The following is a 461,373-nucleotide window of genomic DNA, read 5'->3' as shown; positions in this document are numbered from 1 at the left end:
GCCAGCAGCCTGTGATTGCCGCTCAAGGCCGACCTGCTGCCAACCGCGCCGTCATTGTGTTTAAAATGCCGCCCGCTCAATGACCGACGCTCAACGATGACCCCAGACGCACTCGCTACCCTGCACACCCATCTGCTCGCCGCCCTGGCCAGCGCCCCCGCGGAAACCCGGCGCTTGTTCCATGGCCGTGGCCGTTGCTGGCCAGGCCTGGAGCAATTGACGGTGGACTGGCTGCAAGGCGTGGTGCTGGTCGCGCTGTTCAAGGCGCCCGAGACGGCGCAGCTGGAAGCGCTGAAACAACTGCTGGCCCACATCGAATGGGCGTCGTTCGGCGCGCACACGGTCGCGTTGCAGCACCGCTACCTGCCGCAAAGCACCACCGAATGGCTGGTAGGCGAAGCGATCAACGAGCTGACCATCACCGAAGGCGGCCTGCGCTACCTGATCGATCTGGGCAAAAAACAGAACAGCGGGCTGTTCCTCGACATGCGCTACGGGCGCAACTGGGTGCGCGAACAGGCCCGCGGCCAGCGGGTACTCAACCTGTTTGCCTACACCTGCGGATTCTCCGTCGCGGCCATCGAAGGCGGCGCCGATCATGTGGTGAACCTGGACATGGCCCGTGGCGCCCTGAGCCGTGGCCGCGACAACCATCGCCTCAATGGCCACGACCTGAGCAAAGTCACCTTTCTGGGCCACGACCTGTTCAAGTCCTGGGCCAAGGTGACCCACAGCGGCCCCTATGACCTGGTGATCATCGACCCCCCGTCGTTCCAGAAAGGCAGCTTCCTGCTGACCAAGGACTACCAGCGCGTATTGCGCCGCCTGCCGGATTTGCTCACGCCACAGGGCACCGTACTGGCCTGCATGAACGACCCGGCGCTTGGCGAAGACTTCCTGATCGACGGCGTGACCCGCGAAGCGCCGGGCCTGCGCTTTGTCCAGCGGCTGGAAAATCCGCCGGAATTTGCGGATATTGACGCGCAAAGTGGCTTGAAGGCCCTGGTATTCCGCCAGGGCTGATGCCGAAACGTCCTACCCTTGCTACGCTATGCGATACACCGGGTGGTGAACCTTATTACCCCGTTCCCGGTCGATACCTGCATTCCCCGGCCAGACTCGACGGCCTCACGTTGTCGGCTGCCCCGTTTCATCTTTTGGAGAACCGCCCGTGATATCGACCCTGCATGTAGCCAGAATCAAAGCCTGGGGCGCCCACGGCTTTACCGCCACCGGCGTGGTATTGGCCTTTCTGGCCACCTTGGCGTTGCTGGAGAACTCACCCAAGGCGTGCCTGCTGTGGCTGGGCCTGGCGTTGGTGGTCGATGGCGTCGACGGCTCCCTGGCGCGCCGGGTCAATGTCAGCACGGTATTGCCCAGCTTTGACGGCTCGGTACTGGACCTGGTGATCGATTACCTCACCTACGTGTTCATTCCCGCGCTGTTTATCTACCGCTATATCGACCTGCCGGACTTCACTCACCTGTTCACGGTGTCGGTGATCCTGGTGTCGTCGTTGTTCTGCTTTTGCAACGTGAACATGAAGAGCAAGGACAACTACTTCGTCGGCTTCCCCGCCGCTTGGAACGTGGTTGCCTTGTGCGTGTACATCATCCAGCCAGACGCCTGGGTGACGTTGCTCACCGTCATCGGCCTGGCGCTGCTGACCGTCACGCCGATGAAGTTCCTGCACCCGTTCCGGGTCAAGCGCTTCATGCCGATCAATATCGCGGTCACCACGATCTGGTTGCTGTGCAGCTTTCTGATGGTGGTGGATTACCCCAACACCAACCCATGGACGTTTGCGTTGTGGTCGCTGATGTCGGCGTACTTCCTCGGGATCTGCGTGTGGCGCACAGCGCTGGAATGGATTGAAACACACCGCTGAATCAAGCCGGTACGGTTCAACGGTGGGAGCTGGTTTGCCTGCGATTGCGGTGCACCGGCGACCAGGATGCTGGCTGACCTGACGCTTTCGCAGGCATGCCAGCTCCCACATTTGGATACGCGTCCCGCAGGCGGGTAAGATGGCGGCCTTCCCAGCAGCCCCGCCAACAATAAGCCCATCCCATGCCCTTCGAACTCAGCGTAGACCTCACTACCCTCGCCATCCTCGCCGCCGTGGCGTTTATCGCCGGTTTCATCGACGCCATCGCCGGCGGTGGCGGGTTGCTCACCACCCCCGCGCTGCTCACCGCCGGCATGCCACCGCACCTGGTACTGGGCACCAACAAACTCAGTTCCACCTTCGGCTCGGCCACCGCCAGTTTTACCTTCTATCGCCGCAAGCTGTTCCACCCGCGCCAGTGGGTGCACGCCATCGTCGGGACCTTGGTCGGCGCGCTGGCCGGTGCGGTGGTCGCGCACTACCTGCCCGCCGAAACCCTGAACAAGATGCTGCCGGTGATCGTCTTCGCCTGCGGCCTGTACCTGCTGTTCGGCGGCACGCCCAAGGCACCGCTGGACGCCGATGCGCCGATCAAGAAGAAATGGCAATCCACCCAGGGCTTTGGCCTGGGTTTCTACGACGGCGTGGCCGGCCCCGGCACGGGCGCGTTCTGGACAGTCAGCACCTTGCTGCTGCACCCCATCGACCTGGTCAAGGCCAGCGGCGTGGCGCGCAGCATGAACTTCGTCAGCAATGCGGCGGCGCTGTCGGTGTTTATCTTCAACGGTTCGGTGGATTGGATCGTCGGCCTGGCCATGGGGATTTCGGTGATGTGCGGCGCATTCTTTGGCGCCCGCAGCGCGATCAGCGGCGGCGCCAAATTCATTCGCCCGGTGTTTATCACCGTGGTGCTCGGCTTGACGGTGCGCCTAGCCTGGCAGCACTGGTTCAGCGTGGCCTAAGCGGCGGGCCACATAGAGGTCGATCAGGTATCGCGCAATCGAGCGAGATGCCGGCAGCGGCGGCAGGTCGTGGATGTTGAACCACTGGGCGTCCTCGATCTCGTCGGCCTGGGGCACGATATCGCCACCGGCGTACTCGGCATGGAAGCCGAGCATCATCGAATGAGGAAACGGCCAGCACTGGCTGCCCATGTACTGGATGTTCCGGACCTCTACCTGCACTTCTTCGCGCACTTCACGGATCAGGCAATCTTCGGCCGACTCACCCGGCTCGGCAAACCCCGCCAGCGTGCTGTACACACCCGTGACAAAGCGTGGCGAGCGCGCCAGCAGGATCTCGTCGCCACGGGTCACCAGCACGATCATGCTTGGCGAGATGCGTGGGTAGCTGCGCAGGTCGCAGGCCTGGCAATACATCGCCCGCTCCCGTGGCACCTGAACCATGGCCTGGCCGCAACTGCCGCAAAACCGATGCTCCCGTGCCCAGGTGCCGATCTGCGCCGCATAACCGAGTACTTTGTAGAGGGTGTGATCGCCCTGCAGCATGAAGCCACGCAGGCCCTGCCAGCTGCAACCGGGCACGTCACCGGCCGAGTCGAGTTCCAGCAGGTACACCGGCTCACCGTCGAGGTGGCCGATGCCGTGTTCGGCGAACACCGAAAGGTCCTGGCGCTTGAGCCATTCACGCGGGAACAGCGGGCCGTTGGTGTCATGCAAAAAGCCGTCGCGGCTGCGGGCGACGGCCCAGCCGCCGGGGGTGTCGTTGTCCAGCAGCGTTGTGGTAATCCAGCCTGGGGTCATGTCAGTCAATCCACGAATTCGGGTTTCTGCTTGCTCATATGGGCCGCGATGGCCACACGCAGGTCGTTGGATTGCAACATAGCCGAGTTCCAGGTGGCAACGTATTCCAGACCATCATTGATCGTATGGTCACGCATGTAGCTGATCATGGCCTTGGTGCCGGTCACGGCAATCGGCGACTTGGCGGCGATGTCGTGGGCGATGTCCAGCACACCGGCCAGCAGGCTTGGGTGATCGGGGTACACGCGATTGACCAAACCGATGCTGCGCGCCTCGTCAGCCCCGAACTGGCGTCCGGTGTAGGCCAGTTCGCGCAGCATGCCATCGCCGATAATGCGCGGCAGGCGTTGCAGGGTGCCGACATCCGCGGCCATGCCGATGTCGATTTCCTTGATGGAAAACCGCGCGTCTTCGGCGGCATAACGCATGTCACAGGCGCTGATCAGGTCGATGGCGCCGCCAATGCAATAACCCTGGATCGCCGCCAGTACCGGCTTGCGGCAGTTGTCGACGGCGTTAAAGGAGGCTTGCAGTTCAAGGATCTTGCGGCGCAGCAGGCGTGCATTGCGGCCGACATCCTTGCCCAATTCGTTGGCCACCGACGCCAGCATCATCAGGTCGATACCGGAGGAGAAATGCTGGCCGGCGCCACTGAGCACCACGGCGCGCACGGCGTCGGTGTCTTCGACCCAGTGGAAAATGTCGATGATCTCAGTCCAGAACACTGCGTTCATGGCGTTGATCTTTTCCGGACGATTGATCTGCACATGGGCAACATTGCCGCTGAGTTCGACGACGAAAGCTTGGTATTCGGACATGGCAGTGATCCCTGACTGGCGAGTGATAAGGCCCGAACTATAACAAGGGTGTACGACGACGCATCAGCCAAAAACGGGACTGGCCGCCGAGATGGAGAAGACGCTGGATAAAACGCTCCACACACGCCATCCTTCGCGCTTTAAGCCGCCTGAATCGCGGCGTTCGACGTTTAAAGGACAGGCCATGCATACCCACCCCCTCGCCCCCGCCGATTTCGACTTCATCGAAGAAACCCTGCTCAAGTACGGCGATGACCAGTCGGTGCTGAACCTCGCCGAACTCGACGGTTACTTCACTGCACTGGTGTCCAGCCCGGCACAGGTGGATATCGCCGAGTGGTTCCCGGCGATCTGGGGCGGGCAGAACCCGGACTGGGAAAGCGCTGCGGAGGCCACGCAGTTCCTGGATGCGTGCGTGCGCCACCTGAACACGCTTGCCGCGCAACTGGCCAGTGACGCCCAGGGTTTCAAGGCGCTGTTCGACGAAAAAGAGCACCAGGGCCAAGCAGTGACCCTCGCCGAAGAATGGTGTTTTGGCTATATCCGTGGCGCCGCGATTGGCAATTGGCCGCAACTGCCTGCCGAACTGGCCGCTCAGTTCGAGAAAATCTCCTGGTGCGCCGAGCAGGACAACTTCGAGTTGCCGGCAGACCTGGATGTGCCGGCCCATCAGCAGCGTGTCAACGAAATCGAGCCGGCGGCGCGGGCATTGCATGATTACTGGTTGAGCCAGCGCTAAACCTCGACAAGCACCGCACCTTTGGCCGATTATTCGGGTCCGCCCCGTCGGCCACTCCGTACCACCTTGCCTTGAATCAGGAGCCTTGTACCTTGAGTTCGCAGAAAACCGTGACCGTTACACCGCCCAATTTCCCCCTCAATGGCAAGGTCGCGCCTCCCGGCTCCAAATCCATTACCAACCGCGCCCTGCTGCTGGCCGCCCTGGCCACGGGCACCAGTCGCCTGAGCGGCGCGCTGAAAAGCGACGATACGCGGCATATGTCGGTGGCCCTGCGCCAGATGGGCGTGACCATCGATGAGCCGGATGACACGACCTTTGTGGTCACCGGCCAAGGCAAGCTGCAATTGCCCGCGCAGCCCCTGTTCCTCGGCAATGCCGGTACCGCGATGCGCTTTCTCACCGCCGCCGTCGCCACAGTGCAAGGCACCGTGGTGCTGGATGGCGACGACTACATGCAAAAGCGCCCGATCGGCCCACTGCTGGCGACCCTCAGCCACAACGGCATCCAGGTCGACAGCCCCACCGGTTGCCCACCGGTGACCGTGCATGGCATGGGCAAGGTCCAGGCCAAGCGGTTCGAGATCGACGGTGGTTTGTCCAGCCAATACGTCTCGGCGTTGCTGATGCTGGCGGCCTGCGGTGAAGCACCGATTGAAGTGGCCTTGACCGGCAAGGACATCGGCGCCCGTGGCTATGTGGACCTGACCCTGGATTGCATGCGCGCCTTCGGGGCCCAGGTTGACGAGGTCAACGACACCACCTGGCGCGTGGCCCCCAGCGGCTACACCGCCCACGACTACCTGATCGAACCGGACGCCTCCGCCGCCACTTACCTGTGGGCCGCCGAAGTGTTGACCGGCGGGCGTATCGACATCGGCGTCGCCGCGCAGGACTTCACCCAGCCGGACGCCAAGGCCCAGGCCGTGATCGCGCAGTTCCCCAACATGCAGGCCACGGTGGTCGGCTCGCAGATGCAGGACGCCATCCCGACCCTGGCGGTATTGGCCGCGTTCAATAACACCCCGGTGCGCTTCACCGAGCTGGCCAACCTGCGGGTCAAGGAGTGTGATCGCGTACAGGCCCTGCATGATGGCCTCAATGAGATCCGCCCGGGCCTGGCCACCATCGAAGGCGACGACCTGCTGGTGGCCGCTGACCCGGCGCTGGCCGGTACCTCGTGCAACGCGCTGATCGACACCCACGCCGACCATCGCATCGCCATGTGCTTTGCCCTGGCGGGCCTGAAAGTCTCGGGTATCCGCATCCAGGACCCGGACTGCGTGGCCAAGACCTATCCTGAATACTGGAAGGCCCTGGGCAGTCTCGGTGTCGCGCTGAGCTACTGAGCCCAAGGCGCCGCAGTGGGGAGGGACTGAACATGCCTATTCGCCAACCCTGCCCGCCCGGCGCCTGCGTCTGCGACCGCGAGCAATTGCTGCAGGCCCCCGGCGCCGACCTGCGCATCCTCACCCTGACGCGCCAGGAAGAAAAACGCCTGCTCGAACGCCTGGAAGACCTCAAGAGCCTGCAAGACCTGGAACGCCTGCAGCAACTGATGTACCAGCAATTGGGCATCCGTGTGCACATCGCGCCGGGCCACACCGAAGTCAAGAGCATGCGCGGGATTCAGATCGTCATCGACGAGCTACCGGGCATGTGTCGCAAGACCCGGCAATCGATTCCGGCGGCGATTCGCCGTGGCCTGGAGAAACGCCCGGAAATCGCCTACCGCCTGCTGGATGCCCACGACCTGTTTCGCGACGTTTGAAGCGAGGCTGCAAAAGCAGCGGCTCAGCCTTGAGACCGCACAAACAATCGGGCTTTACGTGTCAACTGATCCAAGTGCCGATCACGCTGTTTCTCCGCGTCCACCATCGCCCGTTTGCCGTGCTTTTGCAGCAGGTAGGTGTGGATCTGCCGCACTTCCACGCTGCGATAGATCGCCGCCACATCCAACACACCCATCAAGCCATCGGTACCGTAGTCCCGGGTGTTCATCAGTACCTGGGTGCCGCGTGCGCTGCGTACCTGGAAGCCCATGGCCTCGAAGGCCGGGACCTTTTCCACGGCGCAGGCCAATTCGGCATGGGGATAGCGCGCCAGGACCTCCCGCATCATCCCCCGCGCCACCCCCTGGCGCCTGCAACCGGCGTGCACCGCCATGAACGCGATACCGCATGCCTCGGGATCATCCTTCACCGGCAGGCACAGCAAAAAGCCGACGACTTTCTCGGCATCCTGCGCATCGGTGGCGACGATCAGTTCGACGGCAATCCCCTTCTGGCCATTCAACGCCTCAAGATACAAGTGCACCTCGAAGCCGATGGCGTACTGGTAGAGGTTGTAGAGCAGGTTGCTCGGCGGCAGGGCGACGCTGCTGATGTCGGTGAGGTTGTCCACCACCATCTGCAGGATCTGGGCGTTGATGGGCTCGGGGCACGGTGTGGTGTAGCGCGTAAGGCTGAACATGCGGATTCCTGGGGTTTCGCGTCAAGGCAGCGGGGATTGTACCTGTTGCGTCCGATTCATGGCCCGCACACCTCGCGCAAACAGCCGCGCAGCCAGCGATGGGCCAAGTCCGCGTCGAGCCGGGGGTGCCAGAGCATCGCCACGGTGAATGGCGGTAACGTCACCGGCAGGGCAAAGCAAAACAGCTCCGGGCGATTGGCGACATAGCGTTCGGGCACGCTGGCGATCAGGTCGGTATCGCGGGCCAGGGCGATAGCCGTGGCGAAGCCGGCGACGATACTGGTGATCTGCCGCGTCAGGCCCAAGGCCTGGAGGGCATCGTCGATCTGCCCACGCTCCTGCCCGCGCCGCGACACATAGACATGCTGGCCCTCGGCAAAGCGCCGGGCGCTGATCTCGCCGCGGCTCAGCGGGTGGCCGTTGCGCACCACGCCTACCAGGCGATCACGGAACAGCGCCTGAGTCAGCACCTCAGGGCTGGCGGTGGGGTCGACCACGCCGGTTTCCAGATCAACGCGGCCATCGCGCAGCAACGCGCTGTCCTTGTCGGTTTTATTCACGAAGCGCAGGCGCACGCCAGGTGCCTCCCGAGCGATACGCGCGAGCAATGCCGGGCCCACGTGTTCGACGAATTCTTCACTGGTGCGCAGGGTGAAGGTGCGCTCCACCCGCGCCATGTCCAGAGAGTGCGCCGGACGCAGCACCGCGTGGGCGTCCTGCACCAAACGGCTGACCTGTTCGCGTAGCGCCACTGCCCGCGGCGTGGGCACCAGGCCACGGCCGGCGCGGACCAGCAGTGGGTCGCCGGTGGTTTCACGCAGGCGCGCCAGGGCACGGCTCATGGCCGAAGGGCTCAAGCGCAAGCGCTGGGCCGCGCGGGCGACGCTGCCTTCGGCGAGCAGCACGTCCAGGGTGATGAGCAAATTGAGATCGGGCATCGGCATTCCTCATAAGGCGTTTAGCGCATCTATTAACTGCAACCCATGCGTCTTCCGCCATGTTAGGTGACGCCGTAGATTTGTGACAGTTGCGTTCATCCAAGGAGTTTTCCATGCCCCCATCCTTACGCGGCGGCCCAGCCAGCCTGTGCCTGTCCATGTTGCTGGCGTCCCTGGGCACCAGCATCGCCAATGTCGGCCTGCCCAGCCTGGCGCACGCCTTCGATGCGTCCTTCCAAGCGGTGCAGTGGGTGGTGCTGGCCTACCTGCTGGCGATCACGGCGGTGATCGTCAGCGCGGGGAGCCTGGGTGATCGCCTGGGCCGGCGTCGGCTGTTGCTCGGCGGCTTGCTGCTGTTCGCCCTGGCCTGTGGGCTGTGCGCCAGCGCGCCGACGCTGAACGCGCTGATTGCCGCACGCCTGCTGCAAGGGCTGGGCGCGGCCAGCATGATGGCCATGGCCCTGGGCATGGTCGGCGATACGGTTCCCCCGGAACGCACCGGCCGCGTCATGGGTTTGCTCGGCAGCCTGTCGGCGGTGGGCACCGCCATGGGCCCGAGTGTCGGCGGCCTGCTGCTCAGCGTGTGGGGCTGGCGGGCGTTGTTTCTGGTGGGAGTCCCCCTGGGGTTGCTGGCGGCCACCCTCGCCTGGCGTTATTTGCCGCTGGATCGGCGGTACGCTCCCATGGCCGCGCGTTCAGGCGTGTGGTCGTCGCTCAAGGACGCATCGTTGCGCGCCGGCCTGGCCATGAGCGCGCTGGTCGCGGCGGTGATCATGGCGACCTTTGTGGTCGGGCCGTTCTATCTGTCCCGTGGCCTGGGGCTCGACCCGGCCTGGATGGGCCTGGTCATGGCGGTAGGGCCCTGTGTCGCGGCAGTTGGCGGCGTACCGGCGGGTCATCTCACCGACCGCCTGGGCAGCCAACGCATGACCCTCGCCGGGCTGGGCCTGTTGCTCTGCGGCGCGCTGTGGCTGGCGTGGGCGGCGGGGTTGTGCGCCTATCTGGGGGCGCTGGTGATGCTCACGGCGGGCTACAGCCTGTTCCAGGCCGCCAACAACACGGCGGTGATGGGCGATGTGCCTGGCAACCGGCGCGGCACGATCTCGGGCCTGCTGAACCTGTCGCGCAACCTTGGGCTGATCGGCGGGGCCGGGGCGTTGGGCGCGGTGTTCGCATGGGCCACGCCCGATGTCACCCATGCCAGTGCGCAATCAGTGGCCGATGGCCTGCACGCTACCTTCGCCGTGGCGGCAGGCTTGATCCTGCTCGCCACGCCAATGGTATGGCGCCGAACCACGGCCCTGAGCCGGCCACAGAACACCCGTTGAGGCAAAAAAACAAAAAAGGCATTGCACCAGACCGGGTTACATCGCGCATCATGGGCACTTTCAAGCTCAAGGGTAACGTCCATGCGCGTTCTGTCATTGATGATGGGCCTCACGACGCTGGCCGCCAGTACGGTGTTCTGCGCCAGCGCGATGGCGAATGAAGAAAGTCAGTTGGTGCAACAAATCAACGCTTACCGCAGCCAGGTGCAACGCTGCGGTGACCAGGGTTCCCAGGAACTGCCACCGCTGACCAGCAACACGCGGCTGGTGCTGCCGGCCAGTAACGTCGGCGACTTGCAAGAAGCGCTGGCCCGGGCGGCGTACCCAATGGCGAACGTGCAGGCCATCAGCCTGACCGGCCCCAAGGACGCCCAAGCGGCCATGAAGGCGGTGCGCGAGAGCTTCTGCCGGGTGGTGCTGGACCCGCAATTCGTCGACATCGGCGTCAGCAACAGTGGCCAGGACTGGCGCATCGTCCTGGCCCGTCCATTGCTGTCCAGCGGCCTGGGCGATTGGCAGACCGAAGGCAAGCAACTGCTGGGCCTGATCAACGCCGCTCGCGCGCAACCGCGCCAATGCGGTACCCAAGCGTTAAGCGCTACCACACCATTGTCGTGGAACGACGATCTGGCCGGCGCCGCCAACAGTCATACGCGCAACATGGCCAATGGCAATTTTTTCGACCACCTGGACCACGACGGTCGCACCCCCGGTGACCGCGCCGAGCTGGCGGGGTACATCGCGAGGAATATCGGCGAGAACATCGCCGCCGGCCTCGACACCCCACGCAAAGTGGTGGACGGCTGGCTCGCCAGCCCCGGTCATTGCGCCAACCTGATGAACCCGCAATTTCGTGAGTTGGGCGCGGCCTATGCCATGGACCCGAAAAGTGATGCGGGCATCTACTGGACCGCTTTATTCGGCACGCAATAAGGTTTGGGCAATCGCCCAAACCTGCCCTCCCCAGCCCTTGCAAACTAAAATGGCATCAAATAGCCATCTGACAGATAATCGCACTGAACTGGCAGCGGCCGGATAGGTCTGTAGCTTTGCGCCAGCTAGTTGAGGGCGCCGTGAAGACTCTGGAAAACAAGGTGCTCTCTCCATGATGAATTGGCTGCAAAGCAGCAGCGAAATGGCTGAGCGAGTACGTCAGCATGATTGGGCCAGTACGCCCCTCGGGCCCGTTGGGCAGTGGCCCGACGTGTTGAAGACCACCGTGGCGCTGTGCTTCGCTTCAAGCTTTCCCCAGGCGATTGTCTGGGGCCCGCAGTTGATCACGCTCTACAACGACGCGTTTATTCCGATCCTGGGCAGCAAGCCCGATGCGTTGGGGCGGCCGTTCAGCGACGTGTGGGCCGAGGTGTGGGATGAAGTCAGCCCCATCGCCGAAGCCGCCTTCCAGGGTAATGCGACCTATATCGAAAACTTCCCCCTGGTGATTGAGCGCGGCCCGACACCGGAACAAGCCTACTTCACCTTCTGCTACAGCCCGATCCGCGACCCCAAGGGCAAGGTGGTCGGCCTGCTCGATACCGTGACCGAAACCACCGCCACCGTCTTCCTCGCGCGCCGCCTGGCGGTGCTGGACACCATCGGCAGCGCCGTGGTCAACGCCGTCGATGCGCAAGCCGTCATGAGCTGCACCACCCGGCTGCTGGCCGAGCACCTGCAAGTGAGTAACTGCGCCTACGCCGACATGGACGCCGATGAAGACGGTTTCACCATTCGCGACAATTGGACGGCGCCCGGTTCGCCCAGCATCGTCGGCCACTACAGCCTGGCGGCCTTCGGCGAAAAAGCGCTGACATGCCTGCGTGCCGGCGAGCCATTGGTGATCCACGATAACCTGCATGAGCTGCCGCCCGACGAATCCGCCACCTTCCAGGCCCTGGGCGTAACGGCGACAATTTGCATGCCCCTGATCAAGAACGGTCGCCTGACCGCGCTGATGGCCGTGCACGACAAGGAGGCGCGGCCTTGGTCGTCCTACGACCTGGCCTTGGTGCGGGAAGTCACCGAGCGCTCGTGGGCGCATATCGAGCGCGTGCGCGCCGATGCCGAAGTGCGCAGAGGCCTGGCGGCCTATGCCGAACTGAACACCACCCTGGAACAGCGCGTCGAGGAGCGCACCCTGGCCCTGGCACAGGCCGAAGCCGCCCTGCGCCAGTCGCAAAAGCTCGAAGCCATCGGCCAATTGACCGGCGGTGTGGCCCATGATTTCAACAACCTGCTGACCATCATTCGTTCCTCGGTAGACTTTTTGCGCCAGCCGGGGCTGTCGCAAGAGCGGCGCCAGCGCTACATGAGCGCGGTGTCCGACACGGTGGAACGCGCCAGTAAACTGACCAGCCAGCTCCTCGCGTTTGCCCGCCGCCAACCGTTGAACCCGGAAGTCTTCGACGTCGGCCAACGCGTGCAGAATATTGGCGAGATGCTCGAAAGCGTCACCGGCGCGCGCATTCGCGTGCAGGTTGAGTTGCCGCCGCACGCCTGCTTTGCGCGCATCGACGCCAGCCAGTTCGAAACCGCCCTGATCAACATCACCCTCAATGCACGGGATGCGATGGACGGCCAGGGCACCCTGACACTGCGGGTGAGCAGCCAGCAGCCGCTGCCATGCATCCGTGGCGACGCCGGCTCATGCCAGCCGCATATCGCGGTTGCCGTCGCCGATACCGGCCCGGGCATTGCCGCCGATACCGTCGACCGGATCTTCGAGCCGTTCTTTACCACCAAGGCCGTCGGCAAAGGCACCGGTCTGGGCCTGTCCCAGGTCTTCGGGTTCGCCAAACAGTCGGGGGGCAATATCGATGTAGCCAGCACCCTCGGCCAAGGCAGCGTCTTCACCCTGTACCTGCCGCAAGTCGAGGCCCAGACATCGCTGCAACAAAGCCCCCACGAAACGCTGGCACCGGCCCATGACACCACGCAATGCCGCGTGCTGATTGTGGAGGACAACCTGGAGGTGGGGCGCTTCGCCACCCAGATCCTTCAAGACCTGGGCTACCAGACCACCTGGGCGACGAATGCCGAGCAGGCCCTCACCCTGGCCGGCCACGATGCGACGGCGTTCGATGTGATTTTCTCGGATGTGGTCATGCCCGGCATTACCGGAGTGGCCATGGCCAAGCTGCTGCGCCAGCGCCGGGCGGACATGCCGGTGGTGCTGACCTCCGGCTACAGCGAGGAACTGGCCGACAGCGGTTATGAGGGGTTCGAGTTCCTGGCCAAGCCGTATTCCGCCGAGCAGGTCTCGCAGGTACTGGCCAAGGCCATGCTCAGGGACTGAGCTGTGCCCTACTCCGCCACCGCTACTTGGTTGCGCCCCAGCGCCTTGGCACGGTACAGCGCCTTGTCTGCCGTGTTCATCAAGCCATGCAGGTCCTGATCCACCGCATGGGTGGAGGCGACGCCAAGGCTGGCGCTCAAGCCATGCACGGGGTCGGCGGCCAGACCGGAAATGGCCTTGACCAACTGTTCGGCGATCGCCAGCGCGGTTTCCAGTGAAGTGTTGGGCAGCAACACCGCAAATTCTTCGCCCCCCAGGCGGCCATACACATCAGCCTTGCGGAACGAGGCGCTGATCACCCCGCCAATCTGGCGCAGCACCTGGTCGCCGGCCTGGTGGCCGTAGGTGTCGTTGATCTGCTTGAAGTGGTCCATGTCCATCATCAGCGCACACAACGGCTGCTGGTTGTGGCGGCATTGGGTGTACAACTGCTGCGCATGCTCGAAAAACGCGCGGCGGTTCATCAAACCGGTCAGTTCGTCGGTCTGCGCGGCGCGGGTCGAGATGTTATGTGCGCGCTCCATTTGCCGGGTCAGGCGAAAGGCCTTTTCCAGGGCATCGGACAATTTGCGCGTGGCACTGACGACAAAGGTGGAAAACACCAGCACCGCCAGGGCCACGCCCAACTGCATCGACGACGGCTGGAACAGCAACCATACCGTGCACGGCAGCAGCACCAGCCCCATCGATGCCAGCGTCATGTAGCGATACGCCGAATAGCACGAAACCGCACTCACCGACATCCCCACGACAAACAGGATGATCAACGCCTGGGACAGGCGATCATCAGGGGGCATCAGCGCAAGCGCACCAAAACCCCAGATACCGGCGGAGAGCGTCAGGGTGATCCAGTAGCGACGCTCCCAACGATCCGGCGTGCGCTCGCCGCCGGGGCAGCGAAACCAGTCCATGAACATCTTGACCCGCAGCAGCGATGAGAGCGCCAGCAATACCAGCCAGACCTGCATGATACGGTGGTCAAAGCGGTCCCAGCACAGCCAGCACAGCATGGCGGCGGCCAGATAGCTGCCGAAAATGGCCGCAAATGATTGCCTGAACAGTTGGTGCAAACGGTCGGTTCGCACCTGCTCTTCGATAACACCATCCTCGTCCTGCCCACGCCCAAGGCCATTCATGAGTTCGCCTGATCCGATTGCCACGACAAAGGCGCCATTGTGGCACCCTGCCAGTACCGTGGACAACTGAATCCCGCACTGTAGAGCCCTTAACTCGCTTCCGGCCGCAGAATCAGTACCCCAAGGGGCGGCAAATTCAGCGACAACGACACCGGCTGGCCATGGCGCGGCTCATCCACGCTGAAAACGGCCCCGCCGTTACCGAAATTGGAACCGGCATAGGTATCGGCATCACTGTTGATGACCTCGCTCCACCGCCCGCCAAACGGCACGCCCACGGCATAGGCCTCACGGGGCACCGGCGTGAAGTTGGCCACCACCAGCACCGGTTTGCCATCCTTGCTCCAGCGCAGCCAGGCATAGACGCTGTTGATCGCATCATCGCCGATCAGCCACTGGAAACCCTGGGGGGCGTCGTCCTGTTCGTGCAACGCAGGTTCTTCTCGGTACAACCGGTTCAAGTCGCCCACCAGTTTTTGCACACCCTGGTGTTCCTGGTATTGCAGCAGGTACCAGTCCAGTTGCTGGTCGTGGTTCCACTCGCGCCACTGGCCAAACTCGCAGCCCATGAACAACAGTTTCTTGCCAGGGTGCATCCACATGAACGTCAGGTAGGCGCGCAGGTTGGCAAATTTCTGCCAGCGATCGCCGGGCATCTTGTCGATCAGCGAGTGCTTGCCGTGCACCACTTCATCGTGGGAGATCGGCAGGATAAAACGCTCTGACCAGGCGTACATCAGGCCAAAGCTCAGCTCGTTATGGTGATGGGCGCGGTAGACCGGGTCTTGCTGGATGTAATGCAGGGAGTCGTGCATCCAGCCCATGTTCCATTTGTAGTTGAAGCCCAGGCCGCCCTGCTGGGTGGGCTGGCTCACGCCCGGCCAGGCGGTGGATTCTTCGGCGATCACCAGCGCGCCAGGGGCCTCGAGGGCAACCACATCGTTCAGGTGACGCAGGAAGTCGATGGCCTCCAGGTTCTCGCGGCCGCCGTGGCGGTTGGGCACCCATTCTCCGGCTTTGCGCGAATAGTCGCGGTACAGCATCGACGCCACCGCATCCACGCGCAGGCCGTCGACGTGGAAGTGTTTAAGCCAGTGCAACGCCGAGGCCAGCATGAAGCCGTGCACTTCGGTGCGGCCCAGGTTGTAGATCAGCGTGTCCCAATCCTGGTGGAAGCCTTCCAAGGGGTTGGCGTATTCGTACAGCGCAGTGCCGTCGAATTGCGCCAGGCCGTGGGTATCGGTGGGAAAATGCGCCGGTACCCAGTCGAGGATCACACCAATATCGGCCTGGTGCAGGGCATTGACGAAGTAGGCGAAATCTTCGGGCGAGCCAAACCGCGCGCTGGGCGCGAACTGCGACAGCGCCTGATAGCCCCAGGAGCCACCGAATGGATGCTCCATGATCGGCATCAGTTCGATATGGGTGAAACCCAGTTGCTGCACGTAGGGGATCAACCGCTGCGCCAGTTCGCGCCAGCCGTACTGGCGCGCGACTTCGCCCGCCTCGTCCAGCTCGCATTGCCACGAGCCCACATGCAGCTCATAGATCGACAGCGGCGCGCTGGGTTTGTGTTTGTCCGTACGCGACTGCATCCACTCATGGTCCTGCCAGTCCACCTGCAATGGCGCGGCGACCTTCGAGGCGGTATCCGGCGGCAGTTGGGTGGCCAGCGCCATGGGGTCGGCCTTGAGCGGCAGGATGCCATGGGCGCCGAGAATCTCGTATTTGTACGCCGCGCCGGGCTGCAGGCGCGGAATAAAGATCTCCCACACCCCCGACGGGTGGCGCAGGCGCATCGGGTGACGGCGGCCGTCCCAGATATTGAAGTCGCCCACCACCGACACGCGCCTCGCATTCGGTGCCCATACGGCAAAGCGCACACCCTGCACGCCGTCGACGCTGGTCACCTGGGCGCCCAGGCAACTGCTGAGGTCGCGGTGGTTGCCTTCGGCAAACAGGTACAGGTCCATTTCCCCGAGCAACAACTGGCTGAAACTGTAGGGGTCTTCGGTGATCTGCTCACCGCCGGCCCACTGGATCTTCAACAGGTAATCCTGGCGCGTGGCAAAGTGCCCGACAAACAACCCCGGCACCTGATTGGCCTCCAGGCTGCCAAGTGTCTCGCTGCCATCGCGGCTGAGCACCTGGACGCTCAGCGCTTCGGGCAGGAACGCGCGGATAAATTGCCCGCCCTGCTCGTCGTCGTGCGGCCCGAGGATCGAAAACGGGTCATGGTGCTCGGCGCGCACCAGCGCTTCGACGTCCTTGGACGCCGGCATTGCAGTCAACTTAGGCTGCAGCGGTTCTCTATGTGTAAAACTCATGACGTCTCCCCACCGCGTGCATGTTTCGATTCAAGTACAAGCTCGCTCAACAGGCCGTGCAGGCCCTGCAGAGGCACCGGCAACCAGGTCGGGCGATTTTCCGCCTCGTAGGCCACTTCGTACGCGGCCTTCTCCAGGCTGAACAGCGTCAGCGCGGCGTCCTGGCCGTTGGCATCCTGCCAGTCATGCGCCAGTGTAGACGCAGCCGTCTGATAAGCCTGGATAAATGCCTGGCGCGCTTCTTTCAGGTAGCGATCGGTCACGCGCCTGCGTGCCCGGTCAGCTTCCGGCGAGTGATCCACGCCTTGCACATTCAGGGCCATGGCCGCCGCGTAATCAAACGAGCGCAGAACTCCGCTCACATCTTTATACGGGCTGTGCTTGCCGCGCCGCTCGTGCAGCGGCCGCGCCGGCTCGCCTTCAAAGTCAATCAAGTAGGCATCGCCCTTCACCACCAGCACCTGGCCCAGGTGCAAGTCGCCATGCACACGAATGCGCAACCCGCCCAATGTGGCCTTGGCCAATGCCTGGACATGCGCGCCGATGGCTTTTTTCTGCGCCAGCAATTCACTGACCAACGCCTGATCCGCGGGGTTCAATTGGTTTTGATGCAGCTTGAGCAACTGCAGCGCGCGATCGATCTGCGCGCCCACATCCTTGGCCCAGGCCTGGGTGTCCTTGGCCGTGGTGAGCTCGGGCTTGAAGTCCTTGTTGGTGGTCTTGGCGCCCAGCACACCATGCATTTCGCCCAGGCGCTGGCCGAGCAGGCCGGCGAAATCCGCCAGCTCGCCCAAGGCGTTGTAGTGCTGTTCCTGCTCGGAGATGGCTTCGGCCAGTTCGTCGCGGATCGCCCGTTCCAGGTTGTTCTGGGTCCAGCTCCAGGCGTCGCCCTGGTTGCTCAGGTAGCCCTGGGCAATCATCAGCAGGTTGTCCTGGCCATCGGCGTCGCGGCGAATCACCGCGCCCATCAACGGCGAGATATTCGGGTAGTCGGCCTCGGTCAGGTAGGCACTCATCTCCAGCTCCGGGTGTACCCCGGCGCTGATTTTGCGGATCAGCTTGAGCACCAGGTTTTCGCCCACCACCACCGAACTGTTGGACTGCTCGGCCGACAGGTAGCGCACCGGCGTTTCGTCGCTCAGTTGCAGCCTGGCCAAGTGTGGCGTGGCTTCAAAGCGCAACTGGCCGTCGCTGCAATTGAGCAGCGTACCGGCCTGCAGGCCCTGGATCACCGCGCGGACAAAGTGCTCAAGGCTGAAGGCGTCGGTGACCAACCCCACCTGGCGTGTACGTCGCACACGGGCCAAGGCCAGTTGCTGGGGCAGCGCACTGGTGAATTGGTCTTCGCCAAGAAAGCCGAACGGCAATTGGTAGCGGTTGACTTGGCCACCGGCGCTCACCTCCAGTTCGCTGAGCAGCACCGGGTGCTGCGGGTCGCCAAAACGCACGCCGTACGCGATGCGCACGCTGTCGATGGCGGTGTCCTTGCCGGCGAACCAACGCCGCTTGGGCAGCCAGGCTGGCAACGAGGTCTGCTCCAGGGTGCTGCGACAGGGCTCTTCGAGCAGCTCTTCCATGCGTTTTTTCAGCACCAGGGTGGTGAAGTCCGGGATGCTCTGTGCCGGTTCCACGTGCCAGCTGGGCATCTGGTTCTCCGCGGCCAATACGAACCAATAGAAGCCGTACGGCGCCAGGGTCAGCAGGAAGTTCAACTGGCCGATGGGCGGGAAGGCGTTCCCGCCGAGCATTTCCACCGGCACCATGCCAGCAAAGGCCGACAGGTCCAGCTCGGCCGCCTGGGCACTGCGCGACACGTTGGCCACGCACAGGATAATTTCCGCGCGGCCATCGTCGCCGGTGTACTCGCGGGTATACGCAAGGATGCGGCGGTTGGCCGGTGAGAGCATTTTCAGACTGCCGCGGCCAAACGCCTTGGATTGCTTGCGCACCGCAAGCATGCGCCGGTTCCAGTTCAGCAGGGAGTGTGGGTCCTGGGTCTGGGTTTCGACGTTGACCGACTGGTAGCCATACAGCGGGTCCATGATCGGTGGCAGTACCAGGCTGGCCGGGTCGGCGCGGGAGAAGCCGCCGTTGCGGTCGATGGACCATTGCATCGGTGTGCGCACACCGTCGCGGTCACCCAGGTAGATATTGTCGCCCATGCCGATTTCGTCGCCGTAATACAGGGTCGGCGTGCCGGGCATCGACAGCAGCAGACTGTTGAGCAATTCCACGCGGCGGCGATCACGCTCCATCAGCGGCGCCAGGCGTCGGCGAATCCCCAGGTTGATACGCGCGCGGCGGTCGGCTGCGTAGTAATTCCACAGGTAGTCGCGCTCTTTGTCGGTGACCATTTCCAGGGTCAGCTCATCGTGGTTGCGCAGGAAAATCGCCCATTGGCAGTTGGCGGGGATCTCCGGGGTCTGGCGCAGGATGTCGGTAATCGGGAAGCGATCTTCCTGAGCCAGCGCCATGTACATGCGTGGCATCAGCGGGAAGTGGAAGGCCATGTGGCATTCGTCGCCGTCGTCACCCTTGCGGTCACCGAAGTACAGCTGCGTGTCTTCCGGCCATTGGTTGGCTTCGGCCAGCAGCATGCGGTCCGGGTAGTTGGCATCGATCTCGGCGCGGATCTGCTTGAGAACGTCATGGGTTTCGGCAAGGTTTTCGTTATTCGTGCCGTCACGCTCGATCAGGTAGGGGATGGCGTCCAGGCGCAGGCCGTCGATGCCCATGTCCAGCCAGTAGCGCATCACCGACAGCACGGCCTTCATGACTTGCGGGTTGTCGAAGTTGAGGTCGGGCTGGTGTGAATAGAAGCGGTGCCAGAAATACTGGCCGGCGACCGGGTCCCAGGTCCAGTTGGACTTCTCGGTGTCGAGGAAAATGATGCGGGTGCCGTCGTATTTCTGGTCGTTGTCCGACCACACATAGAAGTCCCGCGCCGCCGAGCCGGGCTTGGCCTTGCGCGCACGCTGGAACCAGGGGTGTTGGTCGGAAGTATGGTTGATGACCAGTTCGGTGATCACTCGTAACCCACGCTTGTGGGCCTCGGCGATAAAACGCTTGGCGTCAGCCAAGGTGCCGTAGTCGCTGTGTACGCCACGGTATTCGGCGATGTCGTAGCCGTCATCGCGGCGTGGCGAGGGGTAGAACGGCAACAGCCAGATGGTGTTCACGCCGAGGTCGGCGATGTAGTCAAGCTTGGCGATCAGCCCGGGGAAGTCACCGATGCCGTCGTTGTTGGAGTCGAAATAGGATTTGACGTGAACCTGATAGATCACCGCGTCCTTGTACCAGAGCGGGTCCTTGATAAAGGTGGCAGCCTTGGGTTTCTTCGCCATTGGAAACTCCTGAAATACTGAAAAAACCACCTGGAAAAACACAGGTGTTGATCTGCGCTCACCTCAAGAATGAGTGATTCGCCAGATCCCGAACGGCATCTGCGGCTCCAGCCGCGTCCACTGGGTCTTGCCGTACCAGGTCCAGCGATGGCCGTTCATCAGGTCTTCGCCCTGGGTCTGGGCATCGTCCGGCAGGCCCAGTTCCCACAGCGGCAGTTCGAAATGCGCTTCCTGGGCGTTGAACGGGTCGAGGTTGACCGCTACCAGGATGAAATTACTGCCGTCCTCACTGCGCTTGCCGAAGTACAGGATGTTGTCGTTCCAGGCGTTGTAGAGCTTCAACCCCAAGTGCGTCTGCAGGGCCGGGTTCTGTCGGCGGATGCGGTTGAGCTGGGCGATCTCGGCAATGATGTTGCCGGGCGCGGTGAAATCCCGCGGGCGGATCTCGTATTTCTCCGAGTCCAGATATTCCTCTTTGCCCGGCACCGGTGCGGCTTCGCACAGTTCGAACCCCGAATACATGCCCCACAGGCCCGAGCCCATGGTGGCCAACGCGGCGCGGATCAAAAAGCCGGGCCGGCCGGATTCGTGCAGGAAGCCTGGATTGATGTCCGGGGTGTTGACGAAGAAGTTAGGCCGGTAGCACTCGCGCCAGGGTGACTGGTTCAACTGCTCGAAGTATTCGCTCAGCTCGGCCTTGGTGTTGCGCCAGGTGAAATAGGTATAGCTCTGGGAATACCCGACCTTGCCCAGGCGCGCCATCATCGCCGGTGTGGTGAAGGCTTCGGCGAGGAAGATCACCTCGGGGTACTTGGCGCGCACATCGGCGATCAGCCACTGCCAGAAAGGCAATGGTTTGGTGTGGGGGTTGTCGACGCGAAAGGTCTTCACCCCTTCTTGCACCCAGCCCACCACGATGTCACGCAGTTCGGTCCACAGACTGGGGACGGAATCGGCGGCATAGAAGTCGACGTTGACAATGTCCTGGTACTTTTTCGGCGGGTTTTCCGCGTACTTGATCGTGCCGTCCGGGCGCCAGTTGAACCAGCCCGGATGCTGCTTGAGCCACGGGTGGTCCTGGGAGCACTGGATAGCGAAGTCCAGGGCGATTTCCAAGCCGTGATCGGCGGCGGCTTTTACCAGTCGACGGAAGTCATCGCGGCTGCCCAGTTGCGGGTGGATCGCTTCATGACCGCCCTCCTCGCTGCCGATGGCATAAGGGCTGCCGGGATCATCGGGGCCAGCGTTCAGGGCATTGTTCCTGCCCTTGCGGTGGCTGCGGCCGATGGGGTGGATCGGCGGGAAGTACAGCACGTCGAAGCCCATGTCGTGGATCATCGACAGACGAGCGTGTACATCATTGAACGTACCGTGGCGGGCCGGATCGTCGGTAATCGAACGGGGAAACAGCTCGTACCAACTGGCGAATTGCGCCGCCTGGCGCTCCACATCAATCGGATACACCGCGCTGATGCTCAAATAGGCACGATGATCGGCCTGGGTCATCAGGTGTGCACTGTCTTCGTGCAGGAACAGCGCCACCTGTTCGGTTTCCAACAGGCCGGAAAGCTCATGGTGCAACAGCATCAAGCGATCGCGCAGTTCATTGTCGCTGCGCTCGGCGGCCTGCAGCACCAGGCTGCGACCTTCCTGCAACTCCAGGCTCACCGGCACCCCGGCCTCGTGCTTCTTGCGCAGTTCGTAGCAAAAGCTGGCGAACGTGTCGATCCAGGCTTCGATGCAGTATTCGTGGGGGCCTTGGGACGTGACGGTAAAAGCCCCCTCCCAGCCGTTGTTGCCCACATCGGTCATCACCACGCTGTGCCAGCTTTCTTCCTGCAGCGCGCGCCAGCGAACCAACACGGCCAGCTTGTCATGGCCGTCGGCGAATACCTTGCTGGTGACATTGACCCGCTGGCCGACCACGGCCTTGACGGCGAATTCGCCGCCGTCGATCACGGGCGCGGTGCTTTCGATGGCAATCCTGGGCAGCAACAGCGCCTGGGACAGCGGCAATAAGGCATTTCCTGGAGCCAGTGTTTCAGCAGTCATCGAGCATCTTCCCCTTACGCCCTGTGGACGCTCTTTGCTTGATCCGAATTCTGATACGGCGACGCTCTCCCTGAGCAGGGCCGTCATAGGTCCGAGCCTGCGCCGGGGCTAAAAGTTCAGGTGGATGTGCCGCCATCGGACGGGGAATCAAATCCCCCCGGCGATTGTCCACCGCTGGAGCAAAGCACAAAGGAGGCCACACCGATGAATATTCCAATCCCGGCTGAAACCCCAGATCCCAACATCGACAACCCGACCCTGCCGCCCACCGAACCGGAACCGATTCCGGAGAAGGAGCCGCCGGAAAACGAGCCGCCGCCGGTGGAAGAACCGCCGACGACCATGCCACCCGTGATCGTCTGAAAGCCAGGGTGGGCGTGGACGGTGCGCTCGGGGCTGGTTCGTATCATCAGCCCTCGAGCGACCTACTAAATAAAGTGTGATTTCCTACAGCCCTAAGGAAAGAGTGCTAAATCCGCCCTTACATTGGTTTTTTATACTCTCCTCGCGCAAGCGCTTAGTCGAGAACCTGGAACGTGGCGTTTTGCCCAACCCCATCAGGAGAAAATACCAATGTCTACCGTTCACGCTCAACGAGCTCCCAGCGCCTCGAAAAATCACACAGCGCCCTCCACCCCCTCGCCCTCCCAATCGACACTCACCCCCGAGCGTCTGAATGCACTACTCACATCAGGCCCGGACTGGTCCAGGCAACCCAAGACCGCAAATCCTTCATCCCAGCCTTCCACGACAGGCACCCCCGCTGCCAATGACGCCTTTGCAGAACAGGCAATGGCGAAGAAAAACCTTGACCACCTGCGTGCACGACTGACCAAAGACGCTGTCGAGCAGTTGTTGAGCGATCCCCACTCCAAAGAGTCTGGCGCACTCGTGGACGAACTGCGCCCGCTCTTGACCGAAGATACGATCACCTCAATGCTGCGCGGCCCGAATGCGGATGACAACGCCAAGGCCCTCCAGGCGTTCGGCGAACAACTTAGCCAGGAGAAACTCGCCTCCAGCTACGGTTCAGCCAGGGGGAAAGTCGGGAAAAAATTCATAGAGCAACTTCAGGCCAAAAATCTCGACATGCTCTTCAAAGCGTTTGATGGGGGCGGCTACGACGACATCATCGGCCATATCAATCAGGCTCAAGAGAATATTTCCAAACTCAAGCGTAATTTTTCCGATATGAACAAGGCCGAACAACCCCTGAGCAATATCAGTGCCTTATTGAAGAAAGAAAAACTCGATACGCTGCGCCGCGGCGCCGGTACCGACAGCCCGGCAAATGCCGGCAATCCCCCCGTACATGGCAGAACCTACAGCTTCAGCGGTTCTGACCCGTCCACTGCCGACGCACCCAGCGAAATCAGACAATTCGGCGCAGGAGACAAGCTGGACCTGTCCGGTATCCGCAGCCACCTGAACAAGCCATTGCATTTCGTTGAATCGTTCTCTGGCGCCAGCGCGCAAATGCAGCTCCATTATCAAGCCAGTACCAACACCAGCGTGATCGCCATTGGCCGAGGCGAGGGGCAATCACCCTATGTGATCAAAGTGTTTGGCGAGGTACGACGCAACAACCTCCTCACTTGATACTGCGCGGGTGGTCACGGATTCCTGTCCACCCATTTGACGATTCTCGGCATCACACTGAACACCGCCAGCGCCAGCAGCGTACTCAACACCGCTGTCGATTCCCGGCCCAGCCCGGCCGCCACACCGATCGCCGCGGTCATCCACAAACCGGCGGCGGTGGTCAGCCCTTTGACGTGCTGGCCCTCCTCGTCTTCCTTGCCCTTGAGGATGGTACCGGCGCCAAGAAAGCCGATCCCGGCGATAACCCCCTGAACCACCCGGCTCATGGCATCTGCCTGGTTGCCGGACATCTGCGGCACCAGCACGAACAGCGCGGCACCCAACGCCACCAGCATGTGCGTGCGCACGCCGGCTGCCTTGCCCTTGTGCTCACGCTCAAAGCCCAGGATGCCACCCAGGATCGCGGCAATCAGCAGGCGCACGGTAATCTGGGTGAGTTGCCGTGCATCGGTAATATCCGCGAACTCGGCTTGCAGGGCTTGCAGCGCTTCATGCCACCAAGCGTCCATCGGAACGGTCCTTTTTCAGTGTGGGTAAAGCATGGACAGCGGCGACCGCCAGTCAGTTGCCTGGAACACTTCGCCCTGGCTGGCAACCTAACGTTCACCAGCTTATGAAAAGGAGATCACCATGCCCGTACGTATCGAAAACCAGACCTGTTACTTCAAGATCAACGACGAGGGCCAGGAACAGAGCCTGCCGGCAAGCGCGGTAACCGTCAGTACAGATATCCCAAAAGCCATGTCCTACGTCGATCTGGACGGCAATCGCGTCTACATCACTGAACAGGAAGCCGATGCACTCACCGTGGCCGGCGCTACCGATGGGCGCCGGCACAAGAAGGCCACCGAACCTGGTTCGGCGATTTAATTGATCTGTATCAGCAGGCGATGGAATCCGCTGCACCTCAGGCGGTACGGGGTGCAGCACAATGTCGCAGGCGCCGTCCGCCACTGCATCTGATCTGCCTTTTATCGCAATAGCTGAGTCTGTTATGCAAACAGCTCGGCGCTCATAGTTCATCGGCCTGATGGAGGCTGATGAGCGAACGACCATGAGCGAACGAATCCCTACCGTGGAAACCTTTGAGCCACTGCACCCACAGAAGGTGAAGGCCAAATCCAGCGACACTCTGATCCATACCCGCAGTTTCACTGGACTGTTTCGCACCTTGCGCGTGGCCGGTGCAGGCTTTCTGTTCCTGGCGTTTTTCGGCACCGTGTGGCTGAACTGGGGCGGCCGCCAGGCAGTGCTATGGGACTTGGCCGACAGCAAGTTCCACATTTTTGGCGCCACCTTCTGGCCCCAGGACTTCATCCTGCTCTCGGCGCTGCTGATCATCTGCGCCTTCGGCCTGTTTGCAATCACCGTGTTTGCCGGCCGCGTGTGGTGCGGCTACACCTGCCCCCAAAGCTCGTTCACCTGGCTGTTCATGTGGTGCGAAAAAGTCACCGAAGGCGAGCGCAACCAACGCATCAAACTGCAAGCCGCGCCCTGGAGCCTGAACAAGCTGGCCCGGCGCTCGGCCAAACACACGTTGTGGCTGGGCATCAGTGTGCTCACGGGCCTGACCTTTGTCGGCTACTTCACCCCCATCCGCCCACTGGCCACGGAACTGCTGACCTGGCAGATGGGCGGCGTCAGTCTGTTCTGGGTGCTGTTCTTCACAGCGGCCACCTATATCAACGCCGGCTGGTTGCGCGAAGCGGTGTGCATGCACATGTGCCCTTATGCACGCTTCCAGAGCGTGATGTTCGATAAAGACACCCTGACCGTCTCCTACGACAGCGCCCGTGGCGAGCGCCGTGGCCCGCGCAAACGCGAAGTCGCGCCGGCCGACGTCGGCCTGGGTGATTGCATTGACTGCCAACTGTGCGTACAGGTGTGCCCCACCGGGATCGACATCCGCGACGGCCTGCAAATGGAATGCATCGGCTGCGCGGCCTGTATCGACGCCTGCGATTCGATCATGGACAAAATGGGCTACGCCCGTGGCCTGGTGAGCTATACCAGCGAACATCAACTGCAAGGTGGCAAGCCCCATCTGCTACGGCCGCGCCTGATCGGCTACAGTGCGGTGCTGCTGGTGATGATTGCCGCGCTGGTGGTGGCCCTGGTGGAGCGGCCGATGGTGTCGCTGGACGTGACCAAGGACCGTGGCATGTTCCGCGAAAACGCCCGGGGCCAGATCGAAAACATCTACAGCCTCAAGGTCATCAACAAGACCCAGCAACGCCAGGACTACCGGGTGGCACTGGTGGATGCTGATGGCTTCCAGCTGCATGGCAAGACCGAGATCAGCCTGGCGCCGGGCGAAATCGTTGATCTGCCAGTGTCGGTAGCGTTATTGGCCGACACCCCGGCAAGCAGTTCCCAGCCCCTGCGGTTCAAGGTGACGGATGTTGACGAACCGTGGGTCTACATGGCCGCCGATAGCCGCTTTGTGGCGCCGTTGAACCGTTGAGGTCTACCTGGATAGAGCCCGCACAGTTTGCGCTGTGTGCATACTGAAAAACTGTTTAAGGCCCCCATGAAACGCTACGAAAAATTCGCCGACGACATTGCCGAACTGATCCGCTCCGGCGTCCTGGGGCCCGGCCAGCGCGTGCCATCGGTGCGCTACGCCAGCCAGACCTATGGCGTCAGCCCGTCCACGGTGTTCCAGGCTTATTACCTGCTGGAGCGCCGTGGCCTGATCCGCGCGCGGCCGCGTTCCGGCTACTTTGTCAACGCCCATGCGCCGAGCCCGTTTTCCGAGCCGGTGGCGAGCGAACAAGTGCATGAGTCCACCGAAGTGGACGTGAGCGAGTTGGTGTTCTCGGTGCTCGACTCGATCAAGGACCCCAACACCGTGCCCTTCGGCTCGGCGTTCCCCAGCCCCATGTTGTTCCCGCTGCCACGCCTGGCCCGCTCCCTGGCCAGCGCCAGCCGTGAGATGGACCCGCGCCTGGTGGTCACCGACATGTCGCCGGGCAACCCGCAACTGCGCCGGCAAATCGCCCTGCGGTATATGGTTGGCGGCCTGATGCTGCCCATGGAAGAACTGCTGATCACCAATGGCGCCCTGGAAGCGTTGAACCTGTGCCTGCAAGCCGTCACCGAACCGGGCGACCTGGTGGCCATCGAGGCCCCGGCATTCTATGCCTGCCTGCAAGTGCTGGAACGCTTGAAGCTCAAGGCGGTGGAGATCCCCGTGCACCCGCGTGACGGCATCGACCTCGGCGCGCTCGCGCAAAGCCTGGAGCGCTACCCGATCAAAGCCTGCTGGACCATGACCAGCTTCCAGAACCCGATGGGCGCCACTTTGCCGGAAGCGAAGAAACAGGCGCTGGTGGAACTGCTGCGCAGCCATCAGGTGCCGCTGATCGAGGACGATGTGTACGCCGAGTTGTATTACGGGCAACACGCGCCCAAACCGGCCAAGGCCTTCGACACCGAAGGCCTGGTGATGCACTGCGGCTCGTTTGCCAAGAGCCTGGCGCCCGGCTATCGCGTCGGTTGGGTGGCCGCCGGGCGCTATGCGCAAAAAGTCGAACGTTTGAAGCTGATGACGTCGCTCTGCCCCTCGATGCCGGCCCAGGCCGCGATTGCCGACTACCTGCAACATGGCGGCTATGATCGACACCTGCGCAAATTGCGCTATGCCTTGGAAGAACAACAAAGCGCCATGCTCGCCGCCATTGGTCGCTACTTCCCGGCGCAGACCCGCGTCAGCCAGCCGGCCGGGGGCTATTTCCTGTGGTTGGAATTACCCGAACAGACCGACTCCTTGAAGTTGTTCCAGATGGCCTTGGCCCAAGGCATCAGCATCGCGCCCGGCCCGATCTTCTCGGCGACCCAGCGCTTTCGCAACTGCATTCGCCTGAACTACGGCAGCCCGTGGACCGAAGCGTCGGAGAAGGCGATGGAAACGTTGGGGCGGATCGTGCGCTCGTTTTAAAGCATGCACCGCCAGGCCTGGCGCCAGTCATTCATCGGCCGCCCCCCAGATCGAGAAAAGTGCCAGTGGCATACGACGCCTTATCCGATAACAACCAGATAATCGCTTCAGCCACTTCATCCGGCCGGCCGCCACGGGCCATGGGGATGCCGGACTCCAGCTTGCTGACCCGGTCCGGGTCGCCGCTCAGGGCATGGAAGTCGGTAAAGATATAGCCGGGGCGTACCGCGTTGACGCGAATGCCCTCGCCCGCCACTTCTTTCGAGAGGCCGATGGTGAAGGTGTCGAGCGCGCCCTTGGACGCGGCGTAGTCGACGTATTCGCCCGGCGAACCGAGCCGCGCCGCCACCGACGACACGTTGACGATGCTGCCGCCCTGCCCGCCATGTTTGGGCGACATGCGCAACACCGCGTGCTTGGCGCACAGCATCGGCCCCAGCACATTGGTCCTGAGGATTTTCAGGATGCGAAATTCGGACATCTCATCGACCCGCGACTTGTGCGCCACGGTGCCAGCATTATTGACCAGCGCAGTGACGCGCCCCAACTCGCTATCGACGCGACGGAACAAGGCAACCACTTCATCTTCGATACTCACGTCCGCGCGTACGGTAATCGCCTGGGCCCCCAGGGCTTGTACCTGTGCGAGTACGCGGTGGGCCGACTCCTCGTCGGACTGGTAGTTGATGCAGATGCGATAGCCCTGCCGAGCGGCCAGCAATGCCGTCTCGGCGCCAATCCCCCCGGCTGCCCCCGGTGATGATGACGACTTTGTCCATGTGTGCGGTCTCCTGCTCCAACCTGATGTTCAGCGTTGGGTCCAAGAATACTCGTCACCTGCGGTTTTTGTCAGGCGCCTGCGCCTCTTTGGCGCACTGGGTGCGCGTACGCCTAGTCCTTGGCGCTGATTCGGGTTTGCCCATCCCAGCCGCCGCCTAATGCTGCGATCAGTTGCACACTGGCCACCAGGCGCGTCTGCAGCAGGGTCAGTACGCTGCGCTCATTGCTCAAGGCCGTCGCCTGTACCGTCACCACGTCCAGGTAGGCAATCAACCCGGCCTTGTATTGGTTCTGGGTCAAGCGCAGCGACTCACGCGCCGCCTCCAGCGCTTCATTGCTGACCGCCGCCTCGTCTTCCAGCACTTTGAGCTGGACCATGTAGTTTTCCACTTCACGGAAACCGTCCAGCACGGTCTGGCGGTACTTGGCCACGGTTTCGTCATAACTGGCCACGGTGCGGTCGACTTCCGCCGAACGCTGACCACCGTCGAACAGGGTCATGGCCAGTTTCGGCCCCACCGACCAGAAGCGGTTCGGCAGACTGATCCAGTCGGCATAGGTGCTGCTGGAATAGCCACCGGCCAGGCTCAGGCTCAGGTCCGGATAGTAGGCGGCCTTGGCCACGCCGATATTGGCGTTGGCGGCGATCACCGAGCGTTCGGCCGAGGCGATGTCCGGGCGACGCTCCAGCAGTTGCGACGGCAGGCTCACGGGAATCTGCGGCAAGGTCGGGATGCTGTCGCTCACGGCCAGGTTGAAGTTGGCCGGGGCCTCGCCGATCAACACGGCGATGGCGTTTTCCAGTTGGGCGCGCTGCCAGATCAGGTCGATCAGGCTGGCCTGGGTGGTCTTGAGCTGGGTTTGCGCCTGGGCCACCGCATCCTTGCCGGAAACGCCGGCACGGTACTGGTTTTCGGTCATTTGCAGGGAGCGCTGGTAGGTGTCCAGCGTGGCTTGCAGCAGGCGGGTCTGCTCGTCCATGACGCGCAGTTGCAGGTAGCTCTGCACCAGTTCCGACTGCTGGCTCAGGCGCATCGCCGCCAAGTCCGCCGAGCTGGCTTCGGCGCTGGCTTCATTGGCTTCCAGCCCCCGGCGCAATTTGCCCCAGATGTCGGCTTCCCAGCTCACGCCCAATTGCGCGTTGAGGGTGTTGCGGATACCGCTGCTGGTACTGCTGAGGCTCGCGTTGCTGCTGCCGGTGCCCTGGCTGGCGCGGGTTTTACCGGCGCTCAGGTCGACAGTGGGGTAAAACGCACCGCGCGAGCTGCGCACCAGGGCCTGGGCCTGGCGAAAACGCGCCTCGGCCTGCGCCACGGTCTGGTTGGCGTTATTCAGGCGCAGTACCAGGTCGTTGAGCTGGCGGTCGCCATACAGTTCCCACCAGGCACCACGGGCCAGCGAATCACTGGGTGCAGCCTGGCGCCAACCCTGGGCTTCCTTGAATTGCGCAGGTTCGACGACCTCGGGGCGTTTGTAATCCGGGCCCACGGCACAGGCGCTGAGCAGCACTGCCAAGCCCACTGTAGGAGCGAGCTTGCTCGCGAACGTCGTCCACGATAACGCGCCGAACCAGGCGATACGCGGGGCCTGTGCGTTTTTCGCCGGCAAGCCGGCGCCTACAGGGAACCGGTGTGCGTCGGCGTTCAGTGAATCGGTCATAGCGCAGTGTCCAGGGCAGCGTCGGTACGCACACCGCGCCAGGCATTGAAGCGATGGCGCGCGCGGTCGAGATAAAGGTAAACCACCGGAGTGGTGTAAAGGGTCAGGACCTGGCTGAACGCCAGGCCGCCAATGATGGTCAGGCCCAGCGGGCGACGCATTTCCGCGCCATCGCCGGAGCCGAGCAGCAAGGGCAAGGCGCCGAGGATGGCCGCCAGCGTGGTCATCAGGATCGGCCGCAACCGCAGCAGGCAGGCGCTGCGAATCGACTCCAAGGGCCCCATGCCGTCGTTGCGCTCCAGTTGCAGCGCCAGGTCGATCATCAGGATCGCGTTCTTTTTCACCACGCCGATCAGCAGGAACAGGCCCAGCAAGGAGATCAGGCTGAATTCGCCGCCCGTCAGGTAGATGGCAAGCATCGCGCCGACACCGGCCGACGGCAGGGTCGAGAGGATGGTCAGCGGGTGGATATAGCTCTCATACAAAATACCCAGCACCAGGTACACCGCCACCAGTGCACCGAGGATCATGAACGGCTGGCCTTTCTGTGTGGCGGCAAAGGCATCGGCGGTACCGGCCATCTTGGCGATCACGTCTTCCGGCAGCCCCACCTTGGCAATCGCCCGCTCGATCGCGGCAGTGCCCTGCTCCACCGTCACCCCAGGCGCCATGTCGAAGGCAATGTTTTCCGAGGCGAACTGGCCCTCATGGCTGACGCGGTCATCCGCCAGGCTGTTCTCATAGTGGGCGATGGTCGACAACGGCACTCGCGCACCGGTGGAGGTGATGACCTGCATCTGGTTGAGGGTGATCGGGTCCTGGGCGTATTTGGGGTTGACCTCCATCACCACCTGGTACTGGTTGAGGCTGTCGTAGATGGTGGAGATCTGCCGCTGGCTGTAGGCGTTGTTCAGCACCGCCGTGACCATGTTCATGTCGATGCCCAGGCGCTTGGCCTGGTCGCGGTCGACAATCAGCGTGACCTGCGCCGCCCCACGCCCCTCGCGGGCATCGATGGCGGTCAGCTCCGGCAGCTCGCGCAAGGCGGCCACCACTTTCGGGTACCACAGGCGCAGCGCGGCCAGATCGCCGCTTTGCAGGATGTAGGAATATTGCGCGCTGGTCTGGTCGCGGCTGCCGCCAAACTGCAGGTCCTGGTCGGCCATCAGGAACAGGCGCCCGCCCGGCACCAGCGGCACGTCCTTGCGCAGGCGCTCGATCACCGCTTGCGCCGAAATCTTGCGTTCGCTGATCGGTTTGAGGCGTACCAGCATCACCGCATTGTTGGTGCCGTTGTTGCCGCCGATAAAGCCGGCCACGCTGAGCACCGCCGGGTCGTTGAGCACGGCCTTGCGGAAGGTCTCCATCTTCGGCTGCATCACGCTGAACGACAGGCCGTCGTCACCGCGCACGAAACCGATCAATTGGCCGGTGTCCTGCTGGGGCATGAAGGTCTTGGGCACCACCACGTATAACGCTACGTTCATGCCGATGGTCAGCAACAGGCTGAGCAAGGTCAGGCGCTTATGACGCAGCACCCAGTCCAGGCTGGTGGCGTAGCCGGCGACCATTCGGTCGTTGATCTTCTGGCTCCAGCGTTGCAGGCCGGTCAGTTGGCCTTTGACATGGGGCTTGAGCCAACGGGCACAGAGCATCGGGGTCAAGGTCAGCGAAACGATCAGCGACACGATGATCGCCACCGACAAGGTGATGGAAAACTCGCGGAACAGGCTGGTGACGATGCCGCCCATAAACAGGATGGACAGGAACACCGCCACCAGCGACACGTTCATCGACAGCAAGGTAAAGCCGACTTCCTCGGCGCCCAGGTACGCCGCCTTCATCGGCGGCACGCCCTCGTCGATATGCCGGGAAATGTTCTCCAGCACCACGATGGCGTCGTCCACCACCAGGCCGGTGGCCAGGATCAACGCCATCAGCGAAAAGTTGTTCAACGAAAAGCCGTACAGGTACATCACCGCGAAAGTGCCCACCAGCGACACCGGCACCGCCAGGGTGGGAATCAGCGAGGCACGGAAGTTACCGAGGAACAGGTAGACCACCAGAATCACCAGGCCCACGGCGATCAGCAAGGTCATCTCGGCTTCGTGCAGGGTCGCGGTAATCACCGGCGAGCGGTCCATGGCCAGGCTCAGCTTGACGCTGGACGGCAGCACCGCCTGCAACGCCGGCAATTGCGCCTTGATCTGGCGGACGGTCTCGATGATGTTGGCGCCGGATTGGCGGTTGATCACCAGCAGCACCGCCGAATCATTGTTGAAAAAGCCACTGTTGTAGCGGTCTTCGACGCCATCGCTGATCTTCGCCACATCCGACAGGCGCAGCGCGGCACCGTTCTGGTAGCGAATCAGCAGTGGCTCGTAGTCCTTGGCTTTTTCCAGTTGGTCGTTGGCCTGGATCTGCCAGTTGCGCTCGCTGTCTTCCAGTGACCCTTTGGGCCGGCGCTGGTTGGCATTGGCGATGGTGTTGCGCACATCGTCGAGGGCCACGCCGTACTGGTCGAGCGCCTTGGGTTCCAGTTCGATGCGCACCGCCGGCAGGGAGCTGCCACCGATCTGCACTTCCCCCACGCCCGGCACCTGGGACAGGCTTTGCGAGAGAATGGTCGAGGCCAGGTCGTAGAGCTGGCCCTTCTGCAACACGTCCGAGGTCAGCGACAGCACCATGACCGGCGCCTGGGACGGGTTGATCTTCTTATAGGTGGGCATGCTGCGCATGCCGCTGGGCAGCAGGTTGCGCGAGGCGTTGATCGCCGCTTGCACCTCCCGCGCCGCGCCGTTGATATCGCGGTCGGAATCGAAAGCCAGGATCACCCGGGTGGAGCCCTGGCTCGACGAACTGCTCATGGTGGTGATGCCGGCAATCGAACCGAAGGAGCGTTCCAGCGGCGTGGCCACCGTCGATGCCATCACCTCGGGGCTCGCACCAGGCAGGCTGGCCGAGACCACGATCACCGGGAAGTCGATCTGCGGCAGCGGCGACACCGGCAGCAGGTTGAAGCTCACACCACCGAGCAACATTATTGCCAGGCTCAAGAGCATGGTTGCTACGGGTCGACGGATAAACGGTCCAGACAGATTCATGGGGGAGAGCTCCAAGCGGCAAGCTTCAAGCGACAAGCTAAAGCCATGCGTCGCACCCGCTTTTCTCTTGCCGCTTGAAACTTGCCGCTTGCAACTGCGTTCACCGCGCCCATTACACCACTTCCTTGACGTCAGACTTGCGCAAGCGGCGTCCCAACCTATCGAAAGCCAGGTAAATAACGGGCGTGGTGAACAGCGTCAACACCTGGCTGACCAGCAAGCCGCCGACCATCACCAGGCCCAGGGGCTGGCGCAATTCCGCGCCGGAGCCGCTGGCCAGCATCAACGGCACCGCGCCGAACAAGGCCGCCAGGGTAGTCATCAGGATCGGCCGGAAGCGCAGCAGCGCGGCCTGGTAGATCGCGGTCTGCGGGTCGAGGCCCTGGTTGCGTTCAGCGTCGAGGGCGAAGTCGATCATCATGATCGCGTTCTTTTTGACGATACCGATCAGCAGGATGATGCCGATGATCGCGATCATGCCCAGGTCATTGCCGCTGAGCAGCAGCGCCAGCAACGCGCCCACCGCCGCCGACGGCAAGGTCGAGAGGATGGTGATCGGGTGGATATAACTCTCGTACAGCACGCCCAGCACGATGTACATGGTGACCACCGCCGCCAGGATCAGCAGCAAGGTACTCGACAGCGACGCTTCGAACGCCTGCGCCGCGCCCTGGAACTGGGTCTGCACGCCAATCGGCATGCCGATGGCTTTCTGGGTCTGGTTGATCAGTTCTACGCCCTTGCCCAGCGCGACGCCTGGGGCCAGGTTGAACGACATCATCACTGCCGGGAACTGGCCGATATGGGCGATGGCCAACTGCGCCTGACGCTGCTCCACATGGGCCAGGCTGGACAAACGCACCTGGCCGCCGTCGGTGGTTTTCACATAAATCTGGTTCAGCGCCTCCGGGCCCAGGGTTTCGCCGGACTGGGCCTGCAATACCACACGGTACTGGCTGGCCTGGGTGTAGATCGTCGAGATCTGCCGCTGGCCGAAGGCATCGTACAGCGCGTCGGTGATGGTCGACACGCTGACGCCCAGGCGCGAAGCCGCATCGCGGTCGATCACCAGGTACACCTGCAGGCCCTTGTCCTGCAGGTCGCTGGCGACGTCGGTGAGTTCCGGCGACTGGCTGAGGGCGTGGACCAGCTTGTCGCTCCACAGCGCCAGCAGCTCGGCGTCCGGCGAAGACATGCTGAACTGGTATTGGGTGCGGCTTACACGATCCTCAATGGTGAGGTCCTGCACCGGCTGCATGAACAGGCGGATGCCCACCAGCTTGTCGATCTGCGGCTGCAGGCGGGTGATCACCTCGGCCGCGCTCAAATCGCGCTGGCCGTGAGCCTTGAGGTTGATCAACAGGCGGCCGCTGTTGAGGGTGGCGTTGTCACCATCCACGCCGATATAGGAGGACAGGCTTTCCACCGCCGGGTCGGCGAGGATGATCTTCGCCAGTGCCTGCTGGCGCTGGCTCATGGCGGCAAACGAAATCGACTGCGGTGCCTCGGAAATGCCCTGGATCACGCCGGTGTCCTGCACCGGGAAAAACCCCTTGGGCACCACCAGGTACAGCACCACGGTAAGGCCCAGGGTGGCAATCGCCACCAGCAGGGTCAGCGGCTGGTGCTTGAGCACCCACTGCAACTTGCGCCCGTAGGCTGCGATCAGCCAGTCGATCCAGGCGCCGCTGGCCTTGTAGAAGCGGCTTTGTTCTTCTTCCTTGGGTTCGCGCTTGAGCAGCCGCGCGCACATCATCGGCGTCAGGGTCAGGGACACCACCAGGGAAATCAGGATCGCCACCGCCAGGGTGATGGCGAATTCGCGGAACAAACGCCCGACCACATCGGCCATGAACAGCAGCGGAATCAGTACGGCAATCAGCGACAGGGTCAGGGAAATCAGGGTGAAGCCGATCTGCTTGGCGCCCTTGAGCGCGGCGGCCAGCGGGGTTTCGCCCTCTTCGATATAACGGGAGATGTTCTCCAGCATCACGATGGCATCGTCCACCACGAACCCGGTGGCGATGGTCAGGGCCATCAGCGTCAGGTTGTTGATGGAGAACCCGGCCAGGTACATCACGCCAAAGGTGCCCACCAGCGACAGCGGCACGGCAATCGACGGAATGATCGTGGCGCTGACCCGGCGCAGGAACAGGAAGGTCACCATCACCACCAGGGCAATGGCGATCAGCAATTCGTGTTGCACATCCTTTACCGAGGCGCGAATGGTCTGGGTGCGGTCGGTGAGCACGGTGACGTCGAGGCCCGCCGGCAGGTTGTCGGTGATGCTCGGCAGCAGCGCCTTGATGCGGTCCACTACCTCGATCACGTTGGCCCCTGGCTGGCGCTGGATATTCAGCAGCACCGCCTGGTTTTGGTTGGCCCAGGCGGCAAGGCGTTCGTTTTCAGCACCGTCGACGATCTGCGCCACATCCTTAAGGCGCAGAGGCGCGCCGTTGTTGTAGGCCAGGATCAGCTCGGCGTATTGCTGGGGCGACACCAACTGGTCGTTGGCGTCGAGCATCGACACCCGCGTGGGGCCGTCGAAGTTGCCCTTGGGCTGGTTGACGTTCGACGCGGCGATCAAGGTGCGCACGTCCGACAGGTTCAAGCCGTTGGCCGCCAGGGCCTCGGGGTTGACCTTGATGCGCACGGCCTGGCGCTGGCCACCGGCGATGCTGACCATGCCGACACCGCTGATCTGCGCGATTTTCTGCGCCATGCGCGTGTCGACCAGGTCATTGAGCTTGGGCAACAGCATGGTCTTGGAGGTGATGGCCAGGGTCAGCACCGGGGTATCCGCCGGGTTGACCTTGTTGTACACCGGCGGTGCCGGCAAATCCTTGGGCAGCAGGTTGGTGGCGGCGTTGATCGCGGCCTGCACCTGCTGCTCGGCCACGTCCATATTGATGTCGAGGTTGAAACGCAGAGTCAGCACCGAGGCGCCGCCGGAACTGGTGGACGCCATCTGGGTCAGGCCGGGCATCTGTCCGAACTGGCGCTCCAGGGGCGCAGTGACCGCGCTGGTCATCACATCGGGGCTGGCGCCGGGGTACAGGGTCATCACCCGGATGGTCGGGTAGTCCACCTGGGGCAAGGCCGACACCGGCAGCAAGCGGTAAGCGATGATGCCGGCCAATACAATGGCCAGCATGCTCAGGGTGGTGGCGACCGGGCGAAGGATAAACAGCCGCGACAGGTTCATGAACCGACCTTTTGCGCCTTGCCGGCGGTGGTGCCGGTCTCCCCTTTCGCCGCAGGTTTGCCTTGCAGGTGTTCGGTCGGGGTGGTCGGTACTTCGCTGCTGTCGTTGACCACTTCGATTTCGCTGCCGTCCTTGAGGCGGTCGGTCCCTTCCAGCACCACCCGATCACCCGCGACCAGGCCCTCCTTGATCACGGTGTTATCGCCATCGGTGTCACCCACTACCAGAGGCTGGACCTTGACCTTCTTGTCGCCGTCGAGCTTGTAGACAAAGGTGCCGGCGTTGCCGAACTGGATGGCGGCGGACGGCGCCAGTACCACGTTGTGCAGGGTATCGGCGAGCAGGTGCACGTTGACGAACTGGTTGGGGAACAGCGCCTGGTCCTTGTTATCGAAACGCGCCTTGAATTTCAGGGTACCGGTGGTGACGTCGATCTGGTTGTCCAGACTCTGCAGCACGCCAACCGCCTGTTTTTTCACGTCGCCACGGTCCCAGGCCTCCACCGGCAGCTTGTTGCCGGCGTGGTAACGGGCCAGCACGGTGTCCAGGGTGTTTTCCGGCAGGGTGAAGGCCACGCTGATCGGCTGGGTCTGGGTGATCACCGCCAGGGCCGTGGTGTCGTTGGCAGCCACCAGGTTGCCGACGTCGAGTTGGCGCAAGCCGACACGACCGGCAATCGGGGCGCGGATCTTGGTGAACTCGAGGTTGAGCTTGGCGTCGTCCACCGCGCCCTGGTTGGTCTTGACCGTGCCCTGGTATTGCAGAACCAGCGCTTCGGCGGTGTCCAGGGTTTGCTTGGCGATACTGTCCTGGGCGTAAAGGCCGCGATACCGCTCCACATCGACCTGGGCATTCTTCAATTGAGCCTGGTTCTGCATCAGCGTGCCTTGGGCCTGGAGCAAGGCATTCTGGTAGCTGCGCGGGTCGATTTCGGCCAGCAGGTCACCGGCCTTGACCATCTGCCCCTCTTCAAAGGCAATCTTCACCAGCTCACCGCCCACCCGGCTGCGCACATTGATGGTGTTGAGCGCGGTGACCGTGCCCAACGCCTTGTAGTACACCGGGAACTCCCCCAACACCGCCGGCGCCACACGCACCGGCACCGGGCCGGTGGACCCGCCGAACCCTGGGCGCGCCATGCCGGTTTTACCGGTATGCCCGGCCGGTGCGTCTTTATGGGCTGCACCGCTTGGCCAGAATTTCCAGCACAGGCCGGCGATGACCAGCAGCACAAGCAGGCCGAACAGCCAGCGACGGGAGGTACGGGGGGAGGATTGCATGGAGTGATCAACCATTGGGCGCGAGCGCTTCTTCTTTGGGAGGCTGAAAGATAAGCACTGGGGCGCGTTAAGAAAAGCGCCTTTACCGGCTATTTACCTTGGGCTTACAACTTTTAACTTCCGCAGCTTAAGCCATGGGCTGTTTCGCTAAACCCCTGAGCTGCAAATGAAAACGGCCTGGTCTAGGCCAGGCCGCAATCATGTACCACGCGTGTTACTGCAAAACGACAGTAATGCGCCGAAACAGTTACTTCAAAACAGCCAGGGCCGCTTCGTAGTTTGGCTCTTGGCCGATTTCAGGGACCAGTTCGCTATGCAACACGATGTTGTTTTCATCCAGCACCACAACGGCACGGGCGGTCAGACCCTGCAGTGGGCCGTCGGCGATAGACACGCCGTAGTCAACAGCGAAGTCGGCGTTGCGGAAGTCCGACAGGCTCAGCACATTGTCCAGGCCTTCAGTGCCGCAGAAACGCTTCTGGGCAAACGGCAGGTCAGAGGAGATGCACAGTACGACCGTGTTACTCACGTCGTTGGCCTGGGCATTGAACTTGCGTACCGAAGTCGCGCAGGTCGGGGTATCGACGCTTGGGAAGATATTCAGCACTTTGCGCTTACCGGCAAAGGTCGCCAGGGTTGCATCTGACAGATCGCCGGCGGTCAGGGTGAAGTCCGCTGCTTCAGAGCCGACTTTCGGCAATTCGCCTTCAACCTGGACGGGGTTGCCTTTAAGGGTGACTTGAGCCATGAACAGAATCCTTATGCTGGTTTTGGTTAAACGAATTCGAGAGGCGGAAGTTAACCACAAAGTAACCTGGCTACCTACCGCCATACATAAATTGTCATGTCAGCCGGTTGTGGTTTAATTGCGCGCTTTTTGCCTACCTTAAAGGAAGTCGTTTCTGATGAAACCGCCCGCCACCAAAGTCCTGGTCATCGGTTATGTCTGGCCGGAACCCCGCTCCTCAGCTGCGGGCGGGCATATGATGCAGATCCTCGAGACCTTTCTTGCACAAGGCTGGGACATTACCTTCAGCAGCCCCGCCGCCCTCGGCGAACACAAGGCCGACCTGCGCGAGCTGGGCATCAGCGAATGCGCCATTGAGCTCAATAACAGCAGCTTCGACGACTTTATCCGCGAATTGGCCCCGGATATCGTGCTGTTCGACCGCTTCATGATGGAGGAGCAATTCGGCTGGCGCGTGGAAAAATGCTGCCCCGACGCCCTGCGCGTGCTGGAAACCTCCGACCTGCAAAGCCTGCGCGACGCCCGCCACCAGCGCCTCAAGGAGCACCTCAAGGCAAACCCGGACAGCGATGACTTCAGCGCGCTGTTTGCGCCCGCCCTGGAAGAAGAATTCCAGCGCATGGCCGACACCGACCTGGCCAAGCGCGAGATCGCGGCGATCTACCGTTGTGATATCAGCCTGATGATCTCCGACGTGGAAATCCGCCTGCTCACCGAGCAATTCAAGGTGCCGGCCGCCCTGCTCCACTGGTGCCCACTGATGATGGCGCCGCCGACCGATACCTTCGCGCCGTTCGAAGACCGTGCGCACTTCCTCAGCATCGGCAACTTCCGTCACGCGCCCAACTGGGATGCGGTGCTGTGGATGAAGAACAGTGTGTGGCCGCTGATTCGCCAGCAATTGCCAGCGGCCCAGTTGCACATTTATGGCGCCTACACCCCGCCCAAAGCCACCGCCCTGCACAACCCGGCCCAGGGTTTCCATGTGATGAACTGGGCCGAAGATGCGCAGCAGGTGATGAGCGCGGCGCGCATTTGCCTGGCGCCGCTACGCTTTGGCGCGGGTATCAAGGGCAAGCTGGCGGATGCGATGCTCTGCGGAACGCCGAATATCACCACACCGATTGGCGCCGAAGCCATGGGCGATGAACAGCCGTGGCCCGGTGCAATCGAACAGAACGCCAAGGCCCTGGCCGCTGCCGCCGTGAGCCTGTACCAAGACAAGGAACGCTGGACCCAGGCCCAGGAACAGGGTCGACACCTGCTCGCACGCCGCTATGACCAGAATGCTCATGGCGCCGCCCTGGTGGATTGCCTTGAACAGTGTCGCCACCACCTCGCCGCCCACCGCCGCAACAACTTCACCGGCAGCATGCTGCGCCATCACGCGCATAAAAGTACGCAATATATGTCGCAGTGGATCGAGGCGAAAAACCGCGCCGTATAAACACCGACGCTGGCGAGGTCGCACGCAAGGGGGCATTATCCTACGCAGCAACCACAATAAAGCGACGGCAGCATGACCCGAGCAACGCGTATCACCGACCCTTCCTACGAGCTGATGGACGACCACAACGGTCTGTCCATCATCTATCGTCAGCACGGTTTCCCCTGCCCGCTGGTGCGCTGGCACTTCCACAAGGAATACGAGCTGCACTTGATCATCGCCAGCTCCGGTAAGGTGTTCATCGGCGACTACATCGGCAACTTCTACCCGGAAAGCCTGTTCCTCACCGGCCCCAACCTGCCCCACAACTGGATCAGCCAGGTGGAGGAGGACGAGGTGGTGCCCAAGCGCGACATGCTGGTGAACTTTACCGATGACTTGCTGGAGAACGGCAGCCAGATCTTCACCGAGCTCAAGACCCTGGCGCCCTTGCTGGAGCGGGCGCAGTACGGCATCGAGTTTCGCTGCAAAAAAACCATCGCCCAGGCCATGACCCTGATGCAACGCATCGAGGACGCCCAAGGCATGGCGCGCCTGGGGCACTTCTTCATTCTGCTGGAAGTGCTCAGTGCCTGTGAGGATTACCAACTGCTGTCCGGCGTGACTACGCCGCAACTGGCCGATGAACACAGCATCGACCGTACCAACCGCGCCGTCGATTACATTTTTGCTCACTACGCACGCGAGCTTTCGCTGGAAGAAGTGGCCGAGTACCTGGGGATGAAACCGACGTATTTTTCCCGAGTATTCAAGCAAGCCACCGGCCGCACCTTTATCGAGTTCGTCAACCGGCTGCGTATCAGCAAGTCCTGCGAATTGCTCGCCGATGGCGACAAAGCCGTGACGGATGTGTGTTTTGAATCGGGCTTTAACAACATCTCCAACTTCAATCGGCGCTTTCAGCAGCTCAAGGGCATGACCCCGTCCCATTACAGGCGGCTGGCGGTGCAGCGATTGACTGAGCAGAACGTGGGCTGACCCTGAACATTCACCGCCCCGCCTATCCACCTTGAGTGTGGGAGCGCCTCAACGCTACCAACCCTTTGTTTCATATCGGTCAGGAACCGCCAAATACCCTAAGCACACGAATTCGTGGCAGGTATCTCCGCATTGTCCGAAGGAACACGCTCATGAGAATTTCAGAATCCATCTCCACGCGCCAATCAATACTCACACCCCAGCCAGACAGCACAGAGATAGAGCGTTCCGATCAGGCCATGCAGGGCAATCACGCGTCAACGGCACCGGATACCCGCCTGCGTTCTCGACGCAGCGCGCCCCGTGTCATCTCGATGCAAACGCCGCGCCTTACAGCGCACGCGCATAACAAAGCAGAGTCGCTGGTCAAGCAAGGTGACCAGGATATAGCCGCACAATTGGCCGCCACGCTGATGAACCGGGTAGCTTCACTTGAGCCAGGCGCAGCCAATACACAGTCCAGCCGCATCGTTTCCGACATCCCCCTTCACTCCACCTTTGGCCTGGCATGGTCGCGCTTGACCCAGGCACTCAATGCCGAGCCTTTTGCAACCTATGCCAAGACCCACCACATCGATACCTCCGAATGCACCTTGGACCTTCGCGCCGGAACGCTTCAGTGCAAAGTTGACGGCAAACTCGTGACGTTCGGCAATAATTTACCGGGCTGGGCACAGGCGTGCGCAGAGGTCATGGCGGTGGCCCGCGAACTGGCCCCCACCCTGGACTTTGTTGTCTACGCCGGCGAGCAGGCTACCCGATACGAATTGGTCCAAGCCTTTTATAGCGCCAGCTACACAAACACCAAGACCGGCACCCTCGACTTCATCCGTTTTATTCAACGTAACTTCTCATTTCCCTCCCTGCACAACGGTTACCCTGATCAGGTTGAAATCAAGCCTGAGTACGCGGATGTAAAACAACGACAAGTGGAAGCGATCCAAACCCTTGCCGACAGGCTCGTCGACGATCCTGAAGCGTTTTCGCCGCAAAAACCCGACGCCAGGGCAAGCCAATTGGATGAAGCTGACCGGCAGCTGGCGCAAACAGCTGGCAGGTTCCTATGGGAAAAAAATCAGCCTGCACTGGGCCGGGTCAATTTCAACCGCAATGGCGTGATACCTCCTGAAGCATCCACTCTGGGTCACGTACTCAATGCCCTGGATGACGCCCTTGCAGCGCCTGCCTTCCTGAACTTTGCAGCGCAGAAGAACATTATTCTGGAAAGCATCCACATTGCGCCTCAAACCGGCGACTTGTTATGCAAGGTAGAGGACGCCGACGGTGGCGTGACCCAGAGCGCATTCAAGATTGACGATGAATCGGGCTGGTCTGCCGTCGCTGGCGAGATCGTGAGCTTGGCCAAGCGTCTCGCAGCCGGATCGACCACGGCAGTGCGTAACCCCTTAAAACGCCGCGTCATCTATCCAGTCGACTTTATCTTGAATTTTTATGCACAAAACCAGGATGTCGGCGAGCTGAAACAGAAGCTGGAAATATGCTCTGGGTTAATAAAGGAAGGCTTCGCTGCCGCCAGAAAAATCCAACCCCCCACCGATGAACGCGCGCGCGCTTTTCAGGCGCTGCGCCGCGCTGTCACCGAGGGTCTAGAACTATCAAACGTCCAGGTGCAAGCAACGCAGGCCGAGCCGGACGTATCACTGGCGCGCACTGAAACACCCGCTGATACCGTGGCGCGTGCCGACGGCGAACTCGCTGTAGCGCTGCACAAGGCCATGCTCGAACTGAAAACCGATGCGAGCAATGCCGCGTCAACAACCATCGAAGCGATCCCGCCCAACAGTCTGTTCGGCCGATGGCAGACATTCCTGAGCGAAGCCCTCAAAAGCCGTGGTTTCACCCAGTGGGCCGAACAGCAGAATATCGACCCGGCTTCCCTGCGCTTTGACCCCACGGACAAAGCGCTGGTCGGCAAGGTCAATGGCGTTGACCAACGTTTTACCAATGCCGAAGTTGAAAAAAACCATCCCGAATACTTCGACGCGCTTAAGCCGGTGCTGACCGCCGCCGAAATAGTTGCCGCACACGGGCAGCCGATCACGCTGTCGGATGCCGACAACGGCAGCGCGCCTTTTGAGTGGATCGCCCGCTTCTATGGGATAAGCACCGACTGCAGCAGCGCGCAGTTCGGCGCTGATACTGAATTGATAGGCCGCACAAAGCGCTTCCCGACAGAACCTGAAAAAACCGCGAAAATCCTGAACTGGCTGAACCGGCAAATAACAGCGCTGGGGAACAGTAATGACCGCTATGCGTTAATCGACCAGTTGAAAAACGGCAATATCGATAACGACGAGGACACCCGCTTCAGGGTCGATCCGCACTCATCCCACCAACCCAAAGGCGTCACGACCGTCCAACAGTTCCTGGCGGATCAAGGTTGGTACCCAGCAACAACGAGTGCTCAGACAGATAACTTATTGCTGGCCTTGCAGACCGCCGTTCCACAGTCCCCTGCCCTGGGCAATCGCTGGGGGTTTCTGTCCACGGCTATACCGCTGAGCACCGAACAACGCAGCACCGTCACCGAGAGTGTGAAAAAATCCATTGGCGCCCATGACAACCTCCTCAGCTACCTCAGCGCCGGCCTCAACAACCTGAGTGCCGATCCCGAGCAAGCCTTGGATCAACTGCTGTCCAGCGACAACGCTCTGGCGCTCGCCACACACCTGCAAACCGAGCTCAAAGGTGCCGCCACCGAGACGAGCCTCAAGCAGTGGCTATTGACCGCGCTGGTGCTGGAAGTCGATCCAATGGCCGGCACCCAGCGCAACGTCGTGGCCCGTTTCGATGTCATGCAACCGGATAACTGGGGGCATGGCAGCGAACACATTATTCAGCGTTTCAACCACCACCTGACCGATAGCCAAAAGGTGCCGGCCAACCTCGCTCCAGTCGTCTCGCACCTGATGCTGTCGGGCCTGGCGCCGCACCTGATCGTGAAGGAGCAGCCGCAAACGCTGACCTTAGGTTGCCCCGAGTGGGTCAGCTTTACCACCGCAGTGAACCGCATCGAACAGATCGCCCCTGGCGCCAGCGCGAACATGACCTACCAGCAGGTCATGGGTTTTCACAGGATCGCTCCCCTTTCAGCCGCCGAAGCCCGGTCGCAGGCCATCGCACAGATGAACCCGGTGATTGATTGGGCAATCATCAATAACTGTCTCGTCAAAAGCGACAAGGACGAATACACCCTTGAACAGCTGAACAGCAGCCAGGAAAAACTCCAGAAACACGTCAAGGACATGGCTGAAGCCAGGCGTTATCTCAGCCAATTCCCTCCACCGAACAGGCGGGCCATGGCCCTTGAGGCGCTCAAGGAAAAATTCGGCGACGCCATCGATTATCAGAGCAGGGATGTATTGGAAATGATCGGTGGGGTCTTTTCCAATATTCGCGCAAGTATTGTCGAGATTTATGAGGCGGGTCGCCTGGGTGGCAACTGGCATTCGGAACGGGCGACGTCGGATGTCGACCACCTGCGCGCCCAGGCCGCGCAGTTACCGGATATCAACCAGACATTCGACGCGGCGATTGAAGAAGACTTTACGCTGCGCAGGAAACACACCCTCACGCTCTTCAAAGACATGTTGAGCAAGCTGCCTTTGGAGGAGCGCAATAGCCTCAACTATGGTGCCGTGGAGTTTCTGCGCGTCGAGGGCGCCGGCAGCGGCATGGTGATGACGTCCCGTTACAAGGGCGTACGCAGGGACTTCGCGGTCTACCCGGCGACCGGGCAGGTGGTGAGGATCCCCGACATTGCCCCCTCGACGTCGCTGGGCCAAAAAGTCACGCTTGCGATCGATGCTCAAGCCTTCACCCATGGCAGCCCGCCGAAACAGGGCGTCACGTCCGAAGTGGTGTTAAGGACAAGTGAACAGTTCAGCCTGGTAGATGCCCACGACGGCGACAAACGCCCGCTGCTGGTACAAGAGGAATTCCGCGAGCGCAGCGGCTCCGAGGTGTCTCCCACCTACGACAGCGAAAGACTGGACCGCCTGGCAAAGGTGCTGGTAGACACCGTCTACCTGCGCAAGCGTGAGTTTGTCGGCCTCCATCGTGGGTCAGGCAACGCGGTCGAAAACGGACTGGAACCCGGCGACTACTTCCAAAAGGTGCTGCGCGTACTGCCAGGCGGCTCCAGCCTGCTGGACGTTTACCACGGTGAATACCTGCAAGCGGCACAAGACCTTGCGGTTGATATTGCCATCTATGCCACCACCGAGGGCCTTGGCAAAGTCTGGAACCTGGCGAAATCAGGCGCGGCCTGGGCGGCCGCCAAGGTGTCGAGCAGGTTCATCGAGAAACGGGGGGCCGAAGCCGCCGAAAACATTGCGCTCAGGGAAATCACCGCCAGCAGCACTGCCAACACGCTCAGATCGCTCAGCCGCCTGCAGGGCAGCGAATGGGCTGAACACACAGCCGAGCACTTTATCCCAACGGCCGACATGGCCGATGGCACGCTGGTTCGATCCGGCGCGACCGAAAAGACCACGCTTACGGCTATACGCCAGGATGGCGAGTGGTACGCCTATAACGCCAGGACTATGGCGGCGCAAGGGCCGGCTTTGAAGGGGTTCGTGCCCGAAAGCAACAAACGCAACGTTAACGGCCTGTTTGACCTCTTCTCCCCGGCCAAGGACGACACGGAGCTGGATGCCAGGTACCAAGTCAATCTGATCAAGTCCAAACACGGCGAGCAGGCCGCCTACCAGGCCGGTTACGACACAGTAAACCCGAACACGGTACCGGGTTATCGCCCCGACATGGGCGCGCAAAGAATCAAGCAGCTGATTGCCGACTCCCACTTCAGCGCAGAACAAGTGGGCAGCCTGGTTCGGCAAAGAGAAAGACTGATCATCGGCCAGGCACGTATCAACACCGAAGTGTTCAAGCGGGAGGTAGAAGCAGCCGGTGGCAGCGTCCGAGGAATGCCGCAAAGCTTCTACCTGAGCCTCACGCAAGTGGACGCCGAAGGTGAGTGCGCCGCGCTCTCCAATGCCATGGCCCTGGCCCTGTCGGAGGGCACCGAAAATACGTTGATCGATAATCTGGCGCTGGCCATGGCGAACCCTGAGTCCGTCGCGGGCTCCAGGTTCATGAACGAGCTCTCGTCGCTGCAAGCCCGGGTGGGTGAACAGAGCACTTTTCACGGTGCCGGATTTGACGCGCCCACGCCCTACAAAAACATCATTACGCAGTTGAGTAACCCTACCGCCTCCAAAACGCTGATGATCAGTTCTGAAAACCATGGAATGGTGGCAGGCGTCAGGGTCGACCCCGTGGATGCCAGCAAAAAGACCTGGTTCCATTACGATCCAAACTACGGGCTGGCAACCTTCACCTCGGAAGACGCGATGAAAGCCGGGCTGGAAAAAGTCTTGAACAGCGGCTCCGTGGGCAAAGCCCTCGACCATTACGGCAATGCACTGACCGGACGCAAATACAGGGTCAGTGTGTTTAACCCGGAGAATATCGCCCAACGCAAGTTTGACATCGACCGCATGCGAGCGTTGTCCCAGCCGTTGCTCATCGAACCGACAACCCTGTACACGCGCCCTTCATACGGCCGAATCACACTGGGAGGCCCGATGGAGACCGTGCGGCCACTTGACGGCGAGATCCAGACGTTTGTCGACACCTACGACGGCAAACCCCGGCTCAATATCATCGGGCACGCCCCTGAGCCGCAAAATCCGGGCGACCCGGTAAAAATCGTCGGTGACAACAACGCAAGCTACTCGGCCGCCGAGGTCAACCAAAAACTGCTTGAGCGGGGCGTGGACATTCGCGATTACCCCAATGTCCGGACCTTGACCTGCTTTTCTGCCAGTGGCGGCGACCGCTCATTCTCAGCCGAACTGCATCGGCTGACAGGCGTACCAGTGAAAGGCTTCGAAGGCCCGGTAACCACGGAATGGCTGGCAGGCACAGACCTCAATGAGCAATATCAACGGCTGTTAAAACGCGCCCGAACAAAACACCCGAAGTTTAAAGAGGACGATATTCAGTGGTTGGCGGAAAATGACCTGAATAAAATCTTTCACAACCAGTTCAGGGTGTTTTCCGTGAGAAAAGACGTGGGCACGGTGATTCAGGCCAATATCGGCACGACTGCACAACCGGTCTACATCACGCTTCCGATTGATTATCGCCCGGTTCGCTTTGGCCCCCATAAGGTCGGCACCTGAGGTTTAACCCCTCGGCACTCGGCCGGGAGTGAGGACGCCAAGCGAGCGGCGTCCTCGCTGTCCTTATGCTGAGTGCAAAAAAGTATCAGTCCCAGTGTTCCCAAGGATTTGTCACGCCCCCATTTCAAGGCTGTAATCAACGCACACTCTTCCTGACTCCCTGTAGGAAGACACAACAACAATAACTGTCCTTCTGTAGCCCCTGGGCGCGGAAATGGAGTGCGCGATGAAGTTCACAGCAAAAACTCTGCTTGCCTGTTCTTGCATGACTGCATGCATGACCCTCAGCGCCGTCAGCCTTGGCGCGCAAACCCTGACCATTGCCACCGTCAACAACAGCGACATGATCCGCATGCAGAAGCTCTCGAAAACCTTCGAGGCCGAGCACCCGGAGATCAAGCTGAACTGGGTAGTGCTCGAAGAAAACGTGCTGCGCCAGCGCCTGACCACCGACATCGCCACCCAGGGCGGACAGTTCGATGTATTGACCATCGGCATGTACGAAGCCGCACTCTGGGGCGCCAAGGGCTGGCTGGAACCGATGAAGGACCTGCCGGCGTCCTACGACCTCGACGATGTATTCCCTTCGGTGCGTGACGGTTTGTCGGTCAAGGGCTCGCTGTACGCCCTGCCGTTCTATGCCGAGAGCTCGATCACCTATTATCGCACTGACCTGTTCAAGGACGCCGGGCTGAGCATGCCCGAGCACCCGACCTGGACCCAGATCGGCGAATTCGCCACCAAACTCACCGACAAATCCAAAGAGCAATACGGCCTGTGCCTGCGCGGCAAAGCCGGTTGGGGTGAGAACATGGCGCTGATCACCACTCTGGCCAACGGCTACGGTGCACGCTGGTTCGATGAGAAATGGCAGCCGCAATTCAACACGCCTGAGTGGAAAGACGCGTTGAACTTCTACGTCGACAACATGAAGAAATCCGGCCCACCGGGTGCCTCCAGCAACGGTTTCAACGAGAACCTGGCGCTGTTCAACAGTGGCAAGTGCGCCATCTGGGTGGACGCCAGCGTGGCCGGCTCGTTCGTCACCGACAAGACCCAAAGCAAAGTGGCGGACCACGTCGGCTTCACCTTTGCCCCCCACGAGAAAACCGACAAAGGCACGTCGTGGCTGTACTCCTGGAGCCTGGCGATCCCGACCAGCTCCAAGGCCAAGGACGCCGCCAAGGTGTTCACCACGTGGGCGACCTCCAAGGAATACAGCCAGTTGGTGGCCAAGACTGACGGCATCGCCAACGTACCGCCGGGCACGCGCAAGTCGACCTACAGCGATGAATACATGAAGGCCGCGCCATTCGCCAAGGTGACCCTGGAATCGCTGAAAGTCGCGGACCCGACCAAGCCTACGCTCAAACCGGTGCCATATATCGGTATCCAGTTGGTGACCATTCCTGAGTTCCAGGCCATTGGTACCCAGGTCGGCAAGTTCTTCTCCGGTGCGCTGACCGGCCAGCAAACGGTCGATCAAGCCTTGACTGCTGCGCAGACCACCACCGAGCGTGAAATGAAGCGGGCCGGTTACCCCAAGTAACCCCCGATCCTGTAGGAGCGAGCTTGCTCGCGAAGGTATTTCGGGCGCATGTCGGCGTCGGATGTACCTTTTTCGCGAGCAAGCTCGCTCCTACAGGGGTTTTGCGCACCTGCCTCTAATCGGTCTTGATCACCATGAATACAACACCCCGAAAAAGCCGCCTGGCCAACCCCGGCTGGTTCCTCGTCACGCCCTCGGTCGCCATGCTGCTGCTCTGGATGATCGTGCCGCTGGGCATGACCCTGTACTTTTCGCTGATCCGCTACAACCTGCTCTACCCTGGCGAAAACCAGTTCGTGGGGCTGGAGAACTTCACCTACTTCATCACCGACTCGGGGTTCCTGCCCGGCGCCACCAACACCCTGTTATTGGTCGGCAGCGTGCTGCTGATCAGCGTGGTGTTCGGCGTATTGATCAGTGCCCTGCTGGAGGCCAGTGAGTTCTTCGGGCGTGGCGTGGTGCGGGTGCTGTTGATTTCGCCGTTCTTCATCATGCCCACCGTCGGTGCGCTGATCTGGAAGAACCTGATTTTCCACCCGGTGTCGGGGATCCTCGCGGCGATCTGGAAGCTGTTCGGCGCCGAGCCGGTGGACTGGCTGGCGCACTACCCGTTGCTGTCGATCATCATCATTGTCTCGTGGCAATGGTTGCCCTTCGCCATCCTGCTGCTGATGACCGCCATGCAGTCCCTCGACCAGGAACAAAAGGAAGCCGCGCGCCTGGACGGTGCCGGCGCCATCGCAATTTTCTGGCACCTGACCCTGCCCCACCTGGCCCGCCCGATTGCCGTGGTGGTGATGATCGAAACGATCTTTCTGCTGTCGGTGTTCGCCGAGATCTTCACCACCACCAACGGTGGGCCGGGCTACGCCTCGACCAACCTCGCCTACCTGATCTACAACCAGGCACTGGTGCAGTTCGACGTGGGCATGGCCTCGGCCGGGGGCTTGATCGCCGTGGTCATCGCCAATATCGCGGCGATCATCCTGGTGCGGATGATCGGCAAAAACCTGACTGACAAGCCTTGAGGGCCGCGCCATGACGCTTCAACAATCCCGTCGCTTGCAGAGCCTGTTGCTCGGCACCCTGGCCTGGGCCATCGCGATCCTGATCTTCTTTCCGATCTTCTGGATGGTGCTGACCAGCTTCAAGACTGAAATCGATGCGTTCGCCACGCCACCGCAGTTCATCTTCACGCCGACGCTGGAGAACTACCTGCACATCAACGAGCGCAGCAACTACTTCAGCTATGCGTGGAACTCGGTGCTCATTTCCTTCAGCGCCACCGCGCTGTGCCTGCTGATCTCGGTGCCGGCCGCCTACTCCATGGCGTTCTACGAAACCCAGCGCACCAAGGGCACGCTGCTGTGGATGCTGTCGACCAAGATGCTGCCGCCGGTGGGCGTGCTGATGCCGATCTACCTGCTGGCCAAGAGCTTTGGCCTGCTGGACACGCGCATTGCGCTGATCATCATCTACACCCTGATCAACCTGCCTATCGTGGTGTGGATGGTGTACACCTACTTCAAGGACATCCCCAAGGACATCCTCGAAGCCGCGCGCCTGGACGGCGCCACCCTCTGGCAGGAGATGGTCCGGGTGCTGCTGCCGATCGCCAAGGGCGGCCTGGCCTCCACCGTGCTGCTGTCGCTGATCCTGTGCTGGAACGAGGCCTTCTGGTCGTTGAACCTGACCTCGTCGCATGCAGCACCGTTGACCGCGCTGATCGCCTCTTACTCCAGCCCCGAAGGCTTGTTCTGGGCCAAATTGTCCGCCGTCTCGACCCTGGCCTGCGCGCCGATCCTGATCTTTGGCTGGATCAGCCAGAAACAGCTGGTGCGCGGTTTGTCCTTCGGTGCCGTGAAGTAACGGTCTCTTATAAAAATTCAGAAGCGGAGGCCCGTCATGGCCAACCTGAAAATCAAGAATCTGCAAAAAGGCTTCGAAGGTTTCTCGATCATCAAAGGTATCGACCTGGAAGTGAACGACAAGGAATTCGTGGTCTTCGTCGGCCCGTCGGGCTGTGGTAAATCCACGCTGCTGCGCCTGATCGCGGGCCTGGAAGAAGTCAGCGAAGGCACCATCGAACTCGATGGCCGCGACATCACCGAAGTGACCCCGGCCAAGCGCGACCTGGCCATGGTGTTCCAGACCTACGCGCTGTACCCGCACATGAGTGTGCGCAAGAACATGTCGTTTGCCCTGGACCTGGCGGGTGTCGACAAGAAGCTGGTGGAAAGCAAAGTCAGCGAAGCGGCGCGCATCCTCGAGCTGGGCCCGCTGCTGGAGCGCAAGCCCAAGCAACTCTCCGGCGGCCAGCGCCAGCGCGTGGCCATCGGCCGGGCGATTGTGCGCAACCCGAAGATCTTCCTGTTCGACGAACCGCTGTCCAACCTCGACGCCGCCCTGCGCGTGCAGATGCGCCTGGAACTGGCGCGCCTGCATAAGGAACTGCAGGCGACCATGATCTACGTGACACACGACCAGGTCGAAGCCATGACCCTGGCCGACAAGGTGGTGGTGCTCAACAGTGGCCGCATCGAACAGGTCGGCTCGCCGCTGGAGTTGTATCACCAGCCGGCCAACCTGTTTGTGGCGGGCTTTCTCGGTACGCCGAAGATGGGCTTCCTCAAGGGCATCGTCACCCGTGTCGAAGGCCAGGGCTGCGACGTGCAATTGGACGCCGGCACACTGATCAGCCTGCCGTTGAGCGGCCCGACCTTGAGCGTGGGCAGCGCCGTGACCCTGGGCATCCGCCCCGAACACCTGGAAATCGCCACGCCCGGCCAGACCGCCCTGACCGTCACCGCCGATGTGGGCGAGCGCCTGGGCAGCGACACGTTCTGCCATGTCATCACCGCCAATGGCGAGCCGTTGACGATGCGTATCCGTGGTGACATGGCCAGCCAGTACGGGGAAACGCTGCACCTGCACCTGGACCCGGCGCACTGCCATCTGTTCGACACCGACGGCGTGGCCGTGACCCGACTACTGCGCGCCGCCGCCTGATTTCGAGAGTATTACCAGATGAAATTGAATAAACAGAACCTCACCCAACTGGCACCCGAAGTGAAACTGCCGGCGTACGCCATCGCAAGCACTTCCCAGGGCATCGCCCATATCGGCGTCGGCGGTTTTCACCGCGCGCACCAGGCGTATTACACCGATGCGCTGATGAACTCAGGTGAGGGCCTGGACTGGAGCATCTGTGGTGTCGGCCTGCGCGCCGAGGACCGCAAGGCCCGTGACGACCTGGCCGGCCAGGACTACCTGTTCACCCTGTACGAACTGGGCGACACCGCCGATACCGAAGTGCGCGTGATCGGCTCGATCAGCGACATGCTGCTGGCCGAGGATGGCGCCCAGGCACTGATCGACAAACTCGCCAGCCCGCAGATTCGTATCGTCTCGCTGACCATCACCGAAGGCGGTTACTGCATCGACGACAGCAACGGCGAGTTCATGGCCCACCTGCCGCAGATCCAGCATGACCTGGCGCACCCAACGGCACCGAAGACCGTGTTCGGTTTTATCTGCGCCGCCCTCACCCAGCGCCGCGCGGCGGGGGTGCCGGCGTTTACCGTGATGTCCTGCGATAACCTGCCGCACAACGGCGCCGTCACCCGCAAGGCCTTGCTGGCGTTTGCCGCCTTGCACAATGCCGAGCTGCATGACTGGATCAAGGCCAACGTCAGCTTCCCGAACGCCATGGTCGACCGCATCACCCCCATGACCAGCACTGCCCACCGCCTGCAGCTGCACGATGAACACGGCATCGACGATGCCTGGCCAGTGGTGTGCGAGCCCTTTGTGCAGTGGGTGCTGGAAGACAACTTCGTCAACGGTCGCCCGGCCTGGGAGAAAGTCGGCGTGCAGTTCACCGACGACGTGACGCCCTATGAAGAAATGAAGATCGGCCTGCTCAACGGCAGTCACCTGGCCCTGACCTACCTGGGGTTTCTCAAGGGCTATCGGTTTGTTCACGAGACCATGAACGACCCGCTGTTCGTGGCCTATATGCGTGCATATATGGACCTGGACGTCACGCCGCACCTGGCGCCGGTGCCAGGGATCGACCTGACTGAGTACAAGCAGACCCTGGTGGAGCGTTTTTCCAACCAGGCGATTGCCGACCAGTTGGAGCGGGTGTGTTCGGACGGGTCGTCGAAGTTTCCCAAGTTCACGGTGCCGACGATCAATCGCCTGATTGCCGACGCACGTGAGACACAACGCGCCGCACTGGTTGTCGCCGCATGGGCGTTGTACCTCAAGGGTGTGGATGAGAACGGCGTGAGTTACAAGATCCCCGATCCGCGTGCCGAGTTCTGCCAGGGCCTGGTAAATGATGACGCCTTGATCAGCAAGCGCCTGTTGGGCGTAGAAGAGATTTTCGGCACGGCTATTCCCAACTCGCCTGAGTTTGTGGCAGCGTTCGAGCGGTGTTTTATAAGCTTGCGCGACAACGGTGTCACCGCAACACTGCAACACCTCCTGAAGAAACCGGCCTGAACATGTAGGAGCGGAGCTTGCCCGCGAACATCATTAACGATAACGCGGGCACTCTGGAAAACGCGGCGTCAGTGAAATTTTCGCGAGCAAGCTCGCTCCTGCGGAGCACACCATCATGACCCAGCAAAACCTGTTTCTCGGCATCGACTGCGGCACCCAAGGCACCAAGGCCATTGTCCTCGACGCGTCGAGCGGCAAGGTCCTGGGCCAGGGCGCCGCCGCGCATACACTGCTCAGCGGCGCTAACGGCCGGCGCGAGCAACACACCCAGGAATGGCTGGACGCCTTTACCGAAGCCACCCACCGCGCCCTGCAACAGGCCGGCGTGGATGGCCAGGATATTCTCGGCATCGGCGTGTCCGGCCAGCAACATGGCCTGGTCCTGCTGGACGAGCAAGGCCGGGTGCTGCGCCCGGCCAAGCTGTGGTGCGACACCGAAACCACGCCGGAAAACGAGCGCCTGTTGCAGCATCTGGGCGGCGAAAGCGGCTCCCTGGAGCGCCTGGGCGTGGCCATTGCGCCGGGCTATACGGTGTCCAAACTGCTCTGGACCCTTGAGCAACACCCCGACATCTTTGCGCAAATCGCCCATATCCTGCTGCCCCACGACTACCTCAACTACTGGCTCACCGGCCGCACCGTCGCCGAATACGGCGACGCTTCGGGCACCGGCTACTTCAATGTGCGCAACCGCCAATGGGATGTGGCGCTGCTGCGGCATATCGATCCGAGCGGTCGCCTGGAAAAAGCGCTGCCGCAACTGATTGAGGCCGATCAGGCGGTCGGCCCCCTGTTGCCCGCCATCGCCGAACGCCTGGGCATCAACCCCAATGCCATCGTCGCCAGCGGCGGCGGCGACAACATGATGGGCGCCATCGGCACCGGTAATATCGCGCCGGGCGTGATCACCATGAGCCTGGGGTCGTCGGGCACCGTGTATGCCTATGCCGACCAACCCAACGTCAGCCCACAGGCGTCGGTGGCGACGTTCTGCTCCTCCAGCGGCGGCTGGCTGCCATTGATCTGCACCATGAACCTGACCAACGCCACCGGCGTGATTCGTGAGCTGTTCGAACTGGACCTTGCAGCGTTCAACACCCTGGTCGAGCAAGCGCCGATTGGCGCGGACGGCGTGAGCATGCTGCCGTTCCTCAACGGCGAACGGGTACCCGCCCTGCCCCATGCCACCGGCAGCCTGCACGGCTTGACCATGACCAACCTGACCCGCGCCAACCTGTGCCGCGCCGTGGTCGAGGGCACCACGTTCGGCCTGCGCTACGGCCTGGACCTGCTGCGCCAGACCGGCCTGCAAAGCCTGCGCATCCGCCTGATCGGTGGCGGCTCGAAAAGCCCGGTGTGGCGGCAGATGGTCGCCGATATCATGAACACCGAAGTGATCTGCACCGAACAAAGCGAAGCCGCCGCCCTGGGCGCGGCGATCCAGGCGGCATGGAGCCAGTCCGGGGAATCCCTGGCCAGCCTGTGCGACAAATGCGTGAGCGTCGACCCGGCCAGCCGTACCCTGCCGGTGGCGGCGAGTGTCAGTGCCTATCAGCAGGCCTATGAGCGCTATCAACAGCTCGTGGCAACCCTTTAAGAGCGAACGACTATGTATCTGGTGTGTGGTGAAGCGCTGTTTGATTTTTTCAGCGAGGAGGATGCCAGCGGGTCTGCGTCCAGGGTCAACTACAAGGCGATTGCCGGCGGCTCGCCGTTCAATGTGGCGGTGGGCTTGCGCCGCCTGGGGATCGACGCCGGGCTGTTCGGCGGTGTGTCCACCGACTTCCTCGGCCGCCGCTTGTTGCAGGTGCTCAAGGATGAAGGCGTCAGCCAGCAATTCCTGGTGGAGTTCGCCGCGCCAACCACCCTGGCCATGGTCGCAGTGGGCGCCAACGGCTCACCGCAATACAGCTTTCGCGGCGAAGGCTGCGCCGACCGGCAACTGCAACTGGCGCACCTGCCCGACCTTGGTGATGAAGTGCGCGGGCTGCATATCGGTTCGTTCTCGCTGGTGGTGCAACCGATCGGCGACACCCTGCTGGCGCTGGTCGAGCGTGAAAGCGGCAAACGCCTGATCAGCCTCGACCCCAACGTGCGCCTCAACCCGCAACCGGATATCGAGCTGTGGCGCAACCGTGTCGCCGAGCTGGTCAAACATGCCGACCTGATCAAGGTCAGCGATGAAGACCTGCACCTGCTCTACCCCGGCCAGTCGCCGCAAAGCGTGCTGCAAGGCTGGCTGCAACACCGCTGCCAACTGGTGTTCCTCACCCGTGGTGGCGACGGTGCCACGGCGTTCAGCCGCCAGCACGGCACGTGGTCCGCACCGGCGGTCAAGGTGGCCATGGCTGACACGGTAGGTGCCGGCGATACCTTCCAGGCGGCGTTGATTGCCTGGCTGACCGAGCACCACCTGGATTCGGTGGAGGGCCTGCAACGGCTCAGCCGCGAACAGATCGATGCCATGCTCGGCTTCGCCATTCGTGCCGCCGCCCTGACCTGCACCAAGACCGGCCCGGACTTGCCGTATCGGCAACAACTATGACGCACAGGTGATCAAAAGCTGCAGCGTGCACACGAATTGACGGGAATAAGGCGAGAATAGACAGCACTGGGCCTGGTATGTACCAGGCCCACAGAGGGGGTCCCACTCGCGGTCACTCTAATAGTAAGCGCGCCCTGCGACTTTTTGCAGCGCAGGTCCATGGGATTGCTTGAGGTCCTCACGTAAACCGGTGATCAGGTTGCAAAGGGCTCGACTGCTGTCGAGTTTGTCAGCGTTTATCCCTTTGACTTCCAGATCCACCCGGTCACGGTCGCGGTCGTCATAGACTTTGATCGTCAGCGAAGCATCTTCAGCTTTGGTGCATTCGCACCGTTTAGGCAGGAAACTACTTTCAATAATGCTGCGTAGCTCTAATTCCGAAAGCATGGTCAACTTCTCCTTTTTGGACTGCCAACAGATTGTTATGGTCATGCAAGCGCTTGCCAGCCTTGGAAGGCGCCTTCAAACACCAAGCCTACTCGGCAAAATCCGCTCGCGTTGTAACCTTTCTTCATAAGCACTGCTGTGTCTTATAAAGATGAAAGTTGAACTTACGGGCCCGTTTAAATAATCGCCGAACATCTTCGATTAAACGTTTAACCCGGCAGTTTGCATTAAACAGCGAGGTGGGCCGCCACTCTTTCAGCAACATATCGCAAACTATCAAAATTGATATTCGCACCGGAGTTGACCGCCACCAGCGTCCGGCCTTGCACACCGGTGTCCGCCACATATTTGCGAATGCCCGCCACGGCCAAGGCGCCGGAAGGTTCGGTGATGGAGCGCGTGTCGTCGTAGATCAACTTGATGGCCCTGCACAGTTCGTCGTTGCTCACGGTGATGACCTCATCCACCCAGTCCCGGCAGACCTCAAAGCCGTAGGCGCCGATCTGCGCGACCGCCGTGCCATCGGCGAAGCCGTCGACGCTGGGCAGCACCACTCGTTCGCCGGCGCGCAGGGCGGCCAGCAGGCAACTGGAGCCTGCGGGTTCGACGCCGATGATGCGCACCTCGGGGCGCAGGTATTTGACGTAGGCCGCGATCCCGGCGATCAGCCCGCCGCCACCCACCGGCACGAAGATCGCGTCCAGCGCACCCTGCTGTTGGCGCAGGATTTCCATGGCCACGGTGCCCTGGCCGGCGATCACATCGGGGTCATCGAAGGGTGACACGAAGGTGCAGCCAGCAGTGTCGGCCAGTTGCAGCGCATGGGCCAGGGCCGACGGAAAACTCTCACCGTGCAGCACCGCTTGCGCCCCTCGCGTGCGCACACCCAGCACCTTCAACTCCGGTGTCGTGCGGGGCATGACGATCTGCGCCTCGATCCCCAGTTCCCGCGCCGCCAACGCCACGCCTTGGGCGTGATTGCCCGCCGAAGCGGTCACCACGCCTCGCGCCCTTTGCGCCTCAGTGAGCTGCACCAGTTTGTTGTACGCGCCACGGATCTTGAAGGAGAACGTCGGTTGCAGGTCTTCCCGCTTGAGCAGCACGGTATTGCCGAGCACGGCCGACAGCGCCGGTGCCACCTGCAGCGGCGTGCGCACGGCCAGGTCGTACACCGGCGCGGCGAGGATCTTCTTCACGTAATGCTCAAGCAGTGCCGTATCGCGGGCTGGGGGCGCTGTGCAGGTGCTCATCGATGTCTCCTGGCGTTTTGTAAAGGGCCCTGGAGACGGAAAAACAAAACCCGCCTCTAGGGCGGGTTTGGGTACAGCCAAGCGCTATCCCGCCAAATGAGGAATGGCGGTAATAATGCTTTGCTGGCTGTGGAAGGCTTGAAATGTCATGTCACGAAATTAACCGGCGCCCGCCGGGCAAGTCAATGGCCACGGGCCATTTAGCCGCTGGGGGTTTACGCCGAGCATACGAAACATATACGCTTTGTATATAAACCTCACATAGTGAACACCATGGGCATCGTCAAGATCACCGACCCACTGCACGAACAACTGCGCCTGGCCAGCGCCGCGATGGACCGTTCCATCAACGCCCAGGCCGAGTTCTGGATCAAGATCGGCCTGCTCGCCGAACTCAACCCCAGCCTGCCGTACAACGAACTGATCAACAAACTGTTGCTGGACAAACCCGACCTGGTCCGGGGGCGCAGCCAATGATCAAGTCCACCGCCCAACTGGCCGTGATGCGTGAAGCCGGGCGCCTGCTGGCACAGGTGTTCAGCATGCTCGACGGTTTTGTCGCCGCCGGCCGCTCCACCCTGGAGCTGGACGCCGCTGTCGAAGCCTTCATTCGTCATGACTTGAAGGCCCGTCCGGCCAGCCTGGGGCAATACGACTACCCCTTCTCCATCAACACCTCGATCAACGAGGTGGTGTGCCATGGCATGCCCAGCGCCAACGACATCCTCAAGGACGGCGACATCATCAACATTGACATCACCCTGGAAAAAGGCGGCTACATCGCCGACGCCAGCAAGATGTACATGATCGGCACCGTCGCGCCCAAGGCCAGGCGCCTGGTGGAAATGACGTTTGAAGCGATGTGGGCCGGTATCCGCCAGATCCGGCCCGGCGCCCGCCTGGGTGACATCGGCCATGCGATCCAGAGCCATGCGCAAGCCAATGGCTACAGCGTGGTGCGTGAATACTGTGGCCATGGCATCGGCGAACAGATGCATGAAGAGCCGCAGATCCTGCACTTCGGCCGCCCGGGCACCGGGCTCGAATTGCGCGAAGGCATGGTGTTTACCGTGGAGCCCATGCTCAACCAGGGTGGCGCCAAGGTGCGCAGCCTGAAGGATGGCTGGACGGTAGTGACCAAGGACAACAGCCTGTCGGCGCAGTGGGAACATACCGTGGCGGTGACGGCGGACGGGTTCGAGGTGCTGACCCTGCAAACCACCTCCTGAACGACGCAGAACAGATGTGTATGGGCTTGCTCGAGAATGCGGTGGATCAGTCCATAAATACTTGACTGAAAGACCGCATTCGCGAGCACGCCCGCTCCCACATTTTGATCGGCGTCAGGCCACTTGCTGGATGCCGGCCTTGGCCTCCAGCTCACGCACCAGCGGCAATACGCGTTTGCCGAAGTACTCGACTTCTTCCTGAAAGTGCAGGAACCCGGCCAGCACCAAATCCACCCCCACCGCCTTGAGCGCCACGATGCGCTCGGCAATCTGCTGCGGGGTGCCGATCAGGTTGGTCTTGAAGCCATCGTTGTATTGCACCAGGTCTTCAAAACTGGACTTGGCCCAGTTGCCCTCGCCTTCCGGTGATGCCTTGCCCGCCTGTTTGGCTGCGTCGCCAAAGGCGTTGACCGCCTCAGGGTCGGCCTTGTCGATGATCTCGGCCAGCACTGCGCGGGCTTCTTCTTCGGTGTCGCGGGCGATCACAAAGGCGTTCACACCGATCTTGACTGAATGGTTATTCGCTGCGGCCTTGGCGCGAATATCGTCGACCTGAGCCTTGATGCCCTGCGCAGTGTTGCCGTTGGTGAAGTACCAGTCCGAGACACGCGCCGCCATGTCGCGCGCGGCCCGTGAACTGCCACCCTGGAACACTTCCGGCTGGCGCAGTGGTTTGGGCTTGAGGGTATAGCTGTTGAAGCGGTAGAAGTCACCCTTGAAGGTGAAGTCGTCCTGGGTCCAGATGCCTTTGAGGGCACGAATGAACTCTTCGGAGCGACGATAGCGCTCGTCGTGCTCCAGCCAGTGTTCGCCGATGGCCTGGAATTCGCCCTTGAACCAGCCGCTGACAATGTTCACGGCGATGCGGCCATTGGTGAGCTGGTCGATGGTCGCCAGTTGCTTGGCCGCCAGCGCGGGTTGCCACGGGCCTGGCAGGATCGCGGCGATGACCTTGAGCCTGGTAGTCGCCGCCAGCAGCGCATGGCTGAACGCCACCGATTCATGCTGGTTGTCGGCGCCGTAGCCTGCGGTAAACCGGATCTGGGTCAGGCCGTATTCAAAGCCCGCCGCTTCGGCCAATTGCGCCAATTTGCGGTTGTAGTCGATGCCCCAGTGGGTGCGTTGCTCGATCTTGCTGACTACCAACCCACCGCTGACGTTGGGCACCCAATAGGCAAATTTCACGGCTTGCTGACTCATCTGGCACGACCTCATACATAGGGATGTATCGGTGGCTTGAGCAGCAAGCGTGCCAGGCATGGGCAAACGCCCGCGCCATGAGGTCTGCGGCGAAAAAACCGGGCCTGACGGGCAGGCAGGCAAGTGTCAGGGATTGTGCCGTTTTGTCGAATCGCTGTTGCTGGGGCAACAGTAAAGAGCCTTAACCTCCCGTAAACACGGGGCCTAAGACCCGGCACGGACTGTGCAATCACCTCAAGCATTGACCACTGCCCCGGAGCCTTGCCCATGACCGAACACTCTGTCATCAACCCCCTGTCCATCGGCGTCGATTACCCCACCCTGGCTGCGCGTTTCCGGCCGATCTTCCAGCGCATCGCCGACGGCGCGGTACAGCGCGAACTCAGCCGCACCCTGCCCCATGAGCCGATCCGATGGCTCAAGGAGGCCGGTTTCGGCGCCGTGCGCGTACCGGTGGAATACGGCGGCGGCGGCGCGTCCCTGCCGCAGCTGTTTGAGTTGCTGATTGAACTGGCCGAAGCCGACTCCAACGTGCCCCAGGCCCTGCGCGGGCACTTCGCGTTTGCCGAAGACCGCCTGAATGCGCCGCCGAGTGCCGGCCGCGACCTGTGGTTCAAACGCTTTGTCGAGGGCGATATCGTCGGCTGTGCCTGGACCGAAATCGGCAACGTGGCCATCGGCGATGTGGCCACCCAGGTCAGCCCCAACGGCGACCACTGGACGCTCAACGGTGAAAAGTTCTACAGCACCGGCAGCATTTTCGCCGACTGGATCGATGTCTACGCCCAGCGCAGCGACACCGGCGGCGCAGTGATCGCCGCCACCCGTGCGCGCCAGCCCGGCGTGGTGCACAGCGACGACTGGGATGGCTTCGGCCAACGCACCACCGGCAGCGGCACCTCGCGCTTTACCGATGCGCGGGTGGAGGCGGACAACGTCATCGACTTTGCCACCCGTTTCCGCTACCAGACCGCGTTCTACCAACTGGTGCTGCTGACCAGCCTGGCCGGTATCGGCCGCGCGGCATTGCGCGATGTGGCCCATCAGGTGCGCAGCCGCCAGCGTATCTACAGCCACGGCAATGCGCCCCATGTGAGCCAGGATGCACAGGTGCAGCAGGTGGTGGGCGAAGTGGCGGCGCTGGTGTATGCCGCCGAGGCCAGCGCCTTGAGGGCCACGCTGCCGGCACAACAGGCCTACGTGGCGCGGTTTGGAGGGGATGAGGTGGCCGAGCGCGAGGCCAATGTGGCCGCCGAGATTGAATCGGCGAGCGCGCAGGTGGTGGTCTCGGAGTTGATCCAGCGCGCCACCAGCCAGTTGTTCAACGCGCTGGGCGCCTCGGATGTGCGCCAGGGCAAAGCCCTGGATCGGCATTGGCGCAATGCGCGAACCGTGTCGTCGCACAACCCGCTGATCTACAAGGCGCGCATCGTCGGCGATTGGCTGATCAATGCCACCGAGCCACCGTTTGTGTGGCAGATCGGCAACGGCCCGGCGAAGGCTTAGAACGCCAGCTTGTAACCGACCGCCATCAACATGATCGCCAGGCACGGGCGCAACACACTGTCCGGAATCTTGCCGGTCATGTGGCTGCCGACATAGATGCCCGGCAACGAGCCCATCAACAAAAAGCCCAACAGCTGCCAGTCCATGTTGCCCATGCCGGCATGCCCCAGGCCCGCCACCAGGGTCAGGGGCACGGCGTGGGCGATTTCGGTGCCCACCAGGCGGCGCGTGGCCAGGAACGGATACAGGATAAACAGCGCGACGGTGCCGAGGGCGCCGGCGCCGATGGAGGTCAGCGCGACCATGGTGCCCAATACCGCTCCCGTCACGACCGTGAGCCCGTTCAGGTTGCGCGGGTTCATATGGTAGTGATCGCCGGCATGACGCTGGGCGAAGGCCAGCAGGCGTTGCTTGAACAGGATCGCCAGGGCAGTCAGCAGCAGCACCACGCCAAGGGCCTGCTTGATCACCGCGTTCATTGCGCTGGGGTCGGTGTGCAGGCTGGCGAGGAACCACAGGGTCAACAACACCGCCGGTACGCTGCCCAAGGTCAGCCAGCCAGTGATGGTCCAGTCGATGTTCTTGTTCTTGCCGTGCACCAGCACGCCACCGGACTTGGTGATGGCCGCATACAACAAGTCGGTGCCCACTGCCGTGGCCGGGTTGATGCCGAACCACAGCAGGATCGGGGTCATCAACGAGCCACCGCCGACACCGGTCATGCCCACGATGAAACCAACGATCAGGCCAGCAATGACAAAACCAAAGTTACCCACGTCCATTACAGCTACCTGCGGCCTGATAAAATTTCTGGCGGCAGGATAGCGATTTTTCTTATAACGACTTATACCAATATGATCTGACTTTATGCCTTTTTTGTCAGCCGACGACAGAGGTAAGCCTGGGTCTGGTAGGGGAAGGCCACCGTGTCACGCCCCTTCAAGGCCGGGTGAGTGGCGATCAGGCTGCGCAGCTGCTCGGTTACCCGAGTTTTTTCGGCATCGGGCAAAGCGGCAATAAAACTCACCGAGAGAAAGCGGTCCATGATCACTTCCTGAGGGCTGCCGACATGGCTGTAAGCAAAACAGCTCAGCTCGGGGTCGGAAAAGTACTCGCCCGTGAACGCTTCGCGCCAGCGCCCGCTGTGAAAGCGCGGGGTGTCGCCCTCGTACGGCGTGATGATGTCGGTGATGGCCGCAACCCAGTCGACCGACTCATCGCGCACATTCCACACCAGCCCCAGGCGCCCGTCGGGCTTGAGCACGCGGTGGATTTCCGCCAGCGCGGCCTGGGTCGAGAACCAATGGAATGCTTGGGCACAGATCACCGCATCGGCACTGGCGGCGGGCAACGGGATGGATTGCGCGGTACCGTTCAGCAAGCGCACATCGGGTAACAGTTTGCTTAACTGCGCCCCCATCGCCGCCACCGGTTCCACGGCGATCAGCGTCGGCGCCAGGGTGCTGAGCAGGCGGGTGAACTTGCCGGTGCCAGCGCCCAGGTCAATCACGGTGGACTGCGCCTGGATCTGCAGCGTGTCGCTGAGCCAGCCGGTGAGTTGGCGCGGGTAACCGGGGCGGCCTTGGGCGTAGGTGACGGCCTGGGTGGAGAAACCTCGTTGCGCAGACGCGTGAACATCAGTCATTGGCCATCTCTCCTCAGGTTAAGCGGGCGCACAGTGTGCGCCTTCCCTCAGGTTTTTTCTAATCAGCCGCGCTGGGCAACCACAGGCGAAACCGCGCCCCGCCCAACGGCGACGCCTCGGCCGTCAAGGTGCCGCCCTGGGCCTCCAGGGCGCGTCGACTGATGGCCAGGCCCAGGCCAAAACCGCCGGTGGCGCGGTCGCGGCTACGGTCGAGGCGGTAGAACGGCTCGAAGATACGTTCGCGCTGGTCCAGCGGAATGCCGATACCGTCGTCGTCCACCCAGATCTCACAGCCGTTGGCGCTCACCTTGACGCCCACTTGAATACGCCTGTCGCAATAACGCGTGGCGTTGCGCAGCAGGTTCTGCAAGGCGCGGGCGGTCAGGCGCGGGTCGAGGCTGAAGCGCTCCACGGCGCAGTCGAGCACCACATCCATGACGATCTCGGGGTTTTCCAGCTCATCGTCGACACTGCCCAGCACGCTGTCGATAAATTCATCGAGTACCACCTCGACCCGTTCCGGCAGTTGCGCCGGGTTTTGCAGGCGGCTGTAGGACAGCAGTTCCAGCACCAGCTCATCCAGCTCGCGGATGTGCGCCACCAGGCTTTGCAGGCGTTCGCGGCTGGCCTGGGGCAAGTCTTCCGAAAGGGCCAGGGCCAGGCCGAAGTCCAGGCGCGTGAGCGGTGTGCGCAGCTCGTGGGAGACGGCATTGAGCAGGTCGCGCTGCTGGTTGAGCAAGTGCTCGATATCGCCAGCCATGGTGTCGAACACCGCCGCCAGGCTACCGATGTTGGAGCTCGACGGGATATGCGTGCGTTCGGCCAGGTTGCCCTTGCCCAATTGCGCGGCGGTGCTTTTGAGGCGTTCCAGGTCACGCCAATGGGGGCGCAACCACACCAGCAGGCAAGCCAGCAGGGCGCCGCCGATCAGCACGTTCATCGACCAGTACAGCAGGTTCATGTCCAGCGGGTCGGGCGGGATGGTCAGCTTGACCACGAATTGCTCATTGATCGGTGAGCTCACCTCCTCCATCCAGCCCCAATCTCCCAGGCGAACCACCGACTTGCCCTGCTCCAGCCGCGCGGCCTCCTCCAGGGGTGTAACTGGCGTCCTGGCGCAACAGCAATTGCACTTTGAGCGGTGCGAAGTCGCGGCCCAGTTGCTCGGTCACCTGCGACCAGCGCTCCACCGGCGCCCGCAGGTATTGCTTGACGATGAGGATCTGCTGGCCGCGGGACTGCTCGACGTTGTAATCCAGGTAGCGATGTTCGAACAGCTGGATCACCAGCTTGGGAATCAGGAAGATCGCCGCGCTGTAGGTGACGACGGTGATCAGGTAGAGGCGAAGCAGCACACGAAACATGGCTCAGTATTCCCACTCGGAACGGCTGAACAGATAGCCCTTGCCCCATACCGTCTTGATCTTGCGTGCCTCGCCCGCGTGGTCGTCGAACTTGCGGCGCAGCTTGGAGATGGCCACGTCCACCGAGCGGTCGGTGCCGTTGAACTCGATACCGCGCAGGCGTTGCAGGATCTGGTCGCGGCTGAGCACTTCACCGGCATGCCGCGCCAGCACCACCAGCAGGTTGTATTCGCCACTGGACAACTCCACCGGCTGCTCGCGCCAGGTCACGGTGCGCTCCGACAGGTCGATGCACAGGTTGCCCATCAGGATCTGGTCGTTGGCCACCTGGGGCTCGGACAAACTGCTGCGGCGCAGCAACGTGCGCACACGCGCCAGCAGCACGCGGGGCTCGCAGGGCTTGGTGACATAGTCGTCGGCGCCCATTTCCAGGCCCAGCACCTGGTCGTGGCTGTCGTCGCGGGCGGTGAGCATCAGGATCGGCAGGCCGGCCGAGTCGGCGCGCAACAGGCGGCAGACTTGCAGGCCGTCGAGGCCGGGCAGCATCAGGTCGAGGATCACCAGGTCCGGCGGGTTGAGACGGGCCCGTTCACGCACGTGATCGCCACGACTGAGCACGCTGACGTGGTAGCCATTGCGCTCCAGGTAGCTGGCAATCAGCTCGGAGAGGGCGGCGTCGTCTTCCACCAGGAGGATATTGGGCATGAAGGTGTTTCCAAAAAATACAGTTTTGCAGGATTGTGCAAGGATATACGCCCTCGGCCCAGCGTGGGCCGCGCCTTACATTTATTCACATACAACCTACACAGCTTCACAGCACCCCGGCGCGGGTGGCCTTAGGATGCGCCAGTCAATATTGGGATAAGAGCATGTCGAAGAATCTGTTTGTGCCGTTTTGCGTGTTGGCCCTGAGCCTGGGGTTGGCGGCGTGTGGCCAGTCGGCCGACGAAGCGCCGCCGACGCCATTGGCCAAAGTGCGTATCGAAACCCTGGAAGCCAAACCGATCGCCATCAGCAATGAATTGAGCGGGCGCATCGCCGCGCCGCGTATTGCCGAAGTGCGCGCGCGGGTGGCCGGGGTGGTGATCCAGCGGGTGTTCAAGGAAGGCCACGACGTGAAACAGGGCGATGTGCTGTTTCGCATCGACCCGGCACCGTTCAAAGCCGACCTCGACAGCGCCCAGGCCAACCTGAGCAAGGCCCAGGCCAATGCTTTCCAGGCGCGCCTGCAGGAACAGCGCTACCGCCAATTGGTGGAAGGCAACGCCATCAGCGGCCAGGACTACGACAACTCGCGCGCCGCCGTGCGCCAGACCAACGCCGAAGTCGCCGCCAACAAAGCCGCCGTGGAACGCGCCAAGTTGAACCTGGGCTATGCCACCGTGACCGCGCCGATATCCGGGCGCATCGGCCGCGCACTGGTGACCGAGGGCGCGCTGGTGGGCCAGGGCGAGGCCACGCCGCTGGCCGTCATCCAGCAGCTGGACCCGATCCACGCCGACCTTACCCAATCGACCCGTGAGCTGAACGACCTGCGCCGCGCGTTTCGTGACGGCAGCTTGAAGCAGGTCGGCCAGGACCAGGCCAAGGCCACGTTGATCCAGGACGACGGCAGCCTCTACCCCCTGCCGGGCAAATTGCTGTTCGCCGAGATCAGCGTCGACCCCGGCACCGGGCAAATCATCCTGCGCAGCGAGTTCCCCAACCCGAACCTCGACCTGCTGCCCGGCAGTTTTGTGCGTGTGCGCCTGGAACAGGCGATGGACAAGCACGGCATCAGCGTACCGCAGCGCGCCATTACCCGTGACAGCGCCGGCATCCCCATGGTGTTGCTGCTGGACGCCGAGCAAACCGTGAGCCTGCAACCGGTGGAACTGGGCGCGGCGATCGGCGATCGCTGGATCGTCAGCCACGGCCTCAAACCCGGTGACCGCATCGTCGTCGATGGCGTGCAACACGCGCGCCCCGGTGAAAAAGTCCAGGTAGACGACAGCCCCACGCCTCTCGCCCAGGCGTCCGGCCATTAAGGATCATTGACAATGCCGCAGTTCTTTATTGATCGCCCGGTCTTCGCCTGGGTGGTCGCCCTGTTCATCCTGCTGGCCGGCGTGCTCGCCATCCCGCAGTTGCCGGTGGCGCAGTACCCGGACGTCGCACCGCCGAAAATCGAAATCTACGCGGTGTACCCCGGCGCCTCGGCCGAGACCCTGAACCAGAGCGTGGTCAGCCTGATCGAGCAGGAGCTCAATGGCGCCGATCACCTGCTGTACTTCGAGTCCCAGAGCAGCCTGGGTTCGGCCACCATCACCGCTACGTTCCAGCCGGGAACCAACCCGGAAATGGCGCAGGTCGATGTGCAGAACCGCCTCAAGGCGGTAGAGCCGCGCCTGCCCCAGGCCGTCACCCAGCAAGGTTTGCAGGTGGAGAAGGTGTCCGCCGGCTTCCTGCTGCTGGTGACCCTCACGTCCACCGATGGCAAGCTCAATGACGTCGCGCTCAGCGATTACCTGGCGCGCAACGTGATGAACGAGCTCAAGCGCCTGGACGGCGTGGGCAAGGCGCAGTTGTATGGTGCCGAACGGGCCATGCGCATCTGGATCGATCCGCAGAAACTGGTCGGCTTCAACCTGACCCCGGCCGACGTCAACGCCGCGATCAGCGCACAAAACGCTCAGGTATCGGCGGGCAGCATTGGTGATCTGCCGGGCTCCAAGACCCAGGAAATCACTGCCGCGATCCTGGTCAAGGGCCAGCTGTCGACCCCGGCGGAGTTCGCCGACATCGTGCTCAAGGCCAACCCCGACGGTTCCACGGTGCGTATCGGCGACGTGGCGCGGGTGGAAATCGGCAGCCAGGAATACCAATTCTCCACGCGCCTGAACGGCAAGCCCACCACCGCCGTGAGCGTGCAACTGGCGCCGGGGGCCAACGCACTGAACACCGCGACCCTGGTGCGCGCGAAGATGGACGAGCTGTCGCGCTACTTCCCGGCCAATGTGGAATACAAGATCCCCTACGACACCTCGCCGTTCGTCAAAGTCTCGATCACCAAGGTGGTCTACACCCTGCTTGAGGCCATGGCGCTGGTGTTTGCGGTGATGTTCCTGTTCCTGCAGAACGTGCGCTACACCCTGATCCCCACGCTGGTGGTACCGATTGCGCTGATGGGCACGTTCGCCACCATGCTGTTGCTGGGCTTCTCGATCAATGTGCTGACCATGTTCGGCATGGTGCTGGCCATCGGCATCCTGGTGGACGATGCCATTGTGGTGGTGGAGAACGTAGAGCGGATCATGGTCACCGAGGGTCTGTCGCCCAAGGAAGCCACGCGCAAGGCCATGGGCCAGATCACCGGTGCCATTATCGGTATCACCCTGGTGCTGGTCGCGGTGTTCCTGCCGATGGCGTTCATGAAAGGCTCGGTGGGGGTGATCTACCAGCAGTTCTCGCTGTCGATGGCCACGTCGATCCTGTTCTCGGCGTTCCTCGCCCTGAGCCTGACGCCGGCACTGTGCGCGACCCTGCTCAAGCCGATCGCCAAGGGCGAACACCATGCCAAGGGCGGCTTTTTCGGCTGGTTCAACCAGCGCTTCGAGCGCCTCACCGACCGCTACGAAAGCTGGGTGAGCTACGCCCTCAAACGCAGCGGTCGTTACCTGATGATCTACCTGGTGCTGCTGGTGGGCCTGGGCTGGATGTTCAGCCGCCTGCCCTCCTCGTTCCTGCCGGTGGAAGACCAGGGCTACACCATTACCGACATCCAACTGCCGCCGGGTGCGAGCAAGAACCGCACGGTGCAGGTGGCCGAGCAGATCGAAGCGCACAATGCCGGGGAACCGGGGGTGGGTGACACCACCATGATCATGGGCTTCAGCTTCTCCGGCTCCGGGCAGAACGCGGCACTGGCGTTTACCACGCTCAAGGACTGGTCGCAACGCAGCCACGACGATTCGGCCGCATCGATCGCCGAGCGCGCCAACATGGCGTTCAGCGGGCTCAAGGACGCGGTGGCCTATGCCGTGCTGCCGCCGCCGGTGGACGGCCTGGGGACTTCCAGCGGCTTCGAGTTCCGCCTGCAGGACCGTGGTGGCGTTGGCCATGCGGCGTTGATGGCGGCGCGTACCGAGTTGCTGGCGGCAGCCGGGAAAAGCCCGATCCTGGCCAACGTGCGCGAAAGCGCCCTGGCCGAAGCGCCACAGGTGCAACTGGAGGTGGACCGCAAGCAGGCCAATGCGCTGGGTGTGTCGTTTGCCGACGTCGGCAATGTGTTGTCCTCGGCGATTGGCTCGGCGTATATCAACGACTTCCCCAACCAGGGCCGTATGCAACGGGTCGTGGTACAGGCCGAAGGCGACCGGCGCAGCCAGGTTGAAGACCTGATGAAGATCCACGTGCGCAACAACGCCGGGAAGATGGTGCCGCTGTCGGCGTTCGTCGTCGCCAAATGGACCCAGGGCCCGGCGCAATTGACTCGTTACAACGGTTACCCGGCCATCGCCATCAGCGGCGAAGCGGCGCCAGGCCATAGCACGGGCGAGGCGATGCAGGAAATCCAGCGCCTGGTCAGCCAACTGCCGGCGGGCCTGGGCCAGGAATGGACCGGGTTGTCGTTGCAGGAACGCTTGTCCGGCGCCCAGGCCCCCGTTCTGCTGGGCCTGTCGCTGCTGATCGTGTTCCTGTGCCTGGCGGCGCTGTATGAAAGCTGGTCGATCCCGACCTCGGTGTTGCTGGTGGTGCCGCTGGGCGTGCTGGGCGCGGTATTGGCCGTGACCTTGCGCGGCATGCCCAACGATGTGTTCTTCAAGGTCGGCCTGATCACCATCATCGGCCTGTCGGCGAAGAACGCGATCCTGATCATTGAGTTCGCCAAGGACCTGTATGACCAGGGCGAGGACCTGATCGACGCCACCTTGAAAGCCGCGCGCCTGAGGTTGCGTCCGATCATCATGACCTCGCTGGCGTTTATTCTCGGGGTGGTGCCGTTGGCGCTTGCCACCGGGGCCAGTTCGGCGAGCCAGCAGGCGATTGGTACCGGGGTGATCGGCGGGATGATCACCGCGACACTGGCGGTGGTGTTTGTGCCGGTGTTCTTTGTGGTTGTCATGAAGATGGTGCGCAAGCGCAGTCGCTAGCTGTTAGCGTCAAGCGGCAAGTAAGAGCCCCCTTGCATCTACTTGCCGCCTGAAGCTTGCTTCTACTTGCCGCTTGAAGCTTGCAGCTTGCAGCTGCTCCACCTATGTTGCCCACTACTCCCCCGATTCGTGAGCATCCATGCCCTTCCTCGCCCGTACCCACCCTCGCCTCTCCGCCGCCGCCGCGCTGGGCCTTGCCATCGGCATCCTGGTGCCGGCCGAGACGCTGGTGAGCCATATCCTGATCGGCTGGAACGTCGGGGTCTGGACTTACCTGGTGCTGATGCTGTGGCTGACCATCCGCGCCAAGGCCGAAGACGTCAAACGCATCGCCGAAGTCGAGGACGAAAATGCCGGCCTGGTGCTGTTCATGGTGTGCATCGCCGCCATCGCCAGCCTGGCGACCATCACCTTCGAACTGGCGGGCAGCAAGGACCTGGCCAGCAGCGAACGCCTGTTGCACTACGGTTTTACCGGCTTGACGGTGATTGGCTCGTGGTTGCTGATCGGGGTGATTTTCAGCGTGCACTACGCCCGCCTCTATTACACCTGGGACGGCAAGGAACCGGCGCTGCGTTTTGCCGAGGGCTTGCTCACGCCCAACTACTGGGACTTCCTGTACTTCTCCTTCACCATCGGCGTGGCCGTGCAGACCTCGGATGTGGGTGTCGCTACCCGCGGCCTGCGCAAGGTGGTGCTGGGGCAGTCGTTGATCGGCTTTCTATTCAACACCGCGATCCTGGGTTTTTCGATCAACATTGCCGCCGGGTTGTTCAGCTAAGCTGCACAAACCTTCTAGACGCCCGGCCATTCGTGGGCGCTAATGGCACCCTACTTTCAGCCTCGGTGATACATGGCCGCGCACAATTGGATCGACCTGTCCCAGGACGCCGACACCGGCATCGAGACCCTGCGCGCGCATTTCCAGGGCCACGCCTACGACCCTCACTGGCACGACAGCTACCTGATCGGCGTGACCGAACAAGGCGTGCAGCAATTCAACTGCCGACGCACACGCCATCACAGCGTGCCGGGCCAGGTTTTTCTGCTGGAGCCCGGCGAACTGCATGACGGCGATGCGCCCACGGCGGACGGTTTTACCTACCACATGCTCTACCTCGACCCGCAATGGCTGGCGCGCGAGGTCAGCGCGGTATTCGAGGAGGCGCCCGCCGACAGCCAGCTTTGCGTTGCCGCCACCCTGGCCAACGACCCGCGCCTGGCGCTGGCCACCAGCCAGGCCTTCAATACCCTGCACCGTGGCGAGTTGCGCATCGTGCGCCAGCGCGCCACGGACCAGTTGCTCGAACGCCTCACCGGTCATCTGCAATGGCGCACGCGTTATCGGGAAGACCCGCGCCTGCCGCAGGTCGCTTTCAAGGCCCGCGACTACCTGCATGCCCACCTGCATCTGGACGTGGGCATGGACGAGCTGGCCGTGGCCTGCGGCGTCGACCGCTTTCGCTTGACCCGCGCGTTCAAGAGCGCCTTTGGCCTGCCGCCCCACGCTTACCTGGTGCAACTGCGCCTGGCCCGCGCCCGGCATTGGTTGGCCAAGGGTGAGCAACCGGCGGATGTGGCGATTGCCCTGGGTTTTGCCGATCAAAGCCATTTGGGCCGTTGGTTCGTACGCGCCTATGGCCTGACGCCAGCGGCCTACCGCAAGCGTTGCTCAAATCTTCCAGACAGGTAGCACATGGGTTTGTGAAGATCGACTCCATCGATTGTTTACCGGAGTCGTCGCCCATGTTGTCCACGTTCGTGCCGTTCATGCTCTTCGCCTTTGTCGCCTCCATCACGCCCGGCCCGACCAATATCCTGGTGCTGAGCAATAGCGCCCGCTACGGTTTCAAGGCGGCGTTGCCCATCGTCCTTGGCGCCTGCGCGGGGGCAGCGGGGCTGGTGTTGCTGGTGGGTTCGGGCGTCGGCCAATCCCTGGTGCATTGGCCAATGCTGCAAACCGCGATGCAGTGGGCCGGTGTTGCCTGGTTGAGCTACTTGGCGTGGCAGATTTTCAGCGCACCGGCGCAGCCCGTCGATACACCGGCAACGCAAAAGCGCCTGGGCCTGGGCGGTGCCGCCAGCCTGCAACTGATCAACCCCAAAACCTGGATGATGGCCCTGGCGGTGGTCAGCGTATTTGCCGGCAACGGCACCGAGCGCCAGGCTCAGGTGCTGTACCTTTCTCTGGTGTTTTTCCTGGTCTCCCTGCCCTGCCTTGCCGCCTGGGCCGCGCTGGGGGCGGGGTCCAGCCGGGTGCTGCGCTCGCCCACGGCCATGCAACGCTTCAATCGCTGCATGGCCGCGCTCCTGCTGGGCTCAACCTGGCTGGGCGTGCTGATCTGAAGGCAAAAAAAGGGGAAGCCGAAGCTTCCCCTGTGCAAGTGAATGATTGTCTTAGAAGTCGTAACGCACGCCGAAGTTGACACCCCATGGCTGGTCGATCTTCTTGCCTTTGCTGGTTTCGAAGTCGGCATGCAGCTTGACGTTCTGCGACACCGACATGGCCACGCCGGCTGCCAGTTCGATGCGCGAGCCCGACAGGTCGTTGTTGAAGCTCTGGTCGTTGACGAACACCTTGTTGCTCTGGTCGAACTCATGTGCCCAGGCGGAGCGCAGGTACGGCTGCAGTACACCGCCGCTTTCGAGCTGGATGTTCTTGCCGGCGGTCATACCGATTTTGCCGACCACGGAGCTGGAGCGATCACCCTTGGCGTGCAGGCCATTGGACAATTCATAGCTTTGCGCCTGGGTGATGGTCGCCGACAACTGGCCATAGGGCTCGACGAAATAATCATTGTCCAGCTTGATATGGCGACCGAACTCGGCCGACGCACCGACGGCGTTTTGCGCGTAGTTGCCCTTGGCTTTCTTGCCGTCACTCATGGTCACGTTGTTTTCAGTGTGCAGGCGATTGAGCTTGGCCACACCGTCGAAGTACAAGCCGCTTTCGGCGTCCAGCCAGGTGGCGTAACCGCCCACGTAGTAGCTCTTGACCTCACCGCTGCTGCCACGGGTGAGGCTCAGGTCGGAGGTACTGTGACCGCCCATCACACCCGCAATCCATTGGCCGTCACCGCTGGACAACGGCGCATCGGCACCGATGGTGAAGCCTTTCTGGGTTTGCGAGTAACCCGCGCCGTTCTTGTTCGCGGCCACATCGAACTTGTTGCCGTAGCTGCGCATCCACAGACCGTTACCCGCGCCTTCACTGAAGCGCAATTCGCCCATGCGTGTGCGCAGGATGCTCATCTCACCGTACAACACGGTCGGCGCACTGTTGAACAGGGCCAGCACCGAGTGAGCGCTGGTGCTGGTGCCTCGACGCGTCGGGTCGAGCAGCCAGTCGGTACCGTCCTGCTGCAAGCCATAGGCAAAGGCACCGATATCCACGGTGTCGCCTACCAGGGAGAAGTGCGCATCACCGCCTTCGGTGTGCACCACCTTGATCGGTTCGCCGCTGGCCAGTTCCGAACCGGTGGCGGCCAGCAACAGGCTGTGATTGCCTTCCGCACGGCCCTCCACGTTGAGGAAGTCGGTCTCGTGGGTGGAGAAGTCCGTGTGCATGACAAAGGTGCCATTGCCTTCCAGGCTCTTCACGTCCAACTGGTAAAACTCATCCGCGCCGCCAAAATGCACGGCACCGCCGCCCATCTTCAAGGCCTCGACAGTGCTATCGCCCACCAGCACCCACTTGGAGGCGTCGTTCACGCTCAGCTCGGCCACGTTTTTCAACTGGCCGGTCAACGAGGAGCCGTTATTGAGCTGCAACTTGCCGGTGCTGCCCTCTTCGACGACGACATCGCCGATGAGGTCGCTGTAGTCGACGTTCATGTTGGCAGTAGAGCCGCCGGTGACTTCCAGGATATTGCCGTTGCCACCGGTGAGGGTCGAGCCGTTGCGCACCTGGATATCTGCGTTGGTCCCCGCCCTTGCGAGGATCGCGGAGCCGTTCGTGCCTTCGACGCTGGAACCGTCCAACACCAGGGCGCTGTCCAGAACGCCGGAGGAGCCGTCAATGCCCATTTGCACGCCGTTTGCGCCGCCGATAATGCTGCTATCGGTGGCAAAGGCTTGCCCACTCATCAGTGAGACGCCGACACCATCGGCGTTCGTGGCCTCAATGTGAGAACCGGTAAAATCCAGCACGCTGTAGGCGCTGGCACTGGCGCCGCGATTGGTGCCGATGACGGTGCTGTTGAACACCTTGATATTGGTGCCATCGGTGCCACCCAGGGAGCGCCCGGCGATCAGGGCGGTCCCGTTGCTATGGATGACATTGCTGTTGCTGATCGACATGTCGCTGCCGGTAGCACGGATAGCGGCGCTGGCCGAGCTGCGAGCGATGACATCGGAGCCGTCGATACGGACCTGCGAATTCTCGGCAATAATGTCTTGGGTAGAACTGCCCGGCGTGACCACCAGAGTGGCGGATTGGGCACGAATATCCCGGGTGACAGCGCCCTCGACCGTCAGGCCGGAACCTGGGCGTAACTCAAAACGATCCGGCGCAGGACCGGGGCGTACATACTCATCGGCCCCGGTGACAATGCGGGCTTCGGCGGCATGAGCCATGACCATGAGCAGCGTGACAGCCTTGGCTTTCATCGCGAGACTCAAGGGCGAAGGCTTGAAGTTGAATACAGATGACATCTAACGAACCTCTGGGTTGGCGTTCCATTACGGAAGAAACTGGCCGGTTCCAAAGTGCGTGGGACCCTGCCAATCGAGCGGCGCCAACGTTATCCAGAGTGGTTACCACTTTATGTAGGACTAATCTCAAGTGCCTGCCTTATTGGGCTACATGGCAAGTAATCCCAACTAAGGGAGGTCAACCTCCCATCCATCGTTATAAAAAAACGCCAAAGAGGAGCCGTGCTCCTCTTTGGCGACAACTGATACCACTATGACTTGGGTGGTACGGGTTTTACGGGTTCTTCGGGGTCTACGAGTGGTACGGGAGTTCCGTCGCAAAAGACCCCGTTTTCCCCCCCGACCAGGTGACCACGCACCCGCGGTGTGGCTTCAGCGGAATTAACCGTGCCGCCAGGCAACGTGACGCTGTAGTAAACCCTGGCTGAGCCGGCGAGTCGGGAATCTCTAATGGGTTGAATCCGTTTGAAGCGTGTGTAGTAGTTCTCCACTTCAACGTCAAACCCATTGACCACCATGGCTGGCGTCAGTGGCGGAGAGTCTTTGAACCCATAGACTGCAGGCACTTCATTGGTGCCCGCATCATCCCGGTAACCCCGCCAATGCACCCTGACAATCATGTTCAAGGAGAAATTCGTTGAGGGCGGGACATGCACCACAATATTGCCCAGTGCAGGCACGAAGCTGTCGCAATTGACAATTCCATCGCCACTGCCTACCACGTTTCGAACGGTGGGAGCCGCGAAGGCGATGGTATTGGCCGTTACCACCACGAAGGTATCGTCCGAATTTTGTCTATTGGAAGTGCCTGTGGAACCGATGGCGTAATGCACCTTCTTCGTGCCATTGCCATGATCGGCAATGAAGCTCCAAGGGATCTGCATCGTTACAAGCTGGAATGCCGAACCGTTTGGTACGAACAATGTGTCAACCTGTACGCCCTCATAGTAGAGATAGATTGTAAATGGGTGGGCATCCGGCGTTGGGGGCACGTCCCACAACCTGATGCGGACTATGGCTGGCAGGGTCTCATGATCGGGCGTCAGCTCATTGTCCTCACCCTCGTCACCTGCTGCATCCTTGCCTTTGACCAGCGCCGGGTTCAGCTTAGGGTTGATCAGACTCGGTGCGTCCGGATTGGTTGGCCCGACGACGAAGAGGTCCAGCTTCGCTTGCGTGGTCAAGAGCGCGGGGTAGCTGACTGACCGACGTTTTATCACGTAGGAAACGGTCATCTCCAGTTCCCCTTCCGTCGCGCCATACAGCAGCAGCAGCGTCGGATACCCAGCATGCACCTGGACCGGAAAAGGATTACTGCCCAGCGGCACATCGGGCAGCGTCTGTGAGCTCACTGAGGTGGTCAGGGTCACACTGATAATGTCGCCCAAAGCGCCGCGCAGAAAGTTATCGTAGGCCGGTATGCGAATGTTTGCGCCATTGAGTTGCGCAGTGTCATTACGGTCGATCAGTCGATCACCGGGCACCGCCAAATCGATCGTGGCCGGCTTGAAGTTAGTCGGCGCGGGAAACAGCCCCACATCAAAAACAAACTGGGACGACAACTTCGCGGGGTTTCCCGCTGCATCGTGCAACTCGTAGCGCAAACTGCGCAGCCCATCTTCACTGCCTTGGATAACCGACAAGGGCAAGGGAATGCTCAAATCGGCGGGAAGTACCCATTTCGTGTCGAGGCTGCCAGGAATGGGCAGATAGGGCGTATCCGAATTGTTGTAATACAACAACACATAGTCACCCTCTGCGCGCCCGTTATCGGTGTAGTCGGGCACAGAAAACAGGGCAGTTTGATTAGGCAACCCTTCGAAGTATGCGAGTGTGGCAGGTGTCGGCAAGCCTGCCGGCGGCAATGGCGCGGGGATCGGCCCCACGTGGCTGTAATAAGGCGGCGCAAGGTCAACAATCAACAGTTGCGGTAACGATAGGCTGGCATTACCGACATTATCGACGAACACCTCGTATTGCAGCAGATGAGCGCCAGGCGGGCGCCGCGCCAATGCGACGTTGACTGGCACACCGGTGGGTGAGGGTGAGGACACGGTAAATACTACGAACGGGATTTCCGGCCGAATCTCGTCCAATGGCCACATCCAGACACGGACGGTGTCCGGGAAGCTTGGGTTTGTACTGAAATCCTCCCAACGAGGAATTAAAAACTCCATGGTCTCTTTGAGCGCGGTATTGCGATCAATTAAACCGGGAAAGCCCGGCACCTGGCCCTCGTAGGAACCATCGGGCAACGCATTGAGTCGGGTGCCTGCTCGACGACGACTTTCAAAGCAACGGATAGTGTCTTGCGTCTTTCTGTCCATCTTTTTCTCCAGTGCTGGTTAATTACAGCGGTGTTTTCAAGACGTGCGACAACACACGATGTAACTTCGTGAATACCCACACCCAACGAATAACGGCATACATCTATAAATATTAAATAAGATACTTAGTGCAGTGTTATACCTAAAACACTACAACGATTTAGTTCTTTTCATCCTCAACGAGCGTGGGCACGTCATTTGAACAAACAATGACATCATCTGCCTTACAATACCGACCCACGCCGCCCGGATAAAGGAGATCCACTTTAATGCGTCTGCGCACCGATTCACCGATAATGAAACCGGCGCGTCGCACTTGATACCAAGCCTGCGCGGAGCCGTAATTGCGCATGGGAAGGACTTTTTCTTCATAGGGTACGACCGTGAAGTTCAAGCCATTTTCCAGATCGGCATTACTTTCGAAGGCGTTATCATCCATGTATCGCGATGAATCAATCACTGGCGGTTGCCAATTGCTCGAGAGGAAACCCTCCCAGAAAAACGTCACCACATCATTCAGTGCAAAATGCTCATTGGGTGTGACCTTCCACTTTACGCCGTCAAATACCCGCAGACTTGAACAACAGGACAAGTAACCGCCGGGACCGACCAAGGTATTTACTAGAAAGGGGACTGGGAATGAAAGTAATGTACCGGTCACGACATTGACCAAGGTATTACCAGATTGCTGATCATTCACTCCGTTACTGGTGGTGTAATAAACGGGTAATTCGGGATTAATGACACCCTGCATGGCGGCCCACGAAATAACAGTGGAAAACACCAACTGCCCCTCTATATCCCCGGCCTGTACGGTATAACTGGCGACCGGCCCGAGACCGTTGTTCCAGTAAAAGCGCAGGACCTCACCCGGCTGCGGGTTTTGGTAAAGCAGCACGCGCGCGCGCGCCTGCCGGGTTGTCATCATGGTTCACCACGTTCAGGGTATTGGAGGTAAGCCCCCACACTTGCGCCACGGGCAAGTCGGTATTGAGCAAGGCAGGCGCATTGGCATGATCCTGCCCGGCAACCGTGAAATTCACATTCACTGGAATGTTGAACGAAGGGAAAGGTGGCAGGCCGCTGCGGATAATCTCATAGCGCACCGGCACCGTTTCAGGCACCAACGCGTCAGTCAAAGGACCCCGCATCACACTCCAGGGGACTTCGACATCGCAAGGAAAACTGTTCACAGGCACCCTGGCCGTCGGCCGCTGCTTCCAATACACGATGACTTCATCGCCTGGCGCCCAATCGGTATAAGCATTTACCCGCACGAAGACACCGGCCCTGGCGTCTTCGCGATTGATCAGCAGATCGTCGTAGCGCGGCGGTACGATTTCCGGGTTGGGTCGAGGCCCCGGCATCTCGATCAGCGCCAGTTGAAATGGCAACCCTGCACTGCGATCGCTGTAGTTACCCGCCTTGTCAAAAACCCTGAAAAAAATGTATGCCTGGCCATTAGTCAGGCTGCGAAACTCGTCGGCGGTCAGTGAGGCAACCAACGGGTCTGCGCTCGAGACCAGCTCATACCTGCCGTTCTCCTCGGCTATCGGTGGGTTGGCCAGATTCGACAGGTAAAAATAGACCGTGTCGCCATTACTGCGGCCGATATACGGAGGTATATGGAAGGCAACGTTCGGGTTTGCACTCAAGTAAGCTTCGTCCACCCCCGCGGTCCCCGGCGGCACAACAAACTCCAGACGATCCGTGGGGTTCAATAACTGCGGCGGGTCCATATCGACCGTCAGTGTTCTTTTGGGGTTGAGTTCGGCGACGCCTCCAAATGAGTCAGTCACGGTGTAATACAGTTCGACAGGCCCGGACTGCGCACGCAGCACCAGCAAAGGAATATGCATGATGTGTTCGGGCGGAAACGGCGGCGGCGGCAAGCCGATAGTCCGCGCCTCCCAGTGAACCACCGTGCCTCCTCGCGCCCAATAAAGGGTGAGGATATGCGGTGTATCCAAAGGCTCCGGAACAGGATTCCACATGGGAATGCGGACCTCGAGCGGCGCGAGCATATAGGCCGCCGGAATCAACCCCATCGGATCGGAGGGGTCCACACTAGGAATGTTCATCGGCAAAAGTGACAGTGGCCCCGGCAGGGGTTGCGCGGTCACCGCTGGAGGGTTTGAGAGGGTGGTGCCGGACATAACGAGTTCCTCAACGATGCAACGAGAATGCGCCAGTGGCCGAAGGCTGGCAGCCTGTCGAGAAAATTAAACGCCCTATTTCAGTCCTTCGAAACTGTCAGAACTAACAGGTCGCGTATGCCACTCGTCGGTTTTCAATGGTCCTGGACCGAGGATGCCTGCCGATTATTGCTTGACGATCTATCTCACATGGTGTTCTCTGAAACCGGTTTCATTGACGCTCATGAAACCTCGACTCCAATAAAAAAGGCACCGCCGTGACTTCATTCTCCGCCGCCCAGCGCAGCCGCGTGACCATGCTCGACGTCGCCCACCGCGCCGGTGTGTCCAAAGCCAGCGTGTCACGCTTTATCGGCGACGACCGCGCCCTGCTCTCCGATGCCATCGCCCTGCGCATCGAGCAAGCCATCGATGAACTCGGCTACCGCCCCAACCAGATGGCCCGTGGCCTCAAGCGCGGCCGCACGCGCCTGATCGGCATGCTGGTGGCCGATATCCGCAACCCCTATTCCATCGCCGTGATGCACGGCGTCGAAACCGCCTGCCGCCAGCACGGCTACAGCCTGGTGGTGTGCAACACCGACCGCGATGACGAGCAGGAACGCCAGCACCTGGCCGCGCTACGCGCATACAACATCGAAGGGCTGATCGTGAACACCCTCGGCCATCACCTCGAGCCATTGCTGGAACTGCAACGGGAAATGCCCTTGGTGCTGGTGGACCGCAAGGTCGAGCCGCTGCACAGCGACCTGGTGGGGTTGGACAATCCGGCAGCCGTGCGCATGGCGGTGGAACACTTGGAGCAACAGGGCTATCGCGAGGTGTTGCTGGTGAGCGAAGCCATCGATGGCACCAGTTCACGTTTGGAGCGCCTGGAAAGCTTCAAGGCCGAAATCGCCCGCCGCCCTATGTTGACCGGCGCGGTGCTGGAAATGGACGACGACCTGCAACACCCTCTCCAGCTTTTTCTCGCCAAACCCGGCCCCAAGGCCGTGTTCTGTGCCAACGGCATCGCCGCGCTGGCCTGCACCCACGCCCTCAAGGCATTGGGCTGCAACCTGTTCGACGATGTTGGCCTGATCGCTCTCGATGATCTGGACTGGTACCCGTTAGTGGGCAATGGCATCACCGCCCTCGCCCAACCGACCCAGGCGATTGGCGCGAGTGCCTTCGACTGCCTGCTCAAGCGTTTGCGCGGCGATACAGCGCCGACGCGCACCCTGGATTTCCTGCCACAACTGATCATCCGAGGCTCAACTCGATCCCCTGTGGGAGATGGCTTGCCTGCGATAGCGGCGTGTCGGGTCCCTTGATTGGCCTGATACGACGCTATCGCAGGCAAGCCAGCTCTTACAGTTTGTTTTGCGCTCAAAAATGAAACCGGTTTCAGAGGTAAACAACAATGCACAAATACCCCGTCTCCATCAGCCTTTCCAGCTACGGCGCCGACCTGGTGCGCGAGCAGGGCCAGTTGAGTTTTGTCGACCTGCTGGCCGCCGCCGGGGCTCGGCGCATCGAGTGGCGTGAAGAACTGCTGACCAGTGAACACCCCGCGCAGTTGGCTCAGGCCGCTATCGAACAGGGTCTGGAGGCCGTGTTCTCATCGCCCCTGGAGTTGTGGGTCGCCGGTCGCGCCCAGCCGAATGCCGAACTGAACGCCACACTGGACCGCGCCCACGCCTTTGGCGCGCGCTGGCTCAAAGTCTCCCTCGGCTATTTCACCGACACCAATGACCTGCAAAGCCTGCACGCCCTGCTCAATCGGCACCCCGTCAAACTGCTGGTGGAAAATGACCAGACGCTGCACGGCGGCCGCATCGAGCCGCTGCAGCGCTTCTTCTGCGAAATCGAGCGCCTGGGCCTGCCGGTGAAGATGACCTTCGATATCGGCAACTGGCAGTGGCAGGACCAATCGGCGCTGACCGCCGCGCGCCTGCTGGGCCGGCATGTGGACTACCTGCATTGCAAAGCCGTAGCGCGCCGCGCGGACGGCAAACTGGTGGCACTACCGCCCCGCGCCACCGACCTGCATCTGTGGGAACAACTGCTCAAGCACATGACTCAAGGGATTACCCGGGCCGTGGAGTTTCCATTGCAAGGCGATGATCTGGTTGAAGTCACCGCCCAACAGGTCGCCACCCTCGCCCTGCTAGGCCAACCGCGTGCGGAGAATGCCCATGTCTGAGATCGATATCCTCTCGTTTGGCGAAACCATGGCGATGTTTGTCGCCGAACAGACCGGCGATCTGGCCCGGGTCACGCAGTTTCATAAACGCATTGCCGGGGCCGACAGCAATGTCGCCATCGGCCTGTCGCGCCTGGGCTTCAAGGTGGCCTGGCTGAGCCGGGTGGGCAACGATTCCCTCGGCCGCTTCGTGGTCGACACGCTTGAGCAGGAAGGCCTGGATTGCCGGCATGTGACGGTGGATCCGTTGCAACCCACCGGGTTTCAGTTCAAGTCCCGCGAAGAAGACGGCGCCGACCCGCAGGTGGAGTACTTCCGCAAAGGCTCCGCCGCCAGCCATTTGTCCATCGCAGCCATCAGCCCCGCCCTGCTGCAGGCGCGGCATCTGCATGCCACGGGGATTCCGCCGGCATTGTCCGAGGCCACCGGCGAACTGTCCCGCGAGCTGATGACACAGATGCGCAAGGCCGGGCGCAGTGTGTCGTTCGACCCTAACCTGCGCCCGTCGCTGTGGGCCAGCGAGCAGCAAATGATCCGCGAAATCAACGCCCTCGCCCGCCTGGCCGACTGGGTACTGCCGGGCCTGGGCGAAGGCCGTTTGCTCACCGGTTTTAACGACCCGGCCGATATTGCCGCGTTCTATCTCGACCAGGGCGCCGAAGCCGTGGCGATCAAGCTCGGTGCTGATGGCGCCTACTACCGCACCCACATGGACCAGGGCTTTGTCGCCGCCGTGCAGGTGGACAAGGTGGTCGACACCGTCGGCGCCGGCGATGGTTTTGCCGTGGGCATGATCAGCGCCCTGCTGGAAAATTCAAGCTTCCCCGAGGCGGTCCGGCGCGGCAACTGGGTCGGCAGCCGCGCCGTGCAAAGCCGTGGCGACATGGAAGGCCTGCCCACCCGTTCTGAATTACCCACCCGATCCGTTGCATGACCCACACCCTGTTGCCACAACTACAACAAGCTCAGGAGCAACCCCATGGAAACCGTGAAACTCGCCACCCGCCGTTGGTGGTACATCATGCCCATCGTTTTTATCACCTACAGCCTGGCGTACCTGGACCGCGCCAACTACGGCTTCGCCGCCGCCTCCGGGATGGCCGAAGACCTGATGATCACCCCCGGCATGTCGTCGTTGCTGGGAGCGCTGTTTTTCCTCGGCTACTTTTTCTTTCAAGTGCCGGGGGCGATCTACGCGCAGAAGCGCAGCGTTAAAAAGCTGATTTTCGTCAGCCTGATCCTCTGGGGCAGCCTGGCCACCCTGACCGGGGTGGTGTCCAACGCCTACATGTTGATCGTGATTCGCTTCATGCTCGGCGTGGTCGAGGCGGCGGTCATGCCGGCGATGCTGGTGTACCTGTGCCACTGGTTCACCCGTGCCGAACGCTCGCGGGCCAATACCTTCCTGATCCTCGGCAACCCGGTGACCATGCTGTGGATGTCGGTGGTGTCGGGTTACCTGGTGCAGCATTTCAGCTGGCGCTGGATGTTTATCGTTGAAGGCTTGCCAGCGGTGCTGTGGGCATTTATCTGGTGGCGCCTGGCCGATGAGCGGCCCAAGGACGCCAAGTGGCTGAGCGACAGTGAGAAGCACAGCCTGGAAACCGCCCTGGCCGCCGAACAGGTGGGCATCAAGGCCGTGAAGAACTACAGCGAAGCCTTTCGCTCGCCCAAGGTGATCATCCTCGCGCTGCAATTCTTCTGCTGGAGCATCGGTGTGTACGGCTTTGTGCTGTGGCTGCCGTCGATCCTCAAGGCCGGTTTACAGATGGACATGGTCGAAGCCGGCTGGCTGTCGGCGCTGCCCTACCTGGCGGCGGTGATCGGCATGCTGGTGGTGAGTTGGGGCTCGGACAAGCTGCAAAAGCGTAAGCGCTTTGTGTGGCCGCCGCTGTTGATCGCCTCGATTGCGTTCTACGCGTCCTACGTGCTGGGTGCCGAACACTTCTGGTGGTCCTACACCTTGCTGGTGATTGCCGGCGCATGCATGTATGCGCCGTACGGGCCGTTCTTTGCCATCGTGCCGGAAATCCTCCCGGCCAACGTAGCGGGGGGCGCCATGGCGCTGATCAACAGCATGGGCGCCCTCGGCTCGTTCGGCGGTTCGTACCTGGTGGGTTACCTCAATAGCAGTACCGGCTCGCCCGGCGCTTCATACCTGCTGATGAGCGGCGCGTTGATGATGTCGGTGGTGCTGACGATTTTCCTCAAGCCCGGTGCCAGCGATCGTGAACGCGCGCCTCTGGCGCCCCTTGCAATGAAGGTAAAAGCCCGATGAAGAAGTCTATCGTTTTATACAAAAAACTCTCCGCGCCGCTGATGGCCCGCCTGCATGCACAGGCCGAGGTCACGCTGATCGAAGCGCTGGATGACACCGGCCTGGCCAAGCTGCGCGACGCCCTGCCCGGCGCCCATGGCCTGTTGGGCGCCAGCCTGCGCCTGGACGCCAGGTTGCTCGACCTGGCGCCGCGGCTGGAAGCGGTGGCCAGCGTCTCGGTGGGGGTCGACAACTACGACATCGACTACCTGACCCAACGCGGCATCCTGCTCAGCAACACCCCCGACGTACTCACCGAAACCACAGCCGACACCGGCTTTGCATTGATCCTCGCCACCGCAAGGCGCGTGGTCGAGCTGGCCGACATGGTACGCGCCGGCCAGTGGAACAAAAACATCGGCCCGGCGCATTTCGGCAGCGATGTCCACGGCAAGACCCTGGGCATCATCGGCATGGGCCGCATCGGCGAAGCCCTGGCCCAGCGCGGGCACTTCGGCTTTGGCATGCCGGTGATCTACCACAGCCACTCGCCCAAGCCGTTGGTGGAACAGCGCTTTGGCGCGCAGTACCGCAGCCTCAACGACTTGCTGCAACAGGCCGACTTTGTCTGCCTGACACTGCCGCTGACCGCCGAAACCGAAAAGCTGATCGGTGCCGAGCAATTTGCACTGATGGGCCCGGAGACGATCTTTATCAATATCTCGCGGGGCAAAGTGGTGGACGAGGCCGCGCTGGTCGAAGCCTTGCAGCAACGCACCCTCCGCGCGGCGGGGCTGGATGTGTTCGAAAAGGAACCGCTAGATCACAGCTCGCCATTGCTGCGCTTGAACAACGTGGTGGCAACGCCGCATATCGGCTCGGCAACCCATGAGACGCGGGAGGCAATGGCCAAGTGTGCGGTGGATAATCTGTTGCAGGTGTTGTCCGGGGAAAAACCTCAAAACCTGGTGAACCCAGGGGCCTGGAAGCTCTTCCAAAGGGTCAGATAACGAACCTGGCCACCATCGCGTTCAAGTCCACCGCCAGGCGCGACAGTTCATGGCTGGCCGCGCTGGTCTGGTTGGCACCCGCGGTTGACTGAGCCGCCAGGTCGCGGATGTTGACCAGGTTGCGGTCCACCTCGCGGGACACCTGGGCCTGTTCTTCCGAGGCGCTGGCGATCACCAGGTTGCGCTCGTTGATCAGGCTGATGGACTGGGTGATCTGCTCCAGCGCCACACCGGCGGCGCGGGCCATTTCCAGGGTGCCCTGGGTGCGTTGGTTGCTCTGCTGCATGGACTGCACCGCGTCACCGGTACCGTTCTGGATACCGGCGACCATTTTCTCGATCTCCTGGGTCGACTGCGCCGTGCGATGGGCCAGGGCGCGGACTTCGTCAGCCACTACCGCAAACCCGCGCCCGGCTTCACCGGCACGGGCCGCCTCAATGGCGGCGTTAAGCGCCAGCAGGTTGGTCTGCTCGGCAATGGCGCGGATCACGTCGAGTACTTTGCCAATGTCCCGACCTTGCGTGGCCAGGCCTTCGATCATCACGGCGGTGTTCTGCACGTCCTGGGTCATGGTCTGGATCGCGCTGACGGTTTCCATCACGCGGTCACGGCCTTCGCGCGCGGCCTGGTTGGACTGCCCGGAGGCCTCGGAGGTGGACACTGCATTGCGCGCCACCTCTTCCACCGCAGCGGTCATCTGATTGACCGCCGTGGCGGCCTGGTCGATTTCATTGTTCTGTTGCTGCAAACCTTTGGAGGCTTCCTCGGTGACCGAGCTCAACTCCTCGGCGGCGGAGGCCAATTGCGTGGCTGAGCCGGCAATATGCTGGATGGTCTGGCGCAGGTTGGTTTGCATGGTCGACAGGGCACTGAGCAGGCGCGCGGGCTCATCCTTGCCATCGTCCTCGATGGTTGTGCTGAGGTTGCCACCGGCGATGGTTTGGGCCACGGCCACAGCCTTGCGCAACGGTGTGACGATGCTGCGGGTGAGCAGCCAGGCCAGCAACACGGTGAGGAGCGCGGCGGCGACCGACACCGCCACGACGCCCGTGATAGCGCTCTCATAGCTCTGCCCGGCTTCCGTGTCTGCGGTCCTGGCGTCGGCAAGGTTGATCGCGATCAGCTTGTTGAGCTGCTCGCCCATCTGGTCAGTGCCCTCCTTGATGCGGCTGTTGATCAGCGCGCGCATTTCATCGACCTTGCCCTGCTTGGACAAGACCAGCATGTCGGCCTGGGCCTTGAAGTAATTGTCCAAGGTCACGCTGAAAGTCTTGTACAAGGCCGCCTCCTCCGGGCCTTGAGGCAGCGTGGCATAACCGGCCTGGGCGGTTTTCACCTTGTCGACCAGCACGCCAATGCGGGTTTCCGCCTCCTGCAGGGCAGCGGGCTCGCGGTTGACCAGTACGCGAAACGACAGGATGCGCATGCGCAGCACGTTTTCGGTGAGGTTGCCCAGGTACGTCACGCTGGGCAGCTGGTTGGCGCTCATGTCCAATGAAGATTGACGCATCAGCGTCATACGCTCGAACGCAAACACACCTAACACCACCACTAACACCGCAATGAATGCAAAACCGAGAAACGCACGAGGGGCAATATTAAGATGGCGAAGGGACATAGGGCTGCTCTCTGAAAGTGTGTTTGCGAGCATCCCTGCCGCGAAACGATCCGCCAGCGTCAACGCGCTGCCCAGACCTTGGTCACCCTTGTTGTTATTGATAGGTGAGCCTGTTAGGAGTATCGGCGGGGTTTGGCATTTTACGCAGGGCGTTTATAAATATTTTTTTACACTTCTGACGATCGGAGGTTTCTGGCATGCTGCGCCCGCACTTGCCTGCCCGACGCGTTCATAAAGCTGGAGGAAGATGAATCTGGTCCGGATTCTTCTACCCTCAAAGTGATACAGCACCCGGACGTCACGATATAGGAGCACTTTTTCATATGCGCAAGTTCATGGTTCTATCGCTGTTGCTGCTGACCTTGAGCGCCTGCGCGCTGTTCCCCCATCGCGACCCGGTCACGATCAACGTGGTGGGTATCGAACCGCTGCAAAGCCAGGAACTGGAGGTGCGCTTCGCGGTGAAACTGCGGGTACAGAACCCCAATGAAACCGCGATCGACTACAACGGCGTGGCCCTGGACCTGGAAGTGAATGGCCGGCCGCTGGCATCGGGGGTGAGTGACCAGACCGGCAGCATTCCACGCTTTTCCGAGACGGTGCTGATGGTGCCGGTAAGCGTTTCGGCGTTTTCGGTGTTACGCCAAACCCTGGGCCTGAGCCAGACCCAGAGTTTGAACAACCTGCCCTACGTGCTGCGCGGCAAACTGGCCGGTGGGTTGTTCGGCACGATGCGGTTTGTGGACCGTGGCACACTGGACTTGCCGAACACCGCGACCTGGTAACCACCATGCAACCGATACTGTTCACCGAACGCCTGATCCTGCGCCCGCTGACCCTGGACGATGCCGAGGCTATCCAGCGGCAATTCCCCCATTGGGACGTAGTGCGTTACCTCAACGTCCTGGTGCCCTGGCCCTACCCGGCCGATGGGGCCCGTACGTATCTTGAGCAGCTTGCCCTGCCGGCCATGGCCCGTGGAGAGGAATGGCACTGGTCGATTCGCCTGAAAAGCGCGCCGGAACAACTGATCGGCAACATCAGCCTGATGGATGAGGCCGATAACAACCGCGGTTTTTGGCTCACGCCCGCGTGGCAAGGCCGGGGCCTGATGAGCGAAGCCAGCGCGGCAGTGACCGACTATTGGTTCGGCGTGCTTGAGCGCTCGTTGATGCGTGTGCCCAAGGCCGCGCCCAACCTGGCATCGCGGCGGATTTCCGAGCGCACCGGGATGCGCTTGATCAGAACGCAGGACGCTGAATTTGTCGAAGGCACATTCCCACGGGATCTTTGGGAGATGACCCGCGAAGAATGGCTGAAGGCCCAATCGTGCAAGCGCTGAAGTGCCTGCATTTTTCACCGCGTTCAGTCAGTGATGAAACGCACGCCCGGTTTTTCGCGCTCATCGACCCTCAACTCAAACACATCCGGCCGGGCATAATGCCCCACCACGTCATAGTCATATCGCGCGCGCACCAGGTCATCGGTGTTGATCTGCGCGGTCAGCAGGCCCGCCTCCCCCACCAGCGGCCCGGCGAGGATGTCGCCCATGGGACCGATAATCACGCTGCCGCCGGCAATCAATGGGCGGTCCGCCGGCCAATGGGCGACCTCCACCCCCAATGCCGCGGGTGACGCCTGCACCTGGCAGGCGCTGACCACAAAGCAGCGCCCCTCATGCGCCACATGGCGCATGCTCACCTGCCACATTTCACGTTCGTCCACGGTGGGCGCACACCACACTTGCACGCCTTTTGCGTACATCGCCGTGCGCAGCAGCGGCATCATGTTTTCCCAGCACACCGCGCCGCCGATGCGCCCTACGGCGGTGTCGACCACCGGCAAGGTCGAGCCGTCGCCCTTGCCCCAGATCAGGCGTTCGGTGCCGGTGGGCATCAACTTGCGGTGCTTGGCCACCAGACCAGCGCCGGGTTCGAAATACAACACGGTGCAGTACAGCGTGCTGCCACTGCGTTCGATCACGCCGAGCACCAGGCTGGCCCCGTTACGCGCCGACAGCCCGGCCAGTGCCTCGGTCTCGGCACCCGGCACATCAATGGCGTTGGCAAAGTAACGGGCAAAGGCTTCGCGCCCCTCTGGCAAGCGGTAGCCCAGTTGCGTGCCGAACCCTTCCCCTTTGGGATAGCCGCCGAGCAACGCTTCGGGCATGACCACCAGTTGCGCGCCACTGCGCTTGATCGGGTCTTCATAGCTCAGGATTTGCTCAAGGGTTTCAGCCTTGCCGCCGGGCAAAGATCCAATTTGCAAAGCCGCCACGGTAGAAAAAGGCATCGCGATCACTCCGAATAAGGGGGTTGCCCATTCTCCCGCCAGCCTGGATCATGAATAAAGCCCACCTCAGCACTGAATGATATGAGCCAAATGAATATCGCCCAGGTCGATCTGAACCTGCTGAAAACCTTCGAAGCCCTGCACGATGAGTCCAGCGCCAGTCGCGCAGCATTACGCCTGGGCGTTACCCAATCGGCGATCAGCGCAGGCTTGCGGCGACTGCGCGAGGTGTACGGCGACCCGCTGTTCGTGCGCACCGGGCGCGGCCTGGCACCAACACTGCGGGCCAATCAGTTGAAGCCGGTGATCAGTGAGGCGCTGGACCGTTGCCGCCAGAGCCTGGCGCTGGTCAGCCCGGACAACCCGCATTATCAGGGGCGCTCCGTGGTGCTGGGGCTGTCCGACGATTTTGAAATTGCCTACGGCCGCCGCCTGATGCAGGAGATCGCCCGGCGTTTGCCGAAACTGCGCGTGATCTTTCGCCAGACCCACAGCCAGATCGTTGCCGACGCCTTGCTCGAGCGTACGCTGGACCTGGCGATCACCGCAGGCGGTTTTGCCCAGAACCGGTTGAGTCGACAGGTGTTGACCGAGGGTGATTACCGTTGCCTGGTGGACCCCGACAGCCTGCCAGCGGAGCAGACAGGCATCAGCCTGGAGGAATTTGTCACGCGCGAGCATGTGCTGGTGTCGTCGGGCGGGTTTATCGGCATTACCGATGAGGGGTTGGCAGCCCAAGGCTTGAGCCGCCAGGTATGTGCGTCGACCAGCCACTTTGCCGCGCTGCCGTTTTTGCTCAAGGGCAGCCACGCGGTGGCGACCATTCCGGGGCATGCGGCGCAGGCCATTGCCGATATGACCGGCCTGCGCGTGCTGCGCTGCCCGTTGGCGCTGCCGCGCTACCCGGTGGAGCTGGGCTGGCGCACCCAGGTTCAGCTGGACCCGATGTTGCTGAAAGTGCGCGAGGCGATTGTGGCGAGCTTTACTTCGCCGCCGCCATCAGCTTGTTGACTTCACTGCGCACCATGTTGGAAAACTCTGGCGGTGACAGACCATCGAGTTCTGCGCGTACCCATTCGGCCCACTTGCCCTTGCGCTTGGCACGTTCACCGAACAACCGCGCGGCTTCGCCCTTGGCCTTGCCCAGGTTGGTTTGCCACAGGTCGTAGAGGCGGGACTTTTCATCTTCCAGCTCAGCGCGTTCGGCGAGGGTCTTGTTGGCGAGATTGAAGCTCATGTTGAATTACCTGCTGCACAAATAGGTGACATCTTACACTGTAGGTCTAATTTTCCTGATTCAGATTTTGCCCCGAAGACGTGACCGGCAAAAAAACTGCAACTTTTGCCATCACGTAACACTCCATTGTTCACTGTCACATTTACCCGCAAGGAGTCACACAATGGCCCGCAAAACCGCTGCTCAAACCGCCGCAGACCAAATCAAGGACCAAGCCTTCAGCGAACTCGCCGCCCTGATCGAAGAATCGGACAAACTGCTCAAAAGCAGCGCCAGCCTGGTGGGTGAAGAAGGCGAAACCCTGCGCGAACAGGTTGCCCTCAAGCTCAAGCAGGCCATGGACGCCGTGACCAATGTGCGCGAGCGCAGCAAGCCGGTGGTCGACGCGACCGAAACCTATATCGGTGGCCACCCTTGGCAGACCGTGGCCATTTCCGCCGGCTTCGGCCTGGTGGTGGGTTTGTTGCTGGGTCGCCGCAACTGATTCGCCGGGCTGCGCCCTCGGCGCAGCCCCTTTTCAATCGACCAGCAATGCCTGCAATTGCGCCAGGTCCTGTGACGCCAGTTCAATCCCTGCTTCCAACGACTTCGCCCGCGTACGATGCCGTCGATCCCCCGGCAAACGCCGCAACCCCACCGCATGCATCTGCCGCACCAGTTCCTGGCTGCGTTCGGCGAAGTGTTGCCCGGTGGTTTTGCTCGGGTCGATCAGGATCAGCAGTTGCCCGGTCCAAGGCGTGCGTGCGCCGGGATGATCGGCCCAGTTGAACTCGAAGGAAAAGTGACCGCCCGTCAATGCCGCGGCCAGCAACTCGACCATCATCGACAACGCCGAGCCTTTGTGCCCGCCAAACGGCAACAGCGCACCGCCCTCCAGCACGGCCTTGGGGTCCTGGGTCGGTTGGCCGAGGCTGTCGACGCCCATGCCCGGCGGCAAACGCTCGCCTTTGCGCGCGGCAATCTGCACATCGCCGTGGGCAATGGCGCTGGTGGCCAGGTCGAACACGATGGGGGCACCATCGGCACGCGGTGCGGCAAAGGCAATGGGGTTGGTGCCGAATAACGGGCGGTCGGCGCCATGGGGCACCACGCAGGTCATGCTGTTGACCACGCTCAGGGCCACCAGGCCCTCTTCGGCGAAGGGTTCAACGTCGGGCCACAGGGCGGCAAAGTGATGGGAGTTATGGATCGCCAGCAGCGCAATGCCCGCACTGCGGGCCTTGTCGATCAGCAACGAGCGAGCGGCCGCCAGGGCCGGCTGCGCGAACCCGTTGGCGGCGTCTACCCGCACGAAACCCGAGGCCACATCGCTCACCACCGGTACAGCCTGGCCGTCGACCCAGCCGCTGGCCAGCGTGCTGAGGTAACCGGGGATGCGGAAGATGCCGTGGCTGTGGGCACCATCGCGCTCGGCACTGGCACAATTGTGCGCAAGGATCGCCGCCACCGCAGGCGAGGTCCCATGTTTCACGAACACCGCGTGCAGCAGCGTCACCAGATCGTCAAAGCCGATGAAGGTTGAAGCGCCGTCAAGTATCGGGGACTGGGCAGACATCTATAGCTCCGATTTTATAATTGGAAGAGACAACAACAATCCAGGCCGTCGATTAAACAACGCGCCCGGTGCCTGCTGTCAACGGCCACTTCGAGTCGGCCTCAGTTATCTACCACCGCGCCTCCAGCAACACCGCTTACCTTGGCGCCCCATCACGACCACCTCGATGGAGCGCGTCCATGGCCAACGTCACCCCGCCCTACTTTTTCGATGAATTCCTGCAACCCCTCAAACGTAAGGAACCCACCCCACGCGAGCTTGCGCTGGGGTTCACGCTCAAGGATCTGGAATGGCTGCACACGCTGTATTACGCCACCGACACTGCCCGCCAGGACCGGGCACTGCACGGGTACCCCATGCGGGTGGAGCGGCTGCTGGTCAACCACAACGGCGAACCTGCGACCCCGCTGGCCGGCGCCTTCGTGATGAGCCCAACACCCGACAGTCAAAAGGCGCTGCTCTACACCCCTTATGCCGGCCTGGAGCTGTTCGACAGCCACGCCGCGCTGCTCAGCGAAGTGGCCGAACGCCTGGAACAGCCGCGCCAACGCAGTGACTTGCTGCAATTCGTATCGATCCTCGAGCGCGACGCGCTATCGACCCCGACGCCACTGACGCTGTCCACCGCCCTGATCCCTGGCGCGGTGATGGCGGACCAGGAGCACAGCATTCGCGCCGCCCAGCAAAAAAACGTGGCGGCGATGCTCAGTGAGTTGCGCAAGCTTCCCAGCCTGCGCTGGATGCTCGACACCCTGCTCGCCATCATGGCGCGCCCTTACTTTCCGGGCCTGGACCAGCGCGATACGCGGGTGAATTTTTTCAGCCACACGCTGGCTGGGGAAAACCGCCGCTGGCTGGCATCCGAACCCTTGCGCGATGCGTTGCTGAAGTTTTATATCAAGCACGCGTGGTCGGTGGATCAGACTCACACGTTTTCCAACCCCGCCCATGACACCAGCAGTTTTACCCAGGAACAACTCGACCAGGACCAGCAACGCTGGGATAACGTGATCGAACAAACCAGTGGCACGCTGTCGAGGTTATTGAACAGCCTGCTGCAGACTTACTGGAACGAGGACTTCAACGGCGGCCAGTCACGCCTGGGGTTCTTCGCCCGGGTCATGAGCGACAAGTTCCGCGCCGACCTGCTGCTCAAACACCAGGACAGGGTCCTGACCACCGATGAGCGTCAAAACCTGCAGGCCCTGTTCCTGCCGGACCAGGCCGCGCGTCGCGCTTTCGCCAGCCACATGAGCATCGAAAAAATACGCATCCATGCGCCGTTCCAGCACTACGTCGACCTGGCCAGTACCCTGATGATCAGCAATACCCACGCCTATCTCTACACCCAATCAAGCGGTTTGCAGGTACTCCAGAACCTCAAGGACCTCAACGATACGCTGCTGGCGATGCTGAAAACCGCCGGCCATGAAGACGAACTGCTCAATTTCCTCTCGCTGGAAGAGCGCAGTGTGTTTATCGCCATGGACGCCATACAGGTCACCGGGCATGCGGTGGTCGGCGATGTATTCCAGGAAATGCTCGAGGACATTGTCGCCAAGCAATTCGACAACCTGGAGCATGCACTGAGCCTGTATCGGCGCAGCGCCGGCGGCATCGACCTGGCCGCGCTGCTCGACAGCGCGCTGGACGTACGCGCGATGCTCGACAGTCGTCTGCTGGAGCAAGAAGCTGAAGGGCGCTGGAGCGTGCACCCGATCACCAGCGCCAACGGACGCCCCTCCACAGTGCAGGCGGAAAAAGCCAAGCTGCACGTGCAGCGGCTGCAAGCGGTGGACGCCGCCATGGCGCTGGAACGCCGCCAATACCCGACCCTGCGTGCCCTGGTCGCGCATGCATTGGATGCTGAACTGACCAGAAGGCAACTGGGGCTCAAAGCCGACGAGGTCTACGTCAACACCTACGCCACCCAGGCCAGCGAACGCGAACAACGCCTGCCCGAGACGTCCTTGAGCATGGTCGAGCACTTCATCGCTCGCCTGGGGCGGCAAGCCGAGGCACTGACCGACTCGCCCCAGGCATGGTTCTATGGCCCGCGCAACGCAGGCGCCGCGTACCAACTGCACAACCTCACAACCGACAGCTTCAATGCGGCCATCGAGCAGGTCCTGCCCACTTTTGCGCAAAACGATCTGCGCACCCTGCCCCACCTGCTCCTGCACCATAACCAGACGCACCAGGGCCACGGGATGTTGCAAGGGTTGCGCGGCGAGATGGAACTGAGGCGGTTGGACAAGAGCCTGCCGTCGCGGGCCGTTGCGCTGCTGGACAGTGTGCTGCACGCCGACAGCATGACCCGACTGAACCGCCATGGCCTCAACGGTTTTATAGCGGATGCCTTTGGCCTGACCCTCACGGTCGGCTCCGCGACCCACCCCCTGGCCAATTGTTTCGTGCTGACCGAACGCGGCGGCCTGGACCCCGACAACTCAGGCGCGGCACTGCTGTGGACGCCCCGTCGCGGCTACGAGGCATTTACGTCGATCGAGGTCTTGCGCTCGGCACTGGAACAACGCCTGCAGGATCCCCTGGAGCGCCTGGTCCTGATGGAGAACCTGCCCCTCTCCAAACGCGTTCCCCATCAACCTTGTGGACTTGGCCCACTGCAACGCATCGACGACCACCTGCTGCATGACCGCCAGCAGAGCTTCAGCGACTTCATCCGTGACGAAATTGACCATGTGTTCTCGATAGGACTGAACGCCACGCGCTTTCAGGACTGCATGGACAGCCTGATCGGTCGCGCCGCGCCTTCCAATGTGCCCAGGTCGATTGCCATGGCGCGTGCGACGATCAACCAACAGGCACTGCCGGCCTGGCTGGGCATGGCGCGTCCCCATGAGCAGATCCTGCACGCCGAACTGCTGGAGCAGTACCGCCTCAGCGCACCGGACGAGCGTGACTACCTGCACAGCATCACGCCCATGCGCGCGCAGGTCGTGAGCAGCCTCTCGCGCCTGCTCAATGCTCGTTTTCCCGGCGAGGTGATCGCGCCGGACAACGTCCTGATCCCCGGCCGCATTGACCTGGAGGGCAACACCCAGAGCCTGGTTGATTTCGCCCTGCGCCACCTGCCTGAGTTATGTGCCGACGACATCCGGCCTCGCTCGCGTACCGCCACCCCGTTACCGGCAGCACTGGACGGCAGTGCCGTCGTGCAGTTGGTTCGGCAACTGGATTTGAAAAACCTGTACCAGCAACGGCTGGCCACTCACCTCGGCGGCCAGAGCGAAGACACCCGCGAACGCCGCCGACTGTTCTGCCGGCAGTTGCCCTGGCAATTGCTGCAATACGCCCATGAGCACACGCTCGAGGAGCGGCTGTCCGCGTCGGCCTGGGGCGTTATCCAGCAAGTCTTCGATATGCCCGATGCCCTGGCGCGCGCGGCCGTGCAGAGCGCATCGGCGATGATTCGCCCTCTTGAACTGATTGCCACCCAGGGCGCAACGTTGGCCAAGGCCCTGGGTTGCTACCTGATCGGCCCGACGGCGGGGACGTCCGGCCCCCTTGTGCTGTTCGCACCGTACAGCCCCACGCACTTATTGAAGGAGTACGCCGATGAAACAGCGTTGCTCCATGAGTTCACCACTCCCGGCGCGCTACAGGAGTGGGTCTTGGGCCAATTGGCAGTCTCGCATCAAGCCACTTACCGCAACTTGCTGGGCCAGCGCTGGCACCGCGGGCTGGCGGAGATCCGTCTCGGCCGCTCGCCCATTTCCGGCAACCTGCTCAAACAGCTGTTCCAGGATAATTCAGACATGCTGTCGCAGATGCTGGCCAGCCAGTTTGAACGGTCGGGCAAGGCACACTGGGACGCGGTCACCAGCCTGTTCACCCAAGGGATTCCCAAAGGCTTGCAGTTTATCGCCGGCAAGCTGACCTATCCGCTGGTGGTGTGGCGCAGCTACGCACTGTTCAAGCGTTCCGCCGAGGACCTGCAGCAACACCGCTGGCAAGACGCGCTGAAAACCTTTGCCAGTGGCGTGGCCGAACTCGCCTCCCTGCGCACCGAGCTGGACAGGCTCCTGCCCCAGACCCCGCCGCCGGAAGAACCCGCCCCCCTGGAGCAATGGTTGCAAGCCCCTCAACCCGCCGCCCCGTCGCTGGCGGACCTGCATCTGACGGCATCGCAACGCACCCGGCTGCAAGCGTTTGAAGACCACGAGACGGCACTGGAAGATTTACAGCAGAGCGCACTGACCCACGTTTACCGGGATGAGGCCACCACCCGCAGTTTTGTACCCCTGGCGGGTAAGGTGTATGCGGTCAAAAAAGCCGGTGACCATTGGCGCTTGAGCCAGGGTGAACAGCATGGCCCCTATGTCCAGCGCAACGCCCGGGGAGAATGGGTGCTGGACCTCGACCGCCATCACCCGCGCTTTGGCAAGACCTTGAGTCGCCACGTCGACAGGCTCAGGACGCGGGAGGCCGAACGCCTGGCCCTCAATATCGAAGCCGTGGGCATGCGTGAAATAGCCGCATTGTCGAGCTGGAAAGCCCAGTGCATTGACGAGGCGCTCAACGTCGCGACGTACTACACGGTTACCTGCAAACGCAACCTCCTGCACTTCGCCGCATTGCGCCGACTCGACAGCCGACTCGGGCGGTTTTTAAGCGAGTTGTTCGGCGTCGTCAGCCTGACGCCCGAACAGGTGCAACGCATTGAGCGACGCGTCGATGAAGTGCTCAATGAGTTGGTCAACCACACCCTGATCGGCCCCGACTCCATGCGCTTTGTCTGTGGCACCCATCGCCACTGCGCGCAGGACACCTATGCCTTCATCCTGCCGGAAGATGCCGACCTCAAGATCTACCTGCTGGACCGCTTCTTCGACCCGCCCATGGACATCTATCAGAACCGCCTGAACATTCCGTTCAATCTCTCGGCCCATGCACGGGCGACCGTGTTGATTCACGAGATCACCCACCTCAAATCCTCCACCGAGGACCTGGCTTACCTGGACAGCATGCGGCCGTTTCCGGACCTGATTAACGTCAATATCAGCGGTGCCAGGTTGATGAAGACCGACTTGAACGACTTGCGCGAAAACGCGCTGTCCCTCAGCACGCCGGTGACGATGCTGTTCAAGACGTGGGACGAGTTCACACAAGAGTGGGAGGACTTCGAAAAACCACTCAAGCAGAAGGTCTTGAGTACCACCGGTACACGCAACCTTGATGACGCCCGGGCGATGTTCATGGGCAACAGCGACAAGCGTATCGACACCATCCTGGCCAACGCCGATTCGGTGGCCTACATGATCAGCCAACTGGGACGGGAACTGGATGCGGGAGCCTGAACAGGCTCCCGGCGAGGGCAAATCAGTCTTTCTGATCGCGCAGGATGTTGCCGGAAGCGCCGTCGATGCGGGCTTCGTACACGGTGCCGTCGGACTTGCGCCCTTTGACTTCCCAATAACCGTTGTCGTCGGCTTCGGCCGCATAGACCTCGACGTAACCGCCTTTGGTCTTGGCCACTTCAATGGCTTTTTCGATGGGGATCCAGCCTGCGCCTGGCTTGTCAGCCAAGGCGGCACCGGCACTGAGCAGGGCGGAGGTTGCACATAGGGCGACTAAGGTTTTTTTCAGCATGTCAGTACTCCATTGTGGGAATCACGGACGCTTGTCCTGAGATTTTTAGGTGCTGACAAACGAGAATAAGTTCCAATTGATATGCAATCGCCATGACGGCGGTTCTCGCCGTCTGCGTTGGGAGGTTAGAATGTGCGAAATCAGGATGTATTAATGAGCGAAAAGTCCGTTTCAGAAGCCGAATATGACGCCATCACCGACGCCGCAGCGCATTGGTGCATGCGGCTGCACGCCAGTGATTGCACGCGTGACGAACGCGAGGCTTTTGAACAGTGGCACGACTCCCACCCGCTGCACGCCTTTGAATACGCAGCCATGCTGGAGATCTGGGACGTCGCCGAGCACCTGCCGCGCCCTGCGCCCACCGCCGCTGCCAGGGTGTCCAAACCCCTCAGCCGACTGCGCATCTACGCCGTTGCGGCGGCGATCTGCCTGGTCGCGTTGCCGCTGGCCGCCTTCACCGGCTGGCAGGCGGGCTGGTTGCCACGTTCCTATGAGCGGTTCGAAGCCACTCAAGGGTTGCGCCAGATTACTCTGGGTGACGGCAGCCAAGTGGAGCTCAACCTTGGCACCGAGCTGGTCTACAGCCGTTACAAGGATGAGCGCCGGGTCACGCTGAAAAAAGGCGAAGCGTTTTTCAAGGTCAGCCATGACCGCGCGCATCCGTTCATCGTGCATGCCGGCGCAGGTCAGGTGCAGGTGACGGGGACTCAGTTCAACGTCTGGAAATATGACGACCAGGTACGGGTCACGCTGGTCGAAGGTTCGGTACAGATTGCCAGCGATCAGGCTCACGGCAGTGTGCCTCTGACCCCTGGCATGCAGGCCAGCTATCAACAGGGCGACGCGACACCACGGGTACGGACGCTCACTCCCGACGACAGCACGCTGGCCTGGCGCCAGGGCAAGCTGATCCTCGACAACCTGGCCCTGGCCGATGCATTGCCGCTGATCAACCGCTACCTGAACAAACCGGTGATGCTGGCAGACGCCAGCACCGGGACCATTCGTATCGGCGGTATCTACAACATCACTGAGGTCGGCAACCTCATCCCCTCCTTGCCCAAGGTTTTGCCGGTCTACCTGACCCAGAACCAGGACGGCAACCCCGTACTCAACGCCATCCCGCGTAAAGCCCCCAAAAGCTGAACCTCGCCTGCGGGTTTGGGCCTTGCCGCGCCCATAGTGTCCATTTTTTTAACATCGCCGTCCCCTGGATCGCCCATGCCGCGCGGGTTCATCGTTTTGTCATGCAGACTGTTACAGCGTTGATACAGTCAGGTGAATCGTTTCTCGGACGGCAGCTGTATCAGCCCTGAAACAGCGTTGACGGCATTTTGCCTGCTTGCAAATACAACCTATTGAATAAAAAGGACTATTTAAAAGCGGCACGGCTTCTGCTCTATCCCTTACAGCGCTGTTTAGGGTCAGCGCGAAGAATAGGGAATGCCGCCGTGACCACACTCACTCAAGGTTCGATGAACGTACTGCTGATCAGCTGTGTACTCAGCGTCGGCATCAGTGCGCCGAGCTTTGCAGGCGACGGCGTGATCGTGACAGGCCGCAACGTACAGGCTCATATGTACGGTCGTGCGGCCTTCGGCAAGGACCCCTACCCCACCACGGTCAACGCCAATCCCAGCCAGGAAATCATGGCCGTTACCGGCGAACTCAGTGACCGCGACATCGGTGGTGTCAGCAGCGGTTCGAGCATCGTGCGTGCCATTCAACCCAATTCCAGCTTGAACGGTCTGCATGCCACCCCAAGCAGCATGTCGACCCTGGGGGCCGGCTCTGCCGCCGGTCATGGCAGCGGCAGCAGCATGGGCGGGCAGATCAGCGACTCGATTCAGCGCGGCATGGCTCCCCTGAATAACATCGGCAGCATGATGGGGGGCAAATAATGAAGCGCTCACTGCTCATCCTCGCCCTGCTGGCCAGCGCCCCGGCTTTCGCCGACGACAACGCCGTGATCAACAACAGCGGCACACAGTACGGCGGTGTCCTGTCGATCAACCAGGCGGCCGGCAACCAGCAACAAATGTCCAACAGCCGCTCCATCGCGGTGGGTGGCCGGGCCACCAACGTCAATATCCAGCGTCTGGACGGCAACGTCGACCCGTCCCTGAACGCCAAGGCGGCGATCCAGGGCAACGCTTTTACCAGCGGCAACGGTGTACTGGGCATCAACCAGACCGCCGGGGCCAATAACCAATCAATCAATGCGGTGCGGATCAGTATCAACCCTGGCCCGCAAAGCATCGACGACAGCGTCCTGTTGCAACAGAACACCACGACGCTGGCAGCCGACTCAGGTCTCACCCCCACCACTGGCAGCCGCCAGGTCGTTACCAGCGACCAGGCCTTCACCGGCAGCCGAGGAGTGATTCAGGTGAACCAGAGTGCCGGGGTGGGGAACCGAGTGGCTAACACCCTGGGCATCACTATCAAGTAACCGCTTGGTAGCAGTAGCACTTGCTGGACCGTACCAACACTTAACCCACTATTAGAAGCAAGGAGAAACACCATGAAACCTCAAATGGCTCTCAAACCAATGGTTTTCGCTCTGGCCGCGCTCATGGCTGCCGCTGCTCAAGCAAATGGCTGGCACCCTGAGCCTAAACCCACCGGCACCATTGCCGCTGTCGTGACGGATGTGCAAAACAGCGCAGTCAACAAGTTCGACGACACCAACACCAAAAACAACGCTTCGGCCGATAACTCGGTCAACGGCAACAGCGGTAACACCGGGGTTAACGTTCAAGCCGGCAGTGGCAACGAAGCCGACAACTCTGCCGCCATCACCAGCGCCAAAAGCGATGCGGAGGACGTATTCGCTATGGTCCAGGTGAACCAGAACAGCGGGCTGAACAGCTTCGTCAACAAAGGCACGCAAAACAACGCTTCCCTGGATAGCTCGATTAACGGCAACTCCGGCAACCTGGGTTACAACGGCCAGGCCGGTCAAGGCAACCAGGGTAAAAACAACCTGGCTATCGTGACCGCCGATGGTAAAAACATCGCCGCCGCCGCCAACACCGAGCAAAACTCGCTGGGCAACAGCTACCTGAACGCAGCCGCTACCAGCCATGGCTATGGCTATGGCCATGGCGGCAACGCTCAGTACGTGTCCAACAACTCCAGCCTCGACAACTCGGTTAACCGCAACTCCGGCAACGTAGGTGTGAACCTGCAATCCGGCTCGGGCAACCAAGGCAGCAACAGCCTGTCGATCGGTCAAGGTTGCACCGTCTGCGCCAGCGGCGTGCGCTTCTGATCCAACGGGGCCTTGGCAACAAGGCCCTTTTTTATTCCCGTGTCCAGCAGGTCATACGATCATGCGCCTCGCGACCCTCACCCTCCTGATGTTGCTCACCGGCCCCGCGTGGGCAGGCACCATGGCGATCTCCGCCATGCCTGGCGGTGCGGTGATCTTCAAGAAGGTCGAGAGCATCCGTGAACGCCGGTTCGCCAACCTGGTGGAACAGAAAACCGATTTCAGCTGCGGTGCCGCGGCACTCGCGACCATCCTGCGCCAAGCCTACTGGCTGGACGTCGACGAAGATCACATCATCAAAGGCATGCTGGTCACCGCTGACCAGGATCTGGTGCGAACCCAGGGCTTTTCCATGCTGGACATGAAGCGTTACCTCGAAAGCATCGGCATGCGTGCCCGGGGCTACAAGATCGGGGCAGAGACCCTGGTCACCGTAAAAATCCCCGTGGTGGTGCTGCTGGAAATTCGTGGCTACAAGCACTTCGTGGTGATGCAGCGCGCCGACAAGGACTGGGTCTATATCGGCGACCCGGTGCTGGGCCACAAGCGCTATTCGCATGACGACTTCGTCAAGGGCTGGAATGGCATCGTTTTCGCCGTGCTGGGTGAGGGTTACGACAAGGCCAATGTCTTGCTCGACCCGCCCGCTCCGCTGACCGCCAAGAGCCAGATGAATGAGTTCAGGCCCGTAGGCGATGCCGAGCTGATGGATTTCGGTTTCATCCAGAGCGACTTCTTCTAAGAAGCGCAATAAGGGGCAGGAAGCTCCAGGAGCAGAAGATGAACACCTCCCGTTGGCTGACGGTCATGTGTCTGGCAGCCTCGATGCCCGCTTATGCTTCATCGGCATTCAAACCGATTGAACTCAAGGATTCGGAAATGGCCGATCTGCGCGGCCGTTACGTCATGCCAGGACGCATCATCAGCTTCGGCATTGTCATGAGCAGCACCTGGACCAATGCCGTGGGCGACTCCATCACGGGCAAGGCCAGCATGCAGGTCGACTCCTCGACCATCACCCCGCAGTTCTATGTGCAAACCACCGGATCGAGCGGCAACGGTACGAACCCGAACACCGGTACCGGCACGGTCACCGGCGGCGCCGGCCTGGGCAGCGGCCAAGGCGTGACGCAAAGCGTGCGCACCGCCGGCGATGGCAACACCGCTTATAACAACGTAGGGATCACCGTCGAGAACGGCCTTGCCCCCGCCAACCTCGCGCAATCGGGGCAAGTGCTGGTGGCCGGCGGCACCGTAACCGGCGACAGCGCGGCAGGCCGTGTGAGCGTGTCGGCCAACAATGGCGGCTTGCAGATGGCGATCCAGGCCAACCACAACCAGGGCAACAGCCTGCAGCAGATCGGTAGCGGGAATGTGCTGCAGGGCACGGTTTTGACCGGCAACACCAATTTCGTCAATAACATGACCCAGCTCAATGTCGTGATGAACAACAACGCGTTGAATAACGGAGCGTTGAACTGCAATTTGGATCAACTCAAGGCCCTACGCACTTTCGGTTATTGAACTACGCTGACCCTCGTCATTCATGCATTGAAAAAGGACGGCTTATTTCATGCCTCGATCGTTATCGCTCCGCGCGGTGGTTTGTTTAAGTACGCTCTTGCCCGCATCCATCCTGTATGCCGCGCCAGATGCTGATATCGAAACCCTCAAACAGGAACTCCTGGAACTCAAGCAGCGATACGAGGTACAACAAAAAGCCCTGGCCGTGCTGGAGCAACGCGTACGTCAGGTCGAAGACCAACCGGCGAACCCGGCGCCCAAGCGCCTGGCCAAATCCCCGGCAGACTTTCAGAAAGCCAGCGGTGCCACGGTCGCAGGCACGGGCGCGGCCGCGGCCTCCGGTGGTGCCGGGGGCGGCGGCAGTTCGTATGGCCAGTCCCTCAAGGACGACTCGGCCCCCGCGCAAAGCGTGAGCAACCTCTATAACGAAGCCAGTGGCTTTTTCGGCAATGGCAAGTTCAGCTTTGAAACTGGCGTCACCTATGCGCGTTACGACGCCCGCCAGTTGACCCTCAACGGCTTCCTGGCACTGGACTCGATCTTCCTGGGCAATATCAACCTGGACCGGATCAAGTCCGACAACTGGACACTCGACCTGACCGGACGCTACAACGTCGACAACCGTTGGCAGTTCGACGTGAACGTGCCGGTGGTGTACCGCGAATCGACCTACCAGTCGGCCGGCGCCGGCAACAACGGCACGGCGACCTCGGAGCAATCGGTTACGCGCGACCCGACCATCGGCGACGTCAACTTCGGTGTGGCCTACAAGTTCCTCGACGAAACCCCCACCCTCCCGGACGCCGTGGTGTCGGTACGGGTCAAGGCGCCTACGGGCAAAGAACCGTTTGGTATCAAGCTGATCAAAACACCGGGCAACGACAACCTGTTCGTGCCGGAAAGCCTGCCCACCGGCAATGGCGTCTGGTCGGTCACCCCGGGCATTTCCCTGGTCAAGACCTTCGACCCGGCGGTGTTGTTTGGCTCGCTGTCCTACACCCACAACTTCGAAGACTCGTTTGACGACATCAGCAGTGACGTCAACCAGAAGGTCGGCGGCAAGGTCAGCCTGGGCGACAGCTTCCAGTTCGGCGTCGGCGTCGCCTTCGCGCTCAACGAGAAGATGAGCATGTCGTTCTCGGTGTCCGACCTGGTACAACGCAAAAGCCGGCTCAAGCCCAATGGCGGCGACTGGCAGTCGGTGGTGTCCAGCGATGCCAACGCCGGTTACTTCAACGTGGGCATGACGATTGCGGCCTCGGATAACCTGACGATCGTGCCGAACCTGGCGATCGGCATGACGGATGATGCGCCGGACTTTACGTTCAGCCTGAAATTCCCTTACTACTTCTGAAGCGCACACAAGGAAAAGCCCCGCAACGATAAGGGTCGTTGCGGGGCTTTTCGGTTTACCCGCCCTAGCGGATCTGGTGCTTGTGCAGCAACCGGTAGAACGTGGGCCGGGAAACCCCCAGTACACGGGCCGCGACACTCAGGTTGTCGCTGTGCCGGTTGAGCACATCACACAGCGCCTGGCGTTCGGCGCGGTGCTTATAGTCTTCCAGTGTAGCCATTGGCGCCGAAACTGCCTGCCCACTCGCCAATCCCAGATCAACGGCTTCTATCTGCCGCCCTTCGGCAAGCACCAGGCCCCGGCGCACGCGGTTGGCCAACTCACGCACATTGCCGGGCCAGGGGTGTTGCCCCATGGCCACCAGCGCGTCTTCGCTGAAACTGCGTGGGCGTCGCCCGGTTTCCTGGCTGTAGAAACGTGAAAAGTGGTTGGCCAGCATCGCTATATCACCATGACGCTCGCGCAAAGGCGCGGTGACCACCTGCAGCACGTTGAGCCGGTAGTACAAGTCTTCGCGGAAGGTGCCTTTGGCCACGGCAGCTTCAAGGTCGACGTGAGTGGCCGCCAGCACCCGCACATCCACGGGGATAGGCTGGCTGCCGCCGACGCGCTCGACCTGTTTTTCCTGCAGAAAGCGCAGCAGATTGGCTTGCAGCTCCATGGGCAAATCGCCGATCTCATCCAGGAACAGGGTGCCGCCGTTGGCGGCCTCGATGCGCCCGATCTTGCGCTGGTGCGCGCCGGTAAACGCGCCCTTTTCATGGCCGAACAATTCGGACTGGATCAGGTGTTCAGGGATAGCCCCGCAGTTGATTGCCACGAATGGCTTGGCGTGGCGCTGGGACTGGCGGTGCAAAGTCTTGGCCACCAGTTCCTTGCCGGTGCCGCTGTCGCCGCGAATCAACACCGGGGATTCGGTGGGCGCCAGCTTCGACAATAATTTACGCAGCTCACGAATGGGCCGGCTGTCACCCAGCAGTTCATGCCCCTCATCCACCGGAGTGTGGCCCTTGCTGCGCAGGCGCGCCATGCCAAACGCACGGCCCAGGGTCACCTGCACACGCGCCACATCGAATGGCAAGGTATGGAAGTCGAAAAACCACTCACAGACGAAGTCACCGACGTTCTGCAGGCGCAGCACATCCTGGTCGAGCACGGCGATCCACTCGGTGCCGCTGCGGCTGATCAGCTCCTTGACCGCCTCGGGTCGCTCCAGGTGATAGGGCTGCACGCGCAACAGGCCGACATCGCAGGAGCGCTCGCCCACCGCCTCCAGCGCACAGCTGTCCACCGCCCACCCCGCCGTGCGTAAACCGGGCAGCAAGTCGTGACAATCGTCACAGGGGTCAACCACCAGCAAACGACGTTGGACGAGGGGCACACCCATGACTGATCCTTGGCGTCAAATTTGTCAAAGTTATTTAGAAACAACAGTTTGTGACGGCTGCTGATAACCATAGCAAGATATTGACACTCGACTTGTATCGTTTCGCTATAAGTGCGGGCAAAAAGCCATCTCTCTGTGTTGACAGTGTAAAAACCAGGCAACGGCGCAAGGTTCATTCAGCTTTCAAAACAGCTGCTTACATGACTTTAATCACGGAAAGTTGAAATTTGTTGCTCTAACATGTGACCCGTACCCCGTCATCGTGCATCAGTACAAGTAACCCACCGCACGGTCCGCCCAACCGCCGGTGCTCACTTGAATGGGCATTTAGAGAGAGACCCACATGAACGCCCCGCTCCGCATCAACGAAGCTCTTTTGATCGCAGACCGTGCTTTCCAGCCCTTTCAATGCGTGGCCTGGCACGATGGCAACGGCGCCCTGAGCCTGAGCGTCATCGACCGCACCAATACCCGTATCGGGCGTAAACAGTTGTCGTCGAAGACCTATACCGACCCGGCGCAATTGGAAGACTTGCTGTTGCAAGCGCGCGCCGAGCTCGACAAAGATGGCTACCAGCTACAGTCCTGGGCCATGCCGAAGTAAGTCGATGGGTTAACTTCCGATCATTGCAAAACAATGATCGGAAGTTGAGCGCTACAACTAAAGATGCTTATCGCGCCGCGAGCAGAAACCGTTCGATCGCTTGCGCCGCGCCATCCTCGATATTACTGCCTGTCACCACATCGGCCTGGCGCTTGACGATTTCTTCGGCCTGGCCCATGGCAATCGACCATCCGGCCACGTGAAACATTGCCGGGTCATTGCCGCCATCTCCCATTGCCGCGGTTTGCTCAAGCGGTACCCCCAGATACTCCGCCAGGGTCTTCAAAGCTTCGCCCTTATTGGCCAGCATGGCCGTCACATCCAGATAGACCGGTTGCGAACGCGACACCTGGGCCAGCCCCTGAACCTTGGGCTGCAGCCGTGCTTCCAGCTCCACCAGCAATTGCGTGTTTTGACTGGCGGCGACGATCTTGTCGACTCGGTCCAGGTACGGCTCGAAACTCTCCACAACCACCGGCCCATAGCCCAAACCGTGGGCTTCGCGCGGCTCCATCGGCCCTGGCGAGTCGCGGCGCAGCCAGTCGCCGTCGGCAAACACCCACACCTCCACGTCCGGCTCGGCCGAGAACAGCGCCAACGCGATCAGCGCCGCTTCCGCCGGCAGATGGTGGGCCACCAGGATGCTGCCATCCGGGTGGATCAACGTACCGCCGTTGAAACCCGCCACTGGCACGTCGATGCCAAATGTCTCGATCAGATGCAGCATGGCCTTGGGCGGTCGACCGCTGGCCAGGCTGAACAACACACCCGCCTCACGCAGACCGCGCACCGCATCGGCAGTGCGCTGGCTGAGACGGTGATCGGGGTGCAGCAATGTGCCGTCCACATCGCTGAGGATAAAACGGATGGGATGAATCGCGGCATCACTCATCCGAGGGTGTGCCAGGCACGGCCATCGCGGGCCAGCAATGCGTCGGCCGCCGCCGGGCCGTCCTCGCCGGCCTTATAGGCCTGGATTCCGTTGTCCTCCTGCCAGGCATCCAGAAAGGGCTGCACCGCGCGCCAGCCGTTCTCGATGTTGTCGGCACGCTGGAACAGGGTCTGGTCGCCGGTCATGCAATCGTAGATCAGGGTTTCGTACCCGGTCGACGGCTGCATCTCGAAGAAGTCCTTGTAGGCAAACCCCAACTCGATGTTGGCCATGTCCAGGGTCGGCCCCGGCCTTTTCGCCAGCAGATCGAACCACATGCCTTCGTTGGGCTGGATCTGGATTTTCAGGTAGGTGGGCTGGAGTTCATCCACCTCTGTGTCGCGAAACTGCGAATAAGGCGCGGGCTTGAAGCAGATCACGATCTCGGTGTCGCGAATGCTCATGCGCTTGCCGGTGCGCAGGTAGAACGGCACGCCGACCCAGCGCCAGTTGTCGATCATCACCTTGAGCGCCACGAAGGTTTCGGTGCTGCTGTCGGGCGCGACGTTGGCCTCCTCGCGGTAACCCGGCAATGCCTTGCCACCGATTTCGCCGGCGGTGTATTGACCCCGTACCGAATTGGCCCGCGCCTCCTCCAGCGACCAGGGGCGTACCGCACCGATCACCTTGGCCTTTTCGCCACGCACCGCATCGGCGCCAAACGCGGCTGGCGGCTCCATGGCCACCATCGCCAGCAACTGGAACAGGTGGTTGGGCACCATGTCGCGCAGGGTGCCGGTTTTTTCGAAGAAATTGCCCCGGGTCTCCACGCCGACGGTTTCGGCGGCGGTGATCTGCACGTGGTCAATGTAATGGTTGTTCCAGAACGCCTCGAACAGCACGTTGGAGAAACGGCTGATCAGGATGTTCTGTACCGTTTCCTTGCCCAGATAATGGTCGATGCGATAGATCTGCTTTTCGCTCATCACCTTGAGCAGACAGGCGTTCAGCGCTTCGGCGGTGGCCAGGTCGGAACCAAAGGGTTTTTCGATCACCACGCGGCGGAAACTGTCGTCGGTTTCCGTCAGCAAGCCCGCATTGCCCAGGCGCTGAACCACGTCACTGAAGAAGCGCGGTGCCGTGGCCAGGTAGAACATCGCATTGCCGGAGCCGCTTTCGGCGATCTTCCTGCCGATGTCGGCATAGGTGCTGTCGTCGAGAAAATCGCCCTCGACGTAGCTGATGCCCTTGGCCAACTTCGCCCACAATTGCGGGTCGAGGGCGTTATCCGCATTGCCCTTGACCTTGCTGGCGGCTTCGGTGCGGATGAAGTCCTCGAGTTTCTTGGCAAAGTCGGCATCGCTGATGGCGTTGTGATCCACGCCGACGATGCGCAAGCCGTCGCCCAGCAAGCCATCCCGACTGAGGTTGTACAGCGCCGGCATCAACAGGCGCTTGACCAGGTCGCCATGGGCGCCAAACAGAAACAGCGTGGTGGATGGAGCAGGTTCGGCCTTGAGCTTCTTACCGGTCATTTTTTGGCAGTCTCCACATGACCACCAAAGCCGAAGCGCATGGCAGATAGCATCTTGTCACCGTAGGTGCTCTGCTGGCGCGAACGGAAACGCGCAAACAACGAAGTGGACAGTACCGGTACCGGCACCGCCTGTTCCATGGCGGCTTCGATGGTCCAGCGGCCTTCGCCACTGTCGGCCACGGAGCCTGAATAGCCGTCGAGTTTCGGGTCGGTGGCCAGGGCATCGGCGGTCAGGTCCAACAGCCAGGACGAGACCACGCTGCCACGGCGCCAGACTTCGGCGATATCGGCCACGTTCAGGTCAAAGCGCTGATCTTCCGGCAGGTTTTCCGAGTTCTTGGTCTTGAGGATGTCAAAACCTTCGGCAAATGCCTGCATCATTCCGTACTCGATGCCGTTGTGGATCATCTTGACGAAATGCCCGGAACCCGCCGGGCCTGCGTGGATGTAGCCCTGTTCGGCGCGCGGGTCGGCATCGGCGGAACGATCCCTGGTGCGCGGGATGCTGCCCAGGCCGGGGGCCAGGCTGGCGAAAATCGGGTCGAGGCGCTGTACGGTTTCGGCGTCGCCACCGATCATCATGCAGTAGCCGCGCTCCAGGCCCCATACGCCGCCGGACGTACCGACGTCGACGTAATGCAGGCCTTTTTCCGACAAGGTCTTGGCGCGGCGTACGTCATCCTTGTAGTGGGTGTTGCCGCCGTCGATGATCACATCACCGTCTTCCAGCAGTTCACTCAGTTCATTGATGGTGTTTTCGGTGGGATCGCCCGCCGGCAACATCACCCACACGGCGCGGGGCTTGTGCAACCCGGCAACCAGGGCTTTCAAGTCGGCGACGCCAGTGGCGCCCTCCTCGCTCAAGCCTTTGACAAATGCTTCATTACGGTCGTAGACAACGGTGGTATGCCCATTGAGCATCAGGCGCCGTGCAATATTCCCGCCCATGCGGCCTAGTCCGATAATCCCCAGTTGCATGTGCTGATGCTCCTAACTACTAAAAAATGTGTGACATAGTTTATAGCGCAATGAGGCTAATGAGGGTTAGTCCAGAGCGGATCCACCTAGTTTCATAACAAAAAAATAGCCACTATTTCACCATCACTGCAGTGAAAGTCACACGACCGCGAAAAATATAAAAGTTCCATTGCCGCAGAAAAGAATTCAGAATTGCCGGTGACTGATGCCGAGAACCTCGACTCAAGCGTTCTGGCACACCGCGACACACCGGCTATTTGCGAGGCAAGCAATGACCACTGCACAGATGACACGTCCGCCACAGACCCTCTACGTCACTATTCGTCGTGATGAATTGCGCCAGTTGAAAGACGAACACGAACAGTTGCAACAGGAAGTCATGCGCCTGCGCGCTCATATCATTCAAGCCCAGTTGGACCAGCCTGCTGGTGCGCAACCGGCGCTCTGCTGAACCCGGTCACCGCTTTGTAAGATAACGGCTACAAAAATCTCACAAAGTTTTCACATGCTCTTCACGATACTCCCGCCCCCAAGGGCCGCCCCATGCAAGGGTGGCCTCTGTTGCGTGCAGCCCTGCGCGTCGACTGAAAATCACCGGGTTGGAGCGCTGGATGGCACTGTTCGAACGCAGCACCAAGTCTGCGAAAGGCTTTGATTGGGCCGGGTTTGGCTGGCTATTTCTGTTTTTCTGGTACTTCTCGGGTATTACCCAACTGCTGATCCAACTCAGCGGCACTTCCGGCTTCAGCGGGTTCCGCCAAGCCTTCTTCATGAGTGCGTTGTGGCTCGCCCCCATGCTGATGTTCCCACGTCGCACGCGCCTGCTGGCAGCCCTGATCGGCGTGGTGCTATGGGCCTGCTCCATGGCCAGCCTGGGTTATTTCTTCATCTACCAGCAGGAATTCTCGCAAAGCGTCATCTTCATCATGTTCGAATCGAACATCTCTGAAGCCGGCGAGTACGCCACCCAATATTTCGCCTGGTGGATCGTGCTGGCCTTCATTGCCCACACCGCGCTCGCCATTTTCCTATGGACGCGCCTGCGCCCGGTGTATCTACCCCGTGGCCAGGCAATGCTGGCAGCGGCGGCGATCGTGCTGGCGGTGGTCGGTTATCCACTGGTCAAGCAGATCGCCACCAACGACAACCTGGAACAGGCCATCGATGGCTTCGAAACCCGCATCGAGCCCGCCGTGCCGTGGCAGATGATCGTTGCCTACCGCCGTTACACCGAACAACTGGACAACATGCAAGGCATGCTCGCAAGCGCCAGCCATATCCCGCCCTTGACCGGCCTGAAGGACAGCATGGCCGGGCAGCCTTCGACCCTGGTGCTGGTCATCGGCGAGTCCACCAACCGCCAGCGCATGAGCCTGTATGGCTACCCGCGCAACACCACGCCGGAACTGGACAAACTGCGCGACCAACTGGCGGTGTTCGACAACGTCATCACCCCGCGCCCCTACACTATCGAAGCGCTGCAACAGGTCCTGACGTTCGCCGACGAAGAAAACCCGGACCTTTACCTGAAGACGCCGTCGATTGTCAGCATGATGAAACAGGCCGGCTACAAGACCTACTGGATCACCAACCAGCAGACCATGACCAAGCGCAACACCATGCTCACGACCTTTTCCGAACAGGCCGACGAACAGGTGTACCTCAACAACAACCGCAACCAGAACGCCCGCCAATACGACGGCGACGTGCTGGCGCCGTTCTCCAAGGCCCTGGCCGACCCCGCCGAGCGTAAATTCATCGTGGTGCACCTGCTGGGCACCCACATGAGCTATCAGTACCGCTACCCACCGACATTCGACAAATTCACCGATCGCCAGGGTGTGCCCGCCGGTATCAGCGACGCTCAATTGCCCACTTACAACAGCTACGACAATGCGGTGCTGTACAACGACTTCGTGGTGTCGAGCCTGATCAAGGACTACGCCAAGGCCGATCCCAATGGTTTTCTGCTGTACCTGTCGGACCACGGCGAAGACGTCTTCGACTCGGCCGGCCACACCACTTTGGGTCGCAACGAAGGCAAGCCGACGGCGCCGATGTACACCATTCCGTTCATGGCCTATGCCTCGCCGAAATGGCGTGAAAGCCACGACTGGAATTTTGCCGGCGACTTGCAACGCCCTTACAGCAGCTCGCAGTTGATTCATACCTGGGCCGACCTGGCCGGGCTGAGCTTTAACGAACTGGACCGCAGCAAAAGCCTCGTGAGCGACCGCTTCACGCCGCGCCCGCTGTTGATCGGCGATCCCTACATACGCGCGCAAAAGGCCTTGATCGACTTCAGTCTGATCAAGCCCAAAACGGTCAGCCCGGCAGATGTGGTGCTCCAACAGAAGTAAGGGTTCCCAACGATCGCCCCTCTTCTGGTTTAATCCTGAAGTACCTCCCCTCCCCTGGTCTTTACGGCTCTCCCTCTCCGGGAGAGCCGCAAAGACGACAACGAGTCTTGCGCAGTACTTACTTGGATTGCCGGCTATAAGCCGCCTTCAGCAAGTTAATAAAGCTGTTAACTTCCAATCAATCTCACGTTAACCCCCACTTAATAAGCCAGCGCCATAGTCGCTCCACGAATCTGATCATGGAGCGACCGGATGCCGCTCACTCTTAATGGGAACACTGCCATGAAACTCTCGACCTTGATGCTTGCAACCCTGATGACCCTGAGCTCCGCCGCCGCTTTCGCAGAAGGCGGCGCAGAGCGCTCGAAGGCGTTCTATGAAAATTTCGCCTTCACGCAGGAACGAACTCACGATACGACCGAACAAACTGCATCGACCGACAACAAGACATTAAAACGTATCAATGCCGACGGCGAACAACCCGAGAGTTAATTTAATACTTAGTTAATCCGAATATCCCTGTGCCATTACGCTCCGATGGCAAAGGTTTAACCGGCGCCATTGAATGGCGCCTTTTTTTTGCCTGTCGTTTATTAAAGCGCCTTGTTCCAGAACAACATGCGCCCGTGGGCCGGATCAAACTTCGAATCATCGAAACCGAACTTGCGATACGCCGACTGGGCGACCGCATTGCCCTCAAGCACCTCCAGGGTGATCTTGCAGCAGCCACGCTGGCGAGCGATCTCCTCGACCTTGTGCAGCATCTTCTGGCTCAACCCCAGGCCGCGAAACGCATTCATCACGACCACGTCGTGGATATTCACCAAAGGCCGGCAGGCGAAGGTGGAAAACCCTTCAAAGCAATTCACCAGCCCCGCCGGCTCGCCGCCGACAAACGCCAGCACACTGAAGGCATGGGGGCGCTTGGCCAGTTCGGCCGGCAATTGCGCCAGTAGATCGGCAGGCAGGCTATGGCCGCCGCCCATCGGGTCTTCGGCGTAATGGTTAAGCACACGGCCAATGGCCTGGGCATGTACGGGATTGGTGTAGCTGGCTTGCAGCACCAGGATATCTGGGGTTTCCATCGCCTTCCTCGATCACGACAACAAGGGAATCGGCTCCCTTTGAGGGCACGATTGTAAGCATGGAGCCGGCAGCAGATGAAGGCGATTAACGACAAATGTCTGCCCGAAAGCGCGAAGGTTATGCGGATCAAAAAATGCCAGACGCCCGTTCGGTGTTTTTTTCGTACAACACTCAGCCAAAACGCTGCAACTGCATTTCCTGCAAGCGGCTCAGGGTGCGTCGGAACGCAAACTCCAGGTAACCCTCGGTATACAAGCGCTCCAAGGGCACCTGGGCCTCGATGAACAGCGGCACCTTGCGGTCGTAGCACTCGTCCACCAGGGCAATAAAGCGACGCACGCTGTCATCGTGCACCGACAGCCGAGGTAATTCTCGATCGCCGGCCACCACCCGCTCGGCGCCGTCTTCGGTGCCACGGGCAATCAGGCCTGGGCGCTGCTGCGCACTCAGGTCGGGGACTTCGCCCAGCAAAATCGCCTTGAAACGATCGCACAGCAGCATGAAATCCATCGCCGCCAGCGGCTGCTCGCACAGGTCGGCATAGCGGCACCAGAGCACCCTGTCACTGCACCGCACCGACAGGATAGAGCGATGGCCAACGCTGACGGGCCCGCTGTGCACCTCCTGCCCCGCGGCCAACTGCGTGAACACCGCCGCCAGCGCCTCGGGTTGATTCACCCAGTAGCGCTGCAGGCCAATGCCGGGGTGCAGGCGGTGATCCTCACCACCGTCTACCGCCACCACCTGCATGTGCTGCTTGATCGCAGCAATGCCGGGCAGGAAGCGTTCCCGGTTGAAGCCATCGGCATACAGCTGCTCGGGCGGTTGGTTGGAGGTACACACCATCACCACCCCTTCCTCGAACATCACCTGGAACAACCGCCCCAGGATGATCGCATCGCCAATGTCATTGACAAACAGCTCGTCGAAACACAGCACACGCACGGCGTGACTGAGTTCCCGCGCCAACGCCTGCAACGGGTCGGGGGTACCGGTGAGTTGGAACAGGCGCTGATGCACCCATGCCATGAAGTGATGAAAATGCTGACGCCGCGCCGGCACTCGCAGGCTGTGATAGAACTGGTCCATCAACCAGGTTTTGCCACGCCCCACCGGCCCCCACAGGTACACGCCAGCAATCGGCGCGGCGCCCTGATGCAGGGCATCGTGACAGCGTTGCAGGGCTTCCACCGCCCGGCGCTGGGCATCGTCGACGACGAAGCCCTGCTGGACGATGGCGTGTTGGTAGGCTGCGAGAGGCGAGTCGAAAGTCATGCCCGCGATTATGACCTACAGCGAGATATCCAGCCGTGAAATCTTGCCTTGTTCATTGAGCCGGAAGGTGTAGCGCAACTCCAGCGGGCTGCCGGGAAAGTTGCCGGAGACCACATTGCTGACCAGCACTTTGCCGGTGCGGTGCTGCACGTTGAGCACTTCGACACGCGGCTGGTAACGCCGCCCGGTGTCTTCCATCCAGCGCGCAATGGCGTCGGTGCCGACCTGATGCAGACCTTCATCGAAGACGTTCGCATCCTCGGCAAAACACTGGGCAACGGCCGAGGTGTCGCCGGTGTTGGCCGCAGCGATATAGGCCACGATGGCCGGGGCCAATTCTGGGTGGGTTCCGGACATGGCATAGCTCCTTGTTGGTGATGTATGACGCCATGCTAAGCCAAGGTCGTGTCAGTTTTTGTCAGGAGTGAAAGGCCCGCATTCACGCTGTTCCATCAGCTTGCGCCAGGCCCGCAGCCAGTCACCGCGCCTTCCCGGATACCGCTCGCCATGAGCTTGCGCACTCGCCACGCGGTCGGTGCGAAAGGTGCGATAGGCGCCGCGTAATTCGCACCACGCGACGATCACCCGCACCTCGTTCAAAAAACCCAAGGCCAGCGGCCAGATCAGCCGTTGGCTCTGGGTCTGGCTCGCATCGGCGTAGTCGATATGCAGCTTGACCTGGTTGCCGATGGCCTCGCGGAACACATCGAGCGGCACGCGGTTTTCCGGGTAACCGAACCCCGGCGGACCGGGTAATAACGTCGGGTTGCGCAAGGCTTCCTGGGCGGCCGGGTCGAGCACATCGGCAATCTTCGCCAACGCGTTGGCCGCCGCTCGACTGAGCACCTCGTCCCCCCGCTGGTCCACATAACGCAACCCCAGCACAACGGCCTCGGTTTCTTCGGCGTTGAGCATCAAGGGTGGCAAGAACAAACCATTGCGCAGCACGTACCCAACCCCGGCTTCACCGAAGATCGGAGCACCCAGGGCGGTCAGCTCGGCAATATCGCGGTACAGCGTGCGTTCGGATACCTCCAGTTGCGCCGCCAGCACGGCGGCGGTCACCGGACGTTTCTTGCCCCGCAGGGCCTGCAACAAGGTCAGTAAACGAGTGGTGCGTGACACGCTGATCCCGCCGAGCAAGGAAAAAGTCCCACAGCTTAGCAGAGCCCTCTGTCAGAACATGTCAGCAGCGAAAAAGGCCTTTCCCACGCAGATCCAAGGCAAAAAAAACGGCCCGTTCAGGCCGTTTTCTTTAAGTGCATGGCTTATGCCAGGCTTTTGCTGACCACCTCGAACACATCGCTCGACAATGCGCCGGACGCAAGAATGCGCTCCAGCTCGGCCTTCATCAGCGCCTGGCGCGCGCTGTCGTATTTACGCCAGCGGGTCAGTGGCGCCAATTGGCGCGAGGCAATCTGCGGGTTGAAGCTGTTCAACTGGATCACCAGGTCGGCCAGGAAGCGATAGCCCGAACCATCGGCGGCGTGGAAGTTGATCAGGTTCTGCCCGGCAAACGCGCCGATCAGTGCACGCACCTTGTTCGGGTTCTTGAGCGTGAACGCCGGGTGCTCCATCAATGCCTGCACCCGCGCCAGGCCACCCGGCAAGGTGCTGCCGGCCTGCACACTGAACCACTGGTCCATGACCAGCGGGTTGTCTTTGAAGTTCTCGGCAAACACCGCCAAGGCCTTGGCTTTCTCCGCCTCGAACGGCGAGTTCACCAGCACCGCCAGGGCGGTCAGGCGCTCGGTCATGTTGTCGCTGGTGTCGAACTGGTCCAGGGTGGCCGCCAACACCTCAGGCTTGCCGCTGAGCATCAGGTACGACAGCGCGATGTTCTGCAATGCACGACGGGCAAAGTGCTCGGCTGCGGCAACATACGGCGTCTGTTTGGACAGCTCGCGATTGGCCTGATAACGCAGCCACAACCCTTCAAACAGGTTGTCGGCCAGTTGCTTGCGGGCAAACTCGCGGGCGGCGTGGATGGCATCGACATCCGCCACGTCGCTGATTTCCGTCAGGTAGGCCTCGCCGGGCAACGAGAGCATTTCGGCGACCATGGCCTGATCCAGGCTTTCATCGCTCAGCACCGTGCGCAGCGCGTCGATCAGGCGCTGATCGAGCTTCAGCGGCTGGCCCGCCTGATGCTGGCCGATCAGCTCCTGCAACACCTGCACCGACAATTGCTGGCCGGCATCCCAGCGGTTGAAGCCGTCGCTGTCGTGCTGCATCAGGAACATCAGTTGGTCGCGGCTGTACGGAAAGCTCAGTTTCACCGGCGCAGAGAAGCCGCGCAGCAACGAAGGCAGTGGCTGCTCAGGGATGTCGACGAAGGTGAAGGTCTGTTCGGCCTCGGTCACCGAAATCACGCGCGAGGTGCCAGCGGCAGTGGCTTCACCGGCCAGGCGCAAGGCGATACCGGCGCCCTTGCCGTCCAGCAGGCCCAGTTCAACCGGAATCACGAACGGCAGTTTTTCCACTTTGTCCGGGGTTGCCGGGCAACTCTGGCGGAAGGTCAGGCTATAGGTTTTGGCGGCGGCATCGTAGGACTCGCTCACCGCCAGGCGCGGCGTACCGGCCTGGCTGTACCAGCGTTTGAACTGGCTGAGGTCAGCGCCATTGGCGTCTTCCATGGCCTTGATGAAATCGTCGCAGGTCACGGCCTGGCCGTCGTGACGTTCGAAGTACAGGTCGCTGCCTTTACGGAAGCCTTCGGCACCGAGCAAGGTGTGGATCATGCCGACCACTTCCGAGCCCTTTTCGTACACGGTCAGGGTGTAGAAGTTGGAGATTTCGATAAAGCTGTCCGGACGCACGGCGTGGGCCATGGGGCCGGCGTCTTCGGCGAACTGGTGGGTGCGCAGGTACGCAACGTCCTGGATGCGCTTGACCGTGGCCGAGTTCATGTCGGCGGAGAAGCCCGAGTCGCGGAACACGGTGAAACCTTCCTTGAGCGACAACTGGAACCAGTCGCGGCAGGTCACGCGGTTGCCCGACCAGTTGTGGAAGTACTCGTGGGCGACAATGGCCTCGACGCGCTGGTGCGCAGCGTCGGTGGCGGTTTCGGCGCGGGCCAGCACGGCGCTGGAGTTGAAGATGTTGAGGCCCTTGTTCTCCATGGCGCCCATGTTGAAGTCGTTGACCGCGACGATCATGAAGATGTCGAGGTCGTACTCGCGGCCGTAGGTTTCTTCATCCCAGCGCATGGATTTCTTCAGACTGGTCATGGCGTGCTGGCACTTGTCGATGTTTTCCGGCTCGACGTAGATGCGCAGCGCCACGGTGCGCTCGGTCATGGTGGTGAAGCTGTCTTCGACACACCACAACTCACCGGCCACCAGCGCGAACAGGTAGGCGGGTTTCTTGAACGGGTCTTCCCAGGTCGCCCAGTGGCGGCCGTCTTCGCCGGGGCCGCTGGCAATCGGGTTGCCGTTGGACAGCAGCACCGGGTAGCGGTGTTGCTCGGCGATCACCGTGGTGGTGAAGGTGCTCATCACGTCCGGGCGGTCGAGGTAATAGGTGATCTTGCGAAAACCTTCGGCCTCGCACTGGGTGCAGAACATGCCGCCGGATTTATACAGGCCTTCCAGCGCGGTGTTGCTTTCCGGGTGGATGCGCACGCTGGTGTCGACCGTAAAGGTCTGGGTGGTCGGCTGCAGGGTCAGGTGGCTGTCGGTCAACTGGTAGTCAGCGTCTGTCAGTTCACGATCACCCAGGTTGACGCTCAACAGCTCAAGTTGCTGACCGTCCAGCACCAAAGGCGGCAAACCGGCGCCGCGCTCGGGGTTGCGGCGCATCACCAGCTGCGCGTGGACCAGGCTGTGGTCCTCGAACAACTCGAAGGTCAGGTGCGTCTCGTCGATCAGGTAGTCCGGCGCCTGATAGTCCTTCAGGTAAATCATCTTCGGTTGTTCGGTGCGCATGCGTGGGACCCTTCTACTGATGCACGGCGAGCTGGTAGGCCGTGTATTTACGAATATTGATAACGCCGGTGTCGAAGATCAGGTATTGGCCCTTGATCCCCAGCAGCGTGCCTTCGGCAATCGGATTTTTGTCCAGGTTGAAGCTGACGATCTTGGTTGGATACTGCTCTACCGGGTAGCGAATTTCGAGCGGATCGATGTCGGCAATGGTTTGGATGGCCTGCAGGCCAAAGCGTTCCTGCAAAACCAGCAGCCCGTCGGCACACGAGGCAAACAGCTCATCGCGCACCTGTGCCAGGTCCACGGCCACCGCATCACCCTTGAGCAGTGCGCGCCAGTTGGTCTTGTCGGCCACCTGGCTGCGGAACAGGTCTTCAACGAACCCGGACTGCTGGCGCGTGGCGACACGCATGATCGGCAGCGCCTGGCTGGCGCCCTGGTCCAGCCAGCGCGTCGGCAACTGGGTGGCACGGGTGATGCCGACCTTGATCCCCGACGAGTTCGCCAGGTACACCACATGGTCGGTCATGCAGAATTGCTCGCCCCAGGCTGGGTCGCGGCAGGTACCGGCGGCGTAGTGGCAACGCTCGGGGCTCATGATGCACAGGTCACACTGGGCCAGCTTGGTCATGCAAGGGTAGCAATAACCCTGGCTGAAGCTGGTCTTGGTCCTGCGACCGCAATGGCTGCAATGGATGGCACCGAGATACTCCAGGCGCACATGGGTACCGATCAACGGGTTGACCGGCACCTCGGTATCGCCCAGACGAAACGCGTATTGAACGGTCGGCTCACCGAGTTGCGCCGACATTTTGCTGACTGCACCGCGACCGATTTCAATCAATGGATCGCATCCGACTTGAACAGGATGTTCGGCACGGTGGTCGATTTCGACTGGCATTCCTGGGGGCCCATGTAGCCGGTGCGCTGGTCTTCCGGCAGGTTCTGGATTTCCCAGGCGATCATCGCCTGCAGGGACAGCTCGCGCTGTTCGGCGCTGAGCTTGCGGCCATCGGACCACTTGCCGATTTCCACGGCGAGCTTGAGGCTCTTGTAGATGTCCGGGGTGATGTTTTCGATCATTTCAGCAAAAGAGGACATGAGGCTCTTCCTTATCAAATAGAAGATTTGCGACGGTTGTACAAACCACCCAGCAAACCGGTCAGGCAACCGATAACCAAGCCACCCACATGGGCCGCATTGGCGATTTCGCCGAAGCCGATCATCGAGACCAGCCCCGACAGGCAGAGCACCAGCCACACCAGCATCATCACCAGCACGCCACGGGGCAGGCGATAGGCCGGGTTGGGCGACAACAGTTGAAAAATCCAGCAATGCCCGAGCAGGCCATACAGCACGCCGGATAACCCACCGAACAAGCCAGGGCCGCCGTAAGCGTATTGAGCGTAGTTGGAGACCAGGCTGAACAACAGCGTCAGGCCGAGCAGGTTGATACTGCCCTGGCGCGCCTCGATGCGCCGACCCAGCTCCCAGTACCACATGCCGTTCATGGCCAGGTGCAGGATGCCGAAGTGGATCAGCATCGGCGTGACCAGCCGCCACCACTGCCCCGACGCCAACATCTCCGCAAACGGGGTGAACTGGATGTATTCGCCCATCACCCGGAATGGCAGGAAGGTCAGCCAGCTCATGGCCTGCAGGTTCTCGCCGAGCAGGGTCACCGCGCCGACGATGAGGCTCGCCAGCAACACCAGGGCCGTCACCGGGCTGTGGCGCACTTGCTGGGCAAAGCTGGGGCGGATCACCGCTGCCTGTTCGGGAATATCCAGTTGCTGGTCCGGGTCACCGGCGGGAAAGCGCTGGTATAACACGCGCACATCCTCGCTCAGGTTCTCCGGCACCCACAACACCTGCTCCCCCGCTTCCTCGCTGACGCGATGGGGCACCTGCATGCGTTGCAGCAACTTGACGAAGCCACCCAGGTCGACGCCCAGGGGCAGGCGCAATACGGCCACGGCACTCATGTGATCACCTCGGGTCGTTCAACGTCGACCCATACAAATTTAGCCGGGTCCAGGCGGGTTTCCTGGTCGAGTCGGTACGCCACCAATTTGCCGTACAGCACCGCGCTGTAGTCCAGGCAGGCCAGGTTAGGGCGAATCGGTGCCGGTTTACCGCTGCGCCAGTAATGGCCGACAAACAGTAAGGGCTCATCGACGCCGTAGCGCAGCAGCGAACTCTTTTGTGTCGGCGACAAGGGCGTGCGCGCCACCGGCTCGGGCAGTGCGTCGGGCTGGAACACAATGTCGCCGTAGGTTTTGGGGTCATCTTCCCAGAACTTGGTGCGAAAGAACGCGCGCGTCAGACCGTCGCCGCCGGTCAGCGTCAAGCCATCGGGCAGGCGCATATCGGTGCCGCGCAGCAGGCGGTCAAAGGCGCTGTTGGCAAAGCTGCCGGGCACCGCCGCCGCTTGCAGGAAGTGCTGGTCAATGCAGCCGTCCGGGAAGGTCGCGCGCAGCGGCTGGATAAAACCGTCGTCCCAGCACGCATGCACCACGCGAAAACGCCCGGCATCGACAAACAGCGGCATGTCATAGAACCAGCCGAGGAAGTCGTGCCAGTCGGCCGGGTGATGCTCGAACTGGGTCAGGGTTTCGTGGATCAAGCGCTCGTGCCGTGGGTTGTGCTCGCGCACGAACTGCTTGCCGCTGCCCGGCGGTGCCGGCGTGGTCCAGCCCAGCGCGTTGAACTCATGGTTGCCCATGATGCACAGCGCCTGGCCGGCCTCGGTCATGTCGTGGACGATATGCAACGCCTCGCGGATGCGTGGGCCACGGTCGATGATATCGCCGAGGAACACCGCCATGCGCGATGGATGGCGCCACGTACCCGCTTGCTTGTGGTAGCCCAATTGCTCAAGCAAGTGCTCAAGGGTATGAGCGCAACCGTGCACGTCTCCAATCAGGTCGTAGCTACGCGCGGGATCGAGCATCAGTCGCCTCCACCCCCCAAGCGGCTGCCCCAGCCCAACTTGGTGCGGCACACTTCGTAGTAGTTGTGGTCCAGCGGGTGAATCAAGCGCAGCTTCTGCGCCTTCTTGCTTACGGTGATGGTGTCACCGGGCGCGCAGGTGAAATGGTTCTGCCCATCACAGGAGACTTGCGGGTAGATCTGCATGTCTTTGGACACCACGATTTTCAGCTCACTGTTGCCATCGACCACAATGGGCCGGCTGGACAACATATGGGGGTACATCGGCACGATCACAATGGCATCGAGCTTGGGATGCATGATCGGGCCACCCGCCGACAGCGCATACGCGGTGGAGCCGGTCGGCGTGGCGACGATCAGGCCGTCGGCCTTCTGGCTGCACACGAACTGGCCGTCGATATACAGCTCGAACTCGATCATGCGCGTGGACTTGCCGGGGTGCAGCACCACATCGTTGAGGGCATCGCCCTGGCCGATGGCTTCGCCGTGGCGGCGCACTTCGGCCTGCAGCAGGAAGCGGTTCTCCACCAAATAATGGCCGTCGAGCACCTTGGCCACTTCGACTTCCAGCTCGTCGGGGCGGATATCGGTCAGGAACCCCAGGCTGCCACGGTTGATCCCCAGCACCGGCACGTTGTGCCGCGCCAGGGCCCGGGCTGCGCCGAGCAGGCTGCCATCGCCGCCGACCACGATGACCATGTCGCACACTTCGCCGAGCATCTTGCGCGATGAGGTCTGCAGGCCGTGGCCGGGGAGGATTTCGGCGATGGTGTCTTCGAGGATCACATGCAGGTGGCGTTCCAGCAGGAATTTTTTCAGCCGGCGGACGGTGTCCAACACCTGGGTACTGCCCAGGCGACCGATAATGCCGATATTGCGAAAGTGCTCCATGGGGCTCCTGCGGGGTGTGGAGTGAGGCAAAAAAGAAACGATTATGGGCGAAAGGCTGCGTCAGGCAAAATCCTTTGTCGCCGCCAAGCCCTGATGACAACGCTTCTCAGGCCCCCGACCCAGGTTGAAAAGGCTATGCTCGGACCATGACTGTATTCCCCGACTTGCACACATTACCTCGCCAATTGCGTCACCCCGAGGTGCGCGACCTGGCGTGGGTGATGCTCGCCCCACCGATGCTCGCGCAAACACCGTGGCCACAGCGTCACCCGCTGGCCGGCAGCGACTGGGTGCAAGCGCCCGATCAGCTTGAACACTGGCTGCGTACCCTCGACCAGGACAGCCGCACCTTGCAGCAATGGCTGAGCCTGGCGCGCACCCGGCGCCTGGGCCTGTATTACGAACGCCTGTGGCAGTTCGCCGTGCACCACGCGCCGGGCGTGGAATTGCTCGCCGCCAACCTGCCGATCCGTCGCGCCGGGCACACCCTGGGCGAGCTGGACATGCTGCTGCGCGACCGCGATGGCGTGCACCACCTGGAGCTGGCGATCAAACTCTACCTGGGGCCGCAGGACGGCAACGGCCGGGACACCGCGCAGTGGCTGGGCCCAGGCTGCCACGACCGGCTGGACCGCAAGCTGGCGCACCTGGCCCAGCACCAGTTACCCATTTCGGCACGGCCAGAGAGCCGTGAAGTACTGGCGGCCCTGGATATTCAGCAGTTCGACGCGCATTTGTGGCTGGGCGGTTATCTGCTCTACCCCTGGCCCGGCCAGGCTGAATCACCGCAGGGCGCGCACCCGCGGCATTTGCGTGGGCGCTGGTTGCATCAGCGAGATTGGCAGGATTTTGTCAGCGCCAGTGCGCCAGGCCGCTGGCAACCCCTGCCCCGTCATGCGTGGTTGGCGCCGGCGCATTACCCGGCAGATGAGGTGTGGGATGAAGAGCGGATGCAGCGCTGGCTGGTCGACCTTGACCCCATGGCGCCGGCGCAGTTGTTGGTGCGCATGGTTCAGAACGGCGAGGATTGGGAAGAAGCCGAGCGGTTGTTTCTGGTGGCAGACCTTTGGCCGAATGTGCCGGGGGCGGGCTGAAGATTCGGCGCTGTTGTCGATGACCTCTTCGCGAGCAAGCCCGCTCCCACAAGGGAATGCGCTCAACCTGTAGGAGCTGGCTTGCCTGCGATAGCAATCGCTCAGGCGCTACACCTCATCAATATGCCGATAATCCAGCTGCAGACCGCTCGCCAACGCTTGAGCCCGGCCCAACCTGATGGGCCCGCGCTCGATATCCACCAGCATCCCCGCACACGCCAGTAACGGCAACGCACTGATGTCCTTGAGCCGCCCATCGGTAATCACCAGCAACCTCTGTTGCTCGGCCGGATAACGCTTGCGCCGCGCCACCAGCCACCGCTCCGCCTCGGTCAATGCCGCCAGCAACGGCGTACCGCCGCCCGCGCCCAATTGATCCAGCCACCCCGTCAAGCTTTTCGCGGCCTTCAAGCCTTGTACCTGCCACTTCGGCGTCTTGCCGCTGGCCGTCAGCAGCGCCATGCGCGCGCGCTGGCGATAAGCATCATCAAACAACTGCGCCAATAACCCTTTGGCATCGCTCAGCGCCTGATGGCGCCGGGTAGAGGCCGACGCATCGACAATCACCAGCCACAATTCATGCGCCGCACGGCTACGCAGGTGGAACAACAGATCCTGACGGCATCGCGGCCGGCCGCCGAGCAAGGTGCCCGGCCAATTGACCGAACCGTGTCGCGCGCTGCGCGCCTTACCCTGCCTGCCTCCGTCCAGTCGACCCGCCTTGGGCCGGGCATCCGCCCCCGCGTCAGGTCGGGGGCGGATGCCTAGGGCTTTTTTGGCCAGGTGGGCACATCGCGACGGGCGCCCGTGGGCAACGCCGGGGCGGGCATGTCGCCCCACTGGCCTTGACCCGCAGAGGTGTCGTCAGGTTTCGGGGCCTGCCCCTGCACAGGTGGGCTGGCAGGCGGCGACGGCGCCTGACGGCGATGACGCAAGGCAAATTCGGCCACCGCCTCGATATCGGCTTCGGCAATCGCATCAGCGCCACGCCACGCCGCATGTGCCCTGGCACCGCGCAACCAGACCAGGTCGGCACGCAAACCATCGACACCCGCCGCAAAGCAACGCTCGGTAATCTGCGCCAGGGCCTGGTCATCCATGGCAATGCTGTCCAGGCGTGCCCGCGCCTGGGTGCAGCGTTCGCGCAGGGCCGTCTGCGCTTCGGCCCACTGCGCGCAGAACGCCGCCGGGTCGCTGTCGAAATCCAGGCGCCGGCGGATGATCTGCCCACGCTGGGCGGGCAAGGTCTGCCCGCCCAGCGCCACATTGAAGCCGAAACGGTCGAGCAATTGCGGGCGCAACTCACCCTCCTCCGGGTTCATCGTGCCGATCAGCACGAAGCGCGCCGAATGCCGATGGGAGATACCGTCGCGCTCGATCAGGTTGGTGCCGCTGGCGGCCACGTCCAGCAGCAGGTCCACCAAGTGATCGGCGAGCAAGTTGACCTCGTCGACATACAGCACACCGCCATCGGCCTTGGCCAGCACGCCGGGGGAAAATTGCGCGCGGCCTTCGCCGAGGGCTGCGTCGAGATCGAGGGTACCGACCAGCCGCTCTTCCGTGGCGCCCAGGGGCAGCGTGACAAACTGCCCGCTGGCCAACAGGTCGGCCAGGCCCCGCGCCAGGGTGGACTTGGCCATGCCCCGTGGGCCTTCGATCAGCACACCGCCGATCCTGGGGTCGATAGCGGTCAGGCACAACGCCAGCTTCAGGTCATCGGCACCGACCACGGCGGACAGCGGGAAATGGGGAATATCAGTCATCCGGTCTCTCTTTAAATTCTGCTGTACAGGCAATCACTCTGTGGCGAGCGGGCTTGCCCACGTGTCACCGCTCGGCATGGGAACTGACCGGTAACTTTTTGGAGCGAGGGGGACGCCTGGTTCTTGCTCGCGAAGAACCCGAGAACGCTGCGGGGGATCAGGTTTCCCGCGTTATCGTTGACGTTCTTCGCGAGCAAGCTCGCTCCTACACTGAATCACTTTCGCTTAACTGAACGGCATTGGGGCAAGCCCGCTTGCCACAGCAAGCGACATCTCGCGTTCTAGCTGTCTTCTTCTATATCCAGCAACAGGTTTTCCAACGCCTCGCGGTACGCCCCCGGTTCCTGCCACATACCGCGCTGCTGGGCTTCGAGCATGCGCTCGGTCATGTCGCGCAACGCATCGGGGTTGTGCTGCTGCACAAAGGCGCGGGTGTCGGGGTCGAGCAGGTAGGCGTCGGCGAGCAAGGCGTATTGATGATCGTCGATCAGCGCGGTAGTGGCGTCGAAGGCGAACAGGTTGTCCACGGTCGCGGCCATTTCGAACGCCCCTTTATAGCCATGGCGTTTGACCCCCTCGATCCACTTGGGGTTGGCGGCGCGGGCACGGATCACCCGGTTCAGCTCTTCCTTCAAGGTGCGGATCTTCGGCAAATCCGGCTGGCTATGGTCGCCATGGTAGCTGGCCGCCTTGTCGCCGCTCAGGGTTTCCACGGCAGCGAGCATGCCACCCTGGAACTGGTAGTAGTCATTGGAATCGAGCAGGTCGTGCTCGTGGTTGTCCTGGTTCTGCAACACCGCCTGCACCTGGCTCAGGCGCTGGGCGAATTGCTCGCGAGCTGCGGTGCCTTCATCGGAACCGCCGTACGCGTAGCCGCCCCAGTTCAGATAGACCTCGGCCAAATCTTCCCGGCTTTGCCACAGGCGGCCGTCAATCGCCCCTTGCACGCCCGCGCCATAGGCTCCAGGCTTGGCGCCGAAAATGCGCCAGCCGGCTTGTTTCGCTGCCGCGTCTTCATCCTGACCCGCCAAACGCAAGGACTCACGCTCGCTGCGCACCTTGGCCGCCAGCGGGTTCATCTCCTGCGGTTCATCCAGGGCCGCCACCGCCTGCACCGCGGCATCGAACAGGCGAATCAGGTTGGCAAAGGCGTCGCGGAAGAACCCCGACACCCGCAAGGTCACGTCCACGCGCGGGCGGTCGAGCAAGCTGATCGGCAGGATTTCAAAGTCATCCACGCGCTGGCTGCCGGTGGCCCATACCGGGCGTACGCCCATCAGCGCCATGGCCTGGGCGATGTCGTCGCCGCCAGTGCGCATGGTCGCCGTGCCCCACACCGACAGGCCGAGCTGACGCAGGTGGTCGCCGTGGTCCTGCAAATGCCGTTCAAGCATCAGGTTGGCCGACTGAAAGCCGATGCGCCACGCGGTGGTCGTGGGCAGGTTGCGCACGTCAACGGTGAAGAAATTACGCCCGGTAGGCAGCACATCCAGGCGCCCACGACTCGGCGCACCGCTCGGGCCGGCCGGCACAAAGCGCCCGCCGAGGGCATCGAGCAAACCGCGCATTTCCGCCGGACCGCAGGCATCTAGGCGCGGCGCGACGACGATGCGCAGGCTTTCGATCACCGCCTTCACCGCCTCCCAGCCAGGCTCTTCCAACTGTTCGAGCGGGCCTTCCAGCGCCTGTTCGATCAAGCGCGCGGCATACAGCTCCAGGCGCTCGCGGGTATCGCCAGCGGTGCGCCACAGCTGCGTATCGATCGCCTGCAACATCGCCGGGCGGCGCCCGGCCCAGGGTTCGGACAAGGCGCAGTCCAACGGGTCGAAGCCCAGTTCGAAGGCTTTGGCCAGCGCCCGCAGCAGGCTCGATTGCGGGCCACGACCGTCGCCACGGGGAATACGCAGCAAGGCCAGCAAGGTATCGATGCGCAAGCGACCTTGCGGTGATTCGCCAAATATATGCAGGCCATCGCGGATCTGCGATTCCTTCAAGTCGCACAGGTAGGTGTCCAGGCGCGGCAGCCAAATGGCCGCATCCGCGTCTCCGTCCAGTTCAAGCTCCTGGTCGATGCGGGTTTCACGCACCAGCTTGAGAATGTCTTTTTGCAGCTCACGGGCGCGGCGCGGGTCAAGCAGTTGCGCCTCGTAGTACTCGTCCGCCAACAGCTCCAGGTCACGCAGCGGGCCGTAGGTTTCGGCACGGGTCAGCGGCGGCATCAGGTGGTCGATAATCACCGCCTGGGTGCGCCGCTTGGCCTGGGCGCCCTCGCCCGGATCGTTGACGATAAACGGGTAGATATTCGGCAACGGGCCCAGCAATGCGTCGGGCCAGCAGTTTTCCGACAGGCCCACGCCCTTGCCCGGCAGCCATTCGAGGTTGCCGTGCTTGCCGACGTGGATCACGCCATGGGCGCCGTAGGTGTGGCGCAACCAGAAATAGAACGCCAGGTAGCCGTGGGGCGGCACCAGGTCCGGGTCGTGGTACACCGCGCTGGCATCCACCTGGTAACCCCGCGCCGGCTGGATGCCGACGAAGGTCAGGCCCAGGCGCAGGCCGGCGATCATCATGCGCCCGTCGCGGAACATCGGGTCGTTGTGCGGCGTGCCCCAACGCTCAAGTACGGCCTGGCGATTGGACTCAGGCAAGCGATTGAACATCGCCTCGTAGTCGTCCAGGCCGAGACTTTGATGACAAGGGCGCAGGTCGAGGCTGTCCAGATCGTTGGTGACGCCGCCGAGCAGTTCCTGGATCAGCGCCGTGCCGCTGGTCGGCAGTCCATCCGGCAGCGGGTAACCTTCGGCTTGCAGGGCCCGAAGGATATTCAGTGCCGCCGCCGGGGTGTCCAGGCCCACGCCATTGCCGATACGACCGTCGCGGGTCGGGTAGTTGGCGAGGATCAGCGCGATGCGTTTATCCGCATTCGGCACTCGCGCCAGCTCGACCCAACGCCGCGCCAGTTCGGCGACAAAGTCCATGCGTTCGGGCGCCGCGCGGTAGCACACCACGTCCGACTGGCTGCGCTCGCTGCGCCAGGCCAGGTCCTTGAAACTGATCGGCCGGCTGATAATGCGCCCGTCCAGTTCCGGCAAGGCAATGTGCATGGCCAGGTCGCGCGGGCCCAAGCCTTGTTCGCTGGCGGCCCAACCAGGCTGGTTGTCCTGGGCGCAAATCGCCTGGATCACCGGGATATTGCGGCGAAACGGCCGCAGATGCGGGGCTTCGGGGCTGGATTGGGCAAAACCGGTGGTGTTCAGGATCACCGCCGCGCCCACCTCATCCAGCAGGTCCTCGACCACCGTCAGGCAGCCAGGCTCTTTCAAGCTGGCCACCGCCAGCGGCAACGGGTTAAGGCCCGCCGCCTGCAAGCGCTGGCAGAACACGTCGATAAACCCGGTATTGGCCGCCTGCAAGTGAGAGCGGTAGAACAACACCGCCGCCACCGGACGGTCGGCATGCCAATCCGCCTGCCAGTCATTAAGGCGGGCATTGGCTTTATGCGGGTGATAAATCGCGGTGCGCGGCAAGGTGTGCGGTTCGGCCCACGGGTAATCGCGCCCCAGGTAACCACTGGCCAGGCAGCGATAGAAATCCAGTGCATTGCCCAAGCCCCCCTGGCGCAGGAACTGCCACAGCCGGTCGCGCGCTTCTGCGCCCACCGTGCTCAGGCCGCTGAGCTCCGGGTCCGGGCGATCATCGCCCGGCACCAGGATCAACGTAACGCCACGCTCGGCCAACGCCACCAGGCGCTCGATGCCGTAGCGCCAATAGCCAATGCCGCCGTGCAGGGAAATCAGGATGACCTTGGCGTGGCGCAGCACCTCGTCCACATACAGGTCGACCGAGGCATGGTTCTGCACCTGCATCGGGTTGGCCAGACGCAGGCTGGGGTAGTCGTCGGGCAACTGCTGGGCCGCTTCGGCGAGCAGCGCCAGGCTGGAGTCGCCGCTGCACAGGATCACCAGCTCGGCGGGGGTTTGCCCAAGGTCGGCAATATTGTCGTCCGCGACGAAACCACCGGGCTGGGTCCTGAGCAGGTGCATGGGTTAAACGCTGAGCGCGGCGCGCAGTTGCGCTTCGAGGCCCGCCGCGTCCAGCGCCTGGCCGATCAGCACCAGGCGCGTGATGCGTGCTTCATCGGCTCCCCAGGCGCGGTCGAAGTGTTTGTCGAAACGCGTGCCCACGCCCTGGATCAGCAGGCGCATCGGTTTGTTCGGGATCGCGGCGAAACCTTTGACGCGCAGGATGCCGTGTTGCACCACCAACTGCGTCAGGGCGTCGAGCAGCAGCGCTTCATCGGCCTGGGGCAGGTCGATGGAAATCGAGTCAAACGCATCGTGATCGTGATCGTCTTCACCTTCATGGTGATGATCGTGATGGCTGTGGCGACCGTCGATATGCTCCTCGGAGCCGGCGCCCAGGCCGATCAGCACCTCCAACGGCAGACGACCGCTGCTGGCCTCGATGATTTTCACCGCCGGCGGCAGCTCCTCGGCAACTTCCAGGCGCACACGGGCCAGGTCTTCGGGGCTGATCAGGTCGGCTTTGTTGAGGATCACCAGGTCGGCGCTGGCCAGTTGGTCGGCGAACAACTCGTGCAACGGCGATTCGTGGTCCAGGTTGGGGTCGAGCTTGCGCTGGGCATCCACTTGATCGGGGAACGCGGCGAAGGTGCCGGCGGCCACGGCCGGGCTGTCGACTACGGTAATCACCGCGTCAACGGTGCAGGCGCTGCGGATTTCCGGCCACTGGAAGGCTTGCACCAGCGGTTTTGGCAGGGCCAGGCCGGAGGTTTCGATGAGGATATGGTCAAGGTCGCCGCGACGCGCCACCAGCTCGCGCATCACCGGAAAGAATTCTTCCTGCACGGTGCAGCACAGGCAGCCGTTGGCCAATTCGTAGACCCGGCCATTGGCTTCTTCCTCGGTGCAACCGATAGAGCACTGCTTGAGGAGATCACCGTCGATGCCCAGTTCGCCGAATTCGTTGACGATCACCGCGATGCGGCGGCCCTGGGCGTTGTCGAGCATATGCCGCAGCAACGTGGTTTTACCCGAGCCGAGAAAGCCGGTAACGATGGTGACGGGAAGTTTGGCCAGTGTTTTCATCGGATGCCCTTGGGGGCGGGCATACGGGACGATAGGCCCTGCGACAGGGCGCAGAAGCGGATTTCGTCACCGGATCACCCCGCCCGGTTGAATTGAAAAATCGCTGACGAGGCAGGTCTCCTGGCTTGGGGCGTGCGGGTCGTGAGACCGGCGCCGGCTGCGCCTTCCCGCCGGTTCAGGCAGTGGCGTGGCAGTCGGATACACCCTTTACAGTTGCGGGGGCAGCCGCGGCTTGAACCGCGTTCCCTTCTTAGCTTCGGCCTGGGCCGAAGAACCTCGAAGGTGCAAGGCTACAGGGGCGCGGTCAATTTGACTACCGTCGCTCTGCATGCTTTCCTACACGCCTTGTTTCGGGTGCCCTTCACAGGGTGAAACGGGAAACCGGTGAGCCATATGCCTGTGGCAAGTCCGGTGCTGCCCCCGCAACGGTAAGCGAGCGAAGCGTCACAGCCACTGTGCTTTTGCATGGGAAGGCGATGCTTTCCGGGCTCAGGTCAAGAGCCCCCTCGCAAGCCCGGAGACCGGCCCGAAAAATCCAGATAACAAACCCGCGGTGGGCGGGCGCTGTTCAGAACTCTGCGTGCCTGGCTCGCGGGGTTTGCATGCGCTCGTTTCGCCCAGAAACCAGAAAGGGACGCGCCATGTCGACCATCAGCAGCACCTCGCCCTCCGCCAGCAGCACCGCCACCCTCAGCCAACGCCTGACCGCCGCCATCGGTGCGTCGATCCTCGGCGCGTGCCTGGTGTATTTCGCCGGTTTCTCGCACATCGAGGCGGTGCACAATGCCGCCCACGATACCCGCCACAGCGCCGCGTTCCCGTGCCACTGAGGCCTGCCGAGATGATCAAGCGCATTGCCCAAACCGCAGGGTTCAGCGGCTTGCTGGCCGCTCTGCTGCTGACTTTGCTGCAAAGCTTCTGGGTGGCCCCGCTGATTCTGCACGCGGAAACCTTTGAACACGCCCCGGCCGCCGCCGAAGTAGCCCATGAACACAGTGCCGGCGCTGCCGCGCACAGCCACGACGCCGAAGCCTGGGAGCCGGAAGACGGTTGGCAGCGCGTGCTGTCCACCACCGGCGGCAACCTGGTGGTGGCGGTGGGTTTTGCGCTGATGCTGGCCGGCCTCTACACCCTGCGCGCGCCCACCCGCACCGCCCAGGGCCTGCTGTGGGGCCTGGCCGGTTACGCAACCTTTGTGCTCGCCCCCACCCTGGGCCTGCCACCCGAGCTGCCGGGCACTGCCGCCGCCGACTTGGCGCAACGGCAGATCTGGTGGATCGGCACCGCCGCGTCCACCGCTGCCGGTATCGCGCTGCTGGTATTTGGCGGCAACTGGCTGCTGAAAGTACTGGGGGTGGCGATCCTGGTCGTGCCACACATCATCGGCGCGCCGCAACCGCAAGTGCATTCGATGCTGGCACCCGAGGCCCTGGAAGCACAATTCAAGATCGCCTCACAGTTGACCAATGTGGCGTTCTGGCTGGCTCTGGGCCTGATCAGTGCCTGGCTGTTCCGCCGTAACCGTGATGATCAATACTGCGCATGACTTACGTGGTCGGCCTGGGTTGCCAGCGGGGCTGTGAGGTTCACACCCTGCTGGCGTTGTTTGATCACGCCCTTGCCGAGGGTGGCGTTGATCGCCGCTGCATTACCGCGCTGGCCAGTCTCGATCGCAAGCAGGATGAGCCCGGATTACTGGCCCTGGCCCGGTTGCTGCAACTGCCCTTGCATTGTTTGAGCGCCGAGAGATTGGCCGTTTATGAACACCGCCTGAGCCATAAGTCTGATATCGCATTTGCCCATACCGGCTGTCATGGCATCGCCGAAAGTGCCGCCCTGGCGCTCGCCGAACAGCTGGGTGGCGCACCCGCCCGCCTGCTGATCACCCGTAGGAAAAACACTCAGGCCACCTTTGCATTGGCCTGCGCCGGTTAAAACTCCGATAATCGCCCTTCCCGATCATGAGCATTGTTCATGCTCGCCCGTTTTTTTGACAGGAACTCTCCATGACCGTCTACTTCATCGGCGCCGGCCCCGGCGACCCGGAATTGATCACTGTCAAAGGCCAGCGGTTGATCCGCCAATGCCCGGTGATCATTTATGCCGGCTCCCTGGTGCCGACGGCGGTGCTGGACGGACATCAGGCCCACCAGGTGGTCAATAGCGCCGAGTTGCATCTGGAACAGATCATCGAGCTGATCAAGGCCGCCCACGCCAAGGGCGAGGACGTGGCACGCGTGCATTCCGGCGACCCGAGCCTGTATGGCGCGATTGGCGAGCAGATCCGCCATTTGCGCGAGCTGGGCATTCCATTCCAGATCATCCCCGGCGTGACGGCAGTCGCAGCCTGCGCGGCGCTGCTGGAGACCGAACTGACCCTGCCGGACATCGCCCAGAGCGTGATCCTGACCCGCTACGCGGATAAAACCCGCATGCCCGCCGGCGAAGACTTCGAGAGCCTGGCCCGCCACGGCACGACCATGGCGATCCACCTGGGGGTCAACCATCTGGAGAAGATCGTCGCTGAGTTGTTGCCACACTATGGCGCCGATTGCCCGATTGCCGTGGTGCACCGGGCGACGTGGCCGGATCAGGATTGGGCGGTCGGAACGCTTCGGGATATTGCCCAGAAGGTCGCGGCCAAGGGGTTCCGGCGTACGGCGCTGATCGTGGTGGGTCGGGTGCTGGCAAACGACAGTTTCAGCGAATCCTCGCTGTATCGCGCCGGCCATGCCCACCTCTATCGTCCGTGATATGAGACATGAACAAACTTGGCTAAGCTACTGATATAACTGAATACATACAAAATAATGTGGGAGCGGGCTTGCTCGCGAAAGCGGACTATCAGTCAAACCATGAAGCGACTGATACACCGCTTTCGCGAGCAAGCCCGCTCCCACAGTTAACCTTCTTTATCAAATAAACATCATAAGACATTGAATTACAGGCACAAAAAACGGCGCTCACGGGCGCCGTTTTTTGTTCGCAGTGAACGCCTTACTCAGTAGTAGGCATTTTCTTTCTGCGTGTGGTCGGTTACGTCACGTACGCCCTTGAGCTCCGGAATGCGCTCGAGCAGGGTGCGCTCGATGCCTTCGCGCAGGGTCACGTCCGCCTGGCCGCAGCCTTGGCAGCCGCCGCCGAATTTCAATACGGCGATACCGTCATCGACCACATCGATCAGGCTCACCTGGCCGCCGTGGCTGGCCAGCCCCGGGTTGATCTCGGTTTGCAGGTAGTAATTGATGCGTTCGTTGACCGGGCTGTCGGCGTTGACGTTCGGCACCTTGGCGTTCGGTGCCTTGATGGTCAACTGGCCGCCCATGCGGTCGGTGGCGTAGTCGACCACGGCGTCGTCGAGGAAGGCTTCGCTGAAGGCATCGATGTACGCGGTGAAGCTTTTCAGCCCCAGGGCGGTGTCTTCAGGCTTTTCTTCACCGGGCTTGCAGTAGGCAATGCACGTCTCGGCGTACTGGGTACCGGGCTGGGTGATAAAGACGCGAATGCCGATGCCTGGGGTGTTCTGCTTGGACAGCAGGTCAGCCAGGTAATCGTGGGCGGCGTCGGTAATGGTTATGGCAGTCATGGAAACTCCTCACAGGCTTGCCGGCAGTTTACGCCAAAATATTACGCAGGTACAAAGTCCTAGTAATTTTGTCGGAAAAGCTCCAGCACACCCGTCAGAGGTTTTCATAGCGGTTCATGTCCAGCACGCCCTCTTCCACCGGCATGGTCTCGTGCAGGTACGCCGAAAGATCATGGAAGTACTGCCAGAACTGCGGATGACTGCGGCGTACTCCCCAATGATCGACGATTTTCTCGAAGCTCTGCGCGTCCCTGGCGCTTTCCATGGCCGCCACAAACGCCGGCACCTGCTCGGCGGGCACATTGAACATGAAGTTCGGATAGCTGGTCAGCACGCCGGGGTATAGGGTCAGCGTGTCCAGGCCCGGCTGGTAACGGTAGGCCTCGCCCAACATGAACGCGACGTTACTGTGGGCGCGGTTACGCAACAGGCTGTAGACCATGCGCTCGCCGCTGGCGGTTTCGATACGCAGCATCGTCGCTTCAGGCAACTGATCGATCACCTTGAGCCCGGCTGCCGGGCGTGAAGTCAGGCGACTGAGGGCCTGTTCCACGTCCTGAAATGCCGGCCCAATGCCATCACGCGAGCAATAGGCGCCCGAGCAACGGTTGATCGGGTCCGGGCTGGCATTGAGCTCGCCGTAACGGGCCAGCAGCTGGTTGGCGAAATCGCGCTTAGGGTCCTTTTTATCCAATTGCAGACCGGTGGGCTTGTCGTCGTCAATCGACTCATAGTCCAGCCACAGCTTGACCTTGCCGCTGTTTTGATACCAATCGTCGAGCAAATCATCGCGCGAATTCGCCGGCATCAGGCGCAGGAAGTTCTGCTCTGCACCGTTGCGGATCAGGTCGAAGTACAACCGGGTCTGGGCCTGGTGGGAGACATTGCCGAAAACGTCGAAGTTGACCACCAATTGGTAGTAGGTGCGCTCCAGCAGCGGGTAATCGAACAGCCACATCGTCTGCGGCACCTCGCCGATCAGGCCTTTGCTCACCGAGGCGCTGTCAAAGTGACGGAAGATGCTCAGCAACGCATTGTCATTACCCGCCCATAGCGTGGACCAACTGGGCGGCGGCAGATCGGCGTAACTGTCACGGCGCAAGGCCTCGTATTCATTCCGCTTATCGCGGTATTTGAGCCAGAGGCTGAGCACGCTGCCCACATCATCGATCTGCCCTGGCATCGCCAATAACGGCGTGGCCTGGCCGCGATACCGCGCATCGGTGATGTACAGGTCGTGGTCCGGGTCCTGGAACAGGGCCCAGAAGTTGTCGCGAATCACATCCGTGGCGATCTGCCCACGGCATACCGGCCCGCGAATAAAGGTGCGCACGAAGTATTCGGCGTTATCGAGCATGAACTGGTAACGCGCTTTGGCCGGGATCGCCTCGAACGTCTCGAAGGGGTTGGCGCGACGGCCGGGCCCGTAACCCGGCAAGGCGTTGACCTGCCAGTCGCCAGCGTAGAACAACCCTTTTATACGTGCCATTTTCTCGGCACTGAGCGGGTAAGTGATATGGGTTTTATGCACGATCACGCCCTGGATCGGCCACAGGCGGTAGTACACGCGGGTGCCGGGGTCATCGTTGGGGCGGCGGGTGTTGATCAGGTCAATCGGCTGGCCGCTGGGGGTGCGCGAACGCACCCACTGGAAGAAATGCCCTGGCTCGCCACCCTCGAAGTACATATGCGCAATAAACAGATGCTCGAACAGCCAGCGAGCCACCAGGCTTTCCCGGGCGCCGGGGGCATTGAGCAGGTTTTCCCACTGCAGCACCTGGGCGGCTTCCGCGGCGCTCGGGGCCACGCCCTGCTGGTCGATCGGCGCGCCGGAGGCCAGCCAGCGCTGCAGGGTCTGGTATTGCGCGTCGCTCAAACCGGTCACGGCCAGCGGCATGCCTTCGTTGGGGTGCGCCCCGGCGTAGTTGTCGAACTCCTCCGGCAGCGGGCACATGTTCTCGCGGTTCAGGCCCAACACAATGTCATCGGGCAGCTTGCCGTTGGGCTGCAACGGCGCACGATGCCGACCCAGTTCCAGCATGCGCGCCATCAGCGCCGCCTGGCTGCCCTGGGCATCCAGTACCGAAGCAAAGCCTTCGCGCTGCCAGGCGGCCTTGCCGAAGGCGTCATAGAACAGCCGGGTCGGCTTGGCCGCCTGGCTGCGATCACCGTCGTAGACCAGGGCCTTGGACGCGCCCCGGGCCGCGCCCTCGCCGCTGCCCAGGTTCAACTGGCAGGCCGAGTCGTAGCAGGCATGGCACGCCACGCACTTCTCGGTGAAGATCGGTTGCACATCCCGAGTGTAGGAAGGCGCAGGGGCGGGATCCTCGGCCTGTGCGGCGGTGCCAATCAGCAAAAGTGCAAGACTGACGATGATGCGATACGACATGAGCCGGGTCCCAATAGGAAGCCAAAATGAAAAAACCTGTCGATTCTACCGATCTGCGGACGGCACCAACATGAACGATATTCATGCAAAACCTGGGCATGCCGCAAATCCGCACAGGTTTGCTATGATCCATGCCCTCCGTAATGCCTGACCAGAGTAGTCCCATGTCCGATCGTAGCGCTCGTCTGCAAGCCCTTCACCACGCCCTCAAGGAACGCATCCTGATCCTCGACGGCGGCATGGGCACGATGATCCAGAGCTATAAACTGGAAGAGCACGACTACCGTGGCAAACGCTTTGCCGACTGGCCGAGCGACGTCAAGGGCAACAACGACCTGCTGGTGCTCACCCGCCCGGACGTGATCGGCGGGATCGAGAAGGCTTACCTGGATGCCGGCGCCGATATCCTCGAAACCAACACCTTCAACGCCACCCGCATCTCCATGGCCGACTACGGCATGGAAGCGCTGGCCTATGAGCTGAACGTCGAAGGCGCGCGCCTGGCGCGCAAGATGGCCGACGCCAAGACCGCCGAAAACCCGGCCAAGCCGCGCTTCGTCGCCGGCGTGCTCGGCCCGACCAGCCGTACCTGCTCGCTGTCGCCGGATGTGAACAACCCCGGCTATCGCAACGTGACCTTCGATGAGCTGGTGGAAAACTACACCGAGGCCACCCAGGGCCTGATCGAGGGCGGCGCCGACCTGATCCTGATCGAAACCATCTTCGACACCCTCAACGCCAAGGCCGCGATCTTCGCGGTACAGGGCGTGTTCGAAGCGCTGAACGTGGAACTGCCGATCATGATCTCCGGCACCATCACCGATGCCTCCGGCCGCACCCTGTCGGGCCAGACCACCGAAGCGTTCTGGAACTCGGTGGCCCACGCCAAGCCGATTTCCGTGGGCCTGAACTGCGCCCTCGGTGCCAGCGAGCTGCGACCGTACCTGGAAGAGTTGTCCAACAAGGCCAACACCCACGTGTCGGCGCACCCCAACGCCGGCCTGCCCAACGAATTCGGCGAGTACGACGAACTGCCGTCGGAAACCGCCAAGGTCATCGAAGAATTCGCCCAGAGCGGCTTCCTCAATATCGTCGGTGGCTGCTGCGGCACCACCCCAGGCCATATCGAAGCCATCGCCAAGGCCGTGGCCGGTTATGCGCCGCGCCCGATCCCGGACATCCCCAAGGCCTGCCGCCTGTCGGGCCTGGAGCCGTTCACCATCGATCGCAGCTCGCTGTTCGTCAACGTCGGCGAACGCACCAACATCACCGGTTCCGCCAAGTTCGCCCGCCTGATCCGCGAAGACAACTACACCGAGGCCCTGGAAGTCGCCCTGCAGCAGGTCGAAGCCGGCGCCCAGGTGATCGACATCAACATGGACGAGGGCATGCTGGACTCGAAGAAGGCCATGGTGACCTTCCTCAACCTGATCGCTGGCGAGCCGGACATCTCCCGCGTGCCGATCATGATCGACTCCTCCAAGTGGGAGGTGATCGAAGCCGGCCTCAAGTGCATCCAAGGCAAGGGCATCGTCAACTCCATCAGCATGAAGGAAGGCGTCGAGCAGTTCATCCACCACGCCAAGCTGTGCAAGCGCTACGGCGCGGCGGTGGTGGTGATGGCGTTCGATGAAGCCGGCCAGGCCGACACCGAAACGCGCAAGAAAGAGATCTGCAAACGCTCCTACGACATCCTGGTGAACGAAGTCGGCTTCCCGCCGGAAGACATCATCTTCGACCCGAACATCTTCGCGGTCGCCACCGGTATCGAAGAGCACAACAACTATGCCGTCGACTTTATTAACGCCTGCGCCTATATCCGCGACGAGCTGCCGTACGCACTGACCTCCGGCGGCGTGTCCAACGTGTCGTTCTCGTTCCGTGGCAACAACCCGGTGCGCGAGGCGATCCACTCGGTGTTCCTGCTGTATGCGATTCGTGCGGGCCTGACCATGGGCATCGTCAACGCCGGCCAGTTGGAGATCTACGACCAGATCCCGGCCGAGCTGCGCGATGCGGTGGAAGACGTGGTGCTCAACCGCACCCCGGACGGCACCGACGCCCTGCTCGCCATCGCCGACAAGTACAAGGGCGACGGCAGCGTCAAGGAAGCCGAGACCGAGGAATGGCGCGGCTGGCCGGTGAACAAGCGCCTGGAACACGCGCTGGTCAAGGGCATCACCACGCATATCGTCGAAGACACCGAGGAGTCCCGCCTGTCGTTCGCGCGCCCGATCGAAGTGATCGAAGGCCCGCTGATGTCCGGCATGAACATCGTTGGCGACCTGTTCGGCGCGGGCAAGATGTTCCTGCCCCAGGTGGTGAAGTCCGCCCGCGTGATGAAACAGGCCGTGGCGCACTTGATTCCGTTCATCGAGCTGGAAAAAGGCGACAAGCCGCAAGCCAAGGGCAAGATCCTGATGGCCACGGTCAAGGGCGACGTGCATGACATCGGCAAGAACATTGTCGGCGTGGTGCTCGGCTGCAATGGCTATGACATCGTCGACCTGGGCGTGATGGTGCCGGCGGAAAAGATCCTGCAGGTGGCCAAGGAACAGAAATGCGACATCATCGGCTTGTCCGGCCTGATCACGCCGTCCCTGGACGAGATGGTGCACGTGGCCCGCGAAATGCAACGTCAAGGCTTCCACCTGCCGCTGATGATCGGCGGCGCGACCACCTCCAAGGCGCACACGGCGGTGAAGATCGAGCCCAAGTACAGCAACGACGCGGTGATCTACGTGACCGACGCCTCGCGCGCGGTGGGCGTGGCCACGCAGTTGCTGTCCAAGGAGTTGAAGGCCGGTTTCGTCGAGAAAACCCGCCTGGAATACATCGACGTGCGTGAGCGCACCTCCAACCGCAGCGCGCGCACCGAACGCCTGAGCTACGCCGCCGCCATCGCCAAGAAGCCCCAGTTCGACTGGAGCAGCTATACCCCGGTGGTACCGACGTTTACCGGCGCCAAGGTGCTGGACAATATCGACCTCAAGGTACTGGCCGAGTACATCGACTGGACGCCGTTCTTTATCTCCTGGGACCTGGCCGGCAAATTCCCGCGCATCCTCACCGATGAGGTCGTGGGGGAAGCCGCTACCGCGCTGTACGCCGACGCCCAGGACATGCTCAAGAAGCTGATCGACGAAAAACTCATCAGTGCCCGTGCGGTGTTCGGCTTCTGGCCGACCAACCAGGTGCAGGACGACGACCTTGAAGTCTACGGTGACGACGGCCAGCCGATTGCCAGGCTGCATCACCTGCGTCAGCAGATCATCAAGACCGACGGCAAGCCGAACTTCTCCCTGGCCGACTTCGTCGCGCCCAAGGACAGCGGCGTGACTGACTACATCGGTGGTTTTATCACCACCGCCGGCATCGGTGCCGAGGAAGTGGCCAAGGCGTATCAGGACGCGGGCGACGACTACAACTCGATCATGGTCAAGGCCCTGGCCGACCGCCTGGCCGAGGCCTGCGCCGAATGGCTGCACCAGCAAGTGCGCAAGGATTACTGGGGCTATGCCAAGGATGAGCAACTGGACAACGAGGCGCTGATCAAGGAGCAGTACAGCGGCATCCGACCTGCCCCCGGCTACCCGGCGTGCCCGGACCACACTGAAAAAGCCCAGTTGTTCCAATTGCTCGACCCCGAGGCCCGCGAAATGCACGCCGGCCGCAGCGGCGTGTTCCTCACCGAGCACTATGCGATGTTCCCGGCGGCGGCGGTCAGCGGCTGGTACTTCGCCCATCCCCAGGCGCAGTACTTTGCCGTGGGCAAGGTCGACAAGGACCAGGTGGCCAGCTACACCGCGCGCAAAGGCCAGGACCTGAGCGTGACCGAGCGCTGGCTGGCACCGAACCTGGGCTACGACAACTAAGCCCCGGCGGATTGTCTATGCTGTCCCTCACACATCCAGTGTCGAGGGACGTATGGACGATCCAGCCAACAATAAACCGCCGACCTTCTGGCAGATGCTCCACAGCGTGGTGGCCGCCGCCTTTGGCGTGCAGAGCGGCAAGAACCGCGCCCGCGACTTCACCCACGGCAAGCCCAGTCACTTTGTGATCCTCGGCATTCTGTTCACGGCGGTGTTTGCCCTGACGCTGTTTGGCATCGTCAAGCTGGTGCTGCACCTGGCAGGCGTCTAGTGCAGCAGCAAATGCAGGCTGAAGGGGTAACGGTAGGACGCCGGCTTGCCCTCTGCGGACAGCGCACGGAAGTTCACCCTGGGGGTTCGCCCTGACAAGCGACGCGCCTGGGCGGCATTGATCAGTTGGAACAACGCCGTCTGACGATCGCGCCCGCCGAAGGCGGCGATGTCCAGGCCCTTGGCATCGTCATTGATCAGCACCATGGCCCACCCTCCCACGGTGAAATGCCCGGCGACCAGGGTCGACAGGCGCCCGTCCAGGCGCGCCTGCAGGATCTGCGGCGAGCTGTTGAGCGCGCTGAACAGCGTGTCCTTGCCCGGCTGGCGCCCGCCGTCTTGAAATGCCTGCATCGCACCCAGCGCCATCTGATCGTTGGCCGACCACACCAACGCCGTCTGCGGATAGCGCTTGAGCAGCAGTGTCGCTTGTTCGAAGGCACGCTCACGACTCCACTCACCGTAGACCAGCTGGCGCAGGCGCACCTCGGGATGCTCGGTCAACGCCCGGCGCAGGCCCTGCTCACGCAACAGCGCGCCGGGGGTGGTCTTGACGCCGGAAAACGCCAGCAGGTCGAGGGTTTCGCCCGGCGCCACGGGGCCGTGCTGACGTAACAGATCAATCAGCATCAGGTAACCGGCCTGCTCGTCGTCGGGGACCAGGCTGCCGATCACATTGATACCGCTGTGTGCGCCCAATATGTGCTCCTGGTCGGGCGTCAGCGCGCTGTTGACTAACAACAACTTCACTCCCGAGCCCTGGGCCAGGCGCAGGATCTGCGGTGCCACGTATTGTTCATTGACCAGCACCAGGTAATCGGGGCGCTGGTCGCCTTGGAGGGCCTCGCGTGCCTGGATCAGGGTGTTCTGGCTATCGCGCTCGGCGTAACGCACGCGCAAATCCAGGCCGAGGTCCTTGGCCGCGGCCTGCATGAATTGCGTGTAGCTGACCCAGAAGGTTTCCGTGGACATGCCCGGGTTGAGAAACACCACCGAGGTCGCATGAGCCATCAGCCCATAGGTGGCCCCCAACAACCACACACACGTGATCAGCACCTTCAACATACTTGCCTGAGCCTTGAAAAAGAGCTCGCCATGATAGTGGCAATGCGACTGTCAATCGAGGCTCAATCAAGCGTCTTTATTGGTGGCTGACCCAGAACACGGCGGTTCCCACCACCAGGATGATCAGGAATAGAATGGCCCAGGCGTCCACGGTACTGTCGGGTTTACGGGCTTTTGTAGGATTGCTCATCGCATCGCCTCTTGTCGGTTTTATAGGTGACTGCATGAAGACTCGACCACAGTAAAGCCCACACTTGCCCCTATGACAAATGTGGGTACAGCGAGAATCAACCTCATTAGATAATTTGGTTATTTGCATATACTCAAACATCACTTTTGCGCATAAACGCAAACTGGTATCGTGCGCCGGCTCCGTTGGGAGTGCGCGGCCGTGCGCGCGGATTTGCCGAGAACAGGACCTATATGTACGTATACGACGAATACGATCAGCGCATCATCGAGGACCGCGTCAAGCAGTTCCGTGATCAGACCCGACGCTATCTGGCAGGTGAACTGAGCGAAGAAGAGTTCCGCCCTCTGCGCCTGCAAAATGGCCTTTATGTGCAGCGCTTTGCGCCGATGCTGCGGGTAGCCGTGCCTTATGGCCAACTGACGTCGCGCCAAGTGCGCATGATGGCCAAGATTGCCCGCGACTACGACAAAGGCTACGCCCACATCAGCACCCGCCAGAACGTGCAGTTCAACTGGCCGGCCCTGGAAGATGTGCCGGACATCCTGGCGGAACTGGCCACCGTACAGATGCACGCCATTCAGACCAGCGGCAACTGCCTGCGCAACGTCACCACCGACCAGTTCGCCGGCGTTGCCGCCGACGAGCTGATCGACCCGCGGCCCTGGTGTGAAATCGTCCGCCAGTGGACCACCTTCCACCCCGAATTCGCCTACCTGCCGCGCAAGTTCAAGATCGCCGTCAATGGCTCGACGTCAGACCGTGCGGCCATCGAAGTCCACGACATCGGCCTGGAGCCGGTGTACAACGCCGCAGGCGAGCTGGGCTTCCGCGTCCTGGTCGGTGGCGGCCTGGGCCGTACCCCGGTGGTGGGCGCCTTTATCAATGAGTTCCTGCCATGGCAGGACCTGTTGAGCTACCTCGACGCCATCCTGCGGGTCTACAACCGCTATGGCCGTCGTGACAACAAGTACAAGGCCCGGATCAAGATCCTGGTCAAGGCGCTGACCCCTGAGGTGTTCGCCCAGAAAGTCGACGCCGAGATGGAACACCTGCGCGGCGGCCAGACCACCCTGACCGAAGCCGAAGTGCACCGCGTCGCCAAGCACTTCGTCGACCCGCAATACAAGGCCCTGAGCAATCAGGACGCCGAACTCGCCGCGCTCGACCAGCAACACCCAGGCTTTGCTCGCTGGCGTGTGCGCAACACCCTGGCGCACAAAAAGCCCGGTTATGTAGCCGTGACCCTGTCGCTCAAACCGACCGGTGTTGCCCCCGGCGATATCACCGACAAGCAGCTGGACGCCGTGGCCGACCTGGCCGAGCGCTACAGCTTCGGCCAACTGCGCACCTCCCACGAACAGAACATCATCCTCGCCGACGTTGAGCAGAGCCAACTGTTCACCCTGTGGGGCGAGCTGCGCGAAAGCGGTTTTGCCACGCCGAACATCGGCTTGCTGACCGACATCATCTGCTGCCCGGGCGGCGACTTCTGCTCCCTGGCCAACGCCAAGTCGATCCCGATTGCCGAATCGATCCAGCGCCGTTTCGACGACCTGGACTACCTGTTCGACATCGGCGAGCTGGACCTGAACATCTCCGGTTGCATGAACGCCTGTGGTCACCACCACGTCGGCCACATCGGCATCCTGGGCGTGGACAAGAAAGGCGAAGAATTCTACCAAGTGTCCCTGGGTGGCAGCGCCAGCCGCGATGCGAGCCTGGGCAAGATCCTCGGCCCGTCCTTCGCCCAGGAAGCCATGCCCGAGGTGATCGGCAAACTGATCGATGTGTATATCGAACAGCGCACCGAAGATGAGCGTTTCATCGACACCTACCAGCGCATCGGCATTGACCTGTTCAAGGAGCGCGTCTATGCAGCGAATCATTAAGAACAACGAAGTCGTCGACGAAACCTGGCACCTGCTGCCCAAGGACACGAGCTTCGACGGTATCTCCAACTGCGACGACCTGATCGTGCCCCTGGCGCTGTGGCGCGAACACGCCCACGCGCTCAAGGCTCGCGATGGCGGCCTGGGTGTGTGGCTGGACGCCGATGAAGAAGCCGAAGAAATCGGCGAAGACGTGGCGCACTTTCAGGTCATCGCCCTGAACTTCCCGGCCTTCACCGACGGTCGCAACTACTCCAACGCGCGCCTGCTGCGTGACCGTTACGGTTACAAGGGTGAGCTGCGCGCCATCGGTGACGTGCTGCGCGACCAGTTGTTCTACCTGCACCGCTGCGGCTTCGATGCCTTCGCCCTGCGCGCCGACAAAGACCCGTACGAAGCGCTGGAAAGCCTCAAGGACTTCTCGGTGACGTACCAGGCCGCCACGGACGAACCGCTGCCGCTGTTCCGCCGCCGCCAATAACCTGTAGGAGCGAGCTTGCTCGCGAAGATCGTTAACGATAATGCGTGCATTCTGAATGCACGCGTTGTCCTGACGTTTTTCGCGAGCAAGCTCGCTCCTACAGTTCATAGCCAGTCAATGGCCCTTTACCGCCTCGATCACGCCCAATAACTGCGCCTTGCTATGGGCCGCGCGTCGATCAGCTCTTCGCGTTTGTGCTCCCCGGGCGCCGGCATTCGCCGCCTGCCGATCGTGCAGCAGATACTCGACAGCGGCATCGCCATGGCTGGAATAGCCACCGCCCTGACCCTGGAGCCGCAATTGATCAAGCCCTGGCGCACCGGGCGTGACCAATGGCTCATAGCCCGGCGTATCCGCCAATACCGCGCGGCGATGACGCAACTTTCACATTAAAGACGGAGCATTCGCCGTGATCGAACTGTCCCCTATTGATCAGCAGTTTTTAACCTCACTGACGATTGGAGTGCTTCATGGCGAAAATCAACCTGGCCCAGCAATTGGCGACCACCCTTGAACAGGCGGGCATCAAGCGCATCTGGGGCCTGACCGGCGACAGCCTCAACGGCCTGACCGACGCGCTGCGTACCATGGACAGCATCGAATGGATGCATGTACGCCACGAAGAAGTCGCGGCGTTTGCCGCCGGTGCCGAGGCCGCTGCCACCGGCGAGCTGACGGTGTGTGCCGGCAGCTGCGGACCGGGCAACCTGCATCTGATCAATGGCCTGTTCGACTGCCATCGCAACCATGTGCCCGTGCTGGCGATTGCCGCGCAAATCCCGTCCTCGGAGATCGGCCTCAACTATTTCCAGGAAACCCACCCTCAGGAACTGTTCAAGGAGTGCAGCCACTTTATCGAGCTGGTCACCAACCCCGAACAGATGCCCCAGGTGCTGCATCGTGCCATGCGCTCGGCGATCCTCAATCGCGGCGTGGCGGTGGTGGTGATACCAGGGGATGTGTCGCTGCTGGAAGTCGAAGACACACTCAAGCCATGGCCCGTGCTGAACGCGCCGCGCACGCTGCCGGCGGAAGCTGACTTGGTGCAGTTGATCGAGATCCTCGAGCGCAGTGAGAAAACCACGTTGTTGTGCGGCAGCGGTTGTGCGGGCGCCCACGCGCAAGTGGTGGCCCTCGCCGACAAGCTGGGTGCGCCCGTGGTGCATGCCCTGCGCGGCAAGGAACATGTGGAGTGGGACAACCCGTTCGACGTGGGCATGACCGGCCTGATCGGCTTCAGCTCCGGCTATCACGCCATGCTCAACTGCGACACCTTGATCATGCTCGGCACCGACTTCCCTTATCGCCAGTTCTACCCCACCGACGCGAAGATTATCCAGGTCGACCGCAACCCACAGGCGCTCGGCCGTCGCGCCACGCTGGACCTGGGCATCGCCGCCGATGTGAGTGAAACCCTCGACGCGCTGCTGCCGCGCCTGACCCGCAAGACCGATCGCAGCTTTCTCGACACCTCATTGAAGCACTACGAAAAAGCCCGCCAAGGCCTGGATGACCTGGCGCAACCGTCCAAGGCCAACCGGCCGATTCATCCGCAATACGTGGCGCGCCTGCTCAGCGAACTGGCCGACGACGATGCGATCTTCACTGCCGACGTCGGCTCGCCGACCGTGTGGGCCGCGCGTTACCTGAAGATGAACGGTAAACGCCGGCTGATCGGTTCGTTCAACCATGGTTCCATGGCCAATGCCATGCCTCAGGCGATTGGCGCGCAAGCGGCGTTTCCTGGGCGGCAGGTGATTTCCATGTCGGGCGACGGCGGTTTCGCCATGCTGATGGGGGATTTCATCTCGCTGGCGCAATTGAAACTGCCAGTGAAAGTCATCGTGTTCGATAACTCATCGCTGGGTTTTGTCGCCATGGAAATGAAAGCCGCAGGCTATCTGGACACCGGCACCGAGCTGAAAAACCCGGACTTTGCGGCCATGTCCAACGCCATGGGCATCCTTGGCATTCGCGTGGAGCAATCCGAAGACCTGGAGCCGGCCCTGCGCCGCGCCCTGGCCCATGACGGCCCGGTGCTGGTGGATGTGGTGACCGCCACCCAGGAATTGGTCATGCCGCCGAGTATCAAGCTGGAGCAGGCCAAGGGGTTCAGCCTGTACATGCTCAAGGCGGTGATGAGCGGGCGCGGCGATGAGGTGATTGAATTGGCGCGCACCAACTGGCTGCGCTGACCTAAAACGTGTGGGAGCGGCGGTGCGACGACTCGACTTGCCCGCGATGGCGGTGGGTCAGCTGGCATAGGGGTCTACTGATCCACCGCCAGCGCAGGCAAGCCAGCTCCCACAGGGGAGCTGCGCTTGACTGACTGGCTTTACCCCTTCTGTTTTTCCACCCACTGGCCGTAGGCATCGATGAATGCCTGCAAAAACGGCTTGGTCTTTTCCGACAACTTGCCGGACTCGTCAAACACACTGCCTGCACCGCCCAGGTAGGCTTCCGGCTGCTGCATGCACCACACGTCCAGGAACACCAGCGATTGGCGCAGGTGGTGGTTGGCACCGAAACCGCCGACGGCACCCGGCGAGACGCTGATGATCGCCCCTGGCTTGCCGCTCCAGGCACTCTGCCCATAAGGGCGTGAGCCCACGTCAATTGCGTTCTTCAACGGGGCCGGCACGGAGCGGTTGTATTCCGGGGTCACAAACAGCACCGCGTCGGATGAACTCACCTGCTGACGGAAAGTACTGTAGGCTGCCGGCGGCGAATCACCGTCGATGTCCTCGTTGTAAAGTGGCAAATCGCCAATTTCGACAATGTTCAATTTCAGATTGGCGGGGGCCAGTTCGGCCAATGCCAGGGCGACCTTGCGGTTGATCGACTGTGTTCTCAAGCTGCCTACCAGGACAGCGATCGTGTAGACCTTGCTCATTGAGGTTTCCCGACGTCTGACTAAAGGAGCTTGTAGTTATAGAGCCTTGGCGACGGGTTCACCAGAAGGTTTTGATAATCCTCCAGACGTTTGCCGCATCCTCGCTGCGTAGGAAAGGTCTGAAAACATCAACGAATAGTATTTTTTTTCAATAGGTAAACTCCCCATCTTTATGGCGGTCTACACAACCGTATATGAGTGTTTATCTCCAGAGGTTCTAAACAGATGGCAGCAGTACTAGTCGGACAGTTTCATGCCAGAGACGCGGAAGGTCGCGTGTATTCGGTGCATGAGTTCCAGGAATCCAACCCGGCGCATGGCGACCTGGCTGGCTCGGCGCCCACCACCACCTACAAGCTGGCCATTGGTGACCGGGTCAAGAAACTGGAAGGCGATGAATTCGAACTGATTCAATCGGGCATCATTATTGTCCGCGAATCGGCAACGACCCTCGCAACCTGAGCGTTCGCCCTATCGACCTGCTCAGTCCTGGCCATTGCTGGCGTTGACTGGGCCGGGGTTATCACGGCCTGCGCATCTCAGTCACTTCAATCCCCTCCTCGCCCGGCACCTGCTTGAGCGTCACCAGCAAACGCCCGCGCTCGCCCTCCACGGCGTACATCGAACGCTTGTAACCCGTCGCGTTGTACGCGGGATACGCTTCCACCTGCCTGACCAGGCTGATACCCAGCACAGCCCCTACCTGCTCGCCGACCTGTTCCTGGGAACGAATGAACGCTTCAAGCGCGAGGGTTTCCGGCGTGTTGTCGTCGTGATTGCTGAAGAGATAAGCAGCCGCACAGCCCACGGTCACCAGGACCACGAGTTGCTTGGCCGTTAGCCCGAAGAATTTCGAGGGCATCGGCATTTGAGACCAGACCTGTTTTTGTTGTAAGTGCCGGCAGCGGCATTGGTCGTTGATGATCAGACGAGCCATTCTAGTGAGGTCGTGGCTGAACGCCATAGGTGTGGACGACTCACGCAGTCTTTTTTGCGCACACTTTTTCTCACACACAGGCCTGCGCCATTGAATCCCCACGGCGCTGCACATAGACTCCGGCCATGCGTTTACGTCATATCGAAGTGATTCAGGCCATTTTGCAGACCGGACACCTCGGCACGGCCGCCGAATGGTTGCAACTCCCCGTGGGCGATGTGGACGCGACACTCAAGGACGCCGAGCTGCAATTGGGCTTTATGCTGTTCGCCAGCGTGCGCGGACGCTTGCAGGCAACCCGGGAAACCCTGGAGCTGCAGGCAGCCATGGCTCAGGTGTACGAAGCGCTGGAGCCGGTGCAACGCCTGGCCAGCCGCCTGAAACACCATCACGCCCCCACCTTGCGCGCCCTGTGCACGCCGCCTTTGGCCAATCAGCTGTTGCCGCAGAGCATTGCCCTGCTGCGCCGACGTTTCCAGGACACGCCCTGCAACCTGTCGAGCCAGCCAACCCGGGAGATCATCCGCAGCCTGCTGCTGCACGAAGCCGACGTGGGCCTGAGCCTGCATGACCCGGAACACCCGCAGGTGCACAGCACCGTACTGGCCCAGGGCAAGCTGCAATTGCTCGCGCCCCACGGCTGGCTGAAACCCAAGCAGAAGTACATTGCCCTGCAAGAGCTGGCTGGCCAGTCGATGATCGGACTGGAGGGGCAAGACCCGTTGAGTCGCCTGCTGGACGCCAAGCTGCAAGCCCTGCGCCCACTGCCGGTGGTGCAGACGCGGGTGCAGACCTACCAGATGATGCGCAGCATGGTGGAAGCGGGAGAAGGGTTGGCGATTGTCGACCCGTTCACCGCGTTCGGCGCGCGCGAGGCGGGGCTGGACGCCTGCCCGGTGTCGCCACCGATCATGGTCAGCCTGTATGCGCTGACCCTTGAAGACGGTGTGACGTCCCCGGCCTTGAATGCGCTGCTGGAGATTGTCACGCAGAAGGCTGAAAGCCTGTTGGCCGGCTAAGCCTTGTCGACTTCACTCTTGAACAGCCGATACCAGAAAATCGCCACCTCGCGGGTATGCGGGTCGATGCCGCGATAGCGCAAGTGATCGATGCCGCCCATCACGTACCCGCAACGCTCATACAGGCGACAGGCACCCAGGTTGTTGTTCTGGGTTTCGAGCATCATGCCTGGCAGGTTTTTCTTGCGGCTCCAGAACTGCGCGACATCCAATAACGCTTTTGCCACGCCGTGGCGGCGCGCCGGCAAGGCCACCGCCAACTCATCGACATGGGCGAAACCGTTCCAGTTGGTGCTGACCACGATATGCCCCACCGCCCGATCGTCCAGGTAAGCCATGAAAATCGCGCTGTCGGCGGCATCCCGAAAACTGGCGAACTCTTCGGGATCGATCCCATAGCACTTGCGGTACGGCAGGATGCGCTCCACAGGCCACTGGTCGACGCGCTTGCCCATTTGCGGCACGCCATAGGCGCTGACCTCGAAACTGAAATCATTGCCCCACACGTAGGCATCGAAGCCTTCGTCGGCGACTCGCACGCTGAGCCCTGGATATTTCGGGTTCATTACAGCTTGCATAAACATCCTTAACCCTTGATGCAATCGACGGTGTAACAACGACCGTTGCCGTCGTCTTCGTGTTGTAACCCGTGAACATCTGCGACAAAACCGGGGAAGCTGCTATCGAACGTGCGGGCAAACGCCAGGTAATCGATGATCGAGCGCGTCGACTCGGTAAAGCGTTCGCCCGGCATGATCAGCGGAATGCCCGGAGGATAAGGCACCAGCATCACGGCTGCGATGCGCCCTGGCAAGGCATCGATGGGCACGGCTTCCACTTCGCCCCTCACCAATTGGTCGTAGGCATCGGCCGGCTTCATCGCCACCTCCGGCAGTACCGTGTACATGCGCTTGAGGTGTTTGGCGGTGGCATTGCTGCGGTAACAGCTGTGCAATTGGTCGCACAGATCGCGCAAACCCAAGCCTTGATAACGCGCCGGGCCCTGGGCAAATACCGAGGGCAGGCAACTGGCCAGGCTGACATTCGCATCGTAACTGCGCTTGAACTCCAGCAACTCGGTGAGCAAAGTACTCCATTTACCTTTGGTGATGCCCATGGAAAACAGCACGAGGAAGGAATACAGCCCGGTCTTTTCCACCACCAGCCCACGCTCCCAGAGGAACTTGCTCACCACCGCCGCCGGAATCCCACACTCGCTCAAGGCCCCTCCGGCGTTGAGGCCGGGCATCACCAGGGTCACTTTGATCGGGTCCAGCAGCACGTAGTCTTCGACCACGTCGCCGAAACCATGCCAATCATCCTGCGGCTGCAGCAGCCAGTCCGCCGTGGCAACGCGGTCGATGCCGGCAACCGAGGGTGGCTGCCAGATGGAGAACCACCAGTCTTCTGCGGCGATATGCTGGCGCAGGTTAGCCAGGGCGCGGCGAAAGCTCAGGGCCTCGTCGAACATTTCCTGCAGCAACGAACGCCCGGCCGGCCCCTCCATCATGGCCGAGGCGACGTCGAGCGAAGCGATGATGCTGTATTGCGGCGACGTGGAGATATGCATCATGAACGCTTCGTTGAAACGGTCGCGGTCCAGCTGGCGCGCGCCACCGTCCTGCACATGGATCATCGAGGCCTGGCTGAACGCCGCCAGCAGCTTGTGGGTGGAGTGGGTGGTGAATACCAGCGGGCTGTCCGCGCTGCGCGAGGTACCCATGCCGTAGCGCCCGGCGAAGAACTCGTGAAACGCCGCGTAGGCGTACCAGGCTTCGTCGAAGTGCAGCACCTCGACACTGTTGCCCAATTGCTGCTTGATCAGCTCGGCGTTGTAGCACAGGCCGTCGTAGGTGGAGTTGGTCACCACCGCCAGCTTGACCTTGGGCAGGCGGCCACGGGTCAGCGGGCTGGCATCGATCTTGGCGCGGATCGACTCGGGGCTGAACTCGCTCAGGGGAATCGGGCCGATGATCCCCAGTTCGTTGCGCTCCGGGCACAGGTACAGCGGGATGGCGCCGGTCATGATGATCGAGTGCAACACCGACTTGTGGCAGTTGCGGTCGACCAGCACCAGGTCATCGCGGCCGACCATCGAGTGCCAGACTATCTTGTTGGCGGTGGAGGTGCCATTGATCACAAAGAAGGTGTGATCGGCGCCAAAGTTGCGCGCGGCACGCGCCTCGGCTTCGGCCAGGGGCCCGGTGTGGTCCAGCAGCGAGCCCAGTTCGGGCACCGAGACAGACAGGTCCGAACGCAGCGTATTTTCCCCGAAGAATTGATGAAACGCCTGCCCCACCGGGCTTTTGCGATAGGCCACGCCACCGCCGTGACCAGGAGTGTGCCAGGAATAGTTGGAGTCGGCGGTGTGCTGCACCAACGCCTTGAAAAACGGCGGCAGCAGCCCGTCCAGGTAAGTGCGCGCGGCACGGGCCACTTGGCGCGCGAGGAACGGCACGGTGTCTTCGAACAGGTAAAGGATGCCGCGCAACTGGTTGAGTTCGCTCATGGCATCGGCCGGGGCATTTTCCAGGGTGACTTGCTCGCCCAGGGCAAAGATCGGCAGGTTGGGCGCCCTCAGCCGCGCCAAGCGGATCAGTTCGACCATGTTTTGCAGTAAATGGGTATTTTCGCCGGCCCCTTCAGCGGCGATCAGCATGCACGCCAGGCCGTGATGAGTGGACGCAACCAGCCGGCCTTCGGCGTAGTCCACGGCGGAAAAGATACTGAAGCCCTCCTGTTCCAGTTCCCGGGCAATACCTCGAACCCGGTCGCCGGCAACGGTGTCGGCCTTGATGTCACGGTGCACGATAAGGACAGGAAACTTCAGGTCTTTGTACATGGGAGCGTGTAGTCCTGAGGGCTATGCACTCAAGGGTAGAGCCTGGGAGTGGATGTGGCGAATGAAGATTTTACAAGCAACGGGTAACGAATGTGGGAGGGAGCAAGCCCCTCCCACGTTATCTGAGCGCACTCAAGCCTGATTATTGTTGGGTCAACTGGGTCCACAACGCCGGCGCGCCGGCCGACTTGGCAATCGCTTCCAGCCGCGCCGCATGCTCGGCCATATCCTGTTCGCTGGCGCGGATGATAACGGAAGGCTTGCGGTCGGCCGGCAGCCGGCGGATTTCCGAAGGGCGGTTGCCCGAACCTTCCGCAGAGCCCGCGCCATCGGACGCATTACCCGCCAGGGACAGGCTGGTCTGCCCGCCGGTCATGGTCAGGTAGACGTCGGCGAGAATCTCGGAGTCGAGCAAGGCGCCATGGAGCTCACGGCCGGAGTTGTCGACGCCATAACGTTTGCACAAGGCATCGAGGCTGTTGCGCTGGCCGGGGTGACGCTCACGGGCCATCATCAGGGTGTCGAGGATCGAGCAGTGACGGGAAATGTCCGCGCGATCCATCTGCCCCATCAGGGCGAATTCATTGTTGATGAAGCCGACGTCGAACGCTGCGTTATGGATGATCAACTGGGCGCCGTTGATGAATTCGAAGAACTCATCGGCCACTTCGGCGAAACGCGGCTTGCCCTTGAGGAACTCGTCGGTGATGCCGTGGACGCCGATTGCGCCTTCGTCACTGTCGCGGTCCGGTTGCAGGTAGACGTGGAAGTGACGGCCGGTGAGGCGCCGCCCCATGAGTTCGACACAGCCGATTTCAATGATCCGGTGGCCGTCGGTCACCGGCATGCCGGTGGTTTCGGTATCGAGTACAACAGATCGGATCGCCATCAGGGTTCAGCTCTCAACGGTGTGGTGTCGTTCAAAGGGCGCAATGTTAACACGTCAGTCGGCCTCAGCCCTGCTTGTAGCCTCGCACTTCATCGACGCCACGGTTGGCCAGTTGGTCGGCGCGTTCGTTGCCCGGATGACCGATATGGCCACGTACCCATTTCCAGGTAATGTCATGGCGATTGCATTGCTCATCGAGCAACTGCCACAGGTCGGCATTTTTGACCGGTTCCTTGGCCGCGGTCTTCCAGCCGCGCTTCTTCCAGTTGACCATCCACTCGTTAATGCCCTTCATCACATACTGCGAGTCGGTCACCAGCACCACGCTGCAGCGGCGCTTGAGTTCTTCCAGGCCGCGAATGGCGCCCATCAGTTCCATGCGGTTGTTGGTGGTATTGGCTTCGCCGCCCCACAGTTCCTTCTCGACGCCCTTGCACACCAGCAAGGCTCCCCAGCCGCCGGGGCCGGGGTTGCCCTTGCAGGCGCCATCGGTGAAGAGTTCTACGCTATCGGTCATCGGTTGCATCCATCAAAACGGGCTGCCGGCCATTGACCGACAGTGTCCCGAGGCCAAGAGACTCGGCCTGAAATCAAAAAGGGATTTTACACGTCGCTTTGCTTGCGGTTGACCTTGGCCATGGGCATCGGTACCAGCTTGCCCATGGGCTGGCGCTGCACCTGGCGCACGGGCCGCAGCCCCACCACGATCTTGCGCGCGACCAGTAAATAGAAGCCGCCACCGGCCAATTGCCAGGCCCCCGCGCGACGTTCCCAGCCGGCCAGGCGGCCTTGCCACTTGGTCGAGGCAAGCGGCGGACGATAGCACCCGAAGCGGCGTTTCTCCAGCGCGAAACCCAGCAGGTTCAGCCAGTCCCCAACCCGCGACGGCGAGATGCAGCGCGCCTGGCTCAGGCCGTCATGGGCAAACACATGGCGCAGGCCCCAGCTGCTCCAGGGGTTGATACCAATGATCAGCAAATGTCCTCCCGGGCGCACACTGCTCGCGGCTTCGCGCAACAAGCCATGGGGCGACAGGCAGAAATCCAGGCCATGCTGCAGCACCACCACATCGGCGGCATGCTCGCTCAACGGCCAGGCCTGCTCTTCGCAGACGATCTCCACCCCTGGCAACGGCGCGCCCAGGCGCACATTGCGCTGCACCTGCGGCGCGCTGGGGGGCGGCTGGGCCGAAGGGCCGTAATGCACCAGATAGCCCCCGAAGAACCGGCCCAGCTCGTCTTCGAGCATGCGCCGTTCTTCGTCCAGCAAAAATTGCCCGATCGGCCCGGACAGCCATTCGCGGGCGGCGCTGATCAGGGCCAGCCACTGCGGATCGGCCTGGGCGAACGCTTTATCAGTCATTGCATTCTCCAACTCGCCTAGACGTTCTAAGATGCACCAATGTGTTCAGCTTGGCGAATCGAAGAATGATACAGATCAGTGCCCTGCCCGCCTTCACCGACAACTACATCTGGTTGTTACAGGACCCGCAAAGCCAACGTTGCGCCGTGGTCGATCCCGGCGACGCCGCGCCCGTGCTGGCCTGGCTGGCGCAAAACCCGGCGTGGACCCTCAGCGACATCCTGATCACCCACCATCACCACGACCATGTCGGGGGCGTGGAACAACTCAAGCGCGAGACCGGCGCCAAGGTCTACGGCCCGGCCAGCGAGAAGATCCCGGCGCGGGACGTCGCCCTGCATGACAACGAGCGCATCAGCGTGCTCGGCTGGGATTTCGAGGTTTATAGCGTGCCCGGCCACACACTCGGCCATATCGCCTTTTACCACCCGGGCGTGCTGTTCTGCGGCGACACCCTGTTCGCCGCCGGCTGCGGGCGCCTGTTCGAAGGTACTCCGGAGCAGATGCATACGTCACTGGAGCGCCTGGCCGCCCTTCCCGCCGACACCCAGGTGTACTGCACCCACGAATACACACAAAGTAACCTCAAGTTTGCCCAGGCAGTGGAACCGGATAACGCCGATATCGCCGAACGAGTGGAAAGCGTCCGCCAACTGCGGGCACGCGGCGAGATGACGCTGCCGTCCAACCTGGCCCTGGAAAAGCGTACCAACCCCTTTTTACGCACCGCCGAAACATCTGTTAAACAAAAAGCGGACGAACGGAATGGCCGCGACAACCGCACTGGGGCCGAGGTGTTTACTAGCTTGAGGGCATGGAAAGATAAGTTCTAAGGCGATGCAATCTGATACGTAATTTCTGAATGGTTGACCGCAACCACAGCGCTTTCTAGAATCGCCCGACATTTTTGCCCGGAACTTACTTCCAGCCAATGTCGTCACCTATTCGTAAATCCAACCATTCAGACGCATTGACCCGCCTGGCTCAAGCTGTGGCGGTGGCCGTGTCCGCGACTCTGGCGGGCTGCCAATCGACAAATTTCGCTGCACAATCCACCGTGCAACCCAAACCGAATCTTACTGTCAAGATCAAGCAAAAACCTATCTGGCTATCAGAGAAGCCCAGCCCCGAAGTGCCCCAGGATGTCTGGGAACGCATGCGCCGGGGCTTTCAACTACAGGACAACGTCGGCGTCAACCCGCGCATCGAGCAACAGCGCCTGTGGTTCGCCAGCAACCCGTCTTTCCTGGAGAACGCCGGCGAACGCGGCAGCCTCTATATTCACTACATCGTCGAACGCCTTGAAGAACGCAACATGCCCCTGGAGCTGGCGCTGCTGCCAGTGATCGAAAGTGCCTACAACCCAATGGCCTATTCGCGCAGCGATGCGGTCGGCCTGTGGCAATTCATCCCCTCCACCGGGCGCTACTTCAACCTGCGCCAGACCCGCGCCTACGACGGCCGCCGCGATATCACCGCCTCCACCACCGCCGCCCTGGACTACCTGACCCGCCTGCACGACATGTTCAACGGCGACTGGCTGCTGGCCCTGGCCGCCTATAACGCCGGCGAAGGCACCGTGAGCCGGGCCATCGAGCGCAACGAAAAGCTCGGCCTGCCCACCGACTACTGGAACCTGCCGCTGCCCCAGGAAACCAGGGACTACGTGCCCAAGTTCCTGGCACTGTCCCAGGTGGTGCTGGCGCCCGAGGCCTACGGTGTCAACCTGAACCCGATCGCCAACACGCCGTACTTCAAAGTGGTCGAAGTCAAGCAAAGCATGGACCTGTCCCGGGTTGCCGCGCTGGCCGAGATCGACGAAGACGAACTGTTCCAGCTCAACCCGGCGCTGAAACAACGCATCACCCTCGATGGCCCCCAGCATCTGCTCGTACCAAGCTCCAAGGCGCAGCTGCTCACCAGCAGCCTTTCGGCGATGAAGCCGGAGGAACTGCTGGCCCTGCGCCCGAAGAAAGCGGTATTCGACGAGGTCGAGACCAAGTCGGTGGCCGGGCGTACCCGCAGCTACAAGGTGCGCAGCGGCGACAACCTGACGCTGATCGCCAAGGCCAACAAGGTCGATGTGCATGACCTGCAGCGCTGGAACAAGCTCAACGGCCAGGCGCTCAAGGTCGGCCAGACCCTGGTGATGCAGGACACCCGCAAAGTCGCAGCGAATAAGCCCGTGCAGTACAAGGTCAAGAAAGGCGATTCGCTGTATATCGTCGCCAAGCGTTTCAACGTCGAAATGCAACATCTCAAGCGCTGGAACCCGCGTACTGGCCAGGCATTGAAGCCGGGGCAGATGCTGGTGGTTTCCGGGCCAAGATAAACCCGCAGGTGAGCTGGCTTGTGTGGGAGCCAGCTCCCACATTTCTCCTTCACACCACCCGATACCTCGACATCCCCAGCTGGCATTCCCAACAGCCTTTTTCCAACCGGAACAAGCTGTTACTGTACCGACCATAAAGCCCAAGCCGCCTGGATCGGATCTCTGACTTGAAGCGTCCCCTCCTTCTACTAATAAGTCTGGCCTTGAGCTTTGCTGCGAACGCGACGATTACCGAGAGCCACGGTTACACGCAGTTCGGCTTGCTCAAGTACCCGGCCAAATTCACCCACTTTGATTGGGTAAACCCCGCAGCGCCGAAAGGCGGTACGTTGCGGGTCATGGCATTTGGCACTTTCGATACCCTCAACCCCTATACCTTCAAGGGCTCAAGCCCGGTTTCCACGCCCAACTTCCTGCAATACGGCGTCAATGAGCTGAACGAGCCATTGATGGTCGGTACCGGCCAGTACGCGCCCTCCGGTGATGAGCCGACGTCCAGTTACGGGCTGATCGCCCAATCGGTGGAATACAGCGAGGACCGCAGTTGGGTGGTATTCAACCTGCGCCCGCAAGCGCGTTTCCATGATGGCCAGCCGATCACCGCCGATGACGTGGCGTTTTCCTACCGCACCCTGCTGACCGAAGGCCACCCGCAGTACCGCACCAACCTGCAGGAAGTGGCGCGCGTGGACATCCTCAACCGTCATCGCATCCGCTTTGTGTTCAAGCGCGCCGGCAACCCCTTGCTGATCCTGCGCCTGGGCGAGCTGCCGGTATTGCCCCAGCATTACTGGAAGAACCGCGATTTCAAGGCCACCACCTTCGAACCACCGTTGGGCAGCGGGCCGTACCGCATCAGCAAGGTCACTCCAGGGCGCCAGCTGGTGTTCGAACGGGTCAAGGACTACTGGGGCAAGGACCTGCCGGTCAACCAGGGCTTCTACAACTACGACAAGGTTGAAGTGGAGTTCTACCGTGACAGCGACGTAGCCTTCGAAGCCTTCAAGGCCGGCGAGTTCGACATTTACATCGAGCACCAGGCCAAGAACTGGGCCAATGGCTACAACTTCCCGGCGGTGAACCGTGGCGAGGTGATCAAGGCGCAGATCGCCCACCAGATCCCGACCCAGAGCCAGGGCCTGTTCATGAACACGCGGCGACCAGCCTTCAGCCAGACCAAGGTGCGCGAAGCCCTGGGGCTGATGTTCGATTTCGAGTGGACCAACCGTACCCTGTTCAGCAATGCCTACAAACGCACCTTGAGCTACTACCCCAACAGTGAGTTCTCGGCCACCGGCGTGCCGGTGGGCCACGAATGGCTGATGCTCTCGCCGTACCGCGAGCAGTTGCCGGCCAACCTGTTTACCCAAGCCTTCAGCCTGCCGCAGACCGACGGACGCGGCATCCCCCGCGAAACCCTGCGCCGGGCCCTGGCGCTGCTGGGTGAAGCCGGCTGGAAACTCTCGGGCCAACGCTTGCTCAACAAGGACGGCCAGCCGCTGCGCTTCGAAATACTGTTGGTCAACCCGAACCTGGAGCGCATCCTGCAACCCTATGTGGAGAACCTGCGCAGCATCGGCATCGATGCGAACCTGCGCACCGTCGACCGCGCCCAGTACAAGCAACGCCTGGATCAGTTCGACTTCGACATGATCCTGATCACCCTCAACCAGACCTTGAGCCCCGGCCTCGAACAGTGGCAGTACTTCCACTCCAGCCAGGCAGTGATCAGGGGCAGCAAGAACTATGCAGGCATCGCCAACCCCATCGTCGATCACCTGCTGGAAAAGCTGCTGGCGGCCCAGACCCGCGAAGAACAACTGGCCGCCGGCCGTGCCCTGGACCGGGTGCTGCTGTGGCAGCACTACAGCATTCCCAACTGGTACCTCAACTATCATCGCCTGGCGTACCGCAACCGGTTCGCCTTTGTCACCACGCCGCCCTACAGCCTGGGCTTGAGCGCATGGTGGCTGAAAGCGTCGGAGAAAGCCCAATGATGTACTTGCGTGCTTCACTGTTTGCCGGCCTGTTGCTGTGCACCGCGGCCCACGCGGCGCCGCAACATGCGCTGACCCTGTACAACGAACCGCCCAAATACCCGGCCAATTTCAAGCACACCGATTACGTCAACCCGGACGCGCCCAAGGGCGGTACGTTCCGCGAGTCGAGCCTGAGCGGCTTCGACAGTTTCAACCCGTTTATCAGCAAAGGCGTACCCGCCGACAATATCAGCCTGATCTACGACACCCTGGCCACCCAGAGCCTGGACGAACCCTTTACCGAATACGGACTGGTGGCCGGCAAGATCGAGAAAGCCCCGGACAACAGCTGGGTACGCTTTTACCTGCGCCCCGAGGCGCGCTTCCACGACGGCCACCCCATACGCGCCGACGACGTGGTGTTCAGCTTCCAGACCTTGATCAAGGATGGCACCCCGCTCTACCGCACCTACTACGCCGACGTCGACGAAGTGGTCGCCGAAGACCCGCTGCGGGTACTGTTCAAGTTCAAGCGCACCAATAATCGCGAATTGCCACTGATCCTCGGCCAACTGCCCGTGCTGCCCAAACACTGGTGGGCCACCCGCGATTTCACCAAAGGCAACCTGGAGTTTCCGTTGGGCAGCGGGCCCTACCGGGTGGCCGAGGTCCAGGCCGGCCGTTCGGTGACCTATGAGCGGGTGAAGGACTATTGGGGCAAGGACTTGCCAATCAACAAGGGTCTGTACAACTTCGACCGGCGCATCACCGATTATTACCGCGATGCCACGGTTGCGTTGGAAGCCCTCAAGGCCGGGCAGTTCGATTACTGGGCGGAGTTCAGCGCCAAGAATTGGGCGAATGCCTATAACGTGCCCGCCGTGGCGCAAGGTCGCCTGATCAAGGAAGAAATCCCCAACGGCAACCCCACCGGCATGCAAGGCTTTGTGTTCAACACGCGCAAGCCGATGTTCCAGGATGTACGAGTGCGCAAGGCCATCAGCCTGTTGCTGGACTTCGAATGGAGCAACAAACAGCTGTTCAACGGCGCCTACACCCGCACCCGCAGCTACTTCGAAAACTCCGACATGGCCGCCACTGGTTTGCCCGGCCCCGATGAGCTGAAAATTCTTGAGCCGCTGCGCGACAAGATCCCGCCCGAGGTCTTTACCCAAGCATTCGAGCCGGCCAAAACCGACGGCAGCGGCATGATCCGCGCCCAGCAGCGCGAGGCCTATCAGTTGTTACAAGAGGCTGGCTGGAAGATCGTCGACGACAAGATGGTCGATACCACCGGCAAACCGGTGACCATCGAATTCCTGCTGGCCCAGACTGAGTTCGAACGCATTCTGCTGCCGTTCAAGCGCAACCTGGCGGACCTGGGCATCGACCTGGTGATTCGCCGGGTGGACGTGTCTCAATTCGTCACCCGCCTGCGCTCGCGGGATTTCGACATGCTGGTGGGCAGTTTCCCGCAATCCTCGTCGCCCGGTAACGAACAGCGTGAGTTCTGGAAGTCCACCAGCGCCGACAAACCCGGCAGCCGCAATTACATGGGCCTCAAAGACCCGGCCGTTGACCAGTTGGTCGAGGAGTTGATCGACTCCGACACTCGCGCCAGCCTGATCGCCCACGCCAAGGCCCTGGACCGGGTGCTGCAGTTTGGCTACTACGTGATCCCCAACTGGCACATCAAGACCTTCCGCGTGGCCTATTGGAACAACCTCGGCCATCCAAAAGTGTCGCCGCTGTACGACGTCGGCATCGCCACCTGGTGGAGCAAACCCGACGTGCCACCGGCGATGCCACCAGCCCCCCAGACGAGCGCCGATCCGGCGAGCGGAGGCGATTGAATGCTGGCCTATATTGTTCGCCGCCTGTTACTGATCATTCCCACGCTGTTCGGGATCCTGCTGATCAACTTCATCATCATCCAGGCCGCTCCCGGTGGCCCGGTGGAGCAGATGATTGCCAAGCTCGAAGGCTTTGACGGCGCCACCAGCCGCATCGCCGGCGGCGGTGCCGAAGTGGCGGTGGCAGGCTCCAGCTACCGTGGCGCCCAGGGCCTGGACCCGGCGCTGATCAAGGAAATCGAAAAGATGTACGGCTTCGACAAGTCGGCGCCGGAACGCTTATGGATCATGGTCAAGAACTACGCCCGGCTGGATTTCGGCGACAGTTTCTTCCGTGACGCCAAGGTGATCGACCTGATCAAGGAAAAGATGCCGGTGTCGATCTCCCTCGGTTTATGGAGCACGCTGATCATGTACCTGGTGTCGATCCCCCTGGGGATCGCCAAGGCCACGCGACATGGCAGCCACTTCGATGTGTGGACCAGTTCGGCAATCATTGTCGGCTATGCGATCCCGGCGTTCCTGTTTGCCATCCTGCTGATCGTGGTGTTTGCCGGCGGCAGTTATCTGGACTGGTTTCCGTTGCGCGGGCTCACTTCGAACAACTTTGACGAGTTGAGCTGGAGCGGCAAGATCCTCGACTACTTCTGGCATCTGGCCTTGCCGATTACCGCGCTGGTGATCGGCAACTTCGCCACCATGACCCTGCTGACCAAAAACAGCTTTCTCGACGAGATCAACAAGCAGTACGTGGTCACCGCCAAGGCCAAGGGCCTGACCAACCACCGTGTGCTCTACGGCCATGTGTTTCGCAACGCGATGCTGCTGGTGATCGCCGGCTTCCCTTCGGCCTTCATTGGCATCTTCTTCACCGGCTCGCTGCTGGTGGAGGTGATCTTCTCCCTCGACGGCCTGGGCCTGATGAGCTTTGAAGCGGCGATCAACCGCGACTACCCGGTGGTGTTCGGCACGTTGTTCATCTTCACCCTGCTGGGGCTGATCGTGAAGCTGATCGGCGACCTCACCTACACCCTGGTCGATCCGCGTATCGACTTCGCCAACCGGGAGCATTGAGATGAATTTATCCCCCCTCAATCGCCGCCGGTTCGAACGGTTCAAGGCCAACAAGCGTGGCTGGTGGTCGCTGTGGCTGTTCCTGGTGCTGTTCGTGCTGAGCCTGGGCGCCGAGTTGATCGCCAACGACAAACCCCTGGCGGTGCACTACGACGGCGGCTGGTATTTCCCGGCGCTCAAGCGCTACCCGGAGACCACCTTTGGCGGAGAATTCCCCCTGGAGGCCAACTATAAGAGCCCGTATATCCAGGAGCTGCTCAAGGCCAAAGGCGCCTGGACCCTGTGGGCACCGATCCCGTTCAGCTACCAGAGCATCAACTACGACCTGAAAGTACCGGCCCCCGCGCCGCCCTCCCGCGTCAACCTGCTGGGCACCGACGACCAGGGCCGCGACGTGCTGGCACGGGTGATCTACGGTTTTCGCGTGTCTGTGTTGTTTGCCCTGACGTTGACCGTGCTCAGTTCGATCATCGGCGTGATTGCCGGCGCCTTGCAGGGTTTCTATGGCGGTTGGGTCGACCTGGCCGGGCAACGTTTCCTGGAGATCTGGTCCGGGCTGCCGGTGCTGTACCTGCTCATCATCCTCGCCAGCTTCGTGCAGCCCAACTTCTGGTGGCTGCTGGGGATCATGCTGCTGTTTTCCTGGATGAGCCTGGTGGACGTGGTGCGCGCCGAGTTCCTGCGTGGGCGCAACCTCGAATACGTGCGCGCGGCCAGGGCCTTGGGGATGCAGAACGGCGCGATCATGTTCCGGCATATCCTGCCCAACGCCATGGTCTCGACCATGACCTTCATGCCCTTCATTCTCACTGGCGCCATCGGCACCCTCACCGCGCTGGATTTCCTGGGCTTCGGCTTGCCGGCGGGTTCGCCGTCGCTGGGTGAACTGGTGGCCCAGGGCAAATCCAACCTGCAAGCGCCGTGGCTGGGCATGAGCGCCTTCGCCGTGCTGGCGATCATGTTGAGTTTGCTGGTGTTTATCGGCGAGTCCGCTCGCGATGCCTTCGACCCGAGGAAATGAGATGACTCAGGACAATCTGATCGAAATCCGCGACCTCAGCGTCGAGTTCGTCACCGGCGAGCACCACCACCGGGTGGTCAACCATGTCAGCTTCGATATCAAGCGCGGCGAAACCCTGGCGCTGGTCGGCGAAAGCGGTTCCGGCAAATCGGTAACGGCCCACTCGATCCTGCGTCTGTTGCCCTACCCGCTCGCGCGGCACCCCAGCGGTACTATCGAGTACTCCGGGAAAGACTTGCTGACCCTTAAGGAAAAGCCCCTGCGGCACATTCGTGGTAACCGCATCGCCATGATCTTCCAGGAGCCGATGACCTCGTTGAACCCGCTGCACTGCATCGAAAAGCAGATCAACGAAGTGCTCGGCCTGCACAAGGGCCTCACCGGCAAGGTCGCCACCCGGCGTACCCTGGAGTTGCTGGAGCTGGTGGGCATCCCCGACCCGCACAAGCGCCTCAAGGCCCTGCCCCATGAACTCTCCGGCGGCCAGCGCCAGCGGGTGATGATCGCCATGGCCCTGGCCAACGAGCCAGAGCTGTTGATCGCCGACGAGCCGACCACCGCCCTCGACGTGACCGTGCAACTGAAAATTCTGGAACTGCTCAAGGAGCTGCAGGCGCGCCTGGGCATGGCACTGCTGTTGATCAGCCATGACTTGAACCTGGTGCGGCGCATCGCCCATCGCGTGTGTGTGATGCAGCAGGGTTGCATTGTCGAGCAGGCCGAGTGCGAGACGCTGTTCCAGTCGCCGCAACACCCGTACACCCAGGAACTGCTGGCGGCCGAACCCAGCGGTGGGCCGGCCACCAACGCGGTAGGGCCGCCTTTGCTGGTGGTCGACGACCTGAAAGTCTGGTTCCCGATCAAGAAAGGCTTTTTGCGCAGCACCGTCGATTACGTCAAGGCGGTGGACGGCATCAACTTCAGCCTGCCCCAGGGGCAAACCCTGGGCATCGTCGGCGAAAGCGGCTCGGGCAAATCCACCCTGGGTCTGGCGATTTTGCGCTTGATCGCCAGCAAGGGCGGCATTCGCTTCGAAGGCCAGCAACTGGACCGCTTGACCCAGCAACAAGTGCGCCCACTGCGCCGGGAAATGCAGGTGGTGTTCCAGGACCCGTTCGGCAGCCTCAGCCCACGCATGTGCGTCAGCGAGATCGTCGGCGAGGGCCTGCGCATCCACAAGATGGGCACGCCGGCCGAGCAGGAGGTGGCGATTATCGCCGCGCTCAAGGAAGTCGGCCTGGACCCCGAGTCCCGCCACCGCTACCCCCACGAATTCTCCGGTGGCCAACGCCAACGCATCGCCATCGCCCGCGCCCTGGTGCTCAAGCCACGCCTGATCCTGCTCGACGAACCCACCTCGGCGCTGGACCGCACAGTGCAACGCCAGGTAGTGGAATTGCTGCGCAGCCTGCAAGCCAAGTACAACCTGACCTACCTGTTTATCAGCCATGACCTGGCGGTGGTGAAGGCGCTGAGTCACCAACTGATGGTGGTCAAGCACGGGCAAGTCGTGGAACAAGGTGATGCGCGGCAGGTTTTTGCCGCGCCGCAACACGCCTACACCCGCCAGTTGCTGGAGGCGGCTTTTCTCGTGCCGGCCTGAGAAGCGCTTCCGGCATCCCGAGCGCCCCTGCAACGAGTGACCCCGTGGCCCTTCTGACCCCGGGCGCCTGCCCCGCCAGCGTGGCTGATACAAGCCACGCCATTGCCGGAATCACCTGCTACCGGGCCTGGTCATCGCGAGGGATCATGCGGTTTTGTAACCACCTGGACCCCTCTCATGGATGACTTCAGAGCTCTCGCCCTGACCTGGGACACGCTACCCAGTGATACCGCGCTGCCGGTCAGTATCAGCCCTTCGACCGCATACCTGAGCGAACGCCAGGATTTGCGCATTGAAGGCGACCAGGCCCTGATCACGCAACTGATCAACCTGCTCTCCCCCGCCTCGGGCCAAGCATTCCCCAGCGCCGGGCAACCGCTGCCCATCCCTGGACATTCCCAGCTGGGCCAGTGGAGCGATGCGTTCAGTAAAGCCATTAACCAGAAAGACTTCATCGCCTGGGCCGAGGCGAAACACTTTGACTTCAAGACGCTGCGTGTGCACAACAGCACGCTGATGGTAAGCGCACGTCGTCGCCCTACAGTATTCACGATGGCCGATACCTCCGGCTGGTGGGGGCTGGCCACCCCCATCATCTACATCAGCCAGTTGCTCGATCCAATGGCCCTGGGCATGCCCTATATCGGCCCGAAGCTGGGCACGCTTGCGCTGACCTTACCGCTGGACATAACCCTGGCGTTTCACGGTTTGCCGATGCCGGCCAATCGCTTTGAAGCGCAAACCATCGTCGAGGAGCTGCGCGACTTTCAGCGTTTCCCTGGGTTTGACGACAGCGGCAGCAGCCAATCAATGATCTACACGCAGTTGCGCCAACAACGGCGAGACTACCTGCAACTGGCCAGTGCCCTGGAACCCCTGGCCGAGGATGCAAGCGCTTTCGATACATGGGATGTTTACCGGGCGCGCCTGCAACTGGCGTCCGATTCAAGATTGGCCCGCAGCCTTAAAGAAGCGGCCGTTCTGGTGCAGGCACTGGTCAATGAAAACACCCGTGGCTCAGCACCCGACGCGCCAGGAAATGCCTACTTCGACTATCAGCGACACATCCTCTGCGTACTCTCCCCAGGCAAAGAGTTCGAGCTTGAGACCCTGGTCCCCGCGACACTGGATGCGCGTTGGTACCGCCTGGTACTGCTCGGTGAACAACTGGAGGTGGATATCTACTCCGACCACAGCCTCAGCGTGTCGAGCGCATTGCGGGCCTATGCCATCGAGCGCCCTGATACACGCCCCCAACTCAGCGCCCTGATCCAGCGCCTGCGCCAGTGGACCGCGCCGGCTGCGCCGGTGGTAGCGAACGCCGCACGCTCGTTCTCCGAGCTGTACCGCTATCGCCAGTATGTGGGCCAGTTGAATGACAAACACGCCGTACGCGCCGCGCTGTCAGGCATGATTGACCGCGCAGACCTGCAAGGGCCTGAAGGCCTTGAAAGCGTCATCACGGGAGACCCGGAAACCCTTCAGGCCGTCATGAAAAAAGCCGCTGTCCAGTTGCGTGTGCTGACTGGGCATCCGACCTTCCTCGCCATTCGTACCCGTGAGCGCATTGCCCCCAACAGTCATGTATTGGTCAGTGACTCCGGCGGTATAGGCGCGCTGGGCCTGGATGGCGCCTGGATATCGCTCACCGATGCGGTGATGTCGGATGCCGAGCTCGCCACCCTGCTGGTGACGCACCTCAAACCGCTGGCGGCAAAGACCGGCGGCTATTTGCGAACCAACGAAGCGGTCACCCTGGCCCAGGCCTTGCGGTTGTACGGCTTCACGGTGCCCGGCACCCTTGAAGAAGCCAGCGTCACCCTGCGACGCCTGGAGATCAGCCAGCCGCTACCTGTAAGCCAAGGCCACTACTGGCGTGCCCTCAAGTCGAAATCCGCCAGGCAACCCTCGGCGTGGACATTGACCGCCCTTGAACACAACCAGATCATGGCCGTTATCGACAGATTCATGGCCGACCACGCCATGCCACTGTTCGAGTACCTCGGCCAAGGCATCGTGGCCGATAAGTCCGTCGATGACATAAGGGCTGAGGCTGATTTTCTCATGGTGCGTCTGCTGGCATCCCCCCTTGCGCAGCAATTGGGCAACGAACTGACGAGCGCCCTGCCGTGGCAGGGCAGTTCCCCCAACGAGCAGGCCAGGAGCAACCACCGTCATGCGCTGATCCTGGCGGCCTTAATCCTGAGCCTGGACCCACAGCCGCAGGCCCACCCCACACGTATCAACCACCTCGACTGCCACGACGATTATTTCTGGGGCGAATCGGCATCGTTCATGCGCACCTACATCGAGGCCAGCTTGCTTGCGCTGAGCCAACCGGTCGCCGTCCTTGCCGCTCACTTGATGCTCTGCGAGAAAAACCCGCAGTTGCTCGTGCGCGGCATACCCGACTTGGCGCCGTGCCTGAGCTCGCACCTGTGGGCCCTCTACCGCCAATACGTGCTGTACATGGAAAAAGTCTCGCCTGGGTCATCCCGTCAAGTGACCTACCACCAAGTCATATGGTTGGCGTCACAAGAGCCCTTTGGACGCTGGAAGACCTTCCTGGACAGCCGTGAAGCCAAGTGGCCACTGCTGGAGTGGGCCATAGCCAATGGGGTGCTGGCAATCCCGCCGCCCTATGGCAGACAGGCGATCGGTACCGCGGTTGAGGCCTTCAACGCTCAGCTCGCGCGCCTGAATTCAACCCTGGAAACGTTCGACGACCCGATCATATCGCTACGTCAAACGGCCCTGAACGATCTGCGCAAGGTGTACCCCGACAATACGCAGCTCGAAGCCCGAGTGCTGATGTGGCTACCGGAGCATTCACCGTTTTCCGAAGAGGGTCGCTTCGAGGGTATACATACCGGCAGCAAATATTCATTCGTCGACCTGCATATGGCGGGCGCCCTGGATGCCAACAACAAGCGCTGGCATTCTTCGGACAAGGCCATCAAGTACGGAGCGCTGGCTCAGCAGTTTCATTTGCTGGGGCAAATCAATAGCGTGTTTTCCGAGGCTTTTGATCAAAAGCTCGCCCAGGTGAAAGCGGCATATCAGGAGTCCATCTGCTATTGGATGTCTCAACTGACCTTGCCTGAGCGTCAAGCGCTGGAGTTTGGCCATGTGCAGTTCTTCAGCCTGAGCCAACGGGCCGCCCCAGATAACGTAGGCCGGTTTGGTCTGTTGGTTTACGTCTCGCATGACAGCCGCAGGGGCTTCTACGAGTTTTTCCCTCGACATCTGGTGATTCGTCGGCGACGTGACCTGGATTACGCGCACGTTACGCACGCCATCGACGCAGTCACCCACCAACCCTGGATGCGATTTGACTGGTCGGCTTATGCGCGCGGTACAGCGCCTGCGACATTACCGCCCGCCTCTTCGACCAACGACCTGGCCCTGCGCAGGCTCGACAACGAACTCGCAGAAACCGTCGACCTTCCACCACTGGATGCCATGGGACGACAGGTTCCACGCACCCTCGACTCGGCGCGTTCCCACGCGCTGAGCGATATCATCGTGGCGCACCACCTGCTGCACGATGCCCGGCCCTTGCGCGAAAAAGCCAAGCAGCCTATCACCCTGCAAGCCGCAGTGAGCGACGAGGATCCTTGGGCCGACTACCTGCGTGGCCTGGCCCTTGTGCCTCGCTGACGCTTGAACAATTGCGTTTTTTGTATAAGGCTGCTCTCCGGCTTATCTAATCACCGCGCTGGGAGCGCCTGCCCATGACTGCCGCTACCGCACCGTTGTTCTGGCGTGATCCTGCCCTGGCCTATATCGAAGCACGCACCATCGCCGACGGGCGCAAGGTCACGTATACCCGGCATGCCCACGAGCATTTTTCCATCGGTGCGATCACCGCCGGGCGCAGCTATTACCACTACGGTGCGCAGACCTTTGAGATCAGCGCCGGCACAGTGGTGCTGATGAACCCCGGCGATGTGCATGCCTGTAACCCCATCGAAAACGAGCATTGGTCCTACCACATGCTCTACCTCGACACGCCCTGGCTGACCGATCTGCAATACCAATTGGGTTTCAGCACCGACCAGGGTTACCGGCCGTTCAACACGCCCCATACCCGCGACCCCGTGCTGTACCGCGGTTTGCTCCAACTGTACCGACTATTGGTGGATGAACGGGCCGAACTCCTGCAGAAACAAAGCGCCCTGGTGAGCTATTTCAGCGAAGTCCAGCAGCGCCTCAACCCCTCCCTCACGCCCCCGCGCGAGGTCAATCACAAGCTGGAACGGGCCGCCGACTACATCCTCGAACACTGCACCGAGGCCTTGAAGCTGGAAGATATCTGCCTGGCGGCCGAGCTGTCGCCGTCTTATCTGATCCGCGCGTTCAAGCAGTATTACGGGCTCACGCCCCATGCCTTCCTGGTCAACCGGCGCATCCAGTTTGCCCGCACCCAACTGCGCAATGGCGAGCTGATCGCCGACGTGGCGCTGGCCGCCGGCTTTGCCGACCAGGCGCATTTCCAGCGCGCTTTCAAACAGCATTTTGCCGCCACGCCCGGGCAATACCGCGAAGTGCTCAAGCCATCAGCAAATAACCCACACTGGCCACCAGCAACGCGGCCATTGAGCGGTTGAACACACGTACGCCCCGAGGGTTGCCCAGGTAGCGGCGCAGAAAGGTCCCGGCATAGGCCCAGCACGCCACCGACAGGTAGCAGATCACCAGATAGAGGCTTGCGAACAGCCACACCTGACCAGTGTCGCCGTCGGCCACAAACAAACCCATGCCCGCCACACACGCCAGCCATGCCTTGGGGTTGAGCCACTGCATGATCGCGCCATACAGCATCGACGGCGCGGTGGCGCTGCCCTCGGCGTCCAGCCGGCCATCGTCAGCCGCCAGTTTCCAGGCCATGTAGAGCAAAAAAGCCACCCCGCCCCATTGGATCAATTGGGTCAGGATCGGCCAACGCAGCAGCACCTCATGCAAGCCCAGGCCAATCAGCACCAGCAGCGCGGTAAAGCCCACCGCGGCACCAAACACATGTTTCTGGCTGGCGACAAAACCGAAGCGCGCCCCTGAACTCAGGGCGACCACATTGACCGGTCCCGGCGTGATGGACGTGGCCAGGGCGAAGGCGGCCATGGAAATGATCAAACTCATTGCGGTTCCCTTTTTGTTGTGACGCATGAAGATAGCGTCACGGTAAAGGGCAAATCGCCAGCGGTATTGAAGAAAATGCCCCCGCGCGGCGATCAGGGCTGCAGCGCTTGGGTCACGCTATCGTCGCCCCAGCGCCCGCCCGATTGACCTCAAGGGCCGATCAACGAAAAGTGCGCGCCCACCCCGGCGCGTACACCCTCGGCTACGGCCAGCGCCACCGAGCCGGCGGCGAGGGATGCATCACCACAGGCAAACACGCCGGGCACAGAGGTCTGGCGCATGTCGTTGGTAAGCAGGTACGGCCCGGTGGGGCCATCGGCCAAGGCACAGCCCAACGCTTGGGCCAACGGGCCGATACGCGTGCGGGGCAGAGTGAAAATGCCGTCCAGTGCGATCACGCGGCCGTCAGCCAACTCCAGGTCTGCGCGTGCACCGCTGATGGCGCGCACGGGCGTGCTTTCCAGCGTAACGCCACGCCGCTCCAACTGCGCCTGTTGCTCGGCATCGGGGGTGAACACGCCATTGGTGAACAAGGTGGTGGTGCCCCAATCCGGCAGCATCAATGCGTGGTGCATCGCCAGCGCTGAGGTAGCCAGCACGCCAATGCGGCCTTGATCCAACTCATAGCCATGGCAGTAAGGGCAATGGAACACCCGCGTGCCCCAGCGCTCCTGCAAGCCCGGCAGCGCGGGCAACTCATCTACCACGCCGGTGGCGAGGATCAGGCGTTTGCCCGTGAATTCGCCATTGCACTGGGTGCGCACACTGAACCCGCCCGCTGCTTCGGTAGCCTGCACCACGCTGTCCTGCACCCAGGTGACCGTGGGGTACTCCATCAACTGGCTGCGACCTTCGGCAGCGATAATCTGCGGTGCCTGGCCGTCCTGACTCAGGAACCCGTGGGCAGTGGCGGCAAACCGGTTACGCCGCAGGCCCGCATCGATCACCAGCACCCGACACCGCGCCCTCGCCAATTGCAGGCCCGCAGACAGGCCGGCATAGCTGCCGCCCACGATAATCACGTCATGCATCATGAAAGTGCCCTCTGTTGAGTGCTCGCGATGATCCGCGGGCTTTCACGACACACCATAAGTTACGTAAAAATACGCGTCAAGCATCTCGCAACTTTCCGGGTTACAAATGATACTGTCGCCCACCGATATCTGAGGTTTTTAGATGAGAAACGACACCCGGCTTTCGCGCATGCTCCACGTGCTGATCCATATGGGCCGCCATGAAGCGCGCGCGACCTCAGAGACCATCGCGCAGATGCTTGGCACCAACCCCGTGGTGGTACGACGCACGCTCGGGCTGCTCAAGGAAAAAGGCTATGTGCGTTCGGAAAAGGGTCATCAGGGCGGCTGGAGCCTGGGCAAGCCCTTGAACGAGATCACCCTGCTCGATATTCACAATGCCCTGGGCACGCCGTCGATCTTCGCCATCGGCCTGTCCACCGACCACCCCGAATGCCTGGTGGAACAGGCGGTGAACGCGGCGCTCACGGATGCGTTCGAACAAGCCCAGGCATTGTTGTTGAAGCGCCTGGGCAAGGTCACCCTGGCGCAACTGGCCGAAGACTTCGACGAACGCTACCGCGTCGCGATGCAGCCCTAGCGCTGCGCGGGAATACGGATATCGCCGTCACGGCACTGGGTCTTGACGCTGCGCGGGCAGCCGGCGAAGGCCAGGTCCTTGCTCAGGCACACGCGCACTTCCGACAGCACCTTGCCTTTGCAGATCACCGCCAGCCCATGATTGCCCAGGCGCGGGTTGCTCTGGCGAAACAACGCTTCGATCTCACGGGCCGGCAACGACGGCGGCGTATTGAACGGCTGCAATTGCGCTGGAATGGTCACCACGCCCAGCGCGGCATCGGTTTTCTCCAGGTATGCCAGCGGTTCAAGCCCACTGCAGGTGCCGTGCTTGGCCCACTCGTGCTTGAGCAGCGAAGGGGTCGGAAACAGCGCCGCCCCCTTCTCCACCTCCTCGCGAGATAAGCGCGACTGCGGCACACAGGAGGCCGGCCAGCCGCCCCGCGCGTACTGCGGCCACAAACCATGCAGCACAAACCCATAGCCCTTGCCCGAACACTGCTCGTTGTCCGGGTGCGTCAGGCAAAACGTCGGCGACCACGATAACGACAACACATAAAAATCAAACTCCCCCGGCGTCCCCTGAGTACGCGGGGCAGCCATTGCGCTGGTGGCCACCGCCAACCACAACGCCAACCCGTATTTCATCCGTCTATTCCTTGAAAACAATTGATCAACGAAGAAGTCTATGGCGGCTACGCGGGGTAATAGGGGTTACGTTGCAACACCTTATCCAGGATCCGATCGGTCTTCAGCGCCTCGATCGCCAGTGAGGGATGCTCGGCCTCGCCGCGGATATGCGCGTTCATGGCCAGCACGTGGTGCCATTGGATATGCGCATGGCACGGCACTTCCAGCACTTCGCTGGTTTCGCCTTCAAGGCGCAGCGGCTGGTCTTCGAAGACCGAAAACTGGATCCGCCCGCGACTGCCGATCAACTCGACCACGTCCTCGCGGCGGTCGGCGACAAAGTTCCAGCAGCCCATGCCCAGCGCGCCCGAGCTGAAGGTCCAGCAGGCCGTTACCGCATCCTCGGCGGCATAGCGCCCGGCCTGGCGCGCGGTAAAACCCGAGACTTCGACAATGTCCCCGGCCAGGTACTGGAACAGGTCAAAGCCATGGCTGGCCAGGTCGGCAAAGTAACCTCCACCGGCGATCGACGGGTCGGTGCGCCAGTTGGCGGCGCTGGCATCTTCGGCACCCGGCGGCTTGCACAGGGTCCAGGTGAGCTGGCGCAACTCGCCGATGCGCCCGTCCCGCAGCCAATCGCGCACTTGCTGGAAGCGTGGCAGCGAACGCCGATAGTAGGAGACAAACAGGTGCAACCCGGCCCGTTCGAAGGTGCGCTGCATCAATGCGCTCTGCTCGGCATTCAGTGACATGGGCTTCTCGACGCAGCAATGCTTGCCGGCCTGCGCCACCATCAGGCTGTATTTCAAGTGGCTGTCCGGCGGTGTGGCGATGTACACGGCATCCACTTCGGGATCGTTGATCAGCGCCTGGACATCGGTATGGAAGCGGGCAATGCCGTGACGTGTCGCATAATCGCGCACGGCTGCTTCACGGCGCCCCATCACAGCCACCAGAGCCGAACCTGGCGCTTTGTAGAAGGCGGGTCCACTCTTTAACTCAGTGACACTGCCACAACCGATCATGCCCCAACGTACGGTGCTCATCTATTTTGCTCCTGCGTTTTCATCAGTCGGGCAGTATCCACATACCCACGGCCGCGCGCCATAACCACTTAGCATGACAATTGCATTACACTTTTATGACAGTCATACCGCTACAGGGCACACACCATGAAAATACGCGCAACGGTCATTTGCGAACACGAGGGGCATATTCTCTTCGTGCGCAAGGCCAGATCAAAATGGGCATTGCCAGGTGGCAAGGTCGAACGTGACGAGCGCCCGGTCGGCGCCGCCGAGCGCGAACTGGAAGAAGAAACCGGGTTGAACGTGGATGGGCTGCTGTATTTACAGGAATTGAAGGCCCGCGACACCCTGCACCATGTGTTCGAAGCCTCGGTGGTGAATATCGCCGAAGCGCGTCCGTGCAACGAAATCGTCGACTGCCAATGGCACGCCTATGGCGCCGTGGATCAACTGGACACCACCGACGTCACGCGCCACATCGTCAAATCCTTTCTGCGGCGCCTTTAGTGCGGTGGCGTCACTGGACGCCTGTCCACCTGTCAACCCTGACAGTAGACCGATCAACTTCACCGGATTAATTTCACAGACGAAGGTTCTCTTCTGCTGCAAGGAGCTAATTCGATGAAACTACTCTATGAGTTCAAAGAAGTGTTCGGCGACGATGAGCATCAAGAAGTCCAGATATCGCGCCTCAAGGATGAAAACGACAATCTCCAGAATCCTGACTACACCGTTACCTTGTCTTCGTACAATAACGACGGAAAGTATTACGCTATCAGCAAGCCGGAAGATGTCGATGGCGACAATGACAGTGACGAGGATGACGCCTCCTACTATGAAATGGCCGCCAAGCTTGTGACCGACTTGCTCACCTTGAGCAGCATGGATAGCAAGAAGCTCTTCGCGCGCATACTGATAAGATTCAAGCAGGGTTCAAAAACAGCTGTCGAGATATTGCACTTCAAACCAGGCAATACCGAGATACATAAGCCGGACGATGTCGTGACCGCGACCAACCCTGACTCCCTGGGTCGCTATACCAAGATAGAAGGTGTCATAGATGCCGATGGCGATGGCGACGAAGACGCCAATGACCAACTCATCTATCGGAACCTGGCCACCTCGTTTGTATCAATGAAGTCTCTGCCTCAGTAGTCGCTTACTTCGAGTTCAACGCTGTGTCCGCCAACCTGCGGGCCAGCGCTTGAATGCTCCGTGACTTCCTGGCGTTCGACAAAGAACCTGAGGAACGCGTCACTGCAAGGCTCACCAGCCCTCCTTCAGCATCCGCAACTCCAGATGCTGCAACAGCATGATCGTCTTGCCATCGACAATCTCACCGCGTTGCACCATCGCCAGCGCCTGCTCAAAGCCCAACTCCAGCACCTCGATATCCTCACCCTCTGCTTCCAGGCCACCACCGCCGCCGACGCGATCGCCAGGTTGATATTCACCGATAAAAAAGTGAATACGCTCAGTCACCGAGCCAGGGCTCATGAACGCCGCGTAGATCTGCTGCACATGGGCTACGCGATAGCCCGTCTCCTCCTCCGCTTCCAGGCGGATGCGTGCTTCAGGGCTGGCGTTGTCGAGCAAACCCGCCGCCGCTTCGATCAGGTAACCGTGATAGCCATTGACGAACGTGGGCATACGAAACTGGCGGATCAGCAACACCGTGCGCTGTTCGCGGTTGTACAGCAGGATCGTCGCTCCGTTGCCACGGTCGTACACCTCGCGGGTCTGGGCCTGCCAACTGCCGTCGCGGCGATGCAGGTCGAAGCTGTATTTCTTCAGCAGGTACCAGTTGTCCGAGAGGGTCTCTTCAGCGGTGATGCGAACGGGACTGTCGTGCATGGTCAGGTGTCAGCTCAAAGGCGCGATCGGGTTGATACGCGGCCGCCTACCCTAACAATCCCTGCATGGGTTGTTCAATGCTGTAACACTTTGCAAGCAATCCCCGTGCACGGTTGTCGAATTAATGCCTGCCGGTGCCGGCCATTCTGTTAAAACGCGGCTTCACCTTTGCCTTGGAACGTCCATGCCCTCTCGTTTTCTCTCGCGCTTGAGCCTGCGCTGGTTTCCCCTGCTGTGCATGCTGCTATTGGTCGTTGGCCTGCCGGTGGGTTGCAGCGTGCTGCAGCACAAGGAGCGCGAGTTGGTGTTTCGCATCGAGCCCGGTACCGCCAGTTGGTACAGCGGCTTGCCCGAGGCGGTGCAGGAGTTCGAACTCAGGCCTGCCCGTTTCAAGTCGGGGCAAAATATCCATGGCTGGTGGTACCCGGCCAGCAACCCGGACGCCCCGTCGATCCTCTACCTGCATGGCGTGCGCTGGAACCTTACCGGGCAGTTGTTTCGCATCGAGCAATTGCACGCGCTGGGCTTCTCGGTACTGGCCATCGACTATCGCGGTTTCGGCCAAAGCCACGGCGACCTGCCGTCGGAGACCAGCGTGTACGAAGACGCCCGTATCGCCTGGGAACGCTTCCAGGTACTGCAACCGGACCCCGGCAAGCGCCTGATCTACGGGCACTCGCTGGGTGGCGCGGTAGCCATTGACCTGGCTGCGGAACTGGGCCGGCAAACCCCGCTGCCGGTCCGTGGGCTGGTGATCGAATCGACCTTTACCTCCCTGGCGGACGTGGCGGCGGCGGTGGCCAATACCTCATTGCCTGTACGCTGGCTGCTGTCGCAGAAGTTCGATTCCCTCGGCAAGATTGCCGATATCCAGATGCCGTTGCTGGTGGTGCATGGCCTCGACGACCGCTACGTGCCACCGCGTTTCAGCCAGCAACTGTTCGACGCCGCCCAGGAACCCAAGCGCCTGTTATTGGTGCCCGGCGCCAGCCATAACAACAGCATGAGCCTGGCCGGGCGCAGCTATCGCCAGGCACTCGACCACCTGATGCAGGCCAGGATGCCGACCCAGGTTGTCAAGCACTCCACAAGCCGCAACGGCGACTCGTGAAAACACTTTTCGGCACTGGGTCGGCGCATGCCTGTCAAGCGCAAACCCAGCCCATACTGGGCCAAACCACAGGTTGATCAAATATTGATCTCAGGTTAAACCGCCAAGCCAGCCGGGCGTTGGCAAAGTTATCCACAGAGATACCCACGGTTTTCGTGGACAACTCTTTTTACTTTTTGCCGGTTTTTTTTGCTCGCAAATGCTTTCGGGAAAGGTCTTGGGCAGCAATACCTTGCGATCACATGGCCTGTATCGTTATCGCCCCACAGCGCCACCCCTCGCGCCCAAGCCCTATAAATGCGGATGACCGGAGAGTCAGCAACCAGCCATTGCGTTCAGCTCGGCGGACGACTAATCTTGCACAAACCCGCAATAAAGCGCACAAACATGCACGACACCCATCACCCCATCGACCTGCCCTCCTTGCGCAAACAGAAGATTTTGCTGCTGCTGGAACGCGACGGCAAAGTCACCGCCTCCGAGCTGGTGGAGCACTTTGCCGTGTCTGCGGACACCATCCGCCGCGACCTTGGCGAGCTCGCCGCTGCAGGCCTGTTGCAGCGGGTTCACGGTGGCGCCCTGCCGCGCCCCAAAGACACCGGCAAAGACTTTTTTACCCGCGTCGGCCAGACCAATGAGGCCAAGCGCCGCCTCGCGCGACTGGCGGCGGAGCGTGTGGAAGACGGCCAGATCGTACTGTTCGACTCCGGTTCGACCACCTTGCAGATCGCCCAATCATTACCACGCTCGATCCGCCTGACCGTGGTCACGGCCTCGCCAATGATCGCCATCGCCCTGGCCGACCATCCCGATGTGAAAGTGATTCTGGCCGGTGGCCAACTCAACCCGGTGACCCTGTCGACCGGGGGCCAGGAAGCCGTGCGCCTGATCCAGAGCGTCAAGGCCGACCTGCTCTTTACCGGTGTGTGCGCCTTGCATCCACAGGTGGGCATCAGCTCGCTGCATTTTGACGAAGTGGCGGTCAAGCAGGCGTTGCTCGACAGCGCATCCCAGGTAGTGGCCGTGACCCTGGCGGACAAACTCGGCGCGGTGGAGCCGTTTGTGGTGGCGCCGTGCAGCCGTATCCATACGCTGATTACCGAATGGCATGTGCCGAATGTGGAGGCGTATGAACAGTTAGGGTTGGAGGTGCTGCGGGTCGATGTCGAGTAGATACAGAGCGTCGGCCCACGCATAGCCGCTGGCCGTGTTGTCGAATATGCACCAACTGGGAATGCCCCGTTCGACGGATTGGCGCAACAGGCGTGCGAATGCTTGCACGCGTTCAGGCCCATAGGCGCTGTGATAGATGCGCGGCGAACCATGCAAGCGCCAGTAGCGCACGCCTTGCCACCCTGCACAGGTATCGCCGGCCTCGATTACCGCCGGGTCGGCCGCAACCCTTCCTATACGCAGATCCTGCAGCAGCGTCTCGGCCGCCAGCCAGCTGGCGTGCCGCGGCTCAAGCACCACATTGCCGGCAAAGCGTTGGCGCAGCGCGGTGAAAAATGCCTTGGCAAGGCCAGGCGAATAGCTCAGCGATGGGGGCAATTGCACCAGCAGGCAGCCAAGACGGTCACGCATTTGCAGGCACTGTTCGAGAAACTCATCCAGCGCAACCTCACACTGCTGCAAGCGCAGCTCATGCGTGATGCGCTTGGGCACCTTCACCGAAAAACGAAACGTCGGCGGCACGCACGCCCCCCAGCGCGCATAGGTCTTTGGCTGGTGAGGTCGATAAAACGAGCTGTTGATTTCCACTGCATTGAAGCGCGAAGCGTAACGCTGCAATTGCGTGCCTTCGCCGCTGAACGCTGGCCAGTACTCGCGCGGCAGGCTCCAGCCCGCACACCCGACGTACAGCGCTGCGGTCAAAACAGCACCGTCGCGGCATCGCGCATGAAAATCTCGATGGTCTTGGGCCCCACGCCGTCGAACTCGGCCAAGCGCTTCTCAAACCCCTGGCGGTCCGTACTGGCGTCACGGATCCGGGTAATCTTGCCCCCATACTCGGCATTCAATTTGGCACTCAGATCCAGCAGGCGCTGCGCGGTGGTTTCGTCGTAGCGCACGTAATGGGCGCGCCCCAGCATCGCCACCAGTTCTCGTGATGTGCAGTGCTGCAACTTGCGCGCAGTATCGCGCCCCTCCTCTTGCACGATCACCTTGTACGCCTGCGCGGCGATGGGTGCCTGGATGCGTTTGCCCATCAGGAAGCTGGCGATAAACCACTTGAACAGGCTGCTGTCATCGTTGGGCTTGAGCTCGATGGCCAATTCGGCGGCGGTAATGGAGCGCGCCATGCTCAGTGACCCAGTTTGCGTTCAGTCTTGGCGGCCTGTTCGTTGATCGCATCGGTCTGGCGCTCAGTGTCCTTGATCGACGTGGGCGTGAGTACTTTGTCGACGGCTTCTGTGCTTGGATTCGGGCGCTCCAGCGGTTGGCTTCTGGCAGCGTTGTCCGCCCCTTTCTGGGCGTTCTGCGAGCTGATGGGGTCGGGGGTTTTATCGGCAGTCTTGTGATCGGTCACGGTCTATCTCCGGGCAAATGACGGCACGTAAACGGCGCGTCCTTATGCAGCAGAGCCTTGGGTATTTCGATAGTTCAAGGAAATTGCCGGGCGCAATCGGTGCTAAAAAAATTAAACCTTTTGCTCGAGCCCCGGCTCAACAGTCAGGTACTGGCATTCGCCACTTTCAAGGAGATCCACCATGACTACGCTGCTGATCAAACACATGGGCTTGACCGTCGCACTGCTCGCAGGCTCGATTTCAACCGCCATGGCTGCCACGTCCAATGACTTTGTCGACACCGCCATCCAGGGCGGTATCACCGAAGTCGAGGCCGGCAAACTGGCCCTGGAAAAAAGCAGCTCGGCGCAGGTGAAAACCTTCGCCCAGCACATGGTCACCGACCACACCAAGGCCAACCAGGCGCTGATGGCGCTGGCGAAAAAACTGGATATCGAGGTGCCGGATGACGCGGCCCTGACCGACAAGGCCAAGAAAGCCATCCTCGAAATGCGCGACGAATCGTTCGACAAGGCCTACGCCAACAACCAGGTGGTCGCCCACGAAAAAACCGTCGAGCTGTTCAAGAAAGAAGCTGCCTCCTCGGACAACGCCGAGCTGAAGGCCTTCGCCAGCGAGACGCTGCCAACCCTGGAAAAACACTTGCAGATGGCCAAGGACCTGCAAAGCCAATACGCCAAGTAATCCATCCCCCACACAGGAGACCTCGACCATGAGTTCACAACTCAGCGGCAAGAACATCCTCATCATCACGTCCAACACCGGCATCGAGCGCGACGAACTGGTCAAGCCCCTGGAAGCGCTGCGCGGTTTGGGCGCGACGGTGACTCACGGTTCCAGCAAGGGCGGTACCACTCAGACCTTCGTCGGCGATACGGAAAAGGACAAGACCGTGGAATCCGACGTGCAGTTGTCGGATGTCCTGAGCAACGATTTTGACGCGCTGGTGATTCCCGGCGGTACCGTCAACGCTGACACCCTGCGTCAGGACGCGGCGGCACTGCGCTTGATCAAGGACTTCGCCGCAGCCGGCAAGACCATCGCGGCCATCTGTCATGGCCCTTGGACGCTGATCGACGCGGGCGTGATCAAGGGCAAGACCCTGACCTCGTACAAAAGCGTGCGCATCGACCTGGAAAACGCCGGCGCTGCCGGTTGGGTCGACACACCGGTCAAGGTATGCACCGCCAATGGCTGGACCCTGATCACCTCGCGCACACCGGATGACCTACCGGCGTTCAACGAGGCGATCGCCAAGGCCCTTGCCGGCTGATAGGCCTGGCCCTGAACGTAAACAGGCGCCCCACGGGGCGCCTGTTTGCTGATGGCTTCACGCCTCAGCTTTTACGGTACTGCCCCCCTTCGCGCTTGGGCCCGAACATCGCCCAGGCGATCAGCCCCAGCACCGGCACGAAGATCAGCACCACCAGCCACAGCCCCTTGGTTTCCCAGCCACTGGTGCTGCGCAACACGACATTGATCGCCCACAACTCCAACAGCAGTACGACCACGGCCAAACCGATCCAGATATATTCTAATTGCATGATTCACCTCCTGAGGTCTATGGCTTAGGTCAAGCATTCAACCCCAGGGTTCCATCGGATGTGCGCCAAACGCGGGATAGGCTTCAAGTGCCTGGCGGCCCAAGTCGCACGGTGGAATGCAATGGGCGTATCGCCCAACCATGCAAGCTGCACGATCGGCGCGCTCCCATAACAGATACAACTACCTGATTTAAAAGGTTTTTTCCAACGCGCGCAGGTTGGTACAACTGATGCAACAGCCTACCGGACGAGGCGCGCACTTCGACGCGCCCGAACGCTATCCGTGAGGTTCCACCATGAATGCCATCGACCTTCTCAAAGCTGACCATGAACGAGTTAAAGCGCTGCTGACCCAACTGAGCGAGTCCACCGAGCGCGGCGTGAAAAAACGCACTGAATTGCTGGCCAAGCTGGAGATGGAAATCAGCCTGCACACCAAGCTCGAGGAAGAGATTCTCTACCCGGCCTTCCGCAAGGCCGGCGGCAAGGAGCAGGACATCATGTACCACGAGGCCAAGGAAGAACACCGCACCGTCGACGCCCTGGTACTGCCCGACCTGAAGCAGACCGAGCCGTCCAGCACCGAGTTTTCCGGCCGGGTAAAAGTGGTCAAGGAACTGCTGGAGCATCACATCGAAGAAGAGGAAACCGAGATGTTCCCGCAGGCAAAAAAACTGCTGGGCAAAGCGGTATTGGAAGAGCTCGGGGCGCAAATGGAAGACATGAAAGCCACGTATAAAAAAACCATGACGGCCAAGGCCATGGCAGCCTGATGGACGCGGCACCGGGGCCGTCGTTGCAACGGCCCCGGTGTGCTCGATGAATCAGGCAACCACAAGAAACCCCGCACAACCGCACCACTCAGCCAGGGGTCGGCGTATCCGAACTCGGTGGCTCAGGCGCCAGCCCCCAATCACCGTGTTCATACCAGTCATCGCCGATCATCTCCGCCGGGTGCATGGTGCGATCCGCACCGTTGCCGCAGGCCAGCTCGGTGGCGCCGCAATAACGATCACAACCCCAACAGATGCGTTCGGGGTGCTTGGGGTGCAGCGGAAAAGGCTTGGCCATGACGAAGGGCTCCTTACCGGCGGGCGATGTTCACACCCTACCTCGGGCATGCGCGGTCGACCTTGACCCGCATCAAGCCTGGCAAAGATGAAATATCCTCCAGACTTGACAAGAATCATTATTGTTTGCGGCAAACCTTCCTAGACTCGGGTCCTTTCCCCTCACCCGTCAGGAAGCCTCCATGCGTACTCTTTCGTTATTGCCTCTCGCCCTGCTGCTGTCGACCTCGGCGGTATTCGCCAAGGAATATCCCATCGGCGAACCGCAACGGTGTCCCGGCCTGGAAATCGGCGCGGTGTACCTGCAACCGATCGAGATGGCCCCCACTGGCATGATGCGCGCCACCGCCGATTCCGACGTGCACCTGGAGGCCGATGTCCGCGCCACGGCGGACAACGCCCAAGGCTTTCAGGAAGGCAGCTTCGTGCCCTACCTGAACCTGTCGTTCTCGCTGAAAAAACAAGGCAGCGACACACCGATCACCGGCGACTTCCACGCCATGGTCGCCAACGACGGCCCGCACTACGGCGACAACGTCAAGCTGCAGGGGCCCGGCAAATACACCCTGACCTTCAGCGTACTGCCGCCGACCGGCCACCACTCATTAGGTCGCCACACCGACAAGGAAACCGGCGTCGCCCCCTGGTTCGAACGCTGCGACGTGCACTACGAATTCGTCTACGCCGGCATCGGTAAAAAAGGCGGCTACTGATGCGCCGTGCCCTGCTGTCGGGCGGTTTACTGTTCAGCGGCGCGGTGTTGGCGGCGCCGTTGCCCACCTATGAGCTGAGCCTTAAGGACGGCCATTTCACGCCGCCGCAACTGCTGGTCAAGGCCGGCGAGCGTTTCAAGATCGTGCTCAAGAACAGTGGCCAGGGCCCCGCTGAATTCGAAAGCACGCCATTGCGCGTGGAGAAAGTACTGTCCCCCGGGGTGACCACCTTCGTGGTGATCCACCCGCTTCAACCGGGGCTGTACCCGTTCTTCGACGAGTTCAACCCCCAGCTGCCCGAAGGCAGCATCCTTGCCCAATAGCCCGCGGAGCCGTTGATGAATCAAGCGATGTTTATTGTGTGGCGCGAAAGCGTCGAGGCGCTGTTGGTGATCGGTATCCTGCAGGCCTGGATCAGCCGCCAAGGTCCCCACTTACGCCTGGCACGCTTCCTGTGGGCCGGGGTGCTGCTGGGGTTGCTGTGTTCGGCGGGCCTGGCCGGGCTGATGCTGTGGGCCGGCGAGGCCATGACCGGTGCCGGGGGCGAATGGCTGCAAGCGGCGATGACCTTGATAGCCAGCGGCCTGATCGTGCAGATGGTGGTGTGGATGCACCGCAACGCGCCCACCCTCAAACACACCCTGGTCCGTGACGCCGACCGGCGCCTGGCCCATCAGGGCGGTTGGGGGGTGCTGTTGCTGGCGCTGTTGGCGGTCAGCCGCGAAGGCAGCGAAACCGTGGTGTTCCTCTATGGTGCCGGCGCGCGCCTGCATGACGCGGCGCTGGGCTTGTTCGCTGTCGGCGGCGCGCTCGGCCTGGTGCTGGCCGGGCTCACCGTGATGCTGTTGCGCAGCAGTCGGCGCTTTATCTCATGGCCGCGTTTTTTTGCCGTCAGCGAAGCGCTCTTGTTGCTGTTGGGCGGCGCCTTGCTGGTGGCGGCCGTGGACCGTATCAGCGGGCAACTGCTGGCCATGGACATGCCCGAGTGGGTCTACAGCGCCGTGGGCGACAGCCGTTGGGACAGCAGCGCCCTGCTCAGCGACAGCCACGGGCTGGGCGCATTGCTCGCCGATTTTGTCGGCTACCGCGCGGCACCGAGCCTGGTCACCCTGGCGGTGTTGCTCGGCTACTGGCTGCTGGTGGGCAGCAGCCTGCGCCGCGCCCGGCACCCGGCATGAGCTGGCTGCGGCAACTGGGCGACGGCATGCGCCGCCATGCCCGGCTGATCCGCGCCGTGCAATGGGTGGTGGTGCTGGTGTACGCGCTGCTGCTGGTGCTGCCGGCGTTGCTGCCATTGCCGGGGAGCCAGGCACGCCTGCTGAACAACCTGACGTTGCTCGCGCAATTCATCTTCTGGGGCATCTGGTGGCCATTCGTGTTGCTCTCGATGCTGCTGTTCGGGCGCCTGTGGTGCGGCGTGCTGTGCCCGGAAGGTGCATTGAGCGAATGGGCCAGCCAGCACGGACGTGGCCTGGGTATTCCACGCTGGCTGCGCTGGGGTGGCTGGCCGACCCTGGGCTTTTGCCTCACCACCCTCTACGGCCAACTGATCAGCGTGTACGACTACGCCCAGGCCGCCTTGCTGATCCTCGGCGGCTCGACGCTGGCCGCCGTGGTGGTCGGCCTGCTGTTCGTGCGCGGCAAGCGCGTGTGGTGCCGTTACCTGTGCCCGGTCAGCGGCGTCTTCGCCCTGCTCGCCCGCCTGGCGCCGGTGCACTTCGCGGTGGACGAACAACGCTGGAAAGCCAACAGCGCGCCGCGCCTGCCGTTGCCCAACTGCGCGCCCCTGTTGGACGTCCGCCGCCTGCAAGGCGCCAGCGACTGCCACGCCTGCGGCCGCTGCAGCGGGCAACGCGGCGCGGTACAACTGATCGCCCGCTCCTGCAACCAGGAGATCCTCCAGGCACCGCGCCAACCCGGCTCGCCGTGGGATGCGCGCCTGCTGCTGTTTGGTGTGATCGGCCTGGCCATGGGCGCGTTCCAATGGACCGTCAGCCCGTGGTTTATCGCCCTAAAGCAGCGCCTGGCCGAATGGCTGGTGGGTCATGACTGGCAATGGCCATTGCAGGACAACGCGCCCTGGTGGCTGCTCGCCCATTACCCGCAGCTCAATGACAGCTTCAGTTGGCTGGATGGCTTTTGCATCGTGCTGTATTTGGGCGCTAGCGCACTGGTACTGGGTGGCGCATGTTGGTTGCTGATGCGCCTGGCTGCGCGCGTGACCGGCGAGCCCGCACTGTTTCGGCCCCTGGTACTGACCCTGACGCCCCTGGGTGGTGCAGGGCTGTTCCTGGGGTTGTCGGCGACCACAGTGAAGTTGTTGCGGTACGAGGGGTGGGTGCTGGCTTGGGTGCAGCCGGTTCGGGCAGGGCTGTTGATCGCGGCAATCGGCTGGTGTTTGTGGTTGGGGTGGCGGCAACTGGATGGGGTGCAATCGCGCCGGGTTGCCTGGTTGTGCGTGCTGCTGAGCAATAGCGTGGTGGGACTTGGATGGTGGTTGCAGTTTTGGGGCTGGGTTGATTGAGTACCTATTCGTTGTCTCTTTGTGGTGAGCGGGCTTGTCGAATAGTCGCACCCCAACGCGGGACAAGCCCGCTCGCCACAGGTTACTGTTTGCTCGTTATATCTCTTAACTGACTGGCATTAGGGCTTGCCCGCGATGCGAAGCGAGCCGCTCTTGCTTTTGATCTCAGGCGCCCCGTTAAACCACGCTGGCCGCAATTCGATATTGATTTGGGGGGTAAACCGGCAGGGATGCCGGTTTAGCCGCCCCGCGCCATGGATGGCGCGTGGCGGCGGCCCTCCAAATCAATGTCGGATTTCGGGCACACCGAGCCTGGGCGAGGTGCCGAGTGGTGGGGCAAGCCCTTTTGGTTACTTTTGGGGCGTTTGCCAAAAGTGACCCGCCGTAAGGGCGGAACCAATAGCCGCCGTTACCGCAGTAACGGATATGTACCCCGTCTGATCTAACAAAATACTCGCCTGACACACCGCCACCGCAGGCAAGCTGGCCGGCATTCCGGCCCCCACCTAAACCTTGAACCGCGCCACCGTCTGGTGCAGCATCGCCGCCATCCCCGCCAGATCCTGCCCCGCGGTCTCCGTGTGCAACGCGCCCTGCAATACCTGCTGGGACACATGACGAATCCCCACCAAATTCCGATCCACCTCCCGCGCCACCAGCGCCTGCTCTTCGGTGGCGCTGGCAATCATCATATTGCGCTCGTTGATCTGCGAAATAGACCGCGTGATTTCCTCCAGCGCCTGCCCCGAACGTTGCGCCACGCCCAAGGTCGCCTGCACCCGTTCACTGCTGCTGTGCATGGCCGCCACGGCATGTTCGGTGTCCTGGCGGATATTGCCAATCATCTGCTCGATCTCCTGGGTCGAGACTTGGGTGCGATGGGCCAGCGCGCGTACTTCATCGGCGACCACCGCAAAGCCGCGCCCGGCATCCCCGGCGCGGGCAGCTTCGATGGCGGCGTTCAACGCCAGCAGGTTGGTCTGCTCGGCGATGCTGCGGATCACTTCGAGCACACCGCTGATGTCCTGCACACGGCCGGCCAGTTGCTGGATGCGCTCAGAGGTTTCCACCACGCCAGTGGCCAGGGCATTGATCGAGGCCACGGTTTCCTGCACCTGCGCTTGCCCGCGCTGGGCGGTCTGTTCCGACAGGCGTGAAGCTTCACTGGTGCTCACGGCATTGCGCGCCACTTCGTCGACGGCGGCGGTCATTTCATTGACCGCAGTGGCGGCCTGTTCGATTTCCTGGCCCTGCAACTGCAAGCTGTTGCTGGTCTGGCTGCTGACCGCACTCAATTCTTCCGACGAGCTGGCAACGCCCTCCACCGAGGTGGCGATATGCCGGACCATCTGGTTAAGGCTCTGCTGCATTCGGTGCAGGTTGCGCATGACGCTGCCCTCGGCACTGTTGCCCAATGGCACTTCGAGGGTGAGGTCGCCCTCGGCGATATGGCTCAACACCCGCGCCACTTCGTCCGGCTCGCCCCCCAGTGGCCGCGTGACGCTGCGCGTGACGATCACCGCCGCCGTCACCACCAGCGCCAGGCACAATACCAACAGCCCGAGCATGTTGCGGCGCGCTTCGTCATACAGGGTTTGCGCGGCCTGCTCACGCTCGGCGAACAGGCGCCCTTGCATGGCCATCAACGCATCCAGGCTCTTGAACACTTCCAGTTCGGCCGGCATGACCTGCTGCTTGAGCTGGGCCAGGCCCTGCTCGCGGGCGCCCTGCCGGATCAGCGCCTGCACTTGGGTAAAGGCCGCCACGTAGGCTTCGCGATGGGTCTTCAAGCGGGAGTAGGCGGCCTTGCCTTCGGCGGTGTCGAGCAGCGGTTCCAGGGTGGCAAACGCCTGAGTGATGCGCTCGCGCGTGGTACCGATGGAGGCCTGCGCCTGTTGGTTGTCCTGGTCGATCAACAAATCGCGGGTGTTGCGCCCGTTATCGCGCACACCCGTGGCGATCACCATGATCGGCGCGATCTTTGGCCAGTCCTGCTGCACGATCTGTTCGGATTGCTGCTTGAGCGTCGCCAGGTCGTGCAGGGCGTAAAACACCAAACCGACCAGAGCCAGCGGCGCAATCGCGAAACCGATGACAATGCGTTGAGCCGTGGTTAATTGCTTCATTCTGATATCCCTGATGAAAGCCTGCCCGACAGGGGCAGCATCTATAAAAATCCTAGGGAGGGTGGTGGTCACCCTCGCAATACAAACGCGGGGAATAATTCCCGCATACGGCCCCATAGCTCAGGCAGCGCTGCCTGTACCGGCGCGCTCGCCAATTGCGGATCGAGCATGCTGGCCGTGCGCACCAGCTGCACGGCGAAGCGCGTCACACCACCGGCTTGCAAACGTTGGGCCAGCAGCAGCAGGCGGGCTGGATCGATCAGGTGCCAATGCACCGTGGTGCGGCATTCGTACTCCACGCCACTGGCCAGCAAGGTGTCGAGGCTGCGCCAGTTGGCGGCGCCACTGCCCTTGACCTGGGTGATCGACTGGCAGTCTTCGGCCAGCGCTTTCACATCAAAACCGACCCAATCGGCATGGCACAGCGCGTTGGCAAAACCGGCCGGCTTGATCCCGGCGCTGTGCAGGCCAATGCGAAAGCCCATGCCGCGCACTTCGTCCATGGCTGCCGGCAAGCCTTCCTGCAAAGTCGGTTCGCCGCCACTGAACACCACGGCGTCGAGCAAGTCCTGGCGCCGTTGCAGAAACAGCAACACCCGGCGCCAATCCACCTCCGAGCTACCGCGCGGTGGGATCAGGTCCGGGTTGTGGCAATAACGGCAGCGCCAGGCACAGCCCTGGCAAAACAGCACGCAGGCGAGCATGCCGGGGTAGTCAAGGGTGGTCAGGGGCACCAGGCCCCCGACCCGCAGCGCTCGACTCATTGGCGCGCGGCCACGGCGGCACTTTCCGTAAAGTGCACACGCTCCTTGTGCTCGGATTGTTTGCCGGGGTTGAACGCCGACACAGGCCGGTGGTAACCCATCACCCGGGTCCAGACTTCGCAGCGCTGACGTTGTGGCTGGGATGTTTGCATGGTGAATCTCCTTGCGGGTTGGAAAAACGCGTTATCGCGCAGCGGCCAGTGCCAGGACTTCATCGCACTTGGGACAGAACTCATGTTCACCGGCCAGGTAGCCGTGCACCGGGCAGATGGAAAAGGTCGGGGTCACCGTCAGGTACGGCAGGCGGAAACGTCCCAATGCCTTGCGTACCAGCTGTTTGCAGGCCTGGGCCGAGGAAATCTGCTCGGCCATGTACAGGTGCAGCACGGTGCCGCCGGTGTATTTGCATTGCAGCTCGTCCTGCAGCTCCAGGGCTTCGAAGGGGTCGTCGGTAAACCCCACCGGCAACTGCGACGAGTTGGTGTAGTACGGCGCATCCACGCTGCCGGCCTGCAGGATGTCCGGGTAACGCTTGCGGTCTTCCTTGGCGAAGCGGTAGGTGGTGCCTTCGGCCGGCGTGGCCTCAAGGTTGTAGAGGTGGCCGGTTTCTTCCTGAAAGCGCAGCAACGTGGCACGGACATGGTCGAGCAACTTGAGGGCGAACGCGCGACCGTCCGGGGTGTGCATGCCCTGCTCGTCGCCACTGAAGTTGCGCAGCATCTCGTGCATGCCATTGAGGCCGATGGTGGAGAAGTGGTTGCGCAAGGTGCCCAGGTAACGCTTGGTGTAGGGGTAGAGGCCGGCGTCCATATGGTGCTGGATCACCTTGCGCTTGACCTCCAGGCTTTCCATGGCCATGTCCATCAGGCTGTCCAGGCGTTGCAGCAAACCGCTGGTGTCGCCCTTGAACAGATAACCCAGGCGCGCGCAGTTGATTGTCACCACCCCCAGGCTGCCAGTCTGTTCCGCCGAGCCGAACAGGCCGCCACCGCGCTTGAGCAGCTCGCGCACGTCCAGTTGCAGGCGACAGCACATGGAGCGCACCTGGTTGGGCTGCATGTCCGAGTTGAGGAAGTTCTGGAAATACGGCAAGCCATAGCGCGCGGTCATCTCGAACAGGCGGTCGGCGTTGTCGCTGTCCCAGGGGAAATCGTGGGTGATGTTGTAGGTGGGAATCGGAAAGGTGAACACCCGCCCTTTGGCATCGCCGGCCTGCATCACTTCGATATAGGCGCGGTTGAGCAGCTCCATTTCGGCCTGCAGGTCGCCGTAGGCGAACGGCATTTCCTCGCCACCGATCACCGGCACCTGCTCGCGCAAGTCTTCCGGGCAGACCCAATCGAAGGTCAGGTTGGTGAACGGCGTCTGGGTGCCCCAGCGCGACGGCACGTTGAGGTTGTAGATGAACTCCTGCACCGCCTGGCGCACTTCGGCGTAGCTCAGTTGGTCCTTGCGCACATAGGGCGCCAGGTAGGTGTCGAACGAGCTGAACGCCTGGGCGCCGGCCCATTCGTTCTGCAGGGTGCCGAGGAAGTTGACCATCTGCCCCAGGGCACTGCTCAAGTGCTTGGGCGGCCCGGCTTCCACGCGACCCGGCACGCCATTGAGGCCTTCGTGCAGCAGCGAGCGCAGCGACCAGCCGGCACAGTAACCGGCGAGCATGTCGAGGTCGTGGATATGCAGGTCCGCCTCCCGGTGTGCGCGGCCGATCTGCTGGCTGTAGACCTCATCGAGCCAATAGTTGGCGGTGACCTTGCCCGAGACATTCAACACCAGCCCACCCAGGGAATAGCCCTGGTTGGCATTGGCCTGCACGCGCCAGTCTTCGCGGTCGAGGTATTCGTTCATCGAGGTGGCGACTTCCACCAGGGTCTTGCGGTCGCGGCGCAGGCGGCCGTGCTGTTCGCGGTAGACGATATAGGCGCGCATCGACAGGAAGTAGCCGGCATCCATCAGCACGCGTTCGACGCTGTCCTGGATCTGCTCGACGTCCAGCTGTTCGATGCCCCTCAGTCGGGCGAGGACGGCACCCAATAACAGGTCGACGTCGGCCTCCTGGTACTCGCCGGTTGCGGTGCCGGCGGCGATCAGCGCCTGACGGATTTTCTCGGCGTCGAAGGGGACGAGCGTGCCGTCGCGTTTGTGCAGGCGGGTGCTGACCAGCGGGGTGAGCGTGTTTTGCATTTTCCGGGCTCCAGGCACTACATATAGATATTTTTAGACTGATAAACACAATATGCAGTGAGATTACGGAGAATAGGCCGGGTTGCCCTTGATCGGGGTCAAGGTTTTTTGATTGGGGATGTATCCATTCCTGCGGTAACGGAACCCTAAGCAACCGTTACATAAGAAACGGACGGGTACTCAGTTCCACGCCACAGCCCCCTCACCCCCCACTCATATTCATAAACCGCACCACCTGCACCTCCCCTGCCCCACTGAAATCATGCCGCAACGGCTTGCCCCTCAACCCCTTGAGCAACGCCTCAACCAAAGGCCCATCCTCCAACGGATAGCGCCGCAACAAAGCGCGAAAATCCACCGCATCCTCCTGCCCCAGACACAACAACAACTGCCCCTCCACCGTCATCCGTACCCGATTGCAGCTGCCGCAAAAATTATGCGAATTAGGCGAAATAAACCCCACCCGCGTCCCCGGATGCCGCGCTAACCGCACATACCGCGCCGGCCCGCCGCTGTGCTCGGTGCTGTCGATCAACGCATGATCACGGGCGATCACCGCGCGCACTTCATCACTGGCACAGAACGTCTCGCCCCGCGAGCGGCCCACGTCCCCCAGGGGCATTTCCTCGATGAAACTGATGTCGATGCCCTGGTCGATGGCGTACTGCACCAGCGCCGGCACCTCATCGAAATTGCGCCCTTTCATCACTACGCAATTGAGCTTGACCCGCTCGAACCCGGCATCCCGCGCCGCTTCGATACCCTCCAGCACCTGGCGCACATCACCGTTGCGGGTAATCGCGCGAAAGCGTTCGGGATCAAGGCTGTCGAGGCTGATGTTCATGCGCTTGACCCCCGCCTCCACCAGCGGCCGCGCAAGCCGGGCCAGCTGTGAGCCGTTGCTGGTCATCACCAGTTCGCGCAGGCCCGGCAGCGCCGCAATGTTGCGGCACAACCCGACAATGCCCGGCCGAATCAACGGTTCGCCGCCGGTCAGGCGGATCTTGCGCACGCCCTGCGCCACGAACAGTGCGGCCAGGCGTTCCAGCTCTTCCAGGGTCAGCACCTGCTGGCGCGGCAGGAACGTCATGTTTTTCGCCATGCAATACACACAGCGAAAATCGCAACGGTCGGTCACCGACAGGCGCAGGTAATCGATCGAACGGCCCACCCCATCCACCAGGCTCACGTCACTGCACCAATGGCGAGTCGGCGCCCTGCAGCGCGATGCCGCGAATATCCGCCGCGCCGATCAGGGTCTGCAGGTACTGCACCAATGCCTTTTGCCACACGCCTTGCTGCAACTGGGTGCGAATGGCGACGGCCACCGCTTCGTACGGCAATGGCTGGCCTTCGATACGCTGGTCGACACTGATCACGTGCCAGCCGTAGCGACTTTCCAGCGGCTTGGCGGCCAGGCCCGGCGCCAGGGTGAACAACTGCCGCTCCAGTTCGGGCACGGTCTGGCCCTTGCTCACCTGGCCCAGCGAACCGCCCTGGGCCTTGGACGGGCACGCCGAGTACTTGAGTGCCCGTTCGGCAAATTGGCCGGGGTGTCCTGCCAGGTCCAGCAGCAGAACCTCCGCCTGGGTACGTGCCAGATGCCGAGCCTCGGCGTCGTCCGGCGCGCATTCAAGCAGAATGTGCCGCACCGCCAGCAACGGCGCGCTGTGAAAGCGCCCGCGATTGTTGTCGAAGTAGCGCACACAGGTGGCCTCGTCGCACTCAGGCACCGTGACCTCACGCTCCAGCAGCAAGCGCGTGGCCGCTTCCTCTTCGTTCTCGCCCGCGGCGATCTGCACCGCCAGGCCCAGCTCGGCAATCCGCTGCTGCAACAGCTCGCGGATCACCAGCGCACGGGCGGCCAGGTACACCGCCTCCTCGCGGCTGTCGGCCGGGTGGTATTGCAGCTCCAGGGCCATGGCCTCGGGTGTGACCGCCACGCCGTTGACACTGATGATCGGCCATTCCTGTTCACTGCTGGCGATCAACTCCGGCGCCTTGAGTTCCTCGAAAGGGGCCTGGGCCACAACCTCGGCCATCACCGGTTCTTTGGCCGACGACCCGCAACCACCGCTGCCGCCGTTACCGCCACCACATCCGCATCCTGTAGTCATGACGTTCTCCTCAGTACTTCTGCCGCACGATTTGATAACGACGCCCCAGATACCAGATCGGCGCGCTGACCATATGCACCAGGCGGGTAAACGGGAACAGCACAAACAGGGTCAGGCCCAGCGCCACATGCGCCTTGTAGATCAGCGACACCGGCGCAATCGACTCGGCCGCTTCGACCGGCCGCAACAGCACCACGTTCTGCGCCCAGTCGGCGAGCATCACCATCACCGAGCCGTCCATGTGCCCGGTAGAGGCAACGATGGTCAGCAAGCCCAGCACCAACTGCGCGAGCAACACCAGCAGAATCAGGATGTCCGACGGGCTCGACGTGGCCCGCACGCGCGGATCACCCAGGCGCCGCTTGACCAGCATCAGCAGGCCCACCAGGCACAGCAGGCCGAAGAAGCCACCGGAGACCATGGCCAGCAACTGCTTGTTCTCAGTGCTGATCACATGGTGATAGACCGACGAAGGGGTCAGCAGGCCGACAAAATGTCCGGCCAGCACGAACAGCACGCCGATATGGAAGAAGTTGCTCGCCACGCGCATGCCACGGTTGTTGAGCATCTGGCTGGAGCCGGCCTTCCAGGTGTACTGCGACAGGTCGAACCGCGCCCAACTGCCCAGCAGGCAGATCGCCAGGGCGACATAGGGATAGACCCCGAATACCAGCAAATTCCACTTAGACATTACCCACCTCCCCGGCCGGCACTGCGGCCCGCCCTTCTTGCTGAAAATCCACCCAGTGCAACGGCACCGCGCTTTCTTCGCGGGCTTTACCCGGCGCGCTGGGCATCGAACTGCAACGGTCCTGCTGCTCGGCCTGCATGAAGTCCACCGCTTCCTCTTCCCAGATTTTGTCCAGGGCTTCGAGGGAGTCGTCGCGCGGTTCGGCAGCGACCTGGGCGCGCAGTTCGGCCACGGCCTGGTGCGGCTCGGCGCCGGCGATCTGCAGCAGCGCACGGAAGCAACTGGCGTAACCACTCTCGCGCTCGTCCAGACGCGCGGCGAGCAAGGCCAGCAGATGCGCCACATCCGCCAGGCCCTCGCGGGCCTCGATATCTTCGCGGGTGGAGAGGAACTCCAGGTACAACGGGATGTAGTCCGGCAGCTCCTTGACGCCGATGGCAAACCCGGCTTCTTCGTACTGGGCCATCATGTCGACCATGGCCTGGCCGCGGTCGCGGGACTCGCCATGCACATGCTCGAACAACAGCAGCGACAGCGAGCGGCCACGGCCAAACAACGCGCCGTAGTGTTCCTGGCCGTCCATCAGGTCATTGGCGCAGATCAACTCCAGCAACTCGAACAACGCGCCGCGCTGCTTGGGGCTGATTTCCCGCGATTCGAGAATCGCCTGCTCCAGTTCGTCGCGGCCGTTCACCAGGGTTTCGGTGGGGTAGTCCAGCAACAGCGAAATCACTTTAAGAATGCGCATGGCTCAGTCCTCCCAGATCTGGACGGTTTTCAGCACGTCGCGGCGGTTGGCTTTCTTGGCGCCGAACATGTTGGTGTCGGAGCTGCCGCTGCAGCCGCTGCCGAAGCTGAAACCACAGCCGGAGCGTTCGGCGAAGGCATCGCTCATGGCGTCTTCACGGTGCGCACTCGGTACCACAAAGCGGTCCTCGTAATTGGCGATGGCCAGGTAGCGGTACATCTCTTCCACCTGTTCCACGCTCAGGCCGACGTCTTCAAGCACTTGCAGATCCTGCACGCCATCGACTTGCTGGGAGCGTTTGTAGGCGCGCATCGCCAACAGGCGCTTGAGCGCACGCTTGACCGGCTTTTCATCGCCGGCGGTGAGCATATTCGCCAGGTAACGCAACGGAATACGCAGGCTGTCGACATCCGGGATCACCCCGTTCATGCCCACGGTGCCGGCAGCGGCGGCGTTCTGGATCGGCGACAGCGGCGGCACGTACCAGACCATCGGCAAGGTGCGGTATTCGGGGTGCAGCGGCAGCGCGAGTTTCCAGTCGACGGCCATTTTGTACACCGGCGAACGCTGGGCCGAGTCGATCACCGACTGCGGCACGCCATCGGCCAGGGCCTGGCGGATCACCGCCGGGTCATTCGGGTCGAGGAAGATTTCCAGTTGCTTCTCGTACAGGTCCTGCTCGTTGGCGGTACTGGCCACTTCGCTGATGCGGTCGGCGTCGTAGAGCAGCACGCCGAGGTAACGGATGCGTCCCACGCAGGTTTCGGCGCACACGGTGGGCATACCGGCTTCGATACGCGGGTAGCAGAAGATGCACTTCTCGGACTTGCCGCTCTTCCAGTTGAAGTAAATCTTCTTGTACGGGCAGCCGCTGATGCACATGCGCCAGCCCCGACACTTTTCCTGGTCGATCAGCACGATGCCGTCTTCTTCACGCTTGTAGATCGCACCGCTCGGGCACGACGCCGCGCACGCCGGGTTCAGGCAGTGCTCGCACAGGCGTGGCAGGTACATCATGAAGGTGTTTTCGTACTCGCCATAAATGTCGGCCTGGATCTGGTCGAAGTTCTTGTCCTTGCGGCGCTTGGCGAATTCGGTGCCGAGGATTTCTTCCCAGTTGGGGCCCCACTCGATCTTTTCCATACGCTTGCCGGACACCAGCGAACGCGGGCGCGCGGTCGGCTGGTGCTCGCCCAAGGGCGCGGTGTGCAGGTGCTGGTAGTCGAAGTCGAACGGTTCGTAGTAGTCGTCCAGGCTTGGCAGGTCGGGGTTGGCGAAGATGTTCGCCAGCACGCGGAACTTGCCGCCGATGCGCGGGTTGATCGAGCCGTTGGCGTTGCGCACCCAGCCGCCCTTCCACTTGTCCTGGTTTTCCCATTCCTTGGGGTAGCCGATGCCGGGCTTGGACTCGACGTTGTTGAACCAGGCGTATTCCATGCCTTCGCGGCTGGTCCACACGTTCTTGCAGGTGATCGAGCAGGTGTGGCAGCCGATGCATTTGTCCAGGTTCAGCACCATGCCGATCTGTGAGCGGATCTTCATCTCAGTTCTCCTCGATATCGGTCGGCAATGGGCGCGGCAAGTCATCGCCGCTGGAGCCATCGAGCCAGTCGACCTTGGCCATCTTGCGCACCACGACAAACTCATCGCGGTTGCAACCGACCGTGCCGTAATAGTTGAAGCCATAGGCCTGCTGGGCGTAGCCGCCAATCATGTGGGTGGGCTTGAGCACCACGCGGGTCACCGAGTTGTGGTGGCCGCCACGGGTCTTGGTGGTTTCCGAACCTGGCACGTTCACGATGCGTTCCTGGGCGTGGTACATCATCACCATGCCTTCCTTGACGCGCTGGCTGACCACCGCACGGGCGGTGAGTGCGCCGTTGACGTTGAAGCACTCGATCCAGTCGTTGTCTTCGATGCCGGCGCGCTTGGCGTCGATCTCCGAAAGCCACACGATCGGCCCGCCACGGCTTAAGGTGAGCATCAGCAGGTTGTCGCTGTAGGTGCTGTGGATGCCCCATTTCTGGTGCGGGGTGATCCAGTTCAGCACGATCTCGGTCTCGCCATTGCTGCGCTTGCCCTTCACCCCTTCGATGGTGCGGGTGTTGACCGGTGGCCGGTAGCTCATCAACTGCTCGCCGAACGCCTGCATCCACGGGTGATCCTGATAGAACTGCTGGCGGCCGGTGATGGTGCGCCACGGGATGTTTTCGTGGACGTTGGTGTAGCCGGCGTTGTAGCTCACATGCTCGTCTTCCAGGCCCGACCAGGTGGGGCTGGAAATGATCTTGCGCGGCTGCGCCTGGATATCGCGGAAGCGGATCGCTTCGTGGGCCTTGGAAATCGCCAGGTGGCTGTGGTCGATGCCGGTGAATTCCGACAGCGCCGCCCAGGCTTTCAAGGCGACCTTGCCGTTGGTTTCCGGGGCCAGGGACAGGATCACTTCGGCGGCGTCGATGGCGCTGTCGATCTTCGGCCGGCCGTGGCTGATGCCCGCATCGGGTTCGTGATGGTTGAGTTCACCGAGGAACTCGACTTCTTCATCGGTGTTCCAGTTGATGCCCTTGCCGCCGTTGCCGAGTTTTTCCAGCATCGGGCCGAGGGAGGTGAACTTCTTGTAGATGTTCGGGTAATCGCGTTCCACCACCGCCATGTTCGGCGCGTTCTTGCCGGGTACCGGCGCGACGCCGGCGCTTTTCCAGTCGGTGCCACCGAATGGCTGGGCCAGTTCGCCGACGCTGTCGTGCATCAGCGGCACGGTGACCAGGTCTTGCTCCACGCCCAGATGGCCGACCGACATGGCCGAGAAGGCCTTGGCGATGCCTTTGTAGATTTCCCAGTCCGAACGCGATTCCCACGCCGGGTCGATAGCGGCCGACAGCGGGTGGATGAACGGGTGCATGTCCGAGGTGTTCATGTCGTCTTTTTCGTACCAGGTGGCGGTCGGCAAGACGATGTCGGAATACACGCAGGTGGAGGACATGCGGAAGTCCAGGGTGGTCACCAGGTCGAGCTTGCCGATGGCGCCGTCGTCGACCCACTCGGCCTCGGTAGGCTTGCTTTCGCCGCCAAAGCCGATGTCCTCGTTCATCACCCCGTTGCGGGTGCCCAGCAGGTACTTGAGCATGTACTCATGGCCCTTGCCCGAGGAGCCGAGCAGGTTGGAGCGCCAGATGAACATGTTGCGCGGGAAGTTCACCGGGCTGTCCGGCTGCTCGCAGGCAAAGCGCAGGCTGCCGTCCTGCCAGGACTGCACCACGTAGTCCTTGGGGCTCATGCCGGCGGCTGCCGCATCACGGCAGATGTGCAACGGGTTGGTGTTGAGCTGCGGCGCGCTGGGCAACCAGCCGGCGCGTTCGGCACGAATGTTGTAATCCAGGGCGTGGGTGGGGAATTGCGACTTGTCCGCCAGGGGCGAGAGCACGTCGTGCATGTTCATCTTTTCGTGGCGCCACTGCGAACTGTGGCCGTAGAAGAAGCTGGTGCCGTTCATCTGGCGTGGCGGGCGGCTCCAGTCCAGGCCGAAGGCCAGGGGCAGCCAGCCGCATTGCGGGCGCAGTTTTTCCTGGCCGACGTAGTGGGCCCAGCCGCCACCGGTCTGGCCGACACAACCGCAGAGCATGAGCATGTTGATCAGCCCACGGTAGTTCATGTCCATGTGGTACCAGTGGTTCATCGCCGCGCCGACGATGATCATCGAGCGCCCCTTGGTCTTGTCGGCGTTGTCGGCGAACTCGCGGGCGATCTGGATGGCTTTCTCACGGCTCACGCCGGTGATCGCTTCCTGCCACGCCGGGGTGCCTGGCACGCTGGCGTCGTTGTAATCCTTGGCCACGTTGTGGCCGCCCAGGCCACGGTCGATGGCCAGGTTGGCGGCCGACAGGTCGAACACCGTGGCGACCTTGGCCACGCTGCCGTCGGCCAGGGTCACGCTGTGCACCGGCACGCGACGGAACTGCACGGCGTCACCCGCCACATGCTGGAAGTGCTCGTGGGCTTCGCCGGCAAAATACGGGAAGGCCACTTCAGCGACGTCATCACCGATCAGGCTGAGTTTCAGGTCGATGGCGCGGCCTTCACCGCCCTCTTTGGCGAGGATGTTCCACTTGCCCTTCTCGCCCCAGCGATAGCCGATGGAGCCCTGTGGCGAGACCAGTTCGCCGCTCTCGTCGAGGGCGATGGTTTTCCATTCCGGGTTGTTGTCCTGGCCAAGGTTGCCAGTGAGGTCCGAGGCGCGCAGGAAGCGATCAGGCTGGAAGCCGGCGCCGGGGGCGAAACCGGTCATGGGCTTGAGCATCACCAGCACTGGCAAGTCGGTGAAGCGCTTGGCGTAATCGGTGAAGTAGGCGCTCGGTTTGTCCAGGTGAAATTCCTTGAAGATCACATGGTTGAAGGCCTGGGCCAACGCGGCGTCGGTGCCCTGCTTGGGGTTGAGCCACAGGTCGGTGAGCTTGGCCACTTCCGAATAATCGGGAGTGATGGCCACGGTCTTGGTGCCCTTGTAGCGCACCTCGGTGAAGAAATGCGCGTCGGGGGTACGGGTCTGCGGGACGTTGGAACCCCAGGCGATGATGTAGTTGGAGTTGTACCAGTCGGCCGATTCCGGCACGTCGGTCTGCTCGCCCCACACCATCGGCGAGGCCGGTGGCAGGTCGCAGTACCAATCGTAGAAACTCAGGCACACGCCGCCGATCAGCGACAGGTAACGCGAACCCGCCGCGTAGCTGACCATGGACATCGCCGGGATCGGCGAGAAGCCGACGATGCGGTCCGGGCCGTATTGCTTGATGGTGTAGACGTTGGAGGCGGCGATGATTTCATTCACCTCCTCCCAGTTCGAGCGAATGAAACCGCCCATGCCACGCTTGCTCTTGTAGGAATCGGCCTTGGCCTTGTCCTCGACAATGCTCGCCCAGGCTTCCACCGGCGCCAGGGTCTGACGCGCTTCACGCCACAGCTTGAGCAGCGGCTTGCGGATCTTCGGGTACTTGAGCCGGTTGGCGCTGTAGATGTACCAGCTGTAGCTCGCGCCACGCGGGCAGCCGCGCGGTTCATGGTTGGGCAGGTCGTTGCGGGTGCGCGGGTAGTCGGTCTGCTGGGTTTCCCAGGTGATCAGGCCGTTCTTCACGTAGATCTTCCACGAGCACGAGCCGGTGCAGTTCACCCCGTGGGTGGAGCGCACGATCTTGTCGTACTGCCAGCGCGAACGGTAGACGTTTTCCCAGTCGCGGGACTCTTTGCGGGTCTCGCCGTGACCGTCGGAGAATTCGTTTTGTTTGCGGTTGAAGAACCGCAGTTGATCCAACAGATGACTCATGGTGCTTTCCTCATCAGGCGTGCCGTGGGGTGCGTTGCCCCGCGAATTCAGGTCGGACTAGCAGGGTGTGGCGCAGCCTTTGCGGGCGTACCACCACCAGGTCACGACGATGCAGCTCAGGTAGAAACCGACAAACATGTAGAAGGCCATGGCCGGGCTGCCGGTGGCGGCCATGGAGGTGCCGAAGGACTTGGGAATGAAGAACGCACCGAAGGCGCCCATGGCCGAGCTGAACCCCAGTACGGCGGCGGACTCCTTGCCGGCATTCTTGAGCGCCTGCTCGCGCTCGGCGGCGGATTTACCCGCGCTGGCTTTCTCGTGCTGGGTGCGGAAGATCACCGGGATCATGCGAAAGGTGGAACCGTTGCCCACGCCAGTGGTGACGAACAGCAACATGAACAGGCCGAGGAAGCCGTAGAAGTTGCCGCCCTGGCCGTTCTGCGGCAGAAAGTGCAGCACGCCGAACACCATCACGATCATCAGCACGAAGTTCCACAGAGTCACCCGCGCACCGCCCAGCTTGTCCGCCAGCCAGCCGCCCAATGGGCGCACCAGGGCACCGACCAGCGGGCCGAGGAAAGCGAACTTCAGCGCCACCACATCGGGAAACGAGGTCTTGATCAGCAGCGGGAACGCCGCCGAAAAGCCGATAAATGAACCGAAGGTCGCCAGGTACAACCAGCACATCAGCCAGTTGTGCTTGCGCTTGAAGATCACCGCCTGCTCGCTGAACGAAGCGCGGGCGCTGGACAGGTCATTCATGCCGAACCACGCCGCCACCGTGATGGCGAGGATGAACGGCACCCAGATAAAACCGGCGTTCTGCAGCCAGAGCTGGCTGCCATCCGGCAGGGTCTGCGGCTGACCGCCCACCAGGCCGAACACACCGAAGGTGATCACCAGCGGCACGCAGAACTGCATCACCGACACGCCCAGGTTACCGAGGCCGGCGTTCAGGCCCAGGGCCGTGCCCTGCTGGGACTTGGGGTAGAAGAAGCTGATGTTGGACATGCTCGAAGCGAAGTTGCCGCCGCCGAAACCGCACAACAGGGCGATCAGCACAAATACGCTGTACGGAGTGTTCGGGTCCTGTACCGCGTAGCCCATCCACAGCGACGGCAGCAGCAAGGACGCTGTGCTCAGCGCCGTCCAGCGGCGCCCACCGAAGATCGGCACCATGAACGAATAGAACACCCGCAACGTGGCGCCGGACAGGCCCGGCAATGCCGCCAGCCAGAACAGCTGGTCAGTGGTGAAGGTAAAGCCGATGGCGTTCAGGCGCACGATCACCGTGCTCCACACCATCCATACAGCGAAGGCCAGCAACAGCGCGGGAATCGAGATCCACAGGTTGCGGGTCGCGGTCTTTTTGCCGCAGGCGCCCCAGAACGCAGGGTCTTCAGGGCGCCAATCGTGAATCACCGGGCCCGAGCTGGGCTTTTGCGCGATGGACATGTTCATTCTCCTTGGAGAGGTCGGGCGGTTTTGCCCAAAAGCGGTTGCTTGCGCATTTCGCTGAAGTACATCCAGGTCAGGGACACCCAGACCACGCCGTACATCAACATGAAGCAGGACGAGCGCACGCCGGTGAGGTCCACCAGGGCGCCAAACAGGATCGGGAGCACAAAGCCGCCCAGGCCGCCGGCCAGGCCGACGATGCCGGATACCGCGCCCATGTTTTGTGGGTAGTCATTGGCGATGTACTTGAACACCGAGGCCTTGCCGAACGCGAAGGCGATGCCCATCACAAACAGCAGCACGGTGAACAGCGTGGCGTTGAGGCCGATATGGAAATCCAGGGGACCGTCGACGGTCATCACTTGCAGCTGGGTCTGCGGGTAGCTGAGCAGGAACAGGCAGATCCAGCTCACCCACAGCACCCACCAGGTCACGCTCTGGGCGCCCCAGCGATCGGACATCCAGCCACCCACGGCGCGCAGCACACCGCCGGGCAGAGAGAAACACGCGGCCAGCAGCGCGGCGCTTTGCAGGCTGAAACCGTATTCCTGCACGTAGTACTTGGTCATCCACAGCGCCAGCGCCACATAGCCGCCGAACACGATCGAGTAGTACTGGCAGTAGCGCCACACGGCCGGGTCTTTCAGGCACAGCAACTGCTGGCGCAGGGTGGCGCCGCCGGCGCTGCGGTGGCTCTTGTCTTCACTGGTGAGGAACCAGAACAGCAACGCGGTGATAAACAGGATTGCGCTAAACACTTTGGGCACCAGGTGCCAGGTACCCAGGGCGATCAGCGCCGGAGCAAGAAACTTGGTGACAGCGGCGCCCGCGTTGCCGGCGCCGAACACGCCCATGGCGAAGCCCTGGTTCTCTTTTTCGAACCACTTGGCGACGTAGGCGATGCCCACCGAAAATGAACCACCGGCCAGGCCGACAAACAGGCCCAGCACCAGGAACTGCCAATAGGCAGTGGCGTAGGTGATCAGGTACAGCGGCAACACGCAGGCGAGCATCAGCAGGAAGAACACGATGCGCCCGCCGAAGCGGTCGGTGAGCAGGCCCAGCGGCAGGCGCACCAGCGAGCCGGTCAACACCGGCGTGGCGGCCAGCAGGCCGAACTGGGTTTCGTTAAGTTGCAGCAGCTCTTTGATGGGCACGCCGAGCACGGCGAACATCATCCACACCATAAAGCAGACGGTGAAGGCCAGTGTGCTCATGCCCAGCACCAGGCCTTGTCTTATACGGGGTTGAGTCACGGTATGCGCTCCAGGAAGTGATTTCATGGGCGCAGATTAGGGGCGACACCCCCGTGGAACTTGACGCAGGTCAACGTCCGCCTGGGGGGTATGGGGCTATGCTGGCCCCGTCTACCTCTAAGGAGGTAGCCCTAATAACTAGAGAAAGTCTTTATTTATCAATGGATTGATCTCTTGTGCCGGTGTTTTCCCGTGGGAGGGTTTGCCGGCAACTCTTTAGAGGTAGTGCGCCAGGGATTGCGGTTTTTCAGCCCCCTTTCCTTTTCAGGTGCCGCCATGCAGGCCTTCAACCTCCTTCGATTACCCCGCCATGCTTGACTGGCTGCGCCGTTCCCTGCCCGCCCGCGCCGGCCTGGCCGTTATCCTGATCGCCATCCTCGCGCTCGCCAGTTCGTTGAGCGCCGGCTTGATCGCCTGGTTCAGCCAAGGCGACGCCGCCGCGATCAACACGGCCGGCTCGGTGCGCATGGAAACCTACCACCTGAGCTGGAAACTCAGCGCCGGCGCGCCGGCCGGCGAGATCGACGCCATCACCCAAAGCCTGCAAGGCCGTCTCGACAGCCAGTCGCTCACAGCGGTGTTGGAAGACGGCCCGCGCAGTGCCCTGGTGCAGAGCTACCAGCAGATCCAGCAACGCTGGAGCACCGATTTGCGCCCCGCCGTGAAGCGCGGCGATGCGGCGCTCTTCCAGGCCAGCGCGCCGGGCTTCGTCGAGCAGTTAAACCAATTCGTCAGCCTGCTGCAGCAACACAGCGAACAGAAACAACGCTGGCAGCAAGGCATCCAGGGCCTGGCGCTGTTCAGCACACTGATCATCCTGCTGGTGGGCCTGTACGAACTGCAGTACGGGGTGGTCAACCCCCTGGAAGAGCTGGTGCACGCCACCCGGCGCTTTCGTGACGGCGACTTCAAGGCACGGGTCAACCACCGCTCCGAGGATGAATTGGGGCAACTGGCCCTGAGCTTCAACACCATGGCCGAGACCATCGAGGCGTCCCATCGCACCCTCGAAAGCCAGGTGCGCCTCAAGACCCTCAACCTGCAACAGGCCAACGCCGCCCTGGAACTGCTCTACCAGAGCAGCCGCAGCCTGGCCACGCGCCTGGCCAACGCCGAGGGCCTGGATGAACTGATCCGACGCTTTCAGAAACGCCTGCCGGGCCTGCGCCTGTCGCTGTGCCTGCAAGGGCATTTCCTTGCGCCGGCGCAGCAGATGCTCGCCCTGCACGGCGGCGACAGCCGCAACGTGTGCGCCATCGGCGATTGCGCCACCTGCCAGAAGCACAAAGTGGCGCCGCCCCAGGTCTTCAGCATCAGCAACCAGGGCTCGGAACTCGGTGAGCTCAAGGCCCACTTCATCGACGGCCATGCGCCCCAGGACTGGGAGAAGCAGTTGATCCAGGCCCTGGCCAACCTGATCGGCACCTCGCTGTCGCTCAAGCGCCAGCGCGAACAGGATCACCGCCTGCTGCTGCTGGAAGAGCGCACCATCATCGCCCGCGAACTGCATGACTCCCTGGCCCAGGCGCTGTCGTACATGAAACTGCAGGTGAGCCGCATGCAAACCCTGATCCGCCGTGGCGAGCCGGTGGAGACCCTGGCCACCGTCACCGGCGAACTCCGGGAGGGCCTGAACAATGCCTATCGGCAACTGCGCGAACTGCTCACCACCTTCCGCCTGAAAATCCACGATGCCGGCCTGGTGCAGGAGTTGCAGGAGACCGCCGAGGAGTTCTCGCGGCGTGGGGAATTCCAGGTGCACCTGCACGTGGATGCCCTCGCCTTCCAGCTGTCGGCCAGCGAGCAGATCCATTTGCTGCAGATCACCCGTGAAGCCCTGTCCAACTGCCTGCGCCATGCCCATGCGCAAAACGCCTGGCTGCAACTGCGCCAGGAGGGCGAGACCGTGAGCCTCGACATCGAAGACGATGGCCGTGGTTTCTGCGGTGAAGTGGACAAACGCGAACACCACGGCCTGACCATCATGGATGAGCGCGCGCGCAGCCTGCACGGCCAACTCGACATCAGCCCCCGCGAGCCCCAGGGCACACGGGTGCACCTGCGCTTTCACCCGGAGTTTCTCGGACAATCCCTACAAGGCACCCACCCATGAACACCCTCACCCGCCACCGTATCCTGCTGGTCGACGATCACCCGATGATGCGTCACGGCATGCGCCAGATCCTTGACCTGGAAGACGACCTGCAAGTGGTCGGCGAAGCCGGCAACGGCCAGGAGGCCCTGGACCAGATCGCGGCCCTGCAACCGGACCTGGTGCTGCTGGACAACAACATGCCGCACATGAATGGCCTAGAAACCCTGCGTCGCCTGCGCGCCATGGACTATCGCGGCAAGGTGCTGCTGTTCACCGTGTCCGACGCCGAGGACGACATCCGCGATGCATTGCGCCTGGATGCCAATGGGTACCTGCTCAAAGACATGGAGCCAGAACTGGTGGTGGAGTTTATCCGCGATGCGTTGCATGGCGGGTTGGTGATCAGCCCCGGCCTGACCCGGGTACTGGCCCAGGCCTTACGCTCTCCGCAGCCCCATGCGGCGGTGGAATTGACCGAGCGGGAACGGCAGGTATTGAAGACGATTGCCAGTGGCTACAGCAACAAGGTGATCGGGCATAAGCTGGGGATTACCGAGGGCACGGTGAAGGTGCATGTGAAAAATCTGCTGCATAAGCTGGGGTTGCGGTCACGGGTGGAAGCGGCGGTGTGGGCGATGGAGCATTTGCGGCAGGCGGGGTGAGTTTTTGGGTTTGTCAGCCAAGCCAGCCTTTATAAAAATTAATATAACCTACTGATTTTAAATGACTTAAATTTCACCCTTAAGTCTTGAGCCTTGCCTAGCCATTTCAGTCGACCGCATTTTTTTGTGGCGAGCGGGCTCGTCGAATCGTCGCACCGCCCGCGTTGGGCTGCGCAGCAGCCCCAGAACCAGGCGCTGAGGCGTGCCTGATGTACCGCATTCGTCTTCATCAGGGGCGCTTCGCACCCCAACGCGGGACAAGCCCGCTCGCCACAGGGGCCCGTTTTTGCCGTGCGATAGCGCTACGTTTAAAGGGCTGAAGTTTCACCCTGTAGTCTTGAGCCTTACCTAGCCATTTCAGTCGAGCGCATTTTTTTGTGGCGAGCGGGCTTGCCCCGCGTTGGGCTGCGCAGCAGCCCCAGAACCAGGCGCTGAGGCGTGCCTGATGTACCGCATTCGTCTTCATCAGGGGCGCTTCGCACCCCAACGCGGGCGGTGCGACGATTCGACAAGCCCGCTCGCCACAAGGGAGCCCGTTTGCTGCGCGATAGCGCTACGTTTAAAGGGCTGAAATTTCACCCTGAAGTTTTGAGCCTTACCTAGCCATTTCAGTCGAGCGCATTTTTTGTGGCGAGCGGGCTTGCCCCGCGTTGGGCTGCGCAGCAGCCCCAAAACCAGGCGCTGAGGAGTGCCTGATGTACCGCACTCGTCTTGATTAGGGGCGCTTCGCACCCCAACGCGGGGCAAGCCCGCTCGCCACAGGGGCCCGTTTTTGCTGCGCGATAGCGCTACGTTTAAAGGGCTGAAATTTCACCCTGAAGTTTTGAGTCGTGCATGGCCATTTCAGTCGAGCGCATTTTTTGTGGCGAGCGGGCTTGCCCCGCGTTGGGCTGCGCAGCAGCCCCAGAACCAGACGCAGAGGAGTGCCTGATGTACCGCATTCGTCTTGATTAGGGGCGCTTCGCACCCCAACGCGGGCGGTGCGACGATTCGACAAGCCCGCTCGCCACAAGGGGGCCCGTTTGCCGTGCGATAGCGCTATGTTTAAAGGGCTGAAGTTTCACCCTGTAGTCTTGAGCCTTACCTAGCCATTTCAGTCGAGCGCATTTTTTTGTGGCGAGCGGGCTCGTCGAATCGTCGCACCGCCCGCGTTGGGCTGCGCAGCAGCCCCAGAACCAGGCGCTGAGGAGTGCCTGATACACCGCATTCGTCTTCATCAGGGGCGCTTCGCACCCCAACGCGGGCGGTGCGACGATTCGACGAGCCCGCTCGCCACAAGGGGCCCGTTTGCTGTGCGATAGCGCTACGTTTAAAGGGCTGAAATTTCACCCTGCAGTCTTGAGCCTTGCCTAGCCATTTCAGTCGAGCGCATTTTTTTGTGGCGAGCGGGCTCGTCGAATCGTCGCACCGCCCGCGTTGGGTTGCGCAGCAGCCCCAGAACCAGGCGCAGCAGCGCTGGAGTGAGGCCTCTCACATTACAGGCCAGTAACCTGTTGCAAGAGGTACTCCCACGGAGGCATATCCCATCGTATCGGCAACGCTCTACCATGCCGACAACGGAGGCCCCCATGCTCACTCACCCGCACATTGTCCTCACCCTGCGCCGTCACCATCTGTTCAGCCAACTCCCGGAAAAAACCTTCCAGGACGTTTGCACCCTGGCCAGCCTCAAGCGCCTGCCCGGCCATACGCCGTTGCTGCATCAGGGCGACCCTGCCGAGCGGTTCTTCCTGCTGGTCAGCGGCCAGGTCAAGCTGCACCGGGTAACCGGTGAAGGCCAGGAGCACCTGGTGGAAGTCATCCAGCCCGGCCAGACGTTTGCCGAAGCCCTGTTGTTCACCCAGGCCAAGGCCTACCCGGTGAGCGCCACCGCACTCAAGGACAGCGTGCTGGTGAGTGTCGAAGGCCAGCACTACCGACGCGCCCTGGAAGACCAGCCGAAAATCTGCCTGGCGATCCTGGCCAACATGAGCATCCACCTGCACCAGCGCCTCAAGGACATCGACACCCTGACCCTGGCCAGCGCCAGCCGACGGGTGATCAATTTCCTGTTCCAGGAGCTGGATGCGGTGAGTGGCGAGGTAGTGCTGCAAGTGCCCAAGCGCCTGGTGGCGTCGAAGCTGGGGATCCAGCCGGAGACCTTTTCGCGGATCCTGCACCGGCTGGTGGAAGGCGGCTTGATCGAGGTGCAACGGCGCACGATCCGTATCGTGCGCGAAGACGCGCTGATGGCGTATCAGGCCGGTTGAGTCGCCAGCCCTCGCCCTGCCCGCTCCAGATTGCGCCACAACCACCCCGGCAATACGTCGGGGTCAAGGCTGTCGATCAGGTTCTTCAAGCCCAGCCCCAATTCGGTATCCCCCTCGATCACCAGGCGCCGCCGGAAGAACAAGGTATCCGGGTCCTCCTGGCGGCTGGCCAACAACAAGAACTCACGCCAGTTGCCGCTGATCGTCACTTGGGCCGTGGCGTGTTCGGCAATGCGCAAACCGTCCCGCGCCAGGGTCAGGTACCAGCACAGGCCCAGGTCGGGGATGCGCAGGCACATCCAGCGCCCGCGCAGCAGGTCAAACCCACCGTCGCGCAACGGCTCGGCCAGGCAACGATTGAGAGCTTGCTGCAAGCCCAGGCGCTGCACCCTGAACGGTACGCGACGGATCAGCGGTAACAGCCGGTCGGCGCCCTTGAGCAACCAGTGTGTGCGACTCAACACAGGCCCACCTCCTCGACGCGCAACATGCCGGCCTGGCCATGCCAGTAGCCGTTGCAGCCGTCCACACACAGCGGCGGCATGGCGCCGTGGCGGACCTGGTCGAACGCGCGCACCACCTCGACCATGCCCTCGGCCCGAGGGCTGAGGCGCAACAGGTCGGCGCCACTGTTGACCAGCCCAGGATAATCGGCCAGCAGATTGGTAACGTCGGCCGACATCGTCTGGATGCCGTTCAAGGTAAACAACGCCTGCCCTTCCTGGCTGGTCAGCGCCATGCCGTCCGGGTAGTTGAGGCAGCAGAATTGGCAATCGTCCTTGGGCCGGTTTTCCGCGCGGGCGGTGAAGCAGCGCGCCGAATACGCCAGGGGCAAATGCCCGTAGGCGAAGATTTCCACCTCAGGCAACGGCCGCCCGAGTTCGCGCACCTGGTCGAGCACGTCGGCGATCAGGGTTTGGGAGCACTCCACCGGCGGCACCCAGCGCTGCATGCCGGCGTCGAGCAGTTGCACCAGGGCGTGGCCGTTGTAGAGGTTGAGCGCCGGGCCGCCGACAAACGGCAGGTTGCGCTCGACCAGCAACTGCACCGCGCCCATGTCGTTGGCTTCCACCAGCAGCTCACCGTTGTCGCACAGGCGGCGCAGGCTCGACAGTTCGGAGGCGGCTTCGATCAGCGTCAGGCTCGACAACACGATCTGCGCCGGGCTGCACGCTTGCAGTTCACGGCCCAGGCCCAACCAATGGTCCAGGGAAAACGCGCGGCGTTTGGCGCAGACGGTTTCGCCCAGGTAAATCACGTCCAGGGGCAAGCCGGCCATGTCCGAATAGAAGCGCCCCAGGTGTTCCTTATCCCAATAAAACAGCACCGGTCCGAGGCTGAGTTTCATCTGTGTCTCCTCACTGCCATGCACGATGGTAGGCGCCGAGCGTGGTCTGGCTGCCTTCGGATAACCCGGCCAACACCTGGCGCCACTGGTCCTTGACCACAAAGCTGGCCGGCGCGCTGCGATGGGCGTCCAGCGCGGCGCGCCAGACTCGGGTGACTTGCTCCACATAGGCCGGGCTGCGTTGCCGGCCTTCGATCTTGACTGCTTCGACGCCGATGGCGCTGAGTTCCGGCAGCAGGTCCAGGGTGTCGAGGCTGGTGGGTTCTTCCAACGCGTGAAAGCGCTTGCCACCGACCAGAAAGCGGCCCTTGCACAGGGTCGGGTAGCCGGCGGGTTCGTCGGCGCTGTAGCGGTCGATCAGCACTTCGCTCAGGCGCGCGCTCAAGCCGTCGGCGTCTTCGCTCCAGCGCACCGCCTTGGCCGGCGAACACACGCCGCACAGGTTCGGCGACTCGCCGGTGATGTAGGAAGACAAGTGACAGCGCCCCTCGGCCATGATGCACAGGCTGCCAAACCCGAAGACCTCAATCGGCACCGGGCTGCTGGCCGCCACCTGCCGGACCTGGGCCAGGGACAGCACCCGGGGCAACACCGCACGACGAATGCCGTAGCGCTCGGCGTAGAACTTCAAGGCCGCCGCATGGGTGGCCGAACCTTGTACCGAGAGGTGCAAGGCCATCTGCGGATGACGCTGGGCGGCATAGCCGAGCACCCCTGGGTCGGCGGCGATCAGCGCGTCCACGCCATGGTCGGCGGCACGGTCCACGGCGCGTTGCCAGCGTGGCCAGATCTTCGGCTGCGGGTAAGTGTTGACCGCCACATACAGCTTGCGCTGGTGCTGGCGAATAAACGCGACGGCGCCGTCGAACTGTTTGTCGTCCATGTTCAGCCCGGCGAAATGCCGGGCATTGGTGTCATCGCGAAAGCCGACGTACACCGCATCGGCGCCTTGGCGTACGGCGGCTTTGAGCGCAGGCAGGTTACCTGCCGGGCAGACCAGTTGCATGGGGGCTCCTTACAAAAATTCAGCGAAAGACAGAAATGGCACCGGCGCATCCTTGAACACCTGTTGCTCGCGCTCGACGATCACCAGGCCGTCGGCCCAACAGGCGGCGGTGAGCATTGCCGAGCTTTGCTGGGGGTGCGGGACCGCGCGCAACTGGCCGTCGATACCGGGGCTCAAACGCGCGCGCAGGTATTGGCGACGCTTGTTGGGGACGAGCCATTCGAACGCGGCCGGCACCTGGATCGGCACCGGCAACACCCGCTCCACCCCCTGGGCGCGCAGCAGGAACGGGCGCAACACCACCAGCGCGGTGATCAGCGCCGCCGATGGGTTGCCGGGCAGGCCGAGCCAGGGTTTGCCTGCCACTTCCCCAAAGGCCAGGGGCTTGCCGGGCTGGATCGCCAGGCGCCAGAAGTCCACGCGGCCGAGTTCTTCGATGGCCTGCTTGAGGTGGTCCTCCTCCCCCACCGAGACCCCGGCGGAGGTCAGCAGCAGGTCGCATTCGGAAGCCGCCAGGGCCAGCGCATCGCGGCTGGCGGCCAGTTCGTCGGCCATCACCCCGTAGTCGTACACCTCCACCCCCCAGCCGCGCAGCAACGCGGCGAGGGCATAGCGGTTGCTGTTGTAGATCTGCCCGGGCACCAACGCTTCGCCGGGTTCACGCAGTTCGTTGCCGCTGCTGAGCAGGCATACACGCAGCGGGCGATAGACTTTCAGTCGAGGAATGCCGGCCGAAGCGAGCAAACCGATGTCCTGGGCGCGCAGGCGTTTGCCGAGGCGGATCAAGGTCTGGCCGCGCTGCAATTCTTCGGCCTGTTTGCGCACATGCTCGCCGAGGCGTACCGGCGGGCACCAGATGCGCTGGCCGTAAAGCCGGCAGCGTTCCTGGGGCACCACCGTATCGGCGCCGCCCGGCAGCGGCGCGCCGGTGAAAATGCGCACTGCCTGCCCGGCCTGCACGCTGGCCGCGCTGTGCTGCCCGGCGGCAATACGCCCGGCGAGCATCAGGTAACCGCCTTCGGCCGGTACGTCCTGCGCGCGCAGGGCGTAGCCGTCCATCGCACTGTTGTCGAAGCCGGGCAGATCCAGGGGCGAGAACAGCTCTTCGGCGATCACCCGCCCGAGCGCCTGCTCCAGGGCGATCACCTCGGTGGCGGGCGGTGGCGGGGCCTGGGCCAGCAGCGTGGCGATGGCCTCGTCTACCGGCATCAGCGGCCCGCTGTCACACACCGCGACGCTCACGAGCGTGCCTCGCAGGCTTGCGGGGTTTGCGCAGCCTGAGCCTTGAGGTGCGGCACGAAGTTGCACGGGCCGGTGCGGCTGTCCAACTGGCCGGCGAGGATGTGATCCCAGGCCGTGCGACACGCGCCTGGCGAACCCGGCATGCAGCACACCAGGACGCCATTGCTGATGCCGGCCAACGCGCGCGATTGCAAGGTAGAAGTGCCGATCTCCGCCAGGGACACGTGGCGGAACAGCTCACCGAAGCCCTCCACGTGCTTGTCCAGCAAGGGCTGTACCGCCTGGGGCGTGTTGTCGCGGGCGGTAAAGCCGGTGCCGCCGGTCATCAGCACCACTTGCACCTCGGGGTCGGCGATCCACAGCGAAACCTGCGCGCGAATCTGGTAGATATCGTCGATCACCAGGCCACGGTCGACCAGCACGTGGCCAGCGCCCTGGAGGCGGTCCACCAGGGTCTGGCCGGAGGTGTCGGTGTCGAGGGTGCGAGTGTCGCTGATGGTCAGCACGGCGATGTTGAGGGGCACGAAATCGCGTTGTTTCAAATGGGCCATGATCAAGGCTCCGGGCGTGAAAAAGTGGTCGTCAGCCTGCGCCGCAATGGGCACAGGGCCTATTCCTCCAAGGAGGTACGCCGTCAGGGGGCCAGGCGCGTGCGCTGCCACTGGCCGTCGTGCAGACGGTAATCCAGGCGGTCATGCAGGCGGTCGGGCCGGCCTTGCCAGAACTCGATGCGCCGCGGTTGCAGGCAGAACCCGCCCCAATGCTCGGGACGCGGTGGTTTACGGCCGGCGAAACGCTCGGTGACCTCGCGCAAGCGGCCTTCCAGTTCGCTGCGATGGGCCAGGGGCTGACTTTGCGGCGACGCCCAGGCGCCTAACTGGCTGGCGGCCGGGCGGGCGTCGAAATAGTCGTCCGACAGTTGCGCGGCGGCGTGCACCACCGGCCCTTCGATGCGCACCTGGCGCTCCAGCCCTGGCCAGAAAAAGTCATGGCCGCATGGGGGTTGCTCGCCAGTTCGTGGCCCTTGGCGCTCTGGTAATGGCCAAAAAAGACAAAACCCTCGGCGCTGAACCCCTTGAGCAGCAGGATGCGACAATGAGCGTGGCCCTCGCTGTCCACGGTAGCCAGGGCCATGCTGTTGGCCTCGGCGGGCGGCACTTCGGTTTTGCGCGCCTGCTCCAGCCACTGGCCGAACAACTCGAGCGGATCAGCCTGTGCGTTGTCGTCGCGCAGGCCATAGAGGGTGTAGTTACGGCGCAATTGCGCAAGGGACAGGGGCATGGCGCGGTCCTCCAGAAAGTTCGTCACAGTGTGGTAACCGCCGCGCCTTTACCCCTTGATCACGATCAACATTCGCCCGTGGCATGACGCCGCATGCCTTTACTTGAGACCCAGCCTGCGCGCCAGTTTATGCAGGTTGCTCGAGTCCACCCCCAGCAGGCGCGCCGCACTCGCCCAATTGCCCGCGCAATGCGCCAGGGCCTGGCCAATCTTGTGGCGCTGACACTCATCCACCGCCGCCGCCAATGGCTGGAACGCCTCGGCGGCCGGCATCGGCTGCACGGGCACGGGCGTGGCAGCGCCCAGCCCCAGCCCCAGCCACTGCGATTCCAGGGTCATGGACGGCTGGCTGCCGGCCCGGCACAACAGCTTTAACGCTGCGCGGCTGATCACATGTTCCAGTTCGCGTACATTGCCTGGCCAGGCGTACGCCATCAGGGCCTGGCGGGCCGACGGCGACAGGCACAGGCTGCGCAGCCCCAGGCGTTCACGGTTGAGACCAACGAAGTGCTCGGCCAGTAACAGGATGTCGTCGCCACGCTCGCGCAGCGGTGGGATCGACATCGGGTACACCGACAGGCGGTGGTAGAGGTCGGCGCGAAACACGCCGTCGCGCACGCTGTCCGGCAGATGGCGGTTGGTGGCGGCGATGATCCGCACATCCACGTGCACCGGTCGGTCGGCGCCCAGGCGTTGGATTTCGCCGTTCTGCAGGGTGCGCAGCAACTTGGCCTGAATACTCAAGGGCAATTCGCCCACCTCGTCGAGAAACAGCGTACCGCCATTGGCCGCATCGAAACGCCCGGCGCGATCGTGGCTGGCACCGGAAAACGCACCCTTGACGTGGCCGAACAACTCGCTCTCGGCCAATGCCTCCGGCAGAGCCGCGCAATTGACCTGCACCAGCGGCCGATTGCAGCGCCGCGACTGGCGGTGCAAGCGGCGGGCAAACAGTTCCTTGCCCACGCCGGTCTCGCCCAGCAACAGCACCGGCAACTCGGTCTGCGCCAGCACCGCCAGCTCGTTGAGCAGTTGGCGCAGCACCTGGCTGTGCCCAAGGAGGCACTCGGACGCCACGGTGGCATCGACCCTGATGGGGTTCACATTACCCTGGCATAGCGTGGTCATGATCACCTCGATTCGAAAAAAACCTTATCTATCAATAGCTTTAAACATGGCACGGGCCATGCAATGACCGCTGCATACCGCTATCCCCGATGAGGAACCCCGATGAACACAAGCGATTGGCACACCCAACCCCAGGATCAATTGATCGATCATCTGCTGGCGCGCTACCACACCCGTCATCGTGAGCAACTGCCAGAGCTGATTCGCCTGGCCAGCCGTGTCGAACAGGTCCACGGCCACCACCTGCAGTGCCCCAACGGCCTCGCGGACCTGCTGCGCGACATCCAGCAGGAGCTGGAAAACCACATGCTCAAGGAAGAACAGGTGTTGTTCCCGATGCTGCAAATGGGCATGGGCGTGCAGGCGGCGATGCCGATCCAGGTGATGCGCCATGAGCATGACCAGCACGGCGAGGCGCTGGAACAACTGCTGAACCTCACCGATCGCATCAGCCTGCCGGCCGGTGCGTGCGGCACCTGGCGCAACCTGTACAGCGAGCTGACGAGCTTTCATAACGACCTGCGCGAGCATATTCACCTGGAAAACGAGGTGTTGTTCGCCCGGGCGCTGAACCCGGCGGCCTGATCAGTGCAGCATCCACTTCGCCAGGATGACGATCAGCACCATGTGCCCGAGGATGCTGCGGCGGATCCACGTCGCGCGCCTGGGGCTCAGGCGCTGATGGCTCAACAGGTACGCCAGCCACAGGTAATGCCCGATGATGCTCAGGGCCAGCAGGATTTTCAGGCTCAGCAACACGCTGAAGTGGCTGGCCCACGGCACGCTCAACAGCCCGCGATAGTGCCAGGCCAGGCCGATGCCGGCACCGTACAGCAGCACCACCACACCGTGCAGCACGCGCCGCGAACGGTACGCGATGGCGTGCTCGGCAGTGAACTGCGCCGACCAGGCCAGTTCCTCGCGGGCGCTGTGCCAGATCACCACCTCGAAAAACAGCGTGCCGATAAAGGCAATCGCCGCCAACAGATGCACGATCAACAACCCTGAATAGAGCATTGCGTTCTCCTAGCCTGGGTGCCCGTCGACCCGTGCGCGCCATAACATCGGGCCATAGCGCCACAGGAACAGGCCGAGCCCGAGGGTCCAGCACAGCCCGGCCAGCCACAGCGCGGCCAACGGCAACAGCAGCACCAGTACCACCCGGCACACACACGCCAGGTTCAACAGCACAAACGCCAGGGTCATTCCGGCCGGCGGCTGCAACGGGCGGCCGGTATGGCCGAGGCTGACGCGGGCGATCATTGCCAGGATCAAGCCGCCCATGGCGCCCACCGTCAGCGCGTGCACGGCCAGGCTCGGGTTGAACGGCGCGCCGAAGTGCCACAGCGCCATGCCCAGGCACGCCAGCGCCAGCCAGGCATACGCCAGGTGCAGCGACCACAGCAACGGCACGCGCCACAGGCCGCGATCATGCCAGCGCAGCAGGCGCAACAGGTGGCCCAGCCCGAGGCCGGCGAACAGCACGCCGAGCCAAGGCGTCGCGGACAGCGCAGGCCCCATCGCGTACAGCACCGCCACCAGCAGCGAACCACCGAGCAGCATGTGGTCCAGCCATGGCCAGGGCTTGACCGCCTCGACCCGGCCCAGACCGCGCTGGGTGAAAAACCCGATCACCCGCCCGCCGATCAGGCCCATCATCGCCGCCACCAGCCACAGGCCGGTCAGCACCGACTGGCGTTGCCAGCCGTCGTCGTGGCGCAACAGCCCATACAACGACAGCCCATCGGCCAGCGTCAGCAAGGCCAGCACCAGCACAATCGGGTAGTTGCGCTGCTGCCGCACGCTCCACAGCGTCCAGCCCATCACCCCGGCCACGGCCAGGGGGAAGCTCAGTTCCAGCACCGCCAGCAGCGGCCAGTGCAGGTTGAACAACCAGCCCAGGCGCGCCGCCAGCCATAGCCCCGCGAGCAATGCCAGGGCATTGCCGCTGAGGCCGGGGCGACCGGTCCAGGTCTGCACCGCCGTGAGCAGGAACCCGGCGATGATCGCCAGGCCGAAACCGAACAGCAGTTCATGCCGATGCCAGGCCAGCCAGCCGCCGGCGGGTTGCCAGGTGCCCGTATGTCCGGTGAGGGCCAGCAGCCACAGCGGTATCGCCAGCGCCGCCAACAGGCACGCACCGAGGAAAAATGGCCGAAACGCCAGGCGAAACAACGGGGTAATCGACATGGCCTTGCGCCGATCGAGCACTTGCATAACACGGTCTCCCTTCAGGACTGCGACCATCTTGCGCCGATACCTGTGCACTGCCCTTGTCGTAGATCAAGTCGCGTCCCGAGCCAAAAGACTACCCTTTGCGCAGGAACGAACGTGTTGTGGCAGGGCCGCTTTGAACCCCAACGCCAGCAAGCCTGTTCGCCGCAACACGTTCGCGCCTGCCATTTTGACCGTACTTGGAGCCCTCATGAAAAATGCCTATGTCCCGCTCGCCTGGTTTGTGATCCTCGGCTCCATGCTGGCCGCCGCCAGCGGCCTTTCGCTGGTGCTGGTGTGAACGCTCCGCTGATCGTCCGGGAGCCTGGTATGGTCTTGCATCGCGTGCATCACCAGATCCTGCGCAGCCATCACTTGTTCGAGCCGCTGAACGAAGAGGAACTCAACGCGTTGATGGGCAGCAGCCAGTTGCTGAGCATCGACAAAGGCGCCCCCCTGTTCCGCCAGGGTGAACCGGCCGATGCGTTTTACTTTGTGATCGCCGGTGCGGTGAAGATCTACCGCCTGACCCCCGACGGCCAGGAGAAGGTCTTCGAGGTGATCGGCGAACGCCAGACCTTCGCCGAAGCGATGATGCTGATGGACACCCCCAACTATGTGGCGTGCGCCGAAGCGGTGTGCCCCACGCAGTTGTATCGCCTGTCCAATGCCACCTACATGCGCCTGCTGCAGAGCAACAGCCGCCTGACCTTCGCGCTGCTGGGCAAGTTGTGCGTGCGCCTGCACCAGCGGGTCAACGAGATCGAAACCCTGTCGCTGAAAAACGCCACCCACCGCGTGGTGCGCTACCTGCTGACCCAACTGATGCACCTGCACAGCGACGCCTGCCGTTTCGAATTGCCCATGGCCAAGCAGTTGATCGCCGGGCACCTGTCGATCCAGCCGGAAACCTTTTCGCGGATTATCCGCCGCCTGATCGACGAAAAAATCATCACCCAGGACGGTCGCCAGATCGCCATCCTGGACCGGCCGCGCCTGGAACAATTCGAATGAAAACCTGCCTGTATTGCCAGCACCGCAACGCCGACATGCGCGAGGATTGCGCGGGCTGCGGTACCGCCCTGCCCGGCTCGGAGGCCAGCCTGCAAGCCCGTCGGCTGCGACGCTTCCAGTGGTTCTGCCTGAGCCTGACGCTGTTTTGCATCGCGATGTTCTTCTGGTTGCCGCGCGACTTCTACTGACGTTCGGTCAATTGCCGATACAGCTGCGGCAAGCGCAACGGCAGTTGCTCCGGCTGGCGGATCAGGGTGAACCCATGGGCACCGAACATGTACGGCAGGTACTCCCCGGCCTGTTTGTCGATAGTGATGCAGAACGGGATCAGGCCCTGGCGCCGCGCCTCCACCACCGCCTGGCGGGTATCCTCGACACCGTAGCGGCCCTCATACAGGTCCAGGTCATTGGGTTTGCCATCGGTCAGTAGCAGCAACACTTTGCGCCGCTGCTTGCACGCCCCCAGCACGTGGGCGGCCTGGCGAATCGCCGCGCCCATGCGCGTGTAGTAGCCCGGCTTGAGCGCCTGGATACAGCCACGCGTGCGGTCGTCATAGGCCTGTTCGAAGCGTTTGAGCGGGTGCAGGCGCACCTGATGCCGGCGCAGCGACGAAAACCCATACAGCGCAAACGCATCCCCGAGCCCCGACAGGCTTTCACCGAACAGCAACAGGCTGTCGCGGATCACATCGATGACTTTTTGCGTGTCGTTCAAATGCGCGTCGGTGGACATCGACAGGTCCGCCAGCAGCAGGCAGGCCAGGTCGCGGCGGGTGTGACGCTGCTCCAGGAACAGGCCGCGCTCGGCACAGGCGCCGTGCTGGCGTTGGGCACGGAAATCCACCCAGGCTTGCAGGTCGAGTTCCGCGCCCTGGGGTTGCCCGCGCTGCCATTGGCGCTCGGTGCGCAGTTGCTGGAACTGGCGGCGCAAGCGCTGGGCCGGGCCCTGCAAGCGGGCCGGCAAGGGTTGCGGGGCATCGCTGCGCGGCTGCATCAGTTGCAGGTTGACGAAGTTCTCCCGCAGGCGTTGTTGGCGGTAATCCCACTCGGGCAACTTGATCCCTTCGCCAAGGGGGATGTCATCGACGTCGGCCGGTGGCAGGTCCAGGTGCAGCTTCAAGCCGCCGCTCTTGCGCACGCGCTGGCGCGACAGGCTCAACTGGTCGAGGTCTTCGGCGACGCGGGCGGCATCCGGGTCGTCACTGTCGTCGCACCAGCGATCAAGATCGACCTGTTCGCTCCAACTGAACAGATTCTCCAGGCGCACCACCAACAGGCCGCCGTCGCGGCTGTGCTCATCGACCCGGTTCGCGCGCTTGGGCGCGCCTTGCTGCTCGCCGGGGCGGGTGGCCAGGTCGTCGCCCTCTTCGTCGGTGTCCATGGCCTGGGGCGTATCCAGGTGCAACGCGGGGTACAGCCACAACGGCAGCGGCCAGGCGGCCCGCTCGCTGCGCGGTAAATGATGCACGCTGCCGGGCTCGCGCAGCGCCTTGCGCAAGGCATTCTCCAGGGCGGCTTCAGCCGGTTTGAGGCTGGCCGGCTCGGGGCGCAGGGCAATATGCGCGCTCACCAGGCGTTGATAGCTGGGCAGCATGGCCGGGTAGCGTTGCAACAGCAGCCAGGTCCAGCGCTGGTTATCCCGGGCCCAGTGGCTCATGGGGCCGGCATGCGCGGCCAGCAATGCCAGCCAGCGGTACAACTCCAGGTTCAACGCGGCGCTGGGAAACACCGCCAGGCTTGCCGGCAGACGCAGGCGATTGCCATCGCAGGAGGCCAGGGATGCCTGCTTGCAGGTGCCGGCAATGCGCATCAGCAGGTTGCGGCGCAACAACAGGTCACGCTCACTGGCGGCCTCCAGGGCCACTGCGCGGGCACCGCCCAAGGCGCGAAACAACACGGCCAGGCTGCGCTGACGGTCGACCAGGTCGACCCGCGCGGTCGGGAAGTCGGCACTCGCGCGCCGGGTGATAAAGCGGTGCCAGGTACTGCCGACCCACTCTTCCAATTCAAGGGTAAAGGCCATGTGACGTGCTCCAACGGTAGAACGGCCCGCGGTACTCGCCGGGCCGCCTGCCTGGGGTTGACCATCAATACACAATGGGCGCCGGCGCACCGGCCACACTGCGCGGTTGGTGGAAGCTGCACAGGTAGCAGAGCAGCCCCAGCAGGAACACCACGCCACTGGCCAGACGCGCCCAGAACAACACCTGCAGTTGCTCCACCGTGGCCATGAACGGCAGCGCCATGCCGTCCACCGGCCAGCGTTGCAACCACACCTGTACAGCGCCCGCGGCGGTGAGCAACAGGGTAATCATCACCATCGACAGCACCATCATCCAGAAACCCCACACTTCAATGGTCTGCGAGCGCGCGTCGGGCGCTTCACCCAGGCCGCGCAGGCGGGGCATGGCATAGCTGATCAGGGTCATCACGATCATCGCGTAGGCGCCGAAGAACGCCAGGTGACCGTGGGCCGCCGTGAGCTGAGTGCCATGGGTATAGAAGTTGACCGGTGCCAGGGTATGCAGGAAGCCCCAGACCCCGGCGCCGAAGAACGCGGTGACGGTGGTGCCTTTGGCCCATAACGTGGCCGCACGGTTGGGATGCTGGCGCCGACGGCGCTTGACCATGGTAAAGGCGAACATCACCATCGCCAGGAAGGGCAGCGGTTCCAGGGCCGAGAAGATCGAACCGACCCACAGCCAGACTTGCGGCGCGCCGATCCAGAAAAAGTGGTGACCGGTGCCGATGATCCCGGTGATCAAGGCCATGGCGATGATCACGTACAGCCATTTCTCCACCACTTCGCGGTCGACGCCGGTGACCTTGATCAGCACGAAGGCCAGCATCGAGCCCATGATCAGCTCCCACACGCCTTCGACCCAAAGATGCACCACCCACCACCAATAGAACTTGTCGCGCGCCAGGTTGCCGGGGTTGTAGAACGAGAACAGGAAGAACACCGCCAGGCCGATCAGCCCGGTCATCATCACCATGCTCACCGTGGTCTTGCGGCCCTTGAGCAGGGTCATGCCGATGTTGTACAGAAACCCCAGGCACACCACCACGATGCCCATCTTGGTGATCGTCGGTTGTTCGAGGAACTCACGGCCCATGGTCGGCAGCAACTCGTTGTGGGTCAGCTTGGCCAGCGCCGCATAGGGCACCAGCAGGTAGCCGAGAATGGTCAGCACCCCGGCGGCGGCGAACACCCAGAACAACACAATCGCCAGCCTGGGGCTGTGCAGTTCGCGCTCGGCTTCCTCGGGCACCAGGTAATAGGCCGCGCCCATGAAGCCGAACAGCAACCAGACGATCAGCAGGTTGGTGTGGACCATCCGCGCCACGTTGAACGGAATCAGCGGGAACAGAAAGTCGCCCACCACGTATTGCAGGCCCATGATCAGGCCGAACAGCACCTGGCCGACAAACAGCATCAGCGCAAACACAAAGTACGGTTTGGCCACGGCCTGGGATTGGAATTTCAGATAGGGGTTGGTGCTGCGCATGGCTCAGCCCTCCTTGTTCGGTGGCCAGTTATTGGTGTCGATCTTCGAGCTCCATTTGAGGAACTCGGCCATGTCATCCACTTCCTGGTCGCTGAGGTTGAATTGCGGCATGGCCCGACGCCCAGGCACACCCAATGGCTGCATCTTCATCCAGGCGTGCAGGAACGGCTTGAACCCTTCTTCACCGCCCCGGCGCTTGAACACGTTGCCCAGCTCCGGCGCAAAGTACGCGCCCTCGCCCAGCAGGGTGTGGCAGCCGATACAGTTGTTGCGCTCCCACACGCCCTTGCCGCGCACGACCGACTCGGTGAGCTGGTCGACGTTGCTGCGCGCGGGAAAGGTTTGTTCGGTGTGATAGGTCAGGGCCAGGAAAATCAGGAAGAAGAACACGCTTCCCCCGAAGTAGATATTCCTGGCCATGCCTTTGGTGAAGGTCTCTGACATGCTCGCTTCCTCATGGCTTGGCGAGGCTCATGATAGGAAGGCAAGGAGGCAAAACGGCTTGATGGCGATCAAGAAATGTTGATGGTTTTGGTCGGGTATACAGCCGCCGATAACAGCGCCAGGGTCAGAGCCTGCGCGCCATATGCTCACCGATGCGCGCCCGCAACCAGCGCTCTGCCGGGTCATTGTCATGCACCCCGCTCCACACCATCGACAGCTCCGCCGCATCGATCGCAAACGGCGGGTCCTCGGCCCGTAGCGACGTGCCCTCGGTCAGCGCACATGCGGCATAGTCCGGCACCGTGGCTATGATCTGCGTACCCGCCAACAGCGCCCGCAACCCGCTGAACTGCGGCACCGCCAGCACCACGCGCCGTGCACGGCCGATACGGGCCAGGTCCAGGTCGATGTTGCCGCTCAGGTCCCCCGAGAACGACACCATCGCATGGGGGCGCTGGCAATACTCGTCCAGGCTCAGCGGCGCCACGCCATCGTCGCCGCGCAGCACCTTGCAGGGAATGTCGCGCAGCTTCTTGCGTTTGGCATTCGCCGGCAGTTCGGTGGTGTAGCTCACCCCCACGGTAATTTCACCACTGGCCAGCAACGACGACATCAGCAGGTAATTGGCGCGGCGCACCACCACGATGATGCCCGGGGCTTCTTCACGCAGTTGGCTGAGCAAGGGCGGGAACAGGCCGAATTCGGCGTCGTCGGACAGGCCGATGCGGAACACCGCACAACTGGTGGAGGGGTCGAAATCCTTGGCGCGGCTGACCGCGCCTGAAATGGTGTCCATGGCCGGTTGCAGTTCCTTGAGTATGGCCACGGCGCGTGGCGTGGGCTCCATGCCGCGACCGTTGCGCAACAGCAACGGGTCATCGAACAGATCGCGCAAACGGCCGAGGGCCGCACTGACCGCCGGCTGGCCCATAAAAAGCTTTTCGGCGACCCGGGTCAGGTTCTTCTCGAACATCAGGGCTTCGAAAATGACCAGCAGGTTCATGTCGACGCGGCGCAGATCGTTGCGGTTCATGGCGGTATCCAAACGGTTTGCAAGCCTTTAGAGAAGCACACCCGCCGCTGTTTCCATTGCATATCTGTGCTGTCTTTTGCGGCCACTTTCGCGTTTACACCTGGCAAAATTAACAACGATTAACTCGTCAGCCAGACGCCCGGCGCCAAGAATGAAGCGGTCAACACTGCATCCATTCACCGGGAACGCTCCCATCGACTGCGGACATCCGTCATGGCCCGATCTGAGTACCGTGCACCCCGCTTAACCGCCACCGGCGGCCTATGCCCCCGGCGCGAACGTATCGCCAAGCAACTGATTCTCGCCAACCTTGGCGAAAGCCTGGCCATCACCGAGCTGGCCCAGGCCTGCGCGCTGTCACGCAGCCATTTTTCCCGCGCGTTCAAGTGCACCACGGGGTTATCGCCCCAGGAATGGATTCGCCAGCAGCGCATCCAGCGCGCCAAGGAGCTGATCACTCAGTCCCACCTGAGCCTGACGCAAATCAGCCTGGAGTGTGGTTTCTGTGACCAGGCGCATTTCTGCCACATATTCACCCGCAGCGAGGGCGTCAACCCGATGACATGGCGAAATCACCAATTGCGTCACAAGCCTGGGGAGATCGCTGCCTAGTGGTCCGGGCAGGTCTGCACTATGCTGACGGCGTACCTTACCCGGAGCATGGCCGCCCATGAATGACCTCAGCGACCAGGCCGTGCAGTTCGGCCCGTACCGCATCCACCCGCGCCAACGCCTGGTGCTGGAGGCCGGTCGCCCGCTACGTCTGGGACGCCGGGCGGTGGAGATCCTGCTGATCCTGCTGGAGCAGGCAGGCAATGTGGTGAGCAAGCAGGAGCTGATCGCGCGGGTCTGGCCCAAAAGCGTGGTCGAAGACGGCAACCTGCGGGTGCACATGGCGGCGTTACGCAAGGCCCTGGGCGACGGCCAGGCCGGGCAGCGCTATATCGTCACGGTGGCCCAGCGTGGCTACAGTTTTGTTGCGCCACTGAGCATCGAACCGATGACGCCCCCCACCGAAGGCGCGCCCCAGAGCCCGTGTCACAACCTGCCGCTGCGCCGCACTCGCATGCTCGGCCGCCAGGCCCTGATCGACAGCCTGGTGCAGCACCTGCCCGAGCAACGCTTCATCACCCTGACCGGTGCCGGCGGCATCGGCAAGACCACCGTCGCGTTGCGTGTGGCGGAATTGCTGATCGGCCACTACCGCGACGGCATTCGCCTGCTCGACCTGGCGCCCCTCGGCGCACCGTCGATGATCCTGCCCAACCTCGCCGCCCTGCTCGACCTCACCCACAGCGAACATGAGCCGCTGGCCACCTTTGCGCGCCGCTTGCAGGAGCGCCAGCTGCTGCTGGTGATCGACAACTGCGAACACTTGCTCGATGACATTGCGCTGATCAGCGAAACCCTGCTGCGCCACGCGCCTCAATTGCACATTCTGGCCACCAGCCGCGAGGCCCTGCGGGCCGAGGGTGAATGCGTGCAACGCCTTGAGCCCCTGGCCTGCCCGCCCGCCACCGGTAACCGTGCCCAGGCCCTGGGTTACCCGGCCCTGCAATTGTTGATCGAACGCGCCATGTCCCATCAGGACAGCTTCGAACTGAGCGAAGCCGAGTTGCCCCTGGCCATTGATATCTGCCAGCGCCTGGACGGCATTCCCCTGGCCATCGAGCTGGTGGCGGCGCAGATCGAGCGCTTCGGTTTGCCAAGGTTGCTGGTGCAGATGGAAGACAACTTTCGCTTGCTCACCCGCGGCCGGCGCAGCGCCCTGCCCCGTCACCAGACCCTGCGCGCGACGCTGGACTGGAGCTTCGCGCTGCTCACCGCGTGCGAACAAATTTGCCTGCGGCGACTGGCAGTGTTTCGGGGCGGGTTCAGCCTGGCCAGCGCGGCGGCGGTGATCGCCGGAGACCAGGTCGCACCGACCGAGGTGCCGGGGTCGATCACCCAACTGGTGGCCAAGTCGTTGCTGACGGTGGAGGTCGGTGATGACGAGATGGTCTATCGCCTGCTGGACATCACCCGCACTTATGCCCTGGAAAAACTCAGTGTCGCCGATGAACTCGACGCCACCCGTGAACGCCATGCCAACCGCTGCCTGACGCTGATCGACCAGGCACAGAACGAATGGGAACATACCGCCACCCAGCCGTGGATCGAGCGCTATGCGCCGCTGCGTGAAGACGTGCGCGCCGCGCTCGATTGGGGCCTGGGCGACCGGGGCGTGCACCTGCTGGGGATTCGTCTCACGGTCAGCGCCATGCCGTTGTGGCAGGAGCTGTCGCTGCTGCGCGAACACGGGCTGTATGTGGGCAAGGCCTTGGCACGCCTGACGCAATTGCCCGCACCGAGCCAGCACTTGAACATGGCCTTGCAATTGGCGCTGGGCAGCTATGCCTATCACACCCAGGGCGGTACGCCGCAGACCCTTCAGGCCTTTGCCGAGGCGCGCCGCCTGGCCGAGGCCGGCAAGGATCTGGGCGGCCAGTTGCGCGCGGTGTCGGGGCAGATGGCGGTTAACCTGTGTGGTGGCAACTACCGCGAGGCCCTGGCCCTCAGCCTGCATTTCGACCAGCTGGGGCCCCAGGCCGAACCGTTGCGGGGCCTCAGCGCCCAACGCCTGCAGGTACTGGCGCAGCACTTCGCCGGGCACCAGGCGCTGGCGCAGCACAATGCCGAACAGGCGATCCAGCGCATGGCCCAAAGCGGCCACCTCAATCGCTTTACCCACGGTTTTGGTGTGCAGTACGACCAAAGCGTGGCCTCGCTGACCATCCTCGCGCGCATCCTCTGGCTGCGAGGATTTGCCGACCGTGCGCAGCGCACCGCGAGCCAGGCGTTGGCGTTGGCCTTGCAGATCAACCATGGCACGTCGATCTGCTACACCCTGGCCCTGGCCGGCGTGGTCATCGCGCATTACAACGGCGATACGCTGGCGGCTCGCGAGCAGTTGGACCTGCTGTTGCAGCAGGCGCAAAAGCATTCAGTGCAACTCTTCCACACCTGGGCGCAATGCTACGAAGGCACGGCTCGGGTCGAGGGTGTGCAGGGCCTGGGGCTGGTCCGCGACATCCTGGTGACCTTCAATGCCCTGGCCGTGGATGACGCACTGTTCGAGCGCGCCCGGCACGGTGCGGCCGGCTGGTGCACACCTGAGATCCTGCGTGTGCGCGCCGAAGCCATGCCCGATACCCGTGCGGCCGAAACCCTGCTGCTCCAAGCCCTGGGCCTGGCGCACCAGCAAGGCGCGCTGGCCTGGGAGCTGCGTTGCGCCACTTCACTGGCGCGCCTGTGGCAGGCGCAAGGCCGCGTAGCGGCGGCCAGGGACCTGTTGGGTTCGGTCCATGGGCGCTTTACCGAAGGCTTTGCCACCCAGGACCTAGTCCGCGTACGCCGCCTGCTCGACGAGTTGCAGGACAAACGGCCGGCCTGACAGCGGCCCCAGGTAATGCCCATAGCCCTGTTGCAAACGTGCCACCTGCCGTGGATCGCGCAGGTGCGCCAAGGCGTAGCTGCGCACGCAATTGAGCAGGCGGTAGCGCGCAGGGCCGGGGCCGGGTTCGAGGGCCAGCAGCGAGGTGCCGACCAGGCGCGTCAGCAAGTGAGACAGATCGGCGTGCTCCAGCTCCGTGTTGGCCACCAGGTCGCTCAAGGTCGGCAAGGACACCGCCGCCTTGAACAAGCTCATTTGCAGGAACAGCCAGCGCTCGGGCAGGCTCAGGCGCTCGTAGGTCCAATCCAGGGCGGCCGCGAGGGACTGATGACGCTCCACGGCGGTGCGTCGACCACGGGTCAACACCTGCAAACCGTTGCGCAATTGCGCCTGCAACCCGCGCACGCCCAGGGCATCGACCTGGGCGGCCGCCAATTCGAGGGCCAGGGGAATGCCGTCGAGGCGTAGGCAGATATCGCGCAACGGCGCCAGGTCCTGCCGGCGCAGCACAAACCCTTGTTGAGCGGCGCAGGCCCGGGCGACGAACAGTTGCACCGCCGGCCACGCCATCGCCTGCTCGACGCTGCCCAACGCCAACGGTGTCGGCGCGGCCAGGCGTGGCACGCACAGCACCCACTCGCCTGGGGCCTGCAAGGCTTCACGGCTGCTGACCAGCACGCTGACCTGGGGCGCCTGTTCGCGCAGCACCCGCAGCAGATGCCGGCAGGCGCCCAGCACCAGGTCGGCGCCGTCGAGCACCAGCAATAGCTGACGCTTGGCTAATTGCCGACACAACTGCGAGGCGCCGCTGCCCGGTTCAAGGTGCAGTGCGCCGGCCACATGGCAGAGCATGGCGGCCGGCGTGGTCACGGTGGCCAAGTCGACCCACCACACCCCATCGCGGTAGCGTGGCAACACGCGCTCGGCCAGCGCCAGGGCCAGCGTGCTTTTGCCCACGCCGGCGCAACCGGTGAGGGTCATGAGCCTGTGCCCGGTCAACCGTCGCGCCAGCGCGCCGAGCAGTTCATCACGGCCCAGCATCGGACTGAGCCGCGCGACCAGGTTGTGTCGGGGCGCCAATGCCTGCGGCGGGGCCTGCAGCTTGGCCGCGAAACAGTAGCCACGCTGAGGGTCATTGAGGATATAGCGTTGCCCATCGAGGGCACGACGCAGCGCGGCGATGTGCACCCGCAGGTTGCTCTCTTCCACCACGCTGCACGGCCACACCCGCTCGATCAGGGTGGCCTTGCTGATAAATTGCCCTGGCGCCTCCAGCAGCACGGCGAGGATGTCCACCGCCCGCCCGCCGAGCGGTATCGGCCACCCAGCCTTACTGACCAGCCGCTGCTGGCGGTGAAAGGCATAGGCACCGAAACGCATGGTGCCCTGGACGTCAAGCGCCTGAGGCTCGTTCATGTCTGTCATAGCGCTGAAACGCCCGGCCTTGGGCATCCGCGCATCCTTTTCCATGGGCTTGAGGCTATCTTGCCAGCTACCCGTAACAGGGCAATGCTGGCACGCGGAGCGATACGGCCAATCGGGGGCGCCAGACGGACATCCTGTCGTTAACTGAACTGCTGTCGGTATTGGGTCGGGTTAAGGCCGAGTTTTTCGCTGAATAGAAAGCGCATATGCCGCACGCTGCCGAAGCCTGCGTGGAACGCCACGGTCTTGAGCGGCAGGTCGGTGGTTTCCAACAGTTGCCGGGCGCGGTCGATGCGGGCACCTTGCAGGAAGGCCATGGGTGTCATCTGCACCTCCCTGGCGAACAGCCGGGCAAAGTGACGAGCGCTCATGCCGGCCAACTCGGCCATGGACTCGATGGTCAATGGCTGGTCCAGATGGGCCAGCACATGGTTCTGCACGCGGGTGATCGCGGTTTCATGGGGGGCCACGGCGGCCGTCATCGGGCTGAACTGCGCCTGCCCGCCCTGGCGCTTCATCACCACCAGCAGCACCTTGGCGACTTCCACCGCAATGTGCTTGCCATGGTCCTGGGCGACGATGGACAGCGCCAGGTCGATACCGGCGGTGATCCCGCCCGAGGTAATCAAGCGGCCATCCTGCAGGTAGATGCGATCGGTCTCGACGATGGCCTTGGGAAACGCCTTGATCAACCGCTCGGTGTAGTGCCAGTGAGTGGTCACGCGGTGCGCGTCGAGCAGCCCGGCATGCCCCAGCACAAACGCACCGGTGCAGATCGAGCCGAAACGCCGCGCCCGTGGTGCCGCGGCCCTGAGCCAGGGCAACAGCGCAGGATGGCATTCGTTATAGGCACCGGGGCCGCCGGGCACCAGTAACAGGTCGTAGGCATCCTGGGCCTGGTCCAGCAGCACGTCGACCTGCACCATCACCCCGTTGGAGGCGCGCAACGGGCCAGGCTCGGTGCCGATGGTGAGGATCTGATAATGCGCCGCCGCCGGCAGGTAGCGGTTGGCAATCGAAAACACTTCGAGCGGCCCGGCCATGTCGAGCAGCAGGAAGTCCGGAAAAAGCGCCATGGCCACGGTGTTCATACGGGAAACGTCCATCGAAGAGAAAGAGGCGGCGGGCATTATGGCACGCCTTTTATTGTCCACCCCATAGAGACAGTTATTCAGATTTCAGCTTCTTAATGAATATTCGAGTAACCAGTAATCTTCTTCTCAACGCCAGCGCCCTGCATCTCGCAGCCCGCGCTCACTTGAGGACACCACCATGCTGACCCTTCGCAAAGCTTCCGAACGCGGCGCCGCCAATCACGGTTGGTTGAAGTCGTTCCATACCTTCTCGTTCGCCAACTACTGGAACCCGCAGGAACAAGGGTTTTCCGACCTGCTGGTGATCAACGATGACCGCGTCGCCGCCGGTAAAGGCTTCGGCCAGCACCCGCACCGCGACATGGAGATCTTCTCCTATGTGCTCGAAGGTGCCCTGGAACACAAGGACACCCTGGGCACCGGCTCGGTGATTCGCCCTGGGGATGTGCAACTGATGAGCGCCGGCAGCGGCGTGGCCCACAGTGAGTTCAACCACAGCCAACGCCTGGGCGTGCACTTCCTGCAAATCTGGATCGTGCCCGCCGTGGCCGGTGCCGAGCCACGCTATCAACAGGAGCACTTCAGCGAGGCGCAGAAACGTGGGCGCCTGCAGTTGATCATCTCGCCGGACGGTGCCGACGGCTCCCTGAGCGTGCGCCAGGACGCACGGGTGTATGCCGGGCTGTTCAACGGTGACGAAGCCGCCACCCTCGACCTGCCGCCGGACCGCCATGTGTACATCCATGTGGCCCGGGGCAGCGTAGAGATCAACGGCCAGTACTTGCAGGAAGGCGACGGTGCCCGCGTGCGCGATGAGCGGCACATCCACGTGGGCCAGGGCCAGGACGCCGAGGTGCTGGTATTCGACCTGCGCCCTCACGAGCTGCCGCAGATGCCTTGACCAGCTCGGCGATGGCCCGCTGGAACGGGCCATCGCTGGCGTCGATAGTCACCATCAGCGCAATGAAGTTCTCTTAAAAAATGCAACGCGTAACATCAAACCCATACCCGGCAACACCTACTTAAAACACTTGGAGCACACACTCATGAAACGCCAAATCTTGCTTAGCCTCGCTTTCTCGGTACTCGCTGCAAACGCATTTGCTCATCCCGTCGTGGCTGAAGGCGGTGCGGATCGCCTGATTGACAGTCGTGTTGCCGAAGGCGGTGCGGATCGTCTGATTGACAGTCGTGTTGCCGAAGGCGGCGCGGATCGTCTGATTGACAGTCGTGTTGCCGAAGGCGGTGCGGATCGTCTGATTGACAGTCGTGTTGCTGAAGGCGGTGCGGATCGTTTGATTGACAGTCGTGTTGCTGAAGGCGGTGCGGATCGTCTGATTGACAGTCGTGTTGCCGAAGGCGGTGCGGATCGCTTGCAGGAACGTGGCCTGGCTGAAGGCGGTGCAGAACGCTTGCAGGAACGTGGCCTGGCCGAAGGCGGTGCAGAACGCTTGCAGGAACGTGGCCTGGCCGAAGGCGGTGCAGAACGTCTGCTGAGCACCCATGCTTGACCCGCATTGTTCGCGGGGCACCCCAAACCGGCCTGATCAGCCGGTTTTTTTTCGTCTGTGAGAAACTGCACACCGTTGGATTCAGTCTCGGGCAAGGACATGGCTTCACAGTGGCGACGCACTGTCTTCGCCAGAGAGCCGGTTCACACCGTGAGCCAACAAAAAAATCGTTGGGGCTAAAATACTTATCGAGCATTAAAATTTTGCACTAGGATATGTGTAACTCCGTAGAACCCCTGCGCAACAACCGCTTAGTACCTCCCCTCCGCACGTAAAAATCAAGTGCCAAATGTTAAAATTTGTCACGTTTTATCGTAATCAATTCGATTAGTATCTAAACGCCACCAGCGTTTGTACTGACGCGTTGCATGCCGGAAAAGGGAGTAGGTTATGCATTTTTCCAATGTCCTTGCTATTGCACGGACTCAATCGAAATCGGAGGGCTTTCGGGAGCTTTTAGTTCGCACTGTAGCGAACGATTTAAAAGTCGATACGCGCTGCTATGGTCAACTAATTGACGATCAAGAAATTGACGCTCAATACCGCGCAATTATTATAGAAATTGACACCCCCTCCGCCAGTGATCAAAGCCTCGACATCATAAAAAGAACTCGAGCTGAAAACCCTGGCTGCACAATTTTTGTTGTGGTCACTTTTGCTTCCACCTTGAGCAAAACAAAATATTATTTGGCCGGTGCGGATTATTGCATAAAGGTGAGTGATACTTCTCCGGAAGGAAAACTCAGCCTGTTTGATGCCTTTCTCAGTGAAAGCGCTCGGCTCAATCAGTGTGGCCTGGTGCTGGATCAGGATCGCATGTGCATTTATGGCAATGGAAAGAAGTTGGAAATATCCTTCGTTGAAATGAAAGTACTCGACGCACTCATCCAGAACAGGTTACTCAGCCACAACGAGATTGCCAGTGTCATGGGGCTTAATACCAAGTACTACGACTCTCGGGCACTTGAAAAGTCCATCAGCCGTCTGCGCGGTAAAATCAAAGCGCACTACGGTGAAAATTTGATCCAGAACATTCGCGGTTATGGCTACAAACTCAATCGCGGACTTATTTGCGCCAACCCTTTCCACCCCGTCAACGAGCGGTCGAACAGTGAATAGCGAACAAGCATCCGCCCTACATGCCACTGACATGCAATTTGCCCGGCAAGCCATCGTTGATCGTCACCATGGGTTATGGGCCTGTGAATACAGTGTCTTGGGTGGCGTTAATGGCGAGCCACTGGAAAACGCCAGCCTTGAAATCTTGCAACGTATGAACCCAAGGCGCCAAACATCCGGCGTCAAAGTTAATCACAAGTTTCTACGCATCGGTCAATCGGCCTTGATGAATGATGGACTTGTCAAGGCGATCATTCAGACCGCGCACGCATTGGAACAGCACCGGCAGCCATTGACCCTGAGCCTCGACAACCCCCTGGACGCCCTGCCCGGCCCGCTGGAGCGCCGGGCGATGGTACGTCAACTGTATAAGCTCAAGGACCACAGTGATATCACGCTGGCCTACAACAACTACACACTCGATACAAAGCTGACGGACTTGCTGGCCGACCTGAAGTTATATGACTATATAAAAATGCCCTTCCCGGATTCCGCCCTCCGACTGAGCCTGAATATGCGCTCCAGCCTGTTTGATCGGCTGTATGACCGTATGTTGGAACTGATCAGTAATACCCAGGTGCACTTTATCGCCGACCATATAGAGTTTGCCGACAGCGCGTTGCTGGCCAAAAACTTGCCGTTCGAATACTTTCAGGGCGGCTATTACTCCCCCGCTGACTGCCTATAACAACTGCATTTTCCTGATATCGGTGGATATGATGAGTTCTCTCAAGAAATACGCCTTTACCCCAACCCTTACAGCTATAGCACTGCATGACTTCACCCCCAATGCGGAGCTTTTCCATTACGACATGAACGCCCAAGCGGCGGATGCTCATCCGCAGCTCAACGCAAGCGACAGGCCCGAGGCCCACCTGCGTTTAAATACCTATTTCATTACCCACTCCCTTAGCTTGCCTTCACAAGGATTCAACGCCACGCGGCAAGAATCCAGGGCGTCAACGCCAACCCCCAACGCACCTGACAGCCCCCCCGATAACCGCGCCCGCACTCAGGAGATAAGCACCGAGCGGCCGCAACTGCATCCACAGGATTTCTGGCTGCTGACCCAACATGACCGCACTCTGGTCAAAGGTGGGCTGCGCATTTCTCTGACCACCATTGAATCTGCGCTGATTAAAAAGATGTTGCACCATGAAGAACGCGTGGTCAGCAAAGAAGAGTTGATTCGTAATATAGGCCGCGAACCCGAGTTATATCGTGGCCTGGAAATGTGCTTGAGCCGGCTGCAAGAAAAGTTCAGACGGGTCAACGACGGTGAGCGCCTGTTTCGTGCGGTCAGAAACCGTGGTTATTGCCTGACGCAAAAAATAAAAAAGCCGATCGAGCTTAATCAACCGCGTCGTTAAACAAAAAAAAGAGCTTATCACTCACCCCAACTATTACCATACATTTGTACCTGCCCTTTTATAACATTCCTCGCCAACAATAAGACCCTGGACTTGTTATAAGTCGTCAGCCACTGCTTCCTGCCGTTCATTACTATCAATAGGTACGCGCCTGCGCGTGCCTATTGTTATTTCGGACACCCCCTTAAACCCTGCCACCATGTGTGTGGTCACCACCGGGAGCAGAAGTATGCTTAATAACACTAGAATGCATCGAAACCTGACCCCCAGGGGTTTGACGTTCTGGGGCCAATGGACACTTGCATCGGGCATGACCGTTGCGCTGTTATTCAGTTTGGTTATCTTAAAGACCGGGCAGCTGGAATATCACTACCGTGTACTCGCCGCAATGACCATTCTGGCCTCCCTTCCGGCATATACGCTGTGTGATGTATACAGTAAAAAAGATGACTATGCCGTGGGCCTCGCACGCTTGCTCATGGGCTGGTCATTGACCATGGGAATCGTGTTTGCCGTAGGGGTAACATGCAACGCAAGTTCATTATTCCCACTCGAAACTTTATTGCTTTGGGCGGCGGTCAGTTACCCGCTTCTGGCACTGGCTTATATACCCTTACATAGTCTGTCACGGCACTACCACCGCCAACTTCACCAGCGCCAAAAGTCACTGATTGTGGGCACCGGCAAACTGGCCGTGGACCTGGCCAAAACCCTCTCACGGCAAAAGCGTTCGCCCCTGGTCGGGCTCGTCGGCAGCCCCAGCGATGCCACCGCGGACGCGCCCGCCGAGGTCCTCGGCGAGCTGCCGCAGCTACCGCAGCTGATCAGGCAGCACGGTATTCGCCGGCTCTACATCACTCATTCATTGCAGGAAGCCACGCACATCGAGGCGTTGTACCTCAACCTGCTGGATATCAGCGTGGATGTGATCTGGGTGCCCGACCTCAATAACATGCTGCTGCTCAACCACTGTGTGGCCGAAGTGGACGGCCTGCCGGCGATCTACCTCAACGAAAGCCCGCTCACCAGTCGCCCCACCGCCGCGTTGAGCAAGTCACTGCTGGACAAGAGCCTGGCCCTGCTGGCGATCATTGTGCTCAGCCCGGTATTGTTGCTATTCGCCCTACTGATCAAGCTCACCTCGCCCGGCCCGGTGATCTTCAAGCAGGACCGCCACGGCTGGAATGGCGAGGTGATCAAGGTCTGGAAATTTCGCTCGATGCGTGTGCATGACGACCACGAAGTGCGCCAGGCCAGCCGTAACGATTCACGCATCACCCCGGTGGGCCGGTTTATCCGGCGCACTTCCATCGACGAATTGCCGCAACTGTTCAACGTGTTGCAAGGGCATATGGCCCTGGTCGGCCCTCGGCCCCATGCGATCGCGCACAACGACTACTATTCGGGCAAGATCCGCGCGTACATGGCACGTCATCGGATCAAGCCTGGCATCACCGGCCTGGCGCAGGTCAACGGCTGCCGAGGCGAGACTGAGACCCTGGAGAAGATGCAACAACGCGTCGACATCGACCTGCGCTACATCAATACCTGGTCGCTGTGGCTGGACATCAAGATCCTGCTGAAGACGCCGTTTACGCTGCTGTCCAAAGATATCTACTGAACGCTGTGTGGCGAGGGAGCGTGCTCCCTCGCCACGGCAAACGCCCCTCTCACTCCGTGATCTTGCCGATGTTCTGGTAGAACAGGTCACTGTCGCGCCCATCGGTCATCGCATGCAGTGAATAGGCACGATTCAAGCGTGCGCCACCATCGCGGGTCAGCGGCGCCCATACCAGGTTGGCGCGGCGCAGGGTCGACAGGCTCATCAACTCATCGAATGGAATGGACAGGTACAAGCCCTTGTCGAAGCTGCCTTCGCCAAAATCCTGCTTGGACACGTTGGTGCGCGTGACCCACGCGCCGATCCGTACGCCGTTGCTCAATTGCCGCGACACGTCCAGCGTGGCCCCCCAATCCCTGGCCAGGTAGCGGCCGACACTCAACGCCCCCTGAAGGTTGAACGGCAAATCGGTATAAGCGGTGATATGCCCGGTGACGGTGCGGTAGTCGCGCAGGCTGAAATCCTGCTCGAAACCGCGCTGGCGCACGTAGTTGAGGTCGGCGCCCAAGGCCCAATGCTGGTTCATGGGACGGTACAGCACCTCGCTGCCGACACCGGCATACATCGACTCCAGCAAGCCACCGTAGACCATGCCGTAAAGGTCCTGGTCCAACTGCAGCGCATGGTTGACCTGAAAAGTCGGCAGGGTCACATCCGACGTGGTCATGTACTGACGCAAGTCGGTGCGCACTCGCGGCAAACCGCTGGGGGCGTCGTAGGTGAAGCCGTTGTAGTTGTTGAGCAGGTTGACGCTGAGCAAGCCACTCCACCAGGTGTTGCGGGTAAAGCGGTACTCGGCGTCGAGGTCGGCGGAAATCTGGTAGAGCAAGCCATCCGGGCCGCCGACGTTCTGCTTGTAGCCCAGGCCCACTCCATAGCTCAACGGGGTGGGCGGCTGGGTATAGAGCACGGTCTGCGCGGGGTTGCTGGGGCGATTGACCTCGACCTGGCGATGCAGGTCCTGCAGGTCTTCGCGCTGGTTGACCACCTCGCGGAAGGTCTGGCGCGGCACGCTGGTCTCTTCGATCGGCATGGCATAGCGCTCGTCCACGAGGGTGAACCAATCGATCTGGTCATTGACGCTGTTGTCCAGAATGCGGCTGGCCCGGCCTACCGCCTTGGCACTGTAGAAATAACGCTGCTGTTCGCCATACACCAACAATTCAGGCCCGCGCTGGGCAATACGCCGCACGTTGTAGCCGGCATTGTCGTGCAGGCGCCTGGAGACGTCAGCCCAGTCCACCTGGTCCATCGGCGTGGTCGGCACCTTGGCCGGCAGCTTGGGCGCCGGCGGGTCGTAGGTTTTCACCGGTGCCTTGCGGCTGACAAAGTTGGTGTGCAGGGTGATGCCGAACATCGCCGTATTGCCGCGCTCCCAGGCAGCACTCACATCGACCGAATCGGCGAGTTTGTAGACCATGCCGATGTTGACCGGCGAATCCTGGCGAAAGCGATTGCCACGGGGTTCGTTCTGGTAGTCGTTGCCTTCCACTTCCAGCTTGAGACTCAGCGGCGCCCAGGGTGTCTGGTAGGCAACGCCGCCAAACAGGGCGGGCCGACCGCGAAAATAACCGTTGGAAAAACTGCCGGAGCCTTCAGCCGCAGACCGTTTGTTGAACCGATCATCCAGGGCGCCCAGGGGGTTATCGAGATCACCGCGACTGCCCAGATAGCCCCAGGCGATGCCGGCGCTGAAATCCAGATCATCGTAACGCTTGTTCGCCACCAGATACTCGCTGGAAAACAGCCCGGTGCCACCCACGTCCAGAAACCCCAGCGCCACTTCGGGCAGCCAATGGCTTTCCTGATACAGGCGCACTTTGGCGTCTACCGCCTTGTCCTTGTAGCTCTGGCTGCCGCTGAACGATTCGGCGCCATAGCGGCGGTTGGTGATGGCCGTGTAGCGAAAGGTGCCCTCCAGCCAGTCCAGCGGCTGCAGCGAAAAACTGTAGCGGCTGTAAGGCTCGGTACGGTTGGCGTTGACGCTGAATTCGCCAGTGGAGGCCATGCGCGCGGTGGGGGTTTGCAGCAGCCCTACGCCGCCAAAATCGCTTTGGGTGTAACGGGGATCGCCATGCACGACGCCACAGGGCACCAGCAGCACGGCCGCAAGACATAATTTCAAGGCGTGACCTCAGCCGGGGGTTGGGTGGCAAGAAACTCGGCCAGTTGCTGATTCAGTTCAGGCGTGGGCGGGTCCAGGTCGTCGCTGCGGATCGGCACCAGCAGTGTGCTGCCCGGTGCGGGTGGCGCGCCGTCCTCGCGGTTCCACGGGGCGATGCCCAGGCGCGTGACGCGGCCGTCGGGCTGGATCAGCCACAGGTAATCGGCGTCCGCCTGCGCCGATGGCGGGCAGGCGCGCAGGTAATCAGCGGCCGCGCGCAGCGGTTGGAACGCCAAGCTGCAGGCTGTGGTGACAGCGCCCAGCACGCGCACGGTGGTGGGCCGTGGCGGATAGATCAGGCGGTCGCCGTCGCTGACCGTGGGGTTAGGCGCAAAGCCGACTTCCACCGCCACCGGGTCGAGCACCGTCAACTGGCGGCCGGTCACCGGCAAGGCCAGTACCTGTTGATACAGTTGTGCCGCTGTGCGAGCACGGCCTTCGCGCCCGGCGGCCAAGGCGGCACGCTGCAAGATGTCGAGGTCAAACAGTACGCCGGCCTTGAGCCGCGTCTGGCGTTCCAGCAGCGGCTGGTGCAACCACGCCGCGCCGAGCCAATAACCCTGGGCATCCGGCTGCGTCGCACTGATCACATCCAACAGGCGCGTCTCGGGTTGCAGTGCCAACGCACCGGGGTAGCGCACCTGGCCGCTGACGGTGATGGCGGCCTGGCACACACTGGCGCAGCTGCACAGCAGCACCAGCGCGCCGAATCTTCGAGCGGTCATGGGGCGTCCTTGCGGGTAGGTTGCAGTTGGGTAATGGTCAGGCTCAGGCTGGGGGTGAGGTGCTGCTCGCTGTGCACGATAAAACCGTCATGGGGGTCGACCCAGTAACGGTTGCGCGCGTGAAAGCCCAGCGCTTGAGCCTCAATGTCTTCGTCCACCCGCAGCAAGGCGTAGGGTTTGTTCAGGATCTGGAGCGTCTCCATGCCCTTGCGGGTCAGGCGACTGGTGACGACGATGCCCAGGCGATACCCGTCCACCAGATCGATCCGGCGCGTGCTGCGATAGCCATCCGGCACACGGTGCAGCCCCTGCTGGAACGGCGACTGGCCGTCCCAGTACGTGCCGTCGATGTCGACCCCCAAGCCGACCGTGCGCACCACCAGGCCGTCGCGCACCAGCAATACCTGCTTGCCGGACGCCACCCAGAACTGCAGGTCGCCGCGCTGGCGAATCAGCGCCATGACCCCTTCGCTGGACAGCGTGGTGACCTTGATCTGGGGAAACGGCACCGCGTCCACCTGGGCCTGGGTCAGCGCCAGCGGCTCAGGCCCGGCCACGGCGGCCTTGAAGGTGGCGAGGGAGGCCGTCATCAGCGGATTGCAGCCGCACAACAGCCACGCCAACCCCGCGTAAGTAGCGGTTTTCAGACTGTTCACGCAGGTTCCACCTTATCGGTTGCTGGCTTCGCTCAGGTTGTTTTGGGTGGAGGCACCAATGCCGATGATCGAAGCGGACGGCAACAACTGACTGATAAAGCGGTTCCAGCGCGTGATCGTGGCCGGGCCGACAAACACCACGTCCTGGGGTTGCACATCAAAGCGTGTGGCCAGGGCCATGGCCGCAGGGGACGCGGCTTCCAGTTTGAACACCTTGGCCGGCTGCACATCAATGTTCTGCGCACCGCGAATCACATAGATGGCGTCGGCATTGGAGGTGTTCTGGTTCATCCCGCCCACCGAGCCGAGCACGTCGGAAAGGTTCATACTGCGGGTCTTGAACGTCAGGGCGCGGGGCTGAATGACCTCGCCCATCACGTAGATGCGCTTGCGGTCGTTATAAGGCAGGTACAGCTGATCTCCGTCCTTGAGGTAGATATCATTCACACGCGACGGCTCAAGGTTGAGGGTGTCAAGGTCAAGGGTGTAGCGCTTGCCGTCACGGGTCAGCGTGAGGTTCGACAGATCGGCATTGAGCGGGTCGATACCACAAGCGGCGACGGCTTCCATCACGCTCATCGGGGTGCTGGTGATCGGCACCGGCCCCGCCTTGATCACCGCGCCGGTCACCACCACGCGCTGGCTGGCAAAACGCAGCACGCTGACATCCACTTGAGGGCTGTCGATGTACTGGCGCAACTTCTCGGTGATTTCGATACGCAATGCCGCCAGGCTCCGTCCCTTGGCGACCACTTCGCCGACATACGGATAAAACAGATTACCGTCCGGGTTGACCAGCCGGCCGTTGGCGTCAATCTGCTGCTGCGGCCCCGAGGGCGCGGTCAGTTCAGGGTGATCCCACACCGTGATATACAGCGCATCATTGGCGCCGATCAGATACGGGCCGGGTTTATAGCTCAACAGTTCCGGCGCGATGGAATAAGGCACTTGAGCGGCCGCGTCCATGGCCAATAACTTCGGCGTAATTGGAATTAACTCAACTCGACTACTTTCAGCACCACCCTGCTCGGTCATGGCCGCCGTATCCATATATTGACCGGGGGCAAACATGCAGCCTTGCAATAAGGCAGCCGTCACGGCGGCCACAGAAAAAATGCGCATCATAGTGTTAGGACACTCGCGATAAACGATAAGAAAAAAAGACCACCTGGGCGGGGATTCCAAGCGGTCTTGAAAGCGGAAGATTTACAACTTAGTTGCTGGCACTCGTGGTACCGGTCGTGCCTGTGGTGCCCGTGGTGGTGCCGCCATTGGAACTGCCGCCACTGCTGGAGGCTGCGGCTGCGCCGGCGATGAGGGCGCTGGCGACGAGGAGGGTTTCACCGACCGTGACAGACCCGACCACCGCGGTGTCGAGCCACAACGGCAACTCGGCAGCCAACGCAGAAGTACTCATCACACTAAGCAAAACAATAGCCAGTGTTTTTTTCATATCCGACTCCTTATCGTCAGTGAGTAGCCGGGCAGATAGTGCCACCCTACTAAACAACGCACCAGCCGGGGCATGTTCAGTGTTATTAGTTGAAAATAACGTTTTTCCGGCGAAGTGCCCGGCGGCCAATGCATTGCGCTCCCGCCAGTTATATAAAACGTTATTAAATGTCCGAAAACTTCACACCCGCCCGTATTTGTCTTCAAAGCGCACAATATCGTCCTCGCCCAGATAAGAACCCGATTGCACCTCGATCAGCTCCAGAGGGATCACCCCCGGATTTTCCAGGGCATGTACCTGCCCGATGGGGATATAGGTCGACTCGTTTTCCGACACCAGGTAGCTCTGTTCGCCATTGGTGACCTTGGCCGTGCCGCTGACCACGATCCAGTGTTCGGCGCGGTGGTGATGCATCTGCACCGAGAGCTTGGCCCCTGGTTTTACGGTAATGCGCTTGACCTGGTAACGCGCGCCATTGTCCACCGAGTCGTACATGCCCCAGGGCCGGTACACCTCGCGGTGGTTGAGGTGTTCATGGCGCCCGGCCTGTTTGAGTTGCTCGACGATGCCCTTGACCTGCTGCACCTGGTCCTTGTGAGCGACCAACACCGCGTCCTTGGTCTCGACGATGATCAGGTCCCGTACCCCCACCGTGCCCACCAGCCGACTGTCGGCGTGCACGTAGGTGTCGTGGGTGTCGACGGTCAGCCCGTCACCGCGTATCACGTTGCCGCTGGGGTCCTTTTCGCTGGCCTCCCAAAGCGCCGACCAGGAGCCGATATCGCTCCAGCCGGCCTGCAACGGCACCATCACCGCATCACTGGTTTTTTCCATCACGGCGTAGTCGATCGAGTTATCCGCGCAGGCGGCGAAGGTGGCCGCGTGCACACGGGTAAACGGCTGGTCCTGGCTGCCGCCCGCCAGCGCTGCGCGGCAGGCTTCAAGGATGGCCGGCTCGAAGCGCTCCAGCTCCTGCAGGTAGCGACTGGCGCGGAACATGAACATGCCGCTGTTCCAGGCGTAATCACCGCTGTCCACATATGCCTGGGCAGTGGCGGCATCCGGCTTCTCGACAAAGCGCTTGACCCGATAACCCCCCTCGCCCACCGGCGCGCCTTGCTCGATGTAGCCATAGCCGGTGTGGGCACTGTCGGGGGTGATGCCGAAGGTCACCAGCTTGCCATCGCGTGCCAGCGGCAGCGCGATTTCCAGGCTGGCGTGGAACGCCGGGACATCGGTAATCAGATGGTCGGCCGCCAGCACCAGCAGGATCGGGTCCTCGGCCTCGGCCAGCGCCTTGCACGCCGCCAACGCGATGGCCGGCGCGGTGTTGCGCCCCACCGGTTCGAGCAGGATGCTGGCGTGCTCCAGGCCCAGCTGGCGCAACTGCTCAGCCACCAGGAAGCGGTGCTGTTCGTTGCAGATCAACTGCGGCACGGCGACGTTCGCGCCTTCCAGGCGGGTGATGGTCTGTTGCAGCATCGACAGCTGTGCATCGGTGAGGCGCAGGAACTGCTTGGGGTTCAGTTGCCGGGAGAGCGGCCACAGGCGCGACCCCGAACCGCCCGCCATGATCACGGGTAATAACATGAGAGCATCCTTGGGAACGAGGGTCAGAAATAGGCACGGGTGTTTTCATGCACCCGTGGGCTGATACGCAGTTCATCCTGTGGCCACCAACGGTACTGCTGGTGTTGCTCCGTGGGCAGTTGCAGGGTTTCATCAGTGGCCAGTTGCAGGCAATAGCCGAGCACCACATAGTGAGTGTCCGGCCCGGCCCCGGCGTTGGCAAATACGCTGTCGTCGTAGAAGTGCTCGTACACCCCCAGCAGCTGCGCCTGGTCGCGCTCAAAGGCGCGCCCCAACTCGTCGCGGGTAATGCGCTGAAAGGCGCGGTCGAGGCTTTCGTTCTTCTGGATGCGCCCGCCAGGCACAAACCAGAAACCATAGGCCGGCCGATTGACCCGCAGGCCCATTAACACCTCACCACGGCTGTTTTTCACTACCAGGTCGATCGCCACCAACGGCGTCGACGCCACGACCGTCTTGAAGGTCGGTAAATCAAGCCACATACCGTTCAAACCTGTGCCAGAAAACGTTGCAGAATGCGTTCCTTGTCGAGGAACTCCTGGGCGTAGTTCAACGCCACCTTGTTGCCCGCGGGCAATGCCAGCACTCGCGCGATCCCGGCATTCAGCGCCGCGACGGACTCCGGCTCGACCAACACCGCAATGCCCGGATGTTCCGCGCATAGGCGCCCGAGGGTGGTGTCGGGGTCGGCGGTGATGATCGCGTGCCCGCCCACCGCCAGGATGTTGGTCAATTTGGACGGCAGCACCGCGTCCGCCACCCCGCGCTTCTGGATTACCAGGTGCACATCCGCCGAAGCCAGCAGTGCCGGCAGGTCTTCGTTGGCTTGCAACGGTGCAAGCAGCACATTGCGCAGGCCATCGCGCCGTATCCGCTCGAGCAAGCGTGCCTTGCCGGGGCCCTGGCCAACGATCAGAAAGACCAGGTCGGCCCGCTGGACGTGCGCCTGGGCAGCGTCGAGGATCAGCTCCAGGCCCTGCTTCTCGCCGATGTTGCCCGAGTACAACAACACCCGCGTGCCAGCCGGCACCCCCAGGCGCTCGAGCAAGGTGCGGTTGCGCGGCACCTGTCGAAAGCGTGAGGTTTCCGACCAATTCGGAAAGAACAACAGCCGCTGGCTGTGCACGCCTTTGCCACGGGCCTTGTCGAGCATGCCGCTGGAAATCGTCGAAACCCGGTCGAAGCGCCGCAACAACCAGCGCTCCAGGCCGAACGCCAAGCGACGCAGCAGCGAGCCGCCACCGATGCCCAGGCCAAACATCGCGTCCACTTCGTAGTCCTGGATATGCAGCACCGAGCGCGCGCCACTGAGCTTGGCCAGCAATAGCGCCTGGGGCGCGCAAAACAGCGTGGGCACCACCAGAATCACCAGGTCCGGCTTCCAGCGCAATTGCCCCAGCACCGCCAGGCACGAGCTGGCGGAAAAACTCATCAGGTGCAACAGCCGCGTCAACGCGCCGGGCTGGCGTGGCACATACAGCGGGCAGCGGATCACCGTGACACCAGCGTCCTGTTCGGTGCGATAGCGCCACGGCGAATAGCCCTCGCCCACCTGCCAGCAGGGGTAATACGGCGGCGCCGTGACCACCCGCACGTCATGCCCCTGACCGGCCAGCCAGCGTGCCTGTTCACCGCTGTACTTGCCGATGCCGGTCAGCTCCGGGCTGTAATTGATGCCGTACAGGAGAATCTTCATCACTGGCCCCGGGGTTGTTCGAGCGCCGCGAGATAGGCGTTATAGGCATCGCGCAGGCCTTCCTCCAGCGGCACATAGGCTTCCCAGCCGAGCGCGCTGATACGGCTCACATCCAGCAACTTGCGCGGCGCGCCATCGGGCTTGCTGACATCGAAACGCAAGCGCCCACCGAACCCGGTGACCCGCACCAGGGCCTGGGCCAACTCGGCAATGGTGCAATCCACACCGGTGCCGACGTTCAAGTGCGAGCACATCGGCTGGGTCTGCGCGCGATAGCGCTCGGGGCTGAGCTCCATCACATGCACGCTGGCCGCCGCCATGTCATCCACATGCAGGAACTCACGGCGCGGCGTGCCACTGCCCCAGATCACCACCTCCTCGTCGCCACGCTGCGTCGCCTCGTGGAAGCGCCGCAGCAAGGCGGCGATCACATGGCTGTTGTGTGGGTGGTAGTTGTCGCCCGGGCCATACAGGTTGGTAGGCATCACGCTGCGGTAGTCGCGGCCGTGCTGGCGGTTGTAGCTTTCGCACAGTTTGATCCCGGCGATCTTGGCCACGGCGTAGGGTTCGTTGGTGGGCTCCAGGGCGCCGTCAAGCAACACCGCCTCGATCATCGGTTGCGGTGCGTGCACCGGGTAGATACACGACGAGCCGAGGAATAACAGCTTGTCCACGTCATGGCTGTGGGCGGCATGGATCACGTTGGCCTGGATCATCAGGTTCTGGTAGATGAAATCCGCCGGGTAGGTGGCGTTGGCGTGAATCCCGCCGACCTTGGCGGCCGCCAGGTACACCTGGTCTATACGCTGCCTGGCGAAGTACGCCTGCACCGCCGCCGGGTCGAGCAGGTCCAGTTCATCGCGGCTCGCTGTGAGGATCTGGGTATAGCCCAGGGCCCACAGGCGCCGCACGATGGCCGAGCCGACCATGCCGCGATGGCCGGCGACAAAGATCCGCGCATCAAAATCACGAGCCATGCTCAGTTCTCCACGGCAATCGGTGCGTCGTGGCCGTGCAGGCGCAACAAGGCGTGGCGCTGAGCGATCTTGAGGTCTTCGCGCACCATCTCCGCACACATGTCCTGGGCGCTGATTTCCGGGGTCCACCCCAGCTTCTGTTGGGCCTTGGACGGGTCGCCCAACAATGTCTCAACCTCTGCCGGGCGGAAGTAGCGCGGGTCGACGCGCACAATCACATCGCCCACCAGGATACCGGGGGCCAGGTCGCCGTCGATGTGCTCGACCACCGCCACCTCCTCCAAGCCCTCACCGACAAAACTCAGGCGCAGGCCCAATTCCGCTGCCGACCAGCGAATGAAATCGCGCACCGAATACTGCACGCCGGTGGCGATCACAAAGTCCTCGGGCTTCTCTTGCTGCAGCATCATCCACTGCATGCGCACGTAATCCTTGGCATGGCCCCAGTCGCGCAGGGCGTCCATGTTGCCCATGTACAGGCACTGCTCCAGGCCCAGTGCGATGTTGGCCAGGGCGCGGGTGATCTTGCGGGTCACGAAGGTTTCACCGCGACGCGGCGACTCGTGGTTGAACAGGATGCCGTTGCACGCATACAACCCGTAGGCTTCGCGGAAGTTCACGGTGATCCAATAGGCGTACAGCTTGGCCACGGCATAGGGCGAGCGCGGGTAGAACGGGGTGGTTTCCTTCTGCGGGGTTTCCTGCACCAAGCCGTACAACTCGGAGGTGGAGGCCTGGTAGAAACGGGTTTTCTTTTCCAGGCCCAGCAGGCGGATCGCCTCAAGGATGCGCAAGGTGCCGAGGGCATCCACATCGGCGGTGTATTCCGGCGAATCGAAGCTCACGGCCACATGGGATTGGGCGCCAAGGTTGTAGATTTCGTCGGGCTGGATCTGCTGGATGATACGCGTCAGGTTCGACGAGTCCGCCAGGTCGCCATAGTGCAGGATCAGGTTTTTATGCTGGGCCTGGGGGTCCTGGTAAATGTGGTCGATGCGTTGGGTATTGAACGACGAGGAGCGGCGTTTCAAACCATGCACGATGTAGCCTTTTTCCAGCAGCAGCTCCGCCAGGTAGGAGCCATCCTGCCCGGTAACCCCGGTTATAAGTGCGACTTTTTTCATGTCTATCTCCCAAATAATAGGCGAGCGAAGGCCGACACCCGAATGTGGGTGTTTGTTAAAAACGGTCAGTTATTTCGGTATGGGCAGCGTCAAGTTATGTCCGGTCAACTTTGAAAGTTCACGGACAATGGCTTCCTTATCGTTTAAGTGAGCAATCGCGGTTTCCAGTTCAAGCACCTTGGCGCCCACCAGAAAGCGGTACCAGTAACCTTGGAGCACGTGATAAACCAGGCCGCTGCGGCCGTCGAGGAAACCCAGTTGCAGGATGTAGCGCCAGAAGAAGTACGCCGTCGAACTCACGGTAAAGGGCACGCGGTTATACACGCGGTTTTTCACCGTGCGCTTGAGCTTGGCCTGGAACGAACTGTGCCCCTCATTCAACTCATGGCGTACCGTAAATAACGCCAGGCGCGCATTGATGATCTCAATGGCTTCACGGGTCGCGTACTGGTTGTGCTTGTGGGTGAAGAACGTCAAGTCCCGCAGGTTGTGGTCGGCAAACCCACCTTCCAGGGTGATGGTGCGTCCCTGGGCCACCGAGATGTGCTCATCCATCCAGCGATCTTCGATGCGCCCTTGCCCCGTGCGCCATAGCCGCAGCATCTTCAACGGGTAGCGGCCGCCATGGCGCACCCAGCGCCCCATGAAAATATGCTTGCGCTTGAAGTTGATGCCGGTGATGTCCTCGTCCAGCGCCGGCAGACGCTGATTGATCTGCGCCGCCAGATCGGCCTCGATGATTTCATCCGCATCCAGGCGCATCGTCCAGTTGCCGGTAATCGGCAAATTATCCAGCGCCCACTGGAACTGCCTGGCCTGGTTGACGAAGGCGTGCTGCACCACCAACGCGCCGTGACGCCGGGCGATCTCGCAGGTGTCGTCGCTGGAAAACGAATCGACCACCAGCACCTCGTCGCTGAAAGCGCGCACCGACTCGATCGCACGGGCAATGTGCAAGCTTTCGTTGTAGGTGAGGATGATCACGCTGACGGTTTCACGAGTCATGGCATCGCCTCCTGCAAGTGCTGTGTGCGTAAGCCGATTGGCCGGGCCGGATGCCCGGCGTGGACGGTCCACGGCTGGGCAATGCTCTTGATCACCAGGCTGCGCGCGCCCACCACCACGCCATCGGCAATAACCACACCCAGACTGATAAAAGCATCGGCACACACCCACACGTGCTCGCCCACCACGATGGGTTTTGCATACAACTGAAAGTTTCGGCTGTTGTAGTCGTGGGACCCGCCACACAAATGGGCCCCCTGGGAAATCACGCTGTAGCGTCCGATGGAAATCGTCGCCATGTTGTAAAGGTTGGTGCCATCGGCAATACCGACATGGTCACCCAGTTCGAGATTCCACGGCGCCCACACTTTGGCGCGTGGGTAAACATGCACACCTTTGCCCAGGCGTGCGCCGAACAGCCTGAGTAAAAAAGCCCTCCAGGCGTGAAACGGACGTGGGCTGGGCCGAAACAGCAGCACGTACACCATATTCCACAGCTGACGACGCAGCCGGTGCGCCAATGAAAACGACGGCGAGCGATGAGGGTCATTGCCTTGGAGAATCATGGGAGGCACTCCCGGATGATCTCCAACAGGCGCTGAGCGCCACGGCGGATATGAAAACGCTCGGCAAAGCACGCCCTGGCTCTTTCGGACATGTGCGCGTAACCGGCCACGTCCAGTTGCAACCAGCGCTGCAGGTTATGCACCGCACCGGCCACAGTGTCTTCGCTGACAAACCCGACGGCGTCCTTTTCGATTTCACGCCAGATATTGACCTTGTTACTGATCAACACCGGCTTGCCGCAGGCCAGCGCCTCAGCCACGACCACGCCAAAATTTTCCTGGTGGGAGGGCAGGCAAAATACTTCCGCCGCGTAAAACGCCGCCCACTTTGCCGCCCCCTGCAACATGCCCGGCCACGTCACGCGATGGGCAATGCCCAGTTCCACGGCTTGCTCCTTCAGCGCCTGCACCCAGCCGTCTTGATCAGGCCCGGCCATGACCAGATGCAAACGCTCATCTTGCCCAGCGATCCGGGCGAATGCCTGCAGCAAGTGGTCGCAGCCTTTTTTTTCGTGGATACGACTCAAGAACAGCATCATCCGTTTGCCCTTCAGCTCCGGGTAATCAGTGACGAACGCCTGCGCCAGGCGAGCACCATCGGACGGTGGGCTGGAGGTGCCATAGGCGGTGAGCGTTTCGTTGGCGCGATATAACCAGAACGACTCACGCGCACGAACTTTCTCTTCTTCACTGGTAAACACCACGCGCTTGGCGTCCCTGAGTACCCGGTACTCTCCCCACGGCCAATACAGCCACTTTTTCAAATGTTTGAGCGGATATTCGTGCTTGAACCAGGGATCGAGCATGCCGTGGGTATACACGATGTAAGGTCGGCCTAATTTGTTCAGCACCTGGCGAGCGACAAAACCGTGGTACTGCCACAACCCGTTGACGATGAAAAAATCGTAGTGTCGCGCGTGCTGTTCAAGCCATTGGCGAATATTGCCGTTCAAACCGTAGCCGAACCGGCTCGGCCCCATGAAATGCACGGTGCCTGGATAGTCGACAGCGAAGTCCGCATCCAGCGTCAACACATCTACACGATGCCCCTCCTGAACGAGCAACTTGTCAATTTCCCGCGCGGCATTGATAGGGCCGCCATTTTCCGGTTTAACCGAAGAGATGATTCTTAGTAACTTCAAGTGCGGTCCGCTCATCCGTTGAATTGATTCAAGTCTTTTTGCAGGCTGCAATAATCAGACAGACGCACTACACACCAAAACTCCAATAATGTGCGATGCAATTAAATAAGGTCGGCGGCAAAAACCGCGCAGCGAGCAATCGACGACTCTCAGGGAACTGCCGGGCGCCATAAAAAACACAGAGAGTTGAACAGGCAAGGTGATCATTACGTATTAGCCGTCACCTATTAATACTCCGTGGCTATTAAAGTTTGCCAACGCCACTCAACGGCACACTGATAGTCTGCTCTCGCTGCAGGATATTCATCAGCAATAACACCCGCTCGACCCCATCCATGGCCATGAAGATCGCCTTCAACTCGGCAAAGGGACCTTCCTTGATACACACCGCCTCCCCGCGGGTAAGACACGTCTCTACCGTGACTCCGCTGTCGCGCTCATAAAGCTGGGCAATCAACGCATCACGGACCGGCAGTGGCTGCCCACCAAAACCCACAACCCTTAATACACCACGGGTCGAACGCAAAGGCCCCCAGTTATCGTGGGAGCTGACCCGGATAAATAAATAACTCGGGAACAGCGATTCACAAACAACCTTTCGCTGCCCTTTTAAAATACGCTCACGCCGGTGCTTGGGACGAAAGCAGGTATATCCCTGGCTAACCAGATTATTTTCGGCTCGCTCATCCTGATTAGCCTTGCACTGGACCAAATACCAGGCCGTTGCACAAAACGCCTCACTCTGGATATTCCTAACAGCTGTCGCGTGATGTGCCAACACTTTCAGGCCCTTATTCCGTCTAATACTTAACCTGCTTTCCACCCCTAACAACAACTCACTCAGCTTATACCGAGCCACATAAAAAAAACCATGAATGTTATTTTTTGTCCGTAGACAATTGGAATGTTATTTTTTGTCGAGTTTTATAAGCTGGCTAACTTCGAACACTATGGCATTAAGTAGGCAACTGATATTTAAGGGTTGCTGCTGCGGCGTATTCGACGTTAAGCTTCTAAACGTAACGACCACTTAGTCAGCCTTTCAGTTCACGCGCAAACCTTACAATACCCTTCAGCATTATAAAATTGGGTAGTTCACCACAGCACATGTCTATGCCCCAGGGAGGTTGCCGTGTTTAAGAAAATTCTGGTCGTGTGCATCGGCAACATCTGTCGCAGTCCTACAGCAGAAATTTTGTTGCGCGAAGCACTTGCTCGCTCCGACATCGAAGTCAGCTCGGCCGGCCTTGCCGCATTGGAGGACAACGCTATCGAACCCACTGCACGAAGGGTCCTTGAGGAACATGGCTACGTACCAAAGACGCACAAAGCCAGTCAACTAACGCCACAAACCGTCTGTGAATCGGAGCTTATCCTGGTGATGGAAAAAGGACATATCAACGGCGTTCTCGACATTGCACCCGAAGCACGGGGCAAAGTTTTCTTGTTAGGTAAATGGCAAGACAACCGCGAAATCAGAGACCCCTACCGTCAAGGAAAGGCTGCTTTTGTTCATGCTTATACGTTGATAGAAGAAGCCGTAAATGCATGGGCGCAGCGTCTTGCGCGCTGAGCGTCACTTATCAAATAGTCACCAGGGCCGAAAACTAACTTATGCAACAGCCAACTGTAGTTAATGTGCAGGATTACGACAACGACGAGATTGACTTTCTCGGCGTGCTCGGAGCCATGATCGATCACAAAGGGTTAATTACGGCAATTACTGTGATCTTTATGATCGTAGGCGTGGCGTATGCCGTGTTAACGCCCCCGATCTATCAGGCGAACGCGCTGGTTCAGGTCGAATCTAAAAAAAATGACCTGCTAGGGTTCTCGGATGTCAGCAGTATGTTGGGCAAGGAGTCTCCTTCTACCACCGAGATTGAGCTGATCAAGTCGCGTGCGATCATTGGCGAGACGGTCGATAAACTACAACTTGATATTGTCATCGTGCCGAATTACTTCCCTGTGGTTGGCGAGTTCATTGCTCGCCGCTTTAAAAGTACGCTGCATGGCGACGTCGCCAGCCCATGGCTGGGTATGAATAGCTTCGCGTGGGGTGGAGAATCCCTTAAGCTGTTTCAGCTCAAGTTACCGGATGATCTACTCGGTAAAAAACTGACCCTCGTCGCAGGCGCCAACGGGCATTACACGCTTCTAGACGAAGGCGGCAACCTGTTGGTTGAGGGCGAGGTGGGGCAAGCGGTCGATCGCGAGGGTATTAAACTTCAAGTTGAGGAGTTGCTGGCAAATCCTGGGGCCGAGTTCAGCATTGTCCGCAAACCTCGCCTGAACAGCATTCTGGAATATCAAGATGCACTGGATGTGCTTGAGCGCGGGAAAGAATCCGGCATTCTCAACCTGTCATTGGAAGGTAAAGACACCAGGAAAGTGGTAAAAATATTAAATACCATTGCGGATCTTTATGTACGACAGAACGTGCAGCGTACCTCGGCAGAGGCCGCTCAAAGCCTGGCCTTTTTGAGAGAGAAGCTTCCAGAGATCAAACAGGATCTGGAGAAAGCCGGAAATGCTCTTAACCAATACCAGACGCGTCACAAGTCCGTGGACATCACTCTGGAAACCAAGTCGATCCTCGATCAGATGGTCAACCTGGATACCAATATATCCAACATGAAACTCCAGCAAGCCGAGATGGATAGAAGGTTTACCCCTGAACATCCTGCTTACCGTGCCCTGTTGACTCAGATCGGTGAGTTGACTGAAAAACAAAAAATGCTGGAGAAAAAAGTTACCAGCCTGCCCTCTACCCAGCAGGAATTGCTCAGCCTCACCCGTGACGTTGAGGTGGGCACCGAGGTGTACACGCAACTGCTGAATAAATCCCAGGAACTTGATGTCATGCGAGCGGGTACCGTCGGCAACGTGCGCCTGATCGATACCGCGGATGTGAACGTTCAGAAGCCCGTCAAACCCAAGAAATTCTTGATCGTAATGGGCGCTACGCTGTTCGGCGGTTTTTTCGCCGTGACCCTCGTATTGTTTCGCAAAGCCTTGAATAAAGGCCTTGAAAGCCCGGAAGCCATCGAGCAATTAGGGCTGCCGGTATATGCCTCTGTTCCCTATAGCGTGCTGCAAGAAGCCGAGGAAGCTAAGAGCACTCGAGGCCAGAGCCGGTACAAGGCTGGCGCATTGCTGAGCCTGTCTCACCCCACCGACCTGGCGATTGAAGCACTGCGCAGCCTGCGCACCAGCCTGCACTTTGCGATGCTGGAAGCCCCCAATAACCGCTTGATGATCTCCGGTCCAAGCCCCTTGGTGGGGAAAACATTTGTCTCCGCCAACCTCGCCGCCGTGATCGCACAGGCAGGGCAGCGCGTACTGCTGATCGATGTGGACATGCGCAAAGGCTATTTGCATAAAGTACTGGGGACCCCGGCAGAAAATGGTCTTTCCGACCTGCTGGTCAAACGCTGTGACCTCAACACCGCCATACACAAAACGGAAACCGAAAACTTTGACGTCATTGGGCGAGGCCAAATCCCTCCCAATCCGTCAGAGCTGCTGATGCACGCAAACTTCAGTGCACTGTTAGAGCAAGTCAGCGCGCTGTACGACCTGGTTATTCTTGATACACCGCCTCTATTGGCCGTCACGGATGCGGCCATTGTCGGCCGCCAGGCCGGTACCAATTTGATTGTTACTCGCTTCGGTATGACCCCAACCCGTGAAATTGAATTGACCATACGGCGTTTTGCGCAAAATGGTATCTCGCTGAAAGGCGCCATTTTTAATGGGGTTAAAAGACGAGCGTCGGCTAATTATGGTTATTCCAACTATGGCTATTACCACTACGACTACAAATCCGATAAGGCTTAAAGCCCGGTCAACGGCTGTCGCTTCGATATTTACTGTTTCGTCGTGTATTCAATGAGCCGCTACTGAGTCTTTCCAGGCTCGGATGCAGTTAACCCTTCAACACCTGGCGCTCTCGGGGATTGGCAGAAAACCCCGGGGCGGTAGCGTGCCCGGACACTTAACTTTTTCGCATTTAAATACTTCCATAGAGAATCGACATGAAAGTTACCGTTTTCGGCATTGGTTACGTAGGTTTGGTCCAAGGCGCGGTCTTGGCCGAAGTCGGTCATGACGTTGTTTGCGTCGATATTGATGCGGATAAGGTTCAACAACTCAAGCAGGGCCATGTCCCGATCTATGAGCCGGGCCTGGATACCTTTGTAAAAGAAAATTATGCGGCGGGCCGTCTCAGCTTCACCACCGATGCAGTCTTCGCCGTGAAGCATGGAAATGTGCAGTTCATTGCCGTTGGCACACCGCCGGATGAGGATGGATCGGCCGATCTGAAATACGTGCTCAGCGTTGCAGAAACCATTGCCCTGCACATGGAAAGCCATCAGACCATCATTGACAAATCCACCGTCCCTGTCGGAACGGCTGATAAGGTCAATAACCGTATCGTGGAAGTCCTCGCTCAGCGAGGGCGCGAAGAACTGACATTCGATGTCGTGTCAAACCCCGAGTTTCTCAAGGAAGGTTCGGCAGTCGCAGACTGCATGCGCCCTGACCGCATCGTCATCGGCACCAGCAGCGCGCACGCTGAAGAAGTGCTGCGCGAACTGTATGCACCGTTCAACCGCAACCATGAAAAAATTATTGTCATGGATGCAAGGAGCGCCGAACTGACGAAATACGCCGCCAACTGCATGCTTGCCACCAAAATCAGCTTTATGAACGAAATGGCCAACCTCGCGGCGTTGCTCGGCGCGGATATCGAGATGGTTCGCCAGGGCATCGGTTCGGATCCGCGCATCGGCTATCACTTCATCTACCCAGGTGTCGGTTACGGCGGTTCGTGCTTCCCGAAAGATGTACAAGCTCTGATTCGGACCGCCAACAGCATCGATTTCGATGCCAGCCTCCTGAAAGCGGTTGAACACCGGAATAATGAACAAAAACACCTGCAGTTCAAACAAATCCATAAGCATTTCTCGGGCGAACTGGACGGTAAAACATTCGCCCTCTGGGGCCTGAGTTTCAAGCCTAATACCGACGATATGCGCGAAGCCCCCAGCCGCGTGCTCATGGAAGCGCTATGGAAAGCAGGCGCCAAAGTTCGCGTCTACGACCCAGAAGCCATGGAAGAAACCCAGCGCATCTATGGCATTCGTGACGATCTGAATTTGTGTGGAACCAAGGAGACAGCACTCAAAGGTGCAGAGGCACTGGTGATCGTCACCGATTGGCCCGCGTTCAAAGCGCCGGACTTTGAATTCATCAAACAGCAACTCAACCAACCGGTAATTTTCGATGGGCGAAACTTATTTGAGCCTGCACGAATGAAAAAGAAAGGCATCACTCATTACGCTATTGGTCGATAAGCAAGCCCCGCCTTCAGGAAAGTTCGACGCACCGATTCCACTATTGACACATGCAACCCTGCTCAGCCCAAACCAGAGATCTTATGTTGTGCGTCTAGATAATCGACTTCGAAGGCTGGTTAAAAATATCTTTGGGTCCGCCGCCGCCCGACTCATTAATCTGTTGATTGTAATGGCTCTTATCCCGCTCACCATTAACTCGCTGAGCGTGGCTGATTATGCATTTCTGTCAATGGCCATATCATTATCGGTACTGTCCGCTTACGCAGACCTCGGTATTGGACTGGCCATTGTCAATACCCTCGCGGGGGAGAGCAAAGAGACCGTGTCCGAAGGCTCTCGAAAAGCGGTTTCGGTGGTCTGGTTTACCTTGCTGACGATTGCAGGCGTGGCGCTGACTGTAACGGGCGGGTTGGCGCTGTGGGTCTACCACTATGCGCCGATTGCCGATGTTCCACGCTACCAGGCAATGTTGCTCGGGTCTGCTTGTGTCTTCGTCGGTTTGCCATCCGGGTTGATTCAACGGATTTTATTCGCACGTCACCGCATGACCGAGGCGAATGCCTGGGCCACCAGCGGACGTCTGCTGTCCCTGGTCTTCGTGTGGGCCGTGGTCGCGAGCGGCGCCGCCAACTTGTCATTGCTCGTTTTTGGGGTGATTGGCGTGCCCGTTATCGTTGGCTGGGTCTCAGTGCTGGTGGTATTCGGCAGAAGCAGCATGAAGCTTTTAGTACCTCGATTTAAATATTATGACCACACCCTGTTAAAACCGTACTTGATAACCGGCCTGTCATTTTTGATCCTGCAGGTCGTTCCGTACGCCGAAGTAGGCATAAACACCCTATTGGCCGGTAGCTTGATCGGCATCGACATCGTGCCCGCATTGGATGTGTACACAAGGCTCTACACCTATGTCCCCGCCCTTATTTCCATTGCGCTATTTCCTCTCTGGCCAGAAATCGCCAATGCAAAAGCAGAAGGAAATGGCGCCTGGATTTTAAAGGTCACGCGCTGGGCTTATTACCTTACAGGGGCGCTGGCGTTTGTCATAAGCCTGGTTCTTTTGCTCTTCGGAGAACAGCTGGTGAGCGTCTGGACCCACCAAAACCTTACACTGCCCTCCCCCGTACTGACCGGCATGGCGGTGTTTGCCGTACTTACTTGTATCGGCACTGTACAGTCGATGGTATTAAACGGCACCGGCGTAATTAAGCAGCAAGTCAAACTATACATCGTGTACTTAGTCATATTGTTCACGGCAAAAATATCAGCCACATCAACAGTGGGACTGGTTGGCATGATTTGGTCATTGAATGCTTGCCAGGTACTCAGGCTGGTTGTCGGAGGAAGCCTTCTCAAGACTCACATCAGGCTGACCTTCCCGAAGAACGTTGAAAACAGCGCGTCGTTCGCCAATAGAAATGTATAAGCCCCAACAACAAGTCTCAAGCCGATTTTGAAGCAGGACTGATGGCATACACGACACTGCGCAAAATAAAGGGCATCGCGCAATTACTGCGCCTACTTTATCGTGACTGGAATTTTTAGCATGCCAGAACCTTATCCTCTACCAGGTCTCTCCAGAGCACTCGCGCCGCTCAAAAAACACGTGGAACGGGACAGATCCAGGCTCAAAATAGCGCTCCGTTTTACGCCATTATTAATCGGCTTTGTCGCCAGCCAGAAGCTGTCTTTCGGCGGTGAGATTTATATTGGCGAAATTCTCGCGCTCATTTATCTGGCGTTAAACTTGGGCACGCTTAAGCTTGGCAAAAGCATCGGAACACTTGTTGTATTCGGTGTCATTTGGGCCATTTGCCAATTTATTTCCGACCAGGTCAATCAGTCCGATGTCATGGATTCAGTCAAAGGTGTCGGCGCGCCGCTTGTTTTTTTGTGTACGTTCATCGCCTTATCGATATATTTTGATCGCGACAACCAGCGCATGCCATCTTTTTTACTGGGCGCTTATCTGGGTGCTATTCCTCAATTTATTTTGTTTCCATCTGAATACTTCCTGGGTAACGCGTGGAAATGGGGGATTGCACAACTGGTCATTGCTCTGTTTGGCATGGTTTACACTTTCTTCATCGCTCGAAAGAAAAACCTCCACCTCATTCTATTTGTCTCGGTTTTTTCCATTTTCAGCCTTTTTAACGATTCGCGCAGCATGGCCATCTTTCCAATCCTTGCCGCCACAGCCTATATACTGCTGAGTCGCAAAAAATTTGCCGCGGCGCTCAACAGTATTAAAGGCCCCTTTGCCGCGACCAAAATGGTTTTTTTGATTTTCGCATTCCTGTTATTAATCAATGCCGTGTTCACCGTTATTTTTTCGTCAGACTGGTTCCTGGATAAACTTCCCGAAGAGTCGGCGAAAAAATTTCAGATCCAGGCCAGCGGCGAATATGGCGCTCTTCTTGGTGGTCGTAGTGAAATGCTGGTGTCTGTGGGCGCCTTCCTCGATAAACCTTTATTCGGTCATGGGTCTTGGGCAAAAGACACCGGTGGATATCAGGACAAACTGACCGCGCTTAAATATGCGCTGGGTTACTCGGAAAAAGACGAAGCAAACTACAACACCGATCTCATACCTGTTCATTCCTACCTCATGGGTGGATTAGTCTGGGCCGGCGTGGGCGGTGGTCTATTCTGGATAGTCATGAGTCGCTGGTTGCTGATTGAATTTATCAAGAACTTCAGATTTCTAGGATTCTATTTTTATAACGGCATCATAGAATTATTCTGGAACATCCTGTTCTCACCCTTTGGCGCGAGTGCACGATGGAGTACCGTGCTATTTATTGCAGCACTCTACTGTTATTCAAGACGTCTTTCAAAGAGCGGAAAACCACAGTGAAAATTTCAATTGTCACGATCTCGTTCAATCAGGCTGACTATTTAAAAAAATGTATAGACTCGGTACTTTCTCAACACTTCAAAGACCTCGAATATATCGTAGTTGACCCCGGCAGCAATGATGGCAGCCGAGAGATAATCGAATCGTATGGAGAGCAGATAATTAAAGTGTTCGAAAAGGACGCCGGTGCCGCAGATGGCCTCAACAAAGGATTTTTACGAGCCACCGGCGACATCTTTGGGTTCATCAATTCCGACGATGAATTGCTTCCCGGTGCGCTGGAAAAAGTCGCTGAGGCCTTTCGAACGAACACACGAACGGGGGTTATTTCAGGGTGTGGTTACTTTGTGGATGCCTCTGGCGCGATTCTAAAACCCATTACTCCATCGCGGTTCACACCTTGGCGGTATGCGCATGGCGCCGTGTCGGTCTTTCAACAGGGTACTTTTTTCCGCAGCGAGTGGTTCAGAAAAGCCGGCGGGTTCAATATCGAAAACCGAACCTGCTGGGATGGCGAACTGTTTTTAGACATGGCTCTTGCAGGCGCCCGCTTCAACACGATCGGTGAAGACCTGGCTATTTTTCGACTGCACGATGCGTCCATTACGGGAAGTGGGCGTCTGAATGAACTGTATGCACGGGACGCCGATCGGCTGTTCCGCTCGGCGCTCAAGCGACCGCGATCCGAACGAGACCGTTACATCGCTATTCTGGCAAGACTGCGCAAATGGTTTCTTGAGCCTTCATGGCTAATACGACGTGTGGCCCGACTTCGATAGTTGCAGGATAACTTACTATGCAGACCCATCCCCCGTCCTTGAGAAGACTCGTTATTTGGGAGCCTTCCCTCTCTCCTCACAAGGCAGATCTGTTCACGGCACTGGCACGCTTAAACCCTGAAATCGAGGTGATTTGCTGTGCCGACAAAGAACTCTCCGAGAGTCGTCGCGCCATAGGCTGGAGCGTTCCAGACCCTGTTGGGTATAGAAATATTGTGGCTCCCGATCTCCAGACCATTGAAGGGTTGGTGACAGAGTCTATTTCAACATCGCTGCACATATTTTCAGGGATACGTTGGGTTCCCACGATCCTCAAGGGCCTCACCGCTGTAAAAGCCAATAAAGCGCGCTATGCCATTATGTCCGAGCCTCGCGTCGCCTCAGGCTGGTCTGGCGCGTTGAGATGGCTGCAGTCCTGGGGCGAAGAGCGTTATCACCGCCGTCATGCGGCATTCATCCTGGCCATCGGTCGCAACGGGCCGCCGTGGTACACATCCACTGGTTATTCTGCGAAAAAAGTCATTCCATTTGCTTATTTCATCTCTCCCCCGGCCATGAAACCTTATGTCCCGCCACCTGACAAGAAACTACGTCTCGGGTATTTGGGGCGTTTGGTAAAAACGAAAGGTGTATTTGATGTCGTCGACGCGCTGGCGCAAATGAACGGGTGCGCAACGCTCGATATTGCCGGCGCCGGTCCCGACGAGGAGGCACTGAAAGCCCGCTGTATTTCAAGCGGTGTAGAAGCAGTATTCCGCGGCGTATTGCCCATGAACGAAATCAATTCCTTTTTCCGTGAGATCGATGTCCTGATACTCGCTTCCAGCGCCAAGGATGGATGGGGCGTCGTTGTCAGCGAAGCCCTCCTATGTGGGGTTCCCGTCGTTGCCACTACAACCGTCGGCGCATCGATAGTTCTGGAGCGAAGCCTGTTTGGTCGGTGCATTCCGCCCAAAAACCCGACTGCGATTGCCAATGCCGTCGAACAGATGAGGAATACAGGCGAACTGAGCCCGGCTAAGAGAGCACCGCGAGCAGCAGCAGCGGCAAACATTCTCTCAGCCTCTGCGGGTGCCGAATATCTGATGCGTGTGATTTCCTGGTATGACGGGCGCGACGCTCGACCACAGGATTTTTACCAACTGCACAATGACTGTCGTTAATATTTTCCCTGTTATTTTTTCGCTGTTTTATAGAGCGCGTATTCAGGTGAGTTCCTGACTTGACGGAGCAGTTTTCGACCGACTCGGATTTTTTAAACCTCAGGCAGCGACGGGATCAAAAAACGCTGGGTACTTCAGTACTTCCCCTAAATTTCAGCTGCAGGAAAAATAGAAAATGAAGTTAAACTATATCGACACCATGCGCGGCATAGCGATTTTGATGGTCGTTTTGGTACACACCGCCCAACCAGTAGTGGGCAAATCAAATCCACTGGCATTAATGGCAGAGTACGGACAAATGGGCGTTCAGCTTTTTTTTGTTGCCTCTGCTTTTACACTATGTCACTCATGGTTTGGGAGGCATGGGGAAAGAAGTAAATTGATAAAATACGGAATTCGAAGGTTTTTTAGAATAGCACCAATGTTTTACTTGGCGCTGATCTTGTATTTTCTTTTAAGCATTGCTGAAAACTTTTACAAGTTAAAACTTATTGAGCCTGCGGAACAATATACAGTTGTGAATATTTTGGTAAATATGCTATTTCTGCATGGATTTTACCCTCTGGCAAACAACAATGTTGTTCCGGGCGGGTGGTCTATTGGAACGGAGATGGCTTTTTATGTTGTGTTTCCGCTATTGGTGACGTGGCTTTCGAAGATCAAGATTAATCTTCTATCGGCGTCGATAATTATCTGCTTAACCATTTTTATTTCCCAGGCTTTCGTTTTTTTGATTTATGTCTTTACCGGAAAAGCAGTATCAAATAATAATTTTTTGTACTTTAATATGGTTGTTCAGGGGCCAGTCTTTATAATTGGAATGGTTTTTTATTTTCTGAACAAGGAGGACTTGTGGCCTTTTAGGTCGACCTATCCAAATGCGCTTGGCTTTATTTTTTTTACGGCGTTGGCGCTTGTGCTTTGGAAGCTTCGTGAGCCAAATTATTACTCCATTATTCCAATAATTTCTGGTTTTTCGTTTGTGTTTCTTTTCAAAGTTTTCGAGTTAAATGATGCATTGAACTCACCTCTCATTAGGCGAATAGGCGCCGTATCGTATTCAATGTATTTGCTGCATTTTATTTTCGCGCACAAACTGAATAAATTGATAAGTAACCGACTGACTGATTTTTTGGGTGCTGATATTGCTGTGCTGGTCCTTTTTTTGTCGACGGCATCATTGACTTTTATGTTGGCGGTTTTTTCGCAGCGTTATTTTGAGGCTTTCTTCATTGATCAGGGTAAGAGGTTGATTTCCAAACTGGGGAAACGCTGAAAACGACTTCCCGACTTGGTGAAATACCCGCCTTGCACGAATCGAACGGTTGAACCCCGATGAAACAGATGTCCTTCGCCGAATCCGAAAGGTCAAGGCGGTCGTCCGTTGTATCCGTTGCTGGCCATGTTGCGGGTTCATCTGATGCAGAACGGGTTCGGCTATATGCCTATTGAACACAGCAGCGAGGCACGGCCATGAAAAGTTCAAAGTTATTGGTAGAGCGTATTGGCCTGTTTCCCTCTTCAGGAAATATTCATGTCGAGGTGCATAACTCGACGCGTGTCGTAGAGCGCGTGCAGGTGTTATATGCCGACTACTCCCTGGACAGCGATGAGTCGTGCAGCGGCCTGTCCATGGTCTTTGCCGACTGGCGTTTCAAGTTGCAGGTCAGTGACGCCTTGTCGGTGTGCCTGTGCGTAGAAAGTCGCGGCGACAGTCAGTACCTGCAGATCAAGACCGCTGAGTTGCTGGCGAATATTTCCGGTACCGAGGAGCGCACATGAGTTCCTACGCGGGGCCTGGCGACTTACTCGGCGCTGCTGCGTACCTCGCCCAGCCGCCAGGCAGGCGCTTGATGGGCTTGATCGGCGCCTGAAAGGGAGACGGCGACGCGGTTGAGCAAGACCTCGGCGCTGTACTTGGGCACCAGCGCACACACCAGTAGAAATACCAGCCCACCGCTCATGAGCGAGGGCGACACCTTGATCGTTGCCGCTTCAATTCGCCACAGAAACAACAGCGCCGCGATCACACCGAGCGCGGCACCCGCCAAAGCCTCATTCAGGGGGTGTATATAAGGCGCGACGCAATAAGCACTGAACCACGCCCCCAGTACGACCCCCACCGCCGCCGCCGGCCAACGCCAGGCCAGGTTGAACTGGCGTGCCAATAAACTGATTGCCACCGTGAGCATCAGGCAGGTGTTCATGGCGTGGCCACTTAAGACCGCAATGTCCAAGTGTTGAAAGGCAACGCCCCAACCTTTGAACAACAACTTACTCAACGCCACCGTTGAATAAGCAATGCCGAGCGTAATTAACCAGGCGCGCAGGGCCCAGGGTGTGGAATACCTCAGCCACACAGCAATGACCACCGCAGCCGGAATCATTACGGTAATACCGCCATATTGCGCCAGTTCTGCCCGCATCAACGCCCAGCCCTCAAGGTAGCCTTTTTCGGCGCCCATCAGACCTTAGCCCTGAAGAAAATACAACGTTATCAATGGTCAACCAACAGCGCGCCCGCCCTGCTCCACCAACCGTTCAACAACCGCTGGCCAAGCGTTCGCGCAGGAACTCCACCAATGCCTGCACCGGTCGTGAGCTTTGCCGATGCTGGGGGTACACCGCCGACAGGGTCAGGGCTTCGGGGGCGAACTCGTCCAATACCGTGACCAGGCGGCCGTCCTTCAGCGCGTCGCCAACAATAAAGGTTGGCAAGTAGGTGACGCCCAGCCCGGCAATCGCGGTGTCGCGCAGCAGGTCGCCGTTGTTCACGCGCATGCGCCCGCTGACACTCAGCGCCTGCACCTTGCCTTTGAAGCGCCATTGCACCTGGCGGCCATGGCCGTAGGGCAGGCAGTCGTGGCCGCCAAGGTCTTCGGGTTTCTGCGGTGTGCCACGCAGGGCCAGGTACTCGGGGCTGGCACAGTAGACGCGTTCAATACTGGCAATACGGCGGGCGATCAGGGTGGAATCTTCCAGGGTGCCGATGCGCAGCACCAGGTCGTAGCCTTCGCCGATCAGGTCCACCGGGCGGTCGCTGAGGTCGACCTCCACCGACACGTGGGGGTGGCGCTGCAAGAACAACGGCAACAGGCAACCCAGATGAGCAATGGCGAACGATAACGGCGCGCTGAGGCGAATGGTGCCGCGCGGTTCGCTGTTCTGGCCGGCGATGCCCTGCTCCACTTGCTCGACTTCACTGAGCAGGCGCAAGGCCGATTCGTAGTAACTCTGCCCCAGGGGGGTGACATCCAGGCGCCGGGTGGAGCGGTTGAGCAGGCGCACGCCGAGACGGTCTTCCAGTTGGATCAGGCGGCGGCTGACGAACTGCTTGGACAGGCCCAATTGCTCGGCGGCGGCGGTAAAACTGCCGGACTCCATGACCTGGCAGAACAGGCGCATGTCTTCGAAGGGGTTCATTGTCGCTTCTCGGTGGACGATGGCGTGTTTTATAACCGGACAGTCGCAACACTACAAATCAAAAATGTGGGAGGGGCTTGCCCCTCCCACACGGGATGACCTACAGCCTGAAATACAGTTACTTGGCAGTGAACGCCGAGTAGCTGTTCATCAGGTTGCGGTAGTTGGGGATGCGCGGCGACAGCAGGTTGGCCAGGCCTTCCATGTCGTTACGCCAGTCGACTTGCAGCTCGCAGGCCACGGAGAACCAGTTCACCAGTTGCGCGCCGGCAGCGGTCATGCGTGCCCAGGCGGCCTGTTGCACGGTTTCGTTGAAGGTGCCGGAAGCGTCGGTGACCACGAACACCTCAAAGCCTTCGGCGAGGGCGCACAGGGTGGGGAATGCCACGCACACATCCGTGACCACGCCGGCAATGATGATCTGCTTGCGCCCGGTCGCCTTGACGGCCTTGACGAAGTCTTCGTTGTCCCAGGCGTTGATCTGGCCAGGACGTGGGATGTACGGCGCGTCCGGGAACAGCTCTTTGAGCTCGGGTACCAGTGGGCCGTTAGGGCCGCTTTCAAAGCTGGTGGTCAGGATAGTCGGCAGGTTGAAGAACTTGGCCACGTCGGCCAGAGCCAGCACGTTGTTCTTGAACTCGTTAGGCGAGAAATCCTGCACCAGCGAGATCAGGCCAGTCTGGTGATCGACCAACAGTACGACAGCTTCGTCTTTGTTCAAGCGCTTGTAAGTCATGGGTTAACTCCTTGGGTTTGAATGTTAGAAGGCAAAGCACGAGCAGCCGAACGCGCCCCAGAAACCCTGGAAGTCGCTGACCGGCACGCTGGAAAGACGCGCTTTCTCATGGCTATGGGAATGCACGCCACAGGGGCCACTGCATTGGTGAACCTGGCTTTGCAACGGCGAGCTCGGACGCCAATGCCCCGGAACCTTGACCACCGGCGACCAGTCCGGCAGGACTGGCACGCGCGGAGGTGCGTAATCTTCGAAGTCGCCGGCGCCATACACCACCTTGCCGCCGACCACGGTGAGCACCGATTCGATCCACTTGATGGCCTCTTCATCGACGCTGAAAAAGTCCGCCGACAGCGCGGCAACGTCGGCCAATTGGCCAACCTTGATCTGGCCTTTCTTGCCCTGCTCCGATGAGAACCACGCACTGCCGTGGGTGAACAGCTCCAGCGCGGTGAGGCGCGGCAGGCCTTCGGCGTGCAGCTCCAGGCCGCCGACGGTGCGTCCGCTGACCATCCAGTACAGCGAGGTCCAGGGGTTGTAGCTGGACACCCGCGTGGCATCGGTGCCCGCGCCCACCGGCACGCCTTCGGCGAGCATGCGCTTGATCGGCGGCGTGGCCTCGGCGGCTTTGGCGCCGTAGCGCTCCACGAAATATTCGCCCTGGAACGCCATGCGGTCCTGGATCGCAATACCGCCGCCCAGGGCACGCACGCGCTCGATGTTGTGCGGGGTGATGGTTTCGGCGTGGTCGAAGAACCACGGCAGGCCATTGAACGGAATATCGCGGTTGACCTTCTCGAACACGTCGAGCATGCGCGAGATGGATTCGTCGTACGTCGCGTGCAGGCGGAACGGCCAGCGCTGCTCCACCAGGTGACGCACCACCGGTTCCAGCTCCTGCTCCATGGTCAGCGGCAAGTCCGGGCGCGGCTCCAGGAAGTCTTCGAAATCCGCCGCCGAGAACACCAGCATCTCGCCGGCGCCGTTGTGGCGCAGGTAGTCGTCGCCCTGATGCAGGGTGACGCTGCCGGTCCAGTTCTTGAAGTCGCTGAGTTCTTCCTTGGGCTTCTGGGTAAACAGGTTGTAGGCGATGCGCACCGTCAACTGCTCATCCTTGGCCAGTTGCTCGATCACCGCGTAGTCATCGGGGTAATTCTGGAAACCGCCGCCGGCATCGATGGCGCTGGTGAGGCCCAGACGGTTGAGTTCACGCATGAACTGGCGGGTCGAGTTGACCTGGTATTCCAACGGCAGTTTCGGGCCCTTGGCCAGGGTCGAATACAGGATCATCGCGTTGGGTCGCGCCACCAGCATGCCGGTGGGGTTGCCGTGGCTGTCACGCACGATCTCGCCACCTGGCGGGTTCGGTGTGTCCTTGGTGTAGCCGGCCACACGCAGGGCGGCGCGGTTGAGCAAGGCGCGGTCATACAGGTGCAGCACGAACACCGGGGTGTCCGGCGCGGCCTGGTTGAGTTCCTCAAGGGTGGGCATGCGTTTTTCGGCGAACTGGAATTCGTTCCAGCCACCGACCACGCGTACCCATTGCGGCGTGGGCGTGCGGTCGGCCTGGTCCTTGAGCATGCGCAGGGCATCGGCCAGGGACGGCACGCCTTCCCAGCGCAGCTCGAGGTTGTAGTTCAAGCCACCACGGATAAGGTGCAGGTGCGAGTCGTTGAGGCCAGGGATGACCGTGCGGCCCTTGAGGTCGATGACCTGGGTGCCGCTGCCGCGCAGGGCCATGGCCTCGCCGTCGGTGCCCACCGCCACGAAGCGGCCCTGGTGGATGGCGACGGCGGTAGCGCGCGGGTTTTCACGGTCCACGGTGTGGAATTGGCCATTGAACAGGATCAGATCGGCGTTCATAGGGTTTCCTTTACAGAGGCTTCAAGCCAGGGAGCGAACAAGCGGGTGGCGGCCGGCATCAGCAGGTAAACCACCAGCAGGACGATGGTGACGGTAACCAGGAAGGTGGCGACCACGTAGTTGGAGAGAAACGGGTGCAAGCGCAGGATCGGCCCCCACACAATCGGCACCAGCAGGGTCAGCGGCAGGATCACGAACAGCGTGACCACCGCCTGTTTCCAGCGCGGCGGCTTGGCGGCACTGTCGGCCAGGGGGGCGAACCAGAATTCGTTGGCCGTACCGATTTCGGTGTTGTCACCCTCGGCCAGCATGGGCACGGCTTCGGCGATCAGGGTTTTGCGCTCGGGGGAGTCGAGCCAGGTTTCCAGGTCATCGGTGGAACGGTAGCGCAGCACACAAGTGAACAGGGTCAGGCCTTTCTGCTTGCTGCGCAGCACATCCACGCCCAGGTGGCCGGGACACTCGCTGGCAACCCGTATGATGCGGCGCAGCCAGACTTCGTAGTCGCCTTCCAGGCCTGCTTTGATCAGGTGTTTGACCACCAGGGTGACGACTTCGTCGGGCCCTGTTTTTGCTGCTGGGTCCATGGGGTGCCCCTCTGCCTTGATGTTTCAGCGATGAGGGGAGTGTGGAGGGGATGGTCGGGGGAAAATTGGATGTACGTGCTGTTTGGGGTCAAGCATCCATATCCTGCGCCGACGGATATGCACGCGTTAAAAAACCACGGTCACTCCGGCAACGGAATCACCCGCAACGCCCTCACCGACTTATAGGAAAAACTCGAATAGATCTCCTTAACGCAAGGCAGTGTCTGCAGCACCTCCCGTGCAAACTCCCCAAAAGACTCCAGGTCCTTGGCCACCACCTCCAGCAAAAAGTCATAGCGCCCCGACACGTTATGGCACGCGACGATCTCTGGAATCTCCAGCAAGCGCTGCTCGAACGCCCGCGCGATCTCCTGGGTGTGGCTTTCCATCATGATGCTGACAAACGCCGTCACCCCATACCCCAGCGCCTTGGGCGAGAGGATCGCCTGGTAACCGCTGATCACCCCGCTCTCCTCCAGGTGGCGAACGCGTCGCCAGCACGGCGAGGTGGTCAGGCAGACGCGCTCGGCCAGTTCGGCCACGGTTAAACGGGCGTTGCCTTGCAGGGCGTGTAATAGCGCTTTGTCGGTACGGTCCAGAGTGATGGGCATAATTTGCCTCTGCTTGTTGTTTTTACAGTGTTTTCATCCCAAAACCCGGCATTTGACGGCAAAGTTTGGAAGATTCATCCGTGTTCAGGAGCATAGCATTGTAGGAAACAAGGAGTGCCCGACATGAAAATTAAACGCCCCGCCTTCGGCTTTTCCACCCGTGCCATCCACCACGGTTATGACCCCAAGGATCACCACGGCGCGCTCGTCCCGCCAATCTACCTGTCGGCCACGTTTGCCTTTCCCACCGCCGAATACGGTGCGGCCTGTTTTGCCGGTGAAGCCAGCGGCCACTTCTATACGCGCATTTCCAACCCGACCCTGGCGCTGCTGGAAACGCGCATGGCCGCCCTGGAAAACGGCGCAGCGGCGGTGGCGTTCAGTTCCGGGATGGGTGCGATTGCCGCAACGTTCTGGACCCTGCTGCGCCCTGGCGATGAGGTCATTGTCAGCCAGACGCTCTACGGCTGCACCTTCGCCCTGCTGCACCACGGCATCGGCGAGTTCGGCGTCAAGGTGCGGCATGTCGACCTCACGGACCTCGCCGCGCTGCGCGATGCACTCTGCCCCGCCACCCGCATGGTCTACTGCGAAACCCCGGCCAACCCCAACCTGCAACTGGTGGATATCGCCGCCGTGGCCGACATCGCGCATCGCCAGCCGAATGTCACCGTGGTGGTCGATAACACCTACTGCACGCCCTACCTGCAACGCCCCCTCGAACTGGGTGCGGACGTGGTGGTGCATTCGGCGACCAAATACCTCAGTGGCCACGGCGACATCACCGCCGGGATTGCCGTGAGCAGCCAGGCCCTGGCCCAGCGTATTCGCCTGCAAGGTCTCAAGGATCTGACCGGCGCGGTGATGTCGCCCCAGGACGCGGCACTGTTGATGCGCGGCCTCAAGACCCTGGCGCTGCGCATGGACCGCCATTGCAGCAATGCCCAGGCGCTGGCCGAAGCCTTGGAGGCACACCCGGCGGTGGCGTCGGTGACGTATCCGGGGCTGCGTTCATTCCCTCAATACGCCTTGGCGACGCGGCAGATGAGCCTGGCCGGCGGCATGATCGCGTTTGAGCTCAAGGGCGGGATCGACAGCGGTCGACGCTTCATGAATGCCCTCAAGCTGTTCACCCGCGCGGTCAGCCTGGGCGATGCCGAGTCGTTGGCCCAGCACCCGGCGAGCATGACCCACTCCACCTACACCCCGGAAGAACGCGCACGCCATGGCATCAGCGAAGGGCTGGTGCGTTTATCGGTTGGCCTTGAGGACGTTGAGGACCTGCTCGCGGATGTGCGACAGGCATTGGCCAAATGCACCCGCCGGGGCTTGATAGCGTCGCGCGAGAAGGCGCTCTAGACAGCCTTCACCTTCAAATGCCGCGCATACCAGGGCCGCCTCGGCACACGCTTGAACAGCCCCTTGAGCGCGTCGTCATCCGCGCCGAAGGTAATGCGCAGGGCGAGCTTCATGGTCTCCGGGTCCATCTCCATCGACCGGCCCATCTGCAACCCCGGTGTGGTGCTGCAGCCATGGGTATCGGGGCCCAGCCACGGGTCGCCGACCTCCACCCAGCGTCCCGGCGCGAACCAGGCCACGCCATTGACTTGCATGCGACTGACCTCGCCGGGGTGGAAGCGCTGGTGGGCGCGGAACCAGTCTTCCACGCGGTCGTCGATCCAGCCATGGAAGTGCCAGAACACCGGGTTCACATGGGAGGAGAACGGGTCGCCGAGGAAGTCGTTTTCCGCCGCATACCAACGCGCGGCGAAGTCCGCGGGGTCACGGGCAAAAGGCACGGGGGCGCCGTTGGAAGGATCGCGGGGCACCGAGGCCCAGCGCATGTGCAGCCAGTCGTGCAGCCCCAGCTCCATTTCGGAACCGAGTTGTCCAAGGGTGAATTTGGCCAGGTAACGTGGGTCGCGGTATTGGGACTCCCAGACCTGGAAGTTGCTGTGGTAGGTCTCGGCAGCCTTGATGTCGCTGACCCACTGGGTGTATTCGCTATCGTCCGGCGCCGACCACGTCGGCGGCAGTGCGAAGCCGTCGTGGTTGTCAAAATAACGCACGAAACCCAGCCGGTCGCGCTCCAGCGCCGGTTGCGGTGCGGGGAACGCGGGCCATGAAGGCAAATCCTGCAGGGCGCGCGCAGTGCCGAGCATGTGCCGATGCATGAAGAAGAAGTCGACGCCCGAGCCGTTACGGTCCTTGTGCTTGCCGCGCGCGTCGCGTTCCTTGCCCCGTGGGCCGGGTTGCCAGCCAATGCCGCGCAGGGCATCGCGCTTTTCTTCGGAGAGTTTGTGCCATTGGTCACGGCTGGCGTGCCACAGTTGGTGGAACAGCCGATGTTCGGGGGCGATCAGCCAGGCCAGCAGGCTGGGGTTGAGGCCGATACGCTGGCGGGCTTCGGGAAACAACTGCTTGTGGGCGATAAAACGGTTGTCGCGCTCGGTCAGGGCCAGCGGTCGATCCAGGTCGAGGATCTGCCCACTGAGTGTGCCGCTGCCGGCATTGCCGAAGTCAGCCCAGACTTCGTCGAGGGTCATCTTGAATTCATAGGCGGGCACGCCATCGGCCGCATCGCGATCGATCAGGCGCCAATAGAGCAAGGCGCCCTCGCCCGTCAGCACGTCACCCAGGATGCGGTAGCGCGGTTCATCGTCGGCACGCAGGTTGGCCGCGGTGTCCAGGTAGCCGCGTAAACCACGGCCCCGGGGGGCGATGTCGAGCAGCAGTTCCAGGCCTTGCAGCGGCAAGCCTTTGAGGCCCGCATCACGACCTTCAAGGCGCAGGCTCCAGACCCCACGCAAGCTGTTCGCCAACTGCTGGCCGGCGGTGTCGGCGAGGTCCACCGTGGCTTCGCCGGGGGTGATGGGGAATTCTTCACGCGTCAACTCGCGATGGGCATAGAAGGCTGCCGGCACGGCCGCGCCGGTCAGCGCCAGGCCTGCGATGAACCCACGTCGAGAGATGGTCATTGTCTACCTTAGGAAACGGTTTTATCAGAGCTAGAACGTTTGCAGGGCGGGGAAATTTACCGCCCACCCGCCACCGCCTAAATTTGCGCGCCCAGCGCTCGTTCTCCCCTGATAGCGAAAGCCTCAACTGACTGAGATGGCAATGACAAAACCACGTTCGAAAAAGGCGCTGTATATCGGCTTGCCGCTGGCACTGGCCATCGGGGCCGGCTTCCTGGTCTGGAATCACTGGTTCAAGGGCAACGCCGGCTACCCGCTGGAAGTGATCAAGCAGGCCAATGAAATGCAGGAGCGCCTGCTGTCGTTCGATAGCCACATCACCGTACCGGTGGATTTCGGCACGGCCGGCAACGAGGCCGACAAGGATGGCAGCGGCCAGTTCGACCTGGCCAAGGCCAACCGTGGACGCCTCTCGGGAGCCGCGCTGACGATTTTCGGCTGGCCGGAAATCTGGAACGGCCCCAACGCACCGCACAAGCCCACCGACGGGTTTGTCGAAGCCGCCCGTCACGAACAGGAAGTGCGCTACAAAATCATCAGCGCCATGGTGCGTGACTACCCCAACCAGGTCGCCATCGCCTACACCCCGGATGATTTTCGACGCCTGCATGGCGAGGGCAAGTTTGCGATCTTCATGAGCATGCTCAACGCCTACCCGCTGGGCAACGACCTGAACCAGCTGGACCTGTGGGCGGCGCGTGGCATGCGCATGTTCGGCTTCAGCTACGTGGGCAACAACGCCTGGTCGGACTCGTCGCGCCCGCTGCCGTTTTTCAACGACTCGGTGGATGCGCTCGACGGGCTTTCGGACATCGGCCAACAAGCGGTGCATCGCCTCAACGACCTGGGGGTGATCATCGATGTGTCGCAGATGTCGACCAAAGCCCTGGAGCAAGTCGCCCGGTTGAGCCGCACGCCAATGGTGGCGTCCCATTCGGCGCCGCGCGCGGCGGTGGATATTCCGCGCAACCTCAGCGACAAGGAACTGCAACTGATCAAGAACAGCGGCGGCGTGGTGCAGGTCGTGGCCTTCTCCGCCTACCTGCGCCCGCTGAGCCAGCCTACCCAGGACAAGCTCAACACCCTGCGCGCCCGCTTCGGCCTGCCCCCCTGCCCAACCTGGCCATGGCCTTGATGCCGGGCGACGCGATCATTGCCGCCTGGCCCGAACACACGTTCGGCGAATACGCCAGCGCGCTGTACGGCATCCTCGATGAGGAACCCAAGGCCACCCTCAAGGACCTCGGCGACGCCATCGACTACACCGTGCGCAAGATCGGCATCGACCACGTCGGCCTGGCATCGGACTTCAACGACGGCGGCGGCATCGACGGCTGGAACAACGTCGGCGAAATCCGCAACGTCACCGCCGAGCTGATCCAGCGCGGCTACTCCGAAGCCGATATCGCCAAGCTGTGGGGAGGCAACTTCCTGCGGGTGTGGGACCAGGTACAAAAAGCCGCCAAGCCATTGGCTAATCGTTAACCCTGCGTGAAGTAAGCCCATGACCAACCGCCGCACGTTTCTCAAGCAGGCCGGCGTACTCGCCGCGAGCCTGCCGCTGGGCGCTCCTCTCCTGCCTCAAGCGCAGGCCGCCACACCAGAAGATCCATGGACGGGGCTCAAGCAACTGTTCGACCAGGACCCGAGCTACCTGCACTTCGCCAACTTCCTGGTGACCTCGCACCCCAGGCCGGTGCGCGAGGCCATCGAGCGCTATCGCGCACAGATCGACCGCAACCCGGGGCTGGCGATGGACTGGGACCTGCAGGAAACCTGGAAGCGCGAAGGCCAGGTGCGCGAGTGGGCCGGCCGCTACCTCAAGGCCACCCCCGCGCAGATCGCCCTCACCGGCAGTACCTCCGAGGGCCTGGCCATGATTTATGGCGGGATCCATGTACGCCCTGACCAGGAGATCCTCACCACCGTCCACGAACACTACGCCACCGAGTTCAGCCTGGACTTTCGCGTGCGCAAGGAGGCCACCCGGGTCCGCAGGATCAAGCTGTTCGAGCATGCCCAGCAGGTCTCGACCGACGAAGTGCTCGGCACTCTGCAGCGCAACATCCGCCCCGACACCCGCGTATTGGGCATGACCTGGGTGCACTCCGGCAGCGGCGTGAAGCTGCCCATCGCCGAGATCGGCAAGCTGGTGACGGAGCACAATCGCAACCGCGACGAACAGGACCGCCTCCTCTATGTGGTGGATGGCGTGCACGGTTTCGGCGTGGAAAACCTCGACTTCCCCGATATGCACTGCGACTTCTTCATCGCCGGCACCCACAAATGGATGTTCGGCCCGCGCGGTACCGGGCTGGTCTGCGCCCGCGATGCCCAGAGCCCATACGTCACACCGATGGTGCCAACGTTCTCCGAAGACCGGGACTTCGCCACCCGCATGACGCCCGGCGGCTACCACGCCTTCGAGCATCGTTGGGCAGCGGATGAGGCGTTCAAGCTGCATTTGCAGTTGGGCAAGGCGCAGGTGCAGGCGCGCATCCATGCGCTGAACACTGAATTGAAAGAGCAACTGCTGACGCTGCCGCAGGTGGAGCTGGTCACCCCGTGCAGCCCCGAGCTGTCCGCCGGGTTCACCTTCTTCCGGATCAAGGGCCAGGACAGCGACGCGGTCGCGGCCTACCTGCTGCACAACCGCGTGGTGATCGATGCGGTGGACCGCGACGTCGGCCCGGTGATCCGCACCGCCCCCGGCCTGCTCAACAGCTCCGACGAGATCCAGCGCTTCATGACCCTGCTACGCCGGCGCGCATGACGCCGACGCTTCCTTTTGAACGAGAGGCTCTTATGACTCCAGCCCGACTTACCCCCTTGACCACCCTGGCGCTGACGGCCCTGTGCAGCGCGCTGCTGCCCAACCTGGCACAGGCCGCCGCGCCGCAACCGGGCAAGGTATTCAAAGACTGCAAGGACTGCCCGGAAATGGTGGTCCTGCCCGCCGGCACCTTCACCATGGGCACGCCTGAAGACGAAGTCGGCCGCGAACCGGATGAAGGCCCGATGCATGCAGTGACCTTTGCCAAGCCCTTCGCCATGAGCCGCTTCCAGGTGACAGCCGGCGAATGGGACAGCTATATCCGCCAGACCGGCGTGAAGATCGCCGACGGCGACACCCGCCCCGGCCGCGAATGCATCGCCAGCAAGCCACGCTACCCCCAGGGCCCGCGCCAGCCCGCGGTATGCATGGACATGGACGACATTAAACACTACGTGGCCTGGCTGTCGAAAAAGACCGGCCAGCACTACCACATGGTCAGCGAAGCGCAGCGCGAATACGCCGCGCGCGCAGGCTCAAGCGGACCCTTCCCCTTCCCGTTCGACGAAGGCAAGGCCTACAGCATCGCCAAGCATGCCAACACTTACGGGCCAGCCGACGGCTACAGTTACTCGTCGCCGGTGGGCAGCTACCCGCCGAATGCCTTTGGCATGTACGACATGCACGGCAACGTGTACGAGCGCGTTGCCGACTGCGAACACCCCAACTACGTCGGCGCCCCCACAGACGGCAGTGCCTGGGTGGAACCGAACTGCGAGTCCTATCAGATTCGCGGCAACGACTGGGGTGAAGCGCCGGTATTTTCGCGCTCGGGCAACCGCAACACGATCTACCCGCAGACACGTGGGGACTGGATCGGCTTCAGGGTTGTGCGTGATCTCTGATCCCGAACACTGAAACTGGCAAAAAAAACCGCCGGGCATGTGCCAGGCGGTTTTTTTATGTCTGGAAGGCGCCGGTCCAAGTGCCGGCGCCGGGTGGATCAGAAGGCGTACTTGGCGTTGATCATTGCGTTGCGGGGCTCGCCGTAGGAGCCCGATGCAAAGGTACCAATACCGTCGTAATATTTTTTATCAAACAGGTTGTTCACATTCAGACCGACAGTCAGGTGTTCATCCACTTTGTAGTTCGCCAACAGACCCACCACTGCAAACGGATCCTGTGTTGCCTTGTAGGTTGGGCCGGTGTATTGCGGAATTTGCCCCTCGGCGTACATCTTGCTCTGCCAGGTCACATTGCCGCCGATGGTCAGACGCTCCAGATTGCCCTGCAGGCGGTAGGTAGTACCGAGTTTGAAGAGGTTGGAGGGCTGGTTGGTCTGGACACGCTCGCCATTCTTGTCGTGGGACTCACGATAGGTATAGCCACCGAATATGTTCCACCCCTCGGTCAACTCGCCTGATATCTCGGTCTCGACACCGCGAGTGCTGGTGCCGCTGATAGCCTTATAGGCCGCTTTGTTGGAGTTGGGATTGACGACCTCCTGAGGGCTGTTCTTCTGCTCGACATCAAACAACGCGATGCTGGCGTTCAACGCACCATTGAAGAACTCACCTTTCAAGCCAATCTCGTAGTTGTCACCCTGCAACGGCTCAAGGGATTTATTATCAACTGTCTTGTAGAACGTCTGCGGCAAGAAGATGTTGGTATAGCTGGCATACGCCGAGTACGTGTCGTTCAGCTCATAGATAATCCCTGCATAGGGAGTCACAACCCCGGTTTTACGGGTTTTATCAGTGGTTTTGGTCTGATTCGAAATGCTCGTGACGCGATCTTCCTGATCCCACCAGCTGACACGAGTGCCAAGAATCACGGTCAACGGATCGATTGGTTTCAGACGTACCGCACTGTAAACCCCGGTTTGCTGCAGGGTCGTAACCGTTCCACCATTTTCTACGAACTTCGGTCGAGCGAACTGACGACCATCCCAGGCGAAGATATTGTCCACCGCGGCGAAGTCCCCATCGGCTCCGGTGCTGGTGTAGTCAGGGAAGTTCAGGTGCGTGCGCGAGGTGCTGGCACCCACCACCAATTCATGCTGACGCCCACCCAAGGTGAACGGGCCCGTGGCATAGGTATCCAGGGTGTCTTGAGTCTGGTAGCTGTCCAGCCGACTGATGTAGGCATTCGCGCCGACGCCTGTCACTGGGTCGGGCGCGCCATTACTGGCAGAAGCGCCCTCCCCTTTGCGATAGCCATATTGGTGGCTGTAGGCGGTTTTCCAACTCCAGTCGTTACCCAGCTTGTGATCCAGCATGGTGCTGAAGTTGTAACTGGTGTTGTCCTGGAATGCCCAACGGCTGGCGGGATTGAACGAACGGGAAAAATTAGTCTGCTTGCCGGTGCTGTAGAACAACGGGATATGTCCGTAGGTCGTGCCATCGGAGTTGTTGTTCTGGTAATCGAGGCTGGTACGCAACGTGGTGTCATCGCTCAAGTCGATGTCCAACGCGCCGTACATCACACGTTTTTCTTGCTTGTACCAATCAATAAACGAGTTCTGCTTCTGGTACGCCGCGACAAACCGCCCACGCACGTTGCCGGTTTCCGTCAGCGGGCCGGATACGTCCACTTCGGAGCGGTAGCGATCCCACGCACCCGCCTCCCCGGAAACGTAACCCTGGAAGTCTTTGGTCGGACGCTTGCGTACCAGGTTGATAGTGGCAGATGGAGTGCCCGCACCACTCATCAGGCCGGTCGCGCCACGTACAACTTCAACGCGGTCATAGATAGCCATGTCCGACAGTGGGCCGGTGTACTGCTGGGACTCGTTCGCCACTTGCGACGGAATGCCGTCGTACTGAAAGTTCTGGATTGAGAAGCCACGGGAATAGAAAGAATAACGTTCGCTGTCGCGGTGGTTGATGCTGATCCCCGGCGTGAAAGCCAGCACTTCGTTGAGCGTTGAAAGATGCTGGTCTTCCATCAACTGCCGGGTAATCACGCTCACCGACTGCGGCGTTTCACGCAAAGACAACGGGAGCTTGGTCGCGGTGCTGGTGGCGCCCGTGGTGTAGGAACCGGTGTTTTCGGTCGTCGCCCCAAGCCCCTCGGCGCTGATAGTGGTCGCCCCCAGGTTCAGCGCCGAACCACTGGACGGCGTCATCACGATATAGCTGCCGTTCGTTTCGCGGTTGGCCTGCAAACCACTGCCCGACAACAGTCGAGACAAGCCTTCATCCACGCCGTATTGCCCTCTCAGCCCTTGGCTGGAGCGCTGGCTGGCGAGCGCCGGGTCGTAGGAAATCGACACCCCGGCCGCCGAGCCAAACGCCATCAGCGCATCCGATAATTTACCGGCCGGGATCGCGAAGGCGACCTTGCCCGTTTCGTTCTGGGCAAAGGCAGCGCTCGGCATCAATGTGGCGGCAGTCGGCACCGCCAGCGCGGCCCCCAACATCATCAGACGCACGGTCTGCGGCAACTTCTTCAATGCGTAATGCTTGGGCGTAGACAACCAAAGGAGATAAGGCATCGACAGCAATCCTTGAACAATGTGGCGTGTGATTGGCAGAAATAGTGGCGTCTTTGAGCACCTCTGGTTAATAAGACGGCTCAGGTAATGAAAACCAGACTCATTTACTTACTTTTTTTACCATCGCTCAAAACGCAAAAAACCATCAGCCGCCAGGGTGGTTGATGGCCTACCGGTGACAGCCATGGAACATGGCCGCATCCAAGCTATAACGTGGGACTGCCGGACAAATTTAGTCCTCGTGCCCACCGCAGCAGGGCTAAATCGCGCCGTAGTCGAAACGTCTTCTACAAAAGCCCGCGAGCGATCAAATCGATCGCCGGGCCTCCACTCGCCCTTAGCACGTAGCCACGTCGCGACCGAGGTAGTTTCATGACTGCAAAACCGCGTAGCGCCCTCAGCGAACTCTTGAGCCTGCTCAAGCCGTATCGCTACACCGTCATTCTGTCGATTCTGTTCGGCATCCTCGGCGGCGTGAGCGTCACCGCACTGCTGGCCACGGTCAACCAGGGCCTGCACAGCGAGTCCGGCCTCACCACTGCGGTGGTCCTGGCCTTCGCCGGCCTGTGCGTACTCGCCCTGCTCAGCAGCATCGCCGCCGATATCGGCAGCAACTTCGTCGGGCAAAAAGTCATTGCCAGGCTGCGCAAGGACCTCGGCGCCAAGGTCTTGTCGGCACCGATCGAACAGATCGAGCGCTACCGCAGTCATCGCCTTATTCCAGTACTGACCCACGACGTCGACACCATCAGCGACTTCGCTTTCGCCTTCGCCCCACTGGCCATTTCCATTACCGTCATCCTCGGCTGCCTGGGCTACCTGGCAAGCCTCTCACTGCCGATTTTCATCATGACCCTGCTGGCGATCGGCATCGGTTCGGCCATCCAGTTCATCGCGCAAAGCAAAGGCATCAAAGGCTTCTACGCCGCGCGGGAAGCTGAAGACAACCTGCAAAAACATTATTCGGCCATCGCCGAAGGCGCCAAGGAGCTGCGGATCCATCGCAAGCGGCGTCACGCGATGCTGACCCGCAACATCCAGGCCACCGCCGACCACATCTGCGACACCCACGTGCGCTCGATCAACATTTTCGTGATCGCCAAAAGCCTGGGCTCGATGCTGTTTTTCGTGGTCATCGGCCTGGCACTGACCCTGCAATCGTTCTGGCCCAGCAACAACCCGGCCATGATGAGCGGCTTTGTACTGGTACTGCTCTACATGAAAGGCCCGCTGGAAAACCTGATCGCCAACCTGCCGATCATCAGCCGCGCACAGATTGCCTTCCGCCGTATTGCCGACCTGTCCGAGCGCTTCTCGTCGCCGGAACCGCACTTGCTGCTCGACGCCGATGAGCGCCGCACGCCCCCCATGAAGCACCTGGAATTGCGCGACGTGCACTATGCCTTTCCACCCGTGGAGGGCAGCGCTCCCTTCAAGCTGGGCCCGGTCAACCTGAGCATCGAGCCCGGGGAAATCCTGTTTATCGTCGGTGAAAACGGCTGCGGCAAGACCACCCTGATTAAACTGCTGTTGGGCCTGTACACCCCGCAGCAAGGTGAGATCCGCCTCAACGGCGCGACGGTGGACGCCCACGGCCTGGATGACTACCGTCAGATGTTCACGACTATTTTTGCCGACTACTACCTGTTCGACGAACTGATGCAAAGCGATACCGCCCTGCCGGACGATGCCCACCAATACCTGGAACGCATGGAGATCGCCCACAAGGTCAGCATCCGTGACGGCGCTTTCACCACCACCGATCTGTCCACCGGGCAGCGCAAGCGCCTGGCGCTGATCAACGCCTGGCTGGATGAGCGGCCGGTGCTGGTCTTCGACGAATGGGCCGCCGACCAGGACCCGACCTTCCGCCGCGTGTTCTATACCGAGCTGCTGCCGGACCTCAAGCGCCTGGGCAAGACCATCATCGTGATCTCCCACGATGACCGTTACTTCGATGTCGCCGACCAACTGGTGCGCATGGAAGCCGGGCGTGTCATCAGCGAAAAGGCGTTCGCCTGATCCTGCCCCCGCCGGCGAGCGCCCTGCCGCTCGCCGCCTGCCCTTCAAGTCCCACAACACACCTAAATCTCGTCGACCACGCTTCGTCTTTCTGACAACGCATATTTACGCAGCCGATGGCGACGAGACCGCACATGAACCTACCGAATCAACTCCCCGACGACGAACTGCTGGCTCTGTTGATGGCCGACGACGCCGGCTCAGAGCATTCCATCAAGGCTCACACCCATCGCGGCCCCACGCCCCTGTCTTTCGCCCAGCAACGCCTGTGGTTCCTGCAACAGCTCTCGCCCGACAGCAGCGCCTATAACCTGCCCAACGCGCTGCGCCTGCGTGGCCCGTTGAATACACCGGCGCTGGGTGCGGCCCTGCAGCAGATCATCGATCGGCACGATGTGCTGAAAACCGCGTTCCAGGCCCTTGATGATCAACCCCGGCAAGTGCTTGACCCACACGCGCGGATCCACCTGCGGGAAGAGGACCTGTCGGGCCTGGCGCAATACTCCCGTAGCGCCGCCGTTACCGCGCGTCTGGCCGCCGAAGCCGCGGCGCCGTTTGATCTGGCGCGCGCGCCGCTGATTCGCGCCACCCTGATCAAACTCGAGCAGGACGAGCATATCCTGCTGTTGAACATGCATCACATCGTCTCGGACGCCTGGTCCAACCCGATCCTGATGCACGACCTGGTCCAGGCCTACCAACGCGCGTGCCAGGGCGACACCACAGCGCTGGCGCGACCTGCCATCCAGTACGCTGACTATGCGCGCTGGCAGCGTGAGGAATACCCGAACACGCCTGAACAACAGCGCGCCGCCGACTATTGGGCGCAGTACCTGGGACACGAGATTCCCACGCTGGACCTGCCTGCCGATTTCCCCCGCAGCGCCGGACAACAGCACCGCGCCGGCACCCTTCACCTGCCATTGCCCGAAGCCCTGAGCCAACAGTTGCAAGGCTTCTGCCGGCAACAGGCGCTGACGCCATTTATTGTGCTGCTGGGCGCCTGGCAACTGCTGCTCAGCCGCTACAGCGGCCAGCAGGATTTCACCGTTGGCGTGCCGAATGCCAGCCGCAATCAAAGCCAGACCCAGGATCTGGTGGGATTCTTCGTCAGCAGCCAGATCTACCGCACGCGCCTCACCGACGACCTGACCGCAGGCGCGTTTCTCCAAGCGCTGCGCCAGCAATCACGGGCGGCGATGGAACATGCCGACTACCCGATTGAACTGCTCATCGAACGCTTGCAGCTGCAACGCAGCATCCAGGCCAACCCGTTGTTCCAGACCCTGTTCAACTGGCGCGTGAGCCAGGAGCAACCAGGCGCACTGACGTTGGGTGAGTTGAGCCTGGAATTGCTGCCGGTGGCGCAACATGAGGCCAAGTTCGACCTGTCGATGGACGTGGACTATTCGCCACAACAGATCACGGCGAGCATCGAGTACAGCACGGCACTGTTCGACGCGGCGACGATTGAACGCCTGGGCCAACACTGGCTGCGCTTGCTGCAGAGCCTCATTGAAGGGCCGCAGCAGCGGCTGGCCGAACTGCCGATGCTCGGCCACGCCGAGCAACACCACATCGTCAGCACGTGGAACGCCACCACCACCCACTACCCGCTGGACCACAGCGTGCAGCAGTTGATCGAAGCCCAGGTGGCCGCCACACCCGAGGCCCCGGCCCTGGTGTTCGGCGCTCAACAACTGAGCTATCGCCAGCTCAACCAGCGCGCCAACCAGCTCGCCCATAAGCTGATGGAGCTGGGCGTCGGCCCGGACGCGTTGGTGGGCATCGCCACCGAGCGCAGCCTGGAGATGGTCATCGGCCTGCTCGCCGTGCTCAAGGCCGGCGGCGCCTATGTACCGCTCGACCCGCAATACCCCCAGGACCGCCTGAGCTACATGATCGAAGACAGCGGCATCGGCCTGCTGCTGACCCAGCAGCACGTGCTGGCACACCTGCCGATTCCGGCGGCGCTGCCGGTGCTGGCCCTCGATCAACTGGACGTCAGCACCTATGTCGACAGCAACCCGCAGGTCACCGTTGACGGCGAAAACCTCGCCTACGTCATCTACACCTCCGGCTCCACCGGCAAGCCCAAGGGCGCCGGCAACCGCCATGCGGCCCTGACCAACCGCCTGTGCTGGATGCAGCAGGCCTACGCCCTGACGCCCCGCGACACGGTGCTGCAAAAGACCCCGTTCAGCTTCGACGTGTCGGTGTGGGAGTTCTTCTGGCCGCTGATGACCGGCGCGCGCCTGGCCGTTGCCGGCCCTGGCGACCATCGCGACCCGGCCACGCTGGTCAGCCTGATTCAGCGTTACGACGTCACCACCCTGCACTTCGTGCCGTCGATGCTGCACGTCTTCCTGCTGGATGAAAACGTCGCGCAGTGCACCCGCCTCACCCGCATCATCTGCAGCGGCGAAGCCTTGCCCGTGGACGCGCAACAACAAGTGTTCGCCAAGCTGCCGAACGCCGGGCTGTTCAACCTTTACGGCCCCACCGAAGCCGCCATCGACGTGACCCACTGGACGTGCCGCGAAGAAGGCAAGGCCAGCGTGCCGATCGGACAACCGATCGCCAACCTCAGCACCTACATCCTCGATGCCGAGCTGCAACCGGTGCCGGCCGGGGTCATCGGCGAGCTGTACCTGGGCGGCGAAGGTCTGGCCCGTGGTTACCACCGCCGCCCGGCCCTGACCGCCGAGCGCTTCATGACCAGCCCGTTCGGTGACGGCCAGCGCCTGTACCGCACCGGTGACCTGGCCAGCTACCGCCCCGACGGCGTGATCGAATACCGGGGCCGTATCGACCACCAGGTGAAAATCCGTGGCCTGCGCATCGAGCTGGGAGAAATCGAAACCCGCCTGATGGAACTGGAGTGCGTGCGCGAAGCAGTGGTGATCGCCGCCGACGGCCAGTTGGTCGCCTATGTCGTACCCACCGACGCCCGCGACGCAACTGAACTGCGCAGCGACATCAAACGGCGCCTGGGTGAACACTTGCCCGATTACATGGTGCCGGCCCAGTTGATCCTGCTCGATCAATTGCCCCTGAGCCCCAACGGCAAACTCGACCGCAAGGCGCTGCCGAGACCGGATGCGAGCCTGCTGCAAAAAACCTATGTGGCACCGCACAGCCCGCTGGAGCAGCAGATTGCCGCCATCTGGCAAGACGTGCTCAAGCGCGAAACCGTCGGCCTGCACGATGACTTCTTTGAACTGGGCGGTCATTCACTGCTGGCCACTCAGGTCGTCTCTCGGGTGCGTCATGCACTGAACAGCGACGTGCCCCTGCGCAACCTGTTCGAGTGCAGCACCTTGCAGGCGTTCGTCGCCACCCTGGAGCAGCAACCGGCCCGCCACGAACCGCCGCTGGTACGGGTCGAGCGCGACCAGCCGCTGCGCCTGTCCTACGCCCAGGAACGCCAGTGGTTCCTCTGGCAACTGGATCCCCAGAGCAGCGCCTATCACATCCCGGCCGCCCTGCGCCTGCGCGGACGCCTGGACATCCAGGCGCTGCAACGCAGCTTCGACCGCCTGCTTGCCCGCCATGAAAGCCTGCGCACCTCGTTCACCCAGGACGGCGAGCACACCGTGCAACGGATTGCGCCCCACTCTTCTCTGGCAATCACCATCGAGTCACGGCCGGGCGCGGACGCCCCGACGATCCAGGCGTGTGTGAAACACGAAATCCAACAGCTGTTCGATTTGCAGCACGGCCCGCTGCTTCGGGTTAAATTGCTGACACTGGCGGACGACGATCACGTGCTGATCATCACCCAGCACCATATCGTCTCCGACGGCTGGTCGATCAACGTGATGATCCAGGAGCTGATTGCTCTGTACGCAGGCTTCAGCCAGCAACAGGACGTCAGCCTGCCGGACCTGCCCGTGCAGTACGCCGACTATGGCGTGTGGCAACGCCAGTGGATGGAGGCCGGCGAACGCGAGCGCCAACTGGCCTACTGGACCGCCCAGTTGGGCGGTGAGCAAACGGTATTGGAACTGCCCGTCGACCATGCCAGACCGTCCGAGCAAAGTTATCGCGGCGCTCAGTTGGAACTGGCGCTGGGCAGCGAACTGACGCAATCACTCAAGCATTTGGCCCAGCAACAGGGCGTGACGTTGTTCATGCTGTTGCTGGCCTCATTCCAGACCCTGCTGCATCGCTACAGCGGGCAAACCGATATCCGTGTCGGCGTGCCGATTGCCAACCGCAACCGTGTGGAAACCGAAGGGCTGATCGGGTTTTTCGTCAACACTCAGGTGCTGCGCGCAGAACTCAACGGCCAGGCGCGCTTTATCGACGTGCTGCAACAGGTCAAACACCATGCTCTACAGGCTCAGGCCCACCAGGACCTGCCCTTCGAACAGTTGGTGGAAGCCCTGCAACCGGAGCGCAGCCTCAGCCATAGCCCGCTGTTCCAAGTGATGTACAACCACGCCAGCGTGCAACCCCAGACCAGCGTCAGCCTGCCCGGCCTGAGCCTTGAAGTGCTGGAAGGCACGCTGCCCAGCACCCAGTTCGACCTCTCGCTGGATACCAGTGAGTCCGCCGACGATCTGCTGGCCACCCTCACCTATGCCATCGACCTGTTTGAAGCACCGACCGTCCAGCGCCTGGCCGGGCATTGGCAAAACCTGTTGCAGGCCATCGTGCGCGACCCGCAGCAACGCCTCGGTGAACTGGACATGCTGGGCCATGAAGAACGGCGCCTGCTGCTCCATGACTGGAGCAGCGCCACCCTCGATTACCCCAGTGAAAAAAGGCCCCATCAGTTGTTCGAGGCCCAGGTGGCGAAGCAACCTTCAGCCCCGGCCTTGCTCTTCGAAGACCGTCAATTGAGTTACGCCGAACTCAACAGCCGGGCCAACCGCCTGGCCCGTCATCTGGTGAGCCTGGGTGTCGGTCCCGACGTATTGGTGGGGATTGCCGTGGAGCGCGGCCTGGACATGATCATCGGCCTGTTGGCCGTGCTCAAGGCCGGTGGCGCCTACGTGCCCCTGGACCCGGAATATCCCCAGGACCGGTTGCTGTGCATGATCGAAGACAGCGGCACCCGCCTGATGCTGACCCAGAGCCACTTGCGTGAACGGCTGGCGATTCCTGCGTACGTCGAGCAGCTGTGCCTGGACCAGGACTCGGCCTGGGTCGATCTGGACCACAGCAACCTGGCCAACCGTGCTCACGCCGACAACCTTGCGTATGTGATGTTCACCTCCGGCTCCACCGGCCGCCCAAAAGGCGTGGGCATCAACCAGTCTTCGCTGACGCGCCATGCCTATGTGTCACTGGCGTTTTTCAACCTCAACGGCAGCGACCGCATCCTGCAGTTTTCCACCTTCAACTTCGACGGTTTCGTCGAGCAGTTGTACCCGGCGCTGATCTGCGGCGCCTCGGTGGTGCTGCGCGGCACCGAGATCTGGGACACCGAGACCTTCTACCGCGAACTGATCAAACACCAGATCAGCGTGGTCGACCTGACCACCGCCTACTGGAACCTGTTGGCCAAGGATTTCGCCGCGGCCGGCCCACGGGACTACGGGCGCCTCAAGCAGGTACACGCCGGCGGTGAAGCGATGCCGCCGGAGGGCCTTGCCGCGTGGGGCCAGGCCGGCCTTGGCCACGTCAAGTTGCTCAACACCTACGGCCCCACCGAAGCCACGGTGACGGTCACGGCGCTCGATTGCACCGACTATGTGACCGGTGCACGCCCGACGCCGTTGACCATGCCCATCGGCAAAGTCCTGGCCGGACGCAGCATTTACCTGCTGGACGACAGCGGTGCCCCGGCGCCAATTGGCGTGGTGGGCGAACTGGTGATCGGCGGCGAGTTACTGGCCCGTGGTTACTTCAATCGCCCGGACCTGACCGCCGAGCGCTTCATGCCCGACCCGTTCAGCCAACGTGGCGGTCGCTTGTACCGCACCGGCGACCTGGCGCGCTACAACGCCTTGGGTGTGATCGAGTATGTCGGTCGCATCGACCATCAGGTGAAGATTCGTGGTTTTCGCATTGAACTGGGGGAAATCGAGGCGCGGTTGCTGGAGCAGGATGGGGTGCGAGACGCCATCGTCCTCGCCCAACCGGCGGCCGGCGGCCTGCAGTTGGTCGGCTATGTGGTGCCCCACACCACGGATGTACCGGAACCCGAGTTGCGCCAGTCGATCAAGGCCGCATTGGCGGCCGTGCTGCCGGACTACATGGTGCCGGGCTTGCTGATGTTCCTTGAGGTGCTGCCCCTGAGCCCGAACGGCAAGCTGGACCGTAAGGCCTTGCCGAAGCCGGACGCCAGCCACCAGCAAAATCACTATGTGGCGCCGCGTACGGCCCTGGAAATCCAGGTAGCCGATATCTGGCAAAGCGTGCTCAACCTTGAGCAAGTGGGCCTGAGCGATGATTTTTTTGCATTGGGCGGCCACTCGTTGCTGGCGACCCAAATCATCTCCAGGGTGCGTCAGGGCCTGGGCCTGGACGTTGCCCTGCGCAGCCTGTTCGAACGCAGCGTACTCGGGGATTTCGTTGCCGGCCTGGACGGCCGCTCCCGTCAGCACGAACTGCCGCTGGTGCCCGTCGAACGTCATCAACCCCTGCCCCTGTCCTACGCCCAGGAACGCCAGTGGTTCCTCTGGCAATTGGACCCGCACAGCGCCGCCTACCACCTTCCGGCCGCCTTGCGCCTCAGAGGCCCGCTGGAGGTCGCGGCGCTGGAACACGCCTTTAACCAATTGATCGCCCGCCACGAGGTGCTGCGCACTACCTTCGTGGTCGATAACGAACAACCCCGCCAAGTCATCGCCGACCAGGCACCGCTGGCACTCGTGGTCGAGACGCTGAACGGCACGCCGGACGACGCCACGCTCAAGGCTTTTGTGGAGCACGAAACCCGGCAGCTGTTCGACCTGCAACAGGGCCCGCTGCTGCGGGTCAGGCTGCTGCGCCTGGCGGACGATGACCATGTGCTGGTACTCACTCAGCACCATATCGTTTCCGATGGCTGGTCGGTGCAGTTGATGGTGGAAGAACTGATCGTCCTGTACGGCGCCGCACAGGCCGGACAGCCTCACCCGCTGGCACCGTTGCCGATCCAGTACGCCGACTATGCCGCCTGGCAACGGCAATGGATGGAGGCCGGCGAACGCGAACGTCAACTGGCGTACTGGACCGCTCACCTGGCCGGCGAAAACAGCGTATTGGAGTTGCCGACGGATCGCCCGCGCCCGGCCGAACAAAGTTACCGTGGCGCACACCTGCCACTCACCCTGGCGCCTGGCCTGGGCGACGCGGTGCAGCAGATGGCCAATCGTCTCGGCGTAACACCATTCATGCTGTTGCTGGCGTCGTTCCAAACCCTGTTACACCGCTACAGCGGCCAGGCGGATATCCGCGTCGGTGTACCGATTGCCAACCGCAACCGGATCGAAACCGAGGGTCTGGTCGGCTTCTTCGTCAACACCCAGGTCATGAAGGCCGAGTTCAACTCGCAACTGCGGGTTGAAGAGCTGCTGCGACAGGTCAAGCAACACGCACTGGATGCCCAGGCGCATCAGGACCTGCCGTTCGAACAACTGGTAGAGGCCTTGCAGCCGGAGCGCAGCCTCAGCCACAACCCGCTGTTCCAAGTGATGTTCAACCACCAGAGTGACGACAAGCGCAGTACCACCGAACGTCAGTCATTGCCTTCGGCGCTGCAGGTCGAGGGCTTGGACTGGGAAGGCAGCACCGCACAGTTTGACCTGACCCTCAGCACCAGCGAATCGGCCGACGGTTTGAGCGCGACCCTGACCTACGCTACCGACCTGTTTAACGCCGCCACCATCGAGCGCCTGGGTCGGCATTGGCAACAGTTGCTGCACAGCATCATTGCAGACCCACAGCAGCGAATCGCCGACCTGCCGATGCTGGACCACGCCGAGCAACAACACATCGTCAGCACGTGGAACGCCACCACCACCCACTACCCGCTGGACCACAGCGTGCAGCAGTTGATCGAAGCCCAGGTGGCCGCCACGCCCGAGGCTGCGGCCCTGGTGTTCGGCGCTCAACAACTGAGCTATCGCCAGCTCAACCAGCGCGCCAACCAGCTCGCCCATAAGCTGATGGAACTGGGCGTCGGCCCGGATGCGTTGGTGGGCATCGCCACCGAGCGCAGCCTGGAAATGGTCATCGGCCTGCTCGCCGTGCTCAAGGCCGGCGGCGCCTATGTACCGCTCGACCCGCAATACCCCCAGGACCGCCTGAGCTACATGATCGAAGACAGCGGCATCGGCCTGCTGCTGACCCAGCAGCACGTGCTGGCACACCTGCCGATTCCCGCGGCGCTGCCGGTACTGACCCTCGATCAACTGGACGTCAGCACCTATGCCGACAGCAACCCGCAGGTCACCGTTGACGGCGAAAACCTCGCCTACGTCATCTACACCTCCGGCTCCACCGGCAAGCCCAAGGGCGCCGGCAACCGCCATTCAGCCCTGACCAACCGCCTGTGCTGGATGCAGCAGGCCTACGCCCTGACGCCCCGCGACACGGTGCTGCAAAAGACCCCGTTCAGCTTCGACGTGTCGGTGTGGGAGTTCTTCTGGCCGCTGATGACCGGCGCGCGCCTGGCCGTTGCCGGCCCTGGCGACCATCGCGACCCGGCCACGCTGGTCAGCCTGATTCAGCGCTACCAGGTCACCACCCTGCACTTCGTGCCGTCGATGCTGCACGTCTTCCTGCTGGATGAAAACGTCGCGCAGTGCACCCACCTCACCCGCATCCTCTGCAGCGGCGAAGCCTTGCCCGTGGACGCGCAACAACAAGTGTTCGCCAAGCTGCCGAACGCCGGGCTGTTCAACCTTTACGGCCCCACCGAAGCCGCCATCGACGTGACCCACTGGACGTGCCGCGAAGAAGGCAAGGCCAGCGTGCCGATCGGCCAACCGATCGCCAACCTCAGCACCTACATCCTCGATGCCGAGCTGCAACCGGTGCCGGCCGGGGTCATCGGCGAGCTGTACCTGGGCGGCGAAGGTCTGGCCCGTGGTTACCACCGCCGCCCGGCCCTGACCGCCGAGCGCTTCATGACCAGCCCGTTCGGTGACGGCCAGCGCCTGTACCGCACCGGCGACCTGGCCAGCTACCGCCCCGACGGCGTGATCGAATACCGTGGCCGTATCGACCACCAGGTGAAAATCCGTGGCCTGCGCATCGAGCTGGGAGAAATCGAAACCCGCCTGATGGAACTGGCGTGCGTGCGCGAAGCGGTGGTGATCGCCGCCGACGGCCAGTTGGTCGCCTATGTCGTACCTACCGACGCCCGCGACGCAACTGAACTGCGCAGCGACATCAAAGGGCGCCTGGGTGAACACTTGCCCGATTACATGGTGCCCGCCCAGTTGATCCTGCTCGATCAATTGCCCCTGAGCCCCAACGGCAAACTCGACCGCAAGGCGCTGCCGAAACCCGATGCAAGCCTGCTGCAAAAAACCTATGTGGCACCGCACAGCCCGCTGGAGCAGCAGATTGCCGCCATCTGGCAAGACGTGCTGAAACGGGAAAAAGTCGGCCTCACCGACAACTTCTTCGAACTGGGTGGGGACTCGATCATCTCCATTCAGGTGGTCAGCCGCGCCCGCCGGCAAGGCATCGTCTTTACCCCCAAGGAACTGTTCCAGCATCAGACCGTGCAGGGCCTGGCCAGCGTGGCACGCAGCGGCGCGAGTGCTCACGTGATCGACCAGGGCCCGGCCACCGGATCCCTGGCGTTACTGCCGATTCATCAGGTGTTTTTTGAAACCGCCATCCCTGAGCGTCATCACTGGAACCAGTCCGTGCTGCTCAAACCTGCGCAACCGCTGATGGCCGAGGCACTGCAACAGGCGTTGTACGCGGTGATCGAGCATCACGACGCCCTGCGCTTGAGCTTTGAGCAACACGCAGGCCACTGGAACGCACGGTACCGGCCTATGCTCGACTGGCAGTTGCAACAGGTTGAAGCCAGCGCCGAGCAACTGCCGGACCTGTGCGATCAAACCCAGGGCAGCCTCAACCTGCAACACGGCCCGCTGATCCGCGCCCTCTTGATCCACTTGGACGACGGCACGCAGCGCCTGCTGTTGGTGATCCATCACCTGGCCGTGGACGGTGTGTCCTGGCGGATTCTCTTTGAAGACCTGCAAAACGCCTATCAACAGGTGAACAACCAACAGCCCGTGCAACTGCCGGCCCGCACCAGCTCGGTCAAGGCCTGGGCCGAGCGCCTGCAACAACGCGCGCAAAACCCGACGTCCCAGGACGAACTGAACGACTGGCTGGCGCAACTCGCCACTGACGCGCCCGACCTGCCATGCGAACGCCCCCAGGGCAGCCTGGACAGTCGCCACAGCCACACGCTGCATACCCATCTCGACGCGCAGCAGACACGCCGACTGCTGCAACAGGCACCCAAGGCTTATCGCACGCAGATCAACGACTTGCTGCTGACCGCCCTGGCGCGTGTGATCAGCCGCTGGACCGGCGCCCCACACTGCCTGATCGAACTGGAGGGGCATGGTCGCGAAGACCTGTTCGATGACATCGACCTGACCCGCACGGTGGGCTGGTTCACCAGCCTGTTCCCGGTCAAGCTGGTACCGGCCGCCGGCCTTGGCGACTCCATCAAGCAGGTCAAGGAACAACTGCGGGCGATCCCCGACAAGGGCCTGGGTTATGGCGCGCTGCGCTACCTGGGCACTGCGCAGGCAAAGGCCAGCCTCGGTGCCCTGCCGACACCGCGGATCACATTCAATTACCTGGGCCAGTTCGATGCCAGCTTCGATGCCAAACAGGGCTCATTGCTGGCGCCCGCCCCCGAAGGCAGTGGCCGTGAGCAGGCACTCGATGCGCCACTGGGCAACTGGCTGAGCCTCAATGGTCAGGTGTACGGCGATGAGCTGACCCTGGGCTGGCAATTCAGCCGTGAGATGTTCGACGAAACGACCATCGCTCGTCTGGCCGACGACCTCAAGCGCGAGCTGCTGGCGCTGATCGAACATTGCTGCGACAGCGACAACGTGGGTGTCACACCGTCCGACTTCCCGCTGGCGCGGATCAGCCAGGCGCAACTGGACCGCTTGCCGGTGCCATCGGCCCAGGTCGAAGACCTCTACCCGTTGTCGGCGATGCAGCAAGGCATGCTGTTTCACACCCTGGAAGCGCCGGAAAGCGCGCTGTACGTGAACCAGATGGCTGTCTCGGTCACAGGCCTGGACGTTGCCCGCTTCACCGCCGCCTGGAACGCGGTGATCGAGCGCCATGAAATCCTGCGTACCGGGTTCTGGGCCGACAACCAACTGACCGAGCCGTTGCAAGTGGTCTATCGCGCAGCGACGATGCCGGTCGACGTACTCGACTGGCAGCAACGCGAAGTCACTGCGCAAGACCTTAAGGCCCTCGCCAGCGAAGAGTGCGCCCGGGGTTTCGAACTCTTGCGTGCGCCCCTCACACGCCTGACCCTGGTGCAGCTCGACCCGCAGACGCACTACCTGATCTGGACCAGCCACCACATCCTCATGGACGGCTGGTCCAACTCGCGGCTGCTGGGTGAAGTCTTTGCGCTCTACCACGGCCAGGCCGCACCGGCCAAACGCGGGCATTACCGTGATTACATCCGCTGGCTGCAAACACGCTCCCAAGCCGTTCTGGAGCAGTTCTGGAAAACCAAGCTCCAGGACTTGAGCGGCACCTCGTCCCTGGCCAACAGCCTGTCGCCCAAACCCTCGGTGGAGCTGGAAGGTCACGCGGCGCTTTATCTGAATTGGGATACCGCGCAAACCAACCACTTGCGTGAACAGGCCCAACGCCTGCGCGTCACGCCCAACACGCTGATCCAGGCCACCTGGTTGCTGCTGTTACAGCGCTACACCGGCCAGGACACCGTGTGCTTCGGCGCCACCGTTGCCGGTCGTCCGGCCAGCCTGCCCGGCTCGGAGGACATGCTCGGGCTGTTCATCAACACCCTGCCCATCATCCAGACCCCGCAACCGCACATGCCGGTGACCCAATGGTTACAAGCCTTGCAGGCGTACAACCTGGAAGTGCGCGACCACGAGCATGCGTCCCTGGCGGACGTACAACGCTGGTCCGGCCAAGGCGGCCAGCCGCTGTTTGACAGCATCCTGGTGTTTGAAAACTATCCGGTGGACGAACGTCTGCAGGAAGCCGGGCAGGAACGTCTGAGCTTCGGCGAAGTCAGCAGCCGCGACGTCACCAACTTCGCCATGGACCTGGCAATCAACCTCGGCGATACGCTGAAGATCGAGTTCCTGTACCTGCGCAACCGCTTCACCGAGGCGGCCACCGCGCAAGTGCGCCGCAGCTTTGAAACCCTGCTGCTGGAACTGCTGGACAACGCCCAGGCCAACCTCGGCAGCCTCAATATGCTGGCAGACACCGAACAGCAAGCGCTGCAGCAACGTAACGCACTGAACCCGCCAACCACCCCGCGCGACCACCTGGCACAGGTGATCCGTCAACACGCGCTGGAGCGGCCTGACGCCTTGGCGGTCGTGTGCGACGGGATCGCGTTGAGCTACGGCGAACTGGACACCCGCGCCAATCGCCTGGCCCATTACCTCCTGGCTCAAGGTATCGGGCCGGAGATGTTCGTCGGCGTCGCCCTCGAACGCTCAGTGGATGTCATCGTCGCCTTCTACGGCGTCATGAAAACGGGCGCTGCCTACGTGCCGCTGGACATTGACTACCCGCAGGAGCGCGTGCAGTGGATTGTCGAAGACTCGGCCATGTGCGCATTGATCAGCCAGCACGCGCTGCGGTCGCGCTTCGCCGGCCTCGGTCGGGCGACACTGATCGAACTCGATCAGGTGGCGCTGTCGGACTGGCCGGCGACGTGCCCGGCTCCGGCGGTGCACGATGACAACCTGGCCTACCTGATTTACACCTCGGGTTCCACCGGCAAGCCCAAGGGCGTGGCCGTGGCCCATGGGCCCATTCGCATGCACTGCCAGGCGATTGCCGAGCGCTACGAGATGGACAGCAGCACCCGTGAATTGCTGTTCATGTCGTTCGCCTTCGATGGCGCCCAGGAACGTTGGTTATCGACGCTGCAAAGCGGCGGGTGCCTGGTGGTGCGCGGCAATCAGCTATGGACCCCGGAAGAAACCTGGCACGCACTGCACGCCCATCGCATCAGCATCGCCTGCTTCCCTCCGGCGTATCTGCAACAGTTGGCCGAATACGGTGACAGCCAAGCCGATGCACCGCCGCCCGTGCGCATCTACTGCTTTGGTGGCGATGCGGTGGCCGAGGCCAACTTCGAACAGGTCAAGCGCGTGCTCAAGCCGCAGTTCTTGACCAATGGCTACGGCCCCACCGAAACCGTTGTCACCCCACTGCTGTGGAAAGTCGCAGTGGATGAGCGCTGCGCAGCGGTATACGCGCCAATCGGCACACGCGTCGGTGAGCGGACCTTGTATGTCCTGGACGAACACCTCAACCCAGTGCCCGATGGCGTGGCAGGCGAGCTGTACATCGGCGGTGAAGGCGTTGCCCGTGGTTATCACCAGCGGCCAGGTCTGAGTGCCGAGCGTTTTGTGGCCGACCCGTTCGCCGCCGACGGCACGCGCCTGTATCGCACCGGGGATCTGGTGCGCCAACGCCCTGACGGCGTCATCGACTACCTCGGCCGCCTGGACAACCAGGTGAAGATCCGCGGCTTCCGTATCGAGCTGGGGGAAATTGAGTCACGCCTGCGCGAGGTCCCCGACGTGCAGGACGCCGTGGTGGTCGCCCGCGACATCGCCGGCGGCAAGCAACTGATCGGTTACGTGGTGGCCGCCAACGCCGCAGCCGGCCTGGGCGAACGCCTGCGCGCGGGCTTGCAGGTAGAACTGCCTGATTACATGGTGCCGGCGCAGATCCTCGTGCTCCAGGCCTTCCCGCTCAACCCCAACGGCAAGCTGGACCGCAAGGCCCTGCCTGATCCGAACTTCAAGGGCCGCGCCTTCGTGGCCCCGCGCAATGGGTTGGAAGTGCAGCTGGCGGCGATCTGGCAGGAGGTACTGGAACTGGACAGCGTGGGCGTCACCGACAACTTCTTCGAGTTGGGCGGCGACTCGCTGCGTATTCTCAAGGTGCTGTCGAAGGTGCGCAGCCAACCGGACATCGGCATCGAACTGAAACTGCGCGACATGATCGGCAAACCTACCATCGCCGAGCTGTCCGGGTTTGCTGAAGACGACGCCAGCCTGAATCCGCTGCTGTTGCTCAACAGTGAAACGGCTCACGGCTCGCCGCTGTTCTGTCTGCATGCAGGTTTTGGCACGGTGTTCGATTATGAACCCCTGGCCCGTCGCCTGGATGGGCAACGCAGTGTCTATGGCCTGCAATGCCGGATGTTGCTGGACCGTCAGTGGAACGATGAATCCCTGGTGTCCATGGCCATCGATTACAGCCAGTACATCCGCCAGCAACAGGCCAGCGGCCCGTACCACCTGATGGGCTGGTCGCTGGGTGGCACCCTCGCGGTGCTGGTCGCCCAGGAACTGGAAAGCCAGGGCCAGCACGTGGCGTTTCTCGGCCTGGTAGACAGTTTTGTGCCAACCGGCGAAGACGTCGTCAGCGTCGACTGGAGTGAAGACTTGCGCGGCTTCCTGGCGGTGCTGTTCGCCGTGCCGAGCGAGCACTTGCCCGGCTTTGACGTCACGGCGACCACGGACAATGCCGTTCTTGAGCAACTGATCGCGCAGGTCCAGGCCGGTGCCGCCGCACACTCGGTGTACGCCGGGATCAGCGCCGAGGAGCTGGCCCACACGTTCCAGGTGGCGATGAAACTCAAGGCGCTGTCGACGCGACTGGAGGGCTTGCCGCCGACCCGGGCGCAGGCCCATTGCTGGTGGGCCACCGCGACTGGCGACCAGCCGGCTCCGAACCTGGCCTGCGCGCGAAGCAACGAACAGATTCCGGCCGGCCACTACGACATTCTCAATCACCCGACCCTGCTTCGCGGGCTGTTGCAGCACCTGGCGCTGCGCCCCGTCACCAGTTGAAACCGGCGCCGCCCCTGATGATCAGGGGCGGCGCTTCATTCTATTTCGCAAGGAACATGCAATGCCCCTGGACCCCGATCTCGAAGGTTTTCTGGAATTGGCCCAACTGGGTCGCCTGACCGGTAAAAGCCAACCCATGCACACACTGAGTGTCGAACAGGCACGACAGGAGTTCGAACAGACTTCTGCCATTCTCGACCCCAGCCCGCCGGGATCGGTGGAGGTCACTCAACTGGCGTTCACGGCACGTGATGGCCATGCACTGCCCGCCCGCCTCTACCGGGCCTCGGGTACCACGCAGTTGCCGGTGATTGTGTATTTCCACGGTGGCGGTTACGTCGTGGGCAGCCTGGACTCCCATGATTCCATCTGCCGCAGGCTTGCGGCCGGCGGTCAGTACGCGGTATTCGCGCCCAGCTACCGCCTCGCGCCGCAGGCGTGCTTTCCGACCGCCGTCAATGACACCCTCGACGCCGCCAACTGGCTGGCCGAACAGGCTGGCAACCTGCAACTGGACAACCAGCGCATGACCCTGGCGGGCGACAGTGTGGGCGCGACGCTGGCGACCGTCCTGGCGATCACGGCCGTGAAGGCACCGCAACAACTGGCGTTCAAACCCTGGGCCCAGTTGCTGTTCTACCCCGTCACCGACACGTCCGGGCAACGCGACTCCCACCGGCGCTATGCCGAGGATTACCTGCTGGAAACCGCCACGCTGGAATGGTTCTACCAACACTATTGCGCGGATGCCAAACAGCGCCTCGACTGGCGCGTCTCGCCGCTGCTGGCCGAAGGGCTGACAGCCTTGGCACCGGCCTATATCAGCCTCGCCGAGTACGACCCGCTGCATGACGAAGGGCAGGCTTACGCCCGGATGCTCGCCGCCACCGGCACAGCGGTCACCCTGCACATAGAGGCGGGGTTGACCCATGACTTCCTGCGCATGAACGGTATTACCAGCGCGGTGGCCGGCATTTACGAAGAGGTTTTGAGCTGGTTGGGGGAACAGCGCTAGACGCCACGTGACCGTTCCCGCCTGTCACAATCGGGGCTGATTGCCAGCCCCGTTCCGTAGGTTTATCCCTGCTCCTTGCTCACCTGCAATTGCCGGGCTTTTTCCAGCAGTGCCGCCTTCTCTTCAGGCGTCATGGCATCCATGCGCAAACGCGCCTGGGCGATTTTTTCCAGCTGCCCCGCGACACTTTCGCGTTCGCGCAGCACCCGCGCCAGTTGCGCCACGCTGGGGTGATCAAACACCACGCCGGGATGAATCTCGCAGTGCAGCAGCTTGCGAATACCCGCCACCAGTTTGATCACCAGCAACGAGTGCCCGCCTGCGGCGAAAAAGTCCTCGTCGATGCCCAGCCGCTGCAAGCCGATCAATTGGGCCATCCGCGTGGACAACAGCTCCTCAAGCGCATCCCGTGGCGCTGCGTAGGCCACCCGGCGAGGCTCCGGCTGAACGTGCTGCAACGCCTGGCGGTCAACCTTGCCATTGGGCAGGCGAGGCATGTGCTCAAGGCTGTGGAACCGGCGTGGCACCATGGCCGCCGGCAAGCGTTGAGCCAGTTGGTTTTGCAACTGAGTCAATACGTCCTCGCCCGCTGCTGCGCGCAGTACCACGAACGCGTGCAGCTCCTCTTGCACCACGACCACCACCGCCTCACGGACCTCAGGCAAACGCAGCAACTGTGCGTCTATCTCCGCCAGTTCAATGCGGAAACCGCGCACCTTGACCTGATGATCACGGCGGCCATACAGCTGCACGCCACCGTCGACCCGATAACGGGCCAGGTCTCCCGTGCGGTAAAGACGCTCGCCCCCCACCAGCGGGCTATGGATAAACGCGGCAGTGTCAGCCTCGCCCGTCAAGTAGCCTCGGCACAGTTGCCGGCCACCGATGAACAACTCGCCGAGTTCGCCCGTCGCCAGCAGTTGTGCGTCTGCACCGAGCACAAACACCTGGTTGCCGGGGAGCACCTGTGTCAACGGGACGCCGTGGGTCAGGTCCTGGTCGGGCAGCAACGGATGCACCATCACACCCACCGTCGCTTCGGTAGGACCGTAATGGTTGAACACAAGGCAGTCGGGCCGCAGTTGACGAATTCGCTGCACCAGGCTGGCACCGATCGCTTCACCGCCGAGCACCAGCGTGCCCGGCAGTGCGGCGCTCTCGGCCTCCAGCAAGGCCGCCAGATGTGAGGGCACGATTTTCAGGCAGTCGATGCTGTTTTCCCGCAGGAACCCGGCAAAGCCCTGGGGATCCTGCAGGGTGGCATCGTCAGCGATATGCAGCGTCGCGCCGTTATAGAGCGCGCCGAACAAGGCGGTATTGCCCAGGTCCGCCGCCACCGTGGAACTGAAGGCGACGTGACGGCAGGCGGACAGGCCCAATTGCTGGCTGCTGCCTGCGGTGTAGTTGAGCAACGCGCCATGCTCGATCACTACGCCTTTGGGCTGCCCTGTAGAGCCGGATGTGAACAACACATAGGCGACGTCCCGAGCCTGCACGAATGCCGCCGGTGCCACCGAAGCGTCCAGGGGCGACGCGGCCAGGTTGAGGACCTTGAAGGAGGCCATGGGGTCGTTGGGGACAGGCGCCTGCGCCTTCAGGATCAAGCTCGCGGCGGCAAGCCGTGCGATGTCGGCCTGGCGCGCCGCAGGCCATTGCGGGTCCAGCGGCAGGTAGGCTGCGCCCGCACGCCAGGTGGCGAGCATCGCGACGACCAGGTCCGCAGAGCGCGGCAACGCCAGGCCGACGAGCGAGCCCGGCCCCACGCCTTGGCGCAGCAGCTCGGCACTCAATTGCGCGGCTCGGGCATCCAGCGCGGCGTAGCTGAGGGTCTGGCCTGCGGCGACCAGCGCCACTGCATCCGGTGTCTGGTGCGCCCAACCGGCGATGCGTTGCGGCAACAGCAGCGGCGTCTCCATCACCTGCGCCGGCGGATTGAGCGCCAGCAACCGGCTCTTTTCGTCGGCATCCAGCAGGTTCAGGCGTGCGATGGTTTCATCCGGCGTATCAGCAATGCTCTGAAGCAGTTGGCGGTATTGGCCCAACAGGGTCTCGACGGCTTGCGCGGTGTAGCAGGCGGGATTGAACTCCAGTGACACGCCTTGAGGCTCGCCGGCCGCTGCGATGTCCAGTTGCAGGGCCAACTCGAATGCCGGTACACCGGTCGGCAGGTCGCTGCCCGCCCAGACCATCCCGGCGTCCTCAACCGGTGCCCAAACGCGTCGACGGCCAAAACCCATGGCAGGCCTGGCCTGTTGTGGGAACGACAACGGCGCCAGGTATTCCTGCCAGGTGCGGTGCTGATCCAACTGCGCAGCCAAGGTGCTCATCAGGTCACGGAAGGTGCTGGCCGGATCGATACGAATCGCCAGGGGTAAGGTTTTCTCGAACAGGCCCAGGCTATGGCTGAAAAACTCGTAGTCCTCGCGCGCATTGTGCCGCCAGCCGCCAAGGAACGCATCCCGACCACTGATGCGGGCCAGCAGCACCCACCAGGCAGTTTGCATCAGCACGTCCAACGGCTGCCCTTGGGTGCGCAGGCGAGCCAACAGGGATTGATCCAATGGCACGCTCAAGCGTTCGGCCGGTAAATCCTCAGCGCACGTCAGCCGATAGGGCAGGTCCGGCCCATGGACCAGCGGCGCGGGCCCTTGCAGCGCCTGCTGCCAGTATGCCTTGGCGGTTTCGGCGTCTTCATCGAAGATCACCTCGCTGCGCCATTCCAGATACTGGGAAAACTGCCCCGGTTCGTCTTCTGCAAACCCTTGCTGCCCATAAGCGGCCAGCAGCTCCTGCTGGATCAGCGCCAGGCTCACAGCATCGGCGGCGTAGCGCGCCACACCGATCAGCAGTTGCCAGTGGTCGCTTGCCAGGCGCTGCAACAAGGCACCGATCAGCGGCAGCGGCTGTTGCAACCAATGCTGCTGACGTGCGCTGACCTGTTGGGGGGACGCTACGTCGAGCCATGAGGTCAAGCTCACCGCTTCGGCCGCCACGACTCGTTGGCGCAGCCCGTGATAACCGCTGACAGGCGAAAATTGCGTCGCCAATGCTGCGTGCCGCAGCGCCAGGCTGTCCAGCGCCTGTTGCAGGCGCAACGGGTCCAGCTCGCCACGAATGTCCAGTTTCAGGCAGTGGGCCAAATCGCCCCAGCTCGCCCCCTGCTCCCGAGCGTCCAGATGCTGTTGCTGCTCGACCAGCAACGCCAACCCCGCGTCCACGGTTCCCTGTTGTGCAGTACTCATACTCCGGCCTCTTCCTTTTCGGTCTCGCCGTGCGCCACGTGCAGCGCACTGCGCTCAATCATTTCGCCCATCGCCACGACAATCTTGCGCGGCCCTTCGAAGGGGTCACGTGCGTGGGCAGCCAGCATGTTGTCCAGCAGGATCACATCACCCTTGTGCCAGTCGAACCGCACCGCGCAGGCTTCGTACAGCTCGCCGACCGTGGCCATGACTTGATCGTCAATCGGCGAACCGTCGCCGTAGTACACGTGACGGGGCATGCGGTGCTCGCCGAACAGCGCCAGCAAGTCCTCGCGCACATCCGGGTCCAGGCAGGAGATGTGATGCAGTTGTACCTGGTTGAAGAAGGTTTTTTCCCCCGTCACCGGGTGCCGGACGATTGCCGGGCACGGTGTTCGGATTTGCAACTCATCATTGTCCAGCCAGGTCCACTCGATGCCCGCAGCGCGGCAACGCGCCTCGACCTCGGCCCGTACATCTGTCTTGAAGAAGTGCTGCCAGGACACGTCCAGCTTGTCGGCAAAGGTACGTACGTACAGCAAGCCCTTGTCTTCGAAGCGCTCGCGTATGGCCACCGGCAACTTCAGGTACATCTGTCGGCAGTCCACCACCGGCGTGGCGCCGCCCACAGGCGATGGCTGTTCGCAGAAGAACAGTTGCTTGCGCGGCCAGCGGTCCTGATGGGAGCTTTCGTTATGAAACAGGATCATTTTCTTTTCAGGGTACGGCGTCGAACGGTAGGTGTTCTTGCCACCCTCTTTTTTCGGCAAGTCGCCGTATTGGCCATACAGGCCCGGTTGTACCGCCTCGGCGAACGCTTCGAAGTCATGTATGTCGCGCAGGGCAAATCCGCGGAACAGAATGCCCGCATGACGAGCCAGCTTTTCTTCCACCAGCGCGCGGTTGTCCTTGATCCATGCCACCAGGTCCAGACCCGGGTCAGTGGGCTCCATCAGTAATGGAAAATCCTGCCCTGGCACCAGCAGCGATTCACGCATCGGCGCGCCGGCAGGCCTATCGCTGCGGCTTTGGTTTTTTTTCAGGAATTTGCCCAGTTTATCGGCCTTGATGGCAGGCGCTGCGGGCGTCGCGGTTTGTTCCAGGGTGTGGGTAGGCATGGTGATATCCCCTAATTGAATGTTCGGATCACACACAATCTGTTCAAGAATTCCCGTCCAGGCGCTGACGAATGACTCAATACGTTGTTGTTCAAACAGGTCGCTGGCGTACTGCCAGGTACCGTGCAGGCCGCCTGCATCCTCATCAATGAACAGGGCCATATCGAACTTGGAGTAACCGCCACGGGTCGGCAGCACCTCGACGTCGACCCCCTCCATCCGGCCGCTCTGCACCGGCAGGTTGTTCATGACGAACAGCACCTGGACCAGCGGGTTGAAACCACGTTGGCGCGGGCATGAGCAGGCCTCGACAATCATGTCGAAGGGCAGGTCCTGATGATCGAAGGCATCCAGCGCGGTGCCTTGGGTGGTTGCCAGGAAGGCGCTGAACCGTTGCTGGGCCGCAAAGCTCGAGCGCAATGGCAGGATGTTCACAAAGAACCCGATCAGACCTTCCAGCTCGGGCTGCTGACGCCCGGCAACGTCGGCACCGACCAGCACGTCATCGGCGCCGCCGAGGCGATGCAGCAGGACCTGAAACGCCGCCAGCAGCGTGCTGTACAACGTGACGCCGGCCCGCGCCGACAACGCCTTGAGCCCTTCATGCAAGGCACCGGGCAGCGTGAAGCCAAGGTCGCGGCCTTCATAGGTGGGCGCCTGGGAGCGAGGCTGGTCGGTGGGCAGTTGCAATACGCCGCTGTGACCGGCCAGTGCCTGCTCCCAGTAACGCGCCTGCGCAGCCAGCACGCCGGTGTTTTGCAGTTGCTGTTGCCAGAGGGCGTAATCGGAGTACTGAATCGGCAGGGGCGGCAGCGGCTCAAGTACACCCGCCCTCGCCCGGCCATAGAGCCCCACCCATTCGTTGACCAGCACCGCCATCGACCAACCGTCGGAGATGATGTGGTGCATCGAATAGAGCAACACGTGTTCAGTGGGGCCCAGTTTGAGTACCTGCCCGCGGAACAACGGTGCCTGCAACAGGCTGATGGACTGGCGGGTATTGGCTTCAACGGCGGCGGCGACCTGGCGCTGCTGCTCGGTCGGGTCCAGGGACGACAGGTCCAGCACCGGCAAGTCGACCTCCACATGCTCGGCGATGACGGCCAGCGGATCCCCCTCATCGTCGGTGAAGTAGGCGGTGCGCAGGGTTTCGTGGCGGGCAACCACTTGCGCGAAGCTGCTGATGAGCAGCGGCACCGACAACTCGCCGCGCAGGCGCACGGCCAACGGCATGCCATAGGCGCCAGAGGCCGCCGACAGTTGCTCCACCACCCATAGCCGGCGTTGCACCAGGGAAAGCGCCGAGCTGGATTTTTCACCGTGGGCCACCAATGGAATGTGCGCCACCGCGCCCTCCTGCGCGGTTCGGTCTGCCAGCGCAGCGGCAAAGTCAGCCAGGCGCGGCGCACCAAACAGATCACGCAGGGTCAGGTCACACGACAACAACGCCTTCAAGCGCGCGACGACTTGAGTGGCCAGCAGCGAGTGCCCGCCCAGCTCGAAAAAGTGGTCGTCCAGCCCCACCCGCTCCAGCCCCAGCACGCATTGCCAGACCTCGGCGACCTGTACTTCCAGAGCCGTTCGTGGGGCCACATAGTGCCTTTGCTGGTGGCTGGCATCCGGTGTCGGCAAGGCTTTACGGTCCAGCTTGCCGTTGGGGCTCAGGGGCAGCGCGTCGATGAACATCAGCAAGCCAGGCACCATGTAGTCCGGTAAGGACTGACGCAACGCCGCCGTCAAGGTGTGCGCCTCCACGGCATCCGTCCGGGGCACGACATACGCAACCAACTGCGCGCCGGTCGGCCCATCCGACGCGATCACGGCCGCCTCACGCACCTGGGGCAAGGCTTGCAGGCAGGCTTCGATTTCGCCTATCTCGATCCGGAAACCACGGATTTTCACCTGATGGTCGATACGGCCCACGTACTCCAGGGCCGCGTTTTCGTTGTAACGGGCCAAGTCACCACTGCGGTAAAGGCGCGCGCCCGGCACACCGGAAAACGGGTCCGGCAGGAAGCGTTCGGCGGTCAGCGCCGGGCGGTCGAAATAGCCCTGGGCCAAACCGGCCGAAGCACCGATGCACAACTCACCGACGCCGCACGTCGGCAGCAATTCAAACCCGCTGTCCAGCACGTACAACGCGCGTCCGTCGATAGCGTGCCCGATCGGCATGCCGAAGGTGTCATTGGCATCCAGCAACTGGCAGTCGTGCACGCTGGACACCACGGTGGCCTCGGTCGGGCCATACGTGTTCAGCAAACGCACGTTGCCCAACCCCGCCGCGTGCCAGGCGCGCACCCCCTCCACCGCCATGGCTTCGCCGCCGACATGCACCTGGCGCAGGTTACCCAGGGCGCGGCCGTCAATGGCGCACTCCTTGGCCAGCAGGTACCAATAGGCCGCAGGCAAATCGGCCAGGGTCACGCCCTGCTCGACGATTTCCCGGGCCAGCAGCCCGGCATCCCACAGTTCGTCACCGCGCATTATCAGTGCCGCGCCGACGCACAGCGGGGGGTAGCATTGCTCGACAAAGCCATCAAAGCTGAACGTCGCAAATTGCAGCACGCGGTCAGCGCACGTCAGCGCGCTGTAGGCGACCGCCGTGTCGCAGAATTGATCGAGGGCGGCATGATCGATGGCGACCCCTTTGGGCTGGCCGGTGGAGCCGGAGGTGTAGATCAGATAAGCCAGGTCGGCGGCGGCGGCATGGCTCGGTGGATTGGTCGCCGGGTAGCCCGCCAGCTCTTCCCCACGCGCGCTGAAATCCACGCGATTGAGCCCTTCGGGCAATGGCAGGTCGGCCAGCAACCCGGTTTCGCTGAGCAATAGGTTCAGGCGGCTGTCGGCCAGCATGTAGCTCAGGCGTTCGACCGGGTAGTTGGGGTCCAGCGGCACATAGGCTGCGCCGCTTTTGAGCACCGCCAGCAGGCTGACGATCAACTGCGGTCCACGCCGGGCAGCCAGGCCCACACGCTGGCCCGGGCCCACGCCATATTCCAGCAAGCGATGAGCCAGGCGGTTGGCCTGCTGATTGAGCTGGGCGTAGCTCAGGCATTCAAGGCCCGCCTGTACCGCCAGGGCGTGAGGGGTAGCGAGAGCCTGGGCGGCGATGCGTTCATGCACACGCACCTGTCGCTCAGGCGTGGCGGGAGCCTGGCAGAGGGCGAGCAGATGGCATTGCGTACGCTCGTCCAGCAGTTGCAGAGTGCCGAGGGGCGCGTGGGTATCCGTCACCAGTTGCATCAGCAGGTGCTGGAGGTTGGCACCCAACTGCGCGACCTGCTGCGCGCTGAAGCGCGCACGGTCGTAGCTGAATTCCAGGCGCAGGCCGGCACCCAGTTCGATGCCCAGGGTCAGCGGGTAGTGGGTCCGCTCATGGTTGTGCATCCTGCCGAAGGTCAAGCCCGCCGGCGCGCCTTGTTTCAACGCTGCGGCGACGGGGAAGTTTTCAAACACCAGCAAGGTATCGAACAGCGCGCCACCTGATTGACCGGCCCAGCCCTGGATGTCGTAGAGCGGTACGTGTTCGTGGTCGCGCAGGCGCAGGTTCAGGGCTTGCAGCTCGGCGAGCCAGGCAGCGGCCGACTGGGCCGGCGAAGCCGCGCTGATGATCGGCAACGTGTTGATAAACAGGCCCAGTTGCTGCTCGATGCCCGGTAAAGGCGCCGAGCGTCCGGCGACGGTGGCGCCGAAAACCACGCAATCCTGACCGGTATAGCGTTGCAGCAACAGGCTCCAGGCGCCTTGCAGCAGCGTGTTGAGGGTGACTTTGTGCTGGCGCGCACAGTCACCGAGCGCGCGCGTGAAGGAGGTGTCCAGCGTGACGTGATGGTCGGCCATACCGGCCCCATCGACCGGTACACGCAATGCTTCGGCCAACAAGGTGGGCGCTTGCAGTGGCGCCAAGGCCTCCTTCCAGAACCCTTCGCCCGTCCCTTGCTGTTGCAACCAGCTCAGGTAGTCGCGGAACTGCCCCAGCGGCGCCGGCACCACGTGGCCGGCGTAGTGGGCAATGACTTCGCCGAGCAACTGGGCGTTACTCCAGCCATCCATCAGCAGGTGATGGCTGGTGAAGATCAGGTGCCAGGTGTCGTCGGCACCGCGCACCAGCTTCAGGCGAAACAGCGGCGCGGCATCCAGCGCGAAACCTTGCTCGCGCTCGGCCTCGGCGAGGGCATCGCAGTCGGCGCTGCTGTCTTCAATCACGTGCAGTGGCAGGTCGACCTGACGCTGGATCACCTGGTGGGGACTGTCCAGGCCCAGCCAGTGGAAGCTGCTGCGCAGGCTGTCATGGCGGTCCAGCGCTGCCTGCCAGGCGCGGCCGAACGCCAGCGGGTCGAGACCGTGGATATCCAGGCGCAACTGGTTGATATAGGCCTGGGCCTCGGGCTCATACAGGGTATGGAACAACATGCCCTGCTGCATCGGCGACAACGGGTACAGATCGGCGATGGCCGGCCCCGCGATGGGCAGCGCGTCCAGCTGCGGCTGGGCCAGGCGCGCCAGCGGGAAGTCCGAGGGCGTGACTTGCCCCGCCGGCGTGGCGCAGCAATGGTCGATCAACGCCTTGAGTTCCGCCGCGTAGGCATCCGCCAGGCGCTGGATGGTCGCGGTCTCGAACATCTCGTGGCTGAAGCCCCAGTGCAGCGTCAGTTCGCCGCCGTACACCTGCCCTTCCACGGTCAGCCAGTTGGCCAGCGGTGCCTCGGGGTCCTGAGCCTGGCCGCTGCCTTCGGTGGCCGGCACCCACAGCGCCGACTCGTTGAACTGGCGGTCGAACTGACCCAGGTAGTTGAAGGTGATGCGCGGCGCCGCCAGGTTCGCCAACGCATCGCGGGCATCCGCCGGTCCCAGGTAGCGCAGCAGGCCATGGCCAATGCCTTTGTCGGGCACGGCGCGCAGTTGCTCCTTGATCGACTTGATCGCGTCCGCCAGCTCGCCATCGGCTTGCAACCGTACCGGGAACAGGCTGGTGAACCAGCCAACGGTGCGCGTCAGGTCGACGTTGTCAAACAGCTCTTCGCGGCCATGGCCTTCCAGCTGGATCAAGGCGGCGCGCTGGCCGCTCCAACGGCTGACGACCCGCGCCAGCGCCGTCAGCAGCAGGTCGTTGACCTGGGTGCGGTAAGCCGCCGGTGCCTCTTGCAGCAGTTGGCGGGTGTGCTCGGCGTCGAGGCGGCTTTCGAGCTTGCGGCCCAAGCGGTGTTGCAGGCCGCCCTGGGGGTTGTCACAGGGCAGGTCGGCGTCGCTGGATTGGGCCTGCCAGTATGGCAACTGCGCGTTGAGCGTCCGGGCATGTGCCTGCAACTGTCGGGCCCAGTGCTGGTAAGCGCAGGTCTTGGCCGGCAGAGGTGCCTTGGCATAGGCCTGTTGCAGGTCTTCGAGCAGGATGCGCCAGGACACGCCGTCAACGACCAGGTGATGGACCACCAGCAGCAGGCGCTGGGTGCCGTCGGCCATGCCCACCAGCACGGCACGCAGCAACGGGCCCTGCTCCAGGTCGAGGCTGCGCTGGGCTTCATCGCACAGCGCAGCCAACTCATCATCGCGGGTTGCGCGAGACTGCCACAGCCCGGGCTCGGTAATCGGCCCGGCGTGGCTTTGCCGCCAACCTTCAGCCTGCGGCACAAAACGCAGGCGCAGGGCGTCGTGGTGGTTGATCACTTGCACCAGGGCCGCCTCCAGCCGCGCGGGCTCGAGGGTTTCGCGCGGGGTCAGCAGCAAGGACTGGTTCCAATGCTGACGCACCGGGATCGCCTGGGCGAAGAAGCTGTGCTGCACCGGGGTCAGGCTCACGTCGCCGCTGACCGGGCCCTGGTCGATCACGCTGGCCTGCTCGACCGTCGCCACCCGCGCCAGGCTGCGTACGCTCTGGTACTGGAACAGGTCGCGCGGGCTGAGGCGAATACCCGCCTGGCGTGCGCGGCTGACCACCTGGATGGAAATGATCGAATCTCCGCCCAGCTCAAAGAAGTTGTCGTCCAGACCGACCTGCGGGGTGCCGAGCACATCGCTCCAGATCGTCGCCAACGTTTGTTGCAGGGCAGTTTCCGGGGCGCTATAGGCGTGCTGCGGTGCAGTGTCCGGCACTGGCAGGGCTTTGCGATCGAGCTTGCCGTTGGCGGTCACCGGCAGCTTGGCCAGGTGCACCAGGTGGGTCGGCACCATGTATTGCGGCAGGCTGACGAGCAGCCAGGCCTTGAGGTCGGTCGGCGTTTCACCGTCCAGCACCAGATAGGCCACCAGTTGCTTGCCGTCCTGCACCAGCACCACGGCTTCACGCACGGCGGGATGTTGCATCAGGCGCGTCTCGATTTCCCCCAACTCGATGCGCAGGCCGCGCAGCTTGACCTGATGGTCGAGGCGGCCAAGGTAGTCGATCACCCCATCGGCACGTTGGCGCACGCGGTCGCCGGTGCGGTACAGGCGCGCGCCGTCAGCGAAGGGACTGGGCACAAAACGTTCGGCGGTCAGGGCCGGACGCCGGTGGTAACCGCGGGCCAGACCGGCGCCGCCCAGGTACAGCTCACCGGACACACCGGCGGGCACCGGGTTGAGCTGGGCATCGAGGACATAGGTACCGAGGTTGGCGATCGGACGACCGATCGGCACGGCGTCGCGGCCTTCGTCGACGCAGGTCCAGTGGGTGACGTCGATGGCGGCTTCCGTCGGGCCATAGAGGTTGAACAAGCCGGCCTGGGGTAGCTTGGCGAACACTTGCAGCTGTGCATCCAACGGCAAGGCTTCACCGCTGCAGACGATGCGCTTGAGGCTGGCGCAGGCCTGCACACCTGGTTCATGGATAAACGCCTGGAGCATCGAGGGCACGAAGTGCAGCGTGGTAATGGCGTGGCGACCAATGGTCTCGATCAAGCGCGCCGGTTCACGGTGTTCACCAGGGGCCGCGACCACCAGACGCGCGCCGCTCATCAGCGGCCAGAGGAATTCCCAGACCGACACGTCAAAGCTGAACGGGGTTTTCTGCAACACCGCGTCGCTGGCCTCCAGGCCATAGGCCTGCTGCATCCAGCACAAACGGTTGACCAGCGCGCGATGGCTGTTGCCGGCGCCTTTGGGCTTGCCGGTGGAGCCGGACGTGTAGATCACGTAAGCCAGGTTCAGCGTGTGAATCTCGACGGCGGGCGATGCGCTGCTGTAGGCATCCAGCCAGCCGGGCGCCTGGTCCAGGGCAATCACTTGGATGCCTGCGGTAGGCAGCAGCGGCAACAAGCGGTGCTGGCTGAGCAGCAGCTGGATGCCACTGTCTTCGATCATGTAGGCCAGGCGTTCCCGGGGGTACTCGGGGTCGAGTGGCACGTAGGCGCCGCCGGCCTTGAGAATGGCCAGCAGGCCAACGACCATTTCCACCGAGCGCTCGACGCAGAGGCCGACCAGCCTGTCGGGGCCGACCCCCTGTTCACGCAAGGCATGGGCCAGTGTGTTGGCGCGGGCGTCGAGCTCAGCGTAGGTCAATGTGGTATCGCCGAACACCAGCGCCGGGGCGTCAGGCGTGGCCTGGACCTGGTCTTCGATCAGCTGATGAATGCCGCGCTCGGCTGGGTACGTTTCGGCCGTCTGGTTCCAGTCCTGGACCAGCACCTGCCGCTCCTCGGCGGCCAGCATCGGCAGCTCACCCACACGCTGCTCGCCATCGGCGACCATGGCCTGCAACAGGCTGGTCCAGTGCCGGGCCATGCGCTCGATGGACGACGCGTCGAACAGGTCGTTGGCGTAGGTCAATGCGGCGTACAGGGTGCCGGATTTTTCATAGGTGTCGAGGGTCAGGTCGAACTGGGTGGTGCGGCCTTGCCATTCCACCAGGGCCAGTTCCAGGCCGGACGCAGTGCTGGTCGAGGCTATGTCGGCCACTATCGGCTGGTGGTTGTACATCACCTGGAACAGCGGCGTATGGCTGAGGCTGCGCTCAACCTTGAGGGCTTCCACCAGGCGCTCGAACGGTAGCTCCTGATGGGCCTGGGCACCGAGGGCATGCTCCTTGATGCCTTGCAGCAACTCGGCAACGCGGGTTTGCCCGCTCAGCTCGGTGCGCAGTACCTGGGTGTTGACGAAGAAGCCGATCAGCCCCTCGACTTCACTGCGGTTACGGTTGGCGATCGGCACACCGACGCGGATATCGCCCTGGCCGGTGTAACGGTGCAGCAGCACGTTGAAGGCGCCCAGTAACAACATGAACAGGGTGACGTTGTGCTGTTGCGCGCAACTGCGCAGCTGTGCGGCCAGCGCCGGTTCAATCGCGAAGTTATAGCGGGTGCCCTGGTAGCTGGGCATGGCCGGACGCGGGCGGTCGGTCGGCAATTCCAGCACCGGATGTTCATCGCCCAGGCGTGCCTGCCAGTATGCCAATTGCCGCGCCTGCTCTCCCGCTTCCAGCCAGCGGCGCTGCCACAGGGCGTAGTCGCTGTACTGGATCGGCAGCGCCGGTAATTGTGGCGTCTCGTGGCGTTCATGGGCGTCGTAAAAGCGGATGAACTCCTCAATCAGCACATTCATCGACCAGCCATCGGAAACGATGTGGTGCAAGGTCAGCAGCAGGACGTGTTCCTGGGCATCGAGCTTGAGCAATTGCACGCGCAGCAACGGGCCGTGCTCCAGGTCGAATGGCAGCAGCGACTGGCGCGTCGCCGCGTCGTTAACCGCCTGCTCGCGCGCGGCCGGGGCCAACGCACTCAAGTCAAGTTGTTCAATGGCCACCGACGGCGCTGCCGCAACCTGCAACAGGCGGTCATCGGCCTGGCGCTGGAACACGGTGCGCAGGGTTTCGTGCCGGGCCACCAGGCTGGCGAACGCCTGCTCCATTGCGTGCAGGCTCAGCATGCCCTTGAGACGCACCGCTCCCGGCAGGTTGTAGGCACCGCTGGCCGGGTCCAGTTGCCACAGAAACCACATGCGCTGCTGTGCGTAGGACAGTGCCTGGCGGTCCTGCGCCTCGACCCCGGCCGGAATCGGAAACCGCGAAAAATCCACGCCTTCTTTCTGCAGGGCCTGCAGGAACACCTGGCGTTTTTCCAGAGGCAACCCGATAAACCGGCGAGCAAGTTTCATGGAGTCTTCAGCATTCATTTTTTGGAGTCCGGAGCAATAGGCAGGAAGCACAAAGGCACGTCGTCCCTATAAAACGAACCGCAAAGGGAAAAATTAGCGAGGGCTGGGGGGCCGGGCGCGGTGTAATCAAGGGTTACATCAAACCCGGGAAAGACTCCCAGAGCCGAGCTAGCATTGACGCACACCACTTTTTGCAACTACATTTAGTTACACGCAGGGAACGCCGTGTCCAAAAATGAAAAGCTGCTCGCCAAACTGCTCAATGAGCACATGGCATTTACCTGGCCTGAACTCGTCACGCTGTTACGCCGGCTGGGATACACACCGATTGAAGGGGCTGGAAGCCGCGTCAAATTCGACCTCGGCGACCCCAGTGCAATGATCACCTTGCACAAGCCTCACCCCGGCAACGAACTGAAACACTACATTCGGCGCCAGATCATCGAACAACTGCGATCAGGAGAACTGATTCCGTGAACAATCAACTCAAATACAAAGGCTACATCGGCTCTATCGAAGCCAGCCTCGAAGACAACTGCCTGTTCGGCAAGATCCTGTTCATCAAGGCATTGGTGAGCTATGAAGGGAAAACCGTCGCCGAACTGGACGCGGCATTTCGTGAGGCCGTGGACGACTATCTCGCGACGTGCGAGTCGCTCAGGCAAACACCTGAAAAACCTTGCAAAGGTTCGTTCAACGTACGCGTCGGCCATGACCTGCATCTGGCGGCAGCCCTGGCAGCGATGCGAAAAAAAGTCACGCTCAATGACCTCACCCGCCAGGCGTTGAATGAATTCCTGCAACATCACGGCGCGGATGCCAGCCCGGCAATTGGCTGATTACCCCAACCGCCGATACCCCAACACTGCCGAACCCAACACCACCACTCCCGCCGCCAGCGCCACCCAGAAGCCACTGGCGGCGCCGAAGTGGTCGATCATCCAGCCGGAGCTGGCGGCACCGATGGCCACGCCAATGCTCAGGCCGGTAATCAACCAGGTCATGCCTTCGGTCAGGCGGCTGGGCGGCACGATCTGTTCCACCAGGGCCATGGACACGATCAGGGTCGGCGCAAAGAACAGGCCGGAGACAAAGATCGCCGCCGCCAGGCCCGGAATGTTGCTCACCAGCAGCAACGGCAAGGTGGTCAGCGCCGTCGCCACGCCGCAGCAGAGGAACTGGCGCGGCAGCGGCGCCTTGAGTTTGAGGGTGCCGAAGGCCAGGCCCGCCAGGCACGAACCGATGGCATACACCGACAACACGATGCTCGCCGCCGCCGGCTGGCCCTGGTGTTGAGCGAAGGCGACGCTGACCACATCCACCACGCCCACGATCACGCCCATGGCCAGCAGCAGGACCATCAGGATCAGCACCGAGGGTGAAGCGATCAGCCAGCCGGCGTGGTGGGCGTGATGTGCATGTATCGGGGGTTCGGTCGCGCGTTGCAGCACAAACGTGGTGACCCCCACCGCCAGCAACAGCGCGACCATCAGCGGCCCGGCTTCGGGGAACAGCACCACGCTCAGGCCCACCGAAATCGGCGGGCCGATGATAAAGCACACCTCATCGAGCACCGATTCCAGGGCAAACGCGGTTTGCAGTTTGGGCTGGCCCCGGTACAACTCGGTCCAGCGCGCCCGCACCATGGCCGACATGTTCGGCATGCAACCGGCCATGGCGGCGAACAGGAACAGCGTCCAGGTCGGCGCCTGCAAGCGCGTGCACAGCAACAGCAACAACAATGCCCCACCACCGATCAGCGCCGCTGCCGGCAGCACCCGGCCCTGGCTGTAGCGGTCCACCAGCCGTGACACCTGCGGTGCGCAAAATGCCGTGGCCAGGGCATACACCGCCGCCACCGTGCCCGCCAGGCCATAGCCGCCATGCACCTGGGACAGCATGGTGATCAGGCCGATACCCGCCATCGACACGGGCATGCGGGCGAGCATGCCAGCGAGCACGAAAGCCCGGGCGCCAGGCACCTGGAACAACTCGGCGTAAGGGTTTGCCATGATTTAAACGCCTTCGGTCCTTAAATTGCGCAACCTTTTATCACACCAACCGCTTGATCTGCTTATGCCGCCACACCAACCGGTAATACGCCGTCTGCAACCCGAGCATCGCCAGGTACGTCACCGGAAACGCCATCCACACCCCTTCCAGGCCGAAGTGCGCATTGAACAAGTAGGCCATCGGCAGTTCAACGCAGAGCACGCAGAAAATCGAGATTGCCACCGGCATCAGCACCACGCCGCTGGCGCGCATGATCCCGCCGATCACCGCCTGGAAGCCGAACACCAGGATGCTCCAGAGCATGATGTGCAGCAGGTGCTCGGCCTTGACCCGCGCCAGGTCATCGGTGATGAACAAGCCCAGCAACCAGTGCGACAACACGTACCCCAGCACGATCAAGCCCCCGGTGAGGCAGGTGTTGATCAGCAACCCGGTGCGCAGGATCGGCCCGATGCGTTCCAGGCGCCCCGCACCAATCGCCTGGGCCCCGAGGATCGAGGCGGTGATGGCGATCGACAGCGCCGGAAATTGCACGTAGTTGACGATCTGCGTCACCGCGCCATAGGCCGCCGTGGCCTGGGAGCCGTGGCCATTGACCAGGGCCAGAATGACCAGCTCCGACAGCGACAGCACCACCATCTGCAAGCCCGTGGGCAAACCAATGCGCAGGACTTTGCCGAGGATGACGCGGTCCAGGCGCAAGGCCGCGAGCAGTTCACGGTCCGGTGCCATTACGTGATTTTTGTGACGCAGCCGCAGGATCAGGAACAGCATCGCCGCGGCATTACCCACCAGGCCGGCATACACCGCGCTCTGGATACCCAGGGGCGGCAGGCCGACCCAGCCGCGAATCAGCGCAGGGGTCAGCAGCAGGCCGACCAGTGTCGAGACCATCAGCGCCAGCAACGGCGAAATCGTGTCGCTGACCCCGCGCAACAATTGGGTATACAGGATAAACACCAGCAGCAGCGGCATGATCAGCATCATCATCTGGGCGTAACCCACCGCATCGTCGAGCACATCAATCGGCGTCCCCAGCGCCTGCAATGCCGGGCGCGCAAACAGGCTGCCGAGTACTGCCGCGATCAAGCCCACCAACGCCCCCAGTGCCAGGGTGGCACCGGTGATCGACTTGACCATCGCCGTTTCCCGCGCGCCCCACGCCTGACCGATCAGCACCGAAGCGCCCGCCCCCAGGCCGATCACCAGGGCAATAAAGAAGAACACGATGGGAAACATCCCCGACACCGCCGCCAGCGCCTGGGTGCCGAGCATCTGCCCGACATAGATGCCGTTGAGAGTGCCGGAAAAGCTTTGCAGGAAGTTGGACAGCACCATCGGAGCCAGAAAGAGCAGGTAGACCTGCCACAGCGGGCGTTGCAAAGGGCTTTGCATGAAAAACGGGGCCTCGGAGAACAAAAGCGTCCGAGGGTTATACCGTAAGTGGATCCAATGTTCCTGTGCTTTATCAAGGCATGGGGTCGACCACCAGCCAGGCATTGCGCACCGTCGCATTCAGACGCCGGGCGTGGCCCTGCAAGACGCACTCGGCCAGCGCGGATTCCAGCTCAACCCGCAACCGCCGGCACAATGCCCTCGCGCCAAAGCGCACGTCATGTTCACGGCACAGCCAGGCCCGCGACGGCTCATCCACGACTAACGAACGCTGGTGGGCTGCACGATGCCCGGGCGGCTGTAGGTGCCCTGGATCAACTCACTGTTGAACAGGCTGATGCCCTCCTTGCTGCCCACATACCCCGGCGGCGCGCCGGTCAACGCAGCCGCGTAATGTTCCTGGGCCAAGGTGTGCATGTCGATGCGGCAAAAGCCATCTGCGCGACCGTGCAGCGCCTGGGCCAGCAGGCGCACGACTTCAGTCTTGCCCACGCCGGTCGGGCCCATGAACAGATTGACGCTAAGCGGTCGCTCACGCTCGCCGATATCGGCCTTGACCACCTTGAGCAAGCCTTCCACCTGGGCCAGCGCAGCGTCCTGGCCGACGATACGGCTGCGTAGCAAGGCCATGACCTGGGCCGGTTCGAAGGTAAAGCGCATGCCCTACCCCGCTGTCTGCTCTTTGCCGGCATGGGGCAGTTGCCCCACCGGGCATGCGGCCACGCCCACCGTGCTGCGGGTGATCTTCTCGACATTTTCCTGGGCCTTCTGTGCGTCCAACACCCAGGTGCGGTAGAACTCGAACGGGCAGTCCGCTACGCCCTTATCGCCATCGCCCGAGGCGTGCATACCGGTATAGCCGCGGTGCAGCAGCTTGAACAGATGGTTCTGCGACTGGTCATTGGCCCGCGCATCGCGGATCTGCGACACCGACAACTGGGCGTACTGGATGCCCATTTCCTCTTCGCCGCACTCACCCAGGGTGCGCCCATCAAAACCGATGATCGCCGAGTGGCCGAAGTACGAATACACGCCATCGAAGCCCGCCGCATTGGCCACCGCCACATAGCAGTTATTAGCCCAGGCCATGCTCTTGGACATTTGTACCTGCTGCTCCTTGGCCGGGTACATATAGCCCTGGCAACGCACGATCAGCTCGGCGCCCTTCATCGCACAATCGCGCCAGATCTCCGGGTAGTTGCCGTCGTCGCAGATGATCAGGCTGATCTTCATGCCCTTGGGCCCGTCACACACATAGGTGCGATCCCCCGGATACCAACCCTCGATGGGACACCAGGGGATGCACTTACGGTAACGCTGCACGATCTCGCCCAGGTGGTTGATCAGCACCAGGGTGTTATAGGGCGCTTTGTGGGGATGTTCTTCGTGGCGCTCGCCGGTCAGGGAAAACACACCCCAGGTGTTGGCCTGGCGACATGCCGCCGAGAAAATCGCGGTTTCTTCGCCGGGAATACTCGCGGCGGTGGCCATCATCTCGTCGTGGTCGTACATGATGCCCATGGTGCTGTACTCGGGAAACACCACCAGGTCCATGCCAGGCAGGCCTTGTTTCATGCCGAGAATAATCTCGGCAATCTTCTTCGCGTTATCGATGACCTCGGCCTTGCTGTGCAGGCGCGGCATCTTGTAGTTCACCACCGCGACACCAACGGTATCGGGGCTGCTGGAAATATCGCCATGACGCATAACAACGCTCCTGGTCTAGTGACTGATCATCCACGGACGTGGGCCGGTCCTGGTCTTGAGGCCCAGCGGGTTGGCCTTGCTCGGCAACACCTTTTTTTGGCTGCCGCAGCAGCTGCAACCGGCCGGATGGCGACGGCTGTCCTGGTACTCGCCGACGGTCTGCGGTGCATGGGCACTGCGCTCGTTGCCGGCGATGGCCTTGCGCTGGTTGGTCGACAGCAGTTGCAAGGCCGGAGCCGACACCTGCAACGGCCCTCCCGGCCCTGCGCAGTACGGGCACTGGCTGGGCTCGTTGCGCTGGGCGATGGACCGCAGCAGGGTGAAGGTGCCGCACGCCTGGCAGGCGTATTCGTAAGTCGGCATGGCTACAGGTCCGGGGCAATGGGCAGGTCGATGCTGCCGTCGAGGAACTTGGTCGGGCCGCTGGCGTTGGGGTTGATATCGAACTCGAAGATTTCCGTGGGCAACCACAAGGTGGCGCAGGCATTCGGAATATCCACCACGCCGCTGATGTGCCCCTGCACCGGCGCCGAGCCGAGCAACGCATAGCCCTGGGCCGGCGAGTAGCCGAACTTGGTCAGGTAGTTGATCGCATTCAGGCACGCCTGGCGGTAGGCAACGTTGACGTCCAAGTAGTGCTGCTGGCCCTGCTCGTCCACCGAGATGCCTTCAAAGATCAGATAGTTCTTGTAGTTCGGCGTGATCGGGCTCGGCTTGAACACCGGGTTCTTGATGCCGTACTTGGCCATGCCACCCTTGATCAGCTCGACCTTCATATGCACCCAGCCCGCCATTTCGATGGCGCCGCAAAAGGTGATTTCGCCATCGCCCTGGCTGAAGTGCAAATCACCCACCGACAGCCCGGCGCCGTTGACGTAGACCGGGAAGAAGATCTTCGAGCCACGGGACAGATCCTTGATGTCGCAGTTACCGCCATGCTCACGGGGCGGCACGGTGCGCGCGCCAGTGGCGGCCGCATCGTCGCGGGCCTGGCCCTTGAGCTTGCCCATGTGCGCGGTGGCGGCCAGCGGTGCGTTGGCCAACGGCGGCACGCGAGTGGGGTTGGTGTCGATCAGTTCCTGCTCGCGGCGGTTCCAGTCGGCAAGCATCACCGGGTCGGGCAGGCAGCCGATCAGGCCGGGGTGGATCAGGCCGGCGAAGTTCACCCCCGGAATATGCCGCGAGCGGGTGAACATCCCCTTGAAATCCCAGATGGCTTTTTGCGCGCAGGGGAAGTGATCGGTGAGGAAACCTCCGCCGTTCTGCCGCGAGAAGAAACCGTTAAAGCCCCACTGGGAATCGGCCTTGGCGCCAATATCGAGCAAGTCCACCACCAGCAGGTCACCTGGCTCGGCGCCCTGCACGCCCACCGGGCCCGACAGGTAATGCACGGTGGACAGGTCCACATCGCGCACGTCGCTGGCGTCGTCATTGTTCTTGATCGCGCCGGCGGTCCAGTCGTAGGTTTCGAGGATGAAGTCATCGCCCGGCTTCACCCAGCAGGCCATCGGGATATCCGGGTGCCAGCGGTTATGGATCTGCTCGTTCTCGGTGACGGGTTGGTTGAGGTCGACTTTGATCAGCGTTTCGGTCATGGACGGGCTCCTGGACGGGTGGTTTGCTGCGTTGAAACCAGTCTCGGGGAGCGGGGTAAAACGGGAAATACGTTGGATGACGTATGGCTCTGCCAAAGGGTGAAACCCAAACAAAAATGTAGGAGCTGGCTTGCCAGCGAAGGTCGTTAACGCTGACGCAAGTCACCAGGATGAACGCGGTGCCTGGGCGTTTTTCGCTGGCAAGCCGGCTCCTACAGATGGGTTCGCAGGTCCGCTTTCTGTAGGCGCTGGCTTGCCAGCGAAGGTCGTTAACGCTGACTCAAGTCACCAGGATGAACGCGGTGCCTGGGCGTTTTTCGCCGGCAAGCCGGCTCCTACAGATGGGTTCGCAGGTCCGCTTTCTGTAGGCGCTGGCTTGCCAGCGAAGGTCGTTAACGCTGACGCAAGTCACCAGGATGAACGCGGTGCCTGGGCGTTTTTCGCCGGCAAGCCGGCTCCTACAGATGGGTTCGCAGGTCCGTTTTCTGTAGGCGCTGGCTTGCCAGCGAAGGTCGTTAACGCTGACGCGCGTCGTCAGGATGAACGCGGTGCCTGGGCGTTTTTCGCCGGCAAGCCGGCTCCTACAGATGGGTTCGCAGGTCCGCTTTCTGTAGGAGCTGGCTTGCCAGCGAAGGTCGTTAACGCTGACGCAAGTCACCAGGATGAACGCGGTGCCTGGGCGTTTTTCGCCGGCAAGCCGGCTCCTACAGATGGGTTCGCAGGTCCGTTTTCTGTAGGCGCTGGCTTGCCAGCGAAGGTCGTTAACGCTGACGCGCGTCGTCAGGATGAACGCGGTGCCTGGGCGTTTTTCGCCGGCAAGCCGGCTCCTACAGATGGGTTCGCAGGTCCGCTTTCTGTAGGAGCTGGCTTGCCAGCGAAGGTCGTTAACGCTGACGCAAGTCACCAGGATGAACGCGGTGCCTGGGCGTTTTTCGCCGGCAAGCCGGCTCCTACAGATGGGTTCGCAGGTCCGCTTTCTGTAGGCGCTGGCTTGCCAGCGAAGGTCGTTAACGCTGACGCAAGTCACCAGGATGAACGCGGTGCCTGGGCGTTTTTCGCCGGCAAGCCGGCGCCTACAGATGGGTTCGCAGGTCCGTTTTCTGTAGGCGCTGGCTTGCCAGCGAAGGTCGTTAACGCTGACGCGCGTCGTCAGGATGAACGCGGTGCCTGGGCGTTTTTCGCCGGCAAGCCGACTCCTACAGATGGGTTCGCAGGTCCGCTTTCTGTAGGAGCTGGCTTGCCAGCGAAGGTCGTTAACGCTGACGCAAGTCACCAGGATGAACGCGGTGCCTGGGCGTTTTTCGCCGGCAAGCCGGCTCCTACAGATGGGTTCGCAGGTCCGTTTTCTGTAGGCGCTGGCTTGCCGGCGAAGGCCGTTAACGCTGACGCGCGTCGTCAGGATGAACGCGGTGCCTGGGCGTTTTTCGCCGGCAAGCCGGCTCCTACAGATGGGTTCGCAGGTCAGCTTTCTGTAGGAGCTGGCTTGCCAGCGAAGGTCGTTAACGCTGACGCGCGTCGTCAGGATGAACGCGGTGCCTGGGCGTTTTTCGCCGGCAGGTCGCTGCTAGACGGACAGGTAGCGGCTGATGGTTGCTTCGTCTACCCGATCCCGGGTTTCTTCGATGACGAAGCGCCCCTTCTCGATCACCAAAAAGCGGTCGGCGATTTCCAGGGTGAATGACAACACCTGCTCCGACACCACGATGGTCAAGTCGCGCAAATTGCGGATCTCTTTGAGGGTGCGCGCGATGTCCTTGATGATCGACGGCTGGATGCCCTCGGTCGGCTCATCCAGCAACAGCACCTTGGGGTTGGTCGCCAACGCCCGGGCAATCGCCAGTTGCTGTTGCTGCCCGCCGGACAGGTTGCCGCCCTTGCGCGACTGCATGTCGTAGAGCACCGGGAACAGCGCGTACAAATCCTCCGGCACCTTGCCGCGCGCCGAGGCCGGCAGGCCGGTCTGGATGTTTTCCAGCACGCTCATGCTCGGGAAAATCATGCGCCCCTGGGGCACGTAGGCAATACCGCGCGCTACCCGCTCATGGGTGTCCAGCGCCGACACATCCTGCCCGTCCACGCTCACCTGGCCTTTCCATTGCGGCAGGATGCCCATCAGGCTCTTGAACAAAGTGGTCTTGCCCATGCCGTTGCGGCCCATCACCGCGACGATCTCGCGCCTGGCCACAGTCAGGTCCAGGTCGTGGAGGATCTGGCTCTGGCCGTAGCCGCAGGACAACTGGTCGATCTTGAACATGCCTGCTTCCTCAGTGGCCCAAATACACTTCGATGACTTTAGGGTTGCTTTGCACCGACTCCATGCTGCCCTCGGCCAGCACCTTGCCCTGGTGCAACACCGTGACCTTGTGGGCGATGCTCTTGACGAACTCCATGTCGTGCTCGATCACCAGCACCGAACGGCCCTGGCTGATGCGCTTGAGCAATTCGGCGGTTTGCGCGCGCTCGTTGACGCTCATGCCCGCCACCGGTTCGTCGAGCATCAGCAGCTCGGGGTCCTGCATCAGCAGCATGCCGATCTCCAACCACTGCTTTTGGCCGTGGGACAACAGGTCGGCCTGTTGTTGCAGCAAATCGCCAAGGAAGATCTCTCGCGCCACTGCTTCTACGCGGGCGATTACCTGGGCGCTACGCTTGAAAAACAACGCACCCCACACCTTGCGGCCCGCCGGGTAGGACATCTCCAGGTTTTCGAACACCGTGAGGTTTTCGTAGATCGACGGGTTCTGGAACTTGCGTCCGACGCCGGCACGCACGATGTTGTATTCGCGCATCCGGGTCAGTTCCTGGCCGTCGAACTGGATGCTGCCGCTGGTGGCGCGGGTCTTGCCGCAGATCAGGTCGAGCACTGTGGTCTTGCCGGCACCGTTGGGCCCGATCACCACGCGCACTTCGTTGCGGTCGATATACAGGTTGAGGTTGTCGACCGCCTTGAAGCCGTCGAAGGACACGGTGAGACCTTCGATGGCCAGCACCGGTTTTTTCATTTCAAAGCCGACGGCGGTCATGGCTGGGTCTCCAGGATTTTGCTTTCAGTCTTGGGCTTGGCCAGCGGCGCCACGGCTTTCACTGGCGGTTGGCGGCGCAGCAGCCGCGCCAATGCCTGGCGCCCATGGCTGTCCCACAAGCCGGCCAGGCCATTGGGGAAGTACATCACCACGGCGATAAACAGCCCGCCCATCAGGTACAACCACAGCTCGGGAAAGGACTCGGAAAAGTAGGTCTTGCCGTAGTTCACCAGCAGCGCGCCATACACCGCGCCGAGCAACGACATGCGCCCGCCCACCGCGGCGAAGATCACCATCTCGATCGACGGCACAATGCCCACGAACGACGGCGACATAAAGCCCACCTGCAAGGCGAACATCGCCCCGCCTATTGCGGAGAATGCCGCCGCCACGCAGAACACGAAGATCTTGAAGCTGGCCACGTCATACCCGGAGAAACGCACGCGCTCTTCCTTATCGCGCATCGCCATCAGCAACCGCCCCAGCTTGGACGCCAGGATGAAGCGGCCGATAAAGATGCAGCCAAACAACAAGCCGGCGTTGATGAAGTACAGGATCAATTTGGCGCTGTCGGTGCGCAGGTCCCAGCCGAGCAGGGTCTTGAGGTCGGTGGTGCCGTTGACGCCGCCGGTCAGGCCCTGCTGGCCAACGATCAGCACCGTGAGGATCAGCGCAATCGCCTGGGTCACGATGGAGAAATACACATCGCCCACGCGCCGCTTGAACAGCGCCATGCCGATGATAAAGGCCAGCAGCACCGGCACCGCGATCACTGCCACCAGGGTAAAACTGAAGCTGTGGAACGGCTGCCACAGCCCCGGCAGTTCGGTGATCTGATTCCAGTCCATAAAGTCCGGAATGCCAGGTGTGGACTGAATCTTGGTGCTCTCCGGGTCCGAGGCTTCCAGCTTGAGGAACATCGCCATGCAGTAGCCGCCCACGCCAAAGAACACGCCCTGCCCCAGGCTGAGAATGCCGCCATAGCCCCAGCACAGCACCAGCCCCACCGCGACGAACGCATAGGTCAGGTACTTGCCGACCATGTTCAGGCGGAACGCATCCAGGGTCAGGGGGAATATCACCAGGATCAGCAGCGCCAGCAGCACGATGCCGATCAGGTTTTGCTGGCCGCCCAGCAGCTTGTCTAAAGCCTTCATCTGCTCGCCTCTACTTGCGCACTTTGATGGAGAACAACCCTTGCGGGCGCAGCATCAGGATCAGAATCACCGAGGACAACGTCAGGACCTTGGCCATCGAACCACTGAGGAAAAACTCCGACAGCGATTGGGTCTGGGCAATCACGAACGCCGAAGCGATGGTGCCGAACAGGCTTTGCGCGCCGCCGAACACCACGACCAGGAAGGTGTCGACGATGTATTGCGAGCCTGCCGTCGGCCCGGTGGAGCCGATGGTGGTGAACGCCGCACCGGCCACGCCGGCCACGCCACAGCCGAGGGCGAAGGTCATGCGGTCGACCTTGCGTGTATTGATGCCCACCGCGCGGCTCATCAGGCGGTTCTGCACGGTGGCGCGCACCTGCAAGCCCCAGCGCGAGCGATATAGCATCAGGAAGATCGCACCGGTCAGCAGCAAGGTCAGGCCCATCATGAACAGACCGTTGCGCGGGATCTCGATGGCATCGCTGAAGTTGACCGAGCCCATCAGCCAGGCCGGCGGTTCGGCGCTGACTTCGCGGGCACCGAACACCGAACGAAAGGTTTGCTGCATCACCAGCGACAAACCCCAGGTTGCCAGCAGGGTATCCAGCGGCCGCTTGTATAAGCGGCTGATCATCGCCCATTCCACCAGCCAGCCGACGGCACCGGCGACAAGGAAAGACAGGGCGATGGCCACGAAGAAGTAATAGGGTTGCAAGCTTGGCGCAAAGTGCGCGGTGAGGCTGGAACACACGTAGGTGGTGTAGGCGCCGATGGTCAGGAACTCACCGTGGGCCATGTTGATCACGCCCATCTGGCCAAAGATGATCGCCAGCCCCAATGCCATCAGCAACAGCACGCAGAACACGGACAAGCCGTTGAACCCCTGCATCGCCGCGATGGCTCCAAATTCCGATAGCCATTCCATGATGATGGTCTCCTGAGCGGGAGGTTGAAATGCAATCTGCCTTTGCTTTATGTGGGAGCGGGCTTACTCGCCCCCACATTTGGATCTCTGTGCTTCGCTACTTATTGGTAACCTTTTGGAAACGGGTTCGGCTCGATCAGATCCGACTCATAGATCACCTTGAACTGCCCGTTGGGCTGCACCTCACCGATGCGCGACTTGCTCCACAGGTGGTGATTCTCGTGGATCTTCACGTAGCCTTCCGGTGCGGTTTTCAACTCGATGCCGGGGCTGGCGGCGACGACTTTATCCACGTCGAAACTGCCGGCTTTCTCCACCGCGGCTTTCCATAGCCATGGCCCCAGGTAAGCGGCCTGGGTCACGTCGCCGATCACCGCATCCTTGCCGTACTTGGCCTTGAAGGCCTCGACGAAGGCTTTGTTGTTGGGGTTGTCCAGGCTCTGGAAGTACTTCATCGAGGCGTAGAAGCCGGCCATGTTTTCGCCGCCGATGCCGAGCAGTTCGTCTTCGGTAACCGACAGGGTCAGCAGGGTCTGCTTGGCCGCGTTCACGCCCGCCGCGTTGAGTTGCTTGTAGAAGGCCACGTTGGAGCCGCCCACCACCGCCGCGAATACCACATCGGGCTTTTTCAGCTTGACCTTGTTGATCAGCGAGCCGAACTGGGTGTTGCCGAGCGGGTAGTAGTCCTCGCCGACCACGGTGCCGTGCAGCACGTTTTCAATATGTTTGCGCGCGATCTTCATCGAGGTGCGCGGCCAGATGTAGTCGGAGCCGACCAGGTAAAAGGTCTTGGCGCCCTTGGTCTTGGCGATCCAGTCGAGGCTGGCGAGGATTTGCTGGGTGGCTTCCTGGCCGGTGTAGATCACGTTTTTCGACTGTTCCAGGCCTTCATAGAAGGTCGGGTAGTAGAGCAGGCCGTTTTCTTTTTCGAAGATCGGCAGTACGGCTTTGCGTGAAGCGGAGGTCCAGCAGCCGAACACGGCGGCGACCTTGTCGTTGACCAGCAGCTTCTTGGCTTTTTCGGCGAAAGTCGGCCAGTCGGAGGCGCCGTCTTCCTGGATCACCTTGATCTGCCGTCCCAGGATCCCACCCGAGGCGTTGATCTGCTCGATGGCCAGGCGTTCGGCCTGGATCGAGCCGGTTTCGGAAATCGCCATGGTGCCGGTGGCCGAGTGCAACTGGCCGACGGTAACTTCGGTCGGGGTCACGGCCAGGCCTTCGTTATCGGCCAGCGCGCCCTGGCTGAACAGCGCGGCCGCCAGCAATGACAGGGCCAACAGCGGTTTGGAGCGGATCAATCGTGGTTCCATGGGGCGACTCCTCTGCAATGAGGGCTCCAGCATGGCGGCAGTGGGCCAGCGCGGGTATACGCAGCCTGACGTAACGCTGTACGTCATTTGACGTATGCCGTTGCGCACCGTTTTCGAGCAGGATCCCGACCGCCCAAACACCCTCGATCAATGTGGGAGCTGGCTTGCCTGCGATGGCGGTGTATCAGGCTGCATCTGCAAGGGTTGACCCACCGCCATCGCAGGCAAGCCAGCTCCCACATTTTGAATCGGGGCATGGAACTTGCTCATTTAAACTCGCCCACTCTGCGGAGCCTCCCACCGTGCACCCCACCCCCGGCACCCAGCGCATCGTCAAGATCCGCCGCGACTACAACACCTGGGTCGCCGACGAGACCATGGAAGACTATGCCCTGCGCTATACCCCCAAGTCCTTTCGCAAGTGGTCGGAGCTGCGCATTGCCAACACGGCCCTGGGCGCGGTGTCGTTCCTGGCGCTGGAGGCCATCGGCGGTGTGCTGGCGCTGAGTTACGGCTTCACCAACACTTTCTGGGCGATCCTGGCCATCAGCCTGGTGATCTTCCTCACGGGCCTGCCTATCAGCTACTACGCCGCGCGTTACGGCCTGGACATGGATCTGCTCACCCGCGGCGCCGGCTTCGGTTACATCGGCTCGACCATTACCTCGCTGATCTACGCCAGCTTCACCTTCCTGTTCTTTGCCCTGGAAGCGGCAATCATGGCCCTGGCCCTGGAGTTGTATTTCCATATCCCCCTGGCCTTCGCCTATGTGATCTGCTCGCTGCTGGTGATTCCGCTGGTGGCCTATGGCGTGACCCTGATCAGCCGCCTGCAACTGTGGACCCAACCGGTCTGGCTGCTGTTGCTGGTGCTGCCCTATGGTTTCGTGGCGTGGAAAAACCCCGAAGCCTTCAGCGACTGGACCAGCTTCGTCGGGCGCAGTGGCGATGGCGACGGTTTCAACCTGCTGGCCTTCTGCGCCGCCTGCACCGTGGCGTTGTCGTTGGTGACGCAGATCGGCGAACAAGTGGACTACCTGCGCTTCCTGCCGGAAAAAACCGCCGCCAACCGCAGGCGCTGGTGGGCCGCCCTGCTCTGCGCCGGCCCTGGCTGGATCCTCCCCGGTGCACTGAAAATGTTTGGCGGCGCGTTCCTGGCGTTTCTCGCCCTGCAACACGAAATTCCCATGGAGCGCGCCGCCGAACCGACCCAGATGTACCTGGTGGCGTTCGGTTATGTGTTCAGCTCGCCGGAATGGGCGCTCGGCGCCATGGTGTTGTTTGTGTTCATCTCGCAGATGAAGATCAACCTGACCAACGCTTATGCCGGCTCTCTGGCCTGGTCGAACTTCTTCGCCCGCGTGACCCACAGCCACCCCGGCCGTGTGGTGTGGCTGGTGTTCAACGTGGCCATCGCCCTGATGCTGATGGAATTGGGCGTGTTCGACGTGATCGACCAGGTGCTGGGCCTGTACGCCAATATTGCGATTGCCTGGATCGGCACATTGGTGGCCGACCTGGTGATCAACAAGCCGCTGGGCCTGTCCCCCAGACATATCGAGTTCAAGCGCGCGCACCTCTACGACATCAACCCGGTGGGCGTCGGCTCGATGCTGGTCGCGTCGCTGCTGTCGATCCTCGCCCACTTCGGCCTGTTCGGCCCCCTGGCCCAGGCCGCTCCGCCCTTTGTGGCGTTGGGCAGCGCGCTGGTGATGGCGCCGCTGTTGGCCTGGTTGACCAAAGGCAAGTACTACATCGCGCGCACCAGCGATGCGCAGTTGATTCACCCGGTAGCGCCCGCCAGCCACGCGGTGTGCGGGCTGTGCAGCAACCCGTTCGAGACGGCCGACATGGCGTTCTGCCCGGCCTACAGCACGCCCATTTGCTCGTTGTGTTGTTCCCTGGATGCGCGCTGCGGTGATCGCTGCAAACCCCATGGACGGCTGGCCATCCAGTTCGAAGGCGTATTGCGCTGGCTGCTGCCCAATACCCTGATGCCACGCCTGCATACGCGCCTGGCCCATTACCTGGGCTTGCTGCTGGCGTTGGTGCTGATGCTCGCCGGGGCCCTGGCCTTGATTTATATGCAGGCGGCCCAGGGTTTGCCCCATTCGGAAACCTTGTACCAGGCGTTCTTCAAGGCCTTCCTCACCCTCTCGGTGCTCGCCGCCGTGCTCGCCTGGTGGGTGGTGCTGACCCGTGAAAGTCGCCGCGTCGCCCAGCAAGAGTCCGACCGCCAGACCCTGCTCTTGATGCAGGAAATCGACGCCCACAGCCTCACCGACCAGGCCCTGCAACAAGCCAAGGAGGCCTCGGAGGCAGCCAACGCCGCCAAGAGCCGCTACGTCACCGGCTTGTCCCATGAACTGCGCACACCGCTGAACAGCATCCTCGGCTTCACGCAGATCCTGCAGCGTGACAGTGCTATGCCCGAACAACACCAGGATGCCCTGGCGACCATCCTGCGCAGTGGCTCGCACCTGCTGTCGTTGATCGACGGTCTGCTCGACGTAGCCAAGATCGAGGCCGGCAAGTTGCGCCTGGAACTCACCGAGATCCCCTTCCCCGAACTGCTGCACGACCTGGAACAGATGTTCACGCCCCAGGCCCAGGACAAGGGCCTGCGCTTTCGCCTGGACTGTGTGGGCAAGATCCCGGCGGTGGTGCGCGGTGATGAAAAACGTGTACGGCAGATCCTGATCAACCTGCTGGGCAACGCAGTGAATTTCACCGACAGCGGCGAAGTGTGCCTGCGGGTCAGCTACAGGCGTGAGACCGCCAATTTTGAAATCATCGACACCGGCATCGGCATTGACCCGGGGCAGCTGGAGCGGATCTTCCAGCCGTTCGAACGCGGCGACCTGATGCGCCAGGACAACGGCGTTGGCCTGGGGCTGACGATCACGCGCATGCTGACCGCCCTGATGGGCGGTGAACTGCGGGTCACCAGCGAACTGGATAAGGGCACGTGCTTCCAGGTGCGACTGTTCCTGTCGCAGGTGCGCGCGCCGCAAGCGGTGGTGCATGTGGAACACGACATCATCGGCTACCAAGGCGAACGGCGGCGCATCCTGGTGGTGGACGACCATGTGGACCATCGCAAGGTGCTCAGTGGCATGCTCACGCCGCTGGGGTTTGACGTGGTGCAGGCGAGCAACGGCCAGGATGCAATTCGCCAGGTGGCACTGCTGGCGCCGCACCTGATTCTGATGGATCTGTCGATGCCGACCCTGGACGGTTATGAAACCAGCCGACTGATCCGCCGCAATGCGCTGTCCACCGCACCGATCATCGTGATCTCCGCCAACGCGTTTACCGACGACCGCGAACGCAGTATCGCTGCCGCCTGCAACGACTACCTGGTCAAGCCGGTACGCACCCCGGAGCTGCTCGGGCGCCTGCAACAGCACCTGGATCTGCAATGGCTGCGACGCACCCAGAGCCTGGTCCCACCGCCACCGCCCAGCGTATTGCCCTGCGCCGAAGACCTTGCCGCCCTCACCGAACTCAGCAACATGGGTTACGTGCGCGGCCTGCACGCCAAACTCGACACGATCCTCGAACAGAACCCCGACACCGCGCCGTTTATCAGCAAAGTGCGGGGGTTGCTCAAGGGTTTCCGCCTGGATGAACTCAACCGAACCCTCAAGGAGGCCGAAGATGAATGCCCTCAACCGCAGCACTGAACCCGGCGTGGTGCTGATCGTTGACGACATCCCGGACAACCTGGCCATGCTCTCCGACGCCCTCGACGACGCCGGCTACATGGTGCTGGTGGCCCTCGACGGTCTCGGTGCGCTGAACCGCGTGCAACGCCGGCGCCCGGACCTGATCCTGCTGGACGCGATCATGCCGGGCCTGGACGGCTTCGAAACCTGTCGCAGGCTCAAGGCGCAACCCGAAAGCGCGGACATCCCGGTGGTGTTCATGACCGGGCTGACCGACAGCAAGCATGTGGTGCGGGGTTTTGAGGTGGGCGGCAGCGACTACGTGACCAAGCCGATCCAGACCGATGAAGTGTTGGCACGGGTGGCAGCGCATTTGCGCACGTCGCGGATTTTGTTGTCGGCGCGGGCGGCCCGTGCGCCGAGTGTACTGACCCTGGAGGATGAGCCGGCGCAGCGGCTGCTGTCGGCCAGGTTCCAGCTGACCGAGCGCGAGGTGGAGGTATTGCGGTGGGTGGCGTGCGGGAAAACCAATCGGGACATTGGCGATATTCTGGGGCTGAGCCCACGCACGGTGAACAAGCATTTGGAGCATGTGTACGTGAAGCTCGGCGTGGAGACCCGCACGGCCGCCACATCAGTGGCCCTCGCCGCGATCTGAACGTGTGTGCAGCCCGCTCTTATCAAACTTAAAATAACTTGTTGATTTTAAAGGGCTGAAATTTCACCCTGAAGTCTTGAGTCTTGCATGGCCATTTCAGTCGAGCGCATTTTTGTGGCGCGCGGGCTTGTCAGTTAAACGCAGATCCCCTGTGGGCTGGCTTGCCCACTTGCCACCGCTCGGCATGGGCACTGACCGGTAACTATTTGTAGGAGCGAGCTCGCTCGCGAAAAACCCGAGGACGCCGCAGGGGATCAGGTTTACCGCGTTATCGTTAACGTTCTTCGCTAGCAAGCTCGCTCCTACAGAAGAGCCTGGGTGCCCCGCTCGGCATGGGCACTGACCGGTAACTATTTGTAGGAGCGAGCTCGCTCGCGAAAAACCCGAGGACGCCGCAGGGGATCAGGTTTTTCGCGGTATCGTTGACGTTCTTCGCGAGCAAGCTCGCTCCTACAGAAGGGCCTGGGTGCCCCGCTCGGCATGGGCACTGACCGCTCACTATTTGTAGGAGCGAGGGGAACGCCTAGTTCTTGCTCGCGAAAAACTCGAGGCCGGCGACTACTACGCAGTCGAACGGGTGCAAGCGCCCTCGCCACAGGCCAAGTCCGCACCTATTGCGGAGTAACCGGCAGCGCCCGCTTGTGCGCGGTCTTGCGGTATGCCCCCTCGACCACCGCCCTCACTCGCTCGCTCACCGGCTCGCCCATGAGGTACGCATCGATCTCGTCATACGAGCAACCATAGGCCTGTTCATCCAGCTTGCCCGGCGCGAGTTCTTCGAGGTCGGCGGTGGGGGGTTTGCGCACCAGGTTGGCCGGTGCGCCGAGGGCAGTGGCGAGCAGGCGCACCTGGGTTTTGGTCAGGCCCGAGAGCGGTGCCAGGTCGCAGGCGCCGTCACCGAACTTGGTGAAGAAACCCATCAGCGCTTCGGCGCCGTGGTCGGTACCGACCACCAGGCCGTTATGCAGGTTGGCTACGGCGTACTGGGCGATCATGCGGGTGCGGGCCTTGACGTTGCCTTTGATGAAATCCAGGTGTTCGGCACCGGCCTCGGTCGCCGACAGGCTGGCCATCAGGCCGTCGACGCTGGCGGCGATGTTGAGGGTGTCGATGTGGTCCGGGCCGATGAAGTCCAGCGAAGCCTGGGCATCGCCTTCGTCGGCCTGGGTTTTGTAAGGCAGGCGCATGGCGATAAAACGCGCGGCATCGTGTTCATCGCGCAGTTGCTCCACCGCCAATTGGCACAGACGGCCGGCGGTGAGAGAGTCCACGCCGCCGCTGATGCCCAGCACCAGGGCCTTGCAGCCCGACTGGCGCAACGTGGTCTTGATGAAGTCGATACGCCGCTGGATTTCCCTGGCTTCACCGCCCTTGAGCAGTTGCCGGTCGATATTCAATTCTTGTGCGATACGGTCTTGCATGTCACACCTCCACATTGCCGACGTTGAATACCTTGGCTGCATACTGCAAAAACGAAGCGTCTTCGCAGACGTTCTTGATCGGGTCATCGGAGAACTTAACCACCGGTTCGCCGTGAACCCGCACCAGTTTCATCACGATGCTCAGCGGCTCGACCCCCGCCACATCGCACGCCAGGCTGGTGCCCATGCCGAAACCGAACTTGGCCTTGCCGCGCACGTGGCGCAGGATCGGCAGGCATTTTTCGAAGTTCAGGCCATCGGAGAACATCAGGTCCTTGGTCATCGGGTCGATGCCCAGTTGCTTGTAGCGGGCCAGCACCTTGTCGGCCCAGGCGATGGGGTCACCGGAGTCCTGACGCAAACCGTCGTAGAGCTTGGCGAAGTACAGGTCGAAGTCCTTGAGGAAAAAGTCGGTGCTGATGGTGTCGGTCAACGCAACGCCCAGGCGACCACGGTATTCACGCACCCAGTTTTCCAGGCCCGCGTTCTGGCTTTCACGCAGGCGTCCCAGTTGCTGGTGCACCATCATCCACTGGTGGGCCATGGTGCCGATCAAGGGCAGGTCGAACTCATAGGCCAGGTGCGCGTTGCTGGTGCCGACGAACTGGCCGGGGAAGTCGCGGCGCATGATGTCCACGACTTCGCGCTGGGCCTTGAACGACAGGCGCCGCCGCGTCGAGAAGTCGGAGACGCGCAGGTCCGCCAGCTCATCGCGGCTGAGGTTTTTCTCCAGCCAGTCAAATTTCTGGTAGAGCTTGCGGGTGACGTCCTCCAGGCTGACGTCGGGGTACTTGTGACGGTTGCGCAGTTCGCTGACCAGCGCCAGCACCGGTTGCTCGAACATGATGCAGTGCAGCATCGGGCCGACTACGCGGATGTTCAGTTGGCCGTCGACTTCGCTGACGTGGATATAGCGCAGGTTGAAGCGGAACAGGCCGAGGAAGCGCTCGTAATCCGGGGTGAGGTACTCACGAAAACGCGGGTTGAACAGAAAGCGCAGCTCGCCTTCACGCATCTGCAGGCCGGCGAGTTTTTCCAGCTCGGCGCGCAGTTCGGGGATCAGGTGGCCGAGTTTTTCCTTGGAGCGAACGATGAAGTTGTACTCGACGTCTACATTCGGGTGCTGGTGCAGCACCGCCTGCATCATGGTGAAGGTGTAGTAGTCGGTGTCGAGCAGACCCTGGATCACCGGGGATTCGCGGTCGTAGGCACTTTCCATGGTGTTTCTCCTTAACGCGCGGCCATCGCGGCCAGTTCTTCGCGGGTGCGGCTGATAGCGGCACCGGCCTTGAGCAACGCATCGACGGCCTGTACGCCACCGTCCTCACTGATACTTCGGCACGCCGGCAGGTGCAGGACCACTTCGAACCCGGCCTTGAGCAGTTGCATGGCGGTGGTCTTGACGCAGTAGTCCAGGGCCAGGCCACCGACGATCACACGCGTGACGCCGTGGGCCTTGAGGTACTCGATAACGCCCGTGGACAGCTTGTCGTGCAGGTCGTGGTAGCAGGCGCCGTAAGGGTGCAGGTCGGGTTCGACGCCTTTCCAAATGAAGTAATCGTAGTCATAGGGCGTGGGCAGCGCGTCCAGCAGGGTGAAACCTTCGGTGCCCGGTACGCAGTGGCTCACCCAGGTGACGTCGGCGTGAACCAGACCGGTGGGTTGCAGCATGTCGCTGTGCCGGGCAACCACCCAGGGGGCGTTCGGGGTGTGCGCGTCCTTGCTGCCGACGCGGTGACCGGCAAGGCTGGCCATGTAGTTGAGCTCGGCGCCGATCTGATCGCCACCGGCCACGGGCAACTCGTTAGGGCACAGTGGTGTAAAGCTCTTCTGGGCGTCGACGTCGAATGCAGCGATGGCAGTTTTCGCGAGGGTCATGGCGGTTCTCCTGTGGCCTGGAAACAAAAGTACACGTCATGTACTTTTGTTGCAAGAAACATTTGTATATCTATTCTGAAGGCCGTACATGACATAACTGTTCGATCCGTTAGACTGTACCCCACCGATGTTTAGAAGGACTGCCCATGCCGCTTAGCGCCTACCTCCATACCGTCGACCTGTGCGTGTTGTTTTACTGCCGCGCCTCGGGCGAACTGAAGCTGCTGCTGAACAAACGCGACGCCGAGCCCTTCGCCGGGCACTGGGCGCTGCCGGGTGTGGTGGTAAATGGCGGCGTGCAGGATCTGAGCCTCAAGGATGCCGTGGAACGCTTGCGCGCGAGTGACAAGGTTGGCCTGGAACTGGCCTGGTGCGAGCAGGTGGGCACGGTAGGCGATGCGTTCCGCGACCCGCGCTGCTGGTCGTCGTCCACTTACTACCTGGCGATCGTGGCGGATGAAGTGACACTGGGTGAGCATCAGGGCTGGTTTTCGCTGAACGCGGTGGCTGAGGGCAGGATCAAATTGCCGTTCGATCACAACACCCTTGTCGCGGCGGTCCAGGAACGCCTGTTCTCCAAGTCGCTGTACAGCAGCTTGCCGCTGATGTTTCTGGGCAACGAATTCAGTGCGCCGCAAGCGACCACGATTTTTTCCCTGGTACTGGCGCGGCCAGTATTGAAGACCAGCGTTCGTCAGCGCCTGTTGAAGCTGACCGAGGCAGGGTATTTGCGCGAAACGGGGCGCAAGAAGCCCGGCGAAGGCGGCAGGCCCCAGGCGACGGTGGAAATGTTGAAGCCTGGGGAGATTTACTTCTTTGATCGAAGTTTTGCTGAATAGCCCTCTTTCAAGCACAACGAAAATCAACTGTGGGAACTGGCCTTGCCTGCGATAGCCATAGGCCTGCACCACTCCCGAGATCAGTCCAACATCATTGACTGATTCATCGCAGGCTCAAATCCTCCGGCCGACTGGTAAGAAAAACACTCATCGCTGTGTAATCACTGCCATTGGCATGTCGATACAACGTGTTGCTGTGATAGTCAGATACTTCCCCCGCCACCGAGACAATGATCGTGCCACCTTGCACATCAACCCTTGCCGATGCGTCACGAGCAATTAGAAACGGGCTGGCACCTTCGAGTGCAGACAATATCTCATCGTCATCGGCCAAGGTCCGATAAACATAGTAGCGGTAACTGAATGGAACAGTTGCCCCACCACGGTCATCCTTAACGCCATAGATGGATGCATCAGCGTTCAGAGGTGCTCGAAGCACAACTTCAGTCAGCTGCGGACGATCCTGCGAAAAAAGCCAACCACCGGCGATGTACACCAAGCAAAGTGTCAACAGGATCGTAGTCACAATTGAATACAGCGAACTTTTAGTAATTCCTGAATTTGGCATACCTGATTCCTTCCTTGATCCAATATTGGTCGACCGGATCATCACCGAACGGCGCGCTGCCCCACCAGTTTCCAAACTCAGGTTTGTCCGAGCCGGCCTTATTCTGAGCAAGGCCCGCGGCTCGCAAAAGCACTTCTTCACTGAAACCGGCAGCAATCCCTACAGCACCATAATGAAAGTTACCGAACGCTTCATGCTCCTTGGAGATCTGCTTGTAGTCCCAAGGTCCGCGATTTCGGACTTGAGTATAAAACCAAGAGTACATAAACGCTGAGCCGGCCTTGAGCACGTTCTTTCTATGAAGCGAGCCGCTCTTGATCTTGCTTTTGATCTTGATCTCAGGCGCCCCGTTAAACACGCTGGCCGAACGCAGGCTTGAATCCGTGGGCAACCCGGCAGGACGCCGGGTTAGCCGTCCTGGGCCATGGATGGCCCATGACGGCGGCCCACGGATTCAAGCCTGCGTTCGGGCACACCGAGCCTAAGCGAGGTGCCGAGTGTTGGGGCGAGGACCTTTTGGTTACTTTTGGGTCCTTCCAAAAGTGACACGCCGTAAGGGCGTAACCTTAAGTGGCCGTTACCGCAGAAACGGATATGTACTCGGTCCCGATCTAACAAAATATTCGCCTGACACACCGCCATCGCAGGCAAGCCAGCTCCTACAGAGGGGCTGCGCTTAACTGAACGGCATTCGGGCAAGCCCGCTCTCACACTTTTTGCTCGATGCGAGCCTCTAGTTCATCCAGTTGCCGCCATCCACGTTATAGGTCTGCGCCACCACGTAATCAGCCTCTTTGGACGCGAGGAAGATCGCCATCCCGGTCAGATCCTGCGCCGTCCCCATCCGCCCAAACGGCACCTCAGCGCCTACCCGCTGTTTCTTCTCGCCCGGCGCCAGCCCTTCATGCCTGGCAAACAGCGCATCCACCCCGTCCCAATGCTCACCGTCCACCACCCCCGGGGCGATGGCATTGACGTTGATGCCTTGCTTGATCAGGTTGAGCCCCGCCGATTGGGTGAGGCTGATCACCGCCGCCTTGGTCGCGCAGTACACCGCCACCAAGGGCTCGCCGCGCCGCCCGGCCTGGCTGGCCATGTTGATGATCTTGCCGCCATGGCCCTGGCGGATCATCTGCCGGGCGGCGGCCTGCAAGGTGAACAGCGTGCCGGCAACGTTGATCGAGAACAGCCGCTCGAAGCTGTCGCGGGTGATGTCGACAATCGGCGCCAGGTCGAACAGGGCGGCGTTGTTGATCAGGATATCCAGCTTGCCGGCATGGGCGACCACGGCGGCAATCGCGCTGTCGATAGAGGCCTGGTCGGTGACGTCCATCGCCACCGCGTAGGCCTGGGGGCCCAGCTCGGCGGCCGTGTCCTGGGCGCGTTGCTGGTTGATATCGGCGATGGCGACGGTGGCGCCTTCAGCGATATACGCCTGGGCAAACGCGCGGCCGATTCCGCGCGCCGATCCGGTGATCAGCGCGCTTTTACCTTCGAGTCGTTTCATGAGGATGTCCTGTAAAAATCATTTCGGGTAGCCAGCGCGTTTAATTTCACGCTCGGTGGTGGACTGGCGCGTGTCCAATAGCGGTTTCTACCCATTGTTTTTTGTTGTTGAGCGCCGATTACAGCAGCTTGGCCAGCCCCCCACAAACGAATGACGAATGCCCCGGTGGTACTTTTTTAACCGCCGCGCCAGGATCAAAAAAGTATCAGTGCCAGACAAAATCGGGGGTAGCGCCTGACGACCCGGCCCGCGTATTTTGGTGAGACCCAACGAAAAAGAGGCGGCACCATGCCCGTCAACCGCGCCAAACTGTTCGAGCACCGCCCTGCCGAACTCGAAGTGATCCTGCCCGAGCCGGAGCACTGCTTTCGCTGGTTCGAACACGACTACCCCTACGACCTGGCGCGCTGGAACCACCACCCCGAATTTGAGATCCACCTGATCCGCCAAGGCAGCGGCAAGTTGGTGGCGGGCGACTATATCGGCGCGTTCAGCGCCGGCCATGTCGCGCTGATCGGGCCAGACCTGCCCCACGACTGGATCGGCGAACTGGCCCCCGGCGAACACTTGGCCGGCCGCGATGTGGTACTGCAATTCGACGGTGCTACCCTCCTCGCCCTGCGCAAGACCCTGCCGGAACTGGGCGATGTACAACAGTTGTTCGAACAGGCCCGGCGCGGCCTGGAGTTTACCGGCGACACGGCGATACAGGCCGCGCGCTTGCTGGAAGCCATCGGCCCGGCCCGCGGCCTGCAGCGGCTGATCCTGTTCCTGCAACTGCTCGACACCCTGAAGAACGCCCCGTCGCCGCAGGTCAAGGCGCTGGCCAGCGCCTGCTATGCCCCCACCCTGGACGCGCGCAGCGCCGAGCGGATCAACAAGGCTTTCGACTATCTGATGCGCGAACTCACGGGCGACCTGCGCCTGTCGGTGATTGCCCGGCAACTGGAGATGAGCGAGCCGGGCTTCTCGCGGTTCTTCAAGCGCAACACCGGCCACGGCTTTATCGACCTGATGCGCAAGTTCCGCGTACAGCGCGCGTGCCGGTTATTGCTGCAAAGTGATCGATCGGTGGCGGATATCTGCTTTGAGGTGGGCTACGCCAACCTGTCCAACTTCAACCGGCACTTTCGCATCGAAATGAACCAGACACCGAGCGAATACCGCCGCGAAACCGCGATACACCTGTTCAATCGCAGCGAAAAAATGACACCCAGTCATTTCTGATCAAAAGGTCGACTATTCCTGCATTTTTCCATGGTATTCAAGCTATTAAGCAAAGTTGGTACAGCCTGTGCAAAATGTTTGCGGTATGAACTTGGCAACCCAGTTCATCAGCCCCGAAGCATCGGGTTCAAACCGCGTACGAATAAGGACTTTCAATGCACCCCACCTCAAAGCCTCGTGCTTGCTTTGGTGTTTCCTTGCTACTGGCTGCCGTTACGGGAGTACTCAGCGCACCCATTTTGGCGCAGGAAGCATCCGCCGATGACTCAGCACAGGGCGAAACCCTGAGCCCCGAAGCCAACCCGGCGAAAAAAGGCGTCTATCTGTCGCAATGGTTCAACCAGGACCTGACGCTGATCGGCAGCAAAGACATCAGCTTCGGCCCCAAGCCGTCCGACGACATCTACCTGGAATACGAGTACTTCGGCCGCAAGGGGCCCTTCGAGTTGTACGGCTATATCGATGTGCCGAAGATCCTCGGCATCGGTAATAGAAATGACAAAGGCGTGTGGGACCATGGCTCACCGGTGTTCATGGAGCATGAGCCGCGTATCTCCATCGACTACCTGGCCGGCCGCAGTTTGGCCATCGGCCCGTTCAAGGAATGGTATGTGGCGTTCGACTGGATCTACGACCACGGCAGCAACCAGGACAACCGCGCCAACACCCTGTACAGCGGCCTGGGCACCGACATCGACACTCACTCGCGGGTCAACCTGTCGGCCAACTTCTACGGGCGTTACCAGTGGGAAAACTACGGCGCCAGCAACGAATATTCCTGGGACGGTTACCGCGCACAGATGAAGTACATCGTGCCCATCGGTAAATTCGATAACGGTGCCTCGCTGACCTACATCGGCTTCACCAACTACGATTTCGGCTCGGACCTGCACAAGGACAACCCGGCACGTACCGCCAATTCCCTGGTGGCAACCAACGTGTTGCTATACGCCTTCACCCACCTGCGCTTCACCCTGGTCGGCCGTTACTTCCATAACGGCGGCAATTGGGAGGATGGCAGCGAGCTGAATTTCGGTGACGGCAACTTCCGCGCGCGCTCCGACGGCTGGGGTTACTACGCCGGCATGGGCTACCAATTCTGATCAAGGAGCAAGAGATGAATACCTTTACTCGTCTGTCGATGGCCGTCGGCCTGGCCCTGCTGCCGCACGTGGTACTGGCCGATACCCCGGCACCGATCAAACCCAAGGTGATGCTGATCACCATGTTCGCGCCCGAGGCGCAAACCTGGATCGATCGCCTGCAACTTACGCAGCAAGTGCGGGTGCCGGGCCTGTCCGCCGAATACCCGGTGATTCGCTGCAACACCCAGGCCGTGTGCCTGCTGGTGACCGGCATGGGCCAGACCAACGCGGCCGCCTCCACCCTGGCGCTGGCCTTGTCGCCCAAGTTCGACCTGCGCCAGAGCTATTTCCTGGTCGCCGGCATCGCCGGTATCAGCCCCAAGCACGGCACCCTCGGCACCGCCGCGTGGGCGCATTACCTGGTGGAATTCGGTACCCAATGGGAGCTGGATTCGCGGGATGCGCCCAAGGACTGGCCAACCGGTTATCTGGGCATCAACACCAAGGGGCCCAACGAGAAGCCGCCGCTGGACTACAAGACCGAAGTGTTCGAGCTCAATCCCAAGCTGCAAGCCAAGGCGTTTGCCCTGTCGCAGAAAGCCCAACTCACCGAGAGCGAGGCGTCCGCGGCCTGGCGCAAGCACTACCCCGCCGCGCCCGCCAACCAGCCGCCGCAGGTCACCCGCTGCGATACCCTGGCGGGCAACACCTGGTTCTCCGGCACGCGCCTGAGTCAGCGTGCCGAGGTCTGGACCCGATTGCTCACCGACAACAAAGGCGAGTACTGCACCACCCAGCAGGAAGACAACTCCACCTATGAAGCCCTGTTGCGCGCCAGCCGCGAAGGCCTGGTGGATATCCAGCGCCTGGCGGTGGTGCGTGCCGGTTCCGATTTCGATCGCCCTTACCCAGGCTACAGCGAGGTGGACAACCTGCTCAAATATGCGGACCAGGGCGGGTTCGTGCCCGCCTTGGAGAACCTGTACCGCACCGCAAATCCGTTGGTACAGGCGATCCTGAACAACTGGTCGGCCTGGGAAAAAGGCGTTCCCGAGGCATGACCGATGGCGTCAAGGCACCAGGATGATCTTGTCCGCACTGCCTTGATTCACCTCCTCGTAGCCACTCACGCCATCGGCCAGCGCCACTTCGCGCAGGCCGGTCGGCAACGGCAGCGAGCCTTCATCAAAGAAACGCCCGAACTGCTCCAGCATCACCGCGCACTGTTCGCAGTTGTAGAGCAATGAATTGATCCCCACTACCGAGCCGCCCTTGCGGTAGAGCGCCAGGGCCGGCAGTTGCACGTGGCCGTCCATCGGCGCGGCGATGATTGCGATGCGACCGAACGGCGCCAGGCCGGCCACGGCGGCGGGCAACCAGAAACCGGTGGTGTCGAAGACCACATCGGCGCCGCCCTTGAATACCGCATTGACCTGCGCGCCCAAGTCTTCCGGCGTGCCCAGGGCAATCGCTTCAACACCTTGCGCCTGCAACACCTGGACCTGATCGACCTTGCGTACCGCCGCCAGCACTTGGGCGCCACGGATTTTCGCCAGGGCCAAGGCCGCGCTGCCGACCGCGCCATTGGCGCCAATCACCAGCAACCGCGTGCCTGCGCCCACCCCGCTACGCTCCAGCGCATCCCAGGCGGTGGTGTACGGCACGCCAAGGCTGGCCGCCTGGGCAAAGCTCAAATGCGTGGGTTTATGGGCCACGCCCTTGGCCGACACGGTCAGGTATTGGGCGTGGGAACCGTCGGCGAAAAAGCCCAGGTCGCGACCGGTGCCCCAAACGTCGCGGCCCAGCAGTTGCTGCGGGCCTTCAACGACCACACCGGCAAAGTCACGGCCGGGAACACGTGGCAGCGTGGTGTAGGGGAAGCGACCGAGCACATTCTTTATATCGCTGGGGTTCAGGCCGGCAGCCTTGATCTGTACCAGCACCTCACCGGCGGCCGGCACCGGGGTGGGCATGTCGACGAAGCGCAGGGCAGTGAGGTCGCCGGTGGCAGAAAATTGCAGGGCTTTCATAGGCAGCATCCATCGCAGGGAAAAGGAATCAAGACAACCAACCGCTGACCCACAGTCGCCCCATCGGCCAAAGCTGTTCGCCGAGCAACATGCCCATCAGACCGACGAGAGCGATGGCGGGTGGCGCCGGCGAGCGAAAGTCCAGCGCGCCATAGATCAGGCCGACAAACAGGCCAATCGCGAGGGAAATCAGGTAGTTCATAGGGGCTGCACCGTGTGGGTTGATAGGCTCAGTGTAGGGAGCCCATCGCGGCAGCATCGGCCAACTGCTTCAGGATTTCGGCCAAACCCTCAGCCTCGGTATTGCGAGGGCGCCACCCCAAGTTCGCGGCGAAACATGTCGCTGAAGCTGCTGGGCGAATAGCCCAGCGAACGGGCAATACCGCTGACCGACTGGCCCTGGATCAACGCCGCCACTGCCGTGGCCAGTTGCACCTGCCGGCGCCATTCGGCAAAGCCCATGCCCAGATGGCTTTGGAACATTCTGGCCAAGGTGCGCACGCTGGCCCCCGCCGCTTCGGCGTGTTGCTCAAACGGGATCTCCAGGGATGGCTCGGCCATGACCGCCTGGCAGGCGCTGATCAGGCGACGGTCGGCCGCCACCGGCAGGGCGATACGGATCTGCGAGCGGCGCGCACGTTGCAATTCCAGCAGCGCGAGGCCGACCACCGCGTCGTAGTAGGTCACATCAGCGCTGTCGCCCTGCTCCACCAAGGTCACGATCAGCTCGCGCAGCAACCCACTCACGTCGATCACCTGCACCTGATCGTCCAGCGTCGCAGCCAGGGCCGGGCGCAGGTAGATATTGCGCATTTGCAAATCCGAGACCACGCGAATCCCATGCTCCACCCCCGGCGGCAGCCACACCGCACGCTGCGGCGGCACCACCAACGCTTCGCGCGGTGTCTCCACCCACATCACGCCGCTCATGGCGTAGAGCAATTGACCCCAGTCATGGCTATGGGGCTCCACATACCACCCACGCGCGTAGGTACGCGCCAAGGGTTGCACGGGGACGGCATGATCCGTCAGGTCGGGGGGCGCGGCCAGGGCCATAGGGGGCACGTCAATTGAGGATAAGACGCCATGGTAATGACCACCGCTCGACAATCCGAGTGAATTTTTACAGGCCCAGGGGATCACTTGCTTACACCACGAGGGTTGATGGGCCAATGAATAACGCAAAACTGTTTGTGATCGACTACACCCTGCATGGCGAAGCGAAGTCATTCATTATCCGCCTGGAAAAGCTCGATATTGCCGAAGCCTGGCATTGGGCAAGCTGTGACGCCGGCGTCGGCCGTATCGGCCGTTTCGCCCGCGAGCAGATCAAGAAGACCAGCCAGGAACAGGCCGAGAAGTTCGGCATAAAAAACCTGCAATGGCGCCGCTCGGACGTGCGGGCGCAGGCTTGATCAAGGAGTGATAACCATGACGTTACCCGAGCAGATCCACGGCAAGGCGTGGATCGATTACACCCAGGACACGTTGTTTGGGCCACTGGCCAAGCACGTGGAGTGCCAGGTGAGCTTGCAACAAAAGCCAGGATGGCTGGTGCTGAAGGTGTTCCAGCCGTTGCCGGAGGACCTGCACGACGCGCAGACCGTGGTGTTGGCATTGGCGGGCCGGCGAACCAGTGGGGTGGTAAAAGATTGCCAGCGCCTGGCCGACCACAGCCTTCGGCTGGAGCTGGAAACCCAATAAATCCCGCGATGGGGGCCGGCCATACCGGCCCCCTACGTAATACCTTCAGCCGTGAGCCGATTTGTCGCACTCACAGCCTGTCGGCGCGGCGCAAGGCTCGCCGTGGGCGTGATGTTCCGCACACCCCTGGCAGCAATAGCCTTTACCGTCTTTCATCACCGCATCGACACCCAGTACACATTTGCAGTGTGGGCAGGCACAGGTTGGATCTGGCATGTTCAGGCTCCTTCTTCAGGGTTCATGGTCGTCCCGGTGCGGCAATGGCCGGCACCTTAAACAGTGACTGCGGGGCCATGCAGATCGTTCAAACCATCAGTCGGTGCGTGTGTTGCTGCGGTACATGAACACCAGCGCCAAGGCCAGGCAGAGCATCGCCACAATGCGACTGCCGGACAACTCGATGGCCGGGTTGCCCAGCCAACCGAAATTGTCGATCAGCATGCCCATGGCCAACTGCCCCGTGATCACCGCGACGGTGGCGACTGCCGTGCCAACCACCGGTACCGCGCCGACCATCACCATCATGTACACCACACCGAACAGCGCGCCGGTCAGTTGCCACTTGGGCACATCCAACAGGCTCACCGCCTGGGCCGGCTCGAAGAAGAAAATCAGCAGGGCCGTCACGAGGGCGCCTACCGCAAAGGTCACCAGGCTACTGCGCAGCACCCCCACCGTTTGGCCAAGCCGACCATTGATTGCCGCTTGCACACTCAATACCGCACCCGCGGCGACCACCACGACCAACAACAGAATCAGATTCATCGCATTACCCTCGTGCAATCAAAACAAGCGCCGCCACAATCAACGCCAAAGCAATCCAGCGCTCGCCATTGACCCGCTTGCGCGCCGTGCCGAACCAGCCGAAGTGGTCGATCAACACGCTCTTGCCAACCTGCCCGGACAGAATCGCGATCATGGTCATGGCGATACCGATGTGGGGTGTAGCCAGGGTCAGCACCACCACGTAGATCGGCCCCAGGAAGCCGCCGATCAACTGCCAGCGCGGCAGGTCGGTGAGCGCCGGGCCCTTTTGCGGGCCGCTGAACAGCAACAGCAAAACCAGAATCGCCGAACCGACGCCAAAGATGCTCAAGGTCGCCCACAAATGTCCGACCTGCTCCCCCAGCGGCCCGAGCAAACCCGCCTCCACCGACAAGCCCATGCCGGCCAGGATCACCAGCGGCAACAGCAGCAACCGCAGCACGTTATTTTTCGGCGTGGCTTGCGTCACACCCTCGATAGAACTGGCCCGCATACATCACCTGCGCTTTAACAAAGGATTGGATGGCACGCATTATCCGATGGCCGTCCTGTGCGATAAATGGGAGCATGCAGACAACACCTTTGCGCAAAACGCACAGCCTGGAGCCATGATGCAGGGTTTGAATGAATTGAGTTTCAAGGCGCTGCGCCTGTTCGTCGCGGTGCTGGACCACAGCAGCTTTTCCGAAGTGGCACGCCGTGAAGGGCTTGCGCCCTCGTCGATCTCGCGGCAGATCCAACTGATGGAACAGGCCCTGGGCCAGCAGTTGCTCTATCGCCACACGCGGGCGGTGAGCCCGACCGAGGCCGGACGCCTGCTGGGACGGCATGCGCGCCTGATGCTCGAACAACTGGAAGCCGCAGGCCAGGCACTGCAGGAGCAGGAAAGCGAACCCAGCGGCCTGGTGCGCGTCAATGCACCGATGGTATTCGGCCAGCGCCATCTGTCACCCTGGCTGGGGGAGTTGTGCCGGCGCTACCCGAAGCTGCAGCTGGATATCCAGCAAACCGATACCTACGTCGACCCGCTGCAAGACGGCACCGACCTGCTGTTTCGCATCGGCGTACTCAACGACTCCAGCATGCAGGCACGCATCTTCGCGCCCCAGCGCTTTCGCATCGCCGCCAGCCCCGCCTACCTGGCCAGATACGGCACGCCCACGCACCCCGACCAACTGAGCAACCACCAGTGCCTGGCCTACAAAGGCGTTACCGGCCAGCAGCGCTGGTTCTTCCGCCGCGGCCAGGGCGATTGGACGCCCTACAGCGTCAAAGGCCCGATCACCGGCAACCACGCCGACACCCTCACCCACGCCGCCGAGCAAGGCCTGGGGCTGGTGGTGTTCCCGTCCTGGTTGATCGGCGAAAGCCTGCGTGCGGGCACCCTGCAGGCGGTGCTGACGGAGTACGAGGTCGCGACCACGCTGGAGCCGCAGCAGATTGCGGCGTTATGGCCGGGGAGCCGGCGCTTGTCGCTGAAGGTGCGCACGGTGATCGATTACTTTGTGGCGTGTTTTGGTGAAGTCCCCTATTGGGATCGATGAGGACATTTCCTGCTGGTAGAAGTAGGTTCGTTCTGATTTTTCGAGCCACTATTTTTTAGCTCTATGCGTTAGGGCAGGCTTTGGCACTGTCTTTTTTGGAGAGTTGCCATGGTTTTCACCTACAAAAAACAATCACGTTCAGCACGCATGGCTGCAACCAGCGGTCGGGCTGTTTTTGATAGCGCGCGGAGTTTTGGCTATATTTGGCCAAAATATGGGGGAAACCACATGATTACCGTGCCCTTGGGTGAAGCAAAAAATAATCTGTCAAAACTGGTCGATGAGGCTGCCGCAGGCAACATCATCACTATCGCCAAGCACGGTCGTGCCATGGCCCAGCTCGTTCCCGTCGGGAAATCCACAGGCCGGCGCATTGGCGCCATGAAAGGCAAGCTTGTCATCCCACAAGATTTTGATGCGCCTTTGTCAGACGACGTGCTGGACGCGTTCGAGGGCAACGCTTGATGAGAGTGCTGCTGGACACCCATATCCTGCTGTGGGCACTCAGTGATGACCCCAGGCTATCCGGCAAAGCCCGAAAACTGATCGAGAATGCCGCAGAGGTTTACGTCAGCGCTGCAACATTCTGGGAGATGGCAATCAAGGTCGGCTTGGGGAAACTCACGGTGGATCTGGACGAAATCCGTGAGTACTGCCTGCACAGCGGTTTCGTCGAGCTACCCATCACGTCAGAACATGCGATTGCGGTAAAGGATCTCGAACATCATCACAGGGACCCTTTTGATCGGCTTATCGTAGCGACCGCCATGAGTGAGCCGATGAAGCTATTGACGGCCGATCCACAGCTTGCCCACTACACGTCCCTGGCCATCCTGGTGTAGCCCGCCAGTCATCCTCGGCCTTGGAGTCAGAACAACCACTGCCCGATCAACCACGCATTAGCGCCACTGATCAGCGCAAACAGAAACCACGCCAACATTCGGGTATGCAGGCGATTGACGAACGGTCCCATCAGTTGCTTATCGCCGGTCATGCGGATCAGCGGGTACAGCGCAAACGGCAGCTGCAGGCTGAGCACCACCTGGCTCAAGATCAGCAGCTTGCCAATGGCATCGTCGCCCATCAGCCACACCCCGACAAACGCTGGGATCAGCGCCAGCCCACGGGTGATCAGGCGGCGTTGCCAGCAGGGAATGCGCAGGTTCAGGTAGCCCTCCATGATCACTTGCCCGGCGATGGTGCCGGTAAAGGTCGAGCTTTGCCCGGACGCCAGCAAGGCGATACCAAACAGGATGCTGGCGAAAGCGCCGCCCACCAGCGGGTCGAGCAAGTGGTAGGCGTCCTGGATCTCCACCACGTCGGTGTGGCCGGACTTATGGAACGCGGCGGCAGCAAGCACCAGGATGGCGGCATTGACCAGCAGGGCCAGGGCCAATGAACCCACGGTGTCGATGCGCGCCAGCTTGACCGCATCCTGTTTGCTGGCCAGGTCTTTGCCGATCAGCCGGGTTTGCACGATCGAACTGTGCAGGTAGAGGTTATGAGGCATCACGGTGGCGCCCAGGATGCCAATGGCCAGGTACAGCGGCGCGGCATCGCTGATGGCCGACAGTGACGGCGTGAAGCCGCCGAACACATCCGGCCAGTAAGGCTTGATCAACACCAGTTCAATGAAGAAACACACGCCGATGGTTGCCACCAACGCCAGCATGATGGCTTCCAGGCGGCGGAAACCGCGATTTTGCAAGGCCAATACCAGCAACGTATCGAACGCGGTAATGATAATGCCGGTGGTCAGCGAAACGCCCAGCAATAGGTGAAACGCCAGGGCGCAACCGAGCACCTCGGCCAGGTCGGTGGCGATGATGGAAATTTCCGCCAGCACCCACTGGGTGCGCGCAGAACCTCTGCTGTAGCGCTCGCGGCACAGCTGCGCCAGGTCTTTGCCGGTGGCGATGCCCAGCCGTGAGCACAGGCACTGCACCACCATTCCCGCCAGGCTGGCGAGCAACACCACGAATAACAAGCTGTAGCCATAGCGCGAACCGGCTTCGATGGCGGTGGCCCAGTTGCCGGGGTCCATATAGCCGATGGACACCAGCAGGCCGGGGCCGGCGAACATCAAGGCGCGTTTGAAAAACGACGCCTTGGGATCAACGACGACGGAGCCGGCCACTTCCGGCGGGCAGAATGGAGCAGTAGCGATTTTTGGCAGGCTGAATTTCACACGGTATCCCAGGCAAACACACTCGACAGCGGCGCAGCTTATCAGTCGGACGCGACCGTACGCATCACCGTCTCCCGCGGCAAGTCAAACGCCTCCACCACGTTCACCACCAGGTCCAGTTCCTGGTTCAGCGCTTCCCGCTCAATACGCTGGCGGATCAACCCGATCACCAGCACCGCCAGGGTGGTGATCGAATACGCGGGGCCGGAAAACGCCCGCACACCCGTCACCAGCAGCATGGCCGCCGCCAACGCCTGGCCCACCACCGGGATCGCCGTGGCCGCACCACGGCGCAGGATAAACCCGGTCAGCCCCGCCAGGGCCGTACCGCTCAAGGCCGTGGTGGCCGAACGGGCGACATCGATGCGATTGAACACGCCCTGCTCTTTCTGCGCGGCCGCCTTGAGTTCGGCGTCGAATACCTGCCGGTCGGCGTTGCTGAGCTTGTCTTTGTATTGCTCGATGAGTTGTTCGGCGACCCGGGCTTCGATATCAGCCAGCGCAACGGTGTCGAGCGGCTCATCAAACTTGATCCCCAGGCGCTGCGCCACATCTTCGGCGATCTGGCGATAACCCACGCCATGACCGCGGGCCAGGTTCATAAAGGTATCGCCGCCCATGCGCTGCAACTCGATGGCCAGCTTGAGCGGCTCGCGTACCGTGGCATCAATCGATGCGCTGCGCTTTTGCGCCATCAACTCAGCGAGGAATTTCAACTCTTGCGGCCGCGCTTGCAGCAGCGCCGGGAACAATTCTGCGTCCTCCTCGGCAAAGCGCACCTCGCTGCTGCGCTGGTCGGCCCGGATCATGCCGCGCCGCTCGTGCAGCAGGTCGGTGTACTGCACCACCTTTTGCAACTGCGGCCAGTAGGCGGCGTGATCGAACGTGGCCAGGTGCACATTGCTGACCTTGGCCTTCAGCGCCGGGGTCACCGGGATCGCATAACGACCAATGCAGCGCTCGGTGTCCGGTTTCATGGCCAACGCCCAGTCCTTGCTGGAATGGCAGTTGATCACTCGGCCCTTGAGTGGCGCCGACACCTCATCCCAAGGGCTGGAGGTACAGATCGCCCCGCCCATCAGCAGCAGGTTGTCCAACGGCAGTTCCCGCGCGGTTTCAGGGCTGGCCAGCAGGCTCTTGACCAGGATTCGCGCGCCCAGGGAATGCCCGATCAGATTGATACGCCGCACCTGCAGCGACTCACCGTGCAGATAGCCAGCCAACTCCGGCAGCAAGCTCTTGGCCACTTCATCCACTCGCGCCTCGACGCTTTTGTAGTGATCGAGGAAATAAGCAATCGCCTTGCCCACGCCCACGGTAGCCGCGCCCACGCTGCCACCACCGAGCATCGCGCCGATCACTTCCTTGAAGGGCGCAAACAGGTTTTCCAGGAAGTGCCCCGCCGGCCAGAACAGCATCAGGTTGGTCGAACCTTCGATGCCGGCCAGCTGCGCCTTGAAATTGCCCAGTTGTTGCCGATTGAAAAACGCCGAATAACCGTGAACATAGAGATTGAGCACGTCTCCCTGGGGCTCGCCACACAGTACGAATGTGGGCTTACGGGTGCGGTGCATTTCATCCCACTGGTGCTGCATGGGGCGGTGACTCCTGATGGCGGGGGGGCAATAGTAACAAAGGGTGTGCAAAAGAAAGGTGAATCCTGACCGACGTCGCAGCAGGCTTAAAAAACTCGGCACTGTGCGGGCTTTGGCAACCGGTTCAACCAGCGAAATTGTTTGCACATTCATCCGAAACGGCGAGGCACTTCGCTGATATGCCGCAAAAACACAATTTTCAACCTGTAAAAAACGCTCTAATACGCCCCTGTTGATTGGTTTTAAAGATTCTGGAGTTCGCAATGCCCCATGAAGGCAACCTGTTACAAGCAGCCGTCGTGTTCCTGCTCGCCGCCGTGCTGACCGTGCCCCTGGCCAAGCGCCTGCAATTGGGCGCGGTGCTGGGCTATCTGTTCGCCGGTGTGATCATCGGCCCGTCGGTGCTGGGTTTGATTGGCAATCCGCAAAGCGTGGCGCAGTTCTCTGAGCTGGGAGTTGTGTTGCTGCTGTTTATCATCGGCCTGGAGCTGTCGCCCAAGCGTCTATGGGTGATGCGCAAGGCGGTGTTCGGTGTCGGCCTGGCCCAGGTGTTGCTGACCGGGTTGGTGATGGGCGCGGTGGCGCTCTGGGTATTTGGACAGGCCTGGAACAGCGCCATCGTGCTCGGCCTGGGCCTGGCGCTGTCGTCCACCGCGTTTGGCCTGCAAAGCCTGGCCGAACGCAAGGAGTTGAACCAGCCCCACGGTCGCCTGGCCTTTGCGATTCTGCTGTTCCAGGACATCGCCGCGATCCCGTTGATCGCCATGGTGCCATTGCTGGCCGGTAGCGATCACCCGACCACCGAAGCCCAAGGCCTGCAGCATGTTCTGCAGATCCTTGGCAGCATCGCCGTGGTCATCATCGGCGGGCGCTATTTGTTGCGGCCGGTGTTTCGTATTGTCGCCAAGACCGGCCTGCGCGAAGTGTCCACGGCCACGGCATTGCTGGTAGTGATCGGTACCGCCTGGCTGATGGAGCTGGTGGGCGTATCCATGGCCCTGGGCGCGTTTCTTGCCGGCCTGCTGCTGGCGGATTCGGAGTACCGCCACGAACTGGAATCCCAGATCGAACCGTTCAAGGGCCTGCTGCTGGGCCTGTTCTTCATCAGCGTGGGCATGGGCGCCAACCTCAGCCTGCTGCTCAGCTCGCCGCTGATCGTGATCGGCCTGACGTTGCTGCTGATCGGTTTGAAGCTGCCGTTGCTGTACGCGGTCGGCCGGCTGGTGGGCGACCTCAACCGCGAAAGCGCCCTGCGCCTGGGCGTGGTGCTGGCGGCCGGCGGTGAGTTCGCCTTCGTGGTGTTCAAGATCGGCCGCGACCAGGGCCTGTTCGAGCCCCAGCTGTACGACGTGCTGGTACTGACCATCACCCTGTCGATGGCGGTCACGCCGCTCTTGCTATTGGTGTGCCCGAAGCTGTTCAAGCCCAAGGTCAAGCCGATAGACGTGCCCGAGGAATACCGCGCCATCGAAAGCGATGCGCCGCGCGTGGTGATCGCCGGCATGGGCCGCATGGGGCAGATCGTGGCGCGGATCCTGCGCGCCCAGAACATCTCGTTCATCGCCCTCGACACCTCGGTGGAAACCATCGAGCTGACCCGCAGCTTCGGCGGCATGCCGGTGTTCTACGGTGACCCGCAACGCCCCGAGATCCTGCACGCGGCCAAGGTCGACCAGGCGGAGTTCTTCGTGATCGCCATGGACGACCCGGAAATCAACATCAGAACCGCCGAACTGGTGCGCAACCTCTACCCACACATGCAGATCATCGCCCGCGCGCGTAACCGCCAGCACGTGCACCGCCTGGTGGACCTGGACGCCTCGCCGGTCCGCGAAACCTTCTACTCCAGCCTGGAAATGAGCCGCCGCACCCTGGTCGGCCTGGGCTTGAGCCAGGCCCAGGCCGATGCCCGCATCACCCGCTTCAAGCACCATGACCAACAGGTGCTTGCCGCCCAGCACGCGGTGTACGACGACGCGGCCAAGGTGATGCAGACCGCCCAGGAAGCCCGTACCGAACTGGCGCGGCTGTTTGAGATGGATCGTCTCCAGGAAGAGTCCGACAAGGTGTAAGGCTGCAGATGAACGATTTTGCGAATTTTCTGACAGAATACTCCGCAATTTCGTTCATCACTGGAGCGCTTTCATGGCCACCCTCACCAAGACCGCTGTCCTGCTGGCCCTTGCGCTAACCGCCGGCAGCGTGTTCGCCGCCGCCAAGCCGACCACCCAGACCATCTCCACCCTGGGCGGCAAGTTCACCTTCAACCTGCCCAAGGCCTACGCCGCCGACACCCTGCCCGCCGGCAAGGCCGAGGATGGCGTTGCCGATACCCAAGGCACGATGTACGCCAACCCGACGACGAAAAGTGTGGTGATCGTCGCCGAAACCGTGCGTAACGATGGGGTCAAGATCGGGGACAATGACACGCAGTTCCTCGACGGCGCCGTCGCCGGTTTCGTCAAGGACCAAAGCGCCGCCCTGCCCGACTTCAAGAAGCAGAGCGAGAAAAAACTCACCTTCAAGGGCCTGGGGTTGCGCCAGGTGGACAGCACTGCCACCCAGGGCGGTGGCAAGACGTTGAACTCCACGTTCCTCGGCGGTTCGGGCAACCAGTTGGTGGTGATCCAGGCGATCTCGCGGGCGGATGATGTGAAGGGGCATGCTGAACTGGTGAAACAAATCACTGGCGGTAAGTAACCCGACTCAGAGACCAACAGAACTCGACTGTAGGAGCTGGCTTGCCTGCGATAGCAGTGGGTCAGACAACGCTGCATTGACAGACACAACGCCAGCGCAGGCAAGCCAGCGCCTACAGTTTGAGCGCATTCACCGCTGCATTCAGTGCAGGCTCTTCTCCAGCCAGGCTTTCAGGTCCTGCACTTCCGCCTCGCTGACGGTGTGGTTCATCCCCGGATAACCATGAAACTCGGGCGTGAGCCCCAACCCCAGCAACACCTCATTCGCCCGCGTCGCCGAGGCATACGGCAGCGCCTGGTCCAGAGTGCCATGGCCGATAAAGATCGCCAGCTTGTCCAACGCCTCATTCGGCTTGAGCTCGGCCTTGAGTACCGGCAACAGGCTACCGCTCAAGGCAGCGATGCCACGTACCCGCTGCGGGTCGCGCAGCGCCACCTCGTAGGACATGATCGCGCCCTGGCTGAAGCCCACCAGAAACACCCGATCACTTTGGGTGTGGTATTTGGCGGTGGCTTTCGCCACAAAATCCTTGATCAGCGCGGCGCTGCTCTGCAGATCGGCCGTCACGCCATCGTAATCGCCGTTACCCGGCGTCTTGGTAAACCAGCGAAAGCCATTGGGCTCCACCGGCATCGGCGCGCGCGCTGACAAATAGGTCCAAGTGGCAGGCAGCGCATCCTTGATGCCAAACAGGTCTTGCTCATTGCTGCCGAACCCGTGCAAAAAAATCACCAGCGGCTGGTTGCGCGTATCGTCCTGGGTCTGTTCCAGGTAGGCCAGCGGCAGGTCGGTGTGCAACTCGGAATCGGCATGTGCAGCACCGGCCACCAGGGCCAGCGCGAGGGCAAACAGTTTGAGCATGGGACGTTACCTCAGGGTTTACGCAACAAATAAGTGTCCATGATCCAGCCATTGGCCAGGCGCGCGGCCTTGCGCACCCGTTGGATGTCGTCAGCCACTTCGCTGACTTTACCGCTGATAAGAATTTCATCGGGAGTGCCCAGGTAAGCGCCCCAATAAATCTCCAGGCCCTGATCGGCCACGGTGCGATAGGAGTCTTCGGCATCCAGCATCACCACCAGGGTATCGGCATCGCTGGCCTGCCCTGCTGCCAACCGTCGGCCGGTGGTGATCTCGACTGACTTGCCGATGCGGTTCAACGCCACCTTATGCTGGGCCGCCAGGGCCTGCACGCTGGTGATGCCGGGGATCACTTCGAATTCGAACTCGCACCGGCCGCTGGCCAGGATCGCCTGCAGGATGCGGATGGTGCTGTCGTACAGCGCCGGGTCGCCCCAGGCCAGGAACGCGCCCACCTCGTCGTCGGCCATTTCCTCATTGATCATGCGCTCGAAGGTGGCCTGTTTGTCGCGGTTGAGGTCCTGCACGGCGGTGGTGTAGTCGATGTCACCGCGCACGCGCTCGGGGCAATCGGCCTCGACAAAGCGGTAGCCCGGCTCGGTGATATAGGTTTCGCAGATTTCGCGGCGCAGGTCGATCAGCTTGTCTTTGCTCTGGCCCTTGTCCATCAGAAAAAACACGTCGGTGCGGTTCAGCGCCTTCACGGCCTGCATCGTGATGTAGTCAGGGTTGCCGGCGCCAATGCCGATGATCAGGATGCGTTTCATGGGTTGCTCTCATTGCGGGGCATGGATTTTGCCATGTTCGAAGGGTCAGGCGTGAGTTTGCAGGCGCAGGCGCCACACGCTGTTGAAGCGCAGCTCGACGGCAGACAGCGGTTCGACGTCGATCAGGTAGAACATCGACACCGGACACTGCATCACGTAGAGCAGCGCCGCACGAATCACAAAGGGATGGGTGATGGCGACTACATGGCCAGGCTGGTCTTCGAGGGATTTCATCCACTGCACCACCCGCGCGCAGAGCTGCTCTACCGACTCACCACCGTGAGGCGCGCAGGTGCTGTCCGTGAGCCAGGCACTCAAGTGATCAGGCTCAACGTGCGCAATGTGCTGGCCTCTCCAGTCACCCAAGTCACCGGCGCGCAGGGCGTCCTCGATCACCGGGTGTGCGCCGAACAACCCCGCCGTCTGCCGGGCGCGCGCCTCGGGCCCGCACAGCAGGCGCAGTTTTTTCGGGTAACGGCCGGCCAGGGACAACGCCGCACCTTGCCAGTCCATCGCCACCGACTCGTCATCGGCAAAGCGCCCCTGTTTTTGCAGGGGCGTGGCGGCGTGGCAGATCAGGGTCAAACGGGTGGCCTGCATCGCAGGTCGCTCCAACACAAAAGACGAGGCCACCAAGACTGGCGCACTTGGCGCCATGACGCAACGCCTGGGGCAGATCCCACGGCAATGCTAGTCAAACCATTCCCGCCGCCCCTCAAACGTGTTGACGATCAGCTCGACAATCATCTGCACCGCCTCGGCCTGCCGCGTCTGCGCATTCACCGCCAGCCACACCTGGCGCTGCATGCTCTCGGCCAACAACCCCGGCAAGGCCACCAGGCCACGGTCGAAGCTGCTCATGTAGTGCGGCAGCAGGCCAATGCAGGCGCCGCAGCGGATCATCTCCAGCATCAGCGAATAGGCATGCACCTGCACCACCGCCGCCAGGCGCTGTTGCACCAATTGGTTCCACGGTTGCAAGGCATCGACCTGGGCGTCGGGGTGCCATTGCACCAGCATGTAGTCATCCAGGCCGTCGACACTGTCCGGGCGCGTGGTCAGCCGCGAGTAGCGCTTGGCGATATGCGGCAGATACTCCAGGCGCGCCAGGGCCCTGGGCGGGTCGATGGCAAAGCTTGGGCCAGGCTCCGCGCCATCGCTGTCCGACAGCCACAACACCACGTCCACGTCCACCGCTTGCAGGGTCAACTGACTGTCGATGGCGATGATTTCCAGACGCACGCTGGCGTTGCGGCGCAGCAAGGCGATCAGGTCGCGACCGAGGATGTCATGCAGGATCGGTTCGGCCACGGCCAGGCGTATCAGCGGCTGCTCCACCACCGGTAAACGCCGTTGATTGGCCAGGGCGATCAATTGCGCCTGCAATTGCTGGCCGTTGCGGCTGAGCACCAGGCCGTTGCCTTGGTAAGTGAACAGCGAATGACGCAGCTGTTCTTCCAGTTGCGCCAGGCGTTTGCGCAACAGCGTGGCCTTGATATTCAGGCTGCGCGCCGCCTGCATGAAGCAGCCACAGCGCGCACTCACCAGGAAGTAGCGCGCTACCTCCGGGTCGATGTCATGGGCCAGGGCCAGCCAGTGGCTGCGCAATTGGGCCGGCGCGCGATAGTGCGCAGGCTCCTGGGGAGCGGACGATTCCAGTAATGCCATGGGGAGACTCCCTGTCTTGTGGTCCTGTGCATCCGACGCGGGTAGACGCGTATTACTCCAACACCTTGTTCAACTCGGCACCGTCGATGCTCAAGGTCGCGGTATTGAGCATGCCTTCGAGGTAAGCCTTGGCGATCTGCTCCTGACGCTGGGCACGCAGGGCCTCGGTCAGGCGTTCACGCAGCTCGTCGAGGGTCGCGGTGCGCGCCGGTTGCTGGCCGATCAGCTTGAGTACATGAAACCCGGCCGCGCTTTGCACCGCGTCCGACACGCCGCCCACCTTGAGGCGCGATACCACCGCGCGCACCTCCGGCACCAGTTGCTGCAACGGCTGCAGACCCGAATCCCCCCCGCGCGCCGCGCTGTCCGGGTCCTGGGAAAACTGCGTGGCCAGGGCGGCAAACTCCCCCGGCGAGGCCTGGGCCTTGCGGCTCAATTCCTGGGCCTGGCGCCGCACGGTGTCGAGGGTTTGCGGGTCATTGACCGCGAGGAAAATCTGACCGACCCGGTACAACGGCGGCGTCACCCATTGGGCTTTGCCGCTGTCATAGGCCTGTTGCAACTCGGCGGCGCTGGGGTAATCGGCCGGCACCTGGCTGACCGAGAGCATGTAGTCACGGAACACGATCTGCTCGGTGGCGGCGCGGGTCTGTTGTTCCACTTCAGGGCGCTGGCGCCAGCCCTGGGCGTCGGCCTGTTCGAGCACGGCCTTTTGCGCCAGGCGCGAGCGAAGCCAGGTTTCCAGGGCGCCCCGGTTACCGCGCAATTGCTCGCGGGACTCGGGCGGCAGGCTGGCCAGCACGCTTTTGAGTTCCTGCAGGTCGATCTGCTGGTTGCCCAGGCGCGCCACCGCCGGGCCCGCCGGGGTGGTGACGGCCACTGGCGCCGGTTGTTGCGCGGCCACCGGGTCGCTGCCTGGGCGCAGGCTCAACGCTACGACCACCACCAGCAGGGCCAGCGCGCCTGCGCCGACCATCAAGGTTGGTTTTTTCACAGCGCCGGGGCCTCTTCCGCCGTTTCTACAGACTGCGCCTGCAACTGCGCCGCCTGCTGGCTGTATTCACGCAGGTAAACGATGAACTCCTGCAGCAGGCGGTCCCACAGTTCCAGCTGACTGCGCAGGTGCGTGGCGCCGACGCCGGCCACTACCACGTCCATTTCCATCAGCAAAAACTCGCCCTGCACCGACAACCGTGCAAAGCGCCGCGACGCATTCCACACCTGGGCCAGGCCCTCGGGCAATTGGCCCTGTACCCGCAGGGCGCAACTGTAGGTGAAGTCCACGTAAGCGCCCTGCTCCGCCGCCGGGTTGCCGAAGCGCACGGCAAAGCCGATGCCCTGGCTGGCGCTGAGCAACTGCACGATGCCGTTCTGTTCGCTCTGGTTAACCCGATAACCGGCTTCCTGCAACAGCTCGGTAAGGCTCTGGACGGTCACGCTGGTGATCAATTCGTTCATGGCGATCTCTTCCTTGTCTATCAATGATTGGCGGTTGCCTGGGGCGCGTCGAAACGGCTCTTGTACAAATCGTCGCCAAAGCCCTGGGCCAGTTCCTCGAACTTGACCCGCGCACTGTTGGCGAAGGGCTGGCGAATACTCATCACCTCGGCCACATCGATTTTTTCGTAGGCCGCGAGCAACTGCCGGGCCACGCCATACATCTGTTGATTCTTGACTGAACATTGCTGCACTTGTGTGTCACGTTCACTCAACTTGGCCTGGAGCACGGCACGTTCAGCCTCTTTGCCCTTGGCCAGCACCAGCAGTTCGTCATAGGCCTTCTTGAACTTGCCGATCTGCTCGTTACTCGCCGCCACCTGGGCTTGCGCCTGGCTGTGCAAGCTCTGTTGCTGGCCCGCCAGTTGCTCGGCCACGCCACGGGCTTTTTCCAGCTCAGCCGTCAATTGTTTGATCTGCGCCTGGGCCTGCTTGGCCTGGTTTTCCGCGGCCAAGCGTGCGGCACTGGCCTGGGCCTGCTCGCTTTGCAGCGTCTGCAATTGCTGGGTGGTGCTGCGCAGTTGGGTGCGCAGGCGCTCCTCCATGCCTTCGGCCGAAGCGCCCGTGGCAACCAGCAGCAACAACAGCCCGCCTATTCGAATGTTCATGGGGCATCTCCCTGCGCATCAGAAGCGCGTGTTGAGTTCCAGTTGCATCACATCGACGTCAAACCGCTTGCCGTACACTGCGGACGCGTTCAACCAGCGCGCACTGGCGTAGATGTTCTTGTCGATGCCGTAGTTGCCGCCGATGAAGTAGCCCTTGGCATTAGTGCCACCCAGGTGGAACGATGAGTCGTTGAAGCCGTCGGGCAAGGCGTCGGGCTGGATGTATTTGTAGCCGGCCAACACGTTCCAGTCGCCGCGCTTGCGCATCTCCAGCGCGCTGCCGAGGGTGAACGACACCATCAGCGCATTACCGCCACTTTCAAACTCGCCCTTGCTGTTGAGGTTGTTGACGATCTGGCCTTCGCTGCGCTTGAGCATCTCGCTCTCGTCGTAGGCCAGGTTGTGGATGAAGTTGCCCTGGCTGCGCAGTTTCAGGTCGCTGGGCAACTCGGTGTCCCAGACCGCGTTGAGGTCCAGCACATTGAACTTGGAGGCCAGACCGACATATTGCGGCTCCGGCGTGGTGCCAGGTGTAGCCGGGTTCGGCGTGATGTTGCGCAGGTTGAATACGCTGTTGCCCTTTTGCATAAAGGCCGCGCGCGTGCCATCGGTGTCGCAGCCCGCCGCGCCGGCCCAGGGCGAGCAAGGGCTGGAGCGCTCACCTTCAATGTCCTGGAACTGGTAATAGGCAGCGGCAAGTTTGAGTGTGTTGCTGCGGTTGATCTTCCAGTCCGCGCCAATCTGCCCGCCAAACAGCCATTTGGTATTGCTGTCTTCCTTATCGACGCCGTTGCTGCTGGCGGTATCGGAGGTGTATTCGACCGGGAATGCGCCGAGGGTACCGAACAGGCCCCACTCGCTGTTGAGGCGGTGGTTGAAAATCGCCGCCACGCCGTCGAAGTTGAGGTCGTTGGAATACATCATGTCGGTGGAATAGAACGGATTGGCGATACGCCCGGCGGTCAACGTCATGTAGTCGGTGGTTTTCCAGCTCAGGTAACCCTGATCGAGCCAGATGTCCTTTTTGCCAAAGCCGCCGCCCAGGGTCTGGGTGGTGGACACCGGGTTATTGTCGGAGCCGGTGGCGATGCGAATGCCGGCGGTCCATTCCGGCGAAATCACCGCTTTCATGCCCAGGCGGGCACGCAGGCGAAACAGGTTTTCACGGTCTTCGCGGGTGTTGAGCAAGGGCGGAAACCGGGTATTGGAGTTGGGGTTGACGTCATAGGGGCCCGAATCGTTGAGCTTGGCGTAGTCGGTGATGGTGTCGTCGTTCTTGCCCGAGAAATAGCGCGATTCGTCGCGCAAACGGATATCGCCATCAAAGCTGATGCGCGAGATCCAGTCGGGGAAGGTATTGGGTTGGGCCCAGTTTTCCTTCTTCGCGGTGGACATGACCTCGGCTTTGACCTGGTCGCGGATCTGATCGCGCACCGCCTGCGGCACGTACTGCACGCGCACATCGCCGGGCGCGGTCGCCGGGCCGCTGGCAACCGCCGGCGCAGCGTTGGCCTGGCGGGCCTGCTGGGCTTCCTTTTCGGCCTGGGCGATCAGGCCATTGGCGGTGTCCTGGGTGAGCACACCCTGTTGCACCAGCAGGCGGATCAGGTTGATGGTGACGTTTTCCGAGGGGGCAACCGGGGCAGCCGCCGCCTGGCCGACCAGGGTCGCGATGACCATGCCAACCGCCAGGGTCAGTCGATTCACGGGGGAAATCATGTGTACGCAACTCCTGTAAAAACCGTTGAGAAATGCAGTTGAAAAAGCCTTCGATCAATCCGGGCGTCGGCCCTTGAGGGACAGCCGTATTGGCAGGGTCACCGAGGGCGGCACCCGTTGTGTCGCATGGGGCGCCCTCAAGGCCGCCAATACCTGGGCATCGGTGTCGGCATCGCCGCTGGACTTGGCCAACTGCGCGCGAGTGACCTCGCCCTCGGCGTTCAGCCACAAGTCCGCCTGCACGCTGTAAGCCTTCTTGCGCAACTCCGGGTCTTCGCGCAGCAGGCGTTGAAACACCCCGGCCAGGTACTGCTTGTACGTACCGGCGCCGAGGCCACCGCCACCGGAGCCCGCCATGCCACCGCCCTTGCCCGCGCCGATGTTGAAACCGTCGTTGCCCGACTGGGCATCGCCATCGATCTGCATCGGGTTGGCCAGGTCATCGGCGGGCGACGGCGGCGCTTCCTCGGCCGGCTTGACCTCTTCCGGCTCTGGCGTCGGTACCGGCTCCGGGACTTTTTCTTCCACCTGGGGCTCGGGCTCCTTGGGTTTTTCCGGGGGTGGCGGCGGCGGTGGCGGCAACGGGATAATCGTCGGCACCTTCGGCGCTTCGCGGCGTACGCCACTCATGTCATTGGCCCATTGCCACAAGAACCAGGCCGCGACGGCGCCCAGCAGCAGGCCGGCGCCCCACTTGAGCGGGCGCAACGGCGACGGGTTCTTGACTGGCACGGGCGTGATCGGCATCTGTGCGGTCATGACTCAGCCCTGGCTCGGTTTGCCGGTAACCAGCCCGACCTGGGACAGCTCCAGCCGACGCAACAAGTCGAGCACCTCGATGACCTTCTGGTACTGCACCATGGCGTCGCCGCGCACGATCACCGGGAAGTCCGGGTTCAGCGCTTTTTCGATACGCAGGCGCTCTTCCAGCTCGCCGAGGGTCACCGGGTAGGCATCGAGAAACACCTGGCCGCCGTCGTTGACGGAGATGGCCTTGGTCTTGGCCTGCGACAACGACACCGAGGCACTGGCCTTGGGCAGGTGAATCTGGATACCCGAGACCTGGGCGGTGGCAGTGAGGATAAACATCACCAGCACCACCATCAGCACGTCCACCAGGGGCGTGATGTTGATACTGTCGACAGCGGCATCATCGTCATCGTCGTGGGAGGCATTTACGGAAGCCATGGCAATTCTCCTCAGGCCGGAACCGACGCATGCGGCTCGCGCCGGTGCGCCGTTTCACTGTGCTGGCTCTCGCCGTGCATCTCCGCCAGGCGGGTGATGAACTCATCGACAAACACACGCATGTCGGCGCTGACTTCCTTGTTGCGCGTGATCAGGCGGTTGTAGCCAAACAGCGCGGGGATCGCCACGAACAGGCCCATGGCCGTGGCCAGCAACGCGGCCGCCATACCCGGAGCGATGGCGTTGATGTTCACGTCACCGGCCATGGCCGTGCCGAGGAACACCACCATGATCCCCAGCACCGTGCCGAGCAGGCCGATGTACGGGCCGCCGGCGATGGCGTTGGACAAGGTCGAGAGCTTGGAACTGAGCGCCTGGTTTTCGCGGGTGCGCACGCCGTCCATGGAGCAGCGAATCGCTTCGATGGTGGCCGCCGACACCGACGAGGTATCGGCGCCCTGGGCGCGGCGGGTGCGGATCTCCTTGACCGCCACCAGGTACAGACGCCAGAGCGAGGAATGCGTGAGGCGCTCCGCCAGTGCCGCGTCGTCGGCGTACATCTCCAGGCGCGTGCCGATCTGGGCGAAGTGCTCGCGGAAGACCTCGTTGGCACTGCTCAAACGTCCCACCTGGCGGTTCTTGCGCAGCATGATCAGCCACGACTGCACCATCATCGCCACCAGCACCAGGATGATCACCCAGGCGTCCACCGGCACCGCTTTGAGCAGGAAGCCCAGGCTACCGAAGCCCATGCCCGACTGCTCTTCATCCACTCCGTAGGCCACCAGTTTCGACTCGGCGCCCTGGGCGCTGGCATCGGCCAGCAACAGCGCGGCCGGGCGCGCCACCTTGGACACGCGCAGCTCATCCATGGCCCCGGCGAACGGCAGGTACGTGCTGCCCGCGTCCGGCAGGTCGGCACCGATGGCCAATTGCGTGTTGAACGCGGGCATGGCCACGGCGAGGCTGGCGGTTTCGCGGCCATTCACATACAGCGCGACTTTTTCGCCCTCGGCGGTGAACGCCAGGTGCTGCCATTGACCAGGGTTCAGTGGTTGGGTCGATACCGCGCGCTGGCCGTCGATCTCGATAAACGGCGTGCCCTGGCTCAAGCCCAGCAACAGGTTATGCGGGCCGTCTCGGCGCGCCAGGACGGATTGCTCGCCATTGGCCTGGTCCAGGCGCACCCAGGCGCTGAAGGTGAACGCGCCGCCAGCGGCGTGTTGCAGCGACGGGCTGGCGGGCAGCAACAGCGGCTCGCCGCCGAACTGCAAGGCGCGGCCGATCACACCGTCGATGCTCGTGCCGGTGGCGTTCAACGCCGTGTTGGCGTAGGCGGTGGTGTCCCGTGGTGGCGTGGCATTGGCACCGTCAAAGTGGTACAGCGCAGTGTAATTGGGGTCGAAGGTCAGTTGGCCGTTGGCGGTGGCCGGGGCCTTCTGGTTGCCGTAGTACATCCACAAGTCCTGGCGCTGAGCACCCTCGACCTTGGGCACATCCACCCAGATCAGCGCCATGCCCATCAGCGGGTCGAAGCTTTCGATCTGGTGATTGAACACGGTCTTGTCATCGGCACTCACAAAGCGCAGGTCGCTGCCGTCCTCCTTGACCCCGTCAAAGGTGAAGTTGCCGGTGTGCAGGCGCACCAACAGCGCGGTGCGGCCCAAGGCCTGGCTGATCGCGGCGCCTTGAGGGGTGGTGTCCACGGTGATCTGTTTGCGGTAATGCCAGTCGTCCTGCCACCACGCCTGGGCGGTGGACGGGAGCGCGAAGCCCAGGCAGATCATCAGGCTCAGAAATAGGCGTTGCATGGGTGAAGTCTCCGGAAGAAAAAGTCAGAAAGTCGCCTGCACACTGAAGTGCAGTCGCGAGTCCTGTTTCTGGGTGTTCGGTCCATCGAGCAGCGGGTAACCCCAATCCAGGCTGCCGGACAACCACTTGCTCAAACTGGCGCGGGTGCCAAGGCCGACACTGGCCAGGCTGTATTCATCTTCTTGCTCGGGCAGCGGGTCGTGCAGGCGCAGGCGCGCGCCTTCGGCGAACGCATAAAAGCGCCACTCCTGCACATAACTGCCGAGGAACTTGGCCAGGGACGGCGTGCGCAGTTCCTGGGAGAGCAAATACCCCTCGTCCCCGGTGCGCTCGGCCGCCAGGTAGCCGCGCACCGAGGTGGCGCCGCCAGCGGAATACTGCTCGTTGGACACCAGCGGCCCCGAGGCCAGCTGGAAGCCGGCCTTGGACGCCGACTGCCAATCGTTGGCGAAGGTGTAGCTGTAGTTGAGGTCGCCCTTGAGCACCGCAAAGCTGGGGCTGGCCTTGTAGCGTTTGTAGTCGAACGCTTGCTCGTCGCTGCCGTAGCCGAAGAACGCGCGGGTGCCGACCACCAGGTTCAGGCCCAGGCCCAACTGGGACTGTTCGGTGTAGCGATAGCCGTTGTAGCCCAGGGTGAACGGCGCGTACTTGAGTGGCACCTGGTCGCTGCTGGCGCCGAACTTGAGCTGCTCGTCGAAGTCCTTGAAATCCACGCCAAAGGAAAACGAGTTGGCCCAGTTACCGGCCGCCGGCAGGTTGTAGATGGCCGACACGCCGTAGGAATGGCCCTTGCCCAACACGTTGCTGCCGCCGATGGTGGCAATGTTGCTGTCGGACTGGTAACCGGAAAACTGCAAGGTCCAACGCTCGTCCAGCGGCGCGCTGTAGGAGCCCGACCAGACCTTGGCGTTTTCGCTGTCCTGGGGCGCGGTGAAGTAGGTCAGGGAAATGCTGTGGCCCAGTTGCCAGAGGTTGTCGTACCCCAGGGTGGCGACCGAGCGCAGCTTCTCGGTGTCGGCGCTGTAGTCGTTGTTCACGCCGAGGCTGGCGTGCCAGGGGTTCTGGTCTTCCACCTGCAAATCCACATCCATGGTGCCGGGGCGCTGGCCTTCGCGCACCAGCGGCGTGACCTGGCGCCCGGCACTGCGGTTGAGCCCGGCCAACTGGGTTTGCACCGTGGCAAAGTCCGGCACCGCGCCCTCCTCCAGGCCCGGCACCTGCTCGCGGATTTCCACCGGCGAGTAATGCTTGGCGCCGACCACACGTACCCGGCCGACCTTGGTTTCGCTCACTTGCAGGTAGACGATGCCGTCATCGACCTTCTGCTCCGGCAACTCGACAAACACCGATTGGTAACCGCGCGCCTGGTAGATCTTCTGCAGCGCGTCGCGGGCGCCTTCGATATCGTCGAGGGTCTTCTGCGGGCCGAGGAACGGGTAGACCGCCTCCTCGATCGTGGCCGCGTCGAGCACGGTGTTGCCGCGTACGAAGTACTCATTGACGTCGACCCTGCGTGCCGCTGCTTGCTCCTCGGCCAGCGCCGGCTGGGCCATTGCCCCCAGCGTCAAGCAGCACAGCGCCAGCGTTGATTTGAACAGATGCTCCACACCGCCCCCTGACTTTCTGATTGTTTGCGCCGTGATTGACACGGCGTTTGGCCGGCTCAATTGCTGGCGATCGAGGTGTTGCCATGGCGTGCCAGCCAGGTGTGCAGCAAGGCGAAGTTCAAGGAGAACTCCGGCATGTGCAGCAAGGCGCCACAAAACACGTCACCGATGATTTTCTGGATGAGTTGCACCGCACGCGGGTTGTTCAGCAGCGTGGCGATGTCGTGGCTGAGCACATGGATGCTCCAGACCTTCTGGTTCAGGTCCAGGCCGACGAACCAGCGGAACAGCAGGTTGTAGTTGAGTTGTTCATGCAGTTGCTGTTCGCTGGGCACCGAGTACAGCAGTTGCAGCAACAGGATCTGCAGCACGGTCTGCGGCGCGATCACCATCGACTGCTCGGCCACCAGCCAGTCACGGTGCTGCTCGAGGACTTCGTCGATCTGCGGGCGCAGCAGCACCAGGGAATGGCCGGCGGGGATATAGCTGGAGACTTCCTTCAAGGCGCCTTGCCAATCGTCCTGGGACACGATCCATACCCAGGGCGCGCCATAGCGATAGACCGACACCGGCTTCTTGCGCGCCGCTTCGACGATCTTCGACAGGCGCTGGTCGAGCTCCTGCATGCCGACTTTCGAATAACGTTCCATAGTTCCCATTGCCCCACTCCTGGCGTACTGCGTGCGCTTTGAAAAACGCCTGCATGGCGTTCTTGAGCGCGTTACACAGGAGAGACGGGGATGGCCAAGGGCTACCGAACTTTTGTCATGAAAGGTTCATTTGGGATTGAGTGGGGGGCAATTTTTCCAGCGTTGGAAGGCTGCAGCCTAGCTGATGCAGGTGTCAGGTACCGGGCAGGCGTAAGCCACCGTCACCTCCATGACGGCTCTGGACCGGGCCTCAAAAAAAGGGGCGATCACTGATCGCCCCAAAGCTACAACGAGAGGCCTTTGAACCGACCTACAAGGTAATCTGCTTACGCTCCTCATCCGTCAACCGCGCCCGCGCCTGTTCGCTCAAGGGGCCTGCGCCCAGCACCTGCACCGGGCTGTCGGGGTTGTAACCCGAGGTTTTCTGCTGCTCCTGCGGCTCACGCTGCACCGGTTCAGTACCAAACCCCAGCACCTCCACGGTCACGATCGAAGGCCGCCCCTGCCTGGCCGCCGCCTGCTGGCCGCGCGCCGCGTCTTCGGCCGCCTGGGACGCCGCCGCCCCCGCCGCGCTGGCCGAACTCATGGCCCCGGTGTTCACCGCCGCCGTTACCGGCACCCCGGAGGATTTGCCCTGGGTCTGGATATTCGCTGCGTTGACCACATGCAAGGCGGCGATGTTGACGTTGCCGCTCACCCGAATCCCCGCCTCGCCCGCATCGATGGTGCCCAGCGGTGCGATCAAGTCGATATCCCCCGCCGGTACTTCCGGGATCGGATTCAGCGTGGCGATCCCCGCCCCGGTGCTCGGCACCGCCGGCGACAGCCCTACGTTGCCCCAGTTGTCATAGACCCGCTTGGGCGGCGTGTACACCACGGTGGTCTTGGAACCGCGCCCGGCGTTGATGTCGCCTTGGGCAGTCCAGCCCATGATCGAGCCGCCGAAGGTGGTCATGATGCGGCTCTGGCCGAGCAGGATGCTGCCCATGGAATACAGCTGAATGTCGCCCGCGCCCTGGGTGATCACACCCGCCGTCGACGGGGGCGCGGCGCCTTCGATACCGAAGGTCTGGCTGCCGCCGGGGGTGAGCATCTGGATCGAGCCGCCGGCATTGGTGTGCACGCCGGAGCCATTGAACAACGTGATATCGCCTTGGTAGGTAATCGAGTTGCCGGCCACATCCCGGGCGGGGAACAGCGCCGCAATCGCCGCGCGCCCCCGCACATAGCTGCCCTGGCGTACACCGCCATTCTGGTTGTACTCGCGCCCGGCAGCCTTGAGTTCGGCGAAATACACATCACGGGCAAATACCCGCTGCTGCTCGACGGGCAAGGCTGCGTAGTAACTGCGAGCCTGCGCGGTATCGCCAACAAAGCCGAAGCGCTCGGCGAGCCAGCTGACCAGTTCGTGCTCGTAGGTTTTGGCCACCTTGCTGCCCAGCAACGACTCACCCGCTTGTGCCTGGTTGACCGGGTTCAGGTAGGTCTGCACGAATCGCTGGTAATCCAGCCCGTTGGCGCCGGCACCGGCCTGCATGACGATACTTGCGCCGGGGCGGTTGTCGCCTGGCAACACCGAACCGAGGCTGGTCACGCTGTGCTCGCCGCCCGTGCCTGTCAGCAGGATATTGCGCCCGGCCGACACGTCGAGCAGACCAGGGCCGGCCACTTGGAAGCTGCTGTAGAGAATGTCACGGCCGGCAGACACGATGGAGATGTCGTTAGTGTTTTTGTGAATGAACAGATTGTCGCTTGGCGCTGCGACCGCAAAACCATCGGTGCCAAAGGTACGACCACTGCTGACGATATCTCGCCCGGCCATCATCCGTATCGCGCCATTGCCTTCATACCAGGTCTCACCTTCGTGCAATGACCCGGCGGTCTTTTGGAACGTGATGATCCGGCCACTGCTCACCCCGACCAGGTCCCCGTCCATCGCATAAAACCGCGCCGGTTGAGCACTGCCGATGGATGAAGCCGCTGTGGTGCCAGACCCGAAGGCGAACAACGGCAAATTACCCGAGTTGCCATTGACTGACAGGTTGCTGGCCTCCACGGCGCCGTCAATACGGCCCTGGTATGCAGGCTTCCACGGCGTCGCCATCGCACTGGGCGCTGTCCCGGACTGGCTGACGGTCATGCCGCCGGCGTAGATCGAGTTCTGGGCGAGAAACTGCAACTGGCCATTTTCTCCGGGGGCCAACAGCAGCGGGTAGCTGTAGGTGTTGTCGTTGGTCTGCGCCTGGGCCGCTTTACCGTAATACAGGCTGCCGCCGGCTGCGGTAGCCCTGAGGATGGAGGGGTAGACCACCGCCAGATCGGCCGTCGCGTCGGAACGGCTGAACGGCGTCAGGTTGCCGCCCATCGAAAACAGATCAATCGCTGTACCTTTGGTCCACAACGTAAACCAGCTTGAACCGCTGCCGAGTTTCTCGCCTTGAGCGAAGGGCGATACGTGCGAGAGCAGTACCCGGCCCGGGTCTTCGACGTTTTGCACCACCAGGTCACCCAGGGTCTGCAGGTTGAACGTCGCATCCCCGGGTACCAGGGTCATACCGCCACGGGCAACGCTGCGTGTGGCAACCACCGGGTCGAACGCGCGGGTTTCGCCGGGGCTTTGGGTGGGGGCGGTGCTGCCGTACAGCATGTCGATGTGGCCCACGGTAGCGCTGCGCAACTGCACGTCACCTCGCAGGTTGACCAGCACCCCATCACGATGGTCCGCCGTGGCGGCCACGCTGGCCGGGTTTAATGCGCCACCGATGCGCACCCGCAAATCGCCGCCGCCGGTCAACTCCTGGCTGCCATCGCTGGCGATCCGTCCCGTACTGCCGACGGCCAGGACCAGCCCCTGGCTATGGGGATTTACCGCGGAGTTGTTAACGCTGTACCCCAAGGTGTTCAGGACCCCGGCGTCGCCATCCACGTTCACCTCCAGGTTGCCCCCGCCCAGGGTGCCGAAGCCGGTGAAGCCGAGCATTTTGTCCGCCGCCGTGGTCGCGGTGTAACTGCCGAAATTGATCCACCAGGCAGTCTGTTGGGCTTGCCCGCCGGTCCCTGTTCCTATGCCAGCGCTGCCCTGGCGCCACAGCCAGTTACCAACCGCAGCCGAGTCCACACCGCCATCCTTGGGGTTGGGACGCGCATTACTGGCCACGACGCTGGTGATATTACCGCTCAGGTCGCCGCCGACCTTCAGCGTCACATTGCCCCCGGCCTCCGGGTACCAGGCTCGGTACCGGCTGGTGGACGAGCCATTGACGAATTGCTCAAAATAGCTGCCTGGGTCGTTCAGCACGCGGGTCAACTTCGGGTCCGCGCCGGCCAACTGTGCCTTTGGCAGATTGTAAGGATCGCCTGCATACGTACCGGTCGATGAGGTGCCGGCGGTGTACACGCCGTACAGCGAATCCATGCTCAGGTTGCCTGCACTCAACAACTCCAGATCGCCGCTGCCCGTGCGGATCACGCTCAAGCGCGTGCTCGAAGGCGTCGCCCCGTATTCGGTCTTGCTCTGGGCCGCGCAATATTCGGGAACAAGGGCGCACACCTCGTCGACACCCGGTAACCCCAGACTGGCCAGGAACTCATTGGTGATCGTCGCCCCTACGGGAATCACAACACCGGACTGGTTCAGCAGGTCGTCAGCGGCTTGCTGAGTCCACACGTAGGTCACTCTGATCGCGCAATACTCCGGCGCGCCGGCACAGAAATCCTTAATCGAACCCAGGCTCAAGTCATCGAGCAATTGCTGGTCGATGGGGTCGCCCTCTTTGATGTTCAACCCGGCCTCGGTCAGCACCGCCACCGCTGCGGCGGTCCAGGTCTGAACGCCTTTGCTCGGCAGTTCTTTGGCGTACATACCGTAGTGATTGTCCGCCAAGTGAATATCACCGCTGCGCGGATGGGTCTGCAGCAGACGGCTGTCCGCCGCCTCGGTATCGGCACCGGCCACCAGGCGCAGCGACCACGACTGGGTCCCTTCGGCCAGCATCGGCGCAATGGCCCATACCCGACCGAATTCGCCGGACACCCCGACCCGCAACTGCACCGAGTCAACCCCGTTGGGCAACTTCACATCGGTACCGGCGGGGATCAGCGCCCCCTTCGGCAGGGCTTTGCTGCCCATCAGTTGCACGACATTATTGGCCAGGTTCGCCCCGTGCACCGCCGGCAGCGGCACGCCTTTGGGCCAGGTCATGTCTTGCAGGCGCGTACCTTGGGTCAACAGTGTTCCGGCGCCCAACTGCGTGCCCGCCACCAGGGTCTGCGCCTGGCCGAGCAATGTGCCGGCGGCGAACAGCAGGTTGCCGCCGGCATCGCGCACGTCAGCCGCTAATACGCTGCCTGCCGGCAGTACCAGGTCCTGGCCCAATGTCGCGGCCACCGGCAAGCGAGTGCCGGCGGCGACTGTCAGGCCCTTTATCGGCAGGTCATAATTAAGCGTACTGCCTGCCGCAAAGGTGGTGCCGTCCGCCAGGGTCACGCCATTGCCCGGCACCACGATGGTGCCGCCGCTGAAGTCGACACCGGGCAGCAGCACCCAACCTTTGTCATCCTCCGATACCGGCGGTTTGGCAAAGCCATCGTTGATGCTGCCGTAGATATTCAGGTCACCGCCGGCGCGCAGGGTCAGGCTGCCGGACTCGCCGGAGCCATATACGTTGTTGTTCTGCTGGCTATGGGGGTTAAGGCTGGCATAGCGATAGCCGGACAGGTCCAGGTCGCCCTGCACCACCAGGTCGCCGTCAGGGGTCTTACTGACGATTTCCACACCAGGGCGCAGATGGAAGGCATCAGCGTAGGTGGCGTTGTTCAAGCCGGCGAGCTTTGTCTGCGTCAGTTGGGTGTTACGCAATGCGGCGTTGATGAAGTCGACGGCCAGCTTGTTCTTCTTATCCAAATAATCCTGGGTAATCTCCTGATACGACCTGCCGCTGGCGGTAGGGTCGTTTTTTTCCAGCGCATCGTCATAGGTGGCCATACCGTTGAGCGTGATCGAGCGCGCGCCTTGAATAGTCAGGCGCCCGCTGGCATCGATCGCCACGTCATTGCTGCTGCCATCGGCATTGAACAGGCGTGGGGCATTCAGTTCCAGGGTGCCGCGATTGCGCCCATCGTTGCCGGCAGCCGCGCCGGTACCGTGGCGCAGGTCGATACGCACGCCATCGGCGAGGGTCAATTGACCGCTGCCAGACCCCAGCACCACCATGGCCCGGCTCGGCGAGTCGATGATCTTGCCGTAACTGTCCACCCGCAGTTTGCTGCCGTGGGCGTCGAGTACCGCCGTGCCGTCCAGGGTCAGGCCATGTTTGCCTGCCAGGTTGATACTGCCGACCCGTTCGCCACTGGCGTCCACCAGGCCGGTCACACGCAGGCTGCCGTTGTCCACGGACACGTTGACGGTGCCGGCCTTGAGCCCGTTGCCGATGGTCAGGTCGCCCTGCTTGAGTTGGAAGCTGCGCGCGCCGAACACCTCGCCCTGGTTCAAGCGTTGGTTGAGGTCGGCAAACTGCTGGTCCAGGGAGCCGCTGCTGCCCAGGCGCTGAGCCTGGATCTCCAGCGTGCCGGCCGGTTGCGGCAGTGAGGTGCCACCGGCGTTGACGTAGCCACTGCTGCTGCCGAGGATCGTGCCCTGCAGATCGACGATGCCGCCGGCCACATCCGTTGCCACCGCACGTAATTTGCCGGCCTGATTGTGCTTGGCCGACAGGTCGATGGTCGAGCCCGCCGCCTGCAGGATATTGCCGTTACGGCTGTCCAGCAGCACATCGCCGCCCCAACCGTATTGGGTCACATCGTTGAAGGGGATCGCACGACCGGCCACGTCCATCAGGGCCTCGTCGGTCAACACCACATCACCACGGGCACTGAGGCTGACTTTGCCACTGGGCAACACCACCGCCGTGGCCACGCGGATGCTGTCGCCTTGCAGGGACAGCACGGCACCCTGGCCGCTGACGCTGCCACGGGGGCCTGCCAGGGCGCCGATGTCTATCGCACCACCGGCCTTGATCGTATTCACCGAACCGGCTTCACCTGTCATCAACGGCGTGCGGAAGGTCAGGTTGCCGCCGCTGTACTGGAAGCCGCTGACCGGATCATACGCGCCCTGGCGCTGGTACACCGACAGGCTGCCCTTGTGGTTGGCGGTGATGCGCTCGCTGGCATTGAGACTGACGTTGGCAAAGCCCAGGGCCAGACGGTCGAAGCTTTTTACATTGCTGGGCTGGCCAAATTCGCCATAGCCAAACTCGATGCGCTCGGCATTGATATCCAGGCGCCCGCTGCCGGTGCCTGCGCCGCCGGCCACCACCGCGCCGGGTGCGCTGGTAGCGCCCAGCCAGATCAGGTTGGCGGTGTGAATGGTCGCCGCATCGCTGGCACCACCGGCACCGTACATGGCCGGGGTGGACAGCATCAGGTTACTCAGCAGCGACTTGCCGGTCAGCGGGTCATAGGTGTCGAGGCTGGCGCTGCCGTAGAAGTTAAAACTGTCACGCGCCGACAACTGCAGGGTCTCCAGGGCCGGTGCGCCAAATTGCGTGTCGCCGCGCAGCAGGCGGTCGAACAGCGCCTGGTTCAGGGTCAGGCCGGCTGGCAAGCGGTTTGCGGCGCCAGCCGCAGCGAGGGCTTCGACGCTGCCCAGGTTGATGGTGCTCACGCCCAGGTTCAGGTGCCGGGTGCCATAGCGCACCTGGTCGCCCAGTTGGAAGGTGCTGTCGGTCAGGGCCACGATGCTGCCGTTGGAATACAGCCCGGTCTGGCCGGTGCAGGCGCCGGTGCTGCACGCGCCAATGTTGATACCACCGCTGATCACGCCGCCAGCCTGAGGGGCACTGACCACGTTGAGCAACCCGTTGGAGACCGCCAGCATATTGGCAACCTGGTAGATAAAACCGTCGCGGGCATCGTAGCTGGCGGCACCTCGCCCCAGGGTATTGATCGAAGCGCCCTGCTCTACCAGGATGGAGCCGGTGTTACTCACCAGCAACACCTCGGGCGCGGCAAGGGTGGCGCCCGCACGCAGGGTCACATTGCTATTGGCGTCATTCACACCCGATGCCAGGCTTATGAAGTTACCCGACTGGCCATACTGCACCACTGTCATGCCCCCCACCATCAAGCGTGAAGCACCGATGGCATTGAGGGTGTCGGCTTTAAGGGTAATACCGGAAAAACCGGCGGTCGCCGAGGTGTCAGCCGCGATCACTTCGATACCACGCCTACTAGGGTCCAACACCGCTACCGTACCGCCATATCCTCCCGTCGCGGCCGCAAAACGTCCGCTCCCCTCAAAGGAGAATGCATTGGCCCCCTGGCCGGGGCGCAGCGCCAGTTTCAGGGTTTTGGCGTCGACTTCCAGCATTGGACGCGGCACACCCAACCTGCCTGCATCGGCTTTGGCGAACTGGGCGTAACTGGTTTCGTTGTACTGGGAATAACGGCGCAGGGTGTCCGCCGAGGTCAGGATCAACTGGCTGGCAATACTATTGCGGATCCCGGTGTGGGCAATCGACAGCTGCCCGGCCGTGGCCCACGAGCCATTGCGCATCAAGGTGGTCGCGGCTTGGCTGCCGAGCCCGGCCAGGCCATTGATCTCCACGCGATAGGCGCCGGGCAGCAAGGCATAAGTCGACGGCATCAAGGTGTAGGTGCCCGCCGGTAACCCCGGCACACCCGCGCCGATGGTGACCTGTTGGCCAACCAGCGGCGCCACGGCACCGCCCTCCGCGGCCACTGGCGCCGCGCCGGGCTGCACGCCCGGCACGATGGCGTAGATCGGGTTGGTGGACAGTCCCGGCAGCACAAACCCACCGTTGGCGCCAAATTGCACAAGCGGGTTGTAACGCGCATCCGTGGAACCCCCGCGCCCGGAAACAAAACCGGCACCGAGCAGCTCGCCACCGCCCGACAGGTCCAGGATGGCATCCTGCTGTACCGCAACCGACTGGCCGCCCAGAATGACGCCGACGCTCAACTCGCTGTTGGTGTTGGCCAGCCCGCCCTGGCCGAGGAATGTCACCGTCTTGCCGTTGTACTGGTAGATCTGCCCGTCCAGCGTGCCGCCATACGGCAACACCAGCCCCCTGCCGCTCACCGAGGTAACGCTGCCTGGCAGCAATTGCACCAGGCTGCTGCCCATACTGCCGATATCGATCAGGCCCAGGGGCGCGCGCACTGTGCCGCCTTGCTTGACGGTGGCGGCCCCCAGTTGCAGGCGCCCGAAGGCCGAATATGGCAGCGGCGCATCAGTGCTGCCGACGCGGCCAATGGTCAACGTGCGCAACGGATCAAACGTCAGGCCCAGCGCCTGAGTCGTTGAATCGCCAAGGTAGCCGGCAATGACTCGGGCGCTGACTTCCGTGCTCGGGTACACCTGTGCCGCCCGCAGGGTCATGTCGCCCTGGGTCAGTAACTGGGTACTGACACCGGTGATGATGTCGTTCGCGGAGGCACCGACCAGAAAGCGCAGATCGCCCTGGCTGGTCAGGTTGACCTGGTCGAAGCCGCGGCGTTCAAGGCCCGCCAGGCTATTGTCGGCGCGGAACAGGCGACTGCGATTGCCGAATATCACGTTGCCGCGCACTTCCACCAGGTCGCCGTCGGCGTTGAACTGCGCCTCGGTTGCGCGCTGGGACGGCGCCGGCAACACTGGCACCGGACGCACGTATAAATCCTTGCCGTCCTCGGGAGGCGCGAGGTAACCCGCCAGCAACAGGTGCGGTGCCGTCAGGTTGATGCGTGAGTTGCCTGCGGCGTTTTCACTGAGGCCATAACCACGGCTGTAAAGACGCAGGCTCTGGCCCATGCCCAGGCGCACATCGCCGTCAAAGCTCAACAGGCCATTGCTCAACAGCGCGAGGTTATCGAAACCGCCGGCAGTGACTTGATCCACCCCAAGGCGGCCATGCCCGTACTCCAGGCTCTCGCCCTGCGCCGTAGGGTTATGCACCTGGCTCAACACCAGGTCACGGACCTTGAGCACCCGATCGGTGACCCCGGTTTTCTGGTAATACGGGCTCTCCAGCGCCAGGTTAAGGCTACCACCCGCCGCACCGGCGCCACCGGCCCTGGCGACCAGGCTGCCATCCAGGTACAGGCCATTGTTCGAGGCCAGGCTGATGCTGCCGCCGTTACTGGCGACCTGCACCGTGCCCTGCCCCGGCATATTCAACGAGGCCTGGGTGCCGGACGCATCCAGGCGCGCACCGTCGCGTACCACCACAAACAGGTCGCTGGCCTTGGCAAGGCCGGTGCTCAGGTCCAAGGTGCCACCGATATTGATCGTGCCGCCGTCGCGCACCACGCCGTAGGTGCGTCCACGGTTGTCCACCGCCGTGGCCGCCCGCGCCGCCACGTCGATCAGTGCCTGTTCGCCAATCCGGATCGAACGGTCATGGCCGATGGCATTCACCGCCAGCGAGGCGCCGGTAGTCAGGCCGCCAAGGCTGACACTGCCGCCCCAGGCATTGAGCGTACCTTCCAGGGTCAATTGACCGATGCTGCGCAAATTGATGGCCTGGCCGGGGTCGACGTTGATCACCGCGCCGTGGCCCACCGTGAGGGCCGTGCTCGCCAGTTGCGCAGCGGTGGCATCGGCAGTACCCGCGGTGAGGCTCAAGCCGGCGCCACGGCGCTGGGTCAGCACGCCTTTGGCGGCGTCCTCCTGATACAGCGGCGCCGTCCACTGCTCCAGGGCCGTGTCGGGATGGCTGCCCGTCGGCGTCGTTGACGCTTGCGCGCCCGATCGATAGGTCGGCACGCTCACATCCACGTGGGTGCCGTCGGTAACGATCAGTCCTTCGTTGCCGGTGATGTCGTAGGCCGAAAAGCCCTTGTTGAAAAAGTCGCCGGCCAGTTTCAGCGTGTCGCTGTCCACCGCGCCCGCACTGTTGCCGATCTGCACCTTGCGCGCCTGCAAGGCCAGGGTGCCGCCGCCATTCACGCCAAAGCCGCGCACGTCGCCATCCAGAGCCAGGGCCCCGAGGGCGCCCAGGGTCAGGCTGCCGCCCTTGCCGCCGGTGAGTTTGCCATCCACGCCAAGGGTCGCGCCGGACGCCACATCCACCACACTGCCGGCCGCCAGGTTGAGGTTGTTCGAACTGCGCAGCGAGACCTTGCCGCCGTTGACATACGCCACGCTGCGGCTGTTGGCCGGCTCGAGCAGCAGGTTGTTCCAGCGGCCACTGGCATCGAGCTTGACGCCGGCCGCGACATTCACCGTCGAACCACCGGCCAGGATCGTGTCCTCGACTTCGCCGGGCTTGAGCGGATTGACCTGGCTGAGAATGTTGCCAGCATTGATGCTGCCACCTTGCGCCGTCAGGTTGGCGTTGATATCGACACGTGGCCCGAACAGGGTGATGTCACCTCCAGCGGCCACGCTGAGCGCGCCATTGACGCTCACTTGGTGGCTGGCCGCGACCTTGATCGCGCCCAACGGGTTGCCATTGAGCTGCTCGCTGTCGAGCAGGATTTTGCCTTGGCGCGCCTTCGGCAACGCGGTGGCGAGGTCCAGGCCAGCGGCGATTTTTTCCGGGTTGCCTTCAATCAACACCTCGTCGGCGTTTGCCCCCAAGGCATAGCGCAAGGTGCCGGTGGTCTTGTTATAGACCGGCGTGTACTGGCCAATGATCAATTGCGCGAGCTGGGCCATGGCCTTCTGCGATTGCTGATAACCGTCGAGGCCGATGTTCGGTGCCTGAGTCTGGCGGTCACCCTGGAACACGGCGCTGATCATCTGGCCTTCCAGCACGGCGCTGGAGGTGCTGACCACCAGCTTGCCGGCGTCACGCCCCACGGTATAACCGGCCTCATTACGGCCCTGCGGAGCAATCATCGGGTTGTAGTAGTACTCGGTCTGGCCCCAGCGAATGCTGGTGTCTTCATAGCCCTTGTAGATGCCCGAATACAGAATGTCGCCCGGTGCCTTCGACAACTCGTACAAACGCCGATCCGGGCCCTTGAGCCAGGTTTGCCGGATATAACCCCCCTGCACATCCACGGTGCCGCCCGACAGGTTGATCTGCGCGCCCTGCTGGGTCACCACATCCTTGCCGGTAAAGGTCACGGTACCGCCCTGGGCCATCCATTCGCCCACCGAATGGCCCTGGGTGCCGAGGTAGCCGCCGACTTCCAGCAGACCACCGGCGGTGTACCAGCGGTCGGTGGCGTAGCCGTTGGTACCGGCGGGGACAAACACCAGGTCGCGCAGGTCCACCCACACGTCGTTGTTGATCAGTTGCCCATGGTCGCGGTTGATCGGCGCATCCCGCTGCTCGTTGCCCTGTACGTTGATCTTGATGTTGTTGGCTTCCATCGACACCTTGACACCCACGGCGCCCGACACATCGATCATCGCGCCATCGCGCACCAGGCTGCGCTGGCCGGCACTGACCGCCACCTGGCCGCCGGTGGCGAGGGTGATCGAACCTTTCTGGAAGTCCACGGTGGCGCCGCTGACGATCTCGATCCGCGACTGGTCAGTGCGGTCGGCGACGGCGCTGAGGTGGTTGAACTGCCCGCCGATCAGGTTGGCGGGCTTGCCGTCGAGCGCGATCAGGCCGTTGGTTTTTTGGCTGTTGAGGGCGGTGCTGCCACTGGCATCCAGCAGGATCGCGGTGGTGCTGCCCTCTCCCAGGGTGACGCTGCCGCGGGTGTCACTGGCTGAGTTGAGCAAGTGCACAGTGCCGCGGGTGTCCACCGAAGTGCTGGCCAGGGCCACACCGTTCTGCTGCACCTGGTGCCCGGTCAGGGTGACGTCCCCCGTGGAGGCCATGATCAGGCCGTTGTTAATCACCTTGCCTGCGCTGCTGCCCGCCTTGAGGCTGGTGGCGACCTCATTTCCACGGGTGGTGGAGCGCTCGTTGCCTGCCGTGCCCACGCCTTTGCGGATATAAAAACTGTCACCGGCCGCCAGGCTGGTCTGGCCCTTGGCGGTGATGATCGTGCCGGCGTTTTCCACCTCACTGCCGAGCAGCAAGGCATAGCCACCCGCGTCGGTGGAGGTGGCGGCGTTGTGGGTCTGGATCAACGCACCGCGCTGTACCTCGACTTTGCCCGCCGCATCGGTGAACGTCGGTTGAGTGCCATTGGTGTCGACATAGAGGCCACGCTGGTTGAACTGCTCATCGGTGATCGTCGCGGCCGCCGCCACCAGGTTGCGCACATTGACCTGGCTGGTGCCGCTGAAGACTACGCCATTACGGTTCAGGATCATCACCGTGCCCGCGCCCTGGATCTGGCCCTGGATCTGGCTGGGGCGTGCCTCAGGGTCATTGACGCGGTTGAGTACCGCCCAGGTGGACTGCTGCTGGAAATTCACGGTGGTGTTGCGCCCGACGTTGAACGTCTCCCAATTGAGGATCGCCTTGTCGGCGGTCTGCTCGATGTTCACCGTGACCTTGCCGCCCGCTGGGGTCTGGGTCGGCGCCTTGGCGTTGGTCCAGCCCTGGGTCAGGCTGTTATCCACCTGCAGGCCACCTTTGCCGAGGCCATCGGGAATCGTCGAGACCTGACCGAACGCCGCCTGCCGCCCGGCGGCCTGCGCCGCTTGCTGCGCCGCAATCGCCGCGACCGTGGTGTTCAACGTGCTGATGGAGCGTGCCAACTGCTGGTTGACCCGTGCCTGTTGGTTCAGCGTCGGCACCGTCGGCAGCTGCCCCGCATTGATCCGCGCCGCAGTCGTCGCCTGGCCCGCCCCCTTGGCCGCGAACCACGCCGGGCTGAACGCCGTAGCCGCATGGGCATTGCCCGCCACCACCAACAAGGCAATAACCTGGGCCAGAGGCTTGAGGCGCAACACAGTCTGGGCATGCGAGCCCTGGGCATTCAGCTTGAGCGTCGGTTTGCAGCGGACCATCGGGAATCTTCCTTCTTTGTAATCATCAGGAGCAAGACAGGCTCACGTATGAGGGTTAGGCGGTTGGCGAGGGGCAGGACTGAACTTCTGTCATGCAAAGTTCATAAAGGCCTGCTAACGCAAAAAAATCAGCAACGGCACAGGCCGTTGCTGATCGGTGTCGCGGGTCGTTGAAAGCCTGGGTTACAGCGGACGACCGATGGCGTTGCAGACGCTGGTGTTGCCGATGCCTTGAGCGCTGGAAGCGGTGGCGAAGGTGTCACGCACGGCTTTTTTCCAGTTCGATGGCAGCGGTACGAAGCGGTTGTTGTTGATGGCAGTGTCGTTGTTGATCAGGTTGCCGTAGTGGCGGTTGAAGAACGCCCGTACCTGAGTGGTCTGGGTGGCGTCGGCGTAGCACTGGCTGAAGATCAGGTTAGTGAAGCCCAGGATCGGGTAGCCGCTGGAAGGGTATGCGAAAGTGGCCGGGCCGCTGGCGGTGGCAGCGAATACTGGCACCCAGTTGTCCTGGTCGGTAGCGTCGATGAACGAACCATCGGCACGGGCTTCGGTTGGCGCAGGGATCTGGCCAATGGCGGTCGAAACGTTGGCAGGCGCAGGCGAAACACCGCCAACCTTGGCCACTTTGGTGGCGTCATCCAGACCGGCCAAAGTGGTCGCCGCGTAATCCGGGCTCATGTAGGTGATACGGCCATCGACTGCGTTCAGCGCGGTCATCACACCCTGGCTGCCGTTGGCGGCCACTGCGGTCGATGGCAAGCCACCGCCATAGCTCGAAGCGAAGGTGGTGGTCACGGCGAACGGTTGAGCCTCGGTGCATTTGGCGCTCAGGAAGCGGGTGAACAGCTCAGTGGTACCGCTGGACTCGCTGCGATACACCAGCGTGATCGGGCCGGTGCGGCCGGAATCGGTAATCTGGTCCCACGTGGTCAAGCGGCCGGAGAACACACCGCACAGTTGGTTCACGCTCAGATCAACCGCGTTGGTACCCGCCTTGTTGAACGGGATGGCAACCGATGTGGCCACCGAAGGTACCTGGATCAACTTGCCCCAGGTCGGTTGCTTGTTGGTTTTGTAAGCCAGCAGCTCGGCAGCCGACAGCTTGGAATCGCTACCTGCCCAGTGCACGTTCTTGTTCGTCACACCAGCGACGAACTTGGTGTAGTCGTTGTTCAGGAAGGCAGACTTGCCGTTGCCGCTGCCCACGCCGATGTAGGCGGCGAAGCCTGTGGTGAGGACGCCGGAGGTTTGATACAGCGGTTGTGGCAGGGTCGCACCACCGCCATTGATGTCAGCCATTGCAGCCTGGGCCGAGCACAGTGCAGCGAGGGTCATGGATACCGCGAGAACGTTGCGCTTAAACATGAAGAATCTCCTTTCGTCGTGTTTGTACGTTTGGGTAGAGGGCTCTTGCATGACGCCATGGCTTCGGTCCCAAGCCGAGTTCCGGGGGTGACCGGGGTGAGGCCATGGGTAAGTAATTTCGCAGCATCCGATGACAGCTAAAGGAAAAAACCTCGGGAGGAAACGCTTGATTTTTAAAAAGATTCTCGGGTGTTTCGGTCATCGTTTTGAGCGGTTTCGGCCCAGGTGACAGCGTGGTTTCAGCAGGGATGTGGTGCAGGCCGCATCCGCGGGTGGTGTATGACGAAATGAGGAACCCGAGGTTGGGGATGGCGGAATCGGGATCGCAGAGACATCACTGAACCAACACAGTGCCCACACTAAGTGACCAGTTGGTTGATCTCGATGATCGGCAACAGCACCGCCATCACGATCACCAGCACCACCGCGCCCATCACCACGATCATCAGCGGCTCCAGCAGCGCCGTCATGCCCATCGCCCGGCGTTCGATATCCCGCGACAGGGTCTGCGCCGCGCGTTCGAGCATCGGCGGCAACGAGCCGGTCTTTTCGCCGCTGGCGATCAGGTGGATCAGCACCGGCGGGAACACCTTTTCCATCGCCAGCGCCGGCGCCAGGTTGACCCCTTCGCGCACCTTGGCGGTGGCCTCCTGCACGCACTGGCTCAGGCGCTCATTGGACAAGGTTTGCCGCGCCGCCTCCAAGGCGCGCAACAGCGGCACACCCGCGCTGCCGAGAATCGCCAGGGTGGAGGCAAACCGCGCGGTGTTCAGGCCCAGCACAAAGCGCCCGATCAACGGCAGGCGCAGCACGCGGCTGTGCCAGGCCAACCGCGCGGCCGGGTTACGCAGGTACAGGCGCCAGCTCCAGAAACTGCCGACGATGCCGGCAAAACACAGCCAGCCCCAGGCGCGGATAAAGTCGCTGGCGTTGAGCATCGCCAGGGTCAGCCCCGGCAGGTCCTGGCGCGCCTGGGAAAACGCGCTGACTACCTGGGGCACCACGTAGCTCAAGAGGAAAATCACAATGCCGATGGACACCAGCCCCACCACGCCAGGGTAGATAAACGCGGTGAGGATCTTGCCACGCAGGTTGTTGCGCTCCTCGATGTAGTCGGCCAGGCGCTCCATCACCTGGGCCAGGTCACCGGACTCCTCCCCCGCCGCGATCAACGCGCGGTAGATCGACGGAAAATCCCGTGGCCGCGCGGCCAACGCCTCGGCCAGGCGCATGCCGCCACGTACATCGGCGCGCACGGCGGCGAGGGTCTGGGCGATGTGCTTTTTCTCGGCCTGCTCCACCGTGGCACTCAGCGCCGCTTCCAACGGCAGGCTCGCACCGAGCAGGCTCGCCAGCTGGCGCGTGGCCCAGGCCAGGTCATTGTCCGACAGCTTGGCGCTGAACAGCCTGCTGTCGGCCGCCCGCTGCTGCGTCCCTTCAACCTGGACCTGCAACGCCGTCAGGCCACGGCTGCGCAGCACGGCAAACGCCGCGCTCTGGCTGTCGGCCTCCAGGTGCCCGGCCTCGACCTTGCCGCTGGCATCGGCGGCTTCATAGCGATAGCGATTCATCAGGCGTCCCGTGTCACGCGCAGGATTTCTTCGGGCGCCGTGGCGCCGCTGCGCACCCAGCGCTCGCCGTCTTCACGCATGCTCAACATCCCCGCGCGGCGCGCGGCCAGGCGCAGCTCCTGCTCGCCGGCGCCCTGGTGGATCAGGCTGCGCACATCGTCATCGACGCAGAACAATTCATGAATACCGGTACGCCCGCTGTAGCCGATCTGGTTGCACTGCGCGCAGCCCACCGGGCGCCAGGTGCCGGGCGCGGCCGGGTCTTCCTGCTTGCAGTGCGGGCACAGGCGGCGCACCAACCGTTGCGCCAATACGCCCAACAACGACGAGGCCAACAGGAACGGTTCGACCCCCATGTCGACCAAGCGGTTGACCGCCGACACCGCGTCGTTGGTGTGCAGGGTGGCGAGCACCAGGTGGCCGGTGAGCGAGGCCTGCACAGCGATCTGCGCGGTCTCCAGGTCACGGATTTCGCCGATCATGATGATGTCCGGGTCCTGGCGCAGGATCGCCCGCAGCGCCAGGCCGAAGGTCATGTCGATCTTGGCGTTGACCTGAATCTGGCTGATGCCCGGCAGGTCGTACTCCACCGGGTCTTCCACGGTGAGGATATTGCTGGTACTTGCATCCAGCCGCGCCAGGGCGGCGTAGAGGCTGGTGGTCTTGCCGCTGCCGGTGGGCCCGGTGACCAGCACGATGCCGTGGGGCTGGCGAATCAGCGTGTCGAGGCGCGCCAGCAACTGTGGTTCCATGCCCAGGGTCTCCAGTTGCAGGCGCCCGGCCTGTTTGTCCAGCAAGCGCATCACCACCCGCTCGCCATGCCCGGTGGGCACCGTCGACACGCGAATATCAATCGGCCGCCCGGCCACGCGCAGCGCAATGCGCCCGTCCTGGGGCAGGCGTTTTTCGGCGATATCCAGCTGGGCCATGATCTTGATCCGCGACACCAGCGCGCCATGCAGCGCCTTGCGCGGCGACACCACGTCACGCAGGGTGCCGTCGACGCGGTAGCGCACCACGGAATGGGTTTCATAGGGCTCGATGTGGATGTCACTGGCCTCGTCCCGCGCGGCCTGGGTGAGCAAGGCGTTGATCATGCGAATCACCGGCGCGCCGTCCTGGGTGTCGAGCAGGTCGGTGATCTCGGGCATGTCCTGCATCAGGCGGTCGAGGTCCACCTCGTTTTCGGCGGCGCCCACCACGGCAGCGGCGCTGCCGGTGTCGGCATAGGCGCTGGCGAGCAGGCCGTCGAGTTCGTCGTCGCGCACCTGTTCTATCCGCGATTCGCCGAACTGGCGCTGGACTTCGCTGATGGACCAGCCGGGCGTCGAGGGGCAGACGGTGAGCAGCCGGCCCGCCTCGCCGGGGCGCAGAAGGATGCGCTGGGATTTGGCCCACGCGTAGGGCAGCAGGCTCATGGGGCCGGCACCGCGCGAATCACGGCCCTCGGCCCCTGCTGCCGAGCGCCCGGAATCGCCTTGTCCACCGACGGCAACTGCGGCGCCTGCACATCCGGCATCGCCCAGCTGTGCTCCGGCTGCAAGCCGCTTTGGGCCCGGCGCATGAACTCATAGCGGTTCAAGGTAATACTGCGTCCGGCACCACTGTCACGAATGATGTACGGCCGCAGGAACACCATCAGGTTGGTCTTGTTCACACTGCGTTTTTCATTGCGAAACAACGCACCCAGGCCTGGGATGTCCGAGAGCCAAGGCACTGCGTCATTGCTCTGGCTGTAGCCATCCTGCAGCAAGCCGCCAAGCACCATGATCTGCCCGTCATCCAGCAAAATGCTGGTATCGATCGCACGCTTGTTGGTCACCGTGCCCGCGGTCACCGAGGTGCGCGCATCCACGCTGCTGACCTCCTGGTAGATATCCAGCTTCACCGTACCGCCCTCGGAAATCTGCGGCCGTACGTTCAGCTTGAGCCCCACCTCCTCACGCTGCACGGTCTGGAACGGGTTGTTGCTGGTGCCGCCGCCACCGGTGACATAACTGCCGGTGACAAACGGAATGGTCTGCCCCACAAAAATACTCGCCGCTTCGTTGTCCAGGGTCAGCAGGTTCGGCGTAGACAGCACGTTGGTGCCGCCCCGGCTCTTGAGCGCGCGGGCCAGCACCTTGAGGTCGAGCACCTTGCCGATTCCCGGAATATCCACGGTGCCGTCGACCACCCCGATATTCAGGCCCTTGGGCAACACGTCGAGACTGGTCTTGCCGGTGGTGACGACGCCACTGCCGCCCAGGTTGACCCCGCCAAAACCGCCCTTGCCCCCGAGGTTGCCGGCCTGCCATTGCACACCGAACTCGGTGGCGTCGTCTTCGTTCACTTCGACGATCAGGCTTTCGATCACCACCTGGGCGCGGCGTTGGTCGAGCATATCGATCACTTCGCGCAGGTTGCGGTACAGCGGGTCCGGCGCAGAGATCAGCAAGGTGTTGGTGGTGGCATCGGCCTGGATAGTCACACCGCCGGCGCTGAACGCCGTGTCCTGGTCCTTGGACGGGCTATTGGTGCCCGTGGTCGCGGTGTTGCTTTGCCCATAGCCGGCCTGCACGCCGCTGCCGGTGGGTGTGCCGCTGCTGTTCTGCGCATTGCTGCCTTGGGGGGTGTTCTGGCCGCCGCCCATGGCACTGAGCTTGCTGCGCGCCTCGTCGCTCACGCCGGACTCGCTCTCTCCGGTCAACAACCCGCGCAGCGACTGGGCCAACTTGCCCGCCTGGGCATTGCGCAAATACACCACGTGCATATTGCTCGGGTTGCTCTGGGCATTGTCGAGTTTGTAGATCAGGTTGCGCGCCAGCTCGGTGCGTTCGGGGCTGCCGGAACGGATGATGATCGAGTTCGAGCGCGGGTCGCCGATCACGTTGATCTTCTGAGTCGGGTCGGCGCCCTGGTTTTCCAGGAGCTGGGACACCATCGCGGCAATGTCCACCGCAATGCCGTTCTGGATCTGCACCACGTCGGTGTCGATGGCGCTGGGGGTGTCGATGCCGCTGATGATCTGTGCAACGCGCGCCAGGTTCTCCGCGTAGTCGGTGATCACGATGCTGTTGTTGCCGGGGTAGGCGTTGATCGGGTTGTTCGGCGACACGATGGGGCGCAGCACCGGGATCAGGTTCACCGCGTTTTCGTATTGCAGGCGAAAGGTGCGGGTCTGCATGCCGCTGCTGCCGGCACTGTACATCGGCCCGCCGAGCAACTTCGCATCGGCCTCCGGCACCACCTGGGCCACACCGCCCACGTCCACCACGCTGAAGCCCTGCATGCGCAACGCCGCCAGCAGCATGTCGTAGGCCTGGTGCGCCGGCACCTGGCCTTCGCTGACCAGGGTCAGGTTGCCTTTGACACGCGGGTCCACCAGGAACTGCTGGCCGGTGGCACGGGACAGCGCGCGCACCACCGCCTGAATATCGGCGTCGACAAAATTCAGCTGCACGGGCTGATCGCCCAGCGGGTTGCGCGCCTTGACCGTCGTCGGGGCCTGGCCGCTGGCGCCGTGGGTCACCCGATGTTGTACGGCAGGCTTGGGCAAGGGTTCGCGCTGGCGGTCCAGCACGGTTTCGCCGCTGCGGCGGGTGTCCGCCAACGGCTGGCCGAGTTCACTGTCCACCAACAACGGCTTGGCGGACTCCTGGTTGCTGCACGCACCGAGGGCCAGCAACAGCAGCGGCGCGACGATGCGAAAAGGCGGGACTGACCACTTCATGAAGCTTCCTTAGCGCCAAGCGCCTGATCCATGCGAACGGTCCCGGACACAGTACCGGCCGAGGTGTCGACGGCATCCGGGGCACGTTGCAAACGCGCCTCGGACACCTCCAGAGAAAACGAACGGGGATTGCCCAGCAACCACCCCACCACCGCGTCGGCCGGGGCGTTATCGAAGCTCAGGCGCCAGGCGCCGGACTCCAGCGCCTGCAACTGGTAGTGCCCTTGCAGGCCGGCGCTGTCCAGGGCCTGGCGCAATGCGTTGTCGTCCGCCACCCGAGGCGCCGCGACGTCCTGCAACAGCACCTGCAAGGCGGCGGCCTGGGCGCGCAATTTGGGGGTTTCGGCCTGCCAGTAGTCGATCTTTTTCAGCGCAGGCTGGACCAGCACCAGCCAGGTCAACAGGCTCGCCAGCACCAGCCCGGCGCCGGCCAGCATGCGTTTTTCACGCAGGGCCAGGCCGTTCCAGAACACATGGGCCTGGCCGCGCAGGCGGCGCCATTTATTCATCGCTGGCCCCTGGGTCTTGCGCGACCGGCGCCGGGGCAATGCTCCAACCGTGATCGTCCCGCGTGGCGGCAAAACCGGCCTGGGCCAATGCGGCTTGCCAATCACCCTCGGCGGCCGGGCTGCGGCTGTCGGCCAGCAATTGCAGGTGCAAGCGCCCTTGCTCGAAGGTCAGGCGGTCGACATTGCCCACCATAAAGGGCAAGTGGCTGCCCGCCAGTTGCAGCAGGCTGGGAAAGCGCTGGCCAGGGTCGGCGGCCGCACCGCTCTGGCGCGCGGCCAACTGTTGGCGGGCCTGTTGCAACGGGTTGAGCACCACCGGCAATTCGGGAAACGCCTGGCGCACCTGCTGGCTCATCAACGTCTTGAGCCGCTGGCCTTCGTTCACCTGCCGGGCGGCGTAGAGGTTCAGACCCAGGGTCCAGATAACCGTGGCCAGCGCGGCGCACGCCAGCGCCCTGCCCCAGCCACCGCTGGACGGTTGACTGAGGCGAGCGTGCAAGCCCCAGGCGGGTACGGCGCCGGCCCAGCGCTGCGACGCGTCCACCAGCGGCACCTCCAGCGCCTGCACCCCCAACGGATGCACGCTTCCTTGTTGCAGGCTGTCGCGCGTCAACCAATAGCCGTCGTCCAACGCCGCAGCCCCGACCGGCAAGGCATAGGGCGCCGGGTACAGGCCACGCAGCTTGAATTTCGTCTGCGCCAGGACCTGGCCGAGCCGTTCCAGCCCGGCCTTGGCCACCCAGCCCACTTGCACGCGCCCATCGCTTTCGCGCGGGCCATGGGCCACGTGCATCTGTTCCACCGGGCCGAGGATCAGCGCCTGCGCGGCACAGGCCACCGCCGCAACGGTTTTCGCAGCGGGCAATGGCGGCAGTTCCAGGCTGGTCAGCAGGCTGTCGCGGGGGTGCAGAAAGCAGTCCACGGCCTGACGGGTCTTACCCAGCCCGGCCAGGCTTTCCTGACCGTGGGACACCACCGCGCCACGCTCCAGCCAGGCATATGTCACCCGGCTGTCCACGCTCAACTCAGCCAGCGGCGGCAAGGCAATGCGCAAGCGTTTCATACGCCCACCCGCGACCAGATCACCTGCGGCCGACGGTTTTCCGGGCGATGCAGGAGCGCGTCGAGGGTCACCCGGCGCTGGTCCTGCCGCGCCTGGCCTTGCAGGCGAAACCACTCGCTGGTGATGCCCACCTGCACCGACTCCACCGCCACCTGAGGCAAACGCAGGCGGTTGACGAAGTCGCCACGGTTGATAAACCAGTGCCCGCCGTCACGCTCGGCCACCAGGGCCTGGGCCTGGGCCAGGCTCAACGCCGGCACCACGGCGCTGAGCACTTCGGCGCGGGCGGTGTTGCCATTGACCCAGGTACTGCCGGGCAGCACGCTGATATATGCCTGCATGCGCTGCAACAGCAGCGGGTCGAGGCCTTCGATACCGCTCAGTTCATCGAGGCTGCGCAGCATCGGGTATTTGGCGGGCGTATCGAGCTGGTCATAGGAGGCGATAACGCGCTGGCTGATGCGCCGGCTCACCGCCGGGTCGACCCCGATCATCCGGCACAGGCGCTCGAAACTCTGCAACTGCTCGACGTCCACCTGCTGACGGTTGACCAGGTTGCGCAGGTTGAACTTGCCCTGTTCGTCCTCGATCCGACCGTCGAACGCACCGCCCTGGGCGCGGGCCCAGGGCTGGTCGAGGCGCGTCAACACGTCCTTCTGGCGCGCTTCCCAGAGCATCTGCCGGCTGCGCTCCAGGCTACCCTGCAACAGCCACTGGCCTTGCACGCGCAGTTGTTCGGCCTCCAGGCTGCGGGTGAACACGGTCTGGCGGCTCAGCATGGCGCCGGCAATCACCGCCACCACCGCAGCGATCAGCAACGCGCTGATAATCGCCATGCCGCGCTGCTTCGCCGCTGGGGGCGAATACCGTTTCATGGCGCGCCTTACAACTGCCAGGAGCCAATATCGGCATTCACGCCATCGCCATCCGGTTGGCCGTCGGCGCCCAGTGAAAACACATCGACCTCACCGTTGGCGCCTGGGTTGAGGTAGTGGTAAGGGTGGCCCCAGGGGTCGTTGGGCAGGCGGTCGAGGTAGGCGCGCCAGTTGCTGTTCTTGGCATCCGCCGGGCGCTCCACCAGTACTTTCAAACCCTGGTTCATGTTCGGGTAAGTACCGTGGTCGAGGCGGTAGAGTTTCAGCGCCTGCATCAAGCCGCCGATGTCCTGTTTGGCCGCCGTGGCCCGCGCCTGGTCCGGCCGGTCGAGAACCTTGGGCACCACCATCGCCGCCAGGATCCCGAGGATAACCACCACCACCATGATCTCGATCAGGGTGAAACCACGCTGGCCGCGAGGGCCTGGCAATGGGGACGTTAGGCGCGCGATATCCATCTCGACAATCCTTGGGTTGAGTGCATTTCGTGGCGCAGTGTTGCAAGAACACATGTCAGTCGTATTGAAAATCCTCGGGAGGTTCGGTCGCCAATCGGTCAACTGCCGGCGCTAGTCTGCGGGCTTGTTTCCCGGCGTTGAGCAGACCATGTACGGCCGTCGTAACGAGCAAGGTTTTACCCTGATCGAAGTGCTGGTGGCGCTGGCGATCATTGCCGTGGCCATGGCCGCCGCCGTGCGCGTGGCCGGGTTGATGACCCAGAGCAACGGCCTGCTGCGCGACAAAGCGATGGCGTTGCTGGCGGCCCAGAGTCAGCTGGCGCAAATGCGTCTGGAGGGCCACTTGCGCAGCGGCAAAAAGACCTTCACGTGTGATCAAGGGCGCTTGAAGCTGCGTTGCGAGCAAACCGTCAGCGCCGACGGCCCGCTGTTTCAGGTGTCGGTGCAGGTGCTGGACGCCAGCCGCGAGGCGCCGCCCCTGGCGCGCCTGGCCACTCAGGTCATGGCCGAGTGAGACGCGGCAATGCAGGGGCCTGCGGCAGCTTGTCGAGGTTGACGCGGTGCTTTTCGCCGCCGCGTTCAATCTCCACGCCGTCGCCTTCGATAGCGGTCAGGCGCACGCCAGGGCTAAGGCGTTCACCCAATAGAAAGCTGCGCGGCGGGCCGTCGTTGAGGCTGAGGATCGCCACCGCGCCGCGCGCGCCGGCCAGCACACCGGTCACCTTGACCTGCAACGCCGTCGGCGTATTGGCAAACCATTGCAGCGCCGGGTTATCGCTGCGCGCCGCCACGGCCTGTGGGACGGCTTGGGGGGTGTGGGACTCGGCGGAGGTGAGCAGCAGGGGCGTCCACACCCCCACGCCGGCCAAGGCCACCAATAACGCCACCAGTTGCACGCCGTGGGCGAGTGAAAAACGATGGATGAATGCCATGAGCAGGACCTCCTGTTTGTCCGTTGCATCAGCCTACCGCTCAATTCGCACGTTTTTATTTCACAACCTCACCAGTTCAACGGGTAACCCTCGATGAAACAGCAAGGCTTCACCCTGATCGAGCTGATGGTGGTGCTGGTGATCATCGGCATCGCCAGCGCCGCCATCAGCCTGACCATCAAGCCCGACCCGCTGCACCTGCTGCGCAAGGATGCCGAACGCCTCAGCCAATTGCTCCAAGTGGCCCAGGCCGAAGCCCGCGCCGACGGCCGCCCGATTACCTGGCGCGCCGACGCCAAGGGTTTTCGTTTCAACCGTCGCCGCGACGACGGGGCGGGTATCGAAGCGTTCCAGGGCGACGCCCAACTGCGCCCGCGCTTATGGGAGAGCACGCCAATGCAAATCAGCATCGAACCCCGGCAGACGCTGGTGCTCGACGCCGAATGGATCAACCCACCCGTGCGCGTGGAGCTGTCGGACGGGCAACACCGCCTCAGCCTGCAACGCGACGCAGCAGGCCTGATGCGCGTGGTGAGCCAGCCATGAACCCATCCCAGCAAGGCTTCACCCTGATCGAAGTGATGGTGGCGATCATGCTGATGGCCGTGGTCTGCCTGATCGCCTGGCGCGGTCTCGACAGCGTGACTCGGGCAGATCAGCACCTGCAGGCGAGTACCGAACAGAGCGAAATGCTGTTGCGCGCCCTGAACCAGATGCAACGCGACATCAGCCTGCGCGCCAGCGTCGAACTGAGCGTGCCGAAAGACGACGTCGCAGGGCTCGCCGCCGTAACGGTCCGCAGTTCGGATAACAACGGGTTTCGGCTGGATGTGATTCGCAGCGCACCGGTCGCCGGGGATGGCCTGCAACGGGTGCGCTGGTGGCTCAAGGGCGACAGCCTGTATCGCGCCGCGGCACCCGCGAGGAACCGCTTTCCGTTACCCGCGGCGAAGGACGGGGTAGCAGTGTTGACCGGCGTCAGTGAGGTGCGGCTGCGGGTATGGGACGCAGACAAGGGCTGGCGGCAGTTGAGCGGAAACCGGCGCGAGGACCCACTGGGGCTGGAGATCAGCCTGGTACGGCAGACCCCGCAGGGGGTGGAGCAATATCGCCAGGTGGTGGGACCATTGAAGTAACACACCCCCCTGTAGAAGCTGGCTTACCTGCGATGGCGATAAGTATCTACACCACTTTGTAGCAGCCAACGCTAACCACGATGCGAAGCGAGCCGCTCTTGATCTTGATCTTGCTTTTGATCTTGATCTTGATCTCAGGCGCCCCGTCAAACCACGCTGGCCGTAATCCGATATTGATTTGGGGGGGTAAACCGGCAGGGATGCCGGTTTAGCCGCCCCGCGCCATGGATGGCGCGTGGCGGCGGCCCCCCAAATCAATGTCGGATTACGGGCACACCGAGCCTGGGCGAGGTGCCGAGTGGTGGGGCGAAGCGTTTTTGGTTACTTTTGGCGCTCTTCCAAAAGTGACCCGCTGTAAGAGCGGAACCAATAGCCGCCGTTACCGCAGTAACGGATATGTACCCGGTCTGATCTAACAAAATACTCGCCTGACACACCGCCATCGCAGGCAAGCCAGCGCCCACAGAAAACCGCTCCGGTCAGTCTCGGGGTCAGCTCAGCAGCACCACGCCACCGGGCAACTCCGTACACTTGGCCCCATACGCATCCCGAATCAACAACGCCACCCCCGCCAGCTGCTGCAGACTGAACCGCGCCTGTACCCGGCGCTGGCCCAGCTCCTTGTTGAGCAGCACCAGCATCCCCGGCCGGTAGCGGTTGATCTCATCCACCACCGTCGCCAGCGTCGCGTTGTTGAAGACCAGCACTTGTTCACGCCAGGCCACCACCGCCTGCGTATCCACGGTGGTTACTTCAGTCACCCCGGCCGCGCCATAACTCAGTTGGCGGCCACTGCCCAGGCTGATGCTGTTGCCGGCAACGTCCACCGACAGCGAGCCGTCGATACAGGTGACGCAGACCGTCTGATCGGTATGACGCACATTGAACCGCGCTTGCGCCGCACTCACCCAGCCCTCACCGGCCTGGACCTTGAGCGGCCGCGCGAGGTGGGCGACCACCTCCACTTCACCTTCGAGCAATTCAATCCCCTGCCCCACGCGGCTGATGCGCGTCTGCGTATTGAGCTCTAGGCTCACGCCGTCGCTCAACAGCACCTGGCGCTGCTCGCCGACCTCCGTGCGATAGTCCGCCGTCAGCCCCGCGAAGCCACCGGGCACGCCGACGCGCACCATCACCACGGCCGCCGAGGCGGCAAGCGCTGCGCCAAGAAACGCACGCCGGCCAAAGTGATGCGGGCGCTGCGCCTGCTCGACCGCCGCGCCCATGTGTTGCCACAGCGCCTTGGCCTGTTCGAATGCCTGGGCATGCTCCGGGCTCTGGGCGCACCAGGCTTTGAGCGCTTTGGCATCGGCCACGGTGGCGCGGCCCGAGGTCAGCAACACCAGCCAGTCGCGGGCTTCATCGTGCAGGGGGCTGGCGGTGGATTGCCGGGCGGTGGAGAGGCTAAAGATATTCAAGCGCACACATACTCACGGATTTATCAGGGACTCAACACTAAGACGGTTTTCCGGCCCCGGGACCGAACCGCTGAATCACTTTTCTTTCAAGGCGCTTGGCGCAGTGGCCCAGGGCAGCCTTGATTTCCTTCTCGACCATGCGCGTGGAAATGCCGAAACGCTGGGAGATTTCCAGGTGCGGCGCCTCTTCCAGGCGCGCGGCGATGAGGATCTTGCGCCGGCGTGCCGGCAGTTCGTAGAGGGCCTTGACCAGGGATTGGATGTCTTTCTGGCCGCCCACCACCCGCGACGGGTCCTGGGCCTCGTCGGCACTTTGCAGCAACTCTTCGACCTCGCTGCCAGTGAGCAAACGGGCGTCGGCCTGGCGGCGATCGGCGGCGATGTTCAGGGCCATGCGGTACAGGTAGGCGTTGGGCTGCGCCAGGTTCGGCGGCACGTCCATGCGATCGACGCGCAGGTAGGTTTCGTGCAGGACGTCGTTGGCCAGGTCCTCCGAGCCCAGGCGCTTGCGCAAACGCACCTTGAAGTCTTCGTAGGAGGCCAGGAACAAGCTGACCATCGTGCTCCGCCCGGTATTTTTCATCCCTCCGAGGCTCCCTTTACGGCTGTGCAGTCCATGCGTGTTCCTGCTGTGTCAGGCATCAAAAGTAAAGTCAGCGGTTGGCGCAGCGAGCTCGGCGCGGGGCGTTCCACCCGCGCCGTTGCCAGGCTGCGCACCAGTGCTTCATCGCGTTGTTCATCACCGGTGGAACTGACCAGCCGGCTGTGTTCGACCCGCCCTTGCGGGTTGACCCACACCTGCACCAGCGCCCGGAAACTGCCGGGGCGGGTCAGCGGCGAGCGGCACAGGCTGGTCTCGATGGCCTGCTGCAAGGCCGTGGCGTAGCTGTTGTTGATCCGTGCTGCCTGTCGCGACGCTGCGCCCCGGGTTGCAGGCGGTGGGTTGACCTCGGGCAACTGCAAGGTGAACGCGTCACTGCGTGCATAACGCGCCATCAGGCCACTCCCCGTCAGCAACATCGCCAGAGCCTCCTGCGCCGTAAAACGTCCGCGCACACTGATGGAACGCCGGCCCCGCGTGAGGTCGCGGTCGACCAGCACCGCCATGCCGGTGGCGCGGCTGTAGGCTTGCAGTGCATGTTCCAGGTCTTGCGCCGGCAGGTTCAACGACAGTACCGGTGACTCAGCCCGCGCGGTGCGAACGCCGGCCAGCAGCAACAGCAAGACCAGGACGCATACGCCGCGCCTCCAGCCTCTCTGTTCACCTGCTGCTTTGCCTCGCTGCACGGCCGACGCGCCCTAGAAAACCGTCATCCTGAGGCCAATTTATGAACCTGATGTTACGGTGATAGCAAAAAAAACATCACGGTGACGGGAGACCCGCTGCACTACACTTTCAAGCCTTAACGGCCACTCCTTTCCGGCCTGCCAGGAGACCCTGATGAAACTGCTCCCGACCCTCGCCAGCCTGTTGCTGTGCAGCGCCCTGCCCTTGCTCGCCCACGCCGAAAAAGCGCCCGGCGGTTGCACCGAGGTCACGGTGGATGGCTACAAAGCGCCCAACTATGGCTGCCTGGGCCAACAAATGGGCAACGACACGAATGCGGCCAAGGCAGCGAAGAAAAACCGCGAAGCCCAGAATCTTTCCGTCGAGAAGCGCCAGCCCAATGCCGTGGGTTTATCCACCCCGGCGGCCACGGGTGTGCGCATGGGCAATACGTTCGGGACGTCGGTCAAACCACAACGCCCTTGAGCAAACGCTCTGAATCGTTCAACCAAGCACGTGCGTACAATTCCCACCGGCGCCCTGCCCCTAACCTCACGGCTTTCCCGTAGAAGCGTTGGAGAGTGGGCATGCGTAGTAAAGCATTCAAGGTATCCGTGGCATTGACGCTGCTGGCGAGCGCAATGATGGGCAATGCCTTCGCGGCAACCCCGAGCGTGGCCGTAGCGCCGCAATATGACACCAGCCATGTGTATGTCGCCCCGGCGGATGTAGACCGTTTCGCCCAAAGCTTCCTCGCCACCTTTGGCGGCAAGAGCACGGCCCAGGTGGTGGTGAATGTGCTGCCGGTGCCGAGCAGCACCACCTCGCAACTGTTGCAGACACCGGCGGGCACGGTGTCGCTGTTCGGCTTCACCACGCCCATCCCGCACCCGTTTGGTCAGGAACGCAATGGCTACCTGGTCAAGGATCTGGACGTCGCGCTCAAAGCCGCCCGCGAAAACGGCGCCGCCGTGATCGTCAGCGACTTCCCCGACCCCATCGGGCGTGATGCCGTGGTGCAATGGCCGGGCGGCGTGAACATGCAGCTCTACTGGCACACCAAGACCCCGGACTATGCAGCCTTCCAGACCGTGCCGGAAAACCGCGTGTACCTCAGCGCCGAGCGGGCCGACGCCTTTATCAAAGCGTTCGTGGGCTTCTCCCACGGCAAGGTGCTGGGCGACAACAAGCACGCGCCGGGCATCGATGTGGGCCAGGCCAATGGCACCTACCGGCGTGTCGACATCGAGTCGCCGTTCGGGCGCATGGCGGTACTGGTCACCAACGGCCACCTGCCCTACCCGTTCGGCCACGAAACCACCGGCTACCAGGTGGCCGACCTGAGCGCCACGCTGGGCAAAGCCACCGGCTCCGGCGCCAAGGTGGTGGTACCGGCATTCGACAGCAAGGGTCGTCGCAGCGCGCTGGTTGAGTTCCCGGGCGGGTATGTGGCGGAAATTCACCAACTCAACGCCGCAAAATGATTCGCCGCACAGGCTGGAGCCTGGCCGTGCTGTGGCCGCTGCTCGCCGGCAGCGTCCACGCCGACGAGCAAGCGACACGGCCGGTGATCAAGGCCAATCGCTGGCAGGAGGACTGGTCCGTCTTGCAGAACCCGGCGCTGCGCACGCAAGCGCTGGACAACCTCAAGTACATCCCGTTGTCAGGCGCCAACCCGTACACCTACCTGTCGCTCGGGGCGACCTTGCGTGAGCGTTTCGAGATGAACGACGCCAGTGGCTTCGGCGTGAAGAACGTGAAGCGTGATCGCTACCTGATCCAGCGTTTCCAGGTACACGCCGACCTGCATTTGAATGAACACTGGCGGGTGTTTACCCAGCTGGAAGATGTGCGGGCGTACGACAAGACCACCATCGGCGGCGCCGACCAGAACCGCGTCGACCTGCGCCTGGCGTTTGCCGAGTACGTCAATACTTTCGACAGCGGCACGTTCAAGGCACGGGTCGGGCGCCAGGACTTCGCCTTCGACCTGCAGCGCTTCATTTCTTCGCGCGACGGCCCGAATGTGCGGCAGTCGTTCGATGCGCTGTGGGCTGACTGGGAGACCACGAACTGGCGCTTTATCGGCATCGCCAGCCAGCCGGTGCAGTACCAGGACGGCAGGCACTTCGACGACAAGTCCAACAGCGACGCGCGTTTTCACATGGTGCGCGTCGAGCGCCTGGTGGCTGGCAAGAACGAGCTGTCGGCCTACTACGGCGTGTATGAACGCAGCGCCGCGCATTACCTGGATGCCGACGGCGACGAGACCCGCCAGCTGTTCGACGCGCGCCTGGGCGGCGCGGCCATGGGGTTTGACTGGGACATCGAAGCCATGCTGCAAAGCGGCTCGGTCGGCCACAAGGACATTCGCGCCTGGGCCGGCGGCGGCCGCACCGGCTACACCTTCGACAGCCTGGCCTGGAAGCCGCGCATCGGCCTGCAACTGGATATCGCCTCCGGTGACCGCAAGACCGGTGACGGCACCCTCGGCACGTTCAACCCACTGTTCCCCAATGGCTACTACTTCTCCCTGGCGGGCTATACCGGCTACAGCAACCTGATCCACGTCAAGCCATCGATCACCGTCAAGCCCATCGCCAAGCTCAGCGTGCAAACCGCGATCGGCCTGCTGTGGCGCCAGACCACCGAAGACGCGGTGTACACCCAGCCCAACCTGCCGGTGGCCGGCACCGCAGGCCAAGGTGAGCGTTGGACCGGCGCCTACGCGCAACTGCGCACCGACTATGGCTTCACCCCCAACCTCACGGGCGCGGTCGAGGCGGTGCACTATGCTGTGGGTCAAACCCTGCGTGATGCCGGCGGCGCAGACAGCAACTACCTGGGCGTCGAACTCAAGTTCAGTTGGTAGGCCCAAGCAAGCACACCCGTACAATCTGCAACACTGATTAAAAGCAATAGTGATCCCGCATTTTACCCACCCCTTATCAAGGAGTTTTTGCATGAGCACATTCGTTGCCAAAGACGGTACCCAGATCTACTTCAAGGACTGGGGCAGCGGCAAGCCGGTACTGTTCAGCCACGGCTGGCCACTGGATGCCGATATGTGGGAATACCAGATGCAATACCTGAGCAGCCGTGGCTTTCGCACCATTGCGTTTGACCGCCGTGGCTTTGGCCGCTCGGACCAGCCTTGGACCGGCAACAACTACGACACCTTCGCCGACGATATCGCCCAGTTGATCGAACACCTGGACCTCAAGGACGTGACGCTGGTGGGCTTCTCCATGGGTGGCGGTGACGTGGCCCGCTACATTGCACGCCACGGCAGCGCCCGCGTTGCCGGCCTGGTGCTGCTGGGTGCGGTAACGCCGATCTTCGGGCAGAAACCGGATTACCCGCAGGGTGTGCCGGCCGACGTGTTCGCCGGTATCGAGGCGGGCCTGCTCAAGGATCGCGCGCAGTTCATCTCGGACTTCAACACCCCCTTCTTCGGCCTCAACAAGGGCCAGGTCGTCTCCGCTGGCACCCTGAGCCAGACCCTGCAGATCGCGATGCTGGCCTCCCTCAAGTCGACCGTGGATTGCGTCACGGCGTTCTCCGAAACCGACTTCCGCCCGGACATGGCCAAGATCGACGTACCGACCCTGGTGATCCACGGCGATGGCGACCAGATCGTGCCGTTCGAAACCACCGGTAAAATCGCCGCCGAGATGATCAAGGGCGCCGAGCTGAAGGTGTACAAGGATGCGCCCCACGGGTTTGCCGTGACCCATGCCCAGGCGCTGAATGAAGACCTGCTGGCGTTCCTGAACCGCTGAAACGACTGCACCACCCCTCTCCTTATTTGGCCGGGCATGCCCGGCCCTTTTTTATTCAGGCAAAACGCTGCCCCAGGGTGAAGCGACCCGGCCCGGCGATCAGCACGCTGGTAAAGATGATCAGCAGCAGCCAGCCGAACTGCCCTTCAAACAACGTCCACTCCGGGTGCACCACCACCATGGCGATCAACAGCACCGCCAGGATCGGCAGGCATGCCAGGCGCACCAGTACCCCGGCGACGATCAATACGGGGCACAGCACCTCGGCGAAAATCGCCAGCAGCAAAGTAATGTGGGCGCCCAAATGAAACGGGTCTTCGATCAGCTTCAGCTGTTCGCTATAGTTGAGCACCTTGGGCAAGCCATGCACCCACAGCAGGAACAACGCTCCGCTCGCCCGCAGAAACAACAGCCCCTGATCCTGGTATTTTGATTCGTTCATATGCGCTCCCTGTTGGTTGACACGTTATCGACTTCGATTGTGTCCACGCAGAGGCACGCAAGATTGCAAGCGTGTGCTGACCTTAACTCCCCCGTGCCGGCTGGCGATGCATGATCCTGCTGAACCGCCGGCCGCTCGCTGCGGTCCCAACCCATACGCTCATCGCTGCAGGTACTCTCAAATGACGCTTCCTAACGACATGACCCTGATTGAAATCACCACCCCTGGCGGCCCAGAGGTGCTGCAACCGCGCCAGGTCGACCTGCCGGTGGCCGGCCCCGGTGAGATCCTGATTCGCGTGCATGCCGCCGGGGTCAACCGCCCCGACGCCCTGCAACGCGCAGGCAAGTACCCGATGAAACCCGGCATGAGCCCGTATCCCGGCCTGGAAGTGGCCGGTGAAGTAGCGGCATTGGGCGACGGCGTGTCGGCCTTCAGCCTGGGTGACAAGGTGTGTGCGCTGACCAACGGCGGCGGCTATGCGCAGTACTGCGCGGTCCCCGCCGGCCAGGCCCTGCCGATCCCCGAGGGCATGGACTGGGTGCAGGCCGCCGCCGTGCCGGAAACCTTCTTCACCGTGTGGGCCAACCTGTTCGGCCTCGGCGATGCGCACACCGGCCAGCGGGTGCTGATCCATGGCGGCACCAGTGGCATCGGCACCACTGCGCTGATGCTGTGCCGCGAGTTCGGCATCCAGGCCTTCGCCACCGCCGGCAGCGCCGACAAATGCGCCGCCATCGCCAAACTGGGGGCTGAACCGATCAACTACCGCGAGCAGGACTTCGCCGAGGTCATCGCCCAGCAGACCAACGGCCAGGGCGTGGACGTGATCCTCGACATCATGGGCGGCTCTTACCTCAACAATAACCTCAAGGCCCTGGCCATGGACGGGCATCTGGTGATGCTGGGCTTCCTCGGTGGCGCCAAGGCCAACGACGTTGATCTGCTGAGCATCCTCGGCAAACGCGCGGTGATTACCGGCTCGTTGCTGCGCGCGCGTACCGGGGAAGAAAAAGCCGCGATTGCCGAGCAACTGCGCGAGTACATCTGGCCGGTGCTGGCGGCGGGTCGCTGCCTGCCGATCATCGACAAGGTGTACGACTACACCGACGCCGCCCAGGCCCATGCGCGGATGGAAGGTGGGGACCATATCGGCAAGATTGTGTTGCGGGTCAGTTGACCTCAAAACACCCCAATCAACTGTGGGAGCGGGCTTGCTCGCGAATGCAGTGTGCCAGTCGCCGACATTGCTGACTGATACACCGCGTTCGCGAGCAAGCCCGCTCCCACATGGGCAGACTGCATCTTGAAGATGCGTATGTTTTATCCGGGGTACGCAGGGTAGTCGGTATAGCCGACCTCATCCCCACCATACATCCCCTCTTCCCGCAGCGGGTTCAACGGCCAACCGTTGAACAGCCGTTGCGGCAGGTCCGGGTTGGCGATGAATGGCCGCCCGAATGCAATCAAATCCGCCAACCCGGCCTCCACCAGCTTCGCACCGCGCTCGGCGGTGTAGCGCCCGGCGTAGATGATGCGCCCGCTGAAGGTGCTGCGTACGGCTTCACGGAAACTGTCGGGCAGTACGGGGGCGTTATCCCAGTCGGCCTCGGCGATGGAGACATAGGCGATGCCCGACGCCTCCAGCACTTTGATCGCTTCGATGTAGGTGTGGTGCGGGTCTTCTTCCACCAGGCCGATGTAGACGCGGTCCTCATCGGTGCCGCTGAACAGCGGTGAAAAACGCACGCCGAGGTGTTCCGGGCCGACGACCTTGCTCACTGCCTCGACGATCTCGCGCAAAAAGCGCAGGCGGTTTTCCAGCGAGCCGCCGTATTCATCGTCACGGGTGTTGGAATGGGCCGAGATGAACTGGTTGACCAGGTAGCCGTTGGCCGAGTGAATTTCCACCCCGTCGAAGCCGGCGTCCAACGCATTGCGCGCCGCTTGTGCGTAGTACCCGACCAGTTCCTCGATTTCCAGCGTGGCCAAGGCACGCGGCACCGGTGGCTGCACCAGTTCCCCCGCGCCTGGCCCGGTTTCGATAAAGGCCTTGGCCTGCAACGCCGGCAGCGCAGAAGGCGCCACCGGTGCGGCGCCGCCGGGCTGCAAGGCATTATGGGACACCCGCCCCACATGCCACAGTTGGGCGAAGACCACCCCGCCTTCGGCATGCACCGCATTGGTGACCTTGCGCCAGCCGTCGATCTGCGCCGGGCTGTAGACCCCCGGTGTCCACGCATACCCCTGGCCACGCGGTTCGATCTGCGTGCCCTCGCTGATCATGAACCCGGCGCCGGCACGCTGGCGGTAGTACTCGGCCATCAGGTCGGTGGCGATATCCCCGGGTTGGGCGCTGCGTTGGCGCGTCAGCGGTGGCAGCACCACGCGGTTTTTCAAGCGGTGATGTCCCAGTGTGACCGGGGTATTCAAAATGCTGTGAGTCATAGGGGTATTCCAAATTCGGGACGAGCAAAAGCATTGGCGACTCTCAGGAGTCGCCAATCAATAGAGTGCAGCGTTAACTTAAGCGGTGAGTTTCAACAGGGCCTTGGCGACATCACTGGAACTGCCAGGATTCTGCCCAGTGACCAATAAGCCATCGACCAGAACGAAAGATTGCCAGTCGGCACCCTTCTCATATTTGCCACCCAGCTGCTTGAATTCATTTTCAATCAGGAACGGCACCACCGCTGTCAGGCCGACGGCGTCTTCCTCGGAGTTGGAGAAGCCGGTGACGCGACGGCCCTTGATCAGTGGCTCGCCATTGACCGCCTTGACGTGACGCAAGGCACCCGGTGCATGGCACACAAAGCCAATGGGCTTGCCGGCACGCTCGAAGGACTCGATCAAGGCAATGGACGCAGGCGACTCCGCCAGGTCCCACAGCGGGCCGTGACCGCCAGGGTAGAACACGGTGTCGAAGTCGTCGGCGTTGAGCGTGTCCAGCTTCACCGTGTTGGCCAGGGCCTGTTGTGCGGCCGGGTCGGCGGCAAAGCGGTGGGTCTGCTCGGTTTGCGCATCCGCCTCGTCGCTTTTCGGGTCCAGCGGCGGCTGACCACCGGCCGGGGATGCCAGCACCACCTCGGCACCGGCGTCCTTGAACGCGTAATAGGGTGCGGCAAACTCTTCGAGCCAGAAGCCGGTCTTACGGCCGGTGTCGCCCAACTGGTCGTGAGAGGTCAGTACCATTAATACTTTCATGTTCCAGTGCCTCGATCAGTGAATGTCAGTGTGTTGAGGGTGACCCAACAGCTGGAGGGTCAGCAGCAGCGCCTCATCGAAAGGCGCGGACGTACGGGATATCTTGCTCATGACGCTGGCTCCCAACCACAACGCATACAGGCGCCGGGCCAGGTTTTGCGGGGCCTGCCCAAGCGTGAGCGAGCCGTCTTCGACGCCGCGTTGCAGGGCAATCGCCAGTAATTCGATGGTGCGTGACGTGCCGCGCTGCAGCGCCAATCGCATCGGCTCTGAAAGGTCTGACACCTCGGCACCGAGTTTGACGGCAAGGCATTTGCCCGCCTCGGTGCAGCCGGTCTGATTGTCGATCCAGGCGTGCCAATAGCGCATCAACTTGGCGCAGTACGTTAAGGCCGGCTGATCGAACAGTTGCTGCATGCCGTGCACATAGTTGTCGAAGTAGGTGTCGAGCAACACCACGCCGAACCCATCTTTGGAGGTGAAGTAGTGATAAAACGAACCTTTGGGCACCTCGGCGGCGTGAAGTATTTCGTTCAAGCCCACCGCAGAAAAGCCTTTGCGGCCGACAATCGCCTGTGCCGCATCGAGAATGGCCTGCCGTGTACCTTGGGTTGCGCTGTTCATTGTTCATCCCGTCCGATTAGACCAGTCGTCTAGTTCGTTGAGGAAATGTTAGGGGGCTGGCCACGCCCTCACAATGTCAGATGCGCAAGGATTACGGACATGACCCGAAGGCGGTTGCCGTTTACCCGGCACGCGCCGACAATCCCCTGCCCCCCTGCCTGGAGAATGACGATGCACAGCGTTGCGCTGATGGTTTACCCGAACTTCCAATCCCTGAGCCTCAGCCTGGGCTCGGTGTTCGAGTGCGCGAACCTGCTGCGGGGCGAGGCGGCCTATGAGTTTCACCTGGTGTCGGAAAGCGGCGGCGCGGTGATGACGTCCCAGGGGTTTTCGGTGAATACCTCGCCGATTCGGCCCCAGGGCTATGACACGCTGATCGTCAGCGGCTACCTGGAGTTTCGGCTGCCGGAGGCCAACCTGCTGGAACTGGTCAAGGCCGCCTCGGCGCAATCGCGGCGCGTCGCGTCGTTGTGCATGGGCATCTTTGTGCTGGCCGAAGCCGGCTTGCTCGAAGGCAAGCGCACCACCACCCACTGGATTCACGCGCCGGCATTCCGCAAGCGCTACCCGGATATCCGCCTGGAAGACGACAAGTTGTTCGTGGTGGACGGCCAGGTGTGGACCGGCGCCGGCATGAGCGCCGGCGTGGACCTGGCCCTGGCCATGGTGGAGAACGACCTGGGCAGCGACCTCGCCCGGCGCATCGCGCGCAAGCTGGTGATTGCCCAGCGTCGCGGCAGCGAGCAGTCGCAATTGTCGGCGCTGCTGGAGCTGGACCCCAAGTCCGACCGCGTGCAACTGGCCCTGGCCTACGCCCGCGAGAACCTGACTCACGACCTGTCGGTGGACGCCCTGGCCGATGTCGCCCGGTTGAGCCCGCGCCAGTTCAGCCGGGTGTTCCGTGAAGAAACCGGGCAAACCCCGGCCAAGGCCATCGAAGCCCTGCGCGTGGAAGCCGCGCGGGCGATGATGGAAACCAGCCGTCACCCGGTGGAAGTGGTGGCCCGTGAAACCGGCTTTGGCGATCGCGAGCGCATGCGCCAGGCGTTTCTACGCGCGTTCGGGCAACCGCCGCAGGCGATGCAGCAGGCGTTTAATGCAGCGCCGCACGCGTGATCAGGTAACTCACCAACTGCGGCTCATCCTCAAGCTCAATCGTCTGCACCGGGCGCGGCAGGTTATCCAGCACCGAGCGCCAGAACGCCTGGGACACTTCGTCCTGATCATAAAAGCGCACCAGCCAATTGGCCTCGCCGCTGCACAGCACCTGAGTGGCGATGGCCCGGCCAATGCCTTTGCGGCGATAGCGCTTGAGGATGAACAGGTCGGCCAGCTCCAGCGCGTCGATGCCCGACACTTCACTGTCCTCAATCAACAGGAAACCGGCGATAAAACCATCGACCAGCAGCAGGTTGGCGCTCCAGCGCGGGTCTTGCCAATAGCGGGCCAGGTGTTCGTCGTGGATGTAGAAGCGGCCGTCGGCCTCGACATCTTCCTGCTCCCAGTCCGAGGACTCATAGGCGTAATACTGGTAAAGGTTGCGGATCAGTTCGGCCTCTTCAGGGCCGGTCTGGATCAGTTCGACAGTTGTTTCAGGCATGGGGCTCTCAGTGAAAAAACGCAGGGCGCCATTGTTCACAAATCGCCGGAACAGTCCAATACAGCGGCGAACCTTTCTACTTGCTGAACCAATCGCAAATAGCCGTAGCCTCCTGCCTAAGCGCTGAAACATTTCGAATAGACTTCGCCGAAATCCCCTTTTCTCAAGGACACGTATTTTGACGAACGTCTGTTCCGCCGGCCTGGATGTGGGCTTTGCGTCCCTGGATTACCTGCAGATCTTTATTCTCGGGGTGATCCAGGGCATTACCGAATTGTTGCCGGTGTCCTCCACCGCCCACATGCGCGTGGTACCCGCCCTGCTCGGCTGGCAAGACCCCGGCTCGGCGTTTTCGGCGGCGATGCAGTTGGCGGCGCTGGCGGCGGTGGTCAGTTATTTCTGGCGCGATGTACGCCAGGTGACCACAGGCAGCATCGGTGCGGTGCGCCGAGGCGACTATAACGACCGCTGGTTCAAGCTGGCGGTGGCGATCGTGCTGGCGACGATTCCTATCTGCATTGCCGGCCTGGCCTTGTCGTCGACCTTGAATGCCTGCAATTCGCCTCTGCGCGGGTTGATGGTGATTGGTATTTCCTGCGTCGTCATGGCGGTGTTGCTGGCGGTGGCCGAGGTGCGCGCCCGGCATACCCGCGAGGTCAGCCAGATGCGCCTGCGCGATGCGTTGATCGTGGGCGTTGCACAGATTGGCGCTTTGATTCCCGGCGTATCGCGTTCCGGTTCTACCTTGACCGCCGCGCTGTTCCTCAACTTCAAGCGCGAAGAAGCCGCACGCTTTTCCTTCCTGCTGGGCCTGCCCGCCATCGCCCTCGCCGGCTTGAAAGAACTGTGGGTGTTGCTGCACACCGACCTGCCGGCCCACGCCTGGCCGCACCTGCTGTTCGGCTTGGTGGTGGCCAGCGTCTCGGCGTTTTTTGCGATCTGGGGCCTGATGAAATTCCTGGAGCGGTTCTCCACCTGGCCGTTCGTGATCTACCGTGCGTTGCTGGGGGTGTTCCTGATTGTGGCGGTCAGCAGCGGTTTGTTGGCTTGATCATGGTTGCTGGCCTTTTGTCATGGTTTGTAAAGGGCCAGCAAGCCTGCTCCCTTTTAATTGCAGGACGTTTCCTAGACAATCCTCGCCGCCTTGTGCCTGCTGGAATCGATGGCTAGTCTGCGCTCCGTCACTGCCAATTCAGTGATCGGGTTTAGTCGCCCGGAATGTCACAAGGCGCATAGTCCATGTAGTTTTATGGTGGCTGTGCGCAGGGCACCTTCGTGTGCGCCGGATTTCCTTGTGGCCGGTCGACTAACCTGTGTACAGCCGCCACCCATCGTTTAGTCGCGACAGGTGTTGGCTTCTATTCACACAAGGAGCAACACAATGAACAAAGCCCTACCCGATCCTCCTCACGACCCCGCCAAAGACCGCGCCGCCTTCAACCGCGCCATCGATCATTACCTGCCCACCCAAGGCTTTCACGCCATCAACGAAGACCTGAGCTTCGAAGACGCCCTGCTCTACACCGCCAGTTTGCTCGACAGTGCTTCGGCGACTGCGCTGGATTGCGGGGAGCAACTGGAAAGCCCGGAACGGGCCAAGATTCTGGCGGTGTGGCATTTGCTTGAGATTGCCAAGACCACGGTGGATCGCTCTATCAACTGCCTGAAACACGGTTAGACAATGTGGGAGGAGGCTTGCCCCCGATGAGGGTGGGTCAGTTGATACATCTGTGACTGATCCACCGCTATCAAAGATCGTTCCCACGCTCCCGCGTGGGAATGCAGCCCGTGACGCTCTGCGTCACCTGTGCGCAGCAGCCAAGACTTGCAGCGCTGGCGGGACGCAGAGCGTCCCAGGAGGCATTTCCACGCAGAGCGTGGGAACGATCATCGGAGGGTCGTGCTATCGACTGTCTGAAACGAGTTAAAAATGTGGAAGGGTACTTGCCTCCTCCCACCTTTTTACAGCGTTGGCCCTCAGTCCAGGTCACTTGCATCATGGCGTTCGGGCACCTGGTCGTCTCCCGACACCCGGTTCACCCTCCGCCCACGCTGCACCGCCGGCCGTGCTTCAATCGCGTCCGCCCAGCGCTGTACGTGCTTGTATTCGTGCACGGCAAGAAACTCCGCCGCCCCATACAAGCGACCTTTGACCAAACCGCCGTACCACGGCCAGATGGCGATGTCGGCGATGGTGTATTCATCGCCGGCAATGTATTCGCTCACCGCCAGGCGCTTGTCGAGCACGTCCAGCTGGCGTTTGGTCTCCATGGCGAAGCGGTTGATCGGGTATTCCATCTTGCTCGGCGCATAGGCATAGAAATGCCCGAAACCGCCACCCAGGTACGGCGCGCTGCCCATCTGCCAGAACAACCACGACAGGCACTCCGCGCGAGCCGCCGGTTCGGTGGGGAAGAACGCGCCGAACTTCTCGGCCAGGTATTGCAGGATCGCGCCCGACTCGAACACACGAATCGGCGTGGCGCCGCTGTGGTCCATCAAGGCGGGAATTTTCGAGTTGGGGTTGACTGCCACAAAGCCGCTGCCGAACTGGTCGCCGTCGCCGATCTTGATCAGCCAGGCGTCATATTCCGCACCGCTGTGCCCCAGGGCCAGCAGCTCTTCCAGCAGGATGGTGACCTTCTGCCCGTTGGGCGTGGCCAGGGAATACAGTTGCAGTGGGTGCTTGCCGACCGGCAATGCCTTGTCGTGGGTGGCGCCGGCGATGGGCCGATTGATACTGGCGAAGGTGCCGCCGTTTTCGGTGTCCCAGGTCCAGACTTTCGGGGGTACGTAATCGGTCATGCTTATGGCTCCAGAGGCGTTTGCGATCAGCTGAGCGCTTCAGACTAAACCAAAGATTGGTGGCGCGTCACACTCCCCGTCGCAGCCTGCCGGGGCACCTGCACTCGCAGGCCGATCAACAAGGCCGCCAGCAGCATCAAGCAACCCGCGCCCAGAAATACCCCATCGATGCCGGTGGCACTGAACATCGCGCCCCCGCCAGCGGCACCCGCCGCAATTGCCGATTGCACCGAAGCCACCACCATGCCCCCGGCACTTTCCGCCTGATCCGGCACCGCACGGGCCACCCAGTTCGACCACGCCACCGGTACCCCGCCGAAGGCCATGCCCCACAGCGCCAGGAGCAATGCCTGGCCCGGCAGCGATGCCGGCAGCAGCACCAGGGCCAACGCAGCGACGCCCACCAGGGCCGGCATCAGCACCAGGGTTCCACGGGGGTTGCGCACCAGCAACCATCCGGCCAGCAGCGTGCCGACAAAATTCGCCGCGCCAAACCCCAGCAGCATCAACGCCAACCCTTGGGTGCCGACCCCGGTGCTGCTTTCCAGAAACGGGCGAATGTAGGTAAACAGCGCGAAGTGCCCGGTGTGCACCAGCACGCAGCCGAACATGCCCATGGCAATGCCGGGGCGCAGCAGTACATCAAGCACGGTGCGCAGGCGCGTGGTGCCGCTGGGTGCCAGGCGCGGCAGGGTGAACAGCTGGAAGGCCAAGGTCACCACACCAACGGCGGCGGCCGCAACAAATGCACTGCGCCAGCCATACAGGTCACCCAGGTAGCTGCCCAGCGGCACCGCGACGACAGTGCCCACCGCAATGCCGCTGAAGATGATCGACAACGCACGCGGCAATAACGCCGCGGGTACCAGGCGCATCGCAACGGCTGCCGCCATGCTCCAGAAACCGCCGAGGGCAATGCCCAGCAGGATGCGCATCAACAACAGCACCAGGAGGCTGGACGAGAGCGCCACCAGCAGGTTGGACGCAATCATCAGCGTGGAGAACCCCAACAGCACCAGGCGGCGGTCGATGCCGCGTGTCAGGCCAGGCACCAGCAAACCAGCGAACAAGGCCACCACTGCGGTGACCGTTACGGCTTGCCCGGCCAACGCTTCCGACACGCCCAGGTCCAAGGCCATCGGCGTCAACAGGCTGGCCGGCAGGTACTCCGCCGTGAGCAGGCCGAACACGCCCATCGCCAGGGAAAACACCGCCATCCAGGCCGGTGTGGTCGGTTCTGCCCTGCAATCGACAGGGGCATGGGACACACAATCATTCATCGCAAGACATCCTCAAGCATTAGCGTGACGGCCAGTCTAGGTTTTGCCCCTAGGATGATCTATGCTTCAAACCCTTGAGTTTTTGACCGAAACCCCGAAGATGACCGACCACAGCGCGTTCACCCTGTCCTCCGAACTGATCAATGAGCTGCTGCGCAGCATGCGCCTGCGCGGCGTGCAGTACCGGCGCATCCAGGCCGGGCCGGTGTTCGGCATCAGCTTTGCGGCCAAGCCGGGCCATGCCTATTTCCATTTTCTGGCCGCCGGGTGCGCGACCCTGCGCATGCAGGACGGCAGCCTCTTTGAGTTGTCGGCCGGTAATGCGGTGTTTATCGCCCACGGTGGCGCCCATGCGCTGTTATCCAAACCGGACGCCCCCGTGCAGGACATCGCCAGCTTCGACGCCGCACCGCTGGGCGATACCGTCTGCGCCGTGAATGCCTCGCCCTTTGATCCCCCCAGTAACCTGCTGTTCAGCGCCTGCATGGAGTTCGAACTCGACAGCATCCAGGGGCTCGGCAACCTGATGCCGGCCTTGATGCTGATCGACGCAGGGGGCCAGCGTTACCCCGGCTTGATGCCGATCCTGGCGGTGATGGAGCGCGAAGTCGCCAGCGCCCGCATCGGTTATGCCGGCATCCTCGCGCGCCTGGCCGATGTGGTGGCGGCGATGATCGTGCGGGGCTGGGTCGAATGCGCCTGCGCCAATGCGTCGGGCCTGGCGGCCGCATTGCGCGACACCCGGTTGGCAGGCGCCCTGCTCGCCCTGCACCAGCAACCGGGCCGCGACTGGAGCGTGGCCGAACTGGCGGCGCACTGTCATACCTCGCGCTCGGTGTTCGCGGATCGTTTCCAGGCCACCCTGGGGGTTCCACCGCTGCGTTACGTGACCGAACTGCGCATGCGCCTCGCCAGCCAGTGGCTGACCCTGGAGCGCCTGCCCATCGAAGAAGTGGCGTACCGCCTCGGCTATACCTCCCAGGCCGCCTTCAGTCGCGCCTACAAACGCATCACCGGGCAACCGCCGGGCGCCAGCCGCCAAGGCTTCAAGAGCCCGGCATGAAGGGCTCCTCGCCGACCGATTGCACAGTGGCTGCAGGCGTATCAACAATTGCGCAGGGCGACCGCGTGCCCTTAATCTCTTGAGCTCATCACCCTGATAGCAATGGAGGCTTCATGAAACTGGTCGGCATGCTGGACTCGCCTTACGTGCGCCGCGTGGCAATTTCCCTGGACCTGTACGGGGTGGATTTCGTGCATGACCCCCTGTCCGTGTTCCGCACCTTCAACGAATTTGCGCAGATCAACCCGGTGGTCAAGGCCCCTACCCTGGTGCTGGACGATGGCACGGTGTTGATGGACTCCAGCCTGATCCTGGATTACCTCGAAGCCTTGGCCCCGGCTGACAGGAAGCTGCTGCCCCAGCAACCTGCGGCACTGGCCAAAGACCTGCACGTTCTGGGCCTGGCCCTGGCAGCCTGTGAGAAAAGCGTGCAGATCGTCTATGAGCACAACCTGCGCCCGGCCGAGAAGCTGCATGCGCCATGGCTTGAGCGCGTGACCGGCCAGTTGCTCGCGGCCTATGCGCTGCTGGACAAGCAACTGGGGAACAGCGAAGCACTGACCCAGGCGTCGATTACAGCGGCAGTCGCCTGGTCGTTCAGCCAATTGACCGTGGCGTCGGTGGTCAAGGCGGATGCGTTTCCCAACCTGCAACGGCATGCCGAGCGGCTGGAGCAGCATCCGGCGTTCAAGAAATACCCGATCGAATAACACCGCCATCCAACATGTGGGAGCGGGCTTGCTCGCGAAGGCGGCGTGTCAGTCAACAGCGTTATCGACTGATCCAGCGCCTTCGCGAGCAGGCCCGCTCCCACACTTGATTTGCATGGTCTTGAGAGTCGCGTTTTAAACCCAGCCGCCGTCAACGATGAAGTTCTGCGCCGAACACATCGCCGAGGCATCCGAGGCCAGGAACAACGCCATATTGGCGATGTGTTCCGGCATCACGCTGCCGGGCATGCACTGGCTGCGGGCGATGAGTTCCTTGGCCGCATCGTCCACCCACATAGCCAGTTGTTTTTCGGTCATCACCCAACCGGGTACCAGCGTATTGACGCGGATACGGTGAGGGCCCAGCTCCCGCGCCAGGCCCCGGGTCATGCCATGGGCAGCGGCTTTGCTGGCCGCGTACACCGGATAGCCGGCAGACGCCATCATCCAGCCGACCGAACCGAGGTTGATGATCGAACCGCCGCCGGCGTTTTTCATCATGGGCGCCACCGCCTTGGCGGCGAAAAACGCGTGTTTGAGGTTGACCGCAATCAACCGGTCGAACATCTCCGAGTCGACTTCTTCCAGGGTATGGCGTACGTCGTTTGCGGCGTTGTTCACCAGCACCGTAATCGGCCCCAGCGACTGCTCAAAACGCGTGATCGCCGCCCGGTAGCCGATCTCGTCGGTGATGTCGCAGCACACGAACTCCACCGTATGCCCTTTCGAGCTCAGCAGCGCCGCCAGGCGTTCGCCCTGGCTTTGCGCACGGTCCACGAACCCCACCTTGGCCCCCTGCGCAGCGAAGGCGCGCACCATGAACTCACCGATGCCCGAAGCGCCCCCGGACACCAGCACGGTTTTACCTTCAAGGTCCGGATAAACAGCCAGTGCAGTACTCATATAACGGTTGCCTCGATCAATTAGTCTTATTTTATTTTACGAAATCGGCGTTTAAGGCTATAAATTCGCTGTCACACCGACAAAATATCGCTATTAGTAGAACTATTCCACTCAAAACAACAAAAGGAAGTTCGACCATGAAGCACCCTCGATACCTGCTCTCGGGCCTTGCCATGTCCATGCTGATTGCCAGCGGCGGCGCCCAGGCGGCGGGGCTCACCAGCGAGCACAAAGCTTTCGGTAAAACCAACGACGGCACGCCCGTCGAACAGTACATCCTGCGTAACAGCCATGGCATGCAAGCCACGGTGATCACCTACGGCGGCGTGTTGCAGTCGCTCAAAGTGCCGGACAAACACGGCAAGGTCGACGATGTGGTGCTCGGCTTCGACGACGTACAGGGCTACCAGGCCGGCACGGCGTTTTTCGGCGCAACCATCGGCCGCTTCGGCAACCGCCTGGCCGGGGGCGCCTTTGAACTCGACGGCAAACGCTACCAGGTGCCGCTCAACGATGGCCCCAACGCCTTGCATGGCGGCGCCCAGGGCTTCGACAAGCAGGTGTGGAAAGCCGAGTCGGTCAAGGACAAGGACTCGGTCGGCGTGAAACTGAGCTACCTGTCCAAGGACGGCGAGATGGGTTTCCCCGGCAACCTGCAAACCGTGGTCACCTACCGCCTCAACGACAAGAACGAATTGCACATCGACTACGCGGCCACCACCGACAAACCGACGGTGCTCAACCTCACCAACCACAGCTACTTCAACCTGGCCGGCGCGGGTAACGGCGACATCCTCAAGCAGGTTGCCACCTTGCACGCCAGCCACTACACGCCGGTCAATGCAACGTTGATCCCTACCGGCGAACTGGCGCCGGTCAAGGGCACGCCGATGGACTTCCTCAAACCTACGCCGATCGGCCAGCACATCAAGGACGATCACCCGCAGCTCAAATTCGCCGAACCGAAGCAAGGCGGGTTTGACTTCAACTGGGCGCTGGACACCAAAGGCAACGTGAAACAGCTTGCCGCCGAGGTGCATGACCCCGCGTCGGGCCGGCGCTTGCAGCTCTACACCAGCGAACCGGGGGTGCAGTTCTATACCAGCAACTTCCTCGATGGTTCGGTGAAGGGCAAAGGCGGCAAGACCTACCTGCACTGGAGCGGGTTTACCTTGGAAACCCAGCACTTTCCGGATGCGCCCAACCAGCCAAGCTTTGCTTCAACCCGCTTGAACCCTGGGCAGACCTACACCCAGAACACCGTCTTCAAGTTCAGCGCCAATTAAACCGTAGGAGCTGGCTTGCCTGCGAAAGCGATGTATCAGTCAAAGATGCATTGACTGATACACCGCTTTCGCGAGCAAGCCCGCTCCCACATTTAGCCCTCACAGGGCATGACTTAGCGTTGTTTCATGCGGTCGATAATCACCGCCAGCAACAGGATCGAACCGCGGATCACGTACTGATAAAACGTGTCGATGTTCTTCAGGTTCATCGCGTTCTCGATGATCGCCAGGATCAGCACCCCGGCAATCACATGGCGGATCATGCCGATCCCGCCGCTCAACGACACCCCGCCCAGCACGCACGCCGAGATCACCGTAAGTTCGAAGCCCTGGCCGATCATCGGTTGGCCCGAGGTCATGCGCGAGGCGAGGATCACCCCGGCCAGTGCGCCGATCAGGCCGTGCACGGCAAAGATGATGATCTTGGTGCGATCAACGTTCACCCCGGCCAGCAGCGCCGCTTCCGGGTTGCCGCCGATGGCCATGGTGTTGCGCCCGTAGGTGGTGTAGTTGAGCAGCCAGCCGAAAAACAGGAAGCACAGGATGGTGATCAGGATCGGCACCGGCACGCCAAACAGCTGGCCGTTACCGAAGATGAAGAATTGATCCTGGGACACGCCCACCGCTTTGCCGTCGGCAAAAATGTAGGCCAGGCCGCGCACGATCTGCATGGTCGCCAAGGTGGTGATCAGCGCGTTGACCCGCAGTTTGGCAATCACGATGCCGTTGATCAGCCCGACGATCAGGCCCATCAGCAGCGCCGCGCCGATACCCAGCATCACGCTCTCGGTGTCGCGCATCACAATCGCCGCGACCACGCCGGCGCAGGCGATCACCGAGCCCACCGACAAGTCGAAGTGCCCCGAGGCCAGGCAGAACAGCATGGTGCAGGCGGCGATGCCCACGGTGGAAATCGCCAGGCCCAGGCCGCGCATGTTCAACGGCGAGAGGAAGTTGTCGATCAGCAAGGCGCACAGGACAAAAATGCTCACCGCCGCCAGCAGCATCGCCCAGTTGTCGAGCAGCGCGCGTATATCGAGGGGTTTGCGTGCGCTCGGCAACGCGTTGTTTTGAGTATTCATGGTCGTCTCTCAGTTCGTCACGCGGCGCGGCAAGGCCAGCTGCAGCAGGTTGGATTCAGTGGCATGTTCACGCAGTTGCTCGCCACGCAGGGTGCCTTCGCACAGCACCAGGATGCGGTCGGAGATGCCCATCACTTCCATCAGGTCGCTGGACACCACAATCACCGCAATGCCCTGGGCCGCCAGGTTGTGGATGATCTGGTAGATCTCCGACTTGGCGCCGATATCGATGCCCCGTGTCGGTTCATCCAGCAGCAGCACCTTCATCGGCATCGACAGCCAGCGACCGAGAATGGCCTTTTGCTGGTTGCCGCCGGACAGGTACATGATCTTCTGCGCGGCGTTCGGGGTTTTGACTTTCATCGCCTGGATCTGCTGCTCGGCGTTGCCCGTTTCCCAGCGGTCGCGCAGCAGCCAGCCGAACGCGGAATGTGCACCCCGCGCGCTGATGTTGATGTTTTCGGCGACGCTGGACAGCGGGATGATGCCTTCCTTCTTGCGGTCCTCGGGGCACAGCAGCACACCGGCAGCGATGGCATCGCGCGGTGAGCGCAGGTGCAGCGGCTCGCCACACAATGCCAGGCTGCCGGCGCTGGCGCGCTCCAGGCCACTGAGCAGGCGCAGCAGCTCGGTGCGCCCGGCCCCCACCAGCCCGAACAGGCCAAGGACTTCACCTTTGCGCACCTCGAAACTGACCGGCTCACGCAGGCCAGGGCCGAGCAGGCCGTCGACCTTGAGCGCCACCTCGCCGTGTTCACGCGGGCGGTAGTCGTAGATGTCCTGGATATCGCGGCCGACCATGCAGGTCACCAACTGGTCGTGGGTCAACGCGCTCATGTCGTCGAAGGTGCGCACGTAGCGGCCGTCCTTGAACACTGTCACCGCGTTGCAGATGCGGAACACCTCTTCCATGCGGTGCGACACGTACAGCACCACTTTGCCCTCATCGCGCAGGCGCGTGATGATCGCCATCAGCCGGTCGATCTCGCGCGCCGACAGACTGCTGGTGGGTTCGTCGAAGGCAATCACATGGGCGCCACGGGACAGCGCCTTGGCGATTTCCACCAGTTGGCGCTGGCCCAGGGACAGGCGCCCGAGTTTTTCCTGCGGGTCGATTTCATCGGCCAGGCCCTTGAGGCAGGCCAGGGCCTGCTTGCGCAGCAGGCCCCGGTTGACCACACCAAAGCGCGCCGGCAAGTGCCCGAGAAACAGGTTCTCGGCCACGGTCATTTCCGGCACCAGGTGCAGTTCCTGGTGGATCACCGCCACGCCGCTGGCGATGCTGTCGGCAGCGCATTTGAAGGCCATGGTCTGCGCGCCGATCTGCACCGTGCCGCTGCTGGGGATATAGGCACCGCCCAATATCTTCAGCAGCGTCGACTTGCCCGCGCCGTTCTCGCCCATCAGCGCATGCACCTGCCCTGGGTGGGCGCTGAAGCTGATGCCATCCAGCGCCTTGACCCCGGGGAAGGTTTTGCCGATACCGTCAAACCGCAGACTGGCCCCGGTCGTATGTTGTTCATTGACTTGCGCGTGCATAACCACCTCATCACACCGATCAGGCAGCCCTGTTACCAGGGCTGCCGAGGAAAGCGAACCGCCTTACTTCCACAGACCGATCTTTTCCAGTTCCTGCTTGAAGTTCTCACGGGTGATCAGCGTCACTTCATCCATGGCTGTGTACTTCGGTGGTTCGGTGCCCTTGGTCACCCACTCGTACATCATCTCCGCCGTTTTGCGGCCTTCGATATGCGGGCTTGGCAGCATCGAGCCGAAGAAGCCGCTGTTGGCTTTCTTCAATTCGCCGATGGCGTCGGTGCCGTTGATGCCGATGCCGATCACGTTGGCGGCGGCAAAGCCGGCACTTTCAGTGGCGCGCACGCCGCCGAGCACGGTGTTGTCGTTCATGCCACCGATGATCAGGTTTTTCGCGCCGCGCGGCAGTTTGACCAGGGCCGAGTTGACGGAGTCCATGCTGCCGGGGACGTCGAGGGTTTTCAGCGGGGCGGTGAGGATGTGATCTTTAGGAATGCCAGCCTCTTCCAGGGACTTGATCGAACCGTCGGTGCGCTTCTTGCCGGTATCGAGTTCATTGAAGGTGCTGACCACCGCGTAGGTCTCCTTCCAGTCCCAGCCACGCTTCTTCGCTTCGGCGGCCATGGCGGCGCCTTGCTTCTGGCCCACTTCGAAGGCGGCCATGCCCAGGTACGGCACGTCTTCCATGAAGTTGCCCTTGGCATCGACGAAACGGTCGTCCACCGCCATGACCTTCATGCCGTTGAGCTTGGCCTTGGCGACGATGGCCGGGCCGAGGGACACATCCGGCGGGCAGATCACGAAGCCCTTGGCGCCGTTGGCGGCCAGGCTGTCGATGGCCGAGAGGGTTTTCTCGCCATCGGGCACGGCGATCTTGATCAGTTCGAAACCCTTGTCCTTGGCGGCTTTTTCGGCAAAGGCCCACTCAGTCTGGAACCACGGTTCTTCAGCCTGCTTGACCAGAAAGCCGATTTTCACTGTATCAGCGGCCAGCAACAGCCCGCTCAAGCTCATGCTCGACACCGCGACAGCGGCGCAGCACAGGGAACGGATACCACGACGACGATTCATACGGGTGACTCCTTGTTGTTGTTTTTTGTTTGCTGTTTTTTGTAGAAGCGAGCTTGCTCGCGAAAAACGTTAACGATGACGCGTACATCCTGAATGCACGCGGCGCGCTCAGGCTTTTCGCGAGCAAGCTCGCTCCTACAGTGAAGCGGTGCAGCTAACCGGCAAAGCGATGGCAAGGCTTGCCAGGTACATCAACATCAATGGCCAGCACGGCACCGTCCAAGGGGTGATCCAAAGGACTGGCCGCACTGGTGATAAACAAGGTGGTGAGGTTGGGCCCACCGAATACGCAACTGGTGGGGCGGCTGACGGGCAGTTCGATGATGCGGTCCACCTCGCCTGCGGGCGTCAGGCGCAGCAGGCAGCCGCCGTCCCAGCGGGCGTTCCAGATATAGCCTTCAACATCCATCGCCGAACCGTCCGGGCCGCCTCGCGTGTGCGGCCCGAACCATACCTGGGCCGGCGCGAGCTGGCCGTCGGCTTGGATCGAATGCTGATAGAGCGTGGCGTCCAGGCTGTCGCCGAAATGCACCTGGCTCCCCTCCTCGTTCCAGAGCAGGGTGTTGGGAATGCCCAGGCCGCTCAGCAACGGCGTGACCTGTCCATCGGCATCGATGCGAAACAGGCCGCCGGAGCGTCGGGTAATCGGCAGGTCTTCGCCGTGTTCGCCGATATTGTTTTGCATGGTGCCCAGCCACAGGCGGCCCTGGGCATCACAGCGCGCCTCATTGCCGCGGTTGCCCGCTTGCGGGTCGGCCACGCACAACAACGTCAAGGCCTCGGTGGCCAGGTCCAGGCGGTAGACACCGCTGCTCAAGGTCACCAGTGCATCACCGCTTTCACACGGGATAAACGCCGAGACATGCTCGGGCAACTGCCAGATGCGCAATTGCCCGCCCATCAGGCGCAGCGCCTGCTTGCCGGCGATGTTGACCCAATACAGCGCCTGGGTCGGCACATCCCAGAACGGGCCTTCGCCCAACTGGGCACGGTGTGAAGTGACTGCGATCACCGACATGACGCCTCCTGAGGGTGGTTTTTTACAGCGCGTCACGGGACGGCGTGCCATCCACCAGCCGCTGGATACGCAACGGGTTGGCGTTTTTCAACGCATCGGGCAGCAGGCTATCAGGGTAGTTCTGGAAGCACACCGGGCGCAGGAAACGATCGATGGCCAAGGTGCCGACCGAGGTGCCACGGGCATCGGAGGTCGCCGGGTACGGGCCGCCATGCACCATCGAGTCGCAGACTTCCACGCCGGTCGGGTAACCGTTGAGCAGGATGCGCCCGACTTTCTGTTCCAGCAGCGGCGTGAGTTCGGCGAACTGCTGAAAGTCTGCCGGCTCGCCGATGATCGTCGCGGTCAGTTGACCGTGCAGGCCGTGCAAGGCGGCGCTGAGCTGGGCCTGGTCGGCGACTTCGACAAACACCGTAGTAGGGCCGAACACTTCTTCCTGCAGCGCCTCATCGCCGTTGATCAGCAAGCTGGCATCGGCTTTGAACAGCTGCGGCTGTGCCTGATTACCGGATTGGGCAGTGCCCGCCAGGTGCTGGATGCCAGGGTGCGCCAGCAGTTTTGCCAGGCCCTTGCCATAGCTGCTCAAGGTGCCGGCGTTGAGCATGGTCTGCGCCGGTTGCGCGCCGATCAATTGCGCCACCTGCTGGGTGAACGCAGTGAATTCAGGCGAGGCAATGCCGATCACCAGGCCAGGGTTGGTGCAGAACTGGCCGCAGCCTTGCACCACCGAGGCGGTGAGGTCGCGGGCAACGGTTTCGGCTCGAGCCTGCAAGGCCTGGGGCAACACGATCACCGGGTTGATGCTCGACATCTCGGCAAACACCGGGATCGGCTGCGGGCGTGCCGCTGCCATGTCACACAGGGCGCGGCCGCCTTTGAGCGAACCGGTAAAGCCCACGGCCTGGATGGCCGGGTGCTTGACCAGCGCCTCACCGACACCGCCACCGAAGATCATATTGAACACACCGGCCGGCATCTCGGTCGACTCGGCCGCGCGGATGATTGCGTTGGCGACCTGTTCAGCCGTGGCCATATGCCCGCTGTGGGCCTTGAACACCACGGGGCAACCGGCGGCCAGCGCGGCGGCGGTGTCGCCCCCCGCCGTGGAAAACGCCAGGGGGAAATTACTTGCGCCGAACACGGCGACCGGGCCCAGGCCGATGCGGTATTGGCGCAGGTCCGGGCGTGGCAGCGGTTGGCGATCCGGCAGCGCTTTGTCGATCCGTGCGCCATAGAAATCACCACGGCGCAGCACCGTGGCGAACAGGCGCATCTGACCGCTGGTACGCCCGCGCTCGCCTTTGATACGCGCGGCAGGCAACGCTGTTTCGCGGCACACCAGTTCGACGAAGTTATCGCTCAGCGCATCCAGCTCATCGGCGATTGCGTCCAGGAACTGCGCACGGCGCGCGGCGCTCAGGGCGCGGTACGCCGGGTAAGCCTGGGCGGCAGCGTTGGCGGCGGCGTCGACTTCCTGCGGGGTGGCCTGGTAGAAATCCTGAGGCAGGGCTTCGCCGGTGCTGGCGTCGACGCTTTGCAGCTTGACGCTACCGTTGGCACTGCGCTGGCCGCCGATGAAATTGTGGCCGAGGAACTGGGTCATGTGGTTCTCCTTAAAGGGGGTGACTTGGCCGGGTTCGAATGCCGCATCAACGCTGCCGACACTGTTGACCAGCGGCGCGCCGAATTCGGCTTGGCAGATCTCGAACACATCGCCCGGTTGGGTACGTATACCGTCGGCGAATGACAGTGTGGCGGTGCCGAAAAAGTGGATGTGCACATCGCCCGGCTTGAGGAACTGGCTGTATTTGAAGTGGTGGTATTCGAGGTTTTCCAGGCTGTGGCACATATTGGCCTCGCCACTGAGGAATTCGTTCCGCCAGATTTCCTCACCATTGCGCAGGATACGGCTGGTGCCCGCCAAATGCTGGGGCAAATCGCCCACGCGCAGTTCCGGGCCATAGCTGCAGCTGCGCAGTTTGGAGTGGGCCAGGTACAGGTAGTTCTTGCGCTCCATCACATGGTCGGAGAATTCATTGCCCACCGCGAAGCCCAGGCGATAAGGCTTGCCGTCGTGGCCGATCACATACAGGCCGCCGATTTCCGGTTCTTCACCGGCGTCTTCGGCAAATGGCGGCACCGGAAAGGCCTGGCCTGGGCGCACGACGATGCTGCCGTCGCCCTTGTAGAACCACTCCGGTTGCACACCGGCCTGGCCGGCGGCGGGCTTGCCGCCCTCCACGCCCCACTTGAAGATGCGCATGGTGTCGGTCATGGCGCTGTCGTCGCCGGCCTGCTGGTGCATCTTGTCGCGGGCCGAAGCGCTGCCCAGGTGGGTCAGGCCGGTGCCGCTGATCAGCATGTGTGCCGGGTCCGGGTGGTCCAGCGGTGGCAGGATTTTCTGTTCGGCCAGCAGCGCGGCGTAGTCATGGCTGTCGCCCAGGCCCAGGGTTTCGACCTGCTGCTGCAACTTGACGCCCGCCTCGATGGCGGCCAGCGCCAGTTCGCGCACGCTGCATGCGCTCAGCACTTCGCGCAATGTGGCGCCTTGTACAACGCCGACCCGGCGTTCACCGTTGCTTAACTCGAACTGAACTAAACGCATGAAACTTCTCCCAGATTAAGTACGTGTGGCGCCACGGGCGCTGGCGGCGAATTGATCGGCGGGGAGCACATGCCTGCGCTCCAGCAGGCGGTAGACCACGAAGGTCAAGACCAGCCCGAACACCATGACCGCAGACAGGAAGTACAAGCCCGAAGCCAGGTTGCCGGTGTATTCCTTGAGCGCGCCGATCACGAACGGGCCGATATAGCCGCCGAGGTTGCCCACCGAGTTGATCAGCGCAATGCCCGCCGCTGCACTGGCGCCGGCAAAGAACCGCCCCGGCAGGGTCCAGAACACCGCCGTGCAGGAAAACATTGCAAACGCCGCCAGGCACAGCGCGGCCATTTGCAGCACCGGCACACTCAGCCAGGCACTGAAGAACAAGCCGATGGCACCCAGCACATAGAGCACCGCCAGGTGGCCGTAGCGATCGTTCAAACGGTCGGAACTGCGCGGGATGATCAGCAGGCCGATGATGCCGAAGATGTAGGGCACGGCGGAGATAAAGCCGGTGGTGAGGTCGCTGCCGCCGAACTGCTTGATCAGGGTCGGCAGCCACAGGCCGAGGCCATAGATGCTCAGGGTCACCGGCAGGTAGAACAGCGCCAGCAGCAATACGCGTTTGTCCTTGAGGGCATGCAGCGGGTTGCCGTGGCGGGTCTGGCCGTAGGCTTGCAGGTCCTTGGCCAGCTCATCGGTGAGCCAGGTTTTTTCCGCTTCGCTCATCCACTTGACCTGCTTCGGACCATCCGGCAGGTAACGCAGCACCGGCCAGGTCAACAGGATCGCCGGGGTGCCGATCACGATAAACAGCCACTGCCAGCCGTGCAGGCCGAGGATGCCATCCATGCCCAGCAGGCCACCGGACACCGGGCCGGTGATCATCATTGCAATGGGTTGGGAGAGAATGAACAGCCCGAGGATCTTGCCGCGATGGCGCACCGGGAACCATTGGGTGATGTAGTACAGCACCCCTGGAAAGAAGCCGGCTTCGGCCGCGCCGAGCAGGAAGCGCATCACATAGAAGCTGTGCGGCCCCTGTACGAACGCCATGCCGATGGTGATGGCGCCCCAGGTAATCATAATGCGCGCGAACCAGCGCCGCGCGCCGAAGCGGTCGAGCATCAGGTTACTGGGGATCTCGAACAGGAAATAACCAATGAAGAACAACCCCGCACCCAGGCCGTAGGCCGCGTCACCGATGCCGACGTCGGCGCCCATGTGCAGCTTGGCGAAACCCACGGCGGAACGATCCACGTAGGCGATCAGGTACAGCAGGATCAGGAACGGAATCAGTTTCAGCGTGATGCGCCGGATAAGCCGCAATTCCTCGCTCATGGGGGTCGATCTCCGATTGTTGTTCTTATAGGAATCGGGGACGCCTCTCGCGGAAATCCGCCAGGGCCGTACCTCAGTTGAGATTGACTATATAGTAGTACTATTTACGAAACAACACTTCCAAATGGAAGATTTTGCGCTTATGTTTAGCCGCAGAGAGAACATATAGTCATACAATAAGAGAATCGATCATGTCTGATAAAAAGCCCGGCCTACGCTCCGCCCAGTGGTTTGGTACCGCCGACAAGAACGGCTTCATGTACCGCAGCTGGATGAAGAACCAGGGCATTGCCGACCATCAGTTCCATGGCAAGCCGATCATCGGCATCTGCAACACCTGGTCGGAACTGACGCCATGCAACGCGCATTTCCGCCAGATCGCCGAACACGTCAAGCGCGGCGTGATCGAGGCCGGCGGCTTTCCGGTGGAGTTCCCGGTGTTCTCCAACGGCGAATCCAACCTGCGCCCCACCGCCATGCTCACCCGCAACCTGGCGAGCATGGACGTGGAGGAAGCCATTCGCGGCAACCCCATCGACGGCGTGGTATTGCTGACCGGCTGCGACAAGACCACCCCGGCCCTGCTGATGGGCGCCGCCAGCTGTGACGTGCCGGCGATCGTGGTCACCGGCGGGCCGATGCTCAACGGCAAGCACAAGGGCCAGGACATTGGCTCGGGCACCGTGGTGTGGCAGCTCAGCGAGCAGGTCAAGGCCGGCACCATTACCCTGGACGACTTCCTCGCGGCCGAGGGTGGCATGTCGCGTTCGGCGGGCACCTGCAACACCATGGGCACCGCATCGACCATGGCGTGCATGGCCGAGGCACTCGGCACCTCCCTGCCCCACAACGCGGCGATCCCGGCGGTGGATGCACGGCGCTATGTGCTGGCGCACATGTCCGGCATGCGCGCGGTGGAGATGGTGCGCGAAGACTTGAAGCTGTCGAAGATCCTCACCAAGGAGGCGTTTGAAAACGCGATTCGCGTGAACGCGGCCATCGGCGGTTCGACCAACGCGGTGATCCACCTCAAGGCCATTGCCGGGCGCATCGGCGTCGAGCTGGACCTGGACGACTGGACCCGCATCGGTCGCGGCATGCCGACCATTGTCGACCTGCAACCGTCGGGGCGCTTCCTGATGGAAGAGTTCTACTACGCCGGCGGCCTGCCCGCCGTGCTGCGTCGCCTCGGCGAAGCCAACCTGATCCCGCACCCGAATGCCTTGACCGTCAACGGCAAGACCCTGGGCGAGAACACCAAGGACTCGCCGATCTATGGCCAGGACGAAGTGATCCGCACCCTCGACAACCCGATCCGCGCCGACGGCGGCATTTGCGTGCTGCGCGGCAACCTCGCCCCATTAGGTGCCGTGCTCAAGCCTTCGGCGGCCAGCGCCGAGCTGATGCAGCATCGCGGCCGCGCGGTGGTGTTCGAAAACTTCGACATGTACAAGGCGCGCATCAACGACCCGGAGCTGGATGTGGACGCCAATTCGATCCTGGTCATGAAGAACTGCGGCCCCAAGGGTTACCCAGGCATGGCCGAAGTCGGCAACATGGGCTTGCCGGCCAAGCTGCTGGCCCAGGGCGTGACCGACATGGTGCGGATTTCCGATGCACGCATGAGCGGCACGGCATATGGCACCGTAGTGTTGCACGTAGCGCCGGAAGCCGCTGCGGGCGGGCCGTTGGCCACGGTGAAGGAAGGTGACTGGATCGAACTGGACTGCGCCAATGGCCGTTTGCACCTGGACATCCCCGATGCAGAGCTGGCGGCGCGCATGGCCGACCTTAAACCGCCGCAGAACCTGATCGTCGGCGGCTACCGCCAGCTGTACATCGACCATGTGTTGCAGGCGGACCAGGGTTGCGACTTTGACTTCCTGGTAGGTTGCCGTGGGGCTGAAGTCCCCCGTCATTCCCACTAATTGGGATGCTATGATGCCGCGAATTTAAGCCAGAGCATCCCTGTCGTTATGGATCACCAGCCGCCCAAGCCACGCAAGAGCATGCATGCCCAGATCGTTCAGGACTTGGGCATGCACATCGTTTCCGGTCGCTTCAAGCCCGAAGAAAGACTGCCCATGGAGGCCACGCTCTGCGAGGAGTACAAGGTCAGCCGCTCGGTGCTGCGCGAGGCCACCCGCGTGCTCAGCGCCAAGGGCCTGGTGTATTCCAAACCGCGCGTGGGTGCCGTGGTACGGCCACGCTTGAAATGGCACCTGCTCGACCCGGACGTGTTGTCCTGGCTGATGCAGTCCACACCCCATAGCGAGTTCTTCAATACCCTGGCCGGCGTGCGGCGCATCCTGGAACCGGAAATCGCCGCCATGGCCGCAAGCACGGCCACCGACGAAGACATCGCCACCATCGAAAAAGCCTACCGAGGCATGGAAACCGCGAAGACCCACGAAGACCTGTTGCAGGCCGACCTGGACTTCCACCGCGCCATCGCCGACGCCACGCGCAACGATTTGCTCGCCTACATGTGCAACATGCTGTCGTTGCCGCTGCGCGAGTCGATCAACATCACCAACCGCCGCCCGGATATCCAGGGCCTGAGCCTGCCCCGGCACAAGGCGATCCTCACCGCGATCCAGAACCGCGACGCGCTGGGTGCGCGGCATGCTTCGCTGGTGCAACTGGATGACACGCGGGTGGCGTTGGATACGGTGATGAATGTACTGACGCCGCTTTAAAACGGGCCGAAGGCACATAGGGGCGGTTTTCCCCAAGCGTGCCTTAAGCTGCATTTTGTTATTGAAGTAATGCCAATTAATGCTAAAAAACTGTCATTTCTAACAGTATCCCCCGCGCAAGCCACTGGGCATTATGGAGACGTCAAGCGAAGCTCGTGACCCATTCGCTGAAATAGGGTGATTTGATCTTCGAGCGACTTTGTAACTTGCTCCAGTAGCGCAGTGGTATGCGCGCCACCTGAACACGGTGGAGGTCGGTGGTTCGAACCCATCCTGGAGCACCCTTTGCCAAAGGGCTGGACCTATGAAGTCCAGCCCTTACGCTATCAGGTAAGTCCCCCCAATAATCGTAGGCAACCCGCTCCCACGCCTGGCTCTAAGCAGGCTGAAGCTGTTGCGCGGGTGTTGGCCTGGCGCGTTCCGGTACACACCGCAGTATCCTTGGTCACTTCGGCATCCACGTAGGCATAGCCGCCGATCATCCGTCACTCAGGCGTCAGGTTACCGGCCACGTTCAGGTCAAAACCGCGGCTGCGCACCTGGCCCGTCGCAACATTGAACGCTGAGTCGACGGGGTCGACGCCCTGGACGTTTTTCTTGTCGATCTGGTGATCGCCGCGTCGACACTCAACTGTTTGTCCAGCGCTTCCCATTTCACGCCCATCTCATAGGATTTGCCCTTCTCCGGCTCGAACCCGCCACCTTCGCGGCTGGCGTTGCCGCTGCGCGAGTCGATCAACATCACCAACCGTCGCCCGGACATCCAGGGCCTGAGCCTGCCCCGGCACAAGGCGATCCTCACCGCGATCCAGAACCGCGACGGGTGCGCGGCATGCGTCGCTGGTGCAACTGGATGACACGCGGGTGGCGTTGGATACGGTGATGAATGTACTGACGCCGCTTTAAAACGGGCCGAAGGCACATAGGGGCGGTTTTCCCCAAGCGTGCCTTAAGCTGCATTTGTTATTGAAGTAATGCCAATTAATGCTAAAAAACTGTCATTTATAACAGTATCCCCCGCGCAAGCCACTGGGCATTATGGAGACGTCAAGCGAAGCTCGTGACCCGTGCACTGAATAGGGTGACTTGATCTTCGAGCGGCTTTGTAACTTGCTCCAGTAGCACAGCGGGAGATGCGCCACCTGAAACATGGTGGAGGTCGGTGGTTCAAACCCATCCTGGAGCACCCTTTGCCAAAGGGCTGGACCTATGAAGTCCAGCCCTTACGCTATCAGGTACCCCCCCCCCATAATCGTAGGCAAACCCGCTCCCACGCCTGGCTCTGCACTTACAGCGTGTAGGAAATGCCCACCTGCACGGTACGCGGGGCGCCTGGATAGGCGTAGAAGTTCAGGAACGAGCCCTCGTCGTACTCACGATTGAACAGGTTCTTCACATCGAGGTTGAGCCTTACGTTTTCGTTGACCTTGTAGTAACCGAGCAGGTCGACCACGGTGTAGGCGTCCATGGTGAACGTGGCATTGTTGGTCTGCCCGGCACGATCAGCGACGTACTTTCCACCGGCGCCAAGACCCAGGCCCTTGAGTGCGCCGTCCTGGAACTCATACACGTTAAGCAGGCTGAAGCTGTTGCGCGGGATGTTGGCCAGGCGCGTTCCGGTGCGCACCGTAGTGTCCTTGGTCACTTCGGCATCCACGTAGGCATAGCCGCCGATCATCCGCCACTCAGGCGTCAGGTTACCGGCCACGTTCAGGTCAAAACCGCGGCTGCGCACCTGGCCCGTTGCGACGCTGAACGCGGAGTTGACCGGGTCGACGCCCTGGACGTTTTTCTTGTCGATCTGGTAGATCGCCGCGTCGACGCTCAACTGTTTGTCCAGCGCTTCCCATTTCACGCCCATCTCATAGGATTTGCCCTTTTCCGGTTCGAACCCGCCGCCTTGGCGGCTGGCGCCGGTATTGGGCTTGAAGGAACGCGCGGCGTCGGCGTAGATCGCGACGGTGTCGGTGAGGTCATACATCACGCCGACTCGCGGGGTCACGGCGTTGTCTGCGGCTTGCCAGGGTTTGACCCCGGTCACATAGCTTTCGTAGTCATGCTCGAAACGCTCAAAGCGCGCACCCGCCAGCACTTTCAACCGATCGGTCAGTGCCACTTGATCCTGGACGAAGGCCGCGTAGGTCTTGAGGTTTTCCTTGTCGTGGGTCGGCGTGCGGGTGAGTGCCGGACGTGGCTGGCCATAGACCGGGTTGAAGATATCGATCGGGAACGCAGCACTGGAACGCTGGATGATCGACTTGTAATCGTAATTTTCGTATTCGATACCGGTCAGCAGGGTGTGCTCCAGGCCGCCAGTGGAGAAGTGCCCGGTCAGGTTGAGCTGGTAGTCCTGGTCGGTCCAGTCCAGCTTGCGGTAGTTGAAGTTGCGTTGCAGGGTGCGCCCGTCGACTCCCAGGCTGCTGGCGTTGTTTGCCTCCACCCCATTGCCCTTCATTGTGCCATCCAACCATTGGAACCCGCCGCCCAAGGTCCAGTTGTCGTTGAGCATATGCTCGAAGCGCAACTGCGCCATGTTGTTATCGTTGTGCAGGTCGCCGGCGTATTTTTCGCCCCAGAACGTGTCGCGCGACGGCGTGCCGCGCTGGTTGGCGAAGCGGGTCAGGCCGCGATCCAGCGGGTGGTTGTTACGCATGAAGTCGCCTTCGAAGATCACCTTGGTGTCATCGCTGGCCTGCCAGGTGATCACCGGGCTCACGCCGTAGCGTTCAGTCGAGACATGGTCGCGAAAGGTATCGCCGCCCTCGCCCACCACATTCAGGCGATACGCCAGGCGCCCTTCGTCATCCAGCGGGCCGGAGGCATCCAGGGTGCCGCGCTTCATGCCTTGATCATCCAACTGGCTGCCCAATGTGACCGTGCGTTCGGTCAGGGGCTGTTTGGAGACGATGTTGAAGGTACCGCCAGGATCGCCACGGCCGTACAGCAGAGTTGCCGGGCCGCGCAGCACTTCGAGGCGCTCGATGGTGTTGGCATCCGGCATGCTCGGGTAACCACGGTTGACGGGGAACCCATTGCGATAAAACTCTGCAGTGGTAAAGCCACGCACGGTGAAATTGGTCAGCCCCTGCCCGCCAAAGTTATTTGCCCGCCCCACGCCGCCGGCATAGTCGAGGGCATCTTGCAGGCGGGTGGCACCAATGTCCTCGACCACGTCCTTGGACACCACGCTGATGGACTGCGGGGTTTCGTGGATCGAGGTGTCGGTGCGCGTCGCACTCGCTGAACGTGTGGCGTGATACCCCTTGACCGGCCCCTGAGCCGTCTCATAGTCGGCGGTGCCGGTGATGCTGGTGGCTTGCAACTCAATGCCGGTGTGTTCAACCGGCTCGACTTCAGCCCAACTGAAAGGTGAAAACGCCTGCAGCACGCAAATTGAAATCAGGGTACGACGCATGAAGGATGAACCTAATGAATGAGCCAAATGGGACGGCAGATCTGCCAGAAATTCGGCGGGATGTTATACCAAACCATTCCCACTTGATATGTATTCTCATTCATTCTTTTTCGTGTATCCGCTTTGTACAAGCCTTAAACGTTTCAGTCCCTGGACGAACCTTCCTCCTCAACCGGCGTCCGAGCTAAGGCACTGTTGCTTACCGCTCGCCACGAGGTTGTCGTTTGAAAGCCGCCATCATCAAAAAATACCGCCTGATCATCAAAACCATGGGTTACGTAGGCTGGGCACTGTTCTGGCTGTTGCTCTGGGACGTCGCCGTGACGGTGGATTTCATGCTGTTTCTCACCGCCAAGATCAACCTGCCGCTGATGCCGCTCACCCTGCTGGGGTCGGCGTTGGTGGTATTGATCAGTTTTCGTAACAGCAGCGCCTATAACCGCTGGTGGGAAGCGCGCACCCTGTGGGGCGCGATGGTCAATAACTCGCGCAGTTTTGCGCGCCAGGTGCTGACCCTGCTCGACGATCCCGGCAGCGAAGTGAACCCGGTCAAAGCCACCCTGCTGCGCCGCCACGTGGCCTATGTGAATTGCCTGGCCGCCCACCTCAAGGGCGAGCCGTGCCCCGAAGAAGTCCGCGCGTTTATCCCGGGCGAGGAATTTGCCCGTAACGGCGCCACCAATAACTTCGCCAACGACATCCTCACCGGCTCGGCGGCGCTGCTGGCCCGGGAATACAAGGCCGGGCACCTGGACAGCATTCGCCTGGCGCGGCTGGAGTCGACCCTGGTAGACCTGTCCAACGCCCAAGGCGGCATGGAACGTATCGCCAACACGCCACTGCCCTACCCTTACGTGTATTTCCCACGGCTGTTTATCTCGCTGTTCTGCCTGATCGTCCCGGTAGGTCTGGTGGAATCTTTGGGCTGGTTCACGCCGCTGGCTTCCACGGTGGTGGGTTTCATGCTGCTGGCCATCGAACGCATCGGCACCGACCTGCAAAGCCCGTTTCACTCCAGCGAACATCAGATCCAGATGGAAGCCATCTGCGAAACCATCGAGAAAAACCTGCAATCGATGCAGCGCGATGCGCTGGGTAGCGACCGTATCGGTTAAACAACGCCTGCGCCCTCAAGTGCTTGCCCCCACGGTCGATATACAGGGGTATGCATGGGCCCCATTCCTTCACAACAACACATGCGGCGTTCAGCACTAGCGTTTCTCCTTGCCAAAACTATAAATACCCGCAGGTGAAGTCATGAATATCAAGCAGAAGTTGACCTGGGCGTTCGCCGCTATCGCCTGCCTTCCGGTCATCCTGGTAGCGGTGTTGGTCGTGCTGAATCTGCGCGAGGGGGCCCTGGCCAATTTCCTCGACAGCAGCGGCCGCGAAATACGCCAGATCGACAATGGCATGAAGCAGTTTTTCGACGGCATCAGCCAGAACGTCGACTTTGTGGCCAAGGACCCGCGCGTTGTCGCGGCCAAGGACCTCAAGAGCTACGCCAGCGCCGACGCCGCGCAAATCCCCCTTACACCCACCAATAAAGAACTGTTGGCGATTTTCGACCAGTTCGCCAAAAGCCATCCCAGCACCGCCTACCTGTCGTTGGGCCTGAGCGACGGCGGCTACGCCAGCTGGCCGGACGACACCAAACTGACCAACTACGACCCGCGCGTGCGCCCCTGGTACAAGGCCGCCATCGCCGCACCGGGCGCCACCGTGCGCACCAGCGCCTATTACTGGGCGCCGGACGATGTGGTGCTGATCGGCACGGTGCACACGGTGGCCGACGCCACTGGCAACATACTGGGCGTGGTCGGCCTGGACGTGTCGCTCAAGCAGCTCACCGAACTGGTGCGCAACATCAAGCTCGGCGACAGCGGCTACCTGATGCTGGTGGAAGCCAACGGCAACGTGCTGGTCGACCCCAGCGACGCCAAGCACAACTTCAAACCCCTGGCCGACCTGGGCCCTAACTACGCCGAACTGGCCAAGCGCGGCGACGGCGTGACCCAGATCGACATCGACGGCGTGGCCTATATGGCCAACGTGGTCAGCTCCAAAGACCTGGGCTGGCGCTTTATCGGCCTGATCAAACGCGATGAAGTCATGGCCGGCGCCACCCGCCTGACCTGGTTGATCGCCGCCATCGCCGCGGCACTGGCCGTGGTCTTCGCCATCGTCGGCGCCAGCTTCGCCCGCGTCATCGTGCGCCCGATCCGTGGCGTGGCCGACGGCCTGCAAGAGATCGCCGAAGGTGAAGGCGACCTCACGCGCCAACTCAAGGTGCAAGGCAAGGACGAAACCGCCAGCCTGGCCGGTTGGTTCAACCAGTTCCTGGGCATGATCGCCCAACTGGTGCAGCGCATCGGCAATGCCTCCTCCGACCTGCAGAGCGCCGCCGCCGATACCAGCGAAGTGGCCAACAACATGAACCAGGCCGCCGGGCGCCAGCGCGAAGCCGTAGAACTGGTGAGCACCGCGTTCAACGAAATGGTGGCCACCGCCAACGAAGTGGCACGCTCCTGCAGCGCCGCCGCCTCGAGTGCCGACGCCGGCTACCGTGACGTACACGACGGCCAGCAGCACATCGGCGAAGCCACCGGCAGCGTGCTCAAGCTCAGCGAAGACCTGCAAAAGTCGACCCAGACCATGCAGTTGCTGGAGCAGGACAGCCAGAACATCAACACCATCCTCGACACCATCCGCTCGATCGCCGAACAGACCAACCTGCTGGCGCTCAACGCCGCGATCGAAGCCGCGCGCGCCGGCGACCAGGGTCGCGGTTTTGCCGTGGTGGCCGACGAGGTCCGCGCCCTGGCGCGCCGCACCGCCGACTCCACCGGCGAAATCGACAGCCTGCTTGGCAACCTCGCCCGCCGCACCCAGGAAGTCACCCAGCAGATGCAAAGCAGCCTGCTGGTGTCGCAAACCAGCGTGGAACGCATCCAGCAGGCCCGCGACAGCTTCGATAAGATCCAAGGCTCGGTGGACTCGATCCGCGACCAGAACACCCAGATCGCCACCGCCGCCGAGGAACAGCACCAGGTGGCCGAGGAGATCAACCGCCACATCGCGCAGATCCATGCCGATGCGCAACTGGTCGAAGGTTTTGCCCACTCGGCGCAGACCGGGTCCGGGCGGTTGACGGATATTTCCGGGCAGCTCAAGGGCTTGGTGGGACGGTTCAAGTTCTAGCCTGGCACCGAGGCGGTGACCCCATCACCGCCTCCGCCGCTCAACCTACACAGACTCCACCTTGAGTTCAGTCGACCGCCCGGTCGCCTTGAAGAACATCAGCACCGCGATCCCCAGCGCAATCCAGCAGGCCCCGCCGATCTTGGCGTAGCTGTCGGAATTGACCAGCACGTAGCTGATGATCACAAAGCCGATCAACGGCACCAGCCCATGCACCAGCCAGCGACCGGCACCGCGGTAGTGCCAGGCCACGGCCACATGAAGCAGCAGGAAGGCGCTCAGCGCACCAAAGTTGCACATCGACGCCAGCAGGTTGATCTGCCCGACGAAGAACAGGCCCAGCACCAGGCTCAAGCCCGCCACCAGCAACGTGGCGCGTTGTGGAACGCCGGTGACCGGATGCACCTGGGCAAGAAAACCCGGCAATTGACGGTCCCGCGCCATGGCAAACAGTAACCGCGAGGTCGCGGCCTGGGCCACCAGGGAGTTGGCAATGGCCGCGCCGATCGCCACGGCCAGCGCGATCACGACTTGCAGCCAGGGCCCGGCGACCAGCCGGCCGATGTCGTAGAACGCATTGTTGGACGCATCGGCATCCGGGTACTGGATCAGGTTGGGTTGCAACAGCGCCGCCAACCAGGTTTGCACCATGAACAGCGCCGCCACCAGGGTCAGCGCCCATAGGGTCGCGCGGCCCACGGCGCGGCTGCCGCCACGGGTTTCTTCCGACAGCGTGGAAATCGCGTCAAAGCCCAGGAACGACAACACCGCCACCGACAGCGCGCTGAAGATCAACGGCATGGAAAACTCGGCCGGGTTGTACAGCGGCTTCATTGTCCAGCTCGCGCCGTTGACGCCCTGGTTGATGGCAATCACGGCCAGCACCACAAACACCAGCAGCACCACCAGTTGCCCATACAGGAACAGGCGGTTGGCGCGCGCGGTGGTCTGGATGCCACGCAGGTTCACCAGCGTATTCACCACCACGAAAAACACGATCCACACCGGTTGCGACACCCCGGGGAACACGTTGGCCATGGCGTTGGCGCCGATCACATAGAGCAAGGTCGGCACCAACAGGTAATCAAGCAGGATCGCCCAGCCCGCCAGAAAGCCCGCCTGGCTGTTCAGCCCACGCCCGACATACGCATACACCGAACCGGCCACGGGGAACGCGTGGGACATCTGCTGGTAACTGATCGCGGTAAACAACATGGCGACAAACCCGATCAGGTAGGTGAGCGGGACCATGCCGTGGCTGGCGTCGAACACGCCACCGAAGATCGAGAACGGCGCCAGCGGCACCATGAACACCATGCCGTAGATCAGCAGGTCGCCCAGGCTGAGCTGACGCTTGAGTTGTTGGGTATATCCGAAACGCGCCAGCTCCGCGCTGCCGCCGGGTGTGGGGGTGTCGATCATAAAGGCGCTCCGCAAGGATTGAACAGAAGCCTCACTCTAGGGCGACGCCAGCGTAGGCTCTATCCTGAAAAGTACTAGGTTTTGCCATTGGCAGAGTGTTTGCTACAGAAAGCGCGCACCCCACCGCCCGGAGGCGCCATGCACACCGACCTGATGACATTCAGCGAGCAACTCGCCCACCTGCCCAGCCTTGATGCCTGCCTGGCCCATGTCCAGCAAGCCACCAATGGGCTGGGCTTCAAGACGCTGATCTATGACTACGCGCCGGTGCCCGTCAGCCACGAGGGCGCCCTGATCACCCCATCGGTGTTCAAGGCCTTGAACGCGCCCGGCGACATGCACACGCTGTGGTGCGAGCACGGCTATTACCAGATCGACCCGGTGCAGCAATGCGCGGCGCGGCGCACCACGCCATTCGTGTGGTCGTTCGGCACCGGCACCCACTGGAATGGCGCCCTCACCGACGCCCATCGCCCGGTCGCCCACTACATTCGCGACTACGGCCTGAGCACCGGGCTGACCGTGCCCCTGCATTTACCGGATGGCGGCTTTGCCACCCTCACCGCGATTGTCGATGGCACCCCGGCGGACGCCGAGCAACAGGCCCGGCGCAACCTCGGTGAGCTGCTGGTGCTGGCCCACACCTTCCAGGCCCAGGCCAGTGAATTGCTGGCGCCAGCCGAGCGTTGCTGCGCCCACATTCATCTCACCCGTCGCGAACGCGAGTGCCTGCAGCATTCGGCCAAGGGGCTGTCGGCCAAAGGCATCGCCGCCGCACTCAACCGCTCCGAGGCCACGGTCAACCTGCACCTGATCGCCGCCGCGCGCAAACTGGGCGCACGCAACCGCGTAGAAGCCGTGGCGCGCGGCCTGCATTACCGCCTGGTCAACGTCTGAGAACCTAGCATTTTTGCCAGTGCCCTTAGCCGCGCAGTTTTACTAGCCTGTACCTCATCGATCCCCAATGAGGTACACAGCATGCAGGTTCGCGAAGGTTATGCCGATTTCCGTGGCCATCGGACATGGTTCCGCGTCACGGGCGACTTGAAATCAGGGCGCCTGCCCTTGATCGTTGCCCACGGCGGCCCCGGTTGCACCCACGACTATGTCGACAGTTTCAAGGACCTGGCCAGCACCGGCCGCGCGGTGGTGCACTACGACCAGTTGGGTAACGGCCGCTCCACCCACTTGCCCGATGCGCCGACGGATTTCTGGACCGTGCAGGTGTTTCTCGCCGAGCTGGATAACCTGATCGCCCACCTGGATATCGGCGACTACGCATTACTGGGCCAATCCTGGGGCGGCATGCTGGGGGCCGAACATGCGGTGCGCCAACCGGCCGGCCTTAAGGCGCTGATCATCGCCAACTCCCCGGCGTCCATGGCGCTGTGGTGCGAGGCGGCCAATGAACTGCGCCAGGCGCTGCCGGCCGACGTCCAAGCCACCTTGCAACGGCACGAGGACGCGGGCACCACCGACAGCGCCGAGTACCGCTCCGCCTCCGATGTGTTTTACGCGCGCCATGTATGCCGCGTGCAGCCGATGCCCGCCGAGGTGGCACGCACCTTTGCCGCCATCGATGCAGACCCCACCGTGTACCACGCCATGAATGGCCCCACCGAGTTCCATGTGATCGGCAGCATGCGCAACTGGAGCATCATCGAGCGCCTGCCGCGTATCCAGGTGCCCACGCTGCTGATCTCGGGGCGCTTCGACGAAGCCACCCCGGCGACGCTGCAGCCATTTGCCGACGGCATCGGCGATGTGCAATGGCAGATTTTCGAGCACTCCAGCCATATGCCCCACGTGGAAGAGCGCGAGGCGTGCATGGCCTGCGTGGCGGCGTTTCTTGAACAGCGCCTGGGCTGACAAAGCGGGTGATGCGCGGACTCAGTCGTCGGCGGGCGGCAAGGCCCGGTTGGCCTGCTCGAGCGCGGCAATGCGCTCGACCTTTGCCCCGGAACGCTCCGCCTCGAACTCCGAGGTCAGGAACACTTTAACGATGCTTTTGGCCAGCTCGGGGCCGATCACCCGTGCGCCGATGGACAGGATCTGCGCATCGTTGCTTTTGCGCGCGCGTTCGGCCGAATAGGTGTCATGGGCCTGCGCCGCCCGCACTCCCTTGATCTTGTTGGCGGAAATCGCCATGCCGATGCCGGTGCCGCAAATCAATACACCCAGGCGCTGCTCACCGGCGCCCACCGCCGTCGCCACCGCCACCGCAATATCGGGGTACAACACCGGGCTGGACGAGTAGCAACCAAAGTCCTGCGTGCGGTAACCCAAGGTTTCGATATACCCCTTGAGCAGCTCCTTGAGCTCAAAACCGGCCTCATCACAACCGATGGCCACTGAAAACAATGTGTGTGCCCCCATTACTCTTCCTCCACGGCCATTGCAGGACGCATGAAAATGATCAGATGATCACCAACTGAAATTATGCACAAACATTAGCGAACGACCAGTAGGAGCCTGTCAAGCCTTATTTAAGCGGAAAGTCCCGCACAGACCGACTTAAACCGCAGATCCGCGAGACGCTCAACCATCTAACCATTGACAAATTAAGCGCAATCAGTTTAAACATATGATCACTGCTCGATCATATGATCAGATAAATCTAATAAGAAAATCAGCAAGAGGACACACCAATGGCCACGCCATTACTGCTCCAGGCTGAACATATTTCCAAAGCCTACGCGGGGGTCCCTGCCCTGCGAGACGGGCGCCTCTCCCTGCGAGCCGGCAGCGTGCACGCCCTGTGCGGCGGCAATGGCGCCGGCAAATCCACCTTTCTCAGCATCCTCATGGGTATCACCCAACGCGATGCCGGCAGCATTTTGCTCAACGGCCGGCCGGTGCAATTCGACCGCCCCAGCGCCGCGCTGGCCGCCGGCGTGGCGATGATCACCCAGGAGCTGGAACCCATCCCCTATATGACCGTGGCCGAAAACATCTGGCTGGGCCGCGAACCGCGCCGGGCCGGCTGCATTGTCGACAGCAAGGAACTGAACCGGCGCACCCGCGAGCTGCTGCATAGCCTGGAGTTCGACGTCGACGCCACCAGCCCGATGCACCGCCTGAGCGTGGCGCAGATCCAACTGGTGGAGATTGCCAAGGCGTTCAGCCATGACTGCCAGGTGATGATCATGGATGAGCCGACCTCGGCCATCGGCGAGCGTGAAACCGACACCCTGTTCAAGGCGATCCGCCGCCTCACTGCCCGTGGCGCAGGGATCATCTATGTGTCGCACCGCCTCAGCGAGCTGGCGCGGATCGCCGATGACTACAGCATCTTGCGTGACGGCGCCTTTGTGGAAAGCGGGCGCATGGCCGATATCGACCGCGCCCACCTGGTGCGCGGCATCGTCGGCCAGGAGCTGCAACGCATCGACCACAAGGTCGGCCGCGAATGCGCGGCCCACACCTGCCTGGAGGTCAGCGGCCTGAGCCGCCGCGGCGAGTTCCAGGACATCAGCCTGCACCTGCGCCGGGGCGAGATCCTCGGTATCTACGGGCTGATGGGCTCAGGGCGCAGCGAGTTCCTCAACTGCCTGTACGGCCTCACCGTGCCGGACGCCGGCAGCGCCACGCTGCAAGGCCAGCCCCTGCCCGTCGGCGCTCCGGCGGCGGCAATTCGCGCCGGCCTGTCGCTGATCACTGAAGACCGCAAAGACAGCGGCCTGGTGCTCAGCGCCAGCATCCTGGCGAATATCGCGCTCTCGGCGTACCGGCAATTGTCGAGCTGGTCGGTGATCAATAGGCGCAAGGAAACCGCCCTGGCGCAAAGCCTGGTCAAGCGCCTGCAGATCAAAGTGTCGTCCCTGGAGCTGCCGGTGGCCTCCATGAGCGGCGGCAACCAGCAGAAAGTGGTGCTCGCCAAATGCCTGTCCACCCAGCCGATCTGCCTGCTCTGCGACGAGCCCACACGCGGGATCGACGAGGGCGCCAAGCAGGAGATCTACCACCTGCTGGATGAGTTCGTGCGGGCCGGCGGCGCCGCCATCGTGGTCTCGTCCGAGGCGCCGGAGCTGCTGCACCTGAGTGACCGCATCGCCGTATTCAAAGGCGGCCGGCTGGTGACCGTCAGCACCGACACCGCCCTTTCCCAGGAAGCCTTGTTGAGTCTTGCCTCATGAATAGCAAAGTCATTGCAGCCCCTGTCGCCGCCCCACCGCGCAACCGCCTGCGCCTGTCCCTCGATCGTTTCGGCCTGCCGCTGGTGTTTCTCCTGCTGTGCGGGGTGCTGGCGTTTTCCAGCGAATACTTCATGACCTGGCGCAACTGGATGGACATCCTGCGCCAGACCTCGATCAACGGCATTCTGGCCGTGGGCATGACCTACGTGATCCTGACCAAGGGCATCGACCTGTCGGTGGGCTCGATCCTGGCCTTCGCCGGTTTGTGCAGCGCGCTGGTCGCCACCCAGGGCCATGGCCTGCTGGCGGCGGTGAGCGCGGGGATGTTTGCCGGGGCCATGCTCGGCGTGGTCAACGGCTTTATGGTCGCCAACCTGTCGATCCCGCCCTTTGTCGCCACCCTGGGCATGCTCAGCGTGGCCCGGGGCATGACCTTTATCCTCAACGATGGCAGCCCGGTCACCGACCTGCCGGACGCTTTCCTGGCCATGGGCATCGGCAAGCTGGGCCCTGTCGGCATCCCGATCATTATCTTTGCCGTGGTGGCGCTGCTGTTCTGGATGGTGCTGCGCTACACCACTTACGGCCGTTACGTATATGCGGTGGGCGGCAACGAAAAAAGCGCGCGCACCTCCGGCATCGGCGTGCGCAAGGTCACGTTCTCGGTGTATGTGATTTCCGGCCTGCTGGCCGGCCTGGCCGGCGTGGTGCTGGCGGCGCGCACCACCTCGGCGCTGCCCCAGGCGGGGGTGTCCTATGAGCTGGACGCGATCGCCGCCGTGGTGATCGGCGGTACCAGCCTGTCCGGCGGCACCGGCAGCATTGTCGGCACACTGTTCGGCGCGCTGCTGATCGGTGTGATCAACAACGGCTTGAACCTGCTCGGGGTGTCTTCGTATTACCAACAAGTGGCCAAGGGCTTGATCATCGTGCTGGCGGTGTTGATCGATGTCTGGCGCAAGAAAAAACGCTAAGTGGAGTGTGTGCAATGTCCAATTTCTGGAACCAGGCGTTCGACCTCACCGGCCGTTGCGCCGTGATCACCGGCGGCGCTGCCGGCATCGGCCTGGCCTGCGCCAGCCTGCTGGTGGAACGCGGCGCCAAGGTGGCCTTGCTGGACCGCGACCCGGCCGCGGTGGAGGTGGCCGCCGGCCTGGGCCCTGGCAATCTCGGCGTGGTCGCCGACCTGCGCCGGCTCGACTCGCTGCAGGCAGCGCTCGACCAGGCCGCCGCGCAACTGGGGCGCATCGATTACCTGGTCAACAGCGCCGGGGTCGCGCTGCTGGACAAGGCCCTCGAGGTCAGCGAAGACGCCTGGGACACCACCCTGGGTATCAACCTCAAGGCCAGTTTCTTCATGGCCCAGGCCTGTGCCCGCCATATGATCGAGCAAGGCGGCGGGCGCATCGTCAACCTGGCCTCCCAAGCCGCCGTGATCGGCCTGGACCGTCACGTGGCCTATTGCGCGAGCAAGGCCGCGGTGGTCGGCATGACCAAGGTACTGGCCATGGAATGGGCGCCCCATGGCATCAACGTCAACGCGGTGTCACCGACCATTGTCGAAACCGCCCTGGGCAAAAAGGCCTGGGCCGGCGAGCTGGGGGAACGGGCCAAGCGCCAGATCCCGGTCGGGCGCTTCGCCCAGCCCGAGGAAATCGCCGGGCTGGTGCTCTACCTGGTCAGCGACGCGGCCAAGATGATCACCGGCGAAAACGTGGTGATCGACGGTGGCTACAGCATTCAGTAACCAGGCTTCTAATAAGAACAAAAGGAAGACGGCATGAATCGAGTCATTAACGATCCGGACCTGGTAGTCGAGGACATGCTCGCGGGCATCCTCCTGGCGCATCCGGAACTGGTGCAGTACGAGAGCAACCCACGGGTGATTCGCAAGAAAATCCCCTCACCGGCGGGCCAGGTGGGCATCGTCACCGGTGGCGGCTCCGGGCATGAGCCGGCCTTCCTCGGTTACGTCGGCCCGGGCCTGGTGGACGCGGTGGCCGTCGGCGAGATCTTCTCTTCGCCCACCGCCAAGAGCTTCTTCGATGCGTTCCGCGCCGCCGACCAGGGCGCCGGCGTGGCGTGCCTGTATGGCAACTATGCCGGCGACAATATGAATGTGAAGCTGGCGATGAAAATGGCCGCCAGCAAAGACATGACCATCCGCACCGTGGTCGCCAACGACGACGTGGCTTCGGCGCCTGCGGCCGACATCGCCAAGCGCCGTGGCGTGGCCGGTGAAATCTTCATGTGGAAAATCGGTGGCGCCGCCGCCGCCCTGGGCTACGACCTCGACGGCGTGATCCGCGTGGCCCGGAAGGCCGTGGACAACTGCCGCTCCATCGGCGTGGGCCTGACGCCCTGCACCATCCCGGCGGTGGGCAAGCCGAACTTCCAGATCGCCGACGGCCTGATGGAACTGGGCATCGGCCACCATGGCGAACCGGGCATCGAAGTGATAGCGGTGGAGTCCGCCGCCGCCATGGCCGAACGCATGCTCGCGCCGATCCTGGCCGACCGCGACTTCAGCGCCGATCAAAGCGTGGTGGTGCTGGTCTCGGGCCTGGGCGCCACGCCGGTGATGGAGCTGTACATCTTCTACGCCGAGGTCGAGCGCCAACTGCGGGCCAAGGGCCTGGGCATTCACCGTTGCTACGTGGGCAATTACTTCACGTCCCTGGAAATGATGGGCGTGACCCTCACCCTGCTCGGGCTCGATGCCGAGCTGCGCACCTTGATCGACCACCCGTGCCGCGCCATTGGCATGACACAGACGGAGTGAAGCATGAGCGAATATTTCCCCAGCAACACCGGCAGCGCCATCCTCACCCAACTGGTGTCGGTCATCGTCGCCAACCGTGAGTACCTCAGTGAAGTGGATGGCGCCATCGGCGACGGCGACCACGGCATCAACATGGCCAAGGGCTTCTCGCGGTGCGGCAAAGCCCTCGAAGGGCGCGAGTTGTCCTTGGCCGAGGCGCTGGACGAACTGACCCTGGCGCTGATGGAAGGCATCGGCGGTTCCATGGGCCCACTCTACGGCAGCCTGTTCATCGGCATGGCCGATGAAGTACGCGGCTGCGAGCACATCGATGCCGTGCGCTTCGCCCGGCTGCTGCGCGGCGGCCTGACGTCGCTGCAAGACATCACCGAAGCGGGCGTGGGCGACAAGTGCCTGATGGATACGCTGATCCCGGCGGTGGAGGCCTTTGAACAGGCGCAGGCCAGCGGTGCGCCGTTTGCCCAAGCCTTGCGCCGCATGAAAAGCGCGGCGTCCCAGGGCCGCGATTCCACCCGCGACCTGGTGGCGAAGATCGGCCGCGCCAGCCGCTTGGGTGAGCGATCCCTGGGGGCACTGGATGCGGGCGCGGTGTCGTGCTGCCTGATCCTCACCGACCTCGCCGAATCGGTCGAGGCGCGACTGCAGGCTTAACGTCGCGTGGCGTCGTCCAAGGCGAGGATCGTGTAGGCATTCGACACGGTCGTCGCCAGCGTATTGATCACCCCGGAACGCAACGCGCCGAGGGTGGCCGCCGCCTTGGTGTTCTCGCTGGCGATCGCCACCACGTCGGGGATGCGCACCAGCTCCTGCACCGTCAGGCCGATCACCCGGCCCTGCATGGCATTGACCGCCGGCTGGCCGTGGATGTCGATAAAGTCGTAGCCCATCATGTCGCCTACCGTGCCGGACAACCGCGCCTGGGCGATTTCCTGGGGCGAGAACCAGCCCATGCGCACCATGTTGCTGTTCTCGCTCATGTCACCGATGCCGATCAAGGCGATGTCGGCGCGGCGCGCGCGGTCCAGGGTGGAGCGCACGGTATCGTTGTTGATCAGCACACTGCGCAGCTCGGGGTTGGCCACCAGGGCCGGGGCGTACAGGGTTTCGCTCTCGGCGCCGAAACGCAGGGCCAGGCGCCGGCAGATATGGTCGGGGTTCATGTATTCGCCAGCCTTGAGCGAGCCGCCGATCGCGCACACAAAGGTGCAACTGCGCGTCACCGGCAGGAACACGTTCTCGGCTACCGCGCCCACGTTGCGGCCCATGCCCACGGCGACGATCATGCCGTCGCTGAGGGTCTTGTTCAGGTAGTTGGCGACCAGGCTGGCCACCGCCGAGCGCTGGGTGTCGGGGTCGCCATGGTCCACCGCGATCAACGCCCGATCCAGCTGGAAACGCTCGACCAACGCCTGCTCCAACTCGGTGTTCAAGGCTGGATGCTGCAACACCCGCACCTCCACTACCCCTTCATCACGGGCGCGCTTGAGCAGCCGGCTGACCTTGACCCGGGACAGGTCGAAGCGCTTGGCGATGGCTTCCTGGGTGATGTTGTCGAGGTAATAAAGCATGGCCACTTCAGTCATCAGGTCGATGTCGCTGGCGGCACGCTGGGCACTGTCGGTCATGTGAGCTTCCATTTTCGCCACAAAAAACCATTCTCCCTAGTCTGTACGGTGCAAGTCCAGCGGCGAATGGCCGGAGCCGACAAAGTTTGCCGGCACTTGCCGGTACTCGCGCGGCGTACAGCCGAACTCGCGCCGGAACACGGTATGCAGGTACTGCGCCGAGGTGAAGCCACACTTCTGTGCGATGGCGGCAATCGCCGAGTCGCCCTGCTCCAGCCGTGTGGCCGCCGCCGCCAATTTGAAGCGCAGGATCTCGTCGTGCACGCTGCGGCCACGCACCTTGCGAAAGTGCGCCTCCAACGATGAGCGCGACACGCCGACATAGGCCGCCACCTGCGCGGTCTTGATGCCCTGGCAAGCGTATTGGCGGATAAACAGCAGCGCCTGCATCACGTAGGGGTTGCCCAAGGGTTGATGCAAGCTCGACGCCTGCACATTGATCGCCTCCGGCGGCACCAGAACCTGCGTGCCCTGGCAGGGCTTGCCGTGCAGCATCTGGTGCAACAGCGCGGCGGCGGTGCGGCCCATGGTTTCGGTGCCCTGGATCACTGAACTCAGGGGCACCCGCGTGAGCGTGCGGGTCAGCGGGTCGTTGTCGATGCCGATCAGCGCGACCTGCTCCGGCACGGCGATGCCGGCGGTGAGGCAGGCTTGCAGCAACTGCCGGGCGCGGGCGTCGGTGACGGCAATGATGCCGATGGGCTTGGGCAGGCTGTGCAGCCAGGCGATCTGCTGCTCCACGGCGCTGTCCCACAGCGGCGCGCTGGTGCCCAGGCCGCGATAAATCTCAACGTGCAAGCCATCGCGTTGCAGCAGGCGGCGGAAGGCTTTTTCACGCTCCTGAGCCCAGCGGTTGGCCTGGGCCTCGGGCAGGCTGAAACAGGCAAACTGCGTCAGGCCCGCTTCGATCAGGTGCTCGTAGGCCAGCTTCATCAGCCCATGATTGTCGGTGGCCACATAAGGAATGTCCTTGGGATAGGCGCCTGCGTCCTCATACGAGCCCCCCACCGCCACCACCGGCACCCGGCTGTCGGCCAGCGCTTCGCCGATCAACGGGTCGTCGAAGTCGGCGATGATGCCGTCGCCATGCCAACGTTCGATGCCCCGCAGACGACAAAGGAAATCCTCTTCCAGGAACAGGTCCCACGACGCGCGGGTGCTGCTCAGGTAATTGCCGATGCCGGCGATGATGCCGCGGTCGTAGATTTTGCTGCCATTGAATAGCAAGGCGATGCGGTGCACGGGCGGTAGGGTTTGCATTGTTTTTATCCTGAGGCCGGTCGCTACAGACTAGACCCAGCCACTCAAAATCGCACTACACCTTGGTGATTTTCATAATCAGCGGCCAGGGTGCCGTTGCTAGTATCGAGATACCGCCAAGAACAATAAGGAAAACGCCATGCCGTACTTCCCCGGTGTCGAGAAGGTCCGCTTCGAAGGCCCCAGCAGCGACGCTCCCCTCGCCTTTCGCCACTACGATGCCAACAAGTTGATCCTCGGCAAACCCATGCGCGAACACCTGCGCATGGCCGCCTGTTATTGGCACACCTTCGTGTGGCCAGGGGCGGACATGTTCGGCATGGGCACCTTCAAGCGCCCGTGGCAGCGCAGCGGCGAGCCGATGGAAGTGGCCATCGGCAAGGCCGATGCGGCGTTCGAGTTTTTCTCCAAGCTGGGCATCGACTACTACAGCTTCCACGACACCGACGTGGCGCCGGAAGGCAGCTCGCTCAAGGAGTATCGCAACCACTTTGCGCAGATGGTCGACCATCTGGAGCGCCACCAGGAACAGACCGGGATCAAGTTGCTGTGGGGCACCGCCAACTGCTTCAGCAACCCGCGTTTCGCCGCCGGCGCTGCCAGCAACCCTGACCCTGAGGTGTTCGCCTACGCCGCCGCCCAGGTGTTCAGTGCAATGAACGCCACGCTGCGCCTCAAAGGCGCCAACTATGTGCTGTGGGGCGGCCGTGAAGGCTATGAAACCCTGCTCAACACCGACCTCAAGCGCGAGCGCGAGCAACTCGGGCGCTTCATGCGCATGGTGGTGGAGCACAAGCACAAGATCGGCTTTACGGGCGATCTGCTGATCGAGCCCAAGCCTCAGGAACCCACCAAGCATCAGTACGATTACGACAGTGCCACGGTGTTCGGCTTCCTGCATGAGTACGGCCTGGAACACGAGATCAAGGTGAATATCGAGGCCAACCACGCCACCCTGGCCGGGCACAGTTTTCATCACGAGATCGCCACCGCCGTGTCCCTGGGCATCTTCGGCAGCATCGACGCCAACCGTGGCGACCCGCAGAACGGCTGGGACACCGACCAGTTCCCCAACAGCGTCGAGGAAACGACCCTGGCCACCTATGAGATCCTCAAGGCTGGCGGGTTCAAGAATGGCGGCTATAACTTTGATTCGAAGGTGCGGCGCCAGAGCCTGGACGAGGTCGACCTGTTCCACGGGCATGTCGCCGCCATGGATGTACTCGCCCTGTCGCTGGAACGTGCAGCGGCCATGGTGCAGAACGACCGGTTGCAGCAGTTCAAGGACCAGCGTTATGCCGGCTGGCAGCAACCACTGGGCAAGGCGGTACTGGCGGGAGAATTCAGCCTGGAGTCGCTGGCCGAGCATGCATTTGCCCATGAGCTGAACCCACAGGCCGTGAGTGGTCGGCAAGAAATGCTGGAGGCGGTGGTCAACCGGTTTATTTATCGGTGACATTGTGGCGAGCGGGCTTGTTGTGGCGAGCGGGCTTGCCCCGCGTTGGGGCGCGAAGCGGCCCCATTACAGGCGATGTGTTTTTAACTGACACACCGAGGTGCCTGGTTTTAGGGCCGCTTCGCAGCCCAACGCGGGGCAAGCCCGCTCGCCACAACAAGCTCGCTGGCCACAGGTACAGCACTTGCTACCACTAATCAGTTAGCCACAATTACAGTCTTCGCCTAGAGTCTTGCCCCAGTGTCTTTCCAACAACAATAAAAGGACGCACCACCATGAAGTCATTCAAACGTACCCTGCTCGCCAGCGCCCTGGCGCTGCTCGCCCTGCCGGTGATGGCCGATTCCGCGCACCCGAAGATCGGCTTTTCCATCGACGACCTGCGCCTGGAACGCTGGTCCCGCGACCGTGACTACTTCGTCGCAGCGGCGGAGAAACTCGATGCCAAGGTCTTCGTGCAGTCTGCCGATGCCAACGAGCAAAAGCAGATCTCGCAGATCGAAAACCTGATCTCCCGTGGCGTCGATGTGATCGTGATCGTGCCGTTCAACGCCACGGTACTGACCAACGCAGTGGCCGAAGCCAAGAAGGCCGGGATCAAGGTGGTGTCCTATGACCGCCTGATCCTCAATGCGGACATCGACGCCTATATCTCCTTCGATAACGAAAAGGTCGGCGAAATGCAGGCCAGCGGCGTGCTGCAAGCCGCGCCCAAGGGCAACTACTTCCTGCTCGGCGGCGCGCCCACCGACAACAACGCCAAGGTGCTGCGCGAAGGCCAGATGAAAGTGCTGCAACCGGCCATCGACAAGGGCGACATCAAGATCGTCGGCCAGCAATGGGTCAAGGAATGGAACCCCACCGAGGCCCTGAGCATCGTCGAAAACGCCCTGACCCGGAACAACAACAAGATCGACGCCATCGTCGCCTCCAACGACGCCACCGCCGGCGGCGCGATCCAGGCCCTGGCCGCGCAGAAACTGGCAGGCAAGGTGCCGATCTCCGGCCAGGATGCCGACCTCGCCGCCGTCAAGCGCGTGATCGACGGCACCCAGACCATGACCGTATACAAACCGCTCAAGCTGATCGCCAGCGAAGCCGCCAAGCTCTCGGTGCAACTGGCGCGCAACGAAAAACCCACCTACAGCTCGCAATACGACAACGGCAGCAAAAAGGTCGACACCATCCTGCTCACCCCGACCCCGCTGACCAAGGCCAATATCGACCTGTTGGAGAAGGACGGCTTCTACACCAAAGAGCAGATCGGCCTGTAGGAGCGAGGGGGACGCCTAGTTCTTGCTCGCGAAGATCTCACAGACAACGCGTACGTCCAGGATGCACGCGTCATCGTTGATGTTTTTCGCGAGCAAGCTCGCTCCTACAGGAACACGCGTTTCTTCGGCCTTTTGTGTGAGCCATTGCCATGTCGCACTACCTGCTGCAAATGAACGGCATCGTCAAACGTTTTGGCGGTGTCAACGCGCTGAACGGCATAGACATCAAGGTACGGCCGGGGGAATGTGTCGGCCTGTGCGGTGAGAACGGTGCCGGTAAATCCACCCTGATGAAGGTGCTGTCGGCGGTCTACCCGCACGGCACCTGGGAGGGCGAAATCCTCTGGGATGGACAGCCGCTCAAGGCCCAGTCCATCAGCGAAACCGAGGCCGCCGGCATCGTCATCATTCACCAGGAACTGACCCTCGTGCCCGACCTGTCGGTGGCCGAGAACATCTTCATGGGCCACGAACTGACATTGCCCGGCGGGCGCATGAACTACCCGGCGATGATCCACCGCGCCGAAGCGCTGATGCGCGAACTCAAGGTGCCGGACATGAACGTCGCGCTGCCGGTGTCGCAGTACGGCGGCGGCTACCAGCAACTGGTGGAAATCGCCAAGGCGCTGAACAAAAAGGCGCGCCTGTTGATCCTCGATGAGCCCTCCTCGGCCCTGACCCGCTCGGAAATCGAGGTGCTGCTCGACATCATCCGCGGCCTCAAGGCCAAGGGCGTGGCCTGCGTGTACATCTCGCACAAGCTCGATGAGGTGGCAGCGGTGTGCGACACCATTACGGTGATCCGCGACGGCAAGCACATCGCGACCACGGCCATGGCCGACATGGATATCGCGCAGATCATCACGCAGATGGTCGGCCGTGAGATGAGCAACCTCTACCCCACCGAGCCCCATGAAGTGGGCGAGGTGATCTTTGAAGCGCGCAACGTCATCTGCTATGACGTCGACAACCCCAAGCGCAAGCGCGTCGACGATATTTCCTTCGTGCTCAAGCGCGGCGAAATCCTCGGCATCGCAGGTCTTGTGGGCGCCGGGCGCACCGAGTTGGTGTCGGCGCTGTTCGGCGCCTACCCCGGCCGCTACAGCGCCGAGGTGTGGCTGGACGGCCAGGTGATCGACACACGCACGCCGCTCAAATCGATCCGCGCCGGGCTGTGCATGGTGCCCGAGGACCGCAAGCGCCAAGGCATCATTCCCGACCTGGGCGTGGGCCAGAACATCACCCTAGCGGTGCTCGACACCTACGCGCATCTGACCCGCATCGACGCCGAGGCCGAACTGGGCAGCATCGACCAGCAGATCGCGCGCATGCACCTCAAGACCTCCAGCCCGTTTTTGCCGATCACCAGCCTGTCCGGCGGCAATCAGCAAAAGGCTGTGCTGGCGAAAATGCTGATGGCCAAGCCCAAGGTGCTGATTCTCGACGAGCCCACGCGCGGGGTGGACGTGGGCGCCAAATATGAGATCTACAAGCTGATGGGCGCGCTGGCGGCCCAAGGGGTGTCGATCATCATGGTCTCCTCGGAGCTGGCCGAAGTGCTGGGGGTGTCCAACCGCGTGCTGGTGATCGGCGATGGCCAGCTGCGCGGCGACTTCGTCAACAACGGGCTCACCCAGGAACAGGTACTCGCCGCGGCGCTCAGCCCACACAATAACAATCGGAAAACCGCGTAGATGAATCAGGTAAAACAGCTGTTTACCCGCTATAAAATGCTCGCCCTGGTGATCGCCGTGGCCGTGATCTGGCTGTTTTTCAGCTGGCAGACCGAGGGCGGCTTCCTCACGCCGCGCAACCTGTCGAACCTGCTGCGGCAGATGTCGATCACCGGGATATTGGCGTGCGGCATGGTGCTGGTGATCATCAGCGGCGAGATCGACCTGTCGGTGGGATCGTTGCTGGGGTTACTGGGCGGCCTGGCGGCGATCCTGGATGTGGTCTATCACATCCCGCTGCTGGCCAACCTCAGCCTGGTGGCGCTGTGCGGGCTGATGATCGGCCTGGCCAACGGCTACATGACCGCCTACCTGCGCATCCCCTCGTTCATTGTCGGCCTGGGTGGCATGCTGGCGTTTCGCGGGATTCTGCTGGGGATCACCGGCGGCACCACCATTGCGCCGGTGTCGCCATCGCTGGTGTATGTGGGCCAGGGGTATTTGCCGCATTCGGTGGGGATTGGCCTTGGGGTTCTGCTGTTTGCCCTGACCCTGTTCCTGACCTGGAAACAACGGCGCAACCGCGCGCTGCATGGCCTGACGGCACACTCGCTGGTGCGTGACGTATTGCGCGTGGTGGTGATCGGCGCGGTGCTGGCCGGGTTCGTCACCACCCTCAACAGCTACGATGGCATCCCCGTGCCCGTACTGCTGTTGCTGGTGCTGCTCGGTGTGTTCAGCTACGTCACCAGCCAGACCGTGTTCGGCCGCCGCGTGTACGCGGTAGGCAGCAACATGGAAGCCACGCGCCTGTCGGGTATCAACGTGCAGGCGGTGAAACTGTGGATCTTCGGCATCATGGGCGTGATGTGCGCCCTCGCCGGCCTGGTCAACACCGCGCGCCTCGCGGCAGGCTCACCGTCGGCCGGCAACATGGGCGAACTGGATGCCATCGCCGCGTGCTTTATCGGTGGTACGTCGATGCGCGGTGGTTCGGGCACGGTGTATGGCGCGTTGCTCGGGGCATTGGTGATTACCAGCCTGGACAATGGCATGTCGATGCTGGATGTGGACAGTTACTGGCAGATGATTGTGAAGGGCAGCATCCTGGTGCTGGCGGTGTGGGTGGACGTGAGTACGCGGGCGGGCCGGCGCTGAAGCCCGTTCTCACTAACACCCCATAACCCTGTGGGAGGGGGCTTGCCCCCTCCCACATTTGACTGCATTCCAAGGTCGGAGCGAGGGGGTCAGTCCTATTCGAAGTCCTGGCGATTCTCGGGCGTGATCAACTTGAACGGTACCCAGACCACCGTCGATTCCAGCACCTCGCCGAGTACCAGGCGTAGTGCGGTGTCCACGGCGCCACTGGCCTGGCCGGCGGCATCCTGGAATACGCTGACCGCCATCTTGCCCTCGGCCATCAATTTCAAACCGTCCGGTGTGCCGTCGATGCCGCCGACCCAATAGTCCTTGGCCTGTTTACCGGCCTTTTCCAGCCCCATGATCGCGCCGATTGCCATTTCGTCGTTGTTGGCGGCGATGATCGAAAAATCGACGCCCTGCTTGACCCAGTCAATGACAATCGTGGCGGCCTGGCTACGCTGCCAGTTACCGATTTTTTTCTGTACGACTTTCATGTCCGGGTATTTGGCGACGACTTTTTCCACGTCCTCGGTGCGCATCGAGGAGGAAGCGTTAGCCGGGTCGCCCACCAGAATCACCACGTTGCCTTTGTAACCGGCACGGCGCGCCAGCTCTTCCATCTGCAAAGTCCCCGATTCCAGCTCGTTGGAGCCGACAAACGCGGTCTGCGCGGGCCATTTTTCCGGGTTCGGATTACGGTTGACGAAGACCAGTGGGATCTTTGCGTCCGTGGCCAGCTGCATCATCTGCGCTGCAATTTTGCCGTTAACCATCGCGACGATGATCGCGTCCACCTTGGAATTGACCAGGTTGCGGAATTGGCGCATCTGCAAATCGACGCTGTCCTGCCCATTCTCCATAAAGATGTCGACGTTCATGACGTCGGCCTGTCGCTGCACGCCATTGCGCAGCAGGGTCTGGAAGTTATCGTCGTATTTTGCCATGCCCACACCGATCAAGGGCGTGGCGGCCTGGGCGGGGCCTGGAATGAGCAGCGTCACCCCCAGGGCGAGCATTAACCATGCTTTCATGTTCTGACTCCTGCGGCTCAAACGCTGAAATGATGGAGCAGCTCGCGCTGCACTTTGGCCATGTCCGACAGCGCTTGGCTGCTGATGGCGGACTGCTCGGCACCGTTTGCCGTGAGCTGGGCCGAATCGTTGATCTGGATGACCATCCGACTGGTTTCCTGCACCGTCGCGCTCTGTTGCTCGGTGGCGGCGGCGATCTGAATGTTCATGTCGCGGATACTGTCGACCGCGCCGCTCATCGACAGCAACAAGTCACCGGCGCCCGAGGCCAGGGACACGCACTGGGTGGACTGTGCCTGGCTTTCATTCATCACGTGCACCACCGAGTGAATTTTTTCCTGCATGAGCCCGATCATGTCCTGGATTTCGCTGGTCGAGGTCTGGGTACGGCTGGCCAGGGAGCGCACTTCATCGGCCACCACCGCAAAACCGCGCCCTTGCTCGCCGGCACGCGCCGCTTCGATCGCCGCATTCAGGGCAAGCAGGTTGGTCTGTTCGGCAATGGTACGAATGGCGACCACAATGCCCTCGATGTTCTGCCCGTACTTCTGCAACTCATCGGTCACCTGCGTGGCCTTGTTCACCTGGTCGGCCTGCTGGCGAATATTGACGATGGTCTCGGCCACGCGCTCCTGCACCTTGTGGGTGAGATCACTGGTGTCGTCCACGGCCTGGCGGGTGTCCTGCGCACGCCGAGCCACCTCTTCGACCGTGCTTTCCATCTGCGTCATGGCCGAGGCGGCCGATTGCAAACGGTCCTTCTGTTCATCCACCACACGGGTAGTCTGCTCGCTGTTCAGGGCGTTGCTCCCGGCGGTTACGGCCAGCGCATCGGCAGAGCTGATCAATTCACGAAAGGTTTTCTGCAGGGCCGTGGTCAGCTCGTTCAGGTAGCCGCCCAGCTCACCGAACTCGTCTTTACGACTGACATCGAAACTGACCCGCATATCCCCCGCAGTGAGCGTCTTGAGCACTTCGCGAAACGCCGCCAGCGGACGCCGCAGGCTGAAGGCGACCCACGTGCCAATCGCCACCGCCGCCAGCACCGCCAGCACACACGCGATCAACAGCAAGCTGCGGCTGGTGCCGATGGTGGCATTGGCCGAGTGACTGGCCTGGTTGGCGACCTCCAGGGATTGGCTGCCGAACTCGCCAATTTTGTCCAGGGTGGTTTTTAGCGCTGCGTCAACCGCATTGCGTTGCTGCTGCACCTGCGCGGCCAGTTTCGCCTCCACCTGATAGGCCTGGAACAGGCCGTCGGGGGCAGTCAGGTCAGTCAGCAGGCGATTGACCATGACGCCGGCAATCCGCCCGACCCTCGGGTCAACTTCCGTCAGGGCCTGGGCCCGGGTGCTGATCACTTCGTCCTGCAGATTGAGCACACGCTGTAATGTATCAATGGCGGGCGTGACGGTATGAGCCGCGAAGCCATCGTAGGATTTGTTGACTTCCAATAGCAGCTTTTCCGCTGCGGCAACCTGTTGCGGTTCGCTGACGCTGCGTGCATGCGCGATGTAATCACGCAAATAGCTGGTCAACTGCATCGCCTGCGCACTGCTGTAGCCTTGCAGTTGCCGCGTCAGCACCACCTGCTGCACATGCTGCAAGTGAGACGTCATCAACGCCTGCGCCTGTTCCACATAGGCCAGTACCTGTTGACGCTGCTGCGTCAGGTTCGCCCGCAACGCCTCGTGCTCGCCGGTATAGGCCGCGGTGCCGTCGAGCAACTGATTGAACTGGGCGATGCTTTCGGTAAACGGACGCTTGCCGTCCTCGATCTGCTTGGGGTCGGTGCTGATCTGAATGGCCAGCAATGCCTGGTTGGCGCGCAGGATGTGCACGTATAGCTCACTGGCGGCCCGGCTCAAGGGGGCCGACTGGCCGGTGATAATGCTCAAGCGGCTGCTGATGGACTGCGTGTTCTGATAGCTGATCCCCGCCATGATCAACAGTAACAGCACCAACACCGCAAATCCGCCGATCACACGTTGCAATATGGTCATGGCCACCCCTTCTGATTTTTATTCGTTGACCTGGGCGACGACCAGGCGTGCACCTGCCAGCTCAGGATCGCTCATGGCGCTAGTGCCTGTATCGGCCTGGTGGGCGGGGACTTGAGGGCGTGCGTGGCACTTCGTCAACGAAGACCGACCGCCTGAAACGCGGTCAAAAAATGTGGGAGGGGTTTGTCCCCTCCCACATTTGGATCGGTTTACACCTGATGAAATCAGGCTGGCTTTTGCATTGCGGTCACTGGCTCAACACCACATCGCGCATCGCCGGGATGTAACCGTAGTCGTAAGCCTCCTGCACAAACGAGCGGTCCCCCTTCAATACAATCCTGACCGTAGGCGCTTCGGTGCCGCCGATGCGGTAGTCATCACCGGTGGTAGGCACGCTGTCGATGAACGACGTGACCAGGCCGTTGGGCATCACGCAATGAGAATAGGTCTGGAACGGCTGCGAAGGCGGGTTGCCGAGTACCAGCCCGGAGGCGTTCATTGGTGTGTAGGGGCCGAACAGGTGATCACCGACGAATCCATAGACACCATCCGGGCCGGTCACGCCGTCTGCATACGTGAACTTGTGGCTGATGGTGAACAGGTAGTACTTGTTGTCCTGGAACACATAGTGCGGCCGCTCGGTCTGGTCGTTCACGCCGACGGCCGTGACCAATGGCGGCAGGATTTCCCATTCGTCACCGTTGAGGTCCTTGGCCACAGCGATGCCGATGCAACCCACCTGGTAGCGGGCCCCGCCCACTTCCTCGTGCCCCGGTGGCACCAGGCCCAGTTCATTCGGGCCCACCTCGTGCGTGCCGCGCTCACCGGCGACATTGCCTTCGAACACCATGTACAACTTGCCATCCACCGGGTCGATAAACGGGCTGGGATCGCGAAAGTTCCAGGTCGCGTTCTGCGCTTCGGTCTGGTAATAGGTGCCGTCGGCTTCGAAGAGCGCCTTGACCTGGGTAAAACCGCGTAGCTCGACACCACTATCGGACGTGACCACTTGGCCTCTGACCTTGGCAATCGTCGCACCCGGCGTTACGCAGGTGTAATACAGGTCGATATCACCGTTGTTATTCAACAGGATCGGCGTACCCGCCCACTCACGCGTGGTCGGCGAAACCCCTTCGGCCATGACCCGGCCGCCGAAGATCCAGTCCTTGCCGGTGCGCGAGTACCAGTAGCAGATGCGCGCATGGCCATGGCGATCTTCCCAATCGCGCTTGATGTCGTAACGGCCATCGGCATTGATGAACTGTGGATCGTGGGGGCGACGGTCAGCCGTCAGGGTGAAGATAACGGACCAGCCGTTGACCGAAACCACCGTGCCCTCCAGCGTACGCAACGGCATGGTGTCCCAGATAAATACCGTGTCGCTCATCACTGGAAAGTCGGCAGGCACCAACGGCTGGGTAGTGGTCGGGTCGTTTTCATTTACTTTGAGCGCATCGGCGCGCGTCCAGCGAGTGGGGATGATCGTGGTGTGTTTCATGATTAAGTCCTTTTAATAATACCGGTGAGTCAATCCATAACCTGTACACAGTGTCTGGCGTGGCTGATGTGACCGATCCTGGGTGATCAGCGCTTAGACACTGTGTTTATATACAGTATTAGGCATGCACTTGGCCGTCAACCCTCAAGTGAAAAACAAGCCGATGTGGGAGGGGCTTGCCTCCCTCCCACATTGGACCTTCTACAGTCTTGAGTTATTTGGAGACGGGCATCGCAAACTCCGCACCCTGCTCGATGCTCTCCGACCAGCGCTGCATGATCGACTTCTGCTTGGTATAGAAACGCACACCCTCAGTGCCATAGGCATGCATGTCGCCGAACAGGCTCTTCTTCCAGCCGCCGAACCCGTGCCACGCCATTGGCACCGGGATCGGCACGTTGATGCCGACCATGCCCACCTGGATGCGCCGTGCAAACTCGCGGGCGATGTTGCCGTCGCGGGTAAAGCAACTGACACCGTTGCCGAACTCGTGGTCATTGACCAGTTGCACCGCTTCAGCGAAGTCGTTCACACGCACGCAGGCGAGCACCGGGCCGAAGATTTCTTCGCGATAGATACTCATCTCTTCGGTCACGTGGTCGAACAGCGTCGCACCGAGCCAGAAGCCGTTTTCCAGGCCCGGTTCGGTGGGCACATAGTCACGGCCGTCGAGCAGCAGTTGTGCTCCGGCTTGTACGCCTTGTTCGATGTAGCCGCTGATGCGGTCCAAGGCGGCACGGGACACAATCGGCCCCATTTCGGCCTTGAGGTCGCGGCCGTCGGTGACGCGCAGTTGCCTGGCGCGTTCGGTCAGGGCGGCGACGACTTTGTCGCCCACATCGCCGACCAGCACGGCGACGGAGATGGCCATGCAGCGCTCGCCGGCACTGCCATATGCCGCGCCCATCAGTGCGTCTACGGTTTTTTCGATATCAGCGTCAGGCATCACCACCATATGGTTTTTCGCGCCGCCCAGGCCTTGCACGCGTTTGCCGTTACGCGCACCGGTTTCGTAGAGGTACTGCGCAATCGGGGTAGAGCCGACGAAGCTCACGGCCTTGACGTCCGGGTGCTCGATCAGCGCATCCACCGCTTCCTTGTCGCCCTGCACCACGTTGAACACACCTTTTGGCAGGCCCGCTTCACGCAGCAGCTCGGCCATGAACAGCGAGGCGCTCGGGTCGGTCGGGCTTGGCTTGAGGATAAAGGTGTTACCCGCCGCAATGGCGATCGGGTACATCCACATGGGCACCATCACCGGGAAGTTGAACGGCGTTACCCCGGCGACAACGCCCAGGGGCTGGCGCATCGTCCAGTTGTCCATGCCACGGGACACCTGGTCGGAGTGTTCACCCTTGAGCAGATTGGGAATGCCACAGGCGAATTCGAGGATATCGATACCCCGGTCGACTTCGCCCTGGGCGTCGGTGAAGACCTTGCCGTGTTCGGCGACGATGATGCGCGCCAGGTCGTCCTTGCGCTCACGCAGCAGGTGCAGGTATTCGAACAGCACGCGGGCGCGGCGGATCGGCGGGGTGTCGGCCCACTCGGCGAAGGCGGCCTGGGCGGCGGCGACGGCTTCGGCCACGGTCTGGCGGCTGGCCAGCGCGACGCGCCCGGTGACTTCGCCGGTGGCCGGGTTGTAGACGTCCTGGTAGCGATCATCGCGGGAAACGCGCTGATCGTTGATGTAGTGCTCGATTGTTGTCGTCATGGCAGTCGATCCGGGTGGGTAGCGTTGGGACACACGATAGGCTTTCGCTTTGTTCAAAACCAGAGCAGAATCCTGAACTTATTGTCCATATATGCGAACAATCCAAGCATGGAAAAGGCTGAAATCGAGGGGCTGTGGACCCATATCCATTGGCTGTCGGTACTGGAGGAACAAGGCACCTACACCGCAGCCGCCGTGCGGCTGGGAGTGAGCAAATCGGCGGTGAGCCAGCGGATCTCCGACCTGGAGAAAGCCACCGGAACGCAATTGGTCACCCGCACCACGCGCAGTGTGCGACTGACGGAGGCCGGGCTGTCGTTGACCCGTGAAGTGCGTAGCGCCTACGCGCAGATCGCCCGCAGCTTTTCGTCGGTGCGCGACGCTGTCGGCGAGATTCGCGGGCTGGTGCGCCTGACCGCGCCGGTGGCCTTCGCCAGGCAGCAACTGGTGCCGCATCTGTCGGAGTTTTTGCAGCAGTACCCGCAGGTACGTATCCAGTTGGACGTATCGGATGCCTTGAGCTCACTGGCCGCCGAAGGCTACGACCTGGCGGTGCGCCACGGCTTCCAGGTGCCGGAAACCCACGTCGCCTGGAAACTGTGCGACACCGTCTCGGTGCTGGTCGCCACCCGGGACTACCTGCAACGCCACGGCGAACCCCGCGAACCCGGCGACCTGTCCGCGCACAACTGCCTGTTTTACCCACGGGGCACCGACCAACCGGCCTGGACCTTCGAACGCGGCAGCAAAAACTTCGAGCGCCTGACCGTGCCCATCGCCGGCAGCTTTGCCACCAACAACAGCGAAGCCTTGCGCGACGCGGCCCTCAACCACCTGGGCATCGCCCTGCTGCCGGACTTCAGCGCCCATGCCGCGCTGGCCAGCGGCACGCTGGTACCGGTGCTCAAGGGCTGGACGCTCAAAGGCGCGTTTGCCGACGAGATCTACCTGATCCGCCCCTACTCGCCCCATGTGCCGAAGGCGGTGAGCGCCCTGGTCGGTTATCTGAAGGGCAAGCTGTCGGGCGGGTTCAGCGTACGTTAAGGCGCTTATTTGCTTTCATCAGCCTTGCCTTCCTGCATCTGCACCGACGACTGGGTGCCACTGGTGTTGCCCTTGGTGTCGTTGTCTTCGCGGTCGAAACACCCCTGCAGCATGAACACGCCGCAAAGGCTCAGGCACATCGTGAGTTTTTTCATGATCGTTCTTCCGTGTATGGGCATGGGCAGCAGCCTGCCCCTTATGCGTTGGGGTGAAACCAGCGCAGTCTCGTTCCGCCCATTATCCCGTGGCCTGACGAATGGTCAGGGCACTCCACGCGGCCCACAGTCAGAACTAATTTGAACAAACCGCCCCCCTCATCCCTCAACACACAAGGACAACAGGCACGAGAATGGCTCGTGCCGCGCCTATGCGAGCTTTGGACCCGGCAGCCTCGATCAGGCCCCTGCGCTCTTCGCTCGCACATGACGACCTTAAGGTGAGGCCATGGCAGCAAACATCCGCGAATCATCGCAACAAACCGACTGGGATGCCGCGTTGGCGCACAACACCCAATTGTTCTACGAAGCCGACCGGCTGGAACAGGCCGCCTATGACATCATCGGCTCCAGCCTCGCCGACGCGGCCGCGTGGTTGCGCTTCAGCGAGGCGAAACAGCTGGCCGATGACAAGCGCACCGAGGCGTATCAGGACCTGATGCGTATTCGGCGGGAGATGGAGGGCGCGCGATCCCGTTAACCGCTGATTGAAGCGGCGACGCAAGCCGCCTCAGAAGCGCGGTTTGACGGTTTTCCACGCCGGTTGATAACGCTGCATCTGTTTCACGTCATCGCGCTGGCGAATACCGCAACTGAGGTATTGATCGTGCAGCTTGCCCAACTGGTCATGGTCCAGTTCCAGGCCCAACCCTGGCGCGCGGGTGATCCGCACGCAGCCGTCGACGATCGGCAGCTTGCCGCCCTTGATCACCTCTTCGTCCGGCTCCTGCCAGGGGTAATGGGTGTCGCAGGCGTAGTCGAGGTTGGGCACCGACGCGGCCACGTGGGCCATGGCCATCAGGCTGATACCCAGGTGTGAGTTGGAGTGCATCGACACCCCGAGGCCAAAGGTCTGGCACATTTTCGCCAGCACTTGGGTGTCGCGCAGGCCACCCCAGTAATGGTGGTCGGCAAGCACGATCTGCACGCTGTCGAGTGCCACGCTGCGGCGCAGTTCGTCAAAGTCGGTGACCACCATATTGGTCGCCAGTGGCAAGCCGGTGCGCTTGTGCAGTTCGGCCATGCCCTCCAGGCCGGGGGTCGGGTCTTCATAGTATTGCAGGTCATCACCGAGCAACTCGGCCATGCGAATCGAGGTTTGCAGCGACCAGTTGCCATTCGGATCAATACGCAGCGGCACATCGGGGAAGGCCTTTTTCAAGGCCTTGATGCACGCGACCTCATGCTCGGGTTGCAGCGCACCGGCCTTGAGCTTGATGCTCTTGAACCCGTAGGTCTCGATCATGCGCCGGGCCTGGGCGACGATCTGCACTTCATTGAGCGCTTCGCCCCAGCTGTCGGGCTTGTAGGGTGAATCGATGTGCTCGGCGTATTTGAAGAACAGGTAGGCGCTGAACGGAATCTGATCACGAATCGCGCCGCCGAGCAGGTCCACCAGCGGCACATTCAACGCATGCGCCTGCAGGTCGAGAAAGGCCACCTCGAACGCCGAATAGGCATTGCTCACCGCCTTGCTCGCGTGGGAACCCGGCGCCAGTTCCGCGCCGCCAAGGCTCGCCGGTTTATGCGCGGCCACAGTGGCCTGGACGATGGCGCGCAGCCCGTTGAGGTTAAACGGGTCAAGGCCGATCAGTTGCTGCTGCACCTGTTGCTGGATCGCCAGCGCCGGGGCATCGCCATAGCTCTCACCCAGGCCGATGTAGCCGGTGTCACTTTCGACCTCGATGATCGAACGCAGCGCAAAAGGCTCATGAATGCCGCTGGCGTTGAGCAAGGGCGGGTCGCGGAAGGCAATCGGGGTGACGGTAACGCGGACAATTTTCAAGAGGCGGCTCCCTGTGGACCTGGACGCAAGGCGTGATGAGTGGAAGGTGTTGACGTGGGGGGCACACCGCCCCGTGGCGCGGTGCGAGCGAAGAACACCACCACCGCTGCCAGCAACGAAGTCGCGGCCAGGCCATACAGGCCGCCCTCGATGGACCCGGTGGTCTGCTCCAGCAGACCGAAGGTGGTGGGCGCGACGAAACCGCCCAGGTTGCCCACCGAATTGATCAAGGCAATCACCGCCGCCGCGATCCGTGCATCCAGGTAGCCCTGGGGGATCGGCCAGAACAGCGCCGAGGCGGCCTTGAAGCCAATCGCGGCAAAACAGATGGCGACAAAGGCAAACACCGGCCCGCCGGTGGTGGACATGAACATGCCAACGGCGGCGATCACCAGCATCAGTGAAACCCACGCCTGCTGGTGCTTCCACTTGCTCGCCAGAGACGCAAAAACGTACATGGCGACGATGGAAATCAACCAGGGGATCGAGTTGAACAAGCCCACCTGGAAGTCACCCAGGTTGCCCATTTTCTTGATCATGCTCGGCAGCCAGAACGTGGCGCCGTAGATGGTCAGGGCGATGGAGAAGTAGATAAAGCAGAACAGCGCGATCTGCTTGTCGGCCAGCAACTTGAACATCGACGGCCGCACGCTCTGGCTGGCTTCGCGTGCCTGCTGCTCCAGGGTGATGGCGCTGACCAGGGCGTGCTTTTCTTCGTCGCTCAGCCATGTGGCCTGGCGGGGATGGGACTGCAACCAGCACCACACAAACCCACAGAGCACGATGGAGGCGAAGCCTTCGATCAGGAACATCCACTGCCAGCCATGCAGGCTCAAGCCGCTGACGTTGAGCAGCGCCCCCGAGACTGGCCCGGAGATCACCGACGCGATGGCCGAGCCACTGAGGAAAATCGCCATGGCCTTGCCACGCTCGGCAGCCGGCAACCATTGGGTGAAGTAGTAAATGACCCCTGGGAAAAACCCGGCTTCGGCAGCGCCAAGGATAAAGCGCAGGATGTAAAAGCTGGTTTCACCCCGTACGAAGGCCATGGCCATCGCGGCGGCGCCCCAGGTGAACATGATGCGCGTCAACCAGGCTCGCGCGCCGTAACGCTGCAACAGCAGGTTGGAGGGTACTTCGAAGATCGCATAACCGATGAAGAACAGCCCGGCGCCCAGGCCATAGGCCGCCGCGCCAATGCCCAGGTCGGTTTCCATATGGCTGCGCACAAAACCGATATTGACGCGGTCGATGTAGTTGACGATGAACATCACCACGAACAGCGGCAATACATGGCGCTTGACCTTGGCGGCCGCGCGGGCGAGCACGGTCGGGTCTGGCGGATTCTGGAGGGTATCCACGGGGCAACTCCCATTCATTGTTTTTTTAAGGGACGCAGGGATCATGGACGCCAGGGATTGTTCCCGTCTAATCTAACTTGGCATGCGATTGATACCGGGATTAGATCAATGTTCGAACTGACGCAACTGCGCTGCTTCACCACCGTGGCCACCGAGCTGAATTTCCGCCGGGCCGCCGAACGCCTGAACATGACCCAGCCGCCGCTGAGCCGACAGATCCAATTGCTCGAGCATCACCTGGGCGTGGAGCTGTTTACCCGCACCACCCGCAGCGTCGCCCTCACCGCCGCCGGCCGAGCCTTTTTCATCGAGGCGCAGAACCTGCTGGAGCGCGCCCAGCAAGCAGCCGTCACCGCACGGCGCTTTGCCGAGGGCGATATCGGTACGGTCAATATCAGCTTCGTCGGCAGCGCAGTGTATGAGTTCTTGCCCAAAGTCATCGCCGAAGCGCGGCTCAAACAGCCCCACGTCAAGATCGACCTGGCGGAGATGAACACCTACCAGCAATACGAAGCCCTGCGCGCCCGACGCATCGACCTCGGTATCGTCCGCGCGCCCCTGCTCGAACCCGGCTACGCCACCGAATGCCTGGTGCGCGAGCCGTTTGTGCTGGCAGTGCCGAGCAGCCATCCGTTGGCCCGTGTCGAAACGGTCAGCGTGCACGACCTGGATGCGCAGCCCTTCCTGATGTATGCCCATTCCGCCTATCCACCGTTCAACGAACTGCTCACCGGCCTGCTGCGCTCGGCCCGCGTGGCACCGGAGTACGTGCAGTGGCTGGGCTCGTCCCTGACCATCCTGGCGCTGGTCAACGCCGGCATGGGCCTGGCCCTGGTGCCGCGGTGCGCCAGCAGCGTGGTGTTCAAGAACGTGGTGTTCCGCGCCATCGAACTGGGCGAAGGCGCGCAGAGCGAGCTGCACCTGATCTGGCGCGAAGACAATGACAACCCGGCGTTTGGGATGTTGCTGGAAGGAATTCGCAGTGCGGTGCGCGAGGGGTGGGGTTGAGTGTCGATGACTGACAAGCCATGGCGATCATTGCTGGCATTTGGTCATGATTTGTAAAGTGCCCCCGCTCGGCAGGGGCACTGACCGATCACTTTTGTAGGAGCGAGCTCGCTCGCGAAAAACCTGAGGACGCCGCGGGGGATCAGGTTTTTCGCGTTATCGTTGACGTTTTTCGCGAGCAAGCTCGCTCCTACAGAAGGGCCTGGGTGCCCCGCTCGGCATGGGCACTGACCGATCACTATTTGTAGGAGCGAGCTCGCTCGCGAAAAACCTGAGGACGCCGCGGGGGATCAGGTTTTTCGCGTTATCGTTGACGTTTTTCGCGAGCAAGCTCGCTCCTACAGAAGGGCCTGGGTGCCCCGCTCGGCATGGGCACTGACCGATCACTATTTGTAGGAGCGAGCTCGCTCGCGAAAAACCCGAGAACGCTGCGGGGGATCAGGTTTTTCGCGTTATCGTTGACGTTTTTCGCGAGCAAGCTCGCTCCTACAGTGGGGCCTGGGTGCCCCGCTCGGCATGGGTACTGACCGATCACTGTTGTAGGAGCGAGCTTGCTCGCGAAAAACCTGAGGACGCCGCGGGGGATCAGGTTTTTCGCGTTATCGTTGACGTTTTTCGCGAGCAAGCTCGCTCCTACAGAAGGGCCTGGGTGCCCCGCTCGGCATGGGCACTGACCGGTCACTATTTGTAGGAGCGAGCTTGCTCGCGAAAAACCTGAGGACGCCGCGGGGGATCAGGTTTACCGCGTTATCGTTGACGTTCTTCGCGAGCAAGCTCGCTCCTACAGAAGAGCCTGGGTGCCCCGCTCGGCATGGGCACTGACCGGTCACTTTTGTAGGAACTAGGCGTTCACCCTCGCTCCTGCAGAGCCTTTACAAAAGTGACACGTCGTAAGGGCGTACCCCTAAGTGGCCGTTACCGCAGCAATGGATATGTACCCGGTTTTATCAAAAGCGCTAGGGCTCCAACGCCCAACGCAGTCACCCAATCCTGTTGAATACTTGCCTGATCCTCTGAACTTGAGCCCCATCAGATAGATACCCCTTGCGCGGTGGTCTAGAGTTCGACGATGGGCGACCTATAGTCGCACCCCCCTATAAGAAATCAGCACCACCAACCGATGATCAGCAGGTGAGTTCGCCATGGAATTACGTATCAACCAAAAGGCCTATCAGGTCGACGCCGACGCCGACACGCCCTTGCTGTGGGTGATCCGCGACGATCTGGGCCTGACCGGCACCAAATACGGCTGCGGCCTGGCCCAGTGCGGCGCCTGCTCGGTGCTGGTGGACGGCAACGTGGTGCGCTCGTGCGTGACGCCGGTGGCCGGTATGGTCGGTCGCGAGATCACCACCATCGAAGCCATCGAGACCGATGAAGTGGGCAAACGCGTGGTCAGCGCCTGGGTCGAGCATCAGGTGGCGCAATGCGGTTATTGCCAGTCCGGGCAGGTGATGGCGGCGACCGCGCTGCTCAAGCACACCCCCGCCCCCACCCAGGACCAGATCGACGCGGCGATGGTCAACCTGTGCCGCTGCGGCACCTACAACGCCATCCATACCGCCATGTCTGACCTGGCCGCCGGGAAGGAGACCGCCTGATGAACACACCTGAACTGATCCCCGGTGTGCCCTTGGGCGAACCGATCAACCTGTCGCGTCGACGCTTCCTGGCCAGTACCGCAGTGGGCGCGCTGGTCATCGGTTTCGGCCTGCCGCTCGGCGCTTCCCGTGTGCAGGCCGCCACTGGCGCCGCCGCTGAACGCGGCACCCAGGTGCCGGCGTTCCTGGAGATTCGCCCGGACGGTACGGTGCGCCTGCTCAGCCCGTTCATGGAAGGCGGCCAAGGCACCCACACGGCCATGGCGCAGATCGTCGGCGAAGAGCTGGACGCCGACCCGGCCACGTTCATCGTCGAAGCCGCGCCGCCCGGCGATGCGTACGTGGTGATGGACAACGGCATGCGCATCACCGGCGGCAGCATGTCGGTGCGCACGAGCTACCCGACCATGCGCCGCCTGGGCGCCCTCGCCCGCGCCATGCTGCTGCAGGCCGGCGCCGAGCAGCTCGGCGTGTCGGTGAGTGAGCTGAGCACCCAACCGGGCCGCGTGGTACACGCGGCGTCCGGCCGCTCCCTGGGCTATGGCGAGTTGGCCGGCCGCGCCCTGGACATGCCGGTGCCGGATGCGGCCAGCATCACCTTGCGTGACCCGAGCCAGTTCCGCTGGATCGGCAAACCGGTCAAACGTGTGGACGCCTACGACAAATCCACCGGCAAGGCGCTGTACAGCATCGACTTGAAGGTCGACGGCATGCTCCACGCCGCCGTGCAGCACGCGCCACGCCTGGGCATGACCGTGGGCAGCCTGCGCAACCAGGCGCAGGTTCAAGCCATGAAAGGCGTGCATTCCGTTCACCCACTTCCCGGCGCCGTGGCCGTGGTGGCTGAACGTTGGTGGCATGCCAAGCGTGCGGTGGAGGCGATCCAGGTCGACTGGCAGGAGCCGGGCGCCGATTCCAAGGTCCGCGTCATGCCCGCGGACTTTTCCAGCGACGGCTTCCGCGACGTCCTCGCCGCCCAGCAAGGCCCGGCCCGTGACGATGAAAACGAAGGCGATGTGGCCGCTGCGCTGAAAAACGCCAAGACCCAGGTCGAAGCCACCTACCACAACCAGTACCTCAACCATGCCCAGCTGGAGCCACCGTCGGCCCTGGCACGCTTCAACCCCGACGGTTCCCTGGACATCTGGCTACCCAACCAGGCGCCGGACCTGTTCCGCGCCGATATCGCCAAACGCACGGGCCTGGCGCCCGAGCAAATCAACCTGCACTCGCCGTTGCTGGGCGGTTTTTTCGGCCGGCATTTCCTGTATGACTCAGCCAGCCCCTACCCGCAGGCCATTGCGCTGGCCAAGGCGGTGGGGCGCCCGATCAAGCTGATCTGGAGCCGTGAGGAAGAGTTCCTGCGCGATGTACTGCGCCCGGTCGCCGTGGTCAAGTTCCGCGCCGCACTGGACGCCGACGGCCTGCCGGTGGCCATCGAGGCGGTCAGCGCCACCGAAGGCCCCAGCGAAGCGATCGCCGGCAAGCAAGGGGAAAAGCTCGACCCTACAGCCCTCGAAGGGTTGTCGGGCAAACACTACGCCATCCCGAACAAACGCATCGCGCAGATCTACGTCAAAGGCCCGGCCATGCTCGGCTACTGGCGTTCGGTGGGCAATTCGCTCAACGACTTTTTCTACGAAGCGTTCCTCGACGAACTGGCGGACAAAGGCGGCCGCGACCCGTATGAACTGCGCCTGCACCTGCTGCGCGACAATCCACGGTTGACCACCCTGCTCAACGCCGTGGGCGAGTTGTCCGGCGGCTGGAAACGCGGGCCCTATACCGCCGAAGACGGCACGCGGCGTGCCCGTGGCGTGGCCATGGCCTCGCCGTTCGGCTCCCATGCGGCGGTGATCGCCGAAGTGTCGATTGAAAAAGGCCAGGTCCGGGTGCATCACATCTGGGAAGCCATCGACCCCGGCAGCATCGTCAACCCGGCGATCATCGAGGCGCAGGTCAATGGCGCCGTGGCCCTGGGGTTATCGCAGACGTTGCTGGAAGAGGCGGTGTATGTGGACGGCAAGCCACGGGCGCGCAACTACGACCTGTACCCGATCCTGCCGTCGTCACGCATGGCGCAGGTGCATGTAAAAATCATCGAGAGTGGCGAAAAAATGGGCGGTATCGGTGAACCGCCGCTGCCCGCCGTGGCGCCCGCCGTGGTCAACGCGGTGGCGCAGTTGACCGGCCAGCGTGTGCGCAGCCTGCCATTAAGCCGACACACCTTCAGCTAACCGAGCGAGACCGCCCATGAACAACCGTCGATTCGCAAGAACCGTAGGCTGGCTCGCGCTGCCCTGCCTGGTCGCCGCTGGGCTGTTGGCCTGGTATGTCACCCGCCAGCCCGCCTCACCGTTCGAACAGGAACAGGCCGCCAGTTTCGACCCGGCCCAAGTCAGTCGCGGCGAGTACGTCGCGCGCCTCAGCGACTGCGTGGCCTGCCACAGCCTGCCAGGCAAGGCACCGTTTGCCGGCGGCCTGGAAATGGCTACGCCGCTGGGGGCGATCCATGCCACCAATGTGACCCCGGACCGCACCACCGGCATCGGCGCCTACAGCCTGGCCGACTTCGACCGCGCGGTTCGCCACGGCGTGGCGCCGGGTGGGCGACGGCTCTACCCGGCCATGCCCTACCCGTCTTACGCCAAGCTCAGCGACGACGATATACGGGCGATGTACGCGTTTTTCATGAAAGGCGTACAGCCGGCCAAGCAGGCGAATATCCCCAGCGATATTCCCTGGCCGCTGAATATGCGCTGGCCCATCGCACTCTGGAACGGCCTGTTCGCGCCAACCGCCACCTATGCCGCCAAACCCGATCAGGACCCGGTGTGGAATCGCGGCGCCTACATCGTCCAAGGCCCCGGCCACTGCGGCAGTTGCCACACGCCGCGCGGGCTGGCGTTCAACGAAAAGGCCCTGGATGAGTCCGGCAAACCATTCCTCGCCGGTGCCCTGCTTGACGGCTGGTATGCACCGAGCCTGCGCCAGGACCCGAATTCCGGGCTGGGGCGCTGGAGCGAGCCCGAGATCGTACAGTTCCTCAAGAGCGGGCGTAACAGGCACGCCGTGGTCTACGGCTCGATGACCGAGGCGTTCAACAACTCCACCCAGTTCATGGCCGACGACGACCTGGCCGCCATCGCCCGCTACCTCAAGTCACTGCCCGGTGACCCGCAGCGTGACGGCACGCCCTGGCAGTACGTGAATGCCGAGATACGCCAGGACGTGCCCGGCGCCCATACCTACGCGATCCGCTGCGCGTCCTGCCATGGCCTCGACGGCAAGGGCCAGCCCGACTGGATGCCACCGTTGGCCGGTGCCACCTCGGCCCTGGCCGGCGAGACCGCGTCGGCGATCAACATCACCCTCAACGGCTCACAGCGCGTAGTGGCCGCCGGCGTGCCGGATGCCTACCGCATGCCGGCGTTTCGTGAGCAGTTGTCCGACCAGGAGATCGCCGAGGTGCTGACGTTCGTGCGCGGCACCTGGGGTAACCAGGGCGGTGCGGTGGACGCCAAGGCGGTGGGCACACTGCGCGGGCATACCGATCCCGCGAGCAGCAGCCCGATCATTCTGCATATGCGCTGATGCCTGGCCGCGCAGGGCGGTGACGATCTCTGCGCGGCCCCCATCAAGCCTCTCGTCTGAGCGTCTGGTTGCATTCGTCGGGCAATGCGTAAAAATTTGCAGGATTGCGCGCCGCCTCTCTTCATGATCGGGCTATGATCGGCCGACATGAACCAGATGCCCAATGTCCCATGTCCGTTGACCTGCAAGCGCTCTACCCCAAACTCATCCACCTGATGCTGGATACGGTCTTTGTCGTCGACGGTGACAGCCAGATTGTCTTTGTCAGCGATGCCTGCGAGGCGCTGCTCGGCTACCGTGCCGAGGAGCTGATCGGCACCCCGATCACCCACTACATGCACCCTGACGACCTCGCACGCACCCGAGCCTCGATTATCCGGGTCATGAATGGCCAGCCCCATGTCGACTTTCGCAACCGTTATATCCGCAAGGACGGCAGCATCGTGCACATCCTGTGGGCCGCCTTCTGGTCCCCGGAGGTGGGCGCGCGGATCGGCGTCGCGCGGGATGTGACAGCCCTCACCCAAGCCGAGGAAGAGCTGCGTTTCCTCGCCCACCATGATCCGCTGACGGCCCTCACCAACCGGTCGCTGTTCAACGATCGACTCGATTGCGCCCTGCAAACCGCGAAGATTCACAACCACACCCTGGCGTTACTGTTTCTGGACGTCAATGATTTCAAGAGCATCAACGATGTGCATGGCCATGCCATGGGCGATCGCGTGCTGTGTGTGATTGCACGCCGGTTGGAACGCTGCGTGCGTGGCAGCGACCTGGTGGCCCGGATGGGCGGTGATGAGTTCACCGTGCTGCTGACGGATCTCCCGTCGCGGGATGCGGTTGCCGCAAAGGTGGCGCAGATACTCGCGGTCATGGCCGAACCGCTGGGTGCCGAGTTTGGCGCGGTGAAGATGCCGTCCTGCAGTATCGGCACGGCGTTTTACCCGGCCGACGGAGAGGACGCGGATACGCTGCTCAGCCATGCGGACGGTGATATGTACCGAATCAAAAGGCACCGGATTGCAGGTGAGTGACGAGGGCTCACGGTGCTCACCTCTTCGTTAAGCATCAGGCACACTATGGCGGCCCCTATGGCGTGCTTTTTTGCGTGGCGGCGTCACTGCCTGGCGCTTGCAGAAAGCCACGCGCCAACTGTTGATAGAGCTCGGGGCCCATCCTGGCGCTGACGGCCTTGGCAATCAGCGCGACCGCCATCAGGCTGATCACCATGCCATGGCTGTCGATCATCTCCATCACGATGATCGCTGAGGTGATCGGCGATTGGGTGACCGCCGCCAGGAACCCCACCATGCACAACGCGATAACGGGCTGTGCAGCCAAGCTGAAGAACTCGGCGACGTTGGCCCCGACGGCCGCCCCTACCGCCAGGGAAGGAGCAAAGATGCCGCCCGGGATACCGGAAAAATAAGTCACGACGGTCGCAAGGAAACGCGTGATCGGCGCGTGCCAGGGCAAACCGACGTCGGACACGAGGATCTGCGAGGTGATGCCGTAACCGCTGCCAAAGGACATCCCGCCACTGAGCCAGCCGAGCACCGCCACGATCAGGCCGCAGCCACCCGCGAACCACACAGGGTGCAGGCGCCGCCATTCCCATACCGCCAAGTGGCGATAGCGCTGTGGCCACAGCAGCATGCGACTGAACAACCCACCCATCAGGCCACAACCGATGCCAATCGCCAGGACCGGAATCACGATATCGAGGTTGGCCTCTTGCACGTCGAAGTGGCCGAAATAGTTGTAGTTGCCCTGCAAGGCGATCGCGACCATCCCCGACAGGATGATCGTGCTGAGCAACACCCCGCTGGTGCGGGTTTCCAACTTGCGTCCCAACTCCTCCACCGCAAAGGCCACACCGGCCAAGGGCGTGTTGAAGGCGGCGGCAATGCCGGCTGCGCCACCGGCGAGGATGAGGTCTTCAGGGCGGATGATTCGCGCATTGGGCAGATAGCGGTGAAAGAAATGCATGATCGAGGCGGCGACTTGAACCGAAGGGCCTTCGCGGCCGGCTGAAAATCCACCGGTCAAGGCCAGGGCACCCAGGCCTATCTTGGCGAAGGCCAGGCGCAACGACACCAACGTATCCACGGGTTTGCCCTGGCGGGCCAAGCGTGTCGCCGCGATCACCTGGGGAATACCGCTGCCCTGGGCCCCGGCAAAAAACCGGCTGGTCATCCACACCACCAGCATGCCGATCAGCGGTGTGTAGATAAACGGCAGCCACGGTCGTTCGGCGGCCTGTTGAGCGAACTGCATCAATGCCAGATCGGCCAGTCGGGCGAACATCACCACCAGCAACCCGGCGAGCGTGGCGGCTGTCCAGAGGGTCACTCGCGTGCGCCATCGGATCGAGGCGAAACGACGACGTATCAGCACTATCGGTTTGATCACCCGCGCGGATTCCCGTTGTTGAGGTTCAATAAAAGGCGGAAAGCAAGATTAACGGGTTAAACGGTCAGGTCCAACTGCCAGCAGGCAATCAGTCAGCGCCGCGGTTGCAGAGATTGCAAAATCGCGGCTGCTATCTGTTCAAGCGGCAACTCGCGCTCCACGGCGCCGAGCTTGAAGGCCTCCTTGGGCATGCCGTATACCACGCAGGATTCTTCATCCTGGCCCAGGGTGCGGGCACCGTTGTCGTGCATTTCCTTCAGGCCACGGGCGCCATCGTCGCCCATCCCGGTCATGATGATCCCCAGCGCGTTACCGCCGGCACTGCGGGCAACGGAGCGAAACAGCACATCCACGGAAGGCCGATGCCGGCTGACCGGGGGGCCGTCCACGATGTCTACCTGGTATTGCGCGCCGTTGCGCTTGAGCACCATGTGCCGGCCCCCGGGAGCAATCAATGCGCAACCGGGGATCACCCGGTCACCACTTTTCGCTTCCCTGACCTCGATCTCACACAAGCGATTGAGTCGCTCGGCAAACGCTGCGGTGAAGTGTTCGGGCATGTGCTGCACGATCACGATGCCTGGGCATACCCTGGGCAGCGCGGTCAACACCAGCTCCAGGGCTTGAGTACCGCCGGTGGAGGTGCCAATGGCGACAATACTTTCAGTAGTGCGCGCCATCGCCTGGGTGCCCGCCGGCAGAATCACGTCGGCATTCAACCTGGGCGGGATACGCCCGCTCGACGGCACCATGCGTTTCATATTGGCCTTGGCGGCGGCCTTGACGGCCCCCGCCAACTCATCGGCGCTATCGGTCAGGAACTGGCGCAAATTCAACTGCGGCTTGGTGACGATACTCACAGCTCCGGCGGCCAACGCTTGCATGGTGGTGGCCGCGCCCTTCTCGGTCAAGGTCGAGCAGATGACCACTGGCGTGGGGTGTTCGGCCATAAGTTTCTTGAGGAACGTAATGCCATCCATCCGCGGCATCTCGACGTCCAGCACAATCACATCCGGCCATTGCTTGTTCATTTTGTCCATGGCGAACACCGGGTCCGCCGCCGCGCCGATCACTTCAATGGCGGGGTCTTGTCCCAGGGTCGCCGTCAATACCTGGCGGACTACCGCGGAGTCGTCGATGATCAGTACTTTGATAAGACTCATATCGCACGCTCTCCATGAGGGCCGCTGAGGGGCTGCTGCAGCGCCAGGTAGTTGAGTTGAATGTTGCCATTGGCCAGGTCGAACACCACGGTGCGATACCCCACGCCTTCCACGTGCCAGTTGACGCACCGCAGGTGATGCGCATCGAACAGGCGCCTGGCCTGCTCGACATTGCGTTGCCCAACGTAGTGATTGTCCGGGCGCACCAGCCCGGGGAACATGTTCCCGCCGCCATACACATTGATTCTGAACTCCGTCGGCGGCACTTTGATTGCGTGCATCCGCGCCAATAACAACTGGAGGGCTTCATTGCCGTAACGGCCGTCCAGCACCGGCGAGCGGGACACGGTGCGCTGCGGGAGCAGGTAGTGACACATGCCCCCCACCAAGCGTTGCGGATGCCAGAACACCAGGGCCACGCAAGAGCCCAGCACCGTACGCAGCCGAATCGTGCCTGAGCCGAAAAACCACTCGCCGGGATTCAGGAATACCTCGCGGGAGGGTTGAGTGTCAGGCATGTGGCCTCCGGTAGATTGAAGGTTTGACCAGCCGCAGCTCATCGGTCACGCCATTGAGGCTTTCCGAATGGCTGACCAGGAAATAGCCGCCGGGCTTGAGGTGGCTGACCAGTCGCTTGACCACCTGCACTTTGGTGTCGTTGTCAAAATAGATCATCACGTTACGCAGGAAGATCACGTCAAACATGCCGACTTTCGGCAGCGGGTTATTCAAGTTGATCGCCTGGAAATCGATCCGCGACGCCAGCGCCGGTTCAACCATGAAGCACCCGTGGTTGGCACCGACGCCCTTGAGGCAGTATTTGTTGAGCAACGCTTCGGGAATGCCCCGCGTACCGTCGAGGGGATAGCGGCCTTGGCGGGCCTTGTCCAGCACGCGGCTGCTGATGTCCGAGGCGACAATCTCCCAAGGCCGCCCGCCCAGGTTGTCCGCCAGCACCATGGCCAGGGTGTAGGGCTCTTCACCCGTGGAGCAGGCGCCACTCCATACCCGCAGCGTGCCGCTGCCACGCAGTTCGGGCAGGGCCACATCGCGCAGGAAATCAAAATGCTTGGGTTCGCGGAAAAAGTAGGTTTCGTTGGTGGTCAGCATGTCTACCGCCACCTGCAGTTCCTTGGCGTCCTTCATCAGCACCTTGTAGTAAGCGCCGTAGGTCGTCAGGTTGAACACCTGCAGTCGCTTGGCGAGCCGAGTGCTCACCAACTGTTTTTTGGCATCGGACAGGCTGATGCCAGCGATCTGATGGATAAGGGTGCGAAATTGCTGGAACTCGGCGTCGGAGAGAATCACGTTCATAAGGGCACCCCAAAGTCGAGTCAGGCGGTTGCAGGCAGCAGGGATTCAAGGTTGGACAGCACATCGACCTGTTCCAGGGACAACACGCGAGCGATATCCAGCAACAGCACAAAACCGCTTTCCAGTTTGCCGATGCCCACCAGGAAATCGGCCCTGACCTCGCTCCCGACGTTCAGCGAAGGCTCGATGTCCTGATCGGCGATTTCACGCACCTCGCTGACCGCGTCCACAATGATGCCCACCGGTTTGCGCACGGCACCGGTCTGCACCTCCAGGATCACAAAGCAGGTTCTTGACGTCTGTACCGTACGTTCGCCGCGAAAACGCACACCGAGGTCCACCACCGGTACCGCGGCGCCGCGCAGATTGATCACGCCACGGATGCTGGCAGGCAGCAACGGCACGCTGGTGATCGGCCCGTATTCGATGATTTCCCGCACATTGAGCGTGCCGACGGCAAACATCTCCCCCCCAACTCGAAGGTGAGGTATTGGCTCGGGTTCGAGACCGTCGCATTGCCTGGACTGTCGATGGATAACGCCATGATTCACCTCGGATCAATTGCTTTGCGGCCGTGCCTGGCGGCACGGTCGTCGGTCATGCACCTCAAGCGCTCATCAGCCCGGCGATCTCATCGACGCACAACACCTGCTCGATTTGCAGCAGCGTGACAAACGCACCTCGCACCTTGGTCATCCCTCTGATGAAATCGGTACGAATAGGGTTGCCGAAGGCCGGCGCGGGCCTGATGTCGCTGTCGTGGATCTCGATCACTTCGCTGACCGAGTCCACCACCACCCCCAGCACCTGGGACTCGCCCTCTTTCGCCGCTTCCAGAATGACGATGCACGTGCGGTTGCCCAGGGCTGTCGCCCCCTTGCCAAACCGCGCCTTGAGGTCCACCACCGGCACCACCGAGCCGCGAAGATTGATCACCCCGCGCAGGAACGCCGGCATCATCGGCACGCTGGTCACTTGGCTGTACTCAATGATTTCTCGAACACTCAAGGTATTGACCGCGTACATCTCCTGGGCAGCCGAGAAGGTCAGGTACTGCAAGGGCGCATCGACTTGCAGCGCTGGCGCTGCAGTGTCCGGCACAACGGCTGAGGCGCTCATGGGTCAACTCCCGAAGCGGACGAAACCGCTCTCCACCGCACGGCCGTCATGCTCCGGCATGGACGCCGCGCGACTCAGGCCAGGCATTGCGACAGCCCGCCCGGCACGCTTGCTTTGCACGGTGAAGAAGCCCATCAACTCCTGCAACTGCTCGGCCTGGCCACTCATCTCCTCGGCCGTCGCGGCCAGCTCCTCGGAGGCCGAAGCGTTTTGCTGCGTCAGTTGGCTCATCTGCGACATGGCGCTGTTGATTTGCTCGGAGCCGATGGATTGTTCTTCCGAGGCGGCCGCGATTTCCTGCACCAGGTCGGAGGTCTTGGCGATTGAGGGCACGATCTCATCCAGCAGGTTGCCCGCGCGCTCCGCCAGGGCCACGCTGTTCTTGGCCACTTCACTGATTTCCTGCGCCGCGATCTGGCTGCGCTCGGCCAATTTGCGCACTTCCGCCGCCACCACCGCAAACCCTTTGCCATGCTCGCCGGCACGCGCCGCTTCGATCGCCGCGTTGAGCGCCAACAGATTGGTCTGGTAAGCGATGGAATCGACGATGCCGATTTTTTCCGCGATGGTCTTCATCGCCGCCACCGTGTCCTTCACGGCGCGACCGCCTTCGGAGGCCTCTTTGTTGGCCTTGCCCGCCATGCCATCGGTCACCTTGGCGTTTTCGGTGTTCTGGGCGATGGACGCCGACATTTCCTCCATCGACGCCGAGGTCTGCTCCACCGATGCGGCCTGTTCGGACGCCGATTGCGCCATGCTCTGGGCAGTGGCGGAGATCTCCTCGGACGCACTGGACAGCGAATCGGCCGACCCGCGCACTTCGCCGATGATTTCCGAGAGTTTTTCCACGGTGTCGTTGACCGAGTTTTTCAGCTCCAGGAACTTGCCCTGATAGTCGCCGACGATAGTCCGGGTCAGGTCGCCGCTGGAGATGGCCGACAACACGTCCATGGCTTCAGTGATCGGCACGATGATCGCATCCAGCGAACCGTTGATCCCCAGGATGATGCGGCGGAAATCGCCCTGATGCCGAGAGGCGTCAGGCCGGGTGTCGAGTTTGCCGATCATCGCGCTGTCGCTGATCTGACGCGTGTCGTCGACCAGGGCCAGAACGTTGGCGCGCAGTTGCTCGATGTTTTCGTTGATAAAGGCTTTCTTGCCCGGGAATTGTTCCAGGGGCGCTGCCAGATCGCCTTCGCCGAACGCGCGGATACACGCCATGGCCTTTTTCTTCACACTGATATGGCCGTTGACCATGTCATTGATACCCTGACCGATTTCGCGGTACGAACCGCGAAACCGCTCGACATCGATCATCACGTCAATGTCGCCTTTTTCGTGCTCGCGGGACATGTGCTGCATTTCATTGATCAACGCCAGCACATTGCTGCGCAGCAGCTCGATATTTTCATTGATAAAGGCTTTTTTGCCGGGGAACTGTTCCAGCGGCGCCGAAAGATCACCTTCACCAAAGGAGCGGATACACGCCATAGCCTTTTTCTTGACCGCGATATGGCCGTTGACCATGTCGTTGATACCCTGGGCCATCGAACGGTAACTGCCGTGAAAGCGGCCGGCGTCGATCTGTGCGTCGATCTCGCCCTTGTCATGCTCGCTGGACATGCGGTTGATCTCCACGACCATCCCATGCAGGCTCGTGCCCAGTTGGTGCATGGAGGCCATCAGGCTCGTGGTATCGCCCGCCTTGAGCGAGGCCTTGGCATCCAGTTCCCCCGCGCTGAGGCGCGCGGCGAAGGCGCGAACGATGACCGGTTCACCGCCGAGCTGACGCATCAGGTTGCGCGCCAGAAAGGCGCCCATCACGCCAGTGGCCAGCAGGGTCAGTGCGCTGATCAGCAGGATGATGTAGCGGGCATTCTGCTCGGTGCGGGTGGCCAGCAATTGCCCCTTGCGCCCCTGCTCCAGGTTGTATTGGCGCACATCGGATATCGCCGCCTGAATCGACGCTTGCAATGGCTGACTCGCCTCGAGCAGCGCACGGCCTCCAGTGGTATCGCCCGCTTCGATCAATTTGTCGAACCGCGTCTGCGCGTTGGCAAACGCGTCAAACCGGGTGCGCAATTGGTTCAACAGCGCGGCATCATGCTCGTCTGAAACCAGTTGGGTCTTGTAGCGCTCCAGCGCCTTATCGACCACGCTGACATGCTGCGCCACCGCTTCGGCGTAGGGAGGCACAGTGCTTTTGTCCGAATCATTGAGGCGCTGCCATTGCAAGGCATGCAGACTGGCAATGGCCTCGGCGGTCCGATCGATCTCCAGCAGGCTGGGTACGGTATTGACACTGGCGTAACTGGCGCTGGAATTGATTTCATCGGTCAAGTAGAAACTGGCGCCACCCAACACGAAGACGCCCAGCATTGCCGTGAAAACCAACAGCGTAATATTTTTGATAACGGTCATGGCGAGGAACTCCTGATGACGCTTTATTGAGTCGATAAGGGACTTGGGGTCGAACGGTTGGTGGCTTCCTTGGCAACGAGTCCTAACAGATTGGGAATATCCAGAATCAGGGCCACGGCCCCACTCCCGAGGATGGTGAACCCACCCAGCCCACGGGCATCCCCAAATACCTTGCCCAAGGGTTTGATCACGGTTTGAAACTCTCCCTGCAAGCGATCGACCACCAGGCCGGCACGCAGGCCGGCGTAGTGCACGACCACCACGTTTTCCCGGTTACCCCCCGGTTCCTGCACGGCAAACAAGTCGCGCAAGCGCAGGATCGGCAGCACATCACCGCGCAGGTCCAGGAAACCGGTTTCGGCGCCCTGCCCAGGCGCCAGCTCGATGCACTCCTCCACCATGTTCAGCGGGATCACATAAGAGGCTTTGCCCACGCCAATCAGGAAGCCGTCGATGATGGCCAGGGTCAGCGGTAAACGAATGCGTACCGTGGTGCCCTGCCCCTCTTCGCTCTCAAGGCTGACGCTGCCACGCAAGGCGGTGATATTGCGCTTGACCACATCCATGCCGACCCCTCGGCCGGACAGGTTGCTGACCTGGTCGGCGGTGGAGAACCCCGGCTCGAAGATCAGATTCAGGATGTCTTTTTCAGCCGGTATCTGGCCTTCCCCCACCAGGCCGCGCTCGCGGGCCTTGGCCAGGATTTTGTCCTTGGCCAGGCCACCGCCGTCGTCCGACACCTCGATCACGATGCTGCCGGATTCATGGTAGGCATTCAGGCGCACCGTGCCCTGGGCCGGTTTGCCACGTTGCAGGCGCGTCGCCACCGCCTCGATGCCATGGTCCATGGCATTGCGCACCAGGTGGGTCAATGGGTCACCAATGCGCTCGACAACGGTCTTGTCCAGCTCGGTTTCGCCGCCGCCGATGCGCAGCACGATGTCCTTGCCCAACTCTTTGGACACGTCGCGGACCACCCGCTGAAACCGCGTGAAGGTCGCGCCGATCTGCACCATGCGCAAGGTCAGCGCCGAGTCACGCACCTCCTCGACCAACCGCGACAACAGGCTCGTCGCCTCGATCATCTCGCCGATGCCACTGCGCACCGCCACCAGGTTGGCGCCGGCACCGGCGATGATCAGCTCACCGACCAGGTTGATCAGTTGATCCAATTTGGCGGCGTCGACCCGAATCAGATTGCTTTCGTTGCTGGTCGCGCCTTTACCGGCCTTGGTCGACGGTGCCAGCGAACCCTGCACGACGTCAGGCTCGCCAAGCGAATCGGCGGGCGAATCGGCGGGCGTCGGTGCACCCTCTTGAGCCACGAGCACGGCCTGGGCCTCAGTCAAGGTGCCGCACTGCACCCACAGCGCCAGCAGCGCGGCATTGTCCTGGGGCAGCGCGTCGATGTGCGCGCGGCACGCCTGGACACTGGCCTGCGGTGCCAGGATCAGCACCAAGGCGTCATCGCGTACGAAATCAAAGGCGCCGTCGATAACCTCCCGGGAAGCGTCGCTGGCCAGCGCCAGTTCAAAGCCCAGGTAGTTGGTTTCCGGGTCCATCGACGGCAACGACGGTAATGCGTCAAACAACGTGACGGTATGCAGCAACTGCCCCAGCGTGCCCAGGTAACGCAGGAATGCCAGGGGGTCCATGCCATTGCGCAACACATCCGGACCAAAGCGTAGCGACAGATGCCAGTGGCCAGGCCCCGCCTCCTGGCCGGCCGCCGGCGGAGTGTCTTGAGGGCGCGCGGAAGCGGCCGCCACCGGCGTGTCCAGATACTGCGCCAGACGCTCTGCCAGCCGCTGGCCCTGAGCCCGCAACGGTTCATCCAGCCGATCAAGGTGGCCATCCTCGGCCAGCAGGTCGATCAACTGGCCGATATGGTCACGGGCGTCGAGGAACAACGCGCTCAATGCCTCGTCTACACGCACTTCCAGGCTGCGTACACGGTCCAGGACGCTTTCGGCGACATGGGTGAACTCTACGATGGGCATCAGGCCAAACAGGCCGGCCGAGCCTTTGATGGTGTGGGCCACGCGGAACAGGCTGTTGATGGTGTCCAGGTCCTGCGGCGACTGCTCGATCTGCAGCAGCGCGTCTTCCATTTGCAACAGAAGCTCGCGACTCTCGGCAATGAAGGTCTGCAGCACGTCATCCATGTTCATGGGCTGGGCCATACGATCATGCTCCAGCCGACAGGGTGAAAGACGCATTGGTGAAGTAGTCGTCAAGGCCGCTGAGCCGTATGGCTTCCGTCACCGTGGGGCTGGGGTTGCTCAGCAACAGCTGCGTGCCCTCCTTGAGGGACTCGCGCTTGATGAGGATCAACAGTTGCAAACCGGCGCTGTCCAGTTCGTCGACGTTGGACAAGTCCAACTCAACCTCATGGGCCAGGGGAAACAACGACAACAACACCTCTTTTTGTTCAGTGGCCGTGTAGATCGTCAGGGGGCCTTCCATGACCTGGATTCGACGCAACATCGGAGCGGTGCTTTTCATGGAAACCTCCTGGCCAGCACTCGCTGGCTATTGCTATGGCAGGATCAACTTGGAGACGGCGGTCAGCATTTGCGCGGGCTGAAAGGGCTTGACCATCCACGCCTTGGCGCCGGAGGCCTGGCCCTGCTGCTTCATCGCATCACTGGCCTCGGTGGTGAGCATGATGACCGGCGTGAACTTGTAGGCCGGCAACAGCTTGGCCGCCTTGACGAAGCTGAGGCCGTCCATGTTGGGCATGTTCACATCACTGACAATCAGGTGGATTTTGCGGCCGTCCAGCTTGCTCAGGGCGTCTCGCCCATCACAGCCTTCGATCACGTCGTAACCCGCGCCCTTGAGCGTGATACTCACCACCTGGCGGATGGAGGCCGAGTCGTCGACGATCAGAATGGTCTTGCTCATCGGAAAAGCTCCTCTAGAAAAAGGTGATGTCGCTGGCGTCCGCCTTGGCGTGGGTCTTGCCGCCATGGATGGCGTGTTGCTCAGGCATGGTGTAGGCCGTTGAAAGTTCCCGCAGCCAACGCTCGCTGACCATCGGTGTGAGGGCCTGACCGCTGAGGCTCGCGTCATGGCGCTCGCTTAACTGTTGCTGCAGCTTGCCCAGGTCGCCGGTAACCAGCGTCAACATCTGGCTGACGCGGTCCTGAAACTGCAGGGCGACCAGCACCTGGGCAATCTCGTTGGCGACGTTTGCGTTCTGTTGCTGCAGGTCATGACTGTTGCGCACGAGGGTCTGGGCGGTACCGCGAAAATGCTCGATGACCTGCGAAACCACGCGCTCAGAATCCGCCAGGGTCAGGGTGTCTTGTTCGGCGTGGTGGCGGGACATGTTTACCGTGCGGGCAATGGCCGCGTTGACGGTGTTGACGGTTTCGCTGATCTTGAGCCCGGTCTCGCCGGACATGCTCGACAGCTTGCGGACCTCATCGGCCACCACGGCAAACCCTCGCCCTGCCTCACCGGCCCGCGCCGCTTCGATGGCGGCGTTCAGTGCCAGCAGGTTGGTTTGACTGGCAATGTCTCCGACAAACTTGGCCATCTGCTGGAGTTGCTCGGTAAACCCGGAGAGTTGCAGGACTTCCTTGAGTTCGGTCTCTTTGTTCGACAGCGCGGCACGCAGCGCCAGAACGATGGAGTTGAGGTCACGCTGGCCGACTTCCAGCAGGTCGATCAATTGCTGGGAAGCGTCTTGCCCGCCATGGCTGGACACACTGTGGCTGATGTCGGATGACAGCGTGCCAAAGCGTTCGCTGAGCTTGAGGATGGAGGTTTCGCTGATCTCACGAGCCGCTTCTATCTGCCTGGACCAGATGGGCACCACGCTGAGGCACACATCGGCCAAGCCGTTGTCGATGGCCAGCGTCGCCGGGGCCATCGCGGGATGATCAAGGAGCTGGTACCGGCGGTTCCAGTACGCCTGGTGGCGCCTGCCTGCCAGCCAGCCAAGGCCCGTGCACAGCCCAAACAACGCGCTCCCCGCCCCCACCGCCGCGGCACTGAACCCATGGCTGTAGGCAACCGCGACGCCCCCGAGCAGGCCGGCAACCATCACGGGAACCAGGGTCAAAGCGGCCGAAGGGGGTGGCGTCTGTTCATTCACGGTTTGTCTCCCGGTCAAAGCCTGTCGCGGCCGGCGGATCGGCAGCTGGATGGCTTGGGAGAAATAATGGCCCAATGATGGCATCGCAACCATCGGACCATCCCTATTCTGGGGTAGGGATACCGGGAAACCGGGTAGGAAAATCCCTACCCGAATATGCTGATCACGAAATGCCCAGGGTCATGGCGAAGCGAACAATGTCTGCGGTGGAAACAAACCCCATCTTTTCCATCAAGCGCGTCTTGTGGGTGCTGACGGTTTTGTTGCTGATCACCAACTGTTCGGCAATCTGGTTGACGCTCATGCCGTGCGCCAGCAGGCGCAGAATCTGGAACTCCCGATCAGACAGGCTTTCGACGTAGGTGTGTTGCTTCAAACCACTGCTTTGCAGGGCAATCTGCTCAGCCAGGCCCGGGTCCAGGTAACGTTGCCCGCTGACCACTCGGCGCATGGCGGCCAGCAAGGTCTCGGGGTCGCGGTCTTTGGTGAGGTACCCGAGTGCCCCGGCACGTAATGCGCGTTGGGCGATATGAACCTCGTTGTGCATGCTCAACACCAGGATCGGCAGGTTCGGGTACTGGGTATGCAATCGGGCAATCAAGATCTCGCCACTGATACCCGGCATGTTCATGTCCAGCAGCAGCAGGTCGATCTCGACCTGGCGCAGCAGTTCGATCAGTTGCGTTCCACTTTCGGCTTCGGCCACCACCTGCACGTCGGGAACCAGGGTAAACAGTTGCTTGAGCCCTTCGCGCATGATGGTGTGGTCGTCGGCAATCAGCATGCGAATCATCAATACGTATCCTTGTGCATCGGAATAAACGCCTGAACCGTGGTGCCCTGGCCGGGATGGCTGAAAATAATGACTTTGCCGCCCAACATCAGGCCGCGCTCGCGCATGCCCGCCAGCCCCAGGGTCTGGCGCGGCAGTGCATCCGGATCGAAGCCCTTGCCGTTGTCCTGAACCTCCAACAACCAATGGGTGTCCTGCGGGGTCAGGGTAACGCTGACCTGCGTCGCTTCGGCGTAGCGCGCAATGTTGGTCAGCGATTCCTGCACGATGCGAAACGCGGCGGTAATGTGAGTATCGGGCAGCGTCAGGGGAATCGAAGGCAGGTGCAGCGCACAGGGCACCCGGGTCAAGGTGACGAATTCGCTGGTCAGCCATTCAAGCCCCGAAACCAGCCCCAGGTTCAATGCGGACGGTCGCAGGCTGGTGGACACATTACGCACCACCTGGATGGTCTTGTCGGTCAGCGCCATCAGGTGTTCAAC

General features: G+C 62.0%; 371 protein-coding genes, 2 tRNA genes, 18 pseudogenes and 2 riboswitches (2 of these 393 only partly in view). Of the genes and pseudogenes, 174 read left to right on the top strand and 217 right to left on the bottom strand.

Annotated elements, in window-relative coordinates:
- The 4 genes from AB4O05_RS17295 to AB4O05_RS17280 form a co-directional block, all read left to right on the top strand.
- A protein-coding gene (locus AB4O05_RS17295) for a DUF1289 domain-containing protein (RefSeq protein ID WP_460136405.1) crosses the window boundary here: on the top strand, positions 1-15 show its final stretch. Its footprint begins 477 nt before the window's first position; 15 of the gene's 492 nt are visible here — the last part of the coding sequence; its start codon lies beyond the left edge, outside the window; its stop codon occupies positions 13-15.
- Between the two features lie 81 nt (positions 16-96).
- Positions 97-1,023, top strand: coding sequence for a class I SAM-dependent methyltransferase (locus AB4O05_RS17290; protein WP_460136407.1), 927 nt, complete (start codon positions 97-99; stop codon positions 1,021-1,023).
- 148 nt (positions 1,024-1,171) lie between these two features.
- Positions 1,172-1,888 carry a phosphatidylcholine synthase gene (gene pcsA, locus AB4O05_RS17285; RefSeq protein WP_460136409.1) on the top strand — a complete coding sequence of 239 codons (717 nt, stop codon included), beginning with the start codon at positions 1,172-1,174 and terminating at the stop codon, positions 1,886-1,888.
- A gap of 182 nt (positions 1,889-2,070) precedes the next feature.
- A complete protein-coding gene (locus AB4O05_RS17280; protein WP_460136411.1) occupies positions 2,071-2,850 on the top strand; it encodes a TSUP family transporter in 780 nt (259 codons plus the stop codon).
- Here the strand turns inward: AB4O05_RS17280 and nudC are convergent.
- Both nudC and AB4O05_RS17270 read right to left on the bottom strand, forming a co-directional pair.
- Positions 2,818-3,651, bottom strand: coding sequence for an NAD(+) diphosphatase (gene nudC / locus AB4O05_RS17275; protein ID WP_460136413.1), 834 nt, complete (start codon positions 3,649-3,651; stop codon positions 2,818-2,820). The genes AB4O05_RS17280 and nudC overlap by 33 nt on opposite strands.
- Before the next feature lie 5 nt (positions 3,652-3,656).
- A complete protein-coding gene (locus AB4O05_RS17270) occupies positions 3,657-4,469 on the bottom strand; it encodes a crotonase/enoyl-CoA hydratase family protein (protein ID WP_460136415.1) in 813 nt (270 codons plus the stop codon).
- Between the two features lie 184 nt (positions 4,470-4,653).
- Between AB4O05_RS17270 and AB4O05_RS17265 the strand changes: the two genes are divergently transcribed.
- The 3 genes from AB4O05_RS17265 (at position 4,654) to AB4O05_RS17255 (ending at position 6,979) form a co-directional block, all read left to right on the top strand.
- Positions 4,654-5,208, top strand: a complete 555-nt coding sequence (locus AB4O05_RS17265; protein ID WP_460136416.1) for a UPF0149 family protein — start codon at positions 4,654-4,656, stop codon at positions 5,206-5,208.
- Between the two features lie 92 nt (positions 5,209-5,300).
- The gene (locus AB4O05_RS17260) at positions 5,301-6,557 is read left to right on the top strand and encodes a 3-phosphoshikimate 1-carboxyvinyltransferase (RefSeq protein WP_460164762.1); all 1,257 of its coding nucleotides are present in this window, start codon (positions 5,301-5,303) and stop codon (positions 6,555-6,557) included.
- 32 nt (positions 6,558-6,589) lie between these two features.
- Complete coding sequence (locus tag AB4O05_RS17255) at positions 6,590-6,979, top strand: hypothetical protein (RefSeq protein WP_460136417.1); 390 nt, start codon at positions 6,590-6,592, stop codon at positions 6,977-6,979.
- Between the two features lie 23 nt (positions 6,980-7,002).
- Here AB4O05_RS17255 and AB4O05_RS17250 read toward each other — a convergent pair whose 3' ends face one another.
- Both AB4O05_RS17250 and AB4O05_RS17245 read right to left on the bottom strand, forming a co-directional pair.
- Positions 7,003-7,680 (bottom strand): GNAT family N-acetyltransferase, encoded by a 678-nt coding sequence (locus AB4O05_RS17250; RefSeq protein WP_460136419.1) that lies wholly within the window; start codon positions 7,678-7,680, stop codon positions 7,003-7,005.
- 56 nt (positions 7,681-7,736) lie between these two features.
- Positions 7,737-8,618, bottom strand: a complete 882-nt coding sequence (locus AB4O05_RS17245; RefSeq protein ID WP_460136421.1) for a LysR family transcriptional regulator — start codon at positions 8,616-8,618, stop codon at positions 7,737-7,739.
- Between the two features lie 113 nt (positions 8,619-8,731).
- On the opposite strand from AB4O05_RS17245, the gene AB4O05_RS17240 reads away from it, so the two are divergent.
- The 3 genes from AB4O05_RS17240 to AB4O05_RS17230 all read left to right on the top strand — a co-directional run bounded on the left by AB4O05_RS17240 (position 8,732) and on the right by AB4O05_RS17230 (position 13,238).
- Entirely contained in the window at positions 8,732-9,946 is a 1,215-nt protein-coding gene (locus AB4O05_RS17240) for an MFS transporter (RefSeq protein WP_460136423.1), read from the top strand.
- Positions 9,947-10,027: 81 nt separating this feature from the next.
- Entirely contained in the window at positions 10,028-10,879 is an 852-nt protein-coding gene (locus tag AB4O05_RS17235; protein WP_460136425.1) for a CAP domain-containing protein, read from the top strand.
- A 172-nt stretch (positions 10,880-11,051) separates the two neighbouring features.
- Positions 11,052-13,238 carry a GAF domain-containing hybrid sensor histidine kinase/response regulator gene (locus AB4O05_RS17230; protein ID WP_460136427.1) on the top strand — a complete coding sequence of 729 codons (2,187 nt, stop codon included), beginning with the start codon at positions 11,052-11,054 and terminating at the stop codon, positions 13,236-13,238.
- Positions 13,239-13,246: 8 nt separating this feature from the next.
- Here the strand turns inward: AB4O05_RS17230 and AB4O05_RS17225 are convergent, their stop codons facing one another.
- The 4 genes from AB4O05_RS17225 to AB4O05_RS17210 form a co-directional block, all read right to left on the bottom strand.
- Complete coding sequence (locus AB4O05_RS17225; RefSeq protein ID WP_460136429.1) at positions 13,247-14,374, bottom strand: GGDEF domain-containing protein; 1,128 nt, start codon at positions 14,372-14,374, stop codon at positions 13,247-13,249.
- Between the two features lie 89 nt (positions 14,375-14,463).
- Positions 14,464-16,701 carry a 1,4-alpha-glucan branching protein GlgB gene (gene glgB, locus AB4O05_RS17220; RefSeq protein WP_460136431.1) on the bottom strand — a complete coding sequence of 746 codons (2,238 nt, stop codon included), beginning with the start codon at positions 16,699-16,701 and terminating at the stop codon, positions 14,464-14,466.
- Positions 16,698-20,045, bottom strand: coding sequence for a maltose alpha-D-glucosyltransferase (treS, locus tag AB4O05_RS17215; protein ID WP_460136432.1), 3,348 nt, complete (start codon positions 20,043-20,045; stop codon positions 16,698-16,700). Before treS ends, glgB begins: the two co-directional genes overlap by 4 nt.
- Before the next feature lie 63 nt (positions 20,046-20,108).
- A complete protein-coding gene (locus AB4O05_RS17210) occupies positions 20,109-22,097 on the bottom strand; it encodes an alpha-1,4-glucan--maltose-1-phosphate maltosyltransferase (RefSeq protein ID WP_460164761.1) in 1,989 nt (662 codons plus the stop codon).
- Between the two features lie 204 nt (positions 22,098-22,301).
- On the opposite strand from AB4O05_RS17210, the gene AB4O05_RS17205 reads away from it, so the two are divergent.
- Positions 22,302-22,460: a hypothetical protein gene (locus tag AB4O05_RS17205; RefSeq protein ID WP_460136434.1), complete on the top strand. Its 159-nt coding sequence runs from the start codon at positions 22,302-22,304 to the stop codon at positions 22,458-22,460.
- A gap of 210 nt (positions 22,461-22,670) precedes the next feature.
- Positions 22,671-23,696 (top strand): M10 family metallopeptidase C-terminal domain-containing protein, encoded by a 1,026-nt coding sequence (locus AB4O05_RS17200; RefSeq protein ID WP_460136436.1) that lies wholly within the window; start codon positions 22,671-22,673, stop codon positions 23,694-23,696.
- A gap of 14 nt (positions 23,697-23,710) precedes the next feature.
- Here AB4O05_RS17200 and AB4O05_RS17195 read toward each other — a convergent pair whose 3' ends face one another.
- Positions 23,711-24,208 carry an MgtC/SapB family protein gene (locus AB4O05_RS17195; RefSeq protein ID WP_460136437.1) on the bottom strand — a complete coding sequence of 166 codons (498 nt, stop codon included), beginning with the start codon at positions 24,206-24,208 and terminating at the stop codon, positions 23,711-23,713.
- A gap of 121 nt (positions 24,209-24,329) precedes the next feature.
- On the opposite strand from AB4O05_RS17195, the gene AB4O05_RS17190 reads away from it, so the two are divergent.
- From AB4O05_RS17190 to mapR, 3 genes are all read left to right on the top strand, one after another.
- Positions 24,330-24,569 (top strand): DUF3203 family protein, encoded by a 240-nt coding sequence (locus AB4O05_RS17190; protein ID WP_460136439.1) that lies wholly within the window; start codon positions 24,330-24,332, stop codon positions 24,567-24,569.
- Positions 24,570-24,753: 184 nt separating this feature from the next.
- On the top strand, positions 24,754-26,163 hold the full coding sequence (gene ccoG, locus AB4O05_RS17185; protein WP_460136441.1) for a cytochrome c oxidase accessory protein CcoG: 1,410 nt from the start codon (positions 24,754-24,756) through the stop codon (positions 26,161-26,163).
- Between the two features lie 66 nt (positions 26,164-26,229).
- Positions 26,230-27,639 (top strand): GntR family transcriptional regulator MpaR, encoded by a 1,410-nt coding sequence (gene mapR, locus AB4O05_RS17180; protein ID WP_460136442.1) that lies wholly within the window; start codon positions 26,230-26,232, stop codon positions 27,637-27,639.
- Between the two features lie 31 nt (positions 27,640-27,670).
- Here mapR and AB4O05_RS17175 read toward each other — a convergent pair.
- The 6 genes and pseudogenes from AB4O05_RS17175 to tpx form a co-directional block, all read right to left on the bottom strand.
- Positions 27,671-28,418 (bottom strand): annotated as a pseudogene (locus tag AB4O05_RS17175) (SDR family oxidoreductase).
- Between the two features lie 112 nt (positions 28,419-28,530).
- Positions 28,531-30,078: an efflux transporter outer membrane subunit gene (locus tag AB4O05_RS17170; protein WP_460136446.1), complete on the bottom strand. Its 1,548-nt coding sequence runs from the start codon at positions 30,076-30,078 to the stop codon at positions 28,531-28,533.
- A complete protein-coding gene (locus AB4O05_RS17165) occupies positions 30,075-33,182 on the bottom strand; it encodes an efflux RND transporter permease subunit (RefSeq protein ID WP_460136447.1) in 3,108 nt (1,035 codons plus the stop codon). Before AB4O05_RS17165 ends, AB4O05_RS17170 begins: the two co-directional genes overlap by 4 nt.
- 112 nt (positions 33,183-33,294) lie before the next feature.
- Positions 33,295-36,387: an MdtB/MuxB family multidrug efflux RND transporter permease subunit gene (locus AB4O05_RS17160; protein ID WP_460164760.1), complete on the bottom strand. Its 3,093-nt coding sequence runs from the start codon at positions 36,385-36,387 to the stop codon at positions 33,295-33,297.
- On the bottom strand, positions 36,384-37,682 hold the full coding sequence (locus AB4O05_RS17155; RefSeq protein ID WP_460136449.1) for an MdtA/MuxA family multidrug efflux RND transporter periplasmic adaptor subunit: 1,299 nt from the start codon (positions 37,680-37,682) through the stop codon (positions 36,384-36,386). Before AB4O05_RS17155 ends, AB4O05_RS17160 begins: the two co-directional genes overlap by 4 nt.
- A gap of 232 nt (positions 37,683-37,914) precedes the next feature.
- Complete coding sequence (tpx, locus tag AB4O05_RS17150; RefSeq protein ID WP_460136450.1) at positions 37,915-38,415, bottom strand: thiol peroxidase; 501 nt, start codon at positions 38,413-38,415, stop codon at positions 37,915-37,917.
- Positions 38,416-38,572: 157 nt separating this feature from the next.
- Between tpx and AB4O05_RS17145 the strand changes: the two genes are divergently transcribed.
- The 10 genes from AB4O05_RS17145 to AB4O05_RS17100 all read left to right on the top strand — a co-directional run bounded on the left by AB4O05_RS17145 (position 38,573) and on the right by AB4O05_RS17100 (position 55,655).
- The gene (locus AB4O05_RS17145) at positions 38,573-39,862 is read left to right on the top strand and encodes a glycosyltransferase (RefSeq protein ID WP_460136452.1); all 1,290 of its coding nucleotides are present in this window, start codon (positions 38,573-38,575) and stop codon (positions 39,860-39,862) included.
- A gap of 72 nt (positions 39,863-39,934) precedes the next feature.
- Complete coding sequence (locus AB4O05_RS17140) at positions 39,935-40,840, top strand: helix-turn-helix domain-containing protein (protein ID WP_460136454.1); 906 nt, start codon at positions 39,935-39,937, stop codon at positions 40,838-40,840.
- Between the two features lie 152 nt (positions 40,841-40,992).
- Complete coding sequence (locus AB4O05_RS17135; protein WP_460136456.1) at positions 40,993-47,052, top strand: hypothetical protein; 6,060 nt, start codon at positions 40,993-40,995, stop codon at positions 47,050-47,052.
- A gap of 226 nt (positions 47,053-47,278) precedes the next feature.
- A complete protein-coding gene (locus AB4O05_RS17130) occupies positions 47,279-48,601 on the top strand; it encodes an ABC transporter substrate-binding protein (protein WP_460136457.1) in 1,323 nt (440 codons plus the stop codon).
- Positions 48,602-48,735: 134 nt separating this feature from the next.
- Entirely contained in the window at positions 48,736-49,629 is an 894-nt protein-coding gene (locus AB4O05_RS17125; RefSeq protein ID WP_460136458.1) for a carbohydrate ABC transporter permease, read from the top strand.
- A 10-nt stretch (positions 49,630-49,639) separates the two neighbouring features.
- On the top strand, positions 49,640-50,470 hold the full coding sequence (locus tag AB4O05_RS17120; protein ID WP_460136459.1) for a carbohydrate ABC transporter permease: 831 nt from the start codon (positions 49,640-49,642) through the stop codon (positions 50,468-50,470).
- A gap of 36 nt (positions 50,471-50,506) precedes the next feature.
- Entirely contained in the window at positions 50,507-51,610 is a 1,104-nt protein-coding gene (locus tag AB4O05_RS17115) for an ABC transporter ATP-binding protein (protein ID WP_460136460.1), read from the top strand.
- 18 nt (positions 51,611-51,628) lie between these two features.
- The gene (locus AB4O05_RS17110; RefSeq protein ID WP_460136461.1) at positions 51,629-53,110 is read left to right on the top strand and encodes a mannitol dehydrogenase family protein; all 1,482 of its coding nucleotides are present in this window, start codon (positions 51,629-51,631) and stop codon (positions 53,108-53,110) included.
- A 115-nt stretch (positions 53,111-53,225) separates the two neighbouring features.
- Positions 53,226-54,707 (top strand): xylulokinase, encoded by a 1,482-nt coding sequence (gene xylB / locus AB4O05_RS17105; RefSeq protein WP_460136462.1) that lies wholly within the window; start codon positions 53,226-53,228, stop codon positions 54,705-54,707.
- A gap of 12 nt (positions 54,708-54,719) precedes the next feature.
- Positions 54,720-55,655 (top strand): carbohydrate kinase family protein, encoded by a 936-nt coding sequence (locus AB4O05_RS17100; RefSeq protein ID WP_460136463.1) that lies wholly within the window; start codon positions 54,720-54,722, stop codon positions 55,653-55,655.
- Positions 55,656-55,772: 117 nt separating this feature from the next.
- Here the strand turns inward: AB4O05_RS17100 and AB4O05_RS17095 are convergent, their stop codons facing one another.
- Positions 55,773-56,042, bottom strand: coding sequence for a DUF1652 domain-containing protein (locus AB4O05_RS17095; RefSeq protein WP_460136464.1), 270 nt, complete (start codon positions 56,040-56,042; stop codon positions 55,773-55,775).
- A gap of 227 nt (positions 56,043-56,269) precedes the next feature.
- Positions 56,270-57,292, bottom strand: a complete 1,023-nt coding sequence (gene ilvA / locus AB4O05_RS17090) for a threonine ammonia-lyase, biosynthetic (protein WP_460136465.1) — start codon at positions 57,290-57,292, stop codon at positions 56,270-56,272.
- Between the two features lie 273 nt (positions 57,293-57,565).
- Here ilvA and AB4O05_RS17085 point away from each other — a divergent pair, with 273 nt between their 5' ends.
- Both AB4O05_RS17085 and map read left to right on the top strand, forming a co-directional pair.
- The gene (locus AB4O05_RS17085; protein WP_460136466.1) at positions 57,566-57,769 is read left to right on the top strand and encodes a ParD-like family protein; all 204 of its coding nucleotides are present in this window, start codon (positions 57,566-57,568) and stop codon (positions 57,767-57,769) included.
- Entirely contained in the window at positions 57,766-58,521 is a 756-nt protein-coding gene (map, locus tag AB4O05_RS17080; RefSeq protein ID WP_460136467.1) for a type I methionyl aminopeptidase, read from the top strand. The genes AB4O05_RS17085 and map overlap by 4 nt, the downstream gene beginning before the upstream one ends.
- Before the next feature lie 114 nt (positions 58,522-58,635).
- Here the strand turns inward: map and sfnG are convergent, their stop codons facing one another.
- Positions 58,636-59,721, bottom strand: coding sequence for a dimethylsulfone monooxygenase SfnG (sfnG, locus tag AB4O05_RS17075; protein ID WP_460136468.1), 1,086 nt, complete (start codon positions 59,719-59,721; stop codon positions 58,636-58,638).
- A gap of 267 nt (positions 59,722-59,988) precedes the next feature.
- Here sfnG and AB4O05_RS17070 point away from each other — a divergent pair, with 267 nt between their 5' ends.
- Positions 59,989-61,227, top strand: coding sequence for an acyl-CoA dehydrogenase family protein (locus AB4O05_RS17070; protein ID WP_460136469.1), 1,239 nt, complete (start codon positions 59,989-59,991; stop codon positions 61,225-61,227).
- On the opposite strand, the gene AB4O05_RS17065 is transcribed toward AB4O05_RS17070, so the two are convergent.
- From AB4O05_RS17065 to AB4O05_RS17050, 4 genes and pseudogenes are all read right to left on the bottom strand, one after another.
- Positions 61,224-62,009 carry a sulfite exporter TauE/SafE family protein gene (locus AB4O05_RS17065; RefSeq protein WP_460136470.1) on the bottom strand — a complete coding sequence of 262 codons (786 nt, stop codon included), beginning with the start codon at positions 62,007-62,009 and terminating at the stop codon, positions 61,224-61,226. The two genes, AB4O05_RS17070 and AB4O05_RS17065, sit on opposite strands and share 4 nt — an antisense overlap.
- Positions 62,010-62,092: 83 nt before the next feature.
- Positions 62,093-62,872, bottom strand: a complete 780-nt coding sequence (locus AB4O05_RS17060) for a class I SAM-dependent methyltransferase (protein WP_460136471.1) — start codon at positions 62,870-62,872, stop codon at positions 62,093-62,095.
- 58 nt (positions 62,873-62,930) lie between these two features.
- A pseudogene (locus AB4O05_RS17055) lies at positions 62,931-64,236 on the bottom strand (ATP-binding protein).
- A 3-nt stretch (positions 64,237-64,239) separates the two neighbouring features.
- Positions 64,240-64,941 carry a response regulator gene (locus tag AB4O05_RS17050; protein ID WP_460136473.1) on the bottom strand — a complete coding sequence of 234 codons (702 nt, stop codon included), beginning with the start codon at positions 64,939-64,941 and terminating at the stop codon, positions 64,240-64,242.
- A gap of 164 nt (positions 64,942-65,105) precedes the next feature.
- On the opposite strand from AB4O05_RS17050, the gene AB4O05_RS17045 reads away from it, so the two are divergent.
- From AB4O05_RS17045 to AB4O05_RS17025, 5 genes are all read left to right on the top strand, one after another.
- Positions 65,106-66,263 (top strand): efflux RND transporter periplasmic adaptor subunit, encoded by a 1,158-nt coding sequence (locus AB4O05_RS17045; protein ID WP_460136474.1) that lies wholly within the window; start codon positions 65,106-65,108, stop codon positions 66,261-66,263.
- 12 nt (positions 66,264-66,275) lie between these two features.
- Positions 66,276-69,368, top strand: a complete 3,093-nt coding sequence (locus AB4O05_RS17040) for a multidrug efflux RND transporter permease subunit (protein ID WP_460164759.1) — start codon at positions 66,276-66,278, stop codon at positions 69,366-69,368.
- A gap of 139 nt (positions 69,369-69,507) precedes the next feature.
- Positions 69,508-70,149 (top strand): DUF1345 domain-containing protein, encoded by a 642-nt coding sequence (locus AB4O05_RS17035; protein ID WP_460136476.1) that lies wholly within the window; start codon positions 69,508-69,510, stop codon positions 70,147-70,149.
- A 72-nt stretch (positions 70,150-70,221) separates the two neighbouring features.
- On the top strand, positions 70,222-71,061 hold the full coding sequence (locus AB4O05_RS17030) for an AraC family ligand binding domain-containing protein (RefSeq protein ID WP_460136477.1): 840 nt from the start codon (positions 70,222-70,224) through the stop codon (positions 71,059-71,061).
- A 53-nt stretch (positions 71,062-71,114) separates the two neighbouring features.
- Positions 71,115-71,714, top strand: a complete 600-nt coding sequence (locus AB4O05_RS17025; protein WP_460136478.1) for a LysE family translocator — start codon at positions 71,115-71,117, stop codon at positions 71,712-71,714.
- A gap of 51 nt (positions 71,715-71,765) precedes the next feature.
- Here the strand turns inward: AB4O05_RS17025 and AB4O05_RS17020 are convergent, their stop codons facing one another.
- From AB4O05_RS17020 to AB4O05_RS17005, 4 genes are all read right to left on the bottom strand, one after another.
- The gene (locus AB4O05_RS17020) at positions 71,766-74,021 is read right to left on the bottom strand and encodes an autotransporter outer membrane beta-barrel domain-containing protein (protein ID WP_460136479.1); all 2,256 of its coding nucleotides are present in this window, start codon (positions 74,019-74,021) and stop codon (positions 71,766-71,768) included.
- Between the two features lie 251 nt (positions 74,022-74,272).
- Positions 74,273-76,348, bottom strand: coding sequence for a hypothetical protein (locus tag AB4O05_RS17015; protein WP_460136480.1), 2,076 nt, complete (start codon positions 76,346-76,348; stop codon positions 74,273-74,275).
- Between the two features lie 160 nt (positions 76,349-76,508).
- A complete protein-coding gene (locus AB4O05_RS17010) occupies positions 76,509-77,276 on the bottom strand; it encodes a hypothetical protein (protein WP_460164758.1) in 768 nt (255 codons plus the stop codon).
- Positions 77,215-78,504 carry a hypothetical protein gene (locus tag AB4O05_RS17005; protein ID WP_460164757.1) on the bottom strand — a complete coding sequence of 430 codons (1,290 nt, stop codon included), beginning with the start codon at positions 78,502-78,504 and terminating at the stop codon, positions 77,215-77,217. Before AB4O05_RS17005 ends, AB4O05_RS17010 begins: the two co-directional genes overlap by 62 nt.
- 257 nt (positions 78,505-78,761) lie before the next feature.
- On the opposite strand from AB4O05_RS17005, the gene AB4O05_RS17000 reads away from it, so the two are divergent.
- The 5 genes from AB4O05_RS17000 (at position 78,762) to AB4O05_RS16980 (ending at position 83,956) form a co-directional block, all read left to right on the top strand.
- The gene (locus tag AB4O05_RS17000) at positions 78,762-79,817 is read left to right on the top strand and encodes a LacI family DNA-binding transcriptional regulator (protein WP_460136482.1); all 1,056 of its coding nucleotides are present in this window, start codon (positions 78,762-78,764) and stop codon (positions 79,815-79,817) included.
- Positions 79,818-79,906: 89 nt separating this feature from the next.
- The gene (locus tag AB4O05_RS16995; protein WP_460136483.1) at positions 79,907-80,689 is read left to right on the top strand and encodes a sugar phosphate isomerase/epimerase family protein; all 783 of its coding nucleotides are present in this window, start codon (positions 79,907-79,909) and stop codon (positions 80,687-80,689) included.
- Positions 80,682-81,623 carry a sugar kinase gene (locus tag AB4O05_RS16990; RefSeq protein ID WP_460136484.1) on the top strand — a complete coding sequence of 314 codons (942 nt, stop codon included), beginning with the start codon at positions 80,682-80,684 and terminating at the stop codon, positions 81,621-81,623. Before AB4O05_RS16995 ends, AB4O05_RS16990 begins: the two co-directional genes overlap by 8 nt.
- Before the next feature lie 45 nt (positions 81,624-81,668).
- Complete coding sequence (locus AB4O05_RS16985) at positions 81,669-82,967, top strand: MFS transporter (RefSeq protein WP_460136485.1); 1,299 nt, start codon at positions 81,669-81,671, stop codon at positions 82,965-82,967.
- A complete protein-coding gene (locus tag AB4O05_RS16980) occupies positions 82,964-83,956 on the top strand; it encodes an NAD(P)-dependent oxidoreductase (protein WP_460136486.1) in 993 nt (330 codons plus the stop codon). Before AB4O05_RS16985 ends, AB4O05_RS16980 begins: the two co-directional genes overlap by 4 nt.
- Here AB4O05_RS16980 and AB4O05_RS16975 read toward each other — a convergent pair.
- Positions 83,949-85,574, bottom strand: coding sequence for a methyl-accepting chemotaxis protein (locus tag AB4O05_RS16975; protein ID WP_460164756.1), 1,626 nt, complete (start codon positions 85,572-85,574; stop codon positions 83,949-83,951). The genes AB4O05_RS16980 and AB4O05_RS16975 overlap by 8 nt on opposite strands.
- Before the next feature lie 323 nt (positions 85,575-85,897).
- Here AB4O05_RS16975 and AB4O05_RS16970 point away from each other — a divergent pair, with 323 nt between their 5' ends.
- Complete coding sequence (locus AB4O05_RS16970) at positions 85,898-86,359, top strand: LEA/WHy family protein (RefSeq protein ID WP_460136488.1); 462 nt, start codon at positions 85,898-85,900, stop codon at positions 86,357-86,359.
- 5 nt (positions 86,360-86,364) lie between these two features.
- Positions 86,365-86,916 carry a GNAT family N-acetyltransferase gene (locus AB4O05_RS16965; RefSeq protein WP_460136489.1) on the top strand — a complete coding sequence of 184 codons (552 nt, stop codon included), beginning with the start codon at positions 86,365-86,367 and terminating at the stop codon, positions 86,914-86,916.
- 23 nt (positions 86,917-86,939) lie between these two features.
- Here the strand turns inward: AB4O05_RS16965 and AB4O05_RS16960 are convergent, their stop codons facing one another.
- Positions 86,940-87,866, bottom strand: coding sequence for a carbon-nitrogen hydrolase family protein (locus tag AB4O05_RS16960; RefSeq protein WP_460136490.1), 927 nt, complete (start codon positions 87,864-87,866; stop codon positions 86,940-86,942).
- A 90-nt stretch (positions 87,867-87,956) separates the two neighbouring features.
- On the opposite strand from AB4O05_RS16960, the gene AB4O05_RS16955 reads away from it, so the two are divergent.
- Positions 87,957-88,877, top strand: a complete 921-nt coding sequence (locus AB4O05_RS16955; protein ID WP_460136491.1) for a LysR family transcriptional regulator — start codon at positions 87,957-87,959, stop codon at positions 88,875-88,877.
- Here AB4O05_RS16955 and AB4O05_RS16950 read toward each other — a convergent pair.
- On the bottom strand, positions 88,849-89,103 hold the full coding sequence (locus AB4O05_RS16950) for a hypothetical protein (RefSeq protein WP_460136492.1): 255 nt from the start codon (positions 89,101-89,103) through the stop codon (positions 88,849-88,851). The genes AB4O05_RS16955 and AB4O05_RS16950 overlap by 29 nt on opposite strands.
- A gap of 163 nt (positions 89,104-89,266) precedes the next feature.
- Between AB4O05_RS16950 and AB4O05_RS16945 the strand changes: the two genes are divergently transcribed.
- Positions 89,267-89,587: an ElaB/YgaM/YqjD family protein gene (locus AB4O05_RS16945; RefSeq protein ID WP_460136493.1), complete on the top strand. Its 321-nt coding sequence runs from the start codon at positions 89,267-89,269 to the stop codon at positions 89,585-89,587.
- Between the two features lie 33 nt (positions 89,588-89,620).
- Here the strand turns inward: AB4O05_RS16945 and AB4O05_RS16940 are convergent, their stop codons facing one another.
- On the bottom strand, positions 89,621-90,658 hold the full coding sequence (locus AB4O05_RS16940; RefSeq protein WP_460136494.1) for an Ldh family oxidoreductase: 1,038 nt from the start codon (positions 90,656-90,658) through the stop codon (positions 89,621-89,623).
- Positions 90,659-90,837: 179 nt separating this feature from the next.
- Here AB4O05_RS16940 and AB4O05_RS16935 point away from each other — a divergent pair, with 179 nt between their 5' ends.
- The gene (locus tag AB4O05_RS16935) at positions 90,838-95,979 is read left to right on the top strand and encodes a dermonecrotic toxin domain-containing protein (RefSeq protein ID WP_460136495.1); all 5,142 of its coding nucleotides are present in this window, start codon (positions 90,838-90,840) and stop codon (positions 95,977-95,979) included.
- A gap of 22 nt (positions 95,980-96,001) precedes the next feature.
- On the opposite strand, the gene AB4O05_RS16930 is transcribed toward AB4O05_RS16935, so the two are convergent.
- Entirely contained in the window at positions 96,002-96,271 is a 270-nt protein-coding gene (locus tag AB4O05_RS16930; protein ID WP_065910618.1) for a PepSY domain-containing protein, read from the bottom strand.
- A gap of 153 nt (positions 96,272-96,424) precedes the next feature.
- Between AB4O05_RS16930 and AB4O05_RS16925 the strand changes: the two genes are divergently transcribed.
- The 7 genes from AB4O05_RS16925 (at position 96,425) to AB4O05_RS16895 (ending at position 102,426) form a co-directional block, all read left to right on the top strand.
- On the top strand, positions 96,425-97,420 hold the full coding sequence (locus AB4O05_RS16925) for a FecR family protein (protein ID WP_460136496.1): 996 nt from the start codon (positions 96,425-96,427) through the stop codon (positions 97,418-97,420).
- Positions 97,421-97,725: 305 nt separating this feature from the next.
- Complete coding sequence (locus AB4O05_RS16920) at positions 97,726-98,175, top strand: hypothetical protein (RefSeq protein WP_460164755.1); 450 nt, start codon at positions 97,726-97,728, stop codon at positions 98,173-98,175.
- Positions 98,175-98,726 carry an adhesin gene (locus AB4O05_RS16915; protein WP_460136497.1) on the top strand — a complete coding sequence of 184 codons (552 nt, stop codon included), beginning with the start codon at positions 98,175-98,177 and terminating at the stop codon, positions 98,724-98,726. The genes AB4O05_RS16920 and AB4O05_RS16915 overlap by 1 nt, the downstream gene beginning before the upstream one ends.
- A gap of 72 nt (positions 98,727-98,798) precedes the next feature.
- A complete protein-coding gene (locus tag AB4O05_RS16910) occupies positions 98,799-99,548 on the top strand; it encodes a hypothetical protein (protein ID WP_460136498.1) in 750 nt (249 codons plus the stop codon).
- Positions 99,549-99,609: 61 nt separating this feature from the next.
- Positions 99,610-100,290: a C39 family peptidase gene (locus tag AB4O05_RS16905; RefSeq protein ID WP_460136499.1), complete on the top strand. Its 681-nt coding sequence runs from the start codon at positions 99,610-99,612 to the stop codon at positions 100,288-100,290.
- A 38-nt stretch (positions 100,291-100,328) separates the two neighbouring features.
- The gene (locus tag AB4O05_RS16900; protein WP_460136500.1) at positions 100,329-101,072 is read left to right on the top strand and encodes a hypothetical protein; all 744 of its coding nucleotides are present in this window, start codon (positions 100,329-100,331) and stop codon (positions 101,070-101,072) included.
- A gap of 49 nt (positions 101,073-101,121) precedes the next feature.
- Positions 101,122-102,426 carry a hypothetical protein gene (locus AB4O05_RS16895; protein ID WP_460136501.1) on the top strand — a complete coding sequence of 435 codons (1,305 nt, stop codon included), beginning with the start codon at positions 101,122-101,124 and terminating at the stop codon, positions 102,424-102,426.
- A 64-nt stretch (positions 102,427-102,490) separates the two neighbouring features.
- On the opposite strand, the gene AB4O05_RS16890 is transcribed toward AB4O05_RS16895, so the two are convergent.
- The gene (locus AB4O05_RS16890; protein ID WP_460136502.1) at positions 102,491-103,813 is read right to left on the bottom strand and encodes a sigma-54 dependent transcriptional regulator; all 1,323 of its coding nucleotides are present in this window, start codon (positions 103,811-103,813) and stop codon (positions 102,491-102,493) included.
- Between the two features lie 343 nt (positions 103,814-104,156).
- Between AB4O05_RS16890 and AB4O05_RS16885 the strand changes: the two genes are divergently transcribed.
- On the top strand, positions 104,157-104,417 hold the full coding sequence (locus tag AB4O05_RS16885; RefSeq protein WP_460136503.1) for a hypothetical protein: 261 nt from the start codon (positions 104,157-104,159) through the stop codon (positions 104,415-104,417).
- 67 nt (positions 104,418-104,484) lie between these two features.
- Here the strand turns inward: AB4O05_RS16885 and AB4O05_RS16880 are convergent, their stop codons facing one another.
- From AB4O05_RS16880 to gnd, 3 genes are read right to left on the bottom strand one after another with little or no spacing between them, the layout of a single operon-like run.
- Positions 104,485-105,309 (bottom strand): HAD family hydrolase, encoded by an 825-nt coding sequence (locus AB4O05_RS16880; protein ID WP_460136504.1) that lies wholly within the window; start codon positions 105,307-105,309, stop codon positions 104,485-104,487.
- Positions 105,306-106,823, bottom strand: coding sequence for a glucose-6-phosphate dehydrogenase (gene zwf / locus AB4O05_RS16875; protein ID WP_460136505.1), 1,518 nt, complete (start codon positions 106,821-106,823; stop codon positions 105,306-105,308). The genes AB4O05_RS16880 and zwf overlap by 4 nt, the downstream gene beginning before the upstream one ends.
- Positions 106,820-107,803, bottom strand: coding sequence for a phosphogluconate dehydrogenase (NAD(+)-dependent, decarboxylating) (gene gnd, locus AB4O05_RS16870; protein ID WP_460136506.1), 984 nt, complete (start codon positions 107,801-107,803; stop codon positions 106,820-106,822). The genes zwf and gnd overlap by 4 nt, the downstream gene beginning before the upstream one ends.
- Before the next feature lie 271 nt (positions 107,804-108,074).
- Here gnd and AB4O05_RS16865 point away from each other — a divergent pair, with 271 nt between their 5' ends.
- From AB4O05_RS16865 to AB4O05_RS16855, 3 genes are all read left to right on the top strand, one after another.
- Positions 108,075-108,254, top strand: coding sequence for a DUF6026 family protein (locus AB4O05_RS16865; RefSeq protein ID WP_460164754.1), 180 nt, complete (start codon positions 108,075-108,077; stop codon positions 108,252-108,254).
- 160 nt (positions 108,255-108,414) lie between these two features.
- Positions 108,415-110,163, top strand: coding sequence for a phosphoethanolamine transferase CptA (locus AB4O05_RS16860; RefSeq protein ID WP_460136507.1), 1,749 nt, complete (start codon positions 108,415-108,417; stop codon positions 110,161-110,163).
- Positions 110,164-110,445: 282 nt separating this feature from the next.
- On the top strand, positions 110,446-110,655 hold the full coding sequence (locus tag AB4O05_RS16855; RefSeq protein WP_460136508.1) for a hypothetical protein: 210 nt from the start codon (positions 110,446-110,448) through the stop codon (positions 110,653-110,655).
- A gap of 101 nt (positions 110,656-110,756) precedes the next feature.
- Here AB4O05_RS16855 and AB4O05_RS16850 read toward each other — a convergent pair whose 3' ends face one another.
- From AB4O05_RS16850 to AB4O05_RS16805, 10 genes are all read right to left on the bottom strand, one after another.
- A complete protein-coding gene (locus tag AB4O05_RS16850) occupies positions 110,757-111,248 on the bottom strand; it encodes a GNAT family N-acetyltransferase (protein WP_460136509.1) in 492 nt (163 codons plus the stop codon).
- 172 nt (positions 111,249-111,420) lie between these two features.
- A complete protein-coding gene (zapE, locus tag AB4O05_RS16845; RefSeq protein ID WP_460136510.1) occupies positions 111,421-112,524 on the bottom strand; it encodes a cell division protein ZapE in 1,104 nt (367 codons plus the stop codon).
- 15 nt (positions 112,525-112,539) lie between these two features.
- Positions 112,540-112,881, bottom strand: coding sequence for a nuclear transport factor 2 family protein (locus AB4O05_RS16840; RefSeq protein WP_460136511.1), 342 nt, complete (start codon positions 112,879-112,881; stop codon positions 112,540-112,542).
- A 51-nt stretch (positions 112,882-112,932) separates the two neighbouring features.
- Positions 112,933-113,649, bottom strand: a complete 717-nt coding sequence (locus tag AB4O05_RS16835) for a helix-turn-helix transcriptional regulator (protein ID WP_460136512.1) — start codon at positions 113,647-113,649, stop codon at positions 112,933-112,935.
- 143 nt (positions 113,650-113,792) lie between these two features.
- The gene (gene pepN / locus AB4O05_RS16830; protein ID WP_460136513.1) at positions 113,793-116,450 is read right to left on the bottom strand and encodes an aminopeptidase N; all 2,658 of its coding nucleotides are present in this window, start codon (positions 116,448-116,450) and stop codon (positions 113,793-113,795) included.
- Between the two features lie 13 nt (positions 116,451-116,463).
- Positions 116,464-117,294: a DUF2797 domain-containing protein gene (locus tag AB4O05_RS16825; protein WP_460137561.1), complete on the bottom strand. Its 831-nt coding sequence runs from the start codon at positions 117,292-117,294 to the stop codon at positions 116,464-116,466.
- A complete protein-coding gene (locus AB4O05_RS16820; protein WP_460136514.1) occupies positions 117,291-117,551 on the bottom strand; it encodes a YeaC family protein in 261 nt (86 codons plus the stop codon). The genes AB4O05_RS16825 and AB4O05_RS16820 overlap by 4 nt, the downstream gene beginning before the upstream one ends.
- Before the next feature lie 14 nt (positions 117,552-117,565).
- A complete protein-coding gene (locus tag AB4O05_RS16815) occupies positions 117,566-118,435 on the bottom strand; it encodes a rhomboid family intramembrane serine protease (RefSeq protein WP_460136515.1) in 870 nt (289 codons plus the stop codon).
- Positions 118,432-119,406 carry a metallophosphoesterase gene (locus AB4O05_RS16810; protein ID WP_460137563.1) on the bottom strand — a complete coding sequence of 325 codons (975 nt, stop codon included), beginning with the start codon at positions 119,404-119,406 and terminating at the stop codon, positions 118,432-118,434. Before AB4O05_RS16810 ends, AB4O05_RS16815 begins: the two co-directional genes overlap by 4 nt.
- The gene (locus AB4O05_RS16805; protein WP_003190745.1) at positions 119,403-120,293 is read right to left on the bottom strand and encodes an NAD(+) kinase; all 891 of its coding nucleotides are present in this window, start codon (positions 120,291-120,293) and stop codon (positions 119,403-119,405) included. The genes AB4O05_RS16810 and AB4O05_RS16805 overlap by 4 nt, the downstream gene beginning before the upstream one ends.
- 146 nt (positions 120,294-120,439) lie before the next feature.
- Between AB4O05_RS16805 and AB4O05_RS16800 the strand changes: the two genes are divergently transcribed.
- Positions 120,440-121,387, top strand: coding sequence for a DUF1853 family protein (locus AB4O05_RS16800; protein ID WP_460136517.1), 948 nt, complete (start codon positions 120,440-120,442; stop codon positions 121,385-121,387).
- 108 nt (positions 121,388-121,495) lie between these two features.
- Here the strand turns inward: AB4O05_RS16800 and AB4O05_RS16795 are convergent, their stop codons facing one another.
- From AB4O05_RS16795 to cobW, 4 genes are all read right to left on the bottom strand, one after another.
- Positions 121,496-122,098, bottom strand: coding sequence for a vWA domain-containing protein (locus AB4O05_RS16795; RefSeq protein WP_460137565.1), 603 nt, complete (start codon positions 122,096-122,098; stop codon positions 121,496-121,498).
- A 53-nt stretch (positions 122,099-122,151) separates the two neighbouring features.
- On the bottom strand, positions 122,152-123,150 hold the full coding sequence (locus AB4O05_RS16790) for an ATP-binding protein (RefSeq protein ID WP_460136518.1): 999 nt from the start codon (positions 123,148-123,150) through the stop codon (positions 122,152-122,154).
- 281 nt (positions 123,151-123,431) lie between these two features.
- Positions 123,432-127,193, bottom strand: a complete 3,762-nt coding sequence (cobN, locus tag AB4O05_RS16785) for a cobaltochelatase subunit CobN (RefSeq protein WP_460136519.1) — start codon at positions 127,191-127,193, stop codon at positions 123,432-123,434.
- 3 nt (positions 127,194-127,196) lie between these two features.
- Positions 127,197-128,258: a cobalamin biosynthesis protein CobW gene (cobW, locus tag AB4O05_RS16780; protein ID WP_460136520.1), complete on the bottom strand. Its 1,062-nt coding sequence runs from the start codon at positions 128,256-128,258 to the stop codon at positions 127,197-127,199.
- Between the two features lie 93 nt (positions 128,259-128,351).
- Positions 128,352-128,552: riboswitch (cobalamin riboswitch) on the bottom strand.
- A gap of 41 nt (positions 128,553-128,593) precedes the next feature.
- A riboswitch (cobalamin riboswitch) is annotated at positions 128,594-128,802 on the top strand.
- Positions 128,803-128,899: 97 nt separating this feature from the next.
- On the opposite strand from cobW, the gene AB4O05_RS16775 reads away from it, so the two are divergent.
- From AB4O05_RS16775 to cobM, 4 genes are all read left to right on the top strand, one after another.
- The gene (locus AB4O05_RS16775) at positions 128,900-129,088 is read left to right on the top strand and encodes a CbtB domain-containing protein (protein ID WP_460136521.1); all 189 of its coding nucleotides are present in this window, start codon (positions 128,900-128,902) and stop codon (positions 129,086-129,088) included.
- Between the two features lie 11 nt (positions 129,089-129,099).
- A complete protein-coding gene (locus AB4O05_RS16770; RefSeq protein WP_460136522.1) occupies positions 129,100-129,804 on the top strand; it encodes a CbtA family protein in 705 nt (234 codons plus the stop codon).
- Positions 129,801-130,193 carry a cobalamin biosynthesis protein gene (locus tag AB4O05_RS16765; protein WP_460136523.1) on the top strand — a complete coding sequence of 131 codons (393 nt, stop codon included), beginning with the start codon at positions 129,801-129,803 and terminating at the stop codon, positions 130,191-130,193. The genes AB4O05_RS16770 and AB4O05_RS16765 overlap by 4 nt, the downstream gene beginning before the upstream one ends.
- Positions 130,194-130,264: 71 nt before the next feature.
- Positions 130,265-131,011: a precorrin-4 C(11)-methyltransferase gene (cobM, locus tag AB4O05_RS16760; protein WP_460136524.1), complete on the top strand. Its 747-nt coding sequence runs from the start codon at positions 130,265-130,267 to the stop codon at positions 131,009-131,011.
- 248 nt (positions 131,012-131,259) lie between these two features.
- On the opposite strand, the gene nfuA is transcribed toward cobM, so the two are convergent.
- Both nfuA and AB4O05_RS16750 read right to left on the bottom strand, forming a co-directional pair.
- On the bottom strand, positions 131,260-131,844 hold the full coding sequence (nfuA, locus tag AB4O05_RS16755) for a Fe-S biogenesis protein NfuA (RefSeq protein ID WP_003190728.1): 585 nt from the start codon (positions 131,842-131,844) through the stop codon (positions 131,260-131,262).
- 94 nt (positions 131,845-131,938) lie between these two features.
- Positions 131,939-134,233 (bottom strand): fatty acid cis/trans isomerase, encoded by a 2,295-nt coding sequence (locus AB4O05_RS16750; protein WP_460136525.1) that lies wholly within the window; start codon positions 134,231-134,233, stop codon positions 131,939-131,941.
- A 164-nt stretch (positions 134,234-134,397) separates the two neighbouring features.
- Here AB4O05_RS16750 and metH point away from each other — a divergent pair, with 164 nt between their 5' ends.
- Both metH and AB4O05_RS16740 read left to right on the top strand, forming a co-directional pair.
- The gene (gene metH / locus AB4O05_RS16745; RefSeq protein WP_460136526.1) at positions 134,398-138,108 is read left to right on the top strand and encodes a methionine synthase; all 3,711 of its coding nucleotides are present in this window, start codon (positions 134,398-134,400) and stop codon (positions 138,106-138,108) included.
- A 52-nt stretch (positions 138,109-138,160) separates the two neighbouring features.
- The gene (locus AB4O05_RS16740) at positions 138,161-138,379 is read left to right on the top strand and encodes a DUF2970 domain-containing protein (RefSeq protein ID WP_053134974.1); all 219 of its coding nucleotides are present in this window, start codon (positions 138,161-138,163) and stop codon (positions 138,377-138,379) included.
- Here AB4O05_RS16740 and AB4O05_RS16735 read toward each other — a convergent pair.
- The gene (locus AB4O05_RS16735; protein WP_460136527.1) at positions 138,376-139,443 is read right to left on the bottom strand and encodes an ABC transporter substrate-binding protein; all 1,068 of its coding nucleotides are present in this window, start codon (positions 139,441-139,443) and stop codon (positions 138,376-138,378) included. The two genes, AB4O05_RS16740 and AB4O05_RS16735, sit on opposite strands and share 4 nt — an antisense overlap.
- A gap of 423 nt (positions 139,444-139,866) precedes the next feature.
- Here AB4O05_RS16735 and AB4O05_RS16730 point away from each other — a divergent pair, with 423 nt between their 5' ends.
- The 4 genes and pseudogenes from AB4O05_RS16730 to poxB all read left to right on the top strand — a co-directional run bounded on the left by AB4O05_RS16730 (position 139,867) and on the right by poxB (position 144,201).
- The gene (locus AB4O05_RS16730) at positions 139,867-141,525 is read left to right on the top strand and encodes a nitrite/sulfite reductase (RefSeq protein ID WP_460136528.1); all 1,659 of its coding nucleotides are present in this window, start codon (positions 139,867-139,869) and stop codon (positions 141,523-141,525) included.
- Complete coding sequence (locus tag AB4O05_RS16725) at positions 141,509-142,006, top strand: DUF934 domain-containing protein (RefSeq protein WP_460136529.1); 498 nt, start codon at positions 141,509-141,511, stop codon at positions 142,004-142,006. The genes AB4O05_RS16730 and AB4O05_RS16725 overlap by 17 nt, the downstream gene beginning before the upstream one ends.
- 150 nt (positions 142,007-142,156) lie before the next feature.
- Positions 142,157-142,399: pseudogene (locus AB4O05_RS16720) on the top strand (2,4-dienoyl-CoA reductase); the annotation flags it as partial.
- 77 nt (positions 142,400-142,476) lie between these two features.
- Positions 142,477-144,201, top strand: coding sequence for a ubiquinone-dependent pyruvate dehydrogenase (gene poxB, locus AB4O05_RS16715; protein WP_460136530.1), 1,725 nt, complete (start codon positions 142,477-142,479; stop codon positions 144,199-144,201).
- 140 nt (positions 144,202-144,341) lie between these two features.
- On the opposite strand, the gene AB4O05_RS16710 is transcribed toward poxB, so the two are convergent.
- Positions 144,342-144,899: an NADPH-dependent FMN reductase gene (locus AB4O05_RS16710; RefSeq protein WP_460164753.1), complete on the bottom strand. Its 558-nt coding sequence runs from the start codon at positions 144,897-144,899 to the stop codon at positions 144,342-144,344.
- Between the two features lie 225 nt (positions 144,900-145,124).
- Between AB4O05_RS16710 and AB4O05_RS16705 the strand changes: the two genes are divergently transcribed.
- The gene (locus AB4O05_RS16705) at positions 145,125-145,361 is read left to right on the top strand and encodes a hypothetical protein (RefSeq protein ID WP_460136531.1); all 237 of its coding nucleotides are present in this window, start codon (positions 145,125-145,127) and stop codon (positions 145,359-145,361) included.
- A gap of 61 nt (positions 145,362-145,422) precedes the next feature.
- Here the strand turns inward: AB4O05_RS16705 and AB4O05_RS16700 are convergent, their stop codons facing one another.
- Positions 145,423-145,767 (bottom strand): hypothetical protein, encoded by a 345-nt coding sequence (locus AB4O05_RS16700; protein WP_460164914.1) that lies wholly within the window; start codon positions 145,765-145,767, stop codon positions 145,423-145,425.
- 194 nt (positions 145,768-145,961) lie between these two features.
- Between AB4O05_RS16700 and AB4O05_RS16695 the strand changes: the two genes are divergently transcribed.
- The gene (locus tag AB4O05_RS16695) at positions 145,962-146,855 is read left to right on the top strand and encodes a LysR substrate-binding domain-containing protein (protein ID WP_460136532.1); all 894 of its coding nucleotides are present in this window, start codon (positions 145,962-145,964) and stop codon (positions 146,853-146,855) included.
- On the opposite strand, the gene AB4O05_RS16690 is transcribed toward AB4O05_RS16695, so the two are convergent.
- The 5 genes from AB4O05_RS16690 to AB4O05_RS16670 form a co-directional block, all read right to left on the bottom strand.
- Positions 146,852-147,433, bottom strand: coding sequence for a GNAT family N-acetyltransferase (locus AB4O05_RS16690; protein WP_460136533.1), 582 nt, complete (start codon positions 147,431-147,433; stop codon positions 146,852-146,854). The genes AB4O05_RS16695 and AB4O05_RS16690 overlap by 4 nt on opposite strands.
- Positions 147,434-147,441: 8 nt before the next feature.
- On the bottom strand, positions 147,442-149,697 hold the full coding sequence (locus AB4O05_RS16685; protein WP_460136534.1) for an Orn/Lys/Arg family decarboxylase: 2,256 nt from the start codon (positions 149,695-149,697) through the stop codon (positions 147,442-147,444).
- Between the two features lie 142 nt (positions 149,698-149,839).
- A complete protein-coding gene (gene dnaQ / locus AB4O05_RS16680; protein ID WP_460137566.1) occupies positions 149,840-150,580 on the bottom strand; it encodes a DNA polymerase III subunit epsilon in 741 nt (246 codons plus the stop codon).
- A gap of 70 nt (positions 150,581-150,650) precedes the next feature.
- Positions 150,651-151,103, bottom strand: coding sequence for a ribonuclease HI (rnhA, locus tag AB4O05_RS16675; RefSeq protein ID WP_460136535.1), 453 nt, complete (start codon positions 151,101-151,103; stop codon positions 150,651-150,653).
- Between the two features lie 86 nt (positions 151,104-151,189).
- The gene (locus tag AB4O05_RS16670; protein ID WP_460136536.1) at positions 151,190-151,948 is read right to left on the bottom strand and encodes a class I SAM-dependent methyltransferase; all 759 of its coding nucleotides are present in this window, start codon (positions 151,946-151,948) and stop codon (positions 151,190-151,192) included.
- Between the two features lie 65 nt (positions 151,949-152,013).
- Between AB4O05_RS16670 and gloB the strand changes: the two genes are divergently transcribed.
- The 9 genes from gloB (at position 152,014) to AB4O05_RS16625 (ending at position 166,420) form a co-directional block, all read left to right on the top strand.
- Positions 152,014-152,781, top strand: coding sequence for a hydroxyacylglutathione hydrolase (gene gloB / locus AB4O05_RS16665; protein WP_460136537.1), 768 nt, complete (start codon positions 152,014-152,016; stop codon positions 152,779-152,781).
- A 98-nt stretch (positions 152,782-152,879) separates the two neighbouring features.
- Entirely contained in the window at positions 152,880-154,280 is a 1,401-nt protein-coding gene (locus tag AB4O05_RS16660; protein WP_460136538.1) for a transglycosylase SLT domain-containing protein, read from the top strand.
- Between the two features lie 167 nt (positions 154,281-154,447).
- Positions 154,448-156,277, top strand: coding sequence for an extracellular solute-binding protein (locus AB4O05_RS16655; protein ID WP_460136539.1), 1,830 nt, complete (start codon positions 154,448-154,450; stop codon positions 156,275-156,277).
- On the top strand, positions 156,274-158,112 hold the full coding sequence (locus AB4O05_RS16650) for an extracellular solute-binding protein (protein ID WP_460136540.1): 1,839 nt from the start codon (positions 156,274-156,276) through the stop codon (positions 158,110-158,112). Before AB4O05_RS16655 ends, AB4O05_RS16650 begins: the two co-directional genes overlap by 4 nt.
- Positions 158,113-159,186: a microcin C ABC transporter permease YejB gene (locus AB4O05_RS16645; protein ID WP_460164752.1), complete on the top strand. Its 1,074-nt coding sequence runs from the start codon at positions 158,113-158,115 to the stop codon at positions 159,184-159,186. It abuts the gene before it with no gap.
- Between the two features lies 1 nt (position 159,187).
- Complete coding sequence (locus tag AB4O05_RS16640) at positions 159,188-160,207, top strand: ABC transporter permease (RefSeq protein WP_460136541.1); 1,020 nt, start codon at positions 159,188-159,190, stop codon at positions 160,205-160,207.
- Position 160,208: 1 nt separating this feature from the next.
- Complete coding sequence (locus AB4O05_RS16635; RefSeq protein ID WP_460136542.1) at positions 160,209-161,810, top strand: ABC transporter ATP-binding protein; 1,602 nt, start codon at positions 160,209-160,211, stop codon at positions 161,808-161,810.
- A gap of 177 nt (positions 161,811-161,987) precedes the next feature.
- Positions 161,988-165,470, top strand: coding sequence for a hypothetical protein (locus AB4O05_RS16630; RefSeq protein WP_460136543.1), 3,483 nt, complete (start codon positions 161,988-161,990; stop codon positions 165,468-165,470).
- A 74-nt stretch (positions 165,471-165,544) separates the two neighbouring features.
- Positions 165,545-166,420 carry an AraC family ligand binding domain-containing protein gene (locus AB4O05_RS16625; protein ID WP_460136544.1) on the top strand — a complete coding sequence of 292 codons (876 nt, stop codon included), beginning with the start codon at positions 165,545-165,547 and terminating at the stop codon, positions 166,418-166,420.
- Here AB4O05_RS16625 and AB4O05_RS16620 read toward each other — a convergent pair.
- Both AB4O05_RS16620 and AB4O05_RS16615 read right to left on the bottom strand, forming a co-directional pair.
- Positions 166,362-166,949: a LysE family translocator gene (locus tag AB4O05_RS16620; RefSeq protein ID WP_460136545.1), complete on the bottom strand. Its 588-nt coding sequence runs from the start codon at positions 166,947-166,949 to the stop codon at positions 166,362-166,364. The genes AB4O05_RS16625 and AB4O05_RS16620 overlap by 59 nt on opposite strands.
- A 149-nt stretch (positions 166,950-167,098) precedes the next feature.
- The gene (locus tag AB4O05_RS16615; protein WP_460136546.1) at positions 167,099-167,983 is read right to left on the bottom strand and encodes an NAD(P)/FAD-dependent oxidoreductase; all 885 of its coding nucleotides are present in this window, start codon (positions 167,981-167,983) and stop codon (positions 167,099-167,101) included.
- A gap of 142 nt (positions 167,984-168,125) precedes the next feature.
- Between AB4O05_RS16615 and AB4O05_RS16610 the strand changes: the two genes are divergently transcribed.
- Positions 168,126-168,563 (top strand): Rrf2 family transcriptional regulator, encoded by a 438-nt coding sequence (locus AB4O05_RS16610; RefSeq protein WP_460136547.1) that lies wholly within the window; start codon positions 168,126-168,128, stop codon positions 168,561-168,563.
- Here the strand turns inward: AB4O05_RS16610 and AB4O05_RS16605 are convergent.
- Positions 168,560-169,189 (bottom strand): ribonuclease T2 family protein, encoded by a 630-nt coding sequence (locus tag AB4O05_RS16605; protein WP_460136548.1) that lies wholly within the window; start codon positions 169,187-169,189, stop codon positions 168,560-168,562. The genes AB4O05_RS16610 and AB4O05_RS16605 overlap by 4 nt on opposite strands.
- A 47-nt stretch (positions 169,190-169,236) precedes the next feature.
- Positions 169,237-170,217 carry a Gfo/Idh/MocA family protein gene (locus AB4O05_RS16600; RefSeq protein ID WP_460136549.1) on the bottom strand — a complete coding sequence of 327 codons (981 nt, stop codon included), beginning with the start codon at positions 170,215-170,217 and terminating at the stop codon, positions 169,237-169,239.
- Positions 170,218-170,343: 126 nt separating this feature from the next.
- On the opposite strand from AB4O05_RS16600, the gene AB4O05_RS16595 reads away from it, so the two are divergent.
- Together AB4O05_RS16595 and AB4O05_RS16590 are read left to right on the top strand one after the other, a co-directional pair.
- Positions 170,344-170,706: an NUDIX hydrolase gene (locus AB4O05_RS16595; protein WP_460136550.1), complete on the top strand. Its 363-nt coding sequence runs from the start codon at positions 170,344-170,346 to the stop codon at positions 170,704-170,706.
- 114 nt (positions 170,707-170,820) lie between these two features.
- A complete protein-coding gene (locus tag AB4O05_RS16590; RefSeq protein ID WP_460136551.1) occupies positions 170,821-171,354 on the top strand; it encodes a hypothetical protein in 534 nt (177 codons plus the stop codon).
- Positions 171,355-171,465: 111 nt separating this feature from the next.
- Here the strand turns inward: AB4O05_RS16590 and AB4O05_RS16585 are convergent, their stop codons facing one another.
- Positions 171,466-172,053 (bottom strand): NUDIX domain-containing protein, encoded by a 588-nt coding sequence (locus AB4O05_RS16585; RefSeq protein WP_460136552.1) that lies wholly within the window; start codon positions 172,051-172,053, stop codon positions 171,466-171,468.
- Between the two features lie 184 nt (positions 172,054-172,237).
- Here AB4O05_RS16585 and AB4O05_RS16580 point away from each other — a divergent pair, with 184 nt between their 5' ends.
- Together AB4O05_RS16580 and AB4O05_RS16575 are read left to right on the top strand one after the other, a co-directional pair.
- Positions 172,238-173,164, top strand: coding sequence for an alpha/beta hydrolase (locus tag AB4O05_RS16580; protein WP_460136553.1), 927 nt, complete (start codon positions 172,238-172,240; stop codon positions 173,162-173,164).
- A 387-nt stretch (positions 173,165-173,551) separates the two neighbouring features.
- The gene (locus AB4O05_RS16575) at positions 173,552-174,337 is read left to right on the top strand and encodes a DeoR/GlpR family DNA-binding transcription regulator (protein WP_460136554.1); all 786 of its coding nucleotides are present in this window, start codon (positions 173,552-173,554) and stop codon (positions 174,335-174,337) included.
- On the opposite strand, the gene AB4O05_RS16570 is transcribed toward AB4O05_RS16575, so the two are convergent.
- The 3 genes from AB4O05_RS16570 to AB4O05_RS16560 are packed head-to-tail and all read right to left on the bottom strand — an operon-like array spanning position 174,302 to position 175,694.
- Positions 174,302-175,039 carry a DUF72 domain-containing protein gene (locus AB4O05_RS16570; RefSeq protein ID WP_460136555.1) on the bottom strand — a complete coding sequence of 246 codons (738 nt, stop codon included), beginning with the start codon at positions 175,037-175,039 and terminating at the stop codon, positions 174,302-174,304. The genes AB4O05_RS16575 and AB4O05_RS16570 overlap by 36 nt on opposite strands.
- Positions 175,036-175,467 (bottom strand): DNA methylase, encoded by a 432-nt coding sequence (locus AB4O05_RS16565; protein ID WP_460136556.1) that lies wholly within the window; start codon positions 175,465-175,467, stop codon positions 175,036-175,038. Before AB4O05_RS16565 ends, AB4O05_RS16570 begins: the two co-directional genes overlap by 4 nt.
- 2 nt (positions 175,468-175,469) lie before the next feature.
- Positions 175,470-175,694, bottom strand: coding sequence for a hypothetical protein (locus AB4O05_RS16560; protein WP_460136557.1), 225 nt, complete (start codon positions 175,692-175,694; stop codon positions 175,470-175,472).
- Positions 175,695-175,875: 181 nt separating this feature from the next.
- On the opposite strand from AB4O05_RS16560, the gene AB4O05_RS16555 reads away from it, so the two are divergent.
- Positions 175,876-176,379, top strand: coding sequence for a DUF4142 domain-containing protein (locus AB4O05_RS16555; RefSeq protein ID WP_460136558.1), 504 nt, complete (start codon positions 175,876-175,878; stop codon positions 176,377-176,379).
- Between the two features lie 28 nt (positions 176,380-176,407).
- Positions 176,408-176,968 carry a type 1 glutamine amidotransferase domain-containing protein gene (locus tag AB4O05_RS16550; protein WP_460136559.1) on the top strand — a complete coding sequence of 187 codons (561 nt, stop codon included), beginning with the start codon at positions 176,408-176,410 and terminating at the stop codon, positions 176,966-176,968.
- Between the two features lie 64 nt (positions 176,969-177,032).
- Here the strand turns inward: AB4O05_RS16550 and AB4O05_RS16545 are convergent, their stop codons facing one another.
- Positions 177,033-177,239: a PLD nuclease N-terminal domain-containing protein gene (locus tag AB4O05_RS16545; protein ID WP_460136560.1), complete on the bottom strand. Its 207-nt coding sequence runs from the start codon at positions 177,237-177,239 to the stop codon at positions 177,033-177,035.
- A gap of 296 nt (positions 177,240-177,535) precedes the next feature.
- Here AB4O05_RS16545 and AB4O05_RS16540 point away from each other — a divergent pair, with 296 nt between their 5' ends.
- Positions 177,536-178,012, top strand: coding sequence for a hemerythrin domain-containing protein (locus tag AB4O05_RS16540; protein WP_460136561.1), 477 nt, complete (start codon positions 177,536-177,538; stop codon positions 178,010-178,012).
- 88 nt (positions 178,013-178,100) lie between these two features.
- Here AB4O05_RS16540 and AB4O05_RS16535 read toward each other — a convergent pair whose 3' ends face one another.
- A complete protein-coding gene (locus AB4O05_RS16535) occupies positions 178,101-178,310 on the bottom strand; it encodes a DUF3079 domain-containing protein (protein ID WP_460136562.1) in 210 nt (69 codons plus the stop codon).
- A 181-nt stretch (positions 178,311-178,491) separates the two neighbouring features.
- On the opposite strand from AB4O05_RS16535, the gene AB4O05_RS16530 reads away from it, so the two are divergent.
- Genes AB4O05_RS16530 through AB4O05_RS16515 form a run of 4 tightly spaced genes read left to right on the top strand, consistent with a single transcriptional unit; the run spans position 178,492 to position 181,546 of the window.
- A complete protein-coding gene (locus tag AB4O05_RS16530; protein WP_460136563.1) occupies positions 178,492-179,022 on the top strand; it encodes an iron transporter in 531 nt (176 codons plus the stop codon).
- The gene (locus tag AB4O05_RS16525; protein ID WP_460136564.1) at positions 179,022-179,345 is read left to right on the top strand and encodes a cupredoxin domain-containing protein; all 324 of its coding nucleotides are present in this window, start codon (positions 179,022-179,024) and stop codon (positions 179,343-179,345) included. Before AB4O05_RS16530 ends, AB4O05_RS16525 begins: the two co-directional genes overlap by 1 nt.
- A gap of 15 nt (positions 179,346-179,360) precedes the next feature.
- Positions 179,361-180,200 carry an FTR1 family iron permease gene (locus AB4O05_RS16520; RefSeq protein WP_460136565.1) on the top strand — a complete coding sequence of 280 codons (840 nt, stop codon included), beginning with the start codon at positions 179,361-179,363 and terminating at the stop codon, positions 180,198-180,200.
- The gene (locus AB4O05_RS16515) at positions 180,197-181,546 is read left to right on the top strand and encodes a 4Fe-4S binding protein (protein WP_460136566.1); all 1,350 of its coding nucleotides are present in this window, start codon (positions 180,197-180,199) and stop codon (positions 181,544-181,546) included. The genes AB4O05_RS16520 and AB4O05_RS16515 overlap by 4 nt, the downstream gene beginning before the upstream one ends.
- A 506-nt stretch (positions 181,547-182,052) precedes the next feature.
- On the opposite strand, the gene AB4O05_RS16510 is transcribed toward AB4O05_RS16515, so the two are convergent.
- From AB4O05_RS16510 to AB4O05_RS16455, 12 genes are all read right to left on the bottom strand, one after another.
- A complete protein-coding gene (locus tag AB4O05_RS16510) occupies positions 182,053-183,672 on the bottom strand; it encodes a methyl-accepting chemotaxis protein (protein WP_460136567.1) in 1,620 nt (539 codons plus the stop codon).
- Positions 183,673-183,740: 68 nt separating this feature from the next.
- Positions 183,741-184,436 (bottom strand): anaerobic ribonucleoside-triphosphate reductase activating protein, encoded by a 696-nt coding sequence (locus tag AB4O05_RS16505; protein WP_460136568.1) that lies wholly within the window; start codon positions 184,434-184,436, stop codon positions 183,741-183,743.
- The gene (gene nrdD / locus AB4O05_RS16500) at positions 184,433-184,588 is read right to left on the bottom strand and encodes an anaerobic ribonucleoside-triphosphate reductase (protein ID WP_460136569.1); all 156 of its coding nucleotides are present in this window, start codon (positions 184,586-184,588) and stop codon (positions 184,433-184,435) included. Before nrdD ends, AB4O05_RS16505 begins: the two co-directional genes overlap by 4 nt.
- A gap of 31 nt (positions 184,589-184,619) precedes the next feature.
- Complete coding sequence (locus AB4O05_RS16495) at positions 184,620-186,620, bottom strand: ribonucleoside triphosphate reductase (RefSeq protein WP_460136570.1); 2,001 nt, start codon at positions 186,618-186,620, stop codon at positions 184,620-184,622.
- A 202-nt stretch (positions 186,621-186,822) separates the two neighbouring features.
- Positions 186,823-187,809 carry a GTP 3',8-cyclase MoaA gene (gene moaA / locus AB4O05_RS16490; protein WP_460136571.1) on the bottom strand — a complete coding sequence of 329 codons (987 nt, stop codon included), beginning with the start codon at positions 187,807-187,809 and terminating at the stop codon, positions 186,823-186,825.
- 1 nt (position 187,810) lies between these two features.
- Positions 187,811-188,737 carry a peptidylprolyl isomerase gene (locus tag AB4O05_RS16485; protein ID WP_460136572.1) on the bottom strand — a complete coding sequence of 309 codons (927 nt, stop codon included), beginning with the start codon at positions 188,735-188,737 and terminating at the stop codon, positions 187,811-187,813.
- Positions 188,738-188,747: 10 nt separating this feature from the next.
- Positions 188,748-189,428: a respiratory nitrate reductase subunit gamma gene (gene narI / locus AB4O05_RS16480; protein ID WP_460136573.1), complete on the bottom strand. Its 681-nt coding sequence runs from the start codon at positions 189,426-189,428 to the stop codon at positions 188,748-188,750.
- Complete coding sequence (gene narJ, locus AB4O05_RS16475) at positions 189,421-190,176, bottom strand: nitrate reductase molybdenum cofactor assembly chaperone (RefSeq protein ID WP_460136574.1); 756 nt, start codon at positions 190,174-190,176, stop codon at positions 189,421-189,423. Before narJ ends, narI begins: the two co-directional genes overlap by 8 nt.
- Positions 190,177-190,179: 3 nt before the next feature.
- A complete protein-coding gene (narH, locus tag AB4O05_RS16470) occupies positions 190,180-191,718 on the bottom strand; it encodes a nitrate reductase subunit beta (protein WP_027607174.1) in 1,539 nt (512 codons plus the stop codon).
- A 1-nt stretch (position 191,719) separates the two neighbouring features.
- The gene (locus tag AB4O05_RS16465; protein ID WP_460136575.1) at positions 191,720-195,493 is read right to left on the bottom strand and encodes a nitrate reductase subunit alpha; all 3,774 of its coding nucleotides are present in this window, start codon (positions 195,491-195,493) and stop codon (positions 191,720-191,722) included.
- A gap of 57 nt (positions 195,494-195,550) precedes the next feature.
- Entirely contained in the window at positions 195,551-196,948 is a 1,398-nt protein-coding gene (locus AB4O05_RS16460) for a NarK family nitrate/nitrite MFS transporter (protein WP_460136576.1), read from the bottom strand.
- A 2-nt stretch (positions 196,949-196,950) separates the two neighbouring features.
- Positions 196,951-198,207: an MFS transporter gene (locus AB4O05_RS16455; RefSeq protein ID WP_460136577.1), complete on the bottom strand. Its 1,257-nt coding sequence runs from the start codon at positions 198,205-198,207 to the stop codon at positions 196,951-196,953.
- Positions 198,208-198,517: 310 nt separating this feature from the next.
- Between AB4O05_RS16455 and AB4O05_RS16450 the strand changes: the two genes are divergently transcribed.
- From AB4O05_RS16450 to AB4O05_RS16440, 3 genes are all read left to right on the top strand, one after another.
- Entirely contained in the window at positions 198,518-200,320 is a 1,803-nt protein-coding gene (locus tag AB4O05_RS16450; protein ID WP_460136578.1) for a HAMP domain-containing protein, read from the top strand.
- Positions 200,317-200,964, top strand: coding sequence for a two-component system response regulator NarL (gene narL / locus AB4O05_RS16445; protein WP_460136579.1), 648 nt, complete (start codon positions 200,317-200,319; stop codon positions 200,962-200,964). The genes AB4O05_RS16450 and narL overlap by 4 nt, the downstream gene beginning before the upstream one ends.
- A 1,568-nt stretch (positions 200,965-202,532) precedes the next feature.
- Positions 202,533-203,213 (top strand): Crp/Fnr family transcriptional regulator, encoded by a 681-nt coding sequence (locus tag AB4O05_RS16440; protein WP_460136580.1) that lies wholly within the window; start codon positions 202,533-202,535, stop codon positions 203,211-203,213.
- Here AB4O05_RS16440 and ubiT read toward each other — a convergent pair.
- From ubiT to norR, 8 genes and pseudogenes are all read right to left on the bottom strand, one after another.
- Complete coding sequence (ubiT, locus tag AB4O05_RS16435) at positions 203,201-203,677, bottom strand: ubiquinone anaerobic biosynthesis accessory factor UbiT (RefSeq protein ID WP_460136581.1); 477 nt, start codon at positions 203,675-203,677, stop codon at positions 203,201-203,203. The two genes, AB4O05_RS16440 and ubiT, sit on opposite strands and share 13 nt — an antisense overlap.
- Positions 203,671-204,561 carry a U32 family peptidase gene (locus tag AB4O05_RS16430; RefSeq protein WP_460136582.1) on the bottom strand — a complete coding sequence of 297 codons (891 nt, stop codon included), beginning with the start codon at positions 204,559-204,561 and terminating at the stop codon, positions 203,671-203,673. Before AB4O05_RS16430 ends, ubiT begins: the two co-directional genes overlap by 7 nt.
- A gap of 10 nt (positions 204,562-204,571) precedes the next feature.
- Complete coding sequence (gene ubiU / locus AB4O05_RS16425; protein ID WP_460136583.1) at positions 204,572-205,567, bottom strand: ubiquinone anaerobic biosynthesis protein UbiU; 996 nt, start codon at positions 205,565-205,567, stop codon at positions 204,572-204,574.
- Between the two features lie 9 nt (positions 205,568-205,576).
- Entirely contained in the window at positions 205,577-206,809 is a 1,233-nt protein-coding gene (locus tag AB4O05_RS16420; RefSeq protein ID WP_460136584.1) for a molybdopterin molybdotransferase MoeA, read from the bottom strand.
- Positions 206,806-207,360, bottom strand: a complete 555-nt coding sequence (gene moaB, locus AB4O05_RS16415) for a molybdenum cofactor biosynthesis protein B (RefSeq protein WP_460136585.1) — start codon at positions 207,358-207,360, stop codon at positions 206,806-206,808. The genes AB4O05_RS16420 and moaB overlap by 4 nt, the downstream gene beginning before the upstream one ends.
- Positions 207,361-207,443: 83 nt before the next feature.
- A complete protein-coding gene (locus tag AB4O05_RS16410; RefSeq protein ID WP_460164751.1) occupies positions 207,444-207,905 on the bottom strand; it encodes a pyridoxine/pyridoxamine 5'-phosphate oxidase in 462 nt (153 codons plus the stop codon).
- Positions 207,845-208,090 (bottom strand): annotated as a pseudogene (locus AB4O05_RS16405) (pyridoxamine 5'-phosphate oxidase); the annotation flags it as partial. The pseudogene AB4O05_RS16405 and the gene AB4O05_RS16410, both read right to left, overlap by 61 nt.
- Before the next feature lie 99 nt (positions 208,091-208,189).
- Positions 208,190-209,152, bottom strand: a pseudogene (gene norR, locus AB4O05_RS16400) (nitric oxide reductase transcriptional regulator NorR); the annotation flags it as partial.
- 180 nt (positions 209,153-209,332) lie between these two features.
- Here norR and AB4O05_RS16395 point away from each other — a divergent pair.
- Positions 209,333-209,803 (top strand): annotated as a pseudogene (locus AB4O05_RS16395) (hemerythrin domain-containing protein); the annotation flags it as partial.
- Here the strand turns inward: AB4O05_RS16395 and AB4O05_RS16390 are convergent.
- Both AB4O05_RS16390 and AB4O05_RS16385 read right to left on the bottom strand, forming a co-directional pair.
- On the bottom strand, positions 209,804-210,235 hold the full coding sequence (locus AB4O05_RS16390) for a hypothetical protein (RefSeq protein WP_460136587.1): 432 nt from the start codon (positions 210,233-210,235) through the stop codon (positions 209,804-209,806).
- Positions 210,236-210,244: 9 nt separating this feature from the next.
- A complete protein-coding gene (locus tag AB4O05_RS16385) occupies positions 210,245-211,435 on the bottom strand; it encodes an NnrS family protein (RefSeq protein WP_460136588.1) in 1,191 nt (396 codons plus the stop codon).
- A 327-nt stretch (positions 211,436-211,762) separates the two neighbouring features.
- Between AB4O05_RS16385 and AB4O05_RS16380 the strand changes: the two genes are divergently transcribed.
- Positions 211,763-212,446, top strand: coding sequence for a Crp/Fnr family transcriptional regulator (locus AB4O05_RS16380; RefSeq protein ID WP_460136589.1), 684 nt, complete (start codon positions 211,763-211,765; stop codon positions 212,444-212,446).
- Entirely contained in the window at positions 212,443-212,634 is a 192-nt protein-coding gene (locus AB4O05_RS16375) for a protein DnrP (RefSeq protein ID WP_460136590.1), read from the top strand. Before AB4O05_RS16380 ends, AB4O05_RS16375 begins: the two co-directional genes overlap by 4 nt.
- Here AB4O05_RS16375 and AB4O05_RS16370 read toward each other — a convergent pair.
- The 4 genes from AB4O05_RS16370 to AB4O05_RS16355 form a co-directional block, all read right to left on the bottom strand.
- A complete protein-coding gene (locus tag AB4O05_RS16370; protein WP_460136591.1) occupies positions 212,628-214,469 on the bottom strand; it encodes a VWA domain-containing protein in 1,842 nt (613 codons plus the stop codon). The two genes, AB4O05_RS16375 and AB4O05_RS16370, sit on opposite strands and share 7 nt — an antisense overlap.
- Before the next feature lie 64 nt (positions 214,470-214,533).
- Positions 214,534-215,955 carry a cbb3-type cytochrome c oxidase subunit I gene (locus AB4O05_RS16365; RefSeq protein ID WP_460136592.1) on the bottom strand — a complete coding sequence of 474 codons (1,422 nt, stop codon included), beginning with the start codon at positions 215,953-215,955 and terminating at the stop codon, positions 214,534-214,536.
- A gap of 3 nt (positions 215,956-215,958) precedes the next feature.
- The gene (locus AB4O05_RS16360; protein WP_460136593.1) at positions 215,959-216,399 is read right to left on the bottom strand and encodes a c-type cytochrome; all 441 of its coding nucleotides are present in this window, start codon (positions 216,397-216,399) and stop codon (positions 215,959-215,961) included.
- 124 nt (positions 216,400-216,523) lie between these two features.
- A complete protein-coding gene (locus tag AB4O05_RS16355; protein WP_460136594.1) occupies positions 216,524-217,432 on the bottom strand; it encodes a LysR substrate-binding domain-containing protein in 909 nt (302 codons plus the stop codon).
- A 213-nt stretch (positions 217,433-217,645) separates the two neighbouring features.
- Between AB4O05_RS16355 and AB4O05_RS16350 the strand changes: the two genes are divergently transcribed.
- Positions 217,646-218,044, top strand: a complete 399-nt coding sequence (locus AB4O05_RS16350) for a helix-turn-helix domain-containing protein (RefSeq protein ID WP_460136595.1) — start codon at positions 217,646-217,648, stop codon at positions 218,042-218,044.
- Positions 218,045-218,102: 58 nt separating this feature from the next.
- A complete protein-coding gene (locus AB4O05_RS16345) occupies positions 218,103-220,865 on the top strand; it encodes an ATP-binding protein (protein ID WP_460136596.1) in 2,763 nt (920 codons plus the stop codon).
- Here the strand turns inward: AB4O05_RS16345 and AB4O05_RS16340 are convergent.
- Both AB4O05_RS16340 and AB4O05_RS16335 read right to left on the bottom strand, forming a co-directional pair.
- A complete protein-coding gene (locus AB4O05_RS16340) occupies positions 220,812-222,335 on the bottom strand; it encodes a winged helix-turn-helix domain-containing protein (RefSeq protein ID WP_460136597.1) in 1,524 nt (507 codons plus the stop codon). The genes AB4O05_RS16345 and AB4O05_RS16340 overlap by 54 nt on opposite strands.
- A 95-nt stretch (positions 222,336-222,430) precedes the next feature.
- Positions 222,431-223,381 (bottom strand): GlxA family transcriptional regulator, encoded by a 951-nt coding sequence (locus AB4O05_RS16335; protein ID WP_460137568.1) that lies wholly within the window; start codon positions 223,379-223,381, stop codon positions 222,431-222,433.
- 181 nt (positions 223,382-223,562) lie between these two features.
- Here AB4O05_RS16335 and AB4O05_RS16330 point away from each other — a divergent pair, with 181 nt between their 5' ends.
- The 6 genes from AB4O05_RS16330 to AB4O05_RS16305 all read left to right on the top strand — a co-directional run bounded on the left by AB4O05_RS16330 (position 223,563) and on the right by AB4O05_RS16305 (position 229,005).
- Positions 223,563-224,285 (top strand): pirin family protein, encoded by a 723-nt coding sequence (locus tag AB4O05_RS16330; protein WP_460136598.1) that lies wholly within the window; start codon positions 223,563-223,565, stop codon positions 224,283-224,285.
- 145 nt (positions 224,286-224,430) lie between these two features.
- Positions 224,431-224,895 (top strand): phage infection protein, encoded by a 465-nt coding sequence (locus AB4O05_RS16325; RefSeq protein ID WP_460136599.1) that lies wholly within the window; start codon positions 224,431-224,433, stop codon positions 224,893-224,895.
- Between the two features lie 390 nt (positions 224,896-225,285).
- Positions 225,286-226,014 (top strand): winged helix-turn-helix domain-containing protein, encoded by a 729-nt coding sequence (locus tag AB4O05_RS16320; protein ID WP_460136600.1) that lies wholly within the window; start codon positions 225,286-225,288, stop codon positions 226,012-226,014.
- On the top strand, positions 226,007-226,702 hold the full coding sequence (locus tag AB4O05_RS16315; RefSeq protein ID WP_460136601.1) for a YuxH family protein: 696 nt from the start codon (positions 226,007-226,009) through the stop codon (positions 226,700-226,702). Before AB4O05_RS16320 ends, AB4O05_RS16315 begins: the two co-directional genes overlap by 8 nt.
- Positions 226,703-226,733: 31 nt before the next feature.
- Positions 226,734-227,384 carry a winged helix-turn-helix domain-containing protein gene (locus AB4O05_RS16310; RefSeq protein WP_460164750.1) on the top strand — a complete coding sequence of 217 codons (651 nt, stop codon included), beginning with the start codon at positions 226,734-226,736 and terminating at the stop codon, positions 227,382-227,384.
- A gap of 229 nt (positions 227,385-227,613) precedes the next feature.
- Positions 227,614-229,005, top strand: a complete 1,392-nt coding sequence (locus AB4O05_RS16305) for an undecaprenyl-phosphate glucose phosphotransferase (protein WP_460136602.1) — start codon at positions 227,614-227,616, stop codon at positions 229,003-229,005.
- A gap of 49 nt (positions 229,006-229,054) precedes the next feature.
- On the opposite strand, the gene AB4O05_RS16300 is transcribed toward AB4O05_RS16305, so the two are convergent.
- From AB4O05_RS16300 to rfaH, 14 genes are all read right to left on the bottom strand, one after another.
- A complete protein-coding gene (locus AB4O05_RS16300) occupies positions 229,055-231,130 on the bottom strand; it encodes a YjbH domain-containing protein (RefSeq protein WP_460136603.1) in 2,076 nt (691 codons plus the stop codon).
- The gene (locus tag AB4O05_RS16295; RefSeq protein WP_460136604.1) at positions 231,127-231,894 is read right to left on the bottom strand and encodes a capsule biosynthesis GfcC family protein; all 768 of its coding nucleotides are present in this window, start codon (positions 231,892-231,894) and stop codon (positions 231,127-231,129) included. Before AB4O05_RS16295 ends, AB4O05_RS16300 begins: the two co-directional genes overlap by 4 nt.
- A complete protein-coding gene (locus tag AB4O05_RS16290) occupies positions 231,891-232,550 on the bottom strand; it encodes a YjbF family lipoprotein (protein WP_460136605.1) in 660 nt (219 codons plus the stop codon). Before AB4O05_RS16290 ends, AB4O05_RS16295 begins: the two co-directional genes overlap by 4 nt.
- Before the next feature lie 12 nt (positions 232,551-232,562).
- On the bottom strand, positions 232,563-233,675 hold the full coding sequence (locus AB4O05_RS16285; RefSeq protein WP_460136606.1) for a polysaccharide biosynthesis/export family protein: 1,113 nt from the start codon (positions 233,673-233,675) through the stop codon (positions 232,563-232,565).
- A gap of 88 nt (positions 233,676-233,763) precedes the next feature.
- A complete protein-coding gene (locus tag AB4O05_RS16280) occupies positions 233,764-234,003 on the bottom strand; it encodes a hypothetical protein (RefSeq protein WP_460136607.1) in 240 nt (79 codons plus the stop codon).
- Positions 234,004-234,183: 180 nt separating this feature from the next.
- A complete protein-coding gene (locus tag AB4O05_RS16275) occupies positions 234,184-235,593 on the bottom strand; it encodes a mannose-1-phosphate guanylyltransferase/mannose-6-phosphate isomerase (RefSeq protein ID WP_460136608.1) in 1,410 nt (469 codons plus the stop codon).
- 23 nt (positions 235,594-235,616) lie between these two features.
- Positions 235,617-236,075, bottom strand: coding sequence for a GDP-mannose mannosyl hydrolase (locus AB4O05_RS16270; RefSeq protein ID WP_460136609.1), 459 nt, complete (start codon positions 236,073-236,075; stop codon positions 235,617-235,619).
- A 5-nt stretch (positions 236,076-236,080) separates the two neighbouring features.
- On the bottom strand, positions 236,081-237,289 hold the full coding sequence (locus AB4O05_RS16265; protein WP_460136610.1) for a WcaI family glycosyltransferase: 1,209 nt from the start codon (positions 237,287-237,289) through the stop codon (positions 236,081-236,083).
- A complete protein-coding gene (gene fcl, locus AB4O05_RS16260; RefSeq protein WP_460136611.1) occupies positions 237,289-238,266 on the bottom strand; it encodes a GDP-L-fucose synthase in 978 nt (325 codons plus the stop codon). Before fcl ends, AB4O05_RS16265 begins: the two co-directional genes overlap by 1 nt.
- A 2-nt stretch (positions 238,267-238,268) precedes the next feature.
- Positions 238,269-239,390 carry a GDP-mannose 4,6-dehydratase gene (gene gmd / locus AB4O05_RS16255; RefSeq protein WP_460136612.1) on the bottom strand — a complete coding sequence of 374 codons (1,122 nt, stop codon included), beginning with the start codon at positions 239,388-239,390 and terminating at the stop codon, positions 238,269-238,271.
- A gap of 69 nt (positions 239,391-239,459) precedes the next feature.
- A complete protein-coding gene (locus AB4O05_RS16250; RefSeq protein WP_460136613.1) occupies positions 239,460-240,395 on the bottom strand; it encodes a glycosyltransferase family 2 protein in 936 nt (311 codons plus the stop codon).
- Positions 240,392-240,961: an LbetaH domain-containing protein gene (locus tag AB4O05_RS16245; RefSeq protein ID WP_460136614.1), complete on the bottom strand. Its 570-nt coding sequence runs from the start codon at positions 240,959-240,961 to the stop codon at positions 240,392-240,394. Before AB4O05_RS16245 ends, AB4O05_RS16250 begins: the two co-directional genes overlap by 4 nt.
- Positions 240,958-242,103 (bottom strand): glycosyltransferase, encoded by a 1,146-nt coding sequence (locus AB4O05_RS16240; RefSeq protein ID WP_460136615.1) that lies wholly within the window; start codon positions 242,101-242,103, stop codon positions 240,958-240,960. The genes AB4O05_RS16245 and AB4O05_RS16240 overlap by 4 nt, the downstream gene beginning before the upstream one ends.
- A 244-nt stretch (positions 242,104-242,347) precedes the next feature.
- Positions 242,348-242,890: a transcription/translation regulatory transformer protein RfaH gene (rfaH, locus tag AB4O05_RS16235; RefSeq protein ID WP_460137569.1), complete on the bottom strand. Its 543-nt coding sequence runs from the start codon at positions 242,888-242,890 to the stop codon at positions 242,348-242,350.
- A gap of 345 nt (positions 242,891-243,235) precedes the next feature.
- Here rfaH and AB4O05_RS16230 point away from each other — a divergent pair, with 345 nt between their 5' ends.
- The 9 genes from AB4O05_RS16230 to AB4O05_RS16190 all read left to right on the top strand — a co-directional run bounded on the left by AB4O05_RS16230 (position 243,236) and on the right by AB4O05_RS16190 (position 254,047).
- Positions 243,236-243,676 carry a low molecular weight protein-tyrosine-phosphatase gene (locus AB4O05_RS16230; RefSeq protein WP_460136616.1) on the top strand — a complete coding sequence of 147 codons (441 nt, stop codon included), beginning with the start codon at positions 243,236-243,238 and terminating at the stop codon, positions 243,674-243,676.
- Positions 243,677-243,717: 41 nt separating this feature from the next.
- Positions 243,718-245,943, top strand: a complete 2,226-nt coding sequence (locus AB4O05_RS16225; RefSeq protein ID WP_460136617.1) for a polysaccharide biosynthesis tyrosine autokinase — start codon at positions 243,718-243,720, stop codon at positions 245,941-245,943.
- Positions 245,944-246,140: 197 nt separating this feature from the next.
- The gene (locus AB4O05_RS16220) at positions 246,141-247,463 is read left to right on the top strand and encodes a UDP-glucose dehydrogenase family protein (protein ID WP_460136618.1); all 1,323 of its coding nucleotides are present in this window, start codon (positions 246,141-246,143) and stop codon (positions 247,461-247,463) included.
- A gap of 88 nt (positions 247,464-247,551) precedes the next feature.
- Positions 247,552-248,892 carry a lipopolysaccharide biosynthesis protein gene (locus AB4O05_RS16215; protein WP_460136619.1) on the top strand — a complete coding sequence of 447 codons (1,341 nt, stop codon included), beginning with the start codon at positions 247,552-247,554 and terminating at the stop codon, positions 248,890-248,892.
- 120 nt (positions 248,893-249,012) lie between these two features.
- The gene (locus tag AB4O05_RS16210) at positions 249,013-250,323 is read left to right on the top strand and encodes a hypothetical protein (RefSeq protein WP_460136620.1); all 1,311 of its coding nucleotides are present in this window, start codon (positions 249,013-249,015) and stop codon (positions 250,321-250,323) included.
- The gene (locus AB4O05_RS16205; RefSeq protein WP_460136621.1) at positions 250,320-251,102 is read left to right on the top strand and encodes a glycosyltransferase family 2 protein; all 783 of its coding nucleotides are present in this window, start codon (positions 250,320-250,322) and stop codon (positions 251,100-251,102) included. The genes AB4O05_RS16210 and AB4O05_RS16205 overlap by 4 nt, the downstream gene beginning before the upstream one ends.
- A gap of 17 nt (positions 251,103-251,119) precedes the next feature.
- Complete coding sequence (locus tag AB4O05_RS16200; RefSeq protein WP_460136622.1) at positions 251,120-252,265, top strand: glycosyltransferase family 4 protein; 1,146 nt, start codon at positions 251,120-251,122, stop codon at positions 252,263-252,265.
- Between the two features lie 175 nt (positions 252,266-252,440).
- On the top strand, positions 252,441-253,541 hold the full coding sequence (locus AB4O05_RS16195) for an acyltransferase family protein (protein WP_460136623.1): 1,101 nt from the start codon (positions 252,441-252,443) through the stop codon (positions 253,539-253,541).
- 197 nt (positions 253,542-253,738) lie between these two features.
- Positions 253,739-254,047, top strand: coding sequence for a phosphomannomutase (locus AB4O05_RS16190; RefSeq protein ID WP_460136624.1), 309 nt, complete (start codon positions 253,739-253,741; stop codon positions 254,045-254,047).
- 23 nt (positions 254,048-254,070) lie between these two features.
- Here the strand turns inward: AB4O05_RS16190 and AB4O05_RS16185 are convergent, their stop codons facing one another.
- The 6 genes from AB4O05_RS16185 to AB4O05_RS16160 form a co-directional block, all read right to left on the bottom strand.
- Positions 254,071-254,730, bottom strand: coding sequence for a hypothetical protein (locus tag AB4O05_RS16185; RefSeq protein ID WP_460164749.1), 660 nt, complete (start codon positions 254,728-254,730; stop codon positions 254,071-254,073).
- A 76-nt stretch (positions 254,731-254,806) separates the two neighbouring features.
- Positions 254,807-255,688, bottom strand: coding sequence for a LysR family transcriptional regulator (locus AB4O05_RS16180; RefSeq protein WP_460136626.1), 882 nt, complete (start codon positions 255,686-255,688; stop codon positions 254,807-254,809).
- A gap of 118 nt (positions 255,689-255,806) precedes the next feature.
- Positions 255,807-256,424: an isochorismate family cysteine hydrolase YcaC gene (ycaC, locus tag AB4O05_RS16175; RefSeq protein ID WP_460136627.1), complete on the bottom strand. Its 618-nt coding sequence runs from the start codon at positions 256,422-256,424 to the stop codon at positions 255,807-255,809.
- 24 nt (positions 256,425-256,448) lie between these two features.
- Positions 256,449-258,287, bottom strand: coding sequence for an amidohydrolase (locus AB4O05_RS16170; protein ID WP_460136628.1), 1,839 nt, complete (start codon positions 258,285-258,287; stop codon positions 256,449-256,451).
- Positions 258,284-258,874 carry an antibiotic biosynthesis monooxygenase gene (locus AB4O05_RS16165; protein WP_460136629.1) on the bottom strand — a complete coding sequence of 197 codons (591 nt, stop codon included), beginning with the start codon at positions 258,872-258,874 and terminating at the stop codon, positions 258,284-258,286. Before AB4O05_RS16165 ends, AB4O05_RS16170 begins: the two co-directional genes overlap by 4 nt.
- A gap of 140 nt (positions 258,875-259,014) precedes the next feature.
- The gene (locus AB4O05_RS16160; protein ID WP_460136630.1) at positions 259,015-259,485 is read right to left on the bottom strand and encodes an Lrp/AsnC family transcriptional regulator; all 471 of its coding nucleotides are present in this window, start codon (positions 259,483-259,485) and stop codon (positions 259,015-259,017) included.
- Between the two features lie 123 nt (positions 259,486-259,608).
- Here AB4O05_RS16160 and AB4O05_RS16155 point away from each other — a divergent pair, with 123 nt between their 5' ends.
- Positions 259,609-260,844, top strand: coding sequence for a methionine gamma-lyase (locus AB4O05_RS16155; protein WP_460136631.1), 1,236 nt, complete (start codon positions 259,609-259,611; stop codon positions 260,842-260,844).
- Here AB4O05_RS16155 and pvdP read toward each other — a convergent pair.
- Complete coding sequence (gene pvdP, locus AB4O05_RS16150; RefSeq protein ID WP_460136632.1) at positions 260,841-262,463, bottom strand: pyoverdine maturation tyrosinase PvdP; 1,623 nt, start codon at positions 262,461-262,463, stop codon at positions 260,841-260,843. The two genes, AB4O05_RS16155 and pvdP, sit on opposite strands and share 4 nt — an antisense overlap.
- Before the next feature lie 142 nt (positions 262,464-262,605).
- Here pvdP and pvdM point away from each other — a divergent pair.
- The 3 genes and pseudogenes from pvdM to pvdO all read left to right on the top strand — a co-directional run bounded on the left by pvdM (position 262,606) and on the right by pvdO (position 266,141).
- Positions 262,606-263,948: pseudogene (gene pvdM / locus AB4O05_RS16145) on the top strand (pyoverdine-tailoring dipeptidase-like protein PvdM).
- Positions 263,949-263,967: 19 nt separating this feature from the next.
- Complete coding sequence (gene pvdN / locus AB4O05_RS16140) at positions 263,968-265,236, top strand: pyoverdine-tailoring periplasmic protein PvdN (protein WP_460136634.1); 1,269 nt, start codon at positions 263,968-263,970, stop codon at positions 265,234-265,236.
- 32 nt (positions 265,237-265,268) lie between these two features.
- Positions 265,269-266,141 (top strand): dihydropyoverdine dehydrogenase, encoded by an 873-nt coding sequence (pvdO, locus tag AB4O05_RS16135; RefSeq protein ID WP_460136635.1) that lies wholly within the window; start codon positions 265,269-265,271, stop codon positions 266,139-266,141.
- A gap of 98 nt (positions 266,142-266,239) precedes the next feature.
- Here the strand turns inward: pvdO and AB4O05_RS16130 are convergent, their stop codons facing one another.
- Positions 266,240-268,732 carry a TonB-dependent siderophore receptor gene (locus tag AB4O05_RS16130; protein WP_460136636.1) on the bottom strand — a complete coding sequence of 831 codons (2,493 nt, stop codon included), beginning with the start codon at positions 268,730-268,732 and terminating at the stop codon, positions 266,240-266,242.
- A gap of 372 nt (positions 268,733-269,104) precedes the next feature.
- Between AB4O05_RS16130 and AB4O05_RS16125 the strand changes: the two genes are divergently transcribed.
- The 3 genes from AB4O05_RS16125 (at position 269,105) to AB4O05_RS16115 (ending at position 286,798) form a co-directional block, all read left to right on the top strand.
- Positions 269,105-270,754: a cyclic peptide export ABC transporter gene (locus tag AB4O05_RS16125; protein WP_460136637.1), complete on the top strand. Its 1,650-nt coding sequence runs from the start codon at positions 269,105-269,107 to the stop codon at positions 270,752-270,754.
- A gap of 134 nt (positions 270,755-270,888) precedes the next feature.
- Positions 270,889-285,783: a non-ribosomal peptide synthase/polyketide synthase gene (locus AB4O05_RS16120; RefSeq protein WP_460136638.1), complete on the top strand. Its 14,895-nt coding sequence runs from the start codon at positions 270,889-270,891 to the stop codon at positions 285,781-285,783.
- Between the two features lie 61 nt (positions 285,784-285,844).
- Positions 285,845-286,798: an alpha/beta hydrolase gene (locus AB4O05_RS16115; protein WP_460136639.1), complete on the top strand. Its 954-nt coding sequence runs from the start codon at positions 285,845-285,847 to the stop codon at positions 286,796-286,798.
- A gap of 62 nt (positions 286,799-286,860) precedes the next feature.
- On the opposite strand, the gene AB4O05_RS16110 is transcribed toward AB4O05_RS16115, so the two are convergent.
- Both AB4O05_RS16110 and AB4O05_RS16105 read right to left on the bottom strand, forming a co-directional pair.
- On the bottom strand, positions 286,861-290,040 hold the full coding sequence (locus AB4O05_RS16110; protein ID WP_460136640.1) for a non-ribosomal peptide synthetase: 3,180 nt from the start codon (positions 290,038-290,040) through the stop codon (positions 286,861-286,863).
- A complete protein-coding gene (locus AB4O05_RS16105; RefSeq protein WP_460164748.1) occupies positions 290,037-300,239 on the bottom strand; it encodes an amino acid adenylation domain-containing protein in 10,203 nt (3,400 codons plus the stop codon). The genes AB4O05_RS16110 and AB4O05_RS16105 overlap by 4 nt, the downstream gene beginning before the upstream one ends.
- A 207-nt stretch (positions 300,240-300,446) precedes the next feature.
- On the opposite strand from AB4O05_RS16105, the gene AB4O05_RS16100 reads away from it, so the two are divergent.
- Positions 300,447-300,698 (top strand): type II toxin-antitoxin system HicA family toxin, encoded by a 252-nt coding sequence (locus tag AB4O05_RS16100; RefSeq protein WP_460136641.1) that lies wholly within the window; start codon positions 300,447-300,449, stop codon positions 300,696-300,698.
- Entirely contained in the window at positions 300,695-301,060 is a 366-nt protein-coding gene (locus AB4O05_RS16095) for a type II toxin-antitoxin system HicB family antitoxin (RefSeq protein ID WP_460136642.1), read from the top strand. The genes AB4O05_RS16100 and AB4O05_RS16095 overlap by 4 nt, the downstream gene beginning before the upstream one ends.
- On the opposite strand, the gene AB4O05_RS16090 is transcribed toward AB4O05_RS16095, so the two are convergent.
- The 12 genes and pseudogenes from AB4O05_RS16090 to urtA all read right to left on the bottom strand — a co-directional run bounded on the left by AB4O05_RS16090 (position 301,061) and on the right by urtA (position 313,349).
- Positions 301,061-302,233 (bottom strand): MFS transporter, encoded by a 1,173-nt coding sequence (locus AB4O05_RS16090; protein ID WP_460136643.1) that lies wholly within the window; start codon positions 302,231-302,233, stop codon positions 301,061-301,063.
- A gap of 40 nt (positions 302,234-302,273) precedes the next feature.
- Positions 302,274-303,629, bottom strand: coding sequence for an MATE family efflux transporter (locus AB4O05_RS16085; protein ID WP_460136644.1), 1,356 nt, complete (start codon positions 303,627-303,629; stop codon positions 302,274-302,276).
- Positions 303,630-303,702: 73 nt separating this feature from the next.
- Positions 303,703-304,289, bottom strand: a pseudogene (locus AB4O05_RS16080) (AAA family ATPase).
- A 3-nt stretch (positions 304,290-304,292) separates the two neighbouring features.
- Positions 304,293-305,336 (bottom strand): aliphatic amidase, encoded by a 1,044-nt coding sequence (locus tag AB4O05_RS16075; RefSeq protein ID WP_460136645.1) that lies wholly within the window; start codon positions 305,334-305,336, stop codon positions 304,293-304,295.
- A 15-nt stretch (positions 305,337-305,351) separates the two neighbouring features.
- Entirely contained in the window at positions 305,352-305,699 is a 348-nt protein-coding gene (locus AB4O05_RS16070) for an FmdB family zinc ribbon protein (RefSeq protein WP_460164747.1), read from the bottom strand.
- 2 nt (positions 305,700-305,701) lie between these two features.
- A complete protein-coding gene (gene fmdA / locus AB4O05_RS16065; protein WP_460136646.1) occupies positions 305,702-306,931 on the bottom strand; it encodes a formamidase in 1,230 nt (409 codons plus the stop codon).
- Between the two features lie 280 nt (positions 306,932-307,211).
- Positions 307,212-308,204, bottom strand: coding sequence for a hypothetical protein (locus AB4O05_RS16060; RefSeq protein ID WP_460136647.1), 993 nt, complete (start codon positions 308,202-308,204; stop codon positions 307,212-307,214).
- A gap of 291 nt (positions 308,205-308,495) precedes the next feature.
- Positions 308,496-309,185 (bottom strand): urea ABC transporter ATP-binding subunit UrtE, encoded by a 690-nt coding sequence (gene urtE, locus AB4O05_RS16055; RefSeq protein ID WP_460136648.1) that lies wholly within the window; start codon positions 309,183-309,185, stop codon positions 308,496-308,498.
- 10 nt (positions 309,186-309,195) lie between these two features.
- Positions 309,196-309,954, bottom strand: a complete 759-nt coding sequence (urtD, locus tag AB4O05_RS16050; protein WP_460136649.1) for an urea ABC transporter ATP-binding protein UrtD — start codon at positions 309,952-309,954, stop codon at positions 309,196-309,198.
- Positions 309,951-311,111 (bottom strand): urea ABC transporter permease subunit UrtC, encoded by a 1,161-nt coding sequence (gene urtC, locus AB4O05_RS16045; protein WP_460136650.1) that lies wholly within the window; start codon positions 311,109-311,111, stop codon positions 309,951-309,953. Before urtC ends, urtD begins: the two co-directional genes overlap by 4 nt.
- 10 nt (positions 311,112-311,121) lie before the next feature.
- Positions 311,122-312,039: an urea ABC transporter permease subunit UrtB gene (gene urtB / locus AB4O05_RS16040; protein ID WP_460136651.1), complete on the bottom strand. Its 918-nt coding sequence runs from the start codon at positions 312,037-312,039 to the stop codon at positions 311,122-311,124.
- A gap of 101 nt (positions 312,040-312,140) precedes the next feature.
- Positions 312,141-313,349, bottom strand: a complete 1,209-nt coding sequence (gene urtA, locus AB4O05_RS16035; protein ID WP_460136652.1) for an urea ABC transporter substrate-binding protein — start codon at positions 313,347-313,349, stop codon at positions 312,141-312,143.
- Positions 313,350-313,651: 302 nt separating this feature from the next.
- Here urtA and AB4O05_RS16030 point away from each other — a divergent pair, with 302 nt between their 5' ends.
- Positions 313,652-317,035, top strand: coding sequence for an ATP-binding protein (locus AB4O05_RS16030; RefSeq protein WP_460136653.1), 3,384 nt, complete (start codon positions 313,652-313,654; stop codon positions 317,033-317,035).
- Entirely contained in the window at positions 317,010-317,675 is a 666-nt protein-coding gene (locus AB4O05_RS16025; protein WP_460136654.1) for a response regulator, read from the top strand. Before AB4O05_RS16030 ends, AB4O05_RS16025 begins: the two co-directional genes overlap by 26 nt.
- Positions 317,676-318,286: 611 nt before the next feature.
- Here AB4O05_RS16025 and nadE read toward each other — a convergent pair.
- From nadE to AB4O05_RS16010, 3 genes are read right to left on the bottom strand one after another with little or no spacing between them, the layout of a single operon-like run.
- The gene (gene nadE / locus AB4O05_RS16020; RefSeq protein ID WP_460136655.1) at positions 318,287-319,096 is read right to left on the bottom strand and encodes an ammonia-dependent NAD(+) synthetase; all 810 of its coding nucleotides are present in this window, start codon (positions 319,094-319,096) and stop codon (positions 318,287-318,289) included.
- A 1-nt stretch (position 319,097) separates the two neighbouring features.
- Entirely contained in the window at positions 319,098-320,315 is a 1,218-nt protein-coding gene (gene pncB / locus AB4O05_RS16015; RefSeq protein WP_460136656.1) for a nicotinate phosphoribosyltransferase, read from the bottom strand.
- 11 nt (positions 320,316-320,326) lie between these two features.
- On the bottom strand, positions 320,327-320,974 hold the full coding sequence (locus tag AB4O05_RS16010; RefSeq protein WP_460136657.1) for a nicotinamidase: 648 nt from the start codon (positions 320,972-320,974) through the stop codon (positions 320,327-320,329).
- A 146-nt stretch (positions 320,975-321,120) separates the two neighbouring features.
- Between AB4O05_RS16010 and AB4O05_RS16005 the strand changes: the two genes are divergently transcribed.
- A complete protein-coding gene (locus tag AB4O05_RS16005) occupies positions 321,121-321,813 on the top strand; it encodes an NUDIX hydrolase (RefSeq protein WP_460136658.1) in 693 nt (230 codons plus the stop codon).
- A gap of 103 nt (positions 321,814-321,916) precedes the next feature.
- Here AB4O05_RS16005 and AB4O05_RS16000 read toward each other — a convergent pair whose 3' ends face one another.
- From AB4O05_RS16000 to AB4O05_RS15990, 3 genes are all read right to left on the bottom strand, one after another.
- On the bottom strand, positions 321,917-322,381 hold the full coding sequence (locus tag AB4O05_RS16000) for a hypothetical protein (protein WP_460136659.1): 465 nt from the start codon (positions 322,379-322,381) through the stop codon (positions 321,917-321,919).
- The gene (locus tag AB4O05_RS15995; RefSeq protein WP_460137570.1) at positions 322,359-322,646 is read right to left on the bottom strand and encodes a polymorphic toxin type 44 domain-containing protein; all 288 of its coding nucleotides are present in this window, start codon (positions 322,644-322,646) and stop codon (positions 322,359-322,361) included. The genes AB4O05_RS16000 and AB4O05_RS15995 overlap by 23 nt, the downstream gene beginning before the upstream one ends.
- A gap of 468 nt (positions 322,647-323,114) precedes the next feature.
- Complete coding sequence (locus AB4O05_RS15990) at positions 323,115-323,888, bottom strand: L-iditol 2-dehydrogenase (protein WP_460136660.1); 774 nt, start codon at positions 323,886-323,888, stop codon at positions 323,115-323,117.
- A gap of 288 nt (positions 323,889-324,176) precedes the next feature.
- Here AB4O05_RS15990 and AB4O05_RS15985 point away from each other — a divergent pair, with 288 nt between their 5' ends.
- From AB4O05_RS15985 to AB4O05_RS15975, 3 genes are all read left to right on the top strand, one after another.
- Complete coding sequence (locus AB4O05_RS15985) at positions 324,177-325,115, top strand: AraC family transcriptional regulator (RefSeq protein WP_460136661.1); 939 nt, start codon at positions 324,177-324,179, stop codon at positions 325,113-325,115.
- A gap of 155 nt (positions 325,116-325,270) precedes the next feature.
- Positions 325,271-326,218 carry a nucleoside-specific channel-forming protein Tsx gene (locus AB4O05_RS15980; protein ID WP_460136662.1) on the top strand — a complete coding sequence of 316 codons (948 nt, stop codon included), beginning with the start codon at positions 325,271-325,273 and terminating at the stop codon, positions 326,216-326,218.
- Positions 326,219-326,232: 14 nt separating this feature from the next.
- Positions 326,233-327,261 carry a purine-nucleoside phosphorylase gene (locus tag AB4O05_RS15975; RefSeq protein ID WP_460136663.1) on the top strand — a complete coding sequence of 343 codons (1,029 nt, stop codon included), beginning with the start codon at positions 326,233-326,235 and terminating at the stop codon, positions 327,259-327,261.
- A gap of 9 nt (positions 327,262-327,270) precedes the next feature.
- Here the strand turns inward: AB4O05_RS15975 and AB4O05_RS15970 are convergent, their stop codons facing one another.
- From AB4O05_RS15970 to AB4O05_RS15960, 3 genes are all read right to left on the bottom strand, one after another.
- Positions 327,271-328,230, bottom strand: coding sequence for a quinone oxidoreductase family protein (locus AB4O05_RS15970; RefSeq protein ID WP_460136664.1), 960 nt, complete (start codon positions 328,228-328,230; stop codon positions 327,271-327,273).
- A 28-nt stretch (positions 328,231-328,258) separates the two neighbouring features.
- On the bottom strand, positions 328,259-328,432 hold the full coding sequence (locus AB4O05_RS15965) for a DUF1427 family protein (RefSeq protein ID WP_460136665.1): 174 nt from the start codon (positions 328,430-328,432) through the stop codon (positions 328,259-328,261).
- 89 nt (positions 328,433-328,521) lie between these two features.
- Positions 328,522-329,286, bottom strand: a complete 765-nt coding sequence (locus tag AB4O05_RS15960) for an AraC family transcriptional regulator (protein WP_460136666.1) — start codon at positions 329,284-329,286, stop codon at positions 328,522-328,524.
- Between the two features lie 116 nt (positions 329,287-329,402).
- On the opposite strand from AB4O05_RS15960, the gene AB4O05_RS15955 reads away from it, so the two are divergent.
- Both AB4O05_RS15955 and AB4O05_RS15950 read left to right on the top strand, forming a co-directional pair.
- Entirely contained in the window at positions 329,403-329,645 is a 243-nt protein-coding gene (locus tag AB4O05_RS15955) for a DUF6555 family protein (protein ID WP_460136667.1), read from the top strand.
- A 16-nt stretch (positions 329,646-329,661) separates the two neighbouring features.
- Positions 329,662-329,934, top strand: a complete 273-nt coding sequence (locus AB4O05_RS15950) for a hypothetical protein (protein WP_460136668.1) — start codon at positions 329,662-329,664, stop codon at positions 329,932-329,934.
- Between the two features lie 45 nt (positions 329,935-329,979).
- Here AB4O05_RS15950 and AB4O05_RS15945 read toward each other — a convergent pair whose 3' ends face one another.
- From AB4O05_RS15945 to AB4O05_RS15935, 3 genes are all read right to left on the bottom strand, one after another.
- Positions 329,980-330,150 carry a metallothionein gene (locus tag AB4O05_RS15945; RefSeq protein WP_460136669.1) on the bottom strand — a complete coding sequence of 57 codons (171 nt, stop codon included), beginning with the start codon at positions 330,148-330,150 and terminating at the stop codon, positions 329,980-329,982.
- Positions 330,151-330,246: 96 nt separating this feature from the next.
- Positions 330,247-330,699 (bottom strand): DMT family transporter, encoded by a 453-nt coding sequence (locus AB4O05_RS15940; protein ID WP_460136670.1) that lies wholly within the window; start codon positions 330,697-330,699, stop codon positions 330,247-330,249.
- A gap of 4 nt (positions 330,700-330,703) precedes the next feature.
- A complete protein-coding gene (locus tag AB4O05_RS15935; RefSeq protein ID WP_460136671.1) occupies positions 330,704-331,192 on the bottom strand; it encodes a DMT family transporter in 489 nt (162 codons plus the stop codon).
- A gap of 118 nt (positions 331,193-331,310) precedes the next feature.
- Between AB4O05_RS15935 and AB4O05_RS15930 the strand changes: the two genes are divergently transcribed.
- From AB4O05_RS15930 to AB4O05_RS15920, 3 genes are all read left to right on the top strand, one after another.
- Positions 331,311-332,243 carry a LysR family transcriptional regulator gene (locus tag AB4O05_RS15930; RefSeq protein ID WP_460136672.1) on the top strand — a complete coding sequence of 311 codons (933 nt, stop codon included), beginning with the start codon at positions 331,311-331,313 and terminating at the stop codon, positions 332,241-332,243.
- Between the two features lie 147 nt (positions 332,244-332,390).
- Complete coding sequence (locus AB4O05_RS15925; RefSeq protein ID WP_460137571.1) at positions 332,391-332,708, top strand: type II toxin-antitoxin system Phd/YefM family antitoxin; 318 nt, start codon at positions 332,391-332,393, stop codon at positions 332,706-332,708.
- On the top strand, positions 332,708-333,085 hold the full coding sequence (locus AB4O05_RS15920; RefSeq protein ID WP_460136673.1) for a type II toxin-antitoxin system VapC family toxin: 378 nt from the start codon (positions 332,708-332,710) through the stop codon (positions 333,083-333,085). Before AB4O05_RS15925 ends, AB4O05_RS15920 begins: the two co-directional genes overlap by 1 nt.
- 26 nt (positions 333,086-333,111) lie before the next feature.
- Here the strand turns inward: AB4O05_RS15920 and AB4O05_RS15915 are convergent, their stop codons facing one another.
- Positions 333,112-334,431 (bottom strand): Nramp family divalent metal transporter, encoded by a 1,320-nt coding sequence (locus AB4O05_RS15915; protein ID WP_460136674.1) that lies wholly within the window; start codon positions 334,429-334,431, stop codon positions 333,112-333,114.
- 41 nt (positions 334,432-334,472) lie between these two features.
- On the bottom strand, positions 334,473-336,026 hold the full coding sequence (locus tag AB4O05_RS15910; protein WP_460136675.1) for a DUF726 domain-containing protein: 1,554 nt from the start codon (positions 336,024-336,026) through the stop codon (positions 334,473-334,475).
- A 263-nt stretch (positions 336,027-336,289) separates the two neighbouring features.
- On the opposite strand from AB4O05_RS15910, the gene AB4O05_RS15905 reads away from it, so the two are divergent.
- The gene (locus tag AB4O05_RS15905) at positions 336,290-338,098 is read left to right on the top strand and encodes a monovalent cation:proton antiporter-2 (CPA2) family protein (RefSeq protein WP_460136676.1); all 1,809 of its coding nucleotides are present in this window, start codon (positions 336,290-336,292) and stop codon (positions 338,096-338,098) included.
- A 73-nt stretch (positions 338,099-338,171) separates the two neighbouring features.
- Entirely contained in the window at positions 338,172-338,726 is a 555-nt protein-coding gene (locus AB4O05_RS15900) for a DcrB/PsbP domain-containing protein (RefSeq protein ID WP_460136677.1), read from the top strand.
- 141 nt (positions 338,727-338,867) lie between these two features.
- On the opposite strand, the gene AB4O05_RS15895 is transcribed toward AB4O05_RS15900, so the two are convergent.
- From AB4O05_RS15895 to gspG, 23 genes and pseudogenes are all read right to left on the bottom strand, one after another.
- The gene (locus AB4O05_RS15895) at positions 338,868-339,587 is read right to left on the bottom strand and encodes an alpha/beta hydrolase (protein ID WP_460136678.1); all 720 of its coding nucleotides are present in this window, start codon (positions 339,585-339,587) and stop codon (positions 338,868-338,870) included.
- 11 nt (positions 339,588-339,598) lie between these two features.
- On the bottom strand, positions 339,599-340,354 hold the full coding sequence (cobF, locus tag AB4O05_RS15890; RefSeq protein WP_460136679.1) for a precorrin-6A synthase (deacetylating): 756 nt from the start codon (positions 340,352-340,354) through the stop codon (positions 339,599-339,601).
- Positions 340,351-340,437: pseudogene (locus tag AB4O05_RS15885) on the bottom strand (hypothetical protein); the annotation flags it as partial. The pseudogene AB4O05_RS15885 and the gene cobF, both read right to left, overlap by 4 nt.
- Positions 340,400-340,954, bottom strand: coding sequence for a histidine phosphatase family protein (locus tag AB4O05_RS15880; protein ID WP_460136680.1), 555 nt, complete (start codon positions 340,952-340,954; stop codon positions 340,400-340,402). The gene AB4O05_RS15880 and the pseudogene AB4O05_RS15885, both read right to left, overlap by 38 nt.
- 90 nt (positions 340,955-341,044) lie before the next feature.
- Positions 341,045-342,022, bottom strand: a complete 978-nt coding sequence (locus AB4O05_RS15875) for a LysR family transcriptional regulator (RefSeq protein ID WP_460136681.1) — start codon at positions 342,020-342,022, stop codon at positions 341,045-341,047.
- Between the two features lie 52 nt (positions 342,023-342,074).
- Positions 342,075-343,016 carry a peptidylprolyl isomerase gene (locus AB4O05_RS15870; RefSeq protein WP_460164746.1) on the bottom strand — a complete coding sequence of 314 codons (942 nt, stop codon included), beginning with the start codon at positions 343,014-343,016 and terminating at the stop codon, positions 342,075-342,077.
- Positions 343,013-343,480, bottom strand: coding sequence for a YbjN domain-containing protein (locus AB4O05_RS15865; RefSeq protein ID WP_460136682.1), 468 nt, complete (start codon positions 343,478-343,480; stop codon positions 343,013-343,015). Before AB4O05_RS15865 ends, AB4O05_RS15870 begins: the two co-directional genes overlap by 4 nt.
- A 20-nt stretch (positions 343,481-343,500) precedes the next feature.
- Positions 343,501-344,127 (bottom strand): DNA repair protein, encoded by a 627-nt coding sequence (locus tag AB4O05_RS15860; RefSeq protein WP_460136683.1) that lies wholly within the window; start codon positions 344,125-344,127, stop codon positions 343,501-343,503.
- Between the two features lie 18 nt (positions 344,128-344,145).
- Positions 344,146-345,846 (bottom strand): putative porin, encoded by a 1,701-nt coding sequence (locus AB4O05_RS15855; protein ID WP_460136684.1) that lies wholly within the window; start codon positions 345,844-345,846, stop codon positions 344,146-344,148.
- A gap of 54 nt (positions 345,847-345,900) precedes the next feature.
- Positions 345,901-346,605, bottom strand: a complete 705-nt coding sequence (locus tag AB4O05_RS15850) for an energy transducer TonB family protein (protein WP_460136685.1) — start codon at positions 346,603-346,605, stop codon at positions 345,901-345,903.
- Positions 346,606-346,608: 3 nt separating this feature from the next.
- Positions 346,609-347,034 carry an ExbD/TolR family protein gene (locus AB4O05_RS15845; RefSeq protein ID WP_010564254.1) on the bottom strand — a complete coding sequence of 142 codons (426 nt, stop codon included), beginning with the start codon at positions 347,032-347,034 and terminating at the stop codon, positions 346,609-346,611.
- An 11-nt stretch (positions 347,035-347,045) separates the two neighbouring features.
- Positions 347,046-348,845 carry a DUF2341 domain-containing protein gene (locus AB4O05_RS15840; protein WP_460136686.1) on the bottom strand — a complete coding sequence of 600 codons (1,800 nt, stop codon included), beginning with the start codon at positions 348,843-348,845 and terminating at the stop codon, positions 347,046-347,048.
- A gap of 24 nt (positions 348,846-348,869) precedes the next feature.
- Entirely contained in the window at positions 348,870-350,453 is a 1,584-nt protein-coding gene (locus AB4O05_RS15835; protein ID WP_460136687.1) for a ShlB/FhaC/HecB family hemolysin secretion/activation protein, read from the bottom strand.
- 56 nt (positions 350,454-350,509) lie between these two features.
- Positions 350,510-351,103, bottom strand: coding sequence for a transposase (locus AB4O05_RS15830; protein WP_460137572.1), 594 nt, complete (start codon positions 351,101-351,103; stop codon positions 350,510-350,512).
- A 310-nt stretch (positions 351,104-351,413) separates the two neighbouring features.
- Positions 351,414-363,968 carry a filamentous haemagglutinin family protein gene (locus AB4O05_RS15825; RefSeq protein ID WP_460136688.1) on the bottom strand — a complete coding sequence of 4,185 codons (12,555 nt, stop codon included), beginning with the start codon at positions 363,966-363,968 and terminating at the stop codon, positions 351,414-351,416.
- A gap of 183 nt (positions 363,969-364,151) precedes the next feature.
- Positions 364,152-365,333, bottom strand: a complete 1,182-nt coding sequence (locus tag AB4O05_RS15820; protein WP_460164745.1) for a substrate-binding domain-containing protein — start codon at positions 365,331-365,333, stop codon at positions 364,152-364,154.
- Positions 365,334-365,692: 359 nt separating this feature from the next.
- Positions 365,693-366,904: a type II secretion system inner membrane protein GspF gene (gspF, locus tag AB4O05_RS15815; protein ID WP_460136689.1), complete on the bottom strand. Its 1,212-nt coding sequence runs from the start codon at positions 366,902-366,904 to the stop codon at positions 365,693-365,695.
- Positions 366,904-368,322 carry a type II secretion system ATPase GspE gene (gene gspE / locus AB4O05_RS15810; protein WP_460136690.1) on the bottom strand — a complete coding sequence of 473 codons (1,419 nt, stop codon included), beginning with the start codon at positions 368,320-368,322 and terminating at the stop codon, positions 366,904-366,906. Before gspE ends, gspF begins: the two co-directional genes overlap by 1 nt.
- On the bottom strand, positions 368,319-370,616 hold the full coding sequence (gspD, locus tag AB4O05_RS15805; RefSeq protein WP_460136691.1) for a type II secretion system secretin GspD: 2,298 nt from the start codon (positions 370,614-370,616) through the stop codon (positions 368,319-368,321). Before gspD ends, gspE begins: the two co-directional genes overlap by 4 nt.
- Positions 370,613-371,125 carry a type II secretion system protein GspM gene (gene gspM, locus AB4O05_RS15800; RefSeq protein WP_460136692.1) on the bottom strand — a complete coding sequence of 171 codons (513 nt, stop codon included), beginning with the start codon at positions 371,123-371,125 and terminating at the stop codon, positions 370,613-370,615. The genes gspD and gspM overlap by 4 nt, the downstream gene beginning before the upstream one ends.
- On the bottom strand, positions 371,118-372,188 hold the full coding sequence (gene gspL, locus AB4O05_RS15795) for a type II secretion system protein GspL (RefSeq protein ID WP_460136693.1): 1,071 nt from the start codon (positions 372,186-372,188) through the stop codon (positions 371,118-371,120). Before gspL ends, gspM begins: the two co-directional genes overlap by 8 nt.
- Positions 372,185-373,063 (bottom strand): type II secretion system minor pseudopilin GspK, encoded by an 879-nt coding sequence (gene gspK / locus AB4O05_RS15790; RefSeq protein WP_460136694.1) that lies wholly within the window; start codon positions 373,061-373,063, stop codon positions 372,185-372,187. Before gspK ends, gspL begins: the two co-directional genes overlap by 4 nt.
- 8 nt (positions 373,064-373,071) lie before the next feature.
- Positions 373,072-373,521 carry a type II secretion system major pseudopilin GspG gene (gspG, locus tag AB4O05_RS15785; protein ID WP_460136695.1) on the bottom strand — a complete coding sequence of 150 codons (450 nt, stop codon included), beginning with the start codon at positions 373,519-373,521 and terminating at the stop codon, positions 373,072-373,074.
- 148 nt (positions 373,522-373,669) lie between these two features.
- On the opposite strand from gspG, the gene gspI reads away from it, so the two are divergent.
- Positions 373,670-374,035, top strand: a complete 366-nt coding sequence (gene gspI, locus AB4O05_RS15780) for a type II secretion system minor pseudopilin GspI (RefSeq protein WP_460136696.1) — start codon at positions 373,670-373,672, stop codon at positions 374,033-374,035.
- Here gspI and AB4O05_RS15775 read toward each other — a convergent pair.
- Entirely contained in the window at positions 374,022-374,453 is a 432-nt protein-coding gene (locus AB4O05_RS15775; RefSeq protein ID WP_460136697.1) for a type II secretion system protein N, read from the bottom strand. The genes gspI and AB4O05_RS15775 overlap by 14 nt on opposite strands.
- 93 nt (positions 374,454-374,546) lie before the next feature.
- Here AB4O05_RS15775 and gspH point away from each other — a divergent pair, with 93 nt between their 5' ends.
- Together gspH and AB4O05_RS15765 are read left to right on the top strand one after the other, a co-directional pair.
- The gene (gene gspH, locus AB4O05_RS15770) at positions 374,547-374,999 is read left to right on the top strand and encodes a type II secretion system minor pseudopilin GspH (RefSeq protein ID WP_460136698.1); all 453 of its coding nucleotides are present in this window, start codon (positions 374,547-374,549) and stop codon (positions 374,997-374,999) included.
- On the top strand, positions 374,996-375,589 hold the full coding sequence (locus AB4O05_RS15765; protein ID WP_460136699.1) for a prepilin-type N-terminal cleavage/methylation domain-containing protein: 594 nt from the start codon (positions 374,996-374,998) through the stop codon (positions 375,587-375,589). The genes gspH and AB4O05_RS15765 overlap by 4 nt, the downstream gene beginning before the upstream one ends.
- Before the next feature lie 491 nt (positions 375,590-376,080).
- Here AB4O05_RS15765 and AB4O05_RS15760 read toward each other — a convergent pair whose 3' ends face one another.
- From AB4O05_RS15760 to AB4O05_RS15750, 3 genes are read right to left on the bottom strand one after another with little or no spacing between them, the layout of a single operon-like run.
- Positions 376,081-377,007 (bottom strand): FecR family protein, encoded by a 927-nt coding sequence (locus AB4O05_RS15760; RefSeq protein WP_460136700.1) that lies wholly within the window; start codon positions 377,005-377,007, stop codon positions 376,081-376,083.
- 37 nt (positions 377,008-377,044) lie between these two features.
- Positions 377,045-377,590: an RNA polymerase sigma factor gene (locus tag AB4O05_RS15755; protein ID WP_460136701.1), complete on the bottom strand. Its 546-nt coding sequence runs from the start codon at positions 377,588-377,590 to the stop codon at positions 377,045-377,047.
- Entirely contained in the window at positions 377,587-378,231 is a 645-nt protein-coding gene (locus tag AB4O05_RS15750; protein WP_460136702.1) for a TonB family protein, read from the bottom strand. The genes AB4O05_RS15755 and AB4O05_RS15750 overlap by 4 nt, the downstream gene beginning before the upstream one ends.
- A 217-nt stretch (positions 378,232-378,448) precedes the next feature.
- Here AB4O05_RS15750 and AB4O05_RS15745 point away from each other — a divergent pair, with 217 nt between their 5' ends.
- From AB4O05_RS15745 to AB4O05_RS15730, 4 genes are all read left to right on the top strand, one after another.
- Positions 378,449-378,760, top strand: a complete 312-nt coding sequence (locus AB4O05_RS15745; RefSeq protein ID WP_460136703.1) for a hypothetical protein — start codon at positions 378,449-378,451, stop codon at positions 378,758-378,760.
- 101 nt (positions 378,761-378,861) lie between these two features.
- Complete coding sequence (locus tag AB4O05_RS15740; RefSeq protein ID WP_460136704.1) at positions 378,862-379,758, top strand: VOC family protein; 897 nt, start codon at positions 378,862-378,864, stop codon at positions 379,756-379,758.
- The gene (locus AB4O05_RS15735) at positions 379,755-381,146 is read left to right on the top strand and encodes an alginate export family protein (RefSeq protein ID WP_460136705.1); all 1,392 of its coding nucleotides are present in this window, start codon (positions 379,755-379,757) and stop codon (positions 381,144-381,146) included. The genes AB4O05_RS15740 and AB4O05_RS15735 overlap by 4 nt, the downstream gene beginning before the upstream one ends.
- Positions 381,147-381,237: 91 nt before the next feature.
- The gene (locus AB4O05_RS15730; RefSeq protein WP_460136706.1) at positions 381,238-382,056 is read left to right on the top strand and encodes an alpha/beta fold hydrolase; all 819 of its coding nucleotides are present in this window, start codon (positions 381,238-381,240) and stop codon (positions 382,054-382,056) included.
- A gap of 55 nt (positions 382,057-382,111) precedes the next feature.
- Here AB4O05_RS15730 and AB4O05_RS15725 read toward each other — a convergent pair whose 3' ends face one another.
- Entirely contained in the window at positions 382,112-382,498 is a 387-nt protein-coding gene (locus tag AB4O05_RS15725) for a DoxX family protein (protein ID WP_460136707.1), read from the bottom strand.
- 181 nt (positions 382,499-382,679) lie between these two features.
- Between AB4O05_RS15725 and AB4O05_RS15720 the strand changes: the two genes are divergently transcribed.
- The gene (locus AB4O05_RS15720) at positions 382,680-383,678 is read left to right on the top strand and encodes an NAD(P)H-quinone oxidoreductase (RefSeq protein WP_460136708.1); all 999 of its coding nucleotides are present in this window, start codon (positions 382,680-382,682) and stop codon (positions 383,676-383,678) included.
- A 143-nt stretch (positions 383,679-383,821) separates the two neighbouring features.
- Here the strand turns inward: AB4O05_RS15720 and AB4O05_RS15715 are convergent, their stop codons facing one another.
- From AB4O05_RS15715 to AB4O05_RS15705, 3 genes are all read right to left on the bottom strand, one after another.
- Complete coding sequence (locus AB4O05_RS15715; RefSeq protein WP_460136709.1) at positions 383,822-384,946, bottom strand: alkene reductase; 1,125 nt, start codon at positions 384,944-384,946, stop codon at positions 383,822-383,824.
- A 78-nt stretch (positions 384,947-385,024) separates the two neighbouring features.
- Entirely contained in the window at positions 385,025-385,702 is a 678-nt protein-coding gene (locus tag AB4O05_RS15710; protein WP_460136710.1) for a type 1 glutamine amidotransferase domain-containing protein, read from the bottom strand.
- A gap of 15 nt (positions 385,703-385,717) precedes the next feature.
- The gene (locus tag AB4O05_RS15705; RefSeq protein ID WP_460136711.1) at positions 385,718-386,326 is read right to left on the bottom strand and encodes a TetR/AcrR family transcriptional regulator; all 609 of its coding nucleotides are present in this window, start codon (positions 386,324-386,326) and stop codon (positions 385,718-385,720) included.
- Between the two features lie 171 nt (positions 386,327-386,497).
- On the opposite strand from AB4O05_RS15705, the gene AB4O05_RS15700 reads away from it, so the two are divergent.
- Positions 386,498-387,442, top strand: a complete 945-nt coding sequence (locus AB4O05_RS15700) for a GlxA family transcriptional regulator (RefSeq protein ID WP_460136712.1) — start codon at positions 386,498-386,500, stop codon at positions 387,440-387,442.
- Here the strand turns inward: AB4O05_RS15700 and AB4O05_RS15695 are convergent.
- Positions 387,420-387,926, bottom strand: a complete 507-nt coding sequence (locus tag AB4O05_RS15695; protein WP_460136713.1) for a GNAT family N-acetyltransferase — start codon at positions 387,924-387,926, stop codon at positions 387,420-387,422. The genes AB4O05_RS15700 and AB4O05_RS15695 overlap by 23 nt on opposite strands.
- Before the next feature lie 178 nt (positions 387,927-388,104).
- Here AB4O05_RS15695 and AB4O05_RS15690 point away from each other — a divergent pair, with 178 nt between their 5' ends.
- The gene (locus AB4O05_RS15690; protein WP_460136714.1) at positions 388,105-388,977 is read left to right on the top strand and encodes an undecaprenyl-diphosphate phosphatase; all 873 of its coding nucleotides are present in this window, start codon (positions 388,105-388,107) and stop codon (positions 388,975-388,977) included.
- A gap of 330 nt (positions 388,978-389,307) precedes the next feature.
- Entirely contained in the window at positions 389,308-389,604 is a 297-nt protein-coding gene (locus AB4O05_RS15685; protein ID WP_460136715.1) for a DUF6124 family protein, read from the top strand.
- Between the two features lie 299 nt (positions 389,605-389,903).
- Here AB4O05_RS15685 and yghU read toward each other — a convergent pair whose 3' ends face one another.
- The gene (yghU, locus tag AB4O05_RS15680) at positions 389,904-390,731 is read right to left on the bottom strand and encodes a glutathione-dependent disulfide-bond oxidoreductase (protein ID WP_460136716.1); all 828 of its coding nucleotides are present in this window, start codon (positions 390,729-390,731) and stop codon (positions 389,904-389,906) included.
- 44 nt (positions 390,732-390,775) lie between these two features.
- On the bottom strand, positions 390,776-392,011 hold the full coding sequence (locus AB4O05_RS15675; protein WP_460136717.1) for an MFS transporter: 1,236 nt from the start codon (positions 392,009-392,011) through the stop codon (positions 390,776-390,778).
- Positions 392,012-392,072: 61 nt separating this feature from the next.
- On the opposite strand from AB4O05_RS15675, the gene AB4O05_RS15670 reads away from it, so the two are divergent.
- Both AB4O05_RS15670 and AB4O05_RS15665 read left to right on the top strand, forming a co-directional pair.
- Positions 392,073-393,074, top strand: coding sequence for a cupin domain-containing protein (locus AB4O05_RS15670; protein WP_460136718.1), 1,002 nt, complete (start codon positions 392,073-392,075; stop codon positions 393,072-393,074).
- A 113-nt stretch (positions 393,075-393,187) separates the two neighbouring features.
- Positions 393,188-393,784, top strand: coding sequence for a glutathione S-transferase (locus AB4O05_RS15665; RefSeq protein WP_460136719.1), 597 nt, complete (start codon positions 393,188-393,190; stop codon positions 393,782-393,784).
- Positions 393,785-393,919: 135 nt separating this feature from the next.
- Here AB4O05_RS15665 and AB4O05_RS15660 read toward each other — a convergent pair whose 3' ends face one another.
- Positions 393,920-394,687 carry an SDR family NAD(P)-dependent oxidoreductase gene (locus AB4O05_RS15660; RefSeq protein WP_460136720.1) on the bottom strand — a complete coding sequence of 256 codons (768 nt, stop codon included), beginning with the start codon at positions 394,685-394,687 and terminating at the stop codon, positions 393,920-393,922.
- 137 nt (positions 394,688-394,824) lie between these two features.
- On the opposite strand from AB4O05_RS15660, the gene AB4O05_RS15655 reads away from it, so the two are divergent.
- Entirely contained in the window at positions 394,825-395,973 is a 1,149-nt protein-coding gene (locus tag AB4O05_RS15655) for an aldose epimerase family protein (RefSeq protein ID WP_460136721.1), read from the top strand.
- Between the two features lie 113 nt (positions 395,974-396,086).
- On the opposite strand, the gene araH is transcribed toward AB4O05_RS15655, so the two are convergent.
- From araH to AB4O05_RS15640, 3 genes are all read right to left on the bottom strand, one after another.
- Positions 396,087-397,055, bottom strand: a complete 969-nt coding sequence (gene araH / locus AB4O05_RS15650) for an L-arabinose ABC transporter permease AraH (protein WP_460136722.1) — start codon at positions 397,053-397,055, stop codon at positions 396,087-396,089.
- Positions 397,056-397,064: 9 nt separating this feature from the next.
- Positions 397,065-398,594, bottom strand: coding sequence for an L-arabinose ABC transporter ATP-binding protein AraG (araG, locus tag AB4O05_RS15645; protein WP_460136723.1), 1,530 nt, complete (start codon positions 398,592-398,594; stop codon positions 397,065-397,067).
- A 63-nt stretch (positions 398,595-398,657) separates the two neighbouring features.
- Positions 398,658-399,662 (bottom strand): substrate-binding domain-containing protein, encoded by a 1,005-nt coding sequence (locus AB4O05_RS15640; RefSeq protein ID WP_460136724.1) that lies wholly within the window; start codon positions 399,660-399,662, stop codon positions 398,658-398,660.
- A gap of 53 nt (positions 399,663-399,715) precedes the next feature.
- On the opposite strand from AB4O05_RS15640, the pseudogene AB4O05_RS15635 reads away from it, so the two are divergent.
- A pseudogene (locus AB4O05_RS15635) lies at positions 399,716-399,805 on the top strand (outer membrane lipoprotein carrier protein LolA); the annotation flags it as partial.
- An 11-nt stretch (positions 399,806-399,816) separates the two neighbouring features.
- Here AB4O05_RS15635 and AB4O05_RS15630 read toward each other — a convergent pair.
- From AB4O05_RS15630 to AB4O05_RS15615, 4 genes and pseudogenes are all read right to left on the bottom strand, one after another.
- Positions 399,817-400,680 carry an SMP-30/gluconolactonase/LRE family protein gene (locus AB4O05_RS15630; protein ID WP_460136725.1) on the bottom strand — a complete coding sequence of 288 codons (864 nt, stop codon included), beginning with the start codon at positions 400,678-400,680 and terminating at the stop codon, positions 399,817-399,819.
- A 22-nt stretch (positions 400,681-400,702) separates the two neighbouring features.
- Positions 400,703-402,283, bottom strand: coding sequence for an aldehyde dehydrogenase (NADP(+)) (locus tag AB4O05_RS15625; RefSeq protein ID WP_460137574.1), 1,581 nt, complete (start codon positions 402,281-402,283; stop codon positions 400,703-400,705).
- A gap of 96 nt (positions 402,284-402,379) precedes the next feature.
- Positions 402,380-403,285 (bottom strand): annotated as a pseudogene (gene araD1 / locus AB4O05_RS15620) (AraD1 family protein); the annotation flags it as partial.
- 15 nt (positions 403,286-403,300) lie between these two features.
- Positions 403,301-404,623 carry an MFS transporter gene (locus tag AB4O05_RS15615; RefSeq protein ID WP_460136726.1) on the bottom strand — a complete coding sequence of 441 codons (1,323 nt, stop codon included), beginning with the start codon at positions 404,621-404,623 and terminating at the stop codon, positions 403,301-403,303.
- 191 nt (positions 404,624-404,814) lie between these two features.
- On the opposite strand from AB4O05_RS15615, the gene AB4O05_RS15610 reads away from it, so the two are divergent.
- The 3 genes from AB4O05_RS15610 to AB4O05_RS15600 all read left to right on the top strand — a co-directional run bounded on the left by AB4O05_RS15610 (position 404,815) and on the right by AB4O05_RS15600 (position 407,603).
- Positions 404,815-406,551, top strand: a complete 1,737-nt coding sequence (locus tag AB4O05_RS15610) for an IlvD/Edd family dehydratase (protein WP_027603618.1) — start codon at positions 404,815-404,817, stop codon at positions 406,549-406,551.
- A gap of 48 nt (positions 406,552-406,599) precedes the next feature.
- Complete coding sequence (locus AB4O05_RS15605) at positions 406,600-407,322, top strand: FadR/GntR family transcriptional regulator (RefSeq protein ID WP_460136727.1); 723 nt, start codon at positions 406,600-406,602, stop codon at positions 407,320-407,322.
- Positions 407,323-407,530: 208 nt separating this feature from the next.
- Positions 407,531-407,603: transfer RNA gene (locus AB4O05_RS15600), tRNA-Val, on the top strand.
- A gap of 73 nt (positions 407,604-407,676) precedes the next feature.
- On the opposite strand, the pseudogene AB4O05_RS15595 reads toward AB4O05_RS15600, so the two are convergent.
- A pseudogene (locus tag AB4O05_RS15595) lies at positions 407,677-408,046 on the bottom strand (TonB-dependent receptor domain-containing protein); the annotation flags it as partial.
- Here AB4O05_RS15595 and AB4O05_RS15590 point away from each other — a divergent pair.
- Together AB4O05_RS15590 and AB4O05_RS15585 are read left to right on the top strand one after the other, a co-directional pair.
- Positions 408,033-408,228 (top strand): annotated as a pseudogene (locus tag AB4O05_RS15590) (GntR family transcriptional regulator); the annotation flags it as partial. The pseudogenes AB4O05_RS15595 and AB4O05_RS15590 sit on opposite strands and share 14 nt — an antisense overlap.
- Positions 408,229-408,434: 206 nt before the next feature.
- Positions 408,435-408,508 (top strand) — tRNA-Phe (locus tag AB4O05_RS15585).
- A gap of 102 nt (positions 408,509-408,610) precedes the next feature.
- Here the strand turns inward: AB4O05_RS15585 and AB4O05_RS15580 are convergent.
- Positions 408,611-410,737 (bottom strand): TonB-dependent siderophore receptor, encoded by a 2,127-nt coding sequence (locus tag AB4O05_RS15580; RefSeq protein WP_460136728.1) that lies wholly within the window; start codon positions 410,735-410,737, stop codon positions 408,611-408,613.
- 224 nt (positions 410,738-410,961) lie between these two features.
- Here AB4O05_RS15580 and AB4O05_RS15575 point away from each other — a divergent pair, with 224 nt between their 5' ends.
- The 3 genes and pseudogenes from AB4O05_RS15575 to AB4O05_RS15565 form a co-directional block, all read left to right on the top strand.
- Positions 410,962-411,852 carry a bestrophin family protein gene (locus AB4O05_RS15575; RefSeq protein WP_460136729.1) on the top strand — a complete coding sequence of 297 codons (891 nt, stop codon included), beginning with the start codon at positions 410,962-410,964 and terminating at the stop codon, positions 411,850-411,852.
- 142 nt (positions 411,853-411,994) lie between these two features.
- Positions 411,995-413,077, top strand: a pseudogene (locus AB4O05_RS15570) (HAMP domain-containing protein); the annotation flags it as partial.
- Between the two features lie 345 nt (positions 413,078-413,422).
- Positions 413,423-413,938: pseudogene (locus AB4O05_RS15565) on the top strand (methyl-accepting chemotaxis protein); the annotation flags it as partial.
- Positions 413,939-413,983: 45 nt separating this feature from the next.
- On the opposite strand, the gene AB4O05_RS15560 reads toward AB4O05_RS15565, so the two are convergent.
- Entirely contained in the window at positions 413,984-415,360 is a 1,377-nt protein-coding gene (locus AB4O05_RS15560) for an APC family permease (RefSeq protein WP_460136730.1), read from the bottom strand.
- 138 nt (positions 415,361-415,498) lie between these two features.
- On the opposite strand from AB4O05_RS15560, the gene AB4O05_RS15555 reads away from it, so the two are divergent.
- Positions 415,499-416,257, top strand: coding sequence for a helix-turn-helix transcriptional regulator (locus AB4O05_RS15555; RefSeq protein ID WP_460136731.1), 759 nt, complete (start codon positions 415,499-415,501; stop codon positions 416,255-416,257).
- An 81-nt stretch (positions 416,258-416,338) separates the two neighbouring features.
- Positions 416,339-417,229 (top strand): proline iminopeptidase-family hydrolase, encoded by an 891-nt coding sequence (locus tag AB4O05_RS15550; RefSeq protein WP_460136732.1) that lies wholly within the window; start codon positions 416,339-416,341, stop codon positions 417,227-417,229.
- A 21-nt stretch (positions 417,230-417,250) separates the two neighbouring features.
- On the opposite strand, the gene rpiB is transcribed toward AB4O05_RS15550, so the two are convergent.
- A complete protein-coding gene (rpiB, locus tag AB4O05_RS15545) occupies positions 417,251-417,736 on the bottom strand; it encodes a ribose 5-phosphate isomerase B (protein ID WP_460136733.1) in 486 nt (161 codons plus the stop codon).
- Between the two features lie 272 nt (positions 417,737-418,008).
- Here rpiB and AB4O05_RS15540 point away from each other — a divergent pair, with 272 nt between their 5' ends.
- Genes AB4O05_RS15540 through dhaL form a run of 5 tightly spaced genes read left to right on the top strand, consistent with a single transcriptional unit; the run spans position 418,009 to position 422,929 of the window.
- The gene (locus AB4O05_RS15540; protein WP_460136734.1) at positions 418,009-419,496 is read left to right on the top strand and encodes a sugar ABC transporter ATP-binding protein; all 1,488 of its coding nucleotides are present in this window, start codon (positions 418,009-418,011) and stop codon (positions 419,494-419,496) included.
- Entirely contained in the window at positions 419,493-420,470 is a 978-nt protein-coding gene (locus AB4O05_RS15535; RefSeq protein WP_460136735.1) for an ABC transporter permease, read from the top strand. The genes AB4O05_RS15540 and AB4O05_RS15535 overlap by 4 nt, the downstream gene beginning before the upstream one ends.
- A 14-nt stretch (positions 420,471-420,484) precedes the next feature.
- The gene (locus AB4O05_RS15530) at positions 420,485-421,243 is read left to right on the top strand and encodes an SDR family oxidoreductase (RefSeq protein WP_460136736.1); all 759 of its coding nucleotides are present in this window, start codon (positions 420,485-420,487) and stop codon (positions 421,241-421,243) included.
- 33 nt (positions 421,244-421,276) lie between these two features.
- Positions 421,277-422,278 (top strand): dihydroxyacetone kinase subunit DhaK, encoded by a 1,002-nt coding sequence (locus AB4O05_RS15525; RefSeq protein ID WP_460136737.1) that lies wholly within the window; start codon positions 421,277-421,279, stop codon positions 422,276-422,278.
- 3 nt (positions 422,279-422,281) lie between these two features.
- Positions 422,282-422,929: a dihydroxyacetone kinase subunit DhaL gene (gene dhaL, locus AB4O05_RS15520; RefSeq protein WP_460136738.1), complete on the top strand. Its 648-nt coding sequence runs from the start codon at positions 422,282-422,284 to the stop codon at positions 422,927-422,929.
- On the opposite strand, the gene AB4O05_RS15515 is transcribed toward dhaL, so the two are convergent.
- Positions 422,926-423,903 carry a sugar-binding transcriptional regulator gene (locus AB4O05_RS15515; protein WP_460136739.1) on the bottom strand — a complete coding sequence of 326 codons (978 nt, stop codon included), beginning with the start codon at positions 423,901-423,903 and terminating at the stop codon, positions 422,926-422,928. The two genes, dhaL and AB4O05_RS15515, sit on opposite strands and share 4 nt — an antisense overlap.
- 36 nt (positions 423,904-423,939) lie before the next feature.
- Entirely contained in the window at positions 423,940-425,163 is a 1,224-nt protein-coding gene (locus AB4O05_RS15510) for a XylR family transcriptional regulator (protein ID WP_460136740.1), read from the bottom strand.
- A 139-nt stretch (positions 425,164-425,302) separates the two neighbouring features.
- On the opposite strand from AB4O05_RS15510, the gene xylA reads away from it, so the two are divergent.
- The 4 genes from xylA to AB4O05_RS15490 all read left to right on the top strand — a co-directional run bounded on the left by xylA (position 425,303) and on the right by AB4O05_RS15490 (position 430,724).
- Positions 425,303-426,619 (top strand): xylose isomerase, encoded by a 1,317-nt coding sequence (gene xylA, locus AB4O05_RS15505; RefSeq protein ID WP_460136741.1) that lies wholly within the window; start codon positions 425,303-425,305, stop codon positions 426,617-426,619.
- A gap of 275 nt (positions 426,620-426,894) precedes the next feature.
- Complete coding sequence (xylF, locus tag AB4O05_RS15500; protein ID WP_460136742.1) at positions 426,895-427,893, top strand: D-xylose ABC transporter substrate-binding protein; 999 nt, start codon at positions 426,895-426,897, stop codon at positions 427,891-427,893.
- A gap of 149 nt (positions 427,894-428,042) precedes the next feature.
- Entirely contained in the window at positions 428,043-429,587 is a 1,545-nt protein-coding gene (gene xylG, locus AB4O05_RS15495; protein ID WP_460136743.1) for a D-xylose ABC transporter ATP-binding protein, read from the top strand.
- On the top strand, positions 429,588-430,724 hold the full coding sequence (locus tag AB4O05_RS15490; RefSeq protein ID WP_460136744.1) for a sugar ABC transporter permease: 1,137 nt from the start codon (positions 429,588-429,590) through the stop codon (positions 430,722-430,724). It begins immediately after the preceding gene.
- A gap of 95 nt (positions 430,725-430,819) precedes the next feature.
- Here the strand turns inward: AB4O05_RS15490 and AB4O05_RS15485 are convergent, their stop codons facing one another.
- From AB4O05_RS15485 to AB4O05_RS15465, 5 genes and pseudogenes are all read right to left on the bottom strand, one after another.
- Positions 430,820-431,740 carry a substrate-binding domain-containing protein gene (locus AB4O05_RS15485; protein ID WP_460136745.1) on the bottom strand — a complete coding sequence of 307 codons (921 nt, stop codon included), beginning with the start codon at positions 431,738-431,740 and terminating at the stop codon, positions 430,820-430,822.
- 17 nt (positions 431,741-431,757) lie between these two features.
- A complete protein-coding gene (locus AB4O05_RS15480) occupies positions 431,758-432,513 on the bottom strand; it encodes a methyl-accepting chemotaxis protein (protein WP_460164913.1) in 756 nt (251 codons plus the stop codon).
- 102 nt (positions 432,514-432,615) lie between these two features.
- Positions 432,616-433,035 (bottom strand): annotated as a pseudogene (locus tag AB4O05_RS15475) (HAMP domain-containing protein); the annotation flags it as partial.
- 955 nt (positions 433,036-433,990) lie between these two features.
- Positions 433,991-435,241, bottom strand: coding sequence for a glycoside hydrolase family 68 protein (locus tag AB4O05_RS15470; RefSeq protein WP_460136746.1), 1,251 nt, complete (start codon positions 435,239-435,241; stop codon positions 433,991-433,993).
- A 214-nt stretch (positions 435,242-435,455) separates the two neighbouring features.
- Positions 435,456-436,955, bottom strand: coding sequence for a CoA-acylating methylmalonate-semialdehyde dehydrogenase (locus AB4O05_RS15465; protein WP_460136747.1), 1,500 nt, complete (start codon positions 436,953-436,955; stop codon positions 435,456-435,458).
- Positions 436,956-437,063: 108 nt separating this feature from the next.
- On the opposite strand from AB4O05_RS15465, the gene AB4O05_RS15460 reads away from it, so the two are divergent.
- On the top strand, positions 437,064-437,999 hold the full coding sequence (locus AB4O05_RS15460; RefSeq protein ID WP_460136748.1) for a LysR family transcriptional regulator: 936 nt from the start codon (positions 437,064-437,066) through the stop codon (positions 437,997-437,999).
- Between the two features lie 5 nt (positions 438,000-438,004).
- Here the strand turns inward: AB4O05_RS15460 and AB4O05_RS15455 are convergent, their stop codons facing one another.
- The gene (locus AB4O05_RS15455) at positions 438,005-438,154 is read right to left on the bottom strand and encodes a hypothetical protein (protein ID WP_460136749.1); all 150 of its coding nucleotides are present in this window, start codon (positions 438,152-438,154) and stop codon (positions 438,005-438,007) included.
- A 289-nt stretch (positions 438,155-438,443) separates the two neighbouring features.
- Here AB4O05_RS15455 and AB4O05_RS15450 point away from each other — a divergent pair, with 289 nt between their 5' ends.
- The gene (locus AB4O05_RS15450) at positions 438,444-438,695 is read left to right on the top strand and encodes a hypothetical protein (protein ID WP_460136750.1); all 252 of its coding nucleotides are present in this window, start codon (positions 438,444-438,446) and stop codon (positions 438,693-438,695) included.
- A 30-nt stretch (positions 438,696-438,725) separates the two neighbouring features.
- Here AB4O05_RS15450 and AB4O05_RS15445 read toward each other — a convergent pair whose 3' ends face one another.
- Both AB4O05_RS15445 and AB4O05_RS15440 read right to left on the bottom strand, forming a co-directional pair.
- Positions 438,726-440,000 carry a glucarate dehydratase family protein gene (locus AB4O05_RS15445; protein ID WP_460136751.1) on the bottom strand — a complete coding sequence of 425 codons (1,275 nt, stop codon included), beginning with the start codon at positions 439,998-440,000 and terminating at the stop codon, positions 438,726-438,728.
- Positions 439,997-441,361 (bottom strand): MFS transporter, encoded by a 1,365-nt coding sequence (locus AB4O05_RS15440; RefSeq protein ID WP_460136752.1) that lies wholly within the window; start codon positions 441,359-441,361, stop codon positions 439,997-439,999. Before AB4O05_RS15440 ends, AB4O05_RS15445 begins: the two co-directional genes overlap by 4 nt.
- A gap of 108 nt (positions 441,362-441,469) precedes the next feature.
- Here AB4O05_RS15440 and AB4O05_RS15435 point away from each other — a divergent pair, with 108 nt between their 5' ends.
- From AB4O05_RS15435 to AB4O05_RS15415, 5 genes are all read left to right on the top strand, one after another.
- A complete protein-coding gene (locus tag AB4O05_RS15435) occupies positions 441,470-442,369 on the top strand; it encodes a LysR family transcriptional regulator (protein ID WP_460136753.1) in 900 nt (299 codons plus the stop codon).
- A 1,142-nt stretch (positions 442,370-443,511) separates the two neighbouring features.
- Positions 443,512-443,970, top strand: coding sequence for a (2Fe-2S)-binding protein (locus AB4O05_RS15430; RefSeq protein ID WP_460136754.1), 459 nt, complete (start codon positions 443,512-443,514; stop codon positions 443,968-443,970).
- Positions 443,970-446,207, top strand: coding sequence for a xanthine dehydrogenase family protein molybdopterin-binding subunit (locus AB4O05_RS15425; protein ID WP_460136755.1), 2,238 nt, complete (start codon positions 443,970-443,972; stop codon positions 446,205-446,207). Before AB4O05_RS15430 ends, AB4O05_RS15425 begins: the two co-directional genes overlap by 1 nt.
- A gap of 16 nt (positions 446,208-446,223) precedes the next feature.
- Complete coding sequence (locus AB4O05_RS15420; RefSeq protein WP_460136756.1) at positions 446,224-447,564, top strand: c-type cytochrome; 1,341 nt, start codon at positions 446,224-446,226, stop codon at positions 447,562-447,564.
- A gap of 170 nt (positions 447,565-447,734) precedes the next feature.
- On the top strand, positions 447,735-448,598 hold the full coding sequence (locus tag AB4O05_RS15415) for a diguanylate cyclase domain-containing protein (protein WP_460136757.1): 864 nt from the start codon (positions 447,735-447,737) through the stop codon (positions 448,596-448,598).
- Between the two features lie 55 nt (positions 448,599-448,653).
- Here the strand turns inward: AB4O05_RS15415 and AB4O05_RS15410 are convergent, their stop codons facing one another.
- The 14 genes and pseudogenes from AB4O05_RS15410 to AB4O05_RS15345 form a co-directional block, all read right to left on the bottom strand.
- Complete coding sequence (locus tag AB4O05_RS15410) at positions 448,654-449,976, bottom strand: chloride channel protein (RefSeq protein WP_460136758.1); 1,323 nt, start codon at positions 449,974-449,976, stop codon at positions 448,654-448,656.
- A gap of 92 nt (positions 449,977-450,068) precedes the next feature.
- On the bottom strand, positions 450,069-451,139 hold the full coding sequence (locus tag AB4O05_RS15405; protein WP_460136759.1) for a protein-glutamate methylesterase/protein-glutamine glutaminase: 1,071 nt from the start codon (positions 451,137-451,139) through the stop codon (positions 450,069-450,071).
- Positions 451,136-451,657 (bottom strand): chemotaxis protein CheD, encoded by a 522-nt coding sequence (locus AB4O05_RS15400; RefSeq protein ID WP_460136760.1) that lies wholly within the window; start codon positions 451,655-451,657, stop codon positions 451,136-451,138. The genes AB4O05_RS15405 and AB4O05_RS15400 overlap by 4 nt, the downstream gene beginning before the upstream one ends.
- Positions 451,650-452,453: a CheR family methyltransferase gene (locus tag AB4O05_RS15395; protein ID WP_460136761.1), complete on the bottom strand. Its 804-nt coding sequence runs from the start codon at positions 452,451-452,453 to the stop codon at positions 451,650-451,652. Before AB4O05_RS15395 ends, AB4O05_RS15400 begins: the two co-directional genes overlap by 8 nt.
- A 20-nt stretch (positions 452,454-452,473) precedes the next feature.
- The gene (locus AB4O05_RS15390; RefSeq protein WP_460136762.1) at positions 452,474-452,917 is read right to left on the bottom strand and encodes a chemotaxis protein CheW; all 444 of its coding nucleotides are present in this window, start codon (positions 452,915-452,917) and stop codon (positions 452,474-452,476) included.
- Positions 452,918-453,059: 142 nt separating this feature from the next.
- The gene (locus AB4O05_RS15385) at positions 453,060-453,572 is read right to left on the bottom strand and encodes a chemotaxis protein CheW (RefSeq protein WP_460136763.1); all 513 of its coding nucleotides are present in this window, start codon (positions 453,570-453,572) and stop codon (positions 453,060-453,062) included.
- Between the two features lie 123 nt (positions 453,573-453,695).
- A pseudogene (locus AB4O05_RS15380) lies at positions 453,696-454,421 on the bottom strand (methyl-accepting chemotaxis protein); the annotation flags it as partial.
- 6 nt (positions 454,422-454,427) lie between these two features.
- Positions 454,428-455,993, bottom strand: a pseudogene (locus AB4O05_RS15375) (MCP four helix bundle domain-containing protein); the annotation flags it as partial.
- Between the two features lie 23 nt (positions 455,994-456,016).
- Positions 456,017-458,176 (bottom strand): chemotaxis protein CheA, encoded by a 2,160-nt coding sequence (locus AB4O05_RS15370; RefSeq protein WP_460136764.1) that lies wholly within the window; start codon positions 458,174-458,176, stop codon positions 456,017-456,019.
- 4 nt (positions 458,177-458,180) lie between these two features.
- Entirely contained in the window at positions 458,181-458,498 is a 318-nt protein-coding gene (locus tag AB4O05_RS15365; protein WP_460136765.1) for an STAS domain-containing protein, read from the bottom strand.
- 33 nt (positions 458,499-458,531) lie between these two features.
- On the bottom strand, positions 458,532-458,900 hold the full coding sequence (locus tag AB4O05_RS15360; RefSeq protein WP_010563050.1) for a response regulator: 369 nt from the start codon (positions 458,898-458,900) through the stop codon (positions 458,532-458,534).
- A gap of 13 nt (positions 458,901-458,913) precedes the next feature.
- Positions 458,914-459,873: a methyl-accepting chemotaxis protein gene (locus AB4O05_RS15355; protein WP_460164912.1), complete on the bottom strand. Its 960-nt coding sequence runs from the start codon at positions 459,871-459,873 to the stop codon at positions 458,914-458,916.
- 388 nt (positions 459,874-460,261) lie between these two features.
- Positions 460,262-460,891 carry a response regulator gene (locus tag AB4O05_RS15350; protein ID WP_460136767.1) on the bottom strand — a complete coding sequence of 210 codons (630 nt, stop codon included), beginning with the start codon at positions 460,889-460,891 and terminating at the stop codon, positions 460,262-460,264.
- Positions 460,891-461,373: the final stretch of a sensor histidine kinase gene (locus AB4O05_RS15345; RefSeq protein ID WP_460136768.1), read on the bottom strand. It continues 2,436 nt past the right edge of the window; 483 of the gene's 2,919 nt are visible here — the last part of the coding sequence; its start codon lies beyond the right edge, outside the window — the gene reads right to left on this strand; it ends in the stop codon at positions 460,891-460,893. Before AB4O05_RS15345 ends, AB4O05_RS15350 begins: the two co-directional genes overlap by 1 nt.

This window comes from Pseudomonas sp. S1_G07 (assembly GCF_054668565.1).
This window is presented reverse-complemented; position numbering and strand designations above follow the sequence as displayed.

Bases quoted from the DNA above. Each gene is read 5' to 3' on its own strand.
- AB4O05_RS16225 (WP_460136617.1), top strand. From the start codon at position 243,718: ATGCAACAGCCAACTGTAGTTAATGTGCAGGATTACGACAACGACGAG.
- AB4O05_RS16450 (WP_460136578.1), top strand. From the start codon at position 198,518: ATGCTTGACTGGCTGCGCCGTTCCCTGCCCGCCCGCGCCGGCCTGGCC.
- AB4O05_RS16950 (WP_460136492.1), bottom strand. From the start codon at position 89,103: ATGAGCTTCAATCTCGCCAACAAGACCCTCGCCGAACGCGCTGAGCTG.
- pvdP (WP_460136632.1), bottom strand. From the start codon at position 262,463: ATGACCATCTCTCGACGTGGGTTCATCGCAGGCCTGGCGCTGACCGGC.
- AB4O05_RS16860 (WP_460136507.1), top strand. From the start codon at position 108,415: ATGGCACTGTTCGAACGCAGCACCAAGTCTGCGAAAGGCTTTGATTGG.
- AB4O05_RS15550 (WP_460136732.1), top strand. From the start codon at position 416,339: ATGCAGGTTCGCGAAGGTTATGCCGATTTCCGTGGCCATCGGACATGG.
- AB4O05_RS17025 (WP_460136478.1), top strand. From the start codon at position 71,115: ATGTTGTCCACGTTCGTGCCGTTCATGCTCTTCGCCTTTGTCGCCTCC.
- narH (WP_027607174.1), bottom strand. From the start codon at position 191,718: ATGAAGATCCGCTCACAGATCGGCATGGTGCTGAACCTGGACAAATGC.
- AB4O05_RS15540 (WP_460136734.1), top strand. From the start codon at position 418,009: ATGGCCACGCCATTACTGCTCCAGGCTGAACATATTTCCAAAGCCTAC.
- AB4O05_RS15450 (WP_460136750.1), top strand. From the start codon at position 438,444: ATGGCAGCAAACATCCGCGAATCATCGCAACAAACCGACTGGGATGCC.
- AB4O05_RS16955 (WP_460136491.1), top strand. From the start codon at position 87,957: ATGAATATCGCCCAGGTCGATCTGAACCTGCTGAAAACCTTCGAAGCC.
- ubiU (WP_460136583.1), bottom strand. From the start codon at position 205,567: ATGCAACTGGTCTGCCCGGCAGGTAACCTGCCTGCGCTCAAAGCCGCC.
- AB4O05_RS16945 (WP_460136493.1), top strand. From the start codon at position 89,267: ATGGCCCGCAAAACCGCTGCTCAAACCGCCGCAGACCAAATCAAGGAC.
- AB4O05_RS16245 (WP_460136614.1), bottom strand. From the start codon at position 240,961: ATGATTCTCCAAGGCAATGACCCTCATCGCTCGCCGTCGTTTTCATTG.
- AB4O05_RS16640 (WP_460136541.1), top strand. From the start codon at position 159,188: ATGAATTTATCCCCCCTCAATCGCCGCCGGTTCGAACGGTTCAAGGCC.
- AB4O05_RS15400 (WP_460136760.1), bottom strand. From the start codon at position 451,657: ATGCCTGACACTCAACCCTCCCGCGAGGTATTCCTGAATCCCGGCGAG.
- AB4O05_RS15435 (WP_460136753.1), top strand. From the start codon at position 441,470: ATGTTCGAACTGACGCAACTGCGCTGCTTCACCACCGTGGCCACCGAG.
- AB4O05_RS16775 (WP_460136521.1), top strand. From the start codon at position 128,900: ATGTCGACCATCAGCAGCACCTCGCCCTCCGCCAGCAGCACCGCCACC.
- AB4O05_RS16170 (WP_460136628.1), bottom strand. From the start codon at position 258,287: ATGAACGCCGATCTGATCCTGTTCAATGGCCAATTCCACACCGTGGAC.
- nrdD (WP_460136569.1), bottom strand. From the start codon at position 184,588: ATGCAAACATCCCAGCCACAACGTCAGCGCTGCGAAGTCTGGACCCGG.
- AB4O05_RS17130 (WP_460136457.1), top strand. From the start codon at position 47,279: ATGAAGTTCACAGCAAAAACTCTGCTTGCCTGTTCTTGCATGACTGCA.
- AB4O05_RS15755 (WP_460136701.1), bottom strand. From the start codon at position 377,590: ATGAAAAATACCGGGCGGAGCACGATGGTCAGCTTGTTCCTGGCCTCC.
- AB4O05_RS15355 (WP_460164912.1), bottom strand. From the start codon at position 459,873: ATGGCCCCGGCGACGCTGGCCATCGACAACGGCTTGGCCGATGTGTGC.
- AB4O05_RS15465 (WP_460136747.1), bottom strand. From the start codon at position 436,955: ATGACGACAACAATCGAGCACTACATCAACGATCAGCGCGTTTCCCGC.
- AB4O05_RS16210 (WP_460136620.1), top strand. From the start codon at position 249,013: ATGCCAGAACCTTATCCTCTACCAGGTCTCTCCAGAGCACTCGCGCCG.
- xylF (WP_460136742.1), top strand. From the start codon at position 426,895: ATGAAGTCATTCAAACGTACCCTGCTCGCCAGCGCCCTGGCGCTGCTC.
- AB4O05_RS17225 (WP_460136429.1), bottom strand. From the start codon at position 14,374: ATGAATGGCCTTGGGCGTGGGCAGGACGAGGATGGTGTTATCGAAGAG.
- AB4O05_RS15605 (WP_460136727.1), top strand. From the start codon at position 406,600: ATGGATCACCAGCCGCCCAAGCCACGCAAGAGCATGCATGCCCAGATC.
- AB4O05_RS16850 (WP_460136509.1), bottom strand. From the start codon at position 111,248: ATGGAAACCCCAGATATCCTGGTGCTGCAAGCCAGCTACACCAATCCC.
- AB4O05_RS15980 (WP_460136662.1), top strand. From the start codon at position 325,271: ATGCACCCCACCTCAAAGCCTCGTGCTTGCTTTGGTGTTTCCTTGCTA.
- AB4O05_RS15655 (WP_460136721.1), top strand. From the start codon at position 394,825: ATGAAGCACCCTCGATACCTGCTCTCGGGCCTTGCCATGTCCATGCTG.
- AB4O05_RS16130 (WP_460136636.1), bottom strand. From the start codon at position 268,732: ATGCCTTATCTCCTTTGGTTGTCTACGCCCAAGCATTACGCATTGAAG.
- AB4O05_RS16735 (WP_460136527.1), bottom strand. From the start codon at position 139,443: ATGTTGAAGGTGCTGATCACGTGTGTGTGGTTGTTGGGGGCCACCTAT.
- AB4O05_RS16805 (WP_003190745.1), bottom strand. From the start codon at position 120,293: ATGGAGCACTTTCGCAATATCGGCATTATCGGTCGCCTGGGCAGTACC.
- gspG (WP_460136695.1), bottom strand. From the start codon at position 373,521: ATGGATATCGCGCGCCTAACGTCCCCATTGCCAGGCCCTCGCGGCCAG.
- yghU (WP_460136716.1), bottom strand. From the start codon at position 390,731: ATGACCGATTACGTACCCCCGAAAGTCTGGACCTGGGACACCGAAAAC.
- AB4O05_RS16125 (WP_460136637.1), top strand. From the start codon at position 269,105: ATGACTGCAAAACCGCGTAGCGCCCTCAGCGAACTCTTGAGCCTGCTC.
- AB4O05_RS17135 (WP_460136456.1), top strand. From the start codon at position 40,993: ATGAGAATTTCAGAATCCATCTCCACGCGCCAATCAATACTCACACCC.
- narI (WP_460136573.1), bottom strand. From the start codon at position 189,428: ATGTCTAAGTGGAATTTGCTGGTATTCGGGGTCTATCCCTATGTCGCC.
- AB4O05_RS16110 (WP_460136640.1), bottom strand. From the start codon at position 290,040: ATGAGTACTGCACAACAGGGAACCGTGGACGCGGGGTTGGCGTTGCTG.
- AB4O05_RS17085 (WP_460136466.1), top strand. From the start codon at position 57,566: ATGGGCATCGTCAAGATCACCGACCCACTGCACGAACAACTGCGCCTG.
- AB4O05_RS15895 (WP_460136678.1), bottom strand. From the start codon at position 339,587: ATGCTCAAACTGTTTGCCCTCGCGCTGGCCCTGGTGGCCGGTGCTGCA.
- AB4O05_RS17290 (WP_460136407.1), top strand. From the start codon at position 97: ATGACCCCAGACGCACTCGCTACCCTGCACACCCATCTGCTCGCCGCC.
- urtE (WP_460136648.1), bottom strand. From the start codon at position 309,185: ATGTTCAAGATCGACCAGTTGTCCTGCGGCTACGGCCAGAGCCAGATC.
- AB4O05_RS17045 (WP_460136474.1), top strand. From the start codon at position 65,106: ATGTCGAAGAATCTGTTTGTGCCGTTTTGCGTGTTGGCCCTGAGCCTG.
- AB4O05_RS15765 (WP_460136699.1), top strand. From the start codon at position 374,996: ATGAACCCATCCCAGCAAGGCTTCACCCTGATCGAAGTGATGGTGGCG.
- AB4O05_RS16900 (WP_460136500.1), top strand. From the start codon at position 100,329: ATGAACACCTCCCGTTGGCTGACGGTCATGTGTCTGGCAGCCTCGATG.
- AB4O05_RS16575 (WP_460136554.1), top strand. From the start codon at position 173,552: ATGCACGACACCCATCACCCCATCGACCTGCCCTCCTTGCGCAAACAG.
- AB4O05_RS16195 (WP_460136623.1), top strand. From the start codon at position 252,441: ATGAAGTTAAACTATATCGACACCATGCGCGGCATAGCGATTTTGATG.
- zwf (WP_460136505.1), bottom strand. From the start codon at position 106,823: ATGACCGGTAAGAAGCTCAAGGCCGAACCTGCTCCATCCACCACGCTG.
- AB4O05_RS15920 (WP_460136673.1), top strand. From the start codon at position 332,708: ATGAGAGTGCTGCTGGACACCCATATCCTGCTGTGGGCACTCAGTGAT.
- AB4O05_RS15905 (WP_460136676.1), top strand. From the start codon at position 336,290: ATGCCCCATGAAGGCAACCTGTTACAAGCAGCCGTCGTGTTCCTGCTC.
- AB4O05_RS16910 (WP_460136498.1), top strand. From the start codon at position 98,799: ATGAAACCTCAAATGGCTCTCAAACCAATGGTTTTCGCTCTGGCCGCG.
- AB4O05_RS16750 (WP_460136525.1), bottom strand. From the start codon at position 134,233: ATGTCGTATCGCATCATCGTCAGTCTTGCACTTTTGCTGATTGGCACC.
- AB4O05_RS15525 (WP_460136737.1), top strand. From the start codon at position 421,277: ATGAATCGAGTCATTAACGATCCGGACCTGGTAGTCGAGGACATGCTC.
- AB4O05_RS16200 (WP_460136622.1), top strand. From the start codon at position 251,120: ATGCAGACCCATCCCCCGTCCTTGAGAAGACTCGTTATTTGGGAGCCT.
- AB4O05_RS16960 (WP_460136490.1), bottom strand. From the start codon at position 87,866: ATGCCTTTTTCTACCGTGGCGGCTTTGCAAATTGGATCTTTGCCCGGC.
- AB4O05_RS17190 (WP_460136439.1), top strand. From the start codon at position 24,330: ATGCCCGTACGTATCGAAAACCAGACCTGTTACTTCAAGATCAACGAC.
- AB4O05_RS16525 (WP_460136564.1), top strand. From the start codon at position 179,022: ATGCGCCGTGCCCTGCTGTCGGGCGGTTTACTGTTCAGCGGCGCGGTG.
- AB4O05_RS16190 (WP_460136624.1), top strand. From the start codon at position 253,739: ATGAAAAGTTCAAAGTTATTGGTAGAGCGTATTGGCCTGTTTCCCTCT.
- AB4O05_RS17255 (WP_460136417.1), top strand. From the start codon at position 6,590: ATGCCTATTCGCCAACCCTGCCCGCCCGGCGCCTGCGTCTGCGACCGC.
- AB4O05_RS17060 (WP_460136471.1), bottom strand. From the start codon at position 62,872: ATGACTGATGTTCACGCGTCTGCGCAACGAGGTTTCTCCACCCAGGCC.
- AB4O05_RS16340 (WP_460136597.1), bottom strand. From the start codon at position 222,335: ATGGAAAAGGATGCGCGGATGCCCAAGGCCGGGCGTTTCAGCGCTATG.
- AB4O05_RS16800 (WP_460136517.1), top strand. From the start codon at position 120,440: ATGACTGTATTCCCCGACTTGCACACATTACCTCGCCAATTGCGTCAC.
- AB4O05_RS16565 (WP_460136556.1), bottom strand. From the start codon at position 175,467: ATGGCGCGCTCCATTACCGCCGCCGAATTGGCCATCGAGCTCAAGCCC.
- cobF (WP_460136679.1), bottom strand. From the start codon at position 340,354: ATGAAACGCATCCTGATCATCGGCATTGGCGCCGGCAACCCTGACTAC.
- AB4O05_RS16975 (WP_460164756.1), bottom strand. From the start codon at position 85,574: ATGTCCCTTCGCCATCTTAATATTGCCCCTCGTGCGTTTCTCGGTTTT.
- AB4O05_RS16610 (WP_460136547.1), top strand. From the start codon at position 168,126: ATGAGAAACGACACCCGGCTTTCGCGCATGCTCCACGTGCTGATCCAT.
- AB4O05_RS16660 (WP_460136538.1), top strand. From the start codon at position 152,880: ATGTCGTCACCTATTCGTAAATCCAACCATTCAGACGCATTGACCCGC.
- AB4O05_RS15710 (WP_460136710.1), bottom strand. From the start codon at position 385,702: ATGAAAGTATTAATGGTACTGACCTCTCACGACCAGTTGGGCGACACC.
- AB4O05_RS16940 (WP_460136494.1), bottom strand. From the start codon at position 90,658: ATGTCTGCCCAGTCCCCGATACTTGACGGCGCTTCAACCTTCATCGGC.
- AB4O05_RS15455 (WP_460136749.1), bottom strand. From the start codon at position 438,154: ATGAAAAAACTCACGATGTGCCTGAGCCTTTGCGGCGTGTTCATGCTG.
- AB4O05_RS17170 (WP_460136446.1), bottom strand. From the start codon at position 30,078: ATGACCGATTCACTGAACGCCGACGCACACCGGTTCCCTGTAGGCGCC.
- AB4O05_RS16700 (WP_460164914.1), bottom strand. From the start codon at position 145,767: ATGCCGATGCCCTCGAAATTCTTCGGGCTAACGGCCAAGCAACTCGTG.
- narL (WP_460136579.1), top strand. From the start codon at position 200,317: ATGAACACCCTCACCCGCCACCGTATCCTGCTGGTCGACGATCACCCG.
- AB4O05_RS15580 (WP_460136728.1), bottom strand. From the start codon at position 410,737: ATGCGTCGTACCCTGATTTCAATTTGCGTGCTGCAGGCGTTTTCACCT.
- AB4O05_RS17015 (WP_460136480.1), bottom strand. From the start codon at position 76,348: ATGGACAGAAAGACGCAAGACACTATCCGTTGCTTTGAAAGTCGTCGT.
- AB4O05_RS17195 (WP_460136437.1), bottom strand. From the start codon at position 24,208: ATGGACGCTTGGTGGCATGAAGCGCTGCAAGCCCTGCAAGCCGAGTTC.
- AB4O05_RS16000 (WP_460136659.1), bottom strand. From the start codon at position 322,381: ATGCCAAATTCAGGAATTACTAAAAGTTCGCTGTATTCAATTGTGACT.
- cobW (WP_460136520.1), bottom strand. From the start codon at position 128,258: ATGAAAACACTGGCCAAACTTCCCGTCACCATCGTTACCGGCTTTCTC.
- AB4O05_RS16515 (WP_460136566.1), top strand. From the start codon at position 180,197: ATGAGCTGGCTGCGGCAACTGGGCGACGGCATGCGCCGCCATGCCCGG.
- AB4O05_RS16650 (WP_460136540.1), top strand. From the start codon at position 156,274: ATGATGTACTTGCGTGCTTCACTGTTTGCCGGCCTGTTGCTGTGCACC.
- AB4O05_RS17110 (WP_460136461.1), top strand. From the start codon at position 51,629: ATGAAATTGAATAAACAGAACCTCACCCAACTGGCACCCGAAGTGAAA.
- AB4O05_RS15560 (WP_460136730.1), bottom strand. From the start codon at position 415,360: ATGATCGACACCCCCACACCCGGCGGCAGCGCGGAGCTGGCGCGTTTC.
- AB4O05_RS17050 (WP_460136473.1), bottom strand. From the start codon at position 64,941: ATGCCCAATATCCTCCTGGTGGAAGACGACGCCGCCCTCTCCGAGCTG.
- araH (WP_460136722.1), bottom strand. From the start codon at position 397,055: ATGAATACTCAAAACAACGCGTTGCCGAGCGCACGCAAACCCCTCGAT.
- AB4O05_RS15860 (WP_460136683.1), bottom strand. From the start codon at position 344,127: ATGAACATTCGAATAGGCGGGCTGTTGTTGCTGCTGGTTGCCACGGGC.
- AB4O05_RS16645 (WP_460164752.1), top strand. From the start codon at position 158,113: ATGCTGGCCTATATTGTTCGCCGCCTGTTACTGATCATTCCCACGCTG.
- rnhA (WP_460136535.1), bottom strand. From the start codon at position 151,103: ATGACCGATAGCGTAGAACTCTTCACCGATGGCGCCTGCAAGGGCAAC.
- AB4O05_RS15855 (WP_460136684.1), bottom strand. From the start codon at position 345,846: ATGATTTCCCCCGTGAATCGACTGACCCTGGCGGTTGGCATGGTCATC.
- AB4O05_RS15845 (WP_010564254.1), bottom strand. From the start codon at position 347,034: ATGGCTTCCGTAAATGCCTCCCACGACGATGACGATGATGCCGCTGTC.
- AB4O05_RS16995 (WP_460136483.1), top strand. From the start codon at position 79,907: ATGCACAAATACCCCGTCTCCATCAGCCTTTCCAGCTACGGCGCCGAC.
- AB4O05_RS16460 (WP_460136576.1), bottom strand. From the start codon at position 196,948: ATGTCCATCGCGCAAAAGCCCAGCTCGGGCCCGGTGATTCACGATTGG.
- AB4O05_RS15740 (WP_460136704.1), top strand. From the start codon at position 378,862: ATGCGTAGTAAAGCATTCAAGGTATCCGTGGCATTGACGCTGCTGGCG.
- gspF (WP_460136689.1), bottom strand. From the start codon at position 366,904: ATGAATCGCTATCGCTATGAAGCCGCCGATGCCAGCGGCAAGGTCGAG.
- AB4O05_RS16545 (WP_460136560.1), bottom strand. From the start codon at position 177,239: ATGCAATTAGAATATATCTGGATCGGTTTGGCCGTGGTCGTACTGCTG.
- AB4O05_RS16115 (WP_460136639.1), top strand. From the start codon at position 285,845: ATGCCCCTGGACCCCGATCTCGAAGGTTTTCTGGAATTGGCCCAACTG.
- AB4O05_RS16915 (WP_460136497.1), top strand. From the start codon at position 98,175: ATGAAGCGCTCACTGCTCATCCTCGCCCTGCTGGCCAGCGCCCCGGCT.
- dhaL (WP_460136738.1), top strand. From the start codon at position 422,282: ATGAGCGAATATTTCCCCAGCAACACCGGCAGCGCCATCCTCACCCAA.
- AB4O05_RS17095 (WP_460136464.1), bottom strand. From the start codon at position 56,042: ATGCTTTCGGAATTAGAGCTACGCAGCATTATTGAAAGTAGTTTCCTG.
- AB4O05_RS17120 (WP_460136459.1), top strand. From the start codon at position 49,640: ATGACGCTTCAACAATCCCGTCGCTTGCAGAGCCTGTTGCTCGGCACC.
- AB4O05_RS15960 (WP_460136666.1), bottom strand. From the start codon at position 329,286: ATGGCCCTGGCCGCGCCCCCCGACCTGACGGATCATGCCGTCCCCGTG.
- AB4O05_RS17240 (WP_460136423.1), top strand. From the start codon at position 8,732: ATGCCCCCATCCTTACGCGGCGGCCCAGCCAGCCTGTGCCTGTCCATG.
- AB4O05_RS17115 (WP_460136460.1), top strand. From the start codon at position 50,507: ATGGCCAACCTGAAAATCAAGAATCTGCAAAAAGGCTTCGAAGGTTTC.
- AB4O05_RS15880 (WP_460136680.1), bottom strand. From the start codon at position 340,954: ATGCAGGCCACCCGTTTGACCCTGATCTGCCACGCCGCCACGCCCCTG.
- AB4O05_RS16605 (WP_460136548.1), bottom strand. From the start codon at position 169,189: ATGAAATACGGGTTGGCGTTGTGGTTGGCGGTGGCCACCAGCGCAATG.
- AB4O05_RS17070 (WP_460136469.1), top strand. From the start codon at position 59,989: ATGACCGAACACTCTGTCATCAACCCCCTGTCCATCGGCGTCGATTAC.
- AB4O05_RS15665 (WP_460136719.1), top strand. From the start codon at position 393,188: ATGAAACTGGTCGGCATGCTGGACTCGCCTTACGTGCGCCGCGTGGCA.
- AB4O05_RS16330 (WP_460136598.1), top strand. From the start codon at position 223,563: ATGCTGACCCTTCGCAAAGCTTCCGAACGCGGCGCCGCCAATCACGGT.
- gspH (WP_460136698.1), top strand. From the start codon at position 374,547: ATGAAACAGCAAGGCTTCACCCTGATCGAGCTGATGGTGGTGCTGGTG.
- AB4O05_RS16090 (WP_460136643.1), bottom strand. From the start codon at position 302,233: ATGGCAAACCCTTACGCCGAGTTGTTCCAGGTGCCTGGCGCCCGGGCT.
- AB4O05_RS16280 (WP_460136607.1), bottom strand. From the start codon at position 234,003: ATGAAAAAAACACTGGCTATTGTTTTGCTTAGTGTGATGAGTACTTCT.
- AB4O05_RS15935 (WP_460136671.1), bottom strand. From the start codon at position 331,192: ATGCGGGCCAGTTCTATCGAGGGTGTGACGCAAGCCACGCCGAAAAAT.
- AB4O05_RS16165 (WP_460136629.1), bottom strand. From the start codon at position 258,874: ATGGACCCAGCAGCAAAAACAGGGCCCGACGAAGTCGTCACCCTGGTG.
- AB4O05_RS15720 (WP_460136708.1), top strand. From the start codon at position 382,680: ATGACGCTTCCTAACGACATGACCCTGATTGAAATCACCACCCCTGGC.
- AB4O05_RS16670 (WP_460136536.1), bottom strand. From the start codon at position 151,948: ATGACTGATAAAGCGTTCGCCCAGGCCGATCCGCAGTGGCTGGCCCTG.
- AB4O05_RS15975 (WP_460136663.1), top strand. From the start codon at position 326,233: ATGAATACCTTTACTCGTCTGTCGATGGCCGTCGGCCTGGCCCTGCTG.
- AB4O05_RS16705 (WP_460136531.1), top strand. From the start codon at position 145,125: ATGGCAGCAGTACTAGTCGGACAGTTTCATGCCAGAGACGCGGAAGGT.
- AB4O05_RS17235 (WP_460136425.1), top strand. From the start codon at position 10,028: ATGCGCGTTCTGTCATTGATGATGGGCCTCACGACGCTGGCCGCCAGT.
- xylA (WP_460136741.1), top strand. From the start codon at position 425,303: ATGCCGTACTTCCCCGGTGTCGAGAAGGTCCGCTTCGAAGGCCCCAGC.
- AB4O05_RS15390 (WP_460136762.1), bottom strand. From the start codon at position 452,917: ATGTTTGCCGTCGGCACGCTCAATGTGCGGGAAATCATCGAATACGGG.
- AB4O05_RS16350 (WP_460136595.1), top strand. From the start codon at position 217,646: ATGGCCCGATCTGAGTACCGTGCACCCCGCTTAACCGCCACCGGCGGC.
- AB4O05_RS16970 (WP_460136488.1), top strand. From the start codon at position 85,898: ATGCGCAAGTTCATGGTTCTATCGCTGTTGCTGCTGACCTTGAGCGCC.
- nudC (WP_460136413.1), bottom strand. From the start codon at position 3,651: ATGACCCCAGGCTGGATTACCACAACGCTGCTGGACAACGACACCCCC.
- narJ (WP_460136574.1), bottom strand. From the start codon at position 190,176: ATGCGCATTCTTAAAGTGATTTCGCTGTTGCTGGACTACCCCACCGAA.
- AB4O05_RS15490 (WP_460136744.1), top strand. From the start codon at position 429,588: ATGAATCAGGTAAAACAGCTGTTTACCCGCTATAAAATGCTCGCCCTG.
- AB4O05_RS17210 (WP_460164761.1), bottom strand. From the start codon at position 22,097: ATGACTGCTGAAACACTGGCTCCAGGAAATGCCTTATTGCCGCTGTCC.
- AB4O05_RS15965 (WP_460136665.1), bottom strand. From the start codon at position 328,432: ATGAACTACCTGATTTCCCTCGCGATTGGCCTGTTTGTCGGCCTGATC.
- AB4O05_RS15425 (WP_460136755.1), top strand. From the start codon at position 443,970: ATGAACACACCTGAACTGATCCCCGGTGTGCCCTTGGGCGAACCGATC.
- AB4O05_RS15985 (WP_460136661.1), top strand. From the start codon at position 324,177: ATGCCCGTCAACCGCGCCAAACTGTTCGAGCACCGCCCTGCCGAACTC.
- AB4O05_RS17020 (WP_460136479.1), bottom strand. From the start codon at position 74,021: ATGTCATCTGTATTCAACTTCAAGCCTTCGCCCTTGAGTCTCGCGATG.
- AB4O05_RS15675 (WP_460136717.1), bottom strand. From the start codon at position 392,011: ATGAATGATTGTGTGTCCCATGCCCCTGTCGATTGCAGGGCAGAACCG.
- AB4O05_RS15970 (WP_460136664.1), bottom strand. From the start codon at position 328,230: ATGAAAGCCCTGCAATTTTCTGCCACCGGCGACCTCACTGCCCTGCGC.
- AB4O05_RS17140 (WP_460136454.1), top strand. From the start codon at position 39,935: ATGACCCGAGCAACGCGTATCACCGACCCTTCCTACGAGCTGATGGAC.
- AB4O05_RS16790 (WP_460136518.1), bottom strand. From the start codon at position 123,150: ATGACTGATATTCCCCATTTCCCGCTGTCCGCCGTGGTCGGTGCCGAT.
- AB4O05_RS17250 (WP_460136419.1), bottom strand. From the start codon at position 7,680: ATGTTCAGCCTTACGCGCTACACCACACCGTGCCCCGAGCCCATCAAC.
- AB4O05_RS16185 (WP_460164749.1), bottom strand. From the start codon at position 254,730: ATGGGCGCCGAAAAAGGCTACCTTGAGGGCTGGGCGTTGATGCGGGCA.
- AB4O05_RS16820 (WP_460136514.1), bottom strand. From the start codon at position 117,551: ATGTCCTCTTTTGCTGAAATGATCGAAAACATCACCCCGGACATCTAC.
- AB4O05_RS17200 (WP_460136436.1), top strand. From the start codon at position 22,671: ATGTCTACCGTTCACGCTCAACGAGCTCCCAGCGCCTCGAAAAATCAC.
- AB4O05_RS15430 (WP_460136754.1), top strand. From the start codon at position 443,512: ATGGAATTACGTATCAACCAAAAGGCCTATCAGGTCGACGCCGACGCC.
- AB4O05_RS16725 (WP_460136529.1), top strand. From the start codon at position 141,509: ATGCAGCGAATCATTAAGAACAACGAAGTCGTCGACGAAACCTGGCAC.
- AB4O05_RS15945 (WP_460136669.1), bottom strand. From the start codon at position 330,150: ATGCCAGATCCAACCTGTGCCTGCCCACACTGCAAATGTGTACTGGGT.
- AB4O05_RS15625 (WP_460137574.1), bottom strand. From the start codon at position 402,283: ATGACCCAGTTCCTCGGCCACAATTTCATCGGCGGCCAGCGCAGTGCC.
- AB4O05_RS16990 (WP_460136484.1), top strand. From the start codon at position 80,682: ATGTCTGAGATCGATATCCTCTCGTTTGGCGAAACCATGGCGATGTTT.
- AB4O05_RS15415 (WP_460136757.1), top strand. From the start codon at position 447,735: ATGTCCGTTGACCTGCAAGCGCTCTACCCCAAACTCATCCACCTGATG.
- AB4O05_RS17280 (WP_460136411.1), top strand. From the start codon at position 2,071: ATGCCCTTCGAACTCAGCGTAGACCTCACTACCCTCGCCATCCTCGCC.
- AB4O05_RS16325 (WP_460136599.1), top strand. From the start codon at position 224,431: ATGAAACGCCAAATCTTGCTTAGCCTCGCTTTCTCGGTACTCGCTGCA.
- AB4O05_RS16495 (WP_460136570.1), bottom strand. From the start codon at position 186,620: ATGCAAAACACGCTCACCCCGCTGGTCAGCACCCGCCTGCACAAACGC.
- AB4O05_RS15725 (WP_460136707.1), bottom strand. From the start codon at position 382,498: ATGAACGAATCAAAATACCAGGATCAGGGGCTGTTGTTTCTGCGGGCG.
- AB4O05_RS16025 (WP_460136654.1), top strand. From the start codon at position 317,010: ATGAATGCCCTCAACCGCAGCACTGAACCCGGCGTGGTGCTGATCGTT.
- AB4O05_RS16935 (WP_460136495.1), top strand. From the start codon at position 90,838: ATGGCCAACGTCACCCCGCCCTACTTTTTCGATGAATTCCTGCAACCC.
- gnd (WP_460136506.1), bottom strand. From the start codon at position 107,803: ATGCAACTGGGGATTATCGGACTAGGCCGCATGGGCGGGAATATTGCA.
- zapE (WP_460136510.1), bottom strand. From the start codon at position 112,524: ATGACTTTCGACTCGCCTCTCGCAGCCTACCAACACGCCATCGTCCAG.
- AB4O05_RS15865 (WP_460136682.1), bottom strand. From the start codon at position 343,480: ATGAACGAATTGATCACCAGCGTGACCGTCCAGAGCCTTACCGAGCTG.
- AB4O05_RS16635 (WP_460136542.1), top strand. From the start codon at position 160,209: ATGACTCAGGACAATCTGATCGAAATCCGCGACCTCAGCGTCGAGTTC.
- AB4O05_RS16180 (WP_460136626.1), bottom strand. From the start codon at position 255,688: ATGAACCCCTTCGAAGACATGCGCCTGTTCTGCCAGGTCATGGAGTCC.
- xylB (WP_460136462.1), top strand. From the start codon at position 53,226: ATGACCCAGCAAAACCTGTTTCTCGGCATCGACTGCGGCACCCAAGGC.
- AB4O05_RS15700 (WP_460136712.1), top strand. From the start codon at position 386,498: ATGCACAGCGTTGCGCTGATGGTTTACCCGAACTTCCAATCCCTGAGC.
- AB4O05_RS16555 (WP_460136558.1), top strand. From the start codon at position 175,876: ATGACTACGCTGCTGATCAAACACATGGGCTTGACCGTCGCACTGCTC.
- AB4O05_RS15925 (WP_460137571.1), top strand. From the start codon at position 332,391: ATGGCTGCAACCAGCGGTCGGGCTGTTTTTGATAGCGCGCGGAGTTTT.
- AB4O05_RS15385 (WP_460136763.1), bottom strand. From the start codon at position 453,572: ATGAGCGCCTCAGCCGTTGTGCCGGACACTGCAGCGCCAGCGCTGCAA.
- AB4O05_RS16355 (WP_460136594.1), bottom strand. From the start codon at position 217,432: ATGAACCGCAACGATCTGCGCCGCGTCGACATGAACCTGCTGGTCATT.
- cobM (WP_460136524.1), top strand. From the start codon at position 130,265: ATGACCGTCTACTTCATCGGCGCCGGCCCCGGCGACCCGGAATTGATC.
- AB4O05_RS16440 (WP_460136580.1), top strand. From the start codon at position 202,533: ATGCTCACTCACCCGCACATTGTCCTCACCCTGCGCCGTCACCATCTG.
- nfuA (WP_003190728.1), bottom strand. From the start codon at position 131,844: ATGACTGCCATAACCATTACCGACGCCGCCCACGATTACCTGGCTGAC.
- ccoG (WP_460136441.1), top strand. From the start codon at position 24,754: ATGAGCGAACGAATCCCTACCGTGGAAACCTTTGAGCCACTGCACCCA.
- AB4O05_RS16220 (WP_460136618.1), top strand. From the start codon at position 246,141: ATGAAAGTTACCGTTTTCGGCATTGGTTACGTAGGTTTGGTCCAAGGC.
- poxB (WP_460136530.1), top strand. From the start codon at position 142,477: ATGGCGAAAATCAACCTGGCCCAGCAATTGGCGACCACCCTTGAACAG.
- AB4O05_RS16770 (WP_460136522.1), top strand. From the start codon at position 129,100: ATGATCAAGCGCATTGCCCAAACCGCAGGGTTCAGCGGCTTGCTGGCC.
- gmd (WP_460136612.1), bottom strand. From the start codon at position 239,390: ATGAAAAAAGTCGCACTTATAACCGGGGTTACCGGGCAGGATGGCTCC.
- fmdA (WP_460136646.1), bottom strand. From the start codon at position 306,931: ATGACCGAAACGCTGATCAAAGTCGACCTCAACCAACCCGTCACCGAG.
- AB4O05_RS17005 (WP_460164757.1), bottom strand. From the start codon at position 78,504: ATGTCCGGCACCACCCTCTCAAACCCTCCAGCGGTGACCGCGCAACCC.
- gspD (WP_460136691.1), bottom strand. From the start codon at position 370,616: ATGAAGTGGTCAGTCCCGCCTTTTCGCATCGTCGCGCCGCTGCTGTTG.
- AB4O05_RS15745 (WP_460136703.1), top strand. From the start codon at position 378,449: ATGAAACTGCTCCCGACCCTCGCCAGCCTGTTGCTGTGCAGCGCCCTG.
- AB4O05_RS15640 (WP_460136724.1), bottom strand. From the start codon at position 399,662: ATGAATCGTCGTCGTGGTATCCGTTCCCTGTGCTGCGCCGCTGTCGCG.
- metH (WP_460136526.1), top strand. From the start codon at position 134,398: ATGTCCGATCGTAGCGCTCGTCTGCAAGCCCTTCACCACGCCCTCAAG.
- nadE (WP_460136655.1), bottom strand. From the start codon at position 319,096: ATGCAAGACCGTATCGCACAAGAATTGAATATCGACCGGCAACTGCTC.
- AB4O05_RS15955 (WP_460136667.1), top strand. From the start codon at position 329,403: ATGAATAACGCAAAACTGTTTGTGATCGACTACACCCTGCATGGCGAA.
- AB4O05_RS17155 (WP_460136449.1), bottom strand. From the start codon at position 37,682: ATGGTTGATCACTCCATGCAATCCTCCCCCCGTACCTCCCGTCGCTGG.
- AB4O05_RS16840 (WP_460136511.1), bottom strand. From the start codon at position 112,881: ATGTCCGGAACCCACCCAGAATTGGCCCCGGCCATCGTGGCCTATATC.
- AB4O05_RS16595 (WP_460136550.1), top strand. From the start codon at position 170,344: ATGAAAATACGCGCAACGGTCATTTGCGAACACGAGGGGCATATTCTC.
- AB4O05_RS16085 (WP_460136644.1), bottom strand. From the start codon at position 303,629: ATGCAAAGCCCTTTGCAACGCCCGCTGTGGCAGGTCTACCTGCTCTTT.
- AB4O05_RS16620 (WP_460136545.1), bottom strand. From the start codon at position 166,949: ATGAGTTTGATCATTTCCATGGCCGCCTTCGCCCTGGCCACGTCCATC.
- AB4O05_RS16380 (WP_460136589.1), top strand. From the start codon at position 211,763: ATGGTCTTGCATCGCGTGCATCACCAGATCCTGCGCAGCCATCACTTG.
- AB4O05_RS15395 (WP_460136761.1), bottom strand. From the start codon at position 452,453: ATGAACGTGATTCTCTCCGACGCCGAGTTCCAGCAATTTCGCACCCTT.
- AB4O05_RS16390 (WP_460136587.1), bottom strand. From the start codon at position 210,235: ATGCTCTATTCAGGGTTGTTGATCGTGCATCTGTTGGCGGCGATTGCC.
- AB4O05_RS16625 (WP_460136544.1), top strand. From the start codon at position 165,545: ATGACTGCCGCTACCGCACCGTTGTTCTGGCGTGATCCTGCCCTGGCC.
- AB4O05_RS16270 (WP_460136609.1), bottom strand. From the start codon at position 236,075: ATGTGGCTTGATTTACCGACCTTCAAGACGGTCGTGGCGTCGACGCCG.
- AB4O05_RS16890 (WP_460136502.1), bottom strand. From the start codon at position 103,813: ATGGGTGTGCCCCTCGTCCAACGTCGTTTGCTGGTGGTTGACCCCTGT.
- pncB (WP_460136656.1), bottom strand. From the start codon at position 320,315: ATGGAAAGTGCCTACGACCGCGAATCCCCGGTGATCCAGGGTCTGCTC.
- araG (WP_460136723.1), bottom strand. From the start codon at position 398,594: ATGCACGCGCAAGTCAATGAACAACATACGACCGGGGCCAGTCTGCGG.
- AB4O05_RS16880 (WP_460136504.1), bottom strand. From the start codon at position 105,309: ATGAGTGATGCCGCGATTCATCCCATCCGTTTTATCCTCAGCGATGTG.
- urtB (WP_460136651.1), bottom strand. From the start codon at position 312,039: ATGGAATGGCTATCGGAATTTGGAGCCATCGCGGCGATGCAGGGGTTC.
- AB4O05_RS16010 (WP_460136657.1), bottom strand. From the start codon at position 320,974: ATGACCCTCGCGAAAACTGCCATCGCTGCATTCGACGTCGACGCCCAG.
- AB4O05_RS16550 (WP_460136559.1), top strand. From the start codon at position 176,408: ATGAGTTCACAACTCAGCGGCAAGAACATCCTCATCATCACGTCCAAC.
- urtC (WP_460136650.1), bottom strand. From the start codon at position 311,111: ATGAAGGCTTTAGACAAGCTGCTGGGCGGCCAGCAAAACCTGATCGGC.
- AB4O05_RS16865 (WP_460164754.1), top strand. From the start codon at position 108,075: ATGACCACTGCACAGATGACACGTCCGCCACAGACCCTCTACGTCACT.
- cobN (WP_460136519.1), bottom strand. From the start codon at position 127,193: ATGCACCTGCTCAGGACCCAGCCCGGTGGTTTCGTCGCGGACGACAAT.
- AB4O05_RS16980 (WP_460136486.1), top strand. From the start codon at position 82,964: ATGAAGAAGTCTATCGTTTTATACAAAAAACTCTCCGCGCCGCTGATG.
- AB4O05_RS16105 (WP_460164748.1), bottom strand. From the start codon at position 300,239: ATGAATGCTGAAGACTCCATGAAACTTGCTCGCCGGTTTATCGGGTTG.
- AB4O05_RS16285 (WP_460136606.1), bottom strand. From the start codon at position 233,675: ATGATGCGCATTTTTTCTGTGGCCGCCGTGACGGCTGCCTTATTGCAA.
- AB4O05_RS15485 (WP_460136745.1), bottom strand. From the start codon at position 431,740: ATGAAAGCATGGTTAATGCTCGCCCTGGGGGTGACGCTGCTCATTCCA.
- treS (WP_460136432.1), bottom strand. From the start codon at position 20,045: ATGGCGAAGAAACCCAAGGCTGCCACCTTTATCAAGGACCCGCTCTGG.
- AB4O05_RS16985 (WP_460136485.1), top strand. From the start codon at position 81,669: ATGGAAACCGTGAAACTCGCCACCCGCCGTTGGTGGTACATCATGCCC.
- AB4O05_RS17030 (WP_460136477.1), top strand. From the start codon at position 70,222: ATGGCCGCGCACAATTGGATCGACCTGTCCCAGGACGCCGACACCGGC.
- AB4O05_RS16905 (WP_460136499.1), top strand. From the start codon at position 99,610: ATGCGCCTCGCGACCCTCACCCTCCTGATGTTGCTCACCGGCCCCGCG.
- AB4O05_RS16580 (WP_460136553.1), top strand. From the start codon at position 172,238: ATGCCCTCTCGTTTTCTCTCGCGCTTGAGCCTGCGCTGGTTTCCCCTG.
- AB4O05_RS16530 (WP_460136563.1), top strand. From the start codon at position 178,492: ATGCGTACTCTTTCGTTATTGCCTCTCGCCCTGCTGCTGTCGACCTCG.
- AB4O05_RS15705 (WP_460136711.1), bottom strand. From the start codon at position 386,326: ATGAACAGCGCAACCCAAGGTACACGGCAGGCCATTCTCGATGCGGCA.
- AB4O05_RS15910 (WP_460136675.1), bottom strand. From the start codon at position 336,026: ATGCAGCACCAGTGGGATGAAATGCACCGCACCCGTAAGCCCACATTC.
- AB4O05_RS17165 (WP_460136447.1), bottom strand. From the start codon at position 33,182: ATGAATCTGTCTGGACCGTTTATCCGTCGACCCGTAGCAACCATGCTC.
- ycaC (WP_460136627.1), bottom strand. From the start codon at position 256,424: ATGACTTACAAGCGCTTGAACAAAGACGAAGCTGTCGTACTGTTGGTC.
- tpx (WP_460136450.1), bottom strand. From the start codon at position 38,415: ATGGCTCAAGTCACCCTTAAAGGCAACCCCGTCCAGGTTGAAGGCGAA.
- AB4O05_RS15660 (WP_460136720.1), bottom strand. From the start codon at position 394,687: ATGAGTACTGCACTGGCTGTTTATCCGGACCTTGAAGGTAAAACCGTG.
- AB4O05_RS16335 (WP_460137568.1), bottom strand. From the start codon at position 223,381: ATGAACACCGTGGCCATGGCGCTTTTTCCGGACTTCCTGCTGCTCGAC.
- AB4O05_RS17145 (WP_460136452.1), top strand. From the start codon at position 38,573: ATGAAACCGCCCGCCACCAAAGTCCTGGTCATCGGTTATGTCTGGCCG.
- AB4O05_RS16345 (WP_460136596.1), top strand. From the start codon at position 218,103: ATGAATGACCTCAGCGACCAGGCCGTGCAGTTCGGCCCGTACCGCATC.
- AB4O05_RS15360 (WP_010563050.1), bottom strand. From the start codon at position 458,900: ATGAGCAAGACCATTCTGATCGTCGACGACTCGGCCTCCATCCGCCAG.
- AB4O05_RS15820 (WP_460164745.1), bottom strand. From the start codon at position 365,333: ATGTTTAAGCGCAACGTTCTCGCGGTATCCATGACCCTCGCTGCACTG.
- AB4O05_RS15420 (WP_460136756.1), top strand. From the start codon at position 446,224: ATGAACAACCGTCGATTCGCAAGAACCGTAGGCTGGCTCGCGCTGCCC.
- AB4O05_RS16370 (WP_460136591.1), bottom strand. From the start codon at position 214,469: ATGGCCTTTACCCTTGAATTGGAAGAGTGGGTCGGCAGTACCTGGCAC.
- AB4O05_RS16710 (WP_460164753.1), bottom strand. From the start codon at position 144,899: ATGAGCAAGGTCTACACGATCGCTGTCCTGGTAGGCAGCTTGAGAACA.
- fcl (WP_460136611.1), bottom strand. From the start codon at position 238,266: ATGGCTCGTGATTTTGATGCGCGGATCTTTGTCGCCGGCCATCGCGGC.
- AB4O05_RS17160 (WP_460164760.1), bottom strand. From the start codon at position 36,387: ATGAACCTGTCGCGGCTGTTTATCCTTCGCCCGGTCGCCACCACCCTG.
- AB4O05_RS16155 (WP_460136631.1), top strand. From the start codon at position 259,609: ATGAAAATTAAACGCCCCGCCTTCGGCTTTTCCACCCGTGCCATCCAC.
- AB4O05_RS16600 (WP_460136549.1), bottom strand. From the start codon at position 170,217: ATGAGCACCGTACGTTGGGGCATGATCGGTTGTGGCAGTGTCACTGAG.
- glgB (WP_460136431.1), bottom strand. From the start codon at position 16,701: ATGAGTTTTACACATAGAGAACCGCTGCAGCCTAAGTTGACTGCAATG.
- AB4O05_RS15370 (WP_460136764.1), bottom strand. From the start codon at position 458,176: ATGGCCCAGCCCATGAACATGGATGACGTGCTGCAGACCTTCATTGCC.
- AB4O05_RS17270 (WP_460136415.1), bottom strand. From the start codon at position 4,469: ATGTCCGAATACCAAGCTTTCGTCGTCGAACTCAGCGGCAATGTTGCC.
- pvdO (WP_460136635.1), top strand. From the start codon at position 265,269: ATGACTCCAGCCCGACTTACCCCCTTGACCACCCTGGCGCTGACGGCC.
- sfnG (WP_460136468.1), bottom strand. From the start codon at position 59,721: ATGAGTCAGCAAGCCGTGAAATTTGCCTATTGGGTGCCCAACGTCAGC.
- AB4O05_RS15350 (WP_460136767.1), bottom strand. From the start codon at position 460,891: ATGATTCGCATGCTGATTGCCGACGACCACACCATCATGCGCGAAGGG.
- urtD (WP_460136649.1), bottom strand. From the start codon at position 309,954: ATGACCGCCGTCGGCTTTGAAATGAAAAAACCGGTGCTGGCCATCGAA.
- AB4O05_RS15850 (WP_460136685.1), bottom strand. From the start codon at position 346,605: ATGACCGCACAGATGCCGATCACGCCCGTGCCAGTCAAGAACCCGTCG.
- AB4O05_RS16730 (WP_460136528.1), top strand. From the start codon at position 139,867: ATGTACGTATACGACGAATACGATCAGCGCATCATCGAGGACCGCGTC.
- AB4O05_RS15630 (WP_460136725.1), bottom strand. From the start codon at position 400,680: ATGTCGGTGATCGCAGTCACTTCACACCGTGCCCAGTTGGGCGAAGGC.
- AB4O05_RS16520 (WP_460136565.1), top strand. From the start codon at position 179,361: ATGAATCAAGCGATGTTTATTGTGTGGCGCGAAAGCGTCGAGGCGCTG.
- AB4O05_RS17010 (WP_460164758.1), bottom strand. From the start codon at position 77,276: ATGATGACAACCCGGCAGGCGCGCGCGCGCGTGCTGCTTTACCAAAAC.
- AB4O05_RS15695 (WP_460136713.1), bottom strand. From the start codon at position 387,926: ATGCCTGAAACAACTGTCGAACTGATCCAGACCGGCCCTGAAGAGGCC.
- AB4O05_RS15615 (WP_460136726.1), bottom strand. From the start codon at position 404,623: ATGAGCGAGGAATTGCGGCTTATCCGGCGCATCACGCTGAAACTGATT.
- AB4O05_RS15990 (WP_460136660.1), bottom strand. From the start codon at position 323,888: ATGAAACGACTCGAAGGTAAAAGCGCGCTGATCACCGGATCGGCGCGC.
- AB4O05_RS17125 (WP_460136458.1), top strand. From the start codon at position 48,736: ATGAATACAACACCCCGAAAAAGCCGCCTGGCCAACCCCGGCTGGTTC.
- gspM (WP_460136692.1), bottom strand. From the start codon at position 371,125: ATGAATAAATGGCGCCGCCTGCGCGGCCAGGCCCATGTGTTCTGGAAC.
- AB4O05_RS16250 (WP_460136613.1), bottom strand. From the start codon at position 240,395: ATGACTCGTGAAACCGTCAGCGTGATCATCCTCACCTACAACGAAAGC.
- AB4O05_RS16740 (WP_053134974.1), top strand. From the start codon at position 138,161: ATGGACGATCCAGCCAACAATAAACCGCCGACCTTCTGGCAGATGCTC.
- AB4O05_RS16695 (WP_460136532.1), top strand. From the start codon at position 145,962: ATGCGTTTACGTCATATCGAAGTGATTCAGGCCATTTTGCAGACCGGA.
- AB4O05_RS16615 (WP_460136546.1), bottom strand. From the start codon at position 167,983: ATGATGCATGACGTGATTATCGTGGGCGGCAGCTATGCCGGCCTGTCT.
- AB4O05_RS16965 (WP_460136489.1), top strand. From the start codon at position 86,365: ATGCAACCGATACTGTTCACCGAACGCCTGATCCTGCGCCCGCTGACC.
- AB4O05_RS15470 (WP_460136746.1), bottom strand. From the start codon at position 435,241: ATGAAACACACCACGATCATCCCCACTCGCTGGACGCGCGCCGATGCG.
- AB4O05_RS15555 (WP_460136731.1), top strand. From the start codon at position 415,499: ATGCACACCGACCTGATGACATTCAGCGAGCAACTCGCCCACCTGCCC.
- AB4O05_RS15535 (WP_460136735.1), top strand. From the start codon at position 419,493: ATGAATAGCAAAGTCATTGCAGCCCCTGTCGCCGCCCCACCGCGCAAC.
- AB4O05_RS15365 (WP_460136765.1), bottom strand. From the start codon at position 458,498: ATGAAAAGCACCGCTCCGATGTTGCGTCGAATCCAGGTCATGGAAGGC.
- pvdN (WP_460136634.1), top strand. From the start codon at position 263,968: ATGACCAACCGCCGCACGTTTCTCAAGCAGGCCGGCGTACTCGCCGCG.
- gspK (WP_460136694.1), bottom strand. From the start codon at position 373,063: ATGAAACGGTATTCGCCCCCAGCGGCGAAGCAGCGCGGCATGGCGATT.
- AB4O05_RS16685 (WP_460136534.1), bottom strand. From the start codon at position 149,697: ATGTACAAAGACCTGAAGTTTCCTGTCCTTATCGTGCACCGTGACATC.
- AB4O05_RS16265 (WP_460136610.1), bottom strand. From the start codon at position 237,289: ATGAAGATTCTCCTGTACGGCATCAATTACAGCCCGGAGCTGACCGGC.
- AB4O05_RS17245 (WP_460136421.1), bottom strand. From the start codon at position 8,618: ATGCCCGATCTCAATTTGCTCATCACCCTGGACGTGCTGCTCGCCGAA.
- AB4O05_RS16505 (WP_460136568.1), bottom strand. From the start codon at position 184,436: ATGAGTCGAGCGCTGCGGGTCGGGGGCCTGGTGCCCCTGACCACCCTT.
- AB4O05_RS16485 (WP_460136572.1), bottom strand. From the start codon at position 188,737: ATGACTACAGGATGCGGATGTGGTGGCGGTAACGGCGGCAGCGGTGGT.
- AB4O05_RS15930 (WP_460136672.1), top strand. From the start codon at position 331,311: ATGCAGGGTTTGAATGAATTGAGTTTCAAGGCGCTGCGCCTGTTCGTC.
- AB4O05_RS16375 (WP_460136590.1), top strand. From the start codon at position 212,443: ATGAAAACCTGCCTGTATTGCCAGCACCGCAACGCCGACATGCGCGAG.
- AB4O05_RS16895 (WP_460136501.1), top strand. From the start codon at position 101,122: ATGCCTCGATCGTTATCGCTCCGCGCGGTGGTTTGTTTAAGTACGCTC.
- ilvA (WP_460136465.1), bottom strand. From the start codon at position 57,292: ATGAGCACCTGCACAGCGCCCCCAGCCCGCGATACGGCACTGCTTGAG.
- AB4O05_RS15735 (WP_460136705.1), top strand. From the start codon at position 379,755: ATGATTCGCCGCACAGGCTGGAGCCTGGCCGTGCTGTGGCCGCTGCTC.
- AB4O05_RS15610 (WP_027603618.1), top strand. From the start codon at position 404,815: ATGTCTGATAAAAAGCCCGGCCTACGCTCCGCCCAGTGGTTTGGTACC.
- AB4O05_RS16160 (WP_460136630.1), bottom strand. From the start codon at position 259,485: ATGCCCATCACTCTGGACCGTACCGACAAAGCGCTATTACACGCCCTG.
- AB4O05_RS15840 (WP_460136686.1), bottom strand. From the start codon at position 348,845: ATGCAACGCCTATTTCTGAGCCTGATGATCTGCCTGGGCTTCGCGCTC.
- AB4O05_RS16305 (WP_460136602.1), top strand. From the start codon at position 227,614: ATGCTTAATAACACTAGAATGCATCGAAACCTGACCCCCAGGGGTTTG.
- xylG (WP_460136743.1), top strand. From the start codon at position 428,043: ATGTCGCACTACCTGCTGCAAATGAACGGCATCGTCAAACGTTTTGGC.
- AB4O05_RS16295 (WP_460136604.1), bottom strand. From the start codon at position 231,894: ATGACCGCTCGAAGATTCGGCGCGCTGGTGCTGCTGTGCAGCTGCGCC.
- AB4O05_RS17100 (WP_460136463.1), top strand. From the start codon at position 54,720: ATGTATCTGGTGTGTGGTGAAGCGCTGTTTGATTTTTTCAGCGAGGAG.
- gspI (WP_460136696.1), top strand. From the start codon at position 373,670: ATGTACGGCCGTCGTAACGAGCAAGGTTTTACCCTGATCGAAGTGCTG.
- urtA (WP_460136652.1), bottom strand. From the start codon at position 313,349: ATGGAACCACGATTGATCCGCTCCAAACCGCTGTTGGCCCTGTCATTG.
- AB4O05_RS15995 (WP_460137570.1), bottom strand. From the start codon at position 322,646: ATGTACTCTTGGTTTTATACTCAAGTCCGAAATCGCGGACCTTGGGAC.
- AB4O05_RS16510 (WP_460136567.1), bottom strand. From the start codon at position 183,672: ATGAAGCAATTAACCACGGCTCAACGCATTGTCATCGGTTTCGCGATT.
- AB4O05_RS15715 (WP_460136709.1), bottom strand. From the start codon at position 384,946: ATGACTCACAGCATTTTGAATACCCCGGTCACACTGGGACATCACCGC.
- AB4O05_RS16585 (WP_460136552.1), bottom strand. From the start codon at position 172,053: ATGCACGACAGTCCCGTTCGCATCACCGCTGAAGAGACCCTCTCGGAC.
- AB4O05_RS15460 (WP_460136748.1), top strand. From the start codon at position 437,064: ATGGAAAAGGCTGAAATCGAGGGGCTGTGGACCCATATCCATTGGCTG.
- AB4O05_RS15685 (WP_460136715.1), top strand. From the start codon at position 389,308: ATGAACAAAGCCCTACCCGATCCTCCTCACGACCCCGCCAAAGACCGC.
- AB4O05_RS15775 (WP_460136697.1), bottom strand. From the start codon at position 374,453: ATGGCATTCATCCATCGTTTTTCACTCGCCCACGGCGTGCAACTGGTG.
- AB4O05_RS16690 (WP_460136533.1), bottom strand. From the start codon at position 147,433: ATGCAAGCTGTAATGAACCCGAAATATCCAGGGCTCAGCGTGCGAGTC.
- AB4O05_RS16590 (WP_460136551.1), top strand. From the start codon at position 170,821: ATGAAACTACTCTATGAGTTCAAAGAAGTGTTCGGCGACGATGAGCAT.
- AB4O05_RS16070 (WP_460164747.1), bottom strand. From the start codon at position 305,699: ATGCCGACTTACGAATACGCCTGCCAGGCGTGCGGCACCTTCACCCTG.
- map (WP_460136467.1), top strand. From the start codon at position 57,766: ATGATCAAGTCCACCGCCCAACTGGCCGTGATGCGTGAAGCCGGGCGC.
- gloB (WP_460136537.1), top strand. From the start codon at position 152,014: ATGATACAGATCAGTGCCCTGCCCGCCTTCACCGACAACTACATCTGG.
- AB4O05_RS15950 (WP_460136668.1), top strand. From the start codon at position 329,662: ATGACGTTACCCGAGCAGATCCACGGCAAGGCGTGGATCGATTACACC.
- AB4O05_RS16465 (WP_460136575.1), bottom strand. From the start codon at position 195,493: ATGAGTCATCTGTTGGATCAACTGCGGTTCTTCAACCGCAAACAAAAC.
- AB4O05_RS15405 (WP_460136759.1), bottom strand. From the start codon at position 451,139: ATGAGTCTTATCAAAGTACTGATCATCGACGACTCCGCGGTAGTCCGC.
- AB4O05_RS16630 (WP_460136543.1), top strand. From the start codon at position 161,988: ATGGATGACTTCAGAGCTCTCGCCCTGACCTGGGACACGCTACCCAGT.
- AB4O05_RS16815 (WP_460136515.1), bottom strand. From the start codon at position 118,435: ATGAGTGCCGTGGCCGTATTGCGCCTGCCCCTGGGCGTCGACCTGGGT.
- gspL (WP_460136693.1), bottom strand. From the start codon at position 372,188: ATGAAACGCTTGCGCATTGCCTTGCCGCCGCTGGCTGAGTTGAGCGTG.
- AB4O05_RS15670 (WP_460136718.1), top strand. From the start codon at position 392,073: ATGCTTCAAACCCTTGAGTTTTTGACCGAAACCCCGAAGATGACCGAC.
- rpiB (WP_460136733.1), bottom strand. From the start codon at position 417,736: ATGGGGGCACACACATTGTTTTCAGTGGCCATCGGTTGTGATGAGGCC.
- moaB (WP_460136585.1), bottom strand. From the start codon at position 207,360: ATGGCCCATTTGAAACAACGCGATTTCGTGCCCCTCAACATCGCCGTG.
- AB4O05_RS16765 (WP_460136523.1), top strand. From the start codon at position 129,801: ATGACTTACGTGGTCGGCCTGGGTTGCCAGCGGGGCTGTGAGGTTCAC.
- AB4O05_RS15825 (WP_460136688.1), bottom strand. From the start codon at position 363,968: ATGGTCCGCTGCAAACCGACGCTCAAGCTGAATGCCCAGGGCTCGCAT.
- AB4O05_RS16430 (WP_460136582.1), bottom strand. From the start codon at position 204,561: ATGAAACTCAGCCTCGGACCGGTGCTGTTTTATTGGGATAAGGAACAC.
- AB4O05_RS16885 (WP_460136503.1), top strand. From the start codon at position 104,157: ATGAACGCCCCGCTCCGCATCAACGAAGCTCTTTTGATCGCAGACCGT.
- AB4O05_RS16535 (WP_460136562.1), bottom strand. From the start codon at position 178,310: ATGGCCAAGCCTTTTCCGCTGCACCCCAAGCACCCCGAACGCATCTGT.
- AB4O05_RS17265 (WP_460136416.1), top strand. From the start codon at position 4,654: ATGCATACCCACCCCCTCGCCCCCGCCGATTTCGACTTCATCGAAGAA.
- AB4O05_RS17040 (WP_460164759.1), top strand. From the start codon at position 66,276: ATGCCGCAGTTCTTTATTGATCGCCCGGTCTTCGCCTGGGTGGTCGCC.
- AB4O05_RS16320 (WP_460136600.1), top strand. From the start codon at position 225,286: ATGCATTTTTCCAATGTCCTTGCTATTGCACGGACTCAATCGAAATCG.
- pepN (WP_460136513.1), bottom strand. From the start codon at position 116,450: ATGCGCACCGAACAACCGAAGATGATTTACCTGAAGGACTATCAGGCG.
- AB4O05_RS16075 (WP_460136645.1), bottom strand. From the start codon at position 305,336: ATGCGTCATGGCGATATTTCCAGCAGCCCCGATACCGTTGGTGTCGCG.
- AB4O05_RS15875 (WP_460136681.1), bottom strand. From the start codon at position 342,022: ATGGCATTACTGGAATCGTCCGCTCCCCAGGAGCCTGCGCACTATCGC.
- AB4O05_RS16275 (WP_460136608.1), bottom strand. From the start codon at position 235,593: ATGTTATTACCCGTGATCATGGCGGGCGGTTCGGGGTCGCGCCTGTGG.
- mapR (WP_460136442.1), top strand. From the start codon at position 26,230: ATGAAACGCTACGAAAAATTCGCCGACGACATTGCCGAACTGATCCGC.
- AB4O05_RS16365 (WP_460136592.1), bottom strand. From the start codon at position 215,955: ATGCGCAGCACCAACCCCTATCTGAAATTCCAATCCCAGGCCGTGGCC.
- AB4O05_RS16855 (WP_460136508.1), top strand. From the start codon at position 110,446: ATGAAACTCTCGACCTTGATGCTTGCAACCCTGATGACCCTGAGCTCC.
- AB4O05_RS15530 (WP_460136736.1), top strand. From the start codon at position 420,485: ATGTCCAATTTCTGGAACCAGGCGTTCGACCTCACCGGCCGTTGCGCC.
- AB4O05_RS16540 (WP_460136561.1), top strand. From the start codon at position 177,536: ATGAATGCCATCGACCTTCTCAAAGCTGACCATGAACGAGTTAAAGCG.
- AB4O05_RS15730 (WP_460136706.1), top strand. From the start codon at position 381,238: ATGAGCACATTCGTTGCCAAAGACGGTACCCAGATCTACTTCAAGGAC.
- AB4O05_RS15515 (WP_460136739.1), bottom strand. From the start codon at position 423,903: ATGACCGACAGTGCCCAGCGTGCCGCCAGCGACATCGACCTGATGACT.
- AB4O05_RS16925 (WP_460136496.1), top strand. From the start codon at position 96,425: ATGAGCGAAAAGTCCGTTTCAGAAGCCGAATATGACGCCATCACCGAC.
- AB4O05_RS17205 (WP_460136434.1), top strand. From the start codon at position 22,302: ATGAATATTCCAATCCCGGCTGAAACCCCAGATCCCAACATCGACAAC.
- AB4O05_RS15940 (WP_460136670.1), bottom strand. From the start codon at position 330,699: ATGAATCTGATTCTGTTGTTGGTCGTGGTGGTCGCCGCGGGTGCGGTA.
- AB4O05_RS17035 (WP_460136476.1), top strand. From the start codon at position 69,508: ATGCCCTTCCTCGCCCGTACCCACCCTCGCCTCTCCGCCGCCGCCGCG.
- AB4O05_RS17230 (WP_460136427.1), top strand. From the start codon at position 11,052: ATGATGAATTGGCTGCAAAGCAGCAGCGAAATGGCTGAGCGAGTACGT.
- AB4O05_RS15900 (WP_460136677.1), top strand. From the start codon at position 338,172: ATGGCCACCCTCACCAAGACCGCTGTCCTGCTGGCCCTTGCGCTAACC.
- AB4O05_RS16930 (WP_065910618.1), bottom strand. From the start codon at position 96,271: ATGCTGAAAAAAACCTTAGTCGCCCTATGTGCAACCTCCGCCCTGCTC.
- AB4O05_RS16005 (WP_460136658.1), top strand. From the start codon at position 321,121: ATGCCGCTTAGCGCCTACCTCCATACCGTCGACCTGTGCGTGTTGTTT.
- AB4O05_RS16120 (WP_460136638.1), top strand. From the start codon at position 270,889: ATGAACCTACCGAATCAACTCCCCGACGACGAACTGCTGGCTCTGTTG.
- AB4O05_RS15830 (WP_460137572.1), bottom strand. From the start codon at position 351,103: ATGGAACGTTATTCGAAAGTCGGCATGCAGGAGCTCGACCAGCGCCTG.
- AB4O05_RS17065 (WP_460136470.1), bottom strand. From the start codon at position 62,009: ATGGACGTGGGTAACTTTGGTTTTGTCATTGCTGGCCTGATCGTTGGT.
- AB4O05_RS16310 (WP_460164750.1), top strand. From the start codon at position 226,734: ATGAGTTCTCTCAAGAAATACGCCTTTACCCCAACCCTTACAGCTATA.
- AB4O05_RS16360 (WP_460136593.1), bottom strand. From the start codon at position 216,399: ATGTCAGAGACCTTCACCAAAGGCATGGCCAGGAATATCTACTTCGGG.
- AB4O05_RS16385 (WP_460136588.1), bottom strand. From the start codon at position 211,435: ATGCAAGTGCTCGATCGGCGCAAGGCCATGTCGATTACCCCGTTGTTT.
- gspE (WP_460136690.1), bottom strand. From the start codon at position 368,322: ATGAGCCTGCTGCCCTACGCGTGGGCCAAATCCCAGCGCATCCTTCTG.
- AB4O05_RS15510 (WP_460136740.1), bottom strand. From the start codon at position 425,163: ATGCAAACCCTACCGCCCGTGCACCGCATCGCCTTGCTATTCAATGGC.